Origin of the sequence: Halotalea alkalilenta (assembly GCF_001648175.1) — a bacterium.
In the GTDB taxonomy this organism is placed as follows: Bacteria; Pseudomonadota; Gammaproteobacteria; order Pseudomonadales; family Halomonadaceae; genus Halotalea; species Halotalea alkalilenta_A.
On sequence record NZ_CP015243.1, the window covers coordinates 3128031 to 3589403 of the forward strand.

Here is a 461373-nt window from a genome sequence, read left to right on the forward strand (position 1 = left end):
AGCGTGCGTTGGCCTCCAGCGTATCGCGGGTCAGGGTCTTGACTCGGGTACGCGAGCCGAGGCTCGAGGTCGGTTCGTTGAAGCCGATGTGCCCATTGCGTCCGATCCCGAGCACTTGCAGGTCGATGCCGCCATGCCCCTCGATCAGCGCCTCGTAGGCGTTGCCAGCCTCGAGCGGATCGCTCATGCCGTCGGGGAGGAAAGTATTGGCTGGCTCTATATCGACATGGTCGAACAGTTCACGCTGCATGAAGTGGCGATAGCTCTGCGGATGCTCGGGCGGCAGCCCCACGTACTCGTCGAGGTTGAAGGTGGTGAGCTTGGCGAAGCTCAGGCCCTGGTGCCGGTGGCGCTCGATCAGCGCCTGATAGAGCGCCACCGGGGTCGAGCCGGTCGCGAGCCCGAATACCGGTGCCTCCAGCTCAGCCAGCGTACGCTCGACGATATCGGCGGCATGCGCGGCCGCGGCACTTGCGTTGGCGGTAATGATGACTTGCATGCTCATCTCCTTATCGGGCGCTACCCTCGATCATCGGCGCCCAGGCTCGCGGCGATGGCGAACGGCGTCGCCGGCCCGGCGAATACCAAGTGACAAACCCCACCTTCGAGGCGCTGCACCGCGCTCACGCCGAGCTGCTCGAGGGCGGCATCGTCGAGCGCATCGGCATCGACCAACGCCAGCCGCAATCGGGTGAGCGCGAGCGCTTCGATTCCCAAAAGGTTGGCGGCACCGCCGAACGCTTGCAGCCATTGATCGCGCGTGGCCGAGTCTATCACCGCCCCCTGTGGACGCGGCGCCTGCGCCACGCTGGGCCGACGGATTGGTGTCGCTGCACGCGGGCCACCGGCGGCGAGCGAGGCGCGAATCTCGTCGGCAACGCCGTCGGCGATCGGGCCGAGCACCACCTGCAGATTGCCGCCTCGCAGCTTGAGTACGCCACGAGCGCCGAGCCCCCTCAAGCCGGTCTCGTCAACGCTCTCCTGGTCTTCGACCACCAGCCTCAGCCTGGTGGTGCAGGCGCCTACCGATTGGATGTTGCCAGCGCCACCCAAGGCGGTGACGAAGGCACCTCCCCGGCCGCCCTCAACCCTGGCCGCCCCGGTGCTGGCCTCGGCCGGCGCGTCGTCGCGCCCCGGCACCTTGAGATCGAACCGCGCGATCGCCCAGCGGAAGATGAAGTAGTAGAGCGCGAAGTAGACCGCCCCCACTGGCAGCAGCAGCCAGCCGCGGGTCGAGAGCCCATAGGAGAGCGCGTAGTCGAAAGCACCGGCGGAGAAGGTGAAACCGAGCTTGACCCCGAGCCAGTTCATCAGCGCCAGCGACACCCCGGTAAGCAGCGCATGGATGCCATAGAGCAAGGGCGACAGGAACATGAACGAGAATTCGAGCGGCTCGGTGACCCCGGTGAGGAAAGCGGTCAGCGCCAGCGACAGCAGCAGGCCGCCGACCTGGGCGCGGCGGCCGGGAAGTGCCGAGTGGTACATCGCCAGCGCCGCCGCCGGCAGGCCGAACATCATCACCGGAAAGAACCCGGCCATGAAGCCGCCCGCGGTGGGGTCGCCGGCGAAGAATCGGGCCAGGTCGCCATGCACGCCGTTGTAGTCGCCGAACTGGAACCAGACGAAGTTGTTGATCACATGGTGCAGCCCGGTGACGATCAGGATCCGGTTGAGCACCCCGTAGAAGAAAAGCCCTACCTCACCGGAGGCGATCAGACCACCGCCGAGCGCGTCGAGCCCGTTCTGCACCGGCGGCCAGAGGTAGCCGAACAGGTAGCCGAGCGCCACTGCGCTGACCCCGGTGGCGATCGGCACGAACCGCCGGCCACCGAAGAACGCCAGGTAGTCCGGCAGCTTGATATCGCCGCACCGGTTGTACCAGGCCCCCGCGGTGATCCCGATCAGGATGCCGCCGAGCACCCCCATGTTGATCTCGGGATCGATCGCCTCGAGCACCGCCTGCAGGATCAGATAGCCGACCACCCCGGCGAGCCCCGAGGCGCCATGGTTGTCGTGCGCGATGCCCACCGCCACGCCGATCGCGAAGACCAGCGGCAGGTTGTCGAAGATCGCCCCACCGGCGGCGGATATCACCGCGATATCGAGCAGATCGGGCTGGCCGATGCGCAGCAGGATGCCGGCGATCGGCAGTACCGCGATCGGCAGCATCAGCGAGCGGCCGAGCAGTTGGATGCGTTCCATCGGTTTGAAGCGACTGGCGACGGCCATGGTCCCCTCCGGTGTGGTCATGGATTGGTTGTGATCGAGCGCGCCACCCAGCTGCGCACCTGGGCGGCGTCATCGAGCGCCAAGGCTTCGTCGATACGCGCGGCCAGCCGTGCGCGATCGAGCCGCCGCACCCAGGCCTTGATCGCGGGCACCCGCGCAGGCTCCATCGACAGCTCGTCGACCCCGAGCGCGATCAGCGCCGCCACAGCGATCTCGTCCCCCGCCGCCGCACCGCACACCCCGACCTTGCGACCGTAGAGCGCCGCGCCCTCGACGCAGAGCCTGACCAGCCGCAGCACCGCAGGGTGGAGCGCATCCATACGTGCGGCGAGCCCAGGCGCCTCGCGGTCCATCGCCAGGGTGTACTGGGTCAGGTCGTTGGTGCCGATCGAGAAGAAATCGACCTCGCGGGCGAGGCTCGCCGCGCACAGCGCCGCCGCCGGCACCTCGATCATCACCCCCAGCTCCGGGGCGACGAAGTCCGCATCCTCGGCAAGCCCGAGCTCGTCGACCAGCGTGTCGATCCATTCACGCACCCGCCTGACATCGAGCAGGTCGGTGACCATCGGCAGCATGATCCTGAGCCCACCCTTCCCCGCCGGCGGGCGGCACTCGAGCAGCGCGCGCAGCTGATCGACGAGCAGCGCCTGATGGCCTTCGATCAACCTTACCCCGCGCATACCCAGTGCCGGGTTGGGCGTCTGGCCGAGCCGCAGGTAGTCGAGCTGCTTGTCGGCGCCGATGTCGAGGGTGCGAATGATCACAGGCTTGCCCTGCATCGCATCCAGCGCGGCCTGGTAGTCGGCCCGCTGGCGCCCGCGGTCGGGCGCGACCGGGCGATCGAGAAACAAAAACTCGCTGCGAAAAAGCCCGATACCGTCGGCGCCCTGGGCAAACGCCGCTTCGGCTTCATCCGGGTGGCCGATGTTGGCCGCCACCTCGATCAGCGCGCCGTCGCGGGTGCGGGCCTCGCTCGAAGCGGCGCCGAACGCCTCGGCGTGCTCGCGAGCGAGACTATCGCGCCTGCGCTGGGCCTCGGCCAGCCGCTCAGGCCCCGGGCGCAGTTCGAGGGTGCCGCGCTCGGCGTCCAGCACCGCCAAGCGCACGCTTTCGAGCGTTTCGTCATCGAGCGCGTCACCCAGCGCCTGGCCCATTCCGACCAGGCAGGGCAGGCCACGGGCGCGCGCGAGGATCGCCACGTGCGAGGTCGCCCCGCCCGCGGCCAGGCACAGTCCCTTGGGCTCGACGCTATCGAGCTGGATCAGCTGCGAGGGGGTCAAGTCGTCGGCGACCAGGATCGCACCGTGAGGCACCGCCACCGCGGACTCGACGCCTTCGAGCAGCGCCAGCAGGCGCTGCTCCAGATCGCGCAGGTCGCCAGCGCGGCTTCGGATCAGCGCGCTTTCGGCGCGCTCGAGCTGGGCGATCTGGGCATCGAGGGTCTCGCGCCAGGCGAAACCCGCGCTCTCGCCGCGCTCGATCCCAGCGACGGTGCGCTCGGTCAGCTCCGGGTCGTCGAGCCATTCGAGGTGGGCTGCGAGAATCTGCGCATCCTCCTCTCGCGTCGCTCGAGCCCGATCACCGCCCAGCTGCGTGCGCAGCTCACCCAGTGCGCGATCGAACCGTGCCAGCTCCTGCTCGACCCCCGCGCCAGCACGTGCGACCTCTATTCGCTGCGCACGCAGACGCACCAAAGGTGCAACCGCCACGCCGGTGCTGGCGGCAACGCCGCGCAGTACGCCATCGGCATCGATCGCATCCAAGACGCGCGAGACGCCGGCGTCGATACCAGCCGCGCTGGGCGAACGCGCACCTTCGGCGGTCTCGAGCAGTGCTATCGCCTCCCTCAGCGCCGCCGCGGCATCGCCGCCCTCGGCGCGCACCGCCACCCGGCTGCCGAACCCGATCCCGAGGCCAAGCATCGCGGTGAGCCTACCCGCCTCGGCCTCGGCGCCATCGAGGGCAAAGCTCAGTCGGCTGGCATGGTGCTCGCCGATCGCCTTGAGCTTCGCCGCCGGGCGCGCGTGCAGCCCGGCTTCGAGCGCGACTGTCGCGCTTCCTTCGCAGCGCGGCCCGCCCGCCTCCCCGCTGCGTCCGGCGTCGGTCGCAAAGCTCAACCGAGCGAGTGTCTCTCCCTGTGTCACTCGCCCCGGGGCCTGCGCCTCGATACGCAGCTGGACGCCCGCGATGAACACCAGCGGTGTGACCAGGCTGGTCGCCTCGCGGGCCAACAGGTCGGCATCGAAGCGCAGCAGCGGCGCGCCCGCCTCGACCTGCTGGCCCACCGCGACCAGCGCCTCGATACCGCGACCGCCAAGCTCGACGGTGTCGAGCCCGAGATGAAGCAGCAGCTCGGGCGCATCCGGTTCGTCGCCAAGGCGCAGGGTCAGCGCGTGCCGGGTGGTCGCACACATCACCACGGTGCCGGCGCAGGGGGCGTGGAGCGTCTGACCGAGCGGCTCGATAGCCAGCCCCGGGCCGAGCTGTCCGCCGGCGAAGACCGGATCCGGCACTTGTTCGAGGGGCACCACGAGGGCGTCGCAAGGGGCCTGCAGGACTATCTCCGCGCGGGACATGGGTGCACTCCTTGAAGTCTGAGACAGGGCGTCAGGATGTCGTCGTCAGTAATGATCAGCGCTCGAGGGCACGCGCTCACCGCCAACGTAGACCTCGCGCAGCGCGAAGGTCTCATCGAGCACCACGAGGTCGGCACGCAGCCCCGGCGCGAGGCGTCCGCGGTCGTCGAGCCCGAGATAGTCCGCCGGCCAAGTGGAAAGCCGCAGCGAGGCGCGGGCAAGCGAATCACCGAGGCTCAAGAAGTTGCCCAGCGCCTGGTCCATGGTCAGGGTGCTGCCGGCCAGGGTGCCGTTGGCGAGCCGTACCGCGCCGCTGTGCTTGTAGACGTCGTGTTCACCGAGCTTGTACTGGCCATCCGGCATCCCGGCGGCGGCGGTGGCGTCGGTGACCGCGTAGAGACGCGGGATCGCACGCATGGCGACATGCATCGCGCCCTCCTCGACGTGGACCAGATCGGGGATCACCTCGCAGAAATCGGCGTGCGCCAGCGCCGCGCCGACCGCGCCAGCGCTGCGATGGTGCAGCGGTGTCATTGCGTTGTAGAGATGGGTGAAGCCGCTGACGCCCCAGCCGAGCGCCTCGACGCAGAGCCTAAAGCCTGCACAGGTATGGCCGATCTGGACCCGGACGCCAGCGTCGCGCAGATGCTCGATCAGCGCCCGGTGGCCCTCGATCTCCGGCGCCAGGGTCACCAGGCGGATCGGTGCCAGCGCCCGATAGCGCTCGATCGCCTCGATCGTGCCGGCGCGCGCCCGCGCCGGCTGGGCGCCGAGCATCGCGGGGTTGATGAACGGCCCCTCCAGATGCACGCCGAGAATCTCGGCGCGCCCGGGCTCTGGACGCTCGATCACTCGGTTCACCGCGGCGAGCGCCTCGAGCAGATCCTCCTCGGCCGCGGTCATGGTGGTGACTAGCAGGCTGGTGGTACCGAAGCGGGCGTGGGTGCGGGCGAGCACCGCCGCTGCCTCGCCACCCTGCATCGCATCGAGCCCCCCGCCGCCATGCACGTGCAGGTCGATGAAGCCAGGCAGCAGCCAAGGGCTCTGCCCAGGGTCGAGGCTGGCGTCGGGGGTGATCGAGAGGATCCGACCAGCGTCGCACTCGAGCTGGCCGAGACACCAGCCCTCGGGGGTAAGGATATGGCCTTGAAGTCGCATGCGCGCTCGCTCCCTGCGTTCGTCCCAGCCGAATCGCCTCGGCTGATCGGCACGACCATGAAATCGTAATAATCGCTGCGACACCAGGTCACGGCCGGCGCCGCGGGCAAGCCACTGGCGAGGCCACCGGTGCGAGTGGCCTCGGGCAGCGCGCGGCCCTGCGGCGTCTCATCGATCATGGTACCAAGGCAATGTCAGGACGATATCAATCAAATACCTATCGGGTCTTTTCCGCGCTCGTCCCGAGGGAACTCACCAGTGCATCCCAGGCGCAGGGGCGAGGATCGAGCGACTGGCGCCGCGGTCCCGCGCTCGGTTCGCGCATCCTGCGGTGGCCGCCGATGCGCCAGCTTTTCCGCCCTCACCCTTTCCCCTCGGTTGGCGAGTCCTTATAGTGTGCCCCTCGACTCGCCAACCGACATGATCCGATGCTCTCGAACAACCCTCTCCTCGCTCAGCTGAAGCAGCAGCTCCATGCCGAGACGCCCCGCGTTACCGGTGTCGTCAAGGCCACCGACAAAGGCTTCGGCTTTCTCGAGGCCGAGGACGGACAGTCCTACTTCGTCCCCCCGCCGATGATGAAGAAGGTGGTCCACGGCGACCGTGTCGAAGCGGTCGTCCATGTCCAGGGCGAGAAGAAGAGCGTCGAGCCGGAAACCCTGGTCGAGCCCTCGCTCGAGCGCTTCATCGGCCGGGTGCGTCGCCGCGAAGGCCGTCTCGGCGTGGTGCCGGACCATCCATCGATCAATCTCGCGCTCAATGCCCGCGCCAAGCGCGGCATCGACGAGGCGGGGCTAGAGGAAGGCGACTGGGTGGTGGCGAGGCTGCTGCGCCACCCGCTGCGCCCCGACGATCGTTCGTTTCTGGTCCAGATCGAGGAATTGATCAGCCGTCACGACCAGCCTAACGTACCGTGGCGCGTGACGCTGGCACGGCATGTGCTGGAGTACGCCTCTCCGGTCGATGGGTCGGAGTGCAGCCTGCGCGATGAAGGACTCGAGCGTGAGGACCTCACCGCTCTGCCGTTTTTCACCATCGACAGCCGCACCACCCGCGACATGGACGACGCGCTGCACATCGAGGCACGCGAGGAAGGCGGCTGGCGCCTGCGGGTCGCGATCGCCGACCCGACCGCATTCGTCGCCGAGGATGACGCGGTGGACCAGGAGGCCCGGCGGCGCGCCTTCACCGTCTACCTGCCGGGACAGAACGTCACCATGCTGCCCGAGCGGCTCGCCGACGATCTCTGCTCGCTGCGCGAGAACGAGACTCGCGCGGCGCTGGCCTGCACCCTAGAGGTCGCGGCCGACGGTGAACTGCTCGATTACCGTTTCTACGCTGCCGAAGTGCGCTCCCACGCCCAGCTCGCCTATGACGATGTCTCCGATTGGATCGAGGGCAAGGGCGAATGGAAGCCCGTCTTCCCCCGTGGTGAAGAGCAGCTGCGCCAGCTCGCAGACTTCACCGAGGCGCGCAGTGCCTGGCGGTCACGCAACGCGATCGTGTTCAAGGATCGCCCCGACTACGCCTTCGAGCTCGACGCCGAGGGCCGCGTACTGGCGGTGCGCACGGAGCCGCGGCGGATCGCCAACCGCATGGTCGAGGAGTCGATGATCGCCGCCAACGTCTGCTGCGCGAGGCTGCTCGGCGAAGAAGTCGGCCATGGCATCTTCAACGTTCATCTCGGCTTCGCCGCGGAGAAGCTCGACCATGCGCTGGCCTTCCTCGCCGAGCAGTCGATCGAGGCGAGCCGCGAACAGCTCACCGATCTCGACGCTTGGCGTGCGCTGCGCTACCAGCTCGACGAACGCGACGACGCTTGGCTCGAGGCACGGCTGCGCCGCTTCCAGGGCTACACTGCGATGACCGCGGCACCGGGCCCGCATTTCGGTATGGGACTGCCCGCCTATGCCACCTGGACCTCGCCGATCCGCAAATACGGCGACATGATCAACCACCGGTTGATCAAGGCGCTGCTGCTCGCGCAGGCACGGCCCGCAAGCGCCAGCGAGACGCTCACCGCTCATCTCTCCGAGCGGCGCAAGCTCAACCGCATGGCCGAGCGCGACGTCAAGGACTGGCTCTACGTGCGCCATCTGGCGCCCGCGGTGGGCAGTGGCCAGCGCTTCGAGGCCGAGATCGTCGACATCCGCCGCGGCGGCTTGCGGGTACGGCTGAACGACAACGGCGCTTCGGTGTTCGTCCCCGCCTCGACCCTCGAGGCCGACCGTGAAGCGCTGGTGATCGACGACAAGGAAGGCGTGGTCTCTGTGCGCGGCGAACAGCGCTATCGCCTCGGCGACATCATCGAGGTAGTGCTCAGCGAAGCCCGCGAAGAAACCCGTTCGCTAATCGGTCGCCCCGTCTCCTGACTTCACTCTTCTCAGCTCGCGGCGGACGTCCCCTTGGGGACGTCCTGCGCCGCAGCCTGCGCCTCGGCGACGGTGCGCTGCGCCTCTTCGATCTCCTCGGCATTGGCGGTCGGCCTCGGCTGCTGCGCCTTGTCCTGCGGCGCATAGACCAACGAGACGAAGAGCGGGAAGTGGTCGGAGCCGATGTCGCCCATCCGTTCGATCTCGGCGAGGCGAAACTCGCGGCTGGCGAAGAGATGGTCGAGCGGCCAGCGCAGCATCGGCCAGTGGGCATGGAAGGTGGCGAAGGCACCGCGCCCGCGCCGTGGGTCGAGCAGTCCGCTGACGTTGGAGAAGAGCCTCGTGGTCCGCGACCAGGCGACATCGTTGAGATCGCCGACCAGCAGGCAGTGGCAATGCTCTGCGGCGATCTCCTGGGCGACCAGCAGCAGCTCGGCATCGCGCCACAGCGACTCCTCGCTCTCGGTCGGGCTCGGCGGCCTGGGATGGAGCACGAACAGCGTCACTCGCTCACCGCTTTCGAGTTCGACCTGAGTGAGAATCGAGGGGATGTCATCCTGGATCAACCAGCGTACCCGGGGTTGGATCAGCGGACGCCGCGAGTAGAGATGCATGCCGTAGAGGTTGTCGAGCGGCACCGCGACCCGATGTGGGTAGTCATCGGCGAAGGCGCGGTCGAGCTCGGCCTGCCACCAGGCGTCGCTCTCAAGCGTCACCAGCAGATCCGGCTGGCGACGCCGAACCATCTCGATCAGCGCGCCGCTGTTGCGATTGGTCATCAGCACGTTGGCGTTGAGCAGGGTCAGCCGGCGCGCTGGATCCAGCTCCTCGACGTCGAGCATCTGGCGGCTGGCGAAGCGGGTGTAGGGATACATCAACATGCCCTGAGCGATGCACACCCCCAGCGCGATCAGGATCACCGGAAGCTGCCAACCGCCGTCACCAGCCGCGGCGAGGTCGATCAGCACGACCACGAGCAGGCAGCCCGCGAGGGTGGCGATCTGCAAGCGTGGAAAGTCGAAGATCCTCACCGTCCAGTGGGTCAAGCGCAGCCATGGCAGGCAGGTGGCGAGCAGCAGCAGTACAGCGGCACTTGTCAGCACATACACCATCGTTACGGGTCCATTCTTGCCAAGCCCGGGCGCGTGCGTCTGACGAACCCTGGCCGAGGCTTTATAATCCATTCAGCTTGGCCCCGCTGATCGAGCGTCGAGAAGTCTCCCGCCGGGAGCTCGACAGCAGCCGACGCAGGGCAAGGCATCATACTTCAAGTCAGCGGCGCGAGCGGAGTCCGAGGCGTCGAGAGGAGGTAGCGGCAGCGTGCATATTGCCGACATGACCATGTTCTACGCCCCATCGAGCGGTGGGGTGCGCACCTACCTTGAGGCCAAGCGCCTCAGAATCAAGCGACTGCCAGGCATGCGTCATACCCTGCTGGTGCCGCGCACGATGGGTCCGGTGGAGACCGATCCCAGCGTGATCCGCATTCCCGCGCCGCCGCTGCCGTTCAGCAACGGCTATCGTTTCCCGCTGCGCCGTAAGCTTTGGTGCGACGCACTGCGCGAACTCAAGCCCTCGCTGATCGAGGCGGGCGACCCTTACGTCACCGGCTGGGCGGCGATCGACGCAGGGAGAGAACTCGACGTCCCGGTGATCGGCTTCTACCACTCCGACCTGCCGGAGATGCTCGGTAGCCGCTTCGGCAAATTCGCGCGTCGTCGCCTAGAAGACTACGTTCGCCGACTCTACGGCCACTACGAGCGGGTGCTCGCGCCGAGCAGGGTGATGGCCGACAAGCTCACCGGGATGGGAGTCGAGCGCGTGCACGTCCAGCCGCTCGGGGTCGATTCGACGCTCTACCACCCCGACCGCCGGGATCCGGAGGTGAAACGCTCGCTGGGGCTTGCCGACGATACCCGGCTGCTGGTATTCGCCGGTCGCGGATCGCAGGAGAAGAACCTGCCGATCCTGATCGAGACGATGAAACTGCTCGGCGCGCCCTATCACCTGCTGATGATCGGCTCGCACATGCCGACCCAGGTGCCGGACAACGTCAGCGTGATCGATCACTTCGTGCCCCAGTCCGAGCTCGCCAGGCTGTTCGCGAGCGCGGACGCCCTGCTCCACGCGGGTACCCATGAGACCTTCGGTCTGGTGGTGCTCGAAGCGATGTCCAGCGGCCTCCCGGTGGTGGTGGCTCGTGCCGGCGCGCTGGAGGAGAACGTCGACGAGCGCTTCGGGCGGCTGTGCCATCCGCTGGATCCCGTGGACATGGCGCGCGCCACTCGAGAGCTGTTCGAGGACGACGTTCAGCGCCTCGGGCGCCGCGCCAGGAGCCAGGTCGAGCTTCACCACGGCTGGGACGCGGTGGTGGAAGGCGTGGTCGAACACTATCGCGACGCGCTCGGCGTCACCACCCCCGCCGCAGCGCACGAGGCGACGGTCGAATGAGCGAGGCCAAGGCGAGTCAGAGCTTCATCGTTGCGCTGCACGACATCGCCCCGGCGACCTGGCCCGACTACCGGCCTTTCGTCGAGCGCATGGATGCCCTCGGCCAGGTGCGGATGAGCTGGCTGGTGGTCCCGGATTTCCATCACCGCAGCGCGACCTTCGACGACCCGGCCTTTCTCGCCCTGCTGGAGCGGCGTCTCGAGCTCGGCGATGAACTGGTGCTGCACGGGCTCTACCACTGCGACGAGGGGCCCGCGCCGAGCAACCTGCGCGACTACCTGATGCGGCGCTTCTATACTGTCGAGGGTGAGTTCTACGCCCTCGAAGAAGACCAAGCGCGGGCTCGGATCGAGCAAGGACTCGAGCTCTTCGCCCGCCGTGGCTGGCCGCTGCACGGCTTCGTCGCCCCGGCCTGGCTGATGAGCCCCGGCACACGCAAGGCGCTGGCGAGCCTTCCGCTACGCTATACCAGTGATCCAGGGCATCTCATCGACCTGCCGTCGTTCACCGCTCACCGGGTGCCTACGCTGGTATGGAGCGCCAGGGCCCGCTGGCGCCGGGCAATGTCGCTGGTGGTCAACGAGTATTCTCGCCATCGCTATCGCAGGCTCGAGACTTTCCGTCTCGGTCTCCATCCGGTCGACATGCGCTTCGATGCCTCGCGCGAGTACTGGTATCGCTGCATCGAGCGCCTGCTGGGCCAAGGCTACCGCGCCGAGACCAAGCGCGACTGGTTCGAGCGCTCGAACCCGCGCTCTTCCCCACTACGCCCCCAATAGGTTTCGCATGCATCGCACTGTCTGGCTCCTGCTCGCAGGCCTGGTCCTGGTGATCAGCATCCCGCTGCTGCTCGGCGGCGGCGAGCTGTGGCGCCAGCTGGCGGACTTCCCGCCGCTGCTGCTGGCACTGATGATCGCGATGATCTTCGCCTGCTGGTTCCTCAACGCGGCCAAGCTCAGGGTGCTGCTCGCCGGGCGCTCGGGTCATCTTACCCACCGCCAGGCGATGGGCGTGGTGATGGCGACCGAGTTCGCCATCTGCGCCACTCCCGGCGGCGCCGGCGGCCCGCTCACTCTGATCGCGCTGATGAAACAGCGCGGCATGCGCCCGGCCCAGACCACTGCGGTCTACGCCGTCGACCAGATGATCGACCTTTTGTTCTTCTTCACCTCGATGGCCGCGCTTTTGATCTACATCGCGATTCGCGCCATCGACGTGCGACTTGGCTGGATGCTCGGCATGCCGATGATCCTGATGGCGACGGGGCTGGCGCTGATCCTGCTGCTCGGTCGCTATCACGCTCGGGCGATCCGCGCCGTCGCCGGTCTGTTGCGCAGGCTCAGGATTCGCCACGACCGCAGGCAAAGGCTGATGCGACGGCTTTTGATCTTCCGCAATGCGCTGGCCGAGACGCTGAAGATGCCGCGCCACCTGCTGCTCGCCGCGTTCTTCTTCGGCGTCCTGCACTGGATCGTGCGCTACAGCGTGCTCTATTTCGCGCTCTACGGGCTCGGCCGCCACCTCGACTGGGGATGGACCTTCCTGGTGCAGATGCTGTCGATGGCCGCTGGCCAGCTCACCCTGCTGCCCGGCGGCGCCGGCGGCGCCGAGTTGAGCTCGCTGGCGATGCTGACACCGATCGTCGGCCAGCATGCCGCAGCGGCGGCGATTTTGATCTGGCGCGCAGTGACCTACTACTTTTATCTCATCGCCGGTGCCCCTGTATTCCTCTACTTGGCTGGGCGCCCATTGATGCGCAAGGTCTTCAAGATCGGCAAGCAGCAGCTCGAGGATTAGCGCCCATCGCAGGACGCCGCCCTGCCGCTCGTCCCGGGCGGCGTCCGTGCGCACCGGATGCCAACACCAGCGAAAACCGGGGGACGCCAGTCGAGGGACCGGGCCTCAGCGCCAGGGCCGTGGTTCGACTCGGGCCCCGTCACTTTTCGCCCAAGGCCCAACTCGGCGACGGCCCGGCTCACCATGAACGGACATGAGAGACCCATCCTCGGCGCCACAGCCGTGGTTCGACTCGGGCCCCATCACTTTTCGCCCAAGGCCCAACTCGGCGACGGCCCGGCTTTCCATGAACCCCCTCCGAGTTCTCCTCGACAGGGGGATGATCAGGGGGGAGATTGGGCGGTCGTCATATCGTTCTTCCTCAACTTTCAGGCAGAAGCATTTTGAGCTTCAGTCTGGATAGGCGTCACGGAGAACCCGAGCTGCTTGGCGAGTCGACGCATGGAACGTTGCTTGGTTTCCAGCGCCTGTGCCTCGTAGTACTGGAGTCCGTGTTCGACATAGTCCAATCCTTTGACCATGACGCGCCAGAACAGCGCCGCGAGTTTGCGCGCCAGGGCGATATTGGCGATCAATCCACCTCGGCGACCCGCCATCCGACGGTAAAAACCGCCCAGCGCAATGTGTTTGCTGCGAGCGAGGCTGCGGGCCATGACGCAAAACAGGCGCCCAGCACGATTACGCCTGCGCTTGGCCGAGCGTTGGCGCTTACCGCTCTGATGACTCCCGGGGGCCAGCCCGGCCCAAGCGGTGAAGTGTTTCTCGGTCGGCCACTGGGTCAGGTCGGTTCCCACTTCACCTATGAGTTGCAGGACGCTGTAGTCCGTATGGGCGGGAAGCACGGTGAGATCATTGCCTCCACACAGAGCCACCAGCATCGGATGCAGGTCATCGATCTGGGGCGCATTGGCACCGCCTCGCTTGTGCGCCTTGGACGGCGGCGACGTCGGAGGATCGACGTCGATCGAACGGAGCACCGCTTCGATCTGTTGGTCGCAAGCCCTGATCAAACGCTGGTAGTGCTCCCAGCTTTCCAGCGCCTGGCGCAACGCGAACAGATGCTCCTCGGCCCAGGTCCCTTGCAGAGAGGCTTTGATCCGTTCGGCCTTCTGCTGGCGGATCTGCACGTCGCACAAAGCCAGCAGTCGCTCAGGATCGCGTTCACCCTCGAGCATCGACCGGATCACCGCCATGCCGCTGCGGCCCACCAGGTTGCTGATGACATCGTGCAATTTGATGTTCATCCGCTCCAAGGCCTTCTGCAGATGCTGCACATGCCCTGCGGCCAGCGTGATGTGGTCCTGGCGCAGTCGCAGGTAATCCTGCAAGCGCCGGATCTCGGCTGGGGGCACGAAGCCTGCCCGCAAGAGTCCGTGCGCGTGCAACGTCGCTCCCCACTGGCAATCCTTCATATCCGTCTTGCGACCCGGCAGATTGCGGGTGTGCTTACCGTTGACCATCAGCACCTGTAGTTTCGCGGCTTCCAGCACGCTGTACAGGGGCAGCCAGTAGATCCCCGTGGCCTCCATGGCCACCGACTTCACCTTCTGCGACAACAGCCAGTCGCGTAGCTCATGCAGCTGTGCCGTGAACGTGCCGAATACCTTCGGCTCCCCTCCGGCAATCGACACATACATCTGCTCGCTGCCGACATCCACGAAGGCTGCCAATGGATCCAATACCGGTAAGTGGGCCATCTCATAGCTCCTGGGAACGGGTCGATGGAGAAGGGGTTACCGCAAGCCCGGTCGTGTTCTGGGAAGACAAATCTTTCCAACGGGAAGCCAGGCTCACCATAATGCGCAGCAGCCCACGACCAGAGCCATTCTCACCACCGGGCACCCGGCACCAAAAGACATGCGGCCACGCTGCTTGCGGTAACACAGCCATGCTACTCGGGTTCAAGGTCCATGCGCAGTGCCATCGCGATGGCACAGGAGGCTCACCATGAACGGACATGAGAGACCAATCCTCGGCGCCGCCCTTCCTACCGTTCGTCCCGAGCGGCGTCCGTGCACACAGGATGCCAACACCAGCGAAGACCGGGGGACGCCAGTCGAGGGACCGGACCTCAGCGCCAGGGCCGTGGTTCGACTCGGGCCCCATCTCTTTTCGCTCACGGCCCAGCTCGATGAAGGCCCGGCTCACCACGAACGAATCTGAGAGGCCCATCCTCGGCGCCGCCCTCCCTACCGTTCGTCCCGAGCGACGTCCGTGCACACCGGATGCCAACACCAGCGAAGACCGGGGGACGCCAGTCGAGGGACCGGGCCTCAGCGCCAGGGCCGTGGTTCGACTCGGGCCCCGTCACTTTTCGCCCAAGGCCCAACTCGGCGACGGCCCGGCTCACCATGAACGGACATGAGAGACCCATCCTCGGCGCCGCCCTCCCCACCGTTCGTCCCGAGCGGCGTCCGTGCACACCGGATGCCAACACCAGCGAAGACCGGGGGACGCCAGTCGAGGGACCGGGCCTCGGCGCCACAGCCGTGGTTCGACTCGGGCCCCAACACTTTTCGCCCAAGGCCCAACTCGGCGACGGCCCGGCTCACCATGAACGGACATGAGAGACCCATCCTCGGCGCCGCCCTCCCCACCGTTCGTCCCGAGCGGCGTCCGTGCACACCGGATGCCAACACCAGCGAAGACCGGGGGACGCCAGTCGAGGGACCGGGCCTCGGCGCCAGGGCCGTGGTTCGACTCGGGCCCCGTCACTTTTCGCCCAAGGCCCAACTCGGCGACGGCCCGGCTCACCATGAACGGACATGAGAGACCAATCCTCGGCGCCGCCCTCCCTACCGTTCGTCCCGAGCGGCGTCCGTGCACACCGGATGCCAACACCAGCGAAAACCGGGGGACGCCAGTCGAGGGACCGGGCCTCGGCGCCACAGCCGTGGTTCGACTCGGGCCCCAACACTTTTCGCCCAAGGCCCGGTTCGGCGACGGCCCGGCTCACCACGAACGAATCTGAGAGGCCCATCCTCAGCGCCAACCTCCCTCCGTTCGTCCCGAGCAGCGTCCGTGCACACCGGATGCCAACACCAGCGAAAACCGGGGGACGCCAGTCGAGGGACCGGGCCTCGGCGCCACAGCCGTAGTTCGACTCGGGCCCCATCTCTTTTCGCTCACGGCTCAGCTCGATGAAGGCCCGGCTCACCACGAACGAATCTGAGAGGCCCATCCTCAGCGCCGCCCTCCCTACCGTTCGTCCCGAGCGGCGTCCGTGCACACCGGATGCCAACACCAGCGAAGACCGGGGGACGCCAGTCGAGGGACCTGGCCTCAGCGCCAGGGCCGTGGTTCGACTCGGGCCCCATCTCTTTTCGCTCACGGCCCAGCTCGATGAAGGCCCGGCTCACCATGAACGGACATGAGAGACCAATCCTCGGCGCCACAGCCGTGGTTCGACTCGGGCCCCGTCACTTTTCGCTCAAGGCCCAACTCGGCGACGGCCCGGCTCACCACGAACGGACATGAGAGACCAATCCTCGGCGACAGGGCCGTGGTTCGACTCGGGCGCTGTTTCTTTAGCGGGCGCGACGAGCCGAAAGGCACGAGCGGAGCTTGAAACGCGCTATCATTTCTCCGCACGCTCTACCCCGGGCGATGAGCTACGCTGGGTGAGCACTCCGCCGTCGCGGAGATCTTTTCGTGGACGACCAAGGGGGACAGGATGCCTTATCTGAACGTCACTCATCCGAATCAGGATGTACTCAACCTCCATTTCGTCGATACCGGATTCAAGGACCCCACCGCGCCCGGCGCGACGGTGGTGCTGATTCATGGCTGGCCGTTGAGCCATAGGATGTGGGAGCCGCAGCTCGAGGCGCTCTACCAGGCCGGCCATCGGGCGATCGCCTACGATCGCCGAGGCTTCGGTGATAGCAGCAAACCCTGGAGTGGCTACGACTACGATACCTTGAGCGACGATCTCCATGCCCTGCTCGAGGCGCTCGATCTCAAGCAGGTAGTGCTGGTCGGTTTCTCGATGGGCGGCGGTGAGGTGGCACGCTACATCGCGCGTCACGGCGAGCAACGAATCGCGAAGCTGGCGCTGCTCGGTGCGGTCACACCCTACTTGCTGAAAGATGAGAGCAATCCGGAGGGCGTCGATGGCTCGGTGTTCGAGCAGATGCTCGACGGCGTGCGCAAGGATCGTCCGGCATTCCTGGCGCCGTTCGGCAAGGCGTTTCTCAACTGGAGCGAAGAGCAGCCGAGCGTCTCCCCCGAGTGGCTCGACTACAACCGGATCATCGCGCTGTTCGCCTCGCCGCACGGGACCCTCGAATGCATCAAGGCGTTCTCCGCCACCGACTTCCGCGATGATCTCAAGCGCATCAAGCTGCCGACCCTGGTGCTGCACGGCGACAGCGACCAGACCGTGCCGTTCGAAGTCAGCGGCAAGCGGGTGACCGAGTTCGTTCCCCACGCCCAGGTCGAGCTCATCGAAGGTGGGCCGCATGGCTTCAACCTCACCCATGTCGAGCATACCAATCGACAGCTGCTCGATTTCATCAAGGCATAAGCCGCGGTCGAGAGAGCGACGATGCCCTACGTCAATATCCAGCGCCGCGACGGCGAGGTGATCAATCTGCACTATCGCCGCGCCGGAGATTCAGACCGACCACCTGTGGTACTGCTGCATGGCTGGGCCTCTGGCCTTGAAATGTGGGAACCCCAGTTCGAGGCGCTGGTCGCCGCGGGGCATCAGGTGATCGCCTACGACCAGCGCGGCTGCGGTGGATCGAGCCAGCAGTGGCACGGCCATGAGCTGGCAAGCCAGGCGGACGATCTCGATGCGCTGCTGCGGGCGCTCGAACTCGATCAGGTAGCGCTGGTCGGCTACTCGCTGGGCGCATCGATCGTGGCGAGCCTTGCCGCCCGTCATGGCGTAGAGCGTGTGCGCCGCGCGGTCTTGATCGGCACCACCACGCCCCAGCTCAGCGAGGATGCACCGCTCGGTGAGTTGAGGACCCGTCTCGATGCGGATCTGCTCCAAGCCATCGCTTGGTGCCAGCAACGTGCGTTCGGCGAGTATCGCGAGCGGCTCGGTCCACAAGGCTGGGCCTATCTCGACGCGATCGCACGTCGCTGCATGCCACGTGCGCTGCGCGAGCGGGCACGCCATTGGTGCGAGGCCGAGCTCCATCGAGCACTAGGCCATCTCACCCGCCCCACCCTGCTGATCCACGGCGAGGCCGACGAGCTCGCGCCGCTGGTCGGCTGCGCCGAAGCGAGCATTGAGAAACTTCCCGATGCGCGGCTCGAAGTGGTCGCCAGGGCACCGCATGCGCTAACCGTCACCCACCCTCGGCGAGTCAACCGCGTGCTGCTCGACTTCCTTTCCGGCTGAACGCCCCCTCCTGCGGGAAAAAAAGTACAATGGAAACGGCCCAACGCCCGCCCTGCCGACCTGACCGGCACGGCGGCGCGCGAGCGCTGTGCGCATCGCGTGAGGGTCCAATAAAAAAGCTATCCGACCAACCGTGCGCGCCATGAGAGAGAAAAACATGACGGTGATCCGCCAGCAGGACCTGATCGAGAGCGTCGCTGACGCGCTCCAGTACATTTCCTACTATCACCCCAAGGATTTCATCCAGGCGATGAACCAGGCCTACGAGCGCGAGGAGAATCCCGCCGCCCGCGATGCCATCGCCCAGATCCTGATCAATTCGCGCATGTGCGCCACCGGCCACCGGCCGATCTGCCAGGACACCGGGATCGTCACCGTGTTCGTGCACGTCGGCATGGACGTACGCTGGGAAGCGGAGCTGAGCCTCGATGAGATGATCAACGAGGGCGTGCGCCAAGCCTACAACCACCCGGACAACGTGCTGCGTGCTTCGATTCTCGCCGATCCCGATGGCGCGCGGCGCAATACCAAGGACAACACCCCGGCGATCATCCATCACAAGCTGGTGCCGGGCGACAAGCTCGAGATCCACGTCGCCGCCAAGGGCGGCGGCAGCGAGGCGAAGACCAAGTTCGCGATGCTCAATCCCTCCGACAGCGTGGTCGACTGGGTGCTCGAGCAGGTGCCGAAGATGGGCGCGGGCTGGTGCCCGCCGGGCATGCTCGGTATCGGTATCGGCGGTACCGCCGAGAAGGCGATGGAGCTTGCCAAGGAGTCGCTGCTCGACCCGATCGACATCCAGGAGCTGCAGGCGCGCGGCGCCTCCAACCGCGCGGAGGAGCTCAGGCTCGAGCTGTTCGACAAGGTCAACCGCCTAGGCATCGGTGCCCAGGGCCTCGGTGGCCTCACCACGGTGCTCGACATCAAGGTCAAGGACTACCCGACCCACGCGGCCAACAAGCCGGTGGCGATCATTCCCAACTGCGCCGCCACCCGCCACGTCCACTTCACCCTCGACGGCTCTGGGCCGGCGCGGCTGCCGGCGCCGGACATCGACGATTGGCCCGAAATCACCTGGGAGGCCGGCGAAGGCGTCAAGCGGGTCGATCTCGACAGCATCACCGCAGAAGAAGTGGCGAGCTGGAAGCCGGGCGACACCCTGCTGCTCTCCGGCAAGCTGCTGACCGGCCGTGACGCCGCCCACAAGCGCATGGTCGAGATGCTCGAGCGCGATGAACCGCTGCCCGTCGATCTCACCGGGCGCTTCATCTACTACGTCGGCCCGGTCGATCCGGTCAAGGGCGAAGTGGTCGGCCCCGCCGGCCCGACCACCGCGACGCGCATGGACAAGTTCACCCGAGCCATTCTCGAACGCGCGGGGCTCTTGGGCATGGTCGGCAAGGCCGAACGTGGCCCGGTCGCGATCGAGGCGATCAAGGACAATGGCGCGGTCTACCTGATGGCGGTGGGCGGTGCGGCCTACCTGGTCGCCCAGGCGATCAAGGCATCCAGGGTGCTGGCCTTCGAGGACCTGGGCATGGAGGCGATCTACGAGTTCGAGGTCGAGGACATGCCGGTGACCGTCGCGGTCGACAGCCTCGGCGACAGCGTCCACCAGAGCGGCCCGGCAAAGTGGAAGGAACTGATCGCCCGGCGCTGAGCTCGCACTTAAAATCATGCCCCGATCGCCCGCCCTCCGGCGGGCGATGCCTTCAGGCTTTTGAATCGGCGATTGTGAATCAGCGCTTTCGAATCAAAGCAGCGAATCGAGCGGGCGCCGCCCTTCCACCACCTGGAGCTTGTCGGCGCGCTTCAGCCGCTTGAGCGCGCACTCCAGACGCAGCGCCTGTGAGCGATCTCCCACCGCCTGGCAAAAACGTAGCGACAGCGGGCCCTTGCCGCGCAGTGCCCGGGCACCGCGCTGGCCGCGAGCGTGCTCCTCGATGCGCCGGGCGACGTCGGTGGTAATGCCGGTATAGAGCTTTCCGTCCGAGGTCTCGACCACATAGAGCCACCATCCCTCGAAGGCTTGCTCAGCCGGCATCCGCAAGGCGCTCGCGGAACCCGCGGATGACGCTGTCGTAGCCGTGGGGATCGTCGCTACGATGGGCGCTGAACACCGCCGAGCCGGCGACGAAGGTATCCGCGCCGGCGCGCGCGATCTCGACCACGTTATCGAGCTTGACCCCGCCGTCCACCTCGAGGCGGATCGCCCGGCCGCTCTGGTCGATGATCCGGCGCGCGTCGCGCAGCTTGTCGAGCATCGCAGGGATGAACGACTGCCCACCGAAACCGGGGTTGACGCTCATGATCAGCACCATGTCGAGCTTGTCGATCACGTAGTCGAGATAGGAGAGCGGCGTCGCCGGGTTGAACACCAGTCCGGCCTTGCAGCCGCCATCGCGGATCAGTGCCAGCGAGCGGTCGATGTGCTGGCTGGCCTCGGGGTGGAAGGTGATGTAGCTGGCGCCGGCGTCGATGAACTGCTCGATCAGCTGGTCGACCGGACTGACCATCAGGTGCACGTCGATCGGCGCTTCGATACCGGTGCGCTGCATATGGGCGTAAAGCGACTTGCACACCGCCGGGCCGATGGTCAGGTTCGGCACGTAGTGGTTGTCCATCACATCGAAGTGGATCAGGTCGGCGCCGCTCTGGATCACCTCCTCGACCTCCTGGCCGAGTCGCGCGAAATCGGCGGAAAGGATCGAGGGAGCGATCTTGTGATCCATGGAAGCTGCGGCCATCGGCGTCTCCGAATCAGGCAATGGTGGGCGAAAGGGATGCGAGGCTTCGATTCTAGCAGCTAACTCCCGCAGGCTGGATGCTCTCCCCGCGTTCGCCGAGCACATCGCGCGCCAGCCAATCGCGACGCTGCGCGGCGCTCAACTCGCTGCCCAACAGCCAATGCAGCTTACCCAGCGCGGCCTCACGGGTCATCGCCCCGCCGCCGATCACCCCAATCTGCGCAAGCCTGGATCCGGCCGCGTAGGTGGAAAGACTCACGCCACCGCCATGACACAGGCTGATCGCCACCACCAGCACACCGCGCGCGCAGGCCTGCTCGAGCACCGCGATCAAGGCCTGGTCTTCGCTCGGCGCAGTGCCGCTGCCGTAGCACTCGAGCACCAAGCCTTCGACCTCGCCCGCGAGCATGCCCTCGAGCTGGGCCGCGGTGATTCCGGGGAACAGCTCCACCACCGCCACCCGTGCCGGGCGACGCTCGGCGCGCGCGCGCAGCGCATCCGGCAGCGACGTCGTCTGCAGGCGTCCGGAAGCGGCAAGCGCCGGCAGGAACGCCTCGCGTCCATGGCTCATCACTTTGCGACACGAGACACCAGCGAAGCTCTGGCCATGGAACTGCACCGTCAGTCGATCGGGCGGGGCCACCGCCACTGCGCGAAGGCCGTCGAAGAAGTTTTCCCAGGCATCGCTGCCGGTCACGCCGGCCGGCAGCATCGCGCCAGTGATCACCACCGGCACCTCGATGCCGAGCAGTTGAAACGATAGCGCCGCGGCGCTGTAGGCGAGCGTGTCGGTGCCATGCAGGATCAACACCCCGGATGCGCCCTCGTCGACCGCCAGCAAGGTCGCCTCGACCAACCGCCGCCAATGCGCCGGTGTCATGTTGGCGCTATCGATCAGCGGCTCGAGCTCGCGCAGCCGCCATCGCGCAATCTCCGCCTCCTCCCGCTCGCGCTGGGCCTCGCGGGCGCGGGCTTCGAACCCGGTAGCGGGCACCAGACCGGTGCTCGAGGGCTGCATGCCGATGGTGCCACCGGTGTAGAGCACCTCGACGAAGGAGGATGAGCAATCAGGCATGTTCGGGCTTCTCTCTTACTGAACGTCTTGGGCTGAACGTCTTGGCAGGTCAAAGAGCGCAGGATAGCCCGGCCGGCGGGCGCGGGGCGACCAGCCAATCGGAATGCGGGTTCCGAGCGCGCAGGTATTTATCTTAATATTTTTTTAACTTCATCCAAGACCGACAGGGAGACAGCGGACTGCGAGCGGCATCGGGACCATCGTCGCGATGACACCCAGCCCAATACCTGCTTGCTCTAGCCAATGCCGAATGTGCCTCGGCCAGCGCCGTAATCGACAGCGCTTCTTCATATATTCCAAACCGGAATAAAACCTTGGATTGTCATGACACTTGGTAGTCACTAGCCTATCGCACCAGATAGCATGCGGCTGGCCCGCGCGCTTCCCTTTTTCTTCGAGGTCACCGATGAACATCCTATCCAAGCTCCCGACCCTGCGGCTCGGCGCAGGCCTGCTCGGCGCCGCAGCCCTGGGCCTGAGCCTTGCCGCGCCCCTGTCCGCCAGCGCCGCCGAACGCACGCTGATGAACGCCTCCTACGACGTCTCGCGCGAACTGTTCACCGCGCTCAACCCGCCCTTCATCGAGCAGTGGCGCGAAGCGCATGGCGAAGAGGTCGAGATCCAGCAATCCCACGCCGGCTCCTCGACCCAGGCGCGCTCGATCATCGAGGGGCTGCGCGCGGACGTGGTGACCTTCAACCAGACCACCGACATCGATGTGCTCGCCAACGCGGGGCTCGTGGCCGAAGACTGGCAGAGCCGGCTGGCGGACAACAGCTCGCCGTTCTACTCGACCATGGCGTTCCTGGTCCGCAAGGGCAATCCGAAGGGCATCGAGGACTGGCGGGACCTGGCCGAGGACGGTGTACGGGTAGTCTTCCCCAACCCCAAGACCTCCGGCAACGCACGCTACACCTATCTCGCCGCCTGGGCGGCGACGGCACGTGAAAACGGCGGCGACGAAGCGCAGACCGAAGCGTACATGCGCAAGCTGCTCGCCAATGTGGCGGTGTTCGACACCGGCGGGCGTGGCGCCACCACCTCGTTCGTCGAGCGCGGTATCGGCGACGTGCTGATCAGCTTCGAATCCGAAGTGCAGAGCATCAGGCGTGAGTATGGCGATGACAGCTACGAAGTGATCGTGCCGCCGGTCGACCTGCTCGCCGAATTCCCGGTCGCCTGGGTCGACGACAGCGTGCGGCGCAACCAGACCGAGGATCTGGCCCGCGCCTACCTCGAGTATCTCTACTCGCCGGCCGCGCAGAGGATCATCGCCGAGCACAACTACCGGGTGCGCGACCCTGAAGTGGCGCAGGCGTTCTCCGATCGCTTCCCCGAGACCGAACTGCTCGACGTCAACCAGGAGTTCGGCGACTGGGATACGATCACTCGCACCCACTTCGCCTCCGGCGCCAAACTCGACCAGCTGCTGCGCAGATGATTGCACGTGCTCCCAAGCGGGTGCTGCCGGGCTTCACCCTCTCGCTCGGCATCACTCTGCTGTATGTCAGCCTGATCCTGCTGCTGCCGCTCAGCGGGCTGTTCGGCCAGCTCTCGACCCTCTCCTGGGCGCAGTACTGGACGATCATCACCGATTCACGCAACCTCGCCAGCTACCAGGTGACGGTGCTGAGCGCGCTGGTGGCATCGGCTTTCAACATGGTGTTCGGGCTGCTCTGCGCCTGGGTGCTGGTGCGCTACGAGTTCCCCGGCAAGCGCCTGCTCGACGCGCTGATGGACCTGCCCTTCGCGCTGCCCACCGCGGTGGCCGGGATCACCCTGGCGACGCTCTACGCCGGCAACGGCGCGATCGGCCAGTTTCTCGGCTTCCAGGTCTCCTACAGCTGGCTGGGGATCGTGGTGGCGATGGCATTCACCAGCGTGCCGTTCGTGGTGCGCACGGTGCAGCCGGTGCTCGAGGAGCTGCCGAACGAGGTCGACGAGGCGGCGATGACCCTCGGCGCGGGCACCCTCTACGCCTTTCGCCGGGTGATCTTCCCGCACATCTGGCCGGCACTGCTGACCGGCACCGGCCTCGCCTTCGCCCGCTCGCTCGGCGAGTACGGGGCGGTGATCTTCATCGCCGGCAACATGCCCTACCAGACCGAGATCACCGCGCTGATGATCGTCACCCGGCTCGAGGAGTACGACTACGCGGCGGCGGCGGCGATCGCCTCGCTGGTGCTGTTCACCTCGCTGGCACTGCTACTGGCGATCAACCTCTGGCAGGCACGCTTCTTCCGCCGCCTGCACGGGAGTACCGGCGCATGACCCAAACACGTGTCGAGAACCAGCCACCGAGGATCGACGAGGAGAGCTACCCATGCGACGCATAGGCGATTCGACACCGGTGCGGGTGACGCTGATCCTGCTCGCGGTGGTGCTTTCAGCGCTGGTGCTGCTGGTCCCGCTGGTGGCGATCGTGTTCGAAGCCTTCGCCCGGGGTATCGGTCCGTTCATCACCAACCTGACCGACTACTTCACCGTCCAGGCGATCTGGTTGACGCTTCTGATCGCAGTGATCACCGTACCGGTCAACCTGGTGTTCGGGATCTTCCTCGCCTGGCTAGTGACGCGGTTCAGCTTTCCCGGCCGGCGGCTGCTGCAGACCCTGATCGATATCCCGTTCGCGGTCTCGCCGGTCATCGCAGGACTCCTGTACCTGCTGCTCTATGGACGCAACGGCTGGCTCGGACAGTGGCTCGACGGCCATGACGTGCAGCTGATGTTCGCCTGGCCCGGCATGCTGCTGGTGACGATATTCGTCACCTGCCCGTTCGTCGCTCGCGAACTGATCCCGCTGATGCAGGCGCAGGGCAGCCGCGAAGAGGAAGCGGCGGTAACCCTCGGTGCCAACGGCTGGACGCTGTTTCGCCGGGTCACCCTGCCCAACGTGCGTACCGCACTGATCTATGGCGTGATCCTCACCAACGCTAGGGCGATGGGAGAATTCGGCGCGGTGTCGGTAGTCTCCGGCGCGATTCGCGGCCAGACCCTGACCCTGCCGCTGATGGTCCAGCAGCTCTACCAGGACTACAACACCGTCGGTGCCTTCGTCGCCGCCCTGCTGCTCGCGGTGTTGGCGGTGCTGACGCTGGTAGTCAAGGCGCTGCTCGACACCTACGCCGCCCGCAAGCACGCACCATGACCGCGCCACTCTCGAACGCCCAGCGCTCGCCATTTACAGGTTCGTCTTCATGAGCATCAACATCGATCAAGTGTCGCGTCGCTTCGGCACCACCACTGCACTCCATCCCACCACGCTTTCGATCGACAACGGCGAGCTGGTCGGCCTGCTGGGGCCTTCGGGGTCGGGCAAGACCACCCTGATGCGGATCATCGCCGGACTCGAACAGCCAAGCGAAGGGCGGGTGCTGTTCGGTGAACGCGACGTCACCCGCCTCCACGTGCGCCATCGGCGGGTCGGCTTCGTATTCCAGCACTATGCGCTGTTCCGCCATATGAGCGTATTCGAGAACGTCGCCTTCGGACTCCGCGCTCGCCCACGCAACGAACGCCCGAGCAACGACGAGATCAAGCGCCGTGTCTTCGCGCTGCTCGAGCGCGTGCAGCTCGACAAGCTCGCCTCGCGCCTGCCGGCACAGCTCTCCGGCGGCCAGCAGCAGCGGGTATCGCTGGCTCGGGCACTCGCGGTGGAGCCCGAGGTGCTGCTGATGGACGAACCCTTCGGTGCGCTCGACGCCAAGGTTCGCGTCGAACTGCGCCGCTGGCTGCGCCACCTGCATGCGGAACTGGGCTTCACCTGCGTGTTCGTCACCCATGACCAGGAAGAGGCGCTGGAGCTCTCCGATCGCGTGGTGGTGATGAGCCAGGGGCGGATCGAACAGGTCGACGAGCCGACGCTGCTCTATCGTCGCCCGATCAACCGCTTCGTGTTCGAGTTCCTCGGCGAGACCAATGCGCTGAGCGGCGAGGTACGTAACGGCCATCTGGCCCTGGGGGAGAACGCCGGACTCGATCTGTCCGGCGTAGCGGACGGGCCGGTGGAACTGCTGCTGCGTCCCCATGAGGTCGCCCTGGCCACCTCGCCGAGCGCCGGCGCGCGGCTGCCAGTGACGGTCAGCGCGATCGCCCCAGTGGGCGCGGAGGTACGCCTCGAGCTCGAGGCGACGTGGAGCACGCAGCCCTGGCAGGCCACCCTCTCCCATGCCGAGTTCGAACGCGCAAGGATAGCGCGCGGCACGCAGTGCTACGCACTACCGCAGCAGCTGCGGCGCGTCGACGAGGCCAGCGGCGCGCTGGTCGACATGCCGCTGCCGAATCAAGGGGACGACAGGCCCTAGCTGCCTCGATTCCCTTTGCGCTCGAGCCGCCAGGCGAATTCCTCCGCCCCGGCGGCATCGACTCCCCGGCCGAGCGCGCGGAGCCTGAAGTTGGCGCCGAACAGCCGCTCGAGTTCCTCCTCGTCGACCAGGTAGGGCGGGCCCTCGCCCGCCCTACCTGGTCGATGCACGGTGATCAATAGCCCGACCGCTCCCGGCGCGCAGAGCTGCGCCAGGATCACCGCGTAGCGCATTCGCGTCGGCGCCGGCAGTGCGACCAGGGCGGCGCGGTCGTAGAAGGCCATGCGGCCACGATTGCCGAGCGGGAGGTGGAAGATATCCGCACGCCACAGGGTGATGCGACCGAGCCTCAGCCCGTCGATCCCTTCATGGCGCAAGCGCTCGGGTACCCGAGGGTCCTCCGCAGCGAAACCCGCCAGTGCGGCCGCGACCCGGTCGACACCTGTGACCGAATGGCCACGCCCCTCGAGCCAGCGCATGTCGACGGACTTGCCGCACAGCGGCACCAGCACGTCACTATCGCCAGGCGCGCCGAGGCTCGGCCAGTACCCGGCCAGCATCGGATGCACCGCGTCTCGATGAAAGCCGATCCGCCCATCGCTCCAGCGCGCCTGCCACTCGTCCCCAGCATCGTCCATGCTCAGAACCAGCGGTCACGCCGCTTCTTGCGACCACCGGTGAGCGCCGGGAGGATCAAACCGGCGAGCAGGCCGGCGCCGGCCACGCCGCCGCCGTAGACGAAGTAGCGCATCAGCACCTGCTGGCGCTCATCGCCGAGCTGCGCCTTGAGCTCACGGACCTCGGACTGCACGCTGGTGAGTTCGCGATCGAGCTGGCTGCGGCTGGCCTCGAGTTCGTCGATTCTCGCCCGACGCGCCTCCAGCGTCTCGGTCATGCCCTCGACCCTGGCTTCCCAGGTCTGGTTGATGCTGGCGAGCTGCTCGCTGAGCTCGTTCGCCCGCTGCTCGAGCTCGGGCACGCGCTCGGCCGGACCCGGCTGGTCCTGCAGTTCGTCGCTGCGGATCCATACGGTGTCACCGTTGGCGCCGCGCACCTGGCTGTAGTCGCCCTGGGTCGCGACCAGCTCGACCCGCTGGCCGGCGCGCAGCGCGCCCACGATGCGATAGCCATCGGTGGGGCCGCTGCGTACGAAGGTGGTGAGCTGATCGCTCACCCAGCGCTGGCTTTCATCAGCGGGCGCTTGCTGGGCGTGGGCCGGGGACAGGATAAGTCCCGCGCAGAGCGCAGGCGCCAGCAGCAGGCCACCAAGGCCGCGCATGGCGTGGAGAGGTCGGGTATCTCGGATCGTGGACATGGGAGACTATCGTGCTCGAATTCGGTGAATGTGAACGGAAAGGCCACTGGGTCGCATCGATACGTCCTGTCTATGATCGGCCGCCACCGGCGGCCGCGTATCCACAGAAGCTGTGGATAACATCCTGGACAAGCACTGGGCGGAAGCGTACGACCTGCCATCCCCCGGGGCCCGGTCACGTTTTGGTCAAAAAACGTTCATGCCTGCGTCCTCACTCCTGCCCGCGCGGCGGCCACTGGCTGGGCATCGGGAAGTTGGCGATCTTGCCGTCCGATTTGAAGCTCTTCGCCTCGCCCTCGCGTTCGACTTCGTCGATGCGCAGGATTGCGTTGATCGGCAGATAGCTGCGCTTGACCCCATCGAAGGTGCGGCGCAGCTTGTCGTTCCCTGGGTCGATCACGAGCTTCGAGGCGTCGGTGAAGACGAACTCCTCGACCTCGACGAACCCCCAGAGATCGCTCTGATAGATCTCCCGGGCGTAGAGCTCCCAGACTTCGCCTTGCTGATGAACGACGACGCGATAAATGGGCTTCGAGGCCATTGCTTCCTTCAAGATTTTTCGGGGCACGACGGGCCTCGAGATGGCCCTGGGCGCAGTGTGAGTCTGACCAGACCGGACTCGACCACGCCCGCGGGAAACAGGACGCATCGGCCGGAAGGATTCTAACGGAGCCCGGCGCCGGCGCAGTGAGGCTTAGCGCAACGGCTTGTAACAAGTTCGAAATCAAATGTGACGAGGGATGTTTCGACCAAGCAGGCTTCATCCGAGGATCGGGTGACGCTGGGCTCGAGCGGCGATTCTATCATGTTGCCCGAGCTGGTCGCAGGGGAGCGCCATACGTATAATGGCGCGCCCTGGGGCTGGTACACTTTCAGCCCAGCTTCCCGTTCAGTACCCATACAGACCCCTTATCACTGATGGCGCGCCGGCTATGCGGTAAGCAAGGCGTGCCCGACTCCGACGACCAGGCTTGCACGACATGGCGAAGAAGCTCTTCATCAAGACCCACGGCTGCCAGATGAACGAGTACGACTCGGCGCGGATGGCGGACCTGCTCGGTGAATCCCACCGCCTCGAGATCACCCACGACGAGCACGAGGCGGACGTGATCCTGCTCAACACCTGCTCGATCCGCGAGAAGGCGCAGGAGAAGGTGTTCCACCAGCTCGGCCGCTGGAAGCGCCTCAAGGCCGCCAAGCCCGACCTGGTGATCGGCGTCGGCGGCTGCGTGGCGAGCCAGGAAGGCGACAACATCCGTCGCCGCGCGCCCCACGTCGACCTGGTGTTCGGCCCACAGACTCTGCACCGGGTACCCGAGATGATCGACAGCCGCCAGAGCGGGCAGATCTCGGTGGTCGACGTCACCTTCCCCGAGATCGAGAAGTTCGATCGACTGCCGGCACCGAAGAGCGACGGCGCCAGCGCCTTCGTCTCGGTGATGGAGGGCTGCTCGAAGTACTGCTCGTTCTGCGTGGTACCCTACACCCGGGGAGAGGAGATCTCCCGTCCGTTCGAGAGCGTGATCGACGAAGTCGCCCACCTCGCCGAGCAGGGCGTACGCGAGATCAACCTGCTAGGCCAGAACGTCAACGCCTATCGCGGCCTCGACCAGCTCGACGAAGAGGTCGACCTCGCCGAGCTGATCGCCACGATCGCCGGGATCGAGGGCATCGACCGGATTCGCTTCACCACCTCTCATCCGGTCGAGTTCAGCGACAGCCTGATCCAGGCCTATGCCGAGGTGCCCGAGCTGGTCAGCCACCTGCACCTGCCGGTGCAATCGGGGTCGGATCGGATCCTCACCCTGATGAAGCGTGGCCATGGGCGCGAGGAGTACATCGCCAAGCTCGAGCGGATCCGCGCCCTGCGTCCGGAGATCAGCTTCTCTTCCGACTTCATCGTCGGCTTTCCCGGAGAGACCGAGGAGGACTTCGAGCAGACCATGGACCTGATCGAGCGAATCGGCTTCGACCACTCGTTCAGCTTCGTCTACTCCAAGCGCCCGGGCACCCCCGCCTCCGCGCTGCCCGACGACACGCCGGAAGCGGTCAAGAAGCAGCGTCTGGCACGGCTCCAGGCGAGGATCAACCAGCAGGCGATGCAGATCTCCCGGCGCATGGTCGGCAACCTCGAACGGGTGCTGGTGACGGGCTTCTCGCCGCGCGATCCGGGAGAGCTATCGGCGCGCACCGAGAACAACCGGGTGGTCAACTTCAAGGCGGCCAATCCGATCGAGCTGATCGGCCATTTCGTCGATGTCGAGATCACCGAGGCCTACGCCAACTCGCTGCGCGGAGAGCTCGCCTCACCGCAGCGCTTCTGACCCGCCGCACCCGACGACCGTTGAATGTTCGCTCCTCTGCCCGGCGGTCCGAACGGCGCTTGTATTTCGCCGCTCGGACCACCACATTCAAGTCGTCGGCTGCGCTTGCGCAATGCGACTAAAAGCGTGCGTTTGCAAAGCCGGCCCGCCGCAGTAATCTGACACCCTACTTCCTCGTTCAGGACGACGCCCCTTGAGCCAAAACGCCGCAACGAGTCATCGCATCCTGCAACTCTCCCTGGAACCCAACGATCCGCTGCGCCTCGCCACCCTGTGCGGCCAGCAGGACGAGAACCTGAAGCTGGTGGAAGATCGTCTCGACGTCACCATCCGCAATCGTGGCAACACCTTCCAGCTCGCCGGGCCCCAGCCGCAGGTCAGGGCGGCGGCGAACGTGCTCGAACAGCTCTATCGCGAGACCGACGGCAGCGAGCTGCCGCCCGACACCGTGCATCTGTTCCTCCAGGAGTCGGGTATGAAATCGAGCGGTGACGAAACGCAGGAGCTGGCCAGCAGCGAGGTGATCATCCGCACGTCGAAGATGATGATCAAACCCCGCGGCCACAACCAGCAGAACTACGTCAACGCGGTGCGTAGCCACGACATCAACTTCGGCGTCGGCCCGGCCGGTACCGGCAAGACCTATCTGGCAGTGGCCGCGGCGGTCGAGGCGCTCAACCAGCAGCGGGTCCAGCGCATCCTGCTGGTGCGCCCCGCGGTCGAGGCCGGCGAGAAGCTCGGCTTCCTGCCCGGCGATCTGGCACAGAAGATCGATCCCTACCTGCGTCCGCTCTATGACGCGCTCTACGAGATGATCGGCTTCGAGCAGGTCGGCAAGCTGATCGAGCGCCAGGTGATCGAGATCGCCCCGCTCGCCTACATGCGCGGACGCACCCTGAACAACGCCTTCATCATCCTCGACGAGAGCCAGAACACCACCCGCGAGCAGATGAAGATGTTCCTCACCCGCATCGGCTTCGGCTCGACCGCGGTGATCACCGGCGACATCACCCAGATCGACCTGCCGCGCGGCATAAGCTCCGGGCTCACCCATGTGCTCGGCGTGCTCGACGGCGTCCCGGGCATCAGTTTCACTCGCTTCCTGTCCAAGGATGTAGTGCGCCATCCGCTGGTACAGCGCATCATCGAGGCCTATGACAGCTTCGAACAGCAGAGCGAGCAGCCATCTTGAACGCCGACGCCGAGTTACGGTCGGGCCAGGTCGACCTGCAATTGGCGGTGGCTTTCGAGCCGCTGCCCGATGAGGACGATCTGGCCCGCTGGGTGGGCCTGGTACTGATGGCGCATCCCACCGAAGCCCGCGACGAGCTCACCGTGCGCTTCGTCGAGGAGGCCGAGAGCCGCGAGCTCAACCGCGACTATCGCGGCAAGGATGCCTCGACCAACGTGCTCTCCTTCCCTTTCGAAGCGCCCCCGGGCATCGACCTGCCGCTGCTCGGCGACCTGGTGATAAGCCCCCATGTGGTCGAGCGCGAGGCGCTCGAACAGGGCAAACCGCTGGCGCACCACTTCGCCCACATGGTGATCCACGGCACCCTGCACCTGCTGGGCTACGACCATATCGAGGACGATGAGGCCGAAAGGATGGAGGCGCTGGAGCGTGCGCTGCTCGCGCGCCTGTCGATCCCCGACCCTTATCGCGACGACGCATGACCGACGAACGATTTCCACGCCCGCGGCGATCATCCCGATGCCGGCGGGCCTTCCACCCCGCGCTCCACCATGCGCACTCCCTCACGAGGACAAGAGACCACCGCCATGAGCGATGACCGATCGGCTGAGCAGAACGGCAAGAATTGGCTCGAAAGACTGCTCGGTGCTTTTTCAAGCGACAGCGAAGAACCGACCAGCCGCGCCGAACTTCTCCAGTTTCTCCGCCAGACCGCGCCACGCTTCGATCTCGACTCCGACGGGCTGTCGATCATCGAAGGAGCGTTCGAGATCAGCGACCAGCAGGTTCGCGAAGTCATGATCCAGCGCTCCCAGATCGAGGTGATCCGCATCAACCAGGCGCCGAGCGAGTACCTGCCGATGATCCACGAATCAGGCCACTCTCGGTATCCGGTGATCGGTGACGGCCTCGATGATGTACTCGGCATCCTGCTGGTCAAGGACCTGCTCCCGCTGATCATGCGCCCCGAAAGCGAACGCGACGCTTTCGATCTCTCCAGCGTACTGCGCCCGGCGACCTTCATTCCCGAGTCCAAGCGCCTCAACAGCCTGCTCAAGGAGTTCCGCGATACCCACAGCCACATGGCGGTGGTGGTCGACGAGTACGGCGGCACCGCGGGCATCGTCACCATCGAAGACATCCTCGAGCAGATCGTCGGCGACATCGAAGACGAGCACGACGTGGACGATGAGGATGAAATCCGCGAGCTCGGCGACGGCAGCTACGCGATCAAGGCGATCCTCAGCATCGAGGATTTCAACGAGCGTTTCGCCACCGAGTTCCCCGACGAGGAATTCGATACCATCGGCGGACTGGTGATGCAGCGCTTCGGCCATCTCCCCGAGCGAAACGAGAGCACCGACCTCGAAGGCTGGCGCTTTACCGTGACCAACGCCGACAATCGCCGGCTGCGCTGGCTGAAAGCCGAGCGCATCGCCGATCTCGACGAAGCGTGATCAGCGCCTGAACCAAAGCTCCAACCGGGCCGCGAGCACCGCGGCCCGGCGTTTCAGCTGCCCGGCGGCGTTTGCCGCCGACAAGGAAGTCCGATGTCCTCGATTCTCCATCGCGGCTGGCTCGCAGCCCTCGCTGCCCTGGCCCTGGGTGCGCTCACGACGCTGACCTTCGCCCCGTTCGAGCTGTGGTGGCTGGGCCCACTGATTTGCGCACCGCTCTATGGCTTGCTGCAAGGCACCCGGCTGCGCCGCGGCATGCTGATCGGCTGGAGCTACGGGGTCGGGCTGTTCGGCGCCGGGGCTTCCTGGGTCTACGTCTCGATCCACGACTACGGCTACACCAGCATGCCGCTGGCGGCGGTGCTGACCCTGCTGTTCGCCCTCGGCCTCGCGCTTTTCTACCTGATCAGCGCGGCCTTCTATCGCCTGCTCTCTCCACGGCCGTCGGTCATTGAGCCGTTGATCTTCGCCGCCGCCTGGACCCTTGGTGAAGTGTTCCGTGGCTGGTTCCTCACCGGCTTCCCCTGGCTCTACCTCGGCAGCGCCCACGTCGAGAGCCTGCTTGCAGGCTTTGCGCCGATCGGCGGCGTCTACCTGATCAGCTTCCTGGTCGCGCTTTCCGGCGCCCTGCTCTGGCACTTGGCCGTGCGTCGCCGTGTATTCGCGCTGGTACCGCTGGCGGCGATCTGGCTGGCAGGCAGCGTACTGCCGACCCAGTGGCTCAGCCCCGATCCGCGGCCGATCCCGGTGGCGCTGGTCCAGGGCGACCTGCCGCAGCTGACCAAGTGGAGCCCAGAAGGCCAGCGCACCGCGGTCAACACCTATCTGCGCCTGACCCGCGAACAGGCCGGTGAGGCGGAGCTCGTGATCTGGCCCGAAACCGCGCTGCCGATGTTCGAGGAGCAGGCGATGCCGTTCTACCAGCTCGCCCAGGCCAACATGCGCCCGGGCAGCAGCCTGATCACCGGCGTACTGACGCGCAGCAACGGACTGTTCCACAACAGCATGATCGCCCTCGACCAGCACATGGAAGGCGGCATGACCCGCAGCGAGTACCAGAAGCATCGACTGGTGCCGTTCGGCGAGTACGTGCCGCTCGAGGGGCTGCTGCGCGGCCTGCTGGCGTTCTTCGACATGCCCACCTCGCACATGTCGCCTGGCCCGGCTGGCCAGCAGCCACTTCGCGCCGATGGGCTGCGCCTGGGCGCGGCGATCTGCTATGAAATCGTCTATCCCGACCTGGTGCGCGACCAGGCGCGCCACTCGAACATCCTGGTGACGATCTCCAACGACACCTGGTTCGGTCGCTCGATCGGCCCGCTGCAACACATGCAGATGGCGCAGATGCGCGCGCTCGAGAACAATCGCTACCTGCTGCGCGCGACCAGCAACGGCCTGACCGCGGTGGTCGGCCCGGACGGACGGATCCTGGCCCAGATCGCCCGCTTCGAACCCGGCGTACTCAACTTCGAGGCCCATGCGGTCGAAGGGCTGACGCCATTCACCCGCACCGGCAGCCTGCCGATCGTACTGGTATCGATCGCGCTGGTCGCCGTCGGCGCGCTGCTCTCACGCCGGCGCGGCGCCTCTCGATGAGCACCTCGCTGCTCGCGGTGCTCAAATCGATCGTGCTGCCGCCGGGGGGACTGGTCACCGCGCTGCTGTTCGCGGCACTGCTGTGGCGCTGGTGGCCACGCACGGCGATCGCGCTCGCCATCGCCGTCTCCTTGGCGTTCATCGCGCTGTGCACGCCGCGGGTGAGCCTGTGGCTCAGCGCACCGATCGAACGGATCGCCCCGGCACCGGCCAGCGACTGGCGCGGAGCGCAGGCGATCGTGGTGCTCGGCGGCGGACGTGCGTCGGCACTGCCGGGGCGTTCTCGCGAGCGGGTCAACCTGGACACCTTCGCCCGGGTCGCCGAGGCGGCGCGCATCTCCCGCCATACCCGCCTGCCGATCCTGGTGACCGGTGGCCGACCCGGTGGCGAGCGGCGCTCCGAGGCGCAGCTGATGAACGATGCGCTGATCGAGACCTTCGGCATGCCGTCTCGCTGGCTCGAGAACCACAGCCACAACACCCGGGAAAACGCGCTCTACAGTGCCTTGATCCTGCGCGAGCACAAGGTGCGCAAGGTGATCCTGGTCACCTCTGCGTTCCACATGGCCCGCGCGGAGCGCAACTTCGAGCGTCTCGGCTTCGAAGTGGTGCCCGCGCCGGTGAGCTTCTCGAGCGCACCGCCAGGACTGCGAGGCTGGCTGCCCTCCTCCCTGGGCCTGGCCCAGAGCCAGCGAGCGCTGCACGAATATCTCGGCTGGATCGCCGGGCGCTGAGCGACGCAAAACGGCAAGGCGGCCACGAGGGCCGCCTTGCACAGGGTAAACGAGCTGGGTTGAACGCAGGCCGTGGCACGAGGCCCGCGGCTACTCCAGCTCCTCGGCGGCCATCGGCGCCCGCTTGAAGAAGCGGTGGCCACAGTGGTGGCAGGGCTCGAGCCGGCTGATCGCGGTGATCGTCACGCGCTCGCCGCAGTGGACGCAGCCTAGCCGACCGGGAGCAATCACTTCGCCTTCACAGTAGTCGGCCTGGGCCGCTTCGAGCTGCTCGTCGAAGCGCTGCAGGTCAAGCGTGGTGCGATCGGCAACGCCGAACAGCGCATTGCGTACCTGTTCGGAAATCACCTCGACATCGATGCCCAACCACTGGGCGACGCTGCCGCCCCCGCTGGCCAGATAGCCGCCGAGCTCGCTGATGTCGCGGCGGACCCATTCGCGCAGCAGCGCGAGTTCATCTTTGGTGTATTCGGTGAGCTCGGCTTCGAAGTTCACCGCCTCATCGAGCTGGCGCTCGAAACCCTCTCGCCCGCGCTCCACTTCACCAGCGTCGCGCCCCACCCCAAGCCGCTCGAGGATACGCTGATAGCCGCTTTCGAGCCGTGCTGGCCGCGGTTCAACCTCAGGCGTTGAGTCGCCGCCTTTGACTTCGTTCATCGCATGGCTCCTTCTTCGACTGATCAATCTGGTCAGGCACTCGCGCAAGGAGCGAATCCATCCCCCTCGCCCACTCGCAGTATAGCCGGACGGCGCTACCTGTCGCGGGTCGTCTAAGGTATGCTTGTTCCCCACTATTTTCGCGCTCGGGCCGCATCGGCCACGCAGCGCAGCGTGCGCTCCTCGGCGCCGCTCAACGGCCCCGGCCCGACCCCACCCGCCTCTCGCGGGCCATACGCGCCACCGGCCGGCCCCCAAACCTCAAGGTGTCAAGATCAAGCGATGGATGCACAGTACTCCCCCTTCGAAGTCGAACGCAGCGCGCAGCAGTATTGGGAAAAGAACCGCTGCTTCAAAGCGGTGGAGGATGCCAACCGCGAGAAATTCTACTGCCTGAGCATGTTCCCCTACCCGAGCGGCAAGCTGCACATGGGGCACGTGCGCAACTACACCATCGGCGACGTGATCGCCCGTTTCCAGCGCATGCAGGGCAAGAACGTGCTCCAGCCGATGGGGTGGGACGCTTTCGGCATGCCGGCGGAGAATGCCGCGATCAAGCATCGCGTGCCGCCGGCCAAGTGGACCTACGACAACATCGACTACATGCGCACCCAGCTCAAGGCGCTCGGCTTCGCCTACGACTGGGACCGTGAACTCGCCACCTGCGACGTCGACTACTACCGCTGGGAACAGTGGTTCTTCGCCAAGCTGGTCGACAAGGGGCTGGTCTACAAGAAGAACTCCAGCGTCAACTGGGACCCGGTGGACCAGACCGTTCTGGCCAACGAGCAGGTGATCGACGGACGCGGCTGGCGCTCCGGCGCCAAGGTGGAGCGTCGTGAGATCCCGCTGTGGTTCTTGAAGATCACCGACTACGCAGAAGAGCTGCTCGCCGATCTCGACCAGGTCGCCTGGCCCGAGCAGGTCAAGACCATGCAGCGCAACTGGATCGGCAAGTCCAAGGGCGTGGAGCTCGATTTCGAGGTCGCCGAGGTCGCGGCCGAGCATTCCAAGCTCACCGTCTTCACCACCCGCCCCGACACACTGATGGGGGTCACCTACCTCGCGGTGGCCGCCGACCATCCGATCGCCCGGCTCGCCTCCGAGCTCGATCCCAAGCTGCTCGCCTTCCGCGAGGAGTGCCGTGCCGGTGGTACCTCCGAAGCCGACATGGCGACGATGGAGAAGAAAGGGCTGGATACCGGCTATCGCGCCCGCCATCCGCTGACCGGCAGGCAGGTGCCGATCTACGTCGCCAACTTCGTGCTGATGGAATACGGCACCGGCGCGGTGATGGCGGTGCCGGCGCACGACCAGCGAGACTGGGAGTTCGCCACCAAGTACGGTCTGCCTATCGAGCCGGTGATCAGCGATCTCGACGGCAACGTGCCTGACCTCAGCGAGGGCGCCTATACCGAACACGGCCAGCTGATCAACTCGGGCGAGTTCGACGAGATGCTGTTCGACGAAGCCTTCGACGCCATCGCCAAACGCCTCGAGAAAGAGGGGCGCGGCCGGGTGCGGATCAACTTCCGCCTGCGCGACTGGGGCGTCGCACGCCAGCGATACTGGGGCGCGCCGATTCCGGTCAAGTACGGCCCCGAAGGCCAGACCGTGGCCCTGACCGACGACGAGCTGCCGGTCCGGCTGCCCACCGAGGTGGAGATCGATGCCACCGGCTCGCCGCTCAAGCGGCTGCGCTCGTTCTACGAGCTCGGTGACGGCTGGACCCGCGAGACCGACACCTTCGACACCTTCATGGAGTCGTCCTGGTACTACGCCCGCTTCTGCTGCGCCGACAATATGGAAGCGATGCTCGATGAGCGCGCCCGCTACTGGCTGCCGGTCGATATCTACATCGGCGGCATCGAGCACGCGATCCTCCACCTGCTCTACGCACGCTTCTTCCACAAGCTGATGCGCGATTTCGGCCTGGTCGACTGCGACGAGCCGTTCCAGCGCCTGCTCACCCAGGGCATGGTGGTCGCCGAGACCTACTATCGCGAGGAGCCCAACGGCGCCAAGAGCTGGTTCAATCCACTCGAGGTCGAGGTGACCCGCGACGACAAGGGCCGCCCGGTATCCGCGGTGCTCGCAAGCGACGGCCAGCCGGTGGAGATGGCCGGCATCGAGAAGATGTCGAAGTCGAAGAACAACGGCGTCGATCCCCAGTCGATGATCGATCGCTTCGGCGCTGACACCGTGCGATTGTTCATGATGTTCGCCGCCCCGCCGGAACAGTCGCTGGAGTGGTCGGACGCCGGCGTCGAGGGTGCCCATCGCTTCCTCAAGCGGCTGTGGAAACTGGCCCACGAGCACCTGGCGCAGGGCGAGCCGGGGCACATCGTCGCCTCCGAGCTGACCGAGACGCAGCGGGACCTGCACCGCAAGACCCACGAGACGATCAAGAAATGCACCGACGATATCGGTCGGCGCACCACCTTCAACACCGCGATCGCCGCGGTGATGGAGCTGACCAACGCGATCGCCAAGTTCGATGACGACAGCCTTCAGGGGCTGGCGGTGGCGCGCGAGGCGATCGAGGCCTGCGTGCTGATCCTCTCCCCGATCACCCCGCATGTCTGCCATACCCTGTGGCAGGCGCTCGGGCACGTGGAAGCGGCGATCGACGCACGCTGGCCCAGCGTCGACGAGAAGGCACTCGAGCGCGACAGCATCACCCTGGTGGTGCAGATCAACGGCAAGCTGCGTGCCCAGCTGGTACTGCCACCGGATGCCGACCGGGTCACGGTCGAATGCGAGGCCCTGGCCAACGAGAACGTCCAGCGCCATCTCGAAGGCAAGACGATCCGCAAGGTGATCGTAGTGCCGGGCAAGCTGGTCAACATCGTCGCCTCCTGAATCGAAACCCCGGCAGGCCCGAGCCGCCGGGGCCAAGCAATGCACGGGCGTAGCCACGCAGCGCCATGACCAGGCCTCATGCCGAGGCCGGATGACAAGGAGAGACCCGCTTGACGCTCCCTTCACACAGCAATCGCCTCGGGTGCAGGCTACGCACAGGCCTGCTGCTCGCCGTCTTCGGCGCCAGCCTGGCGCTGGCCGGCTGCGGTTTCCAGCTGCGTGGCACCGGCAATGATTCCGGGCCGATCATGCAGCACCTGCTGCTCCAGGTCGCCGACGACACGCCGCAGAACGAGCTCGCTCGCGAACTGCGCCGGCGCCTCGAAAGCGCCGGGGTCTCGATCGATCCCAGTGCGCGTCTGCAGCTCAACCTCGGTGCGGCCAACTACAGCGAGAACCAGCTCGGCTACGGTGGCTCGGGCGGCAACCAGGAGCGCGAGCTGATCCTGCGGGTGCCCTACTCGGTGCAGCGTGTCTTTGACGGCGCCTACCTGGTCGACCAGCAGTACGTCGAGAGCAGGGGCTCCTATAGCACCAGCACCAGCCAGCTGCTCCAGCGCGACGACGAACGTACCCAGCTGCGCCTGCGTCTGGCCGGCGATGCGGCCCAGCAGTTGATAGAGCGGATGCGGGCGCTTTCCGCCAGCCCGCTGGCCGAACAGCAGTGAGGCTTGGGTGAAGGTCTTTCCCGACAAGCTCGGCGACCAGCTGGGCAAGCGCCTGTCACCGGTCTACATCGTCTCCGGCGACGAGCCCTTGCTGCACATGGAGGCGTGCGACGCGATCCGGGCCGCGGTCCGCGAGCGCGGCTTCGACGAGCGCGAAGTGCTGCACGTCGAGGCCAACTTCAACTGGTCCCAGCTCTCCGAGACGGCCAGCAACCTGTCGCTGTTCGCCAGCCGTCGCCTGCTCGAGCTGCGCCTCGGCGGCCAATCCCCCGGTCAGGACGGCACCAAGGCGCTGGAAGCCTATGCGGCCAATGCAAAGCACAGCGACGATGTGCTGTTGATCAGCGCCGCGCGCTTCGACTATCGCACCCAGCAGAGCAAATGGTTCAAGGTCCTCGATGCGGTAGGCGTGTTCGTCCCGGTCTGGCCGGTGGAGTACAAGCGGCTGCACTTCTGGGTGCGCGATCGCGCCGCCCGTCACCAGCTCGAGCTCGATACCCAGGCGAGCCAGGCGCTGGCGGAGCGCTTCGAAGGTAACCTTTTGGCCCTCGATCAAACCCTGGCAAAGCTGCGCCTGCTGCATCCGGCGGGAGCCCGGCTCGATCTCGAGAGCATCGAGCAGAGCTCCGGCGACGGCGCCCGCTTCGATGTCTTCAACCTCACCGATGCCTGTGTCCAGGGCGAGCGCGAGCGGTCCCTGCGTATCGTCCAGGGCCTTCGCGCGGAAGGGGTCGAAGCGCCGGTGGTGCTCTGGGCGCTGACCCGCGAACTGCGTACGCTGCTTTCGCTTCGTCAGCATCTCGACCAGGGCCAGAGTTTCGATCATGCTTGTAAGGCGCAGAAACCTTCAATCATGGAAAAGCGACGCCCTGGCTACCAGGCTGCCACCAAGCGTTTGCCCCATGCTCGCCTGTGCAAGCTGTTGCTGTTCGCCCAACGGATCGATCTTTCGATCAAGGGCGCGGCTCCCCTGCCTACTTGGGCTGCGTTGTCCGATCTGGCATTGACGCTTGCCGGCGGAAGGGGGCCACTGTGTGAATGGGCGGGTGCCTATCGAATTCAGCCAGGCTGACCTGCAAACAAATTGTTACACTTTAAAACCCTACAATTACGCACGCAGAACTCGGCATCGATGAACATAAAATTCCAACATCCTCCCTCCAAGTACGACGACATCGGAATGAGGCTGGCCAGGCTGCCACGCAGCTGGCGCGCCGTCGTCGACCATCGCCTGGCTCCACTGGGCCTGACCCAGACCAGGTGGATCACGCTCTACAACCTGTGGAAGAGCGGTGATGGCCAAGCCCAGTGCGACTTGGCCCGCAGCATCGGTGTCGAGGCTCCCTCGCTGGTCCGCACGCTCGACCAGCTCGCGCGCCAAGGCCTGATCGAGCGGCGCCCATGCGGCCATGACCGGCGTACCAAGCGCATTCATCTGACCAGGAAAGCGGCCCCATTGATCGAGCAGATCGATTTCGTGGTCAACCAGGCCCGCGCCGAAATGCTCGAAGGGCTCAGTGAGGAGGAAGTCGATCATTTTTCGTCCACCCTCGAGAAGATCGAGCACAACAGCCAGCGTCTGCTGAACGCTCAGCAGAGTGAATCCTGAACCGCAACTTATCGCTCACCGTGCAGGCTCATTTCAGCCGTTCCTGCGCGCTTTTCCGGCCGAACGCGGTATCTTGACGCAGCCCCGCCTCGAAGAGGCCGTCAAGGTTGTCGCCATCCGTATCGGCGCCTAGAGTATGCCTAACCCAACCGCCGGAGCAGGACTATGAGCCACGAATACCGTCACGTACTTGTCGCCGTCGACCTGACGCGGGATTCGCATCTGGTACTCGAACGTGCGCTGCCGATCGCCGAGCGCAACGGCGCGACCATCTCGATCATCCACGCGCTCGAGCCGCTCGGCTTCGCCTACGGCGGCGACATCCCGATGGATGTCACCACGCTGCAGGACCAGCTCGATGAGCATGCGCGTACCCGTCTTGCCGAAATCGCCGATCCCAGCAACATCCCGCGCGAGCGCCAGCACATCATCGTCGGCATGCCGGACTCCGAGATCCACCGTTTCGCCGAAGAACACGGTGTCGATCTGATCGTCGTCGGCTCCCACGGCCGCACCGGCTTCGCACTGCTGCTCGGCTCCACCTCATCCGGTGTGCTTCGCGGCGCCAAGTGCGATGTGCTCGCCGTGCGCGTCGGTCAGGAAGGCGACGACGCGCAGGAGTGAGCGCCGCGTCGAGAGAATGAAGACAGCTTTGGATCATCGATGAAAAGGGGCACCCCCCTTGGGGGCCCTCATGCTGACGAAGCCCTGGCCTTGCCGCCAGGGCTTCGTTTTGATGAAGGCATGTAGTGGGCAACTAATTTCGGACCCTGCGAAGTGCAGGCGCACGTTGTTGTAAAAACCAACGATGTAGTCGGCGATATCCGTCATTGCCTCTCCATGGTTGGCATACGAGCTTGCGTGAGTACAAGTCCATTACCGCTGCCAGATACGGCCAGCCACAATCCCGACAACTAATGAGAGTCGCTTTCAACCAACCATCCAGGAATGTCCCTCACGCTATGTAAAACGCGCCATACATCGACATGCTCATCGCGTTCAACGTAGTACACCAGATAGGGATAGCGTTTCAGCGGCCAGTAGAGCAACCCTGGTAAAGCCAGCTCATGGGCGTACCGAGGCATACCCGAGGCCGGCTGGCGGCTGATGTGGGTATAGGCATTTTCCAAGGCATCGATAAAACCGAGTGCAGCCTGCTCGGCCTGCTCACCAAGGTAATAGCTGACAGCGTCCTCTACATCCTGACTGGCAAGGGCTCGCGGAACGACGGGCTTACCCTTCACCCTCGAGCCTTACGAACCCTGGCGCGCAGGGATTCGAAGTAGGCACCATCTACAGGAACAGTGGGAGCCGACTCTACCCCAGCCAGCAGCAGACCACGCAGGTGCTGCCGATCCTGATCCTTGCGAATCAGCTCCCGCACATACTCGCTACTGGTGCTGTAGCCCCGCTGGCTGACCTGGTCATCGACGAAGCTCTTGAGGGCGTCCGGCAGGGAGATGTTCATGGTACTCATGGCTCTGTCCGCCTTTGACAAAAGTTGCCAAAGTATACACCCCAAACCCCACCTCACCAGTATCGAAATCACTATGCCGATTTGCGACAAAACAAGCCGAAGGGGCTTGGCCATAACGCAGGACGCGCAGAACATCCATAACATGACCATCTTTCCCGGATATCGGAAACCAGCAAGCAACACATCAGGCTCACAGCTTGATCAGCTCGACCCGACAGGTACGCAGACTGCCGGCAAAGTATTTGAAGATGCCATGATGGCTTCCAGCCGCCTCTGAGAGCGCGCTGGACGGCAATCGCTTGCACCGGGGTTTGCGACATGGCTGTCGCAAAAGGCGCGCCCGGACAGGGACGTCCATGCGCGCCGACCCGAGGGCTAGCGATTGATCGGCCAGGGTTTCGCGATCTCGTGGCGGCGCATCCCCCTAAAGGGGGAGCGCGAGGGGGCCGCCCCTCGCATCTAAACGAGCAACAGGCGCGTTAGGACCCAAACGGTTCTCGACTCGCCAGGATCGAAAGCGTCGCTGGGTCAAAAGGGGTTTGTCATTAATCTTAGGGGCGCTCTTGGGCGCCCCGCCCCTTTTTCGGGTCGAACGTCTTGGCTTCGAACGTCACTCGCCCTGCTGCGCCACCTCGAGTTCCATCCAACGCTCCATCCGCTCATCCAGCCGCGTCTGCACCGCACCCAGCTCGGCCAGGGTCGCTTCGATCTCCGCTGCGTCGCCCTGATAGAAGCCGGGATCGCCGATCTTCGCCTCGAGCGCGGCTAGCTCGATTTCGAGTTTCTCGATCTCAGACGGCAGTCCATCGAGCTCACGCTGCAGCTTGTAGGAGAGCTTCTGCACCCGCGGCGCGGGCTTCACCGGTTCGCTGGCGGCGGGCTGGGGCGCTGGATCCTTCGCCGGCGCGGGGTTTTCTCCCCCGAGCTGGCCGGGCGCCGGCGGCAGACGACCGCCCTGGCGCAGCCAGTCGCTGTAGCCGCCGACGTAGTCGCGTACCCGCCCATCGCCTTCGAAGGCGAGCACGCTGGTCACCACGTTATCCATGAACGCGCGATCGTGACTGACCAGCAGCAGCGTGCCATCGAAGTCGAGCAAAAGCTCCTCGAGCAGTTCGAGGGTCTCGACGTCGAGATCGTTGGTCGGCTCATCGAGCACCAGCACGTTGGCCGGCTGGGTGAACAGTTTGGCCAGCAGCAGCCGGTTCGATTCCCCGCCGGAGAGTGCCTTGACCGGCTGGCGCGCTCGCTCGGGACTGAACAGGAAATCCTGCAGGTAGCTCATCACGTGACGATCCCGCCCCTTGACGCTGACATGGTCACGACCGAGGGCGAGGTTGTCGTACACCGTGGCGTCCATGTCGAGGCCGGCTCGCAGCTGGTCGAAGTAGGCCACTGATATCTTGGTGCCGAGGTTGACCTCGCCCTCGCTCGGCTCGAGCTCGCCGAGCAGGATCTTGAGCAGCGTGGTCTTGCCTGCGCCGTTGCGGCCGATCAGGCCGATCCGGTCACCGCGCTGGACCTCGAGACTCAGATCGCGGATCACGTACTCCCCCTCGGCGCGACCGGCGATGCGGTGGCTGACGTGCTTGAGCTCGACCACCCGCTTACCGCTGCGCTCACCGCTGTCGACCTCGATCCTTGCGCTACCGAGTCGCTCGCGGCGCTGGGAGCGCTCTTCGCGCAGCCGCTTGAGCGCTCGCACCCGCCCTTCATTACGGGTTCGGCGCGCCTTGATTCCCTGGCGAATCCACGCCTCCTCCTGGGCAAGCTTCTTGTCGAACAACGCCTGCTCGCGGGCCTCGACCTCGAGTTCGTGCGTTTTCTGTTCCTGGTAAGCGGTGAAGTCGCCTGGATAGCGGCGCAGCAGGCCGCGGTCGAGCTCGAGAATCGACGTCGCGATGCGATCGAGGAAGGCGCGGTCGTGGGTGACGAACAGCACCGCGCCCCTGAAGGCCAGCAGCTGCTCCTCGAGCCAGATGATGGTGTCGAGGTCCAGATGGTTGGTCGGCTCGTCGAGCAGCAGCAGGTCGGGATCGGCGACCAGCGCGCGGGCCAGCGCCACCCGCCGGCGCCAGCCGCCGGAGAGGCCTTCCATCAGAGTCGCGGCGGGCAGGCCTAGGCGCTCGAGCACCTGGTCGATGCGCTGGTGAAAAGACCAGCCATCGAGCGCTTCCAGCCGCTCCTGCAAAGTGGCCAGACGCTTCATGTCGGGCTCGGGAGAGGCGACCAAGGTGTCGTACTCGGCGAGCAGCCGGCCGGTCTCGGGCATTCCCTCGGCGACTACATCGAAGATCCGCCGCCCCTCGGCCGCGGGCAGGCGCTGGGAGAGCACGCCCACGCGCAGCCCGGGCACCCTGCGCACCACGCCATCGTCGGGGAGCTGTTCGCCCTCGATCAACGACATCAGCGTCGACTTGCCGGCGCCGTTACGGCCGACCAGGGCAAGGCGCTCGCCGCGATCGATGGAAAGCTCGGCGTGGTCGAGCAGAATCTGGTTACCGTAGGCGAGCTGGAGGGCTTCGAGTTGGAGCAAGCTCATGGGTCTGCGCTCACCTCTTATGGAAAAATGGCGTGGATGGATACCAAACGCGCATTGTAGCGCATCGCTCCGGTCATCCGGAGTAAAGCGCGAAGGCATCTCAGCCGCAGGCGTGACCCTGGACAGGGGATGCGATTATCCTGGGCGCCTTGCAAGCCGAAGAGAGACATTCATGCACCCGCTGCCGGACGCTTTGCGCTTTTGCTCGCCCGAGCCACTGATCGACATTGGCGCCAACCTGACCCATGAAAGTTTCGACAAGGATCGCGACGCGGTGCTCGCTCGCGCCCTCGAAGCAGGGGTGGAAGCGCTGGTGCTGACCGGAACCGATCGCCACAGCATCGAGGGCGCGCTGGCGCTGATCGAGGCTCGCCATGATCCCTCCCCGCGGCTCTTCGCCACCGCCGGTGTCCACCCCCACCACGCCGCCGACTGGGGAAACGAGTATGCCGAGCTGATCCGCGAAGCCCTCGACCGGCCCGGCATGGTCGCCGTCGGCGAGTGCGGGCTCGACTTCAATCGCGATTTCAGCCCACGCGATGCTCAGCGCCGTGCCTTCGAGGCACAGCTCGAGATCGCCGCCGAGCGGCGCCTGCCGATGTTCCTGCACGAAAGAGACGCCTCTACGACGATGCTGGAGATGCTGCGCAGCTGGCGCGACGACATCGAGGATGCCGTGGTCCACTGCTTCACCGGTGACCGGCAGACGCTCTATGCCTATCTCGATCTCGACCTGCACATCGGCCTGACCGGCTGGCTGTGCGACGAACGACGGGGTTTACAGCTGCGCGAACTGGTGGGCGAGATTCCACTCGAAAGGCTGATGATAGAGACCGACTGTCCCTACCTGCTGCCGCGCAACCTGCCAGCCAAGCTCAAGGGACGCCGGCACGAGCCGGCGCTGCTGCCGTGGATCGCCCGCGAGATCGCGGGGCTGCGCGGCCTCGACGAGGCGACTCTCGCCGGCGCCGCCACCCGGACCACGCAGCGCTTCTTCCGACTGGACAGCATCACGCAGCTTACTGCGATAGGAGCAAGCCGATGAGCCAGACATCCAATGCCCTGCCCGGCTTCATCAGCATCGAGACGGGCGACGGTGCGCTACCCGTAGCGGTGGCCTGGACACTCGCCGATGGTCGGGTCAAGCACACCCTGATCCAGCCGCTCGAAAGCTGGCTGGAAGAGGAGGACATCGCGCTTGGCGACTATGACGAAGAGACGCTGCATACCCTCGGTGTGCGGCCGCTCGATGTGATCCGCGAACTCGAAGCCGATCACGACGGCGCAACGCTCTACGTCAACGGCGTCGGCGAGGAGTTCGAGGCGCTCGAGCGGCTGTTCGATGAGTATTCGCTCGACCCGATGGTCGAGCTCGCGCCCGCCCACCAGCTCTACGATGAACTCGACGCCTCGCAGTGGGAGGACGAGCGCCGCAAGCTGCTCGACGAACGCGGCCTGACGCCGCTCAACGCCGAGCACGAAGTGGAGGTGATGCTGCTGCTGCACCAGCAATTCGCCGACCAGCTGCCGGACGATTTCGCCCTCGACGACGAAAGCTTCGGCTAGGGCGCCTCGGCGCCGGTGCTTTCAAGCGTTCGAGGCAACCCCGGACACCGCGCGCCGGCGCGAAAACTTATCGCAGGCCCAGTAGAGCAGCCCGCCGCTGATCGAGCCGGTGAACCAGCCATAGTCATAGAACCAGCCGAGCCGGCCGGTGGCGATCGCGATCAGACTGAGCCCCGCGGGGATGCAGAAGGCGATGAAGCCGGCGGCATTCCAGGCCGGATAGACGCCGTCGCGATAGAGCCCGATCACGTCCAGGCGCTGCTTGCGCACCACGAAGTAGTCGACCACCATCACCCCGGCGATCGGCCCGAGCAGGCTCGAATAGGCCAGTAGCCAGTTGGAGTAGATTGCCTCGACGCTCACGTCGGAGACAATCACGCCGAGCCGCTTGAGCAGCTCGTGGCTCATCAGCAGCAAGCCGATCAGTCCGGTCAGCATCACCGCGCGGTTGCGGCTGATCAGCCGAGGCGCGAGGTTCTGCAGGTCGTTGGTCGGCGACACCACGTTGGCGGCGGTATTGGTCGAGAGCGTGGCGAGAATGATCAGGATCATCGCGACGATCACAAGCCATGGCTCACCGATCGCACCGATCAGGGTGACCGGATCGGAGATCGTGTAGCCGACCAGCGTCGGCGAAGCCGCGGTCATCACTACTCCGAGCGCGGCGAACAGGAACATCGTCAGCGGCAGCCCCATGATCTGCCCGACCACCTGGGCACGCTGGCTTTTGACGTAGCGGCTGAAGTCGGGAATGTTCAGCGAAAGCGTCGCCCAGTAGCCCACCATCGCGGTCACCCCGGCGAGGAAGTGCCCCACCGTGCTCTCCCCTGCCGGCCGGGTCGGCGGCGAGGCCAAAAGCTCAGCGACCGAGACCTTACCCAGCGCCCACCAAAGGAGCGCCAGCGAGACCAGCAGCAGCACCGGCGCCGAGAGCGTTTCCAGCCACTTGATCGACTCGAAGCCGCGAATCACCACGTAGAGGTTCATCGCACCGAAAAGCACGAAGCCGATCACGTCGCCGGCGGAGCCGAGCGAGCGCCAGCTCTCGGACAGCGCGCCGAACAGCAGGCTGATCGCCATGCCGCCGAACATCGTCTGGATGCCGAACCAGCCACAGGCGACCAGCGCGCGAATCAGCGCCGGTACGTTGGAGCCGGTGATGCCGAAGGAGCTGCGCAGCAGTACCGGAAAGGGCACCCCGTAGCGAGTGCCCGCCACCGCGTTGAGCGTCAGTGGGATCAGAATGATCAGGTTGGCGAGCAGAATCGCCATCAGCGCCTCGAACACGCTGAGCCCGAAATAGGCGGTGAGCACGCCGCCAAGGGTGTAGGTCGGCACGCAGATCGCCATGCTGGTCCAAAGCGCCGCGACGTGCCAGGTATTCCAGCGCCGCTCGCTGATCCGGGTCGGCGCCAGATCGAGGCTGTAGCGCGGGCTGTCGAACAGATCATCACCAGGGTGTAGCTCGACCTGGCCATCTCGCTCGATGAGCGTGGAGACCTGCTGCCGCGAAATCGAAGTGGTCATGCGGGGTCCTCATCCGGGCGGACGCCTGGCGTCCGTTGGGGTGTTGTCGTTGTGAACTCCCAGCCCTGAACGCCGTGGCCCGGCTACTCGGCCTCGAGCCGATGGAAGCGCCGCTGGTAATAGTGCAGCGAAGCCGCGGGCGCGGCTTGCGAGTGGATCTCCTCCACTGGGCAGATCAGCACGTCGTGGCTGCCCTCGGCGATGACCCGAGATATCCTGCAGGCGAAGCTGACCAGCGCGCCCTCGAGCGCTGGCGTGCCATTGTCGAGCGAGCGCCAGCGCCCTTCGAGAAAACGCTCGGACATCGGCGTCTTGCCGCCGAAGCGCTCCGCCAGCGCCGCCTGCCCGCCGGCGAGCACGTTGACGCAGAGCTTGCCATTGCCGATCACCATCGGATGCGCCGAGGCGCTACGATTGAGACAGACCAAGAGAGTCGGCGGCGTGTCGCAGACGCTGCACACCGCCGTGGCGGTGAAACCGGCCCGGCCCATTTCACCGTCGCTGGTGACCAGGTTGACCGCAGCGCCGAGCCGCGCCATCGCATCGCGAAAGTGCTGTCGGTCGGGCACCGCCAGACGGGGGGACTCCTGCTCGAGAACGCTCTGCTGCATGCTTGTCTCCATCAAGGGCGCCACCACGTGGCGCCGGATCGATCAGGATTGAAGGAACTCGACCAGCCGCCGGTCGAATTCGTCGCTCGCGGTGACGCTGCAGGCGTGGCCGCCGTAGTCGAGACACTCGAAGCGCCCCTGCGGCATCAGTTCGGCGAGGCGCCGGGAAGCGGTCCACGGCACCAGCACGTCGTCGCGAGCGGTGATCACCAGCGTCGGCGTCTCGATCTCTGCGATCCAGCCACGTGCGTCGAACCCCGCCAGCGCCTCGATCCGCTTGAGTACGTTGCCGGCGCCGGGAAAATGGGCCAGCTGACTGGCCTGCTCGCGATCGACCCGCTCGGCGTTGGCCGAGAGCCAGTCGGCCGGGAACAGGAAGATCGGCTGCGCGGCCAGGTAGGCCCTGGCACCAACCTTGGTGAGCAGCGCGATACGCGCATCGAAGCAGCGCCGGCTGTGGCTGTCCAGGCTCACCCAGCCGCCCGCCACCACCAGCCGCCTGACCAGCGCCGGGCGCTTACGCGCGAGCCACAGCCCGACCAGCCCGCCAAAGGCGTGACCGACGAAGTCGAACCGCTCCAGACCGAGCGATTCGGCGAGTTCGATCAGCTCCTCGGCCATGTTCTCGACGCTATAGCCTTCAGGCAGCACCGCAGCGCTCTGGCCGGTGCCGAGCTGGTCGTAGAGCAAGACCCGGAAGCGAGCACCGAGCGCCTCGACCTGCGGATGCCAGTAGGCGCCGGCACCGCCGAGACCGGCCGACATCACCACCACCGGCGCCTCGGGGTCCCGACTGCCGAGCCATTCGTAGTGGAGCATCAGGCCCCGCTCCCGGCGGTGCCGATATGGGCGATGGTAGCGATCTCGACCAGTGCATCGGGCTTCACCAAGCCGCACTGGATGCAAAAACGCGCCGGCTTGTCGCCGGGAAAATACTCGGCGTAGACCTGGTTGATCGCCGCGTAATGGGCCCAGTCGGTGATGAAGATCGAATTGAAGGTGACGTCCGCCATGTTGCCGCCGGCGGTTTCGATCACGGTCTTGATCGTCTCGAGCACATGGCGCGTCTGAGCCGCTGGGTCACCGACGTGAACCACATTGTTGTCTGCGTCGAACGGCAGGGTACCGGAGACATAGACCACGCCATCGGCCAGCGTGCCCGGGACGAAGGGAGCGATCGGCGTAGTGGTACCAGGAGGAATGACGACCTGCTTGGGCATGGGGGCGACTCCGTTTTCAGCGCTTTGAGTGGGTTCTGATCAAGCCTGCTGGGTTTCCAGCCGCGGCGAAGTGACGAGGGCGTTGCAGAAGGTCTCGACGTTGGAGACCCAGCCGAAGAACGTCTCGACGTTATAGACCGCGGCCTCATGGGCGGCGCGCGGGCCCGCCTGGTGAGCGGCATCCTCGAGCAGTACGCCGAAGTACTCGAGGAAGTAGCCGTCGCGCAGGGTCGATTCGACGCAGACGTTGGTGGCGATTCCGGTAAACACCAGGGTGCGGATGCCTCGCGAGCGCAGCGTGCTGTCCAGCGGGGTGTTGAAGAACCCGCTGTAGCGCGGTTTGTGCATCACGATGTCGCCGGGCTCGGGCTTGAGCGCCTCGACCAGCTCGAAGTCCCAATCGCCCTTGGAGAGCAGCTTCTGCGGCATCCCGGGGTTGGCGCGCATGGTCTTGAGCGCATTGGATTTGTGCCAGTTCGGCGAACCGGGGCCACCGGCTTCGACGTAGTCAGGGTCCCAGCCGTTCTGGAAATAGATCACCGTGATTCCCGCGGCGCGGGCGGCGGCTACCGACTGCTTGATCTTCTCGATCACCGGCCCCGTGTGGCTGACGTCGAAGCCGGCGAGGTCGAGATAGCCGCCCGGGGTGGCGTAGGCGTTTTGCATGTCGACCACGATCAGCGCCGTGCTCGCCGGGTCGAACACCAGCGGCTCGGGACGGGCGGCGAGCGTGAGCCCACGGCCGGCGGGGATGAACTCGGGACGAACGACTCCGCTCATTGTGCGGCCTCCTCGATCGGCGCCTCGGCCCGCGCGGCAGCGACGGCGCTCTGGCGACAGCGCATCAGCGGTTGGATCCGCTGGCCGAAGGTCTCCACCCCTTCGATGAAATCATCGAAGGTCAGCAGTACCCCTTCGACCCCCGGCATCTCGCTGATCTCGTCGAGCATCCGCGCCACATGCTCGTAGGAGCCGATCAGCGTGCCCATGTTGATGTTGACCGCGGAGGTCGGGTCGCTCATCTGGCGTACGTTGGTGTCGCCACCTGAACGGGTATCCTTGCTGGCCTGGTCGGTGAGCCAGGCGAGCGCCTCCTCGTCGGCCCCCTCCTTGTAGTATTCCCACTTGGCCCGCGCCTCGTCGTCGGTCTCGGCGCTGATCACCATGAACAGCGCGAAGCTCTTCACCTCGCGTCCGGCCGCTTCGGCGGCGGCGTGCATGCGCTCGGCGGCGGGAGCGAAGGCGGTCGGCGTATTGATGCCCTTGCCGAAACAGAAGTTGAAATCGGCGTGACGGGCGGAAAAAGCCATTCCCGCATCGCTCTGCCCGGCGCAGATCAGCTTCATGTCCTCACGCGGGCGCGGGCTCAGCCGGCAATCGTCCATCTCGAAGAACTCGCCCTTGAAGTCGCTTTTGCCATCGCGGCAGAGCTCCTTGAGCACCTGGACGTACTCGTCGAGATAGGCGTAGCGCTTGGAGAAGTACTCATCGCCCGGCCACAGCCCCATCTGCGAGTACTCGGGCTTCTGCCAGCCGGTGACCAGGTTGAGGCCGAAACGGCCATTGGAGATCGAATCGATCGTCGCCGCCATCCGCGCGACGATCGCCGGCGGCATCACCAGGGTGGCGGCGGTGGCGTAGAGCTGGATCCGGGAGGTGACCGCGGCGAGCCCGGCCATCAGCGTGAACGATTCGAGATTGTGGTCCCAGAACTCGGTCTTGCCGCCGAATCCGCGCAGCTTGATCATCGACAGAGCGAAGTCCAGGCCGTGTTTTTCCGCGCGTTGCACCACTTCCCGGTTGAGCTCGAAGGTCGGCTTGTACTGGGGAGAGTTCTCGGAGATCAACCAGCCGTTGTTGCCGATCGGAATGAAGACACCAACTTTCATCCTGGACACCTCTCTCATCGATAGCGTTCCAATGTTGGGGGTGGCGCCATACGCGCCGTTCTCAGCCTAATTCGCTATCAAGCCCGATGCCAGAACGTTGATTGACTCGGCGAATCAATCTCCTGCGACCGCTTTCGTTTGACCCAAAGGTCAAAAACGAACCGTAAGGTCAAACGAATGCATCATCCTGGCGCAGCCGATGCACTCCAGGCGTGCAGCCCCCTCCGAGCCGGGCTCTGCTATGCTGAGCAACGCTTAGGGGGAACGCTTGGCGAGTCTTCGCGCGCGCTTGTTCGACGCTTCCCGACCATACCGACGTTCTCCAGTAGCGGACATCCAGGCCATGAACCAGCTTCCTTCCCTCCCCCAGCGCAGCGCTCGCCGCCGCCCGCGCGCCAGCGAACTGAAGCGCGCCGCTATCATCGACGCCGCGCTGGCGGAGTTCTCGCGCTACGGTCTCCATGGTGCCCGGGTCGAGACCATCGCCGAGCTGGCCGGCATCTCGAAGACCAACCTGCTCTACTACTTCTCTTCCAAGGAGATCCTCTACGTCGAGGTGCTCAAGCGGATCCTCGATCAGTGGCTGGCCCCGCTCAAGGCGCTGAGCGCCGAGCAGGAGCCGCTCGAAGCGATCGATGCCTATCTCAGCGCCAAGCTCGCCGCCGCCCGCGACCAGCCCGAGGCATCGCGGCTGTTCTGCCTGGAAATGATGCAGGGTGCGCCACTGATCGCGCCGGTACTCGATGGCGAGCTCAAACAGCTGGTCGATGAGAAGAGCGAGGTGATCGCGGGGTGGATCGAGCAAGGCCGGCTGGCGCCGGTCGACCCGCGTCAGCTGCTCTATCTGCTCTGGGCGGCGACCCAGCACTACGCAGACTTCGCGACGCAGGTCCGGGCGCTATCCGGCAGCGGGCTCGAAGACCCCGACTTCTTCGCCACGGCGCTTGCCACCCTGCGCCGTGCCGTGCTCGAAGGGCTGAAACCGCGCGACGGCTGAACTCAGGCCGGCATCCCTGCCGCTTCGAGCATTGCCCGAGCTTGGTCGCGAGCGCGTTCGAAGCTCGCGCCCTCGCCAAATCTGATCCCGAGCGCACGGTGCAGCGCGGCGGCGCGGGGAGAGAGGCCATTCGTACGTAGCCAAGCCGCACGAGCCTCGACACGCAGCCGGAACGCCTCCCGATCGACCTCGACGCTGCCGCCCAGGTTGTCGGCGCTGACGTTGAAGCGTCGCCGGCAGGCCTCGGTGAGCAACAGCTCCACCGCCTGAGGGGCGACCTCGGCGGCCTCGAAGGCTTGCTGCTGGTCTCGGTCGCGCCCGTCCGGCAGGTACCAGTAGCCGTAATCCTCGAGCATTCGTCGCTGCGGCCCCGCGATGCACCAGTGACTGATCTCATGCAGGGCGCTGGCGAAGAAACCGTGGGCGAAGATGATCCGATGGTACGGGTGCCCGGCGTCCCTCGGGCAGTAGAGCGGCTCGCTGCCGCCGCGAACCAGGCGCGTGGCGTAGGTGTCGGCGAAGATCGCATCGAACAGCGCGATCAGCGCCTCGAGCTGCTCATCTTCACTGCATTGGGAAATGGACAGGGTTGGGCTCATCCGCAAAGCATCCGTCAATGGCGCCCGCCTAGGCTCGGCCGAGCCACAGGCGAGAAATCCGAAGCGCCCCAAGGGCGCGCGATTCGGCGCGAATTATACCTTCCACCGCCCCCGTTTGACCGAACGGTTTGCTAGTGCGTATCAACACGCCCTAAAATCCCGCTCCCTTCGATCCGCCCCGGAGCTTCCCTTGGCGTCTCTTTCCCCCGCGCTGCCCCGCATCGATCGCATCCGCGCCAGTCGCTATCTGTGCCGGCTGGCGCTGCCGATCTGCGGTGCCCAGCTGGCGCAGATCGGGGTCAGCACCAGCGGCATCGTGATGGCAGGCCGTTCGAGCACCGTCGATCTCGCCGCAGTGTCGATCGGCGCGAGTCTCTGGGTACCGCTGATGCTGTTCATGAGCGGTACCATGATCGGGCTCACCGCGGTGGTCGCTCAGCTGCTTGGCGCAGGCCAGGTCGAGCGGATCCGCGTGCAGGTCCACCAGGCGGGCTGGATCGCGCTGGCGATGGGGTTGATCGCAGCCTGCGCGCTGTCCTGGCTGCCATCCGCGGTGTTCGCGCTGATGGACATACCAGCGGAGATCGCCACTGCCGCCGAGGCCTATCTGCTCGCCGTCGCCTTCGGCATGCCGGCGCTGGCCGGCTACCAGGCGCTGCGCGCCTATTCGGACGGTTTCAACCACACCCGTCCGGCGCTCTGGTTCAGCCTGCTCGGCCTCGCGGTTCATCTTCCCCTCGGGCTATGGCTGATCTTCGGCGGCGCCGGTGTACCGCCGCTGGGCGCGCTGGGCTGCGGCATCGCCACTGCGGTCTCGATGTGGGCGAGCCTGTTCGGCATGCTGGCCTACACCAAGCGCGCGCGAATCTACCAGCGGGTGGCGCTGTGGCGCGGATTGACCGCGCCCCAGCCGGCCCAGCTCTTCGCCCTGCTGCGCCTGGGGCTTCCGATCGGGGTGGCGATCTTCGCCGAGGTGACCATGTTCGCGGTGGTCGCGCTGCTGATCGCGACCTACGGCACCGTCGTGATCGCAGCCCACGAGGTGGCGCTCAATTTCACCTCGATCCTGTTCATGATGCCATTGGCGGTGGGCATGGCACTGACCATCCAGGTCGGCACCCGGCTCGGCGAGGGGCGCCCTGGGGCGGCGAGCCAGGAGGCCTGGAACGGGCTTTGGATCGCGCTGGCCGCGGCACTCGCCAATGCCTTGGTGGTGGTGCTGTTCGCACGCCAGGTAGCCGCGCTCTACTCCACCGAACCGGCGGTGATCGAACTGGCGGTGGAGCTTTTGTACCTGGCGGTGCTGTTCCAGGTCTCGGACGCACTGCAGATCGGCATCGCCGGTGCCCTGCGCGGTTACAAGGATACCCGCGCGGTGATGCTGATCACGCTGTTCGCCTACTGGGTCGCGGGCCTCGGCAGCGGCTTGGCGTTCGGCCGAGGCGTACCGGGGGTGTTCGACGGCCTCGGCGTCCATGGCTTCTGGATCGGCCTGATCGTCGGACTCTCCACCGCAGCGGCCTTGCTCGCCCTGCGCCTCAACTGGGTCTCTCGACGCCGTCTCGATGACCCGACCCCGCATCGGCCCACTCCAGCGCCCCCGCCTTCGACCTAGGCCGAGCAGCAGGCCCGCACGTATCGATGCGCGACGAGTTCGATCGCCCCTCTGTGCGAATCCCTTTGGGTATGCTAATAGTGAGTCGTCCGGTCGCCGGTGCAACCTTGGGCCGAGTGTCAAAGGCCCTTGGGTGCGGCGGCCGGAATTGCGTCGTGGCAAGCGTGCAGCGAGCCAGGAGTTCGGTCCGGCGAGCGGCGTTGGAGAGGTGATGCGAATCGCTGCGAGCGTGAGCCCGAAGGGGTAGCGCGCAAGCAAAGGCGGCGTGAACTTTTCCAACCCTTGCTTGGCTGATCGACCCGGCTGAAGGGCCTGTCGTCCCCGATGCGCCACCAGACCACAGTGGCAATCACGGGAAGCGCCTGGAACTCTAGGGCGGCATCGATCGGTCCGGGCGTTTCCCGATCGTCGACCGCGGTAGCGGTGTCGAATGGGCGAAGCCTCTACGATCGCGCGCCAAGAGCTTCCAGGTGGATGGGCCGGCACACCGTTCGACACACCGCCTAGGAGGGCCACCATGGGCATACCGCTCCCCCAAACCGCCAAGGTCATCGATTTCGAAAGCATGCGTGATCGCTTTCGCGCCAGACAGCGGATCATCCGCCTGGCGCCCGAGCACGACGGCCTGGAGATGATCTACCGACTAGCTTCGGACAGCGAATCACTCTATGGCATGCCCGTGCTCGCCTGGGCGCTCCAAGACGACGGCCAGATAGTCGGCATGGTGCCCTGGATGGACAAATTGACCCCTTGCCATACGCTCGATGATCCCGAGCACGGCAGCTTCGTCGGTTTTCGCGACCCCGAGACCCAGGAGCTACTCGAAGGCCCCCCTGAACACAAGATTCACGAGCTCGAACACGCCTCGCTCTACTTCGACTACGAGTCGACCGACGAGACCACCCTGATCCAGCATCTGCCCGACACCCAGGGCACCCATGCGCTGTGCCTCGATGATGAGGACCAGCCCTGGCTGCTCAAGCAGGTGCATGGCTGGAGACTCTATAGCGATGGCGCGATCGAGGCGCTGCTGCTCGATGAAAGCCAGCTGGTCGACACGCCAGTGCTGCCGGGCGACGACTGCCTGTATCCGGGCAGTAGTCGCCATGCGGCGCTCTACTTCTTCCAGCGCACCATCGCCAATCGGATCAAGCGCCAGGATCCCGATACCCTCGAGGCGCTGGCGATGATGGTCAACAGCGGCGACGACTGAAGTTGCGGTGCGGTAAACCAGCGGGCCCGGCGAATGCCGGGCCCGCTGCGTATATGGGCTGCGTATGACTGCGGACATAGAGAGCAGCGCGTGCTCAGGCAAGCCTCAGCAGGTATTCGAAATGCCCATCCTCTTCGCGCTGCTCGAGCAGCTGGTGGCCGAGAAAGGCGCAGAACTGCGGAATGTCGCGGGTAGTGGCGGGATCGGTGGCGATCACCCTGAGCAGCTTGCCGCTGCCTAGGTCACGCACCTTGTTGTGCATCAGCATGATCGGCTCCGGGCAGTAGAGCCCGGAGGTATCAAGCACATCGTCGGCCTCGAACGGCTCGCTCATCGAATCTCCTTGCGCTTCACGCAGATCGTTCACTGAAGATCGAACCGGCCATGCTTCAGCGCAGCTCGACAAACACCGTCACTTCTTCGCGGTCGTGGTACAGATGACGGCAGTGCAGCCGATAGTCGACCCCTGCGGAATCGAGCTGATCGCGCAGCCTGCCGAGACAGGCGTCGACCTCCTGCCAGCGGCGGTTCATCGGCAGCTTAAGGTTGAACACCGAGAAGCGGCACCAGCGCTGGGTCAACCAGCGGGACACCATCTCGATCACCCGCGACGGGCGATCAACGATATCGCACACCAGCCAGTCGAGCGTTCCCGGCGGCGACCACTTGAAGCCATCCTCGCGCAGGTGCTCGACCATGCCGGTGCGCATCAGCGCTTTGTCCATCGGGCCATTGTCGATCGCATAGACCTGCATGCCGCGCTGGACCAGCTGCCAGGTCCAGCCGCCGGGGGCGGCGCCGAGATCGGCGGCGGTGGAGCCGGGCGCCAGCGCCTCCTCCCAACGGCTGCGCGGCAGGAACTGATGCCACGCCTCCTCGAGCTTGAGCGTCGAGCGGCTCGGCGCGTGGGGAGGAAACTTGAGCCTCAGTATGCCTCCCGGGTGCTCGCTGCGATTGCCAGGGAAGCTCAGCCCCAGCTGGACCCTGTCGCCCGCGGTCCAGAACAGGTGCAAGCGACGGGCTCCGGCGCTTCGGCGCAGCGCCCCCCGCTTGCGGAACAGGCTCTCGAGCGGACGGGCCAGGGCTTTTCCCAGCCCGGCGAGCGCCTTGCCGTCGTTGGTGTCAGGGGCTTCGAACATCAGCGACTCGAAGCTCCAGCCGCTGGCCACTACCTGGGCGACGATCGGTGAGATCCTGTCGTCACGCGAAAGCGTCTCGAGCGGCGGCAACGCGACCAGCGACTGGCGGGCGAACACCGTCGCCTCGAGCGGCAGGCTGCGCTGCAGCGGATTGACCGGCGAGCCGTCGACGCTGACCGCACGCACATGGCCCGCCCCCGGCTCGGCGGCATAGCGTAGCGGCGCCTCGCCCAAGCGATCGGCAAGCTCGGCGGCAAGATCCGACTCGAAGCCGGGTCGGCAATAGAGCAGCCATTCACTGGCCACCAAGGGGGGAACTTGGTCTTGCATCGAAGGGACACTTGTGCAGCGAAAAGAAGCGGCGGTATCGATACCGCCATGTTCGAGCAAGGCAGTGTAGCCGATCGGCCGAGCTCCTCACAGCCAAGCGATCGGCCACCGCCCGGATGCAACGAGGCCCCGATGTCTCCATCGGGGCCTCGTACAGCGACTCGCGGCTATCGCGCCGCACCCGGCGCGAGGCCGGCCATCATCGCTGTCTCGACTACGCAGTCGATCTCGCTGCGCGGCTGACGCTTACTGCTCCTGCACCATGGCCTGGACGCGCTGAAGCAGTTCCGGATCCTGCTGGATGGCCTGGCCGATCTGGTTGAATTCCTCGACCTGGAGGCCGCTGTCCTGGACAGCCTGAACCATTTTTTCGTTGGCCTCTTCGCGAACCTGGCGGACCTGGTCCTCATCGCTGCCCGCGGACTGCAAGCGATCGGTATAGCTCTGCGAGATCGAGGCGATCTCCTGAGAAGCGGAAGCGAAGTCCTGCAGCTGCTGATCGCTGAAGTTCTGCTGTGCGGGAGCGGACTGGGCCGCGGCACCGCTCTGCGGGGCCGCCTCCTGGGCGAAGACCGCGGGAGCGGCGACTGCACCAGTGGTGAGCAGGGTTGCTGAGATGATGGCGGTGGTCCGTTTCATTACATCCTCCGGGAGTTTCACTTTAGCTGCTTGCCATGAGTACGACGGCAGTCGCGCACATGAGTTCCCCATTCACAGTGATTTTCCTCGTTTCTTTTGCGCGAAAATCCACACCGTGACGCCCTATCACTGCTGGTGACCCGAGTCCTTTTCAACCCCATAGCGAAAAAAAGACCCCGGAAACGTAACAGGGAGTTATCACCACCGACATGAGTCACTACTTCACCACCCGCCCTTACAAGGACTCACATTTCAGCTGTCGAAACTGACCAATCGTCCGCGCTCACGCGAGCCGGCCGCGAGTGATAAACTGCCGCCCGCCACCGCTCTCGTCCGACCTCGCGAAAGGAGACCTCCGCCATGACTCCCCATCTGCTTTCCGTCGATCAGCTCGATCGCGATGCGATCGATGAACTCTTTGCCATCGCCCAGCGGATGGAACCGATCGCCCGACGGCGCAAGATCTGCCGTGTACTCGAAGGGGCGGTACTGGGCAATCTGTTCTTCGAGGCCAGCACCCGCACTCGAATCAGTTTCAACGTCGCCTTCTGCCGCCTTGGCGGCTCGGTCTGCGACACCACCGGCTTCACCTTCTCGTCGATGGCCAAGGGCGAATCGCTGACCGATACCAGCCGGGTACTCGGCGGCTATTGCGACGCCCTGGTGATGCGCCACCCGGACCTCGGCTCGGTGGCCGAGTTCGCCAGCGCCGTCAACGTGCCGGTGATCAACGGCGGCGACGGTCCCGGTGAACACCCGAGCCAGGCGCTGCTCGATCTCTACACCATCGAGCGCGAGTTCGAGCGTGTCCAGCGACCGTTGGCCGGCGCGCACATCCTGATGACCGGCGATCTCAAGTACGGACGCACCGTGCACTCGCTGATCAAGCTGCTCTCGCTGCACGAGCCGATGCACATCACCCTGGTCGCACCGACCGGGCTCGAGATGCCGACCCCGCTGCTGGATCTGGTGGCCGATCGCGGTCATCGCCTCGAGCTTCGCGACAGCCTCGACGAGGTGTTCGAACCGATCGACGTGATCTACGCGACACGTATCCAGAAAGAACGCTTCACCGAAGAGATGATCGAGAGTTTCAAGGGCATCTCCGATGAGTTCATCGTCAATCGCGCCTTCCTCGATCGTCGCTGCACCCCCAGTACCATCGTCATGCATCCGCTGCCACGCGATGGACGGCCCGGTGCCAACGACCTCAGCACCGATCTCAACGGCGACCCGCGCCTGGCGATCTTCCGCCAGACCGACAATGGTATCCCGGTGCGGATGGCGATCTTCGCCAAGCTGATGGGAATCGAATCCGACTTCGACCGCGAGCTGCGCGATGTCGGCTGGCGGGTCCCCGAGGCCATCGGCGTGGACGACGCTCGGTTCTGACTCACAGGCCCGCCTGCCATGGCGGGTCTCCGTTTCCTCGGCCTTGAGAACCTTGCATGGAACTGGCCCTCGACTGGCAACTGATCCTACTGCTCGGCGGCGTCGCGCTGGTCGCCGGCTTCATCGACACACTCGCCGGCGGCGGCGGGCTGATCACCGTGCCCACGCTGATGCTCGTCCAGATACCACCGATCAACGCGATCGCCACCAACAAGCTGCAGGGCAGCTTCGGCACGCTGATCTCCACCCTGACCTTGTGGCGACGCGGGCACATCGATCCCGCCAAGCTCAAGCGCCCGTTCATCTGGTCGCTGGCGGGTTCGGCGATAGGCGCGGTGCTGGTGCAGTGGGTCGACGCCAGCGCCTTGGAGATCCTGGTGCCGGTGGTGCTCACGCTGATCGCACTCTACTTCCTGCTCGCCCCCGGCGCCGGCAGTATCGAGCGCAAGCCGCGCATCGGCGAGCGCCTGCATCGGCGACTGGTGATCCCGCTGATCGGCTTCTACGACGGCTTCTTCGGCCCTGGCACCGGCTCGTTCTTTTCACTCTCCGAAGTCGCCCTGCGCGGGCGTGACCTGGTCACCGCCACCGCCACCGCCAAGGCGCTCAACCTCGCCAGCAACCTGGCCTCGCTTGTGATCTTCATCCTCGGCGGCAAGGTGCTATGGCTGGTCGGCGCCGTCATGGTGGTCGGCCAGTTCGTCGGTGCCTACCTCGGTGCCCGCGCCGTGGTCTCCGGCGGCGCGCGGCTGATCCGCCCGGTGATCGTCCTGGTCTGCCTCGCCATGCTCGGCCGCTACGCCTGGCAGAACGGTCTGCTACCGCCCTGGTTCTAGGTCCTGTTGGCATCACTGCCATACTCAACGCAGCGAGTCGCTCTTGATCGGGCTGAGCGCTGCGACATCTCTCCTGGCCTATCCGCAAGGTCCCTATGGATAAGCGTGCGGTATCCAGACCAAAGCCAAAACAACCATGGTTAATTTATTTTATTTTGGTTTAAATGGGCTCTCTACAGTCAAATCATCATGCCAAGGAGCCTTTGAAGATGCCCACGCTCGACCACGCAATGAAGCACATGCTCGCCACCCAGCTGCCAATTCAATCGACCGTGTCCCGGGAGGGCCTACCCGACATCGGACCAAAGCGCTCGCTGCGGATATATGACGACCACACACTGATCTACAACGAGAATACGGGAGGGCAAACACTGGAGAATTTGCGCCATGGCTCGCGCATCGCGGTAGCCGTGATCGACCGGGCAGCGCTGGATGGCTATCGCTTCATCGGTCAGGCCGAAATATACGACAGCGGAGCGCCTTACGACCACGCGCTCGCTTTCGCTGCAATGGCAGGAATGAAAAAGCCCAAGTTCGCGGTGCTGATCCGTATCGAACAAATTCATACCCTGCGCTCGGGACCCGACGCGGGCAAGCTGCTCCAGGCCGGCTGAGCAGAACTAGCCCGATCGTACCTAACCTGAACGAGCGACATGGGGAGGCGTCATCCACAGTGAAAAGCCACGCCTCCCCTTTCCTCAGCTCTTTCCCCAACCCTATCAGCAGCGGATGCCCAAAAGACAAGCAGGCATGCGCCGAGCCACACCTTCACCCATCTCGGGTCTTGATCGCCCATGCCGAGCAGAACGAGGGATCCCCCTGACTCAAGCGGCCCATTCACGCGCGGTGCGCCAGACGCACATCGCGACGAAGTAGACCGAGGTCGCACCCCACCCCCATAGCGCCCAGCTGGCGTGCACCGGGCTCGACAGCACAAGCGAAGTGGCGCAGACGCACCAGAGCAGGGTGACGGCGATGTTGAGCGGCATGAACTGGCGCACCCGGAACGGGTGCAGGAACTTCATCCGGGTCAGGGTCAGCGCGGCGAGCACCACGATGATCGCGAAAGTAACGAAGGGCGGGAAGTCGAGGATGTAGAAGTAGGCAGCGATGATGTTCCAGGCGGCGGGAAAACCGACGAAGTAGTTATCCTGGCTCTTCATATTGACGTTGCAGAAGCAGAACATCGACGAGAGCAGGATGATCACCACCGAGAACAGCTCGAGATAGGCCGGCAGCGGCACGAAGTAGTAGATGAAGATCGCCGGGATGAACGCCCAGGTGAGGTAGTCGATCACCATGTCGAGGGTCGAGCCATCGAAATGCGGCAGCACTGTCTTGACCTCGTACTTCCTCGCCAGCGTACCATCCAGGCCGTCGACCATCATCGCGGCACCCAGCCACAGCAGGCAGGCAACCGGGTTGCCGTCGACCAGCGCGAGCAGCGCCATCATCCCCAGCACCACCCCGCTGGCGGTGATCGCATGCACGCTCCAGGCTTTCCAGATCGAGACGCGGGACCCGGTGTCGGGAGAAAGGGATTGAGTCACGTTCACTCCTGTGGAGGCGCCTTGCCCCCTTTGGTTTGGTCTGCGCGAGCGCGGCGAACGCTTGCACTGGGCGCGCACGCTACTACAGGTCGATGGCGAGAGGGAAATCCGATACCGGGCCACCATCATTGCAGACGTTGAAGATAGCCTACCCCACCGAGCTGGCGCATCTGCCTCTCCACCCATTGGATGCGCTGGGCCACGCGGGCGTTCGGTCGCAGCGGGTCCCATACCCTTGGCGCCGGCAGCACCGCCGCCAGCCGCGCGGCCTGCCCGGCGCCAAGCTCGGCGGCGCCGACCCCGAAGTAGTGCCTGGCCGCGGCTTCGGCACCGAACACTCCGACATCCCATTCAGCGAGGTTAAGGTAGACCTCGAGAATTCGCTGCTTCGGCCACAGGAACTCGATCAGCAGGGTGAACCAGACCTCGATCGCCTTGCGTGACCAGCTCGAGCTGCTCCAAAGCCACAGGTTCTTGGCGGTCTGCTGGCTTATCGTACTGGCGCCGCGCAGCGAGCCCCCGCTGCGCCAGGCGCTCAGCGCCTGCTGGATCTGCTGCTGGTCGAAACCATGATGAGCGGGAAACCGCTGGTCCTCGGCGGCGATCACCGCAAGCTTGAGCTGCGGGGAAATATCGGCGTAGTCGACCCAGCGATAATCGTAGCCCGGCGCGCGCCCCTCGCTGAGCGCCTGCAGTTCGCGCTCGATCATCACCGAAGATACCGGCACCGGCAGCCATCGAAAAAGCAGCACGGAAAGCACCGAGAGCATCACGAACCCAGCCGAGAGCCCTACGACCCAACGTCCCAGCCTTGCGACGAGGGAGGACGAGCGCGTACGGCGGATGGCTCTGGGCATCGAGTTCTCGGCAAGTCGAAGGGGCGGGAGGTGCGATTATAGCCGTTAGGCCCGGGAGTGTTCACGCTGAAGGCGCAATTCGAAACCCGCTCGCCCTAACCGCGCCTCCCCACTGGAAAACCGTTTCTCCCGAGGGGAGCGCGAAACGACACCGTGAGACCAGGCCTCAGCGCCGGGGCTCAGGCCGCTTTGGGCAATCTGCCTGGCTGGTGGCCGACCTGGCTCAGCGGCGCCTCAACTCAATCGAGCCGCTCGGCGTGATAGCGCAGATGATCGTCGACGAAGCTGGCGATGAAGAAATAGCTATGGTCGTAGCCGGGCTGGCGACGCAGCCATAGCGGATGGCCGCTCACTGCGCAGGCCTGTTCGAGCCGCTCTGTCTTGAGCTGGTTTTCGAGGAAGCCGTCCGCCTCCCCCTGGTCGACGAACAGCGCCAGGCGATCGGACTTGCCGCTGCCGGCGAGAATCAGCTCGCAGGCGTCGTACTGCTTCCACGACTCGCGGTCTTCTCCAAGATAGCCCGAGAACGCCTTCTCTCCCCATGGCACCGCGGTGGGGTTGACGATCGGTGAGAACGCCGACACCGAGGCATAGCGACCAGGGTTGCGCAGCGCCAGTACCAGCGCGCCGTGCCCGCCCATGGAGTGGCCGAAGATCGACTCACGTTCGGCTAATTCGAAGTTCGCCCGTACCACCTGGGGCAGTTCCTCGAGGACGTAGTCGTACATCCGGTAGTGATCGCGCCAGGGCGCTTCGGTGGCGTTGAGGTAGAACCCCGCCCCTGAGCCGAAATCATAGGCGTCATGCTCGCCGGGCAGGTCGAGTCCACGCGGGCTGGTGTCGGGACAGACGATCGCGAGGCCGAGCTGGCTGGCGAGCCGATGGGCGCCCGCCTTCTGCATGAAGTTCTCATCGGTGCAGGACAGTCCCGAAAGCCACCAGAGCAGCTTGGGCCGAGGATGAGCGGCCTGCTCCGGCAGGAAGATGCCGAAGATCATCGGGCAGTCGAGCACCCGAGAGTAGTGACGAAAACGTTTGTAGACGCCGCCGAAGCTCTTGTTAGCGGAGAGCTCTTCGAGAACGGTGACGTCTTGGCTGGACTGGCTCATTGCGCGGATTGCCTCTGTTGCCGAGGCGCACCGGACCGAATGGCGCGGCACGCGGCTGGAAATGGCGCCGCCGGGGCGGCATGCGTTCAGGGGTGGATGACGAGCGAGGATGCCTCGCGGATGGACTCCAGTCTAGCCAATCCAGAGGCCAGGCATGAGTGAGTCCGATTACAGAAGATTATCGCCATATGGCAACGATCCCTGCATCCTCTTTGCGATCCGCCATTGGCGTATCACCATGCTGCGGCTTGGAGCGCCTGGCGTGGCTCAGTAGTAGAGCCTTCGCATACCGTCGCTCATCGAGTTGGCCGAGAATCTCGCTATCTGGGAGATCCGCTCGGGGTCCGGCAGTTCGATGCGGTTGCGATGGCGATAGATCAAGCCCTCCTCGCGCAGGTCCGAGAAGGTACGACTGATATGCACAGCGCTCAGGCCAAGGATGTCGGCGAGCACCTGCTGCGACAGCGGCAGCTCGAACTGGTTGCCGATACCTCGATCGATACGCTTGAGCCGCACGTACATCTCGAAGATGAAATGCGAAAGCTTCTCCCGCGCGGTGCGCCGCCCAAGGTTCACCAAACGCTCGGTGAGCAGCGTCTGGTTGCGTGCGGAGATCGACAGCAAGGTCGAACCGAGCCGCGACGAGCTCTTGAACATGTTGCTCAGACGGTCCATCGACAGCCGGCATACTACGCCGGAGGTCAGCATGTTGACGTTGGCCAGCCGGCAGGCGAAAGAAAAGTCGGCCAGCCCGATCACATCCCCCGGCAGATAGACGTCGAGTACCTGCCGGGTGCCGTCGTTCATGTCGCGATAGGAGATTGCCCATCCCTGGCTGATCGCGTACAGATCTCCGGTTTCGTCTCCTTCTTTCCAAAGCGTCGTCCCCGCCGATACCCTCAGCGGCTCTTTCTCGAGCTCAGCAAGAATCTCCATATCACCATCGCTCAATTCCCCGTAATGACTGAACTGGGAAGCGATGCAGCTTTCTCGATGCGTCATGGTCAGCAGTCCACAATCTTGGTTAGCGTCTTTCTTAATATCGCAATTGATAGTGAATCAGCACCCGCCGGCGCACCGAACTCCCTGCTGCACGCTCTGCACAGTCGCCTGTCCATCGACGCAACCAGTTGATTCGCGCGGCGGTATTGTCAATCGTCGCAGCGCGCGGGCGGTATAACCTGAGTTATGTAAAACCATTTTACGACGCTTTTTTTGGCCCAAGAAAATGCCGGCCGCCTTGAAAGGCGCCCGGCATTCTGATCATCGGCTAGAGGCAACAGCGATTACCAGCCGGTGACTTCCTTCAGCGCATCGCCGATCTGCGCCAGCGAGCGTACGGTCTTGACCCCAGCGGCCTCGAGCGCGGCGAACTTCTCGTCCGCGGTGCCCGCACCACCGGAGATGATCGCTCCGGCGTGGCCCATGCGCTTGCCGGGAGGTGCAGTGACGCCTGCGATGTAGGAGACCACCGGCTTGGTCACGTGCTCCTTGATGTAGGCCGCTGCCTCTTCCTCGGCGGTGCCGCCGATCTCGCCGATCATGACGATCGCCTCGGTCTGCGGATCCTCCTGGAACAGCTTGAGGATGTCGATGAAGCTCGACCCCGGAATCGGGTCACCGCCGATACCGACGCAGCTCGACTGGCCGAAACCGTGGTCGGTGGTCTGCTTGACCGCTTCATAGGTCAGGGTGCCGGAGCGCGAAACGATCCCCACCTTGCCAGGCTTGTGGATGTGTCCCGGCATGATGCCGATCTTGCTCTGCCCGGGGGTGATCACGCCCGGGCAGTTCGGCCCGATCAAGCGCACGCCGAGCTCATCGCACTTGACCTTGACCTGGAGCATGTCGAGGGTCGGGATGCCTTCGGTGATGCAGACGATCAGCTTGATCCCGGCGTTGGCCGCCTCGAGGATCGAGTCCTTGCAAAACGCAGCCGGCACATAGATCACCGAGGCTTCGGCGCCGGTCTTCTCGACGGCTTCCTTGACGGTATCGAATACCGGCAGCTCGAGGTGGGTCTGGCCGCCTTTGCCCGGGGTCACGCCACCGACCATCTTGGTGCCGTATTCGATCGCCTGGGAGGAGTGGAAGGTGCCCTGGCCACCGGTGAAGCCTTGGCAGATGACCTTGGTGTTGCTGTCGATGAGGATGCTCATTGGTTGCCCCCTGCTGCTTTGACGACCTGCTGAGCCGCGTCGGTCAGGCTGGTAGCCGCAATGATGTTGAGACCGCTCTCGGCCAGTTTCTTCGCACCCAGTTCGGCGTTGTTGCCTTCCAGACGTACGACCACGGGCACTTCAACGCCCACCTGCTCGACCGCGCCGATGATGCCTTCAGCGATCATGTCGCAGCGCACGATGCCGCCGAAGATGTTGACCAGCACCGCTTTGACCGAATCATCCGAAAGGATGATCTTGAACGCCTCGGCCACGCGCTCCTTGGTCGCACCGCCACCTACGTCGAGGAAGTTGGCCGGCTGGCCACCGTTGAGCTTGATGATGTCCATGGTGCCCATGGCGAGACCGGCACCGTTGACCATGCAGCCAATGTTGCCGTCGAGCGCGACGTAGTTGAGCTCCCACTCGGCGGCATGCGCCTCGCGCTCATCCTCCTGGGAGGGGTCGCGCATCGCGCGCAGGTCCGGATGACGATAGAGCGCGTTGGAGTCGAGATTGATCTTGGCGTCGAGGCAGTGCAGGTCGCCCTGCTCGGTGATCACCAGCGGGTTGATCTCGAGCAGCGCCAGGTCCTTGTCCTCGAACATCTTGGCGAGGCCGAGGAAGATCTTGGTGAACTGGCCGAGCTGGGTCTTGTTCAGCCCCAGCTTGAAGCCAAGCTCACGCGCCTGGTAGGGCTGCGCGCCGACCAGCGGGTCGATGGTCGCCTTGAGGATCTTCTCGGGGGTCTCGTGCGCGACCTTCTCGATCTCGACGCCGCCCTCGGTCGAGGCCATGAACACGATCCGGCGGCTGGAACGATCGACCACCGCGCCCAGATAGAGCTCGTTGGCGATGTCGGTGCACGATTCGACCAGGATCTTGGCGACCGGTTGGCCTTTCTCGTCGGTCTGGTAGGTCACCAGGTTCTTGCCCAGCCACTGCTGAGCGAACGCCTTGGCCTCGTCGCGGCTCTTGACCAGCTTGACCCCACCGGCCTTGCCGCGCCCGCCGGCGTGAACCTGTGCCTTGACCACCCACATATCGCCGCCGATCTTGTCACAGGCAGCGGCGGCATCCTCGGGCGTATCGACTGCAAAGCCCTTGGATACCGGCAGGCCGTAGTCGGCGAACAGCTGCTTACCCTGATATTCGTGAAGGTTCATCGTCTCTCATGCCATTGGTTGCATTGGACTGTTTACGACCGCAATCGCCATGGACGCTGCCTGGTTCGGCGCCTGGAAGACACGCCCCCAGACGTCACACAGGGTCCCTGCATACGTAAGTCTCTCGACGGCCTCGCATGCGTCGGCTTGCGGGTCGCGTTGATGCGTTCGCGCAGGACACCAAGGCTTTTGAGCGCCTGGGCTCGGAGCGCGACGCGGCGACACCGATAGACGAAGAGGGCCTTGGGGCCCTCTTCGAATCTCACTTGCGCTTCTTGCGATTGGCCATGTGGATGGCGTGACCATCCACCGCCAGTGCTGCTTCGTGAATCGCCTCCGAGGTGGTCGGGTGAGCGAAACAGGTCAATGCCAGATCCTCGGCACTCGAGCCGAACTCGAGCGCGATGACTCCCTGGGCCACCAGTTCGCCGGCGTGCTGGGAGAGGATGTGGACGCCCAACACGCGGTCGGTCTTGGCGTCGGCGATCACCTTGGCCATTCCTTCCGATGCGTTGTTGGCCAGCGCCCGGCCATTGGCCGAGAACGGGAAGGTACCGACCTTGTAGTCGACGCCTTCGGCCTTGAGCTGCTGCTCGGTCTTGCCGACCCAGGCGACTTCCGGCGAGGTGTAGATCACGCTCGGGATCGCCTCGTAGTTCATCTGCGCTTTATGCCCGGCGATGATGTCGGCCACCATCACGCCCTCTTCCGAGGCCTTGTGCGCGAGCATCGGGCCGCGGACCACGTCGCCGATCGCGAATACGCCCTCGACGCTGGTACGGCACTGCTCATCGACCTTGATGAAGCCGCGCTGGTCGAGTTCGACGCCGGCATCGCCGGCGAGCAGCTTCTCGGTATAGGGCTTGCGGCCGACGCAGACGATCAGCTTGTCGAAGGCCTGGGTCTTCTCGCCATCCTTGTCGGCATAGCGCACTTCGACTTCGTTGCCGTTGATCTCGCTGCCGGTGACCTTGGCGCCGAGTTTGATCTCGAGGCCTTGCTTGGCGAGCAGCTTCTGGGCTTCCTTGGCGATCTGGGCATCCACCGAGGGAAGGAACTCCTCGAGCGCCTCGATCACCGTGACCTCGCTGCCGAGGCGACTCCATACCGAGCCGAGCTCGAGGCCGATCACCCCTGCGCCGATCACGCCGAGCCGCTTCGGCGCCTCGGTGAACTCGAGCGCCCCGCTCGAATCGACGATGATATCGCCGGTCAACGGAGCGGGCGGGATGTTGACCGGCACCGAACCGGAAGCGATCACCACCTGGCTCGCCTCGTACGTCTCGACGCTGCCATCGTGGCCCGTGACCTCGACCTTCTTGCCGGCGAGCAGCTTGCCTGCGCCCTCGAGCGCGGTGACGCCGTTGGCCTTGAACAGCATGCTGATGCCGCCGACGTTCTTGTTGATCACCTGCTGCTTGAACTCGAGCATCTTGGCGACGTTGGTCGAGACATCGCCGACCTCGATGCCAATCTCGGCGAAATGATCACGCGCCTCGACGAACTTGTGCGAGGTCTCGAGCAGCGCCTTCGAGGGAATGCAGCCGACGTTGAGGCAGGTGCCGCCGTGGACGGTCTTGCCTTCCTTGTTGACCCACTTCTCCACGCAGGCGGTCTTCAGTCCGAGCTGTGCGGCGCGGATGGCGGCAACATAGCCACCAGGGCCCGCGCCGATGACGATCACATCGAATTTATCGGCCATGAAATCTTCCCGATCCTTTGTTTACGACCCGCTCCGGAAAAAGGAGCGGGCCAATGACTAATCAGACGAGCGGGGCGCCGCTCAGACCTCGAGCAAAAAGCGCGCCGGATCCTCGAGCAGCTCCTTGACCGCGACCAGGAACTGGACCGCGTCCTTGCCGTCGATCATCCGGTGGTCATAGGAGAGCGCCAGGTACATCATCGGCCGGATCACCACCTGACCCTCGACTGCGATCGGACGCTCCTGGATCTTGTGCATCCCCAGAATCGCCGTCTGCGGCGGATTCAGGATCGGCGTCGACAGCAGCGAACCGAAGATCCCACCGTTGGTGATGGTGAAGGTGCCACCGGTCATGTCCTCAATGCCGAGCTTGCCATCGCGCCCGCGCTTGCCGAAATCGACGATCTGCTTCTCGACGTCGGCGAGCTTCATGCTGTCGGTGTCACGCAGCACCGGTACCACCAGCCCGCGCGGGGTCGAGACCGCGACGCCGATGTCCTGGTAGCCGTGGTAGACGATATCGGTGCCGTCGATAGAAGCGTTGACGTCCGGGAAGCGCTTGAGCGCCTCGGTACACGCCTTGACGAAAAAGCCCATGAAACCGAGCTTGGTGTCGTGGACCTTCTGGAAGACGTCGCGGTACTGGGCGCGCAGCGCCATCACCGCGCTCATGTCCACCTCGTTGTAGGTGGTCAGCATCGCCGCGGTCTGCTGCGCCTGGACCAGGCGCTTGGCGATGGTCTGGCGCAGCCGGCTCATCGGCACACGCTGCTCCGGACGCGCACCCTCGAACACCGGCGCGGCGGGCGCCGCCGCGGGCTTGGCCGCAGCAGGCGCAGCCCCCTTCTTCGCCGAGCCGGACTCCACCGCGGCGAGCACATCCTGCTTCAGCACCACGCCACTCTTGCCGCTGCCGTGGAGCTTCTCGACATCGAGATCGTGCTCGGCGGCCAGTTTGCGCGCGGCCGGAGACAGCCACTTGCTGCCGACCTGCTGGGCCTCGTCTTCCTCGGCCGCGGCCGGCTTGTCGCCGGCCGCCTGGGCGGGCGCTGCCGCCACGCCCCCTTCTGAGAACAGTGCCAGCACCTCTTCCGAGGCGACCTGGGCGCCCTCCTCGGCCTTGATCTCGCTGAGCGTGCCGTCGGCGGGAGCGACGACCTCGAGCACCACCTTGTCGGTTTCGATATCGACCAGCAGCTCGTCACGCTTGACTGCTTCACCCGGCTTCTTGTGCCAGGTGGAGACGGTACCCTCGGCGACCGACTCAGGGAACGAGGGCGCCTTGACCTCATGCACCTTGCCACTCGCCGCGGGTGCGTCGACCGGCCGCTGCTGCGGCTCTTCGGCGGCGGGCGCCGGCTGTGCACTGCTCTCGGGCTGCGCACCGGCCTCCCCGAGCACGCCGAGCACCTGTTCCGAGTCGCAGGTTTCGCCTTCGTTGACCTTGATCTCGCTGAGTACACCGTCGCTCGGGGCGACGACTTCGAGTACCACTTTATCGGTTTCGATCTCGACGATCAGTTCATCACGCTTGACCGCGTCGCCCGGCTGCTTGTGCCACGCGGCCACGGTGCCCTCGGCCACGGACTCGGGAAAGCTGGGCGCTTTGATATCGGTTGCCATGTAGGTTCCTTAAGTATCTCTTCTCTCGATAGCCGGCCTGTGGGGTGCCACCCATGACACGTGACGGTGCCGCGATACGAAGGCGCCGTCCACCGGCGCAAAGCCGGGGCGGTCTTTATCCCGCCCCGCACTGCGCCGGTGCTTCACGCCTTGAAGGCGTTCTCAACCAGCGACTTCTGCTGCTCGACGTGAACCGCCATGTATCCCGCCGCCGGAGCCGCCGAAGCAGCCCGCCCGGAGTAGCTGAGCCGCGCGCCCAGGCCGGGCCGGTGGGCCTCGACGACGCTTCTCAGATCGCTCTGGGTCGAATACCAGGCACCTTGGTTGCGCGGCTCCTCCTGGCACCAGCAGACCGACTCCAGCTGCTCGAAGGGCGCCAGCGCCGCTGCCAGGCTTTCCTCCGGGAAGGGATAGAGCTGCTCGATGCGGATGATCGCCACGTCGTCGCGCCCCTGCTCCTCGCGATAGGTGGCAAGGTCGTAGTAGACCTTGCCGGAGCAGAGGATCACGTGCTTGACCGTGGAGGGCTCACGCTCCCCTTGATCCGCAATGACCTGCTGGAAGCGCCCGGTCGCGAGCTCCTCCATGGTCGAGGTCGCATCCTTGTGGCGCAGCAGGCTCTTCGGCTGCATCACCACCAGCGGCTTGCGCAGCGGGCGCACCACCTGGCGGCGCAGCAGGTGGAACATCTGCGCCGGGGTGGTCGGCATCACCACCTGCATGTTCTGCTCCGCGCACATCTGCAGGAAGCGTTCGGGTCGTGCGGAAGAGTGCTCCGGCCCCTGGCCCTCGTAGCCATGCGGCAGCAGCAGGGTCAGACCGCACAGACGCCCCCACTTGGTCTCGCCGGAGGAGATGAACTGGTCGATCACCACCTGGGCACCGTTGGCGAAGTCACCGAACTGCGCCTCCCAGGCGATCAGCGCATTGGGCGTGGTGGTGGCGTAGCCATACTCGAATGCCAGCACCGCCTCCTCCGACAGGAAGGAGTCGTAGATCTCGAAGCTGGGCTGGCCTTCCTTGATGTGCTGCAGCGGAATCCAGGTGCTGCCATCGGTCTGGCTATGGATCACCGCGTGGCGATGGGAGAAGGTGCCCCGACCGCTGTCCTGGCCGGTGATCCTGATCGGATGGCCCTGGTCGATCAGCGTGGCGTAGGCCAGCGTCTCGGCGAAGCCCCAGTTGATCGGCGCCTGCCCAGTGATCATCTTGCGCCGGTCGTCGTAGATCTTGGCGACCTGGCGCTGGGTGCTGATGCGCTCGGGAATCACGCACATCGCGGTGGCCAGTTCACCGAGGCGCTTGGCATCGAACGAGGTGTCGTAATCGCCCGACCATTCATGGCCCAGATAGGGTTTCCAGTCGACGAACAGCGATGGGTTGGGCTGCTGGACCAGTGAGTTGACCACGTGGCTGCCGCTGTCCAGATGGCCTCGATAGTCATCGATCAGCCCCTGCGCATCAGCTTCGGAGATCACCCCATCGTCGATCAGCCGGGCAGCATAGAGCTCGCGGGTGGTCTTGTGCTTCTTGATCTCGGCATACATCAGCGGCTGGGTGCCGGAAGGCTCATCCGCTTCGTTGTGTCCACGGCGGCGGTAGCAGATCAGGTCGATCACTACGTCCTTGTGGAACTGCTGGCGATAGTCGATCGCCACCTGGGTGACGTGCTGCACCGCCTCCGGATCATCGCCGTTGACGTGGAAAATCGGCGCCTGGACCATCTTGGCGATATCGGTGCAGTACTCGGTGGAGCGTGCGTCGTCGGGACGCGAGGTGGTGAAGCCGACCTGGTTGTTGATCACGATGTGCACGGTGCCGCCGGTCTTGAACGCCCGCGTCTGCGACATCTGGAAGGTTTCCATCACCACGCCCTGGCCGGCGAAGGCGGCGTCGCCGTGTACCGCGATCGGCAGCACCTGGTCGCCGCTCAGGTCACCGCGCCGCTCCTGGCGGGCGCGCACCGACCCCTCCACCACCGGCGAGACGATCTCGAGGTGCGAGGGGTTGAAGGCGAGCGCGAGGTGGATCTCGCCCCCCGGGGTCATCACGTTGGAACTGAAGCCCTGGTGATACTTCACATCGCCCGACCCGCGCTCGATCATCTTCTTGCCGTCGAACTCGTCGATCAGCTCGGAGGGGCTCTTGCCGAGGATGTTGACCAGCAGGTTGAGGCGGCCACGGTGGGCCATGCCGATCACCACTTCCTTGGTGCCGTAGCCCCCGACGCGCTGGATCATCTCGTCGAGCATCGGAATGAACGACTCGCCGCCCTCGAGGCCGAAGCGCTTGGTCCCCGGGTACTTGCTCGCCAGATAGTTCTCCAGCCCCTCGGCAGCCGAGAGTCGCTCGAGGATGTGCAGGCGCACGTCGGCGGAGTAGTCCGGCTTGCCGCGCACCGACTCGAAGCGCTGCTGCAGCCAGCGTTTCTCCTCGGTGTTGACGATGTGCATGAACTCACAGCCGATCGAGCGGCAGTAGGTCTGGTCGAGCGCCTCGACGATCTCCGAGAGCTTGGCCTTGTCCTTGCCGATGAACAGCGAACCGGTCTGGAACTCGGTGTCCATGTCCGCTTTGGACAGCTGGTGGAAGGAGAGATCAAGATCGGGCACGGACTGCGGCACCCGCAGGCCGAGCGGGTCGATGTTGGCGCGCTGGTGGCCGCGGAAGCGGTAGGCGTTGATCAGCTGGAGCACCCGCACCTGCTGCTTGCCTTCGTCGCTCTCGCTGCCCGCGGCGATCACGCGCTGCCCCTGGCGGCCGAGCTGTTCGAACTGATCTCGTACCGGAGCGAGGGGGACGTCTTGGGCCGGGCTGCCCTCGTAGCTGGGAAGGGAATCGAAATACTCGCGCCATTCGGCGGGGATCGAGGCGGGGTCGGCGAGATACTGCTCGTAGAGCTCCTCGACGTAGTGAACGTTGCCCCCACTCATGTGGGAGGTGCGCCACATCAAATCCATTGTGCCTTCTTGCATGTCTCATCACCCTACATTTTGAGGGGCGGATCCGCGTCACGGCGGGCAAACCGCTGCGACGCCTCTCTCGAACAGCCTAGCATCGTGCCAGCCATGGGGTGTGATCCGTGTCACGGGCCGATGCCAGTGCGTTTCACTACGAGCGAACCGGCAATTGCCCTTTATCTTGACGGGCGAAAACGGAACTCGCCATATGCCGCTTTGCCGCAGTCGGGTGTCGACCTGCTCAACACCCTGCTGCGGCAAATTGTCGCACCCGTCAACGGACCCCCATGGTACCAAAGGTCACGCTGCGACTTAAGTGGCGTTGCTCATCAACATCTCGCGGATCTTGCCGATCGCCCGGGTGGGATTGAGCCCCTTCGGACATACGTTGACGCAGTTCATGATCCCACGGCAGCGGAACACGCTGAACGGATCGTCGAGCCCGGCGAGACGCTCACTGGTTGCATCGTCGCGGCTATCAGCGAGGAAGCGATAAGCCTGCAGCAGACCGGCGGGGCCGACGAACTTGTCCGGATTCCACCAGAACGAGGGGCACGAGGTCGAGCAGCAGGCACAGAGGATGCACTCGTAGAGCCCGTCGAGCTTGTCGCGCTCCTCCGGGGACTGCAGCCGCTCGATCGCAGGCGCTGGACCGCTGGTCTGCAGATAGGGCTGGATCCGCTCGTACTGGTGGTAGAACAGCGCCATGTCGACCACCAGGTCGCGAATCACCGGCAGGCCGGGCAGCGGGCGCAGCGTGAGCTTGCCGTTCTTGGTCACTTCGGAGACCGCGGTCACGCAGGTGAGCCCGTTCTTGCCGTTCATGTTCAGCCCGTCGGAGCCGCACACGCCCTCGCGGCAGCTGCGCCGGAACGCAAGGCTCGGGTCCTGCTCCTGGATCAGCTGGATGACGTTGAGCACCATCAGGTCGCGCCCGTGGGTATCGACCTGGAAGTCCTGCATGTAGGGCTTGTCGTCCGTTTCCGGGTTGTAGCGATAAACCGATACGTTGAGCATTGACATCTGACTCGCCTCCCCCTCAGTAGGTCCGGATCTTGGGCTCGAAACGTTCGACCGTCTTCGGCGCGAAGTTGACCTCGCGCTGACCGAGTCTCTTCTCGGTCGGGAAGTAGACCGAATGCTTCAGCCAGTTCTCATCGTCGCGATCGGGATAGTCTTCGCGGGAGTGCGCGCCACGGCTCTCGCGGCGGTTGAGCGCGGCGATCGCGGTGGCTTCGGCGACCTCGAAAAGGTTGTCCAGCTCGAGCGCTTCGACGCGCGCGGTGTTGAACACCTCGGACTTGTCGCTGAGATGCGCCTCGGCGATGCGCCCGCGCAGCTCGGCAAGCGCCTGGACGCCCTGCTGCATGGTCTCTTCCTTGCGAAACACGCCGAAGTTGTTCTGCATGATGGTCTGCAGCTCGCGCTTGAGCTCGGCGACCGACTCACCGCCGCTCGACTCGTTCCAGCGGCTCAGCCGCTTCATCGAAGTCTCGACGTCGGAATCGCTCGGCTCGAGGGCTTCGACCCCATCGTTGAGCGCGTTCTCGATGTACATACCCGCCGCGCGGCCGAACACCACCAGGTCGAGCAGCGAGTTACCGCCCAGGCGGTTGGCGCCGTGGACCGAGACGCAGGCGGCTTCGCCGCAGGCGAACAGACCGTTGATGACACGGTCCTTGCCATCCGCATCCACGGTCAGCGCCTGGCCATGAACGTTGGTCGGAATGCCACCCATCATGTAGTGACAGGTCGGCGTGACCGGAACGGGCTCCTTGACCGGATCGACATGGGCGAAGGTCTTGGACAGCTCGACGATGCCGGGCAGGCGCTTCATCAGCACGTCCTCGCCGAGGTGGTCGAGCTTGAGCAGCACGTGGTCGCCATTCGGGCCGCAGCCGCGCCCTTCGAGCACCTCGAGCACCATCGAGCGAGCAACCACGTCCCGACCGGCGAGGTCCTTGGCGTTCGGCGCATAGCGCTCCATGAAGCGCTCGCCGTCTTTGTTGATCAGGTAGCCGCCCTCACCGCGACAGCCCTCCGTGACCAGCACCCCCGCCCCATGGATACCGGTCGGGTGGAACTGCCACATCTCGATGTCCTGGACCGGGAAGCCCGCGCGCAGGGCCATGCCGATGCCGTCGCCGGTATTGATCAGCGCGTTGGTGGTGGAGGCGTAGATACGGCCCGCACCACCGGTCGCCAGCACCGTGGCCTTGGACTTGATCATCACGGTCTCGCCGGTCTCGATGCAGATCGCGATCACGCCGACCACATCGTCCTTGGCGTTCTTGACCAGATCCACCGCGTACCACTCGTCGAGGAACACGGTGTGGTTCTTCAGGTTGTTCTGGTAGAGCGTGTGCAGCAGCGCATGACCGGTACGGTCGGCCGCCGCGCAGGTGCGCGCCGCCTGGCCGCCCTTGCCGAAGTCCTTCGACTGCCCGCCGAACGGACGCTGGTAGATGCGACCGTTATCGAAGCGCGAGAACGGCAGGCCCATGTGCTCGAGCTCGAACACCGCCTTCGGTCCCTCCTGGCACATGTACTCGATCGCGTCCTGGTCGCCGATGTAGTCGGAGCCCTTGACGGTGTCGTACATGTGCCAGCGCCAGTCATCGTTCGGGTCGGCGCTGGCGATCGCACAGGTGATCCCGCCCTGGGCGGAAACGGTGTGGGAACGCGTGGGGAAGACCTTGGACAGCACCGCCGTGTTCTTGCCCGACTTGGCCAGTTCGAGGGCCGCACGAAGGCCCGCTCCGCCGCCACCGATGATGATCGCGTCGAAATTCATGCTACGCATTTGTGCCATCGAATCAGGCTCCCCAGAGAACTTGTACGGACCACACCACGAAGACGAAAAGCGCCAGGATCACGAACGCCTGAAGCGCCAGGCGCAGATTGGTCCACTTGATGTAGTCGGTGACCACCGTCCACAGCCCGATCCAGGCGTGGGCCGCGATGGAGAGCAGTGCGAGCAGGGTGAAGACGCGCATCGAGGTACGCTCGAACAGCCCCGACCAAGTGAGGTAGTCGAGCTGGGGATGGAGCAGCAGGTAGCCCACGATGAAAACGGTGTAGAGAGCCAGGATCACTGCGGAGGCGCGCTGGACCAGCCAGTCGGAGAGGCCGCTGCGCCCAAGGTTGGTGACGTTGGTTACCATACCCATACCCCCGCGAGCAGGATCAGCACGGCGCTCGCGATGATCACGATCTTCGAGGTGCGGATGCCGCCCTCGCGGTCGTCGGCGAAGTGCAGATCCATCGCCATGTGACGGATGCCGGCAACGAAGTGCAGCGCCAGCGCGGAGAGCAGGCCCCAGGCGACCAGCTTGGCGAAGAAGTTGTGCGCCAGGGCATCACGCACCGCCTCGAAGCCACGCTCTGAGGAGAGCGATGCATCGAAGGCCCAAAGCGCGAAGATGAGCCCAACGAACAGCATGACGCCAGTGATGCGGTGGGAGATCGAAACGAGGGCGGGAAGCGGCTGCTTTATCGTACTCAAGTCCAGGTTGACCGGACGCTTTGCAGTCTGTAGCGGCTTTTGGGTAGTCACGGTTTTCTTTCACTCTCTCGACCCGACCTGCGCAAGACTGCGATGCCGGGGTTGGTTTTGGAAAGCCTTTTACGGAATCCGCATCCAACGCCCCCGTATCGCTGCGCCTAGCTTCGCCAACAAACGCTGAACGCCAGTGAAATAGGGAACCTGGCACGGCTCCTTTGTCTTGATTTAACGGGCGAAAATTATAGTCCCGACAAAGCAAGATGACAAATTGACGCACTTTCGCGCACACTACCGCGGAGTTCGACAACACCCCGTGTACGCGACGCCGATTCGCCATGCGCATCCTACGCCCGTGATGCCGACCGCGCCACCGCCCAAGCCGCCTTCCAGACCCGAAAGCGACGAGGTGGAACACGACGCCTGCGTAACGACGCATACGCGTTCGAAACCTTGCAAGCGGGGTGGGCGGGCGGGCGCTAGACTTGCGTCACGACGCGATGATCGATCGATGTGGAGTGGCACGATCGAACCAGCTGCGCTGCCAGCGGCGAGATGATGATTCGGGCACGGCCAGCGCGCAGCAGCAACCGCGACGCTCCCCGGCACCGGCATGGAAGACACTCCCTAACAAGGACCTAGCATCCGCAAAGAGGAGGCCTTGAATGGCTGACAAGAAGGCACGCTTGACCATCGATGGCGCGGACGAGGCCATCGAACTGCCGATCTACTCCGGCACCCTGGGCCCGGACGTCATCGATGTGCGCGCCCTGGGCGGCTCCGGCTACTTCACCTACGACCCGGGCTTCGTCTCGACCGCCTCCTGCAATTCCGAGATCACCTACATCGACGGCCAGAAAGGGGTACTGCTGCACCGCGGCTATCCGATCGAGGAGCTGGCCCAGCACTCCAACTACCTGGAGCTCAGTTTCCTGCTGCTCAACGGCCATCTGCCGAGCCCGCAGGAGTACGAGGAGTTCTCCAAGACGATTCGTTACCACACCATGGTCCACGAACAGTTGGTGAACTTCTTCAAAGGCTTTCGCCGCGACGCCCACCCGATGGCGGTGATGTGCGGCACCGTAGGCGCCCTGGCGGCCTTTTACCACGACAGCCTGGACATCACCGCGGAGCGCGACCGGCAGATCTCCGCTCACCGGCTGATCGCCAAGATGCCGACGCTGGCGGCAATGTGCCACAAGTACTGCATCGGCCAACCGTTCGTCTATCCACGCAACGATCTGAGCTTCGCCGAGAACTTCCTCTACATGATGTTCAGCACGCCCTGCGAGGAGTACTTGCCGAACCCGATCTTCGCCAAGGCGATGGATCGGATATTCATGCTCCATGCCGATCATGAACAGAACGCCTCCACCTCGACGGTGCGCCTGGTCGGCTCCACCGGTGCCAACCCGTTCGCCTGCATCAGCGCCGGGATCGCCGCGCTCTGGGGCCCCGCCCACGGTGGCGCCAACGAAGCGGTACTGACCATGCTCGAGGAGATCGGCGACGACTCCGAAGAAAACATCCAGCGCTTCGTCGACCGCGCCAAGGACAAAGACGATCCGTTCCGGCTGATGGGCTTCGGCCACCGCGTCTATCGCAACTTCGACCCGCGCGCCAAGGTGATGAAGGAGACCTGCGACGAGGTGCTCAGCGAGCTCGGCCTCGGCGAGGACCCGCAGCTCAAGATCGCCAAGCGGCTCGAGCAGATCGCCCTGGAAGACGAATACTTCGTCGAGCGCAAGCTCTATCCCAACGTCGACTTCTACTCCGGGATCATCCTCCGCGCGATCGGCATCCCGACCAACATGTTCACGGTGATCTTCGCCATGGCCCGTACCATCGGCTGGGTCTCACACTGGAACGAGATGATCGCCAACGGCACCAAGATCGGCCGTCCCCGCCAGCTCTACACCGGTCCCGAGCTGCGCCACTACCCGGCGAAACAGGACTGACCCGTTCACCGGCGCCGCACGGGCGCTGAGTGCAGAGCGCCGGCGAACCACGCCGGCGCCCAGACTTCCCTCCAGACACACCGCCTCAAAGCGATATACTATTCGCCGTTACCGCGGCACGCCCGCCGATACCGTCACCGTAAGACAAGGCGCACCCTGCAATGACCGTACGCACCCGCATCGCCCCCTCTCCCACCGGCGACCCCCACGTCGGCACCGCCTACGTGGCGCTGTTCAATCTCTGCTTCGCCAAGCAGCACGGGGGCGAATTCATCCTGCGCATCGAGGACACCGACCAGACCCGTTCGACCCGTGCTTCCGAGCAGGTGATCTTCGATTCGCTGCACTGGCTCGGCATCGAGTGGAGCGAAGGGCCCGACGTCGGCGGACCGCACGCGCCTTACCGACAGAGCGAGCGTGGCGATATCTACGTAGAGCACGTCCAGCGCCTGCTCAACTCAGGCCACGCCTTCAAGTGCTACCGCACCACTGAAGAGCTGGAAGCTCTGCGCGAGGCGCGCCGCGCCGAAGGCAACTTCAGCGCCCTGAAGCAGGACGACCTCGCCCTGCCCAGCGACGAAGTCGCCCGCCGCGAGGCGAGGGGCGAGCCCTACGTGGTGCGGATGAAGGTGCCGAGCGAAGGGGTTTGCGTGGTCGAGGACCTGCTGCGCGGCCCGATCGAGCTCGATTGGGCCCAGGTCGACGCCCAGATCCTGATGAAGTCGGACGGCATGCCGACCTATCACCTCGCCAATGTGGTCGACGACCACCTGATGGGCATCACCCACGTGCTGCGCGGCGAAGAGTGGATCAACTCCGCTTCCAAGCACAAGCTGCTCTACCAGTACTTCGGCTGGGAAATGCCGGTGCTCTGCCACCTGCCGCTGCTGCGCAATCCGGACAAGACCAAGCTGTCGAAGCGCAAGAATCCGACTTCGATCAACTACTACCGCAAGATGGGCTATCTCCCCCAGGCGCTGCTCAACTACCTCGGCAGGATGGGCTGGTCGATGCCGGACGAGCGCGAAAAGTTCAGCCTCGAACAGATGCAGGCCCATTTCGACATCCAGCGCGTCTCGCTGGGCGGTCCGGTGTTCGATCTCGACAAGCTGACCTGGCTGAACGGCGTCTATCTGCGCGAGGATCTGAGCGACGAGCAGTTCGTCGAGGCCATGCGCGAGTGGGCGTTCAACGATGACTACATCGCCAAGCTCCTTCCCGAAGTCCGCCCCCGGGTGCAGACGCTCTCAGAGGTCATCCCGCTCGCTGGCCATTTCTTCTCCGGGGTACCCAAGCTCGAGGCCGACGACTTCGAGGCGATCGCGATCGACCAGGAACGCCAGGTCGCACTGCTGCAGTTTTTGGCCTGGCGGCTCGAAGCGCTCGAAGAGTGGAGCAAGGAAGCGCTGATGGCCCAGGCCAGGACGCTTGCCGAACATTTCGAGCTGAAAATGAAGGTGTTCCTCGCGCCAGTGTTCGTCGCCATCACCGGCAGCCTTACCTCCACCTCGGTACTCGATGCGATGGCGATCATCGGCTCCGATCTGACCCGCGCGCGCCTGCGCAACGCGATCGAGGTGCTGGGAGGGGTGTCGAAGAAGCGGGCCAAAGCGTTGGAGAAGGAGTATCGCTCGATCGCCCCTTGAGGGGTTGACGAGCCGCGGGGTGCTGCGTATCATGCGCCCCGTTCTCGAGCGACTCACGTTCGAAACTCCTTTCTCAGTCGATAGTTAGTTCGACTCTGGGGCCTTAGCTCAGCTGGGAGAGCGCAACGCTGGCAGCGTTGAGGTCATCGGTTCGATCCCGATAGGCTCCACCATCCATTATGTCCCGTTCGTCTAGTGGTCTAGGACACCGCCCTTTCACGGCGGTAACAAGGGTTCGAACCCCTTACGGGACGCCATTTCCCGTCTAGTCGTCGCCTCGCGATGGTCATTTTTCGCCCTGAGCGGATTAACGGACCCTTGACTTTTCCACCGCGTCTTCACTGTTACTATTTTTTTCCGCACGATCCAACGCGGCAAGTGCACATGCCTATTCCGTGGCAATATATTCTTGAAAATCAACAAGTTAAACATGGTCAAAAAACAGACAATCTGTCTTCAGCCCTTGTCTTTCGGCGATTAGCGGGCTTCGAGGACAGCTTTTTCACAAGGTTATCCACAGAAAGTGTGGACAACGGCATCCGTCTTCGCGAATACAGCTTCGACGTCATTCGTCAAGCTTGGCATCAGTCACCTTGGTACAACGGGCCGACGGAAAAACGTCCCACCCAGGGTGAGCGTGCGACAGTTGGTCGCCTGCTCTACATCACCGCGATCGCCTACCATGTCGGCGACGCATTGGAGTACCCATGGCCTCCGTTAACTCGAGTTCACCCGCCGCGCCCGTCGGCTCGCCCTCTTCCGCCTCCCCCACACCGGCCCAATGGCTGCGGGTCAACGCTGCTCGCTCGGGCCACTGGCCCCGGGTGGCGATCCTGGCGGCGGCCTTGTCCACGCTGCTGCTGCTGGTCCAGGCCTGGGCGATCGCCACGATCGCCCAGCGAATGGTGATCGACGCAGCCGACTTCTCCACGCTGCTGGTGCCGCTGCTGGTGCTGCCCTGTGCTTTCATCGCCCGCGGCCTCTGCGCGCGGCTGAAGACCCTGGCCGGCACCCGCGCAGGCATCCTGGTGCGCCAGTCGATCCGCGCCGAACTGCTCCAGCGCCTGGGCGAGCGCGGCCCGCTGTGGGCACGACGCCAGCACAGCGCGACGCTGGGCAACCGGATCTGGGACCAGGTCGACGCGCTGCACGGCTACTACGCAGACTACCGCCCACAGATGATGCTCTGTGCGCTGATCCCGCTGATCATCCTGGTCGCGGTGTTCCCGCTAAACTGGGCGGCCGGCCTGATCCTGCTGATCACCGGGCCGATGATCCCGCTGAACATGGCGATGATCGGCTGGGGAGCGAAGAGCCTGCAGGAGGCCCAGTTCCGTGAAATGAACCGGCTCGGTCGCCATTTCCTCGACACCGTGCGCGGGCTGCCGACGCTCAAGCTTTTCGGCATCGGCCGCGCCCAGGCGGCCAGCGTCGAGCGGATCTCGGAGGACTTCCGCCGTCGTACGATGAAGGTGCTGCGGCTCGCCTTTCTCTCCTCCACCGCGCTCGAATTCTTCGCCTCGGTGTCGATCGCGCTGCTGGCGATCTACATCGGCTTCAGCTACCTCGGCCACTTCAGCTTCGGTACCTGGGATCATGGCTTGAGCCTGTTCATCGGGCTGTTCATCCTGGTGCTCGCGCCCGAGTACTATCAGCCGCTGCGGGACCTCGGCACCCACTATCACGCCAAGGCCGAAGCCGAAGCCGCGGCCGAGGACCTGATTCCGCTGCTCGCCCGAGACGCCGTTGACGGCGAAATCCCGCCCGCCCGCGGCTGGCGCCCGCCCGAGCGCCTCGGCCTGCGTCTGCACCAGGTGGTGGCACGCTATCCTGGCCAGCTGCGCCCGGCGCTCGATGGGCTCGATCTCGAACTCCGTCCCGGCGAGACGCTCGCGGTGATCGGCCCCAGCGGGGCGGGCAAGACCACCCTGCTCAACGTGCTGCTCGGCTTTCTGCCGATCGAGTCGGGAAGCCTTGCGAGCGACGCCGGCGAGCCGCTCGCCGACCTCGCCCGCGAGGAGTGGCAGCGGGGCCTTGGCTGGGTAGGACAGCGCCCGGCGCTGATCAAGGGCAACCTCGCCGACAATCTACGCTTGGCCGCGAACGGCGAGGTGGACGACGCTGCGCTCTGGAGGGCACTCGAACAGGCCCAGCTCAAGCCCTGGGCACGAGCGCTGCCGAGAGGCCTCGACACCGCGATCGGCGAAGGTGGCCAGCCGGTCTCCGGCGGCCAGGCGCGGCGCATCGCGCTGGCCCGAGCGTTCCTGCGCGACGCGCCGCTCACTCTGCTCGACGAGCCGACCGCGAGCCTCGATGTCGAAAGCGAAGAGCTGGTGATCGATGCGCTCGACCGTCTGCGTCGGGGACGCACGCTGGTGATGCTCACTCATCGGCTGGAGCTGCTGCGCCTCGCCGACCGTATCCTGGTTCTCGAGAATGGCCGCGCCACGGCCTGCGCCGACTTCGCCACCTTGAGCGCGCCGGGTGGCCCGCTCGCCTACCTGGCGCAGCCACGAGGGCTTCAGCATGTCTGAATCGCGCCCATCCCCCGCTCGCGGCACGCTGGCCGAACTCGCGCCCTATCTCGCCGAGATGCGGCCCCACCTGCTGCTGCTCGCCACTGGGCTTGCGCTCAACCTGGTCGCGGTCGCCTCGAGCATCGGGCTGATCGCGCTCTCGGGCTGGTTCCTCAGTGCTTCGGCCTTCGCCGGCCTGAGCGTGGCCACCGCCACCGTCTTCAACTACATGCTGCCTTCCGCAGGCGTGCGACTGTTCGCCACCACCCGCACTCTCGGACGCTACGGTGAGCGGGTCGCCACCCATGAGGGCACCCTGAGGCTGCTGTCGCGGCTGCGTCGCAAGGTGTACCTGGCGATCGAACCGCTCTCCCCGGCCGCACTGCAGCGCATCGGCAGCAGCGAGCTGAGCACCCGGCTGACCGCCGACGTCGATGCCCTCGATGCACTCTACGTCCGCGTCCTGGTGCCTTCGCTGGTAGCGGCACTGGCGATCGTCGGCTGCGCGGTACTGGTCGGCGTTTTCGCGCCGATGATCGGTGTGTTCGTCGCCGTTGCCCTTTCGATCTCGGCACTGCTCGGCCCCTGGCTCGCCTGGCGACGTGGCAGCCGCCATGCAGATCGCTGGCAGCGCCTCGACACAAGCCTCAGGGCACGCTTGCTCGAGCGCCTGGAGACCTTCGCCGAGCTGAGTCTCTATGGCCGCTGGGGAGCCGAGCGCGACGAGCTGCTCAGCCGCCAGCGCGAAAGGGACGACGAGCAGTTGACCCTTGCCCGCCGCTGGGGAGACTCACAGCTGCTCTCCCAGCTGCTGCTGGGCCTGAGCGTCACCGGCGCCCTGGCGCTGGCGGCCTGGTGGTCGATTCACCATGGTCTGAATGCGAGCCTGGTGGCGCTGATCGGCCTCGGCGTACTCGCCGCCTTCGAGGCACTGATGATGCTGCCACAGGCCTGGCAGGAGCTCGGCAAGGTCAACCGCGCCGCCCGCAGGCTCAACCAGCTGAGCGAATCGGTGCCGACGATCCGCTTCCCCGACCACGATCTCGCTGAACCCAGCGACCAACGCCTCAGCCTGCGCGGCGTCGAGCTCGCCTACGACGGTCACCCCGTACTACGGGGAGTGGACCTGGAACTCGCCGTCGGCGAGCACCTCGCCCTGATCGGTCCTTCCGGCGGCGGCAAGACCACGCTTTTCAACCTGCTCACGCGGTTCATCGACCCCGACGCCGGCAGCCTGCGGATCGGCGGCGTACCGCTCGCCTCGCTGAGCGAAGCGAGCCTGCGCAAGCGCTTCGCCGTCGCCCTTCAGGAAGTGCAGATTTTCAGCGCCACCTATCGCGACAACCTGCGCCTCGGTGCCCGGGATATCGACGACAGGAGCTTGATCGAGATGCTCGAGGCGCTCGGCCTCGGCGGCTGGCTGCGCGACCAGCCGGAGGGCCTCGACAGCTGGCCCGACGAGGGCGGAAGTTCGCTGTCGGGCGGCCAGCTGCGCCGTTTCGGCCTCGCCCGGGCGCTATTGAGCAAGGCACCGATCGTACTGCTCGACGAGCCCACCGAAGGGCTCGACCGGGTCACCCAGGCGCAGGTGATGGCGCACGTCCATGCCTGCTGCCGGAATCGCTCGCTGATCGCGATCACCCATCGCCTGCAGGATCTCGATGCCTTCGACCGCTGCGTGATCGTCGATCAGGGCAGGATCATCGAAGCCGGTGCGCCGCGTGCGCTGGCGCTCGATCCGGACAGCCGCCTCAGCGCGCTGTACCGGGAGCTGCGGCTTTGAGTCGCGGCCCGGCGACAATGGCAAGGAGCATCGATATGCAGTCGTCCAGCGACTTAACGGAAGCTGCGCTGATCGCCAAGTACGACAGTCCCGGCCCGCGCTACACCTCTTACCCCACCGCGCTCAACTTCACTGCCGAGCATGGTGAACCGCTGCTGGTCAGCGAGGCGCAGCGCGGCCCTTTGCGCCCTCTTTCGCTCTACGTCCACCTGCCGTTCTGTCGCAAGCTTTGCTACTACTGTGGCTGCAACAAACTGATCAGCCACGACCCGACGCGAGTGGATCGCTATCTGGATCTGATTGAGCGCGAGGTCACGACCCGGGCGCTACAGTTCGCTGGGCGGCAAGTGGTCCAGCTGCACTGGGGCGGCGGCACGCCGACCTATCTCGATGATCGCCAGGTCGCCCGGCTGATGGCGCTACTGCGCGAGCGCTTCGACTTCGCCGCCGATGCCGAGTGCTCGATCGAGATCGATCCGCGCGGTTTCGCCGTCGAGCGGCTGGAAGCGCTGCGCGCGCAGGGTTTCAATCGGATCAGCATCGGCGTCCAGGACTTCGACCCGCTGGTCCAGCGCACGATCAACCGCATCCAGGATGAAGCGCTGGTCGAAGCACTGCTCGATCGGGCCCGCGCACTGGCCTTCGATTCGATCAACCTGGACCTGATCTACGGTCTGCCGATGCAGCGTCGAGAGGGCTTCGCCAATACCGTCGCCCGGGTGATTGCACTCGCTCCCGATCGGCTGAGCGTGTTCGGCTATGCCCACCTACCCTCGCGCTTTCCAGCCCAGCGACTGTTCTCCACCGAGAGCCTCCCCGGTGCCGCCGCGCGGCTCGAGATGCTCACCGATACCGGGATCGCGCTCGAGCGAGCCGGCTATCGCCACATCGGCATGGACCACTTCGCCCGCCCCGGCGACGAGCTGGCTATCGCCCAGCGCAAAGGGAGGCTGCATCGCAACTTCCAGGGCTACACCACCTTCGGCGACTGCGACCTGCTCGGCCTGGGGAGCTCTTCGATCAGCACCGTCGGCCACGCCATCGTCCAGAACCACAAGTCGCTCAAGGCCTATCGATCGATGATCGAACGCGATGGCCACGCGCTATGGGGTGGCGTCGCCCTCGATCGAGACGACTTGCTGCGCGGGGCGGCGATCCGCGCGTTGATCTGCAACCTTAGCGTGAACGTGGGCGAGTTCGAGACCAGCCAGCAAGCGCTGCTCCAGGGCGCACGTTTCGTCGACTACTTCGCCGACGCCCTCGACCAGCTCTCGCCGCTGATCGCGGACGGCCTGGTGAGCTGGGACGGTGCCCGGCTTGCGGTCGACGAACGCGGGCGACGTCTGGTAAGACGCGTATGCATGGCGTTCGACCGCTACCTGAGCCCCGAGCGAACCCTGCGCTACTCGAAGGTGATCTGAGCGACGATCATCGATTCGGCGCCAAACGACGCGGGCCGCCCTTTCTGGGCGGCCCGCGTCGTTTGGCGTGAAGCGATCAAGACGGTGAGAAGTAAGGCGTTAGAAATGCGCCTGGACCATGGTGCCCAACACCCAAGCATTCTCGACCGAGTCGACCGCCGAGGGATTCTTCACGTACTGCAGGTTGGGCCGAATGGTCAGGTAGTTGGTCAGGTGGAAACCGTAGTAGAGCTCGACATCGATCTCATGGCCCTGCTCCGGCAGCGGCGTCACTCGACCAGGCTGGGTATCGTTGTAGTAGCGCACGTACTCGTTGACGTCGTCATTGACGTGCAGGTAGGCCACTCCGATCCCGAGATCATCCTGCGGCCGGGCATCGAACGGCCCCTTGTAAGTCGCGCCAACCGAGAGATAGCGATCGATACCGGCGGTGTCGCCGTGGTTCACGTTGCCCATGCTGAACAGGGTAAGCCCGCGGTCCGGGTTGCCGTTGTGCGCGGTGATCTGCTGCTGCGCCACGTAGTAGAGACCCGAGTTGGTATCGTTGACGCTCTGCTCGCGGCCACCCCAGGAAACACTGTCGACGTTGTTGTAGTAATAGCCAAACTTGTAGGCACCCGGCAGACCGTTGACCTGCGGGGTATAGCCGACCTCGATCGGGAACAGCGTGCCGTCGGTGCCACTGGTGCGCAGGTCGAAGCCGTTGTCGTTGTCGAGGTTGCTGTCGTTGACGTTGAATGCGCCGACCTGGGCGTAGACCTGGTCGGTGAAATTGACCCGCGCCACTGCGGCCCACTGGGCGATCGGCCAATTATAGATGTGATTGCCCCAGTTGCCGGGCTGGCCACTGCCGAAAGCAAGGTTCTGGAAGTTGCTATCGATGGTGGCGAAATCATCCCCGACCGGGATGCGCCCGAGCTTGAGTACCAGAGCGTCATCGAAGAAGCGCTGGCGATACCAGAACTGGGTGAGACGAGTGACCGGTCCACGTCCCTGAACCTCCTGCACCGAGGAGCCGCCGACCGACGCACCCGGATGATTGATCCGGTCGTTGACGCTATGGCCATTGCGGTTGGTGACAGTGATCTGGAACTCGGCGTCGGGAATGCCTACCAGTTTGTCGAGATCGAACAGTGCACCGACCGCGAACTGGTCGGCGTACTTGGTGGTGTTCGAGCTGTTGTAACCGCCACTGACGTTGCTCCCCGCCTCGCCGACGTAGTCGAAATTGAACGAGATGCCGGCTTGCTCGAGTGCGGTACGGTTACCGCCCCAATCGCCGAACATGTAGGGGGAGGCAGGATCGAACGCCGAGTATGCCTGGGCCTGACCCGCCAACGCGCAAGCGCCGAGCGTGGCGATGCAATATCCAATCTCTCTTTTCTTCATGTGTGTTCCCTCACCGATGAATCGATCCTGCTGACGAAATGAGTAGGATCCATACTGTTTTCAAGCTGAGGAAATTTACGCTGCTGATCGAGAGAGGTAAACCACGAGCAAGCGAGCGAGCGACGGTTTGCGACCAAAGAACGACCAAAGGGGCGGACGAAGGCCGCCGCCCCGGCAGATGCTCACATCGCAAGCCAAGCGACCAGCGCCAGCAGCACGCAGAGCAGCAGGTAAATGCCCACCCGCCACAGCGGACGATATTCGAGCCTAGGAATGGAGAGCAGGCTGAGCCCAGTGCAGCGCAGGATGAACAGCAGCGCACCGAGCACCACCAGGATGATCACGAACAGCGGCAGGCTGCCGATGAACAGCTGCTGCCAGAGCGTGGCGTGCTCGATCGGCACCACCGAGGTGGAGAAGGCATCGCGCAGCACGTAGAACAGATAGCCGCCGAAGCCGAACAGGCCGATGTCGAAGGTGGTGGCGAGCACTCGGGTCGCGATGAGGCGCAATGCCTTGGCGAGCGGATTGGTGGCAGCGAAGTCACGAAGCATGAAAGCGAGCACGGTGAAGAACAGCGCCACCAGCCCCAACGCACTCCAGAACGACCCACCCACCACCCCGGCCGCGGCGTCCAGCGGCAAGGTAGCGCTCGCCGGCATCAGCCACTGCACCAATATCCCGATCACAAGCCACAGCACAACGGTGAAGATGAACTCTCCGACCTGCCGACCGCGACCGTCCTCGCGCGACCCGCCGGCGTAGTGCACCGATTGGCTTTCCATTTACGCTTCTCCTCGTCCATGCCTATCGTGGGTCACTGACTTCACTTTATTGCATCGCGATCGTTCGCCGTCACCTGTTCGAAACGATCGACCTCGCGCAGCGCCGGGAAGCGCCACATCCATAGCCCTACCACCGCCAAGGTGGTCACCCCTCCGAGCAGCGCTGCGCTCACCCCGCCCAACCAGGCAGCGCTCACCCCCGCCCGGAACTCGCCGAGTTCGTTGCTCGAACCGATGAAGAGCATGTTCACCGCGTTGACCCGGCCGCGCATTTCATCCGGGGTCGCAAGCTGGATCAAGGTGGTACGAACATAGACGCTGATCATATCGGCGGCACCGGCGATCAATAGCGCCAGCCAGGAAAGCCAGAACAGCGTCGACAGCGCGAATATCAGGTTGCAAACCCCGAACAGCGCCACCGCCGCGAACATCACCCGGCCAACCCGATGGTCGAGCGATCGCGCGCCCAGGTAAAGCCCCATGCCCAGGGCGCCGATCGCCGAGGCGCTGCGCAAGGCGCCGAGGCCGGCGGGACCGACCTCGAGCACTTCTTGAGCGTAGATCGGCAACAGCGCTACCACACCCCCGAGCAGCACGGCGAACAGATCGAGCGAGATCGCGCCGAGAATGATCGGCCGCGAGCGCATGTAGCGCAGTCCGGCGGCGAAGCGTCCCCAAGCCGACGCTTCCTGTGCCTTCACACCGCTGGCATGGCGAACCGGCACCCGTGCGAGCAGCGCGATCGCACCCAGGGTGCAGCCGAAGCAGACCGCGTAGGCAGCAGCCCCCCCAAAGGCGTAGAGCAATCCTCCGAGTACCGGGCCACCAATCACTGCGACCTTCATGATCGAGGCGTTGACCGCGATCGCTCGCGCCAGCTGGTCGCGCGGTACGATCTGCGGCAGCAGGCTTTGCAAGGTCGGCCCGGCAAAGGCCCGCGAGCAACCGAACAGCACCAGTACCGCGTAGAAACCGAGAAGCGGCGGCGCCTGCTGGATCGACAGCCACCAAAGCAGCGCACTGCAGAGCACTTGCAGCGCCCAGCTGAGGATCAGGATCCGCTTGCGGTCGAAACGGTCGATCAAATCGCCCGCGGGCAGCAGCAGCACGACCATCGGCAGGAACTGGGCAAGCCCGGCGTAGGCCAGGGCGAGCGGATCGCGAGTCAGGTCGTAGACCTGCCAGGCGACCACCACCGCCTGGATCTGCATCGAGAACACTGCGGCCAGACGCGCGCCAAGGAAAGCGGCGAAGCCGGGCAGAGACATCACCCTCGGTCGTCGGACAGTGGACGCGGAGGAGGATCTATCGGCGGACATGGATTTCCAGCATGGTTTTCAAGCCCCTGGCCCAGGCGGATACCCGCACGCGACGCAACGTTCAGCGCAGCGGCAGGCTGAGGATGAAGGCCGGCTGATCGACGGCGATGCTCGCACTGGGCGCCGCGAGTCGGCCGCTTGCCACCGAGCGCTCGAGCAGCACCACGCTGCCACTGTCCTGGTTGCCGACCAGCAGCCCGTCCGCCTCATCGATGAAGTTGAAGTGGCGCGGCGTACGCCCCCCGCTCGCCTGGTGGCCAACGAGCGTGAGCAGGCCGCTCGAGGCGTCGACCGCGTAGACCACGATCTCATCGCGCGAGCCACGGTTGGATGCATAGAGGAAGCGGCCATCGGGGGCCAGCGCCAGCTCCGCCGCGCCGTGGACGATCTCCTCATCGTCGAGCACGGGAGGGGCCAGCGATATCCGCTGCAGCGACTCAAGCTCACCCTCGGCGTAGCGGAACACCTCGATCATTCCGTCGAGCTCGCCGATCACATAGGCGAAGCGGCCGTCGGCGCCGAAGCGCATCATCCTCGGTCCGCTGCCGGGAGCAAGAGGCAGTCGGGCGAAGCCACGCTGATCCAGCGGTGCGTTGTCACCGGGCTCGATAAGTTCGTCGAGGGGGTAACGGTAGAGACAGTCGTTGCCCAGGTCGCAGGCATAGAGAAAGCGCCCGTCTCGGGAGATCTCGCAGGAGTGCAGATGCGCCGCCTGCTGGCGCTCGGGATCCACCCGGCTGCCGCCGCCGAAGCCGAATACCTGCACGGCATCGTTAAGCCCACCGTCCTGGCGACGCTCGAATGCCGCAAGCGACCCCCCGGAATAGTTGGCGACGAAAAGATAGCGCTCGGTGGGAGAGAGCAATAGATGGCAGGGATCGGCGCCCTGGCTCGACACCCGGTCGAGCAGCGTGAACTCGCCGCTGCCGGCCTCGAAGCGCAGGGCGCTCACCTCGCCGGGGCGCTCGGCGCCGATCTCGTTGGCGGCGTAGAGGTAACGACCATCGCGAGTCGCCACCAGATAGGAGGGGCTTTCGCTCTCGATCACCCCATCGGCCTGCCATTTCGCACCTTCGGTGTCGAAGCGATAGAGATGAATACCCTGGCTGGATCCCTGGGTATAGGTTCCGATCAATAGCCGTCGTTCGCTCACGTTGGCTCCGTATCGCTTGGGTTGAGAGAGAGCGCACGCTGTCCAGCGCGCTCGGCGAGCGTGCGCCGCGATGCCAGTCGGTCGGCCTGCCGGGTCGGCTCGGGTAGCTTGTAGCGGGTCAGACAGGCAACCACCCAGCCTAATGAGCTTTCGAGTCCCAGCCGATGACCGATCGACACATAGAGCGGCTTGACCCCTTCGCGCGAGCGCAGCACCGCGCCGATGACCTCACCGCGGTCGGTGAGCTCGGTCCAGCCGCCACGCTGCGCAGGCGGCTCGTCATGCCGGCCGCAAAGCCGGCTCTTGCCCACGCCGATGGTGGGCAGATCGAGCCAAAGGCCCAGGTGGGAGGCGATCCCAAGCCTGCGCGGGTGAGCGATTCCCTGACCATCGACCATGACCAAATCCGGCCTCCGCTCAAGCTGTGCGAACGCCTCCAGTACCGCCGGCAGCTCACGAAACGAGAGCAGGCCCGGCACATAGGACATGGTGGTGGGCGCGCGGTGGAGCACCCGCTCGACCAACGTCAACGTCGGGTACTCGAGCACCACCACCGCCGCGCGGGTAAGGATGTTTTCGGGCGCGGCCGGGTCGCGCTCGAACCCTACGTCGACGCCGGCCACGAGGCGTACCTCACCGATCCGATCCCGGCGTTCCACCCGGCCCGCGAGACGCTTTTGCAGCGCGATCGCCTCGCTGGGTTCCTGCGTCCATTGATGCAGCATGCCCTCTCCCTGGTCTAGCCGGTACATCGATTCCTCGATGCTCATCTTAGCAAGCTTATCGCCCACTCGCGGTGTAGTGCGATCAGCATCGGATATCGGGGAGCGCCAGGACGCGCAGCAGCGCAGGCGATGGCGATGGCGATGGCGATGGCGATGGCGATGGCGATGGCGATGGCGATGGCGATGGCGATGGCGATGGCGATGGCGTCATCAAGCCTACGTACTGGCGCGATGCAGTCGGAACAGGCTCCAGCCGAAATTCATCCCCGCTACGGCAACGAGAATCGCGACAGCCCCGCCGATCTGCACCGGGCCCAGCAAATGGCCGAATGCCCACGCATCGACCAGGATGGCGACGATTGGATAGACGAACGAAAGAACGCCTACCAGCGAGGTCGATACCTTCTGGATCGCGCCGTACAGCAGCGTGGACATGAGCCCTGTGTGGATGAAGCCGATCGTCAGCAGCAGACCCCATGCATGCGCCGCGGACGCGCCATTGGGCCAGGTCGCGAACGGCAGCAGCGCCACGGTGCCCACGATCAGCTGGATCAGGACGATCAGCTGCGGTGGAACAACTTTGAGGCTCTTGGTGATCGCCGCGGCGATGGCATAGAACAATGCTGCCCCCAACGCCAGGCCGATACCGACCAGGTAGCCCGGAGCGGGCGAACCGGATCGCTCCCCGCCGATGATGATCAGCACGACGCCGCAGAACGCCACGGCCAGCCATCCGAGCTTGTTCGCTGTCGGCTTTTCGCCGAACAACAAAGCACCCAGGGCCACCAGCATGAAGGGCTGGGTGTGGTAGGTCACGGTAGCGACAGCGATGGAGGCGTGCGAGTAGGCCGCGAACAGGAGAACCCAGTTGGCGATCAGGGCCATACCACCCAGCGCGACCATCCCCAGCTGTCTTGCATCGAGCATGCTCCGGCGCAGCAGGCCAAGGCCGGCGCAGGCCAGCAGCATGGCAACCGCCCCCAACGCGCATCGCCAAAATACGACTGAAGCGGCGGGCATCCTGGTTTCGAGCACGAACCAGCCGACCGTACCGGAGATGACCATCGCCGTGGTCATCTCTACGATTCCCCGCGTCCTGATGTTCATGCATGCCGCCCTGGAGAGAGAAGAAGACCAGGTCGTTCGACATAACGAACGATTGACCGGCATAATGTTCAAAAGGATCGACGTTCGTCAAGTCGAACGATCGTTTTTTATGGAGAACGAACATGACACCCTCCTCCCCAGCCGTCCCGCCTTCGCCTATCGGCCGGCTGTCGGCATCGCTCAGGCGTGAACGAGAGCGCCTGGGCCTGTCCGTTTCCGAGTTGGCCAAGCGGGCCGGCGTCGCCAAGTCGACGCTTTCGCAGCTCGAGGCAGGCGTCGGCAATCCGAGCCTGGAAACACTCTGGGCTTTGGCGGTGGCGCTGGACGTCCAGGTGACCCGACTGATCGCCCAGCCAAGAAGCCACGTGCAGATCATCCGCGCCGGCGAAGGCGCGAGCGTGGTTTCGGAGCAGGCCCACTACGTGGCGACACTGCTGGCGGTATGCCCCAGCGGCGTCCAGCGTGACCTCTACCGGCTCGCGGTCGAGCCGGGCACACCGAGGCGCTCCGAGCCGCACCTGCCCGGCACGATCGAACATGTCGTTCTCTGTAGCGGACGCGCCCGGCTAGGGCCGCTCGCGCATCCCGTCGAGCTATCCGCAGGCGACTATGCGAGCTACTCGGCCGACGAGGCGCACATGTTCGAGGCCCTCGAAGCCGGAACCACCGCCGTCATGCTGATCGAACACACCTGAGGCTCGAAGCGCCACACGCTGACCACTCAGCGTCGAACAGTGGCGCTCCACCTGCTCCCATCTGGCGCTCCAAAGTCATCAAGCCGGCCCGTCACACTGGCGCATCGCCCAAGCTCAGCGTGCACGCGGGGCTTACCGGCTCATCGTGACAAGTTAGTGATCACTACAAGAAAACGGTATAAAACAGCGATGACAGCGCCTTCCAGGCGAAGAACACGGGAAGGTGGATGGCTCGTCACCCCTGACAGCTTGGGGAAAGCTGAATAAGAGCGCGCCCCCGTCGCCTGGAGGCGACGGGGGCGCGTGGCCCTGCGAGATTGCGGAATCAGCCGACGCGCCGGTCTTCCTGCTCGTCACGGCGACGCTCGGGTCGACCGCTATCTTCGCTGATCTCGAGCGGACGTCCAGCGACGCGGGCGCGGGCCATCTTGCCGAGGATGGTGGCAGGCAGGCTCGCCGGCAGTTCGACGATGCTGTGCGACTGGCGGATGTCGATACGCCCGATCCGGGTGCCTTCGATACCGCCTTCATTGGCCAGCGCACCGACCAACTGCCCGGGTTTCACGCCATCACGATGGCCGACCGCGACGCGGTAGCGGGTCATCCCTTCGCGAGGAGCAGTGGACATACCACCTTCCCGGCCGCGGCGAGGTGCGCGAACACCATCACGCTCACGCTCGCGCGGAGTACGCTCGCGACGGGAGTCGCCGCGCGGCAGCGCGTGAATCGGCGCTTCGTCGGCACGCGCCAGCTGGGCGAACACGATGGCGAGCTCGAGCGGATCGTGACCCTGCTCGACCAGCGATTCGACCAGCGCGCGCTGGCGTTCGTCGCTCTCGGTGAGCGCAGCTTCGGCGCGAGCAATGAACAGTTGGTCGCGATGGGCACGCAGTGCCTGCTCATCGGGCAGCTCCATCTGTTCGATACGCTGGCCGGTGGCACGTTCGAGCCACTGGATCTTGCGCATCTCGCGGCCGCCGACGAAGGTGATCGCAGTACCGGCACGGCCCGCGCGACCGGTACGACCGATGCGGTGGACATAGGCTTCGGTGTCGTGCGGCAGGTCGTAGTTGATCACGTGAGTGATCCGCGGCACGTCGAGACCACGGGCGGCCACGTCGGTAGCGATCAGCACATCGACCTTGCCACGCTTGAGCCTCGCCACGGTGCGTTCGCGCAGGCTCTGATCGAGATCACCGGAGAGCGCAGCGGCAGAGACGCCACGCGCGGTGAGCTGCTCGACCAGGCTGGTGCAGGCGGCGCGGGTACGAACGAACACGATCGCGGCGTCGACTTCCTCTACCTCGAGGATCCTCGACAGCGCCTCGAGCTTGGCGCCCCCCTCTACCCGGCACAGACGCTGGGAGATGGTGGTGGTGACCGCCTTGGCCTCGATCTGTACCTTGATCGGATCGACCAGGTAGCGGTTGACGATCTTCTCGATCTCTTGCGGCAGGGTCGCGGAGAAGAACACTCGCTGAGCGCTCTTCGGCGTGTCCTTGAGCACTCGCTCGACGTCGTCGATGAAACCCATCCGCAGCATCTCGTCGGCTTCGTCGAGGACCAGAGCCTGCAACCCTTCGAGGTGCAGCGAGCCGCGCTCGAGGTGATCGATCACACGGCCCGGGGTACCAACCACGACTTGGGCACCGCCGCGCAGACCGCGCAGCTGGTCACGATATTCCTGGCCACCGGTGATGGTGAGCACTTCGAGACCAGCCATGTGCTGACCGTAACGGCCGAAGTTGACTGCGACCTGCTGGGCCAGCTCGCGGGTCGGCGCGAGCACCAGCACCTGGGTCTGGCGTTTGGCGACATCGATGCGGGTCAGCAGCGGCAGCGCGAACGCGGCGGTCTTGCCGGTGCCGGTCTGTGCCTGACCAAGCAGGTCACGACCTTCGAGCAGCGGCGGAATGGTCTGCGCCTGGATCGGCGAGGGAGTTTCATAGCCAAGGCCTTCGAGCGCCTTGATCAGATCGGGGAGCAGCTCCAGTTCGCTGAAGCTTTCGATCTGAATGCTGGGCTGAATTTCGGACTGAACCTTGGGAGAGACGTCGGAGATCGAAGTCATTTCACACCTTAAGTGAGCCGTGCTATCCGCGTCATCGCGCCTGGCCACAATGAGGCGGCGCGAACGGACGGGGCGGCATTCACGGCGATACGGAGAGTCTTCGCAGGGGTGGTTGATTCCACCGCGGCGAACGGGTCGCACCTGGTGTCGGGGGAAGCGGCGCCTCACGGCGTCCCCTGCCGACACGCACACCTGTGGCGACCATCACGCAACCGGCGCCTGAGGCCCGGAAGCATCCATCGTTGCCTGTCGGCACACGTCGGGAGTCGTCCCCGAGCGCTTGGCGTCGCCCGGCATACACCGAAGCCTCGAGGGCATTCGGAGCAGCTACGGGCCGCCGTGGCGATTCCTGACACGACATTGAGTCAGTGAATCCAATACGAGGGGGCGAATCAGCTGAGATGGAAGGGTCTTCACATGCGAGGAGTGCGCATTCTATCAGCTAATCCGTTAGCATGCATGCCCTATTTCATTTACCTCCATGATCGAGGCCGCTATGTCCGTCGTCTGGGTCGACGCCGATGCCTGCCCCAAGAGCATTCGCGAGATCATCCTGCGCGCCGCCGAGCGCACCAAGACCCACACGCGCTTGGTCGCCAACCACGCGCTGCCGGTCCCCCGCTCCCCATTCGTCGCCACCATCACCGTACCCAGCGGCGCCGACGCCGCGGATGCGCTGATCCACGAGCGCATCGAGGCGGGCGAGCTCTTGATCACTTCCGATATACCGCTGGCCGACCTGGTGCTGGCCAAGGGGGCGGTGGTACTGACCCCCCGGGGCGAAAGCCTCGACGCCGAGAACATCCGCGGCAGGCTCAACATGCGTGACTTCATGGAAACCCTGCGTGCCAGCGGCGAGCATAGCGGCGGGCCGAAACCCCTGGGCGAGCGGGAAGTGCGCGCCTTCGCCAACGCCTTCGACCGCGCCCTGGCTCGAATGCTCCGCTCACGCGGCTGAGCGCTTGCCCGCCTTGGGTCACTGCGCCCCGCCACCATCACCGCGAATATAGATGCCACGCCCGGGCAGGTGGTCGCGACCATGGGGACGATCGAGATCGAGCAGCGGCCCCAGCGGCACGATGCGGTTCGGGTTGATCGATGGATGGCTACCATAGTAGTGGCGCTTGATGTGGTCAAAATCGACCGTCTGCGCGATTCCCGGCCATTGGTACAGCTCGCGCAGGTAGGGCGCCAGTTGAGGGTAATCGGCGATTCGCCTGAGGTTGCACTTGAAGTGGCCGAAGTAGACCGGGTCGAATCGCACCAGCGTGGTGAAGAGCCGAATGTCGGCCTCGGTCAGGTACTCCCCGGCGAGATAGCGCCGGCTCTCAAGGCGTGCATCGAGGGCATCGAGGGTCTCGAACAGGGCTTCGACGTGACGCGCGTAGACTTCCTGCTCGGTGGCGAAACCGCTTTTGTAGACGCCGTTGTTGACGGTGTCGTAGATCCGCGCATTGAGCTCGTCGATCGTGCCTGCCAGCGCGCTCGGGTAAAGATCGAGCCGGTTGCCGGTGAGCGAATCGAAGGCGCGGTTGAACATCCGCATGAGCTCTGCGGACTCGTTGTTGACGATCTTGCCCCGCTCTTTGTCCCACAGCACCGGCACGGTCACCCGCCCGGTGTAGTGGGCATCGTCGAGCGTGTAGAGCTCGTGATGGAACTCGACCCGATTGATCGGATCGCCGCTCGAGCCGGTCGAGGTGTCGTAGCTCCAGCCCTGCTCGAGCATCAAAGGGCTGGTGACCGACACCCCGATATGGCTTTCGAGCCCCTTGAGCCTGCGCATGATCAGCACGCGGTGCGCCCACGGACAGGCCAGCGAGACGTACAGATGGTAGCGCCCGGACTGCGCCGGCCAGCTGTCGCCGCCCTCGAGATCGACCTCCCCCTGCGGCACGACCCAGTCACGGCGCTGCGCGCGCTCACGCTCGAACTCGCCACCCGTCGAAGCAGTGTCGTACCACTCATCGCTCCAACGCCCATTCACCAGCATGCCCATGACTATCTCCTCGAGCCCGCACCGATCGGTGCGGTGACATCAAAGCTTAGTAGAACGGGCTCAATGAACCTCGCCCGACTCCATGCAGCCCGCGACAGTTTCGGTCAAAAGCTCGGCCATTGCGCGAGTCGCAGGCCCGGCACCGTCGAACTCCTTGAAATAGAGCTGCATCGGCACCTCACGTCGCGCTCCCTCGGTAAGCGGTAGCGCCAGCAGTTCACCACGCGCACTCAGCTCGTTGAGCCGTGGCCGGGTCACCCAGGCGAAGCCCAGTCCGCGACGAAGCATTTCCAGTCCGGTGGAAGCGTGGCCGACGGTCCAGCGCTGCTCGGCTCCAAGCCAGCCGGAATCGAGCGGCTCACGCCGGGCCGAGTCGCGAATCACGATCTGACGGTAGGCGCGCAGGTCGCGCAGATCCAGCGGACGCCCGAGCGCATGCAGCGGGTGGGCGGGATGGGCGGCGGCAATGAATTCGATGCTCGCCAGCGGTGTGCCGAGAAAGCCCTGCACGGTGATACCGGTGACCAGCAGATCGATACGCCCCTGCAGCAGCAGTTCAGGACCACCGTTGAGCACACACTCATAGAGCTGGACGCGGGTCTGCGGAAACCGCTGAGAGAAAGCATCGAGTGCTCGGGCCAGCGCCTCCACCGGGAATATCTGGTCGACCCCCACCGCGATCTCCGCCTCGGTACCGGCGGAGAAATCGACCGCGAGCGCCTCCAGCGCCCGCGCCCCCTCGAGCAGCTGCCGCGCCCGCCGCAGCAGCGTTGAGCCCGCTTCGGTGAGGCGCACTTGACGCCCGTTGGTGGCCAGCAGTTGCACCCCGAGCTGCTGCTCCAGCTTGTGCACCGCATGGTTGATCGTCGAGGGGCTCTTGTGGATGGCTTCCGCCGCCTTGGCGAAGCCGCCGTGGTCGGCGACAGCGGCGAGCATCTGCCATTGCGCGAGGGTAATGCGTGACATGAATTTCTGCTTCCGGGACGGTTTGAGAAGGAAAGAAAGCGACCACTAACGTCGCGATACGCGACCCAGAGCGGACGAGCGCAGTATTCCTTTTTATTTGCACTTTTTTTACATTTCTTAAAACATCCCGCCACAGCCCCCGCGAAACGTGGGAATAATACTGGAAAAAGGCTCAACCATGCGCTTCGCCGGCCGATAGGGCAGTCATGGACGCGCTAGGCACTCGAAGTCTTATAGGGTAATGTTGCCGAGCCAATCTTTACCCTTACAACTTTTTCATTTTACGGCCTTTACTCAATATGTTGCGAATCTTCAGTTCGCTCCCACGCAGCCATAAGTTCCTGCTGCTGCCGGTGACCACCATGGTCACGGTCCTGGGAGCCCACGAATTGCTCAAGACAGAGGAATCTCCCTCTTCCTCGGATGTTTCTTCCATCGTTCAAACCAGCAGCCTGATGCCGATCCGGGCCGCCGAGGCCGAAGGCCCAGAGATCGCTCCGGCACAGGGCTACAGCATCGATGTAGCCAGCGCTTTAGCGCTCCAGGCGGCGCTGGCCCAGCGCCAGCCGGCGCAGAGCGAACAAAAGCCCCCGCCCAACCTGGTCGCATCGGCCAATGCCGGCGCCACCAGCCAGGAAGAATCCCAGGCGCGCAGCGACATTCGCAAACGCCTGTTCGCTTCCTTGGGGAGGGTCGGCGAAGACGATCCACACTACGATGATGGCTTCTCAGCCGACCCGCTCTATCTCTCCGAGATGGACAGCTACCCCGGCCTGAGCGAAGAGATCGACTCCCATTCGTCCTACGTCGCCGAATGGCAGACCTACGCCGTGCAGCCCGGGGATTCGTTCACCAGCATCGCAAGCCAAAGCCTGGGGCTCGGCTACTCCGAGGTGATGAACCTGCTCGATGCCGCGCCGGACGCCGAGACCCGCCGCCTGCTGGTCAATATGCGCGTTGGCTCGACACTCGATTACAAGCTCGACGAAGACGGCCATCTCATCGGCCTCAAGATGATGCGCAACCTTCGCGAAGGGGTGCAGCTCACCCGCAAGGCCGAAGGCAATGGCTTCGACTACGCCAATATCGCGCGCGACGTGGAATCCACCCAGAGGCTGTTCGCCGGTACCGTGCAGGGCAGCTTCAGCCAATCGGCGCAGGCGACGGGGCTTTCGAGCGGCGAAGTCGCCGAACTGACCCGCACGCTGTCGAAGAAGATCAACTTCCGTCGCCAGGCACACGATGGCGATCATTTCCAGGTCCTGGTCGAGTCCGACGTGATCGACGGCAAGCCGATGAGCTCGCGAATCCTCGCCGCCCAGTATCAAGGCTCGCAGACCGAGATCTCGGTGATCCGCTACAACGACCAGTTCTACACCCCGGACGGCAAGGGGCTCGATCCCGCGTTCGAACGATATCCGTTCGCCGGCAACCATCGGCTCAGCTCACCGTTCGACCTCAACCGTCGCCACCCGGTCACCGGGCGCATCGCGCCCCATCATGGCACCGACTTCGCGATGCCGACCGGGACCCCGATCAGAGCACCGGCGAATGGACGAGTGGTACAGGTAGGCAGCAACCGCTTCGCCGGACGCTATGTGGTCGTCGATCACGGGAACGGCATGAAGACCCGCTATCTGCATCTGTCACGAGCGCTGGTGAGTAATGGACAGCAGATCACCATGAACGACCGCATCGCGCTCTCTGGCAGCACTGGTCGAGTCACCGGCCCCCATCTGCACTACGAGATCCTGGTCAACAATCGCCCGGTCGACGCGATGCGTCTGAAGCTACCCGGCGGCCAGAGCCTGAGCGGTCAGCAGCTGGCCAACTTCCGCGAGCGCAGCGGCGAGATGCTGGCCAAGCTCAATGACGCCCGCCAGGGTCGCGCCTACGCCAACCTTCAGCGCGGCGGCGCCAGCGACGACAGCTGAACGCAACGCATGCCACGCCACCGCCGCGGCCCCATTGGGCCGCGGCGGTGGCGTATCCGCTCGACTACGCTGCGCGTCGCCGTCAAAGTGCTAGACGGGCGATCTCGATCGCCGGACAGCGATCGACGATCACCGTCACTCCCGCCTGACGCGCCCGCTGTTCGGCCACCGGATCGCGCACCCCCAGCTGCAGCCATATCGCCTCCGGCATCGGCGACAGCATGAGCACCTCGTTCACCAGGGTGTCGACCGCATCGCTGCGCCGAAAGACATCGACGATATCGATCGGCTCCTGGATATCGGCAAGGTTCGCCACTACCTCGCAACCCAGGATCATTCGCCCTGCCCTGGTGGGATTGACTGGGTGGAGCCGGTGTCCGTGGGCCAGCAATCGCTGCATGACCGAATGGCTTGGGCGCAGGGGGTCATCGCTGGCGCCAACCAACGCTATGCTGCGCGGTTGGCCGAGCAGCGCACGGATGATCGCGTCGTCGTTCACCGCACCTCTTCCTCTGTCCGCTTGATGATCAGCTCCCCCACCATGCTGCGCCATTCGCCGTCCAAGTCATCTTCCCCGGGCTCACGACCCGCGCGCCGATACCAATAGCCCGCATTGCCAAGGTCTCCCTCGCGCCGATGCAGATGCGCATGAACCCACGCGGCATCGCGTGTCGCTTCAGCCTCGACCTCATCATGCGCTGCCTGCCAATCCCCACGCCCGACCCACCACAGCGCACGCAGCGGCGCGGATAGCCCTAGCGGCATCTGCTCCGCTCTCAATGAAGCTTCGAACCCCTCGAGGCTGGTGTTCGCACTCTGGTCCATCGAATCCATCCTCCTTATGGCCTGAGTTCAACGCTGCCCGACGAAAAAGCCCGGCTGGAAGCCGGGCCCTTAGACGATGGTGAGCCAGACATAGGCCCACGGCATCGATCACTGCTGGGAGGAGACTCAGCGGCGTTTGAGGGTCATGTCAGCGCCGGACTGGGAAGTCCGCATCTCGTTATCGAGGACCACCAGGTTGCCATCATCCAGCGGGCGCAGATTGTAGATGGTATTGCCGTCCGCACCCTTGAGCTGGTAGACGAGCGGCAGCTGCTGAGGACCTGCATTCTCGAGGACCAGGAAGTTACCGCGGGTGACCAAGACCTGATCGCTCTTGCCCTCGCGCACGCTGCGCAGCTCGTAAGTGCCTGCAATATCGTCGTCGTTACGCATCTGTAGCTGGGTACTGATGCCCGAGCAGTCCGCGCAAGGCAGCACCCCTGCGTAATCGCCCGCGACCTTTCCGTAGGGCGTCTGGGGCGAACTGGCGCAGCCCGCCAGTGCAGTCAAAGCGGCGAGAGCGCCAGCGGAAGCCAACACTTTGAGTCGCATCATGAATCTCCTTTTTCTGGACCCGAAGCTAAACATAGTCAATGGATGCGAACTCGGCAATTCGCCCTGCGCATGAAGACCTGACGCCCGACTCCAACCCGCGAAGCTGCCCGGATTTTGGTTTCGGTGGCGCCATAAAAGAGCGGCGGATGAATGCCGCGCGAGAGGGGTGGGCCCGAGACATCTTCCAAGCAGCCAATACGCGCCGAAGCGGCTATAGTGAGCGGCATGCACGCTCGAATGACGTGAAGAAAACATAGGGACGAAAGAAAGGGGGCTGCCAGTGACGAATCTACTCTGGATGGCGGTCATCGTCGCCTTGCTGGGAGGACACGGTTTGCTGCGAGGGTATTCACCCACGGTGAGCAAGACCGTCGTCCTCGCCGCCCTCGGGGTGGTCATTGCCTGCTTGGCGACGATCGGTGGCTGGTGGGCGTGGACGGTCAATGCGATGGCGATGCTCGCCTGCGTATTGCTCGCCTTTCACGACGAAGGACGACCACGCGATGCCACCCGCTCGAGCCGCCGAGCGAGTGCCTCGCGCATCACCGGACTTCGCCAGGCGACACCGCGTGCGGCGACCCCGGCTCGGCGACGCAGGCAAACGCCGCCGAGTAATCTGCGTCGAGGCGCATGATGCTAAGCTTCAGGGAGGCCGTCTCGACGGATCTCGAGGCCATCCTCGCGCTCTACAGCCAGTTGGTCGACGAGGATCGACAGCTGCCGAGATCACGCGCGAAGGAGATTTTTTCTCGAATCCAACTTTGCCCCGGCCATCGGCTACTACTCGGGATATCCAAAGGCGCGCCGGTCTGCATCTGCACCCTGCTGACGATCGATAACCTCAGCCGCGGCGGCGCATCCTATGCATTGATCGAGAACGTGGTCACGGACGAAAGGCATCGCCGGTGCGGATATGCTCGCGCCCTGCTCGACCACGCGGTCGAGCTTGCCTGGGAAGCCGGCTGCTACAAGGTCATGCTGATGACCGGCGCCCAAGACGCGGGCACTCTGCGCTTTTACCAACGCTGCGGCTTCATTAGTCAAAAGACTGCGTTCGAGCGCAGGCGCCAGCCGGTTCGCGACGAGTCCTAGAACGCTTTCGCGCATCCCAAACCCACCGCCCGTTCATACCGGAGCCTAGATCTGCGAAAGGTAGGTCATTCCCCCCACTAAGCCGCATGCGGAGGCGGAGAGAAACAGCGCCGCGGCGAGCCGAGAGAGCTTGGAACGAGTGGAGGAGCGAGGGGGAAGAGGTCTATCGACGAGCATGTACGACTCTCCTGTGCCGCCATAATGGAAACCCATCCTCGCACTAGAGTCGGCTTGGAGAATTAGTGAACCCTTAGCATGCATTAACGAACAGTGTTTTAATTCCCAAGGGAAAATTCCGCCACCAGTTGCGATGAGACTCCATCAGCGCGCGAGATGGCAAAACGAGCAGCGGCCTGACCCATCCAGCAGTACGGCCCGGGCCGACGGGCGGCGTGATCCGAGGAGAGTCCAAAAAAGCGAACCCTCCTGTCAACCGCTGCAGGCGCGGTCAATCAGGAGGGTCACGGTATGAGGATGGTGGGCCGTGTTGGGCTCGAACCAACGACCAAAGGATTATGCTTACCACTTCGGCTTTCGCCGCCCGTTTCCGGTTCGTGGTCTGGACTCTGTCTTGCCTTTCGGCCTTCCCGTCGAGTCTCTACACGTTCCCCTTCGCAGGGGCTTCGCTCGGCGTTGGCATAGCGCTACGAGTGCGCCTTAGCGTTCACCGAATTTGAGAAGTTCTACTTCAAGGCAGAGCGAACTTACCTTGAGCAACCCATACAGGTCCACCCCATGCCTCGTGCTGTACGAGGGGTAGGGATGCCCCCAGTCAAGTCCTCTGCTCTAACCAACTGAGCTAACGGCCCACACAGATTGAGATTGTCGCATATTGAACATGTGCCAGCAACGAGCGAACTGAATTTCATCCACAACGACGCCCCTATCCCCTGGCGAGCTCGCCCGGATCCATCGATGGCTGGTTTTCGCTCCCTCAATGCACGATATCTTGTTTGCCAAACCGTCTATTTGCTAGCATAGCCGGCAGACATGGCGCTGCCTCGGTGCCATGCGTAAGCGTTAACGTCAGCCAACGCAAACACGGGACTCTCGCGTCCCCTCGTCAGGCGTTGCGTTCATGACGTTTTCCTCTACGGCCACTGGTGCCGACAAATCCTTTTTACGTTCTTCCCTGCTGCTCGGCATCGTGCTGATCGCCGCCAATCTGCGCGCGCCCATCACGGCACTTGGACCGGTGCTAACGGAGCTGCAACAGCATTTTGCCATGACCCCGGCGGTGGCCGGTCTGCTCAATGCGCTGCCATTATTGATCTTCGCTTGTGGCTCACCAATGGCTCCTTGGCTGACCCGGCGCCTTGGGCTCGAACGCGCGCTGTTCGGCGCGCTTTGCCTGATCGCCGTGGGGTGCCTGATACGCTCCAGCGGCCTTTATTCCGGCCTGTGGCTGGGTACGGTGCTGATCGGCGCTGGCATCGCTGTAGCGAATGTGCTCGTGGTGCCGCTGGTCAAGCGGGACTTCCCTGACCATACGGCGCTATGCGTTGGCCTTTACGCTGCGACCATGGCGCTGGTCGCGGCCCTGGCGAGCGGACTTGCCGCACCGCTGTCGAACCTCACGAGCTATGCCTGGAGATTGCCGCTAGGTATCTGGTTCGTGCTCGCAATCCTGGCGGCTGTTTGCTGGTGGCCACAGCTCAAAGGCGTTCACGCGCCCACCCCGGCCAAGTCAGGAACCCAAGCGAGCCACGCACCGGCACCAGTATGGCGAAGTGCGATCGCTTGGCAGGTATCGATGTTCATGGCCCTGCAAACGCTGGTGTTCTACACCTTGATCGATTGGTTCCCTTCCATGGTCAGCGGCGTAGGCATCAGCGCGGCTCAGGCGGGTACCTATCTGTTCGCCTACCAGGCTATCGCCGTAGTCGCAAACCTTGTGACGTCGGTTGCGATCAAGCGCCTGCACGACCAGCGTTTGCTGGGGTTCATCTGCTCGCTGTGCATTTGCTGTGGTGTCGCGGGCCTGCTGTGGGCACCGACCTGGGCGCTTCTTTGGCTTCTGTTCGCAGGCGTCGGCGCTGGAATGTCGATGGTCACCTGCCTGACGCTTTTTGGTCTGCGTACCCGCGACCATCACCAGGCCAGCTCACTGTCAGGAATGGCCCAATGCGTAGGCTATGGCCTAGGCGCCACCGGGCCTTTCCTCGCAGGGTGGCTACACGACCTCAGTGGAGGATGGCACGCCCCGCTATTGGTGCTGCTGGCGTCAGCATGCGCACAGATCGTATTCGCGGTCCTGGCAGGCCGTAACCGATATGTGGAGCAGTCACGACCAGGCTGATGACTGCCTGACCCCGATTCGACTGAGCCTCAACGAGTTCCCCAAGCGCCCCGGCCCCCGGATTGCCCCTGACCCACCGCGGGCCAGACGGGGGTTTGGCTGTCGGGCAACGCGCGATTTGTCGTCGCTCGGCTCGTAGGGAGAGATCGAGACCTGGATCGATGCGCCAAAGCAGACCTTCCCCACCTCGGACGACAGGACGAATGACCTCGTTCGAGCGCCCAGCTTAATCGAACCAAGTGCCCAAAGACCCCGCGTTGCAATCGCAAAACCATGCGACCACCCTGAAGCGGCCGCCATGAACCGAGCGGCATCCCCCCTTCCCTTGAGCGGAGGAGAAGATTCATGAGGATCAAGAAACCAAGCGCCATCCTTACCGGCCTCTGTCTCTGCGCCCTGCTCGCGACGACAGCCGCGGCCCATCATGGTTGGAGCTGGGCCGAAGGCGAATTGAGCGAGCTGACCGGGACGATTCGGGAAATCTCCTTCGCGCCGCCGCATCCTTCCCTCGAGGTGGAGATAGAGGGCGAAGTCTGGCAGGTCGATCTCGGTAATCCCAACCAGACACAGCGCGCCGGATTCGCGCAAGGGTCGGCGGAGGTCGGCGATGAGGTCACGATCCTCGGCAACCGTTCGCTCGACGAGAGCGAGAACCTGATCAAGGCGGTTCGCATCACCGTCGGCGGCCAGAACTACGACATCTATCCGGGACGGATCGAAGGCTGAGCACGGCGTGACGAGCCTGCTCGAGTGGCTTTCAGAGGGCATCGTCGCGCAGGCGCTGACAGCGTCTCCTGTGCTCTACGTATTCGCCAATGCCGCGCACATCCTGGCGATCGGGCTACTCGTAGGAGCGATCCTGCCGCTCGACCTTCGACTCCTCGGGCTGTTCAAACGCACTCCTCTACAGCTGCTCGGGCCATTCCTTTCCCGGGCGGCGGCGACCGGTGCCGTGCTCGCGATCCTCACTGGCATGGCGCTCTTCACCGTCAGGGCGAACGAATACGTCGGCAACCCGGCCTTTCTGACCAAGATGGGGCTTCTTGCCGCCGGCATCGCTAACGTCGTGCTGCTGCGTATCGCATCGCCGTGGCGGCGTACGCTTTCCGAGGACCGGGGCCCCTGGTCGATCAAACTCATGGCCGCGATGTCGTTCGCGATCTGGATCGCGGCGGTCATCGCTGGCCGCTGGATTGGCTTTATTTGACCCGCGGGCAGAACGCCGTTGAAACCAGCGCCATCCCGAGCGCCCGAGGCTCAGCGCCAGTCGATGTGCCACGGAGCACGTGGGCTTGGGCGTCTTGGACTATCCTGGGCTATACAGCGCCTTTCTCCATGTATGGACCGTGAACCGGCAGGGGCCGGTTGCATCCGCCAAGCCGGCAAGCTGTGAAAACCACCTAATATCAATCCGATACTAGCGACATCAAGCGCATCCCTCTGAGCTAAAGGGCGGGTGAAATGCCGCTCCCTGAGCCTCGAGCGCTGCGCTTCAGCCAATTGAGCTATAGCCGCCAGTGATGGGAGGCGTATGATAATCAAAGCCTTTTCCAAGGCTACCCAGTTTTCGCTGCAAAGGGATTTCCATGCGTAGAAACGGACTAATAGCGGGACTGCTCGGCATCGGCTTCAGCCTGGCATTCAGCGCCCATGCAGAAGCTGCATGGCGCTTCGATCCCATGCACAGCTATATCGATGCGACGCTCACCGATCAACGTACGAGCGGCGATGTGGTCCAACAGCACAGGGTCGAGCGTCTGGCCGGCACGATCGACGAACAGGGCCAGCTGACCCTCCCGCTCGCCCTCGACCAGCTCGATCTGATCAGCCAGCTTCCCTCTTGGCTCAGCGGCTTGGCGACGGGACAGGTGGCGACCATCACTGCAGAAGTCGATCCCGGATGGTTCAATGCGCTCGGCATTGGCGAGTCCGCTACTCGGCAGCTGCCGCTGACCATCCAGGGCGAGCGCTTCACTCGTCATGAAGAGGTGGCGCTAGCGCTCACCCGGGTGGGGGAAAACGAGTATCGCGTACGTACCGCTGAGCCGGTCTCGATCGATACCCGCGAGTTGATGCAGCTCGACAATGCTCAGACCATTCTCGCCGCGCTGGGCTTCCAGCGTCTGTCGGACACGATTCCGATCAGCTTCGACGCTCGTTTGCTCAGCGACTGACCCTTGCGCGCGGGCGCAGGCCCGCGCGCAAGGATCGACACTCGAACGGTGAGATGCGAGACTGAGGCGCTGAATTTCTACCGTGTCGACCGCCGCGCGCCATCCGTAGATACCCGCGCGATGCGACGCTTGCACCATCCCGCCAGGACTCTTCCATGATCAAGTGGACCCTCGTCGGCCTCGTACTGGCCTATATCGCTTTCAGTATCATCTACGTACATTACCGCGGTAAGAAACGCCATCGAATGACCCGCCAGCTTTCGGATCATTCGACCTTCATGGCACCGATCAACACCTTCATGTACCTGTTTTCGCGACTCCCGGACCGCCCCTACCATCGCGAGCAGGACTTCCCCGAGCTCGAGGCGCTGACCAGCCGCTGGCAGGAAATTCGCGCCGAGGCCGAGGCACTCGAAAACCACATCAAGGGCTCCGACAAACGCGACGATGCGGGTTTCAACTCGTTCTTCCGCCGCGGCTGGAAGCGCTTCTATCTCAAGTGGTATGGAGAGAGCCACGCATCCGCCGAGGCTCTGTGCCCGAAAACGACCGAGATCCTGGCGGGCATTCCCTCGATCAAGGCCGCGATGTTCGCCGAGCTGCCGGTCGGCAGCAAGCTGATGAAACATCGCGACCCCTACGCCGGATCGATCCGCTATCACCTGGGACTGCGCACGCCCAACGACGACCGCTGCTTCATCGATGTCGACGGCATTCCCTATAGCTGGCGCGATGGCGAAGCGGTGCTGTTCGACGAGACCTACATCCACTACGCCGAGAATGGCAGTGAGAGCAATCGTCTGATCCTGTTCTGCGATGTCGAACGTCCAATGAAGTACCGCTGGGCGGCCGCGGTCAACCACTGGTTCAGCCGCAAGGTGATGGCAGCGGCAGCCTCGCCCAACGACGATAACGATCGTACAGGCGGGCTTAACCGAGCGTTCAAGTACCTCTATGCGATCCGCGGCAAAGGCAAGCAGCTCAAGCAGTTCAACCAGCCGCTCTATCAATTGGTGAAATGGACGGTGTTCCTGTTCATTCCCGCGCTCCTGCTGTTCCTGATCTGGCTGATCTGAGATGTCGGCCAGCGCAGTCTCGCCGTCGATCGTCGGCGCGGAGCAATTCCTCCAACCTCTCACTCCTTCGCAACTCCTGCGCATCGAAGGCGAGCTGATTGGAGAATTGCCGCTGGCGATCGCGGCACTGCGCTTCACTCCCGCTCACTTCGATGCAAAAGCGTTCGAGCGGCTGCGAATACCAGCACCTGACACCCTGGCCAAGGCCGTCGATAAACGACGTGCCGAATACCTCGCCGCGCGCCTGTGCGCACGGCGAGCGCTGGCCGCGAACGCGATCGAGGGCCTGCCCTGGACAGCCGAGGGAGAACGCTGCCCGCAGTGGCCGGGGGGCTGCATCGGCGCGCTGACCCATAGCCAGGGTTTCGCTGCGGCAGCGGTAGCGGCGGGCTCTCGTCTCAGTGCGTTGGGAATCGATGCGGAGGGTTGGATCCACAGTGATCGCGCCGATCGACTCGCCGCGATGATCCTCTGCGACTCAGAGCTCGACCACTGGCGCGAGCTGCCCGAGCTGGCGCGAGGCGCCTGGCTGACCCGGGTGTTCTCAGCCAAAGAAAGTCTCTACAAAGCGCTTTATCCGCGGGTCAAACGGCCGTTCTACTTCCATGACGCCATCGCCGACTTCGACCCGACTCGACCGAGCCGCTTTACCCTCGCACTGGTCAAGTCGCTGGATGCGCACCACCCGGACGGCTTCAGCGTCGAGGTGCGCGCACTCGACTTCGACCGGGGCGTGCTGACCTTGATCGCCCTACCCGCCTGAACTGCGCTAACTCGCCTTTCGAGGAGATCCATCGATGAGCTCTGAGACGCTCGATTACGCCCTCGCCCGTCACTTCGGCTTCGAGGGCCTCCGACCGGGACAGCGAGCGGTGATCGAGCGGCTGCTGGAGGGCCGGTCCGTGGCGGCGATCTTTCCCACCGGTGCAGGCAAGTCGCTATGCTATCAACTGCCAGCGCTGATGCTGCCGCACCTGACCCTGGTGATATCGCCGCTTCTCGCCCTGATCAAGGATCAGCTCGCCTTCCTGCATGCCCACGGCATCGCCGCGGCGAGCATCGACTCGAGCCAATCCCCCGACGAGGGCCGCGAAGTGATGCGCCAGGCCCAGGCCGGCGAGCTCAAGATCCTGATGATCTCGGTGGAGAGGCTACGCAACGAGCGCTTTCGCCGGTTCATCTCGCAGGTACCGATCTCGCTCCTGGTGGTCGATGAAGCCCACTGCATTTCCGAGTGGGGGCACAACTTCCGGCCGGACTACCTGAAGCTGCCGGAGGAGCGCGAACGACTCGGCATGCCGCGTACGCTGCTGCTCACCGCCACGGCGACCCCGCCGGTGGTCGAACAGATGCGCGAGCGCTTCTCCATCACCGCCGATGACGTGATCACCACGGGCTTCTATCGTCCCAATCTCGAACTCGAAGTGCTGCCCACCGCACAGGCACAGCGCCCGCAGCGATTGGTCGAATGGCTCGCTCCGCGAGCCGGTCACCAGGCCGCCGTGCCACAACCGAGCATCGTTTACGTCACCCAGCAGCGCAGCGCCGAAGAGGTCGCCAGGCTACTGACCAGCAACGGCATCGCGGCTCGCGCCTACCATGCGGGACTGGACAGCGAAGAGCGACAAACGATCCAGACGGCCTTCAAGCAAGGGGAGCTGAACTGCATCGTCGCCACCATCGCGTTCGGCATGGGCATCGATAAAAGCGACATTCGCCAGGTGATCCATTTCGATCCGCCCAAGTCGATCGAGAATTACAGCCAGGAGATCGGTCGAGCCGGACGCGACGGAGCACCCTCCACTTGCCTGACGCTGGCAAGCCGGGAGGGCCTGGGAGTACTCGAGAACTTCATCTACGGTGACACGCCAGAGCGCAGCGGCATCCGCTGCCTGCTGGAAGAACTGGACGCACTGCCACGCGCAAGCAGCGGAGAGCGTGACTGGCGCTTCACCCTGAGCGCCCTTTCACAGCGCACCGACATTCGCCCCCTGCCGCTCAAAACCTTGCTGGTACAACTGGAGCTGCTCGGAGTGGCGACACCGCGCTTCTCCCACTTCGCCGACTACCGCTTCGCCCAGCATGAAGACGACGAGACGCTGGCGGGACATTTCCAGGGTGAGCGGCGCGATTTCATCGCCCTGCTGCTGAACAACGTACGCCGCGCGCGGCGCTGGGCCAGCGTCGACTTCGATAGGATCGACGAAGCCGGCCGAGCGGCAGGTCTGGATGCGGGACGGGGTCGGGTAATCGCGGCGCTCGAATTCTTTGCCCAGCGCGGCTGGATCGAACTCGAGGCAAAGCAGCTGACGGAGGTATACGCGGTGTATGCCGGGTCGCTGGACATCGAAGGCCTCAGCCTGCGGCTGCACGACTATTTCACTCAGCGCGAGCATGCAGAGCTCGAGCGGCTCCGAGCGGTACCTGCGCTACTGGAAAGCGAGCACTGCCTCAGCCATCGGCTGGCGGCGTATTTCGGCGACCCGCGGGCACCACAGCATTGCGGCCATTGCTCGGTGTGCCACGGCAGGACTGCCCGTCTGCCCAGGCCTCAACCGGAGCCGTTGCCGGATCGACCGAGGCTCTCGGCGCTATGCGCGCCGTTGCATGCCCGGCTGGCCGAGCGAGGCAATGGGCATACACCCAGCGCAACCCTGCTGGCCCGCTTTCTCTGCGGCCTGAGCTCGCCCCTTCTGACCCAGCTCAAGGCCCGCACCCTGCCCGGGTACGGCGCGCTGGCGACATCTCCCTATGCGGCCCTGCATGCCCACATCACCACCCTGGCACTCGGTCGCGACGAATGAACGCCGGCTCAGTCGCGCCCGCTGCCGAAGCGACGCTTGGCAAAATAGAACAGCGAGCTCACCAGCCCGATCGTCAGCAGCAGGATCGGCAGCAGCAGCATGCAGGTAGTGAGGATCTCTTGGTGACGGGAGAAGAAAGCGGTATTGCTGATCAGGTAGCCAAGCGAGGTGAGAAGCCCCACCCACAGCGTCGCGCTGAGCACGTTGAACATCTGGAAGCGGGCGGTGGACAGCGGCGATATCCCGACCACCAGCGGCATCAGCGTGCGCACGAAGGGCATGAAGCGCCCGGCGAGCAGCGCCAGGAGCCCGTGGCGGTGGAGCAGCGCATGGGTCTGCTCCACTCGATGCGGCGGCAGATGATTAGCCATCCAGCGCTTTATCAACGGCGTGTCACTCAGCCATCGTCCCTGGATGAAGCCCAGCCATGACCCCACGCTCGCAGCCACGATCAGCACCAGGTTGATCCCCCAGAAGGAGAAAGCGCCCTGGCTCGCCATCACGCCGACCAGGATCAGCAAGGAATCCCCAGGAAAGAACGCAGCGGGCAACACGCCATTTTCAAGCGATATGATCAAAAACAGGATCAGCGGCAGCATCCATAGATAGCGAGCGGAGCGGATCATTTCATAATCCTGACTCAGAATCGCCATGAAGATGTTATAGAAGGTTTCCATCGAGTCTCACGCCTTTCACTTACGCCTGCACGACGACATCGCCATTGACCATCGCCCATAGTTGTCGCCACTTTACTCTAGATCACCGGCGCTGACCGCCGCCCAGAGCTTATTTCATTCAAAGCGATGCGACTACTTCAAGCCAGCGCAAGCCAAGCACGAGACAGAGGAGCGTCCAGGAACGCGCGGAGGCCACGATCGTGCCAGCTCGCAGGCCGCGACCAGAAGCCTGGGGCACCGCTGGCCCGGATCGCGCTATGGTGCCAGCGCGACGTGCAAAGGACTATCACACGCCTAGGGTAGAATGTTCGCCGCTCGAGAATGAATGCTATGTTGGAGAGATCGCGCCCACCCTGGGAGGAAGGTCGCGGCAGGACTCGCTCGTCGGTCCTGCTCGTCGGTCTTGTTCATTCCGGCGCGGTATCTTCCAGTCAGCAGATGCGAGTCCCAGATGACCGAAGCCACGCAGCGCCCTTTGTACATCATTCATTCCGGACCGACCCTGCTCGAGACCCCGCTGCTCAACAAAGACAGCGCCTTCTCTCTCGATGAGCGGGTAGCATTCAACCTCGTCGGCCTACTGCCGCAGAACATCGAGACGATCGAGGAGCAGGTCGAACGCGCCTATCGACAGTACTCAGACCAGCAAAGCGACCTCGACCGCCATATCTACCTGCGTGCACTGCAGGACAGCAACGAAACGATGTTCTTCCGCCTGCTCGAGGAGCATCTCGAAGAGATGCTGCCGATCATCTATACCCCGACGGTCGGCGAAGCCTGCCAGGCTTTCTCGCAGATCTACCGCTCCCACCGCGGCATATTCATCTCCTATCCCCACCGGGAGCACATCGACGACATCCTCAACAGCGCCACCAAGGACAACGTCAAAGTGGTGGTCGTGACCGACAGCGAACGCATCCTCGGTCTCGGCGACCAAGGTATCGGCGGCATGGGTATCCCGATCGGCAAGCTGTCGCTGTACACCGCCTGCGGCGGAATAAGCCCCGCCTACACCCTGCCAGTGGTACTCGATGTCGGCACCAACAACCCCGACCTGCTCGACGACCCGATGTATATGGGGTGGCGACACGAACGGGTCACCGGTGAGGCTTACTATGAGTTCGTCGACCTGTGCATACGTGCAATCATTCGCCGCTGGCCCAATGTACTGCTGCAATTCGAGGATTTCGCCCAGCACTCCGCGCTGCCGCTGCTCGAGAAATACAAGGATGCACTGTGCTGCTTCAACGACGACATCCAGGGTACCGCCGCAGTGGCGCTGGGCACGCTCTACTCAGCCTGCAAGGCGAAGAACGAGAAGATCTCGGACCAGCGCGTGGCCTTCGTCGGCGCGGGCTCGGCAGGCTGTGGAATCGCCGAACGGATCGTCGCGGCGATGATCGAGGAAGGCCTCGATGAGGCCGAGGCCCGGGCAAGAATATTCATGGTCGATCGTTACGGCCTGATCACCGACGACATGTCCAACGTCCCGGACTTCCAACGGCGGCTGGCCCAGAAACGAGCCGACCTGGTGCAATGGAAGGGAAACGAAAAGGACCTGGCCCTGATCGACGTGGTACACGGCGCCAAGCCGACCATCCTGGTCGGTGTCTCGGGGCAGCGTGGCCTTTTCACCGAGGAGGTGATCAGGGCGATGCACAGCTACTGCCCTTCCCCGCTGATCATGCCGCTCTCCAATCCCACCTCCCGGATAGAGGCGACTCCCCAGGAGATTCTCTCCTGGACCAATGGAGAAGCGCTGGTCGCCACGGGCAGTCCGTTTCGGCCGGTCAAACTGGGTGACCATGAGATTCCCATCGCTCAGTGCAACAACGCCTATATCTTCCCCGGCATCGGCCTCGGAGCCTTGGCGGCGTCAGCCCGGCGCATCACCGACGGCATGCTGATGGCGGCGGCCCGTGCGCTGGCCGACTGCTCGCCGGTGGCGCTGGAAGGCGAAGGTGCGGTACTCCCACCGCTGCGCGAGATCCAGAGCGTGAGTCGCAAGATCGCCTTCGCGGTGGCCAAGCGGGCACAGGAGGATGGGGTGGCACTGCAGATCAGCGATGACGAGATCGAGGCACGGATCGAGCAGAATTTTTGGCTACCGCGCTATCGCAGCTACCGCCGCGCCTCCTACTAGCGAAGCAGCGGCTCAAGAAGAGCGCGGGGCGCCCCTCGCCGGGCACCCCTCGCCGGGCACCCCTCGCCGGGCGCCCCAAAAGGGAAAACCCCCGCACCATCGGTGCGGGGGTTCTCGGGATGAATGCTTGACGATGACCTACTCTCACATGGGGAGACCCCACACTACCATCGGCGCTGAGCGGTTTCACTGCTGAGTTCGGCATGGGGTCAGGTGGGACCCGCTCGCTATGGTCGTCAAGCATATTCTGGCGCAAAGCCTGCCCATCAAGGCAAACTTCACTGATTCGTGGATCATGCTGGCCGAGATCGTCTCGTCGTATCCGTTGCTTCGTCTTTCGATGACCTGACCACTTGGGGTTATATGGTCAAGCCTCACGGACCATTAGTACACGTTAGCTCAAAGCGTTGACCGCTCTTCTACACCGTGCCTATCAACCTCGTCGTCTTCGAGGGTCCTTTAGGGGGCTCGAGGCCCCAGGGAAGTCTCATCTTGAAGGGGGCTTCCCGCTTAGATGCTTTCAGCGGTTATCCCGTCCGAACATAGCTACCCGGCAATGCCACTGGCGTGACAACCGGAACACCAGAGGTTCGTCCACTCCGGTCCTCTCGTACTAGGAGCAGCGCTTCTCAAACTTCCAACGCCCACGGCAGATAGGGACCGAACTGTCTCACGACGTTCTAAACCCAGCTCGCGTACCACTTTAAATGGCGAACAGCCATACCCTTGGGACCGACTTCAGCCCCAGGATGTGATGAGCCGACATCGAGGTGCCAAACACCGCCGTCGATGTGAACTCTTGGGCGGTATCAGCCTGTTATCCCCGGAGTACCTTTTATCCGTTGAGCGATGGCCCTTCCATACAGAACCACCGGATCACTAGAACCTACTTTCGTACCTGCTCGACCTGTCCGTCTCGCAGTCAAGCACCCTTATGCTCTTGCACTCAATGCACGATTTCCAACCGTGCTGAGGGTACCTTCGTGCTCCTCCGTTACTCTTTGGGAGGAGACCGCCCCAGTCAAACTACCCACCACACACTGTCCTTCCCCCGGATCACGGGGGCAAGTTAGAACGCCAATGATGCCAGGCTGGTATTTCAAGGTTGGCTCCCCCCGAACTGGCGTCCAGGGTTCATAGCCTCCCAGCTATCCTACACAAGCAACATCAGCGTCCAGTGTGAAGCTGTAGTAAAGGTTCACGGGGTCTTTCCGTCTAGCCGCGGGTACACTGCATCTTCACAGCGATTTCAATTTCACTGAGTCTCGGGTGGAGACAGTGTGGCCATCATTACGCCATTCGTGCAGGTCGGAACTTACCCGACAAGGAATTTCGCTACCTTAGGACCGTTATAGTTACGGCCGCCGTTTACCGGGGCTTCGATCAGGAGCTTCGCCTAAGCTAACACCATCAATTAACCTTCCGGCACCGGGCAGGCGTCACACCCTATACGTCCGCTTACGCGTTAGCAGAGTGCTGTGTTTTTAATAAACAGTTGCAGCCACCTGGACTCTTCGACCGGTTCGCGCTCCGAGAGCTAGTCTCTTCACCCTACGCCGGCGCACCTTCTCCCGAAGTTACGGTGCCATTTTGCCTAGTTCCTTCACCCGAGTTCTCTCAAGCGCCTTGGTATTCTCTACCTGACCACCTGTGTCGGTTTGGGGTACGGTCACACGTTACCTGAAGCTTAGAGGCTTTTCCTGGAAGCGTGGCATCAACGGCTTCCCAGTTCCGAAAAACTGGTTCGTCTCGTATCTCGGCTTTGAACCTCCGGATTTGCCAGGAGATTCGGCCTACCTACTTTTACCCGGACAACCAACGCCGGGCCCGCCTAGCCTTCTCCGTCCCCCCATCGCAGTAACGTCTGGTACGGGAATATTGACCCGTTTCCCATCGACTACGCCTTTCGGCCTCGCCTTAGGGGCCGACTCACTCTGCTCCGATTGACGTCGAACAGAAACCCTTGGTCTTCCGGCGGGGGTGGTTTTCACACCCCTTGTCGTTACTCATGTCAGCATTCGCACTTGTGATACCTCCAGCAGACCTTACGATCCACCTTCGCAGGCGTACACAACGCTCCTCTACCGCATGCCTGCATCCTTAAGCCTACTCCCTTCACGCGCAACGCCACCCACTCGACGTTCGTGGATGGCTTTCACTCGCTGCGCTCGTGCAAGCGAATAGTCTTAAGTGATGCAGGCACACCCGTAGCTTCGGCACCTGGTTTGAGCCCCGTTACATCTTCCGCGCAGGCCGACTCGACTAGTGAGCTATTACGCTTTCTTTAAAGGATGGCTGCTTCTAAGCCAACCTCCTAGCTGTCTAAGCCTTCCCACATCGTTTCCCACTTAACCAGAATTTTGGGGCCTTAGCTGACGGTCTGGGTTGTTTCCCTTTTCACGACGGACGTTAGCACCCGCCGTGTGTCTCCCACGCTGCACTCATCGGTATTCGGAGTTTGCCTCGGGTTGGTAACCCGGGATGGGCCCCTAGCCGAAACAGTGCTCTACCCCCGATGGTGATACGTGAGGCGCTACCTAAATAGCTTTCGAGGAGAACCAGCTATCTCCGAGCTTGATTAGCCTTTCACTCCGATCCACAGGTCATCCGAATCTTTTTCAACAGATCCCGGTTCGGTCCTCCAGTTGATGTTACTCAACCTTCAACCTGCCCATGGATAGATCGCCCGGTTTCGGGTCTATTCCCAGCAACTATGTCGCCCATTTAAGACTCGGTTTCCCTACGCCTCCCCTATACGGTTAAGCTCGCTACTGAGAATAAGTCGCTGACCCATTATACAAAAGGTACGCAGTCACAGGACTTGCCTGCTCCCACTGCTTGTACGCACACGGTTTCAGGATCTATTTCACTCCCCTCGCCGGGGTTCTTTTCGCCTTTCCCTCACGGTACTGGTTCACTATCGGTCAGCCAGGAGTATTTAGCCTTGGAGGATGGTCCCCCCATGTTCAGACAGGGTTTCACGTGCCCCGTCCTACTCGTTTTCACACCCTATGCCCTTTCATGTACGGGGCTATCACCCGCTACGGCCCGACTTTCCAGACGGTTCCACTAGAACATAAGCTGCTTAAGGGCTTCTCCCCGGTCGCTCGCCGCTACTGGGGGAATCTCAATTGATGTCTTTTCCTCGGGGTACTTAGATGTTTCAGTTCTCCCGGTTCGCCTCCGTACGTTATGTATTGGCGTACGGATACCGACCTTCTGGCCGGTGGGTTTCCCCATTCAGAAATCGCTGGATCAAAGGTCATTTGCCACCTCCCCAACGCTTATCGCAGGCTATCACGTCTTTCATCGCCTCTGGCTGCCAAGGCATCCACCGTGTGCGCTTAATCGCTTGACCATATAACCCGAAGGGGTCTGGTCACCGATCAACGAAAACAATTTCGCCGGATACGCTTGAGACGTATCTCTCTGCCCGCCTTGCGGCCGGCAGGCCAGCGTTCACGACACGAGGTCTCCACCCCGGTGTTCGCGCTGGACTTGGTCAGCATGATCCACATTGTTAAAGAGCGTACTGTCGCGAAGACAGTCGGAAACCCACGTCTTCCTCTTGATCCGGAGGACATTGGTTTGCGACTGGCATCGGTATTTTCTTCGTTGGCCTGGACAGCGACCTCGATTCAAACGAATCGATGGTGGAGCCTAGCGGGATCGAACCGCTGACCTCCTGCGTGCAAAGCAGGCGCTCTCCCAGCTGAGCTAAGGCCCCGTTGTCGTCACCGCTCTCACAGATCCAACCAGGAGAATGGTGGGTCTGGGCAGATTCGAACTGCCGACCTCACCCTTATCAGGGGTGCGCTCTAACCAACTGAGCTACAGACCCAGCTTCGGGCACTCAGAGCTTACCTTCGGCATACTTCGAACTGCCGACCTCACCCTGCTTTCCACAAGGTCAGGGGATGCGCTCCAACCAACCGAGCTACAGACCCAAGCCGGGGCCGTAGACCCTTAGTACTTCGCTCTTGCTTTCGATCAGGCAATTTGGTGTGGGTACTCGGCTCAACCACGGCGCTGTCGTTTAAGGAGGTGATCCAGCCGCAGGTTCCCCTACGGCTACCTTGTTACGACTTCACCCCAGTCATGAACCACACCGTGGTGACCGTTCTCCCGAAGGTTAAACTAGCCACTTCTGGTGCAATCCACTCCCATGGTGTGACGGGCGGTGTGTACAAGGCCCGGGAACGTATTCACCGCGACATTCTGATTCGCGATTACTAGCGATTCCGACTTCATGGAGTCGAGTTGCAGACTCCAATCCGGACTGAGGCGAGCTTTCTGGGATTGGCTTCACGTCGCCGCTTCGCAACCCTCTGTACTCGCCATTGTAGCACGTGTGTAGCCCTACCCGTAAGGGCCATGATGACTTGACGTCGTCCCCACCTTCCTCCGGTTTGTCACCGGCAGTCTCCTTAGAGTTCCCGACCGAATCGCTGGCAAATAAGGATAGGGGTTGCGCTCGTTACGGGACTTAACCCAACATTTCACAACACGAGCTGACGACAGCCATGCAGCACCTGTCTCAGAGTTCCCGAAGGCACCCATCCATCTCTGGATAGTCCTCTGGATGTCAAGGGTAGGTAAGGTTCTTCGCGTTGCATCGAATTAAACCACATGCTCCACCGCTTGTGCGGGCCCCCGTCAATTCATTTGAGTTTTAGCCTTGCGGCCGTACTCCCCAGGCGGTCAACTTAGTGCGTTAGCTGCGCCACTAAATCCTCAAGGGATCCAACGGCTAGTTGACATCGTTTACGGCGTGGACTACCAGGGTATCTAATCCTGTTTGCTACCCACGCTTTCGCGCCTCAGCGTCAGTGTCAGTCCAGAAGGCCGCCTTCGCCACTGGTATTCCTCCCGATCTCTACGCATTTCACCGCTACACCGGGAATTCTACCTTCCTCTCCTGCACTCAAGTCCGCCAGTTCCAAATGCTGTTCCCAGGTTGAGCCCGGGGCTTTCACATCTGGCTTAACAGACCGCCTACGCGCCCTTTACGCCCAGTAATTCCGATTAACGCTCGCACCCTCCGTATTACCGCGGCTGCTGGCACGGAGTTAGCCGGTGCTTCTTCTGCGAGTAACGTCCCCCCTCCAGGGTATTAACCCAAAGGCGTTCCTCCTCGCTGAAAGTGCTTTACAACCCGAAGGCCTTCTTCACACACGCGGCATGGCTGGATCAGGGTTGCCCCCATTGTCCAATATTCCCCACTGCTGCCTCCCGTAGGAGTCTGGGCCGTGTCTCAGTCCCAGTGTGGCTGATCATCCTCTCAGACCAGCTACGGATCGTTGCCTTGGTAGGCCTTTACCCTACCAACTAGCTAATCCGACATGGGCTCATCCGATAGCGGAAGGTCCGAAGATCCCCTCCTTTCTCCCGTAGGACGTATGCGGTATTAGCGTGCGTTTCCACACGTTATCCCCCTCTACCGGGCAGATTCCCATGCATTACTCACCCGTCCGCCGCTCGCCACCAGGGAGCAAGCTCCCTGTGCTGCCGCTCGACTTGCATGTGTTAGGCCTGCCGCCAGCGTTCAATCTGAGCCATGATCAAACTCTTCAGTTTAAATCTTGCTGCCCCCCACCTTCGAAAAGACGGACGGCTTAGCCTGGCTCGACATAGCTGTTACATCGACAAACGATGGATCGCTTGCCTTTGTGGTCGCTGCCTCGATGCCTGACTGGATACATCAGTGACGTTGCCGTCTCATCGAGCCGAGCGCCCACACAAATTGCCTGATCGACTTGTTAAAGAGCGTCTCGTCGCGGGCTGAACCTTGCTTCGAAGAAGCGTGCCCTGCGTCGAGTGGATGAGCATTCTACTCAGAAACGCTTTGGTGTCAACCACTTCCTTGAGGAAGCGTCGTTCGGAGCCAGCCAACCACCCGCTCCCGAACCAACCTGAAACACCAAAACAATCAATGACTTGCTCTTCCCGCTGCGGGTTAACCCCGGTCAGCGAGGGCGTACTCTATAGACCCCCTCGCCACTTGGCAAGCCCTTTCCGCAGGTTTTTCGCCATACTTTCGAATCACCTTTCGCGGATATCACTCCTTGGGCATCACAATGCCCTGCTCCCCGCTTTCGTCCAGCGCCATGGCATAGCGTTCGGAGACGTTCTGTCTCGACGCGACGACGTGCCGGCGCATCAGCATCTCGGCAAGTTCCTCGTCCCCCGCTTCGATCGCGTCGACGATACGATGATGCTCGAGATAGGCCCGCTGCGGGCGAGCTCCCTTGGCACTGAACTGAGTGCGATAGAGACGCACCAGGTAATAGAGATCGTCGCAGAGGATGGTGATTAGCATGCGATTGTGGCTGCCACGAGCGATCAGATAGTGAAAATCCAGATCACCCTCGCGCTGAAAATAGGCCTCTCCGGGCGGCATGCCCTCCTGGCGCTCATGGGCCGCGAGCACATCGCGCAGATTCTTGATCTCCTGCGCGGTCATGTTGCGCGCCGCTAGACGGGCGGCCATGCTCTCGAGCGACTCGCGGACATCGAAGAGTTCGAGCAGCTCGCGCATCGACAGCTTCACCACCCGGGCACCGACATGCGGCTCGCGCTCGATCAACCGATAGGCCTCAAGACGCCGCATCGCCTCGCGCAGAGGGCCACGTGAAATCCCGTAGGTCTGCGCAAGCCCTGGCTCGGTGATCTTGCTGCCCGGCGGCAGCTCGCCACGCACGATCGCCTCCTGCAGTTGCTGGAAGACACGCTCAGCGAGGGTGCGAACGGCACTACCGGAATGTGGGGCTTCACTCATGTCGCAGACGCATCCCTACCTTGGATCTGGAAGCGGAGGCTCGGCCACCGCTGAAAGAGGTGTAGCTTAGCGCAAACTCGCCGCACGCATAGCCGATGCTCGGTCGAGCAAGGCAGCGATCCGACGCGGTTTTTGAAACGGCAGCGAATGATCGGCACCACCGATCTCGACGCACTCCCAGTCATCGCGGGCAGCGGCAAGCGCGTGATGGTAATCGCGCAGCGTCTCAGGACTCTTGCCACCGACCAGACAGAGCACATGCCGCTGGGCGGCGATCACCTCCTCGCAATCGAGTCTGCACACTGCCTGGGCGAGGCAGTCGAGCGCGTTGGCGAAGCCGAGCGGACGCTCGGCGAGGCGCGCGATGGCCACTCGCTCTATGTATGGATGCCGCGAGCGCCGTGGCGCGATCAGATCGAGAAAATCGACGATCCCGGCCTCCACCTCCGTACCGCTACGAACCCGCGCCGCCGCGCGGTGATAACCTTGCCGCACGCAGCGCATCTCCGCCTGGTCGGCGCGCTCCAGCAGCCCCGGCTCGATCAACGTCGTGCTCTCGATACGCTCTCCCAGCCGTTGTTTGAGTCGCATCGCCACTAAGCCGCCGAACGAATAGCCGACCACTTCGCAGCGCTCCACCCGCTGGTCGTCGAGCAGTGCGACGATGTCCTCGACCACCTGATCGATGGTGAAAGGACGCTCGATGCCATCAGGATCGCGGCTACGACCCGCACCGCGCAGATCCGGCACCAAGAGCGTCGGTCGCGGCGCGATCAGCTCGATCATCGGCCCCCAGGTCAGCCCTCCGGCCACTCCCGCACCGTGCAGCAGCAGCAGCGCCGTGCCACCAGCGGACTCGATATCGACGCGCTTCCAGAACAGATCCTGCTCTTCAAGCGCCAGCACACCTTCGCTGAGGCCTAGCCCAGTCGCCATTGCTCACTCCAGATTCGATGCCCTGGGCGGGGATTATCGGAGTCTCGGCATCCGGCGACAATCGCCGCAACCTTCCGGGGAGTCGGCGCAAATGCGACAATCGCTGCTTCAACGACCCGGCCGACGCTCCTTTCATGATCCAACCAGACGCTCTTCGTCCGCTGCGCCTGCAAGCGTATCAGCTCGCCTATCCCGACGATCCACTGCACTATTTTTCCCGCTTGCGCAGCCTGCCGGGCGCGGTGCTGCTGGACAGCGGCGCACCTTCCACCGAGGCGGGCCGCTTCGACGTATTCAGCGCACTGCCGGTGGCCGTACTGACCACCGACGCGTGGGGCATCGCCCGCTGCCCGCGCTTCCCCCACCTGCCACTGGAGCCGTTCGAGGCGCAGCGCGCGCTGCTTGGACTACTCGATGTCGAGCACTCCACGGTACCCAAACACCTGCCCTTCAGCGTCGGACTGATCGGCTGCTGGCTCTACGAATTCGGCCGCCTGATCGAGGGCCTGCCCGGCAGGCCGCCCCGTGAGCAGGATGGGCCGCTGGCGCGCCTGCCTGCCGCTCGAGTCGGCCTCTACGACTGGTCAGTGGTACAGGACCACCAGCGCCGCGAATGCTGGCTGATCGCGGACGAGCGGCGCCGTGCGCAGCTCGTCCCGCTTTTGCACGCGCATGTGCGAGCGCCGCGAGCGTTCGCCCTGGAGAACGACTTCTCCCCCGCTATGAGCCGCGACGAATACGCCGCAGCCTTCACCCAGGTGCAGCGTTACATCGAGAACGGCGACTGCTACCAGATCAACCTCACCCAGCGCTTCTGCGCGCCCTATCGAGGCGATGAGTGGGAGGCTTACCTGCGCCTGCGCAAGGCGACGCCCTCCCCATTCGGCGCCTTCCTGAGCTGGACGGAGGAGCGCCCGGTCAGCGTGATGTCGGCCTCTCCGGAACGCTTCCTGCGCCTGGAGCGCGGCATCGTCACCGCTCAGCCGATCAAGGGCACCCGCCCCCGTGGCGCCACCGAGGAAGAGGACGAGCGCCAAGCCAGAGCGCTCGAAGCCAGCCTCAAGGACCTGGCCGAGAACGTGATGATCGTCGATCTGCTGCGCAACGACCTCGGTCGAGTCAGCCAGCCGGGCAGCATCGCTGTGCCTACGCTGACCAAGCGGATCGCCTACGCCAACGTCCATCATTTGGTCAGCACGGTGACCAGCCGACTGATGCCGGAGCACGATGCCCATGACCTCCTGCGCGCCGCCTTCCCGGGCGGCTCGATCACCGGCGCGCCGAAGCACCGGGCGATGGAAATCATCGATGAACTCGAACGCAGCCCGCGCACGTTCTATTGTGGCAGCGTCGGCTACATCGACGTCGGCGGCGACATGGACACCTCGATCGCGATCCGCACCGCGGTAGCGGTGGAGGGAGAGCTGCATCTGTGGGGCGGAGGCGGCATCGTCGCCGACTCGGACCAGGCCGAGGAGTATGCCGAGAGCATCGGCAAGATCGCCCGACTGATGGAGGCGCTGAGCGCCGCACAGTGATCCGCTATAAGCAGCGAAGTTTCGGCTATTACAGCCTCGGTCGCGATCTTTGCTAGGGTAGTCGCCATTCCCGTGCTGCGACTCGCGGCGCGCGCGCCAATCTTGGAGATTCATGCAATGACCGATCAAGCCGACTTCGATCTCGAAGTCATCAACCATGACCTCGGCCACGATGCCGAGGGCCTGGTGCGCTGGGCGCTTTCGCTCGACAAAAAAGCCATCTGCACCACCAACTTTCGCCCCTTCGAGGCGGTGATCCTGCACATGGTCACCCGGGTGCAGCCCGACATCCCGATCGTCTGGATGGACAACGGCTACAACACCGAGGCGACCTACCGCTTCGTCGAAGAGATACGCCGGCGGCTAGACCTGAACCTGATCACCTACCTGCCGAGACGCTCGCGCGCCCACCGCGAGGCGATCGACGGCCCGGTGCCGGGGCTCGATGATCCTCGCCACGAGGCGTTCACCGAAGAGGTCAAGCTCGAACCGTTCACCCGCGCGCTGCGCGAAACCGCCCCCGAGGTCTGGTTCACCGCCCTTCGCGCCAGCGACACCGCCGTGCGCGCCCAGATGCAGCCGGTCAGCCGCAATCCCGACGGGCTGATCAAGGTCGCTCCGCTGCTGCACTGGACGCCGAAGGAGCTGTATCAGTATCTCAGCGCCCACGACCTGCCCAACGAGTTCGACTACATCGACCCGACCAAAGGCGAGGCCAACCGCGAGTGCGGACTGCACCTGCAGCACTGAACCCGTCTCGATGAATTCGCGCCGCCCGGATGGGCGGCGCTTGTCTTCGCCTGCACCGGCAACCCACGCTCAGCACTCGATCGCGTTGACCGCAAGCCCTCCGAGCGAGGTCTCCTTGTACTTGCTCTGCATGTCGCGCCCGGTATCACGCATGGTGCGGATCACCTTGTCGAGAGAGACGAAATGCTCACCGTCGCCCTGCAGCGCGAACTGAGCGGCGTTGATCGCCTTCACCGAGGCGATCGCGTTGCGTTCGATGCAGGGGATCTGCACCAACCCACCGATCGGATCGCATGTCAGGCCGAGATTGTGTTCGAGTCCAATTTCCGCCGCGTTCTCGACCTGCTCGGGAGAACCGCCGAGCAGCTGGGCGAGGCCGGCCGCAGCCATCGCACAGGCGACGCCGACCTCTCCCTGGCAGCCGACTTCGGCCCCCGAGATCGAGGCGTTCTTCTTGCAAAGGATGCCGATCGCCCCAGCGGTCAGCAGGAAATCGACCACATCCCGCTCGGATGCCCCTGGCTGGAACTTCATGTAGAAATGCAGCACGGCAGGGACGATACCGGCCGCGCCATTGGTGGGCGCGGTCACCATCCGGCCACCAGCGGCGTTTTCCTCGTTGACCGCGAGCGCGAACAGGTTGACCCAGTCCATCGCTGAGAACGTCGTCGCGATCAGGTTGCCACGCTCGGCGCGCGAAAGGCGCTCGTACAGCGCCGCCGCACGACGCCGCACACCGAGCCCGCCAGGCAGAATCCCGCGCTGGTGCAAACCGCGTTCGACGCACGCCTGCATCGCGCCCCAGATGCTGATCAGCTTCGCCCGCACTTCTTCTTCGCTGCGCCAGGCGCATTCATTGATCATCATAAGCTCAGCGATGCTCAGCCCATGCTCCTTGCACAGCGCCATCAGTCGATCCGCACCGTCGAAATCGAAGGGCAGGCTGGTCGCGCCCGCATCGGCCGGCTCGTTGACCTCGGCAGCCGACAGCACGAAGCCGCCGCCCACCGAATAGTAGGTATTACCGTAGCGGCTACCATCACGGTAGCGCGCGACCAGGCTCAGCGCATTGGGATGATACGGCAGCGGCTCTACCGACCAGAGCAGGTCACGCTCCCAGACGAACGCCACCGCCACGCGATTGGCCAGCCGCAGCGTCTGGGACTCCAGCAGCTCCTCGATACAGGGTTCGATGATGCCCGGGTCGATGGAATCCGGAAGCTCGCCCATCAGCCCCATGATCACCGCACGATCGGTGGCGTGCCCAGCCCCGGTGGCGGCCAGGGAGCCATGCAGATGGACCTCGACGCCGACGACGCCCTCGAGGCTGCCCAGCGCATCGAGCTCGTCGAGAAAACGCCGTGCGGCCCGCATCGGACCAACGGTGTGCGAGCTGGAAGGACCAATGCCGATATTGAACAGCTCGAAGACGCTGATGGACATGGAATCAGATCCTTTCTGTGCTAGAGGCCAAGGCGCTTGGAACAGATCGCTTTGAAAGAGCCTGGCTAAATCCTATGAATTCTAGGCACAGCTTGAAGGCCACCATTGCGCATCTCAATGGATACTTTCTAAGCCCATGTTTAGTTATTCTAAACCATTGACGCTCGATGGACGCCTCACATGCAAAGGCTCAACGCCACCACCTACGCCGGCCTGCACATCTTCGCCATCGCCGCCGAGGAGCTCTCCTTCACTCGCGCCGCCGCCCGCCTGAGCGTCACCACCGGCGCTGTCAGCCAGCAGATCAAGCAGCTCGAGGAGCGGTTGGGCTTTCGCCTGTTCCGCCGCCATCCGCGACGCCTCGAACTGACCGCCGAGGGTAAGCGCCTCGCCGCCACCGTGAGCGGCGCCTACACAGAGGTCGATGACGAGATACGCCGCCTCTCCCACGGCCTGATGAGCGGGGAGCTGCGCCTTCGCTCGGTACCCTCGTTCCTGTCCAAATGGCTGATGCCGAGGCTGCCGAGGCTGCAGGCGAGGTTTCCGGACATCGCCCTGCACCTACGCGCCGAGGACAGCGACCGCGCGCTGATCGAAGGCGAATTCGACCTCGCCCTCGATCTCAACGACGGCCACTACCCGGGACTGCGCACCAGCGCACTGTTCGAAGAGGAGATATTCCCGGTCTGCGCGCCGCAGCTGCTCAAGCGCAGGCCGGCGCTCTACGAGGCCAGCGACCTGGCCTACTACCCTCTGCTGCATGACGTGACCGCTTGGCGAGGCAGCGGCGAGCATGCCGAATGGGAGTACTACCTGCGCGCTATCGGCACCAACGGCATCAACGTACGCCGCGGCTACACGTTCAATCGCAACAGCCTGACCATCGAAGCGGCGATCCGCGGCATGGGCGTCGCGATCGCCCGCCGCACACTGATCACTGACGAGCTGGCCTCGGGAAGGCTGATCATGCCGCTCAAGCGGGCGGTGGCCACCGGCAAACGCTACGTGATCGTCCACGCCCCGGGCGCGCTGGACGACCCCCGGGTCCGGGCGCTGCACGACTGGCTGCTCGAGGAGGCGCAGCGCGATAGCGAATCCCTCGCCTGACCCCGAATGAAGAAAAGCCCCGCCGGTCGCATGAGCGACGGCGGGGCTTTTCGATCCAAGGCGACTCGGCGGTCTCCTGGGTTACCACTCTTGTGCGACTACTCCTCGATGAAGGAGCGCAGCGCCTCGGAGCGCGAGGGGTGGCGCAGCTTGCGCAGCGCCTTGGCTTCGATCTGACGGATACGCTCGCGCGTGACATCGAACTGCTTGCCAACCTCCTCGAGGGTATGGTCGGTATTCATGTCGATGCCGAAACGCATGCGCAGCACCTTCGCCTCACGCGCGGTGAGACCGCCGAGCACGTTGCGCGTCGCTTCGATCAGGCCTTCGCCGGTGGCGGAGTCGATCGGCGACACCATGGTGCCGTCCTCGATGAAGTCCCCAAGGTGCGAATCGTCGTCGTCGCCAATCGGCGTCTCCATCGAGATCGGCTCCTTGGCGATCTTGAGCACCTTACGCACCTTCTCCTCGGGCATCTCGAGGCGCTCGCCAAGCTCCTCGGGAGTCGGCTCGCGCCCCATCTCCTGCAGCATCTGGCGCGAGACGCGATTGAGCTTGTTGATCGTCTCGATCATATGCACCGGGATACGAATGGTGCGTGCCTGATCCGCTATCGAGCGGGTGATCGCCTGCCGGATCCACCAGGTGGCATAGGTCGAGAACTTGTAGCCACGGCGATATTCGAACTTGTCGACCGCCTTCATCAGACCGATGTTGCCCTCCTGGATGAGATCCAGGAACTGCAGCCCGCGGTTGGTGTACTTCTTGGCGATCGAGATCACCAGGCGAAGGTTGGCCTCGACCATCTCCTTCTTGGCCCGGCGCGCCTTGGCCTCGCCAATCGACAGCCGGCGGTTGACCTCCTTGAGCTCGGCGACGGTCAGATTGACCAGCTCCTGCTCGAAGGCGATCTTGCGCTGCGCGCGCAGCACTTCTACCCGATAGTCGCTGAGCGCCTCGGCATACTTGGAGTGGGTGGCAACGAAGTTGTCGAACCACTCGAGATCGGTCTCATGGCCGGGGAATGCGCCGATGAACGTCTTGCGCGATACCTTGCTACGCTTGACGAATATCTGCATGACCAGCTTTTCCTGCGTCCGCACCTGGTCGATGCTGAGCCGGATCTGACCGATCAGCCGTTCGAAGTGCTTCGGCACCAGCTTGATCGGGGCGAACAGCTCGGCCAATCGATTCTGCTGCGCGACAGCTTCACGCGAACCGGGGCCATGCTCTTCGATCGCAGCCTTGACCAGCTCGTTTTGTTCGCGAATCTGCTCGAAGCGAACGCGGGCGAGCTCCGGATCCGGCCCACCTTCATTGGTGGTCGAATCATCGTCGTCCTCGCCATCCTCATCGTCATCGTCGAGATCGCCGTCGCCCTCGTCGTCGGAGATGTTCAACTCCTCCTCGACCTCGGCAACTCCCGGGACGCCTTCATCCGGATCGATGAAGCCGCTAAACAGGTCGGACAGGCGTCCGCCCTCTTCACCCTGGGTGCCGTCGAACGCTTCGAGGATCGAATCCACCGCGCCCGGCAGGAAGGCCAACGCCGACATCACTTCGCGGGTGCCTTCTTCGATCCGCTTGGCGATCTCGATCTCGCCCTCACGGGTCAGAAGCTCCACCGTGCCCATCTCGCGCATGTACATGCGCACCGGGTCGGTGGTACGGCCCACGTCGGTTTCGACCGCCGCCAACGCCGCCACCGCCTCTTCGGCGGCGGTGTCGTCGGTCGAGCTGTCCGACATCATCAAAGTGTCCTCGTCGGGCGCTTCCTCAACGACGTTGATGCCCATGTCGTTGAACATACTGATGATGTCTTCCACCTGATCCGGGTCCGCGATGTCCTCGGGCAAGTGGTCGTTGACTTCGGCGTAGGTCAGGAAGCCCTGCTCCTTGCCCCGCGCGATCAACTCCTTCAGACGCGACTGCGGTGTGTGTCCAGCCATAGAAACCTATCTCGACGAAGAAAAATGGAAACACCCGAACGCTCGTACGTACATCACCAGGAAGAGAGCCGGGAGCGCCGAACGACGAAGTATAGCGTATCGACTCGCCGGGCGCCCGGCCTCGCTGCGCCCTCGGTTTGAATCCTGAATCGGGTGTGCTAGATTGGCCAGTTAAATTTCGAAAGCATCAAGGCTTTCATCTTCTGCCCGCCTAGATGGGGGCCAGTATGCTGAATTCAAGCCCGGACCAGCCAACGCCTCACCCAGGCCCTGCGTTCAACACGCCGATCAGCTCCCACAAACGCTTCTTTTCCTCCACGGCGAGCGTTTCGCCGCGCTGGCTGCGCGCCAGCAGCTCACGATACTCCTCCTCGGGAGAAAGTCGCTCGCGCCTGCGCTCGAACAGCTCGACCAGCGCCTTGAGCTCGGCCTCCCGCGCCTGCGCAGGGATCATCGGCTCGCGGCGCATCAGCGCTTCGAGCTGCCGCCCCCGCTCACTGCCGTAGAAGTGCGCAAGAATCACCTGCGACGAGCGATAGCCTCCGGCACGCAACAGTCGTGCCACTTCCTGCAGCAGCACGCCATGTTCGTCGTCGGGACACCACCCCTCACCCTCGGGCAGCATGCCGACCAAGGTCGGCGCATGCAGCAGCAGATGCAGCGCACGCAGGCTGAGCGGCACCGAACCCCGGCGCCCAGCGGCAGTGGCGCGCGCCGACGAGACCGGCGCCCTCTCCCACTGCGCCTCGTCGCCCGCTTGGCCTGCCGGCTCGAACTGCGTCATCGCTGGATCGGCACGCTTGGCCGCGGGCGCCGCGAAACGCTCGAGCTGCTCCATTTCGACTCCGCTACGGTTGGCGAGTTCACGCATCAAAAGCGAGCGCAGCAAACCTTCCGGGAGCAAGCGCAGACGCTCGAGCACTCTGCTGACGAAACGTTCACGCCCTTCGACCCGCTTTAGATCCAGTCCTTCGCGCGCCTGATCGAAAAGAAACTCCGATAGCGGGCTGGCGCATTCGATACGCGCCTCGAATGCCTCCCGGCCTTCGCTGCGCACTAGTGAATCAGGATCCTCTCGCTCGGGCAGGAACAAAAAACGCGCCTGGCGCCCATCGATCATCACCGGTAAAGCGACCTCGAGCGCACGCCGCGCAGCGCGGCGCCCAGCGTCGTCGCCGTCGAAACAGAACACCACCTCGTCCACCAAGCGGTAGAGCCTTTTGAGATGACCCTCAGTGACCGCGGTACCAAGCGTCGCCACGGCATTACTGATGCCGTGCTGGGCGAGCGCGACCACGTCCATGTAGCCCTCGACCACCACGAGGCGCTCGAGCCGCGCCCCGCCGCGCCGGGCCTCGAACAGCCCGTAGAGCTCTCGCCCCTTGTGGAATACCGGCGTCTCGGGAGAGTTGAGATACTTGGGCTTGGCATCGCCCAGCACCCGCCCGCCAAAACCGAGCGTACGCCCTTTCCAATCGCGGATCGGAAAGATCACCCGATCACGGAAACGGTCGTAGGTACGCCCGGTCTTCTCATGCTGGACCAGCAGACCGTATTCGGCCTGTACCGCCTCGCTCACACCGTGCTCGGCGAGGTGGTGCTTCAGCGCATCCCAGCTTTCAGGGGCGAAGCCGATGGCGAAAGCATCGATGATCGAGGCATCGAGCCCCCGGCCATCGAGATAACGCCGCGCGTGCTCGGCCTCGGGCGCGCCCAGCCGGTGACGAAACCAGTCGCTTGCGAGCTCGAGCAGGTTCGCCCCCTCCTCGCGCTTGCGCTCGCGCACCTGAGCCTGCTCGCGCTGATGAGGCGAAAGCTGGTCATCCTCGCGTTCGACCTCGACGCCAAGGCGTGCCGCGAGCTGCTCCACCGCCTCGGGAAAGCGCAGCCGATCGTATTCCATCAAAAAACGCAGCGCATTGCCGTGGGCGCCACAGCCGAAGCAGTGATAGAACTGCTTTTCACGGCTGACCGTGAAGGAGGGGGATTTTTCGTCGTGGAAAGGACAGAGTCCGCTGAGATTGCGCCCCGCTTTCTTGAGCGTCACACGCTCGGCGACCAGTTCGGCGATATCGGTACGCGCCAGCAGATCATCGATGAAGCGCTGGGAAATCTGTCCGGCCATGAGCTTCCCCACTGGGCAATCCACGATCGCCGCGCGTCAAAGCGGCACCACTTTCGCCCACGACAGCGACAAACACGAACGGCCGCCCTGGGGCGACCGTTCGAAACCCTCTGGAAGCGGCGGGCAACCGCTCCGGGTACGGATCAATACAGACGTTCGAAACGCTTGCGCTCGCGCTGCAGCTTCTTAGCGTGACGCTTCACGGCAGCCGCTGCTTTGCGCTTGCGCTCAGAAGTCGGCTTTTCGTAGTGCTCGCGACGGCGAACTTCGGAAAGAACACCAGCTTTTTCGCAAGAGCGCTTGAAGCGACGCAGAGCGACGTCGAACGGCTCGTTGTCACGTACTTTAACGGAAGGCATTAAGCGATCACCACCTTAGGGTAAGTCGGTTCATTTCGATCGCATCCGAGAGGAACTCTCTCGACGTCGAGGCTGAAATAGCGCTCGCCGCCTTGCCCCCTGAACGCGGCCCAGTTACAGAGGTCGGAGATTATAGCGGCGAGGCAATAGCTTTGCAATCAGGCCTCAGCTCGCCTTTTCCTGCGCCAGCAGCGCCTCGCGATCGTCGCGGTGCGTGACCGGATCGCTGCCATCCCAGCACTCGATATTCTTCAAGTCCGGCATGTCGTCGCGGTGGAAAGTCGGCTCGAGCCCTGCCCTGCGCTGCTTCAAGTAGTGGACCAGCAAGCGCGCCGCGATCCCCGAGAGCGGCAGGATCGCCACCAGGTTGATCAATGCGAGCAGCGGCATGAACAGATCGGCCATCGCCCACACCATCGAGACCTGCGCCACCGAGCCGAGCAGTACGAACAGCACGACCAGCAGACGAAAGAGCAAGAGCCAGATGCCGCCGCCGAACATGTACTGGATGTTGGATTCACCATAGTAGTAGTTGCCGATCACCGAGGTGAAGGCGAACAGCAAGATGGCGAAGGTCAGATAGTGGACCGCCCAGCCGCCCAACTGCTGCGCCAGCGCCCACTGGGTCAGGCTGGCGCCGGTGGACGCGTCACCGTAGGCATGGTCCGGGCCGGCGAGCAGGATGATCACCGCGGTCATGGTGCAGATCACCAGGGTGTCGAAGTAGACCCCGAGGGTCTGGACCAAGCCTTGCTTGACCGGGTGGGAAACCGCGGCGGTGGCGCTGGCATTGGGCACCGACCCCATGCCCGCCTCATTGGAGAAAAGCCCGCGCCGTACCCCCATCATGATCGCGACACCCATCCCGCCGCCGGCGATCTCGCGCCAGCCGAACGCGTGGGCGACGATGTCGGCGATCACACCGGGCACCCGCTCGAAGTTGAGCGCCACCACCACGGTGCCGATGCCGAGATAGAGCAGGGCCATCACCGGCACCACGGTTACCGATACCTTCGATATGCTCTGCACCCCGCCGAAGATCACCACCGCGGTGAGCAGTGCCAGCGCAATACCCACTGCCCAACTCAATGCGACGCTGCCCTGCGGGCCGCCGAACGAGCCCTGCATCGCATCGACGATCGAATTGGCCTGTACCGAGTTGAACACCAGGCCATAGGTGACGCTGATCATCAGCGCGAACGACACCGCAAGCCAGCGCCATCCGAGCGCGCGCTGAATGTAGTAGGCCGGCCCGCCGTGGTAGCGGTAGAGGCGGCCGGACTTGTACAGCTGACCGAGCGTGGACTCGACGAACGACGTGGCACCGCCGAGCAGCGCCACCATCCACATCCAGAACACCGCGCCGGGTCCGCCCAGCGCGATCGCCGTTGCGACGCCTGCAATGTTGCCGGTGCCCACCCTCGAGGCGGCGGAGATGGTGAAGGCCTTGAACGAGGAGATCGAGCCCTCCTCCCCTTTGGTGCGTTCGCCGAGCACACGGAACATTTCGGGGACCATGCGGATCTGCATGCCCCGGCAGACGAAAGTGAGATAGAGCCCACTGAGCACCAGCATGGGAATGGCGAGATAGGTCCAAAGCGATCCCGAGAGCGTATCGAGGAGCTCGGTCATGGAATCGTTCCTAGGCAGTCAACGATGAATGGCCGCGCCCGGACGTAAGGCCGGACGAGAGAAAGCGGCGCATTCTGCGCGATCGAGAGGAAGACGTCTAACCGCTAAAGGCATAAAATGCCCGGCTTTGACGCCAACAGCGGAGACCAGCATGCGAGTGCTCGGCATCGAAACCTCGTGCGACGAGACCGGGGTGGCGCTCTACGACACCGAGCGGGGACTGCTCGCGGACGCCCTCTACAGCCAGGTCGCGATGCATGCCGACTTCGGCGGCGTGGTACCCGAGCTGGCTTCGCGCGACCATGTGCGCCGGCTGCTGCCGCTGATCGAACAGGTACTCGACGAGGCCGGCATCGGACGCGATGGCATCGACGCGATCGCCTACACTGCGGGGCCGGGACTGATCGGTGCGCTGATGGTCGGCGCCGCCACCGCCCACGGTCTCGCCCGCGCGCTCGAAGTGCCGGTGCTCGGCGTGCATCACATGGAGGGGCATCTGCTCGCGCCGATGCTCGAGCCCTCCCCTCCCGAGTTTCCCTTCGTCGCGCTGCTGGTCTCCGGTGGGCATACCCAGCTGATCGACGTCACCGCCCTGGGCGACTACCGGCTGCTCGGCGAATCGGTTGACGACGCCGCCGGCGAAGCTTTCGACAAGGTCGCCAAGATGCTCGGCCTGAGCTATCCCGGCGGCCCGGCCGTGGCTGAGCTCGCCAACCGCGGAGACCCAACGCGTCTGCGCTTCCCACGGCCGATGACCGACCGCCCCGGGCTCGATTTCAGCTTCTCCGGACTCAAGACCCACACATTGACCGCGCTGCGCGCGCTAGATGCTGGAGGGGAGCTCGACGACCAGGCACGAGCCGACGTCGCCCGCGCCTTCGAAGAGGCAGTGGTCGATACCCTGATCATCAAGTGTCGGCGCGCGCTCGAGCACAGCGCCCGCAGCCGCCTGGTCGCCGCGGGAGGGGTCAGCGCCAACCGCCGCTTGCGCGAACGCCTCGAGCCCGGCCTGCGCAAGAGCGTGGCGAACGCGCAGGTGTTCTATCCTCGCGGCAGCTTCTGCACCGACAACGGCGCGATGATCGCCTATGCTGGCGCTCTGCGCCTGGCCGCCGGCGAACACGACCCCGCAGGGCCCAGGCTCACCGCCCGCTGGCCGCTCGAGAGCCTCGCCGCCCCCGCCAGAGAACGCATCTCGTAGGAGCGATTATGGATCGGATATTGATCGAAGGACTCGAGTTCGACGCGGTGATCGGCGTCTACGATTGGGAGAAGCGCATCCACCAGCGCCTGAGGCTCGATCTCGAACTCGGCTGGGACATCCGCCCCGCCGCCGCTGGCGACGACCTCTCCCAGACCCTCGACTACGCCGCGATCAGCGAACGGATCACCACCTTCGCCACCAAGCATCACTTCGAGCTGGTCGAAACCTTCGCCGAGCGGATCGCGACGCTGCTCAAGGAGGACTTCGGCATCGACAGCGTCCGCCTCACCCTGCGCAAACCCGGAGCGGTCGCCAACGCCCAGTCGGTCGGCGTACGCATCGAGCGCGGTGAGTGGAGCGGCCGATGAAGGCCGAGGCTCGCTGGGTACTGATCGGCATCGGCACCAACCTGGAGCGCGAGCGCCACGTCTGCCTCGCGTTGGACGCGCTCGAGCAGCGCTTCGGCGCGCTCGAGGTATCGAGGGTGTTCGAAAGCGAGCCGGTCGGCTATCGGGGCGGGCACAACTTCTACAACCTGGTCGCAGGATTCGAAAGCGAGATCGGCGTAGCGGAGCTTTCGGCCTGGACCAAGGCGCTCGAGCATCTTACCGGCCGCCGCCCGGAAGACCCCAAGTACGGGCCGCGCCGACTCGACCTGGACCTGCTCTGCATCGGCGACCTGGACGGTACCTTCGACGGCGTGGAGCTGCCGCGCGGTGAAATCCTCACCAGCGCCTTCGTCCTGCGCCCGCTGGGCGAGAGCTTCGCCACGCTGCGCCACCCCCGCGTTGGACAGCGATTCGACACGCTGTGGGGCGAGTTCGACCCTGGCGAACAGCGGCTCTGGCCGGTCGAGTTCAGCTGGCGCGGTCGCCGGATCTCAAGACCTGACTAGAGCGCATTGGCGCTCAACCGCCCAGCGAGCGGCGTATCGCCTCACCTCGCGCCTCGCGCAGCCGCGCGCCGATTTCCGCCCCCTTGACCCCTGCGGCCACCAGTTGTCGTGGCGAGACCGCCTGTGCCGCCCTGGCCGCCTCGTCGAGCCGAGCGAGCGGCAGCCCGGGCGCGGCCAGCTCGATCAGGGCCAGCAGCGGCGCGAGCCGATCAGGGCGACGCCACAAATCGATTCCCTCGCACCACTCGAGCATCGCCTCGGCGTTCGAATCGACAGCCAGACGAGCAACGCTGAAGCTCAGCAACCGCGCCCGCTCACGGGGAAGGTTGGGCAGCTTGAGCCGCTCGGCGAGTCTTGCCTGCTCGTCTTCATCGAGATCCAACACCAGTGCGGCCCAGCGATCCTCGACCGCCTCCAGGCCACCCGCCACCACCGCATCAAGCCGCGCCAGCGCGTCTTCCAACCGGGCTGCAGCGGCGAGTTCGGGGAACCACACCGCCAAGGCGCCACAGCGTTCGAGCAGCGTGAAGTAGGCCGAGGGCGTACGTTCACCGAGCGCCTTCTCGCTCTCCTTCCATACCCGCTCAGGCACCAGGTGGGCCAGCTCACCCTGCGCCACCATGCTGGCCAGCAGCGCGCCGGTGCGATCGTCGAGATGAAACCCCAGATGGGCATAGCGGGCGAGGAAGCGCGCGACCCTCAGCACCCTCAGCGGATCTTCCGCGAACGCATCTCCGATATGCCTGAGCCTGCGCGCGGCGAGGTCGCGCGCGCCACCGAAGGGGTCGACCAAAGAGCCGTCGGCGCTGCGTGCCATCGCGTTGATGGTCAGGTCGCGCCGCTCGAGATCCTGCTCGAGCGTCACCTCGGGCGAGGCATGCACGACGAAGCCCGAGTAGCCATGGCCGGATTTGCGCTCGGTCCGCGCCAGCGCGTACTCCTCGTGGGTTTCCGGGTGGAGGAACACCGGAAAATCGCGCCCGACCGGACGGAACCCGCGAGCGATCATCTCATCGACGGTGGCACCGACCACCACCCAGTCGCGCTCGACGAAGGGATATCCGAGCAGTGCATCGCGCACCGCGCCGCCCACCAAGTAGACCTCGAGGCCTTCGGTGGCACGCGCACCGCTCGCACTCATGACGCGACTCGGTCGGGATACTCCGCCTGCCAAGCGGTGAAACCGCCATCGAGACTGTGGACCTCGGCGAAACCCTGGCTGGAAAGCCAGCCAGCGGCGCCCTGGCTCGAATTGCCGTGATAGCAGATCACCACCAGCGCCGCCGCTTTGTCGGCCTGGTCGAGAAAATCACCGAGATTGAGATTGTCGAGCCGCGTGCTGCCAGGCAAATGACCCGATGCGAAACTCATCGGGTCGCGGATATCGACCAGGGTCACCGCCCGGGATTCGTCGAGCCAGCTTGCCAAGGTAGCGATATCGAGACGGGAAAAACTCATCGGCGAGACTCCGAGAGAGGGGTGGACGAGGAACCCTGGCTGCCGGTCGGCACCGCGATACGCTTACCGCTCTCGAGATCCAGTGCGGTCAGCGAGCGGCCCCAAACGCAGCCGGTATCGAGCGCCTCGCAGGCGATCCGCGCGTCTGGCACAGCGCCTTCGAGCGCCGCCCAGTGGCCGAACAGCACCCGCAGGTTATCCTCTCGAGGATACTGAAACCACGCCATGAAGCCTGGAGGAGCGGCATCGAGCCCCTCCTTGGCGGCGAAATCGAGCACGCCGCCCTCGGTAATGAATCGCATCCGGGTGAAGACGTTGACGATCGCCCGCAGCCGCTCCCAGCCGGTCAGGGACTCATCGAAGCCGGCGGGCTGATTACCGTAGAGCCGACCCATGAACTCGATCCAGCGCGGCCCGCGCAGCACCGCCTCCACCTCACAGGCCAAGCGGCGCGCGGTGTCGAGCGACCACTGCGGCGGCAGCCCGGCATGCACCATGCAAAGCGGCTGCCCCGAACGCTCCTCGCAGACCAGCAGAGGACGTCGGCGCAGCCAGTCGAGCAGTTGGTCGCGATCGGGAGCATCGAGGATCTCATCGAGCGTATCCGAGCGCTTGAGGGACTGCGCGCCGGCCGCCACCGCGAGCAGGTGGAGATCGTGGTTGCCCAGCACCACCTGCGCGTCCAGGTCGCGGGCGAGACGAAGGCAGGCGAGCGAGCGCGGACCGCGATTGACCAGGTCACCGACCAGCCACAGACGATCTCTCCCCGTCTGGAAGTCGAGCCGAGAAAGCAGCACTTCGAACTCGTCACAGCAGCCATGCAGGTCGCCGATCACGTAGGTGCTCACGCCGGCGGCTCCCCGCGGTCGCGATGCCAGCGGTTGGCCAGACGCACGAACTCCTCGAGGCTCACCGTCTCCGGCCGCCGTCCGGGATCGACGCCGAGCTCCGTGAGCGTATCGGCGTCGAGCCAGCCCTTGAGATTGTTGCGCAGCGTCTTGCGCCGCTGGGAGAACGACTGGCGCACCAGCGCGGCCAGCGCTTCGGCATCGTCGACCGGATGAGGCGGCGTCTCATGGGGCACCAGGCGCACGATCATCGAGTCGACCTTGGGGCGCGGCACGAAGGCCTCGGGCGGCACCACGAACAGCGACTCGACTCGGCAGTGGTACTGTGCCATGACCGAGAGCCGCCCCCACTGCCCCGACCCCGGCGTAGCGGCAAGCCGCTCGACCACCTCTTTTTGCAGCATGAAGTGCATGTCGAAGATCGACCCACGCGCCGCGAGCAGATGGAAGATCAGCGGAGTGGAGATGTTGTAGGGCAGATTGCCGACCACCCGCAGCGGCACCCCCTCCCCCTTCAGCGCCGCGAAGTCGAAGGCGAGCGCATCGGCCTGGTGGACGCGAAATCCCGGATAGTTGAAGAACTGGGTACGCAATCCCGGCACCAGGTCACGGTCGAGCTCGATCGCATCGAGCTCGCCGACCGCATCGAGCAGCAGTTCGGTGATCGCACCCTGACCGGGTCCGATCTCCACCACGCGCTCGCCGGGACGCGGACGAATGGCACGGACGATTCGGGAGATCACCCCGCTGTCGCGGAGGAAGTTCTGACCGAAGCGCTTGCGCGCCCGGTGCCCACCGGTAGGCAGGGGGTCGACGCCGGGGACTGGTCTGGACATGACGGATTCCGATCGAGCTGATCGCCGTGCCACGCGGGCACGGCGGATGAAAAAAAACGACACCCGCCGATCGGCGGGTGTCGTTGAGTTTACCTCATTCGGGCGACGGCGTCGGTGTCGCCCGCGAGTCAGGGCTGCCCGCCCGGGGAGGTCGGCATCAGCGCCCCGATCCCCGGATCGTTGGGATAGAGCCGATTGTCGACGTAGGCCTCGGCGCGAATTTCCTGCAGCCAGCCCTCGAGCTGGTCTTCGGCCTTGCGCTGGAACAGCGCCCTGCGCGCCTGCTCACGCTGGGTCTGGACGGTGATGTCCTGCTGGCGGCGGTCCTCGACCTCGATCAGGTGCCATCCGTACTGGGTCTGCACCGGCTGAGAGAGCTCGCCGAGCGGCGCACTCTTGAGCACCGCGTCGAAGGCGGGCACCGTGTCCCGGTCGCTGACCCAGCCAAGTTCTCCGCCAGCCAGCGCCGTGCCGCGGTCGTTGCTGTACTCGCGGGCCAGGGCGGCGAAATCCTCGCCATTGAGAATCCTGTCGCGCAGCTCGAGCGCGAGCTGCTGCGCCTGTTCGGAGGAGCGGATCGGGTTGGGGGATATCAGGATGTGCCGCGCCTGGTACTGCTCGATGATCTGCGGCGTCTGGTTGCCGCCGCGGCGCTCGAGCAGCTTGATCAAATGGAAACCGCTGGCGCTGCGGATCGGCTGGCTGACGTCACCGACGGTCATGTTGGGCACTACGCCTGCGAACAGCGAAGGCATGTCCGCTTGGCTGCGCCAGCCCAGGTCGCCCCCCTCGAACGCCTGCCCATCCGAGGAGTTACCGGCCGCCGCGGTAGCGAAGTCCTGGCCTCCCTGCACGTCCCGACGCACGCCATCGATTCGCGCACGGGCGGCGGCGACCTGCTCGTCGGTGGGGTTCTCGGGCAGCGGCACCAGGATATGGGCGATATGGTACTCGACCCCGGCAGCGGCGTTGGCGTTCTCCAGATACTGGTCGACTTCACCGTCGGTCACCCGTACCTGGCTACCGACGCTGCCCTGCTGGACCTGGGAAATCAGCATTTCACGACGAATCTGCTCGCGCACATCGGCGAACGAGAGCCCCTCGCTCTCCACGGTGTCGGCGAACTGGTCGAGCGTCATCTGGTTGCGCTCGGCCACCTCGCGCAGCGCGGCGTTGAGCTGGTTGTCATCGACGCTGAGATTGGCACGGCTCGCCATCTGGAGCTGGATCTGCTCGACGATCATCCGCTCGAGCACTTGGCGGCGCAGCTGATCCTCGTTCGGCGGCTGGACACCGTTCTGGGCCAGCTGATCACGCACTTGGCGCATGCGCTGCTCGAGCTCGCCACGCATGATCGCATCCTGGTTGACCACCGCGGCGATGCCATCGATGGACTGGGCCTGCTGTGCTTCGGCGAGGGGAGTGAGTCCTAGAGCCAGGGTGAAACCAACAGAGGCGAGCACCGCCTTGGCCATCGGCGAGCGGCGCACGCACGCGATTGTCTTGCCTTTCATCATCGTCTGAACCTTGAGGTGAATCGAGAGCCGGCCCGCGGTCAGCCACCACTATGCGCTCGGCGCTCGGGCCGGCGAGCCTGGATGGCACTCGCGTTCTGCACCCGGGCGTCGAGAGTGCGCCAAGCATCCCAACTGCGGCCCGGCTTGTCCAGGGTCGGCGGCGATTCGCCGAGCCCCGGGGCCGGGAGATCAGAAGCGGGCGCGCTGATAGCCAGGGACCGCTTGTTCGAAGTAAGTGTCGGGATTCTGGCCGACGCCGCCCAGTCCCTTGAAGATGAAGCGCAGGAACAGGCCCCGCTTGGTCTCATCGTCGCGGATGGTGTTGAGCGTATCGTCGTCATCGACGTACTCGCGCCAAGCGATCTCGATGCCATAGCAGCAGTCGTTGAACTGCACGCCGGCGAGGGTCTCGAGCGAGCGGCTGTTGGTCTGATCGTAGAGATAGCGTCCGACCAGCGACATCGAGGCATTCATCCGCCAGGCGAAGGAAACGTCGTATTCGTTGCGGTTGTAGCCGAGACGGTCTTCCTCGTCACCAGAGGGGTCGAACCCTTCACGCTGCCAACGGTAGCCGAGATTGAGCAAGCTGCCGCTCGGGTGGCGATAGCTCACATAGGTCTCGTTGCGCTCGGTGGCACCGTTTTCGGTGTCGTAGAACAGCGCGTAGCGAGTACTCCACCGATCGTTGATCTGCCACTCCAGCTGGCCGATCGCGGGGGAATAGTCGCGCACCAGATCGTAGCCATAGCGGCTGTTGACGTTCTGGTACTCGTCGTACTTGGTCGGATCGTCGTCGGTGACCCGGCGATCGTCGAAGAAGCGGCTCTGGCCGACCGAGGCGGTGAAGCGCTGGTGCCCGGTCGCATCGTCGAGGAAGCGCGAGCTGACCCCGTAGGAGATCTTGTTGACGTCGCCGATGCGGTCGATGCCGTTGAACCTGAACGGCGACCACAGCTGAGCGTAGGACGGCGCCTGCAGCGCGGTGTCGAACTGCGGCAGCTGGCTCTGGTCACGATACGGCACGTAGGCGTAGTAGAGCCTCGGCTCCAGGGTCTGGCGCCAGCGGGAGCCGAACAGTGAAGTACGACGCTCGAAGATCAGCCCCGAGTCGATGCTGTAGACCGGGATGGTGCGATGAGGACTTTCATCCCAGTCGTCGGTAGCGCCGGGGGCGACGTAGTCGTTGCCGGAGAGATTCGCCCAGCTGAGATCGTACTGGGTCAAGAACAACTGTGCCCGAGGCTCGAAGAAGCCCCAGCTCGGGTCACGGCGGAAGCCGATCGCCGGCGCGATGTTGAGTCGGGCACCGGTGGCGGTCTCGGTCGGGTTGTTGAGGCGGCTCTCGTCGATGTCGCGATAGAAATAGGTCGCGCTCGAATTCCACTCCTGATAGGTGCCGCTCGACTGTGTCCATCGGGCATCGGCGGAGAGCGACGGCAGCTCGTAGAACGGCTTGTCGTTCGGGCTCACCGGATAATCCATCACCTGGTAGCCGCGTGCCCTCGCCTGCAGGTGCCAGACATCGCCGCGATAGTCGAGATTCGCCAACCGCTCCAGGTTGTCGCGATTCTGCTCGTCGAAGTTGGCGCCGAAATCATCGAAGTAGTCGCCATCGCTGGCAGCGCCGTAGCGCAGGCTGTAGGTCAGCCGATCGCTGAAGCGGCCATCGTGCATATAGTTGAAGAACCAGCGATCTTCATCGTAGAAATCATCGTTGCGACCATCCGAACCACCCTCGTCGGAGGGCAGATAGTTACCCTCCACCTGGCCCCGGTCGGTGCCGAAGAGGTAGCGGAACTGCCCTCCCAGCATCACGCCTCGGTCGGACATGTAGCGCGGCACGATGGTGGCGTCGTAATTGGGCGCCAGATTGAGGTAGATCGGCTGGGCGTAATCGAAGCCGTTATCGCTATTGAAACCGACGGTCGGATAGAGCAGCCCGGAAAGCCTTCGATCATCGATCGGGAAGCGCAGCCAGGGCCAGTAGAACACCGGCACGTCATAGAGCCTCAGGCGGGTACCGCTGGCGGTGCCGTAGCCCTCCTCGCGGTTGATCACGATCTCGTTGCCCTGCAGCTTCCAAAGACTGCTCTGCGGATCACAAGTGGTGAAGGTCGCGTTGCGCATCCGGTAGCGACCATCGGCCAGCCGTTCGACACGGCTGGCGTCGCCGCGCGCATGGGAAGAATGGAAGACGTAGTGGGCGCCCTCGATCTCCGCCGCATCGCTATTCAGCGACACGCTGCCCTGTTCACCGCGCACCAGTACGTTGGGCTGGCGATAGGTGATCGGCCCCTCTAGGGCGACCCGGTCACGCGCCTCGTTGAGCGTCGCCTGGCGTGCCTGGAGCTGCTGGTCCTGCTGGCGCAGCACCACATTGCCGGTGAGCGTGGTGATGCCTCCCTGACCATAGCCCGCATCGTCGGACTGCCCGCGCACCTGGGCAGGGTCGCTCGCCGCCTCGAGCTCGTAATCGGGCATCAGATAGTAGCCGCTGCACAGTTCATTGGACGGCCGATCATCCCCCCAGGCATGCCAATCGAGCTGATCGGCCGGCAGCGACGGAAGGGGGGGCGCCGCCAGCGCTGGAGCCGCTGCGGGCAGCAGCGTATAGAACAGGCTCGTCAACGAGGCGGCGGTCCAGAGGGTGCGCTGGGCCATGGTGCTTGGTGTCCTTGCTCTTGGAGTCCAAATTTTCGTCAAGGCGCAGCGCGCCTTGACGCGGACGCGTCGCGAAGTCATCTTCCCTGGCCATTGACGACGCGGTCGCGAGCGCCCGTGAAATGCGCCTAGCATGCGGTGACGAACCGATAGCGTCAACCTGAAGCGCAAGCGTCCAGGAGCGGCCCACGCCATCGCCGCACCCTTCTCCACCCATTCCTCCAGGAGTATCGATGACTGCCCGTTTGTCCGCGCTGAGGCAATGGCTCGCGCATCGCCACAGCCTCGATGCGGCTCGGCTGGTGCTCGAATCGATCGCAGACGATGCCAGCTTCCGCCGCTACTTTCGCCTGCGACTGCCGCAGCCGGGCGGCACCCGGGTGGTCATGGATGCGCCTCCCGAGCACGAGCCGAGCCGCTCCTTCGTCGCCATTGCGCTGGCTTGGGCCAGCGCCGGCCTGCCGGTGCCTGGTATCCATGCGGCAGACCTGTCGCGCGGCTTTCTCGAGCTCGACGATCTCGGCGACACCCTGCTGCGCCGCCGCCTGAACGACGCCGCCCCAGCGGTCCAGGACGCACTGATCGATGATGCGATGGCACTGTCGGTGCGCATCGCCTCCCAGCCCAGCGCGGCACTGCCACCTTACGATCGCCGCCGACTCGCCTTCGAGCTGGGGCTGTTTCCCGAATGGGCACTGACCCGCTGGCTGGGGATCGCAGCGCCCGCCTGCTTCACCGCGGTGTGCGAGCGACTGATCCAGCGTCTGCTCGATCAGCCAAGGCTCACCACCCATCGCGACTATCACCCCGGGAACCTGCTGGTCGGTACCGACGACGAACTGGCAGTGATCGACTTCCAGGGCGCCTGGGCCGGCCCGCTCGGCTATGATCCCGCCTCGCTGCTGCGCGATCGCAACCCGCCTTGGCCGATCGCGCGACAGCATGCGTGGTTCGCCACCCACCAGGCCCTGGCGCTGGAAGCGGGGCTCAGCGCCGAACGCTCGACCGAGCGCCATCTCTGCTGGATCGCCGAGGCCAGCGCCCAGCGTTCGATCAAGGTGCTGGGCCTGTTCTGCAGGCTGGCGCAGCGCGACGGCAAACCCGGCTATCTGCTCGGCCATCAGCGCCACTTCTTCGCCCACCTGCGCCAGGCCATGGGAGAGCTGACCTCAGCCGGCGGCGCGGATGCACCGCTCTGGCGCGCCTTCGATGAGTGGCTGGACGGCGAGTTCGAGCCGCGTATGCGGGCGCAGCTCGATGCGATGGCGGGGGCGGCGCAATGAGGGCGATGATCCTCGCCGCCGGTCGCGGCAGCCGGATGGCCCCACTCACTGACGACTGTCCCAAACCGCTACTAGAAGCCGGCGGCAAACCCCTGATCGTGCACCAGATCGAGCGGCTGCGCCGGATTGGGGTGACGGAGCTGGTGATCAACGTCTCCTATCTCGCCGAGCGGCTGATCGACAGGCTCGGCGATGGCACGGCGCTCGGGGTCGATATCCGCTGGAGCGTCGAGCCAGAACCGTTGGAGACCGCCGGCGGCATCCGCCAGGCACTTGGCCTGCTCGGTGACGCACCGTTTTTGCTGGTCAACGGCGACGTATGGAGCGATTTTCCGCTCGAGCGCCTGACCGCCCCGCTCGAGCGCGACCTGGCTCGATTGGTGATGATCCCCGAAGCGGCGCACCATCCCAGCGGCGACTTCCACCTCACCGGGACCGGGCGGCTACGCCTCGAGGGCGAGCCGAAACGGGTCTACGCGGGCATCGCACTGATCGACCCCGAGCTCTGCGCCGCACTGGCGCCGGGCGAGAAGCGCAAGCTGGTCGAACCTTTGCGCCAGGCGATCAGCGACGACCGCGTCGGCGGGGTGCTCCATCGCGGAGAATGGCTCGACGTCGGCACCCCCGAACGCCTGGGCGAGCTCGATGCGCGGCTGCGCGGGATCGACCGAGCGTGAGGCGCCCGAAGCTTGATACACTGCGGCGAAAATCAAGCCATGGAGTCGATCCAGGATGAAAGCGCGTATCAAATGGACCGACGGACGCCAGTTCGTCGCAGAATCGGGAAGCGGCCACAGCCTGGTGATCGATGGTCATCCAGACCACGGTGGACGCAATACCGGACCACGGCCGATGGAACTCCTGCTGATGGGGCTCGGCGGCTGCTCTTCGTTCGATGTGATCGATATCCTCGCCAAGGCGCGAGCCCAGGTGACCGACTGCGTCGCCGAGCTCGAAGCGGTACGCGCCGACGCGGTACCGGCGGTGTTCGAGAAGATCCATCTGCATTTCGTGGTCAGCGGCCGTGCGCTGAAAGAGGCGCAGGTCAAGCGCGCGGTCGAGCTGTCCGCGCAGAAGTACTGCAGTGCCTCGATCATGCTCGCCAAGGGAGGCGTCGAGATCACCCACTCGTTCGAGATCCGAGAGTCCTGAGCATCACCTCGGGCGAAGCGTTCACTGCGCGGTAAAAAGCCGAGTGCATCATGCTCAAGGGCTGTGCATAATACGCGGCTTTCCCGAATCGCGATGCCATTCGTCATCGTCCGCGAAGCGCCCAGCCTGGGGTCGTTTTCGCAAGCCACGCCCGCACCCGCCGTCCAATGGGGACAGTGGGCGCGAGCGCTCAATCGCGAGATTGTTCTCGCCAGGTTCCGGTGCCAGCTCTCCGGATCGAGCAAACCGCCACACTTCAGGAGGTTCGGAATTGACCAACAGGCTCCGACTCCACGGGTTCAACAACCTGACCAGCTCGCTGAGCTTCAACATCTACGACATCTGCTACGCGCAGACGCCGGAGCAGCGTGAGGCCTACATCGACTACATCGATGACCTCTACAGCGCTGACCGTCTGACCCAGATCCTCAAGGACGTCACCAATATCATCGGTGCGCACGTGCTCAATATCGCACGTCAGGACTACGAGCCCCACGGGGCGAGCGTCACCATCCTGATCGCCGAGCACGAACTCGAAGCACCGGTGAGCAGCGAGCCGGGGCCCGGGCCCTTGCCCGAGACCATCGTCGGCCATCTCGACAAGAGCCACGTCACCGTGCACAGCTATCCGGAATCACACCCGGACAACGGCATCTGCACCTTCAGGCTCGACATCGACGTCTCGACCTGCGGCATGATCTCGCCGCTGAAGGCGCTCAACTACCTGATCCACAGCTTCGACTCCGACATCGTCACCATGGACTACCGGGTGCGCGGCTTCACCCGTGACGTCGACGGTCGCAAGCTGTTCATCGACCACGACATCACTTCGATCCAGGACTACCTGGCCGAGGACACCAAGCGGCAGTATCAAATGATCGACGTCAACGTCTATCAGGAGAACACCTTCCACACCAAGATGCTGCTCAAGGACTTCGATCTCAACAACTACCTCTTCGATATCACCCGGCGCGATCTGTCCTTCGAAAGCGCCGCCGACATCGAAGGGCGGCTGCGTCGTGAGATGCTCGAGATCTTCTACTCGCGCAACCTCGACTGACGACGCTTGCGCCAATGCGACCGAGACCCGGCCCAGCGCCGGGTCTCTTGTTTATCGACCCGACAAGGATTGGGGTAGACTGGGCGCGCCGCTTCCAGCGCGATGCCGGACAATCGTTCAACGTCAAGGAAGGACTATGAACACTTCGATTCAACGCAAAGCATTTCTACTTTTGCTTGCCCTGGTCACCATCGCCTTCATCTGGCTGCTGCTGCCCTACTACGGCGCGGTGTTCTGGGCGGTGATCCTGGCGATCATCTTCCAGCCGATGCAACGCGGCCTGGAGCGACGGCTCGGCGGGCGACGCAACCTCGCCGCACTGATCAGCGTGCTGGCCTGCATCTTCATCGTCATCATTCCGGTCTCGGCGATCGTCGGTTCGCTGATCCAGGAAGGCGCGAGCCTCTACCAGCGGGTGCGCAGCGGCGAGATCGACTTCAACGCCTACCTCGCCCAGTTCCAGGCTGCCCTTCCGCCCACCCTCGAGGAGTGGATGGTGCGGGTGGGCATCGGCGACTTCGCCGAACTGCGCCAGAGGCTCTCTTCGGCGGCGATGCAGGTCAGCCAGCTGCTCGCAGGCCAGGTCCTGAGCATCGGCCAGAACACCCTGCAGTTCCTGGTCAGCCTAGGCATCATGCTCTACCTGCTGTTCTTCCTTTTCCGCGATGGGCGCTCGCTGGGCCGCGACATCCGTGTCTCGATCCCGCTCAGCGACGACTACACCCGTCAGCTGCTCGGCAAGTTCACCGCGGTGGTCCGTGCCACGGTCAAGGGCAACGTGATCATCGCCGCCATCCAGGGGGCGATCGGCGGGGTGACCTTCTGGCTGCTCGGTATCGAGGCTGCCTTGCTTTGGGGGGTGCTGATGGCATTCCTCTCATTGCTGCCGGCGATCGGCGCGGCGGTGGTATGGGTGCCGGTGGCGGCCTACCTGCTGCTCACCGGCGACTATGTCAGAGGAGCGATCCTGGTCTTCGTCGGCGTGGTGGTGATCGGCCTGGTCGACAACCTGCTGCGCCCCCCGCTGGTCGGCAAGGAGACCAAGCTCCCCGACTACGTAGTGCTGATTTCGACCGTCGGTGGGATGTCGATGTTCGGCATCAACGGATTCGTCATCGGTCCGCTGATCGCGGCGCTGTTCATCTCCGCCTGGGCGCTGTTCAAGGCCGAGCAGCAGGAACAGCCGCTACGGGAAGACCCAAGCCCCCCCACCGAAGAGTAGAAGCGAAAGCGGGGCGCCGGATGGCGCCCCGCGGCATCGTTTGCGAGGGTCAGCGGCCAAGCGGGCCGTGCCACCACAGCCAGCCCCAGCCGGCGAGCGCAAGGCAGGGACCGAAAGGGATCGTCGCGGCGCCGGATCGCGCCAGCACGCCCCATAGCAGCCCGAGCGGCGCCGCCAGGGCAAGCACCGGCGCCAGCGCCCCGCACCCCAGCCAAGCGCCGAGGGCGGCGAACAGCTTGACGTCTCCACCGCCGAGGCCTTCGCGCCCGCGCAGTCGACGATAGCCCCGCCGGCAGGCCTCGAGGCTCAGATAGCCAAGCGCCGCGCCCAGGATCGCCATAGCGGGCGCGGCGAACACACCTCCCGCATTGAGCACCAGACCAGTCCAGAGCAGCGGCAGCACCAGGCGGTCGGGCAGCAGCCGGCGCTCGATGTCGATCAACGACAGCCTGGCAAGCGCCGTGCCCAGCCCGGTCATCGCCACGGCCTCGATGCCGGCACCGAATCGCCATCCCGATGCCGCGCCAAGCACACCGACGAGCAGCCACCACCAGGGCTGCGCCGTGCCCCGCCTGCAAACCCGATCCGCCATCGCGCTCTCCTCGCATCGGCCGCGTGCTTCGATTGCATCGGCCGTGCGCGAGCGCGTTTGACGCCTCCCTCAGCTATGCATGTCGATCTCGACCCAGCCGTCGCGCAGCCGCACGGGCCAGGTACGCAGCGCTATCTCCGGCGACTCGATGCAGCGGCCGTCGGCAAGGCGGAAGTGCTGCTTGTAGAGCGGGGAGGCGACCACCGGCTGAGCCGCGATATCGCCAACGATGCCCCGGCCGATCACGTTGGCGCCGGAAAATGGATCTCCATTGGCAAGCGCATAGATGCTCAGCTCGCTACCCGCGGGAAGCAGGAACAGGGCGATCTGCTCGCCCCGACACCAGGCGGTGACGCCAGCGTCGGGCACCAGCTCGTCGATGCTGCACAGTCGCTGCCACTGACCGGCGCACTCGGAATCTACGGCTTCTTCGCTTCTATCGAGGGGCATCAGGCACTCTCCTCACTGACGATCGAGGGAATCTCATCGGCACGCGCCGGGCGACGCTGGCCACGCTCGCGCACGTAGCGCAGTCCCGGGTCGCCCTGGTTCTGATTGACGAAGGTACGAAAGCGCTTGAGCTTCTCCGGGTCGGAAAGGGCGTTGGCCCACTCGCATTCGTAGCGCTCGACCACCAGCGCCATCTGGCGCTCGAGCTCGGCGCAGACACCCAGGCAGTCATCGATCACCACCGACTTGAGATAATCCAGGCCGCCGTCGAGGTTCTCGCGCCATACCGAGGTACGCTGCAGGCGATCCGCCGTGCGCACGTAGAACATCAGCAGCCGATCGATGTAGCGAACCAGGGTCTCATCGTCGAGATCGGTAGCGAACAGCTCGGCGTGACGCGGACGCATACCACCGTTGCCGCACACGTACAGGTTCCAGCCCCGCTCGGTGGCGATCACGCCGATGTCCTTGCTCTGCGCCTCGGCGCACTCGCGGGTACAGCCGGAGACCGCGAACTTGAGCTTGTGCGGCGAGCGCAGCCCTTTGTAGCGGTGCTCGAGCCGCAGCGCCATGGCGACGCTGTCCTGCACGCCATAGCGGCACCAGCTGCTGCCGACGCAGGACTTCACCGTGCGGGTCGACTTGCCGTAGGCGTGGCCGGTCTCGAATCCCGCGGCGAGCAGTTCGGCCCAGATCGACGGCAGCTGATGCAGCTCAGCACCGAACATATCGATGCGCTGACCGCCAGTGATCTTGGTGTAGAGATCGTACTTCTTCGCCACTTCACCGAGCACGATCAGCTTGTCCGGGGTGATCTCGCCACCAGCGATCCGCGGCACCACCGAGTAGGTACCATCCTTTTGCATGTTGGCCATGAAAGCGTCATTGGTGTCCTGCAGCGGCGCAAGCGCCGGGTCGAGGATCGGCCGATTCCAGTTGGAGGCCAGAATCGATGCCACCGCCGGCTTGCAGATGTCGCAGCCAAGCCCCCCGTTGCCGTGACGGCGCATCAGCGTGTCGAAATCCTCGATACCCTCGAGCCGGACCAGGTCGAACAGCGCCTGGCGAGTATGGGAGAAGTGCTCGCAGAGGCTCGCGTCGACCGCCACCCCGCGCGCGGCCAGCTCGGCCTCGAAAGCCTGCTTGAGCAGCGCGCTGCAGCCACCGCAGCCGGTCGAGGCACGGGTCTCTCGCTTGAGCGAGGCCAGATCGAGACACCCCTGGTCGATCGCCTCGCGGATCGTACCCTTGCTGACGTTATGGCAGGAGCAGATCGTCGCGCTGTCCGGCAGCGCATCGATACCGAGCGCAGGAGCGCCCTCGCCCGCCGGCAGGATCAGCGCCTCGGGCGCAAGCGGCGCGGCGATCGCGTTGGCGACGTACTGCAGCAGCGGATCGTAGAAGCTGTTGTCGCCGACCAGCACTGCACCGAGGACCCGCTTGCCATCCTCGCTGACCACCAGGCGGCGATAGCTGGCGCTGCGCTCGTCGATGAAGCGGTAGCTGCGCGCCCCCGGGCTCGCGCCATGGGCATCGCCGATCGAGCCCACATCGACGCCGAGCAGCTTGAGCTTGGTCGACATATCGGCGCCGGTGAACAGCTCGCTCGGCTGGCCGGCGAGCCGCTCGGCGACCAGTCGCGCCATCCGGTACCCCGGCGCTACCAGGCCGAATACCCGTTCGCGCCAGGAGGCGCATTCACCGATCGCGTAGATCGCCGGGTCCGAGCTTGCGCAGTGATCGTTCACCACCACCCCGCCGCGCGCGGCGATCTCGAGCCCGCAATCACGGGCCAACGCATCCTGGGGGCGGATGCCGGCGGAGAACACCACCAGGTCGGTATCCAGCGCGCTACCGTCGGCGAAGCGCATCCGATAACGATGGCCATTCTCCCCGGCGACGATCGCCTCGGTCGCCTTGGAGAGATGCACGCCGACGCCCAGCGCCTCGATCCTGGCCGCCAGCGCAGCGCCGCCCTCGGCATCGAGTTGCACCGGCATCAGCCGGGGGGCGAACTCGACCACATGGGCCTCGAGGCCGAGGCTCTTCAGCGCATTGGCCGCCTCGAGGCCGAGCAGGCCGCCGCCGACCACTACGCCACGGCGGGCGTTGGCTGCGGCGGCGCGGATCATGTCGAGATCGTCCAGGGTGCGATAGACCAGCCGGGCGTCACCTTCGCTACCTGGAATCGCCGGCACGAAGGGATAGGATCCAGTGGCCAGCACCAGCTGGTCGAAGCGATAGCGCCCGCGCGAGGTCACCACCTCGCGTGTGGTGCGATCGATCTTCTCTACCTTCTCGCCAAGATGCAGCGCCACGCCATGGTCCGCGTACAGTCCGGCTTCGCCGAGCGCCAATGATGCAGCGTCGCGTCCAGAGAAGTATTCGGAGAGATGGACCCGGTCATAAGCCGGATGGCGCTCCTCACCGAATACTGAAATCGCGTGATGATGATGCGCGCCGAGCTCGATCAACCGCTCGACGCAGTGGTGGCCGACCATACCGTTGCCGATCACGATCAGCGACGGGCGCCGATCGGCAGGGACGATGGAAGTCTTATCCTGGTTCATGCGATCTCCTCGATCGGATCTTGATGTTGAGAAGGCCGGGCGATCGACGCGGCGTCGAACAGCCAGTCGTCACCCGGCTCGACCGGCGTCCTGGCGAGAAAGTGGTGATACCAGGCAGGCCCGAGGCGGGTGTCGTTGATCAGGTTGCCGGCACGTATCACGCCCCCGTTGAGGCACAGCGCGCGATAATCTCCACTGCCAGGGTCGAAGTAGCGCAGCCAGCGGTCGCCTGCGCATGGACAAGGGTCGCCGAAGGCGTAGAGCGCGATACCGCTGATCTTCAGCCGCGTCGCGCTGGGAAGGGGTTCGAAGCACCCAGGCTCGCCGCAGAGCACGGCGGCAAGCACCTCCACCTGCGCCCAGATCGGCTCGACCAAGCCAAAGGTGGCACCACGGTGCTCGCAACACTCGCCGAGCGCGTGAATCAGCGGATCACTGCTGACCAGGCGGTCGTCGACGCAGATACCCTGGCCACACTCGAGTCCGGCATCCCGCCCAAGCTCGAAATTCGCCTCGATCCCGGCGGCATGGATCAGGCGCTGCGCCTCGAGCCAGCGACCATCGTCGAGCTTCAGCGCCTGGAGCCGGCCACCGCGGTCGGCGCGCATTTCCGCCAGGGTGCGCTCGAGCTCGAAGGCCAGTCCTCTCGATGCGAGCCTGGCCGCCAGCTGCCTACCGCCCTCGGCGTCGAGCTGACGATTCATCGGCCAGGCGCCGCGATGCACCACGGTCACGCGCGCACCACGCTGGCGCAGCCCTTCGGCGGCCTCTAGGCCAAGCAGCCCGGCACCGACCACGCACACCGGCAGGTCCACCAGATCGTCCTCGAGCAAGGCATCGACATCGCCGAGAGTGCGAAACTCGCTCACCCCTTCGCGCGCGTCGCCGAGGACCCTTACTCGCCGGGTGCGCGAACCGGTCGCGATCACCAAGCGGTGATAATTCACCCCGGCGCCCGAGGCGGTGGTCAACCGGCGTCTGCTGCGATCGATCGCGACGACCGGGTCGCCACGGTGGAGCTCGATTCCCTCGGCGCGATACCACTCGGCTGGACGTCCCCACAGCGCGTCGCGCTCGACTTCGCCCGCGAGCAGCGGCGAGAGCAGGATCCGGTTGTAGCCCACCGCCGGCTCGGCACCGATCAGCACGATGCGCAGGCCGGTGCGCGCCTGGAACCCCTTGGCCACCAGTGCCTCGAGCAGGCGCTGGCCGGCCATACCGCCGCCAATGATCACCAGGGCCGGCCGCTCGTTCATCCCCATCACGTTCCTCCTCGCACCAAGTCGATGCCCCTGGGCGAAAAACAAAAAGGCGCCTGAAGCTCCGGAGGGAGCTTCAGGCGCCTTTGCCTGATCTGGCGGGCCCTGGATTATTCTTGTTGGCACGGGCCGCACCGAGGGTGATCGCTTGTTGTCTTTGTCTTGCGATCCCTGCTTTTAGATGATGCCGATCCCATCGAAGTCGAAGCGGATGGCGATCAGGTCGCTCACGCGACCACCGAGGCGACGACGAGGATCTTCGTTGATCGGCATCATCGTGCTTGTTCGGCCCGCATCCCTATACAAGCGATACGCCAACACCGAGAAAATATTTTAAATTCAATTTATTGAAGCACCCTGCCCCTCCCTACCTCGCCCCCAACGTCTATTCGACCACTCATCGATCTCGGCTTCACGGTGCAAACACCCCCTTCATTGCACCGTCTCGGTGCCGGGGATCACCGAGGATTTCGCGCGCGTTCCCACTCCTTACGCCCGCATGTCCTTACGCCCGCATAGGGACGAAGGAAAACTGGCCCGGTTATTGCTGCGTTTCGAGCCTAAAGCCGCCGAACGCGGCTGGCAGCCACCGCTGGACCAGGTCATCACGTCAACGCAGACGGGCCCGGGCGCCAGGGCGGACGCATCGACATCGAGCAGGAAGACCGAGCAAAGGGGCTCGTTTCGCATTCGCGAAACGAGCCCCTTTTGCGTTCGATGCCTTTTCAACCCCGCAGACGAGTAGCACTGCGCGACCAAGAGGCCACACGATGAGCGAGCACCAAAACCAAGCCGCTATGATCACCACCGCCACCACCTGCCCCTACTGCGGTGTCGGCTGCGGCGTGCTGGTCCAGCATGACCGCCAGATGCCGATCGCGGTATCCGGCGACCGCGCTCATCCAGCCAACTTCGGCCGCCTCTGCGTCAAGGGCAGCGCGCTGCACGAGACGCTCGGCGAGCACGGCCGCGTGCTTCATCCCCGCGTCGATGGCGTCGAGACTCGCTGGGACGATGCGATCGATGCCGTCGTCACCCGCCTGCGCGCGACCATCGAACGACACGGCGCTGAGTCGGTGGCGGGCTACCTCTCCGGCCAGCTGCTCACCGAGGACTACTACGTCGCCAACAAGCTGTTCAAGGGATTCATCGGCACCCCGCACCTGGATACCAACTCGCGGCTATGCATGGCCTCGGCGGTGGCTGGGCACAAACGCGCCTTCGGCGCGGATGCGGTACCCTGCTGCTACGAGGACCTCGAGCAAGCGCGGCTGCTGGTGATAGTCGGCAGCAACCTGGCTTGGAACCACCCTGTGCTGTTCCAGCGGGTGAGCGAGGCGAAGCGTCGCGATCCAGCGCTCAAGGTAGTGGTGATCGACCCCCGAATGACCGAGACCTGCGAGATCGCCGATCTGTTTCTCGGCCTGCGCACCGGCGGCGACATTCGCCTGTTCAACGGTCTGCTGGCCTATCTCTCCAGGGAGGACGGGTTGAACCGCGACTTCATCCGCACGCATACCGAAGGCTTCGAGGAGGCGCTGGCGGAAGCTCAGCGTGCCCCCGACACGGTGGCCGAGATCGCCAAGGCCTGCGGCCTGGCCCCTACATCGGTCGAGACCTTCTACCGCTGGTTCGCCCGCGAGCCCCGCGTAGTGACCCTGTTCTCCCAGGGAACCAACCAGTCCGACCGCGGCACCGACCGGGTCAACGCGATCATCAACTGCCACCTGGCCGGTGGACGGATCGGCTACCCCGGCGCAGGCCCCTTCTCGATCACCGGCCAGCCCAATGCGATGGGCGGACGAGAAGTTGGCGGGCTGGCCAACCAACTCGCCGCGCACATGGACTACCACACACCCGGCGCACTCGAGCGGGTGACACGCTTCTGGGCGACGCCGGCGCTGACGCCCCGGCTACCGTCGGCCCCAGGGCACAAAGCGGTGGCGCTGATCGAGGCGCTCGAGCGCGGAGAGATCCAGGCGCTCTGGGTGATGGCGACCAATCCGGCGGTGAGCCTGCCGGATAGCCAAAGGGTGCGCCGTGCGCTGGAGCGCTGTCCGCTGGTGATCGTCAGCGAAGCGATGGAGTCGGCGGATACCCTGGCCTACGCCGACATCGTGCTGCCGGCGAGCAGCTGGGCGGAGAAGGATGGCACGGTGACCAATTCAGAGCGGCGCATATCCCGCCAGCGCGGCATGCTGCCACCTCCCGGAGAGGCCCGCCATGACTGGCAGGCGCTCTGTGAGGTAGCGGCGGGACTGGGCTATGGAGATGCATTCGACTACCAGGCGCCGTGGCAGATCTTCGACGAACATGCCCGGCTCTCGGGCTTCGAGAACGACGACACCCACGGTCGCAGGCTCTTCGACATCTCAGCGCTCGCCGGGCTAGATGCCGCCGGCTACGACGCGCTGGCCCCGATCCAATGGCCGGTCAATGCCAGAGCACCGCACGGCACCTCGCGGCTATTCGAGGATGCTCGCTTCGCCACGCCCAACCATCGCGCCCGGCTGGTACCGATCGTCGACGAGGCTGACACGGCAGCGGATCGAGACTTCATCCTCAATACCGGCCGGATCCGCGACCAGTGGCACACCATGACGCGCACTGCCCGCTCGACGCGGTTGAATCGCCACCGCGCCGAGCCTTTCGTCGAGCTGCACCCGGACGACGCCGCGGCCTTGAAGATCCGTCAGGACGCACTGGTGCGGCTCGATAACCCACGCGGCAGCTTTCTCGGCAGGGCCCGGCTCATGCCAGGACAGCGGCGCGGAGAGCTTTTCGTGCCGATCCACTGGAACCACCACTTCACCACCGCAGGCCTTGCCAGCGCCCTGACCGAGCGCCGCTGCGACCCCATTTCAGGCCAGCCGGCGAGCAAGTCGGCGCGGGTGCGAATTATGGCGCTGCCGACCCGGTGGGAGGCGAGCGTCCTGCTCGAACGCATGCCACAGCGCAACCGGCTTGCCGCCCTCGGGATCGACTACTGGACTCAGACGCCACTGCGCCGATGCGTGCGGCTCCAACTAGCTGCCAGCGTGGCGCCCACCCGGGAGGCGCTGTTCGAAGCCCTGTTCGGCGGCGAGCCAACGCTGTGGAGCGAACCGAGCGATGGCATCCATTTTCGCGCCGCTTGGCTGGAAGCCGGGCGGCTGCGTGGGTGGCTGCGGGTCGCTCCGGCGCCTTTCGAGTTCGACGATGACTGGCTCGATCTGCGCTTCGCCGATGCCAGCCTCGAGCTCGATGCTCGCCGCCGGCTGCTCGCCGGACGCGGCCTCGATGAACGACCCCAGGGCAGGATCATCTGCAGTTGCCATCAGGTCGGCCAGCGGCCGATCCAATGCGCACTGGAGGAAGGCTGTCTGGACATCGAAGCCCTGGGCCAGCGCCTGCGCTGCGGTACCCAGTGCGGCTCCTGCATTCCAGAACTGAAGCGGATGATTGGGCAGGCCAACCATGCCCGTGAGGCGGATATTTCGGATGCCGGTTGACGGCCCTCGTGCGCTTCTAGATCCGTCGCGCCACGCTGGCGACGGCCTTGGATAGCGCAACGAAACCGAGCCTCAGCGGCGCGGCGGCGCGCGTGCCGCCGGCCTCGAGCGCGATATGGGCCTGCTGCGCTTCCCGCTCGGCGATGCGCTCGAGGATCGCCCGCGAGCGCTGATCGGCCGCGGGCAGCGCGCTCAGATGACGATCGACCCGGTTACCGATACGCTCGGCCTGGGCATTGACCAGACCGAGCCCCCAGCGGTCGTCCAACCGGGCGCTGATGGCACCGCCGCCGAGCGATACGAAATAGATCAGCGGCGCGAGCAGGCTCGGCTTCGCCTCCAGCTCGCGCAGCCTCGCCCGACACCAGAGCAGCCGGTCGAATCCTTCCTCGGCATGGCGCAGCATGCGTCGACGCCCTTCCTCGCTGGGAGCTCCGAGCGCCCGACCGCGATAGAGCGCAACGCTCGCCAGCTGGTCGATGTGGTCGATGCGCAGCAGCTGAGCCGCAGTGTGCCGCTCCTCCTCGGTGAGGCCGGCGTCGTTGACGCCCACCGCGGGCGATGCCTGGGCAGGCGCGACCGTCGATGGCGCAAGCGTACGCAGCGCAGCGTCGAACTGCTCGATCAACCGGTCGGTGAAACTGTACTGACGAGACGGTGGCATGAGGGCACTCCCTTGGCGACTGCGAAAACACGCGACACCCTCCCATCATAGCCGCTCGTGCCGATGCCGGCCCACTACGGCGCGCCCAAGGTCGCGCCGTACGTATCCATTGCGCGGCCGATCTTGCGTCTATACGTGGACACCAAGGCGCGCGAAGCGATTGCCGCGGCGCATGTAGCAACCCCAGACGATAGCGATACACAGCAGATAGAAACCGATGAACGCATAAAGCGCCATCACCAGCGACCCGCTCAAGCTGGAGGAGAGCGCAAAGCCGCGCGGAACCAGGAAACCGCCATAGGCGCCGATAGCGGCGATCACGCCGATCGCCGCCGCCGCATGGCGCTTGACCACATTCATCGCCGCATAGTCTCGGGTCTCGACTCCGGCGCGAAAGATCGCGGGGATCATCCGGTAGGTCGCGCCGTTACCGACCCCGGTGAACACGAACAGCAGCATGAAAGTGGTGAAGAACAGCAGGAAGCTGCCGATCTCGAGCGCATGGATCACTCCCAAGGCGCCGATGATCATCATCACGAAGGAGACTACCGTCATCCGCGCACCGCCGAAGCGATCGGCGAGCGACCCACCGAGAGGACGGGCCAGTGAGCCGACCAGCGCGCCCATGAAGGCGAGGCCCAGGCTGACGTCGGGAAAGGCGATGGAGATCAGCGTCGGAAAGGCGCCGGAGAAACCGATGAAGGAGCCGAAGGTGCCGATGTAGAGCACCGACATGATCCAGGTGTGGCGATGACGAAAGGCACCGGCATAGCCTGAGAAGTCGGTCTTGGCGGTGCTGAGGTTGCTCATGTAGCGCCAGGCGAGCAGTGCTGAGAGCAGCGCCAGCGGGATCCACAGCAGCCCCGCCCGCTCGAGCGCGATACCACTGCCCGACACCACCACCAGCGGAATCACCAGCAGAGCCACCGCGACGCCGAGGTTGCCGCCGGCGGCATTGAGCCCCAGGGCCCGGCCCTTTTCCGCTTCAGGGTAGAAAAACGAGATATTGGCCATGGAGCTTGCGAAGTTGCCACCCCCTACGCCCCCGAGCGCGGCGAGCAGCAGCATCACGGTGAAAGAGGTGCCGGGATTGAGCACCACGTAGACCAGCCCGATGCAGGGCAGGATCAGCAGCAACGAGGAGACCACCGTCCAGTTGCGCCCGCCGAAGCGGGGCACCGCGAAGGTGTAGGGGAATCTCAGGGTGGCGCCGACCAAATTGGGCACCGCGATCAGCCAGAAGATCTGATCGGGTGTCAATGAATAGCCGACTCGATTGAGCATCGGCGCGGTCACCGCCCAGAGCTGCCAGACGGCAAAGCCGAGAAACTCGGCGAAGATGGAAAGCCACAGGTTGCGCTTGGCGATGCGCTGCCCATGGGTCTGCCAGAAATGCTGGTCCTCGGGATCGAAATGCTCGATCCAGCTGCCGTTGGCTGCAAGGGGGCTACGGGCGTCACGGGACAACGGGGTAGTGTTCGATTCCACGATCGATTCTCCGCAGGTCGGAAGGAGATGACGAAACGTTATGAATCGACGCACTCGTATCCGGCCGGCGGATCTGGTCCACGTCGGGATGCCGGGCCCGGGAGGAGCGACGGCATCTACGCGCCTTTAGCAAAGCAAGCGGCGTACCAACCAGCGCCATTCGGCGAGAAAGGCTTGGAATATCTCCCAGCGGACTTGGTTCGAGGGCCCGCCAGGGCGGCGATAGCGCACCACCGGCGTGCATCTTGGAACCGCCACGCATCATCCAGGCACCTGCACGCGAATGCTTGTCGCCGGACCTTGCTTACGGGACCTTGCTTACAGGAATATGCCGTATCCAGGCTACGGCACTGCCGCGCTGGCATTCCCTGTCCGCCCTTTACTGAGGAATCTCGATGAGCGTGCGAGTGCTGATCGTCGATGCGCGTTCCGAGCGCTCGCACACGCTTGAACGCTCGCTCGTCGAGGCCGGCTTCGAAGTGCTGATGATCACCGACGAGTACTGCGACCTGCATGGCCTGGTCGAGCGCCTAGAGCCCGATGCGGTGCTGATCGATACCCGCCTGCCGAGCCGCGACGTTCTCGAGCACCTCGGCCATATCAACCGCCGATACCCGCGACCGATGATAGTGTTCTCCCGGGAAGCCGATTCGGCGCTGACCCGGCAGGCCGCGCGCGCCGGCGTCAGCGCCTATGTGGTCGAGGGGCTGGTGCCTTCGCTGGTGCGTTCGCTCATCGATGTGGCGATCGAAAGCTTCGAGACTCACCGCCAGCTCAAGCATGAGCTCAATCGTGCGCGCGAGACGCTGAACCAGCGGCGAACGATCGATCGCGCCAAGACCGCGCTCATGGAGCGTTACGGAGTCAGCGAGGCAATCGCCTATGGACAACTACGCAAACTCGCCATGGACCGCAGAACCACGGTATTCGAACTTGCCGGGGAGCTGCTCGAACAGCTCGTCGACACCCGGCCGCGCAAGCCTGGGGCAAAATCGCCCAATGGCGACGAAGGAGACGATCGATGAGCGCGCTTGAAACCCACCACCTGCGCCTGGCGATGCTGCCGCTGTCGGACAGTGCGCCGCTGGTGGTCGCCGCCGACCAGGGCTTCTTCGCCGAGGAGGGACTCGATGTCGAACTGCGCGTGGAGAGTTCGTGGGCCGCGGTACGCGATGCGATCCAGCTCGAGCAGGTCGAGGCAGCCCACCTGCTGCCGCTGATGCCGCTCGCAGCGACCCTCGGGCTCGATGGCCGTCCCACACCGATGCTCTCGGCGTTGACGCTCAACCTCAACGGCAACGCGATCAGCCTCTCGCGCCCGCTGTTCGAGCATATGTGCAGGCTACTTCCCGAGGCCGCCGCGCACCCGCAGCGACGCGCCGAAGCCCTCGCTCGGGTGATAGCGGCAAGGCGCGAGGCGGGTCTCGAGCCGCTCAGGCTGGCCAGCGTGCACCCGTTCTCGTCCCACCGCTACCTGCTGCGCGCCTGGCTCGACGCCGCGGGGATCGACCCGGACCGCGACGTGGAACTGCGGGTGGTGCCGCCCCCGCTGATGGCCGACCAGGTGGAGGCGGGGTGGATCGATGGCTACTGCGTCGGCGCGCCCTGGAATGATCTCGGCGTCGAGCGCGGCGTCGCTGTCGTGGCCTGCGAGGGCTACGCGATATGGCACAACGCCGGGGAGAAGGTCCTGGGGGTTCGCGAGCAGTGGGCCGAACGTCACCCGAACACCCACCATGCTCTGCTGAGAGCGCTGATCAGGGCCGGCCACTGGCTCGACGCCGATGCCGAGCATCGACTCGCCGCATGCCGGATGCTGATCGACGGCGGCTATCTCGCGCTACCCCACAGCGTCGTCGAAGCGGAGCTCCATGCTCGCTTCGTTGCCGGTGAGGGGCGCGACGCCCAGCGTGACATCCACTTCGCCCGCTTCAATGCCCAGCACCCCTGGCGTACCCATACGCTTTGGTTCGCGGCGCAGCTGCATCGCTGGGGCCACTTCGACGACGAAATCCGGCTGCGCGAGGCGGTCGAACGCTGCGTACGCCCGGACATCTATCGAGCGGCCGCGCATTCGCTGGGGATCGCGACCGCTCGCGCCGAACTCTGCTCGCTCGGCGAGCACGCCGAACCCCACCACATCGATGCCGACGACGGCACCGTGCTCCTGCTCGGCGCCGATTCGCTGCTCGCGGGCGGACGCTTCGACCCCTCGGCGCCTTTCCCTGCAAGCCGCGTGCAAAAGCCATGAGGCAGCGGTGAACGACGGCGGCCCGGGCTGGGTGCCCGGGCCGCCGTCATCGATCGCGCAATGCTCGCGAACCCGGCGCCTCAGCCCGGCGGCCAGTTCAACCGGCGCCCGCCGAGCAGATGCATATGGATGTGGTAGACGCTCTGGCCCCCGTACTCGTTGCAGTTCATCACCACCCGATAGCCCTCTTCGGCGAAGCCGAGCTGCTTGGCGAGCCGGGCAGCGACGAGCGGCAGACGCCCGACCAGCGCGGCGTCCTCCTCGGAGAGGTCGTTGAGCGTGGCGATCGGCTTCTTGGGGATGATCAGCACATGGGTCGGTGCCTGAGGGTTGATGTCGTTGAAGGCCAGCACCTGATCGTCCTCGTAGACGATCTCGGCGGGGACCTCGCGGGCGATGATCTTGTCGAACAGCGTGCTCATGAAATCCTCGTGGTTGTCGGCGGGGAACTAGCGGAAACGCCGCTGGGCGAGCAGCGACTCGATCTTCGGTGCGATGATCAGCTCGATCGCAAGCGGCATCTTGGCACCCGGGACCACCAGGGTATGCGGGCGGGTGATGAACGACCCCTGGATCATCGCCAGTAGGTAGGGGAAGTCGACCTGCATGCGATCGCGAAAACGGATCACCACGAACGACTCGGCGTCGGTCGGAATCGACTGCGGCTCGAAGGGGTTGGAGGTATCGACCGTGGGCACCCGCTGGAAGTTGATGTGGGTGCGCGAGAACTGCGGCTGGATGTAGCGCACGTAGTCCTGCATCCGGCCGAGGATGGTGTCGACCACCGCCTCGTGGGAGTAGCCGCGCATGTTGATATCGCGGTCGATCTTCTGGATCCACTCGAGGTTGACCGTCGGCGCCACACCGACCAGCAGGTCTACGTGGCGGGCGATATCGTACTCGTCGGTGACCAGGCCTCCATGCAGGCCCTCGTAGAACAGCAGATCGGTGCCGGCCGGTAGCGGCTGCCACTCGGTGAAGGTGCCGACCCGATGGCCGGCCTCGAGCATCCGCTTGTCTTCAGCATGGATGTAATGGCGATAGTCGCCGGTGCCGCGGGCATTGTACTCGGCGAACAGCGCCTCCAAGCGGTCGAGCAGGTTGGCCTCGACATGGAAGTGCGAGAGCTGGTGCTTGCGCTCCGGCTCCTCACGGCGAATCCGCGCGAGATCGTCGCGGGTATAGCGGTGAAAGGCGTCGCCATCGACGTAGGCGGCATGCACCGCTTCGCGCTCGAACATGCGCTCGAAGGCGCGGCGCACCGTAGTGGTGCCGGCGCCCGACGAGCCGGTCACGGCGACGATCGGGTACTCACGCGACATCGACTCCCTCCCCTCTGATGATCCCGACGACCCACTCGGGCCAGAGCCCCAGATTAGGCGTTTTCGCGCGCGATCGCACGATAGGCGATGTCGCGCCGATACACCGCCCCCTCCAGTTTGATCTCCTCGAGCCCGCGATAGCTCGCCGCCGCCGCATCGAAGACGCTCGCTCCCAGTGCCGTGACGCAGAGCACCCGGCCACCGCTGGAAAGCACTCGTCCATCGCCGTCCATCGTGGTACCGGCGTGGAACACCTTGGCGCCGAGCGCCTCGGCCGCATCGAGCCCAGTGATCGGATCGTTTCTGCGGTAGCTTCCGGGGTAGCCGCCGGCCGCGAGCACCACGCCGACCGCCGGGCGCGGGTCCCACTCGCAGCTGACCCGATCAAGCCTCCCCTCCAGTGCCGCGAGGCAGAGCTCGACCAGATCGGAGCGCAGCCGCAGCATGATCGGTTGGGTCTCGGGGTCGCCGAAGCGGCAGTTGTACTCGATCACCTTGGGCGCGCCTTCGGCGTCGATCATCAGCCCGGCATAGAGGAAGCCGACGTAGCGCGCACCCTCTTCCTTCATCCCGCGCACGGTCGGTTCGATCACCTCGCGCATGATCCGCGCGTCGATCTCGGCGGTAACCACGGGTGCCGGCGAATAGGCGCCCATGCCTCCGGTATTGGGGCCGAGATCGCCGTCGAGCGCGCGTTTGTGGTCCTGGCTGGTGGCCATCGCCAGCACATTGTCGCCATCGACCATGACGATGAAACTCGCCTCTTCACCGTCGAGGAACTCCTCGATCACCACCCGCGCGCCAGCATCGCCGAAGGCGTTGGCCTCGAGCATGTCGCGCACCGCAGCGCGCGCCTCCTGCTCGGTGGTGGCGACCACTACCCCCTTGCCGGCGGCAAGGCCGTCGGCCTTGATCACGATCGGCGCGGCGCGGCCGTCGACGGCGAGCGCATCGAGATAGGCGAGCGCTTCGCCGATCTTGGTGAAGGTGCGGTACTCGGCGGTGGGAATCGCGTGGCGGGCCAGAAAGTCCTTGGTGAACGACTTCGAGCCCTCGAGTTGGGCGGCCTTGGCGCTGGGGCCGAAGATCTTGAGCCCCTCGCGCTCGAAGCGATCGACGATGCCGGCGACCAGCGGCGCCTCGGGACCGACGATGGTCAGCTCGACGGCCTCGCGCTTGGCGAATTCGACCAGCGCATCGAAGTCGTCGATATCGATCGCCACGTTCTCGAGCTTCTCCTCACGTGCGGTACCCGCGTTGCCCGGAGCGACGAAGACCCGCTCGACCCCACTCGACTGCGCCGCTTTCCATGCCAGGGCGTGCTCGCGGCCGCCACCGCCGATGATCAATACCTTCATGGATACCATCCCGCTTGAACTTGAGTCGGATTCAGCCGCCGATTATGCCAGAAAACCGCGCCAGCGGCGGCGCGACCGAGATGTGCCCGAACTGCTATGCTAGCGACTGGCAATGAGTCACGAATCGATGAACCTGATCCTGTTCCCCCCCGAATCCCTGCGCCACTCCCCCGATGGAACCGCCTATGTGGAGCTTCGCGATCCACGCAGGCTGCGGCATCTCCACGAGGTGCATCGCGCCACCATCGGCGAGCGCTACCAGCTCGGCGAGATCGACGGCGAGATCGGAGAAGGCGAGCTGCTCGCCTTCGACCGCGACCTCGCGCGTTTCGCCTTCACCCCCCGCCGCGCCGCGCCGCAGCCGCTGGACCTGCACCTGCTGCTGGCGCTGCCGCGCCCGCGAATGCTCGCACGCAGCCTCGAGAACATCGCCACTCTCGGGGTCAAGCGCCTGACCCTGCTCCACACCGCACGGGTCGAGAAGAGCTATTGGCAGTCGCCGGAGCTGGGAGCGGAAAAGATCCGCCAGCATCTCGAACTCGGGCTCGAGCAGGCCCGCGACACGCTGATGCCGGCCGTCGAACTGGTCACCCGCTTCAAGCCATTCGTCGAGGACCAGCTGCCCGCGCTGCTCGAGGGGCGCCGAGGGCTCGTCGCCCACCCCGGTGCGGCGGCACCCTGTCCCCGCGGGCTGCCGCTCGATGCGCCGCTGCTGCTGGCAATCGGTCCCGAGGGAGGATTCATCGACTACGAGGTCGAGCGGCTGATCGAAGCCGGCTGCGAAGGCATCCATCTCGGCGAGCGTATCCTGCGGGTAGAGACCGCGGTGGTGGCGCTGCTCTCCAGGCTCTACTGAGCCTGACACCTTTCCCCCCCCTTGCCCAATCATCAACCATCGAGACCGATCATGGCCTCACTCGAACAACGCCTGCTCAAGCAGTCGACCCTGATGATGGCGCTGGTCGCCGTCTGCGGTATTTTCTTCGGCCTCTTCGCCGCTTCGCAGTCGATCCTCTTCGATGGGATCTTCTCGGTCGTCGCTACCCTGATCAAGATCCTGATGCTGATCACCGCCCGGCTGATCGCTCGTGAGTCGAGCCGTCGCTTCCAGTTCGGCTACTGGCATCTCGAACCGATCGCGATGCTGGTCGAGGGCGGCTTCCTGCTGCTGATCGCGGTCTATGCGATGAGCTCCGGCATCCTCGGCCTGCTCAGCGGCGGCCACGCGATCGATTTCGGCCTGGCGTCGCTTTATGCGGCGCTCTTCACCCTGATCGACTTCGGCTACTACGCCTACCTGCGCCGGCGCAATCGACGGCTGAACTCCCCGCTGGTGCGTTTCGACACCCTGAGCTGGATGACCGACGGCATTCTCTCCCTTGGGCTGCTGTGCGCCTTCGTCTGCGCCTGGATACTCGCCGACACCGGATACCGTGCGCTGACACCCTACCTCGACCCGCTGATCCTGGTGGTGATCTCGCTGATCATCGCGCCGACCGCGCTTCGCGCCTCGATGCCCGCGATCAGGGACCTGCTGCAGATGGTGCCGGGCTCACTGGATCAACAGGTGCGGGAGACGATGCAAGCGTTCGTCGCACGCCATGGGCTCGCCGGGTTCACCTCCTACGTCCAGCGCAGCGGACGCGCTCGTTTCATCGAGATTCACGTACTGCTCGCCGAGAACGCCGAGATCGGCACCATCGCGCGGCTCGACGGCTGGCGGGAAGAGATCGCAAGCGCGCTCGGGGAGGCAGCGCCGGAGCGCTGGTTGACCATCTCCTTCACCAGCGAACCACGCTGGGCAGAGTGATCTCGAAACTCGCCGGAAGGGTGATGGTAAGAAGCGACGCGGCATAGAGAGGAAAATATTGGCTTAAGCTTGGTTTGCTGGCGACCGACACTGATGAATGTTACATTTTTGGAGCTCGAACATTAACTTAGCGTCGCTCGAGCGGTGTATCGAGCGCTGCCGCGGATTCATTTTACAGCTAACTAATGAAATCGCCGCGACAGCGCGAAGGGAGCTCCAATCGACCCTGGGTCGGCTGCCATCCCCTTCCCCGAGCGTTTCGCCGAGCACCGAACCAATTGCCATCCTCGGCTTGGCCGTGAGCCACCTAATCCGCCTGAATCCGCGCAAGCGAGAAGTTCCCGCCTGCCACGGCGACAGGCGCCCGGCTCACAGCACCCGGCCGATAAAAAAGCATGCATGCCCTTCGCCACGCCGTCGAACCGGACGAGGCAGGGCCCGTCGAACCGAAGCCTGAGAGCGCGTACATGACCTTGCCGTTGATCGTCCTGCTCCCGCTGCTGGGCAGTCTCGTTCCCCTCCTGGGCGCGCGTGCCGGGCGCACGGGTAGCGCCTGCCTCACCGCCATCCTGCCGTTGTGTGCGCTGGTGTTGACCATCTTCCTCTCGGTCTCGGTATTCGATGGCCAGATCATCCGCTACAGCCTGCCATGGGTGCCGCAGCTCGGACTCGAACTCGCCTTCCGCCTCGACGGCCTGTCACTGCTCTTCGCCCTGCTGATTCTCGGCATCGGTCTGCTGATCATCGTCTATGCGCGCTACTATCTGGCGCCCGAAGACTCGATGGCGCGGTTCTACAGCTACCTGATGCTGTTCATGACCTCGATGCTCGGGATCGTCACCTCGGACAACCTGCTGCTGCTGTGGTTCTTCTGGGAGCTGACCAGCATCTCCTCGTTCCTGCTGATCAGCTTCTGGACCCACCAGAGCAGCGCGCGCAAGGGTGCCAGGATGGCCCTGGCGGTCACCGGTGCCGGCGGCCTCTGCCTGCTCGCGGGCTTCATGCTGATCGGCAAGATCGTCGGTACCTTCGACATCGGCACGATCCTCGATTCCGGCGACATGATCCGCGAGCATCCCGCCTACATGGTGGTGCTGGTGCTGGTGCTGATCGGCGCATTCAGCAAGTCGGCGCAGTTCCCGTTCCAGTTCTGGCTGCCCCACGCGATGTCCGCGCCCACCCCGGTGAGCGCCTACCTGCACTCCGCCACCATGGTCAAGGCGGGGATCTTCCTGATGATCCGCCTCTACCCGGTGATCAGCGGCACCGACGCCTGGTACTACATCGTCACCCTGGTCGGGCTGTTCACCATGTTCTACGGCGCCTACATGGCCATGGTGCAGTACGATCTCAAGGGGCTGCTCGCCTACTCGACGATCAGCCACCTTGGCCTGATCACCATGCTGCTCGGCCTCGATACCCGGCTCTCCACCCTCGCCGCGGTCTTCCACGTGGTCAACCATGCGATCTTCAAGGCGTCGCTGTTCATGGCGGTGGGCATCGTCGACCATGAATGCGGCACCCGGGACTCGCGCAAGCTCGGCGGCCTGCGCAAGTACATGCCGTTCACCGCCGCCCTCGCCACCGTGGCCGGCGCCTCGATGGCCGGGGTGCCGCTGCTCAATGGCTTCATCTCCAAGGAGATGTTCCTCACCGAGAGCCTGCAGACCCAGAACCTCGGCGGACTCTCCTGGCTGATCCCCGCGCTCGCGACGGTAGGCTCAGCGCTTTCGGTGGCCTACTCGCTGCGCTTGGTGGTCGATGTGTTCTACCGCGGCGCACCGCGCTTCTTGCCCAAGGAGCCCCACGAGGCGCCGCGGCCGATGCGCCTGCCGATCGAGGTACTGATCCTTCTGTGCCTCGCGGTCGGGATGTTCCCGGCGCAGATCGTAGGCCCGCTGCTCGATGTGGCGATGAGCGTGGTCGCCCCGAACGCGATGGACGGCCAGGATCTGTCGCTGTGGCACGGCTTCAACCTGCCGCTGATGATGAGCATCGCGGCGATGGTCTTCGGCGCCGTGCTCTATTTGCTGCGCGGTGGCCTCAACAGCTTCCGCCGCGACTTCCTCGTCACCGATGCCAAGTACGTGTTCGAGGGCGCGGTACAGCGCGCCACCGCATTTTGCGCCCGCGCCCTGGACCGCTTCGACTCACGTTCGCTGCAGCGCTACGTATTCCTGATGATGGCGATGATGCTGGTGCTGGCCAGCTTCGGCCTGCTGCGCATGCCGGTACTGATGGGCGAGGTGCCAATGCAGCCGCTCGACCCCTACATCATCGTCGGCGCCACGCTGATGGGCACGGGGGCGATCGCTACGGTCTACTTCCAGCGCCAGCGGCTGATCGCATTGATCTGCCTGTCGATCACCGAGCTGATGGTGATCCTCACCTTCCTGCGCTTCTCCGCACCGGATCTTGCGCTGACGCAGCTGGTGGTATCGACCGTCACCGTGATTCTGATGCTGCTGACCCTGTTCTTCCTGCCCCAGCAGACCCCCAAGGCGTCGAGCGGTATCCGCATCCTGCGCGACCTGATCCTCGCCGGAGCGATCGGCATCGTGATCGCGAGCATCAACTTCGCGGTCCTGACCCAGCCCTATGAGACCATAGGCAACTTCTTCACCGAGCAGGCCAAGCCCGGCGGCGGCGGCTACAACGTGGTCAACGTGATCCTGGTCGACTTCCGTGGCTTCGATACCTTCGGCGAGATCGCGGTGCTCGGCATCGCCGCACTCGGCGTGCTCAAGCTGCTCAACCGGATGAAGATCTTCGTGCCGACCACCAGCGCGGAGAACCGTCCCTGGTCGCCCGAGTACTACCCGACGATCTTCGGTTCGGTCTCCCAAGTGCTGTTCCCGCTGGCGCTGATGGTTTCGGTCTACATCTTCCTGCGTGGCCACAACCTGCCGGGGGGAGGATTCATCGGCGGGCTGGTCGCCGCCTCGGCGCTGATCATGCTCTACATGGCACGAGGCGTGGAATGGACCCTGCGCCGGCTGCGGGTCGACTACCAGCACGTGATCGCCGCCGGACTGCTGGTCGCCGCCTTCACCGGCATGGGTGCCTGGGCCTTCGGCGAGCCGTTTTTGACCTCCTGGTTCGACTACTTCCACCTGCCGCTGATCGGCGAGCTCGAACTCGCCACCGCCCTGCTGTTCGATCTCGGCATCTACCTGGTCGTAATCGGCTCGACGATGATGATCCTCGCCAATCTGGGCAAGCTGGCGACGCCGCACAGCCCGGCGCGCGAAGCGCGCAAGGCGTCGACCAAATCCACCACGATGGAGCACCATTGAGATGGAAGCGCTGTTTTCCGCCGCGGTCGGAATCCTGACCACTTGCGGCATCTACTTGACCCTGCGAGGACGCACCTTTCCGGTGGTCCTCGGCCTGACACTGCTGACCTACGCGGCCAACCTGTTCCTGTTCTCGATGGGACGGCTCAAGCTCGGCGCCAGCAATCTGGTCAACGACGGCCTTCCCGATGTCGACCCGCTGCCGCAGGCACTCGTACTGACCGCCATCGTGATCGGCTTCGCGATGACCGCGTTCGTGATCATCCTGGCGATTCGCGCCCGTGGGGATCTTGGCAGCGATCATGTCAATGGGCGCCGGCGCCAGTCACGGCGCAGCAGGAACGATGACCCGCTCGAGCTCAACCAGGCTCGTGGAGGCATCAAAAGGTGAGTGACCATCTGATCATTGCTCCCATCGTACTGCCGCTGCTGTTCGGCGCGTTGATGCTGTTCAAACGCGGCGATAGCCAGCGATTCCACCGCACGCTCGCCGCCATCGGCATGGTCGCGCAGCTGGCGGTGGCGATCACGCTGCTGGTCCAGAGCAGCGACGGCGCGATCCGCAGCTATGCGCTGGGCGACTGGCAACCGCCGTTCGGGATCATCCTGGTGCTGGACCGCCTGGCCGCCTACATGGTGCTGATCTCCACCCTGCTCGGCTCGGCGGCGCTGCTCTACTCCTCCGGCGGGCAGGACGCTCGCGGCAGCAACTTCCATGCGCTGTTCCAGTTCCAGCTGATGGGGATCAACGGCGCCTTCCTGACCGGCGACATCTTCAACCTCTTCGTCTTCTTCGAGATCCTGCTGATCGCCTCCTACGGGCTGATCCTGCACTCCGGAGGACGCAAGCGGACCCTGGCCGGGCTGCACTACGTGGTGCTCAACATCGCGGCATCGTCTTTCTTCCTGATCGCGATCGGTACGCTCTACGGCACCCTCGGCACGCTCAACATGGCCGATCTCGCGGTGCAGGTCACCAATATGGATCCGCGCCGCGCAGCGCTGGTGCAGTCTGCCGCGCTGCTGCTGATGGCGGTGTTCTTGCTCAAGTCGGCGATCCTGCCGCTGCATTTCTGGTTACCCCGCGCCTACGCCGCGGCACCGGGGGCGGTAGCGGCGATCTTCGCGATCATGACCAAGGTGGGGATCTACTCGATTCTACGGGTATATACGCAGATCTTCGGCGACCATGCCGGCGAGCTCGCCAATTTCGCCCACGTCTGGCTGTGGTGGGGCGGCCTCGCCACCCTCGCGATCGGCGGCATCGGCGTGTTCTCGAGCCCCGACCTGCGCCTGCAGGTCAGCTACCTGACCCTGATCTCGGTCGGCACCATGGTCGCCGCGCTCGGCATGAGCCACCCGGCGAGCTACAGCGCCCTGCTCTTCTACCTGCCCCATACCACGTTCATCAGCGCGGGACTGTTCCTGCTCTCCGAGGTGATCGGCCGCCAGCGCGGACGCGCCAGCACCCGCATCGTCAAGAGCCGGCGGCTGCGCCAGCCCTATCTGCTCGGCGCGCTCTACATGATCGGCATGCTCGGCATCCTCGGTTTGCCGCCGTTCTCCGGCGCGCTGGCCAAGACGCTGATCCTGTTCAGCGCCCAGGGTAGCGAGGGGGCCTGGCTCTGGCCGCTGGTGCTCGGTTCGACCCTGCTGGGTATCGTCAGCACCTCGCGCGCCGGCACCACGGTGTTCTGGCGCTCGGGCGCGAGCGCCTCGACCAAGGGGCCGTTGCTCAACCTGCGCACCGGCGGTGCGGTGGTCATGCTGATCGGCGTGGCCGTGCTGATGCCGATCTTCGCCGGCCCGATCAGCGCCTACACCGATACGATCACTGCGCAGCTGCTCGACACCAATGCCTACACCGAAGCGCTGCTCGGTGTCTCCATCGACACCGCCGGAGAGGAGAGCGGACCATGAAACGCTTCTTCCATTGGCTCATCACCCATCCCTTCATCTCCACGTTGATCTTCCTCACGTGGCTGCTGCTCACGTCATTCACCCCGGGCAGCGCGGTACTGGCGTTCATCCTCGCGCTGGTCATCCCCAAGCTCACCGATGCGTTCTGGGTGCCGCAGCCGAAGATCCACAAGCCGTTCAAGCTGATACTCTTCGTCTTCCACGTGTTCTACGACATCATCGTCGCCAACCTGGTGGTCGGGCGTAAGGTGCTTTCCCCCAGCCATCATTCACGGCCTGGATTCATCATCTATCCGTTGGCGATGCAGGAGCCGTTTCCCATCACCCTGCTGACCAGCACGATCTCGCTGTCGCCGGGCACGCTGTCGGCGCACCTGCGTCCTCACGACAACACCCTGCTGATCCATGCCCTCGACGTCGATGACAGGGAGGCGCTGGTCAATTTCATCTACGAGCGCTACGAACGCCCGCTCAAGGAGATCTTCGGATGCTAGGTTCAATGTCGATCCTCGAATGGGGGATCTGGATCAGCGCGCTGCTCTACATGGTCGCGTTCTGCCTGAACGCCTACCGCATCCTGATCGGCCCCAGCCTGCCCGATAGGATCGCGGCGCTCGACACCATGTACATGAACGCGATCGGCCCGGTGATCCTGATGGGCATCAGCACCGGCACTCGCTTCGACTTCGAAGCAGCGGTGCTGATCGCAATGTTCGGTTTCCTCAGCATCGCCGCGCTGTGCAAATATCTGCTGCGCGGCATGATCATCGAGTAAAGGAGGCAATTCCAATGGAATACCTGGGCTTTTTCATCGAGCTCGTCGTCGCCCTCCTGCTGGTATGCGGCGGCTTGACCGCGGTGATCGGCGGTATCGGCATGGTGCGATTCAACGACTTCTACATGCGCATGCACGGGCCAGCGATGAGCTCGACGATGGCGCTCGGCTGCATGATCCTCGCATCGATCCTGTTCTTCTGGTTCCACACCGGCACGCCAAGCTTTCCCGAGCTGATCCTCACCCTGTTCGTACTGATCACCGCTCCGGTGAGTGCCCACCTCTTGACCATGAGCGCACTCCACCTGAAGCTGCCACGGCAGTCCAATACCCAGGGCGGGCCGTTCGAGCTCAACGAGAAGATCGACCAGGACTAGCGCTGCGCCCTCTCGGGCCAGCATAGCAAAGGGCCGCCTCGCAGCAGTGCGAGGCGGCCCTTTGCTTGCACGCGACGGTTACCAGCCTTGGGTGTGCTGGACGACCAGGTCGGTGAAGAGCGCCAGATGATCCTCACGATCATTGAGCGCGGGAATGTACTCATAGCGATTGCCGCCCGCCTCGAGATAGTTCTCCTTGTTCTGGATCGCCAGCTCCTCGAGGGTCTCCAGGCAGTCGGCCGCGAATGCGGGGCTCATGATGTCGATGGCATCGAAGCGCTTCTGCTTGCCCCAGGCAGCGAGCGTGACATCGGTGTAGGGCTTGAGCCACTCTTCGCGCCCGAATCGCGACTGGAAGGTCATCGTCCACTCCTCATCCCCAAGCCTCAACGCTTCGGCCAGCAAGCGGCTGGTCGTCGCACATTCGCTCGCATAGGGATCGCCCTCCTCTGCATACCGCTTCGGCACGCCATGGTAGGACATCACCAAATGGCCTCGATAGCCTTGGCGATCCCAGTGCTCACGGACGCTGGCGGCGAGCGCCGAGATATAGCCCGGATGATCGTGGTAGCTGCGTATGGTGCGAAGCTCAGGATGTGCCGGGCAGGAGGCCAATGTTCGCGCCAGGCTATCGAACACCGATGCCGTGGTGGAGCGCGAGAACTGTGGGTACAACGGGAGCATCAACAGCCGCCGTACTCCCTTGGCCCGCAGCGCCTCGATGGCCTCCTCCATGCTCGGTCGACCATAGGTCATCGCCAGCTCGACCGGGATCTCCTCATCGAAACGCTCAGCGAGGCGCTCGGCAAGCGCACGCTGCTGACGGCGCGACATCACCAGCAGCGGTGATCCCTCATCGGTCCAGATCGAGCGGTAGGCTTTAGCGACCTTGGGCGGCCGGAAAGTCAGCACCACACCATAGAGTATCGGCAGCCATATCGGCCTTGGCGTATCCACCACCCGGCGGTCGGAGAGGAACTCGGCCAAATAACGCCTGACTGCGGGAGCGGTAGGTGCCTCAGGCGTACCTAGATTGACGAGCAGTACTCCGAAACGCGGACTTGGCATCAACGACTCCTTGATTCTTCGACTCAGTCTCTCCTGGAGACGCTGGCTGCCTTCGTACCATGCGGCCATGCCACCAGGACTGGCGGCATTATAAACCCCTGGGGAGAGATAGAACGGACCAATCCTGTCTATGAAAGCGGATTGAACGGCACTATGAGACGCCGGCTATAGCGGCGTCTCGGCGGGTGGGACAACGAGTGGGATTGGCGCTAAGTGTGCGCCGGACGGCGCGACACGGTCACAACGTCAGCGCAGTGCGCTCGTTGGCGGGGATATCGCTCTGCGCGGTTTCGACCAGAAAGGCACGCTTGACGCCGAGGGTCCGCAGCACATCGAATGCGGCATCCAACGAGCGAAACAGTTGGGGCCGCCCCTTGCGTTCCAAAAGCCAGACATGGCGGTCGTCACGACATTCGATCTGGTAAAGCTGATTGCCTACCGAAGCTATGATGTTCAATTCCAATTCACCGAGTCGCTCGGTGTCATGCTCGAGTTGATGCATGTCCATATCGGTTCTCCTTCATTGCATCGTTATTGCTCTCTTGTTTCGCGGCGCACCCTTGCTGGGCGCGAGGTCTCATGCATTCCTGGACCACCGCGAATGCGTACCGCACCCTCCTGGGCGGTACGTACGGTCATGCTATCGACACCCAGTGTCAGCAAGATGACTGCACCACTGTAGGACAACTAAAAGCGCCGTTCTATCCCCCCACAGCGGCGGGTGCACCAATGGGACGCCTCTGGCCCGCTCTCTTCAGGCACGACTCAACCAGGTCTTGCGACCGATGGCCCAGGCCTCCAAAGAGGAACGAGCAGGCAGCCGGCAATGAGAGAAGCCGGAGGGGAGTCGGAGAAAAACCGAGGGAGCACCGGCGGCGCCAGGACATCCAAGACCAAGAACATCCAAGACCAATAGCGCCCGCTAAAGCGAGCGCTATTGCCACCACTGGCGGTCAGCGATCGCGCATGAGGACGAAGCGTCGCTCAGTCGCGCTGATAGGTGCTGGGGTCGATCGCAACGCCGAGGGAATTGCGATCGATCCATTTACCCGCCTTGGCTTCACGATAGCGGAACACCACCATGTCGCCGACCTTCACCGGCAGCTCGGCATCTTCCACTTGATAGGTATAGGTCTCGCCACCTACCACCAGCACATGGCGATAGAGATCCGGCATGCCGAGCCACTCCTTGAACGGCCCTTCCCGATCGAGGCTCTCGAGCACACCGCGCGCCTCGAGCTTGGGTTGTCGACGCCGACCGCTGCGGCGAAATCCTGCTGCCATCTATGCCAATACCTCGTTTTCGAATCAGTGTAGAACCAGAGAATCAATCGTCGCCGAACTGGCCGTAGCTGTCCGGGGCAAGATCCTCGAAGCGGGTGTACTTGCCCACGAAGGCCATGTGCACAGTGCCGATCGGGCCATTACGCTGCTTGCCGATGATCAGCTCGGCAAGCCCTTTGTTATCGGGGTTGTCGCGATTATAGACTTCGTCACGGTAGACGAAGGCGATCAGGTCGGCGTCCTGCTCGATGGCGCCCGACTCGCGCAGGTCCGACATCACCGGGCGTTTGTTGGGACGCTGCTCGAGCGAGCGGTTGAGCTGCGAGAGCGCCACCACAGGGCAGCTGAACTCCTTCGCCAGCCCCTTGAGTGAGCGGGAGATCTCGGAAATCTCCGCAGTACGGTTTTCAGACATCCCCGGCACCTGCATCAGCTGCAGGTAGTCGATCATGATCAGGCCAATGCTGCCCGCTTCACGGACCAGCCGCCGAATTCGAGCGCGCATCTCGTTGGGCGACAGCGCCGGCGTATCGTCGACGTAGAGCTTGCGATCCTTGAGCAGGTTGACCGCCGAGGTCAGTCGAGGCCAGTCCTCGTCCTCCAGCTGGCCGGTACGCACCCGGGTCTGGTCGATTCTCCCCAGCGAAGAGATCATCCTCAGCATCAGCTGCTCTGCCGGCATTTCCATCGAGAACACGATCGATGCTTTGTCGCTACTGACCACGGCATGCTCGACCAGATTCATCGCGAAGGTGGTCTTGCCCATCGACGGGCGCCCCGCAACGATCACCAGATCCGCAGGCTGCAATCCCGAGGTCATCTCGTCCAGATCGCGAAACCCGGTCGACAGCCCGGTCATCTGGCCCTTGAGATTGAACAGCTGGTCGATCCTGTCGACCGCCTTGGTGAGCAGACTGCTCATTCCCACCGGACCGCCGAACTTGGGCCGGGACTCGGATATCTGGAAGACCAGCCGCTCGGCCTCATTGACCAGCTCATCGGCGGGACGCCCCTGGGGAGTGAAAGCCCCCTCGGCGATCTGGTTGGCGGCCTGAATCAATTTACGCAGCGTCGCGCGCTCGCGCACGATATCGGCATAGGCGCGAATGTTGCTGGCGGAGGGGGTGTTTCGAGCCAGTTCGGCGAGATAGGCCAACCCACCCACCTGATCGAGCTGGTCCCGCAGCTCCAGCGCTTCAGAGAGCGTCACCACGTCGACGGCGCGGCTCTCCTCGAGCAGCTGCTTGACCGCGTTGAAGATGCAGCGATGCTCGAAGCGATAGAAGTCATCACTGATCAAGCGTTCGGAGACCAAGTCCCAGGCACTGTTGTCTAGCATCAGACCGCCCAGCACCGACTGCTCGGCCTCGACGGAATGCGGTGGCACCTTGAGCGCAGCGGTTTCTTGATCGCGCTCGGTCACTTCGCTCATATGGGGTCCGTGAAGTGAAGGCAAGCCCCGACGGGGCGATACGAGAATTCTTCCGCGACCACGCCGCCAACGAGCGGCCAGAGGCATGCGGGGTAGGAGCATGGTAATGCCACCAGCCGATTCAGGCCAGCCGCGCAGGCCGATGGCCAAGGCCAGACCAAAGCTCGAAAAGAAAGGGGCACGCTTGCGCGTGCCCCCTTCCGACCACCGGTGGCGGACCGCTTATTCGGCGGTGACGACCACACGGACGACAGCCGACACGTCCGAATGCAGCTGGAGGTCGATATCGTATTCGCCGGTGGAACGAATCGGGCCTTCCGGCATCCGCACTTCGCTCTTGGCGACGTCGATGCCGGCCTGAGCGATGGCGTCAGCCAGATCGCGCGGACCGATGGAACCGAACAGCTTGCCTTCATCGCCGGCCTTGGCCGTCAGCGAAAGCTCGATGTCGGCCAGCTGAGCGGCGCGGCTCTCGGCTTCAGCCTTGCGGATCGCGGCTTCGCTTTCGAGCTCAGCGCGACGAGCCTCGAAGGCGTCGATGTTTTCCTGGCTCGCCGGTACGGCAAGGCCGTAGGGAATCAGGTAATTACGGCCGTAGCCTGCCTTGACGGTGACTTTGTCACCCAGGGCGCCCAGCTTGCCGAGCTTGTCGAGCAGAATGACTTCCATCTCGTTGACCTCTTAACGTTGACTACCGGCGAGACGCCCGCGGAAGTTCGCGAAGCTGTCGATCAGCGCCAGTAGCAGCACTATCACTATTGCGGGCCAGGTGGTCAGCAGCAGGGCATAGAAGCCCACCAGCCAAAGCCCATTCATCCCCTTGATACCCAGCAGCCCGTGCACCAGCGCGATGCCCGACACCAGCAGCGGCACCCAAGCGACCAGCAGCGCCGCGGGAGCGCCGAGCAGGCCGCCGACCAGGGCGATCGCAATCACCACGCCGAGCTCGGCCGGGCGCAGACGCAGCTGGTGAAACTCGCTGCGAAAGCCACCCGGATTGTAGAGCCCGGCCTGCCAACTGCGCGCCAGCGCCAGACAGGCGACCGAAGCGAGCAGCATCATCAGCCCGGTGACCACACCGATCAGCAAGCTGGCGAGCTGATCGATCGAGATGCCCTGCTGCGCGTAGCTGGTCAGCAGGGCATCGATCTCACCGGAACTCTGACGCAGCTGCTCGATCAGCAGACCCGCGTCGGGTGGTACGAAGATGCCGCTCTGGCCCAGCACCGCGGAGACCAGGCTGCCTGCGATCAGCGTCTCGCTCCAGCGCGTCCGGGCTCGCAGCACTCCGGCCATGAGCGCGACCAGCACGATGCAGCTCACCGGCAGTACGTCGCCCTGCGTCCACCAGAACAGGCTGGGAATCAGGGCGGCGATCAGCACCGGCGCCGCTTGCGTCGTGCCCTTGCGAAGCACACAAAGCGCAACGACTGCGGCGCCCAGCCAGAAGAACCAAGGCACCAGGGTGGCGGCCAGCGCCACCCCGATCGCCTGGTAACGGCCCTGCATCACCCATTTGGCGAACGCTAGCAGCATGGGTACCCGCTTACTGGTGGCTGTCGGTGTACGGCAGCAGCGCCAGGTAGCGCGCGCGCTTGATCGCGGTGGCCAGCTGACGCTGGTAGCGAGCGCGGGTACCGGTGATGCGGCTGGGTACGATCTTGCCGGTTTCGGTGACGTAGGACTTCAGTGTATCGATGTCCTTGTAATCGATCTGCTTCACGCCTTCGGCGGTGAAACGGCAGAACTTACGGCGACGGAAAAAGCGTGCCATGGGTCAATCCTCCGGACGAATCTTACTCAGCGGTTGCTCTTTCAGCGTGGTAGCTTTCGCTGTCACGCTCGCCATCGTTACGCTCACCATCACCGCGCTCGTCACGATCACGACGGCGACCGCGCTCTTCACCGGCCTTCATCATCGGAGAGGCTTCGGTGACCGCTTCGTTGGTGCGTACGACCATGTTGCGGATGATCGCGTCGTTGAAGCGGAAGATGTTCTCGAGCTCGGCCAGCGCTTCAGCGCTGCACTCGACGTTCATCAGCACGTAGTGCGCCTTGTGGATCTTGTTGATCGGGTAGGCCAGGTGGCGGCGACCCCAATCCTCGAGACGATGAACGGTGCCGCCGCTCTCGGTGACGATGCCGGTGTAGCGCTCGACCATCGCCGGAACCTGCTCGCTCTGGTCCGGATGAACCATGAAGACGATTTCGTAATGACGCATGATGTCTCCTTTCGGTTTGACAGCTTCGACGCGTTCCAACGCAATGGCGTGGAGCCGGAAGAAGCAAGGAGGGAGATGAATGTCGCGACGGCGAACCGTCGGAACACGATTGCGAACCACCGCTGTAGCGGCGGCCGCGAATATGACGAAAAGCCGCGATATTCTAATGATACTGGCACATGACTACAAGCGTGGCGCTCAACCGCGCTGCCGTACCGCTTCGAAAAGTCCGATGCCAGCTGCCACGGAAACGTTGAGACTCGACACTCTGCCCGCCATCGGCAGCTTGACCAGCGCATCGCAGCGCTCACGCGTCAGCCGCCTGAGCCCCTTGCCCTCCGCCCCCATCACCAGCGCGCAAGGCCCACGCAGATCCACCTCGAACAGGCTTTGAGTCGCCTCCCCGGCGGTCCCATAGACCCAAACGCCCTGGCTGCGCAGCGTCTCCAGCGTGCGGGCGAGGTTGGTGACCTGATAGACCGGCACCGCCTCCGCCGCACCGGAGGCGACTTTACGCACCGTGGCATTGAGCGGTGCGGCACGATCCTTGGCAACGATCACGCCATGGGCACCAGCAGCATCGACGCAGCGCAAGCAGGCGCCGAGGTTGTGGGGATCGGTGACGCCATCCAGTACCAGCAACAGCGCAGGCCGGGCCTCACGCCAGTCGTCGAGGCGCCAGAGCAGGCTCTGCTCCGCCTCGGCAACCAGCGGCGGGCAGAATGCCACCACTCCTTGATGATTGCCGCCTTGCGCGACGGCATCGAGCGCCTCGCGCGACGAACGCTGGATATCGATGCCCCGCTCGGAAGCGATGGCACAGAGCTGGGCGAGACGCTCACCCGCGTCCCCTTCCTGAATCCACAGCTGCCTCGGCGGCTCGACCCGATCGTTCTCGACGGACAGCAAGGCCTCGACGCTGTGCACCCCATAGACCGCCTCGCACCCCTTGGGTGGTACCGGCGAGGCGCCCGCCGCGCGTGCGGGGCGCTTCGCCGTGACACCCTCTGCACCGGGGGTACGGCGGGAGAGATTCTGATGACGACGTGCCATCAGTCACGTCCTTCCGGCTTTTTGCCGCCGCGCCTCGGCCTGGAGGTTTTACCCGCCGAGGAAGAGCGCTCGCCCTCGCCGGCCGCGGCTTTGGCAGCGCCCTTCTTCGGCCGGGCCGGAGCAGCGGTTTCGGCCTTGGCCGCTTGCGCCTTGGCGGCGCCCTTCTTCGGCCGGGCTGGAGCAGCGGTTTCGGCCTTGGCCGCTTGCGCCTTGGCGGCGCCCTTCTTCGGCCGGGCTGGAGCAGCGCTCTCGGCCTTGGCCGCTTGCGCCTTGGTGGCGCCCTTCTTCGCCCGGGCTGGAGCAGCGCTCTCGGCCTTGGCCGCTTGCGCCTTGGCGGCGCCCTTCTTCGGCCGGGCTGGAGCAGCGCTCTCGGCCTTGGCCGCTTGCGCCTTGGTGGCACCCTTCTTGGCGCGGGCTGGAGCAGCGCTCTCGGCCTTGGCCGTTTCTGCTTTGGTGGTGCGCTTCTTCTCCCGGACTGGAGCAACGCTCTCAGCCTTGGCCGCTTCCGCCTTGGCGACGCGCTTCTTCGGCCTGGTTACAGCGGTGCTTTCTGCCTTGGCCGACTCGGCCCTGGCCGTATGCGACTTCTGCGCAGTCTTGGCATCGCTTTGTCCTTCGGACGACTGTCCACTGCGCTTGCGTCTCCGCGGCGTGCCCTGCTCGGTGACGGCATCGCCGCGCGGAGCTTCGATTGCAGCGGGCTGGTCATCCTGCTGGCGTTTGCGACGCATCCGCTCACGCCGACCCATCCGTCCTTTGCGCTTACGCTTGCCGCCCACCTCCTCGGTGGGAGCCGGCGGATTCTCGACTCGCGTCTGCCGCGCGCGGGTCGGGGTCCGAGCAGCCTTCTCGGCGATCAGGAAGTCGATCTTACGACTGTCGAGGTCGACCCGTGCGACCTGTACGGTCACGCTGTCGCCCAGCCGATAGGTGGTGCCGCTGCGATCGCCGCGCAGCTGGTGGCGCTCGGGCTGGAACTGGTAGTAGTCGGAAGGCAGCGCGCTGATGTGCACCAACCCTTCGATGAAATAGTCATCCAAGCGCACGAAGATGCCGAACTGAGTCACCGAGGCGATCTTGCCGCCGAGCACCTCACCGACCTTGTCAGCCATGAACTCGCACTTCAGCCAGTCCTCGACGTCACGGGTCGCTTCATCGGCGCGGCGCTCGGTCATCGAACAGTGCTCGCCGAGCTCGACCATCTGCACGTCGGTATAGGGGCACCAACGCTGCGCCGGCTCGACCGGCGTATCTTCGACGCGCTCGACGTTGCCGCTCTTCTGCCCGCTGCGAATCACCGAGCGGATGGCGCGGTGGACGATCAGATCGGGGTAGCGACGGATCGGCGAGGTGAAGTGGGCATAAGCGGCATAGGCAAGGCCGAAATGGCCTTCGTTATGCGGCGAATAGACCGCTTGCATCATGCTGCGCAGCATCACCGTCTGGATGATGTCCGCATCGGGGCGCTGGCTGATCGCTTCACGCAGCACCTGGTAATCACTCGGGTTCGGCTCGTCGCCGCCGCCCAGACTCAAACCGAGCTCGGCGAGGAACACACGCAGATTCGCCAGGCGCTCCGCGGAGGGGCGCTGGTGCACACGGTAGAGCGCCGGCAGCTTGTGCTTGTCGAGGAAGCGCGCCGTGGCGACGTTGGCCGCCAGCATGCACTCCTCGATGATCTTGTGGGCCACGTTGCGCGAGCGCGGAACGATCTTCTCGATCTTGCGCTCATCGTTGAAGATGATCTGGGTTTCGGTGGTCTCGAAGTCGATCGCGCCCCGCTCGGTGCGCGCGGCGCGAAGCACCTGGTAGAGCCCATGGAGATCCTCGACGGCCGGCAGCACCGCGGCATAGTCGCGACGCAGGAGACGCCCCTCCTCGCTTTCGGGCGCCTCGATCATCGCACCGACCTTGGTATAGGTCAGCCGGGCATGGGAGCGCATCAGCCCCTCGTAGAACTTGTAACGGCTGATCTCGCCTTTCTTCGAGATGTTCATCTCGCAGACCATGCACAGGCGATCGACGTCGGGGTTGATCGAACAAAGGCCGTTGGAGAGCAGCTCCGGAAGCATCGGCAGCACCTGCCCCGGGAAATAGACCGAATTACCCCGGCTGCGCGCTTCGACGTCGAGCGGCGTATCGACGCCGACGTAATAGGAGACGTCGGCGATCGCGACGATCAGCTTCCAGCTGCCCGACTTGGTGCGGTAGGCATGCACCGCGTCGTCGAAGTCCTTCGCATCCTCGCCATCGATGGTGACCAGCGGCAAGTCGCGTAGATCGACACGTCCATGCTTGTCCTGCTCCAGCACTTCGGCGGAGATCCCTCGGATCTGCGCTTCGACCTCGTCGGGGAAATCCGAGGGCAGGTCGTGCTCGCGGATCGCGATCTCGATCTCCATCCCGGGGTCCATCCGCTCACCGAGGACTTCGATCACTTCACCCTGGGGCCGCGCCCGAAGCGCGGGCTGCTGGGTGATGCGAACCGCGACCACCTGGCCGTCCCGAGCACCGTTGGTGGCGGTCGGCGGTACCAGCACCTCATGTGCGATGCGGGAGTTTTCCGGTATCAGCGCCGCGAACCCCGTCTCGCTTGAGTGTTCGCGGAAAATACCGATCAGCGTCTGGGTGTTGGCTGCAGTGACCTCGACGATGGTCGCCTCGGGGCGGCCGCGGCGATCGCGACCGCTGACCCGCGCCACCACGAGATCACCATCGAAGACGCGACGCATCTGCCGCGGCGGCAGGATGAGATCGGGCTTTTCTCCATCCTTGCGCGAGAGAAAGCCGATACCGTCCCGATGACCGATAACCCGCCCCTCGATCAGTTCCGAGGGGTCGATGGTCTGGTACGCGCCGTCGCGAGTCTTGAGGATTTGCCCGTCGCGTTCCATGGCGATCATCCGCCGCCGTACCGCTTCTCGCTGCTCCTCGTCCTCGAGGCCCAGAAGCCGGCTCATGTTCTCGTGAGTCAAAGGCTTGCCATGGGCAGCGAGACGCTCGAGCAGGAATTCACGGCTGGGAATGGGCTTATCGTAATTATTGGCTTCGCGCTCGGCGTTGGGGTCTTCGCTCAACGTCCACTGCTTCATGAATACGTCCCTGACTGATTGGATACCGACCGGCTGGATGCGGCGAAAGAATGAGGGCGCGGCATGGGGGACTTCGCTGTGACAAAGACGAACGCGCGCTCGGGAGATGTGAGGGTAACGGAGGTATTGCCGTGGAACCCGATCACGGATTCATATGGAGTGGTTGACATGCGACGAGTATAGCCGCCACTTAGGTGCGAACCCAAGCGGCGTTTCCGTCTCGCGGTGCTTTTCATCCCGCCCCTCTTGCAACGGAGAAAAAAAAAGGTATTATCTGCGGCCACTTGCCCGAGGCATCCCGAGCAGATGGGATGAACCGAACTGCAGGCCCAGGTGGCGGAATTGGTAGACGCGCTAGCTTCAGGTGCTAGTGTCCTTACGGACGTGAAGGTTCAAGTCCTTTCCTGGGCACCACTGTCCTTTTCGGCCAGATTGATATATGCAAGGGCAAGACTGCAAGGCCCGGATGGCGGAATTGGTAGACGCGCTAGCTTCAGGTGCTAGTGTCCTTATGGACGTGAAGGTTCAAGTCCTTTTCCGGGCACCATATCGTTAGACCCACCATGTCAGGCCCCACGAAAGAGCGGTGGTTCGGACAAGCCCAGGTGGCGGAATTGGTAGACGCGCTAGCTTCAGGTGCTAGTGTCCTTACGGACGTGAAGGTTCAAGTCCTTTCCTGGGCACCAAGATCATTCGAGAACCGGCCTCTGGCCGGTTCTTTCGTTTCCGCACGCCCAATCCCACTCCACGCCCAGATCCCCGCGCCTACCGCTCGGCGCGCTTCGCCATCATCGGGCGGGAGGTCTGGGCGGCTCCCGCCGCGGCGACGATGATCGAAAGAACCGCCAGCCATTGCAGCGGCGTGAGCCGCTCACTTAGGAAGATCAGCCCCGACATGGCGGCAACTGCAGGCTCGAGGCTCATCAGCATGCTGAAGGTGCGCGACGGCATCCGTCGCAGGGCGACCATCTCGAGCGAATAGGGCAAGGCGGTGGAGAGCACAGCCACCGCCAACGCGACCGGCAGCAAGGCCGGCACGAACAATTCGCTGCCGAGTTGGGCAACGCCGATCGGCATCGCCATCAGCGCCGCTACTACCGTGCCGAGCGCCACGGTACGGCTGCCATGGTCGGTGCCGGCCTTGCGCCCATAGATGATGTAGAGCGCCCAACAGCCCCCGGCCGCAAGCGCGAACGCAGCGCCCAGTGGGTCGATCGGCGCCTGAGTCGCGCCTACCGGCAGCAGCAGCCAGAGCCCCAGTGCGACCAGGGCCACCCAGACGACATCAAGCACCCTGCGCGAGGAACAAAGCGCTACGGCGAGCGGACCGGTGAACTCCAGCGCTACCGCGATCCCCAGCGGCACACGCTCGAGCGCTTGATAGAACAGCATGTTCATCCCACCGAGCGCGAGACCATAGACCAGCAGCGAACGGCAGGAGTGCAGTCCAGGCCATCCGCCCCGCCAAGGGCGCATGATCACGCAGAGCAATAGCGCGGCGAGCCCCAGACGAAGGGCTGAGACGCCCACCGCTCCAAGCGCGGGGAACAGGGTCTTGGCAAGCGCCGCCCCGGTCTGGATCGAGACCATTGCCACCAGCAGCAGCACGACGGGAAACCAGATGGAGCGAGAGGCGGTCAGGAGGGGCATGAGCTGTCAGCGGTCAGGCGCCGTAGCGACGGCAAGTGGATAAGGGGGCCCAAGGCTAACACGGCTGCCCAACGAGCGCGCCATGCTGGTGCACCCTTCCGCCTCGCCTCAGCCCCCTCGCTCGCTCAGTAACGCGAAGGCCTGCGAGCATAGCGTTCGAGCTGCCAACCGCTGGTATCGACCTGCGACTCCAACTGCGACTGGCTGCTCGCCGGCAGCCCGGGGAAGAAGTCGAGTCCAGTACGCGCCTCGATCTCATCGATGCTGACCAGGTAGCGATCGAGCGGTTCGTCGCCACGCACGCGCTGGGGCATGATGAAGGCCAGGGCCCGGGGCCCCTGCCCCGGCTCTCCAGGCGCGACGATGATTTTGTAGAAAGCCTCGGGGATCGAAACGCAGGTCGGCAGCTCCAGCTCGATCAAACGCGCCAGCGAACGTTGACATGAGGGGAGCCATTCGAAGCTCTCGCCGTAGATCGGCCCGCTGACCACCCAGAGCGTGCCGAATCGGGGCAGCATGTCGTCCATCACCGCAGCCTCGAGGCGCTGCCACAGCCTGCGATTGAGATCGGGGCGCTGCGGGGCGATGTTGGTCATCAGGAAGGTCTGCCGCTGGGCTTCTCGCCCATAGACGCTGGCGATCGCGTAGTTCGGCGCCATATGGCCGCGATCGTAGCCGCTGCCGGTGTAGGCATCCGACGACAGCGGCAGCCCCGATCGCCAGTCGCGCTCGAATCCGTCGGGGCGTGGCAGACGGTAGGCGGGATGATTGGCATCGAGCCGGTAGAGCACCCATAGCGGGGTCATCCGCAGGTCCGACCAGCCGACCAGGAAACCTTCATTGCGCAGGATGCGATGGAAGGTGCGCCAGTCCAACGAGCGCTGCACCGCAGGCGGTCCTTCCCAGCTCATCCGCTCGCGATGTTCCTGCTCGCTGTAGTACCAGAGTCCGCCGATCACCGCGGCGAAGACCAGCCCCAAAAGCCCACCACGCAACAGCTTGCGAATCCAGCCGAATGGCCAAGGCAGAGACGCCGAACGCGCCTTGCGACGTCGCGCCATCAGCTCTCACCCCGCCCGGACTTCATCCTCAGGCGGCACACGATGCGCAGCCGCTCGATCAACGGCAAAAAAAACGATCCAGCCTTCACGTCTTGCTCTTGTCATGCGTGGAACGGCCCAGGGCTGCGCCCGGGAGGAATAACTCAGCGCCTACAGGCCAACGGAGAACATTGTCTCCAGGTCATGGCGACTCTCACTGAGGTGACGATCTGCCACGCCCGCGGCAGTATACCCGGATGCACCGTTACCCGCCCGCCTCGGCCGCGAGGAAAGAAGAAGGCCCGCGCGAGGCGGGCCCGATCATAGCGAGAAATGGGGTCAGTGCAGCTCGGTGTCGCTGCTCGGCCACTGGTAGCGCTGAACCAGTTCATCACCCTCGCGCGACTCGAGCCGCACCGGGAATCCCCATAATTGATGCAGATAGCGCAGTACCGAATGCACCGAACGCTCCATCGGACGACGGTCGCTACGCTGGTGGCGCAGGGTCAGCGAACGGTCACCATAGACGTCGGCCTCCCAGACCTGGATGTCAGGCTCGCGATGGCCAAGCGCGTACTGGGACGAAAGCGCCTCGCGGAGCTGGCGATAGCCATCGTCGTCATGGATGGCGCCTATCTCGAGCGTCTCCTCGCGATCATCGTCGAGCAGCGCGAAAAGACGCAGATCGCGCATCACCTTGGGTGAGAGGAACTGCTGGATGAACGACTCGTCTTTGAAGTTCTGCATCGCAAAATGCAGCGTCGGCAGCCATTCCGAGCCGGCGAGCTCGGGAAACCAGCGACGGTCCTCGTCCGTCGGCGCCTCGCAGATCCGCTTGATGTCGGTGAACATCGCAAAGCCGAGCGCATAGGGGTTGATGCCGTTGTAGTAAGGGCTATCGAAACCCGGCTGGGCCACCACCGAGGTGTGCGACTGGAGGAACTCGAGCATGATCCCCTCGTCGATCAGCCTCTCGTCGTAGAGCTGATGCATGATGGTGTAGTGCCAGAAGGTCGCCCACCCCTCGTTCATCACCTGAGTCTGGCGCTGGGGATAGAAGTACTGCGCCATCTTACGCACGATGCGCACCACTTCGCGCTGCCAAGGTGCGAGCAGCGGCGCGTTCTTTTCCAGGAAGTAGAGCAGGTTCTCCTGCGGCTCCGCCGGATAGCGTCCGCGCCGATGCAGCCGCAGCGGATCGTTGCTGTCATCCTCTTGCTCGCCCCCGGCCTGGAGCGGGTGCGGAATGGTGCTCCATAGCATGTTGACCTGCGACTGCAGGTAGGCCTCGCGCTCGGACTGGCGCTTCGCCTCCTCGGCGGCGGAGATCGGTGACGGGCGCTTGTAGCGGTCGACGCCGTAGTTCTGCAGCGCATGACAGGCGTCGAGCAGCTGCTCGACCGCATCGACCCCATGGCGCTCCTCGCATTCGGCGATGTAGCGACGGGCGAACACCAGGTAGTCGACGATCGCCGACGCATCGGTCCAGGTACGAAACAGGTAATTGCCCTTGAAGAACGAATTGTGCCCATAGCAGGCATGCGCGATGACCAGGATCTGCATCATCAGCGTGTTCTCTTCCATCAGATAGGCAATACAGGGATCGGAATTGATCACCAGCTCGTAGGCCAGTCCCATCTGCCCGCGGCGATAGGCCTGCTCGACCGACAGGAACTGCTTGCCGAACGACCAGTGATGGTACCCGACCGGCATGCCGACACTGGCATAGGCATCCATCATCTGTTCGGAGGTGATCACTTCGATCTGGTTGGGGTAGGTATCGAGCCGGTATTGCGCGGCTACCCGTGCGATCTCCCGCTCGAAACGCTCGAGATCGGAGAAACTCCAGTCAGACCCTTTGCTCGGCTGGCGCTCGTCGAGCCCTTCGCGCGCATGGACTTCAGACATCTTCTGCCTCCTCGAATCGAGAGCTTGGGCGCCGTTCAGGCAGCCTGGCGGCGCTTGAACAGTTCGCGGAAGACCGGATAGATATCGCTTGCCTCGACGATCTGCTGCATCGCGAATCGCTTGCCATGCCGCTCGGCGACCCGGGTGTACTCCTCCCACAGCGCCTGGTGGGCGTGGGGCGTGATCTCGACGTAGGCGAAGTAGCGCAAAAGCGGCATCAGCTTGTCGTCGAGCAGTCGCCGGCAGCTGACCGAGTCATCGTCCCAGTTGTCACCATCCGAGGCCTGGGCGACGTAGAGATTCCAGTCACCCGGCGGATAGCGCTCCTCGATCACCTCGTGGAGCAGCCCGAGGGCGCTAGAGACGATGGTCCCGCCGGTCTCACGGGAGTAGAAGAACTCCTCCTCGTCCACCTCCTTGGCCGCGGTGTGGTGGCGAATGAACACCAGCTCGACCCGCTCGTAGTTACGCTCGAGGAACAGGTAGAGCAGCAGGAAGAAACGCTTGGCGATGTCCTTGTGCGCCTGGGTCATCGAGCCGGAGACATCCATGATGCAGAACATCACCGCCCGATTGGATGGCTGGGGCTGGTCGGCCAGCTGGTTGTAGCGCAGGTCGTAGGTATCGATGAACGGCACCGCCTCGAGCCGCTTCTCGAGCGCCTCGATCTCCCCCTTGAGCTCCCGGATCCGTGATGGGTTGCGCAGCACCGGGTCCTTGCGTTCCTCCTCGTCGAGCGCCTCCTGGGCCTCGCGCAGCGCACGACGAATCGGCGCGCGCATCGCGATGCGCCGGGCATAGGCCTCGCGCATCGAACGCACCACGTTCATCCGCGCGGGCACTCCGTCTCGCCCGACGCCTGCCCGTACCGGACGCACCTCGCGCATGTCGACCAGCTGCTTGCGCTCGAGATGCGGCAGCTCCAGCCCGTCGAAGACGAAATCGAGAAACTCCTCGCGCGAAAGAGAGAAGGCGAACTCGTCCATGCCTTCGCCCTGGTTCGACGCGCGGCCATCGCCGCTGCCGTTCCCCCCACCGCCGCCGCTGGGCCGGCGCAGGCGATCACCGGTAACGAACTCCTTGTTGCCGGGGCTGACGACGGTGCGATTGCCGCCCTGCCCATGGCGGAACACCGGTTCAGAGATGTCGCGGGCAGGAATGCTGACCTTCTCGCCGCGCTCCATGTCGGTGATCGAGCGTCGGTTGATCGACTCCTCCACCGCGCGCTTGATGTGACTGCGGTAGCGGCGCAGGAACCGCTGCCGGTTGACTGCGCTCTTGTTGCGGGCATTGGCCCGCCGATCGATGAAGTAACTCATGCACATCCACCTCCCTTGCAGAGACCAGCGCGCCTTCGTTGACCTCGAAGCGCGACGGCGAAGGGTGCCGGAAGGGGCCGCCGGTCCCGCTACACGCCGGGACCGGCGGCACGCAGGCGGGGGCTACCCCCGCCGCGGCGCCGCCGCTACTGCGACTTGCGCACTCGCAGGTACCACTCCGAGAGCAGTCGCACCTGCTTCTCGGTGTAGCCTCGCTCGACCATTCGCGCGACGAAGTCCTCGTGCTTCTTGCGATCGGAGTTGGACGCCTTGGCATTGAAGGAGATCACCGGGAGCAGCTCCTCGGTGTTGGCGAACATCTTGTGCTCGATCACCCCTTTGAGCTTCTCGTACGACTGCCAGCTCGGATTGCGGCCGTTGTTCTGCGCCCGGGCACGAAGCACGAAATTGACCACCTCGTGACGGAAGTCCTTGGGATTCGAGATGCCTGCCGGCTTCTCGATCTTCTCGAGCTCCTCGTTGAGCGATTGACGGTTGAACAGCTCGCCGGTCTCGGGCTCGCGGAACTCCTGATCCTGGATCCAGAAGTCGGCGTAGGTGACGTAGCGGTCGAAGATGTTCTGCCCATACTCACTGTAGGACTCGAGGTAGGCGGTCTGGATCTCCTTGCCGATGAAGTCGACGTAGCGCGGCGCCAGGTACTCCTTGATGAAGCGCAGGTAGCGCTCGTGGGTCTCCTTGGGCAGCTGCTCCTGCTCGATGCGCTGCTCGAGCACGTAGAGCAGGTGCACCGGGTTGGCCGCCACCTCGTGAGTGTCGAAGTTGAACACCCTGGAGAGGATCTTGAAGGCGAAACGAGTCGAAAGCCCTTCCATCCCCTCGTCGACCCCGGCGGCGTCGCGATACTCCTGGATCGACTTGGCGCGGGGATCGGTATCCTTCAGGTTCTCGCCGTCGTAGACCCGCATCTTCGAGTAGACGTTGGAGTTCTCCGGCTCCTTGAGCCGCGAGAGCACCGAGAACTGCGCCAGCATACGCAGCGTATCCGGCGCGCAAGGCGCCTTGGAGAGCGAGGAGTGCTCGAGCAGCTTTTCGTAGATCTTCATCTCTTCGGTGACGCGCAGCGTATAGGGCACCTTGACGATGTAGACGCGGTCGAGAAACGCCTCGTTGTTGCGATTGTTGCGGAACTGCTGCCATTCCGACTCGTTGGAGTGCGCCAGCACCACCCCGTCGAACGGGATTGCCCCCATGCCTTCAGTCGGGTTGTAGTTGCCCTCCTGGGTCGCGGTCAGCAGCGGATGGAGCACCTTGATCGGTGCCTTGAACATCTCGACGAACTCGAGCAGCCCCTGGTTGGCGCGGCACAGCCCGCCTGAGTAGCTGTAGGCATCGGGGTCGTCCTGGGAGAACATCTCGAGCTTCCTGATGTCGATCTTGCCGACCAGCGCGGAGATGTCCTGGTTGTTGTCATCGCCCGGCTCGGTCTTGGCGATCGCCACCTGGTTGAGCCGCGAGGGCATCAGCTTGACCACCTTGAAACGGGTCAAATCGCCACCGTACTCCTTGAGCCGTTTGGCGGCCCAGGGCGACATCAGCGAGCGCAAGTAGCGCCTCGGGATGCCGTACTCCTTCTGCAGCAGCTCGGCATCCTCGGGACCGAACAGCCCGAGCGGGGATTCGTAGACGGGTGAATCCTTGATCGCATAGAAGGGCACTGTTTCCATCAGCGCCTTGAGACGCTCGGCGAGCGACGACTTGCCGCCACCGACGGGACCAAGCAGATAAAGGATCTGCTTGCGTTCCTCGAGCCCCTGAGCTGCATGGCGGAAATAGGAGACGATCTGCTCGATCGCCTCTTCCATGCCGTAGAACTCTTCGAAGGCCGGATAACGGCGAATCAACTTGTTCGAGAAAATGCGCGAGAGGCGCGAATCCCTGGACGTATCGATCACCTCCGGTTCCCCGATCGACATCAGCATCCGTTCGGCCGCGCTGGCGTAGGCCCCGGGCTCCTGCCGGCAAAGCTCCAGGTACTCCTGAAGGCTCATCTCTTCCTGCTGAGCCCGCTGATAGCGATTCTGCACATGATCGAAGATGCTCATCGAAGCCTCCCGGGCTTACCGTCCCTTCCCAAAGGCGGCGAACCGCCCGGACGGTGATTACAGTGGTTTACCGCACAAGCCATACTCCTACCCGCGTTTCATCAATGCCTCCCGGCAGAAACGATCGGGAGTCGAGGGGGCGATCCCGCCGCCCCAAGGAGCACGACCTTGGCCGTACTCACATAATCACTACAGCACAATGACGGCGAATGCCAAGGGCATAAACGTCGGTCTCAGCGCGCGCCTACCTAACCAGGTGCAAAAAGAGTGCCCAATGCACTGCGACGGGCAGCACTTTTCTTCCCTTTGCGCCATCGTCGTGCGTCATCCGGCGCTTTGCATCCCGACGCCGGCCAATCCCGCGCGAACGTCCTCGAGCAGCGCATCGACCGCTTCCTTGCTGGTATCCCAAGCGCAGACGAAGCGTGCCCCGCCGTCACCAATGAAGGTATAGAACGTCCAGCCCTTGTCCTTCAGGTAGCGCTGCGCTTTCGCTGGCAGATCAACGAATACCGCGTTTGCCTGTACCGGAAACATCGGGGTGAGGCCAAGTTGCTCCAAACCAGTTCCGAGATGGCGTGCCATGGCGTTAGCATGCACCGCATTAGTGCACCAAGCACCGGTTTCGATCAGCCCGAGCCAAGGCGCGGCGATGAAACGCATCTTGGAAGCCAGCTGCCCCGCCTGCTTGCAGCGGTATTCGAAGCCTCGGGCCAGCTCGCGATCGAAGAAGATCACCGCTTCACCGACCGCGGTACCGTTCTTGGTACCCGAAAAGCACAGCACATCGACCCCGGCTTCCCAGCTCAGCGCCCGAGGCGGCAGATCGAGCGCGGCGCAGGCGTTGGCAAAGCGCGCACCATCCATGTGCACCTTGAGTCCATGCCGGTCCGCCATTTCACGTAGCGCTGCGAGCTCATCGGGACGATAGAGAGTGCCCACCTCGGTGGACTGGGTAATCGACAGCGCTCGCGGCTGCGGGTAGTGGATGTCCCGCCGACGCACCACCATGCGTTCGACGTCCAAAGGCGCCACCTTGCCATCGTCGCCGGGTACGCTGAGCAGCTTGGCACCATTGGAGAAGAACTCCGGCCCGCCACATTCATCGGTTTCGATATGGGCGAGCTGATGACAGATCACCGACTGATAGGGCTGGCAGAGCGTCGCCAAGGCCAACGAGTTCGCCGCGGTGCCATTGAACACGAAGAACACTTCGCAGTCGGTCTCGAACAGCTCACGGAAGCGGTTAGAAGCACGCGCGGTCCAGTCGTCGTTACCGTAGGCAGGCACATCGCCTCGATTGGCTGCGAGCAGATATTCAAGCGCCTGAGGGCATATTCCCGAAGTGTTGTCGCTGGCGAGAAAACGCGGCGAGGCGGCCTGATCCGACAATTCGTGCCGTGTCTGCCGACTGCCGGTTGGATCCTTCGTCATGACGGTTCGACCTCGTAACTATCCGTAAATTCCCCGCCGTGACGCCATCGCCGCCGACGATCGCGCCACGGCGTTTCGATGCAGGCGGCCAAGGCCACCATAACCCCAAGTTACGCCTGTCATCATTCGAATGACATCCCCCTCGGGCGCCTGAGCCCAGGAGGCACGGTCACCATGGTGCCCGCCGGCAGCAAGACGGAACGAGGCGTGGTCTCTGTGGCATGGCGGGATATGACGTAGGACGAGCGCGGGCACGGCGTGCCCCTCTTTTTCGACCGCGGGGTGAAATCGGTCCCTCGAGATTCACCGCGACATACGCCGGCCCTGAGGCGTCTTCGCCGATGGTCGAATTCCGCCGCTTCTAAGCGCTGGACTAGAGTGTCAGCCAACCTCGGGATTGGAACGCCCGCGATCTGAAATCGTTACCAGGAAGGCCTTCGCCATGGATAGAGTCAGAGGCGCGCTCGCGCAGCGCAGCAAGCGCATCACCATCCACGAGGTCGCCGAGGACGCAGGAGTTTCCAAGACCAGCGTCTCGCGCTATCTCGGCGAAGAACGCAAGCTGCTCTCCGAGACGCTGCAGATACGCATCGAAGCCTCCATCGCGCGCCTCGGCTTCCGACCCGATCGCATCGCCAGCAGCCTGCGCGGAAGGCGTACCCGGCTGATCGGCATGGTCGTGGCCGACATCACCAACCCCTACACGGTGATGATGATGCACGGCGTCGAAACCGCCTGCCGACGACTCGGCTATACCCTGGTGGTATGCAACACCGACCGGGACGCCGAACTCGAACGCAACCATCTGGAAGTGCTGCGCGCCTACAGCGTCGAAGGACTAGTGATCAATACCCTCGGCCAGGAGCGCGAGACACTGCACCAGTTGGTCGAAGAAGGTCTACCGATCGTGCTGGTCGACCGCCGGGTGGAAGGCCTCGATGTACTCACCGTCGGCCTGGACAATCGCCAAGCGATCCGGCTCGGCCTCGACCACTTGGTCGAGTGTGGTTTCAAGGAGGTGCTCTACATCACCGAACCACTGGCGGGGATCAGTTCACGCCGCGAGCGGGTCGAAGCCTTCGAAACGCAGATCCGGGCACGCTCGGGCCAGCTCACCGGCGCGCTGCTGACGCTGGATGGGGATCATCAGGATCAAGCGCTGATCTCGAGGCTCGATCGAATGCTGCACGAGGCAACGGCGCCGGCGGCGGTGTTCTGCGCCAACGCACCGGTGACGCTACGAGTCTGTCAGGCGCTCGATCGTCTCGGCGCATTGAAAGACGTCGGGCTGATCGCGATCGATGAGCAGGACTGGTCTGCGCTGGTCGCAGGCGGAATCACCACTCTCGCCCAGCCCACCGACGCGATCGGCGAAGCAGCGATGACCGCCCTGGTCCACGGCGGGCACGATGGGGATGGCGAGCTTTCCCATCGCGTGTTTCCAGCCACGCTCAAGCCTCGCGGTTCGACCACCGCCCGCGCCAAGCCGATGCACTCCAACGCTTGATCCATGCCGCTAGCGGATGCCGGAAGCGCCCGTCAGCCCCCAAATGACCGACCAGGATAGATATCGATGAGTACACCCGTCTTCGTCTGCACCTCTTCTTTCGGCGCCCGTTACGTGCGCCAGCACGGGCAGGCCCATGCGGCACGGCTGGCGCGCGACGCCGGTGCCAGTGGCGTGGAGATCCGCCAGGAGCTGATCGATCTGCGCGACCAGCCCTTGTCCCGACTCGGTGCCGATATCGCCGAACTGGGGCTCGATTGCCACTACTCGAGCACCGAGCTGCTCTGGCTCGGCGAGCATCTCAATGACCGCATCGAAGAGTCGATCGAGGTCGCGCAGACGCTGGGCGCCAAGCTATTGAAGGTGGCGATAGGAAATCTGCCGGAGCGCGAGGAGGTACGCGACGAGACGCTGGCCAAGCTCGATCGGATGCTCGAAGGCCGCTCGCTCGTGCTTGCGCTCGAGAACGACCAGACCCCAAGAGCTGGCACGCCCGAGGCGCTGCTGGGGGCGCTCGACGCATTCGATCGCGCGGGCATTTATGTCGGCATCACTTTCGATATCGGCAACTGGCGCTGGCTCGGCATCAATGCCCACGATGCGGCACAGATGCTCGGCGAGCGCGTGATCTACGTGCACTGCAAGGGGGTGGTCCAGCGCCAGCAGTCGCTTCATGCCACTCCCCCGAGCGCGCTGGAACTCGCCGAATGGTCGGCCTATTGGCATCAGTTCCCAGCGCAGGTGGCACGCAGCATCGAGTTTCCGCTGGTCAGCAGCGACGATATCGATCACCCCGATGAGACCCTGGTCGCCGCCGCGCGCCCGTGGATCGAGCGCCTCGCCCACTTCTGAAACAAAGCTCATCCGCGGCGAAGGGACGAGCGCCAGAGCTTTTCCCTCGCCTTCCCGGGTCATCTTGAACTGGCAAAGGAACCGTTACCATGACTCCATCGCATCGCCATTCCACCAGCGCGGTCGAAAGCGATTTCGACTACGACGTCGCCGGCTTCGGCGAAAGCATGGCGCTGTTCACCGCCCAGCAGGCGGGCGATCTGGCCCAGGCGACGCAGTTCGAGAAAAGCGTCTCCGGCGCCGACAGCAACGTCGCCACGGGGCTGGCCCGCCTCGGGTTCAAGGTGCTCTGGCACTCTCGCGTCGGCGCCGACAGCTTCGGGCGTTTCATCATCGACGCCCTGCAGCGCGAAGGCATCGATTGCTCACCAGTGAGCACCGACGACGACGCCCCCACCGGCTTCCAGATCAAGTCGCGTCGCGAGGACGGTAGAGACCCCGAGGTCGAGTCGTTTCGTCGGGACACCGCGGCCAGCCGGATGTCGATCGACGATATCGACGACCGCCTGCTCCGCGCTCGTCACCTGCACTGCACCGGGATTCCTCCCGCGCTTGGCCCGCGCGCCCGTGAGCTGAGCCACGAGGCGATGCGCCGCATGCGCGCGGCGGGGCGAAGCATTTCCTTCGACACCAACCTGCGCCCGGGACTGTGGCCCGACCGCGCGACCATGGTGGCGGAGGTCAACGCCCTCGCCTGCCTCGCCGACTGGGTGCTGCCCGGCATCGAGGAAGGGCGGCTCCTGACCGGCCACCAAACCCCCGAAGCGATCGCCGACTTCTATCTCGCGCGCGGCGTGAAGCAGGTGGTCATCAAGCTCGGCGCCGACGGCGCCTTCTACAAGGATGCCAGCGGCGAGCGCTTGCGCCAGCCGCCGATTCCGGTCGCCCAGGTGGTCGACACCGTGGGCGCCGGGGATGGCTTTGCCGTCGGCTTCATCAGCGCCCGCCTCGACGGACTGGACGCCGCCGCCGCGGTGCTGCGCGGTGCGCTGATCGGGGCGCGCCAGGTGCAGGTACTCGGCGACAGCGCCGGCCTGCCGGATCGCGCCGCGCTGGAGCAGCTGCTAGCCGCCCGTCCGGTGACCAGCCCGGCCTGAATCTCTTCTACCCCGGTCGGTGTCGCCCAAACAGGCAATGCCGGCAGGTCGCCCCAGCAGGACCAGTGACGGCGCCCAACGATACCGCCTACCAGCGTAGCGAGCGCCTTCTCGACTCTCATCCGCGTGATGGCACGGAGACTATTTCCATGGCCACGATGTCCACTACCAGCCACGGCTCCCAACAGGCCGAGGCAAAGATAGACAACAAGGATCTCAGACGCGCCGCCTGGGCCTGCTCGCTCGGCAGCGCCCTGGAGTACTACGACTTCGCCCTCTACAGCCTCGCTTCGGCGCTGATCTTCGGGCCGCTGTTCTTTCCCGAGCAGACCGTGGCGATGCAGCTGATCCTGAGCTTCGGCACCTACTTCCTCGGCTTCGCCGTGCGTCCTATAGGCGGCATCGTATTCGGTGCCCTGGGTGATCGGCTCGGGCGCAAGTTCGTACTGACCACCACGGTCATGCTGATGGGGGTCTCGAGCACCCTGATCGGCCTGCTGCCGACCTTCCATTCGGCCGGCTACCTGGCGCCCGCGCTGCTGGTGATGCTGCGTATCTGCCAGGGCCTCGGCGCCGGCGCCGAGCAGGCGGGCGCCGCGGTGCTGATGACCGAGTACGCGCCGAAGGGCAAACGGGGCTTCTATGCCGCGCTGCCGTTCACCGGCGTGCAGGCCGGCACGGTGCTTGCCGCCGGGGTCTATTTCCTGATGCTCTACGGCGTCGAGGACATCACCGCAAGCTGGCTCTGGCGCGTGCCCTTCCTCTGCAGCGCAGTGATCGTCGGCGTAGCGCTCTACATGCGACTGCACATGAAGGAATCACCGACCTTCACCAAGCTCGCCGCCCGCGAACAGGTCGCCGAGAATCCCCTGCGCCAAGTGATTCGCCACTCCAAGCGCAACGTGCTGACCGGCATCGGCCTGCGCATGGCGGAAAACGGCGGGTCGTCGATCTACCAGGCGCTGGCGGTCAGCTACATCGCAGGCGTGGTCGGCGTGCAGGGGCCGATCGGGGCGCTCTCGCTGGTGAGCGCCGCCACCATCGGCGCATTCACCGTGCTGTTCGCCGGCATCGCCAGCGATCACTTCGGCCGGCGGGCGGTCTACCGTTTCTTCGCCATCTTCCAGCTGGTGATCGCCTTTCCGGCCTGGTGGGTACTGAGCCAAGGTGAGATCTTCTCGACGATCGCGGCGATCACCGTCGCGCTAGGGATCGGCACCTGGGGGATGTTCGGCACTCAAGGCTCACTGATGCCCGAGCTGTTCGGCGCCCGCTATCGCTACATGGGCGTGTCGATCTCACGCGAGGTATCCTCGGTGCTCGCCGGCGGTATCGCTCCGCTGATCGGCGCCGCGCTGATCGCCGCCACCGCGGCCTGGATGGGCGGCGACCCGGCGATGCGCGTCCATGCATGGATACCGATCGCCGCCTATTTGTCGCTGCTCACCTTAATTACCGTCGTGGTCTCCTTCCGCATGCCCGAGACGCTCAACCGCGATCTCGATGCCCACGAGGACGCCAAATGAGCCTGAACCCGGACTTAGCTAGACCACCGGCAAACGTGGCATGCTGTGACGACCTCAAGGCCCAGTCGCCGCAGCCGCTCCAACGTCCAACTCCGCGAGGGCCTTCCGCCCTCGCGCTTCGACAAGGAAACGATCGATGAGCAAAACCGTGGTGGTGTTCAATCGCCCTCTCGAAGAAACGCTCAAGGCCAAGCTCGAGCAGCACTTCGAAGTCGCCGACTATTCCCATCTCAAGGATCCGAGCGAGGACCCCGGCTTTCTCGAAGCGCTCGGGCGCGCCGAGGGCGCGATCGGCTCGAGCCTCAAGTTCGGCCAGGCGTTGATCGACCGCGCGCCCAACCTCAAGGTGGTCTCGAGCATCTCGGTGGGCGTCGACAACTTCGATGTCGAGGCGCTGAGCCGACGCGGCATCCTGCTCTGCCATACGCCCGACGTACTGACCGAGACCACCGCCGACACCGGCTTCGCCCTGATCATGGCCACCGCCCGCCGCGTCGTCGAGCTGGCCGACTGGGTGCGCGATGGCCAGTGGAAGGAGAGCCTCACCCCGGCGCGCTTCGGCGTCGATGTCCAGGGCGCCACCCTCGGGGTGGTCGGCATGGGCCGGATCGGTGCGGCGATCGCCCGGCGCGGCAAGTTCGGCTTCAACATGCGGGTGCTCTATCACAATCGTTCGCGCAACCAGGAGTACGAAGGCGAGATCGGCGTCGAGTACTGTGAGCTCGATGCGCTGCTCGAACAGTCCGACTTCGTCTGCGTCACCGTGCCGTTCTCGAAACAGACCGAAAAGATGTTCGGCAAGCGCGAGTTCGAGCTGATGGGACCGAAAACGATCTTCGTCAACATCGCCCGCGGCGGCGTTGTGGACGAACCAGCACTGATCGAGGCGCTGGAGCAGGGTACAATCCGTGCAGCCGGCCTCGACGTATTCGTCAAGGAGCCAATCCCCGCAGACAACCCGCTGCCGCGAATGCGCAACGTCGTCGCCCTGCCCCATATCGGCTCGGCGACCGATGCGACCCGCTACGCGATGGCGGAACTGGCGGTCGACAACCTGGTTCGCGGCCTCGCCGGAGAGCGTCCAAAGGCCCCTTACAACTGGAAGGATCTGGATCGGGATTGAGCGTTGCCGCGCTGGGACCACCCGAGCTGCAAGTGTTGTAATATGACGAACACGAACGACGCGGGCGAACCCGAACGCCTGCGTCGGCGCTCATTCCCCCGTTGCGACGAAGCTTCCGGTTCATCCCCCAATCAACGGAGCATGTGTAATGTCCAAGCAGCAGATCGGCGTCATCGGCATGGCAGTCATGGGGCGCAACCTAGCGCTCAACATCGAAAGCCGTGGCTATAGCGTCTCGATCTTCAACCGCTCGCGCGAGAAGACCGATGAAGTGATGGCAGAGCATCCCGACAAGCGCCTGGTGCCCAGCTACAGCATCGAGGAGTTCGTCGACTCGCTCGAAAAGCCGCGCCGCATCCTGCTGATGGTCCAGGCAGGTGAAGCCACCGACAAGACCATCGACGCGCTGAAACCGCACCTCGACAAGGGCGACATCCTGATCGACGGCGGCAACACCCTTTACACCGATACGATTCGCCGTAACAAGGAGCTTTCCGACGAGGGCTTCAACTTCATCGGCACCGGCGTCTCCGGCGGTGAGGAAGGCGCACTCAAGGGTCCGTCGATCATGCCCGGCGGACAGCGCGAGGCCTACGAGCTGGTCGCACCGATTCTCGAGAAGATCGCCGCCCGCGCGCCGGACGGTGAACCCTGCGTGACCTACATCGGTCCGGACGGCGCCGGCCACTACGTGAAGATGGTGCACAACGGCATCGAGTACGGCGACATGCAGCTGATCGCCGAAGCCTATGCGCTGCTCAAGCACAGCCTGGGGCTCTCCAACGCGGAACTCGCCGAGATCTTCACTGAGTGGAACAAAGGCGAACTCGACAGCTACCTGATCGAGATCACCGCGCAGATCTTCACCAAGCGCGACGCTGACACCGATGCAGACGTACTCGATGTGATCCTCGACTCCGCCGGACAGAAAGGCACCGGCAAGTGGACCAGCAAGAGCGCGCTGGACTTCGGCGTACCGCTGCCGCTGATCACCGAGTCGGTGTTCGCCCGTTTCATCTCCTCGCTGAAGGAAGAGCGGGTCAAGGCCTCCAAGCTACTCAGCGGTCCCAAGCCGAAGCCCTTCGACGGCGACCGGGAAGCGTTCATCGAGAACGTGCGCCGGGCCCTGTACCTGAGCAAGATCACTTCCTATGCTCAGGGCTTCGCCCAGTTCAAATCGGCTTCCGAGAGCTTCGGCTGGGATCTCAAGTACGGCGAGATCGCCAAGATCTTCCGCGCCGGCTGCATCATCCGCGCGGGCTTCCTGCAGAAGATCACCGACGCCTACGAGGATCAGCCGGACATCGCCAACCTGCTGCTCGCCCCCTACTTCAAAGGCATCGCCGATGAGTACCAGGCGGCACTGCGCGACGTGGTGGCCTATGCGGTCCAGCAGGGCATTCCAGCACCGACCTTCTCCTCGGCGATCGCCTACTACGACAGCTATCGGTCCGAAACGCTGCCGGCCAACCTGATCCAGGCCCAGCGCGATTTCTTCGGCGCCCACACCTACAAGCGGCTCGACCGCGAAGGTGTGTTCCACACCGAATGGCTGGAAAAGTGATCCATCGTTGAGCGGCGTACCTCGCCGCTAAAGAGCAAAGGGCTCGCCGTCAGGCGGGCCCTTTCGCTTTGGGTGCTTCCGCTTTTGGTGAATCGCCGGGAACTGGTCCAGCGGTTCGGTGAGCACAATCGACTGCAACATACCTTGCTAGCGCAACCGCATAGAGCAATGGCGTCTAACCATATCGACACCACATCCATTTCCTCTGGCACGAAGCTCGCAGCCATCTCTGGATACGGGTCACAGATGCGTTGTGCCTTCTCCACCACGGTGTGCTTCGATCTCGCAAATTCCGCTTACGAAACCCTAGCTGCGGCTCAGATTTTCCCGCGCCCATTGCTGCACACCGATGACATCCATTCCATGCTGGGTGTTGTAAGCCTTGGCCACATCCCACGCCACTCCTCGGCCCATGGCGAAAACCGCCCGATACTTGCATAGGGTGTCATCCGGCTTTGCTGCCAGATCGGCCTGCAGTTGCTGCACGCTCCACTCTCGCCGTTCAATGGATCGTCCGGTGACACGCTCGACCACATCGGCTAACTCGGCATACGTCAGCGTGTCGCCGGCGGTGTATATCACTTGGTTCGCGATACGCGGTTCTTGCAATACGATGGCGGCGGTCAACTTGCCGATATCCTCCGGCGTTGTAACCGTCACAGCGGTATCCAGGCTGCCGAGCGCATTGACCCGCCCGGCCTGCAGGTCGACAACGCCGAACGATGGTTCGAACAAGAAACTTGTGAACATCCCAGTCGACACGATCACCCACTCAGTCTGGTGTTGGGAACGTAGCATGTCCCGCACGTCCAGCTGTTCGTCGAATAGATCCTGGGGGCTGCCTCGGCCGATGAGGTCGTAATCGACACCGAACTGCCACGGAAAATAGCGCTTTACTCCCGCTGCCAGCGCCGCTTCGGTCAACTTGCGCTGAGTGCCTCGGCCGGCGGCAAAGCCCACGCAACTTATCACCGTGTCGTAGCGCGCCATGACAGCGGCGAGTTCTGCCACTGTGGCATCGATCAAATCGGCAAGCTCGATGGAGATACCCAATGCGCGGATCTCTTCGATTTTCCCACCCTTGCCCGGCTCCTGCTGACTATCCAGCGATCCATGACGCAGAAGCACGCTAATGTTCACGTCTTGCGTCATTGCCCGAGCAGCCAGCCCTCGCAACAGCGATAGCCCCAGTTCTCCAGCCCCCAATACCAGAATGCGCTGTTTGACGTTTGCGATATCGGCTTGCATGGTTAGCTCCTGTGCAAAGCATTTCAACTTCGGACCGGAGATCTTGTCATGGCCATCGATACGCAGAAAGTAGGTACATCGGTGATACCTAGCGGTCTCGACGCGCAGGAAATAGTACGACGGTCTCAAGCGGCCTGTGCCGCGCTGAGCGAAGACGACGATGGCCTCAAGCGAGATATCCTGAGCCACTCAGGTAATCGGTGGTCGCTAGGGGTGGTCCACGCGCTTGGAGTGAGCAGCCCCCTGCGTCATGCCGAGTTACGAAGGCGGCTAGATGGCGTAACTCAACGCATGCTCACCCATACACTGCGCCAGCTCGAGCGGGATGGGTTAATCATGCGCCACGACTTCCACGAGAAGCCCCTTCGCGTAGAGTACTCTTTGACTGACCTGGGGATGGGGCTGCTGGTGCAGATGATTCCGCTGTGGACTTGGGTGTTGGAGAACGCTGATGGTTTTACAGCGGCGCGCCAACGCTATCACCAGCAGGCCAACGCCGCGCCAGCGTCGACATAGCGCATCAGCTATCCAGTATTGAGGCTGAACCCAAGGCTGCGATGATGGCCAAACCTTCAGGCACGAGCAGTCATCAAGGAGTGAATCACATCCGTCGTCGGTGACGTTTTTTCCTTCAGTATTCGTCGCCGAATATTCAGCCGCAGCCCTCGCCCTCCTCGCTCAACTCCGTACGAAGCCACCAGGCGATGCAGCACCTTTTTGGCGCTCTGGCTCTTGTCGATCGCGTACGAGTCGAAGAATTTTAGACGCGCACGGACGATGCAATCGATTTTGCCAGAGAGAGACGATGGCGATGATCGAGCAGGCGTAGGCGTAGGCAGAGGCGGGCCGGAAGGGCGCAAACCGTCGGCTCTTCAGCCGCGTGGAGCATCCGAGCCGTACGGCCGTGGCGGTGAGTCCAATATCGTGATCACCGCCACGGACAGGCGTACCTCAGGGCTGGCTCGAAAGCCAGCCATCGCCCAAAGCGTCAGCTCATCACGCGATCGTCGATATAGCGACGCTCTTCTGGGGGCGGCGGGAAGTACTGGTAGAGCCAGGTCTCGCTCAAGGTATCGTCACCGGAACGCAGGAACAGTCGCATATCGATCGGGTCCACCGCGTCGCTGGTCGGATACCAGTCGAACAGGATGCGATAACCGTCGAACGGTTCGACGTAGAGCACATGGACGTCCCGAACCTCCCCGCCGGAGATGGTGATCACCGGCTCGATGCCGCCGCCAGAGGGATTCTTCAGGCTGTCGCCGACGAAATCGACCGCGAAGCGACGCGCCCATACCTCGGGGAAATGCTCACCCGGCGCCCATCCCTCGATGAAGCCCCCCATCCCGGTGCGGGTCGCGTAGACGTTCGCCAGCGGGCTGCTGACCGGCGGCCTGGCGCTCCAGTACAGTCGATAGCGGTAGCTGTACTCCTGCCCCGCTTCGATCGACTTCTCGGGCTGCCAGAAGCAGACGATGTTGTCGAGCGTCTCGCCGGTGGTCGGGATCTCGAGCAGGTTGAGCGAACCTTTGCCCCAGTCGCCGAGGGGCTCGACCCAAAGGCTCGGACGCTTGTCGTACCAGCCGACGATATCCTGGTAATTGTCGAAGTTGTGGTCGAGCTGGAGCAGCCCGAAGCCCTTCGGGTTGTCATCGGCGAAAGCGTTGAACTGCAGCTTCTGCGGATTGTTGAGCGGGCGGCAGACCCACTCGCCATTGCCGCGCCACATCGCCAGGCGATCGGAGTCGTGGATCTGCGGGTGGATGGTGTCGCACATCCGCCGTTCGTTGTTGCCGCAGCTGAACATGCTGGTCATCGGGGTGATCCCCAGCTGCTCGATCGCCGCCCGGGCATGGATGTGCTTGTCGATCTCCATCACCACCCGCTCCGCTTCGCAGTGGATGACGAAGCGATAGGCGCCGGTGGCGCTGGGACCATCGAGCAGCGCATAGACGGTGAACGTGGTGTCGCTGGCCGATTTCGGCGTCTCGAACCAGAAGGCGACGAAGTCGGGAAACTCCTCGGTCTGGTCGGTGAAGGTGTTGATCGCCAGGCCCCGGGCGGAAAGGCCGTACTGGTAGGTGTCGTCCACCGCGCGGAAGTAGCTCGCGCCGAGGAAGGAGACCACGTCGCGACTGGTCAGCTCCGGTGCCTTGAACACCTTGAAGCCGGCGAAGCCGAGATCGTCCTGGCCTTCCAGTTGGGAAGTATCGACACCGGCGTCGTTGTAGTTGAAAAGCTCGGGACGGAAGTGCACCTCTCGCGCCTGACGCTGCTCGGGATCCACCGAGAACATCCTCACCCGACGCTTGAAGCCCATGCCGACGTGGAAGAACTGCACGTCGAGCTGGCGCCCTTCGATGTCGTACCACAGCGAGTGCTCGGCGTCGTACTGAATCGCGTTGTAGGCTTGCGGAGCGAGAGTGGCCAGCGTGCCCGGCAGCTCGCCGGGTGGGCCGCTGAAGGGCTGGCGGGACAGGTCCAACGCCATCTGTCGCAGCGTGTCGAAATCGAACGTGGTCGCGCTACCATCGGCGATATCCACATCGGCGGCGAGCGCCGAACGCGAAATCGCCGCCATCGAGGGGGCGCCAAAATAGGCGGCGAAGGCCAACGAGGCCTTGAGAACAGCTCTACGATCCATACCGAAAATCGTCCTGTGTGGGCGATGGGTTGTTCGCTGGGAGCAAAGCGTAGGCCGCGGGCCAAGCTCCAGAGGGTTCGACGGTATACGACAAACGTAAATCCGTATAGTGCCCGACGTCTTGTCTAAAAAGTGGCTGAGCTCGACGATCGCGGGTTGAAAAGCGCCTCGAGGTAGTCCTGCCTCAGCAAGACCTACGCCGCCTACCCGCTGCGCTCGCCGACTTTTCAGACCAAACCTGACTCGACCTTCAGCGTATCGGCAGTTCGACGCCGTCGAATACCGATTCCTCGTGATTCACCCCTGCGGCCATCGCCGCCTCGACCCGGTCGCGGTCCAGATGCGGCGCCAGTCGCTCGAGGAAATCGAACATGTAGCGACGCAGGAAGGTCCCTCGCCGGATGCCGACATTGGTGGTCGAGAACTCGAACAGATGAGAGGCATCGACCGCCACCAGCCCCTGCTCATCGGCCTCGACCGCCATATGCGCGACGATGCCGATGCCCATTCCCAGGCGTACGTAGGTCTTGATCACATCCGCATCGGCGGCGGTGAGCACCACGTTGGGGGTCAGGCCGCGCGCACGAAAAGCCTCGTCGAGCTGCGAGCGCCCGGTGAAACCGACGGTGTAGGTGATCAGCGGCAGCTCGGCGAGCTGCTCGAGTGTCAGCTCGCCGGGCCCAATGCCGGCCAACGGGTGCCCTTCAGGCACCAGCACGCAGCGATTCCAGCGATAGCAGGGCAGCACGACCAGATCGTTGTAGAGCCCGAGCGCCTCGGTGCAGATGGCGAAGTCCGCCTTGCCATCGCAGACCAGCTGGGCGATCTGTCGCGGATCGCTCTGGTGCATGTGCAGCGCGATACCGGGGTAGCGCTCACCGAAAGCCTGGATCACCGAGGGCAGCGCATAGCGCGCCTGGGTATGGGTGGTCGCGATGGTCAAGGCACCGCGCTTTTCGTCGCTGTGCTCCTGCGCCACCTGCTTGATGTTCTCGACCGTACGCAGCACTTGGCCGGCGAGTTCGATCACCGACTTGCCGGCCGGCGTCACCCGGGTCAGGTGCTTGCCGCTGCGGGCGAAGATCTCGACACCGAGCTCGCCCTCGAGCAGGCGAATCTGCTTGGAGATCCCAGGCTGGGACGTATAGAGGCTCTGCGCGGTGGCGGAGACGTTGAGATTGTGGCGGGAAACCTCCCAAACGTAGCGTAGCTGCTGCAGTTTCAACGCTAGTGCCCTCTAGAGGATCGCGGATCTGCTAATGCTATCAAGGAATAAAATCATGAACAAATGTTCCTTTTGGCTATAAATCATAGGCTTTAGGTTGCACGCACTCCGCCGTGCGGCCGCCCTGCAATCCAACGGGTTGTGCTATTCCCATCCCGCCGGCGACTTCACCTCGACCCGAGTCACTCGCATGGAACTGAGTCAATTCCTCTTCTACGTCGTCGCTGGCGCCGGCGTCGGCCTCGCCATGGGCTGCACCGGCATCGGCGGAGGCTCGCTGATGACGCCGATCCTGCTCGCCGTCGGCATCCCGCCGCAGGTCGCGGTCGGCACCGACCTGCTCTACGCCTCGGTCACCAAGGTCAGCGGGCTGATCAGTCACCAGCGACGCGGCAACATCGACTGGCGAGTCATGGGACTGATGAGCCTCGGCAGCGTACCCGCCGCCTTCCTCACCGTGATCGCCCTCGACCGCTTCTTCACCGACTCCCAAGGCTATGCGTCGCTGCTAACCGACGTGCTCGGCGTGATGCTGATCATCACCGCAGTGATCCTGATCCTGCGTGGACCGCTGGTCCGCCTGGCGCTGCGCCACGATGCCTGGGTCAGCCGGCGCGCGCCCACCTTGACGGTGCTCTCCGGCATCCTCCTCGGCATCTGCGTGACGCTCTCCTCAGTGGGCGCCGGGGTATTCGGTACCGCGGTACTGATGCTGCTGTACGCGCGCTTCGCGCCGCGCAAGATCGTCGGCACCGACATCGCCCACGCAGTGCCGCTCACCTTCGTCGCCGGCACCGGGCATCTGTTCCTGGGTAACATCGATTTCGCCCTGCTCGCAGCGCTTCTGGTCGGTTCGATCCCGGCGATCCACTTCGGCGCGGTGCTGGCCCAGCGGATGCCCGAAGCGCTGCTGCGCTGGATCCTCACCCTGCTGCTGCTGGGACTCGGCCTGCGCTACGCGCTGCTGTGATTTTTTTTTGAGCGTTTGAACGAGCGGCGAGGCCACGGGCCCGGGCGGGATAGCAAGCCTGTATGGGAGCGATCGTCGGTGGGTATTTGCCCCCCGCACGCGCAGCCGCTACCATCTGCTCATTCGATCGTACCCACCTTGGTGGGAGCGGTCCCCCAACTGACTGGAGATTCAGATGGCCAACAACGTGGACGTCACCGGCAGCAACTTCGATCAGGAAGTACTGCAGTCCGACAAACCCGTACTGCTCAAGTTCTGGGCCCCCTGGTGCGGCCCTTGCAAGATGATGGCGCCGGTGGTCGACGAGGTCGCCGAAGAGCGAGCGGAAGGCCTCAAGGTCGTCAGCATCAATGTCGATGACGCAGCCGAGATCGCCGCTGAGCAAGGCGTGCGCGGTGTGCCCACCGTGATCATGTTCAAGAACGGGCAGAAGATCGCATCGCTGGTCGGCGCCCAGTCGAAGTCCCAGCTGACCCAGTTCATCGATCAGAACGGCTGAATCGATGGCGCTGCGAGCCCGATGCAGCGAGCATGATGAAATAGCGACGAAAAGGAAAAGTCCCGCCTGATACCAGGCGGGACTTTTCTTTGGCTACTCGCACATCACCGAGGGCGCGAACGCAGGGCGCTCGCGACGAGCGCCCCGCCCTAACGACGGCTGCGCCGCCGACGCTCCTCGGTGGGACCGATCAGCACCGACAGCCAGCGGGTGTCGGGGTGGCTGTCGAGCAGGATCTTAAGCGACATGGTCAAGGGCACCGAGAGCAAGAGCCCTACCGGACCGAGCACCCAGCCCCACACCACCAGCGACATGAACGCCATCAGCGTCGACATGCCCAAGGCGTGCCCCATCAGACGGGGCTCGATGATGTTGCCGGTGATGAAGTGGACCGAGCCGAGCACCCCACCGAGCACGATCGCCAGCAGCACACCGCCATCGGGCATCACCAGCGCCAGCAGCACCGGCGGGATGGCTGACAGGAAGGCGCCGATGTTGGGGATGAAGTTGAGCAAGAAGGCCAGCACCCCCCAGATCAGCGCGAACTCCACGCCCAGCACCCAGCAGGTCAGGGTAGTGAGGACGCCACAGGCAACGCCGATCTCGCTCTTTACGATCAGATAGCGCTGCAGGCTCTCGGAAAACTGCTTGAACCGGGTCAGGCTCTTCTGCGGATTCTCGAAGGCGATCTTGAGCTTCTGCGGCAGATCGAGGATCTCGTAGATCATGAACACCACCATGATCACGATGATCACCGTCTGCGACAGCGTATCCCCCACGCCGCTGAGCAGCGTCGGCATGTACTGCACCAGCTGCGAGGGATCGAAACTGCCCGCGATCGCGCCGCGATCGATCGGCACGCCGAAGTCCTCGATCCAGTTCAGCCCCTGGCCGTAGAGCGCGCTGAGCCGGTCGGAGATCATCGGCATCTGATCGCTGAACTCGCCGAACTGGCTGCCGATCAGCAGGGTGAAAAGGCCGATGATCAGGCTTACCAGCGCGAGCACGACGCACACCGCGAGGGTCACGTTCCAGCCACGCTCGACCAGCCATTTCACCGGCCGGGCACAGAGGATCGCGATGAACAGGCTCATCAGGATCGGAATCACCAGCGTGCTGCCGAGCCTGAGCCCGCCGATGACGATGAAAAGCGCCGCAGCGACGATCACCAGGGTGAAGGGGATCGTACTGACGTTTTCCGTGCCCTTCTGCTCGTTGTCGTCCGACGGACGCTCGGGATCCACCATGGCAGCTATCGCTCCGAGTCAAGAATCTTTCGACGACGCACCCAGCGCCGCCCTGGCCAGCATGCGCCGCTCCGAGAGCCAGCGCAGCAGCAGGTTGGCCCCAAGCGTGCTGAGCAGCATCATCAGCACCATCGGCCATACCCCCGAAATCCCGATCGCACTGATCAATCCCCCCGAAAGCGCGCCCGCGGTGAACTGCACGCAGCCGAGCACCGCATTGGCGGTCGCGCTCATCTGCGGAAAGTAGTCGAGCATCGAGGAGACCGCATTGGGGTTGATCAGTCCGCTCATGCCGACGAAACACATCACCAGCACGGCGATGACCGGCACCGAATCGAGACCCAGCGCCACCGTCACCGCCAGAGCGATACCCGCACAGAGCTGGATGCCGAGACCGATCTTGAGCAGCCTGCGCGGCGAGTGGCGGGACAGCAGCCGGATATTGACGCGATTGGACCCCGCCATCACCAGGATGTTAATCCCGAACAGCAGCGGGTAGGCCGCCGGCGAAACGCCATAGTAGTCGAGATAGACATAGGGCGAGCTGGTGATGAACGCGAACATCCCAGCGAACGACAGCGCCACGGCGAAAATGTAGCCCATCGCCGCCCGGTGGGTGACGATCTGGCGATAATGGCCGAGCACTTGCCTTGCAGAGGCCGGGCGCTCGGGTCGCACCGACGTCTCCGGCAGCAGCCAGAGCACCGACCCCAGCACGCCCAAGCCGTAGACCGCGAGGAAGGCGAAGATCAGCTGCCAGCCACCGATGTAGAGCATCACGCTGCCCAGCGCCGGCGCCAGCAGCGGTGCCAGCAGCAGGATCATCACCATGGTCGAGAGCACCTTGGCTGCCTCTCGGCCGGAAAAGCAGTCGCGTACGATCGCCGGCGAGTTGACCACGCAAGCACCGCCGCCGAGCGCCTGGATGAAGCGCCAGAACCACAGCGCATGGAGGCTGTCGATCATGGTCAGCGCCAGGCTCGAGACGATGAACGTCAGCACCCCACCGATCAGCACCGGGCGGCGGCCGAGGCGATCGGAAAGCGGACCGAACAGCAGCTGGCCGAAGGCGAAACCAAAGAGGAAGATGCTGATCGAAATCGAGGTGTGGTGGACGCTCGCACCGACGTGCTCGGCGAGCATCGGCATCGCCGGCAAATAGGCGTCGATGGCGAATGGCGCCAGCGCGGTGTTGGCCGCAACCAGCAGCGCCAGACGCCTGGCACTGATCGGTTTCAAGGGTCGCTCCTGCATACCGCGGAAGGACATGGAGCGCCGGTCGGCGCTCCATGGGATGGATCACTGCGATGGTGTATCGGATGCCGGCTCGGGCTCCTGGTAGTCGAAATCACCGCTGGCGAACGGGTCGTCTCCCTGCCCACCATCGATCTCGAACTGCCGACGCTGCATCCAGGCATCGCGGATGAAGGTATAGCGATCGCCGTGGATCAGCTGCTCCTGGTCGAGATAGCCTGCCCGGGTATTAACCACGTCGATGAAGCGCAGCCCCCAGCGCACGTAGTTATCCTCGATGTGGCGGGTCGCCGAAACGTACCAGTCTCCCGGCAGGCCGGCAGTGTCGCGCACCGTGCTCGGACCGAGCAGCGGCAGCATCACGAAGGGACCTGAGTTGGCACCCCAGGCGGCGAAGGTCTTGCCGAAGTCCTCGTCGCGCTGCTCGATCCCAAGGCCTGTGGCCGGATCGAGGAAGCCACCGAGGCCAAGCGTGGTGTTGATCAGGAAGCGGCCAAGCGAAGCACCGAAGATCGCCGGATTGCCCTGGAGCACCCCGTTGGCCATGTTGCCGACTTCGGAAAGGTTGCTGAAGAAGTTACCGATGCCGTCCTGGACCGGCTGCGGCGTGACCGCATCATAGCCCTGAGCGACCGGCCGCAGCGCGTAACGATCGAGCGTGTCGTTGAAGCGGAACACACCTCGGTTGAACCCTTCCCAAGGATCGTTCGGGGTGCCGTCCTGTGTATACATCCCAGCGCAACCGCTCAGCGTCGCCGACGCCGCCGCGGCGAGCGCGAGTCTGCTCCATCCATTCATACCGTTGGTTCCCTTGTATTCAGACGCCACAGGCTGTTCCTCTCGCCATCGCCTAGTTCCGCGGAGCCTCTGGCGAGAACCTTTGGAAAAAAACGTCCCGGCATCGTTGGTTAGCCACGCTCGGACTCAATCGCACCATCATAGCAGGACCAAGCCCTCCGGCAATCGAGCATCTCGATCACGGATCGCTATCCGACATCGCTCGCCTCGCGCCAGCGCTTCTCGAGCCGCTTCGCCGATACCGCCTCGAGGGTGCCAAGCTGCTGAGCGAAGAGCGAGACGCGAAACTCCTCGAGCCACCAGCCGAACTCCCTGAGCCAGGGCTCCACCAGGCCGCCCTTCTCACCACGCGCGACCCGCTCGTCCAACCGGCGCTGGAACATATTGACCTCTTCCATCGCCAATTGATCCCGACGCACTTCGCGTGGCGCCTTTTCGAGCCGGATCAGCGCCGCCTGCATGTAACGCGGATAGTGGGCAAGCCACTCTCCCGCCTGCTGGGCGAAGCCTTTGTGCACCAATCGCGCCATCTGCGCCTTGAGATCGGCGTAGGTCAATGCAAGCTCGAAGCCGATCCGTCCTTTCTTCAGCGCCCGCATCACCTCGAGATGGCCCTTGAGCGCGGCTTCGAGCTGGTCGAGCAGACGTTCGGCGAGCTCACCGAGCTCACCGCGCCGCTGGTCGAGTCGCTCGCGCATCTCGCCTGCGGAACGTGGCAGCGGATCGAACGAGAAGGCGCGAAGAAACAGCGCGTCGATGAAGTCATCGATCAGTTCACGCTTGGCGCCGACCTGGGCATAGAGCAAGGCGATGCGCTCGAGCCGGGGGAGCCTGGTGAAATAGCGCAGCTGATCGGGCAGCGCTCGCATCGCCGCGCGCTTGACCCCATGACGGTGCTGCTCATAGGCCTTCCCGGGATGATCGAACAGCTGGATCCCAAGGGTCTCGCCCTCGTCGACCAGCGCCGGAAACAGCTCGACCCGAATGCCTGCCTGCTGGCGCTGTTCGCGTTCTGGAATCGGCGTCTCGGGCCAGTGGGAGAGCCCGCTTCGCGAAGCCTCCCGTCCAGCGCCGGCGAGCGCCGCGGCGCCCTCGCTCGCGGCCCCGCGAAAGCGCGCGATCAGCGCATCGAGGTCACGCCCCTCGCCAAGGATTCTTCCATCGTGGTCGATCACCCGTACGTTGAAGCGCAGGTGGTCGGGCAGCTCGATGGCCTCCCAAAGGCCAGCCTCGAGTCGCGCACCGGTCTTCCTGCGCAGGAACTCTCCTAGCGCCGCCCCCATCGGTTCTCGTCCCGGCGTGATCGCCTCGAGCGCCGCGTCGACCCAATCCGGAATCGGCACCACCTGGCGACGATACTGCTTGGGCAGCCCCTTCATCAGCGCGATCGCTTTCTCCCGGCGCAGCCCCGGCACCAGCCAGTCGAGCCGCTCGCCGGGCAGGGTGCTGAGCATCAGCGCAGGCACCGTCACGGTCACACCGTCATCCGCCGCGCCCGGAGCGAAGTGGTAGGACAGCGGCAGCTGGACGCCGGCGAGCTCGAGGGTGTCGGGGTACTGGACCTCGGTCACCTCTTCGGCCGCGCGCGCCATCAGCGCCTGCTTGTCGAGAAACAGCACCCGGGGATCGACGCGCTCGGCCTGCTTGCGCCAGTGCTCGAACGAACGGCCATCGTAGACGTCCGCGGGGAGACGCTGGTGGTAGAAATCGTAGAGCGTCTCTTCATCGACCAGGATGTCGCGACGCCGTGCCCGGTCCTCGAGCGACTCGACCTCGTCGATCAGCGCTCGATTGTGGGCGAAGAAAGCGCCCTGGGTACGCAGCTGCCCCTCGACCAGCGCAGCGCGGATGAAAATCTCACGCGCTTCCACCGGCGCGATCGCACCGAACGCCACCTTGCGCTGGTTGACCACCGGCAGGCCGAACAGGGTCGCCTGCTCGAACGCGACCACCTGGGCACGCTTGGCCTCCCAGTGCGGCTCGCTGTAGCTGCGCTTGAGCAATCGCCCGGCCGCCGCCTCGACCCATTCGGGCTTGATCATCGCAAGCTCCCGGGCGAACAGGCGCGAGGTCTCGAGCAGCTCGAACGCCATCACCCACTTGGGCGGCTTCTTGCCCAGCTGCGAGGCCGGATGGATCATGAACTTGCGGTTGCGTGCGCCGAGATACTCCCGTCCCTCGAGCTTGAGCCCCAGATTCGACAGCAGCCCGCTGAGCAGCGCCTGGTGGAGGCGCTCATAATCGATCTCCCGCTCGCCCTGGCCCGCTTCCGCCTCGCCGAGCTCCAGCTCACGAGCGAGTTGGCGCAGCTGACGAAAGGTGTCATGCCACTCGCGAAGGCGCATGTAGTTGAGATAGCGACTGCGGCACCAGCGTCTGAGCGCTGCCGCGGACAGCTCGTCGCGGGCCGCCTCGAAGCCGCGCCAGAGGTTGATCCAGGCGGCGAAATCGGAAACCGGGTCGCTCCATTCACGGTGGGCCTGATCGGCCGCCTCGCGCTTGTCGCCAGGCCGTTCACGCGGGTCCTGCACCGCCAGCGCGCTGACCACGATCAGCGTCTCGCGCAGGCAGCCGAGCTGGCTGCCCGCCAGCACCATCCGCGCAAGCCTGGGGTCGATCGGCAGTCGCGCCAGCTTGCGCCCAAGCGGGGTGATCCTGGTCTCGTCCACCGCGCCGAGTTCGTCGAGCAGGCGAAAACCATCGCGGACGAAACGCGGGTCGGGCGGATCGATGAATGGAAAATCGGCCACGTCGCCGAGCTTCAGTGCCAGCATCGAGAGAATCACCGAAGCAAGATTGGTGCGCTGGATCTCGGGCTCGGTGAAGGGCGCTCGGGAGAGGAAATCCTCCTCGCTGTAGAGGCGGATGCACAGCCCCTCGGCGACGCGCCCGCAGCGTCCCTTGCGCTGTTCGGCGCTGGCTTGGCTGACCGCCTCGATCGGCAGTCGCTGGATCTTCGAGCGATAGCTGTAGCGGCTGATCCTGACCAGCCCAGGGTCGATCACGTAGCGGATCCCTGGGACGGTCAGGGAGGTCTCGGCCACGTTGGTGGCGAGCACGATACGCCGGCCGGTGTGGGGCGCGAAGACGCGATTCTGCTCGGCATTGGAGAGCCGCGCGTAGAGCGGTAGCACCTCGGTGTCCCTGAGCCCCGCGCGGCGCAGGGTGTCGGCAGTCTCGCGGATCTCGCGCTCACCGGGGAGGAACACCAGCACATCGCGGGGCCCCGTGCCCCAGCGCTGCTGCCGTTCGACCGCCTGGATCTCCTCGACCGCATGGAGTATCCCCTCCTGCAGGCTGAGATCCTCTTCGTCGTCACCATCGCGTACCAGCGGCCGATAGCGGGTCTCGACCGCGAAGGTACGTCCCGAGACCTCGATGATCGGCGCAGGCACCAGCCGTCCTTCCCGCTCACGGCCGAAATGCCGGGCGAAGCGTTCAAGATCGATGGTCGCCGAGGTGATCACCAGTTTCAGATCATCCCTGCGCGCGAGCAGCCGCTTGAGATAGCCGAGCAGGAAGTCGATGTTGAGACTGCGCTCGTGGGCCTCGTCGATGATGATCGTGTCGTAGCGCAGGAGATCAGGGTCGTGCTGGGTCTCGGCGAGCAGGATCCCGTCGGTCATCAGCTTGACCCGGGTGTTGGGCCCGGTGTTGTCGGCGAAGCGCATCTGGTAGCCGACCGCCTCGCCGAGCGGAGTATCGAGCTCCTCGGCGAGCCGCGCCGCCACCGAGCGCGCGGCCAGCCGCCTGGGCTGGGTGTGGCCGATCAATCCCCGCGCACCGAGGCCGAGCTCGAGGCAGAGCTTCGGCAGCTGGGTGGTCTTGCCGGAGCCGGTCTCGCCTGCGATCACCACCACTTGGTGGCGGGCGAGCGCCTCGAGGATGACCTCGCGCTTGCCGCTGACCGGCAGCGCCGCGGGGTAGTCGAGCTTGAGCGGCTGGGACCGGCGCGCGGCCACCCGTGCGCGGCTCGCCTCGAGACGAACGGCAAGCTCGGCCGCCGCGCGATCGACAGGCTTGCCCTGCGCTGCGCGTCGTTCGAGCCCGGCGAGCCTTGCTGCGATCGCGCGAGCATCGACAAGCGTGGCGTCGGCGAGGCTCGAACGCAGGGCGGCTAATGAAGGTGAGTCGGGATGGGATGGCGCGAAATCGCTCAAGGCGGCCTCTTGATCGAAGCTGACTGACCTGACGGGCGTGGCGCCCGCGTCGGCGGCAATGGTAATCCTCCATTCTAGCGCCGAGGCTGCCGATCCCCAAACTTGCGCCGGCTTTGTCAAGCGAGGGCGAATGGGCCTAATCTGGACCCCACTCGGTGCATCGCGCGCCGCCTCTCCCGCCATTGAAAGGACAGGTCATCAGATGGGCAAGATCTTCTCCGACAACTCCGAGACCATCGGTAACACGCCGCTGGTGAAGCTCAATCACATCACCTCCCACCCACGTCTCTACGCCAAGATCGAGGCCCGCAACCCGGCGCTCTCGGTGAAATGCCGGATCGGCGCCAACATGATCTGGGACGCGGAGAAGCGCGGTGTACTCAAGCCCGGGATGGAAATCATCGAGCCGACCTCGGGCAACACCGGCATCGCGCTCGCCTACGTAGGCGCCGCGCGCGGCTACAAAGTGACCCTGACCATGCCCGCGTCGATGAGCCTCGAGCGCCGCAAGGTGCTCAAGGCGCTAGGCGCCGAGCTGGTGCTCACCGAGCCGGCCAAGGGCATGAAGGGCGCGGTCGACAAGGCCACCGAAATGCGCGACCAGGCACCCGAGCGCTACTTCATGCCGCAGCAGTTCGACAACCCGGCCAACCCCGAAATCCATGAGCGCACCACCGGACCGGAACTTTGGGATGCCACCGATGGCGAGCTCGACGTGCTGGTCGCCGGCGTCGGCACCGGCGGCACGCTGACCGGGATCTCGCGTTACTTCGAGCAAGTCAGAGGCAAGCCGCTCTATTCGGTGGCGGTCGAGCCAGCGGAGTCGCCGATCATCTCGCAACGGCTCAACGATCAGCCGCTCACTCCCGGGCCGCACAAGATCCAGGGGATCGGCGCCAATTTCATCCCCTCGAACCTCGAGCTGTCGCTGGTCGACCGGGTCGAGCCGGTCGCCGCCGAGGAAGCGATCGAGATGGCGCGCCGGCTGATGAGCGAGGAAGGCATCCTCTGCGGGATCTCCTGCGGTGCGGCGGTGGTCGCGGCGCTGCGGCTCGCGGGCGAAGCTGAATTCGCCGAGCGCGCCATCGCGGTGATTCTCCCCGACAGCGGCGAACGCTATCTCTCGAGCCCGCTGTTCGAGGGACTGTTCACCGAAAAAGAGCTCGGCTGAGCAGCGCTATTCGTCCACGCTCCACGCAGCGGGCCCGGCATTCGCCGGGCCCGCTCAGACTGCTGACAAAGTATTTGAAGATGCCACGATGGTTTCCAGCCGCCTCCGAGAGCGCGCTGGACGGCAATCGATTGCACCGGGGTTTGCGACATGGATGTCGCAAAAGGCGCGCCCGGACAGGGACGTCCATGCGCGCCGACCCGAGGGCAAGCGATTGATCGGCCAGGGTTTCGCGATCTCGTGGCGGCGCGTCCCCTTTCAGGGGGAGCGCGAGGGGTCCGCCCCTCGCATCTAAACGAGCGATAGGCTCGTTGGAGCGAAAACGGTTCTCCACTCGCCAGGATCGAAAGCGTCGCTGGGTCTAAAGGGGTTTGTCATTAATCTGCGGGCCCGGCATTCGCCGGGCCCGCTGTTTTTTCACCCATGATCCGATGCCGGCTGCCTCTAGAGCCTCGGTTCGCGCCCATCGGGGCCGACGCTGGGCTCGGCACGGCGGCGGCGCCTGATTCTTCTGCGTCGCTCGCGCCAGGCGAACAGCGCCCACAGCAGCACGATGAGCGCCGCCAACAGCCATACCCAGGGTTCGAACACCAGCCGCTGCGCCTGCGCGCCCCACTGTGGCGCACGACGCTCGAGCTCGGTCCAGATCGCCTGAGGGGTCCAGTCGAACGGCTCGGCGGCCTCGACTTCCGCTCGCGGCTGCTGCTCCATTCGCTCGGCTTCCACCGGCGCATCGTCGAGCCGGGCACCCGCGAGCCCGATCGCCGATTCTGGATTGATCACCACCGGCGGCAGGGTGATCTCGCGCGGCGTGCCATCGGCATCGAAACGCGCGTGAATCTCCACCTCGGCGCGCTGGCTCGGCAGCGAGTCCGCCGGCGGCAGCAACACCTGCCAACGACCGTTCTGCTCGCGCACCTCCAGCGGCTCGCCAAGCAGCGTCGCCTCGATCTGCGTCGAACCGGGGTCGAGCCGTGGATCCATCGGCCGCAGCTCGATGCTGCGCTGGTCCGGCGCCAGATTGGCCTCGATCGCCGGTGCGATCGCCACGCTCCACTCACGCTCGCGAGAGAAGCCATCGCCCTCGGCGCTGATCACCACCCTCGCATCGCCGCGCCGGCTGGCATCGAGCGACGAACCGGGCAGCACCGCGCGGTAGCGACCGTCGGCTTCAGCGTTCAGCGGCCGCTGGATGATCAGCTGGTCGTCGCCGTCGATCAGCCTCGCCTGCAGCCGCGGCGCTTGCTCGCTTGAGGGTGCAGCCCCCTCAAGCCAGGCCTCGATCGGCACATCGGCATACTGATAGAGCGTCGCCGGCGGCGCGACCCCACTCAGCCGCAGCCCACCATCGGCGAACACCCGGCTACCGGGGTCAAGGTCGCCATCGATACGCCACTCCCCCGCCGTCGGCTGCTCGATAGTGACCAGATCGAAGAAACGATCGACCACCCAGCGCGAGACCGGCGCCTGTTCGCCCACATCGCCGCTGCCGAAGCGGCGGCCATCAGGCGTCACCAGCACCGGGGAGACCGCGACGCCGCTGCGGCCGTGGAACACCAGCACGGTGATCCGCTCGACCCCGGGGTCGACGCTGAAGCGATCCCCCTCGAACGGCAGCTGGTCACGATCGACCACTCGACCGAGCACACCGAGGAACGAGCGCATCAGCTCGCGCGACCCCTCCGCCTCGGAGGCGAGCCCGCCGGTGGGCTGGGCGAGCTGGCGCAGCAGCGCTGTATCGGCCAGGTCAGTGAGGCCGATGGTATCGATGGTCACATCTTGCGCTGCGAGCGACGGCGCCTGCTCGACCAGCCGCTGGCGCGACTCGGCATCGCGCCGCACTTTGTCGCCGCCCGCCGGCAGGTCGACCCGACCATCGGTGAACAGCACCACCCTGCGGGCAGGATCGCCCTCGGGCGCGAGGGCCGCGTCGAGGGCGGATTCGAGGTCGGTATGCTGCTGGTAGTCGAGCAGCCTCGGCAAAAGCTCCAGCGCCCGCGAGCGCCAGGCCGGATCGATCGGCGCCAGCGGCAGCGGATTGGCGACCTCGGTACCGAAGGTCCAGATGCCAGCGCGCTCGGATGCGGGGAGCAGTTCGATCAGCAGCTTGAGCGCGCTGGAGCGCACATTGTCCGGGTCGCTCTGGTGCATGCTGCCAGAGACGTCGACCACCATGCGCACGTCGGCCCCGGCCAGCGGAGTGGCCAGCGCCCCCATTGCGGCGATCCCGGCGCCCAGCGCCCAGCGACGCCAGCCCACCGCGCAGGCGACGCTCACACTGAAGGCTCCTGGCGCGCACCGCGACCGTCATAGGCCTCGCGAGCGGTACGATGGCCAGGACGGCGTCCGCCGGCACGCGGCGGTGTAGGGCGGATGGAGATCAGCAAACCCACGGCCGCGCCCACCAGCGCACCGATCGACAGCACCAGCAGCGCAGCCCCGGGACCGCGGTTGAGCAGGTCCAGCGCGGTGATCATCACCGCCGGCGCAAAGCCCGCGAACCCCGGGTCGTCGGTGGTCGCCGGGATGGCGTAGTACCATGGCGTCCACAAAAGCCCCGCCACCAGCCCCACCAGCGGCCAGCGTACCCGGCGAGGGAGGAATCCGATCGCAAAGTAGCCCGCGCCGAGTACCACCAGTGACAAGATCGCGTAGGCGAGCCACAGTAGCGGCAGAGAATCGGTCATCAACACGCGTTCATCTCCAAAATGATTCGCTTCATGTTACCCACGAGCCTATGAAAACACAGTCACCCCCGGGTTCCCTCCCCTCCAGCAGCGAAACACTTTCTCCGAGCCGCCGTTTCCATCGCGACGACGACCCACTGTGGCACTGGCTGGAGGATCGCGATAGACCCGAGGTGAAGGCCTTCCTCGAGGCCGCCAACGCCGAGAGCGACGCCTGGATGGCACCGCTCGAACCGCTGGTGGAACGACTCTACCAGGGTCATCTGGCCCGCCGCGAGCTGGCGGTCGAAGGACTGCGCACCGCGCTGGATCGCTACGTCTACTGGAGCGACACCGCAGCCGACGCCGACCATCCGGTATGGCGTCGACATCCGATCGGCGCGGAGCACAAGGTGGAGGTGATCCTCGACCTGCAGTCGCTGTCCCAGCGCCAGTCCTACGTCGAACTCGGCGACATCGCGCTCTCCCCCGACGAACAATGGCTGGCCTGGACCATCGATGCACAGGGCGATGAATACTTCGAACTCTATCTGCGCCATCTGCCCGCGGGAGAACCGGTACGCATCGCCCAAGGCATCGGTGCGGAGCTGGTCTGGGCGGAGGACGACCGCACCCTGCTGTTCACCCGATTCGACGCCACCCAGCGACCGGCCACCGTATGGCGGCTCGACCGCGAGGCCGGCGAGGAGCAGCTGGTGTTCGAGGAGCCGGACGTCGAGTTCTGGGTCGGGCTCGGCAAGACCCGCTCGCGGCGCTGGCTGATCATCGAGACGGCCTCCAAGGACACTTCCGAGAGCCATCTGCTGCCCGCCGATCGCCCCGGCGCGTCACTGCTCTGCCCCCGAGAGCGGGAGTCCGGAGTCGAATACAGCCTCGAACACCGCCCCGGGACCTTCTACGTCCTCCATAACCGTGTCTCGAGCCACTTCCAGCTCGACATCGCCGCCGAGCTGACGCCCGGCGACTGGCAGCCGTGGATCGCGCCACGCGAGGAGACCACCCTGGAGGGCGTCGATGCTTTCTCCTGGGGCGTGGTGCTGACCGAGCGTGACCATCAGGAAGCCCAGGTACACCTCAGGGTGATCGATCTGGCACCGGGCGATCCAGCGACCTCGCTGAGATCCGCACTCGAGGGTCACGCCCCCGAGCAGATCAGGCTCGACGACTGGGTCACCCTGGCCGAAACGCCGTCGAGCCTGTCGCTCGAAGACGTACCGGACTTCGACGCCCGGGTACTGAGGCTGCGCGAGGAGTCATTCGTCACCCCGCCTCGCTGGGTGGCGCTCGATCTGGACAGCACCGAGCGTACCCTGCTCAAGCAGCAGCGGGTGCATGGCGACCTGCGCCCCGAGCAGCTGGTCTGCCGTCGCCTGTGGGCGACCTCGTTCGATGGTGAGCGCGTACCGGTATCGGTGGTCATGCGCCGCGACCTCGCCGAGCAGGGTGACCAGCTTCCGACCCTGCTCTACGGCTACGGTGCCTACGGCACGGTACTCGACCCCTGGTTCTCGATCTCCCGGCTCGAGCTGCTCGATCGCGGAATCGCTTTCGCCGTCGCCCACGTGCGTGGCGGCGGCGATCGCGGCGAGCCCTGGTATCTCGCCGGCAAGCTCGAACACAAGCAGAACAGCTTTCGCGACTTCCTCGCCGCCCGTAACGCGCTGGTCGAGGCCGGGATCAGCGACCCCGAGCGGATCGCCGCCTATGGCGCCAGCGCAGGCGGGCTGCTGGTCGGCGCAAGCCTCAATCTCGACCCGCGGGCATTCTGCGCCGCGATCCTCGACGTGCCGTTCGTCGACGTGCTGCGCACCATGGAGAATCCCGACCTGCCGCTGACCACCGCCGAATACCTCGAATGGGGCAACCCGTTCGATCCCGACGTACGCCGTCGCCTGCAGGCCTATTCACCGCTCGACAACCTCGATGCCCTGCCCTACCCGCCGATGTTCCTCCAGGGCAGCTGGCACGACTCGCGGGTGCCCTACTGGGAGCCGGCCAAGCTCTATGCCCGCCTGTCGGCGTTCGGCACCGCACGTGGCCCAGTGCTGCTGCGCACCGATATGACCGCCGGCCACGGCGGCGCCTCGGGGCGCTTCGACGCCTGGCGCGACAGCGCCCGCCAGGATGCCTTCCTGCTCTGGGCGTTCGGCCTCGCCGAAGCGCAGCCGCTGCCCCCGTCCACCGACGCCGGGGCTTGAAGGCGCTCAGGGCTCGAGCGGCTCGACGTCGACGGCGACGGTGAGCCGCTGCTCCCCGCCGCCGCTCATCACTCCCTTGAGCGGCGCCACATCGGCATAGTCGCGGCCCCAGGCATTGATCAAGTGCTGCTCGGACGGCAGGCTGCCGTTGGTCGGGTCGAGCTCGATCCAGCCGCTGCCGGGGAGGTACACCGCAAGCCAGGCGTGCGAGGCGTCGGCGCCGATCAGGCGCGGCTCCCCCGGAGGCGGCATGGTCTCGAGATAGCCGCTGACGTAGCGGGCGGCGAAACCGAGCGAGCGCAAGCAGCCGATCATCAGATGAGCGAAGTCCTGGCAGACACCGCGACGGCTGCGCAGCACTTCATCGAGCGGGGTAGCCACGGTGGTGAAACCGGGATCATAAGTGAACTCCTCGAATACCCGGCGGTTGAGATCGAGCACCCCCTCGAGCGCGCTCCCTCCCTCGCGAAAGCTTGGCCTTGCATAGTCGGCAAGCGCCTGCGAGCGGCGCACGAACGCCGAGTCCAGCGTCATCATCCGCACCGCCAGCGCTTCGGGATCGCTGAGCGGCGGCAGGGCGAGTGACTCCCGCCAGCCCAGACGGCTGTCCACCGGTGCCGGGCGGGGGCCGCTCTCCAGGCGCGTCGCGACCGACACTTCGAGCGCCACATGGGGCTCCTCGAGTGAGAAGTAGAGCAGCTGGTTGCCGAAGGGATCCTCTCGCTGCACCCGGGTGGCCGGGGTGGGTACGATCGATATCTCGGAGGGCTCGCAATGCTGCCAAGGCAGCGCGCGGGGCAGCATCCGGGCTTCGCTGTGGCACAGCGTGACGGTGGCGGCATAGTCGTAGCGCGTGGTGTGGCGAAGCTGGTAGATCATGGCTGCACCTGCATCTCGAGCAGCTGCCGAGGGGTTTCGACATGGGCGAAGTGGCTGTTGCTGACCGCCTCGGAGAGCTCGCCGAGCGGATCGAGCAGCGCATCCAACAGCGCGCTGAGCGCCTCGCGAGCGCTCGGCGAATGCGGCAGCCCCGCCAGCGCCGCCACGTCGGCGAGTTGCAGCGTGGTGGCGGCACGGATCACCAGGCGCTGTTCGCTGGAGCGATAGGGCGCGCTCGACGGCTGCGGCAGATGGTCGATCTGGCGGCGCAGCCGTTTGAGCATGTAGCCCACCGAGCGCGGGTTGCCCTCGTCGAACAGCAGCAGGTCGAGGATCGCACTGGGGTGCAGCTCGCTGCGATAGCGTCGCCGGTAGGCGGTGAAATTGTCGGTGGTCGCGAGCACCATCTCCCAAGCCGCGGCCCCGGTGTGCTCGGTCTCGACCAGCGCAAGGCGCAGCAGCGCTAAAGTGTTCTGGCAGCGTTCGATGAAGCGGCCGATGTCCATCAATCGCCAGCCGTAGTGGTGCGGCATGGTCTCGTTGCACAGGCCGAAGAAAGCGGCGAGCTCGGGGACCGTGCGCTCGCAGGCGCGGCGGCCGACACTCGCGCTGGTGCAGCGCTCGAACTCCTCGCCGACGTTGTTGAGCACCCGCCAAGCGTCGTCGCCGAGGTGGTCGCGCACCGCCTGGGAATTGCGATGCACCGCTCTGGCCAGCGTGGTCAGCCCGTCGGGCGTGTCGGGGGAGAAGAGGCTCATCAAGCGTGCGCGGATCAGGCCGAAACGCTGCTCGCCTTGGGCCAGGGCCTCGAGCGGCTCGAGCTCGAGCGCCTCCAGCAGTCCGTCGAGGCTGGGATCGGCGACGCTCGACTGATCCTGCTCGAGCAGCCTCACCAGCCCCTCGCGCAGGAGCCTCGCGCGATTGTCCAGACGCTCGCCATAGCGGCCGAGCCAGAACAGGCTGTCGGCGACCCGGCTGGGCAGATCGATGCCATCGCGGGTCACCAGCAGCGGCTCGCTGGCCTGGCGCAGCTGGCTGACGTGGGGCTGCGGCGAATCGGCCAGCACCCAGACGTCCTTGACCACTTCGCTGTTCACCGAGGGATGGCCGGGCTCACCCACCCAGGCGAGCCCGCCGGGCATCACCCGATAGACGACCTCCTCGAGGCTCCCGTCGGCGGTGCTGGAGTCCAACGAACAGAACATCCGCAGCGACAGCGGTTTCGGCACCAGCCGTTTGTGTTCGGCGTCGAACACCGGCCCACTGGCGGCAGCCAGCGGACGCTGGGCGACGAATTCATCGGGGTGGGCGATGATTCGCTGGCGCAGCCGCGCAAGCTCATGGACGTCGAGCCGAGCGGCATGCACCGGCGCGGCGCCGGGTTCGAAGCTGCGCAGGATCAGCCCGGGCAGCTCGTCCAGGGTGCGCTCGAGCGCATCCGGCGCACCGCACCACCAGCCCTGGGGGCCTTCCAGCAGCAGCGGCTCGCCGAGCAGCCGCTCGCAAAGCGTCTGCCAGTAGGGCTCGAGCACCGGATGCTCGAGCACGCAGCTGCCGATCGGATTGGCCAGGCGCACGTTGCCCGCGCGCGCCGCCTGCGCAAGCCCGGCGACGCCGATCACCGAGTCGGCGCGAAGCTCCAGCGGATCGCACCAGACGTCGGACATCCGGCGCAGGATCACGTCGACCGGCTTGAGCCCGCCGAGGGTGCGCATCCACACCCGCTGGTCGCGCACCACCAGATCGAGGCTCTCGACCAGCGGCAGGTTGAGATAGCTGGCGAGGTATGCGTGCTCGAGATAGCCGTCGCTGCCGGGCCCGGCGGTGAGCAGCACCACGTTGGGATGTTCGCGATGCTGAGGGGCGAGCGAGACCAGCGCGCGGTGCTCGTCGGCGAGCGCTCCGGCGAGCCGGCGCAGCGGCGCGTCGCGATAGAGATTCGGCATCGAGCGGGCGAGCACGATACGGTTTTCCAGCGCGTAACCGCTGCCGGCCTGCGATTGCACACGGTCGGCGATCACCCGCCAGCGGCCTTCGCGGTCGCGGACAAGATCGACTCCGAGCGAGAACAGCGCTGCGCGTTCGGTATCGAAGGAGTACTGGCAGGGCGGCAGCCACCAGCCCTGCTGGAACAGCGCCTCGGCGGGGATCAGCCCCTCGCGCAGCGTACGCTGCTCGCCGTAGAGATCGCGCAGCAGCGCATCGAGCAGCCGGGCGCGCTGGGCAAGCCCGGCCTCGAGCAGTGGCCACTCGTGCCTGTCTATCACCAAGGGCAGCGGGTCCACGCGCCAGCTGCGCGCGGCGCTGCCGAGCGCACGGCCGTTGAAGGTCACGCCGTTCTCGTGCAGCAGCCGCTGCGCCTCGAGACCGCGCTGGCAGATGCCGTCGAGGCCGAGACGGGCGAAGTTCTCCAGCAGCGCGTGCCAGTGCGGGCGCAGCTCGCCGCTATCGCCGAGCAGGCTGTCGAAGCCACCGGCGCTGCGATAGCCGGCCAGCAGCGCTGAGAGCACACCGCTCGGCATGGGGGTCAAAGTGATCGTTTCCTGGTTCATGAAGGCATCGACCGCACCCGGCCCGCCCGACGAACGAGGCAGACAGGGCGCTGGTGGGTAACAGGCACCGCAGGGGCACAGTGGAGGCGTCGCGACCGGCTCAGGTGCCGCGACGCAGATCCAGCGTCAGCGGCAGCTCGAGACTCGGTGTCTCGGCGGGCACATTGATTTTGCCCTGAGTATGCCCTTGCCGCTCGAAGCGCGCCAGCCTGCGGGCCTGCGCCTCATTGGCATTGATCGGGAATCGCTCGTAGTTGCGCCCCGCCGGATCGACGACGTGATAGGTACAAGCACCCACCGAGCGCTGGTTCCAGGTGTCGACCAGGTCGAACACCAGCGGCGCATGGACGGGAATCCGCGGATGCAGCGCCGAGGGTGGCTGCCAGGCCCGATAGCGCACCCCTGCGACCGCTTCACCGCTGCGCGAGGTCGGCGCCAGCGGTACCCGCCGGCCGTTGCAGGTGAGCACGTAGCGGCCATCGACGAAGCCCTGGACCTTGACCTGCAAGCGCTCGACCGATGAGTCGACGTAGCGCGCAGTGCCGCCAGAGCTCGCCTCCTCGCCGAGCACATGCCAGGGCTCCAGCGCCTGGCGCAGCTCGACGCTCAGGGTGTCGGTGTTGAATTCACCATGCAGCGGGAAGCGGAACTCGAGGAAGCTCTCGAACCAGCTCGGGTCGAAGTCGAAGCCGTGGCGGCGCAGGTCGCCGAGCACCTCGAGCAGATCGTTCCAGAGGAAATGCGGCAGCATCCAGCGATCGTTCAGCGCACTGCCCCAGCGCACCAGCGGTGCGCTATAGGGCGCGCGCCAGAAGCGCGCGACCAGCGCGCGCACCAGCAGCGCCTGGAGCAGCGACATCCGTGGATGAGGCGGCATCTCGAAGGCGCGCAGCTCGAGCAGCCCGAGTCGACCGGTATCGCTGTCGGGGGAGTAGAGCTTGTCGATGCAGAACTCGGCGCGGTGGGTATTGCCGGTCAAATCGGTGAGCAGGTGGCGGAACAGTCGGTCGACCAGCCAGGGCTGGGTCACCTCGTCGTCCGGCACCTGGGAGAGCGCGACTTCGAGCTCGTAGAGCGAATCGTGGCGCGCCTCATCTACCCTCGGCGCCTGGCTGGTCGGCCCGATGAACAGGCCGGAGAAGAGATACGAAAGACAGGGGTGATGCTGCCAGAAGGTGACCATGCTGGAGAGCAGCGAGGGCCGGCGCAGGAACGGCGAGTCCGCAGGCGTCGCGCCGCCCAGGGTGATGTGATGGCCGCCGCCGGTGCCGGAGTGACGCCCATCGAGCATGAACTTCTCCGCACCGAGCCGGCACTGCCGGGCCTCGTCGAACAGCGCGGTGGTGGTATCGACGAGTTCGGGCCAGCTCGCCGACGGCATGATGTTGACCTCGATCACCCCCGGATCAGGAGTGATCATGAATTTCGCCAACCGCGGGTCGGAGGGCGGCGGGTAGCCCTCGACGAATACCGGCATGCCGAGCTCGGCGCAGGTGCGCTCGACCGCGGCGATCAGTCCGAGATATGCCTCGAGCGACTCGAGCGGCGGCAGGAAGACGTAGAGATGGCCATCCCGCGGCTCGACGCAGAGGCTGGTCGGTATCGATTCCGCCGCGGCGCGGTTGAGGTCCTGGACCGCGTCGAGCAGCGCTCCGGTGTCGGTGCCCTCGCCTTTCGCACCGGCGCGGGCGGTGACGTGCCTGCCGGCCTCGCCACGCAGCGCATCGCTCGCCGGCTGCTGCTGGCCGCGCGCCAGCGCAACCAGGCGCGCGACGATCTCTTGGTGGGGATCCGGCAGCGGTCCGCGCGGGGCGAAGCTGGCCACCGGCTGGCGCGGATCCTCCCAGCTCTTCAACGGCAGCGCGTCGAGCGGCAGGCGCAGCCCCATCGGCGAGTCACCCGGCACCAACAGCAGATGGTCGCGGCGCAGCAGCCAGGCGCCGCTGCGCCAGCCTCGTCCTTCGGCGCGCAGCGGCAAGGCATAGCCGACCACCTCGCCCAAGCCGCGCTCGAGCAGCTGGCCGAGACGACGACGCTCAGCGTCGTCGTCGAGATCGACGTCGCGCGGGTCGAAGTCCACCGGCAAGGTACGTTCACGCCAAAGGTAGTAATAAACGTCCTCATAGGCGGGAATCAGGTGCACCGCATCGATGCCGAGCTGCTCGCAGAGGGTGTCGGCGAACTGGCGCGCCTGCTGCGGCCCGTAGTCGCGCTCGACCGCGTCGTCGTCGAGCAGCGCGGGGTCGCGCCATACCGGCACGCCATCGCGGCGCCAGTAGCAGGCCAGGGCCCAGCGCGGCAGCGGCTCGCTGGGGTACCACTTGCCTTGCTGGTAATGGAACAGTCCGCCCGAGGCGAAACGCTCGCGCAGCCGCTTGAGCAGCGACACCGAGAACCTGCGCTTGGTCGGCCCCAGCGCCGCTGTGTTCCACTCGTCGCCATCCATGTCGTCGATCGAGACGAAGGTCGGCTCGCCGCCCATGGTCAGGCGTACGTCGCCCGCCTTCAACGCCGCGTCGACACGTTTGCCGAGCTGGTCGACCGCCTGCCACTGGTCCTCATCGAACGGTTTGGTGACCCGGGGACGCTCCTCGATCCGCTCGACGCGCATGGCGAAGTCGAATTCGACCTCGCACGGCTCGCTGAGCCCGGTGATCGGCGCCGCGCTGCTCGGCTCCGGTGTCGCCGCCAGTGGGATATGTCCTTCGCCGGCGAGCAGCCCCGAGGTCGGGTCGAGCCCGATCCAGCCGGCACCGGGCACGAACACCTCGGTCCAGGCGTGAAGATCGGTGAAATCGTGGGTCGTACCGGAGGGCCCGTCGAGCGCCTCGAGATCGGCGACCAGCTGGACCAGGTAACCCGAGACGAAGCGCGAAGCCAGCCCCAGCCGGCGAAAGATCTGCACCAGCAGCCAGGCACTGTCGCGGCATGAACCACTGCCTTTCTCGAGGGTCTCCTCGGCGGCCTGGACACCGGGCTCCATCCGCACCAGGTAGGCGATGTCCTGGCTCAAGCGCTGGTTGAGCGCGACCAGGAAATTGACCGATGAATCCGCCTCCTTCGCCACCTCGGCGAGCCAGGCGTCGAGTCTCTCCCCGCCCTCGTCGAGTTCGAGATAGGGCGCCAGCTCCTTGGCCAATGCCGCCGAATACTCGAACGGAAAACGCTCTGCGTAGGGTTCGACGAAGAAGTCGAATGGATTGATCACGGTCATCGGGGCGATCACTTCGACCGCCACCGAAAGCCGTGAGAGCGGTTCGGGGAACACCACCCGTGCCACCAGGTTGCCGAAGGGGTCCTGCTGCCAGTTGATGAAGTGCTCGCCACCTTCGATCTTGAGCGAGAACGCTTCTATCGGCGTGCGACAGTGCGGCGCCGGGCGCAGCCGGATCAGGTGGGGAGAGAGCGCGACCGGGCGATCGAAGCGATATTCGGTGGCGTGGTGCACAGCGACGCGTATGGACATCGGAGCCTCGGAGCCGGCGACTGAGATGTCGCAAATATCACCGTGATGCCTACAGGATTACAACGACTATCTTGCTCGCGGGGCGCTTCTCTTTGCTTCGCCACGATGCTATAGCTTAGCGGGACGGACCTTCTGCATGACCCGCGCGGGGCTTCGGCCCGCGACGACAAGATCAAGATAGAGATCGATCCGAGGCGATCGATGACAAGAGGGTTCGGACCATGACTCGGATAGACTGGAACGACTATCACTGCGACGCGCATTACGACGAACTACTGGCCCAGGCCGGCGTGCCCCGAAATGCATCCAAGGCGCTCTGCGACTACCTCGCGAGCCTGGATGCCAGCGAACTAGCCGAACGCAAGACCGCAGCCGAGGCGGCGATCAGGACGATGGGGATTACTTTCACCGTCTACTCGGAAGGCACCATGATCGATCGCGCCTGGCCGTTCGACATCGTGCCGAGGATCATCCCCGCCGCAGAGTGGCGACGCACCGAGGCGGGGCTCAAGCAGCGCGTCGAAGCGCTCAACCTGTTCATCGACGATCTCTACCACGACCAGCGCATCATCAAAGACGGCGTGTTTCCCGCCGAAGTCCTCGCCCAGTCGGTCAACTTCCGCCCGCAGTGCATCGGCATCGACCCGCCCCACCGGGTATGGGCCCACATCTGCGGCTCCGACCTGGTCCGCGACGGCGACGGTACGCTCTACGTACTGGAGGACAACCTCCGCGTGCCCTCGGGCGTCTCCTACATGCTCGAGAACCGCAACGTCACCAAGCGGGTGCTGCCGGAGCTCTTCGCCACCGGCCGCATCCTGCCGGTCGACGACTACGCCGCCCAGCTCTACGACATGCTCGCCAGCATGTCTCCGCGCCCCCAGGATGAGCCGCAGGTGGTGGTGCTGACCCCGGGGATCTACAACTCCGCCTACTACGAGCACGCCTATCTCGCCCAGCAGATGGGCGTAGGGCTGGTCCAGGGCGACGACCTGATGGTCGACGATGACGATGTGGTCTACATGCGCACGGTCAGCGGTCCGACCCGGGTAGACGTGATCTACCGGCGGATCGACGACCTGTTCCTCGATCCCGAGGCGTTCGATCCCGACTCGATGCTCGGCGTACCCGGGCTGATGCGCGCCTGGCGCGCGGGCAAGGTGGCCCTGGCCAACGCGCCCGGCGCGGGGGTCGCCGACGACAAGGTGGTCTACGCCTTCGTGCCGCAGATCATCGACTACTACCTCGACGCCGAGCCGATCCTGCCCAACGTACCAAGCTACCTGTGCATGTTCGACGACCAGCGCGACTACGTCCTCGAGCACCTCGACGAGCTGGTGATCAAACCGGCCAACGAATCCGGTGGCTATGGCATGCTGATCGGACCGCGCTCGACGGCGGAGGAGCGTGCGCAGTTCGCCGAACGGATCAAGGCCGACCCACGCAACTACATCGCCCAGCCGACGCTGAATCTATCCACCACGCCCACGCTCTGCGGCGGCGTGGAGGTCAAGCCTCGCCATGTCGACCTGCGGCCTTTCATTCTCTCCGGCGCCGAGACCCACGTCACCACCGGCGGACTGACCCGTGTCGCACTGATCGAGGGTTCGCTGGTGGTCAACTCCTCTCAAGGCGGTGGCAGCAAGGACACCTGGATCGTCGAAACCGAGGAGAACGACTGATGGCCATGCTCTCCCGCGTCGCTGAGAATCTCTACTGGGTGGCCCGCTATCTCGAACGCGCCGAGGACACCGCGCGGCTGGTCAACGTCAACACCCACCTGCTGCTCGATTTCCCTCAGGCCGCCAATCTCGGCTGGGCGACACTGATCGAAATCACCGGCAGCCTTGACTCGTTCAACGAACTCTACGATGAGTTCAGCGAGCGCAACGTGCTCGCCTTCCTCTGTACCGATCGAAGCTATTCGAGTTCGCTGCTCTCCTCGCTGGCCGCCGCCCGCGAGAACCTGCGCACCACCCGTGACATCGTCCCGCGCGAGATCTGGGAGCAGGTCAACGGCCTCTACATGGAGGCGGTCGCACACGCCTCGAGCAGCCTGGCCCTGGCCCGGCGCGAGGAGTTCCTCAAACGGATCATCCGCGGCTGCCAGACCGTCACCGGACTGTTCGAGGGCACCCTCAGCCGCACCCAGGCCTTCACCTTCGTCGAGCTCGGCCGCCAGCTCGAACGCGCCGATATGACCACCCGTATCGTCGACGTACGCTCGGGCAACCTGCTGCCGCGCAATCCGGAGGAGCTCACCCCGTTCGAGAACCTGCAGTGGATGAGCGTGCTCAAGTCGCTGACCGGCTACCAGATGTACCGCCAGCAGGTGAGACTTCGCGTGCGCGGGCCGGACGTGCTCGAGTTCCTGCTCAAGGAGCCGACCTTTCCCCGCGCGGTGGCCTACTGCCTCGACAGTATCTCCGACAACCTGCGCACCCTGCCCCGCTACGACCGCCCTCTGGCCGCATCCACCCTGGTCCGTGCGGAGGTCGCCGAGGCCGACGTGCGCTCGCTGGCGCGCTCCCCGGACGACCTGCGCCTGGCCATCGACAAGCTGCAGATCGGCTTCAACACGCTCCATGACTCGATCGCCGCGACCTACTTCTCACGCGATTTGGCCAATGCGCCGCCGCATCAAAGCCAGAGCCAGACCCAGCGCGACGACATGCTCGACGAAGACTGAACCCGGTGCGGTGACCGCCGAGCGCTCCGCCGTCCCAACGTCGGAGCGCTTCGGTTATGCTGGGCGGCGACCCTGACATTTCGATGAGGAATTCCTCCCCATGACCCAATCCAGTATTGGGCTGCCCGAGCTGCTGTCGCTCGAACCGCTCGAGGTGAACCTCTTTCGCGGTGTGAGCCTGGATCTCGGCCTGCCGCAGCTGTTCGGCGGTCACGTCCTCGCCCAGGCGCTGGCCGCAGCGGCTCGGACGGTACCGAGCGAGCGCGCGGTGCACTCTCTGCACGGCTATTTTCTGCGTCCAGGCGATGCTAGCCGCCCGGTGGTCTACCAGGTCGACCCGACCCGCGATGGGGGCAGTTTCACTACCCGGCGCATCACCGCGATCCAGTACGGCCAACCGATCTTCTTCTGCAGCGCTTCTTTCCACCTGGAAGAGCCAGGCTTCGAACACCAGAGCTCAGCCGCAGCGCCGGACACCGCCTCCCCCGAGGCGCTGCTCGAGCGCGGCGTGCGAGTCGAGCGGCTGCCCAACCTGCCGGTGGAGATCCTACGCTGCGATCTCTCCCGGGATCCACCTCGCCACAGCGTCTGGATCAGGCTGCTCGGCGAAGCGCCGGCCGATCCCGCGCTGCACCGCCAAATGCTTGCCTACGCATCGGATCTCTGCCTGCTCGCCACCGCGCTGCTGGCCCACGACAAGCGTCCCCACGAGCCGGGGCTCAGGATCGCGAGCCTCGATCACGCCATCTGGTTCCACCGCGACCTCGATCTCCACGACTGGCATCTCTACCAGATGGACAGCCCTTGGGCCGGCGGCGCACGCGGCCTGAGCCATGGAGAGATCTTCGATCGCAACGGCGTACTGGTCGCCACCACCATGCAGGAAGGGTTGGTCCGCTTCTCGCCCTGACGACCTGGCCAGGAAAATCCTGCCGGCAAAAAGCGAAGCCGGCGACCGGATCATCCGGTCGCCGGCGTTCTCGCCACCCCGCTTGGAGATGCAGCCGCTCAGGCCGCGTGGGCGTTGGCGCCCGCCCCCTTCACCAGGCCATCGATGTAGCGCAGTTTCTCGACCACGGTGTCGTTGAGCACCACCGGCACCAAGTCGAGCAGTCCCATGTCGCGATTGAGCTCGTTGATCGAGAGCCCCACCCTTTGCCAGGCGACCAGCATCTGATCGAGGCTGCGATCATGGTCGACCCGAGTGAAGCCCAGACCCTTGGCGGTGTCGAGCACCGAGACGACGTCGAGATAGAGCGCGAAGGTCTCGGCGAAGTCCTCCCAGGGATGCATGGTGGCGTATGCGGAAACGTAGTGAAGTTCCCAATCAACCGGCGGCCCCTGGTGGTAGTGGCGCTCGAGCGCTTCGGCATAGGTCGGCGAATTATGATCGCCGAACACCGCGATGCAGGCGGCTTCGTCCCGATTCTGGACCAGCAGGTCCCAATAATAGTGGCCGATCTCGTGGCGAAAATGGCCGATCAGGGTGCGATGCTCCTCTCCCATGTCGACCCTGAGCCGCTCGCGCTCGGCATCGTCCGCCTCGCGCACGTTGATGGTGATGTGGCCATTGGCGTGCCCGGTATAGACCGTCTGATCGCCGACCTGACGCCACAGCCCGTCATTGGGCAGCGCATCCGCCATGAACGAGAACGATAGCGGCAGCGGTGCGCCCTCGACGTGCTTGTCCGGATGCGGCAGCTCGACCAGATCGAGGGTGTAGAACAGCCTGCGCTTGGCGCTTTCGAGCGCGGCCCAGCGTACCAGCGCCCCATCCACGGACAGGTCGGGAATCATTTCATTGCAGCGGCAGCAATCACAGAGCTCGGGCGCGCCCCCCTGGCCATCGAGCTCGACCATCCGGTTGCACACCCCATAATCGCGATAGTTGGCGCATTTCAGCAGACTCGCACCGCACTCGGCATTGGCGCAGCGATAGCCGCCCGCATCCAAGGGCTCGAGTGCATGGATGCCATCGCAGGCCGGGCACCAGCCCACTTCGCGACCACAGGAAAGACATTGGCTGTTGTCGAAGAACAAGCGAGTGGAGCAGACACATTCGAAGACGCGCATGGAGATACTCTCGTGAGGCGACCGATCATGGAACTGCTAAAGGATAGACGGTTGCGACGACAGCGCTACATCGGCGAGCGAATCGGCTCAGCAGGGCAGGATGGCGATGATATGGGATTCGAGATCGTCCTCGTCGACATCGCGTTCGGAGACCGCGATGGCGCGCACGCTGATCCCCTTGCGATGCATCCTGCGGTCGGAGCCGGCGACCAGCGGATGCCAGCCGGCCAGCCTCCGACCTTCGCCAAGCCGGCGATAGGCGCAGGTCGAAGGCAACCAGTCGAACTCATACAGGTTTTCGCGCGTAAGCTTGGTGCACTCGGCGACCTCGGCGAAACGGTTGGCGTAGTCACTGCAGCGGCAGCTGTCGATATCGAGCAGCTTGCAGGCGACATCGAGCAGCGCCAGGTCGCCGCTCTCCTCGTCTTCGATCTTGACCAGGCAGCAGCGGCCGCAGCCGTCGCAGAGCGCCTCCCACTCGGCATCATTCAATGCATCGAGCGGATAGCGCTCCCAGAACCGCTCGCGCAGCGCGACGTCCGGCATCTCAGTAGCGTCCCTCGGTCGGCGCGCGATAGAGATCGAGCATCGAAGGATCGCGCGGCGGCGGCATCTGCAGATAGAAACCCTGCTCGCGCACCAGCCGGATCACCTCGCTCGCCTCGACCCGCGCCATCCGCCGCTCGGGCGTCAGCATCAGCACAATCGACGGCTCCGGCTTGCCGAATCGCTCGAGCAGCGCCTCGGGCACCCGCGCGAGTCCTTCGCCACGATCGACGTAGAGATAGGTCTCATCGCGACGCGGACTGCGATAGACCTGACAGATCAAGCGTTCGCTCATCCCCGCGTACCTCCCTCGAGCCGAGACTCCTCATCCCCCACAGGGCTGCGAGCGGCCTTGAGCGCATCGCGCAGCGCTCCGTCGAGCAGCGCTCCACGCCAGCCTTCCAGTGAACAATCGTCTAGCCGTCCCTGCAGGTCTGCCTGCACCCAGGCGTCGAGATCGCGCCGCCGGGCGAGCAGCTCGGCGGCAAGCCCGAGGCGCTCGGCCTCGATCTCGACCACCCGCTTCAGCACTTTCAGCCGCTTGCGGTAGTCGTTGCTCACCGGAGACGGCAGCGTACGAGGCAGCTGGGAGGCATCGATCGTTTGGGCCACCTTGACCAGCCCGAGCAGCGTGTCGCTTTCGCGCTTGATCAGCGCCGGCTTGATCTCCGGTACCTCGGCGAGCTCGAAGCGATTCTTCGGCATCCTCTCCGCCACGGCGAACAAAAGCCCGTCGTTGGCGAGCCACCCGCGTGGCACATCTCGAGCCCGCACCGCCTCCTCACGCCAGGCGCAAAGCGCCGCATAGGCGGCGAGACTTCGCGGCGACAGCCGCCAGGCGTTGCGATTGCGCAGGTGGTAGGCGTCGAGCGCTTTACCGGCCTTCGCCGTATCGATCATCGCCTGGCAGTCCGACTCGACCCACTCGAGGCGTTCGAGATGCTCAAGCGTCGCATGCTGGGCCCGCCAGAGTTCCGGCAGGTAGAGGACATCGAGCATGGCGTAGCGCCGCTGCTGCTCGGAGAGCGGACGCGCCAGCCAGTCGGAGCGGGTGACATCCTTGGGAATCTCGATGCCGAGCCGGCGTTCCACCAGGCGCTGATAGCTGATCGCCGCGTCTGCGCCGCAGAACCCCTCGGCGACCTGGGTATCGATCAATGGCTCGGGCAGGCACCCCGCCCAGGCGGCGAGTACTTCCAAGTCCTCGCTGCAAGCATGGATCAGCTTGAGCGGTCCCTGGGCTCCAAGCAGCGCGCGCAGCGCATCGCTTGCCTCGACCGCGCAAGGGTCGATCAACCACACCCGATCTCCGTCGCTGAGCTGGATCAGCGCAGGAATGGCGTGGAAAGTGGTCTCGCGCATGAACTCGGTGTCGAGACCGACCGCTTCGCAGTTCGAAAGTGCGGCGCAGGCTTCGTCAAGCGCCTCGGTAGTGGCTACCCAGTAGCCCTGGGACGTGTTCATTTCGACTCTCTTGACTGGAGCGTGTTGAGAATAAGCCAGCGATCGCGTTGCTGGCGCAATGCTTGCCTGGCGCGGCGGGCCCGCCGCGCACGGTTTGCCACCTCTGGCGCGACGAGTGTTTCATGCTCAACACGCCCCGAGGTTTATCGCATTTTTCCATACGCGCCGCATACGCCGGCAAGGGAGGCGGGACGGGCTGCTAACGGCATGGCATGGCAGAGGTGCAAGCGTGCAGGCATACGCTCGCTTACCTCGACAACGCCTGCAGACAGGAAACCGGGATGCGCACAGCGCGACGCAGCGACCCGCGACGCTCAGGACGTGAATGGCAGGCGTCCGCTGAACGCGCGCGAGAGCGTGCCGACATCGACGTACTCGAGCTCACCGCCGAGCGGTACGCCGTAGGCCAGCCGCGTACAGCGCACCTCATAGGGACGCAGCTGCTCGGAGATGTAGTGGGCGCTGGCCTCCCCTTCGACGGTGGGGTTGGTCGCCAGCACCACTTCCTCATAGTCGTGCCCGGCCACCTCCGCCTCCAGGCGCTCGAGCCCGAGTTCCTCAGGACCGATGCCGTCGAGCGGCGACAGGTGCCCGTGGAGGACGAAGTAGCGGCCGCGATAGCCACCGGCCTCCTCGATCGCCAGCAGGTCGGCGGGTGACTCGACCACGCAGAGCATGCGCTCGTCACGCCTGGGGTCCTCGCAGAGCGCACAGAGATCGTGCTCGGTCAGATTGCGGCAGCGCTGGCAATAGCCGATCCGCGCCAGGGCTTCACCCAGCGCACCGACGATCCGCTCGCCGCCGGCGCGATCGCGCTCGAGCAAATGCAGCGCCATGCGCTGAGCGCTCTTGGGGCCGACCCCCGGCAGGGTGCGGAAGGCCTCGACCAAGCGCTCGAAGAGGGGTGAGAAGCTCATCAGAACGGCAGCTTGAACCCAGCCGGCAGGTTGAGCCCGGCGGTCGCTTCCTCCATCTTGCTGCGCGAGTTGACCTCGACCTTGCGCACCGCGTCGTTGACCGCGGCGGCGAGCAGATCCTCGAGGAACTCCTTGTCCTCTTCCATCACGCTGGCATCGAGATCGATACGGATCACGTCATGGCGGCCGTTCATCGTGACCTTGACCATTCCGGCGCCGGCCTCACCCTCGACCTGCTGCTGGGCGATCTCTTCTTGCACCTGCTGCATCTTTTCCTGCATCTGCTGGGCCTGCTTCATCAGGCCGCCCATACCACCCTTGAACATGGCCACACTCCTTAGCTAACGATGATCTGCTCGGTCAATCGAGGGATACAGGTGGAGAAGCGCTGCCGTTCAGGCGTCGCTCTCGAGCGAACGCACGCTCGCCTCGAGCAGCCGCGCGCCGAACTGCTCCTCCAGCGCTCTTATATGCGGGTCGCGCCTAAGCGCTTCAACCGCCCGTGCCTGGCGTTCAGCTCTGAGTCGCTCCCGCTGAGCGTGAGGCGTCTCGATCCCAGGGTCGATCTCGCCCGGTTCGATGGTCACTCTTCTCGCCGCGCCGAGCTTGGCCAGCCCCGCCTCCAGCCTGCGCACGTGAATCTCGGCATTCATTGCCGCCTGGGAGGGATCGAGGCGCAGCGCGAGAACGCCGTCGCGGTCCTCGATCACCGCGCAGTGGGCGAGCAGGTTACCGGTGATCCCGCCCAGGCCGAGGCTGGGGAAAATCCCCAGCCATGCGGCCTGGTCGATCGTCGCGCCGGTGGGTAGCGAGAACCCCTCCACGCAGTCATCGACATCGGCCTCCTGCTCCGCCGGCTCGAGCGCATCGCCGCCCGACGAGGCGAGCGCGTCGGTGAACGCCTCGCTCAGCTGAGACGCCGCGTTGGGAGAAGCGTACTCGGCATAGGCGCGCTCGTCGTCATCGTCTTCGTCGTCGAGCGGCTGCGCCTCGTAGCTTGCGAACTCGCTGGCGTCGTTGGCCGAAGGCCCAGGAGCGGGAAGATCTTCGGGCTCCGCTGCCGGCTCGGGCAGCGATTCGGGCTCGGGCTCGATGGGAGCCTCGGCCGCCATCTGGGGCTGCGCCTGCTGCGGCGTTGCTTCAGCGACGGAGCTGGCCGCAACCGGGCTCTGCTCCGATGCCGATACGGTGTTCCAGGGCGGCTCGGCCGTAGGGCCGTCGGCTGGCGGAGGTTCGTCGGCGACCTGCGCCGACGCCGGGGCCGCCTGCTGGCCATCGCGCGCCTCGCGCTGGCCGCCGTCACCGCGCAGCGGCAGCGGCGTCTGGGCAGGTCGCGGTACGCCCTGAGGGCGAAAGGCGAGCATCCGCAGCAGGGTCATCTCGAGCGCGGTGCGAGGCTCGGGCGCATTATCCATGTCGGCGCGACCGGAAAGCGCAATCTGGTAGTAGAGCTGTACATCCTCGGCGGTGAAACCACTGGCCAGCGCGAGCAAGGCATCGCGGTCACCGAAGCCATTGTCGAGCGCCTGCGGCACCATCTGCGCAATCGCCAGCCGATGGAACAGTCCCGCCAGTTCATCGAGCACCGCACCGAAGTCCGGCGCATGCTCGGCGAGTGCCGCGACCTCGGCGAGCACCTTGGCGGCGTCGATCTCGCCGAGCGCCTCGGCCAGCTTGAGGATGTGGCGATGATCGAGGGTGCCGAGCATCGCCGCGACATCGGCTTCGCTGACCGTTCCCTGGCCGAAGGCGATCGCCTGGTCGGTGAGCGAGAGCGCATCGCGCATCGAGCCATCCGCGGCGCGCCCCAGCAGCCACAGCGCACGCTCATCGAAGCTCACCCCCTCCTCGCCGAGGACGCGGGAAAGATGCCCGACCACGCGCTCCGGCGGCATCATCTTGAGCGCGAACTGCAGGCAGCGTGACAGCACCGTGATCGGCAGCTTCTGGGGATCGGTGGTGGCGAGCAGGAACTTGACGTGGGGCGGAGGCTCTTCCAGCGTCTTGAGCAGCGCATTGAAGCTGTGCGACGAGAGCATGTGCACTTCGTCGATCAGATAGACCTTGTAGCGCCCCTGGGTCGGCGCGTACTGCACGTTGTCGAGCAGTTCGCGGGTGTCCTCGACCTTGGTCCTGGAGGCTGCGTCGACCTCGATCAGATCGACGAAGCGTCCCTCGTCGATCGCCCGGCAGGCCTGGCATTCGCCACAGGGCGTCGAGGTCACCCCGCGTTCGCAATTGAGGCACTTGGCCAGGATACGGGCGATGGTGGTCTTGCCGACCCCGCGGGTGCCGGTGAACAGGTAGGCGTGGTGCAGGCGCTCCTGGTCGAGCGCATTGATCAGCGCCCGGGAGACGTGCTCCTGGCCGACGAGCTCATGGAAAGTGCGTGGCCGCCATTTGCGGGCCAATACCTGGTAGCTCATGTAGGCGAACGGTATCCTTGACGGCTATAACCTGCGCCGACCGCCGTAGGGACGGCTGGTAACGATCGGGGTGCAGCGAAGCTGCTGACGAGGCGCCATCTTAGCGCGTCGCATGGGCCGCACGCGAGCCGGCCTGGGCGAGTTGAAGGAAGAGCTGAAATGGAGGCGGCCCCCGCCAGCCACATCCCGGCACACGACTCCATCACTACCGTTGCTCCCTTCCGGGCCTGGCGGGGTTCGCGATTTCACGTTGCGGGAGGACCGATGGGGGCCACCATAACCGATTAGACCAAAATTCTTTTCAAATCATGAAGTTGAAAGAACACCGCTGGTCGATCGAGGCGCCATCTTAGCAACTGCGCCGCCCCCCGGCAAGCGCATCGAGACAGCCTCGGGCCGCGCCACTGTGCGACCAGGCCCGTTATACTCTGCGCGCCCTCTACGCCGCTGGACCCTGGTCATGAACGATGCCATGAACGACGCCCACTCCCCTTTGCGACTCGACCAACTGCTGGTCGAGCTCGGCCTCGCCCGCTCGCGCACCCGCGCCCAGCGGCTGATCAAGCATGGCCGCGTAACCCTGCTCGGCCCGGGCGGCGAGCGCGTGGTGAAACGACCGGGCGAGAAACTGCCGCGAGACAGCCGGTTCCGGCTCGACGAAGACCCACAGGAGCGCCACGTGTCCCGGGCGGGGCTCAAGCTCGAGGGGCTGCTCAATAGCCTGGGGATCGATCTCGAAGGCCAGATCCTGCTCGATGTCGGCCAGTCGACCGGCGGCTTCAGCGACTGCGCGCTGCGCTTCGGCGCGGCCCGGGTGATCGGCATCGAAGTCGGCCACGGCCAGCTCGACGAAACCCTGCGCCAGGATTCGCGGGTGGTCTGTCTCGAGGGCGTCAATGCCCGGGCGCTGCCCGACGCACGGCTGCGCGAGCTCGCCCCCGAGGGCCTGAATGGGGCGATGATCGACGTCTCGTTCATCTCCCAGACGCTGATCCTGCCCGAGCTCGCCCGGCTGCTGCCGCCGAACGCCGGGCTCTATAGCTTGGTCAAGCCGCAGTTCGAGCTCTCCCCTGCCGAGATCGACGACCGCGGCCTGGTCCGCCACCCCCGCCACTACGCCGAGGTCGAGAGGCGGCTGCGCAAAGCGGCGGCCGACACCGGCTTCGAGGTCCTGCACTGGGAGAAGAGCGTGATCCTCGGCGGCGACGGCAACCAGGAGTTCATGATGCTGGCGCGGCGCCTCGGCCACGCTCAGGAGGGCTGAGCGCCTCCGGGCGAATCGCCCTCGATGCCGAGGCCCTTCAACTTGCGCCCTTTGTCTCCATCGCGCTCGCGATGGAGCCACACGTCCATCTGCTGGAACGCCACACGCACGCCCTCACGCTTGAACGCCGCATCCACCGCCCGGTTGATCTGGTCGGTGACCCGCAGCCGGTCGCCGATATCGCTGACGAACACCCTCACCTCGAAGGTGAACGAACTGTTGCCGTAGGCCATGCAGAACACCAGCGGCTCGGGATCCTCGAGCACCAGCGGATTGTCCCTGGCGATCTGCATCAGCATCTGGTGGACACGATCGAGATCGGAGCCATGGGCGACCCCATAGGTCAGCACCACGCGGGTGATGTTGTCGGAAAGCGACCAGTTGATCAGTCGGTCGGTGATGAAGGTCTTGTTCGGTACGATGATCTCCTTGCGGTCGAAGTCGATCACCGTAGTGGCACGCATCCGGATCCGGCTCACCGTGCCATGCAGGTCGTTCAGCGTAATGGTGTCACCGATCCGGATCGGTCGCTCGAAGAGGATGATCAGACCGGAAATGAAGTTGGCGAATATCTCCTGCAGACCGAACCCCAGCCCGACGCCAAGCGCTGCCACCAGCCACTGCAGTTTCGACCATGAGAGTCCGAGCGTGCCCAGCGCCACCACGATGCCGCAGCTGAGGATGATGTAGGAGAGCAGAGACGAGATCGCGTAAGCGCTTCCAGTCTTGAGCTCCAGCTTGGACAGCACCATCACTTCGAGCAACCCTGGCAGGTTGCGCGCCATGGTGGTCATCAGCGCAATGGTGATCACCGCGATGAATAGACTCGCCAGCGAAACGTGGGCAACGCTTTGCACCCCACCCTCGCTCTGCTCGACCTGCCAGACATTGATGTTGTTGAGATACGACAGCACCCCGAGCAGGTCGTGCCAAACCAGGTAGAGGAACGCGATGAAGACCAGAAACAGCACCATCTTCGACAGTCGCAGCGACTGCTTGTTGACCTGATCCATATCCAGCGGCGGTTCTTCCAATACCTCGCTGACCGCCTCCCCGCCCTGGGCCTGGATCAGCGCGCGCCGCCGCTCGACCGAGCGTCGATAGGCGAGCCGTCGCGCGGCGACCGCAAGCCCTCGCACCACCGTCGCCTCGACCAGCACCCAGAGACCGAACACGTAGAGCGAAGTAATGAAGCGCGTGGTCAAGCGTACCGCTGTGTACTCGTAGCCATAGAGCACGAGGCCGCCGAGCACCAGCGGTACCAGCGCCATGGCGAGGCCGAGACCAAGACGTACCAGCTTGACCCCAAGATAGGGCACATGAGCGAGGATCAGCTTGAACAGCAGCACGCTCATCATCAGATAGCCGAACAGTACGATCAGCAGCCCGACCGGCTGATCGACCAGGTTGCTGTCGAAGTGCTGGATCAGATAGATCACCAGCACCACAGGGACACTGGCCACCCCGAGATGACTGATCAATCGACGCAGCCGAGCGACATAGGCCGCCGGCCAGTGGAAGTGGCGCATCGCCACGCCGTCGTCGATCAGGATCCGCCGAGCCCAGGCGAAGTATCCCCAGGCGAAGGCCGCGGTGAGCAGCGCACCGCCCAGCACCAGGCCGGAGGTGCTACCCGACAGCCGCAGCCCGGCGCCGGCCGAGGCGAGCAGCAGCGGCCCACGAATCGCCAGCACCAGGTTGAGCAGCAGCGCGAGCGGGGTATGGCGCTGGGAGTCGCGCTTGATCCGCCCGACCTCGTCGTGCAGCTCGCGCAGCTGCTGGCGAATACGCGTGCGATAGAAGCTCAGCGCCATCACCAGCGCGAGCATCGGCAATATGCTGACGATCCACAGCGACGGCACGATGAACAGCGCCCGGAGCACCTGCCGCCAGGCTGGATCGACGACTTCATGATACAGCGCCGAGGGCAGCTGCTTGAGCCAGTTGAGCCCGAGCGGCTGGCCGCTGGCGATCCAGAACAGCTGTTCGTCGATCGTCGCGCGTACCGAGGTACCGATCTCGCTGAGCTGCTGCTGGTTGAGCTGGATGTCGATCGAAAGCGTCAGCAGGTTGCCGTACTCCCGATCGAGCTGTTCGAGCAGCTCGCGCTGGGATTCGTAGAGCGAAAGCAAGGTATGCCGCACCGTTTCACGGGTAGCGGGATCGAGGCTCGGAATCAGCGCATCCAGCCGGCCGTCGACATAGCGCTCGACATCGCCAAGTGACTCCCTGGCCTCGGCAAGATCAAACTGTCTGAGCCGCAGATCGGCGATTTCATCATTCAGCGCCGGTCGCTGCACCATCACCGGCAGCGACTCGCGCTGCTGGCGCAGGATGCGAGACAGCAGCACGCTGCCGCGCACGGCCTCGACCTGGTCATTGAGGTTCGACTGCACCTGCTGCACCGCATCGAGCTGGCTGCGCGTCTCGATCCCGTCGCGGATCAGCTCGTTGACCCGCTCGGTGATGTAGAGCAACGATTCGGACAGTTCACTGTTGCGCGCGGTGACCTCGCGCACCAGAGGGTTGTCGAGCTCACTGGGCGAGGCTCCCTCGCGGGCCTCCTCGATCGCCCGCTGTGACTTTTCGCGCCGCTTCTGGGTGACCGCGCTCTGGATCAGCGCAAGCTCCGCCTGGCGCGCCTCCACCTGCCGAGCGAGCAGCTCGCGATGGGCCTGGGCGAGATCGCGCAGCAGGGTGTTGTTGATCAGCTCGCGCCGGCTCAGCTCGACCTCGGCTTCGAGCGCCGCCACTTCGATCTCCAACTGCCGGCGCTCGATATCGCCAAGCTGATCGCCTTCGTTGCGCAGCCGAGTGCGCAGCTGCTGGATTCGCCCCTGGGCCGAGCCGATCGACGCCTGGGCCCGCTCGGGCAGGGTCTGCGCCGCGGTGATCCGCCGGGTGGCGTCGCCTTGCGCATCCTGCTCCTGCTTGAGTTCGCCGAGTGAGTCGATCAGACGCTGCTCGAGCTGTTCGAGTGAGGCTCGCTCCAGCTGCGCCTGGGAGGGCAAGGCGCCGTCCTGGTCGAGCGCGCGCAGCGCCTGCCGATAGCCGCTGAGCCTGCGCGGCGCTTCCTCGATCTCGCGGTCGAGCGCCTGCAGTTGGCGCCTGGCAACCTCGGCGCGGTCGAGCCCGGCCAGGCTCTCGCGCAGAAGCTGAATGTCATTGGCGACCGACGGGTCACTCGAGCCCGAGCTCTCCAACTGCTCGAGCTGCTGGGCGATGGACTCCCGGCTCGGCGTATCCTGCGCCTGGGCCGGGAGCGCCACCGACAGCAGCGTGAGTAGCACGCAGACGACCAGGCGTGCTCGGATGACGGCGGGATTGAGGCGCATGTGCTGACGCTTCCGAAAGTCGATGTACTTGCTCATCACTGGCACTGCGCGCCACCTGGAAGATCAGGATCGGTGGGCTGAGCGCCGCTGCGCGCAGTTTACACAGTCATCGACGTTTTGACCGCTCACAGCGTCTCAACGATGCCCTCCGAGCGCGGCATGGCAATCGCCGCTGGTCATGCAGTGCTCGCCCTCGACCTGCAGGGTGGCATGGCCGATGGAGAAGCGCTCGGCGAGCAAGGCGTACGCCTCGGCGAGCACCGCATCGCGGTCGATCGACTGATCGACCACCAGATGCGCGCTCAGCATCCTCTGCTGGCTCGAGAGTCCCCACATGTGCAGGTCGTGGACCTCGTCCACCCCGTCGACCTGCTCGAGCGCCGTGCGTACCTCCCCCGACACCACGCCCTCCGGCGTGCCCTCGAGCAGCAGGTGGGTCGAGCGGCGCAGCACGCCCCAGGCCGCACGCAGGATCAGCACGCAGGCGAGCACCGAAAGGATCGGGTCGGCCACGGTCCAGCCCGTGAACATGATGATCACCGCAGCGAGAATCGCCGCCACCGAGCCGAGCAAATCGCCGAGCACATGGAGCGAGGCGCCGCGCAGGTTGAGATTGCCGTGATCGCCGCGATGCAGGATCAACAGCGAGAAGGCATTGATCCCGAGGCCGGCCACCGCCACCGCCAGCATCGGCCCGGCCATCACTTCCACCGGTGAGAACATCCTCTGCGCCGCCTCGTACAGGATCCAGCCGGCGATCACGAACAGCGTCAAACCGTTGACGAAAGCCGCGAGCACCTGGAAACGCTGGTAGCCGAAGCTGTGCTTGGCATCGGGCGCTCGCCTGCCGAGGCGGAAGGCCGCCAGCGCAAGCCCCAGCGAAAAGGAGTCGCTGAGCATGTGGAAGCCATCGGAAATCAGCGCCAGTGAGTTGGCGAAGAAACCCGTGGCGATTTCCACCACCATGAAGGTTGCCGTCGCCACCAGAACGACGAGCACTCTCTTCTCACTGTCGGCGTCGACCTTCGGTACGTGGTCATGGTCATGACCATCGTGAGAGTGATCATGGTCGTGGTCATGGCCATCGTCGTGACCATCATGAGAGTGATCGTGATCATCATGAGCGTGGTCGTGGCGATGCCCCTCCAGCTCCTGCGACGGTCCATCCCGGTGGCGCTGGGCGCCTTGACGACATTCGTGAGACACTAGGTTTCCTCCAAGTCCGCTCGATGGAGCGCACCCGGCACTCCTCGTCGATGGGATTGGACAGCCTATAACCGCTACAGGGTCAAGTCATGGACGATCGAAACGAGTCCGCGGCGAGACTGCGCATCGGCGCGCTGGCCAAGCGCGCCGGCTGCGCGGTGGAGACGATCCGCTTCTACGAACGCGAACACCTGCTGCCGCCCCCCGCGCGCAGCGAAGGCAACTATCGCCTCTACAGCGCCTCTCACGAAGAGCGGCTGCGCTTCATCCGGCGCTGCCGCTCACTCGACATGACCCTCGATGAGATCCGCGCACTGCTCGTGCTGCGCGACGCCGGGCCTGACCGCTGCGGCGAAGTCGACCGGCTGGTCGAGGCGCACCTGCACCATGTCGAGGCGAGGATCAAAGAGCTCGAAGCGCTTCGCCATCAGTTGGTCGACCTGCGTGGCGAGTGCGGCGGCGAGCGCAGCGGCGAGGAGTGCGCGATCCTCAAACGCCTCGAGGATCCGCGCAGCTTCGAAGACCTTCCCGAGGGTGCGACGCGTCATGTCAGCGGAACGCACTGAGCAGCGCAGCAGCGGATGAATCGGCCTTTGCCGACTGGTTGCGCACTGTCATCGCATGGATTGGCGCTTATAATCGCGTCACGCCGCGCTTAACCTCCGCGTCGAGCCAATGGTAGGCTCGGCAACCGGCCCTTTTCCCAGATGCGTTGCCGCTCGCACAGGACCGCAGGAACCATATCGATGGCGTCACCTCACCGTTACCCTGCCCTCTGGGCACTCGTCGGCGCCTGCGCGTCGCTCAATGCCTTCGCCCAGACCAGCGACGATAACGACACGCCCGCCGTCAGCCAGGCACAGCAGACCGCCGAGCGGGCGAGATACTACGAATCCCTGGCCAACGACAATCCACTGGCGATCTCCACCTACCGGCTCAACTACATCCTGCCCTACACCTACGACTCCAATCTGCCGCGGATGAGAGACTACAGGGAGATAGGCAACGACAACCCCGAGCATACCGAGCTCAAGTACCAGATCAGCCTCAAGGTCGCTCTCGCCGAGGACATCTTCGGTGACAATGGCGACCTGTTCCTCGGCTATACCCAGTACTCGCTGTGGCAGGCATACAACGATCGCGACTCGGCGCCGTTTCGCGAGACCAACTACGAACCGGAGCTGTTCCTGCGCTTCGACAACGACGCCGAGTGGATGGGCTGGACCAATACCTTCAACCGGATCGGCTACGTCCACCAGTCGAACGGTCGAGGCGAGCCGATCTCTCGCAGCTGGAACCGGATCTACGCCGAAGCGGTGTTTCAGCGTGGCCCATGGGCGGTGTCGATCAGGCCTTGGTGGCGCATTCCCGAGTCGCGCAACGAAGACAACAATCCGGACATCGAGAACTACCTCGGCTACGGCGAATTGGGACTGCTCTACACCACCGCCGCCAACCATGAGATCGCGCTGCTTGCGCGCGGCAATCCCGGCAAGGGCAACTATGGCACCCAGCTCGACTACACCTTCCCGCTGTTCGGCAGGGTGCGAGGCTACTTCCAGTACTACAACGGCTACGGCGAGACGCTGATCGACTACGACCGCCGGGTCAACCGGATCGGCCTCGGAGTCAGCTTCAATCCGTTCCTGCCCGGCGCCGCCGAGGAGACCCACAAGGGCTATCACGACGTCGCCGCGGCCGAGGCCGCCCAGCAGTACACCCAGGGCGGGGACGGCACCGAACAGCTCTCCAGCGTCCAGGAGGAAGTTGCACGGGAGCGCCGCGCACGGGCCTATTTCGAGCGCCAGGCCCAGGACAACCCGCTGTCGCTCTCGACCTACAGGCGCAACTACGTGCTGCCGGTGGCCTACAACGCAAAGCAGCCCGACCGCGCCAACTTCACCGCGCTCGACCCGGACGATCCGCCGGACAACAACGAAATGAAATTCCAGATCAGCATCAAGGCGAAGGTGTGGGACAACGTGTTCGGCGATAACGGCGATCTCTATCTCGCCTATACGCAACGTTCATGGTGGCAGGCCTACAACTCGGAAGCGTCATCGCCGTTTCGCGAGACCAACTACGAGCCGGAGCTGTTCTTGAGCTTCAACAACGACACTCCCGTATTCGGCTGGACCAATACCAACAACCGGATTGGGATCAACCACCAATCGAACGGCCGCGCCGACCCGATCTCGCGCAGCTGGAACCGGGTATTCGCCGAGGCCACCCTGGAACGCGGCCCGATGACAATGAGCCTGATGCCGTGGTGGCGCGTCCCCGAATCGGATGCAGACGACGACAATCCGGATATCGAGAAGTACGTCGGCTATGCCGATTTCACCTTCGGCTACACCCGAAGCGGGCACGAGTTCACCTGGCTCGCCCGCGGCAACCCCGGCAAGGGCAACTTCGGCAACCAGCTCGAGTACGCCTTCCCGCTGTGGAGCAAGGTGCACGGCTTCATCCAGTACTACGAAGGCTATGGCGAGAGCCTGATCGACTATGATCACTACGTGCGTCGCATCGGGATTGGCCTGAGCTTCAACAATGTCTTCCTCGGTACCCCCTGAGGAGCTCGCGTGCAACCAGCCAATCGGCTGATTTGCACGCCGTTTTCCGCGATCGCCTAGCGAGGGCGGATTGAACACTGCCAATTCCCTGCTAAGCTGGAAACACCATTCGGAGTCATTGGAGGACGTGAGATGGCAGGTAAAAAGGACATCAAGATCGACGCGGACCGCACCAGGGAGCAGCTCGAGCAGGATTTGCGCGATCTTTCCGACACCGTCGAGAAGTTCCTCAAATCAAGCGCCGAGGACACCAGCGAGCACATGACCCAGCTGCGCGCCGAAGCGGGTTCCACGCTCGAGGAGATCAAGCAGCGCTTAGCCAGCTACGGTGAGGACTTCAAGCATCGTCTGCAGGCAGGAGGCGATGAGCTGCGCGAGCGCAGCCGCGATGCGATCGACTGCGCCGACAACTATGTCCATGAGAATCCGTGGCGTGGCATCGGCATTGCGGCCGCCGCGGGCGTCTTCGTCGGGCTACTACTCGGGCGTCGCTGATGGGCCAGGGACGCAGCGGTCCCGCCGCCGGCCTGTTCAATGCAGGCCGCCGCCTGCTGGGCACCTTGCTGAGTGCTGGCGAAACCCGTCTGCGGCTGGTGATCGTCGAGCTCCAGGAAGAGCGTGATCGCTTCTTCTCGCTGCTGCTGATGGCCTTCACCGCGCTGCTGCTCGCAACTTTCGGCATCGGCATGCTGATGCTCTGGGTGGTGGTGTACTTCTGGGACACCCATCGACTGCTCGCGATCGGCGGTGCCGCCGGCATCCTGCTGCTGCTGGCGCTGCTGCTGGCGCTGCGGGTCAAGGCGGTGGCGAGCCAGCCCACCCTGTTGCGCTCCACTCTCGCTCGTCTGAGCGAGGACCGCGACAGCATCGAGGAGCACGTCGACGAGCATCGGGTCGGTCGGCAGCTGGATGACAAGGACGCCCGGCGATGAGCGAAGAGGCCAAGGCGCATAGCCCCGCGGAGCAGCGTCGCCGGATCGAACGGCGAATCGAGCTGGAGCGCCGGGCGATCGCCGCTGCGGTGGACGAATGGCACGTCGCCACCGCATCGATCGATCGCAGCGTCGAAAAACTAGCCCGGTTCAAGCGTCCGGCGATGATCATCGGCGGCTACTTCCTGCTGCGGGTGTTCAAGCGCCCGGGCAGGTTGATGCGCTTCGCCAAGCGTGGGATCGGACTCTATGCCCTATCGCGCAACCTGCGCGGCCTGCTCAAGTAGCGGATTCAAGCGGCTGCCGCGCTCAAGCGCAATCGAGGCGCCCCATGTGGGCGCCTCGCTTCGTATCGGGCTTGCGATGCACAGGTCGCGCCTCAGGCCGACTGCCCGCAGGCGACGCCCGATGCCCAGGCCCACTGGAAGTTGTAGCCGCCGAGCTGGCCGGTGACATCGAGCACCTCACCGATGAAGTAAAGCCCCGGCACGTCGCGTACGGCGCAATCCTTCGAGGAGAATGCCTGGGTATCCACCCCGCCCATGGTCACCTCGGCGGTCCGCCAGCCCTCAGTGCCGGCGGGCTTGATCGAGAAGCGGCAGAGCTGGGCGGTCAATGCCTCCAATCGAGCGTTGGAGAGATCCGCAAGCGTCGTTTCCGCCGAGACGCCCACGGCCTCGCAGGCCCACTGCGCAAGCGCAAGTGCGAGCCGCTTCGGCAACCGGTCGGACAGCCATCCGCCGAGGCTCCTGCGCGGCGTATCGATGCGTGCTCTAAAGAGCGAAGCCTTGGCGTCGATCCCATCGAGCCAGTCGATCTCCAGCGCATCGCCGGGCAGCCAATGGCTCGAGGCCTGCAGCATCGCCGGACCTGAAAGCCCTCGATGGGTCACCAGCAGCGGCTCGCGATAGCTTGCGCCGTTACAGCGCGCAATCACTGGCGTCGCGATCCCGGCGAGCGGCTCGAAGCGAGACTTCCATTGCGATGTCAGCGTGAATGGCACCAGTGCCGGGCGGGTCGGTAGCACCTCGAGCCCGAACTGGCGCGCGACCTGGTAACCGAAACCGCTCGCGCCAAGGGTCGGGATCGAAAGCCCGCCGGTTGCGATCACGAGCGAGCTGCAGCGCACCCGGCCTCGCGAGGTGAGAAGCTCGAATCCTTGGCCGAGTGGTTCTATTCGCTCCACCGTAGTGGAAAGCCAGGTCTCGACCCCGGCCCACTCGCACTCGGTGAGCAGCATCTCGACGATCGGCTTGGCCGAATCGGCGCAAAACAGCTGCCCAGGCGCCTTCTCGACGTGCTCGATGCCGTGCCGCTCGACCAATTCGAGGAAATCGTATGGAGAGTAGCGCTTCATCGCCGAGATGCAAAAGCGCGGATTGGCACCGAAGTAGTGGCGCGGCGCGGCGTCGAGATTGGTGAAATTGCAGCGGCCGCCGCCGGACATCAGGATCTTCTTGCCCGCACGCTTGGCATGCTCGACCAGCAGCACCCTGCGGCCGCGATAGCCGGCGACGTGCGCGCACATCATCCCTGCCGCTCCCGCACCGATGACCACTATGTCCCAGTCGCTGTATCCCTCGCCCATCGCCACTCCCAGCGTCGATCAAAATGAAAAGACCCGCCTTACGGCGGGCCCGATCAAGGAGCATTCTCCCACAGCACGACTGGCTTCACACTTCGACGTGGCCGCCGAACTCCTTGCGCATCGCTGACAGAAGCTTCTCGCCGTAGGTATTGTCGGTGCGCGAGCGGAAGCGGGTATAGAGGGAGGCGGTCAGCACGTCGGCCGGTACCGATTCCTCGATCGCCGCATCGACCGTCCAGCGTCCCTCGCCCGAATCGCTGACCTTGCCGGAGAAGCTCTCAAGGTCGGAATCCTTGGCCAGCGAGATCGAGATCAAATCGAGCAGCCACGAGGAAACCACGCTGCCGCGACGCCACACCTCAGCGATGTCGGCGGTGTCGAGATCGTAGCGCTGGTTGGCCGGCAGGCTCTCCTGGTTACGGTTGCGCAGGATGTCGAATCCCTCGGCATAGGCCTGCATCATCCCGTACTCGATGCCGTTGTGGATCATCTTGACGAAATGACCGGATCCGACCGGCCCGCAGTAGAGATAGCCCTGGGCGACCCGTGGGTCGCGCTCCTCGCGCGCAGGCGTTTTCTCCACCTGCCCTTCGCCAGGCGCCAGCGAGGCGAAGATCGGATCGTGACGCTCGAACACCTCCCGGTCACCGCCGATCATCATGCAAAAACCACGATCCAGCCCCCAGACTCCCCCGGAGACGCCGACGTCAAGATAGCTGATGCCTTGCTCGGCAAGCGCCTCGCCGCGGCGAACGTCATCTTTGAAGTAGGCATTGCCGCCGTCGATCAGGGTGTCGCCGGCCTCGAGCAACCCGCTCAATACGTCGATGGTGGCCTGGGTGATCTCGCCGGCCGGAAGCATCAGCCAGATCGAGCGCGGCGCGGGCAGCGCACGCACCAAGCCCTCGAGCGAATCGACGCCTTGTGCCCCCTCGCTGGCAAGGACTTCGACCGCGGAGGCATTGGCATCGAACACCACGCACTGATGATCGTGCGCCAACAGACGCCGCGCGATGTTGCCCCCCATCCTGCCAAGCCCGACGATTCCGATTCTCACAGCACGCCTCCTGAAGACTGCCAAAATCGCATCATGGCACCGTGTCTGATCCGACCACGCCGCAAGATGCAAACATGAATAAAAACCATCCGCATCATTCCTAACGTATGTACGTAAACTTAGCAACAACACAGTACGATAGACGGCTTACGACGCTTGCAGTTTAGACGAAAAACGCCCTCTCCACCGCTCATCGCCAAGCAGCGAACAGAGTGAACAGCCCGATCAGGATGAACAGCGCGCAGGAGGCGAAGTGGAGCCCGCGTACCGGCAGGCGTTTGGCGAAACGCTCGCCGATCCAGATCGCGGGCGCATTCGCCAGCAGCATGCCGAGGGTCGAACCTATCGTGACCAGCAGTACTTCACCATAGCGCGCACCGAGCAGCACCGTGGCCAGCTGGGTCTTGTCGCCTAGCTCGGCGAGCGAGAACAGCACGAAAGCGGTAATGAATACGCCAGCGCGCAGCGAGCGAGCCTCTTCAGGCGCCTCGCCGGGGCGCAGCATCCAAAGGCCGATGGCGATGAAGGAGAAACCGGTGATCACTTGGATCAGCTCGGTATCGAGCCGGTTGGCGAAGAACTGCCCCACCCAGGCGGACAGCCCGTGATTGAGCAAAGCGGCGGCGAGGATGGCGAAGAAGATCGTCCAGGGGCGACCGAACCTGATCACCAGGAGCAGCGCGAGAAACTGGGTCTTGTCGCCGAGTTCGGCAAGGGCGACCGCGCCAGTGGCGACGAACAGTGCTTCCAAGGAGAACATCTCCGGCCGACGAGGAAAGGCGCTCGACGACGTCGCCGGCCAGCGCACGCCATCTGAACACCGAGTCTCGTCAGACCGCCCCCGGCGGTTGCCCTCGCCATGGCGCCAATGACCCCTCGTGATGCGAGACAGGGCGGCACCAATCATGTTGACGAAAGCCTCCTCGGTCCTGTTCGAACCTTGGAGCGACTACTCCCTCGAGCATCGACGCGCACCTTATCCGAACCTCGACACCGACTCAACAACCCCAGTTAAATCAACCAACTAAAAGAAACTGCCAATGAGGGCAGAGTGTTCACCCCGGTTGAGTATCCAAACCGGGCTCACTATTTTCGGCAATGGATCTGCTTTCCCGCTGCACCAGACGTGCCGGGGCACACGTAGGGCGACGCCTGCGGACGAGTCGATTAGAATGCCCTTTCCATGCCGAGGAACGCGTCAATGAATCCAGCCGCACTGTGGCAGCAGGCCCGTGACGAAGCGATGGCAATCAGCCATCAGGAGCCGGAGCTCACGCCCTTGATGCTCGGTGCGATTCTCGACCGCCCTTCGCTGGGCGCAGGTCTTGCGCATCGCCTGGGGCGTCGCCTCGCCCATCCCGATCTCGCCGCTGACCAGCTCACATCGCTATTCGAGCAGCTGCTCGTCGGTCACGTCGAAATCGCCACGGGCATCGCGCTCGATCTCATCGCGATACTCGAACGCGACCCCTCGGTGCGCCAGGTCAGCGAAGCGCTGCTCTACCTGAAGGGATTCCACGCCCTCACCACCCACCGCTTCGCCCATGCGCTATGGCATGACGGCCGCCGGCAGATGGCGCGCTATCTGCAAAGCCGCAGCTCTGAGGTGTTCCAGACCGACATCCATCCCGCGGCCAAAATCGGCAACGGCGTATTCATCGACCATGCCACCGGTGTGGTGATCGGTGAGACCGCGGAAATCGGCGACGACGTCTCGCTGCTCCAGGGCGTCACCCTGGGCGGCACCGGCAAGCAAAGCGGTGATCGCCACCCCAAGGTGCGCCGCGGCGTGCTGATCGGCGCCGGTGCCAAGGTGCTCGGCAACATCGAGATCGGCGTGGGCGCGCGGATCGGTGCGGGCTCGGTGGTGCTCGACCCGATACCGCCGCATACCACTGCGGTGGGCGTGCCGGCACGGGTCGTCGGCGCCGCCGGCTGCGCCGTCCCGGCGCAGCGGATGGATCATCGCCTCGACGGCTGCCGCACCGATTGAGCTCAGCGCGGCGCGCTGTCACCCGCGCCCAGCGGGCGCTGCATCAGCACGGTATCGAGCCAGACGCCGTGCTTCCAGCCCACCGAGCGCAGCGTACCGACCCGCTCGAAGCCTAGCTTCTCGTGCAGCCGGAGCGAGCCCAGGTTGGCGGAGTCACCAACCACTGCGATCATCTGCCGACCGCCCCTCTCCTGCGCGTCCTCTATCAGCCGGGTCATCAGCGCCTCCCCCACACCACGTCCGCGCCAGCGCGCATCGACGTAGACGGAGCTTTCGAGCGTGGACGAATAGGCCGGGCGCGTCCGATAGGCACCCGCATAGGCGTAGCCGACCGTCTCTCCGGCGCATCGCGCAACCCAATAGGGATGGTTCGCCTCGACGAGCTTGATCCAGCGCTGGCGCATTTCGGTCTCATCGGGCGGATCGAGTTCGAAACTTGCCCGCCCGTAGCGCACGGCCTCGGCATAGATCGCAGTGATCGCGGCGATGTCTTCGGCTTCACAGGGACGCAGGGAAAATCCAGTGGATGGATCGATGGCAAACACGACGGGCTCCTGGCGGTGAATCGATGGGCAAGCACAGGAGCAGGATGCTGCTTCTTCAGCTCAAGAAGAAGGTTATCTTGGTTATGTCATCGATAAGGAAAACTTTGATGAATAGCCTCGATCTCAACCAGCTGCGTACCTTCGTCGACGTGATCGAGCTTGGCAGCTTCTCCGCCGCCGCCGAGCATCGCGGGATCAGCCAGCCGGCGGTGAGCGCCCAGGTCCGCCAGCTCGAGCGCCGCCTCGGCGTACGCCTGATCGAACGCTCAGGCCGCCGTGCCCAGGCAACCGCCGCCGGTCAAGAGCTGCTGGTGCACGCCCAGCGGATCGCACAGGAGGTCGCCAGTACGCTCGAGACCCTGCTGCCGCACCGTGAAGGCACCCATGGCCGGATCCGGCTCGGCACCGGAGCCACCGCCTGCATCCATTTGCTGCCGCCGCTGCTCAAGCGGTTGAAGCAGCGGATGCCAGGACTCGAAATCACCGTGCGCGCCGGCAACACCCAGGAGATGCTCAAACAGCTCGAGAGCAACAGCCTCGATCTGGCCCTGGTCACTCTTCCCGCCGCCGGACGCAGCCTCGAGGTGATCGAGCTCTATCAGGACGAAATGGTCGCCGTGCTGCCGCTCAGCGAAGCCGGCGGTCTCGAGGCCCTCGATGCCGCGCGATTCCACCGCCAGCCGCTGATCCTCTACGAGAGCGCCGGCCATACTCGCCATCTGGTCGATCGCTGGTTCGCAGCCGCCGGAGAAAGCCCGAAGCCGAGCATGGAGCTCGGCAGCGTCGAAGCGATCAAGCGTTTGGTCGGCGCGGGACTCGGCTGGGCGATCCTTCCCCGCCTGGCACTGCCGCCCGAGGGACGAGATGCAGAGATCGAGGGGCTCCCCCTCTCTCCACCGCTGATGCGCTCGCTCGGGCTGGTGATGCGTCGAGACAAGCGTTCGAGCCGAGCGCTGTACGAGACCGTCGAGGCGCTGCTTTCACTGCGCACCTGTTGAGCCACGACGCCCGCCGCGTACGCTATCCGGAGACGAAAACCAGAAACGAAAAAAGGAACCGAGCTTTCGCTCGATTCCTCTTCGATATTCGTGGCGGAGAGGGAGGGATTCGAACCCTCGAAGCCTTGCGACTTACACACTTTCCAGGCGTGCTCCTTCGACCACTCGGACACCTCTCCTGCACTCGCTGCGTTTCAAGCTGCGACGAGAACGGCGCACACTCTATCCGTTGCTCCTCGGTTTTGCAAGCGATTCAATCAGCTACCGCGTGGGCGGCGCGCTTTGGGCAAGCGGGAGGACGACACTGGCGCGCAGCCCCTGGGGCTTGGCATCGTCGAGGGTGAGGTTTCCCCCGTAGAGCAGCACCAGCTCATCGACGATCGCTAGGCCGAGCCCCGAGCCGGGCTGGCGTTCGTCGAGCCGCGCACCACGCGCCATGACTCGCCCACGCGCCTCGCCACTCATCCCCGGCCCATCGTCTTCGACCTCGATCAGGCAGCGGCCTCCCTGCTCGGTCACCCGCAGCAGCACCCGTCCGTCCGCCCAGTGGACGGCATTCTCGAGCAGGTTGCCGATCACCTCCTGGAAGTCATGGGCATCCATGCGCACCTCGAGCCCCTCGCCCAGCTCGACGTGCAGCGCGATGCCGCGGCGTTCGGCGATGCGCCGCAGGCCCTGCACGATCGGCGCCAGCGCCGGCGCCACAGTGGCGCGCTGGCCCAAGGTGGTGGCACCCGCCGCGGAGGCGCGAGCCAGGTGATGGCGCACTGCCGCATCGATCCTCGCGAGCTCGTCGCCGATCGCGCGCCGGGCGTCGGGCTCGAGCCGTTCGGCATGCATGCCGAGCACGCTGATCGGCGTCTTCAGCGCATGGGCGAGGTTGCCCGCAGCGGCACGCCCATGTTCGATCAGCCGCCGGTCACGGGCGAGCACCTCGTTCATCGCCCGAGCGACGCCGGCAAGCTCCGCCGGCGCCTGGTCGTCGAGCCTGTCGCTGTCGCCGCGCTCGACCGCCTTGAGTTCGCGCTGCAGTTCGCGCAGCGGCCTCAGTCCGAGCCGTACGAGCAGGTAGAGCCCAACCAGCAGCAGCAGGCCAAAACCAAGCAGGGCAAAGCCGATCAGCCGCTTGAAGCGACCGATGTCGGCTTCAAGATCGCCAACCGAGGCGGCCACCGCGACGCGCAAGGGCCGCTCGATGCCCGCGATCCGAAGCTCGAGGCTGGCGACGCGCAGCCGCTGTCCCTGCGGGCCGTCGAGCTCCCCGCGGGGATCGATATCGTCGAGGGCGAGCCGCTGGTCCCAGAGCGAACGCGATACGCTCGACCCACCCTCGCCATCGATCTGCCAGTACCAGCCCGAGTAGATCCGCTCGAAGCGGGGATCGTTCAGGCTCCGTCTCAGCCCGGGGGTCGATGCGCCAGGCAGGTATTCGACGTTGGCGGCGACCAGGTCGAGGGTAGCGCCTAGATGATCATCGAAGGCATCGCTCACCGCGCGCTGGAAACCGTAGGAGAGCAGCATACCGAGCAGCGGCAGCACCGCGAGGGTCAGCAGCAGCGAACCGATCAGCAACCGTGTCGAGAGCGCGCGCGGCGCGCGCGTCCGGCGTGCGCCGCGCACGCCCTCAGTCACCCTCGGTCAACCGATAGCCCTGGCCGCGCACGGTCTCGATGCAGCCGTGGCCGAGCTTGCGTCTCAGCCGGCTGATCTGGACATCGATCACGTTGGAGTCCGGCGCTTGATCGCGATCGTAGACATGTTCGCTGAGTTCACTGCGCGAGACGATCCTCGGTGCGGCATGAAGCAGGTAGGAGATCAGCCGCTGCTCCTGGGCGGAGAGCGCGATCGGCCTGCCGGTCAGGGTCAAGCTGCCGGTATGGGTGTCGAGACTGAGTTCGCCAAGACGCAGGACCGGGTGCGCATGGCCATGGCTGCGGCGTACCAGGGCACGCAAACGGAACAGGATCTCACCGGTCTCGAACGGCTTGGTGACGTAGTCGTCGGCCCCGGCGGAAAACCCCGCCGCCTTGTCCGACCAACGATCTCGCGCGGTGAGCACCAGTACCGGCAGCTCGATGCCCCGCTCCCGCCACTCGCCCAGCCAGCGGGTGCCATCGCCGTCGGGCAGGCCGAGATCCAGCACCACGGCGTCATAGGTTTCGGTATCGATCAAATAGTCGGCACTGCGCCCATCGAACGACTGCTCGACCAGCACGCCCGCCTGCTTGAGCGACGCCGCCAGGGCATCGCTGAGCGCAATGTCATCCTCGACCAGCAGTATCTTCAAAGGGCCCTCCTAGGCCGCTGCCCACCGTCCGCCGCGGCGGGTCAACGCCGCCGCATCGCCTCGATGTCGACACCCTCGATGCCGATCAGCCGGCCGCTTTCGGCGTCGAACTCGAATTCGACCCGCTGGTTCAGCTCGCCCAGCATCTCGATCTCATAGACCAGCCGCCCATCTTCGCGATCGAGCTCGACCTCGATGACCCGACCGACGTAGTGACGATCGAGCCAATCGAGCAGCTCCGACAAGGGAACGACACGCCCTTCGCGCACTGCCTCGTGAAGCGACTGCCAATCGTCGGCGTAGGCTGCGCCGCTTAACGACAGCACGAGCGCCAAAGCGCCGGCGCGCAGGACTCGGGACATAGAATGCTCGCCAGGGCGGTCGGTGGATGGAAGGTAGGTCTTCACTTTACCCGGGGAAAGATGAACGGCAAATGAACGGCGCGTTCAGGCCCCGGACAGTTGGGGTGGTTTAAAAAGGAGACCACTGGGTGGCGAAGCTGCCGCTCTTTTCAACGCAACGTATCCAGATACCAGGAGCCAATCATGCAGATCAAACCTTTCATCTACGCCCTCGTCATCCCCGCCACCCTTGGCGTCTCGAGCCTCGCCCAGGCCGATGGCGAGATCCCCTACGAGCGCCTCGGCAGCCTGCTCGACCAGGCCGAAGGTTTCGGCTTCGTCGGTTTCGAGGAGATCAGCGTCGATGACCGCACCAAGCTCGAGATCGAGGGCTGGAGAGCCGACGGCTGGAAGCTCGAGCTTGAAGTGATGATCGACGACGGGCGCCAGATCAAGGAGTCGATGCGCGAAGCGAGCGCACCTGCCTGGGCGCTCAGCCGGGAACGCCTCAACGCGGCGCTCGAGGCCGGGCGCAGCGCGGGAGTCACCCACTTCTCCCAGCTCGAGGTCGACCGTGACGGCTACGTCGAGGTCGAGGGCCGCGACGACGGCGGACGGGAGATCGAGGTGCGCCTGAACAGCACGGACTTCTCGGTGATCCGCATCGAGCGCGACTGAGTCACTCAGGCCTCGCGGGACGACTCCGCGAGGCCGCGGAGTCTGCTTCGAAGCTCAGTCCCAGCGTTCGATGAAATCGGCAGGGTCGAGGACCGGCAGACGCTTGTCACGCCCGGTCTTGTGGCCGATATAGAGGAAGCCGACCAGCTCATCGACCGGGCTCAGGCCGAAGCCCTCGCGCACGATCGGATGGTGGGCGAAGTCGCCGGTGCGCCACATCGCGCCCAATCCCTCGAGCTGGGCGGCGTAGAGCATCGCGTGCGCCGCGCAGCCGGCAGAGACCACCTGCTCGACTCGCGGCACCTTGGCATTGTCCACGACCTTGGCGATCACCGCGATGATCAAGGGCGCGCGCAGCGCCTTCTGGCGGATCGAGTCCAGCTTGCCTTCCGAGACATCGGGCTTGCGCGCGCGTTCGGCGCGGGCACACAGCTCGCCAAGCCGCGCACGTCCCTCACCCACGATCTCGACGAATCGCCAGGGAGTCAGCCCCTTGTGGTCCGGTGCGCGCAGCGCGGCGCGGTAGAGCGTGTCGAGCTGGCTCGCCTCGGGGGCCGGGCCTTCGAGCTTGCCGTGGGAATTACGCTCGAGCAGCAGCGTCCTGGCATCCATCCTTCGTCTCCATCCTCGGAGCGGGCATTCGCCCGCTGCAGGTTATTGGCGCGTCATCCGGGCATCGAGCCAGGCGGGGTCGAGCGCATCGCGCGACGTGGCGCGACAGGGGTTGATATCGAGACCGCCTCGTCGCGTGTAGCGAGCCATCACCGCGAGCCGCTCCGGGCGGGCGCGCTCGAGCAAATCGAGGAAGATCCGCTCGACGCAGTGCTCGTGGAAATCCTGGTGGTTGCGATAGGACACCAGGTAGGCGAGCAAGGTCTCGGCGACCAGGCGAGGCCCGCGATAGCGCACGACCACGCTGCCCCAGTCGGGCTGGCCGGTGACCGGACAGTTGGACTTGAGCAGATGCGAATGGAGCGTCTCCTCGACCACCTCATCCTCTACGCAGCGCAGCAGCGCCGGATTCGGCGAATAATCCTCGATCTCGACATCGAACCCATCGATGCAGCTTCCCGGCAGACGCACGGTGGCCAGTGCCGGGTCATCGACGCCGAACAGCGCCACCTCGACCTGCGCCCCCGCGGCCTGGCTCAGGTCGCGATGCAGCAGCGCCGCGACCTCCGCCTCGTGGGCATGACGCATCTGATTGAAACCGTTGAGATACAGCTTCCACGACTTCGACTCGATCAGGTTGGGTGAGTTCGCAGGTACGGTGAAACGCGCGAGTCTCACCACCGGCTTGCCGCGCGGGTCCAGCCAGGAGAGCTCGAAGGCCTGCCACTGGTCCAGCCCGACGAACGGCAGCGCCGCACCGGGGGCCAGGCCCAGCCCGACGCGATTGGCGGCACGGGGGATAGGAAACAGAAGCCCCGCATCGTAGCGCTCGGGATAGCTCGATGCGTGACCGAGCGGGGCGTCATCGAGCCCTGCGTGTGTTGCATGATCGTTCATCAATGACGAATCCCCTTGCCACGGTTGAGCATGCGCAGCGCCACGGCGAAGAACAGCACGTTGAACCCGACGATCGCCACCAGCGCCCAGCCCACCGCGATGTCGGAGACTCCGAGGATACCGAAGCGGAAGGTATTGACCATGTAGAGGATCGGGTTGAGCAGCGAGACGTGCTGCCAGAACTCGGGCAGGGTGTGGATCGAGTAGAACACCCCACCGAGATAGGTCAACGGGGTGAGCACGAAGATCGGCACGATCGAGATATCGTCGAACTTGTTCGCCATCAGCGCATTGATGAAGCCGCCGATAGAGAACAGCGTCGCGGTGAGCACCACCACCAGGCAGGTGAGCAGCGGATGGGCCACCTCCAGCCGGGTGAAGAACATCGACACCAGGGTGACGATCAGGCCGACAAGCAGGCCTCGAGCAGCACCGCCGGCGATGAAGCCGGTGAGGATGGTCCAGCCCGGCATCGGCGAGACGATCAGCTCCTCGACCGAGCGCTGGAACTTGTTGCCGAAGAACGACGAAGCGACGTTGGAGTAGCTGTTGGTGATCACCGACATCATGATCAGACCCGGTACGATGTAGTCGATGTAGTCGAAACCATCCATCTCGCCGACCCTCGAACCGATCAGGTTGCCGAAGATCAGGAAGTACATCGCCATGGTGATCGAGGGTGGCAGCAGGGTCTGCGGCCAGATCCGCATGAAGCGGCGAATCTCGCGCACCACGATGGTCCATAGCGCGATCAAGGTCTGCTGTGCATTCACTTAGCGAATTCCTCCCTTACCACCCTGCTTGTCCTCGACCAGCGCGACGAACAGCTCTTCGAGTCGGTTGGCGCGGTTGCGCATCGACACCACCTCTATGCCTTGGGCGGTGAGCGCGGCGAAGGCGTCGTTGATTCGCTGGCCCCGGCTCACCGACAGGCTGAGCTGCGACGGGTCGAGGCGCGCGACCGCGAAGCCTTCGATCTCGGGCACGCTTTCCAGCGGAGCTGCGAGATCGAGCACGAAGGTCTCGACATCGAGCTGGCCGAGCAGCGCACGCATGCTGGTGTTCTCGACGATTTCGCCGCGGTTGATGATCGCGATGTTGCGACAGAGGCTCTCGGCCTCCTCCAGGTAGTGGGTGGTGAGGATGATCGTGGTCCCCTCCTCCCGATTGATCCGCTGCATGTATTCCCACATGCTGCGGCGCAGTTCGATGTCGACCCCGGCGGTCGGCTCGTCGAGGATCAAAAGCCGCGGCTGATGGATCAAGGCCCGCGCGATCATCAGCCGGCGCTTCATCCCTCCCGAGAGCATCCGCGCGGGTGTATCGCGCTTGTCGGCGAGCCCGAGGTCCTCGAGCAGCTGGCGCGCGCGCGGCTTGGCCCGCTTGAGCGGGATGCCGTAGTAGCCGGCCTGGGCGAGGACGATGTCCTCGACCTTCTCGAACTGGTTGAAATTGAACTCCTGGGGCACCACGCCGAGGGCGTACTTGGCCTTGGAGAAGTCGCGATCGATATCGATGCCGAAGATTTCCACCTTCCCCGCGGTCTTGTTGACCAGCGAGCAGATGATCCCCAGCGTGGTCGATTTCCCGGCCCCGTTGGGACCGAGCAGGGCGAAGAAATCGCCATCGGCGACTTCGAGATCGATACCCTTGAGCGCTTGATGATGATTGGCGTAGACCTTGGTCAGGCCACGGATCGAAAGGGCTGGAGCCGCCATCCACTACTCCTGTACTTGAAACCGACGCGTGAGCCGGCCGCGCGGCACCGACAACCAGACAGCGAGCACGGCAACGGTATTCGCAGCGGCAGAGAACGCCGGAACGAGAAGGCGCAACATTCTAGCGCAAAAGGGCGGGCCGCACTGCCATGGATAAGCGCCCGAAGGCGAAAAAGGCGCCTCTCGGCGCCTTTCGATTCGCTTCCCGAAGGCTGGCCGGGAAGGAGGAAAGTGGCGTCCCATAGGGGGTTCGAACCCCTGTTACCGCCGTGAAAGGGCGGTGTCCTGGACCACTAGACGAATGGGACGCAGAAGGCGAAACCGGCTGTTCCCGGTGCGCCGCGCCGCTGGTTGCTTGACCCGCGACGCGGCGCATTATTCACGACTCGTCCCCGCTTGGCAAGCCCTGGCCGAAAGCCATGAAGCATGCTCTGGCGCGCATCGCATCCATGGAACATCCCAGCGCGAAGCGCTACCCTGGCTTTTCTCAAGCCCGCTCACCGATCCTGGCTGCGAAAAGAAACTGCTCGCCACGCTGCCCAACCGGCTGGCGAGACAGGCCGGGACGCATACCTCGATCGTCAAGACCAGCCCGGTGAAGCGCCGGCTGCCGCCGCTTGGCTGACCCCTTCCCCCGGAGCACGATGTGATCAGGCTGTTGCATACCGCCGACTGGCAGATCGGCAAGCCATTCGGCCAATTCGAACCCGACGAGGCGGTGCTGCTCAGCGAGGCCCGCTTTCTCGCCGTCGAGCGCCTCGCCATGCTCGCCACCGAGCACCAGGTGGACGCGGTCCTGGTCGCGGGCGACGTGTTCGATGCCCAGACCGTCGCCGACAAGACCCTGCACCGGCTGTTCAATGCCCTGGCGGGCTTCCCCGGCCCCTGGGTGATGATTCCCGGCAACCATGACGCGGCGCTGGCCGAGTCGGTGTGGCGCCGTGCCGAGCGCCTCGATGCGCTGCCGGCCAACCTCCACCTCTGCCTGCGCCCGGAGCCCCTGCATCTCGAAGCCGCCAACCTCGTGGTGCTGCCGGCGCCGCTGACCCAGCGCCACACCTACCAGGACCTCACCGACTGGTTCGACCTGGCCGCGACACCCGAGGGAGCACTGCGGATCGGCCTCGCCCACGGCAGCGTCGAGGGGATATTGATCGAGGCGATCGACTCGCCCAACCCGATCGCGCTGGACCGGGCCGACAAAGCGCGGCTCGACTACCTGGCGCTCGGCGACTGGCATGGCGCCAAGCGCATCGACGCGCGCAGTTGGTACGCCGGCACGCCTGAGCCCGATCGCTTCAAGGCCAACGACGCAGGACGCGCGCTCTTGGTCGAACTCGATGCGCCCGGCATCGAGCCACGCGTCACCCAGCTCGAGACCGGACGCTACCGCTGGCGGCAGGAAACACGCACGCTGCGAGTGGCGAGCGACCTGGACGCCCTGCTCGAATGGCTGGGCGCGCTCGGTGGCGACGACGTCGTCGCGCTCATCCTCGAGGGTAGTCTCGATCTCGCCGCTCACCGGCGGCTCGAGATCGCACTCGGCCAGGCCCGCGGCCGGGCGAGGAGCCTCAGGGTCGACACCCAGGCACTGCGGCTCGAGCCGACCGTCGAGGATCTCGATGCGCTCGCCGCCGACGGCTATGTCGGCGAAGTGATCGATGAACTGCGCGAGCAGCAGGGGGGCAGCGACGGCGCCGTCGCACGAGATGCGCTGGCGCTGCTGGCCGGCCTGCTCGATGAGCGCAGGGAGAAGCGCGCATGAGGCTTTCGAAGCTGCGCGTCGAGCAGTTCAAGCAGTTTCGCTCAGGGATAGAGCTCGACCATCTAGACCCCGGGCTCAATCTGTTCACCGGCCCCAACGAGGCGGGCAAGAGTACCCTGGTGGCGGCAATCCGAGCCGCGTTCTTCGAGCGTCACCGTTCGAGCAATGTCGATGACCTGCGCCCCTGGGGCGAGAGCGGCGTCGCCCCCACGGTGATGCTCGAGTTCGAACTCGACGGCCGCTTTTATCGGCTGACCAAGAGTTTCCTCGCCCGCAAGCGCTGCGAGCTGCTGATCGACGGCGAGCGCTTCGAGGGCGACGACGCCGAGGAGCGGATCAAGGACCTGCTCGGCTTCCAGCAGCCCAGCCGTGGCGCGAGCAAGGCCGAGCACTGGGGCATTCCCGGGCTGCTATGGATTCGCCAGGGCGACGCCCAGGAGATTCGCCCCGCGGTCGAACACGCCACCGATCAGCTGCGCGGCGCACTCGAACGCTCGCTCGGCGAGGTTGCGGCGAGCGGCGGAGACGAGCTGATCTCACGGGTCGAGGCGCTGCGCTTAGAGCTGCTCACCGCGGCTACCGGCAAGCCGCGCGGAGAGTTCGAGCGTGCGCTCAAGCAGCGCGACGCGCTCTCCACGCAGCTCGCCGAGCTGGACGAGCAAATCAGCCGCTACCGCCAACGCGTCGATGAACTCGCCCGCTTGCGCGCCGAGCACCAACGCGACCAGCGCGAGGCGCCATCGCGCGCGCTGCGCGAGCGGCTCGAAGCAGCCGAGGACCAGCTCAGGCAGGCACACGAGCGCCAGCGCCGATTGGCCGACGAGCGCCTGCGCGCAGGGCAGATCGAGGCGCGCATCAGGCTCCTGCGCGAGCGGCTCGAAAGCTTCGCCGCCCAACGGCTGGCGGTCGACGAACGCCGCCAGGCGCTGACGTTGAGCACCCAGGCATTGGCTAGCGCCAACGCCGAGCTCATCGCTTGGCGGGGCCGGCTCGAGCAGGTCGATCGGGCGCGCCGGCTCAGTCGCGACCAGCTTCGCCAGGCGCGCCAGCAGGCCAGTCGCGCGCAGCTGACGCAGCGGATCGAGCGCCTCGACGACGAGCTCGACCAGCGCCAACGCCGGCTCGTCCAGGTCGAGACCGCGGGCCAGCGGGCGCGCCAGCTTACCGAGCTGCGTGGCAGCAACGCGATCGAAGCATCCGAAGTGGAGGCGCTGCGCGCAGAGCAGGCCCGGCTGCGCGAGCTCGAGATCGAACGCCGCGCCGCCGCCACCCTGCTCGACTTCACCCTCGATGAGCACGGGCGAATCGAGCTCGATGGCGAGGCGCTCGAAGGCCAGGGCGAGCGCCGGCTGCTCGGCCCCGCAACGCTGCGTTTGCCGGGTCTCGGCGTGCTCAGGATCATCCCCGGGGGCGCGAATCTTTCCTCCCTTGGCGCACGCCATCGCGAGCTCTCGGAGCTTCACGCCGAGCGGCTCGCAAAGCTCGGCGTGGACTCGCTCCACCGCGCCGAAGCGTGTCTGGTCGAGCAGCGCGAGCTCGACTCCGAGGCGCGCGCCCTCGAAGCGACGCTCGCTGCCCTGGCGCCGGCGGGGGTGGAGGCTCTACGTGAGGAATGCGCCGCGCGCCGGCAGGAGCGCGAGACGCTGATCCGCACGCTTGCCGAACTGACTACCGAAGCGCGGGAGCCGGCGCTCGACATCGCCGCCGTCGAGGCCGAAGACGAGCGGCTCGATGGCGAACTGCGCGAGGTCGACCAAGCGCTGCGCCAGGCTCAACTGCGCGCGAGCCGGGCCCAGGTACAGTGCGACATCGACGAGCGCGAGCTGGCCACTGCGCAGGCGGCGCTCGAGGCGCCGGAGCGGACCGCGCGGCTCGATGCCGGCCACCGCGAGGAGGCCGAGGCCAATGCCGAGCTCGCCACCCAGCTCGCACGGATCGAGGCGCTCGAGCGCAAGCTCGAGGCTGACCAGCCAGATATCATCGCCCAGGACGTCGAACGGCTGAAGCGCAGCGTCCAGCAGCATGAACGCCGCTTCGCCGAGCGCCGCGAGGCGATGACTCGGCTCGAAGTCGAGCTCGAGAGCCTCGGCGCCCAAGGTCTCGAGGAGCGCCGCGCGGAGCTCGCCCGCGACCTTGCCCAGCTGACACGCCGCTGTGATGAATTGGAGCGTCGAGCCCGCGCGCTGGACCTGCTGCTCGAGCGGCTGCGCGACAAGCGCCAGCGGCTCACCCAGCGGCTTCAGGCGCCGCTCGTGCATCATCTCGAACGCTACCTGCGCCTGCTGCTGCCCGAGGCCCGACTCGAGCTCGACGAGGGCCTGGCGCCAGTGAGCCTGACCCGCCCCGGCGCGCACGGCGTCGAGCATGGCGATTTCGACCAGCTGAGCTTCGGCGCCCGTGAGCAGATGGGTGTGATCAGCCGCCTCGCCTACGCCGACCTGCTCAAGGAGGCCGGACGACCGACGCTCTTGATCCTCGACGATGCGCTGGTACACGCCGACGAATCCAGGCTTGCGCAGATGAAGCGGGTGCTGTTCGACGCAGCGACCCGCCATCAGCTGCTGATCTTCAGCTGCCATCCCGAGGCCTGGGCGGATTTGGGCGTCGCTGAGCGACGGATCCCCGATCTCGTCCACGCGGGCCAGGGTGCATCCACGCGTTATTGAAAGTCGCGGCTGCGCACGTCGAGCCCATCGAGCAGCGCGCTGATATCGTGCAGGTGGTGGGCGATCAGGTGGCGCACGCCCTCCTTGCTTTCCAGCCGCCCGCTCACCCTCAGCAGCCGCGACTCGACCAGCGCCAGGCGCTGGCGCTCGGCGAGCGCCCGCCAGACCACCACGTTGACCATGCCGAACTCGTCTTCGAGGGTGACGAAGATCACCCCGCTGGCGGTGCCCGGACGCTGGCGGCCGACCACCAGCCCAGCGACGCTGACACCACGCCCCTGCTCGAGCCCGGCCAGTGCGCGGGAGTCGACGCAGCGGCGCAGTTCGGCGCGCCCGCGCAGCAGCCGCAGCGGATGCGGCCCCAGGGTGGTGCCCAGGGTGGCATAGTCGGTGAGCAGGTCCTCGCCGGTATTGGTCAGCGGTAGCCGGACCGCCTGCTCTTCGGTGGCAGGGAGCGAGGCGAACAGCGGACGCTGCGCTTCGATACCCGCCACGGCCCAGCGGGCCCGATGGCGGTTGCCCGCCAGCGCACGCAGGACCCCTGCGTCGGCGAGCAGCGAAAGCGCGCGGGGTTCGAGCCGGGTACGGCGGGCCAGCTCCGCCACGTCGTCGAACGCTCCTAGTGCCCGGGCCGCTTCGATCCGCCCGGCCTGCGCCTGGCGAAAGCCGCGCACCATTCGAAGCCCCAGCCGGATCCCCCATGCGCCGTCGCGACCCGATTCGAGCGAGCAGTCCCAGACGCTGTAGCGAACGTCCACCGGCAGGACCCTGATGCCGTGGCGGCGAGCGTCCTGCAGTACCTGGTCGGGAGAGTAGAAGCCCATCGGCCAGCTATTGACCAGCGCGCAGGCATAGGCCGCCGGATAGTGGCACTTGAGCCAGCAGCTGGCGTAGGTCAGCAGCGCGAAGCTGGCGGCGTGGGATTCGGGAAAGCCATAGCTGCCGAAGCCCTTGATCTGCTCGAAGATCCGTTCGGCGAAGCCGGCATCGTAGCCTCGATCGAGCATGCCCTGGGTCAACCGCTCGCGATGATGCTCGAGCCCGCCATGGCGCTTCCACGCCGCCATCGAGCGACGCAGCTGATCGGCCTCGCCCGCGCTGTATCCCGCCGCGGTGATCGCAAGCTCCATCACCTGCTCCTGGAACAGCGGCACGCCGAGGGTGCGCTTGAATACCCGCTCCAATCCCTCGGAGGGGTAGCTCACCGGCTCCTCGCCACGCCTGCGCTTGAGGTAGGGATGCACCATGTCGCCCTGGATCGGCCCCGGACGCACGATCGCGACCTGGATCACCAGGTCGTAGAACGTCTTCGGCCTGAGCCGGGGCAGCATCGCCATCTGCGCCCGCGACTCGATCTGGAACACGCCGAGGGTGTCGGCGTTTTGGATCATCTGGTAGGTCGGCCCGTCCTCGGCGGGCACCGTCGCCAGGGTCAGCACCCGCCCGTAGTGCCGTTCGATCAGTGCGAAACAGCGCCTCAGCGCGCTGAGCATGCCGAGCGAGAGGATATCGACCTTGAGCAGCCCGACCAGGTCGAGATCGTCCTTGTCCCACTGGATCACCGTGCGCTCGGCCATCGCCGCGTTCTCCACCGGCACCAGGGTGTCGAGCGGCGCCTCGGAGATCACGAAACCGCCCGGATGCTGGGAGAGATGGCGAGGAAAACCGACCAGCTCACGAGACAGCGCCAGCACCCGCGCGAGCACCGGGCTCGCCGGGTCGAAGCCGCCCTCGACCAGCCGCTCGGCCGAGGGCAGCCGATCGCTCCAGCTGTCGCAGCAGTCGGCCAGCGCATTGACCTGGTCCGGCGGCAGGCCAAGTGCCTTGGCGACGTCACGAATCGCGCCGGCGGCGTGGTAGGTGCTGACCACGGCGGTGATCGCGGCGCGATGGCGGCCATAGCGTCGGAAGACGTACTGGATCACCTCCTCGCGCCGCTCGTGCTCGAAGTCGACGTCGATATCGGGCGGCTCGTTGCGCTCCTTGGAGATGAAGCGCTCGAACAGCAGGTTGATCCGTGTCGGATCCAGCTCGGTGATCCTAAGCGCGAAGCACACCGCCGAATTGGCCGCCGAACCGCGCCCTTGGCAGAGGATATTCTGGCGGCGCGCGTAGGCGACGATGTCGTGGACGGTGAGGAAGTAGCTTTCGAACCCGAGCTCATGGATCAGCGCGAGCTCGCGCTCGATCAGCGCCCTGACCTCAGTGGAAGCCCCCTCGGGCCAGCGCTCGAGCATCCCCTTCTCGACCAGCTCGCGCAGCCAGCTGGCTGGCGTATGCTCCCTGGGCACCAGTTCATGGGGATAGTGGTAGCGCAGTTGGCCGAGATCGAAGCGGCAGCGCCCGGCGATCGCCAGGCTCTCCGCCAGCGCCTGGGGCGGATACAGCTCGGCCAGCGCGTCCCGCGGACGCAGGTGACGCTCGCCATTGGCGAACAGCCGATGGCCCGCCTCGGCCACCGTGGTGTGGTGACGGATCGCCGTCATCGTGTCCTGCAGCGCACGCCGCCCGCGGGCGTGCATGTGCACGTCGCCACAGGCCACCACCGGGATTAAGAGCCGCCGGGCCAGTCCGAGCAGCCGCTCGCAGCGCGCAGCGTCGTCCGGCCCACGATGCAGCTCGAGCGCGAGCCACAGCCGCCCGGGGAACAGCTCGCCCAGCCGGCGGCCCGGCGTGGCGTCGCCTTCGTCATCGGGCACCCAGAGCGCGATCAGCCCATCGCAGCCCTCTTCGCGCAGATCATCCTCGAACAGCTGGTAGCGGCCCTTCTCCGCACGCCCGCGCGCACGGGTGATCAGCCGGCAGAGCCGTTGGTAGCCGGCGAGGTCCTCGACCAGCAGCACCAGCTTGGGCCCTTGATCGAGGCGAAACTCGGCACCGACGATCAGCGCCACCTGGTGCTGCCTGGCCGCCTGCCAGGCGCGCACGATGCCGGCCAGGGTCGCCTCATCGGTGATCGCCAGCGCCCGGTAGCCGAGCCGGCGCGCACGCGCGAACAGCTCGTCCGCGTTCGAGGCGCCGCGCTGGAAGCTGAAATTGGACAAGCAGTGCAGCTCGGCGTAGTCGGGGCTCATCCGAACCACCCCTGCAGCCAGTAGTGGCCATCTCCCCCCACTTCGCGATAGACCCAGCCACGCTGCCCTTTTCGAGTCTCGATCAGGTAGTAATCGCGCCGCACGTCGCCGCCATCCCACCAGCCCGACTCGATCCGCTCGGGACCGGCGAGGATGCCCGCCACTTCGACGTCGAACGGTATCGGCCGCGCCAGCAGCCAGCCCGGGCGCAGCCGGGCGCCGTCCAGCTGGGCCGAGGACAGGAACGCCGGCTGCCAAGCGCATTCGGGGCGATGATCCCCCACCGTGCCGAGACCATGCACCGCATGGTCGCCAAGCCGTGCGCGCAGGCGCTCCCTCAACTGCTCCCAGGGCTGGGACTGCTGGGGACGAGCATCGAACAGCTCGCGTCGCTCCGGTGCGAAAGGCGGCAGCTCGCGCGCGGTCAGCCGCACCGCGCGTACCGGCGCACCGACCCGGGTACGCTCGAGCCGGCCCCGGGCAAGTTCGAACAGCAGCCCAGGGTCGCGCTCGGCACCGAGCAGCCCGACCGGGACCAGGCTCGGCGCCCCCTTGACATGCTCGAGCTCGAGGGTGAAGCGCTGCACCCCACTGTCACGACCGGCGAGGAAGGCGGCGAGGTCGCCGATCAATCGCCTGAGCGGAAACAGTAGCGCCTGGTGGGAGGAGACCTCGAAGTTGAGCTCGAGACGCAGGTCGAACTCATCCGGCGGCAGGTAGCTCTCGAGCGCCAGCGGCCACTCGCCCAGGAGCTCGCCGAGATGACGTATCACCTCCGGGGCGAAGCGCCGGGTCAAGGTCGCCCGGGGCAGCGCCAGCACCTGGTCCAAGCGACGCAGCCCCATCCTCGAGAGCGCCTCGACCGCATCGCGGGGCAGCCCGGCGCGCTCGACCGGCAGCGCGCCGAGCACATCTTTCAGTGCCTCTTGACTCGCCACGGCGAGGCCATCGTGGGCATTGCCCAGCACTCGCGCGGCGGCGGGGTTGGGTGCGACGTTGATCCGATGAGTGAAACCCAGCGCAGCGAGCTCTTCGCGCAGCCGCGCCTCGAAGCGCGGCCAGGGGCCGAATAGCGCCAGGCTGCTCGCGATCTCGACCAGCAACGCGCGCGGATAGTGCAGACTGACCTGGGAGCTGTAGCGATAGGCCCAGGCGGCGAGCAGCCGCTGCCAGCGCTCGGCATCCCGTGGATCATAGCCGTGGATGGTGAAATCGCGGCTCAGCGCCTGAGCCGCGGTCAATGACTGGCCAGCGCGCAGGCCCAGCGCCCGCGCCGATGGGTTGACCGCATGCAGCACGCGACGCTGCGACGCCCCGGTGATCAGCGCCAAGGGGGCCTCGGGATCGGGATGGCGCCGCAGCACACCATCCAGCGCAAGCCTCGGTAGCAGGATACAGGCCCAGCGCATCGTCGCCTCAACCCGCCCGCGCGAATGCGATCGACGTGGGCGGCGCCAGCCCGCCACGGCACTTGAGCACCCTGACCCGCCCTTGCTCGAGCACCAAGCGCAGCGCCGCGGGCGATGGATTGGCCAGCGCCGCCAGCGGACGGTGAACGAATGCCAGGGTCTGGCCGCTCTCGGCAGCGACCTGCAGCCGGCGCAGCGCACGATCGTCCGCTATTCTCGGCCAGCACAGCACCGCACCGCAGCTCCCCGAGCGCAGGCACTGCTCCGCCGCCCACAGCGCATCACGCTCATCCGCCGCGACCAGCGCCAGACGCTCCAGTACCACACCGGCCCGTGCCCAGGCATGCGGATAGGGCAGGCAGGGCGGCGCCACCAGCACCACCCGCTCGCCCACTTGGCTCAGGCGCGCGAGCGCCGGCCACAGCAGCGCGAGTTCACCGAAGCCCTGGCCGGCCAGGAGTATCTCGGTCACCGCCGCCTCGGGCCAACCTCCACTCGGCAGCGCCGCATCCAGCGCATCGTGTCCACTCGGGCAGCCCGCCGGCGGGCGGTTCGTCTCGCGGCCACGCCAGATCCTGCGCTCATCGAGCAGGGCTTCCAATCCGCTCATCGATGCCCTCTCGCTTTGCAATGCCAGGCGAGACGGCACTCCCGAGCGGATTGGCCAGGAAGAGCGAAAACTTCTCGGATGGGCAGTAGTCGGTTCATGGGCGCAGTTGTACCCCATGGACAAAATACTGTCCATATATACAGTCATCATTTGGAGCCAGCGGCTTTCCTTCCCCTGGCTCGCATCCCCACACGGGGCATCTTTCCCGCGACGAACCGGCTTCTTTAACGCCAGGTTAATAACCTAGCGTTTTTCTATCCTTTTGATTCTCATCACGTATAGTGCCGGCATCAAAAAGCTCGGAGAGATGAATCCATGACGCCCAAGTCCACATTCAAGCTGGGTCTATGGCCATTTTTGATCCTCAACGCAGTGGTCGCGATCGCCGTGGTGGCAACCCATGACACCTACCTGGACTTCGTCCAGCAGGTCTGGCTCTGGCTGGCGCTCACCCCGGTCTTCTGCATTGCGCTGACCGCCAGGCTTCGCGACATCGGCCTGCCGGGCAGCTGGTCATGGTCGCTGCTGTCCACCTTGTTGATGCTCTGCTTCCTGGTCGAGCAGCCGTTCGCCGGCGCGATGGGGCTGTTCATGTGGTGCTTCGCCGCCATGACCCCGGGCCAGGCCTTCGAGATGCAGCCAGCAGCCAGCGAGCACTGAAGCGGCGAGCACATCTCTCGCCGGACGCTTGGACATCGACGCCAAGCGAAATGAAGACCCCGATGCTCGCCCCCCCGCCTTACTTGAGAGACAGCCCCGATGCAGCCAGCGGCATCGCACGGGGCTTTTCCCATGACCTCGCCCCATAACCTCGCCTCATAACCTCCTCGCCAAGCTCTCACATGCGCGTGATCCTGCCGGCTCGAGCGCGTATCGGCGTGATCGATCGCTCTACCCGCCCTTGAGCCAAACGCCAGAGGAGCGCAGGACGCCTCTCTTTTTTTGGCTATATACTTATTCCTTTAATAACCTCACTCATCCGAGGTCCTACCGCATGCGTGTCACCAGGATCACCGAGCGGCTCTCGATCGCCGCTCAGCCGAATTCGACCGATATCATCCAATGGGCCGATCAAGGCTTCACCCTGCTGATCAACGCTCGCCCAGATGACGAAGAGGCGAGCCAACCCGGCAACGCTTGCGAACGGCACACGGCCGAGCGCGCAGGGATGGCCTATGCGTTCATCCCGGTCACCGGAACCACGATCACCAAGGCGGACATCCGGGCCTTCCAAGCGGCGCTGTCCGAGGCCAGCGGGCCGGCGGTGGCGCACTGCAAGACCGGCACCCGGGCGCTGATGCTCTTCGTGCTCGGAGAAGCGCTCGATGGCCGGATGGAGGAGGACGAGGTGATCGACTTCGGCCAGCGACATGGCATCGACCTTACCGCCGTGCGGCGCTGGCTCGAGCGCGAACGCTCGAGCCGCCCGCGTGTCGAGGGCTTCTTCGACCCACGCACCTTTTCGATCCAGTACCTGGTGATCGACCCGGATACGCGGGCGTGCGCGGTCATCGACCCGGTGCTCGACTTCGACGAGAAATCCGGTGCTACCTCGACCCGCAGCGCCGATGAGCTGCTCGAGTTCATCGCTCGTGAAGAGCTCAAGCTTCAGTGGATCCTCGATACCCATCCCCATGCCGATCACTTCTCCGCCGCCCACTACCTGCGCAGCCGCACCGGTGCGCCGACCGCGATCGGCGAGCGGGTAATCGAGGTACAGAAACTATGGAAGGAGATCTACCACTGGCCGGCGCTCGCTACCGACGGCTCGCAGTGGGACCGGCTGTTCGCCGATGGCGAGCGGTTCATGATCGGCAACCTGGAGGCCGAGGCGCTGTTCTCCCCCGGCCACACGCTTGCATCGATCACCTATCTGGTCGGTGACGCCGCCTTCGTCCACGACACCCTGTTCATGCCCGACAGCGGCAGCGCGCGGGCGGACTTTCCCGGCGGCGACGCACGCAGGCTGTGGCGATCGATCCAGCGCATTCTCGCCCTGCCCGACCAGACCCGGCTGTTCACCGGCCACGACTACCAGCCCGAGGGCCGCGCACCGCGCTGGGAAAGCAGCGTCGCCGAGCAAAAGCGTGTCAACGCCCATCTCGTCGGCATCGACGAACAGAGCTACGTGGCACTGCGCCAGGCGCGCGACCATACGCTACCAATGCCGAAGCTGATTCTTCACGCACTGCAGGTCAACATTCGCGGCGGGCGACTGCCGGAGCCTGAGACGAACGGCAAACGCTATCTCAAGATCCCCCTCGACGTGCTCGGCGGCGCGCCCTGGTAGCCTCCCTCGGCGCTGGCGAGCGCTCGGCCAGCGCATACCTTATGAAGCCGGCTGCAGCCTTCGGAACATTGCCCTTGCACTGGACCGGTCTCCTTTGTCGAGGACTCAACGAGACTGTTGCGAATCAGAGTTGAACTCGCCCACTATTAGGGAAGGTCCACAAGGAAGACAGGCTGATTCCATGCTCGTTACTCGCAGAACATCCCTGAAGGGTCTCGGGTTTGCCGGGCTGGCACTGGCGACGTCGCGCGTTTGGGCTATGCCGCAAAAGTGGGATGTGTCCGTAGACACCTTCCCCGCCAATGGCGAGCTTGATACGGCCCTGCAGGAAATCGCCGACCGATATGCTGATATCGCTGAAATCCAGCCGGTAGGGACGAGCCGGAACGGCCGCCGGATCATGATGCTCAGCGTGGGCGAAGGTGAAAAGTCAGCTCTCGTCGTCGGCGGGCCTCATCCCAACGAGCCGGCGGGCGGTGCGACCGCCGTGCATCTCGCCCGGCAACTGGCCAAAGACGGAGAACTGCGCAAGCGGCTAGGCTATCGATGGCACTTCATCGGCTCGATCGATCCTGACGGGCTTGCGTTGAACGATGGCTGGCTTCGATCGCCACGTACGCTGGAAAATTATCTCAACTCTTTTTTCCGCCCCGCTTTTATCGATCAGCCTGAGTATACCTTCCCGCTCGAGACCGGTGATTACAGCTTCAAGAATTCGACGCCTGAGAACCTTGCATGGCAGCGTGCGCTTGAGCTGACTCGCCCCGATTACCAGGTCTCGCTCCACGGAACTGACTACGGCGGCGTGTTCTATATCGTCAACCGTGACATTCCCGCGCTCAATGACAAGCTGGTCGCCTATCCTGAGCAGGTGGGGCTGACACTGAACGCCCATGGTGAACCGCTGGCTGAAATTGCGACGTCCCCCCGCAATTGAGTAGCAGGCAGCTTTGGAGTCCAATCCCGAACGAGAAGGAGATTGGACGTGAAGAAGCGTTTCAGCGAAGAACAGATCATCGGCTTCCTGCGTGAGGCCGAGGCCGGCCTGCCGGTCAAGGAGCTGTGCCGCCGGCATGGCTTCAGCGAGGCGTCGTACTACCTGTGGCGCAGCAAGTTCGGCGGGATGAATGTTTCCGAAGCCAAGCGGCTCAAGGAGCTCGAAGTCGAGAATGCGCGTCTGAAGAAGCTGCTGGCCGAGCAAGTCCTCGAGAACGAGGTGATCAAGGACGTACTGCGAAAAAAATGGTGAGCGCACCGGCCTGTCGTGAGCAGGTGCGCTACATGGTCGGAAAAGGACTCAGCGAGCGGCGCGCTTTGCGCGTGGTGGGCATGAGCGCCAGCGCACTGCGTTACACACCTCGTCCGGATCGCAATGTCGAACTGCGGGCGCAGATCCAGGCATTGGCGCATCGGCACAAGCGCTACGGCGTGGGCATGATCTATCTCAAGCTGCGGCAAGGCGGCCATGCCGTGAATTACAAACGCGTGGAGCGGCTGTATCAGCACGCGAAGCTGCAGGTGCGGAGACGCAAGCGCAAGAAGGTGCCGGTGGGCGAGCGGCAACCGCTGATCCGTCCGGTTGCGGCCAATGAAGTGTGGTCGATGGACTTCATCTTCGACCGCACGGCCGACGGCCGCGTCATCAAGTGCCTGGTGATCGTGGACGACGCGAGCCACGAAGCTGTGGCGATCGAAGTCGAACGCGCGATTTCCGGGCACGGGGTCAGTCGTGTGCTCGACCGCCTGGCGCTAAGCCGTGGCCTGCCGAAGGTGGTCCGAACGGACAACGGCAAGGAGTTCTGCGGCAAGGCGATGGTGGCCTGGGCGCACGAGCGGGGCGTGATGCTGCGCTTGATCCAGCCGGGCAAGCCGAATCAAAACGCTTACGTCGAGTCCTTCAACGGGCGCCTGCGCGACGAATGCCTCAACGAACACTGGTTCCCGACGCTGCTGCATGCCCGAAGCGAGATCGAGCGCTGGCGGCGGGAATACAACGAGGAACGACCAAAGAAATCACTCGGCGGGCTGACGCCCGCCGCCCACGCAAAACAACTGGCAGAAGCTCAGCTACAGTAACCCCGGGCTCCAAATGGTCCCGCTACTGAAAGCGGGGGGACGTCGGGGGGACGTCGGGATGGCCATAGACTGTAGCGTCCGCAGGCAGGTCCAGCCGTTCTTGGGCTGCCGCCGCGCAAAGCGGTGCACTCACCTCCGCATGAGGCGCCAACGCGTCGAACGTATACAAAAGGCTAGAGCTTATCGTCCTCGTTGACCACTTCAAGGAAGCCACGGATGCGTTGGCCCCTATGTGTCGCGTCTTCCCGAGGCGGTGGGCCACCCTTTAATACCGCTCGCGAGAGAAGCTGGTTCTGAGCGATGCACGACGTCTCCGGAATCATGATGCAGTCTGGGCAAGCACCGCCGGCAGTGTCGCAGAGGCGACCAGAGTTGCAGCGGTGCGTTGATGATTCCAAGAGCCGGGCCAGGAACCGGTGGTTTTCATTTCGCCAGAGCGCCGAAAGGTTGCCCAGGTCCATCGTTGTTCCGTTGCGATATACGACAAAGGCCAGGTCCAACGGGAAGATGTACTCGCCCATTGAGCCCAAGTCGAGACCGGACAGCTCAGCGATGTTCTTCATGAGCACGTGCGCGTACGTATGCAGCAGGGTGTAGACATAGCGGTAGGTGGCTGCGTCCCCTTCCTTTAGCAGCGAGAAGTAGCGCCCAAACGGTTGAGCCACCTCAAGCAGACGGCCGCCGAGCTTGACGGCGCTGTCCAGGTTCCAGTCCGGCAGATCGCCCACTCCGACAACTTGCAGCCAAGCGTACACGGCCTCCGGGTCCAGCCTGACGTAGACCGCCTCGTTGGCCTGCGTGACTACGTAGACGGGTCGCTTGCTGTTGCGCAGGGAATCGAACAGGCGTAGACGAACTGGGACATTCTGGCCGCGCTTCTCTAAGATGGGCGTCGCCGAGACCCGCGTGTAGCCGTGCGTGAAGCGACAAAGGTCAAACTCCCGAATCAGACCGAGGTCTGCGAAACCGAGCTTCTTCATAAGCCGTGTCGTTTCAGCCTCCTGCGCGGCCTTGACCGGCAGGTCTTTGGGTGCAAGGTCGTTGTCTAGGTGGTTGAACCTAACGAACCTCGCCCGACCTCCGTCAGGTGGCGCTGAGAGCTTTCCTCGATTCAGGGCCTCATGCTCCACAGCCAAGACGAAGGGGTCGAATCGACTCGTGTATTCGCTACGAAGCGCCATCTGGGCTGTAATGGCGGGAGGGAGCTCAACCCGCGGGCGTACAAGAGGCGGGTCACTTGTAGTCCAGCGCGTGACCAGCTTCTTCAGCTCGCCGTCCACCAACGCCAGCGCGTCCGCGTCATCCATGCCCTTCGCGAGGTCGCGCATCTTCGACAGGTTCTCGTAGGTCTCCCATTCACTTACCTTTCCGACAACTTGAAGCGAGTGCTTCATCTCCTCAGAAGTTAGTTCGCCGCTCGTGAACCGGAACTGGATGCCGATGAAATCAGCAAGTTCAAGCTGTCGATGCGGTTCTAGCAAAGTAAGCAGCTGATGCTCGGACTCTGGGAACAAGACGAACTGGTCGGCCTGCGCGTAATACGCCGAAGACGCCCGATACGAGATGGGCTCCATCCGTCGCTCCCCGACTCGCTTGTCCATGCCAGGGCGATCCCTGAATACGCTTGTCGTGAACGGGTCGTTCTGTCGCCACTCGTCGGACCCTTTGTGGCCACAGGTCGGGTTGGCGCAGTAGAAGTGCCACTTACCAATTCGTGGTGAGTCCGTGTTCAGCTTGAAGGACTTGCCACCGCAAACGGTGCACTCTTCGCCATGCAGGCGTGCGGCTCCTGTTCGAGAGTTCCACTCCCACCGTCCCGGAGTGACCGGCATCCACTCGCCGGACCAATGAACAAACACGACGTCAACCTGGCGCCACTGACACGGTCCCTTGGCCTCTGGTGCTGTGCACTTGGTCTTTCTCATGCCCTGAAAATTCTGCGAAAGGTCGTGGGCAGAATCAAACCTTCGGAACAGCCGGCACCTGTTGCAAACGAACGTAAGCGGCGCCGGCGCGTAACCCATCCTTAATGGACTCAGGAAGGAGATGCGGTCACCGGCCAGGGGCACCACGGAGGCGCCCTTCAGGAGGGCCTCGTCAAGACACTGTTCGGGGTCAATGAGCCGAGTGGTGGAGCCGACTGAGTAGGCGCGCGAGAACCAGGTCTGCCAGATTTCCTGCAGGCGCAGAATGATTTGCGCCTTCGTTGGTGCGGAGATGGGGGCGTCGTCAACCGATGTCGATAGGTCTGGGATGGAGATACAGGCACCCAGGCCGCCTTCAAAGGTGAAGAACGCACCTGGCGCGTAGGCCGACCCAAGTTGGCCGCGAGACCGCGTCATTGTTGGCGCGCTTAATGTCTTTTCGTCCTCGTCCGAGCCGAGAAATGCTCCTGTTTGTGCCACGTCAATCTCCAGTCTGAGTGTTGTCTGCGCCACCGCTGTCAGCCACGCCGTTTCGCACCATGTCCATCACCAACTGAACCTCGGGGAGAGTCTGCCGATGCCCGGTTGCATCCCGTAGCGATGCTTGAATGACACCGCCTTGGTCAACATCCCGAAGCGATGTCATGGGTTTGAGCATCGGGTCCGTCTGCCCCTTGAAAAAGCCATCCATGGTGCCGCTGCCCCAAACCGGGCTGCTCCAAGTATCAACAATCAGGTTACGCGTGCGCTGGTCAATGCGGCGCCGATAGTGTTCTTCTCCCTCTGGCGAGAAGCCGTCTCGTAGCCCCACCGCCAGTTCGACGAACTTGTCGATTTCATCCAGGAATGCGTCGCCTCGAGCCTTGAACTCGGCGCGGACATTGGGGATGAAACTGAAGTCAGGCGTCTTGCTCTTCTCGTCCTCAGGCAAGCGCAACAGCTCCCGGCTCGGAATAACCCCCAACAAGTAGGCCTGGAATAGGCTGGGGAACACGCGCTCGATGGCCTTCTCGGCCCATCGGTCGATGGCCGCCGGCTGGACCATGCGCTCAAGGAAGCGGTGGAAGATGTCGTAGACGTGGACGATATGTCGGTCACGCCGGCGCTGCGGCGTTGGCACAAGCACTACAAAGCCGATGTGAGTCCGCCCGACCCGCGAAGAAGCTTGGATGTATTCAGCAATGTCCGAGGGCATACCCGCAAAGAACATCGAGTTGAACTCATCAACGTCGACGCCGTGAGAGATGGCAGATGTCGCGATGACAGACCGCATCTGCTCTCGGATGGGTGGAAGGGTCTCGCCAGGGTTCACGCGCCTTTGTGCGGTATCGACGACGCCCTGAATCTCGCCTTGTTCGACCGAGCCCGTAATAAGGCGCGTGTCGATGCCCTCCAAAGGAATGCCTTCATTCAGATGCCGCTTGCGCGTCTCCTCGGCCTCTGCGGCCATGATTTGGTCGCCACCCTTCTTGTTAGTCACGTAGGTCAACGCAATGCGGTGCAGGTCAACCAGTGTTGCCAATTCTGAAGCGCTGGCAATGCTGAGGGCCTGCTGGTGTAAGGCTTGGAGAGGGCCGGCCGAGATGTGACCAATCAGCTCGTCCCTTGCCTCGTGCAGCCCTGAGTCCCCGCCTGCGGTCAGGAGGTCGAACAGGCGTGTGACAGTGAGGTGGAAGCCGGACAAGACCGAGACGCTTGTCGACGTGTGTGGCTTCCCGTTGGTCATGAACGCCGTGTAGACGCGCGCTTGACGACTTGCAATCTCAACATCTGGATTTGCGCGCCGCTCCGTATCCTCCGGCGCAGCTTCAGAAGGCTTCGCGTAGAACGACTCGTAGATGGATGGACCAGGCTCAGGGAACTGGGTCGCCGGAATGGACCGCTGGTACAGGTGTTCAAGCTGCCGTTCCGGGTCGGAGACTGTCGCGGAAGCCGCAATCACCTTCGCCCGTCGGCGCTTGCCTTGCGTGTCCACTGCCACAAGACCCGTCAATGGCCTGGCAAGGTGAGCGAATATGGCGTCCAGCGTCGACTCAAACAGGCCTGCGAACGTCCCCAGCGACTCATCGAGCAGGTGGGCCTCGTCCTGGATAATGAGGCTGGGAAACGGGTCGTGAAAGAGCTTTTGACCACCCTTGTAAGCGGGATAGACGCCGGCCATGCCCTTCGCGGTGGGGCCCGCTGCGAGTTCCTTGTTCTCTGGGATGTAGAGGCGCCCCGACGCTGGGCTGTACCAAGGGGCAGCCCCGAACATGCCGTAGATGCGGCGAATGGTTCGGCCCGAGTGTCCGATGAGTGCCAGCTTGTCGACGGTGCCCAGAAGCACTGACGGTGCTAGGTCGTAGATGTCCTCGTCAACAATATAGAAAGGCAAAGGCCTCCATGTGTCGCTATTCGAGTCGCACTTGATGTCCGTGCAGACGTGGCCCAGCGTCTGGTCGCCGTGCTCTGAGAAGAGCCGCAGCGCAGTCTCGCTGCCGCAGAAGGGGCACTTGGGCAACTTCCTCCATGCCCGCATCGCTGCGGAGTACTTTGAGTCGTTCGACCTGAGTGCTTCCTCGTTGGCAGGCGTTGGCGGCGCAGCACTTGCCAGTGGAATGCTCTTGACGCCCTTTGTGCTGTGCCGGTTCGGCGAGCCTCCGCTGCCGACCCAGAAGCCAATGGAGAGCGGCTCTCCGCCGTAGCCGCGACTTCGCCGCACACGCTCGCCGTGTGCGAGGACGCGGGCGCAGCGTTGAGCCTGCTGAATGGTGAGCAGACGAAGTGGGTATCGAATCAACGAGGTCACGCCTCGATGCTTGCCACGCAACCGGTCAAGCATGAGATTGAACAGGAGCAAGCCGAAGAAGGCCTCGGACTTGCCCCCACCGGTTGCGAAGTACAGCAGTGTGACGGCGTCGTCGCGTTTCTCGTCGAAGAGGTGAGCGAACTCCGGTATACGTGAGGCCAAGGCTGGAATATTCGCAATGACGAACGCCAGTTGGAACAGGCGCCACTCGTTGTCATCACGTTTGAACCGAGCCTTCATGAAGTCGGCCATGGCTTCGTTCATCGCTAGCCAGGCTTCAAAGACAACAGCCTTCTTGTCCGTCTGGGCTCCGCGGGCCTTCCATGCTGTTTTGGACTCCTGCAGGCACTTAATACCGGCGTCGACCGAGTTCAGCTCCGACCGCCACTTCAAGAGGTCGGCCTTGAAGGCATCGGCCTCGCGGGCTGCTCCGGCAGTGTCAGATAGGTCCAGGCCCTCGGCTGTCTTGACCTGTGACGGGAGCTCCTTCAGCCACGTGTCCATCGCAGGAACCAGCGGCGCCAAGCCGTCCAGTCCGCTGGGTGCGGCCAGCGCTCGGACAAGACGTTGCACACCGTTGGCGCTCGTGGGCACGATTCGAGGCTGGATGTATCTGGGCGTCCACGTAGTTTGCAGGATCAGCGCGCCTACCCTGGACTGTACGCGCTCGACGCCACAATTGTGGCCCATAGCTGGGTCGACGTCCCCCCGCTTTCAGTAGCGGGACCATTTAGAGCCCGGGGTTACTGTAGCTGAGCTTCTGCCAGTTGTTTTGCGTGGGCGGCGGGCGTCAGCCCGCCGAGTGATTTCTTTGGTCGTTCCTCGTTGTATTCCCGCCGCCAGCGCTCGATCTCGCTTCGGGCATGCAGCAGCGTCGGGAACCAGTGTTCGTTGAGGCATTCGTCGCGCAGGCGCCCGTTGAAGGACTCGACGTAAGCGTTTTGATTCGGCTTGCCCGGCTGGATCAAGCGCAGCATCACGCCCCGCTCGTGCGCCCAGGCCACCATCGCCTTGCCGCAGAACTCCTTGCCGTTGTCCGTTCGGACCACCTTCGGCAGGCCACGGCTTAGCGCCAGGCGGTCGAGCACACGACTGACCCCGTGCCCGGAAATCGCGCGTTCGACTTCGATCGCCACAGCTTCGTGGCTCGCGTCGTCCACGATCACCAGGCACTTGATGACGCGGCCGTCGGCCGTGCGGTCGAAGATGAAGTCCATCGACCACACTTCATTGGCCGCAACCGGACGGATCAGCGGTTGCCGCTCGCTCACCGGCACCTTCTTGCGCTTGCGTCTCCGCACCTGCAGCTTCGCGTGCTGATACAGCCGCTCCACGCGTTTGTAATTCACGGTATGGCCGCCTTGCCGCAGCTTGAGATAGATCATGCCCACGCCGTAGCGCTTGTGCCGATGCGCCAATGCCTGGATCTGCGCCCGCAGTTCGACATTGCGATCCGGACGAGGTGTGTAACGCAGTGCGCTGGCGCTCATGCCCACCGCGCGCAAAGCGCGCCGCTCGCTGAGTCCTTTTCCGACCATGTAGCGCACCTGCTCACGACGGGCCGGTGCGCTCACCATTTTTTTCGCAGTACGTCCTTGATCACCTCGTTCTCGAGGACTTGCTCGGCCAGCAGCTTCTTCAGACGCGCATTCTCGACTTCGAGTTCCTTGAGCCGCTTGGCTTCGGAAACATTCATCCCGCCGAACTTGCTGCGCCACAGGTAGTACGACGCCTCGCTGAAGCCATGCCGGCGGCACAGCTCCTTGACCGGCAGGCCGGCCTCGGCCTCACGCAGGAAGCCGATGATCTGTTCTTCGCTGAAACGCTTCTTCACGTCCAATCTCCTTCTCGTTCGGGATTGGACTCCAAAGCTGCCTGCTACTCAAGTGCGGGGGGACGTCGGGGTAGGCCAAATACTTGTTGTAGCGGTAGGAGGGTTCGATACGCTCCAACTTCAAAGGTTGATGCAGTGCTGCTGGCAGCTCAAGTCGCAGCGAGGTTTGAAAGATGGACTCTTCGGTCTCGTCGGCGAACTGCCGAGGCATTTGGCTGACATTCTCCAGCGCGATGAACAGATTGCGCTTCGAAGGGTCCAGCCAGTCGGTGTGGAGTTCGAGATTCCAGGAAAGCTTGATGTCCGGAATGGCGATGCGGAGGTCTGACTTGCGCACTCGGTCAAGGAACTCCGACCACTTCGTGTATTGGCTCGCTGGAATCTGCAGGTCGTGTCGGTAGCCCCAAGCCTTGCCGCCAGTTTCGGAGTCGTCGCTCTTGAACCAGTCCTCCAGCCGCTTGAGCACTGCTGCATTCATGTGTGCGGCATGGTCCGCAATGTCATGCTCGAGCTGTTCGGCGGACTTTGCGGTGTCCAGTTCGAGGTCGGGCAGTACAACCTCAAGCCTGAACCACTTGTGGGGCACGCTCAGCGGCTCAAAGTGCTCGTCCTTGATGGGTAACCCATACGTAGCCGGAACAGCCATGCCCTCCTTGGTCAACTCGCCGGCATCGTCCTCAGCGGAGGCTGCCTCGACTAGAGCGTCTTCCTCGGCAATCTCCTGCGGCAGGTCTGCCGTGAGTAGGCGGTGTGGGATGCCCTTCTCGGCATAGATTGCTTCGACGACCTTAGTCCTGGTCTCAGCCCACTGCGGGTGCTTCCACCGAGCGGTGTATTCACCTTTAACCTTGTCCCAGGCCTCGTCTAGCCGCTTATCACGCTCTGCTTTCAGCTCCGCGACTACCGATTGGCGAAGCATGAAGACTGGCCGGCAGTTGGGCCGCTTTAGGTCATCTTCCCTTGGGAGTGCGCGAACGTATATCGAGAAGCGCGGGGACACCTTGACCACGGAAGCTGTCCCGGTGTTGAGTTGCATCTGAATCCCATGCGACGAGACCCAGATAGGCGAAGTCACCTCGTCGTCGCCGGTTGGGTTCTTCTGTGGGAGGATGAATCCGGAGTTAAGCAGCGCTCGTGGTCGGGCACCGAACAGGTATTGGCCACTGGGCCCGTTACCGCTGAGCTTCGAGTAGGTGAGGTTCAACAGGCCATCAACGACCGCCTCCTTAAGGGTCGAACACACCAACGCTGGGTCTGCGCGCAGGAGAGGCTGGCTCATTGCTTGGTCTCCTTTAGAGGATTGGCACTCTCAACCGTCACCACGCTAGAACGTGCCTTTTCGAACAGCGTCATAAGTGTTTGTCTCTTGATGCTTGAGTTAGCCATCGCGGATTCGGGCTGCAGGAGCATGTAGGTATAGATGTCGGAGACATGCCGCCCATCGAGACGCCGAGAGTTGCGCACGGCCATGATGACGCGCTGCCACTGGTAGGCCGCTTCAAGCGGAGAAAATCCAAGAACCTGGGCGAAGGCCCTGAAGGCTGATTCGCGCAACGGCGCCTGAGGCCTGAGCTGGTCGAATGGTGTGTTGGTGGAGTTGCCGAGGTCAATCCAGTGACGCATGGCCTGCTCCTTCGCCAAGTCAGCTTCCAGGCGGCCGTCAACGGCAAGGATGGCCTGCCGCATTTCTCGAACCTTGTCTTGAACCGTACCTGTAGGGAATCGCTGCGCAAAGCGTTTTTGAACTTGTTCGTGGTAGCTGCGTAGAGCGGCCTCAAACGTCGTGTCCGTCTGAATAGGAACCTCGGCATCCTGGAGCACCTGTTCAACCATTTCCCTGAGTTCTGCGGACATCACAAAGAGCTTGTCGCCAGGTTCTAGCGAGCGAACCAAACACGTCCGAAATCCCGCCTCTGATGCGTGATGTGACACCGGATCGTAGACGTAGACCTCGGAGGTGTCCCGTCGATACTGCGTGACGCCGTTTTCCAGCCGAATTGCCCAAGAATCCGGGTCTACTTCACCATTGGCTGTTGAGATGTCGGAAGAAAGCTCGACGCGGAATGTGGGTAGAACGTAGTCGCTCGTCGATAGGACCGAAGCGTCCTCAGGCAGGTCTTTCAGTTGGCAAAGGATAGAGTCGATACGAGGCTTGTAGGAGCGAAACTCCGAGAAACTCTCGGCGATCGGCTTTAACGTCGCGCGCAAGAACTGGCCCGCGCGCTGCGTCAACAGCACAACCGAGTGCCCCGGAATCTGGTCGTTCGTCAGGAGCAAGCGCAGACAGTCTTCGTTCAAACCAGCGAAGACCAAGGTGGAGCCCTCGAGGTCGGGGAGGTGCTCTTCAAGGTGCGTGGCCGACAAAAAGTGGACGCGCTCCTGGAACGAGCTAAATGCGACGTCCCCTGGAAACTGGTCGTAGCCTTGGAGAAAGCGCTCGGCCAAGCGGCGATAGAGGGCGTTTGTAAACACCACTGCTATGCTTCGGCGCTTGCGCGCAGCCGCGGCGGCAACGATCTCTGCGAGCTTGTGTGCGAACGGCGTCGCCTTGCTGTAGTTCCCGAAGAGAGTTGATGCACGAGCCAAGGAGTCCAAGAGCGCGGGGCGGTCTGCGCCGACACCGACTGTCCGTTCGAAATCGTTTACCGCCCCCATGTGCAGAGGCCAGTCGAAGGCCGCGCGAGTCCGGGTAGACACGTCGGGACTCGCCAAGTACTCGGACATGTGCATCACGCCGCATGGCAGTGCAGCAATGCGCGATATGTAGCCCGCAGCGTCTATGAGAGCCCGAGCGTTCTCCCTGCCGCCGGGCGCGTTCTGCGCGATGCGAACGAGCCTGTTTGCGACCTTGGCGACAGCAGAGTCCACGATGTGCACATCGAACTCGCGCGGCGAGGGGAACGACGCCTCGGCTGCACCTGGCGCAAGCAGGCCCTCCGCATCAACAGTGCTCGGAACCCCGCATATCTTAAATTCGTGCGGAGTCTTCCAGCGCTTGGCAGGGTCTCGCTTGCTGTTCTTATCCCAGAGCTCATTCTTGAGCCTGTATGCAGCGTGGGGCTCATCCGTCACGATGACCACACCCGGAGGGCATTGCGGAAACGTCTCTTCCAGCATGAGGCAGAAGCGCACCAAGCGGCCTCGCCAGCCTGGGCCTTCAAAACGGACGGCTCGGGTGGCCATAATCATGACCACTTCAGGCGGCCCAACGCGTGCCAGCTCACGGCAGGCCCTTCGCAGGTCGTCTTCGCTCATACGGGCGTCGAGAGCGAAAAGTGCGTCCGGTGCTGTTCCGGGCTGTCCGAAGGGCTCCGTGTTCTGTTGCAACGCCTTGGTACTGGTGCGGCGGAGCACCTTGGCACGAATGAGCGCAAGCAATCTCTCGTGGCAAGGCTGCCAGCCCTTGAAATCACCGGGGGCGAGGAAGTGCGGCAACAGCTCGCCGATTGTCGGGTTAAGAGCATCCCCTTGTAGCTTGGGCAAGCTGCGGTCGGTCAACCAGAAGTGAAAGGCGTCCTTGTCTGGAAGCGACCTTGTGACCCTCGGGTTGGGATTGACCTCTTCGAGGCTTCTGGCGATGCTCAAGACCGCCTGACGCTCAAAATGTATGTGGTTCAGTGGATGGAAAGCGTTCGACTTAACGGGGAACAAAAGGCCGCGGACCCCCTGTTTGTCGCCTTCATGCCAGCGGGCCAATGTAGCCAGCGCATGCACCAGTGTTAGCGTCTTGAGACTCGCGGGCCACACCATGGCGATGTGGCGGGTTCGGTGCTGCGCAGCATGCAGATAAAGGTCGGCCAATGCAATCAGGGCTGACGAAGGGGCGCTTGGCTCAGTACTGTCATCACGAAACAGCGGGATAAGCGCCTGCTGCACACGTTCCGCTACTGCCGGTGGCTCGCTACTCGGATTTACCAGCCCTTGGGTCAGCGGCTTGGACGTGGTCTTTGCCGGGGGAACAGCGGCCGTTGCGTGGTGTCGCGCAGCGATTTGTTTGACTCGGTCAGTTTGCCGTTGGAGCGATTTCTCCCGGTCCGCTTGACGGTCGGCAAGTGACTTGAACAGTGACATTAGGAAACCTCCTAATTCTTGGCTTATTTAACTACCCCGGAGAGGTCAAACCCATATGAGCGGTTCACCGCTTGTTCCATAGAGCTTCCGTGACTGCGGTACTTCTTCAGTGTCGCCGGGTCAGGCAACGCGAGCTGAGAGAGTTCGAAAGAGGAGACGTTGGTCGCCCCAGAGATGCATCGGTAGATTCGGTCGACTGTTTGCGTACCAAGCAAATCAGCAAGGTCTTTGGGTTGTAGCTCGGGCAGGTCAACGGATGGCTCGAGAATGACGATATGGTTTTCCCCAACGAAGCCACCGTGGACTAGGAAAAAGGGTGGCTGGACAGATGCCACGACGAGCCGTCGCGGTTGGTCGTTCGAAGTTACACGCTGCATGACGACACAGCTCTGACGTATGACCGCAGGGTGAAGTTTGTCTCCCAAGTCGACAAAGTTGTGACCGTCCACCTTGCGCTCAGGGTCAAAGGTCAGATCGCCACCCGGGGAAATGTCGCGCGACCAGATAAGTGGGACCGCCGTCTTCGTCTTGGCCTCGAGCACGTCCCGCAACGTGTTGTACCTGGGGCGCTTGTCACGGTTCCAGACGTATGCGCCGATGCGAATCCTGTAGCCATAGTCGGCGAGCCTGAACTCGCTAGCCGCAGCTCTCTTCAAGAGCTCAACATCGGCCACTGCTCGAGGTATCGGCCACACTGAACCGCCATTGGGCAGAACAGATGTCCCGACCGGGGTGTACTTGCCTTCTACTGAAACCACTGAGACTTTGGCCTGCGCCACGGTCCTGTTGTCTGGCGCTCGGCGACGCAGCACGGTCAGAGCGGTTTCTTGCTCTACGTCGATGAAGACGCCCTTGCGCTCACTGACCATGCCGATGTGCTTGACATCTGTATTGCGGATAAGAAAGCTACGCAGGCCGCTGAAGTATCGGCCGGACAGGAAACTGGTCGGGGTCACGAGCGCAACCACGCCACCTCGGCGGACCAGCCGCACACAATGGAAGATGAAGATGCTGTAGAGGTTCGGCTGAGCTTCGGCGACCTGCGCGAAAGTAGGGTCAAGCGATGCGACCTCTTCGGCCGCAAGCTTACGGTAGGGCGGGTTGCAGACGACGACATCTCGACGTCCTAGTCTGTCGCCGTGGCTTTTTAACGAGTCGGCTGCCTCGACGGTGAACGTTGGTATATAGCCGGAATCTTCGATGTCCTTGTGCAGCGCCATGTATAGGACAGCTTGCACAGTGTTGCGTCCTTGTCCATCCCAAATAGGTGCCGCTCGATGTGCTTAAGCCTTGCTCTGGGTGCGAGTCCCCGAGCCTCTAGCTCTTCTCTCATGCGGAAGGCGATGGGCGCCAGAAACGCTGCGCCTCCGCAGGCTGGGTCCAAGAAGCTGTGCTTGCCGAAATCGACCCCGTGCGACGTCCCCCCGCACTTGAGTAGCAGGCAGCTTTGGAGTCCAATCCCGAACGAGAAGGAGATTGGACGTGAAGAAGCGTTTCAGCGAAGAACAGATCATCGGCTTCCTGCGTGAGGCCGAGGCCGGCCTGCCGGTCAAGGAGCTGTGCCGCCGGCATGGCTTCAGCGAGGCGTCGTACTACCTGTGGCGCAGCAAGTTCGGCGGGATGAATGTTTCCGAAGCCAAGCGGCTCAAGGAACTCGAAGTCGAGAATGCGCGTCTGAAGAAGCTGCTGGCCGAGCAAGTCCTCGAGAACGAGGTGATCAAGGACGTACTGCGAAAAAAATGGTGAGCGCACCGGCCCGTCGTGAGCAGGTGCGCTACATGGTCGGAAAAGGACTCAGCGAGCGGCGCGCTTTGCGCGCGGTGGGCATGAGCGCCAGCGCACTGCGTTACACACCTCGTCCGGATCGCAATGTCGAACTGCGGGCGCAGATCCAGGCATTGGCGCATCGGCACAAGCGCTACGGCGTGGGCATGATCTATCTCAAGCTGCGGCAAGGCGGCCATACCGTGAATTACAAACGCGTGGAGCGGCTGTATCAGCACGCGAAGCTGCAGGTGCGGAGACGCAAGCGCAAGAAGGTGCCGGTGAGCGAGCGGCAACCGCTGATCCGTCCGGTTGCGGCCAATGAAGTGTGGTCGATGGACTTCATCTTCGACCGCACGGCCGACGGCCGCGTCATCAAGTGCCTGGTGATCGTGGACGACGCGAGCCACGAAGCTGTGGCGATCGAAGTCGAACGCGCGATTTCCGGGCACGGGGTCAGTCGTGTGCTCGACCGCCTGGCGCTAAGCCGTGGCCTGCCGAAGGTGGTCCGAACGGACAACGGCAAGGAGTTCTGCGGCAAGGCGATGGTGGCCTGGGCGCACGAGCGGGGCGTGATGCTGCGCTTGATCCAGCCGGGCAAGCCGAATCAAAACGCTTACGTCGAGTCCTTCAACGGGCGCCTGCGCGACGAATGCCTCAACGAACACTGGTTCCCGACGCTGCTGCATGCCCGAAGCGAGATCGAGCGCTGGCGGCGGGAATACAACGAGGAACGACCAAAGAAATCACTCGGCGGGCTGACGCCCGCCGCCCACGCAAAACAACTGGCAGAAGCTCAGCTACAGTAACCCCGGGCTCTAAATGGTCCCGCTACTGAAAGCGGGGGGACGTCGCGTGTGCGGCAAGGTCGTCGAGAAGCCCCCGCGTTAGCGAAGCTGGCGTGAAGAACATCGCTAGCTTCTTGCGATAGGTCTCATGGGTGAGCATCGCGTATGCTGAGCTCAGCCAGTACGAGGCCTCGAGGAAGTCCATCTCTTGGAGCAGCTCCACGAGGTTCCTGAGCTCGGGAGTGGCTGCGAGCTCACTGGATGACGGCAACTTCGGCGTCGGTGCGAACTTGAACTGCTGCTTGCACCACAACCGAAGGGCCGTGCCGGCAACGGTCGTGGCATTGCAGTTGAGCTCGCTCGCTACTTTGCCAAGAAGCCGAATTCGGCGCAGCAGCGCCAAGCGAGAAGGTTGGCTCACACCTGGGCTCCCCGCAGGTAAACCCAGCAGCGATGCCTGCAGTCTGATGTGCAACGGGGGTAGCGCAAGCGTTGACTCCTCCCAGTTATCTCGGCGATCTAGTGCTCACGTTGGGGCAGGGTCAGCATATCGCCGTTCGATGTCCGGCCCTGTTTGCACAGCATGCGACTACCGATTTGGGTAGTGTGTTGACCTGCCCCCAGAAACTGGACGGTTTAAAACTGGAGAGGGGTTGCCTCTTTGGGTTTTACTGACCACTTTTGGACGAACTCGCTTGGGGTCAGATGGCCAAGCGAACCGTGGGGACGATGATGGTTGTAGTCGTGTTGCCAAGCCTTCATTTTTTCTTGGAGATCGTATAGCGTGACGAATTCATGCACGTTAAGGAATTCGTCACGCAGCCGGCCATTGAATGACTCGATCAGGCCATTATCGGTCGGCTTGCCGGGTCGCGTGTAGTCGAGTTTTACGCCGCGCCGGTATGCCCAGTCGTCCAAGGCGCGGGATGTGAACTCTGTCCCGTTATCCACGGTGATGGATTTGGGCCATCCGCGCAAGACCGCAGAACGATCCAAAGCCTGGCCAACCGCACGGCCGGTCTGCCGGAAGTTGGCCTCCAGACAGACACTCTCGCGACTCCATTGATCGATGACCGTCAGGATGCGAAAGCGGCGTCCGTCAAGCATCTGGTCATGAACGAAATCCATGCTCCAGTGCTGATTCGGCCCGGTGGGCACTGGCGGCTTGCCGCGCAGCAGGGCGATGCCGCTTGCGGCGCTTGACCTTCATCCGCAGTTGCAGTCCCTCCTGGCTGTAGAGCCGATAGACGCGCTTTTTGCCCACATCCCAGCCCTCGCGATGCAGCATCACCAGCACCCGTCGGTAGCCAAACCGTGGACGACTCATGGCGATGTCCCGGATACGCTGGCGCAGCGCATTTTGATCTCGTGCGCGACTCTTCGCATATCAGGTCGAGCGCTGCAGCAGCGCCAGCGCGCAGGAACGCTGCACGCTTATCTGGAAACGCTCTTGCATCCAAGCCGCCAACTCGCGCCGTTTGGCAGCCTTCAGACTTTTTTTCGCACCACCTCTTGCAGGATCTGCTTATCCAGCGTCAGGTCGGCGACGATACGTCGCAGGCGTGCGTTCTCGTCTTCGAGTTGCTTGAGCTTGCGCAGCTCGCTTACGCCGAAGTCGGCGTACTTCTTCTTCCAGGTATAGAAGGTCGCCTCCGACACGCCAAGCTGCCGACAGACGTCGACCACCGGCGTGCCGCTCTCGGCCAATCGCAGTGCATAGGCGATCTGCTCTTCGGTAAATCTCGACCGTTTCATGGCTACTCCTCGCCCCGTTTGAGGCGCTGAGAAGCAACCTTACCTCTAGTTTTGACCTGTACCGATATTCCGGGGGCAGGTCAGTAAGGGCGGCCGGTGGCTTTTGCCTGCCGTATCGCGAAATCCGTAAGTCCATCCATCCAGAGCAAAAGGCCTGGATTGAAACATCTATGCGGATCGACTGCGCGAGAGCCTGTCCATCCGCCGCGAATGCAGCTCAAAAAAATGGACTCAAAAATGGCCTTAAATCGCGTGGCTGTAGACGGACGCCAGTAGACGATGCTGGACGAAAAAAAGGCCGAAAAACAAAGTTTTCGGCCTTCTTTCAATCATCTATGGGCGTCAGTGGATGTCCATGGACGAAAATCTTGGAGCGGGAAACGAGGCTCGAACTCGCGACCTCCACCTTGGCAAGGTGGCGCTCTACCAACTGAGCTATTCCCGCGTAACAGTGCAGCCAAGCGAAGAAGAAGTGGCGTCCCATAGGGGGTTCGAACCCCTGTTACCGCCGTGAAAGGGCGGTGTCCTGGACCACTAGACGAATGGGACGCATGGAGCGGGAAACGAGGCTCGAACTCGCGACCTCCACCTTGGCAAGGTGGCGCTCTACCAACTGAGCTATTCCCGCCTGTACTTCGCAGCCTGAAGAACATCGAGATGAAGTGGCGTCCCGTAAGGGGTTCGAACCCTTGTTACCGCCGTGAAAGGGCGGTGTCCTAGGCCACTAGACGAACGGGACGTTGCTGCCGTCTCGGTGTCTCGATCAGGTGGCGCGCATGTTACCCATCACCCCTGGGAGTGTCAATAGCGTATTGATATCCGCCCATTTTCTTCGTCGCGCACTCGATCTCCCGGCTTAAATTCGAGCCCAAGCAGGCACGCGGGATCCATCGGCTGAGTTACCTGCCTTGCAGCGACGGCTGGTCGCTGACGACGCGGGAGATACGATATGGCGGGTACGCGCGCAGTGACGCTTTTTAATCGCTGCCCACGCCCCCATCTCTCAGCGAGATGCCCTCACCCGGTGAGGGCATCGAGCGCCCTGGCAAGGCGCTGACCGACCGCGACCGATGAGGAGAGAGAGATGAGCGATCAGGAAAAAGTCACCAAGAGCGCCGCCGAATGGCGCGAGACGCTTACCCCCGAGCAATACCGGGTGACGCGCGAGGCAGGCACCGAACCACCGTTCAGCGGCGACTATGAAGTCGCGCCGGTGATCGGCACCTTCCACTGCGTGTGCTGCGACGCGCCGCTTTTTCGCAACGACGACAAATTCGCCTCGCACTGCGGCTGGCCAAGCTTCGATCGGCCGCTTGCCGATGCGGCGGTCGAAGAGCACATCGATACCAGCCATGGCATGCGCCGTATCGAAGTTACCTGCCGACGCTGCGATGCCCACCTCGGCCACGTATTCCCCGACGGCCCGCAGGACACCACCGGACTTCGCTACTGCATCAACTCGGTGGCACTGAAGTTCCGCGCGGACGAGTGACTCATGCCGTGGAGCTGCGCTGCGCCTCGCGCTTTGGCTGTCGTTGCCAGGCGCGCGGCAGCCGCGCCTCCAGCCAGCTTCGCGTCGGCGCCACCACCCACCGCTGGACGGACAGCGCCAGCGCGACGATCGCGAGCAGATGGAAGGGCATGCTCCATATCGGCAGCTCGCGCAGACCGATGACTTTGATGTCGAGCTGCATGATCGCCGCGCCCTGCTCGATCGACCAGCGAGTCGCCCGGGCGAAGGGGCCGATCAGCGGCGTATGCAGCACGAAGATGCACAGCGCCGCCTCACCGAGCCGCTGGGCGAGGCGCTTGCTCTTTTCGCCGCGCGGCGCTCGCAGCGCGCTGGCACCGAGCAGCAGCAGTGCCTGGAAGGGCAGCAGCAGGCCATTGTGGACCAGATAGTAGAAATTGGTGCCGTCCAGGGTGAGCAGCCACGCGCCGAGGGGAACACCGCACAGCGCCAGGGTGATCAGCGCGTGCCGGTGCCGAATCAGTGCATCACGTACCCACGCCTCGCGATGCGCCCGGTAGAGCAGGATGCCGACGAGGAACTCAGGCAACCTGAACAGCGGATTGCGGTGCAACAGTCCCACGGTGACGTGATCGAACGCCTGGCTCAGGGTCGCGAGCAGCGGACCGAGCATGTAGAGGCCCCAGATCGCCAGCAAAGCCAGACCCCAGCGGCGTATCCCCATCAGCCGAGGGGCCACCGAGGGAAAGCAGAGATAGAAGAAGAACAGCGCCGAAATCGACCATGAGGCGCCGTTGAGCCACAGGAATCGCGGCTCCCACGCCTGGAGCAGGAAAAGCTGAAGGCCGATGTGCTCGATCGCCGAGACCCAGGGCAGCCGCGCGCCGAACAGCTCGCGCAGCTGCGCATCGGGCGCCACATAGGGGTGGGAGTTGTAATAGACGTAGACCCCCTCCGGCACGATCGGGTACTGGAACAGCAGCAGGCTGAGAGCGAGCAGCAGCGTGATCAGGTGGATCGGGTAGAGATTGCACAGCCGCCTGGCGACGAAGGCCGGCGCGCTGCCCTTCAAACGGCCCGCGGCATCGAGCGCGACGTGGGCGAGCAGGAAGCCGGAAAGCATGAAGAAGGTGCTGGTGGCGAAGAACCCCATGCCGATGATCTTGCGTGCGACCAGCGGCAGATCCCCATAGAGCCCACCGAAGTGGTAGACCACCATGGACAGCGCCATCAGAAAGCGCAGCCACTCCAAGCCGTAGAATCGCTCGCGACCGGAAGCGGAACTTGGTATCGATGTCTTCACTCTGCCTCCTGTTCGACGAAGCTACCCGCCCGGAGCCGCCCCTCTGGAGCACCCGCCCGTCGCGAAAGGCGCGAATTGTAGTCGAAGCAGGATCGATTGCACGGTGTAAATTAAGTCTACCTTACATATCGTCAGGATTATCGCCAGGGCCATTGGTCCTATCCACCCCCGCCACGAATGGCGGATGGCCGGGCCCCGCCCCGACCACCGGCGGTGGCCCGGCGCTGGCCCAGCGAATAGAATGCGCACTCATACGCAGGCACAGGTAATACGCGATGCTCGGTTGGTTTCCCGGACACATGAACAAGGCGCGCCGCCAGATCAAGGAGGCGCTGCCGGCGATAGACGTGGTGATCGAGGTACTCGATGCCCGCCTGCCCTACTCGAGCGCCAATCCGATGCTCGCCGAACTGACCCGGCACAAGCCGGTGCTCAAGATCCTCTCCCGCGCGGATCTCGCCGACCCCAGGCTCACCGAGGCGTGGTGTGCCCATTTCGACGCTCAGCCGAACACCCAAGCGCTGGCGATGGTCACCAGCGACCAGCGTGCGCTGAAGAGAATTCCCGCGCTGTGTCGTGACCTCGCCGGCCAGGTCAGGGCCGATCGCGACGTCCGGGTGATGGTGATGGGCATCCCCAACGTCGGTAAATCGACGCTGATCAACAACCTCGCCGGGCGCAAGATCGCCAAGGTCGGCAACGAGCCGGCGGTGACCAAGCGCCAGCAGGTCGTGCGTCTCGACAATGGCATCGCGCTGACCGATACCCCCGGCGTGCTGTGGCCGAAGATCGAAGACCAGGCCAGTGGCTATCGGCTGGCAGCCAGTGGCGCGATCCGCGATACCGCGCTCGACTACCTCGATGTCGCGACGATCACCGCCGCCGAGCTGGCCCGGCGCTACCCCGAGGCGCTCAAGGCCCGCTACAAGCTGACCGACCTGCCGGCCTACGTCGCCCCCGCCGAAGTCGTCGAGATCGAGGCCGACGGTCCGCGCAAGATCGACCTGCAGGCGCTGGCCGGTTTCGACGGCCAAACGATCATCGCCGAGATCGCGCGCAAGCGCGGCGGTCTCAAGAGCGGCGGCGTACTCGATCTCCACCGCGGCGCCGAGGTGCTGCTCCATGAGCTGCGCGACGGCAAGCTCGGCAGGCTGAGCCTCGAGGCCCCCGAGGACATCCCCGCGCCGGGCGGACCGGAGGAAGAGCAGACCGGCTGAGCCGAACCACTCCGCCTCTTGCGCCCGCTATCCCCCATGCTCAGCCGACGATCTCGAGGCTCAGCGGCCGGCTCGGGCACGCCGGCGCAGGCAGTGTCAGCGCCTGCGCGCCCGGGGTGATCGCGCCGAGCACTCGTGGCCCGCGGGCGCCTGTGCAGCTCGCCACCGTACCGGGCAGCCCATGCCAGGTGAGGAAGCCGAGCAGCGCGAAGGCGTAAGCTTCCTTGGCCGCCGAAGGCAGCCCCAGCGCATCGGCACTGGTCACCCGGACGCCGCCGAGCGCGCGCTCGAGCATCGTCATCAGCAGCGGATTGCGCGTCCCGCCGCCGGACACCACCAGTTCGGTGACGCCCAGCCCACGCGCCGCGCTGGCGACGCTCTCGGCACTCAGCGCGGTAAGCGTCGCCAGCGCGTCCCCCGGGGCGATTCCCGGTCGTCGCGCCAGCGCTCGCTGCAGATAGGCGAGGTTGAAAAGCTCCTTGCCGGTGGTCTTCGGTGCCGGTCGGAGATAGTAGGGCTCGGCCAGCAGCTCACTGAGCCACGTCTCATCGACCCGGCCCCGGGCCGCCCAGTCACCGTTACGGTCGAAGTGCTCGCGGTCCGCGCTGAACAGGCGTACCGCGGCGTCGATCAGCGCATTGGCCGGGCCGCTGTCGAAGGCCAGCGGCTCACCGCTCTCCGGTACCAGGGTCAGATTGGCGATCCCGCCCAGGTTGAGCGCCGCGGGCCGCCCCGGCCGGCCGCGCAGCCACATCGCATCGATCGCGCTGACCAGCGGCGCGCCCTGGCCGCCAGCGGCGACGTCGCGCGGGCGAAAGTCGGCGACCACCGGCTTGCCGGTGCGCTCGGCTATCCAGGCCGGCTGGCCGATTTGCAGCGTGCCCTCGACCTGCCCCGCCTCGACCCAGTGATAGACCGTCTGGCCGTGGGAGGCGATCAGCGCCGCGCACCCACCGCAGAGGCCGCGGTCGGCCTCGAGGGCGAGCTCGGCGAACGCCTGGCCGATCTCGGTATCGAGCCGGCACAGCGTGGCAAGGTCGGTAGCCGCCGGTGGCAGCGCCCGCGCAAGCCTGGTGGCCACGGCCTGGGAATAAGGACGGCTGAGCATGCCCAGCGGGCGCAGGCGCAGGCGGTGGTCGATCAGGGTGATCTCGGCGCAAGCCGCGTCGATGGCATCGAAGGAAGTGCCGGACATCATGCCGATGACGTTCATCGCGACTCCAAGGTGTCAGTGGGCGCCCGCGGGAGCAGGCCCTGCCATGATGCCAGCTCGATCCACCACCGCAAGGCGTGGCGCGCCCGGCCAGCGAAGGAGTATGCTGGTGCGCTGTTGCGCCCGCCGCCGTCCCCAACCTCACCATTGCCGTCAGCAGGGTTTCCGATTTCCAAGCCATGAACGCCCCGATCCGCAAGTCCCACAAGCTCGACCACGTCTGTTACGACATCCGCGGTCCCGTGCTGGAACACGCCAAGCGACTGGAAGACGAAGGCCAGCGCATCCTCAAGCTCAACATCGGCAACCCTGCCCCGTTCGGTTTCGAAGCGCCGGAGGAGATCCTCCAGGACGTGATGCGCAACCTGCCCACCGCGCAAGGCTACTGCGACTCGAAGGGGCTCTACTCGGCGCGCAAGGCGATCATGCAGGAGAGCCAGCGCAAGGGCATCAAGGGCGTCGGCATCGAGGATGTCTACATCGGCAACGGCGTCTCCGAGCTGATCATGATGGTGATGCAGGCGCTGCTCGACGATGGCGACGAAGTGCTGCTGCCGGCCCCGGACTACCCGCTGTGGACCGCCGCCACCCACCTCGCCGGCGGGCGCGCGGTGCACTACCTGTGCGACGAGCAGCGGGACTGGCAGCCGGACCTCGAAGACATCCGCGCCAAGATCAGCTCCCGGACCAAGGCGCTGGTTATCATCAACCCGAACAACCCGACCGGCGCGCTTTATTCGGCCGAGACTCTGCGCGGGATCATCGCCATCGCCCGCGAGCATGGGCTGATCGTGTTCTCCGATGAGATCTACGACAAGATCCTCTACGACGACGCGGAGCACGTTTCCACCGCCTCGCTCGCCGACGACGTGCTGATCCTGACCATGAACGGGCTGTCGAAGAACTATCGCTGCGCGGGCTTTCGCGCCGGCTGGATGGTGATCTCGGGCGAGCGCCGCCACGCCGAGGACTTCCTCCAGGGCATCAACATGCTCGCCTCGATGCGACTGTGCGCCAACGTCCCCTCCCAGCATGCGATCCAGACCGCGCTCGGCGGCTATCAGTCGATCAACGACCTGGTGCTGCCCGGCGGGCGGCTGCGCGCCCAGCGCGATGTCGCCTGGGAGAAGCTCAACGCGATTCCCGGCGTCAGCTGCGTCAAGCCGAAGGGAGCGCTGTACATGTTCCCGCGCCTGGACCCGGAGATCTACGCGATCGAAGACGACCAGAAGCTGGTGCTCGAACTGCTGCTGGAGGAGAAGATCCTGCTGGTCCAGGGCACCGCCTTCAACTGGCCGACCCCAGACCACTTGCGTATCGTCACCCTGCCCCATTGTGAACAGCTGGTTGAGGCGATCGATCGACTCGCCCGCTTTCTCGCCCGCAGGCGCTGACGTCCGGGGGCCGGGCATGAACCAGCGCTTAAGGGCATCTTGAATATTCCCCTCGGCCCCCTTATCTAGGGCTCAGGTCCGCGCCGTTTCGACCTTGGTCGAACGGTTTCCCCATCCGCGACGAGCCCCATCCGCTCGGACGGCGCAGTGAAAACAACCTTGGAGACAGCCTCGCCATGATGAGGATCGCCCTCTTTCTCGCTACCAACCTGGCGGTCGTACTGGTCGCGAGCATCACCCTGAGACTGCTTGGCGTCGACGCCTATCTCTACCAGGCAACCGGCGCCGATCCGATGAGCCTGCTGATCGTCTGCTTCGTGTTCGGCATGGTCGGCTCGATCATCTCGCTGTTCATGTCGAAGACCATGGCCAAGATGAGCACCGGCACCCAGATCATCGAGCAGCCGCGCAATTCGCAGGAGCAGTGGCTGCTCGACACCGTCGCCGAGCTCGCCCGCGACGCGGGGATCAAGATGCCCGATGTCGGGATCTTCCCCGCCCAGCAGTCCAACGCCTTCGCCACCGGCTGGAACCGCAACGACGCACTGGTCGCGGTATCCGCCGGGCTGATGCAGCAGATGCGCCCGGAGGAAGTCCGCGCGGTACTGGCCCACGAGATCGGCCACGTCGCCAACGGCGACATGGTCACCCTGACCCTGATCCAGGGCGTGGTGAACACCTTCGTGATGTTCTTCGCCCGTATCGTCGCCCAAGCGATCAACGCCTTCCTGAGCCGCGGCAGCGATAACGGCAACGCACTCGGTTTCATGGGCTACTTCGTCGTCGTCACCGTGCTCGAGATCGTCTTCGGCATCCTCGCCAGCATGATCGTCGCCTGGTTCTCGCGCTGGCGCGAATACCGCGCCGACGCCGCCGGTGCACGGCTCGCCGGCAGCGGTGCGATGATCAATGCGCTCTCCCGGCTCAAGGCGGAAACCCAGCTTCCCGACCAGATGCCGGCATCGATGACCGCGATGGCGATCACCCAGGGCCGGACCCGCCAGCTGCTGCAGAAGCTGTTCGCCAGCCACCCGCCGCTGGACGACCGCATTCGCGCGCTGAAGGAAGCCGCCTATCGTGAGTGAACCTCGCATCATCACTTTCGACGTGATGCAGTCCACTCGCCAAAGAAAGCGCGGCCCTCAGGGCCGCGCCAGACTGCTGACAAAGTCCTGGCCTCACCGCCAGGGCTTTGTTTTGATGAAGGCATACCCTTTGCGAGTATGCCGCCGTGCTGCGAGAGCCCTCTCCTCATCAACATCAGCTCGAAATGGTCACGCTTGAAGAGCTGGTGCCGTCTGATCACCTGCTGCGTCACATCGACGCCACCCTCGATTTCTCCTTCATCCGCGACAAGGTCCGCCATCTCTACTGCGCCGATAATGGCCGCCCCGCGCTCGATCCCGTCATGCTGTTCAAGGCCTTGTTCATCGGCTACTTGTTCGGGGTGCGCAGCGAACGCCAATTGATGCGTGAGATCCAGGTCAACGTCGCCTATCGCTGGTTTCTCGGTCTCAGCCTGACCGACAAGGTGCCGGATGCCTCGACGATCAGCCAGAACCGACGACGACGCTTCAGCGATAACACCATCCATCAGGAGATTTTCGACACCGTGGTCGAACAGGCCATCGTGCAAGGACTGGTGGGCGGTGAAGTGCTTTATACCGACAGCACGCACCTCAAGGCGAACGCCAACAAGACGCGCTTCGTACGCGAGCAGGTTCAGCGGAGCACCGCCGGCTATCTCGATGCCCTGGATGACGCCGTCGAGGAGGATCGTGCCAAGCACGGAAAAAAGCACTGACGCCACGTGCCGCAGTCACCGAGACGGTCGAGAAGAAGATCAGCACTACCGACCCCGACAGTGGCTACATGGTGCGAGATGGCAAACCCACCGGCTTTTTCTACCTCGATCACCGTACCGTCGATGGCCGATGCGCGATCATCACCGATACCTACGTGACTCCTGCCAACGTGGCGGATAGCACGCCTTATCTCGCGCGGCTCGACCACCAATGCCAACGTTTCGATCTAGCGCCGCTCGCGGTGGGATTAGACGCTGGGTATTTCACCGCCGCCCTTTGCCAAGGCATCGAAGAACGCGATCTCTATGGCGTCATCGGTTACCGCCGTCCTAATAAACGTGAGGGCTATCTGCCCAAGCGGGCCTTCGTTTACGAGGCCGAGCAGGATGCCTATCTCTGTCCAGAGCGACACGGGCTGATCTACGCCACCACCGACCGCCATGGTTATCGGCACTACCGCAGTGACCCTGCCATTTGTCGGCACTGCCCACGACTGACTTCCTGCACGAGAAGCGCCAATCACACCAAGCTGGTGACCCGGCACGTCTGGGAGGACGCCAAGGAGCGTATCGAGAGCCACCGGTTGAGCGACTATGGGCGAGGGCTCTACAAGCGACGAAAGGAGACGGTGGAGCGAAGCTTCGCCGATGCCAAACAGCTACACGGCCATCGCTACGCTCGGATGCGGGGGCTGGCTCGGGTGAGAGAGCAGTGTCTGCTCGCCGCAGCCTGCCAAAACCTGAAGAAGATGGCCTTGGCGCGGATGCGCCGGCTATTTTCATCCATTTTTGGGGCCTGGAGCGTTGTTCAACGGCGCTGTGAGGCGTTGATGAGCGCCATGACCGTCATCTACCGATTCCCTGGGTATCTGCACGCAAAGTGGGTGGTTTGAACTGAAATGACGAACCCTGCCTGTAAAGGCAGGGTTCGTCAGCAGTCTGGCGCGGCGCGGCCCTCAGGGCCGCGCTTTCCTTGTTAGGCAATGAGGTGAGCATCCATCCACCTGGTCATGGCTGTTTCGCTGGCCCGCGCTAAATCGACACCCCTTGCGCGAGCCCCGAACTCACACCACGAAAGTCTCCAGCACCATTAGCGAGCACTTGGTTCCAGCTTGGGCAGTGGCGGCAGCGAGGCTTGGTACGCCTCGATATCGCTGAGCAGCAGCCTGGCCTGGGTGCCCCAACCGCCGATCAAGACATCGTCCTTGCCGTCGCCGTCGAGATCGCCTTTGCCCATGCTCCAGCTGCGGCCGACCGTCACGCCGGGCACCACGGATGAAGTCACATCGGTGAAATTCCCCTCGCCGTCGTTCTGCCACGCCCGAAGCTGCTGCGGTACGAAGCCAGGCACCTGTATCGCCCCGACCAGCAGGTCCGGCGCTCCATCGCCATTGAAGTCGACCACGGTGCCCGCCCAGCTGGAGAAGGTGTGGGAAGGAAGGCGGCTCTCGGTCTCGTCGCGGAAGTGGCCGCTGCCGTCGTTGATCAAAAGCCGAGTCTGCGGATCCTTGTCCCAACCGAAGTTGTTGCTGGTGATGCTAAAGAAAACGATGTCCTGATGGCCATCGCCATTCGCATCGAAGACGTGCACCTCCCGGCTCTCCATCGGCACGCGTAGATCGAGCCTGTCGGACTCATCGGTGAAACGACCGGTTCCGTCGTTGATCAATAGCCGGTTCGGAAATGCCGGGCTGGCGAGAACGATGTCGAGATGGCCGTCGCCATTCACATCCGCGAGTGCGACACCCTCCGTCTGGTCGTTGGAATCCGGCAGATTCGTCTGCGTGGCATCGATGAAATGCCCGGGCCGCTCGGGGTCATTGAGGAACAGCAGGTTCCTGGCGGGAAGGATCGGCGCATCCGGTGCATGGCCGGTCTCCCCGGTGCTGCCGATGAAGATGTCCGGAAGACCATCGCCGTTCAGGTCGCCGGTCGCCAGCGCATTGCCCTGACTGGTGGCCGGCAGGCGGTCGCTTGCGTCGATGAAGCCGCCTTTGCCATCGCCCAGGAACAGCTGGTGAACCTCATCGGATTCGGCCACGAAGACCACATCCATGTTGCCGTCGCCATCGAAATCCGCAGCGCGGACATGTTCGCTGTCGTGAATCTCCTTGCCGAACGCATCCGGCACATAGGTAAGCTTGCCGGTGCCGTCGTTGAGATACAGGCGATTGACGCCGTACTCGACGGAGATCACCACATCCAGGTCGCCATCGTGATCGACATCCAGGAAGACCGAATCGGTGGCATGCAGGCTCGGGGCGATCGGTACGTTGGGAGCGGTCGCGTCGACGAAAGCAGAAGAAGGCGCCTCAGGAATCAGCACGAATGCGTCGGTCGCAGGGTCTCGAACCGAGCTGTCGGCGCTGGTGGTGGCATTGGTGGCGGCGCAACCCGTGATTGTGGTCGCCAGCATCATGACGAATGATGACGTCGCAACGCGGTACTTCGCTGGTTTTTCCATATCCAGGCCCTATGAAACTTGTGTGTGACCTTGAACCTTAGCGGAGGAACGGTCACGCACATAGAGTCGTGGCGCACTTGAACCCATGACGATACGTCATCAATAATCGAGCGAGAGTTCCACGCGGACGCAACGGGCAGCCAAGGAATCACGGTGATGCAAGATGAGTTGGGCGCGCTCGCCGCCTTCGTGGCGGTGGCTGACGCGAAGAGCTTCACGCGCGCGGCCGGCAAGCTGGGCACCTCCCAGTCAGCGCTGAGCCACAAGATCAGACGGCTGGAGGGGCGCCTCGGCGTTAAGCTTCTGACCAGGACCACGCGCAGTGTGGCGCCCACCGAGGCCGGGTACAAGCTGCTCAAGACGCTGGTGCCGGCCCTCGAGGGCATCAGAGAGGAACTGGCATCGCTCACCGACGATGTCGATGCACCGTCCGGGACCATTCGCATCACCACAGCGGATCACGCGGCGGAAACCCTGGTCTGGCCGGTGCTCAAGCGCGTGCTGCGAAACCATCCGAATATCGCCGTCGAACTCGATGTCGAGAATGGATTGGTGGATATCGTGACCGAAGGCTACAACGCTGGCATAAGGCTCGGCGCGAACGTGGCGAAGGACATGATCGCCGTGCCGATAGGCCCACCGCAGAGGGTGGTGGTGGTCGGCTCTCCGGCATACCTGGCCGAGCGATCGGAACCCGTGGTTCCCACGGATCTCGCAGCGCATCGCTGCATCAATCGCAGGCTGCCGACATTGGGCGGCTCTCCAGCCTGGGAATTCGCGAAGGACGGGCGCCAGGTCAAGGTCCGAACATCGGGCCAACTCTCGACCAACCGCCCCGAATTGATCGTGGATGCCGCCGTCGATGGATTCGGCCTGGCCCTGCTGCTCGAATCGCAGGCTTTGTCACTGGTCAAGACCGGCGTACTGGTCCGCGTGCTGGAAGACTGGTGTCCCTCGCTGCCTGGCTACCACCTCTACTACCCTGTGAGCCGCCAAGTCACACCCGCCTTTCGAATCGTGATCGATGCGTTGAGATACGAGCCATCGCGCATGCAGCCTCCCGGCAGCTCGAGCGGATGAAAGAGATCCGCCGCCTCTTTCTCGACGGGCCGGTTTGGTTTGTAATGCCCCGTCGATGAGCCACACGGGCAGGAGAAATACATTGATCATTCGCTGGGAAAGCGAACATGACTATGTCCTGGTGCATCTGCACCAGGACATGTTCGGCGATTGGATCGTCAGCCGCGCCTGGGGCCAGATCGGTACCCAGTTCGGCGGGCTCAAGCACATGCTCGCCGAGAACCGCGCCCAGGCCCAGACCTGGATCGATGACATCGCCCACATCCAGGCGTCGCGCGGGCTGCGCAAAGTGCTCGAAGCGAGCGACGACAGCCAGGAGGGCCGTGAGGAGATCCGCCAGCTGTCGCTGCTCGACGGCTGCTGAACCGGCCGCTCGACCGACGCCATCGGCACCGCGCGTCTACTGCCGCAGGCGAATCAGGTAGGCATGGTGGATCTCGGGGCGGCGCTGGAAGTCGGGGTCAAGGGTCGCACGACTGATCTCTTCGACCTCGAAGCGCTGCTCGAGCCCCGGCTCGAGCACGAAGCGCCGCTGGTTGTTGGAGAACAGCAGCGTGCCGCTCGGCGCCAAGCGCGCCATCGCCGCCTCCACCAGGCGCGGGTGATCGCGCTGCACATCGAGGGTAGCGCTCATCTTCTTCGAGTTCGAGAAGGTCGGCGGATCGAGGAAGATCAGGTCGAAGTAGCCGCGCTCACGCCCGAGCCACTCGAAGCAGTCAGCGCGCTCGAGCCGGTGCCGGCGCAGGTCGAGCTTGTTGAGCCGGAAGTTGTCCTGCGCCCACTCGAGGTAGGTGTTCGACATATCGACGCTGACGCTCTCACGCGCGCCCCCGAGGGCCGCATGAACGGTGGCCGAGGCGGTGTAGCAGAACAGGTTCAGGAAGCGCTTGCCCGCGGCCATCTCCCTCAGCCGCCTGCGCACCGGGCGATGGTCGAGGAACAGCCCGGTATCGAGGTAGTCGCGCAGGTTGACCCACAGCTTGGCGCCCTCCTCCTCGACCTGCAGGCGCTCCTTGGAGTCGCTCTGGCGCTGATACTGCGCCTTGCCGCTCTGGCGCTGGCGGCGCTTGAGATAGATCCGGTCAGACGCAACGCCCAAGACCTCGGGCAGTATGCCGAGCGCTTCCATCAGCCGGCGCTCGGCGTGGCTCGGATCGATCGAACGCGGCGGAGCGTACTCCTGCACATGCACCCGCCCCGCGTAGATGTCGATCGCCAGCGCGTACTCCGGCATGTCGGCATCGTACAGTCGATAGCAGCTCACACCGCTGCGCTTGAGCCATTTGGCCAGCCGCTTGCGGTTCTTCTCCAGCCGGTTGGCGAACATCCTCGCGCCTTCGCTCGGCCCGCGCGGCTCATCCTCGCCTTCGGCATTCGACCTGCGCCGTTCGTCCCCGCCTGCGTATACGTCGATCAGCAGCAGCTTGCACTCGAGCTGGCCGTTGCGCAGCGCATACTGTTTGTGGGCCTTGAGCCCGGTACGATGCCCAAGCTCGGGGTTGCCGGTGAAAAGCGCCAGCCGCCAGCCGGGGAACTGGCTGCGCATCCGTTCACCGATCGCCGCGTAGAGCGGGATCAACGCGGGGATATCGCCGATCCGCTCGCCATAGGGCGGGTTGGTGATCACCAGCCCTTGGGCCTCGCCGGCGGGGGCTTCGAGCCGAGCGACATCGCCGCGCGAGAGCGTAAGCCAAGCGTCGACCCCGGCGCGGCGAGCGTTGGCGCCGGCCGCCTCGATCGCCAGGGCGTCGGCGTCCTGGCCGATGAACGAACTGCGCAGCCGCACGCGGCCCTGGCTGGCACGCTGCTGGGCCTCCTCGAGCACCTGGCGCCAGACAGCATCATCGTGGCCCAGCCAGCCATGAAAGCCGAAGCGCGCGCGCTTGAGGTTGGGGGCCATATCGGCTGCGATCAACGCGCCTTCGATCAAAAGCGTCCCCGAACCACACAGCGGGTCGATGAGCACCTCGCCACGCGCCGCGCGCTCGGGCCAGCCGGCGCGAATCAGCAAGGCGGCGGCGAGGTTCTCCTTCAGCGGCGCCTTGCCGCCCTCGCGCCGGTAGCCGCGCAGGTGCAGGCTATCGCCGGATAGATCGATCCCGAGCGTCAGCCGGCCGCGATGCAGGTGAGCGTAGATCCGAAGGCTAGGCTGCTCGAGATCGACCGCTGGACGCGGCGCGCCGCTGGCGACCATCCGCTCGACCACCGCGTCCTTGATCGTCTGGGCGCCGAACCGGGTATGCCGGATGCCTTCCGAATGGCCGTGGAAGTCGACCCTGAGCGTGCCGCCCGGGGCGAGATGCGCGGCCCAATCGATCCCACGGGCGACGTCGAGCAGCGTCTCGGCGCTCTCCACCCCTTCGACCTGGCACAGCCTCAGGATCACCCGGTTGGCCAGACGCGACCACAGGCATGCGCGATAGAGGGCGGCGAGATCCGCCTCGCCACCGACACCGGCGACGGTGGTCGAACCCACCTCCATGCCAAGGGCACCGAGTTCGTCGGAAAGCAGTTGCTCCAGGCCTCGCGGACAGGTGGCGAGGAATGGATAAGTGGTGGAGCTGGTCGAAGAAATCATGATGCCTGCCAGGCGACTTTTCATCGTCGCATAAGGTATGTCGAAAGAATCGTGCGTTGTGGCCCTGAGTCTAAAATGGCGGTCGACACAGGGCGACGAATGTCATAGAACTGTCAATGTAGCGCTGCGAGACCGAGCCGGGATCACCGCGATGGTGACCAGGCCCCGGAGCGGTAAACCAGGACGACGCCGTGTCGCCCTTATCGTTGAGCCTTTGAACTCAGGAGTTCGTAGCAGGATTTTTCGAAGGACTTCACCCATCGACGGCATTCGCCGCCGGTGTTTGCTGACTCCAGCGCGCTCCAGGCCGCCTTCGTCGCGATGACGCGGCGCTCGGATCGCTCTTCCCATCAAGCAGACATGAGGTTTCCGATGAAAAGACAAAAGCGCGACCCTTCACAGCAGGCCTTTCTTCGCGGTTACAAAGCAGGCGTTTCCGGCCGGTCACGCGACCTTTGCCGCAGTCGTGACGTCAATCTTCGTGAATCCTGGATGAGCGGATGGCGCGAAGGCCGTCAGGACCAGTGGTCCGGCATGATAGGCGTTTCAGGCATCCATAAGAATCCCATGGTGCTCGCCTGAGCCGAGCGTTTCGCGCATTTCCTTCGTTCGTTTCATCGCGCCGATGCATCCCGTCCCGATCATCGATGCCTTTACCCGGCGAAGCGCAGTATTCACCGCAACATCATAGATTCGAAGCGGCGACCGGCGAGTCGCCCACGCTCGTGAAAGGCTTTCTCACGAAGGCCGCGACGGTGTCCGACCGAGACACCCGCTGTAAAGCCCTAGTGGCAACCAAATCGAGGCCCGCTCCTGGCGGGCCTCGCCTCATCAGGCCAACGCCTGGGCGCATGCCTTGACCAGGCCGGGACCGCGATAGATCAGCCCCGAGTAGAGCTGGACCAGGTCTGCGCCGATCCGGCGCTTCTCCAGCGCCCCCGCCGCATCGAACACGCCGCCGACACCGATGATCGGCATCTGCGGCAACCGCTCCCGCAGCCGCCTAATCACGCGGTTCGCCCCCGCCTCCACAGGCCGGCCCGAGAGCCCGCCCGCCTCTTCGCTATGTGTCACGCCCTCCACCGCGGCCCGATCCAGCGTGGTATTGGTGGCGATCACCGCATCGATCTGATTGTTGGCGAGACAGGCGGCGACCAGATCGACCTCATCGTCGCTCATGTCGGGGGCGATCTTCACCGCCAGCGGCAGCGCCCGCTCGCGGCCGCGGTCGAGCAGCGCGCTCTCCTGCTTCAACGCCGAGAGCAATCCATCGAGCTGCTCGCCGAACTGCAGGCTACGCAGCCCCGGGGTATTCGGTGAAGAGATATTGACGGTGACGTAGTGGGCATCGGCGTGAACCTTGCGCAAACAAACGAGATAGTCGTCGACCGCGCGCTCCACCGGGGTGGTCAGGTTCTTGCCGATGTTGATCCCGATCACTCCATCGAAGCGGCTCTTGCGAACCTGCGCCACCAGATGATCGACGCCGGCATTGTTGAATCCCATCCGGTTGATGATCGCCTCGCGGCTGGGCAGGCGAAACAGCCTCGGCCGGGGATTGCCCTCCTGGGCCAGCGGCGTGACGGTACCGACCTCGACGAAACCGAAGCCCAGCGCGCCAAGCGCGTCCAGGTGGTCGGCGTTCTTGTCCAACCCGGCGGCGAGACCGACCCGGTTGGGGAAGCGCAGGCCCATCAGGGTGACCGGCGACTCGACCCGGTGCATGCGCAGCAACCCCGCGCGATGGGCCTGATCGAGCCCCTGGAGCGTCACCTGATGGGCGGTCTCGGGATCGAGGCGAAAGAGCAGCGAGCGGGCGAGCGCATACATGGGAGGCATTCCAGAAATGAAGACGGGCAAGGGGCGGCGGGCAGTATAGCGGCTGACGGCGCGGCCGTCAGCGCGCACGCAGCCTGTCACCGACCCGCAGCTTGCCGCCGCTGCCGCTCAATACCACGGCATTGACGCCGAAATAGGCCCGCCCGCCGCTGCCGTCGAACGGCGACAGCGTCATCAGCGTGGCCAGCGGCTCGGCGCGATCGCGAATTTCCCCGCTGATTTGATCGACCTTGACCACCGGGCAGCGCTCGCAGGGCTTGCAGGCCCACAGGCGGATCTTCCCGCCCAGCTGGGCGAACTCCTCCACGCGGTGCTCGGCGAAGGCCGGCAGGCCCTCGATCACCAGATTGGGCCGAAAACGGGTCATCTCCACCGTCTGCGCACCGCGTTCTAGCAGCGCCTGATTGAGCGCATCGAGGCTCGCTCGCGAGGCGATCAAAAGTGGATAGCCATCGGCGAAACCGGTATGACTGATCACCTCGCTGCGTCCCAGCTGCTCGAAGCGCTGCTCGCCGACACGGCGCAGCAGCGCCTGCTCCACTCGGGCATCGCGGGCAAAGCGCAAAAGCCGCAGCGGCGTCTTCCACTGCCCTTCGAACACTCGATCGAGCCAGGCGGAGACCTCCTCGCCTTCGTCAATGCCGAAACAGGGATCACCATGGACCTTGGTTTCCACCAGCGCCCCCTGGGGCGGGGTCAGCGGCAGATGGAGCTGACGACCGCAGGGCGCAAGCAGGCACAGCTCGTGCTCGGTGAGCTGGACACGGATAGCAGCCATCGCCGGCAGCCGGCGCTGGGTCATGAAACGCCCCTCGGCGTCGATCATCATCCAACGGCGATCCCAGGCCAGGCCCTCGCTGGTGAGCCCGGCTTCGTCGAGATTGATGCCGGCGAACCCCTTGACCGGGTAGATCCAGAGCTCGGCCAGTTTGGCGGCCGTTCTCGCCGTTGCATTCTCCATCGTCAGCCGCGCCTTTGCAGCAGTACGCCGCACTCGCAATGATGGGTATAGGGGAACTGGTCGAACAGCGCGAAGCGCTCGATGCGATGGGTAATGCAAAGCCGTTCGAGATTGGCCTCGAGCGTCTCGGGATTGCACGAGATATAGACGATCGAGTCGAACCGCGCGACCTGGGCGCAGCTTTCATCATCGAGCCCGGCGCGCGGCGGATCGACCAGCACGGTGGAGAAGTCGTAGTCATCGAGGCCCAGCGCCTCGGCGCGGCGACCGCGCCTGGCCCCGGAGAGCGCGGTGGAGAACTCCTCGCTCGACATCCGCGCGATCACCGCATTGTCGATACCGTTGTCGGCGAGGTTGTGCTGCGCCGCGGCCACCGAAGTGCGCGAGATCTCGGTACCGAGCACGCGGCGGAAGTTGTCCGCCAGCGCGATGGTGAAGTGGCCATTGCCGCAGTAGAACTCGACCAGGTCCCGCTTGGCCTCGCCCTCGGCGGGCCGGGTCACCTCGCGCGCCCAGCCGAGCATGCACTCGGCGATCCTGGCGTTGGGCTGGGTGAAGCTGTTCTCGATCTGGCGATAGGAGAATCGATTGCCGGCGACCTCGAGGTACTCGGTGACGTATTCCTCGGACAGCACCAGGCGCTGCTTGCGCGAACGGCCGATGATCCTCGCCTCGAGCGTCTCCTCGAGCACCCTCGCCTCGCGTTCCCAAGCCTCATCGAGCGCCCGGTGGTAGATCAGCGTGACCAGCGCCTCGCCCTCGAGGGTCGTGAGGAACTCGACCTGGAAGATCCGCCGGCGCAGGGTCTCACTCGCAAGCAAAGCTTCGCGCAGCTTGGGCATCAGCGCGTTGATCTTGGCACTGGCGACGTCGAAGCGCTCGAGGCGGATCACCTCGCGGCGCTTGGGATCCTCGGGATCGACGTCGAACATCGCGTAGAACAGATCGTCGTCCTGGTGCCAGATCCTGAACTCGGCGCGCATCCGATAGTGGGAGGCTGGCGAGGCGAAAAGCTCCAGCGCAGGCGGCTCGAAGCGCGCGAACTGCGCGGTGATGCGCTGTCGCTTGGCCTCGAGCTGCTGAGGATAGAGGGCGGGATCGACGACTGGAACGCTCAAGCGAAACCTCATGCACGACGGTGGCAAGACACGGAAGCAAAAAAGAAAACACGCTCCAGCGCGACAAGGGCAGCGCTGGGGCGTCAAGTCTAACCGAACGACCCTCGGTTCAGCACCGCGACATGCTGAACTGCGCCAGCCCATGCCACAGCGAGCTTCCCCAGCAGTGACACAGACTCACCATGTCCTGGTGCTTTGCGTCACCCGATCCGGTTTCCGCTCGCCGAGCCCGCTTGGCCCCTGGCGCATGGCACTGACCGCGCACAAAACCGCCGGCATGTTCATGCGCTACGTCCATACAAGAATCAGGAAGAACGCGAGGCCAGCGACGTGGTGGCAAAGCTGCGCGAGCTGATCGCCAGCGGTTATCAAGCAACGCCCGCCAAGGCCGATGAAGTATTGGAACTACCGCGGGCGCTGGCCGGCCCGTTCGAACGGCTCAAGCGCTCCTCTGAACCGCTGCGCGAAGCTGGGAGCCGGATGAAATCGGCTCCTGATCCAAAACACTGTCGCGACAATTCGCACAGCTTGCATCAGCGGCTGTTGACCAGCTCGATTACCCACGCCTACCTCACGGGCAACGGGGTACGTCCATGGAACCATCATGCCACCTAGTGGTATAGTCAGGACAGCGATGAGAATCTTCAAAACTCGCCACTTTCACCGGTGGATGCGCAAGACTGAGTTGAGTGATTCCGCTCTGCACAAGGCTGTCTTGGAGATGGCTGCGGGGTTAATCGACGCTGACCTCGGTGGCGGCGTGGTGAAGAAACGCATCGGACTGGCCGGACGTGGCAAGCGCGGAGGGGTGAGAACGCTAGTCGCCACCAACAAGGGCAACCGCTGGTTTTTCGTGTTCGGCTTCGAGAAGAACGAGCGGGACAACATCAGCGATGATGAACTGCAAGCCTTGCAGGACTATACCGCCGACTTGTTGCAGCGCACGGCCGCGCAATTAGATGAAGCCACCGCCAACGACACTTTGCAGGAGATCACCGATGACTGAGAAAGCCAAACCCAAGAGCCGCATCATAGATGCGGTGCATGAAGGCGCGCGCGACCTGCATCGGTTGGGATTCATCGACAAGCGCAAGATGCAGCGGTACGACATGCTGTGCCTGGCACCGGTGCAGGATTACGACGCCGCCAAGATCAAGGCGCTGCGCGAGCGCCTGCAACTGAGCCAAGCCGTTCTTGCCTCGGTGCTCAACACCAGCGCGTCCACCGTCCGCAAGTGGGAAGTGGGCGACAAACGCCCCAGCGGCCCGTCGCAGAAACTACTCGACATCATTGACCGCAAGGGGCTGGAAGCCGTGCTCTGACGTAGCAATTCTCCGTGGTCGATACCAAGACGTGGGCGAAGGGCGAGGCTACCACACGCATCTCCCACAATGAGGCGGCAGTATCCCGAAATCGTTGAAGCAACTGACGGCTCGATCAAGTACGGCCCGAGCGCGAAAACTGGTGTTAAAAAAGGGCCGAGAGCCCGGTCAGAACAAACCACGCTCGACAAAGGATGTCGTAGCGCCGCCAGCCATGATGATGTGATCCAAGATGCGCACGTCCACCAGCGCCAGCGCATCTTTGAGCCGCATTCGGCTCGATCGCCAGGGTCACCGCTTGAAAGGGACGAAAGTGCTCCATCTCGACAGATATCGTGGGAGCAGATCTTCGTATGATGACGAGTGCCCTTGAATCCATGAAAGGACACCACCCATGCAAATGAACCAAATGCTAACGTCGCTCTTCCAACTGTTAGATGAGATGACCCGAGCCAACAAATACATCGATCAGTTGCAGCCAAGTCCCCGCGGTCGCCGTGTCGAAACCAGGCTGCTGCTAGTCTACGTCGGCGCGGCAGTCTTGCTCGGAGGCGCTATCGCCATCTCTCAACTCGCCGCGGCGCCAGCATGGATAGGAGAAGCCGTTCCCTGGCTCGCTATCGCCATGCCGCTGCTCGGCGTGGCCTTCATCTGTGTGGCCATCTACAACAACCTCGGCGTGCTCTGGCAACGAAAGAAACAGGGCTTCGGCGCAGTGTATCCGCTGGCTAAACGGATGCTGCTCGAAGACGCCCGCTATGTCGAACGGCTTCGCACCTATCCCAAGGCGATGCTCGAGTATGGCCTTCTGCAGTACCGTCATCGCTGGGGCCTAACCGAAAACCGTGCGACGCTACTTGTCGGCGACATCCGCAAGCTTGGCCTCTTTCCCGCGCTGATCGCCCTAGCCGTCGCCGCCCATGGAATGGCCGGCAGTCTCGATAATCCATGGCTACTATGGGGGATGGTGATCGCTGTTGGCTGCTTTTACTTCATAGCGATCGGGGTTTCCAGCTTCGGGGAGCGACGCGCCCAAGTGGCCGATTTACTCCAGTACGCCATCGACCATGCCGAAGACGACGCATCCACCCTGCTTATCGAAGTAATAGCCGATGCGACCACAGGGCGTGATGCTCTATCAGCATCGCCCAAAGAGGGAGTCGAAGTTCCTGTTTAAAACTATCCACTCTCAGCGAACGAGGTCATATCGTCCCCTGCGACGATGAGAGATAAAACGCGAAGCCTCATATTCGAGGCTTGCGAGCGTCAGACAGAGGTTTTGACCGCTGCGGGCGAGCGAACAGTGTACCGCCCTCCTCTCCCGGCCGATGATCTGATGCGCTTTATCCCGGCTCTGCCCCGCCGTCGCTGGATGAATCGATCTACGTCCATCACGTACCAGCAGCGAGGCCGTCGTGGGAAAAAGATAAGGCGTGCTGCGCTGGAACAAGCCACGTTCATCTAGCAGCGTTATTTCCCTTGGCTCCTATCTGGCTTCTAGATCGGATTGACAGAGCATATCAGGCAGCAGTGACATACCCGGAAAACCCGCATTAATACGGGCTTTCCGGTGTCCAAGCCGTTTGAGAACAACGCTCGACAAACTAACCTAACCCATTACCAAAGCGCGATCCGTTGCCGCCGGATCGCACCTGGGTTTAGCGTGCGTCGACCGTCTCGCCCAGCTCGGCCAGCTCGCGCACCGCTACGGCGAACAGCGCGTAGCTGACTTTCGAGCCGGCGCGCACTTCATCGAGCAGTTGGTGCCAACGTGCAAGCTTGCCCTCGCGTCGCCCGAGCCAGACATCGAGACGCTCATCGATCGTCGGCGGCACGTCGTCGAGCCCCTGCACGGTGACGGTCAAAGCCAGCTGCTGGCGATCGAGATCGTCGCGAAGCGCCTCGCGTGCCAGCGCCTCCCAACCGTCGCCGACCGGCAGTTGATCGACCTGCTCGGTCAGCCACGGCAGCTCGAGACGCTCGCCGATCGCATAGTAGGCCTCGGCGACGCGCTCGATCTCGTCGTCGCTGCGTCGCGCCGCCTCGATGATCCCGAGGCCAGCATAGAGGTGATGCAGCGAGACCACGCGGGCGGCCAATGCCTCGGGTACACCAGCGGCGCGGTAGTGCTCGAAGCGGGCCTGCCACGCCTCGGCCTCCTTGCCGCTCAAGCGCTCGCGCACCTCTTCGCTGAGTCGTGCGAGGCGCGAGGAGAAGTGGTCGATCGTCTCGGCCACGCCAAGGGCCGAGCGGCTGCGCAGGAACCAGCGGGTGGCGCGCTGACCGAGGCGCATCAGCGCCCCCATCATGTCGTACTGGACCTGGCTCTCGACCTTGGCGTCCAGCGCCTCGATCTCGCGCCACAGCCGATCGAGCTCGAAACTGTCGCGGGCGATCACGTAGGCACGCACTACGCTGGCCTGGTCGAGCCCGCTGCCGTCGAGCAGCCGGCGCACGAAGGTGATGCCCATCCGATCGACCAGGTCGTTGGCGATCTGGGTCGCGACGATCTCGTGCTTGAGTCCATGCTGGTAGAGCTCGTCTTGGAAACGCTCGACCAATCGCGGCGGGAAGGCGCGCTCGACGTGGCGCTGGATGTACGGCTCGTCGGGGATGTCGGAGCCCGCGAGCTGGGTCTTGAGATCGCTCTTGGCATACGAGATCAGCACCGAGAGCTCGGGATGGGTGAGACCGAGCCCCGCCTCGCCCCGTTCCTGGAGCGCCTGGTCGCTCGGCAGCGCCTCGAGTTCACGATCGAGCACCCCGCCGTCCTCGAGGACCTTGATGAAGCGCCGGTAGCTGCCGATGCTTTCACGCGAGTGGATCGCGGCGAGGGACAGCGCCTGGGTCTGGGTGTAGTTGTCGAGCAGCACCAGGTCTGCGACCTCGTCGGTCATTTCGGCCAGGAACTGGTTGCGCTGCTTGGCGGTCATGTCACCACGCGCGGTGATGCCATCGAGCAGGATCTTGATATTGACCTCATGGTCGGAGCAGTTGACCCCACCGGCGTTGTCGATGAAGTCGGTGTTGAGCCGCACCCCATGCATCGCCGCCTCGCGCCGCCCACGCTGGGTGATACCGAGATTGCCGCCCTCGCCCACCACTCTGGCGCGCAGCGCGCAGCCATCGATGCGAAGCTGGTCATTGGCCTTGTCGCCCACCTCGGCGTGGGTTTCATCGCTCGCCTTGACGTAGGTGCCGATGCCGCCGTTCCAGAACAGATCGACCTCGGAGGCGAGCAGCGCCTGGATCAGCTCATTTGGCGACAACCGCTCGGCGACGATGCCGAAGCGGGACTTCATCTCGGGGCTGATCGCAATCGACTTGGCATCGCGGGAGAACACCCCGCCGCCTGCGGAAATCAGCCTCGGATCGTACTCGTCCCAGCCGAGCCGGGCGTCGAACATCCGCTGGCGCTCAGCGAAGCCGCTGGCCGCGTCGGGCTCGGGATCGATGAAGATATGGCGATGGTTGAACGCCGCGACCAGCCGGATCTGCTCGGAGAGCAGCATGCCGTTGCCGAACACGTCTCCGGCCATGTCACCGACGCCGAGCACGGTGAACGGCTGGGTCTGGGTATCGAGGCCGATTTCACGGAAGTGGCGCTTGACCGACTCCCAAGCGCCACGCGCGGTGATACCCATGCCCTTGTGGTCGTAGCCATACTGCCCGCCCGAGGCGAAAGCGTCGCCGAGCCAGAAGCCGTACTCCGCGGAGAGCGCGTTGGCGATGTCTGAGAAAGTCGCGGTGCCCTTGTCGGCGGCGACCACGAGATAAGGGTCGTCGTCATCGAAACGGACCACGTCGCGCGGCGGCTCGACCTGCTTGTCGACCACGTTGTCGGTGATGTCGAGCATGCCGCGAATCAGCGTGCGATAGCACTCGATCCCTTCGTTCTGGATCACTTCCCGGCTGGCATTGACCGGCAGGCGCTTGCAGACGAAGCCCCCCTTGGCACCGGTCGGCACGATCACCGCGTTCTTGACCTGCTGTGCCTTGACCAGCCCGAGCACTTCGGTGCGGAAATCCTCGAAACGGTCCGACCAGCGCAGCCCACCGCGGGCGACCCGGCCTGCGCGCAGGTGCAGCCCCTCCATCCGCGGCGAGTAGACGAATATCTCGTAAAGCGGCCGTGGCTTGGGCATCTCGGGAATTCGCCGCGGCTCGAGCTTGAACGAGATGTAGTCCTTGGGTTCGCCCTCGGCATCGGGCTGGAAGAAGTTGGTGCGCAGGGTAGCGTCGAACAGGTCCAGATAGCGGCGCAGCAGCCGGTCATCGTTGAGGCTGACCACCTGCTCGAGCTGCGCGTCGATCTCGCTGCGAAGCGCCGCCTGCGCGGCATCGTCGAGCCGATGCTCGGGGTCGAAACGCCCCTTGAACAGCGCGATCAGGCCGCGGGTGATCAACGGATAGCTGGTCAGGGTGCTGGCGATGTAAGGCTGTGACAGGCTGAAGCGGATCTGGTGCAGGTAGCGGGCATAGGCGCGCAGCAGCGCGACCTCGCGCCAGTCGAGCTCGGCGGCGAGCACCAGGCGGTTGAAGGTATCGCTCTCGGCGCTCCCGCTCCAGATCCGGGTCAGCGCATCGAGGAAGTTCTCGCGCAGGGTGGAGAAATCCACCGCCGGCACCACCGCGTCGTCGAGTTCGAGTTCGAAGTCGTTGATCCAGAAACGCTCGTCCTCGCGATCGACGGTGTAGGGGCGCTCGCTGATCACCCTGAGGCCCATGTTCTCGAGCATCGGCACCACGTCCGAGAGCGGGATCGGCCGGCGGCGATGATAGAACTTGAGCCGCACGCTCTCGTGCTTGCCCTCGGGCAGGCGATAGAGGCTGAAGGCGACCGGCTGCTGCCCGAGCTCGGACAGCCGGTCGACGTCGTAGACCGCCGCGCGCGGGCCGAAGTCGGCGCGATAGGCCGCCGGGAAGGCATCGCGGTAGAGCGACATCAGCGCATTCGCGCGCTCTTCGCCGTGGCGCTCGACCAGTGCCGAATGAAGCTCTTCACGCCAGCCACGCGCCAGTTCGGCGATGTGGCGCTCCAGCTCGCGGACATCGAAGACCGGCGGCTCGTCGTGGTTGAAACGCAGGATCAGCTGGATCCGCGCCAGCACCGATTCGGACAGATAGGGCGTGAAGTCGCCGAAACTGGCATCCAGCGACTCGCACAGGTAGTCCTGGATCCTCACCCGCAGGTCAGTAGAGAACACATCGCGGGGCACGTAGACCTGGCAGGAGTAGAACTTGCCGTAGCGATCCTCGCGGATGAACAGCCGCACCTGGCGCCGCTCGCGGATGTTGAGGATCGCAAGCGCGGTCTCGCACAGCTCAGTGGTAGAACTCTGGAACAGGTCGTCACGGGGATAGACCTCGAGGATGCGCTGCAGGTGCTTGCCGTTGTGACCGCTCGGGTCGACGCCGGCCGCCTCGACCACTGCGCGGATCTTGCGCCGCAGCACCGGGATGTTGCGCGCCGAATCGCTGTAGACCGACAGCGTGTAGAGACCGTAGAAGCGCCGTTCGCCGATCACCCGGCCGTCGGCGTCGAAGCGTTCGGTGATGATGTAGTCGGGGTAGGCCGCACGATGAACGGTCGAGGGATAAGCACTCTTGGCGAAAGAGATCAATTGGGGAATCAGCACGTAGCCGCCACCGCTTTCGAGCTGGCCGGCATCGTGGGGCTCTTCGTTGTAGCGCGGCTTGTCGAGCTTGAGCAGACCGAGCTCGGAGCCCTCGACCCGGGCCAGGCGCTGCTGGCCATCCTCGCCCTCGACCAGATCGAAGCTTTCGAAGCCAAGGAAGGTGAAGTGCTCGTCGAGCAGCCATTCGAGGAAGGCGCAGGCCTCCTCGACGTCCTCGGCGGCGACCCCTTCGGCATGACCGGCACGGATCTCATCGATCGCTTGGCGGACCTGGGCGCACATCGGCTCGAAATCGTCGGTGGCGACGCGGACCTCATCGAGAGTCTCGGTCAGGCTCTCGGCCAGCTCGCGCAGCAGCGCGGGATCGGTGTGGCGATCGATCTCGACGTAGATCAACGACTCCTGCTGCTCGGGGAAGCGCGGATCCAGCGGACTCAGATGGACGAGTTCGCCCTGGGCGTCACGGCGCACGCCAAGCACCGCATTGAAGATGGTGTGCACGGTGAGGCCGCGTCGACTCAGCTCGCTGCGCACCGAATCGACCAGAAACGGCATGTTGGCCTGGATCAGCTCGATCACCGTGTGGGTCGACTGCCAGCCGTGCTCCTGGAAATCGGGGTTGTAGACGCGCACCTTGGGACACCCAGCCTCGCGGCTCTGCACCAGTTGCCACATCGATAGCGTCGCACCGTAGACATCGTCGAGCCGGCGGCCAACCAGGTCATCGAAGCTCGCGCTGGCACTGGAGTAGAAGCAGCGTGCGAAATCGGCGATCCGCATGCCGCGGCGGTCTCCCAAGCGCTGATGGAGAAGCTGTTTGAATTGTTCGAAGAACTCTCTGACGTCACCCGTTGCGACCCGCTGCATCTCTTTCCCCTTTTTGGCACCCTTGCGCCGTTGCACCAGGAAGACTAGCGCAACTCGCTGCTTGGACGGGATCGAATTGAGCGTTCGACATGACCCATGCCCGGCAGGCATCGCAAGCGCTCGATTCCAGGCTGAAAAACAGTGGAGCGAAAGCTCAGAGTGTGATCGGACTGGGCGCGGCGAAGTCGAAGCGCGCCAGCGCTCGCGCCAGCCCCGCATGCTCCGGCGCAGTGGCGAAACTCACATCGAGATCGCCTCTGCGCCCGCCGGGCGGCGCGACCTGGGCGGTACGCCGGGCGATCGCCGCCCCCGAATCGATCCACTGGATCGGCCTTGGCGCCAGCGTCTCGCACCAGGCGCGCAGCAGCGGAAAGTGGGTGCAGCCCATCACCACGGTGTCCAGCCCGGGCGTATCGAACAGCGGCGCCAGTGCCGCGGCGATCACTTCGGCATCGGGTGCGGCACCTGCCAGCAGGCGTTCGGCTTCGAGCACCAGGGGATCGGCAGCAACCCGGATCACCCGGCATGAACCGGCGAAGCGCTCGATCAGCGCATCGGTATAGGGACGACGCACGGTGGCCGAGGTAGCGAGCAGGCCGATCACCCGGCTCCGGCTCGCCTCGGCGGCGGGCTTGATCGCAGGCACCGTGCCGACGATCGGCAGCGCGATGCTCGCACGCAGCTGCTCAAGCGCCAGCGTACTGGCGGTATTGCAGGCCACTACCAGGGTGTTCGCCTCGCTCGCCGCGACCCCTGCCCGGCATACCGAGACGATCCGCTCGACCAGCCACTCGTCGGCCTTGGTGCCATAGGGCAGCGCTGCATTGTCGCAAAGGTACGCCAATGCGCGCTCGGGCAGCGCGGCGCGCAGGTGAGCGACCACCGAAAGCCCCCCGAGCCCGGAGTCGAAGACCAGGATCGGAGCGCCGGCCACGGCAGCCGGCGATGTGAAACACGGGTTTGGGGACAACGATGGTGCGGATGCCGGCATCTTGGTGGGATCGAAACGTTAGCTCGCCGATGGCGCGTAGGCGTGGATTCTAGCAAATGCGCGATCGCCCCCGAAGGGGCGACCGATCAAGCCGCTTCCGGCGCCTCGCGGAACTCGCGGTAGAGCTGCGGATACTCATGCTTGAGTTCGCTGAGCCGCCCTTCAGCGTCGCTGAGCAGCGCATCGCAGAGCTGGTGGTACTCGGCCTCGCTGAGGCGCTGCTCGATCAGCGGGAAGAACTCCTCGCGTTCGATACGCAGATAGGCACGGTGCGCCTCTATGTAATCGCGCAGCCGGTCGGCGAAGCGATCGATCGGGATCACCACGTCGTTGAGGATCGAATCGAGATCCTCACTGACCAGCGACAGCCGCTGGCGCAGTTCGGTGTAATCGCGGGCCAATCGATTGACCAGCTCGGCGGCCTGGGCGTCCTGCTCCACCATTCGATCGCCGCATAGCGTCTCGAGCGGGATCATGAACTCTTCCATGTAGTCGAGGATGTAGTCGATCACCTCGCGCACCAGGCGGAAATTGGGTCGTTGTCCTTCGACCAGCGAGCGCTGCTTGAGCGACAGCACGTGCAGCAGGCGCGCCATGTTGGCGTGGTCCTGACGAAGCTGTGAAGTGGTCTGCATGGTTCTGCCTCCCGGGGTGAGGCGCGACGAGGCGCCATTCGTCGATAGGACAACCCGGCCGGATAAGGCGGGTCCTCGACGCTCGACGACGAGCGGGTGAGCTTCGAGTCTACGCCATCGCTCGCGGTAGCGAAGCACGCGACCATGCGGCTTTGGTCTATAGGCACGGATTGACTTCATCCAGCCCTCGGGCCTCGGCTCGAAGGAGACACCAAAGATCACACCGCGCTAGCGCGGCTTGGTCCGAGCGGTAGGCTCGGCCTTGAGCGGGTCATCGGGCCAACAATGCTTGGGGTAGCGCCCTTTCAGCTCTTTCTTCACTTCGGGATAGCCACTACGCCAGAAACTGGCCAGGTCGCTGGTCACCTGGACCGGCCGGCGCGCGGGAGAAAGCAGATGCAGGACCACCGGCTGCCGGCCATCGGCGACGCTCGGGGTGACGGTGGCGCCGAACAGCTCCTGCAGCCGAGCGGCGAGTACCGGCGGTGCGACGCCCTCGGGGTCGTAGTCGAGCCGTGCGCGGCTGCCCGAGGGCAGTAGCAGATGAGACGGCGCCAACCGCTCGAGCTCCGCCGGCAGCGGCCAGGGCAGCTGGGCGAGCAGCGCCTGCTCGAGCGGCAGGCGCTCGAAGTGGGCGACCCTGTGAATGCCCTGCAGCCAAGGGGCGAGCCAGCGCTCGAGCCCGTCGAGCAGCGCATCGTCATCGAGCGCCGGCCAGCGGCTCTCGCCGCCGCGCTCGAGCTCGATCCGGCGCAGCAGCGCAACCCTGGCGCGCAGCTGCATCAGCGCAGGGGTCCAAGGCAGCAGTTCGAGGCCACGCGCGCGCACGAAGGCGAGCTGGGCATCCAGCAACAGCGACGAGTCGTGACTCTCGAGTGCCGCGCGCCTCACCACCAGCTCGCCGACTCGCCACTGCCGCTCGATCAGCATCGCATCGCTGCGCGCCGGCCACTCGCAGCGCTCACTCACTTCCAGCAGCGGGGCCAGGCAGCCTTCGAACAGCGAGGGATCGAGCTCGACGGCCTGGCGGATCACCTCGCTGCGCTCCCCCTGGCGCCCGCCCAGCTCGGCGATCACCAGCCACTGCGAGCGACACAGCGGATCGAGCATCTGGAAATGCGCCGCGCGGCCGTTGGCGAGCAGGTAGTCGACGCCACCGGGGGAGCGCTGGCGGGCGATCCGGTCGGGAAAGGCGAAAGCGAGCAGCGCCCCGCTCCAAGCCGAGGTCTCGACAGTCTGCTCCTCGATACCCAGCAGGCGACGGTAGCGCCGGGCCTGCCGCTGGGCCGCGCCAACGGCACCGACCCTGGCGGCGAGGTCGAGCCCCGCGCCCGCACCGCGCTCCTCGAGCAGCGCGGCGAGTTCGCAACCAAGCGCTCCCTGGCCGAGCTCGCGACCGCGCAGCAGCATGTGCCCCAGGCGCGGCGGCAGCGGCAGTTCGGCCATCGCCTCGCCGTGAGCGGTCAGGCGTCCATCACCGTCGAGCGCACCCAGCGTGCGTAGCAGCCCGCGCGCCTGGGCCAGTGCCGCGAACGGGGGTGGATCGAGCCAGCGCAGCTGCTCGGGCTCGGCACCGAAGCACAGCGCTTGGAGCAGCATCGCGCCGAGATCGGCCTCGAGAATCTCGGCACGGGCATAGGGTGCAAGCGTCGCCTGCTGGGATTCGCTCCACAATCGATGGCAGACACCGGGCGCAAGCCGGCCCGCGCGCCCGGCGCGCTGGTCGGCCTGGGCCTTGGATACACGACGTGTCTCGAGGCGAGTCAGCGCCCGGCTCGGATCGAAGCGCGGCGCGCGGGAGAAACCCGCATCGATCACCACACGCACGCCCTCGACGGTCAGGCTGGTTTCGGCGATAGCGCTCGCAAGCACGATGCGCCGGCGCCCTTGCGGATCCGGCGCGATCGCCGCTCGCTGGCGTTCGAGCGGGAGTTCACCGTGCAAAGGCAGCACTCGGGGGGCACCAGGGCCGGGCCAGCGCCCCTCGAGCCGCGTAGCGAGACGGCGGATTTCGGCCTTGCCGGGCAGGAACACGAGCAGATCACCGGACTGCTCGACCAGCGCGGCGTCGAGGGTTTCGACCAGCCTCGCCTCGAGCCCCCGCCAGTCGTCGAGTCGCAACGGCGTTGCGGCATAGCGCATTGCTACCGGATACAGCCGGCCCTGGCTCGAGAGCCTCGGCGCATCGCCGAGCAGTCCGGCGATGCGCTCCGTATCAAGGGTCGCGGACATCACCAAAAGCTTGAGCGGGTCACCGGGCTCGCGCAGCAGTTCACGCCCGGCAAGACACAGCGCCAGCCCGAGATCCGCATCGAGGTGGCGCTCATGGAATTCATCGAAGATCACCAGCCCAACGTCTTCCAGCGCGGGATCGCGCTGCAATCGGCGCAGCAGCACACCGACGGTGACGACCTCGAGCTGGGTCTTGGGACCGATGCGGCTATCGAGGCGCATGCGATAGCCGACCCGGCCGCCGGGACGCTCGCCGAGCTGCTCAGCGAGGCGCTCAGCCACCGCGCGAGCGGCGAGCCGGCGCGGCTCGAGCAAAAGGATCCGACGCCCGGCGAGCCAGGGGGAGTCGAGCAGCGCCAGCGGCACCCGGGTGGTCTTGCCGGCGCCCGGCATCGCTTCGAGCACCGCCTCGTCGCGCTGGCCCAGGCAGCTTTTCAGCTCGTCGAGCAGCGCATCGACCGGCAGTGGAGAGAGTGGTGAGAGATGAGAAAGAGCCAAGTGCTGCACCATCTACGGACTCAACCGCGGTCGCGATCGAGTTCGGCAAGCCAGGCGAGCTTCTGGCGGATCTTGGCCTCGAGACCGCGATCCACCGGCTCGTAATAGCGGGTACCCTCGAGCTCCGGGGGAAAGTAGACCTCGCCCGCGGCGTAGGCATCCGGTTCATCGTGGGCATAGCGGTACTCACGACCATGACCGAGCGATTTCATCAATTGGGTCGGGGCGTTGCGCAGGTGGACCGGCACCCCGTAGCCAGGGGTGGCGGCGACCTGGGCGCGCGCGGCGTTGTAGGCTTTGTAGGCGGCGTTGCTCTTCGGCGCGCAGGCGATGTAGAGAATCGCCTGCGCGACCGCCAGTTCGCCTTCGGGCGAGCCGAGGCGCTCCTGCACCTGCCAGCCCTCGAGCGCGAGCGTCAGCGCGCGCGGGTCGGCGTTGCCGATTTCCTCACTGGCCATCCGCACCACTCGCCGGGCGATGTAGAGCGGGTCCATTCCCCCTTCCAGCATGCGGCAGAACCAATACAAGGCGGCGTCGGGCGCGCTGCCGCGCACCGACTTGTGCAGCGCCGATATCTGGTCGTAGAACAGATCCCCGCCACGATCGAGCCGGCGCGTGCTCTCACCGAGCACCTCGTCGAGCACCGCCTCGCTGATCCGCGCCCCGCCCTGCTCGCTCGGCTCGGCCAGGTCGGCGGCGATCTCGAGCAGGTTGAGCGCCCGGCGAGCGTCGCCGTCGGCGGCGCGGGCGAGCAGATCGCGCACCTCATCGGGCACCTCGAGAGACTGGGCGCCGAGGCCCGCCTCGCTCACCAGCGCCCGGTCGATCACCCGGCGCAGCTCCGTCTGCTCGAGCGGCTTGAGCACATGGACCCTGGCGCGGGAGAGCAGCGCATTGTTGAGCTCGAACGACGGATTCTCGGTGGTCGCGCCGACGAAGATGAACACCCCCTCTTCGACCCAGGGCAGGAAGGCGTCCTGCTGGGCCTTGTTGAAGCGATGCACTTCATCGACGAAGAGCAGCGTGCGGGTACCGTTGGATGCGCGCATCTGCGCCTGCTCGGCCGCCGCGCGAATATCCTTGCCCCCGGCGGATACCGCCGAGAGGGTGGCGAAATGCGCCTTGGTGTGGGCGGCGATCAGCCGCGCCAGGGTGGTCTTGCCGACGCCCGGTGGCCCCCACAGGATCATCGAATAGAGCTGATCGCGCGCCAGTGCCTGGCGCAGCGGCTTACCGTCGCCGAGCAGGTGGGACTGGCCGACGTAGTCGTCCAGGGTAACGGGGCGCAGCCGCGCCGCCAGCGGCTGTCCTGGCGGCGCGGCTGCGGCGAACAGGTCGTCGCTCACATCGCTCTCCGTGGAATCATCGCCCGGGCCGGGCCCGGGCATGCTGGCTCACTGCTCGCGAATCACATCGGCGCCTTCGGGGATCTGGAAGGCGAAGCGCGAATCGTCGACGCTGCCGTTCTGCTCGATGCTGTCGAAGCCGATCTCGGTGCGCTGGCCGGTGGCGTCGACCAAATCGAGCCCGGTCAGCCGCTGGCCCTGGAAGGTCATCTCGAGCGACTCGAACAGGCTGTCGTTGCCGCGCGGCGAGAGCGAGAAGATTTCAGTATCACCCTGTGCACGCATGCTGACGCCGTAGTTCGAGGTCAGCTCGCCAGCACTGCCGGAGAGCAGCAGCGCCGGCGTGCTGGTGACCTTGGGATCGAGATCGCGCACGGTGACCTGCTCGAGGTCGGGGTCATACATGTAGACCTGGGCACCGTCGGAGACCACGGTCTGTGAATAGGGCGCATTGACTTCCCAGCGGAACTTGCCGGGGCGCGCCAGCCACATGTGTCCGCTGGCATCCTGCAGCGACTGCCCATCGTCACCCTGGACCCGCTGCTGGAAATCGGCGGAGTAGGTATGCAGCGGCTCGAGCAGTTCGGTCAAACGCGATGCCGGGTCCGTCTGGGCCAGCGCCGGGCTCGAGGCACAGAGCGCGACCCCTAGGCCAAGCAGCAGGCGAGCGGCGGGAATGCGGGTCTGAATCATGGCGTTTCCTTACCATCGTTTCGTTATGACGCCGCGCGACTCATTCGCGCGGCGGCGGCGATGCCAGCACTTCGCGAGCGCCGTTGGTGCCCATGCTCGACACCACGCCAGCCCGCTCCATCGCCTCGACCAGTCTAGAGGCACGGTTGTAGCCGATCTTGAAGTTACGCTGCACCGACGACACCGAGACGCGCTGGGTCTTGGTCACGAACGCCACGGCCTCGTCGTAGAGCGCATCCTGCTCGGCATCCGAATTTCCATCGCCTTCGGCCTCGAGCCCGGTCAGCGCCTCGGCGCTGACCTCGCCGGAGAGGATTTCCTCGACGTACTCGGGCTTGCCGCGCAGCTTCCAGTCCTCAACCACCCGATGCACCTCGTTGTCATCGACGAAGGCGCCGTGCACCCGGACGGGGGTACCCGCACCGACCGATAGGTAGAGCATGTCACCGTGGCCGAGCAGGCTCTCCGCACCGCCCTGGTCGAGGATGGTGCGCGAATCGATCTTGGAGGAGACCTGGAAGGCGATCCGCGAGGGGATGTTCGCCTTGATCAGGCCCGTGACCACGTCGACCGAGGGCCGCTGGGTCGCGAGCACCAAGTGGATGCCGGCGGCGCGTGCCTTCTGCGCCAGCCGGGCGATCAGCTCCTCGACCTTCTTGCCGACGATCATGAACATGTCGGCGAACTCATCGATCACCACCACGATGTAGGGCAGCTTCTCGAGCGTCGGATGCGGCTCGCCGGCCTGCCAGGGCTCCGGCTCCCACAGCGGATCGGCAACCTGGGCGCCGGCGGCGTGGGCCTCATCGAGCTTGTCGTTGAAGCCACCGATGTTGCGCACGCCCATCTTGGACATCAGTTTATAGCGACGCTCCATCTCGGCGACGCACCAGCGCAGCGAGTTGGCCGCCTCCTTCATGTCGGTGACCACCGGCGCGAGCAGATGGGGGATATCGTCGTAGACCGAGAGTTCGAGCATCTTCGGATCGATCAGGATCATCCGCACCTGCTCGGGGGTCGACTTGAGCAGCATCGAGATCAGCATCGCATTGACCCCGACCGACTTGCCCGAACCGGTGGTCCCGGCGACCAGCAAGTGAGGCATCCGTGCCAGGTCGGCGACCACCGGCTGGCCACTGATGCTTTGTCCCAGCGCAATGGTCACGGGCGATGCGGCGTCACGATAGGCCGAAGTGTCGAGCACCTGGCGCAGGCGGATCATCGCCCGGGTCGGGTTGGGGATCTCGATGCCGACCGTCGGACGGCCCTGGATCACCTCGATGACGCGCACGCTCTTGACCAACAGCGAACGGGCGAGATCCTTCGACAGGTTGCTGATCTTCGAGCTCTTCACCCCAGCGGCGGGGCGAATCTCGAACTGGGTGATCACGGGTCCCGGAGATATCTTGACCACTTCCGCCTTGACCCCGTACTCCTTGAGCCGCATCTCGAGCAGCTCGGCCATGTCGTCGAGCTCTTCCTGGGTATAGGAGGGCTGGCTGACCCCGGCTGGCGTCAGCAGCGCCGTCGAGGGCATCTCGCCCACCGGCTCGGCGAACTCGGTGGCGGGGCGCTGATTCTGCAGGTGCTCGACGGTCCACAGCCGCGGCGATACGGCATCCACCGGCTCGTCGTCGAGGGTGAACGGCGCATCAAACTCCTCGCCCGCATCGGTGGTCTCGAACAGCGCGCGGGGAGCATCGGTGTCGTCTTCATCGTCGAGGCGCGGCTCGCTACGCGACGCAGCAGCGCTATGCAGCTCAGGCTTGCGGTGCCGGTCGTCGTCATCGAAGGCGGCCTCGTCCAGCTCGTCGTCGAGCGCCGAGAAGCGCCCCAGCGACGGCGTCTCACCATCGTCCTCGGCCACCAGGCGCGCTCCGGCCGGCTCCTCCTCGATGAGCGGCGCTCGCCGTTCGGTCCGCGAGGCGCGCTCGGCATCCTCGCGCGCGACCAGCGGCGGTTCGAACACTGGCGCATCGGTGGATGCGGCGCTGCCGGCGACAGCGTGCCCACTCGCCGCGACACCGGCGGCGACGCCGAACGCCTCACCGGCGCCGATCCGGATGCGCGGCTTCGCGCTCGGCGCAGTGGCCGCTCCGGGGGCCAGCGTATCCTGCGCCGCGGCCGTCTGATGGCCGAACCCTTCGGGAATGCGCCGCCGGGTGACATCGGCGTAGGGCGGCGGCGGGTCAACCACCTCGGGCTCGAGTTCGGCCGCCGGTGGCGTGGGTACCAGCCGTTCGCCCGCCTCGGTCTCCTCTACTTCGACCGCGCTCGTAGCGCTCCAACGGCTATCGCGCAGCGCCTCATTCTCTTCGTCCTCCTCGAGCCGCAGCTCCGGTATGGCAGCAGCGGCCGGAGCTTCCGCGCGCAGTGGTGCGGCGTCTCGACTCCGATCGGATTCGCCATGGTGTGACGGCTCGTCATCGCGATGAGCGACCAGCGGAGCGAAGGTTTCGGGCTCCTGCGCCAGCTCGTCGGAAGTGCGCCGGGAGGGCGCCTGCTCGACGCGCTCCCAAGGAATGTCGTGGCCGCCGTCGCTGCGCTCATCGTAGATCTCGAAGCGCGGCGCGCGGCGCTCGCTGTCCTGGCCTGCGAGATCGTCATCGCCAAGGCTCGGTTCGCGCTCGGTGTCCGCCGTCTCGGCCTTCGCCTGGCTGGCCCTGCCCATGAACGGAAGCCCCAGCAGACGCTTCCAGCGCGAAGGGCGCGAGGCCTCATCGGCCTCGTAGGCGGGCTCGTCGCGATCATCGCGCCTGGCCTCGAGCGGTTCGTCCCGCTCGGGCGCCTGTTCGCGCAGATGGTAGGGATCATCTTCGGCGTGATAGGTATCGTAGGCGCTGGCCCGTGCCTCCAAGCGCTCGTGACGCAGTGCCCGCCGCGCGGCGATATCGTCACGCACCGAGCCGAGCCGCGCGCCGCACCAGCGCGACACCCGCAGGATCGCCTTGCCGAGCTCGTCCATGATGCCGAGCCAGGAAGTGTTGGAGAGCAGCGGGAAGCCGCCGAGCAGCAGCGCCAAGGCGACGAGGGTGGTGCCATGCACGCCGATCAGATCGATCAGCACGCTGGAGAGCCCCTCGCCTACGATCCCGCCGTTGTTGTAGGGCAGATCGCTTTCCGGCTGATAGAAGTGCACCGCACTGAGGATGCAGCTCCCCAGCAGCACCAGCATCAGCCCCCCCACCCTCACCGCCAAGGCAGTGGGATCCCAAGCAAAATGCGCGATTCGGGTACGGATCAGCCGCCAGCCGGCGAAACCGAAGATCGCCGGCCACCACAGCGCGCTGTTGCCGAGCAGCGAGAACAGCACATCGGCCATCCAGGCGCCGCCCCGGCCCATCCAGTTACCGATACTCGCTTCCGGACCGCTGCTCGACCAGCCGGGGTCGGAAGGCGCGTAGCTGAAGAAAGCCAGCAGTAAAAAGGCGCAGACGGCCAGCAACGCGACCGCCACGCCGTCCTTGGCGGCGCCTTGCAGCCGCGCGGTGAAACGCTGCGTGGCCTCACGCTGGCTGCGGGTCGAGGCACGGGCGCGGGCCTGCTGTTTCTTACGCGTGGTGACCGGTTTACGCTTACGGTTGGTGGTTGCCTGCGGTCGTTTGTTGCCACTCAATGTCGCCATCCCCTACGCGCCGGAAACCGGCGCTCTCCCGATCGGGGATCAGCTCGGCGACGCAGGGTCGCCGAGCTGATCCCGAGAAAATGAAACCAGGCGTCTTCCATGAACCCTGGGGCGCCATCTTCGTCCATCAGGCCATTAGATTCATGCCTCGCCGTCACTGGCGCAGCGAATGGAAGAATGATGGCACACCCTGAACGAATCGACCGGTGGCCACGATCCTTTGGATCGCAGCGGCTCGCGCCTGGAGGTCGACCCGCGCTCGGCCCATCATACCTAGGCGACCTCCGCCGTCACAGCTCTCTCTACCAGGGCGAGTGCAAACCCGTTGGGTCAAGGTGTATCGATCGTTTAGGCTGGTGAGTTCGATTGCACTAGCGTAACGAGATGTCACCCAGGAGGCTTTATCCATGAGACCACCATCCTATCCTTCACCTCGATCGCTCCCGACCGGGACATGCGACCAATGACGGATGCGCTGGTACCCGCCTGGCTCGGCGACGGGCCGGTGCGCTTCCCCGATGTCGAGCTTTCGCTGCGCGAACCCGATGGACTCCTCGCCGTGGGCGGCAGGCTGACCTCCGAATGGCTGCTCGCCGCCTACCAGCGCGGAATATTTCCCTGGTACAGCCCCGGTGAGCCGCTGCTGTGGTGGAGCCCCGATCCTCGCATGGTGCTCTACCCCGGGGAGTTCCGCCTGCGCAGGAGCCTGGCCAAACGCATTCGCAACGGCGGCTTCACCATCACCCTCGACCATGACTTCGAGGGAGTGATTCGCGCCTGCGCCACCTCGCGCAGCGAAGGCACCTGGATCAGCGCGGAGATGATCGGCGCCTATGAGCGTCTCTATCGCCTAGGCCACGCCCACTCGGTGGAAGTATGGCAGCACGGAGAGCTCATCGGCGGGCTCTACGGTGTCGCGCTTGGCCGGGTGTTCTTCGGTGAGTCGATGTTTTCGCGAGTCAGCGACGGCTCGAAGATGGCGCTGGCGCTGCTGGTCGAATTCCTGATCGAACGCGGATTCAGCCTGATCGATTGCCAGATGCACACCCCCCACCTGGAGCGTCTCGGCGCGCGTCTGATCCCTCGGCGAACGTTCAGCGAACATCTCACACGCGACTGCGCAACGATCGAAGCTGGCGAGCCAGGAAGCTGGCGCGCTATCTTGACACCGTGAGTACGGGCGCCGGGCGAGCGACCCGCCACCTCGAGCATCGCGATGGTGCTTCACTGCGCTTCGGAGATGGCCCATGAGCTTTGACGCATCCCCTTTGCTGACTCGACAGCTGCGTTTCTTTTTGACCGTCCCCCACCCTTGCAGCTATCTGCCCGGGCAGGAGGCGACCACGCTGTTTCTCGACCCGAACACTCCCGTCGACCTCGCGACCTATTCGGCGCTGACCCAGCTCGGCTTTCGCCGCAGCGGCCAGCACCTGTATCGACCGCACTGCGCGCACTGTCGCGCCTGCGTGTCGGTACGCATCCCGGTTCAGCGGTTCACCCCGGATCGCAGCCAGCGCCGAATCATCAAGCGCAACCAGGACCTGTCGATACGCGAGGTGCCGGCCCGCTACAGCGAGAGCTACTATGCGCTGTATGCCGCCTATATCGACGCGCGCCACGCCGACGGCGACATGTACCCGCCAACTCGCGAGCAGTTCCGCTCCTTTCTGACTTCGCAATCGCACTTCGCTCGCATGGTGGAGTTCCGCCTCGACAGCGAACTGCTGGCCGTAGCGGTGGTAGATCGCCTGCCCGATGGGCTTTCGGCGATCTATACGTTCTACTCTCCCGACCCAAGCCTCGGTGCACGCTCTCTCGGCAGCTACGCGATTCTCTGGCAGATCCGCCGCGCGCTGGAAAGAAGGCTCCCCTACGTCTACCTGGGGTACTGGATCGAACAAAGTGCGAAGATGCGCTACAAGCAGCGCTACCGCCCTCTCGAGTACCTCCAGGGGCAGCAATGGCGTACGCTGCCGCTGGAGTAATTTTTGCCTGAGTCAAGACCTTGTGACATAATACTGCGCTATTCTTACCACGCCGACAGCGACTCCCGCCCTTTCAATGCGGTCTTCGACGCTCGCTCGCGGCGAACGTGGGAAGCGAGACACCGGCGCGCCGTAATGCGTTTGCCCCTTTGACCCAGCACTCTGATGCGAAGGTCGGGTACGCTCGGCGCGTTTCTAAAATCCCTGGAGGAAAAGCCTATATGGCACGTGAAGACCATATCGAAATGGAAGGCGTCGTCGTCGACACCCTGCCCAACACCATGTTCCGCGTAGAACTCGAGAACGGCCACATCGTGACCGCTCACATCTCCGGCAAGATGCGCAAGAACTACATCCGCATTCTCACCGGCGACAAGGTCAAGGTCGAACTGACTCCTTACGACCTCTCCAAGGGTCGCATCGTCTACCGTTCGCGCTGAGCAGCATCACGCCCGATTCAGGTCGGTGACAACCGGCCGCTGGGCGAAGCGCCTCAACTCCGTTTCGCCCCTCCCCCACCAGCTCTCGTTCCCATCTCCGTGCGAGCCTCCTGCATCGGAGCGCTGCCGATACCGGCCCCAGCATCCGGAGCATGACGCCATAGCCGCCCTCTGGCGCGCCTGACCTCGACGATGCCAGGTTCCGGAGCGTGAAGAAAGAACGGCGCTCTCCTTGCGGAGAGCGCCGTTCTTCACTTCTACACCATCTTCTCGCATAGACCTTGAGGACGATCCTCAGGCGACTTCCGCCTCGGTCGCGAGATGGAGCTCACCACCTTCCACGGTGACGTGGACGATGCCGCCGTGCGCTGCCAGATCACCGAACAGGATCATCTCGGCAAGCGGTTTCTTCAGCTGCTCCTGGATCAACCGCGCCATCGGCCTCGCCCCCATGTCGGGATCATAGCCGCGCTCGGCAAGCCAGCTGCGCGCCTCCTCGTCGACATCGAGCTGCACCCGCTTCTCGTCCAGCTGCGCTTGGAGCTCGACCAGGAACTTGTCGACCACGTTGCGCACCACGCTCATATCGAGACTGTGGAACTGGATGATGCCATCGAGACGGTTGCGGAACTCGGGCGAGAAGGTCCGGCGAATCACCTCCATCGCATCCGTCGAGTGGTCCTGATGCTGGAAACCGATCGAGCGGCGCGATGCCTGCTCGGCACCAGCGTTCGAGGTCATGATCACGATCACGTTGCGGAAATCCGCTTCGCGCCCGTTGTTGTCGGTCAGCTTGCCGTGATCCATCACCTGCAGCAGCAGGTTGAAGACCTCGGGGTGCGCTTTCTCGATCTCATCGAGCAGCAGCACGCAGTGCGGCTGCTTGGTGATCGCCTCGGTGAGCAGACCGCCCTGGTCGTAGCCGACGTAGCCCGGAGGGGCACCGATCAGCCGCGACACGGTGTGCCGCTCCATGTACTCGGACATGTCGAAGCGCACGAGCTCGATACCCATCAGCTGCGACAGCTGGCGTGCGACCTCGGTCTTGCCCACCCCGGTGGGGCCGGCGAAGAGGAAGCTGCCGACCGGCTTGTCCGGGGAGTTGAGACCCGCACGCGCCAGCTTGATCGCCGCCGCCAGGCTCTCGATCGCCTCGTCCTGGCCGAACACCAGCATCTTGAGATCACGCTCCAGGTTGGCCAGCAGCTTGCGATCCGAACTGGAGACGCTCTTCGGCGGAATCCGCGCGATCGACGCGACGATCGACTCGATCTGCTCGACGTCGATGGTCTTGGTGCGAGCCTCGACCGGCAGCAGCCGCTGATGCGCCCCCGCTTCGTCGATCACGTCGATCGCCTTGTCGGGCAGGTGCCGATCGTTGATGTAGCGATCCGCCAGCCGCACCGCGGCCTCCATCGCCGCATCGGTGTACTTGAGCTGGTGATGCTCTTCGAAGCGACCGCGCAGCCCCTTGAGGATGCGAATGGTGTCTTCGACCGAGGGCTCAGGCACGTCGACCTTCTGGAACCGCCGCGCAAGCGCCCGATCCTTCTCGAAGATGCCGCGGAACTCCTGGAACGTGGTCGAACCGATGCAGCGCAGCTCGCCCGAGGAGAGCAGCGGCTTGAGCAGGTTCGAGGCATCCATCACGCCGCCTGAAGCCGCCCCGGCACCGATCACGGTGTGGATCTCGTCGATGAACAGGATCGAGTTCGGCTCTTTTTTCAATTCACCGAGCAGCGCCTTGAGCCGCTTCTCGAAGTCACCGCGATACTTGGTGCCGGCGAGCAGCGCGCCCATGTCGAGGGAGTAGACCACCGCGTCCTTGATGACCTCGGGCACGTCCTCTTCGACGATCCGCTTGGCCAGGCCCTCGGCGATCGCGGTCTTGCCGACCCCGGCCTCGCCGACCAGCAGCGGGTTGTTCTTGCGCCGCCGAGCGAGGATCTGGATCACACGCTCGAGCTCGTGGTCACGCCCGATCAGCGGATCGATGCGCCCCATGCGAGCCTGCTCGTTGAGATTGGTGGCGTAGCCGGTGAGCGGATGGGAGCCCGCTTCGCCGACCGCCTCTTCGTTCTCCTCGCTATCGCGGCTCGCACTCTGCTGACCGTGCCCGTGGCCTGCGACCTTGGAGATACCGTGGGCGATGTAGTTGACCGCATCGACCCGGGCGACGTTCTGCTGCTTGAGGAAGTAGACCGCCTGGCTCTCCTGTTCGGAGAAGATCGCCACCAGCACGTTAGCGCCGGTGACCTCGCTCTTGCCGGACGATTGGACATGGAACACCGCGCGCTGCAGCACACGCTGGAAGCCCAGCGTCGGTTGGGTCTCGCGATCGGTCTGATCCTCGGGAATCAGCGGCGTGGTAGCGCCGATGAACTCCTGCAGATCCGAACGGATCTTGTCGAGATTCGCGCCACAGGCGCGCAACACATCGGCGGCCGATGCGTTGTCCAGCAGGGCAAGTAGAAGGTGTTCGACGGTCATGAACTCGTGCCGCTTCGAGCGGGCCACGGTAAAGGCCGTGTTAAGGGTCAGCTCCAGTTCTTTGCTCAACATAACGGTCCCCTTTGGCCACCTGAGTGGATCACTCCACCCGATCGATATCACACAGCAGCGGGTGCTGGCACTCTCGAGCGTATTCGTTGACAAGATGAGACTTGGTTTCGGCGATGTCGCGGGTGTATATCCCGCAAGTCGCCCTTCCCTGCGTGTGGACGGCGAGCATGATCTGCACCGCCTTCTCCCTGTCCATGGCGAAAAAGGTCTGCAGTACTTCGACTACGAATTCCATCGGCGTGTAGTCGTCGTTCAGCAGGATCACCTTGTACATCGGCGGCTCGGCCAGCTGTGGATCGCTGAGCTGCTCCGCGATGTCGCCCTCCGCCTCCTCATCGGGCCCGATCGCCTGCCCCAGGGGCCCTCGTGATGCCAGGAACCCAGGTTCATGATCTGAAGCACTGTCGAAACTTCTCTTTTCTTCGAACATAAGTGGCCGAACCGATGAAAACAAGCAGAATGTTGAGGATTGGAACGTTACCCCAAGCGAATCCGGCGGGCACCTGCGCCCTCGAGGGCCTCGACCGTCGGTGCGCTCGACGAAACCGATTTGCCACCCGCGCTCCCGACGACTTGATGGAAGGAGGCAACACCGCACGTTTGAGTTTGAGGGAAGGAATACGTCTTTAGCCCAAAGATGGCGTTGGCCAGCCCGGGTTGCAAGGGTCAGGGACGAAATAATCTCAATTGGCGCCATAGCCGGGATCATCTCCCGGTAACGGTGACGCCCGCCCGGACCGAGCGGCCCGGGCGGGGGGATGCTACATATTGGCGGCGACCGCTTCACCGAACTCCGAACACTTCAGGAGCTTGGCGTTTTCCATCACGCGGTGGAAGTCGTAGGTCACCTCCCCCTTGGCGATGGCGTTCTCCACGCCCTGGAGGATCAAGTCGGCGGCTTCGGTCCAGCCCATGTAGCGCAGCATCATCTCGGCGGAGAGGATCAGCGAGCCCGGGTTGACCTTGTCCTGCCCCGCATACTTGGGCGCAGTGCCGTGGGTCGCCTCGAACATCCCCACCGCGTCGGAGCGGTTGGCGCCCGGTGCGATGCCGATACCACCGACCTGGGCGGCGAGCGCGTCGGAAAGATAGTCGCCGTTGAGGTTGAGGGTCGCGATGACATCGTACTCCTCGGGACGCAGCAGCACCTGCTGAAGCATCGCGTCGGCGATCACGTCCTTGATCACGATCCGCTTGCCGGTATTGGGATTGTCGAACGCGTGCCACGGCCCGCCGTCGAGCGGCTCAGCGCCGAACGCCTCGACCGCGACCTCGTAGCCCCAGTTCTTGAACGCCCCTTCGGTGAACTTCATGATGTTGCCCTTGTGCACCAGAGTCACCGATTCGCGGTCGTTGTCGATCGCGTACTGGATCGCCTTGCGCACCAGCCGCTGGGTGCCTTCCTTGGAGACCGGCTTGACCCCGATGCCGCACTCGTCGGTGAAACGAATGTTGGTGACGCCCATCTCCTTGGTGAGGAATTCGATCACCTTGTCGGCCTCGGCGCTGCCCGCTTTCCACTCGACACCGGCATAGATGTCCTCGGAATTCTCGCGGAAGATCACCATGTCGACGTCCTGGGGCTTCTTCACCGGCGTCGGCACGCCCTTGAACCAGCGTACCGGCCGCTCGCAGACGTAGAGGTCGAGCTTCTGGCGCAGCGCCACGTTGAGCGAGCGGATGCCGCCGCTGACCGGCGTGGTGAGCGGTCCCTTGATGCTGACCACATACTCCTGCACCGCACGAAGCGTCTCCTCGGGCAGCCAGGTGTCGGCATCATAGATGGTGGTCGCTTTCTCGCCAGCGTAGACTTCCATCCAGTGGATCTTGCGTTCGCCGCCGTAGGCCTTGGCCACGGCCGCGTCGACCGCGATCTTCATCGCAGGGGTGACATCGACGCCGATGCCATCGCCCTCGATGAACGGGATGATCGGCTCGTCGGGTACGTTGAGGCTGTTATCGGCGTTGACGGTGATCTTCTCACCGCCGGCGGGCAGTTGGATCTTCTCGAAAGCCATGTTCTCTCTCTCGTCTATCGATAGTCGTAGTAATAGGTATTATCGGCTCGGTCCACGAGTATAGACTTCGATCCTAAGCCCTTGATAGGCCATTTACTTTCGACCAAAGGCGGATTGCGCCGACTGTCATGAGCTCGATCTACCTGCTGCATAAACCCTATCTGACGCTGTCGCAATTCACCGACGCGGCAGCTCCCGACGGCGCGCCGCGCGCGACGCTCGCCAAGCTGATCACGATCCCGGGAATCTATCCCGCGGGGCGGCTCGACTACGACAGCGAAGGACTGCTGTTGCTCACCGACGACGGCGCCCTGGCCGCCCGGATCACCCATCCGAAGCACAAGCAGCCGAAGACCTACTGGGTGCAGGTCGAGGGCATTCCCGCGGCCAGCGCGCTCGAGTCCCTGCGCAAAGGCGTGATGCTCAACGATGGCCCCACCCTTCCGGCCAAGGCGCGCATGATCGCGCCGCCCTCGATTCCCGAGCGGGTGCCGCCGATTCGCAGCCGGACCGAGATCCCCACCCGGTGGCTCGAACTGACCATCGTCGAGGGGCGCAACCGGCAGGTAAGGAGAATGACCGCGCATGTGGGCCATCCGACCCTACGCCTGATACGCGTAGCGATCGGCGGATGGCGTCTCGATGGCCTCGCCCCGGGGCAATGGCGGCGCGAAACGCTCCATGCGCCGGTGGGAGCGGTGCCGCGCAGGCCGCCGGGGCGACGGCGCTGAAACGGGGATTTTCGCCGCGGTGTTAAGCCCGGCGCGCGCATCGGGTATAATCCTCGCCCATTCATCAGCGTCCGATGGCGCTGGGACTCGAGTCTAGCGGCCCGCCCGGAGCGGACGGCCGCCTCGCCTTTCACAGAGCGCAGCATGAGCCATTCCCCCCCCCAGGTGCAGATCGCGCGGCCCCCACCGCACCGCGCCCAACCACCAAGGTGATCGTCGGCATGTCCGGCGGCGTCGATTCGTCGGTCACCGCGGCGCTGCTGCTCGAGCAGGGCTATCACGTCGAAGGCCTGTTCATGAAGAACTGGGACGAGGACGACGGCACCGAGTACTGCACCGCCAAGACGGACCTGGCCGATGCCCAGGCGGTGTGCGAGCGTCTCGGCATCCGCCTGCACACCGCCAATTTCGCTGCCGAGTACTGGGACAACGTGTTCGAGCACTTCCTCGCCGAATACCATGCCGGGCGGACACCGAACCCGGACATCCTTTGCAACCGTGAGATCAAGTTCAAGGTCTTCCTCGATTACGCACGGATGCTCGGCGCCGAGCTGATCAGCACCGGCCACTACGTGAACAGCGACGAACAGGGGCGGCTCTACAAGGGGCTGGACGCGAACAAGGACCAGAGCTATTTCCTTCACGCCGTCGGGCACGAGGCGCTGGCGAAGAGCCTGTTCCCGCTCGGCGCGATGGAGAAGAGCGAGGTTCGCGCGATCGCCACGCGGCTCGGCCTCGCCACCGCGCGCAAGAAAGACTCCACCGGGATCTGCTTCATCGGCGAGCGGCGCTTCTCCGATTTCCTGCGCCAATACCTACCGGCCCAGCCGGGCGCGATCGAAACCCCGGAGGGGGAGCGGATCGGTGAACACGTGGGGCTTATGTATTACACCATTGGCCAGCGTCAGGGGCTCGGCATCGGCGGCCTCGCCAATCATCCCGAAGCGCCTTGGTACGTCGCCGGCAAGGATCTCGAGCGCAACGTGCTGGTGGCGGTGCAGGGCAAGCATCATCCGCTGCTCTATGCCGACGAACTGCTCAGCGAGCCGGTCAGCTGGGTCGCGGGCCGGGCTCCGGCGGGCATCGAAAGCGGCCTCGCCTTGACCGCGAAGGTACGCTACCGCCAGCGGGACCAGGGCTGCCGAGTGCGCCTCGATGCCGACGGCGGTGTCAGGGTCGAATTCGACACGCCGCAGCGGGCCATCACGCCCGGGCAGTCACTGGTGCTCTACGACGGCGAACGCTGCCTCGGTGGCGCAGTGATTCGCCAGGCGCTGGCGAGCGATGCCTGCCGGGCGCGCGTAGCCGAGGAGTTTTCCGCATGAATCGCGAACAGCGCCAGGCACTGGCTCTCGCCGGTGTATTCCAGGCCGCCACAGTGGTCGACCAGCTGGCCCGCACCGGTCAATACGACAGTCGCGCCTGGGAGACCCTGATTCGCGCGACCTTGGAGACCAACCCCGAGAGCTTCGAGGCGATCTACGGCTTCGAGCTCGACAACCTCGGCGTCGGCATCGACACCATGAAGCAGCTGTTCGACCGCTCGCCGGCCTCCTCCGAGGTGATGCGCTACGCGCTGTCGCTGTTGCTGCTGGCCAACAAGCTGCACAAGGACGAAGCGATGCTCGACAGGGTCGGCGCAAGGCTTTCACGGGTGCAGGGCCAGGCCCAGCACTTCGGCCCGACGCATGAGAATGTGATCGCAAGCCTCGGCGAGCTCTACCAGGACACCCTGTCCACCTATCGCTACCGGATCGTGGTCAACGGCGATCCGAGCCTGCTCTCGAGCCCGATGATGCCCGAGCGGGTGCGCGCGGTGCTGCTCGCCGGCATCCGCTTCGCCCTGCTCTGGCGTCAGCAGGGCGGCAGGCGCTGGCAGCTGGTGCTGATGCGCGGTCGAATCAAACGCGCCCTCGCCGAGCTGCGCCGATGAGCCGCTTCCCCTTCACCTTTCTTGGACCGACCATGGAACTCTCGACCCTTACTGCCCTCTCTCCCGTCGACGGGCGCTACGCCAGCAAGGCCGACGCGCTGCGCCCCTACTTCAGCGAGTTCGGGCTGATCCGCGCCCGTCTGGTGGTCGAGCTGCGCTGGCTCGAGCGTCTCGCCGCCCACCCAGGCATCGAAGAGGTCGCCCCGCTGTCCGCCGATGCCAAGCGCTTCATCGATGCGGTGATCGATGAGTTCACCCCCGAGCAGGCGCTGCGGATCAAGGAGATCGAGCGCACCACCAACCACGACGTCAAGGCGATCGAGTACTACATCAAGGAGCGCCTCAGCGCGCTGCCGGAGCTCGCTGCGATCAGCGAGTTCGTCCACTTCGCCTGCACCAGCGAGGACATCAACAACCTCTCGCATGCGCTGATGCTGCGCGGCGGCCTCGACCAGGCCATCCTTCCGGCGATGCGGGAGATGACCGCCGCGATCGAGCGACTCGCCCTCGAGCATGCCGGCCAGCCGATGCTCTCGCGCACCCATGGCCAGACCGCAAGCCCGACCACGCTGGGCAAGGAGATGGCCAACATCGCCTATCGCCTGCGTCGCCAGCTCAAGCAGATCGAGGCGGTCGAGCTGCTCGGCAAGATCAACGGCGCGGTGGGCAACTACAACGCCCACCTCGTCGCCTATCCAGAGATCGACTGGGACGCCAATGCCCGCGCCTTCGTCGAATCGCTGGGGCTGAGCTTCAATCCCTACACCACCCAGATCGAGCCGCACGACTACATCGCCGAGCTGTTCGATGCGGTGATCCGCTTCAACACCGTGCTGATCGACTTCAACCGCGACGTCTGGGGCTACATTTCGCTCGGCTACTTCAAGCAGCGCACCGTCGAAGGCGAGATCGGCTCCTCGACCATGCCGCACAAGGTCAATCCGATCGATTTCGAGAACGGCGAGGGCAACTTCGGGGTCAGCAACGCGCTGCTCACCCACCTGGCCCAGAAGCTGCCGATTTCGCGCTGGCAGCGTGACCTCACCGACTCCACCGTGCTGCGTACCCTCGGTACCGGCCTCGCCCATGCACTGATCGGCTATCAGTCGACGCTCAAGGGCATCGGCAAGCTCGAGGCCAACCCGACGCGGCTCGGAGAGGACCTGGAGGCCAGCTGGGAAGTGCTGGCCGAACCGATCCAGACGGTGATGCGCCGCTACGGGATCGAAAAGCCCTACGAGAAGCTCAAGGAGCTGACCCGTGGCAAGCGCATCGACCAGGCGGGATTCGCGGCCTTCATAGACACCCTGGCACTGCCCGAAGCGGTCAAGGCCGAACTGAAGACCTTGACCCCTGCGAGCTACACCGGCAACGCGGCAGAGCAGGCCCGCACGCTCGACGAGCGAGGAGCATTGCGATGAATGCCCCACTGGGAGAGTTCGGCCTGGAGCGATTCCTCGCCGAGTACTGGCAGAAAAAACCGCTGCTGATTCGCGGTGCGTTCCCTGGGTTCGTCTCTCCGCTCGAGCCCGAGGAGCTCGCGGGCCTCGCCTGCGAGGAGGGGGTCGAGGCGCGCCTGGTCGAAAGCGTGGGCGCGGACGGCAAGCCCTGGGGGCTGAGTCACGGCCCCTTCACCGATGCCACCTTCGCGCGGCTGCCGGAGCAGGACTGGACCCTACTGGTCCAGGCGGTCGATCACTACGTGCCGGAGGTCGCCGAACTGCTCGAAGCATTCGACTTCATTCCGCGCTGGCGGCTCGACGATTTGATGGTCAGCTATGCGCCCAAGGGCGGCAACGTCGGTCCCCACGTCGACAACTACGATGTCTTTTTGCTCCAGGGCAGCGGCCAACGCCGCTGGCAGCTGGGGGGCTGGATCGGCGAGGAGGCGGCGATCGTCGACGGCGTCAGCCTGCGCATCCTCGCCGAGTTCACCGTCGAAGCCGGCCAGGACTGGGTGCTCGAACCCGGCGATATGCTCTACCTGCCACCGCGTATCGCCCACCATGGGGTCAGCGTGTCGAACGACTGCATGACCTACTCGATCGGCTTTCGCGCCCCATCGGCCGATGAGGTGATCACCTCCTGGGCCGACTATCGCGGCGAACAGCTCGGCGAAAGCCTGCGCTACGCCGATCCCGACTTGGCCCTACAGGACCCTGGACTGCTCGACGATGCAGCGATCGAGCGAGTGCGCGCACTGATACTCGAAAGCCTCGACGATCGCACCCAGATGGCCCAGTGGTTCGGCCGCTACATGACCCAGACCAAGTATCCCGACCAGCTGGTCGCGCCGGACCCGCGCATCGAGATCGACGAGCTGAAAGAGGCGCTCGAGCAGGGCGTGCCGCTCGAGCGCACACCCGGTTCGCGCTTCGCCTATCGTCCCGGCGAAGCCGGGCGGGCGACGCTGTTCGTCGACGGAGATGGGCTCGACTGCGCCCTCGCACTCGCCCAGCTACTCGCATCCAACGAGCCGCTGGAGGCGTCACTGCTCGACGGCGCCGAGGCACAGGAGTTGCTCGTGACGCTGGTCAACCGGGGCAGCCTGTCGCTACTCGAGGACGAAGATGAAGAGGACGACGAGGAGTGAACGATTCGTCCACGGCGGTGCCTCAGAGAAAGCGCCATGGCGCTGACTCTGATCTTTTCTATAGTGTCGGAACCCATCAACGCTTAGAATGGGATTGAAAACAGTGTTTTCAATCGTCGCGACGCATGCGCGCGATGCTTTGAGCCTTAGGAGACCTTGCATGAACCGTTATATCAAGATCGCCGCCGTCGCTGCACTGGGTTCCATCGCCCTTGCCGGCTGCGCCAACCAGCCCTACTCGGGCAACACCTACAGTGGCGCCCAGGCACAGACCGCTCAGAGCGTCAGCTACGGCACCATCACCGGCATCCGTCCGGTGACCATCCAGGATGACAGCAGCGGCTTCGGCGGTATCGGCGGCGCGGTTCTCGGCGGCCTGCTCGGTAACCAGGTCGGCGGCGGCTCGGGCCGTACCATCGCCACCGCCGTCGGTGCGATCGGCGGCGCCGTCGCCGGCAACCGTGTCGAGGGCAGCATGGACCGCACCGCCGGCATGGAAGTGCAGGTCCAGCGCGACGATGGCCAGAACCTGGTGATCGTCCAGCAGGCCGACAACACCTACCAGGTCGGCCAGCGCGTGCGTCTGGTCGGCTCCGGCACCAGCCTGCGCGTCGCGCCCTACTGAGTTTACTGAGCGCGTTTTCCTGGAGGTATCGGCGCCCTCGCGGGCACCGGCCGCATGCTGACGGGCCCCACTCCTTCGGATGGGGCCCGACTTTTTTGGCCGCCAGCTCGGCGGAAAGCGGCCCCGGCTGACTCTGCCCTGCCCCTCCTGCCCCTCCCCCGGCTATCCCCTGAGAGTGCAGATTGGATTAAGCTGGCCGTGGCCCACGGAAGCGACCGTGAAAGACCCAAAAAAAGCCAGCATCGCAGGGAAGCCCGAATGAAACGTCTCGCCGCACTGCCTTTCGCACTCTTGCTCATCGCCCCACCCGCCATATCGCTCGCCCACGCCGAGGTACTATCGCTCAAATGGGACAATGACCTGTTGGCAGGCGAAGACGGGCACTACACCAATGGCCTCGAATTCGCATGGGGCTTCATTGCCGACGAGCAGCATTGGACCCAGCGTTTCTCGCGTGCGATTCCTCTGTGGTCGGGCGATGCCAGCGCGGTGAGCTATCGTTTTGGCCAGCAGATGTACACCCCGGAGAAGATCGACGTCCGCGCACTGCAGCCCGATGATCGTCCCTACGCCGGCTATCTCTACGCCGGACTATCGCTCTACAAGCGCCACCAAAGCGGTGCGGTCCGGGTAGCCGAGAGCCTGGGATTCGACGTCGGGATCGTCGGCCCCGCCGCAGGCGCCAAGCCGATCCAGCGCGGCGTGCACGAGGTGACCGGAAGCGATAGGCCCGAAGGTTGGGGCAACCAGCTCGGCAACGAACCGATCCTGAGCCTGACCTACCAGCGCGCCTGGTGGCTGCACCACGGGCTCGGCGATGGTTTGGCCTTCGAGTATGGCCCCAACCTGGGCTTCGCCGTCGGCAACCTCTACGACTATCTTTCGCTCGGGCTTGGTGTGCGCATCGGCAACCGCTTGGATGGCCTCTTCGCCACGCCGGGCAATGCTCCCTACTCAAGCTTCGAGCCGCTGTTCACCACCGGCCCAGGGCTTGGCTGGTACCTTTTCGCCGGTGCCAATGGCCGTTTCATGGCGCACAACCTGCTGCTCGACGGCAACACCTTCGAATCGAGCCACAGCGTCGACCGGCGCAGCTGGGTCAACGATCTGACCCTGGGCGGTGCGCTGACCTTCGACAGCTGGAACCTTGCCCTGACGCTGACCAATCGCTCTCGCGAGTTCGAAGGCCAGGATGGCGACGACACCCTCGGCAACCTGACCCTCTCGACCTGGCTGCGCTAGCGTCATCCGCACCAACGCCGACGCCGGCAAGGAAAACCTCCCTCGCCGGCGTCGGCGTGTGCCGCTCAGTCGTTCCATTCACCCTCGAGCGGCTCCTGGCGGTCGAAGACCACTGCGGAGAGAACCGCGCAGAGCGCGAAGAGCATCACCAGGACGATCCATACGAAGTACCACATGTTGCTGTCCCCCTTTTATCGGGTCATGGAGTCAATAGAGCGCGTGTGCGTCACGTTCGATCTCGGCCACGCGCACCCGCCTCCACATCTTGACGTAGCACCAGCTGGTATAGGCGAGGATGACCGGCGTCATCACCAACGCGACCCAGAACATCACCGACAGGGTCAGCTGGCTCGAGGTCGCATCCCATAGCGTCAGGCTCGCCTCGGGCTGAAGACTTGAGGGCATCAGGAACGGGAACATCGCCACCCCCGCGGAGGCGATCACCGCGGCCACGCTCAACGAACTGGTCACCAGCGCCAGGCCCGAGCGTGAGCCCCAGGCCAAAAACCAGGTGGCCAGAATCATCACCATCCCCAGCATCGGCGCGAGCCACGCGTGGATTCCCACGCCGTCGAGCCAGGCGGCTCCGACCACCTGCTTGTCGAGCAGACGCATCGCGCCCGAAGCGTCCCCGATCGCGGCGAGCCGATAGCCCATGCCCGAGGCGATCATCCACACGCCAGCGAGCAGATAGAGCATCAGCAGAAGCGGCCCGGCGCCGAGTACTATGCGTCTCGCCCGCATGGCGACCCGCTCATCGGCTCGCGCCATCAGCCAAACCCCGCCATGAATGCTGAGCATCAGTACCGAGACCAAGCCGCAGAGCAGCGCGAACGGATTGAGCAGCCCGAAGAAGCTGCCGGCGTAGCTCGCCCGCATCAGCCCATCGACCTCGAGCGGCACGCCCTGGAGCAGATTGCCGAAAGCGACGCCGAAGACCAAGGCGGGTACCAGACTGCCGAACCAGATCAGCCAGTCCCAGCTGGCACGCCAGCGAGTCGACTCGATCTTCGAGCGGTAGTCGAAACCTACCGGGCGGAAGAACAGCGCCAGCAGTACCAGCAGCATCGCAAAGTAGAAGCTTGAGAACGCGATCGCATAGACCACCGGCCAAGCGGCGAAGATCGCCCCACCGGCGGTGATCAGCCAGACCTGGTTGCCATCCCAGTGCGGCGCGATGGTATTGATCGCCGAGCGCCGCTCGGCGTCACTGCGCCCCACCACCGGCAGCAGGATGCCGGTCCCCATGTCCATGCCGTCGGCGATCGCGAAGCCGATCAGCAGCACGCCGATCAAGCACCACCAGATCAATTTGAGCAGTTCGTAGTCGAGCATCATCGCTTCCTCGGTATCCCAGGCCGCCGGCGCGGGCGGCGCATTCTTTCGTCTTGTGTCTCAGACGCCGCTTGCCAGGCTCTGCACCGGCTCGCTGGTACGCTGCTCGTGGTGATAGCGCCCGGTATGCAGCGACGAGGGACCGAGCCGCGCGAAGCGGAACATCAGCCACATCTCGACGATGAGAAGACCGGTGTAGACGGCGATGAAGCCCAGCAGCGAGATCCAAAGATCACGTGGCTCGAGCGACGAAACCGCCATGAAGGTGGGCAGCATCTCGCCGATCGACCAGGGCTGGCGGCCGAACTCGGCGACGAACCAGCCGGCTTCGGCGGCGATCCACGGCAGTGGAATCGACCACAGGCACAGGCGCAGGAACTTCGGATGCTCGATGAAACGCCGCTTGAGGCTGATCCAGACAGCGAAGGCGAACACCGCGAGCATCGCCACGCCCGCGGCGACCATGATGCGGAAAGCGAAGAACAGCGGAGCTGCGTTGGGAATGCTGTCGCGTGCGGCCTGCTCGATCTGGGCGAGCGTCGCGCTAGCGGGATCCTCGGTGTAACGAAGCAGCAGCATGCCGTAGCCGATATCCGCGACGTGCTGGTCCAGGATCGCCCGGGTCTCGCTGGAATCATCCCCTTCGCGGATTCGCACCAACGCGGAATAGCCGACCGCGCCACTGGCGATGCGCTGGACGTTCTCCTCGATCAGATCCCGAAGCCCGGTCACCGGGGTATCGAAGGAGCGCGTCGCGATCAGCCCGAGCAGATAGGGTATGCGCAGCGCGTAACGGGTCTCCTGCGCCTCTTGGTCGGGAATGCCGAACACAGTGAACGATGCCGGCGCGGGCGCGGTATGCCACTCGCCCTCGATCGCCGCCAGCTTGTATCTCTGCACCTCGCCTAGCGCATAGCCCGATTCATCGCCGAGGAAGGTCACACCGAGCGTCGAGCAGAGCCCGAAGATCGCGGCGAGCCGAAACGAGCGCTTGGCGAAAGCGAGATCCCGCCCCTTGAGCAGGTACCAGGCGCTGATACCGAGCACGAACAGCGCACCGGTGACATAGCCTGCCATCACGGTATGGACGAACTTGACCTGCGCCACCGGATTGAAGATCAGCTCAGACAGGCTCTCCATCTCCATGCGCATCGTATCGGGATTGAACACCGCCCCCACCGGATGCTGCATCCAGCCGTTGGCGACCAGGATCCAGAGCGCGGAGAAGTTAGAGCCGAGCGCGACCAGCCAGGTCACCACCAGGTGCTGGCGCTTGCTGAGCCGGTCCCAGCCGAAGAAGAACATGCCGACGAAGGTCGACTCGAGGAAGAAGGCGACCAGGCCTTCGATCGCCAGCGGCGCACCGAAGATGTCACCGACATAGTGGGAGTAGTAGGACCAGTTGGTGCCGAACTGGAACTCCATGGTCAGCCCAGTGGTGACCCCGAGGGCGAAATTGATCCCGAACAGCTTGCCCCAGAACTTGGTCATGTCCCGATAGATGGTCTTGCCGGTGACCACGTAGGTGGTCTCCATGATGGCCAGCATCACGGCCAGTCCCAATGTCAGCGGCACGAAGATGAAGTGATACATCGCTGTCAGCGCGAACTGCCAGCGGGATAGCTCTACCAGGGATTCAGAGATCATGAGGGTGTCTCGCGGTTTCGAGCGTCCACAGACGCCGCTATCGTCTATGCGATTTCTCCCTGACAAAGACCACACTCAGAGAGTGGTCATAAGTCTGCTCCTCGCCGCGCCGAGTAGGCTATCGGACAGATTGTCGCACTATAAATAGGGTCTTTATCTTCCTTCAGAGCGCTGAAAAGACCGACTGACACGAATCGATAGTTTTTTTTCATCTTCTTCGAGGAACTTTTACAGGCTGGGGACATGACAAATCGAACAGTGTTTTCTATAGTGTGCGCACGCTCCTGAAAAGATAGGTTTCAAACCCCAGGGAGCACTTTCAGGTCCGCCACATGCCAGCAATGGTAGTGCAACGGATTCGTGACGGGCCCAGATGTTCAGGATGGGCGGATTCGCCCAGAGCAAGGAGATACGCATGAAATCGGTCAAGATTCTTTCCGCCGCGATCATCGCCGGCACCGCAACCTTCGGCGCGCAGCAAGCACTGGCTTACAACTCCGGTGACTTCTTCGCCCGCCTCGACGCTACCCGCACCACTTCGACCGCGAGCGGCGATTTCGACGATCAGCGCAGCTTCACAGGCGCGCTGGGCTGGATGTTCGCAGACAAGTTCGGTGTCGAGTTCAACACCGTCGGCCAGCGCCAGGATCTCGAATTCTCCCGCAACGGCCAGGACCAGAGCGCGAAATACCGCCCCTACAGCCTGCTCGCGCAGTGGTATCCGCTCGGCGGCACCGGTGCTCAGGTCCAGCCCTACGTCGGCGCTGGTGTGACCTACACCCAGTTCGACGACCGCAGCCTGGCAGGCGGCGGCAGCATCGACAGCGACAGCTGGAACGGTACCGCGCAGCTGGGTCTCGACTACTTCCTGACCAGCTGGCTGGCGGTGAACGGCAACGTTCAGTACACCGACATGAGCATCAAGGGCAGCCAGGGTATGAAGCAGGACTTCGACCCGCTGACCGTCGGCGCAGGTCTGACCTTCCGCTTCTAAGCAACATTAGAGCGACGGTTCGAACCGTCCCCGCCAACGCCGCAGTGCCATTTTGGTGCACTGCGGCGTTGCTTTAGGTACAAAAGATGGCACGGCGGACCAATTGATCTATCATTGGTGGGACGAATAAACGCTGATGCTGCGCAAGCGTTTCGTCAGCGCTCGGAAAAGCATCATTCAAGGGACTAAGGAATCATTCACATGAAGACTGCAAAGGCTCTCACTGCAGCCCTTATCGCGGGCGGCACCCTGTTCGGCGCACAGCAGGCGCTGGCCTACAACGCTGGCGACTTCTTTGCACGCATCGACGCAACCCGTGTCGAATCGACCTCGAGCGGCACCTTCGACACCGAGCGCAGCTTCACAGGCGCCCTGGGCTGGATGTTCGCCGACAAGTTCGGGGTCGAGTTCAACACCGTCGGTCAGCGTCAGGATCTGGACTTCACCTACGGCGGCAATGACGCAACGCTCAAGTATCGTCCGTTCTCCCTGCTCGCCCAGTTCTATCCGCTCGGCGGAACCGGCGCTCAGGTCCAGCCCTACATCGGTGCCGGTGCGACCTACACCAGGTTCTCCGATCGCGACCTTCCCGGTGGCGCCCGCGTAGACAGCAACAGCTGGGATCCGACCGCACAGCTCGGTGTCGACTACTTCCTCACCGACTGGATCGCGATCAACGGCAACGTGCAGTACACCAGCCTGCGCCCGGACGTCGACAATGGCATCAGGGACGACATCAAGATCGACCCGCTCACCATCGGTGCCGGTGTGACCTTCCGCTTCTAAGACGGTCTCCGTCTGGTTGCACACGCCCCGCCTTCGGGCCGCCCCGGAATCTCCAACTTCCGGATCGGCCCGAAGGCGGGGCGTTTTCGTTCAGCCCAAGCACTCTCAGGTCTTCATTGCAGCATCTCATCGGGCAGTGGAGAGCCATGGTATTTCTGGTAGATCTCGTTGAGGCGGCCGTTGCGGAGATTCTCCGCCACCCACTCATTGAGCTTCTCCATCAGTTCTGGCTCGTTCTTACGCAGGCCAATGGCAAGATCGAAGGTCGTGATCAGGAACTTCGGCTCGAACGCCAAGTTGGTGTTGCGCTGACCTATCTGGTTGACCAGCGTTTCTGAAGTCGCAACGAACCGGGCTTGGCCACTCACCGCCGCGGTCACCATCGTCGCGTCATCGTCGTAGCGCGCCACGTTGATCCCCCGTTCGCCGGCTATCCGGGTCAGTTCGGCGTCCTGGGTGGTGCCTCGGGTGACGGTGACCCGCTCGCCGCGCAGGTCCTCCCAGTCGCTGACGTCGACGGCGGCCGGCGCACCTATGACCGAGCGCAGCGCGGCGTAGGGCGCGGAGAAATCGATCACCTCGGCGCGCTGAGGGGTGACCGAGAGGGTCGAAATGACGATATCGGCCTTGTTGGTCTGGAGGTTGGGTATTCGTGTCGCTCCGGTGGTCTCGACGATCTCCAGCTCGAGCCCCCAGTCCTCGGCCAGGAGCTCGGCGGTCTCCACATCGGAGCCGACCGGCCGCAGGCGGTCATCGAGCATACCGGACGGTGGGATGGAGAGATCGATGGAGACACGAATCCTGCCCGCCTCCATGATCTCCTCGTAGGAGTTTGCCGCCGCTGTCCCGATCGGTGCGATGAAGATGCCGACCACGGCGCCGATGGCTGTGATATGTCCTAGCCGGTTCATGATCTTTTCACCTCGACTGTGGCTGTGGATTTTGGACCCGCGCGTTCAATGCAGCTCGTCACCGATGAACTCTCTGAGCTCGGGCGTCCGGGGGGAGGTCAATATGTCGGTGGAACCTGACTCGTGGACGTAACCCTGGTGCATGAAAATCACCTGGTCGGCGATCCGGCGGGCGAAGTTCATCTCGTGGGTCACCATGATCATGGTGATCCCGGACGCCGCGAGCGCTTCGATGACCTTGAGCACCTCGCCGGTGAGTTTCGGATCGAGTGCCGAGGTCACCTCGTCGAAGAGCATCACCTTGGGCTCCATCGCTAAAGAGCGCGCAATAGCGGCCCGCTGCTGCTGACCACCGGAGAGCTGCTCCGGATAGTTCTGCGCCTTCTCCGAAAGCCCTACCTTGGCAAGCGACTCCAAGGCGATCTCACGCGCGCGGTCACGGCTGATCTTCTTCACCGATCGGGGCGCGAGCGTGATGTTCTCTTCGATGGTGAGATGCGGGAACAGGTTGTAGCTTTGGAACACGATGCCGACATCGAGTCTCAGTTTTCTAAGATCCAGTTTGGGATCGTTGACCCGATGGCCGCATACCACGATCTCCCCGCTGTCGATCAGCTCCAGGCGGTCGATGCATCTGAGCGCCGTGCTCTTTCCCGACCCGCTCGCACCAATCAAGGCCATGACCTCTCCGGGCTCCACCGAGAAGGAAACGCCCTTGAGTACCTGCAGCTTGTCGAAGCTCTTTTTCACATCCTTGAGCATGACGATGGACATGAATTTCTCCCCATGAATGACTCATCTCAAGCGGATACGGCCTTGAGCGCACGCAATCTCGCCGCGCCACTTCGCTCCAGGCGCCGGCTGAGTGCCGACACAGGAAAACAGAGGCAGAAGTAGATCAGCGCGACGATGATGTAGATCAAAAACGGCTCGAAGATCGAGTTGTTGATCAGCTGTCCCGCGCGAGTAAGCTCGACGAATCCCACCACCGAGGTCAGCGAAGTGTTCTTGATGATCTGCACTGAGAAACCGACCGTTGGCGGTGTCGCAATGCGAATCGCCTGTGGCAGGACGACCTTGAACAGGCGCTGGGTGCGCGAAAGCGCCAGGCATTCAGCCGCCTCCCATTGCGCCTTCGGCACCGACTCCAGGCACCCACGCCAGATTTCACCGAGGTACGCGCTGACGTAGATGGTCAGCGAAACCCCGGCGGCCAGCAGGGGGGAGATCGAAAAGCCCAGCGACGGAAGCCCGAAGTAGATCAGAAACAAGATGATCAGCAGCGGCGTGCCCTGAACGATCTGCACATAGACTGCCGCCAGGATGCGCAACAGCCTGAACGGAGAGGTTCTCCCGAGTGCGACGAGAAATCCGCCGGCGCCGCCTCCGAGAAATGCCATCAATGAGAGGATCAGCGTCCAGAAGGCACCGGTAAGCAAGAACTGCAAGTGGCCGGGATTTATCGCAGTGGTCATGGCGTTTTCTCCGTCTTCCCTCGTTCTCGTTCACAGGTTCGTACCCAGGCGCCTGCGCCTCGGGAAAGCGAGGAGAGCGATCACCCAGAACACCAAACGCATGAGCAATGAGATGGCCAGGTAGATGAGCGCGACGATGATGTAGGTTTCGAACGGTCGGTAGGTTTCCGACTGGATGAAGTTGGCGGCGGCAGTCAGCTCTTCGGCGGAAATCTGCGAAGTCATCGATGAAGCGAGCATCAGCAGGATGAACTGGCTGGTCAGTGACGAATAGACCCGCTCAATCGCCGGGCGAAGCGCTACGTGCCAGTAATTCTGCACCCGGGAGAGGCCGAGGCATTCCCCCGCCTCCCACTGGCCGGGATGGATGGAGTCGAATCCCGCCCGCATTATCTCGGCCGTATAGGCGCTGACGTTGATCGTCAATGCGATGATCGCCACCGCGACGGGAGAGAAAGAGAACCCCAGGCTCGAGAGACCGAAATAGACGACGAAGATCTGCACCAGGAAAGGTGTGTTGCGTATCGACTCCACGTAGATGGTCGCTGCTCTCGCGGCGATGGCGACATGGGAGCGACGGGCGATGGCGCACAGGGTACCGATGATGAAGCCGGTGATGGTGGTCACCAGCGCAAGCTGGATAGTCAGCGTCAGCCCATCCAGCAGCATCTGCCAGCGGGCCAGGATGGCGGTGAAATCAAGTATCATCCCACCGCTCCCGGAGCGCCTTGCAATCCGCCCCTCTGCCCGCTCATACGATCGTATACGCGAAACAGCGCCTGGTTACCTTCCCCGCCCCCACCGTGCGCCTTGGCGTCGAGATACTGCGTGGTCACGAGCGACGTACCCGGCAGCGGTACGCACTGCTGCTGCGCCATCTCGAGCACCAGTCGCAGGTCCTTGAGCATCAGGTCGATGCGAAATCCCGCATCGACATTGCCCTCGAGCATTCCCGCACCGAGATTCTCCAGCATCCAGGAAGATGCCGCACCGCCGAGGAGCACCTCCCGCATCCTGACGAGATCGATGCCGCATGCGCGCCCGAGCGCGATGGACTCGCAGATCGCCTGGATGTTGATCGCGCAGACCAGCTGGTTGCAGAGCTTGGTCGCCTGCCCCGCACCGGTGTCACCGAGATGGAAAATAGTGCTGCCCATATGGGACAAGAACGGCTTCGCGCGCTCGAACGCGTCTTCCGCGCCGCCGACCATGATCGATAGGCTCGCCCGCTCGGCACCCAACGGACCGCCCGAAACCGGCGCATCCAGCATGTCGATGCCAACCGCGCCGAGCTCGGCGGCGAGCGCCCTGGTCGCCTGTGGCGAGATGGTGCTCATGTCTACGTAGAGACGTCCCTTCGGCGGGTGCGCCAGGAGACCGCGCGCGCCCCTGACCACCTCCTCCACCTGCGGCGTATCGGGCAGCATGGTGATCACGATGTCCGCCTCTGACGCCGCTTCGGCGACATCGGCTGCCGCAGTGGCCCCCTGGGCCACCAGCCGGGAAGCGGCTTCGATGCGGATATCGTGGACCCGGACCTGGTATCCAGCGGCCAGCAGATTGGCCGCCATCCGTTCGCCCATGATGCCGAGGCCGATGAACGCAACGACCCTGGATGCACTGATCGAATTCATTGCTCTTGCCTCCTCGCAGGCTCGAGTTCAATTGGAGCTGGGCGATTCGAGCCGCGAGATTTTCTCCACTCTCCTTACGAAGTCCTCGCTGTCGTCGAACTCGGCCGATAGATAGGCTTCGACCAGATCCCGAGCGAGCCAGGGTCCGACTATCTGGGCACCCAGGCACATCACATTGACGTCATCGTGCTCGACAGACTGGTGCGCCGAATGAAAGTCGTGGCAAACCGCGGCGCGAATTCCCTTGATCTTGTTGGCAGCGATCACCGCCCCCACCCCGGTGCCGCAGACCAGCAGTCCTTTGCGCCGCCCGTCCTCGACCACCTTGCCGCAGACCAGCTGCGCGATGTCCGGAAAATCCACCGGCTGGCTGTCGAAGCTGCCTACGTCATCCACCTCATGCCCCGCGAGCGTCAAAAACTCCGCCAGCTCTTTCTTCAGCAGATATCCCGCATGATCGCTACCAATCACGATATCCATTGGTTTATCGCACTCCCGTCATTGCTATCTACCGGTTGGAGGGACTTGCGTTGATTCGTGCGCCGCGCCGAGCATGATCGCCCTGCGCCTGAACCCCGCACCGATCTCGAAATGCATTCCCAGCAGCTCATCGGCCCTTTGCACGTCCTGGGCGACGATCGCGGAAAAAATCAGTCTGTGATGGTCGATCAGGAACTCGTCTATTCCCTCGACTTCGATGATCTTTTCGCGCCTTTCCAGGTGCGACCTCATCGCCAACTTCGAAATGGATTCATAGATACTGACCAAAACCGGTGAATGAGCCGAGCGGACGATGGCCTGATGAAAACGGTGATCCGCCATGCCTCCTTCATACGGGTCTCGGATGGTTTCGGCGATAGTGTCCAAGGCCGCGGCCAATTCATCGAGATCGGACTGGCGCGCGCGATGGCAGGCGAGGCGAATGGCGTGATGCTCTATCGCTATGCGCGCTTCCATGATGTCGTCGACGACATCGGTATGCTGGGCGAGAAAGAAGGAGAAGAACTCACCCAAAGTAGAGGCGTCCGGCTGTCTTACCACCGTCCCGATACCGTGGCGTATCTCCACCGCCCCGATCATCGCCAGGGCCCGGAGAGCCTCACGAAGCACGGGCCTGCTCACATTCAGCCGGGCGGAAAGCTCCCGCTCGGGAAGCAAGCAATCCCCAGTCTTCAATCGTCCCGACAGAAGCTGTTCACGCAAAAACGAGACCACCTTCTCGTATCCCGTTTTTGCGCATCCCTCTTCTTTCGAGACGGATATTATGGTTTTCATTCAGATATCATTCCATGGTATGACCACTGGAACGACATTAGCACTCAAGCGCGGCAATGGATCCTGATCTTTAGTCTTTCAATCCATCGTTCATAGCGACTTTAGGAGAATGAATGGAGCTATCCGGAGCAGCCCGGCGCCCGAATATTCGACGAGCGCATCCTGCGCGTCATGGGTTGCACGAAGCGCGCTTGATCGAAGTGCATTGATCGACACGCATTGGGCTGGCTATGTTGATGAGATGCAGGAGAGATCGCTCGGTCCCACCGTCGCACCCATGCAAATCCTTGAGGAACCAAGATGAAAGCGCCGCTCCCTCTGGCCCCCCAGCGTTTCGAGTTCTTCACCCCGGCCGGCGGCGTGCCCAACAATCCACGGTTGCCGCTGCTGCTCTATTCGCAGATCGTCCCGGCGGGCATCGTCGACCGGGCGAGCTACTTCGAGCGGCTGTTCCGTGCCAACGGCTGGCCACCGCAGTGGCGCTGGGGAATGTTCGACTTCGACCACTATCACCCCAACACCCACGAGGCGTTGGGCGTGTTCTCCGGCAGCGCCGAGGTGAGGCTTGGCGGCGAGCAGGGTCGAACGATCGAGCTTCGTGCCGGCGATGCACTGCTGATCCCAGCGGGAGTCGGCCATCGAGCGCTTGCCGCCGCTGACCACTTCAGCATGGTGGGCGCGTATCCGACCGGCTACTCCCCCGAGACCCTACGTGACACCGAAGTGGACAGGCTCGCCGCCGCCCGGCGCAGCATCGCCGCGCTGCCGATGCCATGCAGCGACCCCGTCCTGGGACCGGGAGAGCTGCGTCGTTTCTGGCCCAGCAGCTGAGGCCTCCCCGGCGCAGGCTGCGATCGCGCAGCGCTGCGGGATGAGCCCGGGATGGCCTCGACTGCGGCAAATGAGCGCATCGGCTTTTTGCCCAATCAGCCTCGGGGCCGATAAATTCCCCGCCATTCAATTCACTTCCCGCCACAGCCACCAGACGGGGCCCGCTGCGAGCGTATGGCGGCCAGCGTGGTTCGTTGCGCGGCAACACCCTCCTCGACTAAATATTCAAATCGAACCTGAACGAATCCTGCTCTGCCCGTCGACCGGCTTCATCGCCGGCTGCGATGCCAAGCCTGCCGGGAATGTGGAGCGGATCGAGCGACCCGGCCTCGGCGACGGGGTGGGCGATCAGGCAGGCATGTGATCTCGACTGCGGCACCGAACCCGCGCAGTACCTGAAGGAGGTGTACCAATGCAAGCCATGGTGCTGCACCAAATCCACCAGCCTCTGGTGCTCGAGCAGCGCATCACGCCAACGCCCGGCCCCGGTGAGATCCTGCTGCGCGTCGAAGCCTGCGCCGTCTGCCGGACGGACCTGCACGTCGTCGATGGCGAACTGCCCCACCCCCGGCTACCCATCGTCCCAGGACACGAGATCGTCGGCCGGGTCGAAGCGCTTGGCATGGGCATCGACGCTCTCAAACTGGGGGATCGGGTTGGCGTGCCCTGGCTCGGCCATACCTGCGGCGTCTGCCCCTACTGCCAGGACCAGCATGAGAATCTCTGTGACCAGCCGATATTCACCGGCTACATGCGCGATGGCGGCTTCGCGACCCATGTCATCGCCGATGCGGCGTTCGCCTTTCCGCTGGCCGGATTCGAAGATCCCGTCGCGGCGGCGCCTTTGCTGTGCGCCGGGCTGATCGGCTGGCGCTCGCTCAAGCTGGCAGGGGATGGCGGCAGGATCGGGCTCTACGGCTTTGGCGCAGCGGCGCACATCCTCGCGCAGGTATGTCAGTGGCAGGGGCGCGAGGTCTATGCCTTCACTCGCCCGGGCGACACCGCGGCCCAGCGGCAGGCCCTCGCGCTCGGCGCCAGGTGGGCGGGCGGCTCGGACGATTCACCACCGCAACCGCTGGACGCGGCGATCATCTTCGCCCCCGTCGGCGCCCTGGTTCCGGCCGCCCTGCGCGCGGTACGCAAGGGGGGCCGGGTGATCTGCGGCGGTATCCATATGAGCGACATTCCGCAGTTTCCCTACGACCTCCTCTGGGAGGAACGACAGCTCGCTTCGGTCGCCAACCTCACCCGCCAGGATGCCGTGGAGTTCCTCGAGATCGCACCGCAGGCCGGCGTGAAGCCGACGACGACGGTCTATCCGCTGGAGCGGGCCAACCAGGCGCTCGACGACCTGCGACACGGACGCTTCCAGGGCGCGGCGGTGTTGGTGCCGCCAGCGGCCGGGTGAGGCGATGAAAAGCCGCGCCCGGGATTCGGCCCGGACGCGGCTACGAGAGGACTGCGGCGAACGCTCACTGGCTGCGATACGGCGCACGGCCTCGACTCAAAGATCAGCATCCTCGTCCAGCTCGCTGATCGAGCGAACCAGATCCGCACGACTAACGATGCCGACCAAGCGGTCATCGCGCATTACCGGCAGCCGCTTGACCCCTTCGCGCAGCATGATGTCCGCCAGTTCGATGAGCGAGGCATCCTCGCCCACCGTAATCGCAGGAGAGGTCATCAAAAGCGAAGCCTGGTAATGACCACGCCGCATGAATTCGGCAAGCGCGGGAGCGGGATCCGACCCCTCCACCAGAAACGCCAGCCACCAATCTCGACGCTGCTCGATCTCCTTACCGAAGGGACGCAGGAGGTCCCTTTCGCTCACGATCCCGAGCACCTTACCAGCGGAGTCGCAAACCGGCGCCGCACTGATCGAATGCTTGGTGAACAGGCCAGCGATCTCGCTCAACGTGCTTTCCGGTTTGACGCTGATCACCTCGCGGGTCATGACGTCATCCACTCGTCTACTCATCCCGATTCTCCTTGGCTGGCGCCGCTCTGGGTGGGACTTGCCGTTCAATCCACAGGCACTGCTGCACTGACGATCACCTTCATTGCATTCTCTTTTGCCGCGTTGGAGAACACTTCATAAGCGTCGAGGAACTGTGCCATATCGAAACGGTGGGTCACCAGCTGCGCAGGAGCGATCTTGCCCGAGGCCACGGTCTTGAGCAGCATCGCCGTGGTGTTGGTATTCACCAGACCGGTGGTCAAGGTGATGTTCTTGATCCATAGCGTTTCCAGATGCAACTCCACGCTCTTGCCGTGGACACCGACATTGGCGATGCGCCCACCCGGCACGATCGCCTGCTGGCAAAGATCGAAAGTAGCCGGGATACCGACCGCCTCGATCGCCACGTCGACCCCGCCGCCGCTCAGCGTCAGCAGCGTCTCCAGCGCATTGCCCTGGGATACGTCGATGACGTCGGTGGCGCCGAACCGCTTGGCGATCTCCAAGCGCCCCGCATCGGTATCGAGCATGATCAGTCGGGCCGGGCTGTAGAACTGCGCGGTCAGCAGGGTGGCCATCCCAACCGGGCCAGCACCGACGATCGCCACGCTGTCTCCCGGCGCGACCTGCCCGGCGAGCACCCCTATCTCGAAGCCCGTCGGCAGAATGTCGCTGAGCATCACCAGCGCCTCTTCATCGGCTCCTGGAGGAACCGGGTAGAGGCTGTTGTCGGCGTGGGGGATTCGAACGTACTCGGCTTGCGTACCGTCGATCAGGTGGCCGAGGATCCAGCCGCCGTCGGCGCAGTGAGCGTAGAGCTGGCGACGGCAGTTCGCACAGCTGCCACAGGAGGTGATACAGGAGATCAATACATGATCGCCGACTTTGAAGTTCTTGACGCCGTCGCCGATCTGCTCGATCACGCCGACGCCCTCATGGCCCAGGATCCGCCCAGGCGTCACCGCCGGCACGTCTCCCTTGAGGATATGCAAGTCAGTGCCGCAGATCGTGGTCTTGGTGATTCTGACCACCGCATCGGTCGGCTTCTGCACGCTTGGCCGGGGGACCTCCTCCCAGCCCTTTTCACCAGGTCCTTTGAAAACGAGAGCTTTCATTTTCAACCTCCACGATCAGTTCGATGATGTGGACTTCGTTCGAAAATGGTCGATGCCGTGGCACGGGCAGATGACGTCAACGATGGCAGGGGGCCAGGGAAAGCCAAGGAGGGTCATGGAAGCTTCCTGGCCCGAGCCTCGTGTATCCTCGCGGACGAACGAAGCCCCTACCCTGCTACCGAAGCCCGACGGAAGCTGCGGCGGTGGAAGATCGCCTCGAGTCGGGCAGAGCAATCACCCTCAGCGATAGACCAGCCCACCGTCGATCAGTGGCGCCTGCCCGGTCATGTAGTCGGCGTCGGGGCCGGCAAGGTAAGAGACGAAAGCGGCCACGTCATCCGGCGTTTCAGCTCGCCCCAGGGCGATACCATTGACGAACTTGTCGTAGGTGGCGCCGATCGGTGCGCCAGTCAGCTCGGCCATACGCTCGTCGATATCGACCCACATGTCGGTGCCGACCACGCCCGGGCAGTATGCGTTGACGGTGATGCCTTCACTGGCCAGCTCCTTCGCCGCGGCCTGGGTCAACGCGCGTACCGCGAACTTGGTCGACGAGTAGACGCCGAGCAGCGCGTAGCCTTCATGGCCCGCGATCGACGAGGCGTTGATGATCTTGCCCTTGCGGCCCAGTTCGCGGAACTTGGCGGCAGCGGCCTGGATTCCCCAGAGGGTCCCCTGGACGTTGATCTTGAAGATCCGCTCGACCTCCTCCGGGGTGGCGTCGATCAGCGGTTTCACCTGGCTGATTCCGGCATTGTTGACCATGATGTCCAATCCGCCGAGCTCTCGGCCGGCGTGCTCGACCGCCGCGAACACCTGCTCGCGATCGCCGATGTCGGCGACGAACGTGGTCACTTTCCGGCCCAGCGCGCGAATCTCCTCGGCCACTTCGGCCAGCTTGTCCTGCTTGACGTCGACCAGCGCCAGGTCGGCACCATCTCGTGCCAGCCGCAGTGCGATACCCCGCCCGATTCCCTGTCCAGCGCCTGTTACCAGCGCCACTTTGCCGTCGATAGCCATGTACGGAACTCCTGTCAGTTGGGTAGCGGAGAAAGTGATGGCTTCAACTCACCACCTCGTCATGGTGCGCCGACCATTCGCTTTGGCGTTCCCTGCGTTTTCACAGGGAACGCCGCAGGGTCTGATCAGAACGGTGCGTCGATATCGACCACATCGATCAGCTTGTGGTTGACGAACTCCTTGATTCCCAGACCGATCAGCTCCCGCCCATAGCCGGAACGGCGAATGCCACCGAACGGCAGGTCGGCCTTGACCATGGTCGGATGGTTGATGAACACCATGCCGGTGGAGATTTTCCTCGCCACTTCCGCACCGTGCTGGGTGTCGGTGGTGAATACCGAGCCGCCGAGGCCGAACGGGGAATCGTTGGCGATACGCACCGCGTCATCTTCGTCCTTGGCACGGAAGACCAGCGACACCGGGCCGAAGAACTCGGTGTAGTAGGCCGGGTTGTCCGGAGTGACGTCGGTGAGGATGGTCGGCTGCACGAACGCCCCCTGGGTCGGAACCTTGGGACCGACCTCGGTGGCGGTAGCGCCGTGCTCGACCGCCATGCGGATCTGCTCCTTGATCTCGTCGGCGGCGCCCTGGGAGGAGAGTGGCGCAAGGCTGGTGGCCGGATCGAACGGATCGCCCGCGCGAAGGTTGGCCACCCCCTCGACATAGCGGCCGAAGAAATCGTCGTAGATCTCATCGGCGATGATCAGTCGCTTGGACGAGCAGCAGACCTGTCCACCGTTCCAGTGGCGGCCGAAAACCGCCCACTTGACGGTCTTGTCGAGATCGGCGTCGGCCAGCACCACGAAGGCGTCGGCACCGCCGAGCTCCATGGTCGATTTCTTCAGCGCCTTGGCGGCCTGGGACGCAACCACCGCGCCGGCAGCCTCGGAGCCGGTCAGCGCAACGCCGTGCACCCGCGGATCGTTGAGGATGGTCTCGATCTGCTGGCGAGTGGCGTAGAGGTTCTTGAACGCCCCGGCCGGCAGGCCGGCGTCCAGCATCAGCTGTTCGAACGCCGCCGCGCTCTGCGGCACGTTGGAGGCATGCTTGAGCAGCACGGTATTGCCGGCCGACAGCTGCGGGGCGAGGATGCGAGCGATCTGATAGTAAGGGAAGTTCCACGGCTCGATCGCGAGGATCACCCCCAGTGGGTCATGGACCAGAATGGCCTCGCCCTCGGCCGGGTCGTCGACCGGCAGCTTCTCGGGAGCCAGCAGCGCTTCGGCATTCTTGACGTAGTATTCGAGAATCTTGGCCGACAGCTCGACCTCGGCCTGGGCCTCGGTGAACAGCTTGCCCATCTCCAGGGTCAGCAGCTTCGCATATTCATCGCCCTGCTCACGCAGCAGGTCGGCGGCGCGCTGGAGGATCGCGCCACGCTCGGCGAACGAGGTCTCCTTCCATGCCGTGAAGGCGGCGTGAGCGCTGTCGAGCGCCTGGCCGACTTCCTCATCGGTGGCATTGGGGAAGGACTTGATCAGTTCGCCAGTGAACGGATTGGTAGTGGCATACGCCATATCGGCATTCCTCGTTGAAACGGCTATTGAAGCTTCTTCCCGCCTTGACGCTCGGTTAGAAGCCCATATCAGGCTGGCACCACACAGCGCTCGCCTTGCGGCTCACGCGGCCAGCTCCTTGATCGCTTGTACCATGTTGCTGAGTACCGCCTGCGCATCACCATAGATCATGTCGCAGTTTTCACCGTAGAAGAGCAGGTTCTCCACACCAGCGTACCCTTTACCCTGGCCACGTTTGATCACGTAGACCTGGTGCGCTTGATCAGCGTCGAGAATCGGCATGCCATAGATCGGCGACTGCTTGTCGGTGCGCGCCGCGGGATTGACCACATCGTTGGCGCCGATCACCAGGGCCACGTCGGTGTTGGCGAAGGAGTCGTTGACGTCCTCCATGTCGAAGATCAAGTCGTAAGGCACACCGGCCTCCGCCAGCAGCACGTTCATGTGCCCCGGCATGCGTCCGGCCACCGGGTGGATCGCGAACTTCACGTCCACGTCAGCCGCCTGCAACAGCTTGACCAACTCGTAGAGCTTGGCCTGCGCCTGGGCAACCGCCAGGCCATAGCCGGGCACGATGATCACGCTCGAGGCGTAGCGCATGGTGGTCGCCGCGTCGCTGGCATCGACCGAGGTCATCTGCCCCGCCACTTCGCCCTGAGCGGAGGCGGATACCTCGCCGAAGTTGCTGAACAGCACGTTGGCCAGCGAGCGGTTCATCGCCTTGGCCATCAGCACGGTCAGCAGCGTACCAGCGGAGCCGACGACCATCCCGGCGATCATCAGCGCGGGGTTCTGGATCGCATAGCCTTCGAGCCCGACCGCGAGCCCGGTGAATGCATTATAGAGCGAGATCACCACCGGCATGTCGGCACCGCCGATCGGCAGCGTCAACAGCACGCCGAAAGCGAGCGCGGCGGCGAAGAACAGCACCGGCACGCCGTACCCGCCACCGATACCCGCCGCGACCAGCACCCCGGCGAGAATGGCGACCAGAAAGACCAGCGCGTTGAGAAGTTTCTGCCCCTTGAATCGCCATGCACTGTTGATCCGGCCATCGAGCTTGGCCCAGGCGACCACCGAACCGGAGAGAGAGATCGAGCCGATCAAAGCACCAAGCAGGGTGACGGTGATGTGCAACGGGTCCGAGGCGTACGCACTGCCGGTCATCGCCACCGCCGCTACCGCCGCGGCAGCGCCACCGCCCATCCCGTTATAGAGCGCGACCATCTGCGGCATGTCGGTCACCGGCACGCGCTTGCCGCTGCGCCAAGCCCAAGCGCCCCCTACCGCCAGCGCCAGCACCACCAGGAAGAGATTGACCAGCAGTCGGGGCTCGGCACTGGCCTCGACGTTGGCCATGTAGCCGAACGCCGCGATCACCGCCACCAGCATGCCGATCCCGGCAAGGACGATCCCCTTGAGCGCGGTGACCGGAGAGGACATTCGCTTCAGGCCGAGAATGAACAACAAGGCAGCGACCAAGCCACTGAGTTCCACCAGCAACATCAGCATGACACTCTACTCCTTGTCGTTTTTCCCGGACTGGCTGGGTTTGAACATCGCCAGCATCCGATCGGTCACCACATAGCCGCCCGCGGCATTGCCCGCGCCCAATACCACACCGATGAAGCCGATCAGCTGACCAAGCGCGGTATCGGCGTTGAACAGTGCGTGCATCGCACCGACGACGACGATGCCGTGGATGAAGTTGGAACCGGACATCAAGGGGGTATGCAGGATCGACGGCACTCGCCGGATCACCTCGTAGCCGGTAAAGGCGGCGAGCATGAACAGATAGAGCCCGATCAACCAGCTCATCGAAAGATCCAATTCCATGACTCAATTCTCCTTGGTAGAGGGAACGGGAAAACTGCGGGCATCCGGGTCGCGAACCGTACCGTCGTAGGCCACCAGGGTGCCGAGCACGACTTCATCCTCCAGATCCAGCGCCAGTGCACCGTCTTGGACGATCAAGGCAAGGAGATTGAGCAGGTTCTTGGCGTACAGCTCGCTTGCGTGCTGCGCCAAGAGCGAGGGCACGTTGAAGGGCGCGAGAACCACCGTAGGGCCGATCTCGACGGTCTGACCGGGCACCGTGCCCTCGCAGTTGCCACCACTGTCGGCGGCCAGATCGACGATCACCGCGCCGGGTTTCATTCCCTCGATCTGTGCCCGGCTGACCAGACGAGGCGCTTGACGCCCCGGCACGTTGGCGGTGGTGATCACCACATCCGCCTGCTGGATGTGCTGGGTGAGCACTTCAGCGGCCTTGGCCTGCTCCTCAACGGTGAGCTCACGCGCATAGCCACCCTCGCCGGTCGCGTCGATGCCAGTATCGACGAACTTGGCGCCCACCGACTGGGCCTGCTCGCGCGTCTCCGGACGTACGTCGTAACCCTCGGTCACCGCGCCGAGGCGTCGCGCGGTGGCGAGCGCCTGGAGACCAGCCACGCCCAGCCCCATCACCAGCACCTTGGCGGCGCGCAGTGAACCCACCGCGGTGGTCATCATCGGCATGATCCGTGGCAGGTGCAGGGCGCCCAGCAGGGGTGCGTAGTAACCAGAGAGCGCCGCCTGGCTCGACAGCGCGTCCAGCGACTGGGCACGGCTGATCCTCGGCACCGCCTCCATCGCGAAGGCGGTGATCTTGCCATCGCGCAGTCGCTCCGGAAGGCCTGGGACCTTGTTCAAATAGAGGAAGGAGACCAGCACCGCCCCCGGTTTCATCGCCGCGACCGTATCAAGCCCCGGCGCCTGGATCGCCAGCACGATATCGGCGTCGGCAACCAGCGCTTTGGGATCATCGATCAATGTGGCTGGAGAGGGCCCTTGCAGATAAGCGTCGTCAGGCAGGCGAGCACGTAGACCAGCCCCGCTCTGCACTTGGACCTCGATACCCAACTTGGCCAATTTAGGCAGCAATGACGGGACAATGGCGACGCGCCGCTCATCGTCTTTGGTTTCCTTCAGCACGGCTATTTTCAACGCCATCGTGGACACCTTTGGGTGGCAAGACTTCTAAAACAAATTAGGCTCCTACAGGTAATTAAGTGTCAATGGATGCTCTATGCGTCAAAACGACACATTTAAAAAGATATCTTTACCCTATGGATGAATTTAATTTTTATCTTAAAAATCAATAAAATAAAAATACTCATGGATAAATAAACATAAAAAACAGACTGCCACCAAGAGGTTTTAGACGCCTTTACTTTAGTAATAATCACAACAAAATCAGGTCCAGCGAGCATGGGCATGTAATTCTATCCATATGATCAGCCCCCTCTTTTCATTGCCGATTTGATGTCGGATGAGGCATGCATGGGAGGACAAAATGGGAGGACGGTATGCGATTGGATTGATCCCCGATCGTCGCCGAATATGCGCTGCGGTGAGCGAAAAGGTAAAACGGTATTACGCCGGCGTTCGGCCATGGTGCAACTATCCGAAAATCCGCATCATCTCAGTGCAATCCATGCATCCCTTGGCGCATTTTATTGCGGCCTTACCCCGACAAATCATTGAAACAGCGGTAGAAAGCAAATTTAGGTCGATGTTTTGCCCTGGGTTGAGTGATTCATATTCGAAGGAGTCGGCAGTCACACTGCCTCACAATTCGGCTCAATGGATGGCTAGGGTTCCGAGCGCCCCTCGACGAGTATTCGACGAGATCGCGTTGTCTGGTCCGAGAGCTATCGACCCGGCCTGGCGTCATGCGCAGGCAAGGTTACACGGCGGGAGAAAAGCCCGGGAGGATCAGGTGCAGCTGTGCTGCCACCGACTCCCCGTCTTTCTCATCTCTGCACCTTGGAGCGCCGCCATGCCAGCCCACTTGCCGACCCAAGCCGCCAATCGCCTCCCCCCTCTCCCTCTACGGCAGCGAAGCTACCTGCTACGCCTGACGCTTTTCGCCGCCGCGATACTGCTGCTGCTGTTCTCGCTCACCCCCAAGGTCCACGCCCAGAGCCGCGATCACTTCAGTGTCTGCTGGTCGATCTATGCGGGCTGGATGCCCTGGGGCTATGCCGAGCTCGAGGGCATCGTCGACAGTTGGGCGCAGCGCTACGGCATCACCATCGACGTGCAGCAGGTCAACGACTACGTCGAGTCGATCAACCAGTACACCGCCGGCAACGTCGACGGCTGCGCCATGACCAACATGGACGCCCTGACCCTGCCCGCCGCCAGCGGTGTCGACTCCACTGCGCTGGTGATCGGCGACTACTCGGACGGCAACGATGGCGTCGTGCTCAAAGGCAGCGACCGGCTCGAAGATCTAGCCGGCAAACGCATCAACCTGGTCCAGTTCAGCGTCTCCCACTACCTGCTCGCCCGCGCCCTGGACAGCATCGGCATGAGCGAGCGCGACGTGGAAACCGTCAATGCCGCCGATGCCGACATCGCCGGCTTGTTCTCCAGCGCGCAGACCCAAGCTGTGGTGACCTGGAACCCGCAGCTGGCAGCGATCAGCACCATGCCCGGTGCCAATCTGGTCTACAGCTCCAAGGATATCCCCGGCGAGATTCTCGACCTGATGGTGGTCAACACCCAGGTCCTGGCCGACAACCCGGATTTCGGCCACGCCCTGGTCGGCGCCTGGTACGAGGTGATGGAGAGGATCGCCGAAGACGATGTCCAGGCGCTGACCTCGATGGCCGAGGCCGCCGGCACCGACCTCGACGGCTATCGCGCCCAGCTGGCCGACACCCACCTCTACACCAATCCGCAGGATGCCTTGGAAGCCTTCGAGGACCCCAGGCTGCTCGACACCATGGAGCGGGTCGCACGCTTCAGTTTCGACCATGGCCTGCTCGGCGAGATGGCCCCGAATGCAGAGGTGGTGGGAATCGAAACCCCCGCCGGCAGCTTCGGCGATACCGCCAACCTCAAGCTTCGCTTCGACCCGAGCTACGTGCGCGCCTACCTGGAAGCGCGCCAGTGAGCCGCGCGATCGAGGAGTGATCCTATGAAGCGACTGGTCAACCTCAAGCCACGGCCAGCGACCCGCTGGCTGCTCGGCGCCTTGCCCTTCGCGCTGCTCAGCCTGCTCTATCTCGGGCTCTCCTCCCAGCGACTGGCCGACAATCCCAGCGACCGGCTGCTGCCGAGCCCAACGACGATGGCCGAGAGCTTCCTGCGCCTGGCCAGCGAGCCGAGCGCACGCACTGGGGCGCGCCTGCTGTGGAGCGATACCTTTGCAAGCCTCGAGCGGCTGTTCGCGGGGGTCGCGATCAGCGCAGTACTCGCGCTGATGATCGGACTGGCATGCGGTGCGCTGCCACTGGTGCGGGCCAAGCTTTCGCCGCTGGTCACGGTGGTCTCGCTGATCCCACCGATGGCGATCCTGCCGATCCTGTTCATCGCCTTCGGTACCGACGAGCTGGCCAAGGTCGCGCTGATCGTGATCGGGGTGACGCCCTTCCTGATCCGTGACCTGCAGGGCCACGCCCTGCGCGTCCCCGCGGAGCAGTGGGTCAAGGCGCAGACCCTCGGCGCCAGCTCCTGGCAGCTGATCCTGCGCCTGCTGCTACCGCAGCTGATGCCACGGTTGATCTCCTCGGTGCGCCTGGCGCTGGGCAGCGCCTGGCTGTTTCTGATCGCGGCCGAGGCGATCGCCGCCCAGGAGGGGCTCGGCTATCGCATCTTCCTGGTCCGGCGCTACCTGGCGATGGACGTGATCCTGCCCTACGTGGCCTGGATCACCCTGCTCGCCTTCATCATCGACCAGACGCTGGCCTGGATCTCGCGCCGGGGCTTTCCCTGGTTTCACGCCGAGGAGAAGGACGCATGAGCCAAACGCCGCTGCTGCTCGCCCGAGGCGTCGAGAAACGCTATGGCGACGTGCCGGTACTGGAACGGCTCGATTTCCAGGTCGATGCCGGTGAGTTCGTCACCCTGGTCGGCGCCTCCGGCTGCGGCAAGACCACCCTGCTCAAGATGCTGCTGGGCACCGAACAGCCGAGCCGCGGCGAGTTCCTGCTCGAAGGCGCGCCGCTGCCCGACGAGCCGGGAGTCGATCGCGGCGTGGTGTTCCAGCGCTACTCGGTGTTTCCCCATCTCACCGCGCTGGACAATATGGTACTCGCCGAGGAGTTCGCCCTCGCCCCGCTCACCGCCCGCCTGTTCGGCGCCGCTCGCCGCCAGGCCCGCGAGCGGGCCGCGGCGAACCTGGCCGAGGTCGGCCTGGCCCAGGCAATGACACGCTATCCGTATCAGCTTTCGGGCGGCATGCAGCAGCGCCTGGCGCTGGCCCAGGCGCTGACCATGCGCCCGCGCCTGCTGCTGCTCGACGAACCCTTCGGCGCCCTCGATCCGGGCATTCGCCTGGAGATGCACGCGCTGATCAGCCGGCTCTGGCGCGAGCGTTCGTTGACCATCTTCATGGTCACTCATGATCTGCGAGAAGCCTTCACCCTCGGCACCCGCGTGTGGGTGTTCGATCACCTCAGGCACGACCCCCAGGCGCCCGAAGCCTTCGGTGCGACGATCACCTACGACCTGCCGATCGCCGCCAGGACGAAGGCGACACCGGATATCCCGCCCGCTCTGATCAAGGAGAGCCATGCATGAACCTCGTTCCCGACGTCGACTATCGCACCCGGCTGCCCGGCGGGCAGCACTGGTCGTTGCGGCTGCGCCGTGGCGCCAGCCTGACCCTGATCGCCGAAGAGCCCGGCTGCAACGTGGGGCTTTTGCTCTACAGCGCCGAGCAGCCGCTCGAACGCCTCAACCTGCCCGATACGCTCAAGTGCCAGCACACCTTCCACCTCGGGCGCGGCCACTGTCTTTATTCCGACATGGGGCGGGTACTCGCCTCGATCGTCGAGGACGACTGCGGTGGCCACGACGCGGTGGGTGGCAATCTCGGCCCCGGACACTTCGAGGCCAAGGGCTGGCGACGGATTCGCTACCAACAGGGGCGCAACGAGCGCACCCAGAGCGGCCATGAGAGTGTTTTGATCGAGCTGGCCAAGTACGGCCTCGGACTCGCGGACCTCAGCGCCAATCTCAACCTGTTCTCGAAGCTTGCGGTAGATGAGCAAGGCCGGCTGCGCTACCTCCCCGACCACTGCGCGGCCGGGGATCGGGTCACCCTGCGTTTCGAGCTCGACGTACTGGTCATGCTGCACACCTGCCCGCATCCCCTCGACCCCAGCCCTGACTACCCCCACCGCGGCGTGAAGATCGAACTCGGTACGCTGCCGCCGCCGGATCGCACCGACGTCTGCCTGAGTCACTGCGCCGAAAACGCGCGCGGCTTCGACAACAACCGTCTCTATCTACTCGGCCAGTGAGCGCCACCGCCACGGAGAAGTCCCGATGAATGCCCCATCCCCCGCCCAGGACACCGCGCCAATGCCACCGCTGGCGCGCCATCTGATCGAAGCCGGCGACCATTTCATCGGCCGCCTGCAGCAAGGCCAGCGCCTGCGCATCGTCGACCTCGAGGGCAACCAGGCCGCCGACACGCTGTTCTACAACGCCTGCGATGTCGCCGAGCGCTACAGCGCGGTGGACACCGTACGCGAACAGGGTTCGCTCTACCTCACCACCGGCAGCGTACTGCGTTCGACCTTGAACCGCCCGATGCTGCGTATCGTCGACGACAGCTGCGGGCGCCACGATACCCTCGGCGGCGCCTGTTCGAGCGAGAGCAACACGGTGCGCTACGCACTCGATCGCCGGCACATGCACTCCTGTCGCGACAACTGGATGCTGGCGATCGCGCACCACCCCGAGTATGGCCTGACCAAGCGCGACATCGGCCACAACATCAATTTCTTCATGAACGTTCCGGTCACCCCCGAGGGCGGACTCGATTTCGCCGAGGGGATCTCAGGCCCCGGCAAGTACGTCGAGCTGGTCAGCGAGATGGACGTCGTGGTGCTGATCTCCAACTGCCCTCAGCTCAACAACCCCTGCAGCGGCTTCGATCCGACCCCGATAGAACTGCTGATCTGGCGCCACTAGGCGAGTCGACCCAGGCGGCGAGGACGGCCTCGCTCGCATCTCGAGACGGCGGGACGACCCGTCATTGATTGCGTGAACCAACCATGCTCGACAAGCCGTTCGACAAAGTTCTGATCACCAACCGCGGTGCTATCGTCACCCGCATCCAGCGCACCCTCGCGCGACTCGGCATCGAGTCGGTAGTGGTCTACGCCGAGGCCGACCGCGACGCGCCCTACGTCCACTCGGCCGGCGCCGCCTACTCCCTCGGCGAAGGCAGCGCCACCGATACCTATCTCGACATCGACAAGCTGATCGACATCGCCCGGCACAGCGGCGCCCAGGCGGTTCATCCCGGCTATGGCTTCCTCAGCGAGAACGCCGCCTTCATCGAGGCGTGCGAAGCCGCCGGACTGGTCTTTCTCGGACCAACCGCCGAGCAGGTCCGCGACTTCGGCCTCAAGCACCGGGCCCGGCTGCTCGCCGAACGCGCCGGCGTACCGCTGGTGCCCGGCAGCGGGCTGCTCGCGAGCCTCGACGAGGCACTGGCCGCTGCCGAGCGGATCGGCTATCCGGTGATGCTCAAATCGAGCGCGGGCGGCGGCGGCATCGGCATGCAGGCCTGCTTTGATGCCGCCGCGCTGACCCAGGCATTCGAACGGGTGCGCCAGGCGAGCCAGCGCAACTTCGGCGATGCGGCGCTATTCGTCGAGGCCTACATCGCCGATGCCCGTCACATCGAAGTACAGCTGTTCGGCGATGGCGAAGGCCGGGTAGTAACCCTGGGCGAGCGCGACTGCTCGACCCAGCGGCGCCACCAGAAGGTGATCGAGGAGTGCCCCGCGCCGAATCTGCCCGCGCCAGTGCGCATGGCGATGCTCGACGCCTCGGTGCGGCTCGGCGAAACGGTGCGCTATCGCAGCGCCGGCACGGTGGAGTTCATCTACGACCCGAGGCGCGGGCACTTTTACTTCCTCGAGGTCAACACCCGGCTGCAGGTGGAACACGGGGTGACCGAAATGGTCTGGGGGGTCGACCTGATCGAATGGATGCTGCGTTTAGGCGCGGGCGCGCTGGGCGATCTTCACGCCCGCGCAGCCGCCCTCGCACCACACGGCCATGCGATCCAGGCCCGGCTCTACGCCGAGGCGCCGCACCAGGGGTTTCGCCCCAGCGCGGGGCTGCTCACCGAGGTCGAGTGGCCAAGCGCCCCGGGGCTGCGCATCGATCATGCGATCGAGGCGGGCTTCGAGGTGTCGGCGCAGTTCGACCCGATGCTGGCCAAGCTGATCCAGCATGCCGACAGCCGCGAACAGGCCCGTCAGTGCCTGGCCTCGGCGCTTGCCGCGAGCCGGGTCGAGGGCATTGCCACCAATCGTGCCTGGCTCGTGGCGCTGCTCGACGATGGACGCTTCGCCGAAGCCCGGATGCACACTCGCTGGCTCGATACCTTCGACTGGGCGCCCAGGGCGATGGAGGTGCTCAGCCCCGGCACCCTCACCACGGTGCAGGACTTCCCCGGCCGCCAGGGCTATTGGCACGTAGGGGTGCCGCCGTCGGGGCCGTTCGATGATCTCTCGTTCCGACTCGGCAACCGGCTGCTCGACAATTCCGCCGACGCGGCCGGGCTCGAGATCACCTTCACGGGCCCGACGCTGCGCTTCCACCGCGCCGCCCAGATCGTGCTCAGCGGCGCGCCGATCGCGGCCACCCTCGACGGCGCGCCGCTGCCCTCGTGGCAGGTCACCGAGGTGGCGCCCGGCGCCATCCTCACGCTGGGCAGGGTCGAGCGCGGCGCGCGTGCCTACCTGCTGGTACGCGGCGGCATCGACTGCCCTCGCTATCTCGGCTCGCGTGCCACCTTCACCCTCGGACGCTTCGGCGGCCACGCCGGCCGCGCTCTGCGCAGCGGGGACCTGCTGGCGCTTTGCACCGCGACACCGATCGCCGCGCGCGCGCTCCCCGAGGCGCTACGCCCAAGCTTCGATGCCTCGAGGGTCGATATCGCGGTGCTCTATGGCCCGCACGGATCGCCCGACTTCTTCACCGACGCGGACATCGACACCTTCTTCGCCCACGACTGGGAGGTGCACTACAACTCGAGCCGTACCGGCGTGCGGCTGATCGGCCCCCATCCCGAGTGGGCCCGTGCCGACGGCGGCGAGGCCGGCCTGCATCCATCGAACATCCACGATAACGCCTACGCTTTCGGCAGCATCGACTTCACCGGCGACATGCCGGTGGTACTCGGCCCCGACGGGCCCTCGCTCGGCGGCTTCGTCTGCCCCGCGGTGGTGGTGCGCGCCGAGCGCTGGAAGCTCGGCCAGCTCGCCGCCGGCGATCGAGTGCGCTTCGTTCCAATCAGTATCGATACCGCCCAGGCGCTGGATGGAGCCCAGGAGCGGCTCATCGCCCAGCTGACACCGGTGGCGATGCCGAGGCTCAAGATCGAGCGCGGTGAGCCGCTGCTGCGCGAAGTCGCCGCAGAACGCGCAGGCGAGCGGATCGTCTATCGCCGCGCCGGCGACGACTTCGTGCTGATCGAATTCGGTGCGATGGTGCTGGACATCGCCCTGCGCCTGCGCGTGCACGCCTGGATGGAGTGGCTGCACGCCCATCCGCTGCCCGGGCTCAAGGAAATGACCCCCGGCATCCGCTCGCTGCAGCTGCATTTCGAGCCCCGCGAGCTTGGCATCGCTGCGCTGCTCGCCCACCTGGCCGAGGCGGAAATCGCGCTGCGCGACGTCGAGCGGCTCGAGGTCGAATCGCGCCTGGTCCATTTGCCGCTTTCCTGGGACGACCCCGCCTGCCGCGAGGCGACCGACAAGTACCAGCGCTCGGTGCGCCCGGACGCCCCCTGGTGCCCGAGCAACCTCGAGTTCATCCGCAGGATCAACGGGCTCGATGATATCGAGGCGGTAAGCGAGACGCTGTTCTCGGCGCGCTACCTGGTGATGGGGCTGGGCGACGTCTACCTCGGCGCCCCGGTCGCGAGCCCCCTCGACCCGCGCCATCGGCTGGTGACCACCAAGTACAACCCGGCACGAACCTGGACGGCGGAGAACTCGGTCGGGATTGGCGGCGCCTATCTTTGCGTCTATGGCATGGAGGGGCCAGGGGGATATCAGCTGGTCGGCCGCACCCTGCAGATGTGGAACCGCTATCGGCGCACCGCGGAATTCGACCAGCCCTGGCTGCTGCGCTTCTTCGACCAGCTCCAGTTCTTCGAAGTGAGCGCCGAGGAGCTCGAACGGATCCGCCGCGACTTCCCCCATGGCCGCTATCCATTGAGGATCGAGCGGCGTCGCTTCCGGCTCAGCGACCTGCGCGCCGAACTCGAATCGGCGCAGCCAAGGATCGATGCTTTTCGCGCGCGACGCGAAGCGGCGTTCCAGGCCGAGATGACCCGCTGGCGGGCCTCGGGGCAGTTCAGCTTCGAGGATCACCTGCCGCCACCGGGCGAAAAGGCCGTTCTTGCCAGCGGTGAACATGGTGTCGAAAGCCCGGTCGCCGGCAGCCTCTGGCAACTGCTGGTCGCCGAGGGCGAGCACGTCGAGGCGGGCCAGCCGGTGGCGCTGGTCGAGTCGATGAAGATGGAAATCGAGATCATCGCCGACCGATCGGGGCAAGTGGTCAGGCTGCCATTGCGAGCCGGCTCGGCCGTGGCGGCCGGCCAGCCGCTGGTGGTGATCGCGGCTGACTGAGCGAGCGCCCCGATGCTCACTCGATGCTCAGTTACGATCGCAGTGGCTGTCGGCTATCTCTCCCTCGAGCCATGTGCGGAAGGCTTCGAGGGAGGGAAGGGACTGGTTGCGCTTCGGATAGACCAGGTAGTAGCTGCGTCGGCTGACGATCGATGGCCAGGGAGAGACGAGTTCGCCCTCGCGCAGCTCGTCCTCGACCAGGATGCGCGGCACCAGCCCGATACCGATGCCGTCGGCCACCGCCTGGATCAGATGGGAGGTCAGCTCGAAGCTCGGCCCCGGCCGAATGGACCGCGAATCCAGGCCGTGCTGCTCGAACCACTCCCCCCACACCTCGGCGCGGCTGACCACGTTGAGCAGCAGGAACTCGTTGAGTTGCGAAGGCGCCAGGGGCAGCCTCGCACCGGCGAGCCTGGGGCTTGCGATCACCGTCAGGCGCTCGGTGTGCAGCCGGTGCGAGACCAGGTTCGGCCAGTGATCGACCCCCACGCTGATCGCAGCGTCGAGATCGCTGGCATGGAAGTCGACCGCGTCGATGCGCGAGTGGATATTGACCAGAATGCGGGGATGAGCGGCGTAGAAGCGGTGCAGGCGCGGCAGCAGCCACTTCGAGCCGAAGGTGGGCAGCGTCGCCAGGCGCAGGAACCCGCCCCCCGACTGGTGGGAAATCGCACGCATGCTGGCGTTGCGGATCTGGCCCAGCGCCTCGCTCAGCTCGCGCTGGTAGACCCGTCCGACCTCGGTCAGCGCGATCCGCCGCCCCTCGCGACGAAAGAGCTTGAGCTCGAGCAGTTGCTCGAGCGCTTGTACGTGCCGGCTGACCGCGCTCTGGCTGAGTTTCAGCTCCTCGGCCGCACGCGTGTAGCTCTCGTGGCGCGCCGCCGCCTCGAAGGCGAGCAGGAGCGACATCGATGGCGTCAGCCTACGCGAATTCATTCGTAAAACTCATGGATATCCTGTGAGATATGCGTTTGTCCTCGCCCATTTTGCCGATCAGAATACCCTATGCGGGGAGATGCGGCCGGGATCCATGAATCCTACGCAAGATTATCCGAAACGCCTTCTTGCCGCCCGCGCCGACACCTTCCACCCCTGGAGCCACCTGGGCATGATCACTCAGCTCGACGACTCGGCCACCGAGACGCTCGCCCCGCGCTATCGCCGCTTTCTCGACCGCCTCGCCGAGCTTGGCTTCAAGGGGCAGATCGATACCGACGATGCCCACCGCACGGTGCTCTCCACCGACAACTCGATCTACCAGCGCCTCCCCCAGGCGGCGATCTTTCCCCGCGACACGGATGATCTGACGCTCGTCGCGCGCCTCGCCGGGCAGGCGGAATTCGCCGAGGTGGTACTCACCGCCCGTGGCGGCGGCACCGGCACCAACGGCCAGTCGCTGACCGACGGCGTGGTGGTCGATTTGAGCCGCCATCTCAATCACATCATCGAGATCGACGTCGAGCGCCGCCGGGTGCGGGTCCAGGCCGGGGTGGTCAAGGACCAGCTCAACGCCGCCCTGAAACCCCACGGGCTCTTCTTCGCGCCCGAACTCTCGACCTCCAATCGGGCGACGATCGGCGGAATGATCAACACCGACGCCAGCGGCCAAGGCAGCTGCGAGTACGGCAAGACCCGCGACCATGTGCTGGCGCTGGATACCGTGCTGATCGGCGGCGAGCGTTTCGAGGCCCGGCCGCTCGATGCCGACCAGGCCCAAGCGATGATCGACGCCGGCGGCAAGGTAGGCGAGCTGCATCGCGTCGCTCGCGAGGTGATCGATCAGCACCGGGAGGCGATCGAGGCGCGCTTCCCAGCGCTCAATCGCTGCCTGACCGGCTACGATCTCGCCCATCTGCGCGACGCCGACGGCCGGCTCGACCTCAAAAGCCTGCTCTGCGGCGGCGAGGGCTCACTCGGCTTCATCGTTGAAGCGACGCTCAACGTACTGCCTATCCCCAAGCACTCGGCCCTGGTCAATGTGCGCTACGCAAGCTTCATGGATGCACTGCGCGACGCCTCGGCCTTGATGCACGGCGCCGCGACCCTGTCGCCACCGACATCGATCGAAACCATCGACGACAAGGTGCTGGGACTGGCGATGGCGGACATCGTCTGGGAACGGGTGGCCGAATACTTCCCTCCCGGCTCGGCCGTGCCCACGGAGGGGATCAACCTGGTCGAGTTCAACGACGAGGACGCCGACGCGCTGGCAACACGCGTCGAAGCCTTTTTGCTCCATCTCGACACCGATCCCTCGGTGACCCGGCTCGGCCATACCGTGGCCTGGGGCCGCGCGGAAATGGCCTCGGTCTATGCGATGCGCAAGCGCTCCGTTGGGCTGCTCGGCAACGTAGAGGGCGAGAAGCGCCCGATTCCCTTCGTCGAGGACACCGCCGTGCCACCGGAGCGGCTGGCCGACTACATCGCCGAGTTTCGCGCGCTGCTCGATGCCCGCGGGCTCGACTACGGGATGTTCGGCCATGTCGACGCCGGCGTGCTCCATGTACGCCCGGCGATCGATATGAAGGACCCCGCCCAGGCCCGGCTGATTCGGGAGATCAGCGACGAGGTCGCCGGGCTGACCCTGCGCTATGGCGGGCTCTTGTGGGGCGAGCACGGCAAGGGCGTGCGCTCGGAATATTCGCCTGGGTTCTTCGGACCGCTCTATCCGCTGCTACAGCGGATCAAGACCGCCTGCGATCCGCACAACCAGCTCAACCCGGGCAAGATCGCCACCCCGAGCGGCAGCGCCGAAACCTCGGCCAGCTGGCGGCTTTTGAAGATCGATGAAGTATCGACCCGCGGCGAGCGCGATCGACAGATTCCGGTACAAAGCTGGCGATACTTCGGCGCCGCGATGCACTGCAACGGCAACGGCGCCTGCTACAACTACGACCCCGATGACGCGATGTGCCCTTCGTGGAAAGGCACTCGCGACCGGGTCCACTCGCCCAAGGGGCGGGCGACTCTGTTCAAGGAGTGGCTGCTACGCCAGCACCAGGCCGGCGTCGATATCGAGCGCGAACGCAAGCGGCTTGCCGGCGCCGGTCCGCTCGATCATCTGCGTGCCCTGCCCGCTCGCGCCCTGCGCAGCCTGAAGCGCGAGCGCGATGATTTCTCCGACCAGGTCTACGGAGCGATGGCCGGCTGCCTGGCGTGCAAGTCCTGCGCAGGCCAGTGCCCGGTCAAGGTCAACGTGCCGGATTTTCGCGCCGAGTTCCTCGCCCTTTACCACGGCCGCTACCTGCGCGGACCGCGTGATCACCTGATCGGCGCATTGGAGGCGATGATCCCCCGGCTGGCGCCGTTCGCCTCGGCCTACAACGCACTGGGCGGCTGGCGCCCCATCTCCCGGCTGGTGGAGCGCGGGATCGGCCTGGTCGACATGCCACGGCTGACTCGCGCACCGCTGCACAAGCAGCTGGCCGCCTGGAACGTGCCGATCGCCACACCGCAGCGCCTCGACGCGCTGCCGCCCGAGCGCAGGGAGCAGGCGGTGGTACTGGTGCAGGACGCCTTCACCAGCTACTTCGATACCGCGGTGGTGCGCGATGTGATCGAACTGCTGCGTCGTCTTGGCGTCGAGGTACTGGTCGCGCCCTACGCGGCCAACGGCAAGCCGCTGCAGGTGCAGGGCTTCCTCGGCCGCTTCGAACGCACCGCCCGACGTCAGGCCGAGCGGCTCTCGGCGCTGGCCAGCCGGGGCGTACCGCTGGTCGGCATCGACCCGGCGATGACCCTATGCTATCGCCAGGAGTACGCCAAGGCGCTCGGTCCTGGCCAGGTGCCCAAAGTGGCGCTGCTGCAGGAGTGGCTGGTCGACCATCTGGATCGCTTCGCCCGGCCGCTCACTCACCCCGCCAACCAAGCGAGCGCGTACCGGCTGCTGGCCCACTGCACCGAGAAGACCACCGCACCGGGCTCGGTGAGCGGCTGGCAGCGGCTGTTCACCGCCTTCGGCCTCGAGCTCGGCACGGTCGAGACCGGCTGCTGCGGGATGTCAGGCACCTACGGCCACGAAGCGCGCAACCTCGAGACTTCAAAGCGGATCTACGCACTCTCCTGGCAGCCGAAGATCGAGCAGGCCGGCGAAACGGTGATGCTGGCCACCGGCTACTCCTGCCGCAGCCAGGTCAAGCGTTTCTCCGCGACCCGCCTCGACCATCCCTTCCAGGCGCTGCTGCGCGCCCACAAGCGGGCCATCGACGACTGATCCTGGGCGGTCCCGCCGCGAGCCCACCCACCGGGCCGCTGCAGAGCGGCCCGGTGGACGCCGCAAGGCGACACCGCATCTGCATTCTCCATCCCGCTCCCACGCCACAGGCCCACTGAGCGCCCATAGCTTCGAACGCCCGCTCTGCAGCAGGGGTGAGAAAAGCGTATGGTGAAAGGGTCACGAAAAATGGAGAGCATCATGAATGACAAGTCAGGCGCTCTGGCGTGCCCGAAATGCGATAGTCAGGAAACGGTCAAGCTGCAGCCCGCAGAGGCCCCGGCCCAATTGAAGTGCAACACCTGCGGCTATCTGAGCGAGTACCGCATGGCCTTGATCAAGGCCTGCGCCCACAAGGTGACCGACGCCGCAGCCGCATCTTCCGAGAAGGCTACCTAAGCCTTCCCAGCGGCTCATCGCTTCGCGTGCTCGAATCATCGCATCGATTTCATCATCGAGCCCTTCCCACTGATCCATCGATATGGAGCAGCGGGAAGGGATCGTTCAACGTAGGCCAAAGCGCTTAGATGACATCGCGCTGGTGAAGAGGATTTACTGTCACCGGACACTTCTTTCTTTCGAGCGCCCAAGTGCTGACGACTCGGTCGCGGATAACGTGAAATCCAAGGAGAGATCTGTGCGTGACGATATCGTGGTCAACGTCGATGAAGTAGCAGAAATCCTTGATGAAAGCGGCCCATGGCGAAGCACTTACAAACCGTTGACCCCGGCGCTTGCGCCGCGAATGGGGAGACTGGGGGTGAATCTCTGCCGGGTCGGGCCAGGCCAGAGCGCCTGCCCCTTCCATACCCACCAGCTCGAGGACGAAGTGTTCTATGTGCTTTCCGGGCACGGCGTATTGCGCTATGGGGAAACCCTGCGGGAGATCGGCCCAGGCGACTGCATCTCATGCCCCGCGAGCAGCGGCATAGGCCACCAGCTGGCCAATCCCTTCGACGACGACCTAGTGTATCTCGCCATTGGTCTCAACGAGCCGAATGAAGTTTGCACCTATCCCGACAGCGGCAAGCTGATGATCCGCGGACTCGGACAGGTCGGGCGGCTGCAGGCCGCGGACTACTATGACGGCGAGTCGGCGCCGCTGAAAATCTTCGCAATGCTCGAAGCAGCGGGAGTCAAGCGCTGATCGGACGATCGGCGCCTGAATGCGCCCTAAGCGTATGCTCCACCCGCCTCATCCCAATCGAACGCAGGCAATGAGCGATGCGAAACGATGCCTTGGCGTCAATCGATCGACCAGGTCACGTTGACACCGGCATCGAGTGTGATCTCACCCTCGCGATACTCGGGCTCGGGAGCACCAGCGAAGCCGGCGGCGCGAGCCACGCTCATCTGCGGCCGGAACACCGGTGCCTGCGTCTCTTCGACTCTGATCACCTGCCCAAGGGAGACGCCCAGCGATTCGGCGATCAGCTGCGCCTTCGCCTGCGCTCGCGCCAGGGCCTTGCGCAAGGCTTCATCGGAGGCCGCATCGCGGTCGATAAGGTCGTATTGAATCCCGGCGAGATCATCGACACCCGCCGCGGTCAGCGCATTGAGGATGATCGGTACGTCATCCAGGTCATACAGAGTCAGGCTGACCGGGCGCTCGAGCCGCGTACGAATCAATGGCTCACGGCTCTGGCCGTCATCCTGCGGGCGGGCGAGGGTCTCCGCCGTCACGCTGAGCGAGCCGGCGCGGATATCCTTGCGCTCGACGCCTGCGGCCTCGATCTGCCTGATCAGCTCGCCCACGCGCGCCTCCAGCCGGTCGCGCGCCTGGGCAAGTATCTCGGGATCGGTGGAGGCTCCCTCCTCCCTGGACACCGCCGGCGTACGTTCCATCAACCGCGCATTCACCGTCGCGATGTCGGGGGCGACATCGATCGAGCCTTGCGCCTGGACGTAGAGTTCCGGCGGTGTCTTCTCAGCGGCCAACGCCATAGGGGAAAGGGATAGCAGAGCGGCGGTAATAGCGGCGCTTGCGAGGTAAAGCGTAAGCGGGCGATGAAATACGTGCATAGGGACTCCTGTCATGGGCATCCATCCGGCTTGCGGGCATAGAATGCCACGAACCATCGCCCAAAGCGTTCCCCTGCAAAAGCCTGATTCCTGAGCACGCAGCCAAAACCATGACGACCGGAACCACCAAGCGACAGGGCGGCTGCGGTCATCATCACAAAACGAAACGGCGGCTGGACCGAGAGGTCCAGCCGCCGCTTTTTACCTTACCTGCATCACCGGTAGCCTTCGGACCAGCATCCGAGCTCACCGTCAGCCGACACTCAGGAGATGTCAGCGAAGTTGTTGCCCGGACGGCTGTCGATGCTTTCGACTTTGGCCCGGTTACCGCCCGGACGGCTATCGATGCTCTCAACGTTGGCCCGGTTACCGCCCGGACGGCTGTCGATGCTCTCAACGTTGGCCCGGTTACCACCCGGACGGCTGTCGATGCTCTCGACATGAGCCCGGTTGTTGCCCGGACGGCTATCGATGCTCGAATAAGTCGAAGCATTGGCGAACTGCATACCGGTGAGGCCAAAGGCAACGACGCTGGCAGCAATGGCGAATTTGACTGATTTCATGGTTCTGCTCCTTGAGCTGTGTGGGACCAGGTTTTGATCTTTAGCGATTTAATCGTGCGCGATTCTTTTTGTCATGAGCGGGGAAGCGTCTGACGGCTTCCCCTGCTTTCATGAGGCTATACTATAGCCAGCGACTTGATCGTGCACGATATAAATTTCGATCACCAAAATAGCGTCCACCTATCGCGCGCTCAGAAAGGTGTCGATGTCGCTGATCAGGTGGCAGGCAATCGCGGGCAGACAGCACTGCGAAAGGCACGGCCGACAGAACACCCCGCCAGCACGACCTCACCACCGCTGGCAGCGACGCCTCCTCGACGAGACAGCAAGCGCCTACGCCACCCGACCGACATTGCTCCCCACCTCGAGTTTTCCCTTACAGGCTTGACGCTTAGGCTTGGGACTGTATACTACGCCGCGTGCTCAAGGATGTTCCCCGATAGCTCAGTTGGTAGAGCAAATGACTGTTAATCATTGGGTCGCAGGTTCGAGTCCTGCTCGGGGAGCCAACCGCACCGCCCCTGATGTTCCTCGATAGCTCAGTTGGTAGAGCAAGTGACTGTTAATCACTGGGTCGCAGGTTCGAGTCCTGCTCGAGGAGCCACTGCTTTCGCCTGTCTCGATGGACAGTAATCGAAAAACAGGCTTGCACCGTTTACTTCCTCATCATCTATTACTCCTCGCACTACGTTGGCTGTGACCAGCAGCTGCTCGTAAAATTCTCGCCCTGCCCAGATATTTATCTCCAGTCCTTTGTTACGTTGGCTATACCGGCTAGCGTTAAACAGTTAGTCACCTCTATTTGACTCCCGTCTCATGCGCAGTCGCGACGAACTGCGATAAAAGGCGCGTACCAGCGTTCGTAGCCGCTCGAGCGGTGGTCTCGTGGCGTCGCCAAGGATTACCCCCAACTGGCCGGTCGTCCGCCCGCCCTCCGTCGCCAAAACCTGAATAGCCGCTTCCAAAATGGTTGGCACCCACTCGGTCGAGCGGGCTTGCCTAGGCTGTTTTCGTGAGGAAATCCGAGGCGTTGGACGATCTGTCATGGGGCGTGCCGGGAATGCGATTAGTAAATGCGATGGGTTGATCGTATTTTGTATTTCAAGACGAAGCAGTGCTTTTCCCGAATTGGACACTCCCCTGACTGCCCTGAAAACCGCGCCGGTCTGCCCGAAGCGATCGATCTGCTATTGCTCGACGACGCGAAGGAGATCTATCCCGAAATCCTCTTCCTCGTGAAAAGCCGTCTGAGGCCCGTCCTCGGCCTGACCGCACCGGCCCCGCGTCCGATACCAAGACTGAACTTAGAGGAGAAACACCCATGACACTCGAAGGAAAAACAGCGATCGTCACCGGCGGTAGCCGCGGAATCGGTCGGGCCTATTGCGAGCGGCTGGCGGCCGATGGCGCCAACCTCGTCATCATCGGCCGGGAGGATGTCACGCCGCTCCTCGCCGCGCTTCCCGGCCGGGGCGAGAAGCTGGCGCTCACCTGCGATGTCGGCGAACCCGCGCAGATCGAGACAGCGGCGGCGGCGGCACTGGCACGGTTCGGTCGTTGCGACATCTTCGTCAACAACGCCGCCTACATGCAGATGACGACGCTAGAGTCGATCACCTCCGAGGTGTGGCGCCGCGTCCATGCGATCAATGTCGAGGCGATCGTCCACTTTGCCAAGGCTTTCGTCCCCGGCATGACGGCAGCCGGCTGGGGAAGGATCGTGGCGACAGGTTCGTCCGTGACCCTGCATCCGCAGACACGTGACCTTGCCTACATCTCCAGCAAGGGTGCTGTGCATGGCGTCGTCAAGGCGCTGGCCAACGAACTCGGCGACAGGGGCATCACGGTCAACGCCATCGCGCCGACCGTCGTGAAGACCGAGGGCTTCGCCGAGCGCCTGCCCACCGGCGGCCCCTCGGCCGACGACATGATGGAGCGCATCGTGTCACAGCAGACCATCAAGCGCTCCTGCCTGCCGAAGGATGTGGCCGATGCGCTCGCGTTCCTCGTTTCCGAGGATGCGGGCTTCATCACCGGCCAGATCATCCACGTTGACGGCGGCCGGACGAGAAGTGGTGCCTGACTTTCCATGCGGGCGGCCAAAGCATGGTCCGCCATCCCCATAGGCTTTTCCGTGAAGAGCAACCAAATGACTGAGGTCGCACATTTCTGACCGCCAAGACCGGCCACGCGCGATACCGAGACTGGCCGCTTGGCATGGCCGGCTTGTGAAGGTGTTCAACCAGGAAAACGAGCTGGTCGCCAGCTACGACATTCTCACCCTGGTGGCCAAGCGTCCGGGACAGCGGCAACGACAGGGCAGTGGCCTACCAACACGCTTGATCAGGACGTGGCAGCCGCTGGCAGCCCTCGCAGCGATGCGACAGGCGATCCCAGAATCACCATGGCCTGAAGAATGAAGCCCACCAGCGCGGCCAGCAGGCAGGCGGACTCTCCCCAGCCAGCTCCCACCAGCCCGCCCAGCGCGGCTCCGATGGGGCGCGCGCCAGCGTTGGCCGTCAGGAATACAGAGGATACGCGGCCGAGCAAGCCGTCAGGGGTCATGCTCTGGCGCAGCGTCGTCGTGGTAATCGTCCATATCATGGGCCCGGCGCCGAGCAGGAAGAAGCATAGCGCCGCCAGCCAGGTGCTGGGCAACACCAGCGTCGCGGCGAGGCTGGCGGCGGCGAACACGCCGGCGATCGGGCCGACCTGAATGGCCCGCCCCAGAGGCAGCCAGGCGACCACTCGCGCTGTCGCCAGCGCGCCGACGATCATACCTGCGCCATACAATGCCAGCGTAGCGCCCACCGCTCCCGCGCCGAGACCCAGGGTTCGGATCGCATACGGCACATAGGCGGCCTGCAGCGCGAACCATGAGAGATTGAAGATCACGCCGGTGATCATGATCGGTCGCAGCAGCGTATCTCGCCAGACGAAGAGCGCGCCCTCGGCCACTTCGCGCAGTGGATGCCGCCTCGGCGTCGATACCGAGGAGGCTGCGGGTCCGGCCAACCGCAACAGCAGGCCAATGGCGGCCGCCGACAATATGGCGGCCAGGACGAAGGCGGCCGATGCGTCGGCCGATGCGACGAGCGCCCCCGCGACGGCTGGACCGGCGGCGAAGGCTGCGCTGCGAGCCAGCTCCAAGCGGGCGTTGGCTGACGCCAGCGCCTCACGCGCGACCAGAGATGAGACCAGCCCGGGGGCCGCCACGCTGAAGCCGACGGTACCAACGGCACCCACGAAGCCGAGCACGGCCAGCCAGCCAATGGTCAGCGCCGAGCACAACAGCGCCAGCAGCATGGCCAGCAGAGACGATAGCCGCAGCCCCTCGCTCCAGAGCATCAGCCGCCGCCGGGGTAATCGATCAGCCAGCACGCCCAGCGGCAGTGACAGCAGCAAAAATGGCAGGGTCTGCATGGCCGCCAACATGCCTACCTCACCAGGGCCGGCCCCCAGCGCCAGCACGGCGATGAGCGGCGCCGCCGCCAGGCTTAGCTGTTCGGCGGATTGAGCGGCGAGGTTCGACCAGGCCAGGCTGGAGAATGAACGGGGAAGCAAGCGTGACTGCGTGAAGGACGCCATGGATTTCGTTTTCCTTGTATCTCCGGCGACTTCAGCCGACTGCGCCATTTTCGCAGTCCATACTCGCCGGGAATCCTATCGATGCGTTGCTTCACCATCTTTCCCCCGGAGTGCCGACGATACGTGCCATCTCCGGACATCTCATTGGCTATGGCATTGCAATGCTTGCCGAAGGCAAACGCAGAGCCGACTCCGCGAGGTTGAGATTCGGTTTGCCCCGATTCTCAAGCCTCTCGCGGTACAACGAAAAAGCCCGGCGAACCGGGCTTGGTGTAGACGCAACATCACGACCCCGGCCTGCCGAAGCAGGCCGGGGCTGTCGTTTTGCTCCAGCAGCTTGAGTAGAAACAGGCGAGATCGTGAACAGGTTCTGAGATCAGATTCGATACATAGAGAGGCAATCAGCCCGACTCGTTCATCGGCCTGTACTGCACGCTGAGGTATCCACCGCCTCTCCCTTGATCATTCGGGCGTAGACCTGAAAGCTCAGCTTAGGAGTACGCTGCTGGGTGTCGAAATCCACATAGATCAGGCCAAAGCGGCTGCCATATCCGCTGAGCCACTCGAGATTGTCGTGGCTGGACCAGACGTGGTAGCCGCGCACATCGGCCCCATCGGCCATGGCGCTTTTCATCGCCTCGATGTGCGTGACCAGGTAGTCGCAACGCCTCAGGTCCTCGACCTTGCCGTCGACGAGCTGGTCCTCATCGGGAAACCCAGCGCCATTTTCCGTGATCACGACAGGTGGGTTGCCGTAGTCGAGCCGGATTCGCTCGAGCAAGGCCCGACGTCCCCCCGCTTTCAGTAGCGGGACCATTTGGAGCCCGGGGTTACTGTAGCTGAGCTTCTGCCAGTTGTTTTGCGTGGGCGGCGGACGTCAGCCCGCCGAGTGATTTCTTTGGTCGTTCCTCGTTGTATTCCCGCCGCCAGCGCTCGATCTCGCTTCGGGCATGCAGCAGCGTCGGGAACCAGTGTTCGTTGAGGCATTCGTCGCGCAGGCGCCCGTTGAAGGACTCGACGTAAGCGTTTTGATTCGGCTTGCCCGGCTGGATCAAGCGCAGCATCACGCCCCGCTCGTGCGCCCAGGCCACCATCGCCTTGCCGCAGAACTCCTTGCCGTTGTCCGTTCGGACCACCTTCGGCAGGCCACGGCTTAGCGCCAGGCGGTCGAGCACACGACTGACCCCGTGCCCGGAAATCGCGCGTTCGACTTCGATCGCCACAGCTTCGTGGCTCGCGTCGTCCACGATCACCAGGCACTTGATGACGCGGCCGTCGGCCGTGCGGTCGAAGATGAAGTCCATCGACCACACTTCATTGGCCGCAACCGGACGGATCAGCGGTTGCCGCTCGCCCACCGGCACCTTCTTGCGCTTGCGTCTCCGCACCTGCAGCTTCGCGTGCTGATACAGCCGCTCCACGCGTTTGTAATTCACGGCATGGCCGCCTTGCCGCAGCTTGAGATAGATCATGCCCACGCCGTAGCGCTTGTGCCGATGCGCCAATGCCTGGATCTGTGCCCGCAGTTCGACATTGCGATCCGGACGAGGTGTGTAACGCAGTGCGCTGGCGCTCATGCCCACCACGCGCAAAGCGCGCCGCTCGCTGAGTCCTTTTCCGACCATGTAGCGCACCTGCTCACGACAGGCCGGTGCGCTCACCATTTTTTTCGCAGTACGTCCTTGATCACCTCGTTCTCGAGGACTTGCTCGGCCAGCAGCTTCTTCAGACGCGCATTCTCGACTTCGAGCTCCTTGAGCCGCTTGGCTTCGGAAACATTCATCCCGCCGAACTTGCTGCGCCACAGGTAGTACGACGCCTCGCTGAAGCCATGCCGGCGGCACAGCTCCTTGACCGGCAGGCCGGCCTCGGCCTCACGCAGGAAGCCGATGATCTGTTCTTCGCTGAAACGCTTCTTCACGTCCAATCTCCTTCTCGTTCGGGATTGGACTCCAAAGCTGCCTGCTACTCAATTGCGGGGGGACGTCGGTCGCCGCTCTAGTGGGTTTGTGCTGTGGATCTGCTGCCGGTGGGCCTTGGGGAAGCCCATGTGCGCCAACACTTCGTCCTCGCAGACGGCCATCAATTGGGCAATCTCCGGGAAACGCTCGTGCAACTGCTCGGCTACTCGCGCCATTAGCGACGCGCCTCGGTTTCGTTGTCCTGGGCTACCCTCATAGACATCGGAGATCAGAAGCTTCACTCCACGCAGGCCGCTACGCATCAGACTGCGCAGGAGGTCCGTCCAGAACACTAGGCTTCCAAGGGGCCAACGCGCATACCCATCACCTCGCGCATGCCGTCGTTATTCACCGCCACGGCGATTATTACCGTGGCCGAAACGATCCGTCCGGCCTCCCGTACCTTGACGTAGGTGGCATCGATCCCGAGGTAGGGCCAGTCGCCTTCGATGAGGCGATCGAGGAATGCATGTATGCGCTGAAAGACATCGTCTTCATCGACCAGGCCACATGGCGAGGAACGTCGATACGATCCCTTTGAGCTCTTGTTCGCTCGCGCCGCTCCCTGCCGCGACGAGCAAGCCATCTGTCGCGGCTTTGAGTGATAGTGCCAGCCCTTGGGCATCGAAGGACGCGGGGAAATCGCCGTCTCGACCCGCCCGCTCGATCCGAGCGATCAGCTTTGCCCGCCAGAACAGGCTGCGCTGCGTCACGAACTCCCTGACTCTCTCATCGCCTGGCGCGTGGCTTATGGAGTGAACGATGCCCATGCTGCCCTTGGGATTGGCCGTATCGGTCTGTAGCGCAAGCGTTCCAACCAGGAGGTGCTCAGCGACACTGCGCGCGGTTGGCTGCTCGAGGGCCTCGAGCATGTAAGCGGTCTTTTCCCGCTCATACAGCTCCATGGCTTTGTGGAAAAGGTGCTCCTTGTCCCCGAACGTGGAGTAGAGCGTCGCTCGGCTGATACCCATCGCTTCGAGAAGCGTGCCGATGCTCGCTCCGGCATAGCCATGGCGCCAGAAGACCCCCATGGCTGCGGCCAAGGCAATGTCACTATCGAACTGGCGCGGGCGCCCCCGTGCGACAGGCATCTCGGCATCTCCATCAGTGGGATTTGGCACTATTTCTCCACAGCGAATAAGTGGGGCGGTGAAACTTTACCAAGACTCCTTGATTTTTGGAACGATTGGTATGCTAGAATATTTTGGAACGATCGGTCTTTATTCCGACGTGCCACAAGGCCAACCAACCATCACGGGAGTTTCGATGTCGTACTCAACGCAAGAGCAGTCCAATCTTCAGATCGTGCAGGACGCGCTAGCCGAGGCCTCACAAGACTTCACCAAATTCTTCGACAAGATTTTCGCGCACGACGCCGAGTGGACGATTGCCGGTCACGGCCCTGTAGCGCGGACCTACTCGGGCATGAAGGATCTGTTTGACAACGCAGAGGCGGATCTCTTCAAGAGGTTCGCCGAACCGCTGGCGATCACCACGCGGGGTGTATGGGCAGATGGCGACAAGGTATTCGCCTGGATCGAAAGCTCGAGTCGCGCGATCGACGGCAAGCCTTACAACAACTGCTACATGTACATCATGACGATGAATGACGCAAAGGTGGTGTCAGGAATCGAATGGCTCGACCTCAATGCCTACTACGACATCGTGGGACGTATCAGCATGTAGGGGCTTTCGGGGCGGTGCTGCCTGCGCCGCCCCGGCACTTGAAGCAGTCCGAGCGGTCAACTCGCCTTGCGGTTCGGTAGCCGCTTCTGGACGACTATGAAACATGGTCTTCGCCCTCATTTCCGCATCACCTGCACAATTGATCAACCAGCACATCCCCTCCCCCATCTCGCTCGAAAACAAGACGATCGAGGGTGTACCCTGTACCCCGAACTACTGTTCCAACCGATAGCCTTCATCCACTGCGGCCGGCAACGTACGGAGGGGGTCGTGCGCAGCCATCCACTGAGCTCCTGAAACGCCATCACGGAAGGTCGACATTGCCCAAGGACGACTTACGCTCCCATTCTCAGAACTCGGCGTAGCCGGCGCTGACTATGTAGCATTGGTACCCGCCACTGCGGATAGGCCTCGCCAGTTGCACGAATTTCTAGCTTGGCTGACCACTGTAACTACCGAGAGCAACGGCTCTCGCAATGATGAAAAGGTGAAATAACGATGAGCAAAGCCGACCTTGACGCGACCTATCGCAATTACATCGCCTGCCTCAACAAACAGGACTGGACCAACCTTGGGCGGTTTGTTCATGACGATGTTCGTCACAACGGCAGGCTTCTCGGGCTGGACGGCTATCGCGCCATGCTCGAAACCGACTACGAACGAATACCCGATCTTCGCTTCGAGATTCAGATCCTGATCGCCGATCCGCAGCATGTCGCGTGCAGGCTTCGATTCGACGTAACGCCACAGGGCGACTTCCTGGGCCTATCGGTGAACGGTCAGAGCGTGACGTTCTGCGAGAACGTCATCTACGCATTCCGAGATGGGAAGATTCAAGAGGTTTGGTCGGTCATCGACAAGGCCGCGATAGAAGCCCAGCTTCGTTAGACAACGATCTGCGTCATGCAGATCGCGCCGGGGCCGACTTCACCCGGCAATCGCCCGGTTTTCAACCCTTCCGACTCTCAAGCATACGCAGAAGCAGTTCCTGAAGCTGCCGCTGATCTGACGCACTGAGCTGTTCGGTGAGCGGCGCCAATGCCTGTTATGTCTGTGCATGCAGGCGTTTGAAGAGCCTGACCCCTTCGCTGGTCAGAAAAACATCTGTCGCCCTGTTGTCTTTCGCATTGGGCGCGCTCGCCACGAGGCCCTTCTTTTATCTGCTGTCGCAGCGCTGCACGCCAGATCAGGCGCCGGGATCATCACAAAGAACGCAGCGGATCAATTGAGTCAAACCAATGCTTATGTGACGAGAAAGGCCAGCCTACGAGAAAATCTCTGAAGTCCGGGCTACTCCTGTTGCGCATTAATGAAGTCGATGAGAGCTCTCAATGGCGCAGGCACCAGGCGATTTCCATAGTAGTACAAGAGCGGCCCGGAAAAATCCTGCCACCATTGTTCGAGTAAGGGCTCCAATACGCCACTATCAAAATGCGGTCGCAGCCAATCCTCAAAGAGGTAAATGATCCCCGTACCGGCAATCGCGGCGTCAACTGCGAGATCGATGGTCGTGCCTGCGCGCACCACCAACGGCCCGGCAGGAGTGACCTTGACCACTTCACCTCTGCGCTCGAACTCCCAGATTTCCAACGCGCCGCTTGCGAAGCGGCTGCTTAGACAAGCGTGCGCCAGTAAATCACGAGGATGCCGAGGACGCCCGTGGCGCGCTAAATAGTCGGGCGAGGCTGCCGTCGCAAATCGCTGTGTGCGCGGACCTACAGGCACAGCGATCATGTCCTGTTCGAGGCGTTCGTCGTAGCGAATGCCGGCGTCGTAGCCGGCCTCCAGCACATCGATCACGCTGTTCTCGGCGGTGACTTCCACCCGAATGCCAGGATTCGCGGCAAGAAATCCCGGAAGTATTTTCGGCAGTATCAGTCGTGCTGCGTTGACCGGAACGTTGAGCCGCAAGGTACCAGTGAGACTACGACCGGCGCTGATGACCGCGTCGAGCGAGGCCTCGACTTCTATCAACGCCGGGCCAAGTCGTTCGAGCAATCGCTGCCCCGATTCAGTGAGTGTGACGCTGCGCGTAGTGCGGTGCAGTAGCCGCACTCCCAGTTGCGTTTCGAGCCGGCGCACGGCCTCGCTAAGTTTGGAGGCGCTGACGCCGCTCGCTCGCGCGCCGTCGCGAAAGCCCTTGGCACGGGCAACCACGACGAAGTCGCTCAAGTCCTTGAGATCCCTGGTCATTGTTCTGTTTTCCGCACAACCTGTTCACCATTTCTAGGATTATCGTTAATTCCAGATCAGTCTACCATGCGTTCAATCAAACTCGGTGTAAGAAAAAGATGAAGTATCTGGTCGCGACAATGCTTGGCTTTTTGCTGCTTCCGGGCAGTGCAGTGCATGCCCTAGGACCAGCGCGAAGCGACTAACGCGAGCGACGTCAAATTCATCGCGCTGACGTTCGACGATGCCGCCGGCGCGCAAGCAACGCCGGCACCACTCGACGTGCTCAAGAGGTACGACGCGAAGGCAAAAAGGGCACGACCGGAGCAGGACAGTACGCAAAATTGTTCAACAACACTCTAATGATCATGAATCAGGGGATGATCGTCAAAGTGCTCGACCTTGCCAGCCGCTGCGGGCTCGATCCGCGCAAGACCGTTGAGGCATTGAAGCTTGGCAGCGCCTTCAGCAATTCGCTGAGCTACCTCAACACGTTGATTACCGAGCAAAGTGGACGTGGTTGAACCATGCCTCTATATAACAAATGAAACGAAACGCACGTTGCGTATATCTTCATCGTCACTAGGAAAGAGAAAATATGAGCACGCCCATTGTCGAAAATAATCACTCCAAGCGTTTGGCGCTAATCACAGGCGCGTCCTCGGGCATCGGCCGAGCATTCGCGTTGCGCCTCGGCGCAGAAGGCTATGACCTCATTGCTGTAGGTCGTCGTCTTGACCGACTCAATGAGCTTGTCACGCTGTTGCCCGAGGTCAATGTTCGCCCGCTTGTCGCCGATCTCGACACCAGTGAAGGCGTGAAAGCCGTCGCCGATGTATGTGCGAGTGAAGAACTTGCGCTACTCGTCAACAACGCTGGTGTGGCGCACTACATGCCATTTACCGACTTGCCGGTCGAGAAGGCGCAGGAAGTGCTGCAGGTTAAGGTCATTGCACCGACGCTGCTCGCCCATGCCGCTACACCTGGCATGGTCAAGCGCGGCGGCGGCAGCATCATCAACGTCGCTGGCATGATCGCCTTCAGCGGCCCTGCGGCCATTGAAAAGGTGCCGGTGCGCCGCGTCGTCTATTGCGGCTCGCTGGCCTATCTCGTTGCATTCTCGCAAACGCTGCACGAAGAGCAGAAGTCCAACGGCCTGCAGGTGCAGGTGTTGTGCCCGGGGGTCGTCGCTACGGAGTTCCACACTCGCCAGGGGCAGGACTTGAGCGCGGTGCCTCGCATGTCTGCCGAAGATGTGGTGAACGCAAGCTTGCGTGGCCTCGCGCTCGGCGAAGTGGTTTGCGCGCCGGGGGTCGAGAATGCCGAACTGCTGAGCGCCGTGTTTCAGGCCGACCTAACCGCATTTGGTGGGCAGTCGCCAGAGCTCGCGATGCGCTACCGCACGCAGTAAAAGGAAATATCACTCCTAGTACGAAGTTTCAGCCCCCTGTGGCAGGAGCGGTAGGGACGTATCAATTTCGGCGCGTGTTGTGAATATATGTCGCGCTGCTCTACATAATTTCAGGTGGATGACCGAACTATGGAGCTGCCACATCTGCGTTGAATCGCCCCGGTTTTCGCAAAGGCTCAACACGCTGAGAGGATTGAGCCATGAGCAAGTCGAACAAGTTTTCGCCTAAGGTGCGTAAGCGCGCGGTAAGGCGTGCCGGAGTCGATGCCGGCATGCGTGAATAAAGCTGCAATGATGCCGCCTAAAAAGGCGTTGAAGGCCAGTAACCTATGAGCAATCGACAGCACCGTTGGGGCCTTACCGATCAAATCCAAAGCAGTCCAAGGCTCACGACCGCCGGCTGCGGGGTTCGAACTTGAGCCGCAGTAGATGCCGATGGCCAATCAAAGTTGATAGGATTGCCGCTTCGCGTTTTCACGCTAATGATCGGGGAGAACCCATGCGGGAATTGAAGGCTTTCCTGTCGAGCGATATGGCGCCCGGGATTGCGCTGATGCTGGCCGCTGCCTTGGCACTGGTGGTGGCGAACTCACCGGTGCAAGAGAGCTACTTCACCCTGCTCCACAGCTATCTGGGCGGGCTGAGCGTACAGCACTGGGTGAACGATGCATTGATGGCGCTCTTTTTCCTCATGGTCGGCCTCGAGGTGAAGCGCGAGTTTCTCGTCGGTCAGCTCAATAGCTGGCCCAAACGCGTCTTACCCGGCATCGCCGCCATGGGGGGCGTGATCGCTCCGGCGCTGATCTACGTCGCTTTCAACTGGCGCTCCCCGGAAGGGCTGAGCGGCTGGGCCATCCCCACCGCCACCGACATCGCTTTCGCCCTGGGGGTGCTCTCGCTGCTCGGACCCCGAGTGCCGGTAGCGCTCAAGGCGCTACTGGCGGCGATCGCCATCATCGACGATCTGATCGCGGTACTGGTGATCGCTCTGTTCTACACGCCTGAAATCTCGATGTTCCATCTTGGAGGCGCCGGGCTGCTGCTGCTCGCGCTGATCGTCCTGAATCGGCTAGGTGTCGCACGTCTGACACCATATCTGCTGCTGGGTGCAGGGCTTTGGTGGTTCGTGCTGCAGTCAGGTGTCCACGCAACGCTGGCAGGCGTTGCACTGGCGATGACCATTCCAATGACGGCCTACCGCGGCGGGAAGGAGAGTGGCTCACCGCTGGAGCAGCTCGAACATCGACTCGCTCCCTGGGTCGGGTTCCTGATCGTTCCCCTCTTCGGTTTCGCCAATGCCGGTGTCTCCTTCGCAGGCTTCACCCTCGACATGCTGCTCAACCCGGTGCTGCTGGGAATCGCCTGCGGGCTCTTCTTCGGTAAGCAGATCGGGATCTTCCTCACCATCAGGCTCTGCGTGGCACTGGGCATCACCCAGCGTCCGGATGGCTCGAGCTGGGCGCAGGTTTACGGGCTGTCCTTGCTCTGCGGCATCGGCTTCACCATGAGCCTGTTCGTCAACCTGCTGGCTTTCGACTCCGACGCCGTGCAGGAGGCAGCGAAGGTAGGCGTGTTTGCCGGCTCGCTCGCAGCCGGGCTGCTCGGATGGGCGGCGCTGAGGCTGACTTCGTCGTCCAAAGCGCAGCATTCGGTCAAGGATGAGCGCGCCGCATGAGCTGATTGCCGATTCCTCACCATTTTGAAGTAGCCGAGGACCCGCTGGCAGGGTGCTCGGCTATTGGCGACCAGGATGGCGCATAGAGGTAACTGCGTTCGCGCGGCACCTAGACATCCAGGTCTATGGCCTCCCCCCATCTCCGCCTTCACCTTCCCGACCGCCGCTCTGCCCTTCCTCGTCAACCTCTCCACTCCCCTCTCGCAAGAAGCTCAGCATCTTCCCCAGCGCATCTCCTCTACGCGCCACACCCTCCATTCGAGCGGCCTGTGACAACAACCTAGACGACCGGTCTATTTGTGCTAGTATGCCTACATGACACAGACAACCAAAGCCGAACTCACCCGCCAGCACATCCTCGCCACCGGCCGGGAATTGGTGCTGCGCAAAGGCTTCGTCGGGGTGGGGCTCAAGGAGATCCTGGACGCCTGCAAGGTGCCCAAGGGATCGTTCTACTACTACTTCCCGTCCAAGGAGGCGTTCGGCTGTGTGCTGCTGGAGCAGTACGTCGCCGACTACGGACAGCGCCTGGACGCGTTGCTCGCTCCTGGTACCGGCAGCGGGCGTGAACGCTTGATGCGCTACTGGTCGGCATGGATCGATGATCCGGTGCTGGGCGGTTGGGCCGAGCACTGCCTGGTGGTCAAGCTGGCCGCCGAGGTCGCTGACTTGTCCGAGGATATGCGCCTGATCTTGAGCGACGGCGTGGCGCAGTTGGTCACTCGTATCGCCGCTATCGTCGAGGAGGGCCAGGGCGATGGTTCGCTGCGCCCGGCGCTGGCACCGCGGGCCACTGCGCAGACCCTCTACCAGCTGTGGCTCGGTGCCGCTTTGCTATCCAAGTTAGGCAAGGACAAGGCGCCGCTGCGCCAGGCACTGGTCGCCACCGACCTGCTGCTGGTCGCCACTACACCTTCCAACGGCGCCTGATCACCTTTCTGCACGCCGTTCACCGCAACTCAAAGGATCTCACCTGATGAACATCCTGATCGTTCTCACCTCCCACGACCGCCTCGGCGACACCGGCAAGAAAACCGGCTTCTGGCTGGAGGAGTTCGCCGCGCCCTACTACGTGTTCAAGGACGCCGGCGCGCAGATCACCCTGGTCTCGCCGCTGGGCGGCCAGCCGCCGCTGGACCCCAAGAGCGATGAGCCAGAGGCGCAGACCGAGGCCACCGAGCGTTTTTGCAACGACCCGCAGGCCCAGGCCGCGCTGGCCAACACCGGCAAGCTGGCCGATGTGCGAGAAGCCGATTTCGACGCAGTGTTCTACCCCGGCGGCCACGGCCCGCTGTGGGACCTGGCCGAGGATCCGGCCTCGATCGCGCTGATCGAAGCCTTCGACCGCGCCGACAAGCCGCACGGCCTGGTCTGCCACGCCCCCGGCGCGCTGCGCCGCGTCCGCGCCGCCGATGGCCAGCCGCTGATCAAGGGCCGCAAGGTCACGGGCTTTTCCAACGCAGAGGAAACGGCGGTTCAGTTGACCGACGTGGTGCCGTTTCTGATCGAGGACGAGTTCCAGCGCCTGGGCGGTCTGTACCAGGCCGGTCCCGATTGGCAGCCGCACATCATTACCGACGGCCGCCTGGTCACTGGCCAGAACCCCGCCAGCTCCGAAGCGGTGGCCAAGGCCCTGCTCGAGCAGCTGGGCTGAAGCCGCCTCTCCCCTCTTTCGCTATTGGAGTCGAACATGAATACTTCTGATACCGCCGCCAGCCTGGCCGCCACCGTCGCCGCGATGAAGCGCGCCCATGTGCAGGACGGGCCGGCCAGCGCCGAACTGCGCCGCGACCGCATCGGCCGCGCCATCAAGCTGCTGACCGAGAACCATAAAGCGCTGGAAGCCGCGATCAGCGCCGACTACGGCCACCGCAGCCCCTACCAGACCCTGCTGGCCGATGTGCTCTCCACGGTCGCCGAGCTGAAGTACGCCGCTGAGAACGTCGAGCAATGGATGCAGGCCGAAGAGCAGCCGGCACCCGGCCCAGGGATGAAGGCCCGGATCCAGTACCAGCCGCTAGGCGTGGTCGGCATCATCAGCCCGTGGAACTTTCCGCTCAACCTGGCCTTCAGCCCGCTGGCGGGCGTGTTCGCCGCCGGCAACCGCGCGCTGATCAAGCCCTCCGAGCTGACCCCGCGCACCGCCGAACTGCTGGCTGAGCTGGTCGCCCGCTACTTCGACCCGATGGAGCTGACCACCGTGCTCGGCGATGCCGAGGTCGGCGCAGCCTTCAGCGCCCAGGCCTTCGATCACCTGATCTTCACCGGCAGCACCAGCGTCGGCCGCCATGTGATGCGCGCCGCCGCCGAAAACCTGGTGCCGGTGACGCTGGAGCTGGGCGGCAAGTCGCCGGTGCTGATCGATACCGATGCCGACGTGCGCACCGCCGCCGAGCGGGTGATGACGATCAAGACCTTCAACGCCGGGCAGATCTGCATGTCGCCGGACTACGTGATGCTGCCCGAAGGCGCGCGCGATACGTTCGTGGCGAACGCGCGTGACTTCATCTCGCATAGCTTCCCGACGCTCCAGGCCAATCCGGACTACACCTCGATCATCAGTGAGCGCCACTTCCAGCGCCTGCAGGAGCTGCTCGCCGACGCGCGCGCCCAGGGCGCCACGGTAATCGGGTTGGAACCGCAGGGCGAAGCCAACGCCGATGCCAACAGCCGCAAGATGGCGCCGACCCTGGTGCTCGACGTCACCGACGAGATGAAGGTGATGCAGGAGGAGATCTTCGGGCCGATCCTGCCGATCAAGACCTACCGCGACGCCAGTGAAGCGGTGGACTACATCAACGCCAATCCGCGCCCGCTGGCCGCCTACTACTTCGGCAACGACGCCGAGCGCCAGCGACGCTTCAGCGAGCAAACCACCTCCGGCGCACTGGTGATCAACGACGTGATGACCCATGCCACAGTCGAGACCGTACCGTTCGGCGGCGTCGGCGCGTCGGGCATCGGTGCCTACCACGGCATCCACGGCTTCCGCCGTTTCAGCCACGCCAAGGCGGTGGTGGAGCAGAGCCCGGACGGTGAGTCCAACCTGCGCCTGCGCGCGCCCTACGCCGAAGGCCTGGCCGAGGTCGAATCCCTGCTGGCGGGCTGAACGCTTTAGCGCTGCCCATGCCCCACGGCTGGGCAGCCACCCCGATCAGGCACGATCATTCCGTCAGAAAGGGCATCAGAGATGAAGATTTTCTACAAAACCCGCGCCACCGCCATCGGTGGCCGCTCGGGGCGTACCGCGCTGGATGATGGCAGCCTTGCACTGGACCTGGCCGTCCCTGGCTCGGGCAAGAGCGGCGCCAATCCTGAGCAGCTGTTCGCGATGGGCTATGCCGCCTGTTTCGACAACGCGCTACCGGTGGCTGCCAAGCAGTTGAAGCTGGCCCCCGCCGGCACCAAGACCTCGGTCGAGGTCGGCATTGGCCAGACGCCCGAAGGCGGCTACGCGCTGGACATCGACCTCTACGTGGAGGTGCAGGGTCTGGACGAGGCCGACGCGCAGAAGCTGGTCGAAGCCACCCATCGGGTCTGTCCATACTCCAACGCTACCCGCGGCAACGTCGATGTACGCCTGCATGTGACGGTGGCCTGAAGCCCCAAGCGGCGGCAGATCGCATCCGCCGATGGTATCCAGACATCCCTCACCAGGAGCACACCATGCGCAGCGCCATCCATGCAAGCTTCGGCGATCCCGCCGAAGTCCTCACCCTGGGCGAGAGCCCGGTACCGCAGCCGGGTCCCGGCGAAGTACGGATCAAGACCCTCCTCACCCCCATCCACAACCATGATCTCTGGACCGTGCGCGGGCACTACGGCCACAAGCCCGAACTCCCAGCCATCGGTGGCAGCGAGGCAGTCGGCGTGGTCGATGCGCTGGGCGAAGGCGTCCGGGGCCTGTCGATAGGACAGCGCGTAGCCGCCTCCTTCGTGCAGGGCACCTGGGCCGAATACTTCCTCGCCCCGGCGCAGGCGGCGGTACCGATGCCCGATGCGATCGGAGACGAAACCGCCGCACAGCTGATCGCCATGCCGTTGAGCACGCTGATGCTGCTGGAATTCCTCGAAGTGAAGCCCGACCAGTGGATCGTTCAGAACACCGCCAACGGCGCGGTCGGCAAGACCCTGGCGATGCTGGCCAAGGCGCACGGGGTCAACACGGTCAACCTGGTCCGCCGCGATGCGGGCGTGGCCGAGCTGGCCGAACTTGGCATCGAGCACGCCGTCTCCACCGCTCGACCGGATTGGCAGGACGAAGTCCGCACCATCGTCGGCGACGCTCCGATCAGCGCCGCGGTCGACTCCATCGGCGGCAAGGCGAGTGGCGAACTGATGTCGCTGCTGGGCGAAAATGGCGTGCTGGTGTCGTTCGGCTCGATGAGCGGTGAACCGATGCAGATCGCTTCATCCGACATGGTCTTCAAGCAGACCACGGTCAAGGGATTCTGGGGCGGCAAGGTCAGCGATACGATGGCGGCACAAGACAAGCATCGGCTGATGGGCGAGCTGCTGGCGTTGGCCACGCGCGGGGTGCTGAAGCTGCCGGTGGAACGCATCTACGACCTCGCCGATGCGGCCGAAGCCGCCGCCGCCAGCTTGGCTTCGGCCCGCAAGGGCAAGGTGCTGCTGAAGCCCTGAGCGGCGGCGCCTGACGATTACTGAAGTGATCCTGGCGTATCGACTCGCGAAACGACGAAGCCCTGACCGCAGAGTCAGGGCTTCGCTATGGTCAAGACATCTCGAGAAATCAGGCGCGCTGCTCGACACCAATGGTTTCGAGCCAGGCGTTCAGATCCTTGGTGCTGATCTTGTCATCGCTGCCATCGCTTTTCTTGAACGTATCGAGCGTCGCAAACAGCCCATCGTCGTCCAGCAATAGCCGGGCCGCGTCACGCTCACCATCGCTTCGGCTCTCGTCGTCAGCGATCTTTTGCAGATCATTGCGGCTGACGATATCGTCCTTGCCGTTCCAATCGTCCCAGTACTTGACGATGGCGCCCAGCTTGTCGTCGTTGTCGCGATGGAAGTCGGCGTCGTACTCACCCACTACCGTGGCCTGCCTGTAGCCATCGAGGTCTCCCTCACCAATGGTGTCGAACCAATGGTCGAAGTCCTTGGTGCTGATCTTGCCATCGCCGTCGCCTCCTTTCTGGAAGGAGTCGAGCGTGCCGAAGAAGCCGTCGTCATCGAGCAGGAAACGGGCGGCATCGCGCTCGTCATCACTCCTGCCCTTGTCATCGACGATATTCTCAAGGTCATCGCGACTGACGATGTCATCCTTGCCGTTCCAGTCATTCCAGCGCTCGGCGATGACTTGCAGCTCTTTTTCATGCTCTTTGAGGAAATCGCTGCCGTAATCGCTGGCTGCGGCCTCCTGGCGATAATCACTGACGCTGCCTTTGTCGAGTTCGGATAACCACGAGTCAAGGTCATTGGTGCTGATCTTGGCATCGCCGTCACCACCGTGCTTCAGAGAATCCAGCCCGTCGTAGAAACCATTCTCGTCCAGCAGGAACTGTGCCGCGCCGCGCTCTTTCTGGCTTCGCCCCTTGTCGGCCACGATATCTTTTAGATCGTCACGGCTGACGATCTCATCTTTGCCGTTCCAGTCGTCCCAGACCGTCGCGATGGTCTTGATCTCCTCTTGATGCTCAGCGAAGAAATCTTCACCGTAGAGCGTCATCATCGCGTCTTTCCGGGAGTTCCAGAGCAGCTCATCCGTTCCTAGATCCTTGTTGCCGGCCTCCATGTCCGTATCGCTCCATGGGCGCCAGTCATCTTTCTTGCTGGTGTGATCCTTGCCAGTCTGCTGAGTCGTACCACCCGTCAAATGTTTTTCCCACAGATTCTCCGTGCCGGGATCTCCGTCCTTATGCAGGTAGGGCGCCAATCGCGACAGTGAACTGCCTTTTTTATCGTCGGTCTCCTGGAAGTGCTCCCACTCCTTGGCTTGATAGTCGAACAGCGACTCGCCATCCGGTGCATCGCGCCCTCCATACATGTAGGAGGCATAGCGAGCGTACTCGAGCTTGTCGCCCCAGTCCGACTCGGTCACACCGTACTCGGAGAGATCCTTGAAGAATTCCCCCTGGGAATCGGTGAGCTTCTGCATTTTCTTGTGATTGACCGCCTCGGCGATGAGCGAGCCGGCAATACCGAAGATCGAGCCAACGACGCCCAGCACCGGTCCCGCCACTCGCATCCCCATGAACACGCCGCTCATCACGCGTGTGCCGACGCCGCCGATATTGGCCGCCAGGTTGCTGCCGTTCGGCGCGAACATCGATACCGTGTTGGCGATCGACATGCCGGTGAGCGATGAACCGGCGCCGATCTGCAGCCCAGCGCCGGCCTTCTCCAGGGCGTTATCGGCATCTTTGAGCTTCTTGACCCCGGTGACGAGATCCATCACCCCACCGGTGATGTCCAGACCCGCACCGCCCATGAAGCGAAGAAACGACCGCCCGGCGTTCTTGGCGATGTCGGTGTTGGAACTGCGGGTGCCGGTATCCACCATCTGGTTGCCCAGACTTTCGGCCATCTGAGCGAAGTTCCTGCGCCCATTCTCATCGAGATCATCCAGCGGGATACCCCGATCTCCGAGCCCCTCAGAGGCCCTATCGACCCTGGCGCTAATGGCTTCGGAGAAGATATCGGCCTTGGCATCGGCACCGCTTTTCCAGATGTCGGGGAAATTGTCGCCAAGCAAGCCAAGCCATGCAGTGGCGTTGGTACGAGGCACTCCATCCGGGACACCCGGCACCTCGACCTTGCCGGAAAGGGTCTCGATGATGTTGGAGCCGAATTTGGCGAAGTCATTGCCGAAGCTCAAGGCGCCGACCAGATCACGCACGGCGGATACGCGCTCGTCCGACGACATCTCGTTCCAACCACCGTTAGCCAGCTGCATGCCACCGCTGATCAGGCTCATGGTTCCGCTGAGCGCACCCAAGGTTCCCGACGAACTCGCGGAATCGAGCACCTTCTTGAACGTACCTCTATCTGCATCCGGCAGCGACTTCAAATTGTCGTTGATGATGGACTGAAAAAGCTTGTCCTTTTCCGCCTGACTGATGCCTGGCCGGTTGGTAACCTCGGTCGCCAGCCGCAACGAATCGGCCAGTTTCTTGTGATCCCCCGCCGACAGATCGGACAACGACTGCTTGAACGACTCGAGATCCTTGTTCAGCGTCTGGTAGGCGTTGTAGGACTTGTCCGATTTATCCAGCGTCTGCAGAGCACCGTTGATCCCACCCTGCAATATATCGATCGTATCCCGCAGGCCGGTCTTGACGTTTTCCGCATCCACCGAATCCGGATTCTCCATGTACGAATCCAGCTGGTACGTCATCATGTTCTGATCGAACGCTTGCTTGCGCGCGGTGTAGGCCTCGGGGTCGAGCGCCTGCAATGCTTCGAAATAGTTGTCGACTTCCTTCTGCACCTTGTCCGACAGTGCTTCGTCGTTGGTCGCCTCCGCTTTAGCCTTCATAGCGATGACGTACTCTTCGAATTCCAGGTTGGGATCCTTGGTGCCTGGTTCGAACAGCGCCTTGTCGACTTTGTCGGATATCGTCTTCAGCTTATCATCGGGTACGGCATCGATCGCACCCTTGAGCGACTCGTCATAGCGTTTGCCGATGCTCTCTTTCTGCATCAGCGAGGAGATCTCTTCGGCCAGTTTATCCTCGTCGACGATCTCCTTTACGTCCTCACCGCTCAAACGGGTAGGATCCGTCTGCGACTGCCGGTAGGTGCTGCCACCAGACTCGATCAGTTCGATATAGCCAAAGAGTTCATAGCCGTGGTCGACCGCCCCCTGTGCATCCATCAGGTCGACCAGCTTGGCCTCATCGGAGTCCTCGCTGAGCTTGCCACTCTTTACGTCATCACGAATGCCCTGGATGAAGTCCTCGGCCGCTTTCTCGCCAAGCGTCTTATCACCGTCGACCTTGATGCTCATCAGGCCATCTTTGGTGAAATCCGGGATGTCGTATTTCTTGCGAATATCATCGACGCTGAGATTTTCCTCTGTCCTCTCCGACTCGCGGCTCTTCGCTGAATTCTCAGTCTCCTCCGACCCTTGCCTCTTCTCCGCTTTAGCGACATAACTCAGCCACAGATCATTCTTGGACAGGACACTGTCGAGCTCGATATTGCCAGAATCCGAACCAACGCGAGTTGTCATTATTGACTCCTGTGAGCGAGTAAATATCGCTTCCGCCATGAATTGAGTATCCGCCCACCGGACGGCATGCCAATAGCGCCTGCGACATGAGAGATGTCGCTCAATCTCCAACCAGACTCAATGCACTTTCACACACTCCTTTCCCACTGCTCATATGGATTCCAATTACCGATCTCATTGGATACCGGCGACACGGCGAAGAACCTATGGCTCTCTCCGGGATCTCTCAGGACATGAGCTGGTCATCAGCGACCAAAGAATTACCGATCCCTCAATTGGCCAAAGAGAAACAATATTATCTTAAGCAATGCACCTTAGTGCATGCTGGGTCAGCGCTCATTCGCCCGAATATTGAAATCACGCCATCACGAGCCTGGATAATCATTGAGGATCATTCTCATGGCTTTATTTTGAAACCGACAATCGTTTATGTAAGCTTAATCTGTATTGAATTGTTTCTTACCGAAACAATGTAACCCTTTGTTTCGCCCACCGCAGACAAAAACCCTATTATTTATAAGAAACTTACCGAAAAACCAGCAACATCCCACATCAACAATACAAAACAAACCTTTACGCGTAAGACGTCGAACGGCTATCGGAAATGGGTAGGATTAAATCGCCGCTGGAGCACAAAAGATCTGCAGAAATAACCTCCATACACGGCAATCGATATCCATCGGCGCAACAACCAATCACGACCTTTAACCAAGGAGCAGGCTCATGGCAGATACTCCCGCAGTTGATAGCTCGAGTGGCGGTTCTGATGCAGCTATCGCAAAAATGGAAGCCGCTTTCGACAAGGCGATCGAAACATCAGCGAAAGTGACCGAGATCACCACCGAGAAGAAAGCCGAGCTGGATGCAGCCAAGCAGCGTCCGCAGAACTGATGCGGTTTTCAGGCGGTGGTCAATTCGTTGGCCACCGTTTCGCTCATGTTCAAGCACTTGAATTATCGTTCAGTTTTTAACCCTACCCTACCGTTCTCCCTTTGATCGAAGGGGCGAGTAGATAACAAAAGGGCATCACCATGGCGCTCGAACGTATCCGAATCGAGTCGAAGTCGACCTCGCATGCGTATGCAGTTCTCGAGGTGATGCAAGGACTTCATCAGGGCGTGGCGTTGCACCTGGAAGATGCTTACTGTCGCATCGGCAACGCTGAACACGCCGATGTGTCGCTCCACGATGTTGGTGTGGCCGAGGAACATGCGCGACTGCGCTTTCACGCCCGGATGGTCGCCATCGAAGCGGTGGGTGGTGAAGTCGGCGTCGATGGTCAACGCCTCGAGCATGGCCATGGTCAGCGATTCACCATGCCGGTGACATTGACGATCGGCACCGCGCAGCTGCGGCTCACCCCTACCGATCCCGGCATGGTCACCGTGCTCGACGCCCGGATCGAGCGCTATCTGGAACACCTCCCTCCGGGCTGGCGAACACGATTCGGCAAGCTGGCACTCGGCGCCCTGCTCTGCATGCCATTGGCCCTGGTCGGCGCCTATCAGCTGGTGAATGCAGGAGCCACCAGCCCCACGGCATCGCCTGACTCGATCACGCAGCCGCGATCCATCGCAAGCCAGTCCGAATCATCACCTGCTCCCGCGGTGCAGGCCCTGCGTGACTACCTCGACCAGCACAGCCTCGAATCGCTTGCGCTGACCGATAGCCAGGGAAGAGTCCTGGTCAGCGGAAGGATCGACCAGACGCAGCGCCAGACCTGGGAAGAGACCCAGCGCTGGTTCGACCGCCACTACGGCGACCGCACCGTGCTGGTCAGCGAGGTCGAGCAAACGGCCACGGGTCAGCCACCCGCGGTCGGGCTCCAGGCGGTGTGGTTCGGTGACTCTCCCTATGCCATCGACACCAGCGGCGAGCGTCTCTATCCCGGCGCGACGCTGAAGGACGGCTGGGTGCTTTCCCGAATCGCGGAGGGAGAAGTGGTGCTCCAGCGCGGCACCGAACGTTTCACGATGACGCTCTGAGCACGGAGAACATCGATGAAGATCGTCGAGCATGGCACCTCCCGACTCCGCTCGAGCGGACCGCGCCCGGCGACGGGGGAGCTCGACGAAGCCGCCCTGCGCCTGCGCGGCAGCGAGTTCGTCAAAGCGGTAGAGCGCAGCCGGAGTCACCGCGCGGGGTCGCGCTCGCTGCGCGAGCGTATCGAAGGCCCCGGCTGGCCGGAGCTCGACCAGGCATGGGGCCCAAGCCAAGGTATCGAGCTGCTGCGCCACGTCGTCGACCAGGTCCTGCCGCGATTCACCGACCTGGATGGAGAGACGCTGGCACTGGCCCAAGGAGTGATCGAAGAGGAGATCGAACAACGCTTGCAATGGCTGGCCCGCCAGCAAGAGGAGGTCAGCTGATGAATGCGCCGGACCAAGATGCCTGCGAGCTGTTGCACCGCCTGGGCCATCTGCATCTCAAGGGAGGCAATCCACAGCGAGCGCTGGTGCTGCTGCTGCTCGCCTCGAAGATGTTCCCAGAACATCCCGGGCTCCTCCACACGCTGATCGACGCCTTCATCGCCACAGGTCAGACACAGCGGGCACTCAATGCGATCGATGCCCTCGCGCGAACGCAGATCGCGCCGGCGCACTTGGAGCTGCTGCGCAGCAAAGCGCTCTGGGCCGATGGGGACATCACCAGCGCTCGCGGCCACTTCAACCGCTATCTCGATCAACGGGGCGAGTCATGACACTGCTCGATCAGCTCAACCGGCTCGCCCTGCGCGCCGCCCAGCGCAGCGACATCGTGATCGCCTGCTTCATGGTCCTGGCGGTAGTGATGATGATCATTCCGCTACCGACCGCATTGGTCGACCTGCTGATCGGCCTGAACATCGGCATCAGCCTGCTGATCCTGGTGGTGGCGTTCTACGTGACCCATCCGGTCGAGTTCTCTTCACTGCCATCGATCATCCTGCTCGCCACCCTGTTTCGCCTGGCGCTGTCGATCACCACCACCCGCTTGATCCTGCTCGATGCCGACGCCGGGCACATCGTCTCCGCCTTCGGCCACTTCGTCATCGCCGGCGAAGTGGTGATCGGCATGGTGGTATTTTTGATCATCACCGTGGCGCAGTTCCTGGTCATCACCAAGGGCGCGGAACGCGTAGCCGAGGTCGCGGCGCGTTTCATCCTCGATGCGATGCCGGGCAAGCAAATGAGCATCGACAACGACCTGCGCAACGGCGACATCGATGCCGCTCAGGCGCGGACCAGACGGCAGCGGCTGGAGCGCGAGAGCCACCTCTACGGCGCGATGGACGGCGCGATGAAGTTCGTCAAGGGCGATGCCATCGCCTGCCTGGTGATTCTCTTCGTCAACCTGATCGGTGGGCTTTTGATCGGCATGCTCAAACATGGCATGCCATTTTCGGCCGCGGTGGAGACCTATTCGCTGCTCACCGTCGGCGACGGCCTGGTCGCGCAGATCCCGGCCCTGATGGTGTCGGTCGCCGCGGGCACCGTGGTGACCCGGGTCGGCAGCGACAAGGATCTCGGCAGCGAGATCGTCGGCCAGCTCGGTGCCAGCAGCCGCGCGCTCGGCCTCACCGCCGCGATCCTCTTCGCCCTCGCCTGGATCCCCGGCTTCTCCGCCTTCGTTTTCCTCTCCCTCTCCGCGGCGCTGGGATTCGCCGCCTGGGTTATCGCACGGCGCTCGACCGTCGAGGAGGCATCGATCACGCCCCTCTCGGCCACCGGCGAGACCGCCCCCTCCCCGACCGAGGAGCGCCAGCCCGCCCCGCCGCCCGCGCCCAGCGAGGCGCAGGCAGCCCCTGCCCCGGTGCACCGCCGTCTGATGCTGGTGATCGGGGGAGCGACGCTCGATGCGCATCGCCAGGCAGCGATCGCCGCCGCAGTGGAGCGACACCGCAGCCGTACGAGCGAGCTGCTCGGAATCGACTTTCCCACCGTGGGCCTGCGTCACGGTGGCGATGAGATGCAGGGGCAATTCGCGATCACCCTCGACGAGGTGCCGGTGACCCGTGGCGAGCTGCCGGAAGGACAGCTGCTGCTCGACGATGACCCACTCGCCCTCGACATGCTTTCGCTCTCTTCCCGAGAGCGGCCGCCGCTGTTCGGCCGCCGCGCCCAGCATTGGATCGATGCCGATCATCGCGCGCAGCTCGAGCAGGCCGGAATCGCCTATCTCGACGACGAGGAGGTGCTTGGCCGCTGCGTGGCCCAGACACTGCGGCGCTACGCGGGAGAATTCATCGGCATTCAGGAAACCCGGCAGCTGCTTTCGGCGATGGAAAGCGACTACGCCGAGCTGGTCGGCGAGGCGGTGCGCGTCTTGTCGCTGCAGCGAATCGCCGAAGTGCTCAGAGGGCTCGCCGCCGATGGGGTTCCTCTGCGCGCCCTGCGCGCGATCCTCGAAGCGATGGTTGCCTGGGGGCCGTTGGAGACCCAGACGCCGGTGCTGATCGAGCGGATTCGCAGTTCGCTGGCGCGGCAGATCTGCCATCACCACGCGCAGCCCGACCGCATCCTGCCCGCTTGGGTAATGACACGGCATGCCGAAGAGTGCCTGCGAGGTTCGCGCCAGGGCAACCAGGCGGCGCTCAAATCCAACCCGATGCGCGAATTGCACGACTGGTTCACCCAGCGACTGCGCGACCTGGACCCGGCAATCGACCCGGTGGTGGTGATCGCCGCCGACCTGCGCCAGGCGTTCCAGCAGTGGATGCACCGCTCTTCACTCGATCTACCGGTGCTCTCATGGCGCGAGATCGCGCCGGAATTCGATCTCCAGGCCCTCGATCAAGTACGCATCGGACTCGCCGATGACTCCCAGCCGCGGCAAGGCGCCGCCAACGTCGCGGAGCGATGAACGAATGACCTCGCTGCAACTTCCCATGCCCTTCAATCGGACCTGTTCGCCTTCGATCAGCGCCTGGCGGCTGCTGCGCTGGCTGTTCGCTGCACTGGCCGCGGCGCTTGCCACGCTGGCGAGCACGGCGACGCTCGCCGCCGCAGGCGACCAGACCCTGACCCTGCCGACCGGCCAGGGGCGGATCATCCGCTTCGATCATCAGGCCTCCTCGATCTTCATCGCCAACCCCGAAGTCGCCGATGTCCAGGTGGTCTCTCCCGGCGTTGCCTACCTGTTCGGCAAGCAGCGGGGAGAAACCAACCTGATCGCGCTGGGCGAGGATTCTTCGACCCAGTCCTCGATCGCCATTCAGGTACGCGACGCCAGCGACGCCGCCACCCAGTCGCTACAGCGGCTGGGTGGCGACAGCGAGGTGCAGCTGGTCACCGTCGGCGACAGGCTGGTCGCACGGGGAGTGAGCGCGGACGTCGGCAAGGCTCTGGTCACGCAGTCCACGCTTGCCAGCCACGTACCGGCTGGTGGCGCGGTGGATGACCAGTCGACCCTCGCCGGCACCAACCAGATCAACATCCGCGTGCGCTTCGCGGAGGTCTCGCGTGACGAGCTGCGCCGCTATGGGGTGAGCTGGAGCGCGCTGATCAACAACGGCTCGTTCTCGTTCGGCATCCTGACCAGCTCGACCGTGCCCGTCGCCAGCGGCGGCGACAGCGTCGACGGGCTGCTCCAGGCGCTCGAGAACAACGGCCTGGTGCAGATCCTCGCCGAGCCCAACATCACCACAGTCACCGGCCAGACCGCCAGCTTCCTCGCCGGCGGCGAGATCCCGATCCCGGTCCCGGTGAACAGCGACCTGGTCGGCATCCAGTACAAGCAGTACGGGGTTTCGCTGTTGAGCACCCCGACCCTGCTGCCCGACGGGCGTATCTCGATGCAGGTCCGGCCCGAGGTCAGCAGCCTGCTCGACAACAGCAACGTCGAGATCGGCGGCTACAGCATCCCGGCGCTGCAGGTGCGCCGTGCCGACACCATGGTCGAAGTCGGCAGCGGCCAGACCTTCGCCATCGCCGGCCTGTTCCAGCGCAGCGCCTCGACCGACATGGAGCGCATTCCCGTGCTCGGCCAGATCCCGATCCTCGGCAACCTGTTCCGCTCGCGACGCTTCCAGCGCAACGAGACCGAACTAGTGATTTTGATCACTCCTTACCTGGTGTCACCGACCTCGACCCCGGCTCGCACCCCGCTCGACCAGGCCCGTGTCGACGATCAACAGCGCCTGCGCGCCACCTCCATGGAGCCCAACGATGACTTCGGTTTCACCATGCAGTGAACGCAGGCCGCCGTGGCTGTATGCCTGGCCACTGCTGGCCCTGCTCGGCGGCTGCCAATCGACGCTCGGCCCGCTCGACTGGGACGGCGGCTACCAGCGGGTCGACAGCGACGGTGACGCGACGACAACGCAAACGCTGCTGCTGCCGCGCCGCTGCACGCTGGCCGAGCCTGCCGAACACGGCGCCACGGTGGCACTGCCGCCGGGCTGCGCCAACGACTTGAACCTGCAGCAGACGGTGGTGAATCCACGCGAACTGGTGATCGGTACCGCGATGGGACCCGCACGCGCGGCACCGGTCGCGGCCGCCGCCCAGGAGCGCCTCAGCGATCGCGAGCAGGCCAACCAGCGGCGCCGACAACTCGAACAGGAGGCGCGCAATGCGCTCGGTGACAGCGGCACGACCAACGACCTCTGAGCGCCGCCATGGCGCCCGGGGCAGGCTCCAGGGCCTAGACGGAGTCGCCCGAGGACGGACCTGCGACCAGCCCCATGGCGCGGGCACGCTGGGAGGGATCGGCGATGCGACGAATCTCGCCGGCTCGCTCGATCAGGGCCTTGCGCTGCGCCGCGGGCAGGTCGGGAATCTCGACGTAGCGCGCCGCCTTGGCCTGGCCGGCGAGCACCATCACCAGCAGCAGATTGCGGTAATGGCGCGACTCGGCCAGCGGCGAATCGCAAACCTGCTGCATCCGCGCCAGGGCCCGCTGCTGATCTCCCGCCAGCGATTCGGCCAGCGCCAGGTTGGTTTGCGCATCGGGGTCGTTGGGCGCCAGCGCCAGCGCATGGGTGAAAGCCTGCGCGGCCTGCTCGCCATCGCCGAGCATCGCCTCGGCGATACCCAATCTCGTCCAGGCGGTGCGCTGGTTGAGCCGCATCGCGGCACGGCCGAGATTGCGCGCCGCGGCCTCGGTCTCGCCCTGGCGAAGCTGGGCGGTGCCGAGGCCCAGCAGCGCCTCGGGGTGGTCGATATCGTCGGCGAGCACGGCGCGAAACGCCTTGGCGGCTCCGGAGAAATCGTTGCTGGCGAGCCGTGCGTTGCCCAGGCGCAAAGCGACGGATGGGTCGTCCGGCGACATCTCGGCGGCACGTTCATACATCGCTGCCGCGGTGACGGCGTCACCCTGGGCTTCGACGTCGGCGGCCAGATCGAGCAGTCGCTCACGCTCATCGACCTGCGGCTGGCCTGCGCAGCCTCCCAGCCAGACGAACATCGCAAGCGAGGCGGGGAGCAGATATGAGCGGGCGGATAGCAACTTGGAATTCTCCTCGTCTGGAACGGGGGCGCACCATCCCGGCGCCCGGGCCAGAGTATCCCGCAGCGCTTCGTCATGCCACCACGGACGGCATGACCCGCCCGGGCCGCTCGATGCTGTGGCTGGGAGCGATCGGGCTGGCCTTCGTCACGCAGGCGGTGCCCCACGCGCAGGCGGCCGGAAAGGAACCCGAGCGCTTCGAACAGCCCTATCGCTATGTAGTGATCGATCAGGACGTGCGCAACGTGCTGCGCGAATTCGCCCGCAACCTGGCGTTGCCGCTCGATCTATCCCCGGCGGTGAAGGGCCGGGTGAGAGGCAACGTCAGCGCCGACAGCGCCGAGCACTTCCTCGATGCGATCAGCCGCACCCAAGGGTTGGCGTGGTTCTACGACCGGGGCGTGGTCCACGTCGCAAGCCAGGACGAGCTTTCGGCCGAGACCTTCGCGCTCGCCCCCGCCCGGATCGAGCCCCTGCTCGCCGAACTTCGCTCGGTCAAGGGCTTGGGGCTCCAGGTCAACGAGACCGAAGACGGCCGGGGAGTGCGGGTGCTCGGCCCACCGGCCTGGATCACAGCGGTACGCGCCAGGGTGGAGTCGCTGGAGCCGGCGCCGGCAGCGCCGGGAGCGGTCAAGGTCTTTCGTGGCAGCGTCGCCGCACCGGGAAGTTGAGCAGTGACCGGGTCGCACCAGCGGCCTTCAACCATGCAGGAAGCAAACGACAGGAGCACTGAAGATGGCAATCGATCCCGTGAACTCAGCAAATACTGGGCCCGCCGCGGACGGCGGCGAGGCGGACTTCAACAAGGCGCTCGACAACGCCAGCGCCAATGCATCCGACAGCGACGCCCAGCTCGACGAAACCATGGCCGAAGGCATCGTCCAGGTCGGTGGACAAATGATCCTGATGCCGATCGCCAACGACATCTTCAAGGAGTCCCAGTCGGACGACGAGTAGATCACCCTCGGCGAATTCCGACGGGCCGCAGTTTCAGGAGGGCAGACCATGACCGTTCCAATTCCGACCACCGGCGTGCCGGGCGCCGACCCGGGTACGTTCACCCAAGCGCAGCAGAATCTGTTCGAGCGCATGGCCGAGAACGCCCGATCATCGCAGCAAGGGGTCGGTCCGGCGGAGCTCGGACAGCGCATCGTCGACCAGCTGGACGGCTTCATTTCACGCAGCCAGGCCTTCGCCAATCGCGCCGCCCTGCCCCAGGTGGATGCCGGGTCGATCCCCAACGGCACGACGCCGGCTGAGTCGACGACGCAGCCGCCCCGGGCGGACGATCGCCTGGCGCAGGTCGCTGAAAGCCTCGGACGGGTGTTCGATCACTCGATCGAAACCCAGATGGTGGTGCGAGGGGCAACCCAGGTGTCGGGCTCGGCCAATACCCTGCTGCGGGGACAATGAGCGTGGCCGCGCACCGCTTTCCCCACGCCCGGGCAGCGTCGTTCAGGTCGCTGGCGATGGTGCTGCTGGCACTATTGCTGCAGGCCTGCAGCGATACCCATCTCTACACCCAGCTGTCTGAGCGCGAGGCCAACCTGATCATCGCCACCCTGGCCCGCCACGGCATCGCCGCCAGCCGGATCGCCGAGGACGATGGCCAGATGACCGTCGACGTCGACCAATCACGCTTCGCCGAGGCGGTCGACATCCTCGACCGCGCAGGCCTCCCCGAGGTCAAGTTCGCCAACCTTGGCGAAGTGTTCAAGAGCAATGGCCTGGTTTCCTCGCCCGGACAAGAGCGGGCGCAAATGATCTACGCGCTGAGCCAGGAGCTCTCGCACACGCTGTCGCAGATCGATGGCGTGCTCACTGCCCGGGTCCAGGTGGTGCTGCCCGACAACGACCTCACCCGGCGCGACACCACGCCCTCATCGGCGTCGGTGTTCATCCGCTACCTGCCGACGATGGAGATCAATCCATTGATTCCCCAGATCAAGACGCTGGTGGCCAATGGCATAGCGGGGCTCTCCTACGACAAGGTCTCGGTGGTTCCGGTCGCCGCCGACCTGCCGAGTCAAAGCCAGGAGCCCGCCACGCCGATGGCGCGCTTCCTCGGTATCGAGATGCCGGTCTCGAGCCTGTCCCGGGCGAGCTGGCTGTTCGGCACCCTGCTGACCTTGGTGATCGCGCTGATGATGAGCCTCGGCTGGTTGATCTGGCGCCAGCGCCAGCGCCGCGCCTATGCGCTGGAGGATCCGCGATGACGGTGAGCCGCGACGCTTGGCAGCGACTGATCGAGAGCCCGACTCACTGGCTCGCTCCCGAGCACCTCGATGCCCTGCTTGGTGATATCGGTGATGCGCAAAGCAGGCACAGGCTCTGCTCGCTGCCCCGCTTCCAGCATCGCTTGAACGAACGCATCCGGGCACGACACAAGCTGACCGCGCTGCACGAGTTGCCGCCACCGTCGGCCGAGGAGCTCGCCGTCTACCGGCTGGTAACGAAAGCCTCGGATACGCTGGCCCACCACTGCGGAGCGGTCTGCCAGGCCCGGTCGCTCGCCCAGGAGATACGCGCCCCCCGGGTGAACGCGCTGAAGCAGAGCATCGGAGAGTCCTGCTTCACCCAGGCGTTGGCACTCATCGAACTGGCCCGCCCCAACGCCACGGAGCTCGAAGACCTCGAACGACTGGGGCCGCTGCTCGAGCAGGACGGGCATGCCTGCCTGGCCGCTTGGTTCGATACCCAGCCGACACCGCTCAGGGCATGGCTGGCGCTCGGCTCGATCGCAGGTGTGAGCGCCAAAGAAGGCCGCCAAGACCCATGGATCACCATGCACGGCGCCGAGATCGTTCGCCGCGTGGCTGCCGCCATGGCCAATGCCGACCGCCAAACCTCCGACTCGGAGCGGACATGATGCACGGGCTGCCGAAGCATCCGACCAAGAAGATCCTGCGCGGCGATGAGGCCCTCGCCTGGCGCGACGGCTTCGCTCTGCTCGCCGCGGCCGAGCGCCAGCAGCGAGAGATCGAGCACGAACGCCGGAGCGCACGAGAGCAAGGCTATCGCGAGGGCTTCATCGCCGGCCGCTATGACGGTGAGCTCGATGCCGCGACCCAACTCGAGCGGGTAGGCCGTGACATCGACGACTACCTGGCCGGGCTCGAACCGGCGCTGATCGAGCTGAGCACCGACATCGTCCGCCGGCTGCTCGGCGACCTCGACCAGGGCGCGCTGCTGGGCCGCCTGGTTGGCCAAGCGCTCGCCGAAGCGCGCGGCGCGCTGCAATGGCGCGTGCGGGTCGCCACCGCGCAGGTCGATCGGGTGCGCGCGGAGCTCGAGCATTTCGGCGAAGCGCAGATCGACATCGAGGGCGACGACCGCCTCGCCGATGATCGCTGCCTGATGGTAAGCCCCGTCTCGGTGATCGACCTGAGCCTCGAGGCCCAGCTCGAGCGCATCGCCGCGACGATGCGCGAAGGAGGAAAACGGCCTTGAGCATTCCCTCCCTGAAAGCCCTCGACGGCCTGGTGGAACGCCTTGGCGATCGGCTGAGCAACGCCGAGCTGCGCCCGATCCATGGGCGGGTGCGGCGGATTCGCGGTCTGCTGGTTCATGCTGCGGTGGACGGTGTCTCGATCGGCGAGCTTTGCCACCTGCGCGATCCGGTTTCAGGGGTGGAGATCGCCGCTGAAGTGATCGGCTTCGAGGAGGAGGACGCCATACTCTCGCCGATCGGCGAGCTGCGCGGGCTCTCGACCCATAGCGAAGTGATCGCCAGCGGCCATCAACAGCGCATCCCGGTCGGCGACGCCCTGCTCGGCCGAGTGATCGACGCACTCGGTCGTTTCATTGACCAGCCCGAGCCCAGCGCCGCAGCGCAGCCAGCGCGGACCAGCGAGATCCGCTCGATCCACGCAGCCCCTCCCGCGGCGCTGGAGCGCCAGTTGATCGATGCACCGCTGACGCTCGGCGTTCGCGCCATCGACGCGCTACTGACCGTGGCTCGCGGCCAGCGCATCGGCATCTTCGGCGAACCGGGCGTGGGCAAGTCGTCGCTGCTGTCGGCCATCGTTCGCCACAGCGAGGCCGATGTGGTGGTTCTCGCCCTGGTCGGTGAGCGCGGACGCGAGGTGCGCGAGCTGCTCGAGCGCCAGCTCGATGCCACCGCGCGCCGTCGCACGGTGTGCGTAGTCGCCACCTCCGATCGCCCGGCGATCGAACGCGCACGAGCCGCGCTGGTCGCCACCAGCGTCGCCGAGTACTTCCGTGACCAGGGGCAGGACGTGCTGCTGATGGTCGACAGCCTGACTCGCTTTGCCCGGGCCCAGCGTGAAATCGGCCTCTCGGCCGGCGAACCGCCGACGCGGCGCGGCTATCCGCCGTCGCTGTTCGCCGAGCTGCCGCGCCTGCTCGAACGCGCCGGACCCAGTGATCGCGGCAGCATCACGGCGCTCTACAGCGTGCTTACCGAAGGCGACGATGGCCTCGATCCCGTGGCCGAAGAAACCCGCGCCATCCTCGATGGCCATATCGTGCTCAACGCCGAGCTGGCTCGCCGCGACCATTTCCCCGCCATCGACGTGCTCGCCAGTCGCAGCCGGCTGATGAACTCGGTGGTCTCCCCTGCCCATCGCGAGGCTGCAGCGAAAGTCCGCGACTGGCTGGCGCGCTATCGAGAGCTCGAACTGCTGATCCAGGTAGGCGAGTACCAGGCGGGCACCGACCCCGCCAACGACGCCGCTATCGCCAAGCACGCCGAGATCATGGCCTTTCTGCGCCAGGCCGATGGACGCAGCGACGATTTCGCAGCCACCCTGCACGCGCTGGAGGCGTTGGCCTCATGAGTACCGATCGCCGCCTGGCACGCCTGCTCGAGCTGCGCGAGCGCCGCCTGCGCCAAGCCGCCGCCACGCTGGCGTCGAGCCGCATCGGCCAGCACGAGGCCCAACGTCATGCCGAGCGGCTGATCGAAGACGATCAACGCCATCGCCGACACCAGCGGGAGCTGGAGGAGCGGGTGCTCAACGACCCTGCCAGGAGCAGCCTGGACGTGGGAGCGATCGAACAGCTCAACCGCGCGCTCGACGAGCACGACCAATCCCGCCGGCAAATCGACCAAGCGCTGGTCGAGAATGGAGAGAAGCGCCAGCGTCTGGAGCAGGAGTGCGCGGAGAACGCCCGCGAGCAGCATCGGCGCCGTCGCGCGCGCGACAAGATCGGCACACTGCTCGAGCGCCGCCGGCACGACCACGCTACCCGGCGGCGGCGTCGCCAGGAGAGCGCAGAGGAAGAAGCGGCGCAGGCTCGAATGCGCGGGGAGCCCCAATGACCCAGTTGCCGATCAGCTCCTCGTCCACCACCGATGCGCGAACCGCCGACGTAGCGACGCTGAGCGCACCGCGCAATCTCCCCCGCTGGGCTGCTCACGCCGCAGCGTTGCTCAACGCCTTTCATCGCCATCGCCGTCCGCTGGCATTCGAGCTGGGAGGAAGGACGCTCGAGCTGAGCATCGCGCCCGCGACGAACACGCCGGCGCTGCCGCTCACCTACGATCTTCGCCTCGCCGGAGGCATCGCCAGACTCTCCATGGAGGGGGCGGCACTGGTCGCGCTGAGCGCCCACCTGCCTGATGCAACGTCGCTGCTCGATGCCGACCGCTCGCTGCAGGCGCTATGGCTCGAGTTCGCCTTGATCGAACGGATCGAGGCACTGGAAAACCATCTCGGTGGACCAATACGCCTGCATGCGCTCCGAGGCGTTTTCGCAGGCAACATCGATCTGCGCTTGTCGCTGCAGCTGCACGATGCAGAGCGCCTTCATCACCTTCATCTGGAACTCGACCACGAAGCGGCGACCCGCCTGCTGGCGCTGATCGCCCATGGCTGGCCTTCGAGCCCACGCAGCGCCCACCGGCTCGCCATGGCCTTGAGCCTCAGCGCCGGTCATCAACGGCTGAGCATCGAGGAGCTGGCGTCGCTGCGCCCGGGCGACGTGGTGATGCTCGAACGGGACAACGACGAAGAGACGCTGGAGCTCGCTGGGCGACCGATCGCCCAGGTCGGCGGCACGCCTCCCCGCCTGCTCACCCCCCGCCATCGCTGGACCCATGGAGAAACGCCGATGACCGACCACCGCACCGCGCCCGCCGCCCCTGATGAGCTCGACGATCTCGACCAGCTGCCGCTGCGGCTGGTCGCCGAACTGGGCCACTTCGAACTGACCCTGGGCGAGCTGCGTGAGCTCGGCGAGGGCAGCGTACTGCCGGTCGAGCGGCCGTTGGATGACAGCGTGCTGCTGCGCATCAACGGCAAGCGCGTCGGCAGCGGCCGCTTGGTCCAGCTCGGCGAAAAGCTCGGCGTACAGATCACCAGGATGCCGGGAGATGAATGAGTTCCAGCCCAACCTGATGGCGATCATCGTCGTCGTCTCCACCATCGGCCTCGTGCCGCTGGCGGTGGTGACGATGACCGGTTTCCTCAAGATCTCGGTGGTGCTGTTTCTGATCAGGAACGCGCTCGGCGTACAGCAAACCCCGCCCAACCTGGTGCTCTACGGCATTGCGCTGATCCTCACCGTGTACATCACCACCCCCTTGGTCAGCGAGATGTACACCCGCCTCGAGCAGCACGGCGCGGGACTCGAGAACGTCGAGCAGATCCGCCAGACCGGTGAGGCGCTGCGCGCACCGCTGCAGGACTATCTCTCCCGCTACGCCAACGAGCGCGAGCGCGCCTTCTTCATCGACGCGACCGAAAGCCTTTGGTCGCAGGAGAGCCGCGAGCAGCTCAAGGACGACGACCTAGTGGTACTGGTCCCTGCCTTCGTCAGCTCAGAGCTCACCCGGGCCTTCGAGATCGGCTTTTTGATCTACATTCCCTTCCTGGTGATCGATCTGGTGGTGGCCAACGTATTGATGGCGATGGGCATGATGATGGTGTCGCCGACGCTGATCTCGATTCCGCTGAAGATCTTCCTGTTCGTGGCGGTCGACGGTTGGTCACGGCTGATGCACGGCCTGATCCTGAGCTACGGGGGCTAGCGATGGGCAGCGAGGTCTATCTCTCGACGATGCAGAGCGCGCTGTGGCTGGTGCTGCTGCTTTCCGCCCCGCCGCTGCTGGTGGCGATCGCGATCGGCCTGGGAGTCGGCTTGCTGCAGGCGCTCACTCAAATACAGGACCAGACCCTGCCGCAGGGGGTCAAGCTCGCGGCGGTACTGCTGGTGTTGATCCTGGTCGGCCCGCTGCTCGCCGGGCAGGTGGTCAGCCTGGCCGACCAAGTGCTCGACGGCTTCGCGGTCTGGACCCGCTGATGCCCTTTTACGACCAGCTCAGCCAGGCGCTCACCGAGCTCGCCTATCCGCTGATCGCTTCATGGGCGCTGGCGATGGCGCGCGCGCTGGGCATGATCATGGTCACCCCGGCGTTCAATCGTCTTGGCCTGACCGGGTTGATCCGCAGCGCGGTCGCAGCGACCCTGTCGCTGCCGCTGGTCGCGACGACCTTCCAGATGCTCGAGGCGGGCGATGGGCTGGACACCTTGACGATGACCGGGCTGCTGATCAAGGAAGTGATGATCGGGGTGATGCTGGGGCTGCTCTTCGGTGTGCCATTCTGGGCCGCCGAAGCCGCCGGCGAGCTGATCGACCTGCAGCGTGGCTCGACCATGGCGCAGCTGCTCGATCCGATGAACGCCACCGAGAGCGGGGTCACCGCGACCATGCTCGGCATCCTGATGGTGCTGCTGTTTTTCATCAGCGGCGGGTTCCTGACCCTGGTCCAGGGCTTCTACTACAGCTACCAGCTATGGCCTCCGCTGGCCTTCATGCCGCCTCTTTCACAGCAGGGCGCCCTGGCCTTGCTGGCGCTGCTCGACCAGGTGATGCGTATCGCCATCGTAATGGTCGCACCGCTCGTGGTCGCGCTGCTGATCGCCGATATCATGCTCGCCTACCTGGCCAGGATGTCGCCCAACCTGCACGTCTTCGACCTGTCGCTGTCGATCAAGAACCTGCTGTTCGCCTTCCTGGTGGTGCTTTATCTGATCTTCCTCGTCCCTCAGCTGCTCGGCGAACTCGGCAGCGTCGGCGACAACCTCTCGCACTTCTCGATGCAGCAACCTCCCGGCTGAGGATCCCACCGCCATGAGCCAACGGAGCAGCGAGGAGAAATCACTCCCGGCGTCGCAGAAGAAGCTCCGCGACGCGCGCAGGAAAGGCCAGGTCGACAACAGCACCGACATGGTCACCGCGATGGTGATGCTGGCGGCGACGCTCTACCTCGGCTACGCCGCTGCGCAGCTGGTGGCGAGCCTGGTCGGCTTGTTCCAGCTCGCCGCTGAGGCCTGGCAGCAGCCATTCGCCCTGCTCTGGCCGCGCATCCAGGCGAAGGCTGGCGAGACGCTGGTCGAACTGCTGCTGCCGCTGACCGCAGTGACGATCGTGGTATCGCTATTGACCAACCTGGCGATCATCCGTGGACTGGTGTTCTCCACCGAGCCGCTCAAGCCCCAGTTCGAGCGGATCAACCCGGTCGAAGGATTGAAGCGGATCTTCTCACTGCGCAGCTTGATCGAACTGCTCAAATCGCTGTTCAAGATGATCGCCCTGGGCAGCGCGATGGTGGTGATTTTCCGCTTCGCGCTGCAAATGCTGATGGATATTCCCCAGTGCGGGTTCGACTGCATCGCCGACGGCTTCCTGGCACTGCTGAAGCCGCTGGTGATCACTGCACTGCTGGCCTTCATGATCGTCGGCGGGCTCGACATGCTATTGCAGCGCTGGCTGTTCCGACGCGACCAGCGGATGACCAAGAGCGAACAAAAGCGCGAGCGCAAGGACAGCGAGGGTGACCCCCTGCTCAAACGCGAGCGCCAGCGTCGCCGCCGCGACATGCATGCGACCGGCGCACGCCAGGGCATCGAACATACTTCGCTGCTGATCGGCGCGCCCGGCGACTGGATGGTCGGTGTCCGCTACGTACGCGGCGAGACCCCGGTGCCGATAGTGACCTGTCGCGCCGACCCCGAACGCTCGGCCGGGCTCTACGCGGATTCCCGCAGCCACCGCCTGCCGCTGCTTGGCCAACCGGCGCTCGCCGCGCGAGTCGCCAAGCGAGCCGGCAATGGAGAGCCCATTCCCGAAGGCACCTTCCAGGCGGTGGCCGACCTTTTGGTCGAAGCGAAGCTGGTCTGACGATCGAGTCTGGTGGTCGAGACAGATTCAGGCGCGCTTGACCTCGTTCGCATCGAGCCAGTCCCGGCGGTCGTTGGTGCTGATCTTGCCATCGCCGTCGCCGCCTTTATGCAGCGTGTCCAGGGCATCGAAGAAGTCGTTCTGCTCGTACAGAAAGCGCGCGGCATCGCGCTCTTCTTGAGACTTGCTCTCGTCGTCCTTGATCTTCTCGAGGTCATCCTTACTGACGATATCGTCCTTACCGTTCCATTCGTCCCATAGTCTATCGACGACCTGCAGCGACTTTTCGTGTTCGCGGTAGAAATCAGCGTCGAAATACTCGCTGACCGCGCTGCGGCGGTATTCATCCACCGTGACCTTTTCACCGACATCGAGGTCGGTGTCGACGAATGGGCGCCAATCGTCGCTCTTGGAGATATGGTCCTTGGCCGTCATGCGCGTAGTACCGCCCTGCAGGTGTTTTTCCCACAGGCTCTCGCGGCCGAAATCGCCATCCTTGTGCAAGTAGGGGGCAAGGCGCGCAAGCGAGCTGCCACGCTTGCCCTCGGTATCCTGGAAGTGCTGCCACTCCTGCTTCTGATAGTCGAAGATCGACTGGTCATCGGGCGCATCGCGACCGCCATACATGTAGGCGGCATAGCGCGCATACTCGAGCTTGTCTCCCCAGTCATCCTTGGTTACCCCGTAGCCGGAGAGATCCTTGAAGAACTGTCCCTGGGAGTCGGTTAGCTTCTGCATCTTCTTATGGTTGATCGCCTCGGCGATCACCGACCCGACGATGCCGAACACGGCCCCGACCACACCAAGTACAGGTCCAGCGAAGCGGCTGCCAGCGAACAGTCCATTGACCACCTTGGTGCCGATGTCGCTGCCGAGCTTGGCTGCCAGATGGCTGCCCTTGGAGCTGAACATGGAGACGGTATTGGCGATCGCCATCGCGGTGGTCGAGGAACCTCCACCGATACTGAGCCCGGCACCGGCGCGTTCGAGTTCACTATCGGCATTCTTCAACTTGTTGACCCCGGTCACGATGTCCATCACCCCGCCGGTGGTATCGAGTCCCGCCCCTCCCATGTAACGCAGGAAACTCAAACCAACACGCTTTGCGGTGTAAGGCTTGTCTTCACTCGAGCTAGTAGCCCCGATCTCCTTGCCCAATGCCTCGGCGGTCTTTTCGTAATCCCGCCGCTGTTCCTCGCTCAGCGAGCTGAGATTGTTGCCGCTTTGCTTGATCTCGTCGGATGTATCATTGACCTTCTCGGAGATCTTCTTCGCTACTGCGTCGGTCTTGACGTCGGCGCTGCTGTTCTTTCTGAAGATGTCGGGGAAATTATCGTCCAGCAGGCCCAGCCAGCCAGCAGCGTTGATACGAGGCTTACCATTCTTGTCACTTAGCTGCGTGATGATATTGGAGCCGAATCGGGCGAAGTCGTTAGTGAAGCTGAGCCCTCCGACCAGATCCCTTACCGCCGCCACCCGATCGTCGGCGCTCATTCCCTCCCAGCCGCCGTGGGAGAGCTGCACACCGGCACTGACCAGGCTCATGGTGCCAGTCATCGCACCCAGCGTACCGCTGCTGCTGCTCGCCGACAGCACCTTCTTGAGCGCTCCCGCGGTCTCGCTCCTGTTGCCGGAGAGCTCCTTGAGCTGCGTGTCCACCACTTTATCCATCAGCTGACTGTCGGCACCCTGTACCCGCGCGGCGTACATCATCGCCCGGTAGATCACCGCCCCATCCTTCTCCTTTATCCCTTCGAGCTTGCCGCTGAAAAGCTGCAGCTCGTCAATGAGGCGCTTGTACTGATCATAGGCTTTGCTGCCCTTGTCCAGACTCTGCAGAGCACCGTTGATTCCGTGCTGGACGATGTCGATGGTGCTGCGCAGCCCAGTATCGGCGTGTTCGTTCTTGATCGAGCTGGGGTCACTCATGTAGCCATCCAGCTGGTGGGTCATCATGTTCTGGTCGAAGGCCTGCTTGCGCGACTTGTAGCGCTCAGGGTCGAGCGCCTGCAGGGCTTCGAAGTAATGGTCGACTTCGCTCTGGATGCTTTCAGAAAGCTTGTCGTCACCCTCCTTGCTCGCCTTCGCCTTGATCGCGATGACATAGTCTTCGAACGACAAGTTGGGCGTTTTTCCATCGTCCTCGAACAGCGCCTTGTCGACCTTGTCGGCGATCTCATCGCGAGTGGACTGATCCACCCCTTCGATGGCGTCCTTCAGCGCTTGGTCATAGCGCTTACTGATCCCGTCCTCCTGCATCAGCTCGGAGATCTGCTTGGCGAGCTTTTCTTCATCGACGATCTGCGTGACATCATCGCCGGTGAGGCGGGTGGGATCGGTCTGGGACTCCCGATATGTGCTACCCCCACTTTCGATCAGCTCGACGTAGCCATAGAGTTCATAGCCGTTGTCGGTGGCACCTTGCGCATCGAGCAAGTCGACCAGTTTGGCCTCGTCGGAATTCTCGTCGAGCTTACTATCATCGACATCGTTGCGAATGCGCTCGATGAACTGCTCGGCCGCCTTCTGCCCAACCGTGGTGCTGCCATGGAGCTTGGTCTCCATCAGACCATCACCAGTGAAGTCAGGTATATCGTACTTATCGCGGATATCATCGACATTGAGCGAAGCATCCGCCTCGGCTTCGCTGGGCGAAGGCGTCTCGCTGCTCGAGGCGTTCTCGGTCTGTTTCGACGTCGTCGCGGACTGCACCGCATCCACCCACTTGTCTTCGCTGCTCTGCGTACTCGCTGGGTTGGGCGCTGTCGGGAGGGAGGCATCGACGGATGCGGCCATATCGTTCTCCTTGTTCTGATCGAAACTTCATTGCAATGAACTCAAATACCGACCAAGCGCTGGAGAGCGGATTCTCCGTGGCTATTAATTAGAAAGTGTTTTCGATCAGAAATGGTGTCAATAAGATTTTCTTTGCAACTGAAACGATTTGCACCCGATATGTAAAAATCCGATTAACGCTGGCGACATCCCGTAACCCCCTTTATGCCTCCTATTGCTAATATGTTCTATGCAAAAGTATTCATCCTTGATCGGGAGACAATGAAAAACGCTTGGATAAGAAACATTGCCTTCTCTTACATGGAAGAGCGTTCGCGCGCGGTGGCCGCGCCAGCATTCCCCCATCGGGGCCATTGCCGCGATCACCGCTGCTCAGGCGGTCGGCTCGCCTGCCCAGCTGCCAGCCTAGAGCTGCCCAGAGCAGCGCGAAGGCGGCACCGACCAACGCCACCAGCACGGCGCCTTGGCCAAGCATGTCCAGTGCGCTTTTGATCCATCCACTGACCGCGTCGCCGCCACGATAGACGACCGTGTCGATGAAGCCTTTGGCCTTGTACTTGCTCTCTGCGTCCAGCGGGGCGAACAGCATCTCCCGCCCGGGCCTGACGAAGGCGTACTCGCCGATGCGTCGAACGATCATCAGCACTGCCAGCAGGGCAAAACTCGGCGCCAGGGCGAGTCCGATGAAGCCGACGCAGACCACCATCGGGACGATCGCCAACAGGGTGCGCACGCCCATCTTCTGAGCTATGCGTCCAGTGATGAACAGTTGGGACAGCAGTGCTCCAGCCTGAACGATGAAATCGATGATGCCGAATACCCTGATCTGCGACGCTTGGTCTGGAAAGCGCTCAGCGACGAGCCGCGCTTGTTCGAAATAGAGAAAGGTGGCCACCGTGGCGAGCAATACGACAAAACCCGCGATCGCCAGCAGGTAAGGAGACTGCATGACCCGGGTGAAACCACTGAACGGATTGCCCACCACGGGTTGACGGGTGCTCTCCACCGGTGGCGCGCCCTGCCTGCCGGCACCACCGATTTCGCGCCAGCGCATCAGCGGTGACTTGAGCGCGAGCGCGATGCCGAGCAGCACTCCGGCGAGCAGGACCAGCCCGGCCTGACCGATCTCCCCCACCAGCAGCGCGCTCACCGCGGGCCCGGCCAAGCCACCAACACTTGCGCCGGCGGCGATGAACGCGAACAGACGTTTGGCCTGACGTCCATCGAAGACATCCGCCATCAGGCTCCAGGCCACCGAGACCACGAACAGGTTGTAGACCGAGATCCATACGTAGAACACCCGCGCCAGCCAGATGTTTTCGCCGGCGAACTGGAACAAACCAGTAAACAGCAGCAGGTTCAGGCAGAAGAATCCGTATACCCAATCGATGAAGTGGAGGCGCGGTACTCTCGAGCTCAGCCAGGCGAACATCGGGACGGTCACCAGCATGACGAAAAATGTCGCGGTGAACAGCCACTGCAAATTCTCGATACCCGCCATGATGCCCATCGACTCGCGAAGGGGCCGGAGCATGAAATAACCGCTGAAGAGGCAGAAAAACAGCAAAAATCCCACCAGGGCGGGCATCACCTCGTGACGTTCGGCATTGATGACGGCGCCGAGGCGCCGCATCAAGAGGGTGGACGAGATCATCGGGATCATCAGCGATAGCTGATACCGGTCAGCTGTTCGGAGATATCCCATAAACGACTGGCGGCTTCAGCGTCTTGCGCGGCGGAAGGTACGGTGGCCAGGCCAAGCGGTCCACGCTGTTCGTTCTCGCCGATCGGGCCGTAGTAAGCACCGGCTTGTGCCTCGGGCGCGGTGGCGGCATACAGGGTAGGCAACGCCCCTTGCGCGGGGGTGTGGTAGCGCTCGCGATCCCTGGCCCAGTTGTTGCCGAAATCGCTGTCAAGCCCAGGGCCTCGCTCGACCAGCTCGGTCACCGCAACACCCGGGTGGGCGGCGATGCTTCGTATGCCCCAGTTTTCAGACTCACTGCGCCGCTGCAGCTCGAACGCGAACATCAGGCAGGCCAGTTTGGATTGGGCGTAGACCCCATAGGGATCGTAGCTTTGCTCGGATTGCAGGTCATCGAAGTCGATGCTGCCACGGGCGGCGGCAATGCTGGACAACGTGACGACGCGAGCGGAGTCGCCTTCACGCAGCAGCGGCAGCAGCTCAGCGGTCAAAGCAAAGTGCCCCAGGTAGTTGGTGGCGAGCTGCATTTCGAAACCGTCAGCCGATTCAGCCCGCTCAGGAGGCGCCATGATCGCCGCATTGTTGATCAGCCCATCGAGGCGAGGCAGGGTCGCGTTGAGGCGCTCACCCAGCGCGCGAACCGAAGCCAGGCTGGCCAGATCAACCGCCTCGAACCGCAACTGGGCGTCGGGCACCTCCTGTCTGATACGCTCGATCGCCTCCGCGCCTCGCTCCGGGTTGCGGGCCGCGATCACCACCTCAGCACCTGCAAGGGCCAAGGCCCTGGCATCTTCATACCCCATGCCGCTGGTGCCGCCGGTCACCAGAAAGATTCGCCCTTCCTGCGACGGCATGTCCGCCAGGCTCCAATCCGGCTGGGGCGCGCTCTGGGCAACAGCGTTCCCGGCCGCGAGAACGCAGCTCACCACCAAGCCCAATGCTACGAAGCTGTGTCGACACGCTGAACGGGCAGCGCGTATGGAGACCATTCGTCTAGTTGTCATCGTTCGACCTTAACGCTCGGTTGGGATTCGATCAGCCGCTGCATAATTGCAAGGCCGTGCGCTGGAACAAGGCAATGTTAACGTCTGGATTACTACTGATAATCCCCATAAAAATGGATGACGTGTGCGCCCAACCGTACAATTGCAACTCACACTTGGAGTATGAACAATGCGCCAACCTAATCTAAGTGACGTTGCCCTGTTCGCTTGTGTAGTGGAGGCCGGCGGCTTTCGGGCCGCGGCGGAGAAGCGAGGTATCTCGGCCTCGTCACTCAGTGACTGCGTTCGGCGCCTGGAGAGTGATCTGGGGATCAGGCTGCTCAACCGTACGACCCGCAGTGTAATTCCCACCGAAGTGGGGACCCGTTTACTGGAGCGGCTGCGACCCGCGCTCGAGGAAATAAGCGCGGCATTCAATGATCTCGACGACCATACCCAGCGCCCGGTCGGCACGCTTCGGCTCAATGCGCCTGTTCCAGTCGCCCGTTTCGTATTGCCGGGATTGATACCCGCTTTCCTCGAGCGCTATCCGGGGGTGAACGTCGAAGTGGCGATGGACAACACCTTCATCGATGTCATCGCCGAAGGCTACGACGCGGGTGTGAGATATGAGGAAAGCTTGGCCAAGGACATGATCGCCGTGCCCATTGGCCCTCGACGGCAGCGTTTCGTCGCCGCGGCCTCCCCCGGCTACCTCGAAAGAAATGGCATCCCAACCCACCCCCGGGAGCTGCTCACCCACCGGTTGATCGGTCATCGTTTCGAAAGCGGGAAACTCGGCGTATGGGAGTTCGAAAACAACGGCACCATCGTCCGTATACCGCCCCAGGGGCCTCTGTTGTCCTCGGCCCATGACCTGGAAGTGGGCGCTGCGGTAAGCGGCGTGGGGATTATCTACACCTTCGAAGAGTACCTCGGGCCGATGATCGATCAGGGCAAGCTTCTACCGGTGCTTGAAGACTGGTGGCAGGCATTCGACGGTCCCTTCCTCTACTACAATGACCGCCGGCACATGCCTTCACCACTCAGGGCGTTCGTGGATTTCCTGAAGAATGACGCCCAATAACACGCTCGATAGCCTACCGCTGCCTTTTTCGGCAGCCGCCACAGTGGCGTGCGCTAATGGTGGCAGGCGCGGCGTGGACGTCGAAAGTCATCTGCTGGCAGCTGCAGCCAAGGCTTCGCCCAGTTCGGCTATGGCCGCGTTGCGCTCATCCATCGTGGCATTCGTGCCCGTAATGTAGATCGCCGCGACGATCGGCTCGCGCTCGGGAGGCCAGATCACCGCGACCACGCCGCGCGATCCGTATCCCCCAGCCCCGGTACGGTCACCGATGCGCCAATCCTGGGGAATGCCCGAGCGCAACAGCGGTCCGCCGACCTCGTTTTCGACCAGCCACGCGGTCAGTCGCGCTCGCGACGAAGCGGACAGTGTGTCGCCGAGCACCAGTTCGCGCAGGGAGGTGGCGATCGCCGCGGGCGACGTCGTGTCCCTCACGTCGCCAGGAGTCGCCTGGTTGAGATCCGGCTCCCATCGATCGAGGCGGGTCGTATCATCGCCGATGCTGCGCATGAACGCCGTCACCCCTTGCGGTCCTCCGATGCTATCCAGCACCTTGTTCGCGGCCAGGTTGTCACTGGTGCGCATCGCTGCGGCGCAGAGCTCGCCAAGGCTCACCCGCTGTCCGACCAACTTCTCCATCACCGGCGCATAGGGCACCAAGTCGACTTCGGCGAGTGCCACGGTCTGGTCGAGATCGCGCCCGCCCGCATCCACCTGATGAAGCAGCGTGGCGCAGGCGAACGCCTTGAAGGTGCTCGCCATCGGAAAGCGCTCGTCGGCCTTGTAAAGCCAACTCTGATTGCTACCGGTGTCGTAGATGGCCAATCCCACGCGTGCCTCGAGCCGCTGCTCGATCTCGCGCGCCTTGATAAGAACGGCGTCGTCAGCGGCTTGCGCCATGCCTCCGGCCGTCGATGCCATCAAAGTGACACCCAGCAGCAAAGTGAAGAATTTCATTGTCAGTGCCCGGCAGGGGTGATGAGCCGACGCTCATCACCCGAGGTGCGAGTCATGCTCAGCGAGAAGCTTTGACCTGCTCACCCATAGCAGGGTGGTCGAGCCAGTTCTTGCCTTTGTTCTTCAGGAAGAAGACGTAGACGAACAGGGAAACCGCAATGATCGCGGTGGCGTAAATCACGAACATCGTCACGTAACCCGTGCTCAGCGCGGCCTGGTAGAGCAGCGGTGCGGTACCACCGAATGCGGAATTGGCCAGCGCGTAACCGAGCCCTACTCCGAGGGCGCGCACGTGGGTCGGAAACAGCTCGGCTTTGACCACGGCGTTGATCGAGGTGTAGCCCGTGAGGATCACGAATCCGATCGCCAGGATCACGAAGGCATTGAGCCAGTCATCCTGTTGCGGCAGTGCCGATATGAGGAACCAGGTGTAAAGCACACCACCCGTGCCAAAGAACACCAGCAGGCTCTTACGCCCGACGATGTCCGACAGCCAGCCGCCGAGCGGCTGCAGCACCATCAGAAGCGTAAGCGCGATCAGGTTCAAAACGGTGCCTGTGATCACGTCCCCGCCCGCGAAAGCGCTCTGGATCATCTTGGGCCCGGTGACCGAATAGGTATAGAAAGCAACCGTGCCGCCGGCCGTGATCAAAAAGCACAAGAGCAGCGGGCGCCATTGGTGGACGACCAACTCGTAAAGCGAGCCGGATGCCCGCGCCCCGCCGGATTTCGCAGCCTCGATCGATTCCGCCCCCAGCGACTCATCCATCGAGCGGCGCAGCCAGAACACCACGATCGCCGCCACGCCGCCGATACCGAAGGCCACCCGCCAGCCCCACTCGGAAACCTGCGGGAGGTCGAGGAACGTCAGCATGACCAGCAGCGTCAGCTGCGCCAGCACGTGCCCACCGACCAGGGTGACGTAGTGAAACGAGGAGAGGAAGCCGCGCCGGCCCGGAATGGCTGCCTCGGACATGTAGGTCGCGCTGGTGCCATATTCACCGCCAGTGGCGAATCCTTGTACCAGGCGTGCAATGAGCAAAACGATCGAGGCGCCAACGCCGATGGTCGCGGCGGTCGGCGTCAGGGCTATGACGAACGAGCACGCGGCCATGATCGTCACCGAAACGGTCAACGCCAGACGGCGACCGTAGCGGTCGGCAAACCGACCGAAGTACCAGGCACCGATCGGCCGCATCAGGAAGGTCGCGGCGAAGATGGCCCATACGTAAAGCGTGGAATTCTTGTCCTCGGAGGAGAAGAACTGCGACTCGAAGTAGATGGCGAAAACGGAGTAGACGTAGACGTCGTACCACTCGACCAGGTTCCCCGCCGAGCCCTTCAACGTATTGGATACCGATCTTCTCAAGCTGGCAGGCTTCGCCGGGGCGGAGGGAGATGCGGGTGGAGCTAGTGTGGTCATTGAGCTTGGTGCCTTAATTGTGAGAACAGCTTCCTTCGCCAGAGCATACTCGTCCACTACCCCTTTGGTAGATTGAACTAAAGTGGCAAATGAGTACCGGCATCGAATATCGAAGGGTCGGGAGCTAGCGTCGGGGCCATGGTTTTCTTTTCCCCGTTCGTCCCGAGGGCGGTTCGACAAGCTCACCACAGGCTTGGAACGAGCATCGAGGGACGCGAACGGGCTTTGACATGAGCCCGACACCTTATCCCACTACATTCAGTCCCACGGCCAAACCGATGAAACCCAGGATGATCTCCGCATAGGCCACCCATATCCTGAGCTCCGGGTGCGCGCGCATTGCCATCCGGCGCCTTTTGGTAAGCAGATAGCGCTTGCCCAGCGCTGCCAACAGATGTCCGATCAGTGCGCCCAGTATCGCCGCGATGATCTGCATTTTTGCCCTCTGATCGCGCATTTTCCCGACTCGCGATGGCTGGATGGCACTACTGGTCAGAACACCCGTCTGACGATCGGCCAACGCCTCGCTCCCAATGCGCTAAAGGATACTCCCACCATGCTGGCTGCGCTCCTGGGCATCTATCCACAATTCCATGCAATGCCCAGCGGCATCAGTAGCCGAGCACGGACTGGAGATTGCGAGGACGAAAGAAATTGCCGCCGACAAAAGCCGCGACGATTTGAAATGACCGAGTTAAACGAAAAGTTGAAACTGAAAGATCGAACCGGAAATCAATGAAACGTAGCGCGACGCTTCGCGGCTCATTTCTTGACAATAGCGCTACTCACCATCCACCAGGATGGCCGGTAGTGTGCCCTGACAAGACCATGTATTCCCTGCGGCCCGGATTTCTTCACGCCTTCTTCTCTTTCCTTTTCGATATATCCAGATGGACGAGCCATCTCTCAGCGGCCAGCTGGGAATCAAAGGGCCCCTCTATCAGCTCCCCGGTTTTCAAGTCCTCGATATGCCAAGTCGCCGACGTTCGGTGGCCCATACCGTCTCTCCCGCTGGCATGGGATACCTCGACTACTGCGAATCGATGTCTCATGACGGTCACCTCGATCGTGGAAAACCCTTATATCCTCACAAAGAAAGTGGTCATTGATCAAGGCGACCTAGGGCCGCATACAAAGGTCGTAGATAAAGGCACCTCGAGCGGCGGTCCGGATCGATGCGGTCCGCTTGTCGAGCTTGATTCATTGCTGCTACTGGAGCAGCCGCCCTACCTCGAGCAGGATGAATTCATTATCGTCCGCCAGGTTAGGCTCGCGGCTGGATGAGAAGGGGAAGTTATTGTCGTTACCTACGATGATATGGCGATCATCCACGACATCGACATTCTCGATGGTGAAGAAGGGGAAGGTGAACCTTCCATCGTTCAACGGTTTGCGCGCCACCCCTTCTGGATCGCGGATGTCCAGCAGGTCGACGTAGGCGGTTTTCTCGACAGGCTGTCCCACATCGGCGTCCGAGAAGTCGATCCGATAGATGCGCTTGAACCGCGCGACGTTGCTGAAACACCCGCTAGTGGCTTCCCCTTGCGCGCATGCCCGATCGGCAGTGCCTTCGCCGTTGTCCCGTTCGATCACCAGTGCGGAGTCGGGATCGATCATGTTGAAGTCACCGATGGCGTTGCCGTCGTCTTCCAGCACGTACTTCCAACTGCGCCCACTCCAGGCCCGACGCTCGACGTCGAATTCCAAAAGATGCAGATAGCGCTTGCCGTGCTCGTTTTCGTACGCTTGCTCCGCCGCGTTCCAGAGCGCGCCCTCGAGCAGCGGATAGAGCTTCCGGCCATCTGGCGACGCCGCCATTCCCTCGAAGCCCTTCGAACGCGAGACCTGGAAATCCAGTTCGCCATCCGGCGTGCCGGGCGATCTCCATCGGGGGCTGTCGGGGGAGCGCACCACCTGGCCGTCCACTTCGGTTTCGAATACCGCGACCACCTTGCCGTCCAGCTCGGCCTGGATCAGGAAAGGACCGAACTCATCGCCGATCCAAAGCCATCCGCCGGCGAACTGGAAGCTTTCCGGATCGAAGTCACTGCCGGTGAGGTAGCGCTTCTCGCTACTCTCATTGACGATATGAAACGGGACTTTTCCATCCGGGTCGTGCAGGAACACGGTATCCAGGCGAGTGACCGAGCCGTCGTCGAAATCGATCCGGTAATGGTTGAGATAGAGCATCGCGTCGGGGGAGTTGGCCTTGCTACCGAATCCGTTGTCGCTCAATACCCAGTAGGTACCGTCCGCCATCCTCTTGATCCCCGAGTGCCCCTGCAAAGGCTGGCCTTCGATCGGCAGGCCGTACCCCGTCGGACGGTCGGCGGACATACCCGGCACGCTGCCCAGCTCCATGACCCGCTCGGCGCCGGTGTACTTGCCGCTGATCCTCATGTCGTCGGGCGCATCCTGCGGAACTTCCAAACGAGCCTCCATCGGCAGGATCGCATGACCCGCCAGCACCGCCGATACCTGCTGCTGGGCGAGTGCCGCCCCGTTCAGCGCGAGCAGCAGACACCCAGTCGATAGCGCCAGGCCGTTCTTGATCGAGTCCACGTCTTCCCTCCTTGCTTGAGCAGCCCTCGGATCGGGGCGGAGAAATTGATCCAAGCGGCACTATAGGAAGGCGGGGTGACAGCTTGATGTCGCCCCCATCGGCGACCTTTCGGCGCTAGTCTATGGCCTTTCGCCAGCGCTCGATCTTTGTTGATTGATCGTTCAATATAATTCTTATAGACTAATGGCCAACGCGGTCGATGCCGAGGCGTCGCCGCGAGCCAGGAGAAACAAGATGCCCAAGGTCGGCATGGAGCCCATCCGCCGCAAGCAGTTGATCGAAGCCACGTTGGTATCCATCGAAGAGCTCGGTCTCCACGACACCACCATCATCAGGATCGCGCAGCGGGCGGGCGTCTCGGCAGGAATCATCAGCCACTACTTCGGCGGCAAGGACGGCCTGCTCGAGGCGACCATGCGCCACATCCTCAGCCAGCTGCGCGCAGCGGTGGCGAGCCGCCGCGCACTGCTCGACGTAGAGGATGTGGAGGGGCACCTGGTTGCGATCATCGAGGGCAACTTCGATCGCACCCAGCTGAGCGAGTCGGTGATGAAGACCTGGCTTGCGTTCTGGGCCTCGAGCATGCACCGGCCGCAGCTCAAGCGGCTGCAGCGGGTCAATGATCGCCGGCTGTATTCGAATCTTTGCCATCAGTTCAACCGCGAACTGCCGCTCGATCAGGCACGCGATGCGGCTCGCGGCCTGGCGGCGATGATCGACGGGCTATGGCTTCGCGGCGCGCTGATGCCAGAGCGCTTCGATGTCGATGCCGCAGTGCGGATCGCGCGCCGCTATGCCGGCGACTGCCTGCATCGCAAGCCGTGACCGCCTAAGCACCACCGCACACATACGAACACCAGGGAGTCGCCCCATGAGCAGTCTGCCGCCCCTTCAGCTCTACATCGACGGTCAGCTGGTCGATGCCACCTCCGGCCGGACCTTCGAGACGATCAACCCGGCCACCGGCGAACCTCTCGCCGAGGTCCAGGAGGCATCCCAGGCCGACGTCGATCGCGCAGTGGCAGCCGCCCGGCGCGGCCAGCGGGTCTGGGCCTCGATGACCGCGATGGAGCGCTCGCGCATCCTGCGTCGCGCAGTGGACATCCTGCGCTCGCGTAACGATGAACTGGCCCGGCTCGAGACCCTCGACACCGGCAAGGCACTGGCCGAGACCCTGACGGTGGACATCGTCACCGGCGCCGACGTACTCGAGTACTTCGCCGGCCTCGCCACGGCGATCGAAGGCACCCAGCAGCCGCTGCGCGAAGATGCCTTCTTCTATACCCGTCGCGAACCGATCGGTGTTTGCGGCGCGATCGGCGCATGGAACTACCCGATCCAGATCGCCCTGTGGAAATCCGCTCCGGCGCTCGCCGCCGGCAATGCGATGGTGTTCAAGCCGAGCGAAGTCACGCCGCTCACCGCGATCGAGCTGGCGAAGATCTATGCCGAGGCCGGGGTGCCGGCGGGCGTGTTCAATGTGGTCCAGGGCGCGGGAGAGGTCGGCGCGATGCTCACCGCGCATCCGGGAATCGACAAGATCTCGTTCACCGGCGAGGTCGGTACCGGCAAGAAGGTGATGTCCGCCTCCGCCGCCTCGACGCTCAAGGAAGTGACCATGGAGCTGGGTGGCAAGTCCCCATTCATCGTGTTCGCGGACGCCGATCTCGACCGCGCGGTGGACGCGGCGATGGTCGCCAACTTCTTCTCCACCGGCCAGGTCTGCACCAACGGCACCCGGGTCTTCGTCGAACGCACGGTGAAGGCGGCATTCGAAGCCAAGCTGCTCGAGCGGATGCAGCGGATCAAGGCCGGCGATCCACTCGATGCCGCGACCAACTTCGGCCCGCTGGTGAGTTTCGAGCATATGGAGAAGGTGCTCGCCTACTTCGACCATGCCCAGGCCGATGGCGCGCGGCTGCTGGCTGGCGGGGAGCGGATGCGCGAGGGCGCGCTCGCCGCTGGCGCCTTCGTCGCACCGACCGTCTACACCGACTGCGCGGACGACATGCGCATCGTCCGCGAGGAAATCTTCGGCCCGGTGCTCTCGATCCTCGCCTTCGACGATGAAGAGGAAGTGATTCGCCGCGCCAACGATACCGAGTACGGACTCGCCGCCGGCGTCTTCACCGAGAGCCTCAACCGTGCCCATCGGGTGATTCATCGCCTCGAAGCGGGCATCTGCTGGGTCAACACCTGGGGTGAGTCACCGGCGGAAATGCCGGTCGGCGGCTACAAGCAGTCGGGAGTCGGGTTCGAGAATGGTGCCGAGACGCTCAAGCACTTCACCAAGCACAAGTCGGTACTGATCGAGATGGGCCCCTTCCCCAGCGCGTTCTGACCCTAGGCCGACCCAGGCGCCGCCGAGCGGCGCCCACTTCAGATCGCTATATCGTTGCGGCCCGCGCGGCCCGGTTTCCATGACATCCAGCGCCGACGGACGACACCCCCTCGAGTGGGGTCGACGAACCACGCAAGGCGCCGGCGCCCGAGACAAGGAGTAGACAGACAGATGGCTACCCAACCGATTCGAGAATTCGACTACGTCATCGTCGGCGCAGGCTCGGCCGGCAACGTACTCGCCGCGCGCCTGACCGAGGATCCCGAAGTCAGCGTGCTGCTGCTCGAAGCCGGCGGTCCCGACTATCGCCTCGACTTTCGCACCCAGATGCCTGCGGCGCTGGCCTACCCGCTGCAAGGCAAGCGCTACAACTGGGCGTTCGAAACCGATCCTGAGCCGTACATGGACAACCGCCGGATGGAGTGCGGGCGCGGCAAGGGACTCGGCGGCTCGTCGTTGATCAACGGCATGTGCTACATCCGGGGCAACGCGATGGACCTGGACAACTGGGCCGAGCAGCCCGGACTCGAGGACTGGAGCTACGCCGACTGCCTGCCCTACTATAGGAAGTCGGAGGGCCGCGACATCGGTGCCAACGAGTATCACGGCGGCGACGGCCCGGTGTCGGTGACCACGTCCAGGGTCGACGACCATCCGCTCAACCGCGCCTTCGTCGATGCCGCAGTGCAGGCCGGCTATGCCGAGACCGACGATCTCAACGGCTACCACCAGGAGGGCTTCGGCCCGATGGACCGCACGGTGACCAAGCAGGGACGTCGCGCCTCGACCGCGCGAGGCTACCTCGACCAGGCCAGCAAGCGCTCGAACCTGACTATCGAGACCCATGCCACCACCGATCGGGTACTGTTCGAAGGCAAGCGCGCGACCGGCGTCGAGTACGACAGGCACGGCCAACGCCAGCAGGTTCGCGCCCGCCGCGAGGTGCTGCTCTGCGCCGGCGCGATCGCCTCTCCCGCGATCCTGAGCCGCTCCGGAGTGGGCGACCCGCAATGGCTGGCCGAGCTGGATATCCCGCTGGTCCATGCCCTCCCCGGGGTCGGCAAGAATCTCCAGGACCACCTGGAGATGTACATCCAGTACGAGTGCAAGCAGCCGGTCTCGCTCTATCCCGCGCTGAAACTGCACAACCAGCCGAAGATCGGTGCGCAGTGGCTGTTCAACGGCACCGGAATAGGCGCCAGCAACCAGTTCGAGGCCGGTGGCTTCCTGCGCACCGACGCAGCCGAGCCCTGGCCCAACATCCAGTATCACTTCCTGCCGATCGCGATCAGCTACAACGGCAAGAGCGCGGTGCAGGCACACGGCTTTCAAGCCCACGTCGGCTCGATGCGCTCGAAAAGCCGCGGGCGGGTCAAACTGCGCTCGCGCGACCCCGCGGCGGCGCCGAGCATCCTGTTCAACTACATGAGCGATGCCCGCGACTGGGAGGAGTTCCGCTCTGCGATCCGGCTGACCCGGGAGATCATCGAGCAGCCGGCGATGGACCCTTACCGCGGCCGCGAGATCGCTCCCGGAGAGGACAAGCAGTCCGATGCCGAGCTGGACGCCTTCGTTCGCGCGCATGCCGAGACCGCCTACCACCCCTGCGGCAGCTGCCGGATGGGCAATGACGAGCTGGCCGTGGTCGATGGCGAGGGGCGTGTCCATGGGCTGGAGGCGCTGCGGGTGATCGATGCCTCCCTCATGCCGCTGATCATCACCGGCAACCTCAACGCCACCACCATCATGATGGCGGAGAAGCTCGCCGATCGGGTACGCGGGCGCAAGCCACTGGAAAAGAGCACCGCCGGCTACTACAAAGCGCAGGCGATCGGTGAGACGCGGGTGGACCTGAGTCCGGTACCGAGCTGATCGCTCCCGGCGCTTCCTTCGATGAAGCTGCCGGCACCGACGCCGCCCGGGCTTCGCTTGGGCGGCGTCGGTGCATCTAGCGCAAGACTGAAGCCAACCACCATCTCTGCGCAATCCCTCCTTACTCTGCCCACATTAAACCAGTACGCTTGAACACTAGCGGAATGGCACCGTGTCCCACGGGGCGTCCCAAGCCTGGCCAGCTTCCGCCCTCGCCCACCCGATCAAGGACGAGTCAACTCACCGATGAGAGAGTCCGCCGTTTCCCGCCGCCCGCTCTGGCTGGCGCTCGTGCTGAGCCTTTTGCTGCTCGCTGTGCTGCTCTACTACTGGTATCGCCCCTCCGCCGATACCGAATCCACCCCGGGACCACGCGGCGCCGGTGCGTCGATGACCAGCTCGGTCTCGACCATGCCGGCGAACCGCAGGGATTTCCCGGTCCACGTATCGGCACTCGGCACCGTCGCCTCGCTCGCAAACGTCTCACTGCGACCTCGCGTCGAGGGCACCTTGGAGTCGATCGAGCTGGAGGAAGGCGAGTGGGTCAGCCGCGGGCAGGTGGTTGCCCGCATCGACGACCGCAGCTATCGCGCGGCGCTCGCCCAGGCCCGCGGCCAGCTGGCGCAGGACGAGGCCCAGCTGGCCACCGCCGAAGCCGATCTGGCCCGCTACCAACGCCTCGGCAACGCCAGCGCGATCGCTGTCCAGGAGCTCGATACCCAGCGCCAGCTGGTGCGCCAGTACCAGGGCATGGTGGCCGCCGACCGCGCCGCGATCGAAAGCGCCGAGGTCGATCTCAGCTACACGGTGCTCACCTCACCGGTCGACGGCGTGGTCGGCATTCGCAACGTCGATCCCGGCAATCTGGTGTCGAGCGGCGACACCGATCCGATCCTGACCATCACCCAGCTCGATCCGATCTCGGTGATCTTCTCGCTGCCCTCTCAGTACCGGGCCGAAATCGCCGGCCAGCTGGCCACCGGCATGCAGGTGGATATCTACACCAGCGGCGAGCGCCAGCACCTCGCCAGCGGCCAGCTCTCGAGCCTCGACAGCACGATCGACGTCGAGACCGGTACCCTGCGCATGCGCGCGCGGTTCGACAATCCCGATGCCGTGCTCTATCCGAACCAGTTCGTCAACGTGAGGCTGCAGCTGGAGGTACTGCCGGATGCGGTGGTGATCCCGGAAACCGCACTGCAGACCGCCCAGGACGGACTCTTCGTCTACGTCGTCGACGAAAACCAGCGGGTCGAGCGGCGACCGGTGACGATGGCCGCCAGCGGCTCGAGCTCCGTCGCTATCGCCAGCGGCCTCGAGCCGGGCGAACAGGTAGTGGTCGACGGTGTCGACCGGCTGCGCACCGGCATGCAGGTCGAGGTGGTCAGTCATAGTCTGCCCGGCGAGCAGCCGAGCACGCAGCGCGCTTCTGGAGATGGCAGCGCCTCATGAACCCGTCGCGCCCATTCATCCTCCGTCCGGTCGCCACTTCGCTGGTGATGCTGGCGATCCTGATCGCCGGCGTCCTCGGCTACCGGATGCTGCCCGTGGCCTCGCTGCCGGAGGTGGACTTCCCGACCATCCAGGTCACCACCCTCTATCCGGGCGCAGGCCCGCAGGTGATGCTCTCCAACGTCACCGCGCCGCTCGAGGACCAGCTCGGCGAGATCGCCGGGCTCGAGGACATGAAATCGACCAGTACGGGCGGTGCGTCGATCGTCACCCTGCGCTTCGCCCTCGACGCCGATCTCGGCGTCGCCGAGCAGGAGGTCCAGGCCGCGATCAATCAGGCCGAGTCGCTGCTGCCTTCCGACCTGCCGATGCCGCCGAGCTATCGCAAGGTCAACCCCGCCGACAGCCCGATCCTGACCCTCGCGGTCACTTCCGACTCACTGCCGCTGACCCGCCTCTACGATCTGATCGACACCCGCATCGCCCAGCGCCTCAGCCAAGTGCAGGGGGTTGGCCTGGTCAGCCTCGAAGGGGGCAACAAGCCCGCGGTGAGGGTCAAGGTCGACCCCCGCAAGCTCGCCGCTTTCGGTCTCGACCTGGAGAGCCTGCGCCAGGCGATCGACGCGGCCAACGTCAACCTCGCCAAGGGCAGCCTGTATGGGGCCTATCGCACGCTGAGCATCGACGCCAACGACCAGCTCACCTCGGCGCAGGAGTATCGCGAGCTGATCCTCAAGTACGCCAACGGCGCGGCGGTGAGGCTCTCGGACGTCGCCGAGGTGAGCGAAGGCGCCGAGAACGCCTATCTTTCCGCCTGGGCCAACGACCGCCAGGCGCTGATCCTCAACGTTCAGCGCCAGCCCGGCGCCAACGTCATCGATGTGGTCGATGCGATCAATGCGCAGCTGCCGGCGCTGCGCGAACAGCTACCCTCGAGCGTCGATCTCGAAGTATTGAGCGATCGCACCGAGACCATCCGCGCCTCGATCCATGACGTCCAGTTCGAGCTGATGCTGGCGATCTCCCTGGTGGTGATGGTCACCTTCCTGTTCCTGCGCAACCTTCGCGCCACCTTCATCCCCAGCCTCTCGGTGCCGCTGACCCTGCTCGGCACCTTCGGGGTGATGTACCTGGCCGGGTTCAGCGTCAACAACCTCACCCTGATGGCGTTGACCATCGCCACCGGTTTCGTGATCGACGACGCCATCGTGGTGCTGGAGAACATCGTCCGCCATCTCGAGCGCGGCAAGCCGCCGCTGCGCGCGGCGCTCGAGGGGTCGCGCCAGATAGTGTTCACCGTGATCTCGCTGACCATCTCGCTGATCGCGGTACTGATCCCGCTGCTGTTCATGGAGGACGTGGTCGGCCGCCTGTTCCGGGAGTTCGCCCTGACCCTGACCATCGCGATCCTGATCTCGGCGTTCATCTCCCTGACCCTGACCCCGATGCTCTGCGCCAAGCTTCTGAGTTCGGTACCCGAGGAGCAGCGCGAGGCGTTCGAACCGGGCCATCGCCCGGGGCTGTTCGGTGGTCTCGAGCGCGGCTACTCGCACGCGCTCGACTGGGTGCTGCGTCACCAGCCGCTGACGCTCGCGGTGGCGATTGCGGCCTTCGGGGTCACCGCGCTGCTCTACATGCAGATCTCCAAGGGTCTGCTGCCGCGCCAGGACACCGGTCTTCTACAGGGCATCACCGATGCAAGCCAGAGCACCTCGTTCGAGGCGATGGCCGCACGCCAGCGGATGATCGAGCGGATCGTACTCGCCGACCCGGCGGTGGAGAACGTCACCTCGATCATCGGCATCGACGGCACCAACGCGACGCTGAACTCCGGGCGGCTGTCGATCACGCTCAAGCCGATCGGCAGTCGTGATTCGGCCGACACGGTGGTCGCAAGGCTCGAGCAGAAGAGCCGCAGCGTCGCCGGCATCAGCCTCTATCTCCAGCCGGTCCAGGAACTGGTGCTGGAAGACAGGGTCAGCCGCCAGCAGTACCAGATGAGCCTCACCCATCCGGATCGCGCGATCCTCGACCGTGAAGTGGAAGCGCTGCTCAACCGGCTCAACGAGCACCAGGCGATCGATGTCGCGACCAGCGACGTGCAAAACCAGGGCTCGGAGCTCTACCTGAGCGTCGACCGCGACACCGCCAGCCGCCTGGGCATCTCGATGAACGACATCGACGCGACGCTCTACAACGCCTTCGGCCAGCGGCTGATCTCGACCATCTTCAGCCAGTCGACCCAGTATCGCGTGGTACTCGGCCTGGAGGATCGCTTCCAGGATGGGCCGCAGGCGCTCGAGCGGCTCTACGTCAGCGCCTCCAGCGGTGCGCTGGTGCCGTTGACCAGCCTGGTCGACATCGAACGTCGGAGCACGGCGCTGTCGCTCTCGCGCGAGAACCAGCTGCCCTCGGCGCTGATCTCGTTCGATGTCGCGCCGGGCTACTCGCTCTCCGATGCCTTCAGCGCCATCGACCAGGCAAGCGAAGAGGCGCACCTGGACACCGATACGGTGCGCGAGTACCAGGGCGCAGCCTTGATCTATTCCCATTCGAACACCAGTACCCTGTGGCTGGTGCTGGCCGCGGTGGTCGCCGCCTACATCGTGCTCGGCGTGCTCTACGAGAGCTACATCCACCCGCTGACCATCCTCTCCACCCTGCCATCGGCTGCGATCGGCGCGCTGTTGGCGCTGATGGTCGGCGGACTCGAGCTCGGCATGGTCGGCATCGTCGGCGTGATCCTGCTGATCGGGATCGTGAAGAAGAATGCGATCATGATGATCGACTTCGCCCTCGATGCGCAGCGCAACGAGGGCCTGGTACCGTTCGACGCGATCTCGCGCGCCGCCCGGCTGCGTTTCCGCCCGATCATGATGACCACTTTCGCCGCGCTGCTCGGCGCGCTGCCATTGATGTTTGCCTCCGGCTACGGCGCCGAGCTGCGCAAGCCGCTCGGCTTCGCGCTGGTCGGCGGCCTGGCGCTGAGCCAGCTGCTCACCCTGTTCACCATCCCGGTGATCTATCTCTACTTCGAGCGGCTCTCGGCGCGCTGGCAGCGCTTCGTCAATAGAAAGCTGCCGCCGGCCACAGAGGAAAGGCCGTGAGCCTGTCGACGCCGTTCATCCATCGACCGATCGCCACGACGCTACTCGCCGTGGCGCTGGTGCTGGTCGGCGCGATTGCCTGGCTGCGGCTACCGGTGGCGGCACTGCCGGACATGTCGATGCCGACGATCACGGTCCAGGCGAGCCTTTCGGGCGCGAACCCCGAGACCATGGCCTCGACCGTGGCGACCCCGCTCGAACGCGCGCTCGGCCAGATCGCAGGGATCAACCAGATCACCTCGACCAGCGCCCAGGGCTCGACCCGGGTGGTGATCCAGTTCAACCTCGAAAAAGACATCAACGAAGCGGCTCGCGAAGTCCAGGCGGCGATCAACAGCGCCCAGGCGCTGCTGCCCACCGCGATGACCAGACGCCCCACCTACCAGAAGGTCAATCCGGCCGACTCGCCGCTGCTGATCATCGCGCTGAGCTCGCCCAGGCTTTCACAGGGCGAACTCTACGATCTCGCCGATAGAGTGGTTTCACCGCGCATCCTGCGCGTCCCCGGCGTGGGCTCGATCAACGTCGGTGGGAGTTCGTCACCGGCGGTGCGGGTCTCCCTCGATCCGCGCGCACTCGAGCACGCCGGCATCTCGCTCGACGCGGTGCGTGCGGCGATCGACGACGCCAATTCGAACCAGCCCAAAGGCAGCTTGCGCGATGGCGACATCACCCATGAGATCGACGTCGACAGCCAGCTGTTCGATGCCAGCGGCTATCGCGCGCTGGTGGTCGCCACCAGCGAGGACGGGCGGCAGATCACCCGCCTCGGCGACGTCGCCAACGTCTCGGATGGCGTCGAGAACCCCTACAGCGTGGGCTTTTTCAACCAACAGCCGGCGGTGATCCTGGTGGTCCGCCCGAGCGCCTCGGCCAACATCGTCGAGACGGTCGAACGGATCCGCGAGCAGCTGCCAGCGATCAACGCCCTGCTGCCTTCCGAGGCCCGGCTCGACATCACCCTCGACCGCTCGCCGGGCATCCGCGCCTCTCTCTCCGAAACCCAGGCGACCCTGCTGCTCGGTATCCTGCTGGTGGTCGGGGTGATCTTCGTGTTCCTGCGCTCGGTACGCGCCACCCTGATCCCAAGCGTCGTCATTCCAGTGACGCTGATCGGTACTTTCGCAGTGCTCCATCTCTTCGGCCTGAGCCTCAACACCATGACCCTGATGGCGCTGATCGTCTCAATCGGTTTCGTCGTCGACGATGCCATCGTCGTGGTCGAGAACATCGCCCGACATATCGAGCGCGGCACGCCACCGATCCAGGCCGCGATCGACGGCAGCCGGGAGATGAGCTTCACCATCATGTCGATGAGCATCTCGCTAGTCGCGGTACTGGTACCGCTGCTGCTGATCCAGGGCCTGATCGGCAGGCTGTTCAGCGCCTTCTCGATCGCCCTGGCCGCGAGCATCCTGATCTCGATGCTGGTCTCGCTGACGCTCACGCCGATGCTCTGCGCGCGCACCTTCGCCGTCGCCGGACGCCGCGAACATCCACGCTGGCAGCGGATGATCGGCCGCTTCGGCAGCCGCATACAAAACGGCTACGCCAGAACGCTCGCCGCCGCCCTCGCCCACCCCAGGCTGACGCTGCTCTCGCTGTTCGCGGTGATCGCGCTCAACGGCTATCTCTACACCACCATTCCGAAGTCGTTCATTCCAGAGCAGGACAGCGGTCGGATCCTGACCGCGGTGCGCGCCGACCAGAACCTCGGTTTCGAAGCGATGCGCAGCAAGTTCGAGCAGATCCGCAGCGTACTGCTCGACGATGCCAGGGTCGAAAGCGTGGTTGGTTTCGTCAGCGCCGGCGGCAACGACGGCGGCACCTCGGCGTTCATGTCGATCTCGCTCAAGGAGGACCGCGACGCCGACACCCAGACGGTCGCCAACCAGCTCAGCGCCCAACTCGGCCACTTCGCCGGCCTCCAAGTGTTCATGTTCGGCGCCCAGGACATCCGGGTCGGAGGCCGCTCCGGCGGCGGCCAGTACGAGCTGACCCTGCGTGGCGACAATCTGGAAAGGCTCGATCACTACGCCAGCCAGGTCACCCAGGCGCTACAGGGAGTGCCCGAAATCACCGGGGTGAACAGCGACCAGCGTACCCAGGGACAATCACTGCTGGTGGAGGTCGACCGTGATCTCGCCAGTCGCCTCGGGGTCGACATGCGCACCGTCGACACCATGCTGCAGAACGCCTTCGCCCAGCGCCAGGTATCGAGCGTCTACCAGGGCAGCCAGCAATACTACGTGGTGATGGAGGTGGAAGAGATGTTCCGGGACTCCCCCTCCGCGCTGGACCAGCTCCACGTCATCGATGAGGAAGGAAGGCTGATCCCGCTGTCCACGTTCGCCCGCATCGAGCGCTCGGTGATGCCGGTGCAGGTCAATCACCAAGGACAGTTCGCGGCGACCACGGTGTCGTTCAACCTTGCCGACGACGTCGCCCTCAGCGACGCGGTGAGCGCGATCCAGGCGCGGCTCGACCGGATGGCTCTGCCCAACGACATCATGACCAGCTTCGAGGGCAACGCGGCGAGCTTCCAACAGGGCGTGGGGATGATGCCATGGCTGATCGTCGGCGCCCTGGTCGCGGTCTACCTGGTACTGGGCATGCTCTATGAGAGCTACGTCCACCCCCTGACGATCCTTTCCACCCTGCCCTCGGCCGGGGTCGGCGCACTGCTCGCGCTCAAGCTGCTCAACGAGCCATTCTCGCTGATCGCGCTGATCGGGGTGATCCTGCTGATTGGGGTGGTGAAGAAGAACGCGATACTGCTGGTCGATTTCGCCCTGGAGGCCGAGCGGCACCAGGGGCTCACCCCGACCGAGGCGATCACCCAGGCCGCGCTGGTACGCTTTCGCCCGATCATGATGACGACGCTCGCGGCGATTCTCGGCGCTGTTCCGTTGCTGGTGGGCACCGACGAAAACGCCCAGCTGCGCGCGCCGCTGGGCATCACCATCGTCGGTGGGCTGATCGTAAGCCAGGTGTTGACGCTCTACACCACGCCGGTGGTCTATCTCTACTTCGATCGCCTGCGTGGATACTTCCTGCGCCGCACGCAGCGCGAGGCCAACGCTTGAGCGCGGCCCTCGCGGGCGCGACTCAGCAGTAGTCGGGAAAGCGGGCGAGGCCGTCGACGAAATCGTGCTTGTAACGGTCGAAGCGCACCGGGTCGTTCTTGAACGTACGGATGATCGCCGCCTCGTCGATCTCGACCAGGCTGTCGAGCTGATCCAGCGAGCCTGCCTGGGAGCGCGCGTTGACGCCGACCCTGCGCCCTTTGGCTGCGGGATCGTCGAACCAGCGGGTGAAACCGAAGGTGGCGAAGAACGCCTCCCGGCGCGGTTCGTCGACCGTCACCCGCATCGCAGCGCTGGCCGCCAACCGTTCGACCAGCTCACGCCCATGGCCGCGCCCACGCAGCGGCCTGGGCGTAGCGAGCAGCGCGAGCGCAAGCCCCTTGCCCTGCTCCTCCAGTACCAGCATCGCCACCGAGCGCAGCCTATCCCCCTCCGCCAGCGCCACCACCCGCGCCGCCAGGTTGGGCAGCAGCGCGCCCACCGCAGCGGCATAGGTGATCAGCGGGGCGAGCCCTGCATCGTGGCCATAGACCTCGGCGCACATCATCGCCACGCAGTCGTCGCGACGCTGCCCTGCTTCCACTTCGATCATTCTCATCGTCTTTCCTTTGTCCTCCGGGCGCCCCGGTCGGGTTTGCGATGAGCGGACTCGGCGTCCGCTCCCGGGCGGCGTAGCCGCGATTGCAACCCGCCCCGATCGCCCCCATAGTGTGTATCCTGCGAAGATTCCCCAGGAGCCGCGATGCTACTGCCACGTCTGATCGCCCACCGCGGCTATGCCGCCCGGGCCCCGGAAAACACCCTTGCCGCCATCCATGCCGCTGCGGATGCCGGTATTACCTGGGTCGAGCTCGACGTCCAGTGTCTCGCCGACGGCACGCCGGTGATCTGGCACGACGCCCATATGGCCCGCTGCAGCAACGGTCGTGCCCATCTCGCCCAGCTGACCCTCGAGGAAGCGCGACGTTTCGACGTCGGCAGCTGGTTCGACGCCAAGTTCGCCGGTGAGCGGATCGCCACGCTCGAGGAGGCGCTCGAAGCGGTGGAGAGCAGAGGCCTCGGCCTCAACCTCGAGCTCAAGGTCTGCACCGCTCGCGATCCGATTCGTCTCACCGAGCGAGTCCTGCCGGTGCTCGAAGGCGTACTGCCCGCCGAACGGCTGCTGGTCTCGAGTTTCAGCCAGGAGGCGCTCTACCGCGCCCGCCGGTTGGATAACGAGCTCCACCTGGGCATCCTCTATGATGAGAAGGTGCCACGGGTGTGGAAGTGGGATGCCGAGCGAATCGGGGCGGTGAGCGTGCATGCCAACTGGGAGCATCTCAACCCCGACCGGATGAGCGACATCAAGAACGCCGGGCTCAACGTGGTCTGCTACACGATCAACGATCCACAGGCGTTCCAGAGCTGGTGGGATCGTGGCGTTGACGCCGTGATCTCCGACGACCCGCTACTGTTCGAGCAGTTCGAGCAGCAGCGCGAGCGCTACCAGGCCCAGCTGCACGAACTCGAGGCGCGCTGTCCGACCACGGTGAAGAAGGCCTGAACCCGGTCGAAAGTCATGCGAACGCCCTGCAGGAATGCGGGGCGTCGTTCGTTCCGGACGCTCCATTGCCCGAAAGCCCAGCGATCAAAAGAACAGCCGGCGCAGCCCCTCGCCCGGATCGCTCTCGCGCATGAACCGCTCGCCGACCAAAAACGCCTGGATGCGCGCCGCGCGCAGCCGTTCGACATCCTCGCGGCTCATCACCCCGGACTCGGTGACCACGGTCACCCCTTCGGGCACCCTCGGCAGCAGCCGGAAAGTGACATCGAGGCTGGTCTCGAAAGTGCGCAAGTCGCGGTTGTTGATCCCGACCAGGTCCAGGTCGAGCGCCAGCGCGCGGTCGAGCTCCTCGCCATCGTGCACTTCGACCAGCACGTCCAGCCCGAGCGACACCGCGCGCTGGTGCAGTGCACGAAGCTCGTCGTCTCCGAGCGCGGCGACGATCAGCAGTACGCAGTCCGCCCCCAGCGCCCTGGCTTCGAACAGCTGATACTCATCGATCACGAAATCCTTGCGCAGTACCGGCAGAGCGCAGGCGCCACGAGCATCGAGCAGCGCCTGGTCACTGCCCTGGAAGAAGTCGACATCGGTGAGCACCGAAAGACAGGCGGCGCCGCCCGCCTCGTAGCTGCGCGCGATCTGAACCGGATCGAAATCCTCGCGAATCACCCCCTTGGAGGGAGAGGCCTTCTTGACCTCGGCGATCACCGCCGGCTCGCCGCGCGCGATCCGCGCCCTGAGGGCACGATTGAAGCCGCGCGGGGCACTGGCATCCGGCAGTTCGGACTCGATAGCGGCCAGCGGACGCAGGGCGCGACGCGCCTCGATCTCCTCGCGCTTGCGCGCGAGGATGCGACTCAACACAGTGGGTAGTCCACTCATCGTCTCGGTTCCCAAAGACTCGTATGGCTGAAAATTCGGCCGGCCCGAAGCATGTTCGGCTCAGGCACCGGCGGCGAGGCGCTGGGTGAAAGCAGCGAGCTCTCGCAGCTTGTCGAGCGCGCCGAGACCTGCGAGCGTGCGCTTGGCGAGCGCAACGCCCTCCTCCAGCGACTCAGCGCGGCCGGCGACATAGAGCGCGGCACCTGCGTTGAGCGCGACCATGTCGCGGGCGGGGCCGGGCTCGTCGTTGAGCGCCGACTCGACCAGCGCGAGGCTCTGGGCGGTGCCGTCGACCTTCAGCGGGTCGAGCGGCTGGCGCTCGATGCCAAATCGCTCGGGGGTGATCTGGTACTCACGAATCTCGCCATCCTTGAGCTCGCAGACGCTGGTCGGCGCGGCCAGCGAGATCTCATCGAGTCCGTCCTCGGCGTGGACCACCAGCGTGTGGACGCTGCCGAGCTGGCGAAACGCGTCGGCGACCACCGGTGCCAGCGCACGCTCGTAGACACCGATCAGCTGGCGGCGCACGCCGGCTGGATTGGTCAGCGGCCCGAGGATGTTGAAGATGGTCCGCACCCCCATATCGCGGCGCGGCCCGATCGCATAGCGCATCGCCTTGTGATGGACCGGCGCGAACATGAAGCCGACCCCGACCTCCTCGATGCATCTCGCCACCTGCTCGGCGTCGAGATCGAGGTGCAGTCCGGCCGCGTCGAGCAGATCAGCGCTGCCTGAGGAAGAGGAGACCCCACGATTGCCATGCTTGGCCACCGTGGCGCCAGCGGCGGCGACGACGAAGCTCGCCGCGGTGGAAACGTTGAACAGGTTGGCGCCATCGCCTCCGGTTCCGACGATATCGACCAGGTGGTCTGCGCTCACCTCGACCTTGAGCATCAGCTCTCGCATCACCTGGGCGGCGGCGGTGATCTCCACGCTGCTCTCGCCCTTGATCGCCAGCGCCGTGAGCAGCGCGCCTATCTGCGCCTCGCTCGCCTCACCGGTCATGATCGCACTCATTACTGCGTGCATCTGCGAGTAGTCGAGATCACGACCCTGGATCAGCGCCTTGAGCGCCTCGCGGATGTTCATCTTGTCGCTATCTCCGCCTGGGAAGGATTGTCGCGGCGAACGCGCAAGCGTCGCCTGGTCTTGGCTCGGCCATCGCTCAGGCCGAAGTCCGCTCGATACTCGGCGCGCTGCGTGTCGGCGCGCGCCGAAGGAGAAAGTTGTTCAACAGTTGATGGCCCTGGCGCGAGAGAATCGACTCCGGGTGAAACTGTACGCCCTCGATCTCAAGCGTCTTGTGGCGAAGCCCCATGATCAGGCCGGGAGTGACATCGTCATCGACGGTCAGCGCGGTGACCTCGAGGCAGTCGGGCAGGCTCCCAGCCTCGACCACCAGCGAGTGATAGCGCGTCACCTCGAGCGGGTCGTCGAGCCCTTCGAACACTCCCTCGCCGCGATGGCTGACCAGCGAAGTCTTGCCGTGCATCACCAATGGGGCCCGCACCACCTTGCCGCCGAACACCTGGCCGATCGCCTGATGGCCGAGGCAGACGCCAAGGATCGGCACCCGTCCGGCGAAGCGACGAATCAGCTCCATCGAGATACCCGCCTCGTTCGGCGTACAGGGGCCGGGAGAGATCACCAGGTGAGTGAAATCGAGCGCTTCGATCTCATCCAGCGTCAGTGCATCGTTGCGAATCGTATGCACCTCGGCGCCCAGCTCGCCCAGGTACTGGACGATGTTGAAGGTGAAGCTATCGTAGTTGTCGATCATCAGGACTTTCACGGCGTCTGCTCCCGTGGTGGCTGGTTTCGAGCACCAGTGTGGCGGCGATACCGCCGCGCGCTCGGTTTGGACTCCGACCCCTGGCAACCGCCGTCTGCTCTGTGACGGCATCGTACCAGAACCCGGCCCCGCGAGGGGCGTCCGCTGACCCGCCGACCGACAGACATGAAAATGCCGCCTCGGCGGGCGGCATCTTCATCGAATACAAGACGAACGAAGGTGCCGCGCTCAGAAAGCGCGCCACCAAATCCGGAACTGGGCTTCATTCATCGAAGTATTCATGGGTTCGATCATGCAACGGGCGAGCACCAGCGTCAAGCGCCACCCCGCGCCTGGAAAGCGCGCGACTAGCTGGCACCGAAGCCCTGCACCACCTCGCCGATGCCGTTGATCGCGAACTGTACGCCCATGCCGATCAGCAGGAACCCGACCACCCGCGAGACAGCGTCGATGCCCGACTCGCCGAGCAGCTTCATGATCAGGTTGGCGCTGCGCAGCGCGGCCCAGAAAATCAGCGCGATCAGGATCGCATTGCTGACCACCACCAGATGGATCACCAGCGGAATGCCGCCTTGCTGGTCCAAACTCGCGGCGGCGCTGATGATCAGTGCGATGGTGCCGGGACCAGCGGTTCCGGGCAATGCCAGCGGCACGAAGGAGATGTCGCGGATGTGCGGCTTGCGCTTCTCCTCCTCGCTGAGCATCGCCTGCTGCGCCTCGGACTCGGACGGCTGGGTGCTGGGGAACAGCATGGTGAAGCCGATGTAGGTGATGATCAGCCCACCGGCGATACGCAGGCCAGGGATCGAGATGCCGAAGGCGCTCATGATCGCGCTGCCGCCATAGAAGGAGATCAGCAGGATCGCGGCGACGTAGAGGGTCGCCTTGAGGATCTGCCGATTGCGTTCGGCGCGGCTCAGCTCGCTGCCCAATGCGAGCAGCAGGGTAACGCTGGTCAGCGGGTTGGCCACCGGCAGCAGCGTCAAGAGCCCCAGCAGCAGATAGTGGAAGTAGTCGTCCATTGGCTACCTCGCGGCGCCCGCTCGGGCGCCGCGTCGAGTGTGGATCGCGACATCAGTCGAGGTTGTCGAGCCCTTTCTCGGCCATCGCCGCGGCACGGAACAGCGCACGACGCTTGTTCAACGTCTCCTGCCATTCGGCATCGGGATCGGAGTCGGCGACGATCCCACCGCCGGCCTGGACATGGAGCTGCCCGTCCTTGATCACCCCGGTGCGAATCGCGATCGCGGTGTCCATGTTTCCCTGCCAGGAGAGATAGCCCACCGCGCCGGAATAGATGCTGCGCTTGACCGGTTCGATCTCGTCGATCACCTCGAGCGCGCGCACCTTGGCCGCCCCCGAGACGGTGCCGGCGGGGAAGGTCGCGCGCAGCACGTCGATCGGACCGAGCCCGGGCTTGAGCTGCCCGGTGACGTTGGAGACGATGTGCATCACATGGGAGTAGCGTTCGATGGTCATCTTGTCGGTGAGCTGGACGCTGCCGTCGACGCTGATCCGGCCGACATCGTTGCGGCCGAGATCGATCAGCATCACGTGCTCTGCGCGCTCCTTCGGATCGCTGAGCAGCTCCTGCTCCAGCGCCTTGTCCTCTTCCTCGGTGCGCCCCCGGTGACGCGTGCCGGCGATCGGCCGCAGGGTCACTTCGCCCTCCTCGAGCCGGGCGAGGATCTCCGGCGAGGCACCGACCACGTGGTGGTCGTCGAGATTGAAGAAGAACATGTAGGGAGAGGGATTGAGCGTGCGCAGCGCGCGATAGAAGTCGAGCGGCGCGGCATCGAAGCGAGTGCTCATCCGCTGGGAAGGCACGCACTGCATCAGATCGCCCGAGACCACGTAGCGCTTGATCGTCTCCACCGCGTCCTTGTAGCCCTGCTCGGTGAAGCTGGCGAAGAAGTCGTTTTCGTTGATTTCGCGCCCGGTACCGGGGCTGCGCAGATCGACCACGCCCGAACGCAGTCGCTGCTCGAGCAGCTCGATTCGCTCATAAGCGAGCTCGAGCGCGCGCGGCTCGGCGGGATCGGCATGGGTCTGGAGGATCAGCCGGCCGGAGAGATTGTCGAACACCAGCACTTCCTCGGCGACCAGCAGCAGGATGTCCGGCACGTCGATCGGGTCGGGCTTGACCACTCCGCGAAGCTTGGGCTCGATGTAGCGCACCGTGTCGAAGCCGAAATAGCCGACCAGGCCACCGCTGAAGATCGCCTTGCTCTCAGGCTTGGGCGCCCTGAACCGGCGGCGGAACAGATCGATCCACTCGAGCGGGTCCTCCACCTCGGTGGCGCCTACCACATCGCCGTCGAGATAGTGGCGCACGGTGAAGCCGCGCACCTCGATGCGCTCCCGGCAAGGCAGGCCGATGATCGAGTAGCGGCCCCACTTCTCGCCGCCCTGTACCGATTCGAGCAGAAAGCTCCACGGCGCATCGGCGAGCTTGAGATAGGTGGACAGCGGGGTGTCCAGGTCAGCGAGGATCTCGCGCGACACGGGAATACGGTTGTAGCCTTCCTCGCCGAGCTGGGCGAAGCGTTCGGGGGTCATCATGCGTGGGGATCTCGTCACGGATGGTTGGGGGCGCGGCGAAGCGCCGGATCGACTCTCGCGGGTTCGCCGCTCACCATCGCAAGCGGCTGACCTCGCGCATCAGCAGATGCGCTGCGTGCACCTTGGGCATCGAATCAATCATCCGTCGGGCGGGCCCGCGTGACGCGGGCTCGAAAATGAGGGTGAAGGCATCAAAACCTAAACGAGTTGATCGAGCGATTCAACCATCCAATCCGGCTGACTGGCCTCCACCGGCTCGCCATGATTGTAGCCATAGGGCACGGCCAGGGTTCTGATTCCCGCGCGCTTACCGGCTTCGACGTCGTTGCGCGAGTCTCCCACCATCAGCGCCTGGGCTGGCGCCACATCCAGCGTCGCGCACAGATGCAGCAGCGGCGCCGGGTGGGGTTTCTTCTCCGCCAGGGCATCGCCGCCGAGGGTCAGAGAGAAGAAACCATCGATAGAGAATGTTTCGAGAATTGGCGCAATGAAGGCGCCCGGCTTGTTGGTCACGATCGCCTGGCGGATGCCGCGCTGCTTTTGCGCCTCGAGACACGCCCTTACGCCGGGGTAGAGCCTTGAGTTCACGCAGACTCGCTCACCGTAGCAGGTGGTGAAACGGGCAAGCTGGCGCTCCAGCGTCGCCTCTACCTCGGGCAGCGCAAGTCCTGCATCGAGCAGCGCGCGGCGCACCAGCATGCGGGTACCATTGCCGATCCAGCGCGCCGCCTTGGTCTCACCGGGCGGGGGCAGTCCGGCCTGCTCGAAGGCACGGTCGAGCGCGTAAGCCAAATCCGGCAGCGAATCGACCAGGGTACCGTCGAGGTCGTAAATCAAAAGCGTCGTGCCACTCAGGGCTGGGTGCATCGGCGATCCTCCTCGTTGCGACTCGACGCGAAGCATCGAATGATGCGCAAACTCCTAGTATTCTTGCCCACTTATGTCCACTCACCAAGCCCCAGAGCGGACTTGGACAGGCTACGGGGACAGCGTGTCGAAAGGGATCGACAGGCGCCATGCAGTGATCGATTCCTTTCGACACCCTGATAGAATGCAAATCCTTATCATTTAAACCTAGGAGTTCCCATGTCCCTACCACGTATCGTGGTGGTTGGCGGTGGCGCCGGCGGCATCGAGCTGGTCACCCGTCTCGGGCGCAAGCTCGGCAAACGCCGCAAGGCGGAAATCGTACTGGTCGATCGCAACCCGACCCACATCTGGAAGCCGCTGCTCCACGAAGTCGCCGTCGGCGCGATCGACACCGATATGGATCAAGTCTCTTACCAGAGCCATTCCCGCGCCAACGGCTATCGCTTCCAGCTCGGAAGCCTGAGCGGGCTGGATCGCCAGCGCCAGCGCCTGACCCTGGCCCCGATCGAGGACGAGCGCGGCCGTGTACTGCTCTCCGAGCGAAGCCTCGACTACGACTACCTGGTACTCGCGCTCGGCAGCGTGTCGAACGATTTCGGCACGCCAGGGGTCAAGGAAAACTGCTTCTTCCTCGACAGCCCCCAGCAGGCGGAGAACTTCCGTCGCGCAATGCTCGACACCTTCCTGCGCTACAGCGGCATGCATGCCGACGAAGACAAGGACCTGACCATCGCGATCGTCGGCGCCGGCGCCACCGGGGTCGAGCTCTCCGCCGAGCTCTTCAACGCCATCGAGATGCTCAACGCCTACAACGCAACCGATCTTCCGCGCAGCCGGTTGAAGGTCCATCTGATCGAGGCCGCCGAGCGGATCCTGCCGGTACTCAGCGAGCGAATCAGCTCAAGCGTACGCCGCCAGCTCGAAGCGCTCGGAGTCAAGATCCATACTTCCACCCAAGTCAGCCGCGCCGACGAGCACGGCTTCGAAACCGCCGACGGCCAGCGCATCGATGCCGACCTGACCGTATGGGCCGCGGGGGTGCGCGGCCCCGAGCTACTGTCGACGCTCGGCCTCTCGACCCGCCCCAATCACCAGATCAAGGTCGAGTCGAGCATGGTCAGCATCGACGACCCACGAATCTTTGCGATCGGTGACTGCGCCGCCTGCCCCCAGCCGAACGACAAGCTCGTTCCCCCGCGCGCCCAGGCTGCGCACCAGATGTCGAGCCACCTCGCCCGCGGCCTGCAGGGCCTGCTGGAAGGGCGCGAGCTCAAGCCCTTCGAGTATCGCGACATGGGTTCGCTGGTCTCGCTGTCGCGCTTCCAGGCGGTGGGCAGCCTGATGCGCGGCGCTTCGGCACGCGGGCTGTTCGTCGAAGGTTGGCTGGCGAAGATCTCCTACGCCTCGCTCTACCGGATGCACCAGCTAGCGATCTACGGTGCGCCGAGGACCGCTGCGAAAATCCTGGTCGACCGCCTCAACCGCTGGCTGCGCCCGCGGCTCAAGCTGCACTGAACGAAGACCACCGCCGGCCCAAGGGGCCGGCGGTGGGGTTGACGACAAACCCTTTTTTACCCAGCAGCATCTTCCATCCAAGCGAGTCGAGAATCGTTCGGGTCCCAACAGACCTATCGCTCTTTTGGATGCGAGGGGCGACCTCATCCATCGACAGGGTGTAGAGGATTGGAATGTCTGAAGAAAACCGCGACAGACCAATGCCGCACTAGAGAATGGATGCCGCGGCGCAACGGTCGGGGCACGCTGCAGCGCCTGCCGTCATGCCTTGTTCAGCCTGGCCCGGCTGAATGCCTAAACCGCTGATCCTGGCCTGACCCACCCAGGCATCGAAAGTCGCTTGGTTTTCGCTGATCCATTCATCGGCCAGCCTGCGGATATTGCGCTCGCTGGCACCCTCTTCACTGATGGATTTCTCCCAGTAGGACCAGGTGTCGCGAGCGAACGACGCCTGCTCGGTAAAGGCCTCGACCGCCGGATTGGCGGCAATAAACTCCCGGTTGGCTACCGGCATCCAGTTCCAAGCGGCCATCGCCATGCGGCACGGATCAGCCCCGCCGGCGCACCCTGGAACGCCCGGTGTCAATGACGAGCCCGCATTCGGTACGCTGGGCGGCAGCGCATCGAACGGCGTCGGCAGCCAGACCACATCCTCACCCGGCACCAGCGCGTTGGTCATCCACGAAGGAATCCATGCGTAGAAAAATACCGGCTCGCCGCGCTGCTCGCGGGCGATCACTTCGAACATCAACGCCTCGTATTTGCCACGTACCGAAGAGATGGTGTCGCTGAGCCCGAACTCATCCAACTGGTACTCCACGACATCGCCGCAGCTCCAGCCGGGATCACAGTTGATCAGTTCAGCCTTACCGTTGTTGCCGAAAAGACCGGCTATTTGCGGATCTTTCAGCTGCTCAAGGGAGGTAATGCCGTAGGCGTCAGCAGTCTTCTTATCGATCAGGTAGCCATTGTAACCGCCGCCCTGGATCAATCCCTCACCGAGCGTTTGCGCATACGCCTCGACCCTGTCGAAACCCGGCTTACGCTGCGGAAAATTCAGATCCATGGCGATGTCCAGATCCCCTTGGGCCGCGGCCTGGAAAAACAGCGTCGAATTGATCGTGCTCACCCTGACGTTGTACCCCAGCTGCTCGAACGCTTGGCTGGTGATTTGAGTCAGCACGTAGTTGGCGCCCATGCTGTCGGACTGCGCCAGGCGGATCGTCTTGCCCTCTCCAGGCAGACCTTCCGCCGCTGCGCTGCCCAGTGATGCGACGACGACGAAGATCGCGATGACCGTTTCAAGCGCGGTCTTGAGCCTGTATGTCATCATGCCCCCTTAACGTGCCCGCTTCTGCAGTGATGGCGGCTATTTCTCGCCGCCGGGTCACAGACTTGAAGACCGACACTCATTGTTGTTTGGGTTGGGTGAACCGGATCCACTCATTGCCATGGCCCAGCGGCCCCGCCGGCCTCTCGGGCGTTGACCTGGTAGGGCCTGAGGAGCCTTTTGAACAGCGACTGACGCTTGCTTCGCTTCACCGGGTGGGCGAGTTTCTGGGTGATGCGGTCGAGCATCATGGCCAGCAGCACGATGGCGATGCCGCCCACTGCCGCGCGTCCGACATCCAGCCGACCCAGCCCCTGCAGCACGACCAGCCCCAATCCTTCGGCACCGATCATCGCCACCACCACCGACATCACCATCGCCGTGAGGACGGTCTGGTTGAGACCGCCGAGTATGGTCGGGATGGCCATTGGCAGCTGGATTTCCCAGAGCAATTGACGCTTGTCGGCGCCAAATGCCAGCCCAGCCTCGACGATCTCCTGATCGACCATGCGGATACCGAGGTAGGTGAAGCGAATCAGCGGCGGCGCGGCCGCGATCACCACGGCGACTTCACCGGACACGGTGCCGACGCCGAAGAGCATCACCACCGGCACCAGGTAAACGAAGGTCGGCGTGGTCTGCATGATGTCGAGGATCGGTCGCACCACGCTCCAGACCTTCTCGCTGCGAGCGCAGAGGATGCCTACGGGAATACCGATGATCAGGCAGAAGATAATTGCCGTGGCGATCAGCGAAAGCGTAGTCATCGCCTCATCCCAGACCCCCAGCATCGCGATGACGACCAGGGCTACAGCGCTGAACAGCGCAATCCCGAGGCTGGCGGCGCGATAGGCGATCAAAAACATCAGCACCACCATCACCGGGAATGGGATGGCATGCAGCACGTAATCGTTGAATCCCAGCAGGTTTTCCACCGGCCAGCGGATCGCCATGAAAACCGGCCGGAAATGGATGCCCAGCCACTGGACGCCGTCTGAGATCCAGCCATCCACCGGGAAAACCGCGAGGTCTTGTGCCTCAAGCATGTCGTGCCCCTCCTGGTAAGGGATTGCGTGGCGAGGAGACAGCGCCGATGCACTCGAGAATGTTTTCCGGCTCCAGGGTTCCGAGGAAGGCTCCACCCTCGTCGACCACGGCCACCGGCTGATCGTTTTTCAGCAAGCGGGCAACATCGACCAGCCTGGCATTGGCCGCAACGCTTACGAAATTGCTCGAGAGCAGACCGGCCGCTGATTCGCCGGCGCGAACCTGACGCAGCGACTGCGCATCGAGCACCCCCTTCACGCGGTTGCTGGCGGTGAGCACGAAGCCGCTCTGACGCAGCGCGCCCTGATCGGCAACGATCCGACCGGCGTCGTGATCCACGATGGTTTGCGCCGAGCGCATGACCGAGCGGGCATCGAACAGCCGGGAACGATCGACTTCACGGGTGAAGCCACAGACGTACTCGCTGCCCGGCTCAAGCACGATGGACTGCGGCGTGCCTTCACGCACGACCTCGCCCTCGGCCATGATCGCGATGCGAGAACCGAGCTTTAGCGCTTCCTGGAAATCGTGGGTGATGAACAAAATGGTTTTCTTCAGCGTGCGCTGCAGGCGCAGCAGCTCATCTTGCATCTCGCTGCGGATCAGCGGATCCAGCGCACTGAAAGCTTCGTCCATGACCAGCACGTCGGCATCGGTGGTCAGCGCCCGCGCCAGCCCGACCCGTTGGCGCATGCCGCCGGAGAGCTCATGGGGATAGTGATAGACCCACTTCGACAGGCCAACTACCGACAGCACTTCTTCGGCCCGCTGACGACGCTGGGCAGGCGGGATGCCGCGCAGCTTCAGCCCGAACTCGGCGTTCTCGACAATGGATTTGTTCGGCAATAGCGCGAAGTGCTGAAAGACCATGGAAATGCGTGTACGGCGGACCTCACGCAGATCTTTTTCGTTCAGGGTGACGATATCCCGACCGTCGAGCAGAATCTTGCCCGCGGTCGGCTCGTTCAATCGGTTGATACAGCGTGCCAGCGTTGATTTCCCTGAACCGGAGAGCCCCATGATCATGTAGATCGCACCGCTGGGAACCGACAGAGAAACGTTGTTGAGGCCAACCACCATGTTGGTTTCGGCCAGTATCCGGTCCTTGCTCGCACCCTGCGCCAAGAGCTCCATGGCTCTCTGCGGAGTCGGGGAAAAGACCTTGTACAGATTCTCAATCTTTAAACGTTCACTCACTCGCGCCTCCATTTATTATATTGCGAGATACAGAATTCTCTGGACCGCGATCTGTTGGCTACGGCAGTTATTGGCGGTGGTATCGGCCCCTTCGGGCTCTATCAGGCACTGCGCTTTTCTATCGGCGAGCAGGTCACATCAGCACACGCGTTCTGGGGCATGGCCTTGGCCATGCTGTTTTTATCTTCATTGCAACGGCGAAAAGTCGGTCGGTAGCAGGATGCGATTCTGCGAATCCTCGATAAGGGCCGTCAGCCTGGGGATGAACGCCTGCCAGCGAGGATCCAGGGCCAATAGCTGGCGGCGCCGCTGCCGCTCCTCGAAACTTTGGTAGGCCCACATGTGGACGACATGGCTCAGCGGGCCGATTTCGGTGACGAAGTAACCGATCAGGTGCCCAAGTATCGGCTGCTGAATCGCCAAACCTTCTTCACGCACCAGCGCCAGGTACTGGCTCATCTGTCCCGAACGGATGCGATAGATGCGTTCTTCGAGAATCATGCCCGCTCCCCCGTCGCTTGCAGCAGGAACTCCTGCATCATCGACGCCACCCGCTCCGGCGCCTCGGTCAGGATCGAATGGCGCAGGCCAGGCAGGATGCGCAGGCGCGATCCGCTTATGCGCTCGTGCATGAACGATGCCATGCGCGGATTGGAGCCGGCATCGCAAGCCCCGGTGGCGATCAGGGTCGGGCAACGGATCTGCCCAATCAGATCACCGAAGTCGCTCTGCGCCAGCACCCTGTAGGCCGCCGCGTAGCACTCAGGATCATTCTGCGCGTTGCGCTGGCGCAGCTGCGCGACCAGCTCCGGGTGCTTCAGCTGAAAATCCTCGGTCAGCCAGCGCGACAACGAGGCATCGTAATGCGAGCCGGGAGCCCCATTGCGCAAGGCGTCCAGTCGCGCCAGTACGCGCTCGCGCTCGTCTTCGTTGCGCCCTGCGATGGTGGACAGCAGCACCAGCCGGCGAACCCGCTGCGGATACCTCAAGACGAGCCGCTGCGCGATCAGGCCACCCAGGGAGAACCCGGCCAGATGAAACCTGGAAAAGCCGACGGCATCGGCCAGCGCCAGCGTCTCATCGACCATCTCGTCGATCTCGTAGCGTCCTTTGAGCCGCGTCGAATTACCGTGACCGCGCAGGTCGAAGGTCAGCACCCTGAACCGCGCCTTGAGCCGTTGCACCACGCCTTCCCAGGCCAGCAGGCTGGAACCGACGCCGTGAATGCACAGCAGCGGCTCGGTGCCGGCACCGTCGACACGATAATTCAGCGTGACCTTGCCGACGTTCAGCTGGCGATCCTGCGCGAAGCCGTTCATAGGCTCAGCGCCCGTTGCCGGTCACGCTGACGTTCACGCTCGGCGAAGAACGGCATGACTTCATCGATGAACAGGCGCAACGTCTGCCTCTGCTGCTCGAACGGCAGGTTGAAACTCAATCCGAGGCAATACTGGTCGACCCCGGCCGCCTCGTAGTCCAGCAACTTCTCGATGACCTCGTCGGGGGTGCCGAACATCAGGTTGCGACGAATGCTTTCCGGGTCGTAGTTCTCCTTGCCTTTCACGCTCTCGAAGGGAACGGCTTCGGGGAAGCCGTCTCTCACCGTGCCGATGTTCTGCATCAGGTTCTCGAAGGTACGACCGAAATCCATGCTGTGGCGCACCGGCACTTCCCAGTCATCGGGTTTGGCGTACACGCATGTGCGCCGCTGCATCATGAAACGCGGACGCGGCACTTCGGGATGGTCAGCCACGGCCTTTTCGAATTTCTCGCTGAGCACCCGGATTTCAGCGGCGGGCAGAGAAAGCGGCGTGGACATGATGTTCGCACCGATACTCAAGGCCCAGTCGAAGGTGCCGGGATCGCGGGCCGCCACCCAGATAGGCGGAGACTTCTGCAAGGGCTTGGGCACGGCCGCGGTCGACGGGAAATTCCAGTAATGACCCTCATGGGCGTAATCGCCCTGCCAGAGCTTCTGCACCGCCGGCAGCAGTTCTTTCATATAGCCGACGCCTTCACGCTGGTGCACGCCAGGATTCATGCGGTCGAACTCATACTGGTAAGAGCCGCGGGCGATACCGAACTCAAGTCGCCCATCGGTCAAGTGATCGCACAGCGCGGCTTCGGCAGCCAAGCGGATCGGATTCCAGTACGCCGCCGCGAGCGTGCCGGTGCCGAGTCGAATCCGTCGGGTGTGCTGGCCGAGCCAGACCAGGGTCTGGAACGGGTTGGGCGCGATAGTGCACTCGAGCGTGTGGTGCTCGGATGTCCATAGCGTTTCGAAACCGCCCTCATCGGCCGTCCGCGCAAGCTCCAGCACGTTGGCGATGACGGTTTTCATCGACACATTCGGCGATGAGCGTTCCATGCTGATGGCAACTGCGAATTTCATGCGTATCCCCTGGGCGGACGCTTGGTGAAGAATCAGCGCAGACGGATCACGAACGGATCCTGCATGGCGCCGGAATAATCGATGACGATGTTCTTCGCACGCGAGAATTCGCGCATCACGTCGAAGCCGCCGCGGCGCCCATAGCCGCTGTCCTTGAAGCCGCCATTGGCGGACATGTAGGCGGCCGAGCGATAGGTGTTGATCCATACCGTGCCGGCATCGATGCGACTGGCGAAGCGCATGGCGCGATCGATGTTCTGGGTCCACACACCCGAGGCCAGACCGTAGGCGGTGTCATTGGCCATGCTGATCATTTCCTCTTCCGAGGAGAACGGCACCACGCCTACCACCGGGCCGAACAGCTCATCACGCATGAAGGTCATGTCGTTGCTGGCATCGGCCAGCACAGTGGGCTCGAAATACCATCCCTGGGCCAGGTCGGCACCGGACGGCCGCCTGCCACCGACGGCTACGCGCGCGCCCTGGCTCGCGCCCAGGGCCACGTAGTGCTGGAGCTTCTGCAGCTGCGCCTGCAGCGCCAGCGGGCCGATATCGGTGCCCTCCTCCATCGGATGACCGACGGTGATGCGCTGCGTACGGGCCACCAGCGCCTCGACGAAGCGCTGGTAGATGCTGGCCTCGACGAAGCAGCGCGATCCCGCCACGCAGGTCTGCCCGGCAGCGGCGAACACCCCGGAGACCACACCGTTGACGGCTTTTTCGATATCGACGTCGGCGAACACCACGTGGGGAGATTTACCGCCCAGCTCCATCTGGCAGGGCGCTAGGTTGTTCGCCGCATTGCCGGCGATGCGCCGCCCGGTGTCGGTGCTGCCGGTGAAGACGTATTTGTCGATGCCCGGGTGTCGGGTCAGGGCCTCGCCGGTGACGGCGCCGCCGCCGCTGACCACGTTGACCACGCCAGCGGGGAAACCGGCCAGCATGATCAGCTCGGCCAGCGCCAGGGTCGAGGCAGTGGCGTGTTCAGAAGGCTTGATGACCACGGTATTGCCGATGGCCAGACACGGCGCGAGGGTGCCGGTCAGCAGCATCAGCGGTGAATTCCACGGGGTGATCATGCCGATCACGCCCAGCGGCTCGCGAATGTTGAAGTTCAACTGGTCGAGCTTGTTCACCGGAATGGTGTCGCCCTGCAGCTTGTCCGCCATTCCTGCGAAGTAGGTGTATGAGTCCGGCAAGGCACGCATCTGGGCACGCATTTCACGCAGCAGCTTGCCGTTGTCCCGGGTTTCCAGCAGGGCCAGCCGTTCGGCATTCTCCAGCACCAGCTCAGCCAGACGGCGAACCAGCTTGCCGCGATCGGTCTGGGTCATGCGCCGCCAGGCGGGACTGTGGAATGCCTGGCGGGCCGAGCGCACGGCACGGTCCACATCACCATCATCGGCCTCGGCAAACTGATACCAGGCTTGCCCGGTGGCGGGATCGAAGCTTTCGACGTAACGGCCGCTGCCCGGGGCTGTGTATTGCCCATCGATGAACAGACCAAGGCGATTGCCTTCGAGTGAGTCGACCGTCGTTTTCATGAGGCCGCCTGCTGTAGCAGCTGTTGTTGGCGGGAGAAATCCGCCCAGCTTCGGGCTGTCCCGTCGATCACCGCTACTCTGCCGCCATCGCTCGAGCCCATGTAAATGCTGAAGCGCTGGTCTTTGCGCTCGCGCACGTAGCGGCGCACCACCGAGCGCAGTTCATTGCTCGGCATGAGCTCGTAGGGAAGCTGCTCGATAGGGAAAAAACGCAGTGAATCGGGCAATTCCCGCAGCGAGCAATCGGTATCCAGCTGCGCGCGGTAGACCAGGTAGCCCGGGTCGATATCGTCGACATCGAACACCGAGTAAAGGAAGGTGGCGTCCGGCAGCAGCGTCAACGAGCCCTGCTCCACTAGCAGCTCGGCATTGCCGCGGCTGCGCCCCGAGGCCGGTAGCTCCCAGCCACCCTTGCCGTCGGCGCGAAACAAAATCGAGCCGTCGCTTTCGATCAGGTACCCACTGATCATGCCGTGGGAATCCAGCCACTTGGCGGGCAACGGCTCGTTGATGCTGGCGTAGCTGCCGCGGCAGAAGCAAAGCGGCATTTTCGCACTGGTGCCGAACGCGCGAACCTGGCCGATCAGTACGAGGTGATCTCCGGCGTCGATGCGCTGATCCACCGTGCAGTCGAACCAGCTCAGGCTGTCGAGCAGAATCGGCGCTCCCGTGTGCACGGTGTCGTGCTTGACGGTCTTGAACTTGTCAGGGGATTTGGAAGCGAATGTCGCCGAGACATCCGCCTGCCCCTCGTGCAGCAGATTCACCGCGAAGCACTCGCTGCTGGAGAAGGCGCTGTAGCTCAGCGCTGACTTGCCGACGCACACCAGCAGCAAGGGAGGATTCAGCGAAACGGAAGTAAAGGAATTGGCAGTCATGCCACGTGGCTGGCCGTCGTCATCGTGAGTGGTGATGACCGTCACGCCGGTGGCAAAGGTGCCAAATGCCTGGCGAAGCGCCCCGGGATCGATTGCCGCATCGTTGAACTTGTTCGTGGTACTCGACATCGAATCTTTCCTTTGTACTTGGATAGGTGTACGCGGGTACGAAAAAGGCCTGGCCTCCCCTGAACCGCACCCCAAAAGCGCTGCACATGGCCGGGAGAGCGGTGGTTCAGAAAAACCAGCCCCCGCCTGAGCAAGTAAAGATTCGGCGGTCAGTTGATTGATCGGGCCGCCGGGGCGCACGCAAGCAGGCTCAAAGGTTCTGCCGCCTTTGCGCTTCCATCTCGGCCATGTCCTGGAACCGGTCGGCGATACGCGGATGCGGGCGCGAGCCATCGGCCGCACCAATGGCGATCAGCACTTCGTCGGGCCCCGGAGCATCGGCGATCTGGAAATTGGCGGTGAGAAAGTGCGAGCGCTTGCCGGTGGCGCTCTTGTGCACCATGGGTAGCGAGATCAGCGCTCCCGGTGCATTTCGCACGTTGGTAAAGCTCAGAAACGCCGTACCGTCGACCGCCTCGCGGAACAGGTTGCCAAAGCGCAGGGTATGGATCAGTGCGGATGCGTGTTCGATCTCGCCGTTGACGCCGACACAGGCCGCCTTGCCGTAGGCTTCGACTTTGTCGGCCGGCATCACTGCCACCAGACGCTTGGTCAGCTCCTCACCCAGCACTGGCGCCAGGCGCAGGATTTCCGGTCGCAGGTCTTCGACGAAGCCCTGGCCGGCCCATGGGTTTTTCAACACCGCAGCCACGACGACCATGGTGACCGGCTGCTCGGCCTCCTTGCCGCCTTCGATAAACGTCTGCTCGATGAAGGTGGAATATTTTCTTACCCGGGGATTCATGATGGTCGTCGCTCTCTGGTCGATGAGTCGGTTCGCCGTTGGCAGTGACCATCAGGTTAGGGAGCGCAAAATGAGACGTCATCCTGCGGTTCGGCGCACAAATGGCGCCACCTCTGCTACGAAAAGATGCAAGTGCCAGCCACATCGGTCACGTTAGTTTTACTTCCTGCCAGCACAGTGAGGTGACCCGCTTGAACAGAACCATGCAGTTGCTCTCCCTGCGCGATGTTGCCAGTCAGATCAATTCCGGGGGCGATCTGGACACCACGCTGCGCCAGCTGGTGCGAGTCAGCTGCCAGCACACCGATTGGACGCTGGGCGCGATCATGTCGATCGATATGAACCAGGGCTACGCCTACGTGCTCGCCCGCCACGATCCGACCCTGCTGCATCGTCCACTCAGCGATCGCTGGGAGCTGACTTCGAGTCCCACCGTCATCGCCTTGCAACGCAACGAGCCGGTCTACATCCGCGACGTGCGCGGAAGCGAGTACGCCGGGTATCGCATGGAATCCTACGAACGGGACTACCGCACCGTGCTGGTCATGCCGATGAGCTGTCAGGATTTCGAAGGGCGGCCAATGGTACTGAGCGTGGTGTCGCGCGAGATCAAGGACTTCAATGCCGATGACCAGGCATTCCTGGGGATGATCGTCCATCTGGGCGCCATCGCCGTGGAGCGCGAGCGGCGACTCGAAGCTCAGCGCTTGGCCGCAGGACGGCTGCAACAGGCGCTGCGCGTACACACCACCCTGCTGGAGCATGTACTGGCGGAGGACTCGGTTTCTTCACTGTCGCTGATGGTCTGCAATCTGCTGCCAAGTCCGCTGATCGCGGTCGACTTCACCGCCAACCAGGTCATCGCCGGACGCTCACCGGACGCCTTGCTGTTCGATGATCAGGGCTGGCAGAACGCCGCCGCCGGGGTGCTCAATTCGCAGATATCGAAAGCCTGCCGCGAAGCCCTGAACAGCTCGCTGCGCAGCTCGGTGAAGCTGTTCCTCGACGACGGCACGCGCACCTTCACGCTCAAGGCGCAGATCGAGCCGCTGACTGTCGATCACGAACTGGTCGGTGCGCTGGTGCTGTTCTCGGTGGCCCCCTCATTGAGCGAGCTGGATCAGGCACTGCTGGACAGCGCGAAGTTCGCGCTGAGCGTGCAGATGATGCGCAGCTTCATTCGTTTCCGCTTCGAAACACGCACGCAGACCGAGCTGTTCTTCGAGGTCATCGAACGCCGCTGGCGTGATGCCAGTGATCTCCAGCAGCGGGCTCAGCGCCTCTACATGACCTTCAATGCGCCGCAGCAAATGATCATCGTGGACTTCTCCGATGGCGCCAAGAAGCAAGGCAATCAGTCCAACAGCCTGCACCACAATGCCACCCGCATTCTGCAACGGGCCGGGATCGCGTCGAGCGTGATCGTCATCGACAAGGGGCTGGTCTGCATGGTGCCGTTCGAGGGCGAGGCAGGCGCGGACAGAATCAACAAAGTCATGCGGCGCATGAGTGATGACCTGGTGCACTACCTGGATGTCGAACCCATCATAGTGATCAGCGCATGCTGCAAAGCATTGATCGACTACCCCGCCGCCTGGACGCGCTGCCGCCGAATGATCGACATCGCCCGCTCCTTCGGACGAACCGGACCGCTGTCGGGCGAGGACTTCGGCCCGATGCACATGCTGATCGCGGCTGTCGGTGGAGAGGACGTCCGCGCCTACGTAACCGAAAGCGTCGGTGCGATGATCATTCACGACCGCGAGCACGGCACGCCCTACCTGGAGACCCTGTCGACCTACTTGCAGCAATGCTGTCGCAGCCAAGCCTGTGCCGACGCCATGGGTGTGCACGTCACCACCTTGCGCTACCGCTTGGCCCGTATTCAGGAACTGTTCGACATCGAGGTCGATACCCCGGAACGAAGATTTGCCATCGAACTGGCGATTCGCCTGCAGAGGGTGATGGAAAACTGATCGGCCACGCTCAGCCGGACGTCATGTTGGTCAGGTACTTCCGGCGAATGGCAATCAAGTTGGGAACTGACATGCCGAAAGCCATAGCGATCAAGCCGATGACTGGTTTCTGAGGAATTGATTACTGGCGAGATCCGGCGCTGGACTCCGGGTAAAACGAAAAAAAGCGCCTCGTGGGCGCTGTTTCATCTTTGCATCGAATGCTCGAAGTGGCGGACCGGACGGGACTTGAACCCGCGACCTCCGGCGTGACAGGCCGGCATTCTAACCAGCTGAACTACCGGTCCGCATTTTGAGTGCACCGCTTCGTTGCCGAAGTGGTGGGTGGTACAGGACTCGAACCTGTGACCCCCAGCATGTGAGGCTGGTGCTCTAACCGGCTGAGCTAACCACCCGCTCGATGGATCCGCATCGTGGCGATGGAGGATCGAGCATTTCGTTCGTGGCGGACCGGACGGGACTTGAACCCGCGACCTCCGGCGTGACAGGCCGGCATTCTAACCAGCTGAACTACCGGTCCACATCAAACGAAAACTCAGGGCATCAAGTACAGCAGTGGCGGACCGGACGGGACTTGAACCCGCGACCTCCGGCGTGACAGGCCGGCATTCTAACCAGCTGAACTACCGGTCCGCATTGCGCTGCGCTTGACTACATGACTCGTCACCCGAGTGACATGGTGGGTGGTACAGGGTTCGAACCTGTGACCCCCAGCTTGTAAGGCTGGTGCTCTACCAACTGAGCTAACCACCCCAGGTCATGTGGCGACGCATTCTACCGATACCCCCATGAAAGTCAAACGCTTTTCTGCGACTCCCCACTGCGCTCAGCGCTGGACCTTCCACGGCAGGGTGTCGTCGCCCGCATCCAGCGGGCGCAGTTCGATACGGTCGCGCAGACGAGCCTCACGGACCGCCTCCAGCCCAACGAAATCGAACAGCTCGCGATCGCCGAGCTGGGAAGGCGCGACGTTGGTGACGGCCTTGAACATGGTCTCGATCCGGCCGGGATACTTGCGCCCCCACTCGTTGAGCATCTCCTTGACGTTCTGGCGCTGGAGGTTCTCCTGGCTGCCACAAAGGTTGCAGGGGATGATCGGGAAGCCCATCGCCTGGGCGTACTCGATGATGTCCGCTTCGGCGACGTAGGCGAGCGGGCGGATCACGATGTGCCGGCCGTCGTCGGAGAGCAGCTTAGGCGGCATCGCCTTCAGGCTGCCGGCGAAGAACATATTGAGGAACAGGGTCTCGAGGATGTCGTCGCGGTGGTGACCAAGGGCGATCTTGGTCGCGCCGATCTCCTCGGCGAAGCCATAGAGGGTGCCGCGCCGCAGGCGCGAGCAGAGCCCGCAGGTGGTCTTGCCCTCGGGCACCTTCTCCTTGACGATCGAGTAGGTGTCACGCTCGACGATGTGATAGCGAAGCCCGGTGCGCTCGAGGTATTCAGGCAGGACATGGTCGGGGAACCCGGGCTGTTTCTGGTCCAGGTTGACCGCGATCAGTTCGAACTCGATCGGCGCATTGCGCTGAAGGCTCCTGAGCACCTCCAGCATGGTGTAGGAGTCCTTGCCGCCGGAAAGGCAGACCATCACCCGGTCGCCTTGCTCGATCATCCCGTAGTCGATGATCGCGTTGCCGACCTGCCGGCGCAGACGCTTTTGCAGCTTGTTGAACTCGCGCTTGCGCTTCGCCGCCTCTACGCCGTCACCGAAGTCGGGCGCGCCGGGCGCAGCATCGTCGATGTCGTCGAGCGCAGCGCTCGCGGAGAATTCGGATCGCGGGAATGCCCCCGCGTCCCGGGCAATGTCGACGCCCGGGGCAGTAGCTGATCTGGACATGGGAATCCGGTGCGTGAAGGACTGACTGGAAAGTGCGCATCATAGCATTCACCTGCGACGCTCGCGAAGCAGCCGGGGGGCTTCAGCTTTGCGCCGGCCTGTTAGACTCCGCTCACGGACGAAGGAGAGTGACATGTTCCAAGGCTGGCTGCTGATCGCGATCTCGCTGGGTTACATAGCGCTTCTGTTCGCCATCGCCTGGAGCGGCGACCGCCGTGCCCGGCTGAGCGGCCCGGTACGCCGCCGCCCGGTGGTCTACAGCCTGGCGCTGGCGGTCTACTGCACCTCCTGGACCTTCTACGGCAGCGTCGGACAGGCGGCGATCTACGGCTTCAGCTATCTGCCCATCTTCCTCGGCCCGATCCTCACCTTCCTGCTGTTCTGGCCGGTGTTGAGCAAAATGATCCGGGTCGCCAAGCGCCAGAACGTTACCTCCCTGGCCGACTTCATCGCCTCGCGCTACGGCAAGTCGCAATCGCTGGCGGCCTTCACCGGGCTCGCCGCGCTGGTGACGACGCTGCCCTACATCGCGCTGCAGCTCAAAGCGATGGCGATGAGCTTCACCGTCTTCACCAGCCGCGACGACATCATCAGCGCGCCAATGTTCGGCGACACCGCGCTCTATCTGGCGCTTCTGATGGCGCTGTTCGCGATCCTCTTCGGCACCCGCCAGACCAACGCCACCGAGCACCACGAGGGCATGATCCAGTCGATCGCCTTCGAGTCGCTGCTCAAGCTGGTGGTGTTCCTGATTCTCGGCGTGATGGTCACCTGGGTGGCGTTCAACACCATCGAAGGCATTCCCAGCCATATCATCCCCCCCGCGTCGGAGCAGCCCGCCTCGCTCGATCTGGATCATCGCTTCGGCACCGGGCTCGGCCAGGGGGTATGGGTCCAGACCGTGCTGGCGATGCTCGCGGTGTTCTGCGTGCCGCGCCAGTTCCATGTCACCGTGGTCGAGTACACCCACCGCGACGATGGATCCCGCGCCCGCTGGCTGTTCCCGATCTACATGGTGCTGGCGGCGCTGTTCGTGATGCCGCTCGCCACCGCCGGGCTTTCGCTCTACGGCGCCAGTGGCCTCGATCCCGACACCTACGTGCTGCATCTGCCGATCTCGATGGGCAGCGAATGGCTGGCGCTCTTGACCTTCATCGGCGGCTTCTCGGCGGCAAGCGGGATGGTGATCATGGCAAGCGTCACGCTCTCGATCATGATCTCCAACGAGGTGATCATCCCCCTGCTGCTGAGGCTGCGCTGGTTCGACCCCTCGCGCGGCGGCTATACCCGATGGCTGCTACGCGCCCGCCGCCTGATCATCGTGCTGGTGATCGCGCTGGCCTACGGGGTCTACCGGCTGCTGGCCGATTCGAGCTCACTGGCCGCGCTAGGCTGGCTGTCGCTGGCCGGGCTCGCCCAGCTGGCGCCAGCGCTGCTCGGCGGGCTCTACTGGAAACGCGGCAACCGCACCGGGGTGAGCGTCGGCATGACCGTGGGGCTTGCGATCTGGGCCTATACCCTGCTGCTGCCCACCCTGGTCCAGGCCGGCGTGTTCCCCGAGCGACTGGTCACCGAAGGGCCGTTCGGGATCGGCCTGCTCAACCCGCTGACCCCGCTGGGGCTCTCGTTCGCCGACCCGCTGAGCCAAGGGGTGATCCTGTCGATCGGGCTCAACCTGTTCTGCTACATCTTCGGCTCCCAGGTCAGCTCCCAGCGAATCGTCGAGCGCATCCAGGCATCGCTTTTCGTCGACAGCGCCGGCAGCCAGCAGCCTTCGGTCAACCGCCCGTGGATGGGCACCACGTCGGTCGAGGACTTGAAAGCGCTGTGCAAGCGCTTCCTCGGCGCCGATCAGGTCGACCGCGCCTTCGACGAATACGCCCAGCGCCAGCAGATGCCGCTGGCCGCCAACACCCGCGCGTCGATCGATACCATCCAGTTCAGCGAGCGCCTGCTCGCCTCGGCGATAGGCGCCTCCTCTGCGCGGATCGTGATCAACTCGGCGCTGTCGCGCCGCGGGATCGAGATCTCCGACGTGGTGTCGATCGTCGACGAAGCCTCCCAGGTGCTCGAGTTCAACCGCTCGCTGCTGCAGTCGACGGTGGAGAACCTGCACCAGGGGATCAGCGTGGTCGATCACAGCTATCGGCTGGTGGTGTGGAACCGCCGCTATCTGGAGATGTTCAATTTCCCCGACAATCTGATCCGGGTCGGCACCCCGTTCGAGAAGGTGTTCCGCTACAACGCCCAGCACGGTGAATACGGGCCGGGCGACCCGGAGGAGCACGTCGCTCAGCTGATGGACAACCTGCGCTCGGGCCAGCCCCACCACTACCAGCGCTACCGCAAGGACGGCACGGTGCTCGACATCCAGGGCAACCCGATGTCGAGCGGTGGCTTCGTCTATACCTACCAGGACATCACCCAGCAAAAGCGCACCGAAGAGGCGCTGATCCGCTCGGAGAGCAACATCCGCATCTACACCGACAACGTGCCGGCGCTGATCGCCTACTTCGATGTCGACTGCCACTACCTGTTCACCAACCGCGCCTATGAATCGGTAATGCAGATCGATCGCACCGATGCAATCGGCAAGCGCGCGGAGGAAGTGATCAGCGCCCGCGACTGGAAGACCCGCGCGCCCTGGATGCTGAGAGCGCTGGGCGGGGAGCGGGTCAGCTACGAGCTGTCGATGGACGATACCGAGGGCGGCGTGCGCTACATGCTCGCCACCTACACGCCGCACTTCGGGGTAGGTGGCCGGGTGCTGGGTTTCTTCGCGCTCTACCAGGACATCACCGAGCGCCGTCTGGCCGAGATCGCGCTCAAGGAGACCAACGAGCACCTCGAGGAGCGGGTACGCGAACGCACCCGTGAGCTCTCCCAGCTCAACGAGGCGCTGCGCAAGGAGAACCAGGTGCGCGCCCAGGCCGAGCAGGCGCTGCGCCAGGCCAAGCTGATCGCCGAGACCGCCAATGCCTCGAAGACCCGCTTCCTCGCCGCCGCCAGCCATGACCTGCTGCAGCCGCTCAACGCCGCCAGGCTCTTCACTTCGGCGCTGTCGCAACGCTTCGCCCAAAGCGAGCACATGAGTACCCTGACCCACATCGACAACTCACTGCAGGCGGCGGAGGAGCTGCTCGGCACGCTGCTCGACATCTCCAAGCTCGATGCCGGTGCCCTGACCCCCAAGCGCCAGCTCTTCAGCCTCGACGAAGTGCTGCGTCCGCTGCAGGCGCAGTTCGAAGTGATGGCCGCGGAGCGCGGGCTCGACCTGAAGGTGGTGATGACCCATGCGACGGTCGACTCCGACCCGCAGATGCTGCGCCGGATCATCCAGAACTTCCTCTCCAACGCCTTGCGCTACACCCAGGACGGGCGCGTGCTGCTCGGCTGCCGTCGTCATGACAAAGAAATCGTGATCGAGGTCTGGGATACCGGCCCCGGCATTCCGGAATCCAAGCAGGTGGAGATCTTCCAGGAATTTCGCCGCTTGGATCAGCAGTCTCGCCACCGCGAAAGCGAGAAGGGGTTGGGATTGGGCCTTTCGATCGCCGATCGCATGGCGCGAGTGCTCGACCACCCCCTGCGCCTGCGCTCCTGGGTCGGGCGCGGCACGGTATTCTCGCTCACCGTGCCGTGGCGGCGCGGCGAACAGGCCCCGGTCCGTACGCCCCAGCAGGCCCGCGCGGCCGCAGGCAACAAACTCAAGGGCGCGCGGGTGCTGTGCATCGACAACGAGACGCTGACCCTGGAGGGCATGCGCGCGATCCTCGAAGGCTGGGAGTGCGAGGTCTACACGGCGACCACCATCGGCGGTGCCAAGTCGGTGCTGCGCAACCTCGACGGCGACCCCGACGCGATCCTCGCCGACTACCACCTCGACAATGGGGTCACCGGGCTCATGGCGCTCGAGGCGCTGGCGGAGCGGATGAGCAATGAGGTGCCCGGCATCGTGATCACCGCCGACCGCACCGAAGAGGTCGCCGAGGAAGTACGTCGCGCGGGTTATCACCTGCTCAACAAACCGGTCAAACCCGCCGCGCTACGCGCGCTCCTCACCCGGTCACTACAAGCGCGGCGAAATTCCCAACGCGAGCCTTGATCCGCTACCAGGCCCTCGAACGAACACGCCGGTAGCCGCTTTCGCGGCTACCGGCGTGTTCGTTCCACAGCAGGCAGGAAGGAAGCGGATCAGCTTTCCTTTTCGACCTTCTTCGGTTCGATCTCCAGTCGCTGGGCAGCGATCACCGCCTGGGTACGCGAATGGACCCCGAGCTTGCGCAAGATGGCAGTGACGTGCGCCTTGATCGTCGCCTCCGAGACGTTGAGATCGTATGCGATCTGTTTGTTCAAAAGCCCCTCGTTGAGCATGTTGAGCACCCGGAACTGCTGAGGGGTGAGCGATGCGATCGCCTCGGCGAAGCGGGTTTCCTCCTCGTCGCTCTCTCCAAGCGCATTGGCCATCGCGGGCGGCAGCCATACCTCGCCATCCAGCACCTCGCGGATGGCCTGGCCGATCACTTCGAGCGACGACGACTTGGGGATGAACCCAGAAGCACCGTAGTCGATCGCACGACGCACGACGCTGGCCTCCTCGCTGCCGGAAACCACCACCACTGGGATATCGGGAACCTGACCGCGCAGCTGGATCAGCCCGGAGAAACCGTGGGCACCAGGCATGTGCAGATCGAGCAGGATCAAGTCAGCGTCGAGATGTTGGGTCACCACACTCATCGTGGCGTCCATGGAATCCGCTTCGACGATCTCGGTCTTTTCCGCCACGTTCGCCAGCGCCTGTGTCAGCGCGGCGCGGAACAACGGATGATCGTCGGCGACAATGAATTTCTGAGCTAAGGCCATGAGGTTTCCTCCAACACCCTCGCGATAATGGCATGCCGGCGGCATACCCTTCCCTTGATACGCTGCGCTTTCGTCGCCGTTACTTTTCCCGCGACGATTGAACCGGGCGCGCACCTCATCCGACATGCGCTAGAGGCACCGGAACACCCCATTAAAACGCCGATACCGCATCAAAGCCCCTAACGGTTCTACTTTAGTCGCCATCCTGCACACTACAGCATATGAACCTTTAGACCATACGACTTTACTCGCAATTCGGCCATTTCCGGCACGCTTTGAGGGGCAATGCGGCATAAGGTAAAACAACGCCTCCGCGCTATGCGCCGGAGGCATTGAATGACGATCAGCGCCGCCATCGCCGAGCCTGAGCCCAGCGTCAGCGCCCACGGCTACCGATCAATTCGTCGACCACTCCGGGATCGGCCAGCGTGCTGGTGTCACCGAGCCCATCCAGCTCGCCAGCGGCGATCTTGCGCAGGATCCGGCGCATGATCTTGCCCGAGCGGGTCTTCGGCAGCCCGGGCGCCCACTGGATCACATCGGGCTTGGCGATCGGGCCGATGTCGCGACGCACCCAATCGATCAGCGCGCGCTTGAGCTCATCGCTGGGGGCCGTGTCGTCGTTCAGAGTGACGTAGACGTAGATCCCCTGCCCTTTCACCTCATGGGGATAGCCGACCACCGCGGCCTCGGCGACCGCCTCGTGCGCGACCAGCGAGGATTCGATCTCGGCGGTACCGAGGCGATGGCCGGAAACATTGAGCACGTCATCGATACGGCCAGTGATCCAGTAGTAGCCATCCTCGTCCCGGCGGCAGCCGTCACCGGAGACGTAGACCCCCTCATAGGTCGAGAAGTAGGTAGTGACGAAACGCTCGTGATCGCCCCAGATGGTCCTCGCCTGGCCGGGCCAGCTGCGCTTGATCACCAGGTTGCCGGATGCCGCACCTTCGAGCTCACGGCCCTCTGGATCGAGCAACGCCGGCTCGACGCCGAAGAACGGCAGCGTCGCCGACCCCGGCTTGAGATCGATCGCGCCGGGCAGCGCGGTGATCAGGTGACCACCGGATTCGGTCTGCCACCAGGTATCCACGATCGGACAGCGGCCATTGCCGACCACTCGGTGGAACCAGTGCCAAGCCTCCGGGTTGATCGGCTCGCCGACCGAGCCGAGCAGGCGCAGGCTGTCGCGCCGGCTGGTGGAGAGCACCTGGTCGCCATGAGCCATCAGCGCGCGCACCATGGTGGGCGAGGTATAGAGAATGTTGACCCCATACTTGTCGATCACCTCGCCCAGCCGGCCGTGGTCCGGGTAGCTCGGCACCCCTTCGAACATCAGCGTCGTGGCACCGTTGGCCAACGGGCCATAGACGATGTAGGTGTGCCCGGTGATCCAGCCGACATCGGCGGCGCACCAGTAGATATCGCCATCGTGGTAGTCGAACACGTAGCGGTGGGTCATCGCCGCGAACAGCAGGTAGCCGCCGGTGGTGTGCTTGAGCCCTTTCGGCGTACCGGTGGAACCGGAGGTGTAGAGAATGAACAGCGGGTCCTCCGCGTTCATCGTCTCCACCGCGCATTCGCTCGACTGGCCCTCGACCAGCTCGTGGTACCAAAGATCCTTTTCTTGCCAGTCGATCGGATCCCCGCCGCGCTGGACCACCAGCACCCGTTCGACGCAGTCGGTACCGGCGCGTGTCAGCGCATCGTCGACATTGTCCTTGAGCGGCACCCGCTTGCCACCGCGCAGCGATTGGTCGGCGGTGATCACCAGTTTCGAGCCCGAATCCTTGATTCGACCAGCCAGCGCATCGGGAGAAAAACCGCCGAACACCACCGAGTGCACCGCGCCGATCCGCGCGCAGGCGAGCATCGCGTAGGCGGCTTCGGGGATCATCGGCATGTACAGGGTCACGGTGTCCCCGCGCGACACCCCAAGCGATTTGAGCCCGTTGGCCAATTTCCCCACCGCGGCATGCAGCTCGCGATAGGTGATTCGCTTGGACTCGCTCGGATCGTCACCCTCCCATAGGATCGCCACTTGGTCTGCACGCTCGTCGAGATGGCGATCGATACAGTTGTAAGCCGCATTGAGCTCGCCATCGGCGAACCAGCGAATTACCACCTCGTCGCGCTTGAAGCTCGACTCGTTCATCTTCGTCGGCCGCGTCGCCCAGTCGAGCTGGTCGAGCTGGTCGGCCCAGAAGGCGTCGGGGCTCTCGATCGAGCGGCGATACATCTGCTCGTACTGGGTCCGATCGATCCAAGCGCGCTCGGCAGTCTTTTCATCGACGGGGTAGATATCGCGTTTCTCCACGGCGGTCTCCTTGTCTCAAGCCGATATCGGGGCGGATACATCGCCGCCGCCCCCCTGCTTTCGCCTGAGCAACGAAAGTCGAGGGCTTCCTGGCAAGCAGACTAGACGTTCTAGGCCTCCTGGCCCATTCGCCATATGTCGCTGTCCTGACGACCGTGGTAGCAAAGCCATGCCCCGCAGCTACGACAGCGATAGCGCCCACCACGCAGCGCGAACCGATGGCGGCGCTCGCTGAATCGATGAATCCGCGGCTGCAGGTCCGCGCCACGGCATTCGCACAGATAGAGATAAGGCGCGGGGCTCGACCGACTGGTATCGAAACGATGGGTGGTTCGGGGAGGCAGGCCGTAGAGCCCGACCATCACGGTGCGCCACTCGACCCCATGGGGCGCCACTCGGCGCCGCACGACGTGATGGACCACCCAATGAGCGACTTCGTGGGCCACCACCTCATTGAGAAAGGCACGCGGCTGGTCGGCGAGCAATATCGGATTGAAGCGCACTCCGCCTCGGCCGAAGTGCGCCTGCCCGGCGCTCTTGCCGCGCAGA

General features: G+C 64.2%; 380 protein-coding genes, 20 tRNA genes, 3 rRNA genes, 1 other RNA gene, 9 pseudogenes and 1 riboswitch (2 of these 414 running past the window's edge). Of the genes and pseudogenes, 190 read left to right on the forward strand and 223 right to left on the reverse strand.

The features are described from left to right. The 4 genes in view from nagB to nagA are tightly spaced (at most 45 nt apart) and all read right to left on the reverse strand, a layout consistent with a single transcriptional unit that may run on beyond the window. Window positions 1–499, reverse strand: partial view of a glucosamine-6-phosphate deaminase gene (nagB, locus tag A5892_RS13990; protein WP_064123316.1) — the 5' portion only. Its footprint begins 299 nt before the window's first position; the window shows 499 of its 798 coding nt (coding positions 1–499); the start codon lies at window positions 497–499; its stop codon lies beyond the left edge, outside the window. Between the two features lie 20 nt (window positions 500–519). Continuing rightward, window positions 520–2229, reverse strand: coding sequence for an N-acetylglucosamine-specific PTS transporter subunit IIBC (gene nagE, locus A5892_RS13995; RefSeq protein WP_064123317.1), 1710 nt, complete (start codon window positions 2227–2229; stop codon window positions 520–522). Between the two features lie 17 nt (window positions 2230–2246). After that, a complete protein-coding gene (gene ptsP / locus A5892_RS14000; protein WP_064123318.1) occupies window positions 2247–4805 on the reverse strand; it encodes a phosphoenolpyruvate--protein phosphotransferase in 2559 nt (852 codons plus the stop codon). Between the two features lie 45 nt (window positions 4806–4850). After that, complete coding sequence (nagA, locus tag A5892_RS14005; protein ID WP_064123319.1) at window positions 4851–5963, reverse strand: N-acetylglucosamine-6-phosphate deacetylase; 1113 nt, start codon at window positions 5961–5963, stop codon at window positions 4851–4853. 428 nt (window positions 5964–6391) lie between these two features. Between nagA and A5892_RS14010 the strand changes: the two genes are divergently transcribed. Next, window positions 6392–8335, forward strand: a complete 1944-nt coding sequence (locus A5892_RS14010) for an exoribonuclease II (protein WP_064123320.1) — start codon at window positions 6392–6394, stop codon at window positions 8333–8335. A gap of 11 nt (window positions 8336–8346) precedes the next feature. On the opposite strand, the gene A5892_RS14015 is transcribed toward A5892_RS14010, so the two are convergent. Then, window positions 8347–9447: an endonuclease/exonuclease/phosphatase family protein gene (locus tag A5892_RS14015; protein ID WP_064123321.1), complete on the reverse strand. Its 1101-nt coding sequence runs from the start codon at window positions 9445–9447 to the stop codon at window positions 8347–8349. A gap of 208 nt (window positions 9448–9655) precedes the next feature. Between A5892_RS14015 and A5892_RS14020 the strand changes: the two genes are divergently transcribed. Genes A5892_RS14020 through A5892_RS14030 form a run of 3 tightly spaced genes read left to right on the forward strand, consistent with a single transcriptional unit; the run spans window position 9656 to window position 12583 of the window. After that, window positions 9656–10786, forward strand: coding sequence for a glycosyltransferase family 4 protein (locus A5892_RS14020; protein WP_064123322.1), 1131 nt, complete (start codon window positions 9656–9658; stop codon window positions 10784–10786). Further along, window positions 10783–11565: a DUF2334 domain-containing protein gene (locus A5892_RS14025; RefSeq protein ID WP_064123323.1), complete on the forward strand. Its 783-nt coding sequence runs from the start codon at window positions 10783–10785 to the stop codon at window positions 11563–11565. The genes A5892_RS14020 and A5892_RS14025 overlap by 4 nt, the downstream gene beginning before the upstream one ends. A 7-nt stretch (window positions 11566–11572) precedes the next feature. Further along, window positions 11573–12583 carry a lysylphosphatidylglycerol synthase transmembrane domain-containing protein gene (locus A5892_RS14030; protein ID WP_064123324.1) on the forward strand — a complete coding sequence of 337 codons (1011 nt, stop codon included), beginning with the start codon at window positions 11573–11575 and terminating at the stop codon, window positions 12581–12583. Between the two features lie 368 nt (window positions 12584–12951). Here A5892_RS14030 and A5892_RS14035 read toward each other — a convergent pair whose 3' ends face one another. Continuing rightward, a complete protein-coding gene (locus A5892_RS14035) occupies window positions 12952–14280 on the reverse strand; it encodes an IS110 family transposase (protein WP_064121411.1) in 1329 nt (442 codons plus the stop codon). A gap of 1976 nt (window positions 14281–16256) precedes the next feature. Between A5892_RS14035 and A5892_RS14040 the strand changes: the two genes are divergently transcribed. The 3 genes from A5892_RS14040 (at window position 16257) to A5892_RS14050 (ending at window position 19596) form a co-directional block, all read left to right on the forward strand. Beyond that, window positions 16257–17108: an alpha/beta fold hydrolase gene (locus tag A5892_RS14040; RefSeq protein WP_064123325.1), complete on the forward strand. Its 852-nt coding sequence runs from the start codon at window positions 16257–16259 to the stop codon at window positions 17106–17108. A 21-nt stretch (window positions 17109–17129) separates the two neighbouring features. Continuing rightward, the gene (locus tag A5892_RS14045; RefSeq protein WP_064123326.1) at window positions 17130–17936 is read left to right on the forward strand and encodes an alpha/beta fold hydrolase; all 807 of its coding nucleotides are present in this window, start codon (window positions 17130–17132) and stop codon (window positions 17934–17936) included. Window positions 17937–18093: 157 nt separating this feature from the next. Beyond that, window positions 18094–19596, forward strand: coding sequence for a fumarate hydratase (locus A5892_RS14050; protein ID WP_064123327.1), 1503 nt, complete (start codon window positions 18094–18096; stop codon window positions 19594–19596). 93 nt (window positions 19597–19689) lie between these two features. On the opposite strand, the gene A5892_RS14055 is transcribed toward A5892_RS14050, so the two are convergent. Genes A5892_RS14055 through A5892_RS14065 form a run of 3 tightly spaced genes read right to left on the reverse strand, consistent with a single transcriptional unit; the run spans window position 19690 to window position 21758 of the window. Further along, complete coding sequence (locus A5892_RS14055) at window positions 19690–19980, reverse strand: GIY-YIG nuclease family protein (RefSeq protein ID WP_064123328.1); 291 nt, start codon at window positions 19978–19980, stop codon at window positions 19690–19692. Then, window positions 19970–20683 carry a ribulose-phosphate 3-epimerase gene (gene rpe, locus A5892_RS14060; RefSeq protein WP_064123329.1) on the reverse strand — a complete coding sequence of 238 codons (714 nt, stop codon included), beginning with the start codon at window positions 20681–20683 and terminating at the stop codon, window positions 19970–19972. Before rpe ends, A5892_RS14055 begins: the two co-directional genes overlap by 11 nt. Window positions 20684–20735: 52 nt before the next feature. Further along, the gene (locus A5892_RS14065) at window positions 20736–21758 is read right to left on the reverse strand and encodes an asparaginase (protein ID WP_064123330.1); all 1023 of its coding nucleotides are present in this window, start codon (window positions 21756–21758) and stop codon (window positions 20736–20738) included. Between the two features lie 406 nt (window positions 21759–22164). Between A5892_RS14065 and cysP the strand changes: the two genes are divergently transcribed. From cysP to A5892_RS14085, 4 genes are read left to right on the forward strand one after another with little or no spacing between them, the layout of a single operon-like run. Further along, a complete protein-coding gene (gene cysP, locus A5892_RS14070; protein ID WP_064123331.1) occupies window positions 22165–23199 on the forward strand; it encodes a thiosulfate ABC transporter substrate-binding protein CysP in 1035 nt (344 codons plus the stop codon). Continuing rightward, the gene (gene cysT / locus A5892_RS14075) at window positions 23196–24029 is read left to right on the forward strand and encodes a sulfate ABC transporter permease subunit CysT (protein ID WP_064123332.1); all 834 of its coding nucleotides are present in this window, start codon (window positions 23196–23198) and stop codon (window positions 24027–24029) included. Before cysP ends, cysT begins: the two co-directional genes overlap by 4 nt. Before the next feature lie 52 nt (window positions 24030–24081). Continuing rightward, window positions 24082–24906 (forward strand): sulfate ABC transporter permease subunit CysW, encoded by an 825-nt coding sequence (gene cysW, locus A5892_RS14080; protein ID WP_027351821.1) that lies wholly within the window; start codon window positions 24082–24084, stop codon window positions 24904–24906. 49 nt (window positions 24907–24955) lie between these two features. Next, window positions 24956–26062, forward strand: coding sequence for a sulfate/molybdate ABC transporter ATP-binding protein (locus tag A5892_RS14085; RefSeq protein WP_064123333.1), 1107 nt, complete (start codon window positions 24956–24958; stop codon window positions 26060–26062). Here the strand turns inward: A5892_RS14085 and A5892_RS14090 are convergent. The 3 genes from A5892_RS14090 to A5892_RS14100 all read right to left on the reverse strand — a co-directional run bounded on the left by A5892_RS14090 (window position 26059) and on the right by A5892_RS14100 (window position 27918). Next, a complete protein-coding gene (locus A5892_RS14090; RefSeq protein ID WP_064123334.1) occupies window positions 26059–26700 on the reverse strand; it encodes a hypothetical protein in 642 nt (213 codons plus the stop codon). The two genes, A5892_RS14085 and A5892_RS14090, sit on opposite strands and share 4 nt — an antisense overlap. A 2-nt stretch (window positions 26701–26702) precedes the next feature. Next, window positions 26703–27377: a TIGR04211 family SH3 domain-containing protein gene (locus A5892_RS14095; RefSeq protein ID WP_064123335.1), complete on the reverse strand. Its 675-nt coding sequence runs from the start codon at window positions 27375–27377 to the stop codon at window positions 26703–26705. Window positions 27378–27588: 211 nt separating this feature from the next. Beyond that, window positions 27589–27918, reverse strand: coding sequence for a DUF1820 family protein (locus A5892_RS14100; RefSeq protein ID WP_027351824.1), 330 nt, complete (start codon window positions 27916–27918; stop codon window positions 27589–27591). A 439-nt stretch (window positions 27919–28357) separates the two neighbouring features. On the opposite strand from A5892_RS14100, the gene miaB reads away from it, so the two are divergent. From miaB to A5892_RS14130, 6 genes are all read left to right on the forward strand, one after another. After that, window positions 28358–29701 carry a tRNA (N6-isopentenyl adenosine(37)-C2)-methylthiotransferase MiaB gene (gene miaB, locus A5892_RS14105; protein WP_064123336.1) on the forward strand — a complete coding sequence of 448 codons (1344 nt, stop codon included), beginning with the start codon at window positions 28358–28360 and terminating at the stop codon, window positions 29699–29701. Between the two features lie 193 nt (window positions 29702–29894). Next, complete coding sequence (locus A5892_RS14110; protein ID WP_043449121.1) at window positions 29895–30893, forward strand: PhoH family protein; 999 nt, start codon at window positions 29895–29897, stop codon at window positions 30891–30893. Further along, window positions 30890–31375, forward strand: coding sequence for an rRNA maturation RNase YbeY (gene ybeY, locus A5892_RS14115; RefSeq protein WP_064123337.1), 486 nt, complete (start codon window positions 30890–30892; stop codon window positions 31373–31375). The genes A5892_RS14110 and ybeY overlap by 4 nt, the downstream gene beginning before the upstream one ends. A gap of 105 nt (window positions 31376–31480) precedes the next feature. Next, on the forward strand, window positions 31481–32350 hold the full coding sequence (locus A5892_RS14120) for an HlyC/CorC family transporter (RefSeq protein ID WP_064123338.1): 870 nt from the start codon (window positions 31481–31483) through the stop codon (window positions 32348–32350). Between the two features lie 93 nt (window positions 32351–32443). After that, window positions 32444–33946: an apolipoprotein N-acyltransferase gene (gene lnt, locus A5892_RS14125; protein WP_064123339.1), complete on the forward strand. Its 1503-nt coding sequence runs from the start codon at window positions 32444–32446 to the stop codon at window positions 33944–33946. Continuing rightward, entirely contained in the window at window positions 33943–34680 is a 738-nt protein-coding gene (locus tag A5892_RS14130) for a YdcF family protein (RefSeq protein ID WP_064123340.1), read from the forward strand. The genes lnt and A5892_RS14130 overlap by 4 nt, the downstream gene beginning before the upstream one ends. A 90-nt stretch (window positions 34681–34770) precedes the next feature. Here the strand turns inward: A5892_RS14130 and A5892_RS14135 are convergent, their stop codons facing one another. After that, window positions 34771–35337 carry a zinc ribbon-containing protein gene (locus A5892_RS14135; RefSeq protein WP_064123341.1) on the reverse strand — a complete coding sequence of 189 codons (567 nt, stop codon included), beginning with the start codon at window positions 35335–35337 and terminating at the stop codon, window positions 34771–34773. A gap of 282 nt (window positions 35338–35619) precedes the next feature. Between A5892_RS14135 and leuS the strand changes: the two genes are divergently transcribed. From leuS to A5892_RS14160, 5 genes are all read left to right on the forward strand, one after another. Further along, window positions 35620–38199, forward strand: a complete 2580-nt coding sequence (gene leuS / locus A5892_RS14140) for a leucine--tRNA ligase (protein ID WP_064123342.1) — start codon at window positions 35620–35622, stop codon at window positions 38197–38199. Window positions 38200–38309: 110 nt separating this feature from the next. Further along, the gene (locus A5892_RS14145) at window positions 38310–38867 is read left to right on the forward strand and encodes an LPS-assembly lipoprotein LptE (RefSeq protein ID WP_082890479.1); all 558 of its coding nucleotides are present in this window, start codon (window positions 38310–38312) and stop codon (window positions 38865–38867) included. A 7-nt stretch (window positions 38868–38874) separates the two neighbouring features. Continuing rightward, complete coding sequence (holA, locus tag A5892_RS14150) at window positions 38875–39939, forward strand: DNA polymerase III subunit delta (RefSeq protein WP_064123343.1); 1065 nt, start codon at window positions 38875–38877, stop codon at window positions 39937–39939. Between the two features lie 60 nt (window positions 39940–39999). Beyond that, window positions 40000–40476 (forward strand): transcriptional regulator SlyA, encoded by a 477-nt coding sequence (slyA, locus tag A5892_RS14155; protein ID WP_052365596.1) that lies wholly within the window; start codon window positions 40000–40002, stop codon window positions 40474–40476. A gap of 165 nt (window positions 40477–40641) precedes the next feature. Continuing rightward, window positions 40642–41100, forward strand: a complete 459-nt coding sequence (locus A5892_RS14160; protein WP_064123344.1) for a universal stress protein — start codon at window positions 40642–40644, stop codon at window positions 41098–41100. Between the two features lie 290 nt (window positions 41101–41390). Here A5892_RS14160 and A5892_RS14165 read toward each other — a convergent pair whose 3' ends face one another. Continuing rightward, window positions 41391–41720: a type II toxin-antitoxin system RelE/ParE family toxin gene (locus A5892_RS14165; RefSeq protein ID WP_064123345.1), complete on the reverse strand. Its 330-nt coding sequence runs from the start codon at window positions 41718–41720 to the stop codon at window positions 41391–41393. Beyond that, the gene (locus A5892_RS14170; protein WP_064124524.1) at window positions 41717–41953 is read right to left on the reverse strand and encodes a type II toxin-antitoxin system ParD family antitoxin; all 237 of its coding nucleotides are present in this window, start codon (window positions 41951–41953) and stop codon (window positions 41717–41719) included. The genes A5892_RS14165 and A5892_RS14170 overlap by 4 nt, the downstream gene beginning before the upstream one ends. On the opposite strand from A5892_RS14170, the gene A5892_RS20305 reads away from it, so the two are divergent. Next, entirely contained in the window at window positions 41943–42230 is a 288-nt protein-coding gene (locus A5892_RS20305) for a hypothetical protein (protein WP_150123560.1), read from the forward strand. The genes A5892_RS14170 and A5892_RS20305 overlap by 11 nt on opposite strands. 333 nt (window positions 42231–42563) lie before the next feature. Here the strand turns inward: A5892_RS20305 and abc-f are convergent, their stop codons facing one another. Next, complete coding sequence (gene abc-f / locus A5892_RS14175; RefSeq protein WP_064123346.1) at window positions 42564–44492, reverse strand: ribosomal protection-like ABC-F family protein; 1929 nt, start codon at window positions 44490–44492, stop codon at window positions 42564–42566. A gap of 172 nt (window positions 44493–44664) precedes the next feature. Here abc-f and A5892_RS14180 point away from each other — a divergent pair, with 172 nt between their 5' ends. After that, a complete protein-coding gene (locus A5892_RS14180; RefSeq protein ID WP_064123347.1) occupies window positions 44665–45537 on the forward strand; it encodes a TatD family hydrolase in 873 nt (290 codons plus the stop codon). Then, a complete protein-coding gene (locus tag A5892_RS14185; protein WP_064123348.1) occupies window positions 45534–46058 on the forward strand; it encodes a hypothetical protein in 525 nt (174 codons plus the stop codon). Before A5892_RS14180 ends, A5892_RS14185 begins: the two co-directional genes overlap by 4 nt. 21 nt (window positions 46059–46079) lie before the next feature. Here the strand turns inward: A5892_RS14185 and A5892_RS14190 are convergent, their stop codons facing one another. From A5892_RS14190 to rutA, 6 genes are all read right to left on the reverse strand, one after another. After that, window positions 46080–47585 (reverse strand): NCS1 family nucleobase:cation symporter-1, encoded by a 1506-nt coding sequence (locus A5892_RS14190; RefSeq protein ID WP_064123349.1) that lies wholly within the window; start codon window positions 47583–47585, stop codon window positions 46080–46082. A gap of 83 nt (window positions 47586–47668) precedes the next feature. Continuing rightward, the gene (locus A5892_RS14195) at window positions 47669–48196 is read right to left on the reverse strand and encodes a flavin reductase (RefSeq protein ID WP_064123350.1); all 528 of its coding nucleotides are present in this window, start codon (window positions 48194–48196) and stop codon (window positions 47669–47671) included. Window positions 48197–48238: 42 nt separating this feature from the next. After that, window positions 48239–49015 carry a pyrimidine utilization protein D gene (rutD, locus tag A5892_RS14200; protein WP_064123351.1) on the reverse strand — a complete coding sequence of 259 codons (777 nt, stop codon included), beginning with the start codon at window positions 49013–49015 and terminating at the stop codon, window positions 48239–48241. Further along, window positions 49015–49416, reverse strand: coding sequence for a pyrimidine utilization protein C (gene rutC / locus A5892_RS14205; protein ID WP_064123352.1), 402 nt, complete (start codon window positions 49414–49416; stop codon window positions 49015–49017). Before rutC ends, rutD begins: the two co-directional genes overlap by 1 nt. Window positions 49417–49455: 39 nt before the next feature. After that, window positions 49456–50196 carry a pyrimidine utilization protein B gene (gene rutB / locus A5892_RS14210; RefSeq protein ID WP_064123353.1) on the reverse strand — a complete coding sequence of 247 codons (741 nt, stop codon included), beginning with the start codon at window positions 50194–50196 and terminating at the stop codon, window positions 49456–49458. Continuing rightward, entirely contained in the window at window positions 50193–51305 is a 1113-nt protein-coding gene (gene rutA, locus A5892_RS14215) for a pyrimidine utilization protein A (RefSeq protein ID WP_064123354.1), read from the reverse strand. The genes rutB and rutA overlap by 4 nt, the downstream gene beginning before the upstream one ends. Before the next feature lie 343 nt (window positions 51306–51648). On the opposite strand from rutA, the gene rutR reads away from it, so the two are divergent. Continuing rightward, a complete protein-coding gene (gene rutR / locus A5892_RS14220; protein ID WP_064123355.1) occupies window positions 51649–52302 on the forward strand; it encodes an HTH-type transcriptional regulator RutR in 654 nt (217 codons plus the stop codon). A gap of 2 nt (window positions 52303–52304) precedes the next feature. Here the strand turns inward: rutR and A5892_RS14225 are convergent, their stop codons facing one another. Further along, window positions 52305–52901 (reverse strand): elongation factor P hydroxylase, encoded by a 597-nt coding sequence (locus A5892_RS14225; RefSeq protein WP_064123356.1) that lies wholly within the window; start codon window positions 52899–52901, stop codon window positions 52305–52307. 190 nt (window positions 52902–53091) lie between these two features. Here A5892_RS14225 and A5892_RS14230 point away from each other — a divergent pair, with 190 nt between their 5' ends. Together A5892_RS14230 and A5892_RS14235 are read left to right on the forward strand one after the other, a co-directional pair. Further along, window positions 53092–54516 carry an MATE family efflux transporter gene (locus tag A5892_RS14230; protein WP_223302675.1) on the forward strand — a complete coding sequence of 475 codons (1425 nt, stop codon included), beginning with the start codon at window positions 53092–53094 and terminating at the stop codon, window positions 54514–54516. Window positions 54517–55033: 517 nt separating this feature from the next. Further along, the gene (locus A5892_RS14235) at window positions 55034–55729 is read left to right on the forward strand and encodes a hypothetical protein (protein ID WP_064123357.1); all 696 of its coding nucleotides are present in this window, start codon (window positions 55034–55036) and stop codon (window positions 55727–55729) included. Window positions 55730–55823: 94 nt separating this feature from the next. Here the strand turns inward: A5892_RS14235 and tusA are convergent, their stop codons facing one another. From tusA to A5892_RS14250, 3 genes are all read right to left on the reverse strand, one after another. Then, entirely contained in the window at window positions 55824–56063 is a 240-nt protein-coding gene (tusA, locus tag A5892_RS14240; protein ID WP_064123358.1) for a sulfurtransferase TusA, read from the reverse strand. 55 nt (window positions 56064–56118) lie between these two features. Continuing rightward, window positions 56119–57198 (reverse strand): 23S rRNA (cytidine(2498)-2'-O)-methyltransferase RlmM, encoded by a 1080-nt coding sequence (gene rlmM / locus A5892_RS14245; protein ID WP_064124526.1) that lies wholly within the window; start codon window positions 57196–57198, stop codon window positions 56119–56121. A gap of 246 nt (window positions 57199–57444) precedes the next feature. Continuing rightward, window positions 57445–57837 carry a DUF4168 domain-containing protein gene (locus A5892_RS14250; RefSeq protein WP_064123359.1) on the reverse strand — a complete coding sequence of 131 codons (393 nt, stop codon included), beginning with the start codon at window positions 57835–57837 and terminating at the stop codon, window positions 57445–57447. A 360-nt stretch (window positions 57838–58197) separates the two neighbouring features. Here A5892_RS14250 and pyrB point away from each other — a divergent pair, with 360 nt between their 5' ends. The 3 genes from pyrB to A5892_RS14265 all read left to right on the forward strand — a co-directional run bounded on the left by pyrB (window position 58198) and on the right by A5892_RS14265 (window position 60679). Then, window positions 58198–59229: an aspartate carbamoyltransferase gene (pyrB, locus tag A5892_RS14255; protein ID WP_064123360.1), complete on the forward strand. Its 1032-nt coding sequence runs from the start codon at window positions 58198–58200 to the stop codon at window positions 59227–59229. Between the two features lie 56 nt (window positions 59230–59285). Then, window positions 59286–60065, forward strand: coding sequence for a TSUP family transporter (locus A5892_RS14260; RefSeq protein ID WP_064123361.1), 780 nt, complete (start codon window positions 59286–59288; stop codon window positions 60063–60065). Window positions 60066–60274: 209 nt separating this feature from the next. Then, entirely contained in the window at window positions 60275–60679 is a 405-nt protein-coding gene (locus A5892_RS14265; RefSeq protein ID WP_064123362.1) for a pyridoxamine 5'-phosphate oxidase family protein, read from the forward strand. Window positions 60680–60889: 210 nt separating this feature from the next. On the opposite strand, the gene pcsA is transcribed toward A5892_RS14265, so the two are convergent. The 13 genes from pcsA to sdhC form a co-directional block, all read right to left on the reverse strand. Beyond that, window positions 60890–61615, reverse strand: coding sequence for a phosphatidylcholine synthase (pcsA, locus tag A5892_RS14270; RefSeq protein ID WP_223302676.1), 726 nt, complete (start codon window positions 61613–61615; stop codon window positions 60890–60892). A gap of 125 nt (window positions 61616–61740) precedes the next feature. Continuing rightward, complete coding sequence (gene mtgA / locus A5892_RS14275) at window positions 61741–62472, reverse strand: monofunctional biosynthetic peptidoglycan transglycosylase (protein WP_064123364.1); 732 nt, start codon at window positions 62470–62472, stop codon at window positions 61741–61743. Window positions 62473–62711: 239 nt separating this feature from the next. Continuing rightward, window positions 62712–63581 carry an S-formylglutathione hydrolase gene (gene fghA, locus A5892_RS14280; protein WP_064123365.1) on the reverse strand — a complete coding sequence of 290 codons (870 nt, stop codon included), beginning with the start codon at window positions 63579–63581 and terminating at the stop codon, window positions 62712–62714. A gap of 267 nt (window positions 63582–63848) precedes the next feature. Beyond that, window positions 63849–64517, reverse strand: coding sequence for a Crp/Fnr family transcriptional regulator (locus A5892_RS14285; RefSeq protein ID WP_223302677.1), 669 nt, complete (start codon window positions 64515–64517; stop codon window positions 63849–63851). A 350-nt stretch (window positions 64518–64867) separates the two neighbouring features. Then, complete coding sequence (sucD, locus tag A5892_RS14290; protein WP_064123367.1) at window positions 64868–65740, reverse strand: succinate--CoA ligase subunit alpha; 873 nt, start codon at window positions 65738–65740, stop codon at window positions 64868–64870. After that, window positions 65737–66906: an ADP-forming succinate--CoA ligase subunit beta gene (sucC, locus tag A5892_RS14295; protein ID WP_064123368.1), complete on the reverse strand. Its 1170-nt coding sequence runs from the start codon at window positions 66904–66906 to the stop codon at window positions 65737–65739. The genes sucD and sucC overlap by 4 nt, the downstream gene beginning before the upstream one ends. A gap of 262 nt (window positions 66907–67168) precedes the next feature. Continuing rightward, window positions 67169–68608 carry a dihydrolipoyl dehydrogenase gene (gene lpdA, locus A5892_RS14300; protein WP_064123369.1) on the reverse strand — a complete coding sequence of 480 codons (1440 nt, stop codon included), beginning with the start codon at window positions 68606–68608 and terminating at the stop codon, window positions 67169–67171. Between the two features lie 81 nt (window positions 68609–68689). Further along, complete coding sequence (gene odhB / locus A5892_RS14305; protein ID WP_064123370.1) at window positions 68690–70231, reverse strand: 2-oxoglutarate dehydrogenase complex dihydrolipoyllysine-residue succinyltransferase; 1542 nt, start codon at window positions 70229–70231, stop codon at window positions 68690–68692. 143 nt (window positions 70232–70374) lie between these two features. Continuing rightward, window positions 70375–73206, reverse strand: coding sequence for a 2-oxoglutarate dehydrogenase E1 component (locus A5892_RS14310; RefSeq protein ID WP_064123371.1), 2832 nt, complete (start codon window positions 73204–73206; stop codon window positions 70375–70377). A gap of 297 nt (window positions 73207–73503) precedes the next feature. After that, a complete protein-coding gene (locus A5892_RS14315; protein WP_064123372.1) occupies window positions 73504–74214 on the reverse strand; it encodes a succinate dehydrogenase iron-sulfur subunit in 711 nt (236 codons plus the stop codon). Between the two features lie 16 nt (window positions 74215–74230). Next, the gene (gene sdhA, locus A5892_RS14320; protein ID WP_064123373.1) at window positions 74231–76003 is read right to left on the reverse strand and encodes a succinate dehydrogenase flavoprotein subunit; all 1773 of its coding nucleotides are present in this window, start codon (window positions 76001–76003) and stop codon (window positions 74231–74233) included. Window positions 76004–76007: 4 nt separating this feature from the next. Then, window positions 76008–76355: a succinate dehydrogenase, hydrophobic membrane anchor protein gene (sdhD, locus tag A5892_RS14325; RefSeq protein WP_027349962.1), complete on the reverse strand. Its 348-nt coding sequence runs from the start codon at window positions 76353–76355 to the stop codon at window positions 76008–76010. Then, window positions 76349–76747: a succinate dehydrogenase, cytochrome b556 subunit gene (sdhC, locus tag A5892_RS14330; RefSeq protein WP_064123374.1), complete on the reverse strand. Its 399-nt coding sequence runs from the start codon at window positions 76745–76747 to the stop codon at window positions 76349–76351. The genes sdhD and sdhC overlap by 7 nt, the downstream gene beginning before the upstream one ends. A 611-nt stretch (window positions 76748–77358) precedes the next feature. On the opposite strand from sdhC, the gene gltA reads away from it, so the two are divergent. The 7 genes from gltA (at window position 77359) to hemN (ending at window position 86017) form a co-directional block, all read left to right on the forward strand. After that, on the forward strand, window positions 77359–78651 hold the full coding sequence (gene gltA, locus A5892_RS14335; RefSeq protein ID WP_064123375.1) for a citrate synthase: 1293 nt from the start codon (window positions 77359–77361) through the stop codon (window positions 78649–78651). A gap of 161 nt (window positions 78652–78812) precedes the next feature. Then, window positions 78813–80297, forward strand: coding sequence for a glutamate--tRNA ligase (gene gltX / locus A5892_RS14340; protein WP_064123376.1), 1485 nt, complete (start codon window positions 78813–78815; stop codon window positions 80295–80297). A 97-nt stretch (window positions 80298–80394) separates the two neighbouring features. After that, a tRNA-Ala gene (locus tag A5892_RS14345) sits at window positions 80395–80470 on the forward strand. 8 nt (window positions 80471–80478) lie between these two features. After that, window positions 80479–80554 (forward strand) — tRNA-Glu (locus A5892_RS14350). A gap of 450 nt (window positions 80555–81004) precedes the next feature. Then, entirely contained in the window at window positions 81005–82831 is a 1827-nt protein-coding gene (gene cydD / locus A5892_RS14355; protein WP_082890481.1) for a thiol reductant ABC exporter subunit CydD, read from the forward strand. Then, entirely contained in the window at window positions 82824–84596 is a 1773-nt protein-coding gene (gene cydC / locus A5892_RS14360) for a thiol reductant ABC exporter subunit CydC (protein WP_064123377.1), read from the forward strand. Before cydD ends, cydC begins: the two co-directional genes overlap by 8 nt. A 35-nt stretch (window positions 84597–84631) precedes the next feature. Beyond that, entirely contained in the window at window positions 84632–86017 is a 1386-nt protein-coding gene (gene hemN, locus A5892_RS14365; RefSeq protein ID WP_064123378.1) for an oxygen-independent coproporphyrinogen III oxidase, read from the forward strand. Window positions 86018–86116: 99 nt separating this feature from the next. Here the strand turns inward: hemN and A5892_RS14370 are convergent, their stop codons facing one another. The 6 genes from A5892_RS14370 to A5892_RS14395 form a co-directional block, all read right to left on the reverse strand. After that, window positions 86117–87406, reverse strand: a complete 1290-nt coding sequence (locus A5892_RS14370; protein ID WP_064123379.1) for a carbohydrate porin — start codon at window positions 87404–87406, stop codon at window positions 86117–86119. Between the two features lie 182 nt (window positions 87407–87588). Next, the gene (locus A5892_RS14375; protein ID WP_064123380.1) at window positions 87589–88191 is read right to left on the reverse strand and encodes a hypothetical protein; all 603 of its coding nucleotides are present in this window, start codon (window positions 88189–88191) and stop codon (window positions 87589–87591) included. A 41-nt stretch (window positions 88192–88232) separates the two neighbouring features. Then, window positions 88233–89459 (reverse strand): MFS transporter, encoded by a 1227-nt coding sequence (locus A5892_RS14380; protein ID WP_064123381.1) that lies wholly within the window; start codon window positions 89457–89459, stop codon window positions 88233–88235. 112 nt (window positions 89460–89571) lie between these two features. Beyond that, window positions 89572–90663, reverse strand: coding sequence for a lactonase family protein (locus tag A5892_RS14385; protein ID WP_064123382.1), 1092 nt, complete (start codon window positions 90661–90663; stop codon window positions 89572–89574). Next, window positions 90660–91415: a deoxyribonuclease V gene (nfi, locus tag A5892_RS14390; RefSeq protein WP_223302678.1), complete on the reverse strand. Its 756-nt coding sequence runs from the start codon at window positions 91413–91415 to the stop codon at window positions 90660–90662. The genes A5892_RS14385 and nfi overlap by 4 nt, the downstream gene beginning before the upstream one ends. A 189-nt stretch (window positions 91416–91604) precedes the next feature. Next, the gene (locus A5892_RS14395; protein WP_263281382.1) at window positions 91605–92465 is read right to left on the reverse strand and encodes a DMT family transporter; all 861 of its coding nucleotides are present in this window, start codon (window positions 92463–92465) and stop codon (window positions 91605–91607) included. A 152-nt stretch (window positions 92466–92617) separates the two neighbouring features. On the opposite strand from A5892_RS14395, the gene A5892_RS14400 reads away from it, so the two are divergent. Then, a complete protein-coding gene (locus A5892_RS14400; protein ID WP_064123384.1) occupies window positions 92618–93190 on the forward strand; it encodes a helix-turn-helix domain-containing protein in 573 nt (190 codons plus the stop codon). A 325-nt stretch (window positions 93191–93515) separates the two neighbouring features. Here the strand turns inward: A5892_RS14400 and A5892_RS14405 are convergent, their stop codons facing one another. Then, window positions 93516–95261 carry a DEAD/DEAH box helicase gene (locus tag A5892_RS14405; RefSeq protein WP_082890484.1) on the reverse strand — a complete coding sequence of 582 codons (1746 nt, stop codon included), beginning with the start codon at window positions 95259–95261 and terminating at the stop codon, window positions 93516–93518. Between the two features lie 496 nt (window positions 95262–95757). Here A5892_RS14405 and A5892_RS14410 point away from each other — a divergent pair, with 496 nt between their 5' ends. Continuing rightward, window positions 95758–96219, forward strand: coding sequence for a YaiI/YqxD family protein (locus A5892_RS14410; RefSeq protein WP_064123385.1), 462 nt, complete (start codon window positions 95758–95760; stop codon window positions 96217–96219). Window positions 96220–96237: 18 nt separating this feature from the next. On the opposite strand, the gene A5892_RS14415 is transcribed toward A5892_RS14410, so the two are convergent. Together A5892_RS14415 and A5892_RS14420 are read right to left on the reverse strand one after the other, a co-directional pair. Next, window positions 96238–97260 carry a glutathione S-transferase family protein gene (locus A5892_RS14415; protein WP_064123386.1) on the reverse strand — a complete coding sequence of 341 codons (1023 nt, stop codon included), beginning with the start codon at window positions 97258–97260 and terminating at the stop codon, window positions 96238–96240. A gap of 60 nt (window positions 97261–97320) precedes the next feature. Continuing rightward, the gene (locus A5892_RS14420; protein ID WP_064123387.1) at window positions 97321–98226 is read right to left on the reverse strand and encodes a LysR family transcriptional regulator; all 906 of its coding nucleotides are present in this window, start codon (window positions 98224–98226) and stop codon (window positions 97321–97323) included. 299 nt (window positions 98227–98525) lie between these two features. On the opposite strand from A5892_RS14420, the gene A5892_RS14425 reads away from it, so the two are divergent. Continuing rightward, window positions 98526–100160: a peptidoglycan DD-metalloendopeptidase family protein gene (locus tag A5892_RS14425; RefSeq protein ID WP_064123388.1), complete on the forward strand. Its 1635-nt coding sequence runs from the start codon at window positions 98526–98528 to the stop codon at window positions 100158–100160. Between the two features lie 82 nt (window positions 100161–100242). Here A5892_RS14425 and A5892_RS14430 read toward each other — a convergent pair whose 3' ends face one another. The 3 genes from A5892_RS14430 to A5892_RS20530 all read right to left on the reverse strand — a co-directional run bounded on the left by A5892_RS14430 (window position 100243) and on the right by A5892_RS20530 (window position 101537). Next, window positions 100243–100659: a CoA-binding protein gene (locus tag A5892_RS14430; RefSeq protein ID WP_223302679.1), complete on the reverse strand. Its 417-nt coding sequence runs from the start codon at window positions 100657–100659 to the stop codon at window positions 100243–100245. After that, entirely contained in the window at window positions 100656–100985 is a 330-nt protein-coding gene (locus A5892_RS14435; protein ID WP_223302680.1) for a hypothetical protein, read from the reverse strand. The genes A5892_RS14430 and A5892_RS14435 overlap by 4 nt, the downstream gene beginning before the upstream one ends. 126 nt (window positions 100986–101111) lie before the next feature. After that, window positions 101112–101537: a copper resistance protein NlpE N-terminal domain-containing protein gene (locus tag A5892_RS20530; RefSeq protein WP_064123390.1), complete on the reverse strand. Its 426-nt coding sequence runs from the start codon at window positions 101535–101537 to the stop codon at window positions 101112–101114. A 283-nt stretch (window positions 101538–101820) separates the two neighbouring features. Here A5892_RS20530 and A5892_RS20535 point away from each other — a divergent pair, with 283 nt between their 5' ends. From A5892_RS20535 to A5892_RS14485, 9 genes are all read left to right on the forward strand, one after another. Beyond that, the gene (locus A5892_RS20535; RefSeq protein ID WP_190295620.1) at window positions 101821–102174 is read left to right on the forward strand and encodes a hypothetical protein; all 354 of its coding nucleotides are present in this window, start codon (window positions 101821–101823) and stop codon (window positions 102172–102174) included. Beyond that, a complete protein-coding gene (locus A5892_RS14450) occupies window positions 102174–102632 on the forward strand; it encodes a GNAT family N-acetyltransferase (protein WP_064123392.1) in 459 nt (152 codons plus the stop codon). Before A5892_RS20535 ends, A5892_RS14450 begins: the two co-directional genes overlap by 1 nt. A gap of 1078 nt (window positions 102633–103710) precedes the next feature. After that, window positions 103711–104931 (forward strand): MFS transporter, encoded by a 1221-nt coding sequence (locus A5892_RS14455; RefSeq protein ID WP_064123393.1) that lies wholly within the window; start codon window positions 103711–103713, stop codon window positions 104929–104931. Window positions 104932–105276: 345 nt separating this feature from the next. After that, window positions 105277–105657 carry a DUF6152 family protein gene (locus tag A5892_RS14460; protein ID WP_064123394.1) on the forward strand — a complete coding sequence of 127 codons (381 nt, stop codon included), beginning with the start codon at window positions 105277–105279 and terminating at the stop codon, window positions 105655–105657. Between the two features lie 7 nt (window positions 105658–105664). Continuing rightward, window positions 105665–106138, forward strand: coding sequence for a DUF6644 family protein (locus A5892_RS14465; RefSeq protein ID WP_064123395.1), 474 nt, complete (start codon window positions 105665–105667; stop codon window positions 106136–106138). A gap of 379 nt (window positions 106139–106517) precedes the next feature. Further along, window positions 106518–107105, forward strand: a complete 588-nt coding sequence (locus A5892_RS14470; protein WP_064123396.1) for a hypothetical protein — start codon at window positions 106518–106520, stop codon at window positions 107103–107105. 155 nt (window positions 107106–107260) lie between these two features. Next, window positions 107261–108181: a lipid A hydroxylase LpxO gene (gene lpxO, locus A5892_RS14475; RefSeq protein ID WP_064123397.1), complete on the forward strand. Its 921-nt coding sequence runs from the start codon at window positions 107261–107263 to the stop codon at window positions 108179–108181. Window position 108182: 1 nt separating this feature from the next. Continuing rightward, window positions 108183–108944, forward strand: a complete 762-nt coding sequence (locus A5892_RS14480; protein WP_082890487.1) for a 4'-phosphopantetheinyl transferase family protein — start codon at window positions 108183–108185, stop codon at window positions 108942–108944. 34 nt (window positions 108945–108978) lie between these two features. Beyond that, complete coding sequence (locus tag A5892_RS14485; protein WP_064123398.1) at window positions 108979–110985, forward strand: RecQ family ATP-dependent DNA helicase; 2007 nt, start codon at window positions 108979–108981, stop codon at window positions 110983–110985. 8 nt (window positions 110986–110993) lie between these two features. Here the strand turns inward: A5892_RS14485 and A5892_RS14490 are convergent, their stop codons facing one another. After that, window positions 110994–111662 carry a DedA family protein gene (locus A5892_RS14490; RefSeq protein ID WP_064123399.1) on the reverse strand — a complete coding sequence of 223 codons (669 nt, stop codon included), beginning with the start codon at window positions 111660–111662 and terminating at the stop codon, window positions 110994–110996. A gap of 451 nt (window positions 111663–112113) precedes the next feature. Between A5892_RS14490 and A5892_RS14495 the strand changes: the two genes are divergently transcribed. Then, on the forward strand, window positions 112114–113805 hold the full coding sequence (locus tag A5892_RS14495; RefSeq protein ID WP_064123400.1) for an NAD-dependent malic enzyme: 1692 nt from the start codon (window positions 112114–112116) through the stop codon (window positions 113803–113805). 125 nt (window positions 113806–113930) lie between these two features. Here the strand turns inward: A5892_RS14495 and rrf are convergent. The 7 genes from rrf to A5892_RS14530 form a co-directional block, all read right to left on the reverse strand. Then, window positions 113931–114046 (reverse strand): 5S ribosomal RNA (gene rrf, locus A5892_RS14500). 122 nt (window positions 114047–114168) lie between these two features. After that, window positions 114169–117163, reverse strand: a 23S ribosomal RNA gene (locus A5892_RS14505). A 293-nt stretch (window positions 117164–117456) separates the two neighbouring features. Further along, window positions 117457–117532: transfer RNA gene (locus tag A5892_RS14510), tRNA-Ala, on the reverse strand. Window positions 117533–117569: 37 nt separating this feature from the next. Then, window positions 117570–117646: transfer RNA gene (locus A5892_RS14515), tRNA-Ile, on the reverse strand. Window positions 117647–117842: 196 nt separating this feature from the next. After that, window positions 117843–119382, reverse strand: a 16S ribosomal RNA gene (locus A5892_RS14520). Together the 16S, 23S and 5S rRNA genes with 2 tRNA genes alongside form the textbook arrangement of a ribosomal RNA operon. Window positions 119383–119863: 481 nt before the next feature. Further along, window positions 119864–120583 carry a GntR family transcriptional regulator gene (locus A5892_RS14525; protein ID WP_064123401.1) on the reverse strand — a complete coding sequence of 240 codons (720 nt, stop codon included), beginning with the start codon at window positions 120581–120583 and terminating at the stop codon, window positions 119864–119866. 66 nt (window positions 120584–120649) lie between these two features. Beyond that, complete coding sequence (locus A5892_RS14530) at window positions 120650–121519, reverse strand: alpha/beta fold hydrolase (protein ID WP_064123402.1); 870 nt, start codon at window positions 121517–121519, stop codon at window positions 120650–120652. Between the two features lie 134 nt (window positions 121520–121653). Here A5892_RS14530 and pabB point away from each other — a divergent pair, with 134 nt between their 5' ends. Next, window positions 121654–123057, forward strand: a complete 1404-nt coding sequence (gene pabB, locus A5892_RS14535; protein WP_064124532.1) for an aminodeoxychorismate synthase component I — start codon at window positions 121654–121656, stop codon at window positions 123055–123057. A gap of 117 nt (window positions 123058–123174) precedes the next feature. Then, window positions 123175–123807 (forward strand): phosphoadenosine phosphosulfate reductase domain-containing protein, encoded by a 633-nt coding sequence (locus tag A5892_RS14540; protein ID WP_064123403.1) that lies wholly within the window; start codon window positions 123175–123177, stop codon window positions 123805–123807. Window positions 123808–123876: 69 nt separating this feature from the next. Here A5892_RS14540 and A5892_RS14545 read toward each other — a convergent pair whose 3' ends face one another. Beyond that, window positions 123877–125250 carry an L-serine ammonia-lyase gene (locus tag A5892_RS14545; RefSeq protein ID WP_064123404.1) on the reverse strand — a complete coding sequence of 458 codons (1374 nt, stop codon included), beginning with the start codon at window positions 125248–125250 and terminating at the stop codon, window positions 123877–123879. Window positions 125251–125430: 180 nt separating this feature from the next. On the opposite strand from A5892_RS14545, the gene A5892_RS14550 reads away from it, so the two are divergent. Next, on the forward strand, window positions 125431–126357 hold the full coding sequence (locus tag A5892_RS14550) for a LysR substrate-binding domain-containing protein (protein ID WP_064123405.1): 927 nt from the start codon (window positions 125431–125433) through the stop codon (window positions 126355–126357). 98 nt (window positions 126358–126455) lie between these two features. Here the strand turns inward: A5892_RS14550 and rpoD are convergent, their stop codons facing one another. The 4 genes from rpoD to A5892_RS14570 all read right to left on the reverse strand — a co-directional run bounded on the left by rpoD (window position 126456) and on the right by A5892_RS14570 (window position 132422). Then, window positions 126456–128306, reverse strand: a complete 1851-nt coding sequence (gene rpoD / locus A5892_RS14555; RefSeq protein ID WP_064123406.1) for an RNA polymerase sigma factor RpoD — start codon at window positions 128304–128306, stop codon at window positions 126456–126458. A 259-nt stretch (window positions 128307–128565) separates the two neighbouring features. Next, window positions 128566–130431: a DNA primase gene (dnaG, locus tag A5892_RS14560; RefSeq protein WP_064123407.1), complete on the reverse strand. Its 1866-nt coding sequence runs from the start codon at window positions 130429–130431 to the stop codon at window positions 128566–128568. Window positions 130432–130574: 143 nt separating this feature from the next. Next, complete coding sequence (rpsU, locus tag A5892_RS14565) at window positions 130575–130790, reverse strand: 30S ribosomal protein S21 (RefSeq protein WP_027351435.1); 216 nt, start codon at window positions 130788–130790, stop codon at window positions 130575–130577. A gap of 165 nt (window positions 130791–130955) precedes the next feature. After that, complete coding sequence (locus tag A5892_RS14570) at window positions 130956–132422, reverse strand: alanine/glycine:cation symporter family protein (protein ID WP_064123408.1); 1467 nt, start codon at window positions 132420–132422, stop codon at window positions 130956–130958. Between the two features lie 151 nt (window positions 132423–132573). Here A5892_RS14570 and tsaD point away from each other — a divergent pair, with 151 nt between their 5' ends. The 3 genes from tsaD to folK are packed head-to-tail and all read left to right on the forward strand — an operon-like array spanning window position 132574 to window position 134521. Next, on the forward strand, window positions 132574–133623 hold the full coding sequence (gene tsaD, locus A5892_RS14575) for a tRNA (adenosine(37)-N6)-threonylcarbamoyltransferase complex transferase subunit TsaD (RefSeq protein WP_064123409.1): 1050 nt from the start codon (window positions 132574–132576) through the stop codon (window positions 133621–133623). Between the two features lie 8 nt (window positions 133624–133631). After that, window positions 133632–133994 (forward strand): dihydroneopterin aldolase, encoded by a 363-nt coding sequence (folB, locus tag A5892_RS14580; protein ID WP_064123410.1) that lies wholly within the window; start codon window positions 133632–133634, stop codon window positions 133992–133994. Next, window positions 133991–134521, forward strand: coding sequence for a 2-amino-4-hydroxy-6-hydroxymethyldihydropteridine diphosphokinase (folK, locus tag A5892_RS14585; RefSeq protein ID WP_064123411.1), 531 nt, complete (start codon window positions 133991–133993; stop codon window positions 134519–134521). Before folB ends, folK begins: the two co-directional genes overlap by 4 nt. Window positions 134522–134534: 13 nt before the next feature. On the opposite strand, the gene A5892_RS14590 is transcribed toward folK, so the two are convergent. From A5892_RS14590 to A5892_RS14615, 6 genes are all read right to left on the reverse strand, one after another. Continuing rightward, window positions 134535–135662, reverse strand: coding sequence for a polynucleotide adenylyltransferase (locus tag A5892_RS14590; RefSeq protein WP_064123412.1), 1128 nt, complete (start codon window positions 135660–135662; stop codon window positions 134535–134537). Beyond that, window positions 135659–135979, reverse strand: a complete 321-nt coding sequence (glpE, locus tag A5892_RS14595; RefSeq protein ID WP_064123413.1) for a thiosulfate sulfurtransferase GlpE — start codon at window positions 135977–135979, stop codon at window positions 135659–135661. The genes A5892_RS14590 and glpE overlap by 4 nt, the downstream gene beginning before the upstream one ends. Continuing rightward, window positions 135976–136827, reverse strand: a complete 852-nt coding sequence (locus A5892_RS14600; RefSeq protein ID WP_064123414.1) for a symmetrical bis(5'-nucleosyl)-tetraphosphatase — start codon at window positions 136825–136827, stop codon at window positions 135976–135978. Before A5892_RS14600 ends, glpE begins: the two co-directional genes overlap by 4 nt. Next, a complete protein-coding gene (gene rsmA, locus A5892_RS14605) occupies window positions 136824–137663 on the reverse strand; it encodes a 16S rRNA (adenine(1518)-N(6)/adenine(1519)-N(6))-dimethyltransferase RsmA (protein ID WP_064123415.1) in 840 nt (279 codons plus the stop codon). Before rsmA ends, A5892_RS14600 begins: the two co-directional genes overlap by 4 nt. A gap of 128 nt (window positions 137664–137791) precedes the next feature. Continuing rightward, window positions 137792–139177 carry a peptidylprolyl isomerase gene (locus tag A5892_RS14610; RefSeq protein ID WP_190295621.1) on the reverse strand — a complete coding sequence of 462 codons (1386 nt, stop codon included), beginning with the start codon at window positions 139175–139177 and terminating at the stop codon, window positions 137792–137794. A gap of 192 nt (window positions 139178–139369) precedes the next feature. After that, window positions 139370–141841, reverse strand: coding sequence for an LPS-assembly protein LptD (locus A5892_RS14615; protein WP_064123416.1), 2472 nt, complete (start codon window positions 141839–141841; stop codon window positions 139370–139372). A 233-nt stretch (window positions 141842–142074) separates the two neighbouring features. On the opposite strand from A5892_RS14615, the gene A5892_RS14620 reads away from it, so the two are divergent. The 5 genes from A5892_RS14620 to A5892_RS14640 all read left to right on the forward strand — a co-directional run bounded on the left by A5892_RS14620 (window position 142075) and on the right by A5892_RS14640 (window position 146558). Further along, the gene (locus A5892_RS14620) at window positions 142075–143124 is read left to right on the forward strand and encodes an aminoglycoside phosphotransferase family protein (RefSeq protein ID WP_064123417.1); all 1050 of its coding nucleotides are present in this window, start codon (window positions 142075–142077) and stop codon (window positions 143122–143124) included. After that, a complete protein-coding gene (gene murU, locus A5892_RS14625; protein WP_064123418.1) occupies window positions 143121–143801 on the forward strand; it encodes an N-acetylmuramate alpha-1-phosphate uridylyltransferase MurU in 681 nt (226 codons plus the stop codon). The genes A5892_RS14620 and murU overlap by 4 nt, the downstream gene beginning before the upstream one ends. Window positions 143802–143856: 55 nt before the next feature. Further along, window positions 143857–144276 carry an OsmC family protein gene (locus A5892_RS14630; RefSeq protein ID WP_064123419.1) on the forward strand — a complete coding sequence of 140 codons (420 nt, stop codon included), beginning with the start codon at window positions 143857–143859 and terminating at the stop codon, window positions 144274–144276. A gap of 271 nt (window positions 144277–144547) precedes the next feature. Beyond that, a complete protein-coding gene (speD, locus tag A5892_RS14635) occupies window positions 144548–145336 on the forward strand; it encodes an adenosylmethionine decarboxylase (protein ID WP_064123420.1) in 789 nt (262 codons plus the stop codon). Window positions 145337–145472: 136 nt separating this feature from the next. Then, entirely contained in the window at window positions 145473–146558 is a 1086-nt protein-coding gene (locus A5892_RS14640; protein WP_064123421.1) for an AI-2E family transporter, read from the forward strand. 49 nt (window positions 146559–146607) lie between these two features. Here the strand turns inward: A5892_RS14640 and A5892_RS14645 are convergent, their stop codons facing one another. The 4 genes from A5892_RS14645 to A5892_RS14660 form a co-directional block, all read right to left on the reverse strand. Further along, the gene (locus A5892_RS14645) at window positions 146608–147150 is read right to left on the reverse strand and encodes a prepilin peptidase (protein WP_064123422.1); all 543 of its coding nucleotides are present in this window, start codon (window positions 147148–147150) and stop codon (window positions 146608–146610) included. A 69-nt stretch (window positions 147151–147219) separates the two neighbouring features. After that, window positions 147220–147600 carry a nitrite reductase small subunit NirD gene (gene nirD, locus A5892_RS14650; protein ID WP_064123423.1) on the reverse strand — a complete coding sequence of 127 codons (381 nt, stop codon included), beginning with the start codon at window positions 147598–147600 and terminating at the stop codon, window positions 147220–147222. Continuing rightward, on the reverse strand, window positions 147600–150170 hold the full coding sequence (nirB, locus tag A5892_RS14655) for a nitrite reductase large subunit NirB (protein WP_064123424.1): 2571 nt from the start codon (window positions 150168–150170) through the stop codon (window positions 147600–147602). The genes nirD and nirB overlap by 1 nt, the downstream gene beginning before the upstream one ends. Next, window positions 150167–151426: an NAD(P)/FAD-dependent oxidoreductase gene (locus tag A5892_RS14660; RefSeq protein WP_190295622.1), complete on the reverse strand. Its 1260-nt coding sequence runs from the start codon at window positions 151424–151426 to the stop codon at window positions 150167–150169. The genes nirB and A5892_RS14660 overlap by 4 nt, the downstream gene beginning before the upstream one ends. 773 nt (window positions 151427–152199) lie before the next feature. Here A5892_RS14660 and A5892_RS14665 point away from each other — a divergent pair. Then, on the forward strand, window positions 152200–154920 hold the full coding sequence (locus tag A5892_RS14665) for a nitrate reductase (RefSeq protein ID WP_223302681.1): 2721 nt from the start codon (window positions 152200–152202) through the stop codon (window positions 154918–154920). 16 nt (window positions 154921–154936) lie between these two features. On the opposite strand, the gene A5892_RS14670 is transcribed toward A5892_RS14665, so the two are convergent. Both A5892_RS14670 and A5892_RS14675 read right to left on the reverse strand, forming a co-directional pair. Beyond that, window positions 154937–155584 carry a 3-demethoxyubiquinol 3-hydroxylase gene (locus A5892_RS14670; protein WP_064123426.1) on the reverse strand — a complete coding sequence of 216 codons (648 nt, stop codon included), beginning with the start codon at window positions 155582–155584 and terminating at the stop codon, window positions 154937–154939. A 129-nt stretch (window positions 155585–155713) separates the two neighbouring features. Then, window positions 155714–157072, reverse strand: coding sequence for an MFS transporter (locus A5892_RS14675; protein WP_223302682.1), 1359 nt, complete (start codon window positions 157070–157072; stop codon window positions 155714–155716). A gap of 395 nt (window positions 157073–157467) precedes the next feature. On the opposite strand from A5892_RS14675, the gene A5892_RS14680 reads away from it, so the two are divergent. Together A5892_RS14680 and A5892_RS14685 are read left to right on the forward strand one after the other, a co-directional pair. After that, on the forward strand, window positions 157468–158097 hold the full coding sequence (locus A5892_RS14680) for an ANTAR domain-containing response regulator (protein ID WP_064123427.1): 630 nt from the start codon (window positions 157468–157470) through the stop codon (window positions 158095–158097). After that, window positions 158094–159323: a CmpA/NrtA family ABC transporter substrate-binding protein gene (locus A5892_RS14685; protein WP_064123428.1), complete on the forward strand. Its 1230-nt coding sequence runs from the start codon at window positions 158094–158096 to the stop codon at window positions 159321–159323. The genes A5892_RS14680 and A5892_RS14685 overlap by 4 nt, the downstream gene beginning before the upstream one ends. A gap of 80 nt (window positions 159324–159403) precedes the next feature. Here the strand turns inward: A5892_RS14685 and A5892_RS14690 are convergent, their stop codons facing one another. The 3 genes from A5892_RS14690 to purD are packed head-to-tail and all read right to left on the reverse strand — an operon-like array spanning window position 159404 to window position 162003. Next, window positions 159404–159745, reverse strand: a complete 342-nt coding sequence (locus tag A5892_RS14690) for a histidine triad nucleotide-binding protein (RefSeq protein ID WP_064123429.1) — start codon at window positions 159743–159745, stop codon at window positions 159404–159406. A 27-nt stretch (window positions 159746–159772) separates the two neighbouring features. Continuing rightward, window positions 159773–160645 carry a phosphoribulokinase gene (locus tag A5892_RS14695; protein WP_027351454.1) on the reverse strand — a complete coding sequence of 291 codons (873 nt, stop codon included), beginning with the start codon at window positions 160643–160645 and terminating at the stop codon, window positions 159773–159775. Window positions 160646–160698: 53 nt separating this feature from the next. Then, window positions 160699–162003, reverse strand: a complete 1305-nt coding sequence (gene purD / locus A5892_RS14700; RefSeq protein WP_064123430.1) for a phosphoribosylamine--glycine ligase — start codon at window positions 162001–162003, stop codon at window positions 160699–160701. A 127-nt stretch (window positions 162004–162130) separates the two neighbouring features. Between purD and A5892_RS14705 the strand changes: the two genes are divergently transcribed. The 8 genes from A5892_RS14705 (at window position 162131) to mnhG (ending at window position 170181) form a co-directional block, all read left to right on the forward strand. Beyond that, window positions 162131–162859 (forward strand): 16S rRNA (uracil(1498)-N(3))-methyltransferase, encoded by a 729-nt coding sequence (locus tag A5892_RS14705; RefSeq protein WP_064123431.1) that lies wholly within the window; start codon window positions 162131–162133, stop codon window positions 162857–162859. Between the two features lie 51 nt (window positions 162860–162910). Next, window positions 162911–163813, forward strand: coding sequence for a cation diffusion facilitator family transporter (locus A5892_RS14710; protein ID WP_064123432.1), 903 nt, complete (start codon window positions 162911–162913; stop codon window positions 163811–163813). Between the two features lie 467 nt (window positions 163814–164280). After that, a complete protein-coding gene (locus A5892_RS14715; protein WP_064124536.1) occupies window positions 164281–167109 on the forward strand; it encodes a monovalent cation/H+ antiporter subunit A in 2829 nt (942 codons plus the stop codon). A 1-nt stretch (window position 167110) separates the two neighbouring features. After that, window positions 167111–167500 carry a Na+/H+ antiporter subunit C gene (locus A5892_RS14720; protein ID WP_064123433.1) on the forward strand — a complete coding sequence of 130 codons (390 nt, stop codon included), beginning with the start codon at window positions 167111–167113 and terminating at the stop codon, window positions 167498–167500. Then, window positions 167497–169029 (forward strand): monovalent cation/H+ antiporter subunit D, encoded by a 1533-nt coding sequence (locus A5892_RS14725; protein ID WP_082890489.1) that lies wholly within the window; start codon window positions 167497–167499, stop codon window positions 169027–169029. The genes A5892_RS14720 and A5892_RS14725 overlap by 4 nt, the downstream gene beginning before the upstream one ends. Next, a complete protein-coding gene (locus A5892_RS14730) occupies window positions 169026–169523 on the forward strand; it encodes a Na+/H+ antiporter subunit E (protein WP_064123434.1) in 498 nt (165 codons plus the stop codon). Before A5892_RS14725 ends, A5892_RS14730 begins: the two co-directional genes overlap by 4 nt. A gap of 11 nt (window positions 169524–169534) precedes the next feature. Further along, entirely contained in the window at window positions 169535–169804 is a 270-nt protein-coding gene (locus A5892_RS14735) for a K+/H+ antiporter subunit F (RefSeq protein WP_064124538.1), read from the forward strand. A 14-nt stretch (window positions 169805–169818) separates the two neighbouring features. Next, window positions 169819–170181 (forward strand): monovalent cation/H(+) antiporter subunit G, encoded by a 363-nt coding sequence (gene mnhG, locus A5892_RS14740; RefSeq protein WP_064123435.1) that lies wholly within the window; start codon window positions 169819–169821, stop codon window positions 170179–170181. Window positions 170182–170259: 78 nt separating this feature from the next. Here mnhG and hemH read toward each other — a convergent pair whose 3' ends face one another. The 10 genes and pseudogenes from hemH to rnr form a co-directional block, all read right to left on the reverse strand. Beyond that, window positions 170260–171249 (reverse strand): ferrochelatase, encoded by a 990-nt coding sequence (gene hemH / locus A5892_RS14745; protein ID WP_064123436.1) that lies wholly within the window; start codon window positions 171247–171249, stop codon window positions 170260–170262. A gap of 238 nt (window positions 171250–171487) precedes the next feature. Then, window positions 171488–171757: a DUF6482 family protein gene (locus A5892_RS14750; RefSeq protein ID WP_064123437.1), complete on the reverse strand. Its 270-nt coding sequence runs from the start codon at window positions 171755–171757 to the stop codon at window positions 171488–171490. 476 nt (window positions 171758–172233) lie between these two features. Next, on the reverse strand, window positions 172234–172533 hold the full coding sequence (locus A5892_RS14755; protein ID WP_027351463.1) for a hypothetical protein: 300 nt from the start codon (window positions 172531–172533) through the stop codon (window positions 172234–172236). Window positions 172534–172576: 43 nt separating this feature from the next. Then, window positions 172577–173965 (reverse strand): replicative DNA helicase, encoded by a 1389-nt coding sequence (dnaB, locus tag A5892_RS14760; protein ID WP_064123438.1) that lies wholly within the window; start codon window positions 173963–173965, stop codon window positions 172577–172579. A gap of 222 nt (window positions 173966–174187) precedes the next feature. Next, window positions 174188–174634, reverse strand: coding sequence for a 50S ribosomal protein L9 (rplI, locus tag A5892_RS14765; protein WP_027351465.1), 447 nt, complete (start codon window positions 174632–174634; stop codon window positions 174188–174190). A gap of 12 nt (window positions 174635–174646) precedes the next feature. Continuing rightward, entirely contained in the window at window positions 174647–175501 is an 855-nt protein-coding gene (locus A5892_RS14770; RefSeq protein ID WP_043448644.1) for a hypothetical protein, read from the reverse strand. Between the two features lie 10 nt (window positions 175502–175511). Then, complete coding sequence (gene rpsR, locus A5892_RS14775) at window positions 175512–175739, reverse strand: 30S ribosomal protein S18 (RefSeq protein WP_027351467.1); 228 nt, start codon at window positions 175737–175739, stop codon at window positions 175512–175514. 22 nt (window positions 175740–175761) lie between these two features. After that, window positions 175762–176187 (reverse strand): 30S ribosomal protein S6, encoded by a 426-nt coding sequence (gene rpsF / locus A5892_RS14780; protein ID WP_064123439.1) that lies wholly within the window; start codon window positions 176185–176187, stop codon window positions 175762–175764. A 198-nt stretch (window positions 176188–176385) separates the two neighbouring features. Beyond that, window positions 176386–177240, reverse strand: coding sequence for a 23S rRNA (guanosine(2251)-2'-O)-methyltransferase RlmB (rlmB, locus tag A5892_RS14785; protein WP_064123440.1), 855 nt, complete (start codon window positions 177238–177240; stop codon window positions 176386–176388). 856 nt (window positions 177241–178096) lie between these two features. After that, window positions 178097–180332 (reverse strand): annotated as a pseudogene (rnr, locus tag A5892_RS14790) (ribonuclease R); the annotation flags it as partial. A gap of 327 nt (window positions 180333–180659) precedes the next feature. Between rnr and A5892_RS14795 the strand changes: the two are divergent. The 3 genes from A5892_RS14795 to A5892_RS14805 all read left to right on the forward strand — a co-directional run bounded on the left by A5892_RS14795 (window position 180660) and on the right by A5892_RS14805 (window position 181018). After that, a tRNA-Leu gene (locus A5892_RS14795) sits at window positions 180660–180746 on the forward strand. 46 nt (window positions 180747–180792) lie between these two features. Then, window positions 180793–180879 (forward strand) — tRNA-Leu (locus A5892_RS14800). Window positions 180880–180931: 52 nt separating this feature from the next. Then, window positions 180932–181018 (forward strand) — tRNA-Leu (locus tag A5892_RS14805). A gap of 79 nt (window positions 181019–181097) precedes the next feature. Here A5892_RS14805 and rhtA read toward each other — a convergent pair. From rhtA to A5892_RS14835, 6 genes are all read right to left on the reverse strand, one after another. Next, the gene (rhtA, locus tag A5892_RS14810; RefSeq protein ID WP_064123441.1) at window positions 181098–181982 is read right to left on the reverse strand and encodes a threonine/homoserine exporter RhtA; all 885 of its coding nucleotides are present in this window, start codon (window positions 181980–181982) and stop codon (window positions 181098–181100) included. 125 nt (window positions 181983–182107) lie between these two features. Then, window positions 182108–183043, reverse strand: a complete 936-nt coding sequence (locus A5892_RS14815; protein WP_064123442.1) for a DNA/RNA non-specific endonuclease — start codon at window positions 183041–183043, stop codon at window positions 182108–182110. Window positions 183044–183361: 318 nt separating this feature from the next. Continuing rightward, complete coding sequence (locus tag A5892_RS14820; protein WP_064123443.1) at window positions 183362–184930, reverse strand: SpoVR family protein; 1569 nt, start codon at window positions 184928–184930, stop codon at window positions 183362–183364. A 35-nt stretch (window positions 184931–184965) separates the two neighbouring features. Continuing rightward, a complete protein-coding gene (locus A5892_RS14825) occupies window positions 184966–186249 on the reverse strand; it encodes a YeaH/YhbH family protein (protein WP_064123444.1) in 1284 nt (427 codons plus the stop codon). Window positions 186250–186395: 146 nt separating this feature from the next. Next, on the reverse strand, window positions 186396–188315 hold the full coding sequence (locus tag A5892_RS14830; protein WP_064123445.1) for a PrkA family serine protein kinase: 1920 nt from the start codon (window positions 188313–188315) through the stop codon (window positions 186396–186398). Between the two features lie 324 nt (window positions 188316–188639). Then, window positions 188640–189749, reverse strand: coding sequence for a threonine aldolase family protein (locus A5892_RS14835; protein ID WP_064123446.1), 1110 nt, complete (start codon window positions 189747–189749; stop codon window positions 188640–188642). 442 nt (window positions 189750–190191) lie between these two features. Between A5892_RS14835 and A5892_RS14840 the strand changes: the two genes are divergently transcribed. The 6 genes from A5892_RS14840 (at window position 190192) to gndA (ending at window position 197418) form a co-directional block, all read left to right on the forward strand. Continuing rightward, window positions 190192–191256, forward strand: coding sequence for a LacI family DNA-binding transcriptional regulator (locus A5892_RS14840; RefSeq protein WP_064123447.1), 1065 nt, complete (start codon window positions 190192–190194; stop codon window positions 191254–191256). A gap of 66 nt (window positions 191257–191322) precedes the next feature. Continuing rightward, window positions 191323–192108 (forward strand): sugar phosphate isomerase/epimerase family protein, encoded by a 786-nt coding sequence (locus tag A5892_RS14845; protein WP_064123448.1) that lies wholly within the window; start codon window positions 191323–191325, stop codon window positions 192106–192108. Window positions 192109–192197: 89 nt separating this feature from the next. After that, window positions 192198–193205 (forward strand): sugar kinase, encoded by a 1008-nt coding sequence (locus tag A5892_RS14850; RefSeq protein WP_064123449.1) that lies wholly within the window; start codon window positions 192198–192200, stop codon window positions 193203–193205. A gap of 149 nt (window positions 193206–193354) precedes the next feature. Then, on the forward strand, window positions 193355–194731 hold the full coding sequence (locus A5892_RS14855; RefSeq protein ID WP_064123450.1) for an MFS transporter: 1377 nt from the start codon (window positions 193355–193357) through the stop codon (window positions 194729–194731). Window positions 194732–194867: 136 nt separating this feature from the next. After that, complete coding sequence (locus A5892_RS14860) at window positions 194868–195854, forward strand: 2-hydroxyacid dehydrogenase (RefSeq protein ID WP_064123451.1); 987 nt, start codon at window positions 194868–194870, stop codon at window positions 195852–195854. A 148-nt stretch (window positions 195855–196002) separates the two neighbouring features. After that, window positions 196003–197418, forward strand: coding sequence for an NADP-dependent phosphogluconate dehydrogenase (gene gndA / locus A5892_RS14865; protein WP_064123452.1), 1416 nt, complete (start codon window positions 196003–196005; stop codon window positions 197416–197418). A gap of 306 nt (window positions 197419–197724) precedes the next feature. On the opposite strand, the gene A5892_RS14870 is transcribed toward gndA, so the two are convergent. Beyond that, a complete protein-coding gene (locus tag A5892_RS14870) occupies window positions 197725–198666 on the reverse strand; it encodes an aromatic alcohol reductase (protein WP_064123453.1) in 942 nt (313 codons plus the stop codon). Between the two features lie 48 nt (window positions 198667–198714). Here A5892_RS14870 and A5892_RS14875 point away from each other — a divergent pair, with 48 nt between their 5' ends. Beyond that, entirely contained in the window at window positions 198715–199182 is a 468-nt protein-coding gene (locus A5892_RS14875) for a winged helix-turn-helix transcriptional regulator (protein WP_064123454.1), read from the forward strand. 472 nt (window positions 199183–199654) lie between these two features. Here A5892_RS14875 and A5892_RS14880 read toward each other — a convergent pair whose 3' ends face one another. Both A5892_RS14880 and cysB read right to left on the reverse strand, forming a co-directional pair. Next, window positions 199655–201310, reverse strand: coding sequence for a glucan biosynthesis protein D (locus A5892_RS14880; RefSeq protein WP_064123455.1), 1656 nt, complete (start codon window positions 201308–201310; stop codon window positions 199655–199657). Between the two features lie 250 nt (window positions 201311–201560). Then, window positions 201561–202535: an HTH-type transcriptional regulator CysB gene (gene cysB / locus A5892_RS14885; RefSeq protein ID WP_064123456.1), complete on the reverse strand. Its 975-nt coding sequence runs from the start codon at window positions 202533–202535 to the stop codon at window positions 201561–201563. Between the two features lie 190 nt (window positions 202536–202725). Between cysB and A5892_RS14890 the strand changes: the two genes are divergently transcribed. Beyond that, window positions 202726–203505, forward strand: coding sequence for a sulfite exporter TauE/SafE family protein (locus tag A5892_RS14890; protein ID WP_064123457.1), 780 nt, complete (start codon window positions 202726–202728; stop codon window positions 203503–203505). 175 nt (window positions 203506–203680) lie between these two features. Next, a complete protein-coding gene (trxA, locus tag A5892_RS14895) occupies window positions 203681–204004 on the forward strand; it encodes a thioredoxin (RefSeq protein ID WP_064123458.1) in 324 nt (107 codons plus the stop codon). A gap of 149 nt (window positions 204005–204153) precedes the next feature. Here the strand turns inward: trxA and A5892_RS14900 are convergent, their stop codons facing one another. The 4 genes from A5892_RS14900 to hrpA all read right to left on the reverse strand — a co-directional run bounded on the left by A5892_RS14900 (window position 204154) and on the right by hrpA (window position 211463). After that, window positions 204154–205251 (reverse strand): AI-2E family transporter, encoded by a 1098-nt coding sequence (locus tag A5892_RS14900; RefSeq protein ID WP_064123459.1) that lies wholly within the window; start codon window positions 205249–205251, stop codon window positions 204154–204156. Between the two features lie 18 nt (window positions 205252–205269). Further along, window positions 205270–206490 (reverse strand): Bcr/CflA family multidrug efflux MFS transporter, encoded by a 1221-nt coding sequence (locus A5892_RS14905; RefSeq protein WP_223302683.1) that lies wholly within the window; start codon window positions 206488–206490, stop codon window positions 205270–205272. 60 nt (window positions 206491–206550) lie between these two features. Then, window positions 206551–207237, reverse strand: a complete 687-nt coding sequence (locus A5892_RS14910) for an MlaA family lipoprotein (RefSeq protein WP_223302684.1) — start codon at window positions 207235–207237, stop codon at window positions 206551–206553. Window positions 207238–207491: 254 nt separating this feature from the next. Further along, window positions 207492–211463: an ATP-dependent RNA helicase HrpA gene (gene hrpA, locus A5892_RS14915; protein ID WP_064123462.1), complete on the reverse strand. Its 3972-nt coding sequence runs from the start codon at window positions 211461–211463 to the stop codon at window positions 207492–207494. A gap of 202 nt (window positions 211464–211665) precedes the next feature. Here hrpA and cysK point away from each other — a divergent pair, with 202 nt between their 5' ends. Then, a complete protein-coding gene (gene cysK, locus A5892_RS14920; RefSeq protein WP_064123463.1) occupies window positions 211666–212634 on the forward strand; it encodes a cysteine synthase A in 969 nt (322 codons plus the stop codon). 444 nt (window positions 212635–213078) lie between these two features. Here cysK and A5892_RS14925 read toward each other — a convergent pair whose 3' ends face one another. Beyond that, window positions 213079–214911 carry a vWA domain-containing protein gene (locus A5892_RS14925; RefSeq protein WP_064123464.1) on the reverse strand — a complete coding sequence of 611 codons (1833 nt, stop codon included), beginning with the start codon at window positions 214909–214911 and terminating at the stop codon, window positions 213079–213081. Next, the gene (locus A5892_RS14930) at window positions 214908–215321 is read right to left on the reverse strand and encodes a hypothetical protein (protein WP_064123465.1); all 414 of its coding nucleotides are present in this window, start codon (window positions 215319–215321) and stop codon (window positions 214908–214910) included. Before A5892_RS14930 ends, A5892_RS14925 begins: the two co-directional genes overlap by 4 nt. Window positions 215322–215371: 50 nt before the next feature. Between A5892_RS14930 and A5892_RS14935 the strand changes: the two genes are divergently transcribed. Beyond that, entirely contained in the window at window positions 215372–217519 is a 2148-nt protein-coding gene (locus A5892_RS14935) for a S9 family peptidase (RefSeq protein ID WP_064123466.1), read from the forward strand. A gap of 6 nt (window positions 217520–217525) precedes the next feature. Here A5892_RS14935 and A5892_RS14940 read toward each other — a convergent pair whose 3' ends face one another. From A5892_RS14940 to A5892_RS14950, 3 genes are all read right to left on the reverse strand, one after another. After that, the gene (locus A5892_RS14940) at window positions 217526–218398 is read right to left on the reverse strand and encodes a transglutaminase family protein (protein ID WP_064123467.1); all 873 of its coding nucleotides are present in this window, start codon (window positions 218396–218398) and stop codon (window positions 217526–217528) included. After that, window positions 218395–220950 (reverse strand): circularly permuted type 2 ATP-grasp protein, encoded by a 2556-nt coding sequence (locus A5892_RS14945; protein WP_064123468.1) that lies wholly within the window; start codon window positions 220948–220950, stop codon window positions 218395–218397. The genes A5892_RS14940 and A5892_RS14945 overlap by 4 nt, the downstream gene beginning before the upstream one ends. A gap of 100 nt (window positions 220951–221050) precedes the next feature. Then, window positions 221051–224416 (reverse strand): transglutaminase family protein, encoded by a 3366-nt coding sequence (locus tag A5892_RS14950; protein ID WP_064123469.1) that lies wholly within the window; start codon window positions 224414–224416, stop codon window positions 221051–221053. 221 nt (window positions 224417–224637) lie between these two features. Here A5892_RS14950 and A5892_RS14955 point away from each other — a divergent pair, with 221 nt between their 5' ends. The 3 genes from A5892_RS14955 (at window position 224638) to A5892_RS14965 (ending at window position 228015) form a co-directional block, all read left to right on the forward strand. Beyond that, window positions 224638–226098 (forward strand): circularly permuted type 2 ATP-grasp protein, encoded by a 1461-nt coding sequence (locus tag A5892_RS14955; protein ID WP_064123470.1) that lies wholly within the window; start codon window positions 224638–224640, stop codon window positions 226096–226098. After that, window positions 226098–227105: an alpha-E domain-containing protein gene (locus tag A5892_RS14960; RefSeq protein ID WP_223302685.1), complete on the forward strand. Its 1008-nt coding sequence runs from the start codon at window positions 226098–226100 to the stop codon at window positions 227103–227105. Before A5892_RS14955 ends, A5892_RS14960 begins: the two co-directional genes overlap by 1 nt. 100 nt (window positions 227106–227205) lie before the next feature. Next, window positions 227206–228015, forward strand: coding sequence for an acyl-CoA thioesterase (locus A5892_RS14965; protein ID WP_064123471.1), 810 nt, complete (start codon window positions 227206–227208; stop codon window positions 228013–228015). Window positions 228016–228113: 98 nt separating this feature from the next. On the opposite strand, the gene A5892_RS14970 is transcribed toward A5892_RS14965, so the two are convergent. From A5892_RS14970 to ffs, 8 genes are all read right to left on the reverse strand, one after another. Next, entirely contained in the window at window positions 228114–229178 is a 1065-nt protein-coding gene (locus A5892_RS14970) for a zinc-binding metallopeptidase family protein (protein ID WP_064123472.1), read from the reverse strand. A gap of 87 nt (window positions 229179–229265) precedes the next feature. Beyond that, window positions 229266–229724 (reverse strand): YcgN family cysteine cluster protein, encoded by a 459-nt coding sequence (locus A5892_RS14975; RefSeq protein WP_064123473.1) that lies wholly within the window; start codon window positions 229722–229724, stop codon window positions 229266–229268. Window position 229725: 1 nt separating this feature from the next. Next, the gene (locus A5892_RS14980) at window positions 229726–230019 is read right to left on the reverse strand and encodes a YcgL domain-containing protein (RefSeq protein ID WP_064123474.1); all 294 of its coding nucleotides are present in this window, start codon (window positions 230017–230019) and stop codon (window positions 229726–229728) included. Continuing rightward, complete coding sequence (rnd, locus tag A5892_RS14985) at window positions 230016–231188, reverse strand: ribonuclease D (protein WP_064123475.1); 1173 nt, start codon at window positions 231186–231188, stop codon at window positions 230016–230018. Before rnd ends, A5892_RS14980 begins: the two co-directional genes overlap by 4 nt. A gap of 314 nt (window positions 231189–231502) precedes the next feature. Beyond that, window positions 231503–232105 carry a recombination mediator RecR gene (recR, locus tag A5892_RS14990; protein WP_064123476.1) on the reverse strand — a complete coding sequence of 201 codons (603 nt, stop codon included), beginning with the start codon at window positions 232103–232105 and terminating at the stop codon, window positions 231503–231505. Then, window positions 232105–232431, reverse strand: coding sequence for a YbaB/EbfC family nucleoid-associated protein (locus tag A5892_RS14995; protein ID WP_064123477.1), 327 nt, complete (start codon window positions 232429–232431; stop codon window positions 232105–232107). Before A5892_RS14995 ends, recR begins: the two co-directional genes overlap by 1 nt. A gap of 69 nt (window positions 232432–232500) precedes the next feature. Next, window positions 232501–234531 (reverse strand): DNA polymerase III subunit gamma/tau, encoded by a 2031-nt coding sequence (dnaX, locus tag A5892_RS15000; RefSeq protein ID WP_064123478.1) that lies wholly within the window; start codon window positions 234529–234531, stop codon window positions 232501–232503. A 170-nt stretch (window positions 234532–234701) separates the two neighbouring features. Continuing rightward, window positions 234702–234798, reverse strand: an RNA gene (ffs, locus tag A5892_RS15005) — signal recognition particle sRNA small type. 193 nt (window positions 234799–234991) lie between these two features. On the opposite strand from ffs, the gene A5892_RS15010 reads away from it, so the two are divergent. Next, a complete protein-coding gene (locus A5892_RS15010) occupies window positions 234992–235795 on the forward strand; it encodes a TlyA family RNA methyltransferase (RefSeq protein ID WP_223302686.1) in 804 nt (267 codons plus the stop codon). Here the strand turns inward: A5892_RS15010 and mscK are convergent. Together mscK and A5892_RS15020 are read right to left on the reverse strand one after the other, a co-directional pair. Beyond that, window positions 235783–239130 carry a mechanosensitive channel MscK gene (mscK, locus tag A5892_RS15015; protein WP_064124541.1) on the reverse strand — a complete coding sequence of 1116 codons (3348 nt, stop codon included), beginning with the start codon at window positions 239128–239130 and terminating at the stop codon, window positions 235783–235785. The genes A5892_RS15010 and mscK overlap by 13 nt on opposite strands. Before the next feature lie 135 nt (window positions 239131–239265). Then, the gene (locus A5892_RS15020) at window positions 239266–240129 is read right to left on the reverse strand and encodes a cation diffusion facilitator family transporter (protein ID WP_223302687.1); all 864 of its coding nucleotides are present in this window, start codon (window positions 240127–240129) and stop codon (window positions 239266–239268) included. 39 nt (window positions 240130–240168) lie between these two features. Here A5892_RS15020 and A5892_RS20820 point away from each other — a divergent pair, with 39 nt between their 5' ends. The 6 genes from A5892_RS20820 (at window position 240169) to A5892_RS15045 (ending at window position 244128) form a co-directional block, all read left to right on the forward strand. Next, complete coding sequence (locus A5892_RS20820; protein WP_223302688.1) at window positions 240169–240339, forward strand: hypothetical protein; 171 nt, start codon at window positions 240169–240171, stop codon at window positions 240337–240339. Window positions 240340–240425: 86 nt separating this feature from the next. Next, window positions 240426–240902 (forward strand): Cd(II)/Pb(II)-responsive transcriptional regulator, encoded by a 477-nt coding sequence (gene cadR, locus A5892_RS15025; protein WP_441294765.1) that lies wholly within the window; start codon window positions 240426–240428, stop codon window positions 240900–240902. 180 nt (window positions 240903–241082) lie between these two features. Beyond that, window positions 241083–242909 (forward strand): phospholipase A, encoded by a 1827-nt coding sequence (locus A5892_RS15030; RefSeq protein WP_064123479.1) that lies wholly within the window; start codon window positions 241083–241085, stop codon window positions 242907–242909. 132 nt (window positions 242910–243041) lie between these two features. Continuing rightward, a complete protein-coding gene (locus A5892_RS15035) occupies window positions 243042–243404 on the forward strand; it encodes a DUF883 family protein (RefSeq protein WP_064123480.1) in 363 nt (120 codons plus the stop codon). Continuing rightward, on the forward strand, window positions 243404–243841 hold the full coding sequence (locus A5892_RS15040; RefSeq protein ID WP_064123481.1) for a phage holin family protein: 438 nt from the start codon (window positions 243404–243406) through the stop codon (window positions 243839–243841). Before A5892_RS15035 ends, A5892_RS15040 begins: the two co-directional genes overlap by 1 nt. Continuing rightward, window positions 243838–244128, forward strand: coding sequence for a YqjK family protein (locus A5892_RS15045; RefSeq protein WP_064123482.1), 291 nt, complete (start codon window positions 243838–243840; stop codon window positions 244126–244128). The genes A5892_RS15040 and A5892_RS15045 overlap by 4 nt, the downstream gene beginning before the upstream one ends. A 92-nt stretch (window positions 244129–244220) precedes the next feature. Here A5892_RS15045 and A5892_RS15050 read toward each other — a convergent pair whose 3' ends face one another. The 3 genes from A5892_RS15050 to A5892_RS15060 all read right to left on the reverse strand — a co-directional run bounded on the left by A5892_RS15050 (window position 244221) and on the right by A5892_RS15060 (window position 247237). Next, window positions 244221–245429: an NAD(P)/FAD-dependent oxidoreductase gene (locus tag A5892_RS15050; RefSeq protein WP_064123483.1), complete on the reverse strand. Its 1209-nt coding sequence runs from the start codon at window positions 245427–245429 to the stop codon at window positions 244221–244223. 85 nt (window positions 245430–245514) lie between these two features. Then, a complete protein-coding gene (gnd, locus tag A5892_RS15055; protein ID WP_064123484.1) occupies window positions 245515–246486 on the reverse strand; it encodes a phosphogluconate dehydrogenase (NAD(+)-dependent, decarboxylating) in 972 nt (323 codons plus the stop codon). Between the two features lie 190 nt (window positions 246487–246676). Further along, on the reverse strand, window positions 246677–247237 hold the full coding sequence (locus tag A5892_RS15060; protein WP_263281383.1) for a TMEM165/GDT1 family protein: 561 nt from the start codon (window positions 247235–247237) through the stop codon (window positions 246677–246679). A 450-nt stretch (window positions 247238–247687) separates the two neighbouring features. Here A5892_RS15060 and cysE point away from each other — a divergent pair, with 450 nt between their 5' ends. After that, window positions 247688–248479, forward strand: a complete 792-nt coding sequence (cysE, locus tag A5892_RS15065; protein WP_223302689.1) for a serine O-acetyltransferase — start codon at window positions 247688–247690, stop codon at window positions 248477–248479. 2 nt (window positions 248480–248481) lie between these two features. Here cysE and A5892_RS15070 read toward each other — a convergent pair whose 3' ends face one another. Next, complete coding sequence (locus tag A5892_RS15070) at window positions 248482–249024, reverse strand: GNAT family N-acetyltransferase (RefSeq protein WP_223302690.1); 543 nt, start codon at window positions 249022–249024, stop codon at window positions 248482–248484. A gap of 107 nt (window positions 249025–249131) precedes the next feature. Between A5892_RS15070 and A5892_RS15075 the strand changes: the two genes are divergently transcribed. Continuing rightward, window positions 249132–250022 (forward strand): LysR family transcriptional regulator, encoded by an 891-nt coding sequence (locus tag A5892_RS15075; protein WP_064123487.1) that lies wholly within the window; start codon window positions 249132–249134, stop codon window positions 250020–250022. A 91-nt stretch (window positions 250023–250113) separates the two neighbouring features. On the opposite strand, the gene A5892_RS15080 is transcribed toward A5892_RS15075, so the two are convergent. The 4 genes from A5892_RS15080 to A5892_RS15095 all read right to left on the reverse strand — a co-directional run bounded on the left by A5892_RS15080 (window position 250114) and on the right by A5892_RS15095 (window position 252671). Continuing rightward, window positions 250114–250201 (reverse strand) — tRNA-Ser (locus A5892_RS15080). An 82-nt stretch (window positions 250202–250283) separates the two neighbouring features. Continuing rightward, window positions 250284–251642, reverse strand: coding sequence for a sensor histidine kinase (locus tag A5892_RS15085; RefSeq protein WP_064124545.1), 1359 nt, complete (start codon window positions 251640–251642; stop codon window positions 250284–250286). Window positions 251643–251646: 4 nt separating this feature from the next. Then, on the reverse strand, window positions 251647–252309 hold the full coding sequence (locus tag A5892_RS15090; RefSeq protein ID WP_064123488.1) for a response regulator transcription factor: 663 nt from the start codon (window positions 252307–252309) through the stop codon (window positions 251647–251649). Between the two features lie 41 nt (window positions 252310–252350). Beyond that, entirely contained in the window at window positions 252351–252671 is a 321-nt protein-coding gene (locus tag A5892_RS15095) for a PepSY domain-containing protein (RefSeq protein ID WP_064123489.1), read from the reverse strand. Window positions 252672–252854: 183 nt separating this feature from the next. On the opposite strand from A5892_RS15095, the gene A5892_RS15100 reads away from it, so the two are divergent. Beyond that, the gene (locus tag A5892_RS15100) at window positions 252855–253328 is read left to right on the forward strand and encodes a PepSY domain-containing protein (protein WP_064123490.1); all 474 of its coding nucleotides are present in this window, start codon (window positions 252855–252857) and stop codon (window positions 253326–253328) included. 54 nt (window positions 253329–253382) lie between these two features. Here the strand turns inward: A5892_RS15100 and A5892_RS15105 are convergent, their stop codons facing one another. From A5892_RS15105 to A5892_RS15125, 5 genes are all read right to left on the reverse strand, one after another. After that, on the reverse strand, window positions 253383–253940 hold the full coding sequence (locus A5892_RS15105) for a nitroreductase family protein (protein WP_064123491.1): 558 nt from the start codon (window positions 253938–253940) through the stop codon (window positions 253383–253385). A gap of 42 nt (window positions 253941–253982) precedes the next feature. Beyond that, window positions 253983–254837 (reverse strand): NADPH-dependent 7-cyano-7-deazaguanine reductase QueF, encoded by an 855-nt coding sequence (gene queF, locus A5892_RS15110; protein ID WP_064123492.1) that lies wholly within the window; start codon window positions 254835–254837, stop codon window positions 253983–253985. After that, complete coding sequence (locus A5892_RS15115) at window positions 254837–255610, reverse strand: ABC transporter permease (RefSeq protein ID WP_064123493.1); 774 nt, start codon at window positions 255608–255610, stop codon at window positions 254837–254839. Before A5892_RS15115 ends, queF begins: the two co-directional genes overlap by 1 nt. Then, window positions 255611–256555 carry an ABC transporter ATP-binding protein gene (locus A5892_RS15120; protein ID WP_064123494.1) on the reverse strand — a complete coding sequence of 315 codons (945 nt, stop codon included), beginning with the start codon at window positions 256553–256555 and terminating at the stop codon, window positions 255611–255613. A gap of 232 nt (window positions 256556–256787) precedes the next feature. Next, window positions 256788–256863: transfer RNA gene (locus A5892_RS15125), tRNA-Glu, on the reverse strand. Here A5892_RS15125 and A5892_RS15130 point away from each other — a divergent pair. The 3 genes from A5892_RS15130 to A5892_RS15140 are packed head-to-tail and all read left to right on the forward strand — an operon-like array spanning window position 256857 to window position 260986. Then, window positions 256857–257180, forward strand: coding sequence for a hypothetical protein (locus tag A5892_RS15130; RefSeq protein WP_082890493.1), 324 nt, complete (start codon window positions 256857–256859; stop codon window positions 257178–257180). The genes A5892_RS15125 and A5892_RS15130 overlap by 7 nt on opposite strands. 21 nt (window positions 257181–257201) lie before the next feature. Continuing rightward, window positions 257202–258320 carry a metallophosphoesterase family protein gene (locus tag A5892_RS15135; protein WP_064123496.1) on the forward strand — a complete coding sequence of 373 codons (1119 nt, stop codon included), beginning with the start codon at window positions 257202–257204 and terminating at the stop codon, window positions 258318–258320. Next, window positions 258317–260986, forward strand: a complete 2670-nt coding sequence (locus tag A5892_RS15140; RefSeq protein WP_064123497.1) for an AAA family ATPase — start codon at window positions 258317–258319, stop codon at window positions 260984–260986. The genes A5892_RS15135 and A5892_RS15140 overlap by 4 nt, the downstream gene beginning before the upstream one ends. Here A5892_RS15140 and A5892_RS15145 read toward each other — a convergent pair. Genes A5892_RS15145 through imuA form a run of 3 tightly spaced genes read right to left on the reverse strand, consistent with a single transcriptional unit; the run spans window position 260980 to window position 266079 of the window. Next, window positions 260980–264081, reverse strand: a complete 3102-nt coding sequence (locus A5892_RS15145) for an error-prone DNA polymerase (protein WP_223302889.1) — start codon at window positions 264079–264081, stop codon at window positions 260980–260982. The two genes, A5892_RS15140 and A5892_RS15145, sit on opposite strands and share 7 nt — an antisense overlap. Beyond that, window positions 264057–265469 (reverse strand): Y-family DNA polymerase, encoded by a 1413-nt coding sequence (locus A5892_RS15150; protein WP_064123499.1) that lies wholly within the window; start codon window positions 265467–265469, stop codon window positions 264057–264059. Before A5892_RS15150 ends, A5892_RS15145 begins: the two co-directional genes overlap by 25 nt. Window positions 265470–265476: 7 nt before the next feature. Next, window positions 265477–266079, reverse strand: coding sequence for a translesion DNA synthesis-associated protein ImuA (imuA, locus tag A5892_RS15155; RefSeq protein ID WP_064123500.1), 603 nt, complete (start codon window positions 266077–266079; stop codon window positions 265477–265479). A gap of 315 nt (window positions 266080–266394) precedes the next feature. On the opposite strand from imuA, the gene A5892_RS15160 reads away from it, so the two are divergent. The 4 genes and pseudogenes from A5892_RS15160 to A5892_RS15180 form a co-directional block, all read left to right on the forward strand. After that, a complete protein-coding gene (locus tag A5892_RS15160; protein WP_064123501.1) occupies window positions 266395–266739 on the forward strand; it encodes a hypothetical protein in 345 nt (114 codons plus the stop codon). Window positions 266740–267073: 334 nt separating this feature from the next. Beyond that, window positions 267074–268369, forward strand: a complete 1296-nt coding sequence (gene blh, locus A5892_RS15165) for a bifunctional sulfur transferase/dioxygenase Blh (RefSeq protein WP_064123502.1) — start codon at window positions 267074–267076, stop codon at window positions 268367–268369. A gap of 181 nt (window positions 268370–268550) precedes the next feature. Further along, the gene (locus tag A5892_RS15170; protein ID WP_082890494.1) at window positions 268551–269306 is read left to right on the forward strand and encodes a M14 family zinc carboxypeptidase; all 756 of its coding nucleotides are present in this window, start codon (window positions 268551–268553) and stop codon (window positions 269304–269306) included. A 48-nt stretch (window positions 269307–269354) separates the two neighbouring features. Next, window positions 269355–270439, forward strand: a pseudogene (locus A5892_RS15180) (IS3 family transposase); the annotation flags it as partial. Between the two features lie 179 nt (window positions 270440–270618). Here A5892_RS15180 and A5892_RS15185 read toward each other — a convergent pair. The 6 genes and pseudogenes from A5892_RS15185 to A5892_RS15215 all read right to left on the reverse strand — a co-directional run bounded on the left by A5892_RS15185 (window position 270619) and on the right by A5892_RS15215 (window position 282283). Then, window positions 270619–272850: a hypothetical protein gene (locus tag A5892_RS15185; RefSeq protein ID WP_064123505.1), complete on the reverse strand. Its 2232-nt coding sequence runs from the start codon at window positions 272848–272850 to the stop codon at window positions 270619–270621. Between the two features lies 1 nt (window position 272851). Next, window positions 272852–275662, reverse strand: a complete 2811-nt coding sequence (locus A5892_RS15190; protein ID WP_223302691.1) for a DEAD/DEAH box helicase family protein — start codon at window positions 275660–275662, stop codon at window positions 272852–272854. 226 nt (window positions 275663–275888) lie between these two features. Beyond that, window positions 275889–276992: pseudogene (locus A5892_RS15195) on the reverse strand (IS3 family transposase). Beyond that, a complete protein-coding gene (locus tag A5892_RS20540) occupies window positions 276946–278271 on the reverse strand; it encodes a hypothetical protein (protein WP_064123506.1) in 1326 nt (441 codons plus the stop codon). The pseudogene A5892_RS15195 and the gene A5892_RS20540 overlap by 47 nt, the downstream one beginning before the upstream one ends. Beyond that, the gene (locus A5892_RS15210; protein WP_064123507.1) at window positions 278268–281063 is read right to left on the reverse strand and encodes a hypothetical protein; all 2796 of its coding nucleotides are present in this window, start codon (window positions 281061–281063) and stop codon (window positions 278268–278270) included. The genes A5892_RS20540 and A5892_RS15210 overlap by 4 nt, the downstream gene beginning before the upstream one ends. A 23-nt stretch (window positions 281064–281086) precedes the next feature. Continuing rightward, entirely contained in the window at window positions 281087–282283 is a 1197-nt protein-coding gene (locus tag A5892_RS15215; protein WP_223302692.1) for an Eco57I restriction-modification methylase domain-containing protein, read from the reverse strand. Between the two features lie 262 nt (window positions 282284–282545). Here A5892_RS15215 and A5892_RS15225 point away from each other — a divergent pair. After that, a pseudogene (locus A5892_RS15225) lies at window positions 282546–283649 on the forward strand (IS3 family transposase). Between the two features lie 9 nt (window positions 283650–283658). Here the strand turns inward: A5892_RS15225 and A5892_RS15230 are convergent. The 6 genes and pseudogenes from A5892_RS15230 to A5892_RS15265 all read right to left on the reverse strand — a co-directional run bounded on the left by A5892_RS15230 (window position 283659) and on the right by A5892_RS15265 (window position 286109). Next, a complete protein-coding gene (locus A5892_RS15230) occupies window positions 283659–284036 on the reverse strand; it encodes a hypothetical protein (protein WP_064123509.1) in 378 nt (125 codons plus the stop codon). A gap of 215 nt (window positions 284037–284251) precedes the next feature. Beyond that, a pseudogene (locus A5892_RS20315) lies at window positions 284252–285370 on the reverse strand (IS3 family transposase). A 369-nt stretch (window positions 285371–285739) separates the two neighbouring features. Beyond that, window positions 285740–285815: transfer RNA gene (locus tag A5892_RS15250), tRNA-Gly, on the reverse strand. 28 nt (window positions 285816–285843) lie between these two features. Beyond that, window positions 285844–285919 (reverse strand) — tRNA-Glu (locus A5892_RS15255). A 3-nt stretch (window positions 285920–285922) separates the two neighbouring features. Further along, window positions 285923–285998, reverse strand: a tRNA-Gly gene (locus A5892_RS15260). Between the two features lie 35 nt (window positions 285999–286033). Then, window positions 286034–286109, reverse strand: a tRNA-Glu gene (locus A5892_RS15265). A gap of 345 nt (window positions 286110–286454) precedes the next feature. Here A5892_RS15265 and msrB point away from each other — a divergent pair. Continuing rightward, the gene (msrB, locus tag A5892_RS15270; RefSeq protein WP_027351529.1) at window positions 286455–286862 is read left to right on the forward strand and encodes a peptide-methionine (R)-S-oxide reductase MsrB; all 408 of its coding nucleotides are present in this window, start codon (window positions 286455–286457) and stop codon (window positions 286860–286862) included. 1 nt (window position 286863) lies between these two features. Here the strand turns inward: msrB and A5892_RS15275 are convergent, their stop codons facing one another. Further along, window positions 286864–288144, reverse strand: a complete 1281-nt coding sequence (locus A5892_RS15275; RefSeq protein ID WP_190295623.1) for an acyltransferase family protein — start codon at window positions 288142–288144, stop codon at window positions 286864–286866. A 275-nt stretch (window positions 288145–288419) separates the two neighbouring features. On the opposite strand from A5892_RS15275, the gene ylqF reads away from it, so the two are divergent. After that, window positions 288420–289361, forward strand: coding sequence for a ribosome biogenesis GTPase YlqF (ylqF, locus tag A5892_RS15280; RefSeq protein WP_064123512.1), 942 nt, complete (start codon window positions 288420–288422; stop codon window positions 289359–289361). A 40-nt stretch (window positions 289362–289401) separates the two neighbouring features. Here ylqF and A5892_RS15285 read toward each other — a convergent pair whose 3' ends face one another. After that, window positions 289402–290574 carry an anhydro-N-acetylmuramic acid kinase gene (locus tag A5892_RS15285; protein ID WP_064123513.1) on the reverse strand — a complete coding sequence of 391 codons (1173 nt, stop codon included), beginning with the start codon at window positions 290572–290574 and terminating at the stop codon, window positions 289402–289404. 179 nt (window positions 290575–290753) lie between these two features. Between A5892_RS15285 and A5892_RS15290 the strand changes: the two genes are divergently transcribed. The 3 genes from A5892_RS15290 (at window position 290754) to A5892_RS19955 (ending at window position 294665) form a co-directional block, all read left to right on the forward strand. Further along, on the forward strand, window positions 290754–291968 hold the full coding sequence (locus tag A5892_RS15290; protein ID WP_064123514.1) for a pyridoxal phosphate-dependent aminotransferase: 1215 nt from the start codon (window positions 290754–290756) through the stop codon (window positions 291966–291968). Window positions 291969–292144: 176 nt separating this feature from the next. Then, a complete protein-coding gene (gene htpX / locus A5892_RS15295; protein ID WP_064123515.1) occupies window positions 292145–293053 on the forward strand; it encodes a protease HtpX in 909 nt (302 codons plus the stop codon). 146 nt (window positions 293054–293199) lie between these two features. Next, window positions 293200–294665 (forward strand): IS1182 family transposase gene (locus A5892_RS19955; RefSeq protein ID WP_411431756.1). Its coding sequence is split into 2 segments (ribosomal slippage): window positions 293200–293769 and window positions 293772–294665, totalling 1464 coding nucleotides; the frame shifts between segments, so codons are not numbered across the junction. Between the two features lie 197 nt (window positions 294666–294862). Here the strand turns inward: A5892_RS19955 and A5892_RS15315 are convergent. Beyond that, a complete protein-coding gene (locus tag A5892_RS15315; RefSeq protein WP_223302694.1) occupies window positions 294863–296188 on the reverse strand; it encodes an FG-GAP repeat domain-containing protein in 1326 nt (441 codons plus the stop codon). A gap of 216 nt (window positions 296189–296404) precedes the next feature. On the opposite strand from A5892_RS15315, the gene A5892_RS15320 reads away from it, so the two are divergent. Continuing rightward, window positions 296405–297316 carry a LysR family transcriptional regulator gene (locus A5892_RS15320; RefSeq protein ID WP_223302695.1) on the forward strand — a complete coding sequence of 304 codons (912 nt, stop codon included), beginning with the start codon at window positions 296405–296407 and terminating at the stop codon, window positions 297314–297316. A gap of 82 nt (window positions 297317–297398) precedes the next feature. Then, the gene (locus A5892_RS15325; RefSeq protein WP_064123520.1) at window positions 297399–297680 is read left to right on the forward strand and encodes a hypothetical protein; all 282 of its coding nucleotides are present in this window, start codon (window positions 297399–297401) and stop codon (window positions 297678–297680) included. Window positions 297681–297716: 36 nt separating this feature from the next. Here A5892_RS15325 and rlmKL read toward each other — a convergent pair whose 3' ends face one another. After that, window positions 297717–299894 carry a bifunctional 23S rRNA (guanine(2069)-N(7))-methyltransferase RlmK/23S rRNA (guanine(2445)-N(2))-methyltransferase RlmL gene (gene rlmKL, locus A5892_RS15330; RefSeq protein ID WP_064124547.1) on the reverse strand — a complete coding sequence of 726 codons (2178 nt, stop codon included), beginning with the start codon at window positions 299892–299894 and terminating at the stop codon, window positions 297717–297719. Between the two features lie 372 nt (window positions 299895–300266). Between rlmKL and rmf the strand changes: the two genes are divergently transcribed. Continuing rightward, a complete protein-coding gene (gene rmf, locus A5892_RS19960) occupies window positions 300267–300476 on the forward strand; it encodes a ribosome modulation factor (RefSeq protein WP_081803651.1) in 210 nt (69 codons plus the stop codon). Between the two features lie 249 nt (window positions 300477–300725). Here the strand turns inward: rmf and A5892_RS15335 are convergent, their stop codons facing one another. The 3 genes from A5892_RS15335 to trmA form a co-directional block, all read right to left on the reverse strand. Beyond that, on the reverse strand, window positions 300726–301724 hold the full coding sequence (locus A5892_RS15335; RefSeq protein WP_064123521.1) for a quinone-dependent dihydroorotate dehydrogenase: 999 nt from the start codon (window positions 301722–301724) through the stop codon (window positions 300726–300728). A 67-nt stretch (window positions 301725–301791) separates the two neighbouring features. Continuing rightward, a complete protein-coding gene (locus A5892_RS15340; protein WP_064123522.1) occupies window positions 301792–302694 on the reverse strand; it encodes an MOSC domain-containing protein in 903 nt (300 codons plus the stop codon). Between the two features lie 2 nt (window positions 302695–302696). Next, window positions 302697–303812 (reverse strand): tRNA (uridine(54)-C5)-methyltransferase TrmA, encoded by a 1116-nt coding sequence (gene trmA / locus A5892_RS15345; RefSeq protein ID WP_064123523.1) that lies wholly within the window; start codon window positions 303810–303812, stop codon window positions 302697–302699. Window positions 303813–304007: 195 nt separating this feature from the next. On the opposite strand from trmA, the gene A5892_RS15350 reads away from it, so the two are divergent. Genes A5892_RS15350 through A5892_RS15360 form a run of 3 tightly spaced genes read left to right on the forward strand, consistent with a single transcriptional unit; the run spans window position 304008 to window position 305134 of the window. Next, window positions 304008–304427, forward strand: a complete 420-nt coding sequence (locus A5892_RS15350; RefSeq protein WP_150123566.1) for a hypothetical protein — start codon at window positions 304008–304010, stop codon at window positions 304425–304427. 19 nt (window positions 304428–304446) lie between these two features. Further along, a complete protein-coding gene (locus tag A5892_RS15355) occupies window positions 304447–304818 on the forward strand; it encodes a type II toxin-antitoxin system RelE/ParE family toxin (RefSeq protein WP_064124548.1) in 372 nt (123 codons plus the stop codon). Next, window positions 304811–305134, forward strand: coding sequence for a helix-turn-helix domain-containing protein (locus tag A5892_RS15360; RefSeq protein WP_064123525.1), 324 nt, complete (start codon window positions 304811–304813; stop codon window positions 305132–305134). Before A5892_RS15355 ends, A5892_RS15360 begins: the two co-directional genes overlap by 8 nt. A 168-nt stretch (window positions 305135–305302) precedes the next feature. Here the strand turns inward: A5892_RS15360 and A5892_RS19965 are convergent, their stop codons facing one another. Next, window positions 305303–305407, reverse strand: a complete 105-nt coding sequence (locus A5892_RS19965; RefSeq protein WP_082890496.1) for a JAB domain-containing protein — start codon at window positions 305405–305407, stop codon at window positions 305303–305305. Window positions 305408–305528: 121 nt separating this feature from the next. On the opposite strand from A5892_RS19965, the gene A5892_RS15365 reads away from it, so the two are divergent. After that, entirely contained in the window at window positions 305529–306311 is a 783-nt protein-coding gene (locus tag A5892_RS15365; protein ID WP_064123526.1) for a hypothetical protein, read from the forward strand. Between the two features lie 481 nt (window positions 306312–306792). Here A5892_RS15365 and A5892_RS15370 read toward each other — a convergent pair whose 3' ends face one another. The 7 genes from A5892_RS15370 to A5892_RS15400 form a co-directional block, all read right to left on the reverse strand. Beyond that, a complete protein-coding gene (locus A5892_RS15370; protein WP_064123527.1) occupies window positions 306793–311640 on the reverse strand; it encodes an NAD-glutamate dehydrogenase in 4848 nt (1615 codons plus the stop codon). 154 nt (window positions 311641–311794) lie between these two features. Then, window positions 311795–312574 carry a glutamate racemase gene (gene murI / locus A5892_RS15375; RefSeq protein WP_064123528.1) on the reverse strand — a complete coding sequence of 260 codons (780 nt, stop codon included), beginning with the start codon at window positions 312572–312574 and terminating at the stop codon, window positions 311795–311797. 143 nt (window positions 312575–312717) lie between these two features. Further along, window positions 312718–313266 carry a hemerythrin domain-containing protein gene (locus A5892_RS15380; protein WP_064123529.1) on the reverse strand — a complete coding sequence of 183 codons (549 nt, stop codon included), beginning with the start codon at window positions 313264–313266 and terminating at the stop codon, window positions 312718–312720. 228 nt (window positions 313267–313494) lie between these two features. Then, window positions 313495–316008, reverse strand: coding sequence for an ATP-dependent helicase HrpB (gene hrpB, locus A5892_RS15385; protein ID WP_064123530.1), 2514 nt, complete (start codon window positions 316006–316008; stop codon window positions 313495–313497). An 8-nt stretch (window positions 316009–316016) separates the two neighbouring features. Next, the gene (locus tag A5892_RS15390; RefSeq protein ID WP_064123531.1) at window positions 316017–317384 is read right to left on the reverse strand and encodes a replication-associated recombination protein A; all 1368 of its coding nucleotides are present in this window, start codon (window positions 317382–317384) and stop codon (window positions 316017–316019) included. Between the two features lie 6 nt (window positions 317385–317390). Next, window positions 317391–318035, reverse strand: a complete 645-nt coding sequence (lolA, locus tag A5892_RS15395; RefSeq protein WP_064123532.1) for an outer membrane lipoprotein chaperone LolA — start codon at window positions 318033–318035, stop codon at window positions 317391–317393. Window positions 318036–318075: 40 nt separating this feature from the next. Continuing rightward, window positions 318076–321651, reverse strand: a complete 3576-nt coding sequence (locus A5892_RS15400; protein WP_064124549.1) for a DNA translocase FtsK — start codon at window positions 321649–321651, stop codon at window positions 318076–318078. Window positions 321652–322114: 463 nt separating this feature from the next. On the opposite strand from A5892_RS15400, the gene aat reads away from it, so the two are divergent. From aat to infA, 3 genes are all read left to right on the forward strand, one after another. Continuing rightward, on the forward strand, window positions 322115–322834 hold the full coding sequence (gene aat / locus A5892_RS15405; RefSeq protein WP_223302697.1) for a leucyl/phenylalanyl-tRNA--protein transferase: 720 nt from the start codon (window positions 322115–322117) through the stop codon (window positions 322832–322834). Between the two features lie 73 nt (window positions 322835–322907). Continuing rightward, entirely contained in the window at window positions 322908–323645 is a 738-nt protein-coding gene (locus A5892_RS15410; protein WP_150123567.1) for an arginyltransferase, read from the forward strand. Window positions 323646–323866: 221 nt separating this feature from the next. Beyond that, on the forward strand, window positions 323867–324085 hold the full coding sequence (infA, locus tag A5892_RS15415) for a translation initiation factor IF-1 (RefSeq protein WP_025732678.1): 219 nt from the start codon (window positions 323867–323869) through the stop codon (window positions 324083–324085). Between the two features lie 294 nt (window positions 324086–324379). Here the strand turns inward: infA and clpA are convergent, their stop codons facing one another. From clpA to icd, 3 genes are all read right to left on the reverse strand, one after another. Further along, a complete protein-coding gene (gene clpA, locus A5892_RS15420) occupies window positions 324380–326647 on the reverse strand; it encodes an ATP-dependent Clp protease ATP-binding subunit ClpA (RefSeq protein WP_064123533.1) in 2268 nt (755 codons plus the stop codon). A gap of 28 nt (window positions 326648–326675) precedes the next feature. Then, a complete protein-coding gene (gene clpS / locus A5892_RS15425; RefSeq protein WP_082890499.1) occupies window positions 326676–327077 on the reverse strand; it encodes an ATP-dependent Clp protease adapter ClpS in 402 nt (133 codons plus the stop codon). A gap of 331 nt (window positions 327078–327408) precedes the next feature. Then, window positions 327409–328665, reverse strand: a complete 1257-nt coding sequence (gene icd, locus A5892_RS15430) for an NADP-dependent isocitrate dehydrogenase (RefSeq protein ID WP_064123534.1) — start codon at window positions 328663–328665, stop codon at window positions 327409–327411. A 128-nt stretch (window positions 328666–328793) separates the two neighbouring features. Here icd and A5892_RS15435 point away from each other — a divergent pair, with 128 nt between their 5' ends. The 7 genes from A5892_RS15435 (at window position 328794) to A5892_RS15465 (ending at window position 335789) form a co-directional block, all read left to right on the forward strand. After that, window positions 328794–329396, forward strand: a complete 603-nt coding sequence (locus A5892_RS15435; protein ID WP_064123535.1) for a pseudouridine synthase — start codon at window positions 328794–328796, stop codon at window positions 329394–329396. Between the two features lie 209 nt (window positions 329397–329605). Beyond that, window positions 329606–330721 carry a tRNA 2-thiouridine(34) synthase MnmA gene (mnmA, locus tag A5892_RS15440; protein ID WP_223302698.1) on the forward strand — a complete coding sequence of 372 codons (1116 nt, stop codon included), beginning with the start codon at window positions 329606–329608 and terminating at the stop codon, window positions 330719–330721. Continuing rightward, entirely contained in the window at window positions 330718–331329 is a 612-nt protein-coding gene (gene hflD / locus A5892_RS15445) for a high frequency lysogenization protein HflD (RefSeq protein ID WP_064123537.1), read from the forward strand. Before mnmA ends, hflD begins: the two co-directional genes overlap by 4 nt. Window positions 331330–331361: 32 nt before the next feature. Then, on the forward strand, window positions 331362–332750 hold the full coding sequence (gene purB, locus A5892_RS15450) for an adenylosuccinate lyase (protein WP_064124553.1): 1389 nt from the start codon (window positions 331362–331364) through the stop codon (window positions 332748–332750). After that, entirely contained in the window at window positions 332747–333922 is a 1176-nt protein-coding gene (locus A5892_RS15455; protein WP_064123538.1) for a cupin domain-containing protein, read from the forward strand. The genes purB and A5892_RS15455 overlap by 4 nt, the downstream gene beginning before the upstream one ends. A 160-nt stretch (window positions 333923–334082) precedes the next feature. Beyond that, window positions 334083–334547 carry a glycine zipper 2TM domain-containing protein gene (locus A5892_RS15460; RefSeq protein ID WP_064123539.1) on the forward strand — a complete coding sequence of 155 codons (465 nt, stop codon included), beginning with the start codon at window positions 334083–334085 and terminating at the stop codon, window positions 334545–334547. 258 nt (window positions 334548–334805) lie between these two features. Then, the gene (locus A5892_RS15465) at window positions 334806–335789 is read left to right on the forward strand and encodes a lipid A deacylase LpxR family protein (protein ID WP_064123540.1); all 984 of its coding nucleotides are present in this window, start codon (window positions 334806–334808) and stop codon (window positions 335787–335789) included. Window positions 335790–335996: 207 nt separating this feature from the next. Here the strand turns inward: A5892_RS15465 and cydB are convergent, their stop codons facing one another. Both cydB and A5892_RS15475 read right to left on the reverse strand, forming a co-directional pair. Next, a complete protein-coding gene (gene cydB, locus A5892_RS15470; RefSeq protein WP_223302699.1) occupies window positions 335997–337124 on the reverse strand; it encodes a cytochrome d ubiquinol oxidase subunit II in 1128 nt (375 codons plus the stop codon). 60 nt (window positions 337125–337184) lie between these two features. After that, entirely contained in the window at window positions 337185–338771 is a 1587-nt protein-coding gene (locus tag A5892_RS15475; RefSeq protein WP_064123542.1) for a cytochrome ubiquinol oxidase subunit I, read from the reverse strand. A gap of 415 nt (window positions 338772–339186) precedes the next feature. Here A5892_RS15475 and A5892_RS15480 point away from each other — a divergent pair, with 415 nt between their 5' ends. Both A5892_RS15480 and A5892_RS15485 read left to right on the forward strand, forming a co-directional pair. Further along, entirely contained in the window at window positions 339187–339765 is a 579-nt protein-coding gene (locus A5892_RS15480; protein ID WP_064123543.1) for an OmpW/AlkL family protein, read from the forward strand. Window positions 339766–339966: 201 nt separating this feature from the next. After that, window positions 339967–340551 carry an OmpW/AlkL family protein gene (locus A5892_RS15485; RefSeq protein WP_064123544.1) on the forward strand — a complete coding sequence of 195 codons (585 nt, stop codon included), beginning with the start codon at window positions 339967–339969 and terminating at the stop codon, window positions 340549–340551. A 113-nt stretch (window positions 340552–340664) separates the two neighbouring features. Here the strand turns inward: A5892_RS15485 and A5892_RS15490 are convergent, their stop codons facing one another. From A5892_RS15490 to A5892_RS15520, 7 genes are read right to left on the reverse strand one after another with little or no spacing between them, the layout of a single operon-like run. After that, complete coding sequence (locus A5892_RS15490; protein WP_064123545.1) at window positions 340665–341462, reverse strand: transporter substrate-binding domain-containing protein; 798 nt, start codon at window positions 341460–341462, stop codon at window positions 340665–340667. Between the two features lie 45 nt (window positions 341463–341507). Next, complete coding sequence (locus A5892_RS15495) at window positions 341508–342236, reverse strand: amino acid ABC transporter ATP-binding protein (RefSeq protein ID WP_064123546.1); 729 nt, start codon at window positions 342234–342236, stop codon at window positions 341508–341510. A 26-nt stretch (window positions 342237–342262) separates the two neighbouring features. Further along, window positions 342263–342937, reverse strand: coding sequence for an amino acid ABC transporter permease (locus A5892_RS15500; protein WP_064123547.1), 675 nt, complete (start codon window positions 342935–342937; stop codon window positions 342263–342265). Window positions 342938–342967: 30 nt separating this feature from the next. Continuing rightward, window positions 342968–343645 (reverse strand): amino acid ABC transporter permease, encoded by a 678-nt coding sequence (locus A5892_RS15505; protein ID WP_064123548.1) that lies wholly within the window; start codon window positions 343643–343645, stop codon window positions 342968–342970. Continuing rightward, window positions 343642–344571, reverse strand: coding sequence for an NAD(P)-dependent oxidoreductase (locus A5892_RS15510; protein ID WP_064123549.1), 930 nt, complete (start codon window positions 344569–344571; stop codon window positions 343642–343644). Before A5892_RS15510 ends, A5892_RS15505 begins: the two co-directional genes overlap by 4 nt. Before the next feature lie 27 nt (window positions 344572–344598). Then, window positions 344599–345051 (reverse strand): ribose 5-phosphate isomerase B, encoded by a 453-nt coding sequence (rpiB, locus tag A5892_RS15515; protein ID WP_064123550.1) that lies wholly within the window; start codon window positions 345049–345051, stop codon window positions 344599–344601. Window positions 345052–345075: 24 nt separating this feature from the next. Further along, the gene (locus A5892_RS15520; protein WP_082890502.1) at window positions 345076–345846 is read right to left on the reverse strand and encodes a FadR/GntR family transcriptional regulator; all 771 of its coding nucleotides are present in this window, start codon (window positions 345844–345846) and stop codon (window positions 345076–345078) included. Between the two features lie 300 nt (window positions 345847–346146). Here A5892_RS15520 and A5892_RS15525 point away from each other — a divergent pair, with 300 nt between their 5' ends. The 3 genes from A5892_RS15525 (at window position 346147) to A5892_RS15530 (ending at window position 348085) form a co-directional block, all read left to right on the forward strand. Beyond that, the gene (locus A5892_RS15525) at window positions 346147–346677 is read left to right on the forward strand and encodes a cupin domain-containing protein (RefSeq protein ID WP_064123551.1); all 531 of its coding nucleotides are present in this window, start codon (window positions 346147–346149) and stop codon (window positions 346675–346677) included. Window positions 346678–346747: 70 nt separating this feature from the next. Continuing rightward, window positions 346748–347041, forward strand: coding sequence for a hypothetical protein (locus A5892_RS20320; protein WP_150123568.1), 294 nt, complete (start codon window positions 346748–346750; stop codon window positions 347039–347041). 48 nt (window positions 347042–347089) lie between these two features. Continuing rightward, window positions 347090–348085: a zinc-dependent alcohol dehydrogenase family protein gene (locus A5892_RS15530; protein WP_064123552.1), complete on the forward strand. Its 996-nt coding sequence runs from the start codon at window positions 347090–347092 to the stop codon at window positions 348083–348085. 96 nt (window positions 348086–348181) lie between these two features. Here A5892_RS15530 and A5892_RS15535 read toward each other — a convergent pair whose 3' ends face one another. From A5892_RS15535 to A5892_RS15565, 7 genes are all read right to left on the reverse strand, one after another. Then, on the reverse strand, window positions 348182–348655 hold the full coding sequence (locus A5892_RS15535; protein ID WP_064123553.1) for a CBS domain-containing protein: 474 nt from the start codon (window positions 348653–348655) through the stop codon (window positions 348182–348184). Between the two features lie 44 nt (window positions 348656–348699). Next, window positions 348700–349749, reverse strand: a complete 1050-nt coding sequence (locus A5892_RS15540; RefSeq protein ID WP_064123554.1) for a zinc-dependent alcohol dehydrogenase family protein — start codon at window positions 349747–349749, stop codon at window positions 348700–348702. Between the two features lie 240 nt (window positions 349750–349989). Continuing rightward, on the reverse strand, window positions 349990–350769 hold the full coding sequence (locus A5892_RS15545; RefSeq protein ID WP_064123555.1) for an acetoin reductase: 780 nt from the start codon (window positions 350767–350769) through the stop codon (window positions 349990–349992). A gap of 125 nt (window positions 350770–350894) precedes the next feature. Next, entirely contained in the window at window positions 350895–352286 is a 1392-nt protein-coding gene (locus A5892_RS15550) for an NAD-dependent succinate-semialdehyde dehydrogenase (protein ID WP_064123556.1), read from the reverse strand. 102 nt (window positions 352287–352388) lie between these two features. After that, window positions 352389–353798: an NAD(P)(+) transhydrogenase (Re/Si-specific) subunit beta gene (locus tag A5892_RS15555; protein WP_064123557.1), complete on the reverse strand. Its 1410-nt coding sequence runs from the start codon at window positions 353796–353798 to the stop codon at window positions 352389–352391. A gap of 6 nt (window positions 353799–353804) precedes the next feature. Then, a complete protein-coding gene (locus tag A5892_RS15560) occupies window positions 353805–354122 on the reverse strand; it encodes an NAD(P) transhydrogenase subunit alpha (RefSeq protein ID WP_064123558.1) in 318 nt (105 codons plus the stop codon). A gap of 3 nt (window positions 354123–354125) precedes the next feature. After that, window positions 354126–355277, reverse strand: coding sequence for an NAD(P) transhydrogenase subunit alpha (locus tag A5892_RS15565; RefSeq protein ID WP_064123559.1), 1152 nt, complete (start codon window positions 355275–355277; stop codon window positions 354126–354128). 630 nt (window positions 355278–355907) lie between these two features. Beyond that, window positions 355908–356042, forward strand: a riboswitch (guanidine-I (ykkC/yxkD leader). A gap of 64 nt (window positions 356043–356106) precedes the next feature. Between A5892_RS15565 and A5892_RS15570 the strand changes: the two genes are divergently transcribed. From A5892_RS15570 to uca, 6 genes are all read left to right on the forward strand, one after another. Next, window positions 356107–357228, forward strand: a complete 1122-nt coding sequence (locus A5892_RS15570; RefSeq protein WP_064123560.1) for a putative urea ABC transporter substrate-binding protein — start codon at window positions 356107–356109, stop codon at window positions 357226–357228. A gap of 24 nt (window positions 357229–357252) precedes the next feature. Then, on the forward strand, window positions 357253–358077 hold the full coding sequence (locus tag A5892_RS15575) for an ABC transporter permease (protein ID WP_064123561.1): 825 nt from the start codon (window positions 357253–357255) through the stop codon (window positions 358075–358077). Further along, entirely contained in the window at window positions 358074–358856 is a 783-nt protein-coding gene (locus A5892_RS15580; protein WP_064123562.1) for an ABC transporter ATP-binding protein, read from the forward strand. The genes A5892_RS15575 and A5892_RS15580 overlap by 4 nt, the downstream gene beginning before the upstream one ends. Further along, the gene (locus tag A5892_RS15585) at window positions 358853–359581 is read left to right on the forward strand and encodes an urea amidolyase associated protein UAAP1 (RefSeq protein WP_064123563.1); all 729 of its coding nucleotides are present in this window, start codon (window positions 358853–358855) and stop codon (window positions 359579–359581) included. Before A5892_RS15580 ends, A5892_RS15585 begins: the two co-directional genes overlap by 4 nt. Before the next feature lie 25 nt (window positions 359582–359606). Then, entirely contained in the window at window positions 359607–360257 is a 651-nt protein-coding gene (locus A5892_RS15590; protein WP_064123564.1) for an urea amidolyase associated protein UAAP2, read from the forward strand. A gap of 83 nt (window positions 360258–360340) precedes the next feature. Beyond that, a complete protein-coding gene (gene uca, locus A5892_RS15595) occupies window positions 360341–363940 on the forward strand; it encodes an urea carboxylase (protein WP_064123565.1) in 3600 nt (1199 codons plus the stop codon). Between the two features lie 27 nt (window positions 363941–363967). On the opposite strand, the gene A5892_RS15600 is transcribed toward uca, so the two are convergent. Further along, the gene (locus A5892_RS15600; protein WP_064123566.1) at window positions 363968–364876 is read right to left on the reverse strand and encodes a LysR substrate-binding domain-containing protein; all 909 of its coding nucleotides are present in this window, start codon (window positions 364874–364876) and stop codon (window positions 363968–363970) included. A 172-nt stretch (window positions 364877–365048) separates the two neighbouring features. On the opposite strand from A5892_RS15600, the gene ydiJ reads away from it, so the two are divergent. The 3 genes from ydiJ (at window position 365049) to A5892_RS15615 (ending at window position 369300) form a co-directional block, all read left to right on the forward strand. After that, window positions 365049–368153 (forward strand): D-2-hydroxyglutarate dehydrogenase YdiJ, encoded by a 3105-nt coding sequence (gene ydiJ / locus A5892_RS15605; protein ID WP_064123567.1) that lies wholly within the window; start codon window positions 365049–365051, stop codon window positions 368151–368153. 201 nt (window positions 368154–368354) lie between these two features. Then, window positions 368355–368552: a hypothetical protein gene (locus A5892_RS15610; protein ID WP_064123568.1), complete on the forward strand. Its 198-nt coding sequence runs from the start codon at window positions 368355–368357 to the stop codon at window positions 368550–368552. Window positions 368553–368790: 238 nt separating this feature from the next. After that, window positions 368791–369300, forward strand: coding sequence for a cupin domain-containing protein (locus tag A5892_RS15615; RefSeq protein WP_064123569.1), 510 nt, complete (start codon window positions 368791–368793; stop codon window positions 369298–369300). Window positions 369301–369398: 98 nt separating this feature from the next. Here A5892_RS15615 and A5892_RS15620 read toward each other — a convergent pair whose 3' ends face one another. Then, window positions 369399–370175, reverse strand: a complete 777-nt coding sequence (locus A5892_RS15620) for an SIMPL domain-containing protein (protein ID WP_064123570.1) — start codon at window positions 370173–370175, stop codon at window positions 369399–369401. 263 nt (window positions 370176–370438) lie between these two features. Then, window positions 370439–370738 (reverse strand): hypothetical protein, encoded by a 300-nt coding sequence (locus A5892_RS15625; protein WP_064123571.1) that lies wholly within the window; start codon window positions 370736–370738, stop codon window positions 370439–370441. A 433-nt stretch (window positions 370739–371171) separates the two neighbouring features. Here A5892_RS15625 and A5892_RS15630 point away from each other — a divergent pair. From A5892_RS15630 to A5892_RS15640, 3 genes are all read left to right on the forward strand, one after another. Continuing rightward, window positions 371172–371247 (forward strand) — tRNA-Asn (locus tag A5892_RS15630). A 19-nt stretch (window positions 371248–371266) separates the two neighbouring features. Beyond that, window positions 371267–371342, forward strand: a tRNA-Asn gene (locus tag A5892_RS15635). A 717-nt stretch (window positions 371343–372059) separates the two neighbouring features. Continuing rightward, complete coding sequence (locus tag A5892_RS15640; RefSeq protein WP_064123572.1) at window positions 372060–372821, forward strand: SDR family NAD(P)-dependent oxidoreductase; 762 nt, start codon at window positions 372060–372062, stop codon at window positions 372819–372821. Window positions 372822–373081: 260 nt separating this feature from the next. Here A5892_RS15640 and A5892_RS15645 read toward each other — a convergent pair whose 3' ends face one another. From A5892_RS15645 to A5892_RS15670, 5 genes and pseudogenes are all read right to left on the reverse strand, one after another. After that, on the reverse strand, window positions 373082–374374 hold the full coding sequence (locus A5892_RS15645; protein WP_223302700.1) for an MFS transporter: 1293 nt from the start codon (window positions 374372–374374) through the stop codon (window positions 373082–373084). Window positions 374375–374741: 367 nt separating this feature from the next. Further along, window positions 374742–375143: a family 1 glycosylhydrolase gene (locus A5892_RS15650; RefSeq protein ID WP_082890505.1), complete on the reverse strand. Its 402-nt coding sequence runs from the start codon at window positions 375141–375143 to the stop codon at window positions 374742–374744. Between the two features lie 19 nt (window positions 375144–375162). Further along, window positions 375163–376247, reverse strand: a pseudogene (locus tag A5892_RS15655) (IS3 family transposase); the annotation flags it as partial. A gap of 72 nt (window positions 376248–376319) precedes the next feature. Beyond that, window positions 376320–376765: pseudogene (locus A5892_RS19980) on the reverse strand (transposase); the annotation flags it as partial. A 16-nt stretch (window positions 376766–376781) separates the two neighbouring features. Then, window positions 376782–377330 (reverse strand): TetR/AcrR family transcriptional regulator, encoded by a 549-nt coding sequence (locus A5892_RS15670; RefSeq protein WP_223302701.1) that lies wholly within the window; start codon window positions 377328–377330, stop codon window positions 376782–376784. Here A5892_RS15670 and A5892_RS20330 point away from each other — a divergent pair. After that, a complete protein-coding gene (locus A5892_RS20330; protein WP_150123571.1) occupies window positions 377317–377973 on the forward strand; it encodes a nuclear transport factor 2 family protein in 657 nt (218 codons plus the stop codon). The two genes, A5892_RS15670 and A5892_RS20330, sit on opposite strands and share 14 nt — an antisense overlap. Before the next feature lie 498 nt (window positions 377974–378471). Continuing rightward, a complete protein-coding gene (locus A5892_RS15680) occupies window positions 378472–378861 on the forward strand; it encodes an ester cyclase (protein ID WP_064123579.1) in 390 nt (129 codons plus the stop codon). A gap of 402 nt (window positions 378862–379263) precedes the next feature. Here A5892_RS15680 and A5892_RS15685 read toward each other — a convergent pair whose 3' ends face one another. Then, window positions 379264–380145 carry a LysR family transcriptional regulator gene (locus A5892_RS15685; protein ID WP_263281384.1) on the reverse strand — a complete coding sequence of 294 codons (882 nt, stop codon included), beginning with the start codon at window positions 380143–380145 and terminating at the stop codon, window positions 379264–379266. Between the two features lie 222 nt (window positions 380146–380367). Here A5892_RS15685 and A5892_RS21030 point away from each other — a divergent pair. The 9 genes and pseudogenes from A5892_RS21030 to A5892_RS15720 all read left to right on the forward strand — a co-directional run. Continuing rightward, window positions 380368–380508: pseudogene (locus A5892_RS21030) on the forward strand (hypothetical protein); the annotation flags it as partial. Continuing rightward, window positions 380481–380669: pseudogene (locus A5892_RS21035) on the forward strand (NAD-binding protein); the annotation flags it as partial. The pseudogenes A5892_RS21030 and A5892_RS21035, both read left to right, overlap by 28 nt. Window positions 380670–380743: 74 nt before the next feature. Beyond that, window positions 380744–381556 carry an SDR family NAD(P)-dependent oxidoreductase gene (locus A5892_RS15690; protein WP_064123581.1) on the forward strand — a complete coding sequence of 271 codons (813 nt, stop codon included), beginning with the start codon at window positions 380744–380746 and terminating at the stop codon, window positions 381554–381556. Between the two features lie 499 nt (window positions 381557–382055). After that, a complete protein-coding gene (gene nhaA / locus A5892_RS15695) occupies window positions 382056–383231 on the forward strand; it encodes a Na+/H+ antiporter NhaA (RefSeq protein ID WP_064123582.1) in 1176 nt (391 codons plus the stop codon). A 315-nt stretch (window positions 383232–383546) separates the two neighbouring features. Continuing rightward, window positions 383547–384161, forward strand: a complete 615-nt coding sequence (locus A5892_RS15700) for a TetR/AcrR family transcriptional regulator (RefSeq protein WP_064123583.1) — start codon at window positions 383547–383549, stop codon at window positions 384159–384161. Window positions 384162–384207: 46 nt separating this feature from the next. Beyond that, the gene (locus A5892_RS15705) at window positions 384208–384885 is read left to right on the forward strand and encodes a type 1 glutamine amidotransferase domain-containing protein (RefSeq protein WP_064123584.1); all 678 of its coding nucleotides are present in this window, start codon (window positions 384208–384210) and stop codon (window positions 384883–384885) included. 36 nt (window positions 384886–384921) lie between these two features. Next, on the forward strand, window positions 384922–386340 hold the full coding sequence (locus tag A5892_RS15710) for a coniferyl aldehyde dehydrogenase (protein ID WP_064123585.1): 1419 nt from the start codon (window positions 384922–384924) through the stop codon (window positions 386338–386340). A gap of 81 nt (window positions 386341–386421) precedes the next feature. Then, window positions 386422–386832, forward strand: coding sequence for an organic hydroperoxide resistance protein (locus A5892_RS15715; RefSeq protein WP_064123586.1), 411 nt, complete (start codon window positions 386422–386424; stop codon window positions 386830–386832). 65 nt (window positions 386833–386897) lie between these two features. Next, on the forward strand, window positions 386898–387875 hold the full coding sequence (locus A5892_RS15720; RefSeq protein ID WP_064123587.1) for a zinc-binding dehydrogenase: 978 nt from the start codon (window positions 386898–386900) through the stop codon (window positions 387873–387875). 109 nt (window positions 387876–387984) lie between these two features. Here the strand turns inward: A5892_RS15720 and A5892_RS15725 are convergent, their stop codons facing one another. Beyond that, window positions 387985–391425, reverse strand: coding sequence for a hypothetical protein (locus A5892_RS15725; protein WP_150123573.1), 3441 nt, complete (start codon window positions 391423–391425; stop codon window positions 387985–387987). An 86-nt stretch (window positions 391426–391511) separates the two neighbouring features. Between A5892_RS15725 and A5892_RS20340 the strand changes: the two genes are divergently transcribed. The 8 genes from A5892_RS20340 (at window position 391512) to A5892_RS15755 (ending at window position 398015) form a co-directional block, all read left to right on the forward strand. Further along, window positions 391512–391901, forward strand: a complete 390-nt coding sequence (locus tag A5892_RS20340) for a hypothetical protein (protein ID WP_150123574.1) — start codon at window positions 391512–391514, stop codon at window positions 391899–391901. Window positions 391902–392148: 247 nt separating this feature from the next. Next, window positions 392149–392316: a hypothetical protein gene (locus A5892_RS20545; protein ID WP_190295624.1), complete on the forward strand. Its 168-nt coding sequence runs from the start codon at window positions 392149–392151 to the stop codon at window positions 392314–392316. 206 nt (window positions 392317–392522) lie between these two features. Beyond that, complete coding sequence (locus tag A5892_RS15730) at window positions 392523–393410, forward strand: SctD/MshK family protein (protein WP_190295625.1); 888 nt, start codon at window positions 392523–392525, stop codon at window positions 393408–393410. 15 nt (window positions 393411–393425) lie between these two features. Then, a complete protein-coding gene (locus A5892_RS15735; protein WP_064123590.1) occupies window positions 393426–393794 on the forward strand; it encodes a hypothetical protein in 369 nt (122 codons plus the stop codon). Then, window positions 393794–394126 carry a tetratricopeptide repeat protein gene (locus A5892_RS15740; protein ID WP_064123591.1) on the forward strand — a complete coding sequence of 111 codons (333 nt, stop codon included), beginning with the start codon at window positions 393794–393796 and terminating at the stop codon, window positions 394124–394126. Before A5892_RS15735 ends, A5892_RS15740 begins: the two co-directional genes overlap by 1 nt. Beyond that, window positions 394123–396267 (forward strand): type III secretion system export apparatus subunit SctV, encoded by a 2145-nt coding sequence (sctV, locus tag A5892_RS15745; protein WP_064123592.1) that lies wholly within the window; start codon window positions 394123–394125, stop codon window positions 396265–396267. The genes A5892_RS15740 and sctV overlap by 4 nt, the downstream gene beginning before the upstream one ends. 4 nt (window positions 396268–396271) lie before the next feature. Then, window positions 396272–397597 carry a type II and III secretion system protein family protein gene (locus A5892_RS15750; RefSeq protein WP_064123593.1) on the forward strand — a complete coding sequence of 442 codons (1326 nt, stop codon included), beginning with the start codon at window positions 396272–396274 and terminating at the stop codon, window positions 397595–397597. Beyond that, window positions 397572–398015, forward strand: coding sequence for a hypothetical protein (locus A5892_RS15755; protein ID WP_064123594.1), 444 nt, complete (start codon window positions 397572–397574; stop codon window positions 398013–398015). The genes A5892_RS15750 and A5892_RS15755 overlap by 26 nt, the downstream gene beginning before the upstream one ends. Before the next feature lie 34 nt (window positions 398016–398049). Here A5892_RS15755 and A5892_RS15760 read toward each other — a convergent pair whose 3' ends face one another. After that, entirely contained in the window at window positions 398050–398853 is an 804-nt protein-coding gene (locus A5892_RS15760) for a tetratricopeptide repeat protein (protein ID WP_082890507.1), read from the reverse strand. Between A5892_RS15760 and A5892_RS15765 the strand changes: the two genes are divergently transcribed. The 13 genes from A5892_RS15765 to A5892_RS15825 all read left to right on the forward strand — a co-directional run bounded on the left by A5892_RS15765 (window position 398835) and on the right by A5892_RS15825 (window position 408000). After that, window positions 398835–399524: a hypothetical protein gene (locus A5892_RS15765; protein ID WP_150123575.1), complete on the forward strand. Its 690-nt coding sequence runs from the start codon at window positions 398835–398837 to the stop codon at window positions 399522–399524. The genes A5892_RS15760 and A5892_RS15765 overlap by 19 nt on opposite strands. A gap of 64 nt (window positions 399525–399588) precedes the next feature. After that, window positions 399589–399810 carry a hypothetical protein gene (locus A5892_RS15770; protein WP_064123596.1) on the forward strand — a complete coding sequence of 74 codons (222 nt, stop codon included), beginning with the start codon at window positions 399589–399591 and terminating at the stop codon, window positions 399808–399810. Window positions 399811–399858: 48 nt separating this feature from the next. After that, window positions 399859–400266, forward strand: a complete 408-nt coding sequence (locus A5892_RS15775; protein WP_064123597.1) for a hypothetical protein — start codon at window positions 399859–399861, stop codon at window positions 400264–400266. After that, window positions 400263–401069: a type III secretion system inner membrane ring lipoprotein SctJ gene (gene sctJ, locus A5892_RS15780; RefSeq protein ID WP_064123598.1), complete on the forward strand. Its 807-nt coding sequence runs from the start codon at window positions 400263–400265 to the stop codon at window positions 401067–401069. Before A5892_RS15775 ends, sctJ begins: the two co-directional genes overlap by 4 nt. Next, window positions 401066–401722 (forward strand): hypothetical protein, encoded by a 657-nt coding sequence (locus A5892_RS20550; protein WP_064123599.1) that lies wholly within the window; start codon window positions 401066–401068, stop codon window positions 401720–401722. Before sctJ ends, A5892_RS20550 begins: the two co-directional genes overlap by 4 nt. Beyond that, window positions 401719–402303, forward strand: coding sequence for a FliH/SctL family protein (locus tag A5892_RS15790; RefSeq protein WP_223302703.1), 585 nt, complete (start codon window positions 401719–401721; stop codon window positions 402301–402303). The genes A5892_RS20550 and A5892_RS15790 overlap by 4 nt, the downstream gene beginning before the upstream one ends. Continuing rightward, entirely contained in the window at window positions 402300–403652 is a 1353-nt protein-coding gene (locus tag A5892_RS15795) for a FliI/YscN family ATPase (RefSeq protein ID WP_317627701.1), read from the forward strand. Before A5892_RS15790 ends, A5892_RS15795 begins: the two co-directional genes overlap by 4 nt. Then, window positions 403649–404137 (forward strand): hypothetical protein, encoded by a 489-nt coding sequence (locus tag A5892_RS20555; RefSeq protein ID WP_064123601.1) that lies wholly within the window; start codon window positions 403649–403651, stop codon window positions 404135–404137. Before A5892_RS15795 ends, A5892_RS20555 begins: the two co-directional genes overlap by 4 nt. Further along, entirely contained in the window at window positions 404134–405198 is a 1065-nt protein-coding gene (gene sctQ / locus A5892_RS15805) for a type III secretion system cytoplasmic ring protein SctQ (RefSeq protein WP_064123602.1), read from the forward strand. The genes A5892_RS20555 and sctQ overlap by 4 nt, the downstream gene beginning before the upstream one ends. Then, window positions 405191–405847: a type III secretion system export apparatus subunit SctR gene (gene sctR, locus A5892_RS15810; RefSeq protein WP_064123603.1), complete on the forward strand. Its 657-nt coding sequence runs from the start codon at window positions 405191–405193 to the stop codon at window positions 405845–405847. Before sctQ ends, sctR begins: the two co-directional genes overlap by 8 nt. 2 nt (window positions 405848–405849) lie before the next feature. Continuing rightward, window positions 405850–406119 carry an EscS/YscS/HrcS family type III secretion system export apparatus protein gene (locus A5892_RS15815; RefSeq protein ID WP_064123604.1) on the forward strand — a complete coding sequence of 90 codons (270 nt, stop codon included), beginning with the start codon at window positions 405850–405852 and terminating at the stop codon, window positions 406117–406119. Continuing rightward, window positions 406119–406937 carry a type III secretion system export apparatus subunit SctT gene (gene sctT, locus A5892_RS15820; RefSeq protein ID WP_064123605.1) on the forward strand — a complete coding sequence of 273 codons (819 nt, stop codon included), beginning with the start codon at window positions 406119–406121 and terminating at the stop codon, window positions 406935–406937. Before A5892_RS15815 ends, sctT begins: the two co-directional genes overlap by 1 nt. Before the next feature lie 13 nt (window positions 406938–406950). Continuing rightward, the gene (locus tag A5892_RS15825; RefSeq protein WP_064123606.1) at window positions 406951–408000 is read left to right on the forward strand and encodes an EscU/YscU/HrcU family type III secretion system export apparatus switch protein; all 1050 of its coding nucleotides are present in this window, start codon (window positions 406951–406953) and stop codon (window positions 407998–408000) included. A 27-nt stretch (window positions 408001–408027) separates the two neighbouring features. Here the strand turns inward: A5892_RS15825 and A5892_RS15830 are convergent, their stop codons facing one another. The 3 genes from A5892_RS15830 to A5892_RS15840 form a co-directional block, all read right to left on the reverse strand. Continuing rightward, the gene (locus tag A5892_RS15830; RefSeq protein WP_064123607.1) at window positions 408028–410796 is read right to left on the reverse strand and encodes a hypothetical protein; all 2769 of its coding nucleotides are present in this window, start codon (window positions 410794–410796) and stop codon (window positions 408028–408030) included. 241 nt (window positions 410797–411037) lie between these two features. Next, a complete protein-coding gene (locus A5892_RS15835; protein ID WP_223302704.1) occupies window positions 411038–412450 on the reverse strand; it encodes an NTP/NDP exchange transporter in 1413 nt (470 codons plus the stop codon). An 8-nt stretch (window positions 412451–412458) separates the two neighbouring features. After that, window positions 412459–413427, reverse strand: coding sequence for an SDR family oxidoreductase (locus tag A5892_RS15840; protein WP_317627721.1), 969 nt, complete (start codon window positions 413425–413427; stop codon window positions 412459–412461). Between the two features lie 244 nt (window positions 413428–413671). On the opposite strand from A5892_RS15840, the gene A5892_RS15845 reads away from it, so the two are divergent. After that, window positions 413672–414568, forward strand: a complete 897-nt coding sequence (locus A5892_RS15845; RefSeq protein WP_064123609.1) for a LysR family transcriptional regulator — start codon at window positions 413672–413674, stop codon at window positions 414566–414568. Window positions 414569–414655: 87 nt separating this feature from the next. On the opposite strand, the gene bla is transcribed toward A5892_RS15845, so the two are convergent. From bla to A5892_RS15865, 5 genes are all read right to left on the reverse strand, one after another. Beyond that, entirely contained in the window at window positions 414656–415486 is an 831-nt protein-coding gene (gene bla, locus A5892_RS15850) for a class A beta-lactamase (RefSeq protein WP_411431767.1), read from the reverse strand. A 94-nt stretch (window positions 415487–415580) separates the two neighbouring features. Further along, complete coding sequence (locus A5892_RS15855; RefSeq protein ID WP_223302705.1) at window positions 415581–417002, reverse strand: MFS transporter; 1422 nt, start codon at window positions 417000–417002, stop codon at window positions 415581–415583. A 187-nt stretch (window positions 417003–417189) separates the two neighbouring features. Further along, complete coding sequence (locus tag A5892_RS15860; RefSeq protein ID WP_150123576.1) at window positions 417190–417465, reverse strand: hypothetical protein; 276 nt, start codon at window positions 417463–417465, stop codon at window positions 417190–417192. A gap of 334 nt (window positions 417466–417799) precedes the next feature. Then, window positions 417800–417997, reverse strand: coding sequence for a hypothetical protein (locus A5892_RS20345; protein WP_150123577.1), 198 nt, complete (start codon window positions 417995–417997; stop codon window positions 417800–417802). Window positions 417998–418154: 157 nt separating this feature from the next. After that, window positions 418155–419507 carry an esterase-like activity of phytase family protein gene (locus A5892_RS15865; protein WP_082890512.1) on the reverse strand — a complete coding sequence of 451 codons (1353 nt, stop codon included), beginning with the start codon at window positions 419505–419507 and terminating at the stop codon, window positions 418155–418157. 235 nt (window positions 419508–419742) lie between these two features. Here A5892_RS15865 and betI point away from each other — a divergent pair, with 235 nt between their 5' ends. From betI to A5892_RS15895, 6 genes are all read left to right on the forward strand, one after another. Further along, a complete protein-coding gene (gene betI / locus A5892_RS15870; RefSeq protein ID WP_064123613.1) occupies window positions 419743–420333 on the forward strand; it encodes a transcriptional regulator BetI in 591 nt (196 codons plus the stop codon). Between the two features lie 46 nt (window positions 420334–420379). Continuing rightward, window positions 420380–421849, forward strand: coding sequence for a betaine-aldehyde dehydrogenase (betB, locus tag A5892_RS15875; RefSeq protein WP_064123614.1), 1470 nt, complete (start codon window positions 420380–420382; stop codon window positions 421847–421849). A gap of 171 nt (window positions 421850–422020) precedes the next feature. Next, on the forward strand, window positions 422021–423721 hold the full coding sequence (gene betA, locus A5892_RS15880) for a choline dehydrogenase (protein ID WP_064123615.1): 1701 nt from the start codon (window positions 422021–422023) through the stop codon (window positions 423719–423721). A gap of 246 nt (window positions 423722–423967) precedes the next feature. After that, entirely contained in the window at window positions 423968–425173 is a 1206-nt protein-coding gene (locus A5892_RS15885; RefSeq protein ID WP_064123616.1) for an efflux RND transporter periplasmic adaptor subunit, read from the forward strand. After that, the gene (locus tag A5892_RS15890; protein ID WP_064123617.1) at window positions 425170–428280 is read left to right on the forward strand and encodes a multidrug efflux RND transporter permease subunit; all 3111 of its coding nucleotides are present in this window, start codon (window positions 425170–425172) and stop codon (window positions 428278–428280) included. The genes A5892_RS15885 and A5892_RS15890 overlap by 4 nt, the downstream gene beginning before the upstream one ends. Further along, the gene (locus tag A5892_RS15895; RefSeq protein ID WP_064123618.1) at window positions 428277–431366 is read left to right on the forward strand and encodes an efflux RND transporter permease subunit; all 3090 of its coding nucleotides are present in this window, start codon (window positions 428277–428279) and stop codon (window positions 431364–431366) included. Before A5892_RS15890 ends, A5892_RS15895 begins: the two co-directional genes overlap by 4 nt. A 22-nt stretch (window positions 431367–431388) precedes the next feature. On the opposite strand, the gene A5892_RS20560 is transcribed toward A5892_RS15895, so the two are convergent. Next, window positions 431389–431964 (reverse strand): hypothetical protein, encoded by a 576-nt coding sequence (locus A5892_RS20560; protein ID WP_190295626.1) that lies wholly within the window; start codon window positions 431962–431964, stop codon window positions 431389–431391. Between the two features lie 144 nt (window positions 431965–432108). On the opposite strand from A5892_RS20560, the gene A5892_RS15905 reads away from it, so the two are divergent. Further along, the gene (locus tag A5892_RS15905) at window positions 432109–432909 is read left to right on the forward strand and encodes a glycerophosphodiester phosphodiesterase family protein (protein WP_064123620.1); all 801 of its coding nucleotides are present in this window, start codon (window positions 432109–432111) and stop codon (window positions 432907–432909) included. 84 nt (window positions 432910–432993) lie between these two features. Here A5892_RS15905 and trpC read toward each other — a convergent pair whose 3' ends face one another. The 6 genes from trpC to A5892_RS15935 all read right to left on the reverse strand — a co-directional run bounded on the left by trpC (window position 432994) and on the right by A5892_RS15935 (window position 439012). Beyond that, window positions 432994–433791 carry an indole-3-glycerol phosphate synthase TrpC gene (gene trpC / locus A5892_RS15910; RefSeq protein ID WP_064123621.1) on the reverse strand — a complete coding sequence of 266 codons (798 nt, stop codon included), beginning with the start codon at window positions 433789–433791 and terminating at the stop codon, window positions 432994–432996. A gap of 60 nt (window positions 433792–433851) precedes the next feature. Further along, complete coding sequence (gene trpD / locus A5892_RS15915; protein ID WP_064123622.1) at window positions 433852–434880, reverse strand: anthranilate phosphoribosyltransferase; 1029 nt, start codon at window positions 434878–434880, stop codon at window positions 433852–433854. Window positions 434881–434956: 76 nt separating this feature from the next. After that, window positions 434957–435583, reverse strand: coding sequence for an anthranilate synthase component II (locus A5892_RS15920; protein ID WP_064123623.1), 627 nt, complete (start codon window positions 435581–435583; stop codon window positions 434957–434959). A 347-nt stretch (window positions 435584–435930) separates the two neighbouring features. Beyond that, window positions 435931–436605: a MarC family NAAT transporter gene (locus A5892_RS15925; RefSeq protein WP_064123624.1), complete on the reverse strand. Its 675-nt coding sequence runs from the start codon at window positions 436603–436605 to the stop codon at window positions 435931–435933. Window positions 436606–436657: 52 nt separating this feature from the next. Beyond that, window positions 436658–438142, reverse strand: a complete 1485-nt coding sequence (gene trpE, locus A5892_RS15930) for an anthranilate synthase component I (protein WP_064124558.1) — start codon at window positions 438140–438142, stop codon at window positions 436658–436660. Window positions 438143–438343: 201 nt separating this feature from the next. Further along, window positions 438344–439012 (reverse strand): phosphoglycolate phosphatase, encoded by a 669-nt coding sequence (locus A5892_RS15935; protein ID WP_064123625.1) that lies wholly within the window; start codon window positions 439010–439012, stop codon window positions 438344–438346. Window positions 439013–439231: 219 nt separating this feature from the next. Between A5892_RS15935 and A5892_RS15940 the strand changes: the two genes are divergently transcribed. Further along, a complete protein-coding gene (locus tag A5892_RS15940) occupies window positions 439232–440530 on the forward strand; it encodes an NAD(P)/FAD-dependent oxidoreductase (protein ID WP_064123626.1) in 1299 nt (432 codons plus the stop codon). Window positions 440531–440738: 208 nt separating this feature from the next. Here A5892_RS15940 and proX read toward each other — a convergent pair whose 3' ends face one another. From proX to A5892_RS15985, 9 genes are all read right to left on the reverse strand, one after another. Further along, a complete protein-coding gene (gene proX / locus A5892_RS15945; protein ID WP_064123627.1) occupies window positions 440739–441860 on the reverse strand; it encodes a glycine betaine/L-proline ABC transporter substrate-binding protein ProX in 1122 nt (373 codons plus the stop codon). A 113-nt stretch (window positions 441861–441973) separates the two neighbouring features. Next, complete coding sequence (locus A5892_RS15950; protein ID WP_064123628.1) at window positions 441974–442906, reverse strand: ABC transporter permease; 933 nt, start codon at window positions 442904–442906, stop codon at window positions 441974–441976. After that, entirely contained in the window at window positions 442899–444104 is a 1206-nt protein-coding gene (locus A5892_RS15955; RefSeq protein ID WP_064123629.1) for a quaternary amine ABC transporter ATP-binding protein, read from the reverse strand. Before A5892_RS15955 ends, A5892_RS15950 begins: the two co-directional genes overlap by 8 nt. A 186-nt stretch (window positions 444105–444290) precedes the next feature. After that, complete coding sequence (locus A5892_RS15960; protein WP_064123630.1) at window positions 444291–444605, reverse strand: NIPSNAP family protein; 315 nt, start codon at window positions 444603–444605, stop codon at window positions 444291–444293. Continuing rightward, a complete protein-coding gene (locus A5892_RS15965) occupies window positions 444602–445423 on the reverse strand; it encodes an alpha/beta fold hydrolase (protein WP_064123631.1) in 822 nt (273 codons plus the stop codon). Before A5892_RS15965 ends, A5892_RS15960 begins: the two co-directional genes overlap by 4 nt. Next, complete coding sequence (locus A5892_RS15970; RefSeq protein ID WP_064123632.1) at window positions 445420–446496, reverse strand: LLM class flavin-dependent oxidoreductase; 1077 nt, start codon at window positions 446494–446496, stop codon at window positions 445420–445422. Before A5892_RS15970 ends, A5892_RS15965 begins: the two co-directional genes overlap by 4 nt. 32 nt (window positions 446497–446528) lie before the next feature. After that, on the reverse strand, window positions 446529–448040 hold the full coding sequence (locus tag A5892_RS15975; protein ID WP_064123633.1) for an aldehyde dehydrogenase: 1512 nt from the start codon (window positions 448038–448040) through the stop codon (window positions 446529–446531). After that, window positions 448037–449320 carry a flavin reductase family protein gene (locus A5892_RS15980; RefSeq protein WP_223302706.1) on the reverse strand — a complete coding sequence of 428 codons (1284 nt, stop codon included), beginning with the start codon at window positions 449318–449320 and terminating at the stop codon, window positions 448037–448039. The genes A5892_RS15975 and A5892_RS15980 overlap by 4 nt, the downstream gene beginning before the upstream one ends. Beyond that, complete coding sequence (locus A5892_RS15985) at window positions 449238–449831, reverse strand: amino acid synthesis family protein (RefSeq protein WP_064123635.1); 594 nt, start codon at window positions 449829–449831, stop codon at window positions 449238–449240. The genes A5892_RS15980 and A5892_RS15985 overlap by 83 nt, the downstream gene beginning before the upstream one ends. A 191-nt stretch (window positions 449832–450022) precedes the next feature. Between A5892_RS15985 and A5892_RS15990 the strand changes: the two genes are divergently transcribed. Next, window positions 450023–451807: a helix-turn-helix domain-containing protein gene (locus A5892_RS15990; RefSeq protein ID WP_064123636.1), complete on the forward strand. Its 1785-nt coding sequence runs from the start codon at window positions 450023–450025 to the stop codon at window positions 451805–451807. A 210-nt stretch (window positions 451808–452017) separates the two neighbouring features. Here the strand turns inward: A5892_RS15990 and A5892_RS15995 are convergent. From A5892_RS15995 to ttcA, 6 genes are all read right to left on the reverse strand, one after another. Then, window positions 452018–452094, reverse strand: a tRNA-Asp gene (locus A5892_RS15995). Window positions 452095–452125: 31 nt separating this feature from the next. Beyond that, window positions 452126–452202: transfer RNA gene (locus A5892_RS16000), tRNA-Val, on the reverse strand. Between the two features lie 48 nt (window positions 452203–452250). Continuing rightward, window positions 452251–452327, reverse strand: a tRNA-Asp gene (locus tag A5892_RS16005). 36 nt (window positions 452328–452363) lie between these two features. Then, a tRNA-Asp gene (locus A5892_RS16010) sits at window positions 452364–452440 on the reverse strand. A gap of 44 nt (window positions 452441–452484) precedes the next feature. Continuing rightward, window positions 452485–452560 (reverse strand) — tRNA-Val (locus A5892_RS16015). A gap of 73 nt (window positions 452561–452633) precedes the next feature. Next, the gene (ttcA, locus tag A5892_RS16020; protein ID WP_082890515.1) at window positions 452634–453644 is read right to left on the reverse strand and encodes a tRNA 2-thiocytidine(32) synthetase TtcA; all 1011 of its coding nucleotides are present in this window, start codon (window positions 453642–453644) and stop codon (window positions 452634–452636) included. A gap of 133 nt (window positions 453645–453777) precedes the next feature. Here ttcA and A5892_RS16025 point away from each other — a divergent pair, with 133 nt between their 5' ends. Then, window positions 453778–457749: a hybrid sensor histidine kinase/response regulator gene (locus A5892_RS16025; RefSeq protein ID WP_064123637.1), complete on the forward strand. Its 3972-nt coding sequence runs from the start codon at window positions 453778–453780 to the stop codon at window positions 457747–457749. An 89-nt stretch (window positions 457750–457838) separates the two neighbouring features. On the opposite strand, the gene A5892_RS16030 is transcribed toward A5892_RS16025, so the two are convergent. The 3 genes from A5892_RS16030 to A5892_RS16040 all read right to left on the reverse strand — a co-directional run. Further along, complete coding sequence (locus tag A5892_RS16030; RefSeq protein WP_064123638.1) at window positions 457839–458507, reverse strand: response regulator; 669 nt, start codon at window positions 458505–458507, stop codon at window positions 457839–457841. A gap of 376 nt (window positions 458508–458883) precedes the next feature. After that, window positions 458884–460824 carry an acetate--CoA ligase gene (acs, locus tag A5892_RS16035; protein WP_064123639.1) on the reverse strand — a complete coding sequence of 647 codons (1941 nt, stop codon included), beginning with the start codon at window positions 460822–460824 and terminating at the stop codon, window positions 458884–458886. Window positions 460825–460934: 110 nt separating this feature from the next. Further along, on the reverse strand, window positions 460935–461373 hold the 3' portion of the coding sequence (locus A5892_RS16040; RefSeq protein WP_223302707.1) for a SprT family zinc-dependent metalloprotease. Its footprint extends 185 nt past the window's final position; 439 of the gene's 624 nt are visible here — the last part of the coding sequence; its start codon lies beyond the right edge, outside the window; it ends in the stop codon at window positions 460935–460937.

Bases quoted from the DNA above. Each gene is read 5' to 3' on its own strand.
- A5892_RS14820 (WP_064123443.1), bottom strand. From the start codon at position 184,930: ATGTCTGAAGTCCATGCGCGCGAAGGGCTCGACGAGCGCCAGCCGAGC.
- A5892_RS15705 (WP_064123584.1), top strand. From the start codon at position 384,208: ATGAACATCCTGATCGTTCTCACCTCCCACGACCGCCTCGGCGACACC.
- dnaG (WP_064123407.1), bottom strand. From the start codon at position 130,431: ATGGCCGGACAGATTTCCCAGCGCTTCATCGATGATCTGCTGGCGCGT.
- rpoD (WP_064123406.1), bottom strand. From the start codon at position 128,306: ATGGCTGGACACACACCGCAGTCGCGTCTGAAGGAGTTGATCGCGCGG.
- A5892_RS15740 (WP_064123591.1), top strand. From the start codon at position 393,794: ATGAATGCGCCGGACCAAGATGCCTGCGAGCTGTTGCACCGCCTGGGC.
- betA (WP_064123615.1), top strand. From the start codon at position 422,021: ATGGCTACCCAACCGATTCGAGAATTCGACTACGTCATCGTCGGCGCA.
- rpsU (WP_027351435.1), bottom strand. From the start codon at position 130,790: ATGCCTTCCGTTAAAGTACGTGACAACGAGCCGTTCGACGTCGCTCTG.
- A5892_RS14645 (WP_064123422.1), bottom strand. From the start codon at position 147,150: ATGGCGGATCGGGTTTGCAGGCGGGGCACGGCGCAGCCCTGGTGGTGG.
- A5892_RS15465 (WP_064123540.1), top strand. From the start codon at position 334,806: ATGAAACGTCTCGCCGCACTGCCTTTCGCACTCTTGCTCATCGCCCCA.
- A5892_RS14750 (WP_064123437.1), bottom strand. From the start codon at position 171,757: ATGGACATGCATCAACTCGAGCATGACACCGAGCGACTCGGTGAATTG.
- ydiJ (WP_064123567.1), top strand. From the start codon at position 365,049: ATGATCACTCAGCTCGACGACTCGGCCACCGAGACGCTCGCCCCGCGC.
- rplI (WP_027351465.1), bottom strand. From the start codon at position 174,634: ATGGAAGTCATTCTGCTCGACAAGCTCGGCAAGCTGGGCGCCCTGGGT.
- sucD (WP_064123367.1), bottom strand. From the start codon at position 65,740: ATGAGCATCCTCATCGACAGCAACACCAAGGTCATCTGCCAAGGCTTC.
- dnaX (WP_064123478.1), bottom strand. From the start codon at position 234,531: ATGAGCTACCAGGTATTGGCCCGCAAATGGCGGCCACGCACTTTCCAT.
- A5892_RS14395 (WP_263281382.1), bottom strand. From the start codon at position 92,465: ATGACCACGGCGATGGTCATCTCCGGTACGGTCGGCTGGTTCGTGCTC.
- pabB (WP_064124532.1), top strand. From the start codon at position 121,654: ATGATCCAACCAGACGCTCTTCGTCCGCTGCGCCTGCAAGCGTATCAG.
- A5892_RS14860 (WP_064123451.1), top strand. From the start codon at position 194,868: ATGAGCAAAACCGTGGTGGTGTTCAATCGCCCTCTCGAAGAAACGCTC.
- A5892_RS14910 (WP_223302684.1), bottom strand. From the start codon at position 207,237: ATGTATACACAGGACGGCACCCCGAACGATCCTTGGGAAGGGTTCAAC.
- A5892_RS15545 (WP_064123555.1), bottom strand. From the start codon at position 350,769: ATGGCTATCGACGGCAAAGTGGCGCTGGTAACAGGCGCTGGACAGGGA.
- rutR (WP_064123355.1), top strand. From the start codon at position 51,649: ATGAACCAGCTTCCTTCCCTCCCCCAGCGCAGCGCTCGCCGCCGCCCG.
- A5892_RS15925 (WP_064123624.1), bottom strand. From the start codon at position 436,605: ATGGACGACTACTTCCACTATCTGCTGCTGGGGCTCTTGACGCTGCTG.
- A5892_RS20545 (WP_190295624.1), top strand. From the start codon at position 392,149: ATGGCAGATACTCCCGCAGTTGATAGCTCGAGTGGCGGTTCTGATGCA.
- A5892_RS15040 (WP_064123481.1), top strand. From the start codon at position 243,404: ATGGGCCAGGGACGCAGCGGTCCCGCCGCCGGCCTGTTCAATGCAGGC.
- sdhD (WP_027349962.1), bottom strand. From the start codon at position 76,355: ATGGTAACCAACGTCACCAACCTTGGGCGCAGCGGCCTCTCCGACTGG.
- queF (WP_064123492.1), bottom strand. From the start codon at position 254,837: ATGAACGATCATGCAACACACGCAGGGCTCGATGACGCCCCGCTCGGT.
- A5892_RS20550 (WP_064123599.1), top strand. From the start codon at position 401,066: ATGACGGTGAGCCGCGACGCTTGGCAGCGACTGATCGAGAGCCCGACT.
- nirD (WP_064123423.1), bottom strand. From the start codon at position 147,600: ATGCCCCTCGATAGAAGCGAAGAAGCCGTAGATTCCGAGTGCGCCGGT.
- A5892_RS15105 (WP_064123491.1), bottom strand. From the start codon at position 253,940: ATGGATGCCAGGACGCTGCTGCTCGAGCGTAATTCCCACGGCAAGCTC.
- A5892_RS15285 (WP_064123513.1), bottom strand. From the start codon at position 290,574: ATGAACGTCATCGGCATGATGTCCGGCACTTCCTTCGATGCCATCGAC.
- A5892_RS14030 (WP_064123324.1), top strand. From the start codon at position 11,573: ATGCATCGCACTGTCTGGCTCCTGCTCGCAGGCCTGGTCCTGGTGATC.
- uca (WP_064123565.1), top strand. From the start codon at position 360,341: ATGCTCGACAAGCCGTTCGACAAAGTTCTGATCACCAACCGCGGTGCT.
- A5892_RS14310 (WP_064123371.1), bottom strand. From the start codon at position 73,206: ATGCAAGAAGGCACAATGGATTTGATGTGGCGCACCTCCCACATGAGT.
- rmf (WP_081803651.1), top strand. From the start codon at position 300,267: ATGAAAAGACAAAAGCGCGACCCTTCACAGCAGGCCTTTCTTCGCGGT.
- sctV (WP_064123592.1), top strand. From the start codon at position 394,123: ATGACACTGCTCGATCAGCTCAACCGGCTCGCCCTGCGCGCCGCCCAG.
- A5892_RS15510 (WP_064123549.1), bottom strand. From the start codon at position 344,571: ATGAATTCGATCAGTGCATCCAGGGTCGTTGCGTTCATCGGCCTCGGC.
- A5892_RS14480 (WP_082890487.1), top strand. From the start codon at position 108,183: ATGTCGGCCAGCGCAGTCTCGCCGTCGATCGTCGGCGCGGAGCAATTC.
- A5892_RS15170 (WP_082890494.1), top strand. From the start codon at position 268,551: ATGCTCGTTACTCGCAGAACATCCCTGAAGGGTCTCGGGTTTGCCGGG.
- A5892_RS15710 (WP_064123585.1), top strand. From the start codon at position 384,922: ATGAATACTTCTGATACCGCCGCCAGCCTGGCCGCCACCGTCGCCGCG.
- A5892_RS14960 (WP_223302685.1), top strand. From the start codon at position 226,098: ATGGCCATGCTCTCCCGCGTCGCTGAGAATCTCTACTGGGTGGCCCGC.
- rlmKL (WP_064124547.1), bottom strand. From the start codon at position 299,894: ATGATTTCTTCGACCAGCTCCACCACTTATCCATTCCTCGCCACCTGT.
- A5892_RS14160 (WP_064123344.1), top strand. From the start codon at position 40,642: ATGAGCCACGAATACCGTCACGTACTTGTCGCCGTCGACCTGACGCGG.
- rpsF (WP_064123439.1), bottom strand. From the start codon at position 176,187: ATGCGTCATTACGAAATCGTCTTCATGGTTCATCCGGACCAGAGCGAG.
- A5892_RS14690 (WP_064123429.1), bottom strand. From the start codon at position 159,745: ATGAGCACGCTGTTCGACAAGATCATCGCCCGCGAGGTCCCCGCCGAG.
- A5892_RS14045 (WP_064123326.1), top strand. From the start codon at position 17,130: ATGCCCTACGTCAATATCCAGCGCCGCGACGGCGAGGTGATCAATCTG.
- A5892_RS15625 (WP_064123571.1), bottom strand. From the start codon at position 370,738: ATGAAATCAGTCAAATTCGCCATTGCTGCCAGCGTCGTTGCCTTTGGC.
- A5892_RS15315 (WP_223302694.1), bottom strand. From the start codon at position 296,188: ATGCTGGCGACCACAATCACGGGTTGCGCCGCCACCAATGCCACCACC.
- A5892_RS15620 (WP_064123570.1), bottom strand. From the start codon at position 370,175: ATGCACGTATTTCATCGCCCGCTTACGCTTTACCTCGCAAGCGCCGCT.
- sctR (WP_064123603.1), top strand. From the start codon at position 405,191: ATGAATGAGTTCCAGCCCAACCTGATGGCGATCATCGTCGTCGTCTCC.
- rpsR (WP_027351467.1), bottom strand. From the start codon at position 175,739: ATGGCACGCTTTTTCCGTCGCCGTAAGTTCTGCCGTTTCACCGCCGAA.
- A5892_RS15290 (WP_064123514.1), top strand. From the start codon at position 290,754: ATGAACGCCCCGATCCGCAAGTCCCACAAGCTCGACCACGTCTGTTAC.
- A5892_RS14590 (WP_064123412.1), bottom strand. From the start codon at position 135,662: ATGAGTGCGAGCGGTGCGCGTGCCACCGAAGGCCTCGAGGTCTACTTG.
- A5892_RS20530 (WP_064123390.1), bottom strand. From the start codon at position 101,537: ATGCGACTCAAAGTGTTGGCTTCCGCTGGCGCTCTCGCCGCTTTGACT.
- A5892_RS15985 (WP_064123635.1), bottom strand. From the start codon at position 449,831: ATGAATCCCCGGGTAAGAAAATATTCCACCTTCATCGAGCAGACGTTT.
- A5892_RS14455 (WP_064123393.1), top strand. From the start codon at position 103,711: ATGACGTTTTCCTCTACGGCCACTGGTGCCGACAAATCCTTTTTACGT.
- A5892_RS14380 (WP_064123381.1), bottom strand. From the start codon at position 89,459: ATGTCTCTGCCCGGCTTCGCCGCTTTCCTTGGCGCGCGTCTGGCCGCA.
- A5892_RS14640 (WP_064123421.1), top strand. From the start codon at position 145,473: ATGAACACTTCGATTCAACGCAAAGCATTTCTACTTTTGCTTGCCCTG.
- folK (WP_064123411.1), top strand. From the start codon at position 133,991: ATGAAGGCCGAGGCTCGCTGGGTACTGATCGGCATCGGCACCAACCTG.
- aat (WP_223302697.1), top strand. From the start codon at position 322,115: ATGCGACCAATGACGGATGCGCTGGTACCCGCCTGGCTCGGCGACGGG.
- A5892_RS15830 (WP_064123607.1), bottom strand. From the start codon at position 410,796: ATGGCCGCATCCGTCGATGCCTCCCTCCCGACAGCGCCCAACCCAGCG.
- A5892_RS14950 (WP_064123469.1), bottom strand. From the start codon at position 224,416: ATGTCCATACGCGTCGCTGTGCACCACGCCACCGAATATCGCTTCGAT.
- hflD (WP_064123537.1), top strand. From the start codon at position 330,718: ATGAATCGCGAACAGCGCCAGGCACTGGCTCTCGCCGGTGTATTCCAG.
- rutC (WP_064123352.1), bottom strand. From the start codon at position 49,416: ATGCCCAAGCAGGTCGTCATTCCTCCTGGTACCACTACGCCGATCGCT.
- A5892_RS15590 (WP_064123564.1), top strand. From the start codon at position 359,607: ATGAATGCCCCATCCCCCGCCCAGGACACCGCGCCAATGCCACCGCTG.
- A5892_RS14870 (WP_064123453.1), bottom strand. From the start codon at position 198,666: ATGCAAGCCGATATCGCAAACGTCAAACAGCGCATTCTGGTATTGGGG.
- imuA (WP_064123500.1), bottom strand. From the start codon at position 266,079: ATGAGCGGATTGGAAGCCCTGCTCGATGAGCGCAGGATCTGGCGTGGC.
- A5892_RS14935 (WP_064123466.1), top strand. From the start codon at position 215,372: ATGAAAACACAGTCACCCCCGGGTTCCCTCCCCTCCAGCAGCGAAACA.
- sucC (WP_064123368.1), bottom strand. From the start codon at position 66,906: ATGAACCTTCACGAATATCAGGGTAAGCAGCTGTTCGCCGACTACGGC.
- lolA (WP_064123532.1), bottom strand. From the start codon at position 318,035: ATGATTCAGACCCGCATTCCCGCCGCTCGCCTGCTGCTTGGCCTAGGG.
- fghA (WP_064123365.1), bottom strand. From the start codon at position 63,581: ATGAGCCAGTCCAGCCAAGACGTCACCGTTCTCGAAGAGCTCTCCGCT.
- A5892_RS14265 (WP_064123362.1), top strand. From the start codon at position 60,275: ATGCCCACGCTCGACCACGCAATGAAGCACATGCTCGCCACCCAGCTG.
- A5892_RS15650 (WP_082890505.1), bottom strand. From the start codon at position 375,143: ATGGTCCCGCTACTGAAAGCGGGGGGACGTCGGGCCTTGCTCGAGCGA.
- A5892_RS15490 (WP_064123545.1), bottom strand. From the start codon at position 341,462: ATGAACCGGCTAGGACATATCACAGCCATCGGCGCCGTGGTCGGCATC.
- rnd (WP_064123475.1), bottom strand. From the start codon at position 231,188: ATGAACACGTCCCAGGGCTACTGGGTAGCCACTACCGAGGCGCTTGAC.
- A5892_RS14840 (WP_064123447.1), top strand. From the start codon at position 190,192: ATGGATAGAGTCAGAGGCGCGCTCGCGCAGCGCAGCAAGCGCATCACC.
- A5892_RS15585 (WP_064123563.1), top strand. From the start codon at position 358,853: ATGAACCTCGTTCCCGACGTCGACTATCGCACCCGGCTGCCCGGCGGG.
- A5892_RS14850 (WP_064123449.1), top strand. From the start codon at position 192,198: ATGACTCCATCGCATCGCCATTCCACCAGCGCGGTCGAAAGCGATTTC.
- A5892_RS14845 (WP_064123448.1), top strand. From the start codon at position 191,323: ATGAGTACACCCGTCTTCGTCTGCACCTCTTCTTTCGGCGCCCGTTAC.
- A5892_RS14930 (WP_064123465.1), bottom strand. From the start codon at position 215,321: ATGACCGATTCTCTGCCGCTACTGTGGCTCGCCTACGCGATCTTGTCA.
- A5892_RS15700 (WP_064123583.1), top strand. From the start codon at position 383,547: ATGACACAGACAACCAAAGCCGAACTCACCCGCCAGCACATCCTCGCC.
- hrpB (WP_064123530.1), bottom strand. From the start codon at position 316,008: ATGGTGCAGCACTTGGCTCTTTCTCATCTCTCACCACTCTCTCCACTG.
- gltX (WP_064123376.1), top strand. From the start codon at position 78,813: ATGACCGTACGCACCCGCATCGCCCCCTCTCCCACCGGCGACCCCCAC.
- A5892_RS14170 (WP_064124524.1), bottom strand. From the start codon at position 41,953: ATGAGTACCATGAACATCTCCCTGCCGGACGCCCTCAAGAGCTTCGTC.
- A5892_RS20305 (WP_150123560.1), top strand. From the start codon at position 41,943: ATGGTACTCATGGCTCTGTCCGCCTTTGACAAAAGTTGCCAAAGTATA.
- A5892_RS14720 (WP_064123433.1), top strand. From the start codon at position 167,111: ATGGAAGCGCTGTTTTCCGCCGCGGTCGGAATCCTGACCACTTGCGGC.
- A5892_RS15550 (WP_064123556.1), bottom strand. From the start codon at position 352,286: ATGGCGTATGCCACTACCAATCCGTTCACTGGCGAACTGATCAAGTCC.
- A5892_RS14225 (WP_064123356.1), bottom strand. From the start codon at position 52,901: ATGAGCCCAACCCTGTCCATTTCCCAATGCAGTGAAGATGAGCAGCTC.
- sctQ (WP_064123602.1), top strand. From the start codon at position 404,134: ATGACCCAGTTGCCGATCAGCTCCTCGTCCACCACCGATGCGCGAACC.
- A5892_RS14135 (WP_064123341.1), bottom strand. From the start codon at position 35,337: ATGAACGAAGTCAAAGGCGGCGACTCAACGCCTGAGGTTGAACCGCGG.
- A5892_RS15120 (WP_064123494.1), bottom strand. From the start codon at position 256,555: ATGGCGGCTCCAGCCCTTTCGATCCGTGGCCTGACCAAGGTCTACGCC.
- A5892_RS14680 (WP_064123427.1), top strand. From the start codon at position 157,468: ATGAGCGTGCGAGTGCTGATCGTCGATGCGCGTTCCGAGCGCTCGCAC.
- cydD (WP_082890481.1), top strand. From the start codon at position 81,005: ATGGCCTCCGTTAACTCGAGTTCACCCGCCGCGCCCGTCGGCTCGCCC.
- hemN (WP_064123378.1), top strand. From the start codon at position 84,632: ATGCAGTCGTCCAGCGACTTAACGGAAGCTGCGCTGATCGCCAAGTAC.
- infA (WP_025732678.1), top strand. From the start codon at position 323,867: ATGGCACGTGAAGACCATATCGAAATGGAAGGCGTCGTCGTCGACACC.
- cysT (WP_064123332.1), top strand. From the start codon at position 23,196: ATGATTGCACGTGCTCCCAAGCGGGTGCTGCCGGGCTTCACCCTCTCG.
- A5892_RS20560 (WP_190295626.1), bottom strand. From the start codon at position 431,964: ATGAGAATGATCGAAGTGGAAGCAGGGCAGCGTCGCGACGACTGCGTG.
- A5892_RS14100 (WP_027351824.1), bottom strand. From the start codon at position 27,918: ATGGCCTCGAAGCCCATTTATCGCGTCGTCGTTCATCAGCAAGGCGAA.
- proX (WP_064123627.1), bottom strand. From the start codon at position 441,860: ATGACATACAGGCTCAAGACCGCGCTTGAAACGGTCATCGCGATCTTC.
- odhB (WP_064123370.1), bottom strand. From the start codon at position 70,231: ATGGCAACCGATATCAAAGCGCCCAGCTTTCCCGAGTCCGTGGCCGAG.
- hemH (WP_064123436.1), bottom strand. From the start codon at position 171,249: ATGCCAAGTCCGCGTTTCGGAGTACTGCTCGTCAATCTAGGTACGCCT.
- A5892_RS14830 (WP_064123445.1), bottom strand. From the start codon at position 188,315: ATGAGCATCTTCGATCATGTGCAGAATCGCTATCAGCGGGCTCAGCAG.
- purB (WP_064124553.1), top strand. From the start codon at position 331,362: ATGGAACTCTCGACCCTTACTGCCCTCTCTCCCGTCGACGGGCGCTAC.
- A5892_RS15645 (WP_223302700.1), bottom strand. From the start codon at position 374,374: ATGGCGCAGTCGGCTGAAGTCGCCGGAGATACAAGGAAAACGAAATCC.
- A5892_RS14875 (WP_064123454.1), top strand. From the start codon at position 198,715: ATGGCCATCGATACGCAGAAAGTAGGTACATCGGTGATACCTAGCGGT.
- A5892_RS14815 (WP_064123442.1), bottom strand. From the start codon at position 183,043: ATGGCGCGACGTCGCAAGGCGCGTTCGGCGTCTCTGCCTTGGCCATTC.
- A5892_RS15755 (WP_064123594.1), top strand. From the start codon at position 397,572: ATGACTTCGGTTTCACCATGCAGTGAACGCAGGCCGCCGTGGCTGTAT.
- betI (WP_064123613.1), top strand. From the start codon at position 419,743: ATGCCCAAGGTCGGCATGGAGCCCATCCGCCGCAAGCAGTTGATCGAA.
- A5892_RS15575 (WP_064123561.1), top strand. From the start codon at position 357,253: ATGAAGCGACTGGTCAACCTCAAGCCACGGCCAGCGACCCGCTGGCTG.
- A5892_RS15210 (WP_064123507.1), bottom strand. From the start codon at position 281,063: ATGTCACTGTTCAAGTCACTTGCCGACCGTCAAGCGGACCGGGAGAAA.
- A5892_RS14955 (WP_064123470.1), top strand. From the start codon at position 224,638: ATGACTCGGATAGACTGGAACGACTATCACTGCGACGCGCATTACGAC.
- A5892_RS15890 (WP_064123617.1), top strand. From the start codon at position 425,170: ATGAACCCGTCGCGCCCATTCATCCTCCGTCCGGTCGCCACTTCGCTG.
- nhaA (WP_064123582.1), top strand. From the start codon at position 382,056: ATGCGGGAATTGAAGGCTTTCCTGTCGAGCGATATGGCGCCCGGGATT.
- A5892_RS14040 (WP_064123325.1), top strand. From the start codon at position 16,257: ATGCCTTATCTGAACGTCACTCATCCGAATCAGGATGTACTCAACCTC.
- A5892_RS14450 (WP_064123392.1), top strand. From the start codon at position 102,174: ATGCTAAGCTTCAGGGAGGCCGTCTCGACGGATCTCGAGGCCATCCTC.
- A5892_RS15600 (WP_064123566.1), bottom strand. From the start codon at position 364,876: ATGAATTCGCGTAGGCTGACGCCATCGATGTCGCTCCTGCTCGCCTTC.
- rhtA (WP_064123441.1), bottom strand. From the start codon at position 181,982: ATGCCCCTCCTGACCGCCTCTCGCTCCATCTGGTTTCCCGTCGTGCTG.
- bla (WP_411431767.1), bottom strand. From the start codon at position 415,486: ATGGCATCGACGGCCGGAGGCATGGCGCAAGCCGCTGACGACGCCGTT.
- icd (WP_064123534.1), bottom strand. From the start codon at position 328,665: ATGGCTTTCGAGAAGATCCAACTGCCCGCCGGCGGTGAGAAGATCACC.
- A5892_RS15570 (WP_064123560.1), top strand. From the start codon at position 356,107: ATGCCAGCCCACTTGCCGACCCAAGCCGCCAATCGCCTCCCCCCTCTC.
- A5892_RS15335 (WP_064123521.1), bottom strand. From the start codon at position 301,724: ATGTATGCGCTCGCCCGCTCGCTGCTCTTTCGCCTCGATCCCGAGACC.
- mtgA (WP_064123364.1), bottom strand. From the start codon at position 62,472: ATGCCCAGAGCCATCCGCCGTACGCGCTCGTCCTCCCTCGTCGCAAGG.
- A5892_RS14190 (WP_064123349.1), bottom strand. From the start codon at position 47,585: ATGACCACTTCGATTTCGCGGCAGCAGGTCTCCACGCTCATCGAGCGA.
- pyrB (WP_064123360.1), top strand. From the start codon at position 58,198: ATGACTCCCCATCTGCTTTCCGTCGATCAGCTCGATCGCGATGCGATC.
- A5892_RS14900 (WP_064123459.1), bottom strand. From the start codon at position 205,251: ATGGTGGATCCCGAGCGTCCGTCGGACGACAACGAGCAGAAGGGCACG.
- A5892_RS14730 (WP_064123434.1), top strand. From the start codon at position 169,026: ATGAAACGCTTCTTCCATTGGCTCATCACCCATCCCTTCATCTCCACG.
- A5892_RS14970 (WP_064123472.1), bottom strand. From the start codon at position 229,178: ATGCGCGTCTTCGAATGTGTCTGCTCCACTCGCTTGTTCTTCGACAAC.
- A5892_RS15435 (WP_064123535.1), top strand. From the start codon at position 328,794: ATGAGCTCGATCTACCTGCTGCATAAACCCTATCTGACGCTGTCGCAA.
- A5892_RS15215 (WP_223302692.1), bottom strand. From the start codon at position 282,283: ATGGCGCTGCACAAGGACATCGAAGATTCCGGCTATATACCAACGTTC.
- rlmM (WP_064124526.1), bottom strand. From the start codon at position 57,198: ATGCAAGACCAAGTTCCCCCCTTGGTGGCCAGTGAATGGCTGCTCTAT.
- A5892_RS14315 (WP_064123372.1), bottom strand. From the start codon at position 74,214: ATGTCAATGCTCAACGTATCGGTTTATCGCTACAACCCGGAAACGGAC.
- A5892_RS14010 (WP_064123320.1), top strand. From the start codon at position 6,392: ATGCTCTCGAACAACCCTCTCCTCGCTCAGCTGAAGCAGCAGCTCCAT.
- lnt (WP_064123339.1), top strand. From the start codon at position 32,444: ATGTCCTCGATTCTCCATCGCGGCTGGCTCGCAGCCCTCGCTGCCCTG.
- A5892_RS14545 (WP_064123404.1), bottom strand. From the start codon at position 125,250: ATGTCCATCAGCGTCTTCGAGCTGTTCAATATCGGCATTGGTCCTTCC.
- A5892_RS14035 (WP_064121411.1), bottom strand. From the start codon at position 14,280: ATGGCCCACTTACCGGTATTGGATCCATTGGCAGCCTTCGTGGATGTC.
- A5892_RS14620 (WP_064123417.1), top strand. From the start codon at position 142,075: ATGACTGCCCGTTTGTCCGCGCTGAGGCAATGGCTCGCGCATCGCCAC.
- A5892_RS15355 (WP_064124548.1), top strand. From the start codon at position 304,447: ATGAGAATCTTCAAAACTCGCCACTTTCACCGGTGGATGCGCAAGACT.
- A5892_RS15610 (WP_064123568.1), top strand. From the start codon at position 368,355: ATGAATGACAAGTCAGGCGCTCTGGCGTGCCCGAAATGCGATAGTCAG.
- A5892_RS20320 (WP_150123568.1), top strand. From the start codon at position 346,748: ATGAGCGCATCGGCTTTTTGCCCAATCAGCCTCGGGGCCGATAAATTC.
- sctJ (WP_064123598.1), top strand. From the start codon at position 400,263: ATGAGCGTGGCCGCGCACCGCTTTCCCCACGCCCGGGCAGCGTCGTTC.
- lpxO (WP_064123397.1), top strand. From the start codon at position 107,261: ATGATCAAGTGGACCCTCGTCGGCCTCGTACTGGCCTATATCGCTTTC.
- ptsP (WP_064123318.1), bottom strand. From the start codon at position 4,805: ATGTCCCGCGCGGAGATAGTCCTGCAGGCCCCTTGCGACGCCCTCGTG.
- A5892_RS20555 (WP_064123601.1), top strand. From the start codon at position 403,649: ATGAGTACCGATCGCCGCCTGGCACGCCTGCTCGAGCTGCGCGAGCGC.
- abc-f (WP_064123346.1), bottom strand. From the start codon at position 44,492: ATGAGCTTGCTCCAACTCGAAGCCCTCCAGCTCGCCTACGGTAACCAG.
- tusA (WP_064123358.1), bottom strand. From the start codon at position 56,063: ATGAGCGAGCCGTTCGAGGCCGACGATGTGCTTGATACCTCCGGGCTC.
- A5892_RS15370 (WP_064123527.1), bottom strand. From the start codon at position 311,640: ATGCAGCGGGTCGCAACGGGTGACGTCAGAGAGTTCTTCGAACAATTC.
- msrB (WP_027351529.1), top strand. From the start codon at position 286,455: ATGAGCGATCAGGAAAAAGTCACCAAGAGCGCCGCCGAATGGCGCGAG.
- A5892_RS15495 (WP_064123546.1), bottom strand. From the start codon at position 342,236: ATGTCCATCGTCATGCTCAAGGATGTGAAAAAGAGCTTCGACAAGCTG.
- A5892_RS15525 (WP_064123551.1), top strand. From the start codon at position 346,147: ATGAAAGCGCCGCTCCCTCTGGCCCCCCAGCGTTTCGAGTTCTTCACC.
- mnhG (WP_064123435.1), top strand. From the start codon at position 169,819: ATGGAATACCTGGGCTTTTTCATCGAGCTCGTCGTCGCCCTCCTGCTG.
- A5892_RS14550 (WP_064123405.1), top strand. From the start codon at position 125,431: ATGCAAAGGCTCAACGCCACCACCTACGCCGGCCTGCACATCTTCGCC.
- clpS (WP_082890499.1), bottom strand. From the start codon at position 327,077: ATGTTCGAAGAAAAGAGAAGTTTCGACAGTGCTTCAGATCATGAACCT.
- slyA (WP_052365596.1), top strand. From the start codon at position 40,000: ATGAACATAAAATTCCAACATCCTCCCTCCAAGTACGACGACATCGGA.
- A5892_RS15095 (WP_064123489.1), bottom strand. From the start codon at position 252,671: ATGTCCCGAGTCCTGCGCGCCGGCGCTTTGGCGCTCGTGCTGTCGTTA.
- A5892_RS14570 (WP_064123408.1), bottom strand. From the start codon at position 132,422: ATGACCGAGCTCCTCGATACGCTCTCGGGATCGCTTTGGACCTATCTC.
- A5892_RS14420 (WP_064123387.1), bottom strand. From the start codon at position 98,226: ATGTCACGCATTACCCTCGCGCAATGGCAGATGCTCGCCGCTGTCGCC.
- A5892_RS19965 (WP_082890496.1), bottom strand. From the start codon at position 305,407: ATGCGGCTCAAAGATGCGCTGGCGCTGGTGGACGTGCGCATCTTGGAT.
- A5892_RS15690 (WP_064123581.1), top strand. From the start codon at position 380,744: ATGAGCACGCCCATTGTCGAAAATAATCACTCCAAGCGTTTGGCGCTA.
- A5892_RS14370 (WP_064123379.1), bottom strand. From the start codon at position 87,406: ATGAAGAAAAGAGAGATTGGATATTGCATCGCCACGCTCGGCGCTTGC.
- cysK (WP_064123463.1), top strand. From the start codon at position 211,666: ATGGGCAAGATCTTCTCCGACAACTCCGAGACCATCGGTAACACGCCG.
- folB (WP_064123410.1), top strand. From the start codon at position 133,632: ATGGATCGGATATTGATCGAAGGACTCGAGTTCGACGCGGTGATCGGC.
- A5892_RS14630 (WP_064123419.1), top strand. From the start codon at position 143,857: ATGAAAGCGCGTATCAAATGGACCGACGGACGCCAGTTCGTCGCAGAA.
- A5892_RS14470 (WP_064123396.1), top strand. From the start codon at position 106,518: ATGCGTAGAAACGGACTAATAGCGGGACTGCTCGGCATCGGCTTCAGC.
- nagE (WP_064123317.1), bottom strand. From the start codon at position 2,229: ATGGCCGTCGCCAGTCGCTTCAAACCGATGGAACGCATCCAACTGCTC.
- A5892_RS14250 (WP_064123359.1), bottom strand. From the start codon at position 57,837: ATGAAACGGACCACCGCCATCATCTCAGCAACCCTGCTCACCACTGGT.
- A5892_RS15815 (WP_064123604.1), top strand. From the start codon at position 405,850: ATGGGCAGCGAGGTCTATCTCTCGACGATGCAGAGCGCGCTGTGGCTG.
- A5892_RS14260 (WP_064123361.1), top strand. From the start codon at position 59,286: ATGGAACTGGCCCTCGACTGGCAACTGATCCTACTGCTCGGCGGCGTC.
- A5892_RS14490 (WP_064123399.1), bottom strand. From the start codon at position 111,662: ATGGAAACCTTCTATAACATCTTCATGGCGATTCTGAGTCAGGATTAT.
- A5892_RS14855 (WP_064123450.1), top strand. From the start codon at position 193,355: ATGGCCACGATGTCCACTACCAGCCACGGCTCCCAACAGGCCGAGGCA.
- A5892_RS15750 (WP_064123593.1), top strand. From the start codon at position 396,272: ATGACCTCGCTGCAACTTCCCATGCCCTTCAATCGGACCTGTTCGCCT.
- A5892_RS15905 (WP_064123620.1), top strand. From the start codon at position 432,109: ATGCTACTGCCACGTCTGATCGCCCACCGCGGCTATGCCGCCCGGGCC.
- tsaD (WP_064123409.1), top strand. From the start codon at position 132,574: ATGCGAGTGCTCGGCATCGAAACCTCGTGCGACGAGACCGGGGTGGCG.
- A5892_RS15100 (WP_064123490.1), top strand. From the start codon at position 252,855: ATGCAGATCAAACCTTTCATCTACGCCCTCGTCATCCCCGCCACCCTT.
- trpC (WP_064123621.1), bottom strand. From the start codon at position 433,791: ATGAGTGGACTACCCACTGTGTTGAGTCGCATCCTCGCGCGCAAGCGC.
- cysE (WP_223302689.1), top strand. From the start codon at position 247,688: ATGAATCCAGCCGCACTGTGGCAGCAGGCCCGTGACGAAGCGATGGCA.
- A5892_RS15455 (WP_064123538.1), top strand. From the start codon at position 332,747: ATGAATGCCCCACTGGGAGAGTTCGGCCTGGAGCGATTCCTCGCCGAG.
- A5892_RS15680 (WP_064123579.1), top strand. From the start codon at position 378,472: ATGAGCAAAGCCGACCTTGACGCGACCTATCGCAATTACATCGCCTGC.
- A5892_RS14050 (WP_064123327.1), top strand. From the start codon at position 18,094: ATGACGGTGATCCGCCAGCAGGACCTGATCGAGAGCGTCGCTGACGCG.
- A5892_RS15980 (WP_223302706.1), bottom strand. From the start codon at position 449,320: ATGGCTCGCGCCCGCATCCGCGTATCGCCGACCGGTTCCAGGACATGG.
- A5892_RS14715 (WP_064124536.1), top strand. From the start codon at position 164,281: ATGACCTTGCCGTTGATCGTCCTGCTCCCGCTGCTGGGCAGTCTCGTT.
- A5892_RS14015 (WP_064123321.1), bottom strand. From the start codon at position 9,447: ATGGTGTATGTGCTGACAAGTGCCGCTGTACTGCTGCTGCTCGCCACC.
- trxA (WP_064123458.1), top strand. From the start codon at position 203,681: ATGGCCAACAACGTGGACGTCACCGGCAGCAACTTCGATCAGGAAGTA.
- A5892_RS15790 (WP_223302703.1), top strand. From the start codon at position 401,719: ATGATGCACGGGCTGCCGAAGCATCCGACCAAGAAGATCCTGCGCGGC.
- A5892_RS15715 (WP_064123586.1), top strand. From the start codon at position 386,422: ATGAAGATTTTCTACAAAACCCGCGCCACCGCCATCGGTGGCCGCTCG.
- A5892_RS14770 (WP_043448644.1), bottom strand. From the start codon at position 175,501: ATGCTGCTAGCGTTCGCCAAATGGGTGATGCAGGGCCGTTACCAGGCG.
- A5892_RS15555 (WP_064123557.1), bottom strand. From the start codon at position 353,798: ATGCTGATGTTGCTGGTGGAACTCAGTGGCTTGGTCGCTGCCTTGTTG.
- A5892_RS14095 (WP_064123335.1), bottom strand. From the start codon at position 27,377: ATGTCCACGATCCGAGATACCCGACCTCTCCACGCCATGCGCGGCCTT.
- A5892_RS15580 (WP_064123562.1), top strand. From the start codon at position 358,074: ATGAGCCAAACGCCGCTGCTGCTCGCCCGAGGCGTCGAGAAACGCTAT.
- cysW (WP_027351821.1), top strand. From the start codon at position 24,082: ATGCGACGCATAGGCGATTCGACACCGGTGCGGGTGACGCTGATCCTG.
- ylqF (WP_064123512.1), top strand. From the start codon at position 288,420: ATGCTCGGTTGGTTTCCCGGACACATGAACAAGGCGCGCCGCCAGATC.
- A5892_RS15775 (WP_064123597.1), top strand. From the start codon at position 399,859: ATGACCGTTCCAATTCCGACCACCGGCGTGCCGGGCGCCGACCCGGGT.
- A5892_RS15075 (WP_064123487.1), top strand. From the start codon at position 249,132: ATGAATAGCCTCGATCTCAACCAGCTGCGTACCTTCGTCGACGTGATC.
- A5892_RS14540 (WP_064123403.1), top strand. From the start codon at position 123,175: ATGACCGATCAAGCCGACTTCGATCTCGAAGTCATCAACCATGACCTC.
- A5892_RS15640 (WP_064123572.1), top strand. From the start codon at position 372,060: ATGACACTCGAAGGAAAAACAGCGATCGTCACCGGCGGTAGCCGCGGA.
- gndA (WP_064123452.1), top strand. From the start codon at position 196,003: ATGTCCAAGCAGCAGATCGGCGTCATCGGCATGGCAGTCATGGGGCGC.
- A5892_RS15935 (WP_064123625.1), bottom strand. From the start codon at position 439,012: ATGCACCCAGCCCTGAGTGGCACGACGCTTTTGATTTACGACCTCGAC.
- A5892_RS20345 (WP_150123577.1), bottom strand. From the start codon at position 417,997: ATGAGACATCGATTCGCAGTAGTCGAGGTATCCCATGCCAGCGGGAGA.
- A5892_RS14085 (WP_064123333.1), top strand. From the start codon at position 24,956: ATGAGCATCAACATCGATCAAGTGTCGCGTCGCTTCGGCACCACCACT.
- A5892_RS14285 (WP_223302677.1), bottom strand. From the start codon at position 64,517: ATGGAGATTCTTGCTGAGCTCGAGAAAGAGCCGCTGAGGGTATCGGCG.
- A5892_RS15340 (WP_064123522.1), bottom strand. From the start codon at position 302,694: ATGGAGAATGCAACGGCGAGAACGGCCGCCAAACTGGCCGAGCTCTGG.
- A5892_RS20540 (WP_064123506.1), bottom strand. From the start codon at position 278,271: ATGAGCCAGCCTCTCCTGCGCGCAGACCCAGCGTTGGTGTGTTCGACC.
- A5892_RS14685 (WP_064123428.1), top strand. From the start codon at position 158,094: ATGAGCGCGCTTGAAACCCACCACCTGCGCCTGGCGATGCTGCCGCTG.
- A5892_RS15035 (WP_064123480.1), top strand. From the start codon at position 243,042: ATGGCAGGTAAAAAGGACATCAAGATCGACGCGGACCGCACCAGGGAG.
- A5892_RS14610 (WP_190295621.1), bottom strand. From the start codon at position 139,177: ATGAAAGGCAAGACAATCGCGTGCGTGCGCCGCTCGCCGATGGCCAAG.
- cydB (WP_223302699.1), bottom strand. From the start codon at position 337,124: ATGCTCGACTACGAACTGCTCAAATTGATCTGGTGGTGCTTGATCGGC.
- A5892_RS15505 (WP_064123548.1), bottom strand. From the start codon at position 343,645: ATGATACTTGATTTCACCGCCATCCTGGCCCGCTGGCAGATGCTGCTG.
- A5892_RS14055 (WP_064123328.1), bottom strand. From the start codon at position 19,980: ATGCCGGCTGAGCAAGCCTTCGAGGGATGGTGGCTCTATGTGGTCGAG.
- rutD (WP_064123351.1), bottom strand. From the start codon at position 49,015: ATGCTCCACTACGAATGGCTCGGCAGTCGGGACCCCGAGGCGCCGGTG.
- A5892_RS14025 (WP_064123323.1), top strand. From the start codon at position 10,783: ATGAGCGAGGCCAAGGCGAGTCAGAGCTTCATCGTTGCGCTGCACGAC.
- A5892_RS15365 (WP_064123526.1), top strand. From the start codon at position 305,529: ATGCAAATGAACCAAATGCTAACGTCGCTCTTCCAACTGTTAGATGAG.
- cydC (WP_064123377.1), top strand. From the start codon at position 82,824: ATGTCTGAATCGCGCCCATCCCCCGCTCGCGGCACGCTGGCCGAACTC.
- A5892_RS15735 (WP_064123590.1), top strand. From the start codon at position 393,426: ATGAAGATCGTCGAGCATGGCACCTCCCGACTCCGCTCGAGCGGACCG.
- A5892_RS16030 (WP_064123638.1), bottom strand. From the start codon at position 458,507: ATGGCCTTAGCTCAGAAATTCATTGTCGCCGACGATCATCCGTTGTTC.
- A5892_RS15140 (WP_064123497.1), top strand. From the start codon at position 258,317: ATGAGGCTTTCGAAGCTGCGCGTCGAGCAGTTCAAGCAGTTTCGCTCA.
- A5892_RS14180 (WP_064123347.1), top strand. From the start codon at position 44,665: ATGCACCCGCTGCCGGACGCTTTGCGCTTTTGCTCGCCCGAGCCACTG.
- A5892_RS14825 (WP_064123444.1), bottom strand. From the start codon at position 186,249: ATGAGTTACTTCATCGATCGGCGGGCCAATGCCCGCAACAAGAGCGCA.
- A5892_RS14405 (WP_082890484.1), bottom strand. From the start codon at position 95,261: ATGACTTCGATCTCCGACGTCTCTCCCAAGGTTCAGTCCGAAATTCAG.
- leuS (WP_064123342.1), top strand. From the start codon at position 35,620: ATGGATGCACAGTACTCCCCCTTCGAAGTCGAACGCAGCGCGCAGCAG.
- trpE (WP_064124558.1), bottom strand. From the start codon at position 438,142: ATGACCCCCGAACGCTTCGCCCAGCTCGGCGAGGAAGGCTACAACCGT.
- A5892_RS15050 (WP_064123483.1), bottom strand. From the start codon at position 245,429: ATGGGCGAGGGATACAGCGACTGGGACATAGTGGTCATCGGTGCGGGA.
- ttcA (WP_082890515.1), bottom strand. From the start codon at position 453,644: ATGTCCAGATCAGCTACTGCCCCGGGCGTCGACATTGCCCGGGACGCG.
- gltA (WP_064123375.1), top strand. From the start codon at position 77,359: ATGGCTGACAAGAAGGCACGCTTGACCATCGATGGCGCGGACGAGGCC.
- nirB (WP_064123424.1), bottom strand. From the start codon at position 150,170: ATGAACCAGGATAAGACTTCCATCGTCCCTGCCGATCGGCGCCCGTCG.
- rlmB (WP_064123440.1), bottom strand. From the start codon at position 177,240: ATGGCACGTCGTCATCAGAATCTCTCCCGCCGTACCCCCGGTGCAGAG.
- A5892_RS14185 (WP_064123348.1), top strand. From the start codon at position 45,534: ATGAGCCAGACATCCAATGCCCTGCCCGGCTTCATCAGCATCGAGACG.
- A5892_RS14495 (WP_064123400.1), top strand. From the start codon at position 112,114: ATGACCGAAGCCACGCAGCGCCCTTTGTACATCATTCATTCCGGACCG.
- A5892_RS14130 (WP_064123340.1), top strand. From the start codon at position 33,943: ATGAGCACCTCGCTGCTCGCGGTGCTCAAATCGATCGTGCTGCCGCCG.
- A5892_RS15045 (WP_064123482.1), top strand. From the start codon at position 243,838: ATGAGCGAAGAGGCCAAGGCGCATAGCCCCGCGGAGCAGCGTCGCCGG.
- A5892_RS14460 (WP_064123394.1), top strand. From the start codon at position 105,277: ATGAGGATCAAGAAACCAAGCGCCATCCTTACCGGCCTCTGTCTCTGC.
- A5892_RS14615 (WP_064123416.1), bottom strand. From the start codon at position 141,841: ATGGCCCAGCGCACCCTCTGGACCGCCGCCTCGTTGACGAGCCTGTTC.
- A5892_RS15950 (WP_064123628.1), bottom strand. From the start codon at position 442,906: ATGCTTGAGGCACAAGACCTCGCGGTTTTCCCGGTGGATGGCTGGATC.
- lpdA (WP_064123369.1), bottom strand. From the start codon at position 68,608: ATGGCCGATAAATTCGATGTGATCGTCATCGGCGCGGGCCCTGGTGGC.
- A5892_RS15885 (WP_064123616.1), top strand. From the start codon at position 423,968: ATGAGAGAGTCCGCCGTTTCCCGCCGCCCGCTCTGGCTGGCGCTCGTG.
- dnaB (WP_064123438.1), bottom strand. From the start codon at position 173,965: ATGAGCGAAGTGACCGAGCGCGATCAAGAAACCGCTGCGCTCAAGGTG.
- A5892_RS15770 (WP_064123596.1), top strand. From the start codon at position 399,589: ATGGCAATCGATCCCGTGAACTCAGCAAATACTGGGCCCGCCGCGGAC.
- A5892_RS15160 (WP_064123501.1), top strand. From the start codon at position 266,395: ATGACGCCCAAGTCCACATTCAAGCTGGGTCTATGGCCATTTTTGATC.
- A5892_RS15380 (WP_064123529.1), bottom strand. From the start codon at position 313,266: ATGCAGACCACTTCACAGCTTCGTCAGGACCACGCCAACATGGCGCGC.
- A5892_RS15725 (WP_150123573.1), bottom strand. From the start codon at position 391,425: ATGACAACTCGCGTTGGTTCGGATTCTGGCAATATCGAGCTCGACAGT.
- betB (WP_064123614.1), top strand. From the start codon at position 420,380: ATGAGCAGTCTGCCGCCCCTTCAGCTCTACATCGACGGTCAGCTGGTC.
- A5892_RS14965 (WP_064123471.1), top strand. From the start codon at position 227,206: ATGACCCAATCCAGTATTGGGCTGCCCGAGCTGCTGTCGCTCGAACCG.
- A5892_RS15965 (WP_064123631.1), bottom strand. From the start codon at position 445,423: ATGAACGGCTTCGCGCAGGATCGCCAGCTGAACGTCGGCAAGGTCACG.
- A5892_RS14835 (WP_064123446.1), bottom strand. From the start codon at position 189,749: ATGACGAAGGATCCAACCGGCAGTCGGCAGACACGGCACGAATTGTCG.
- purD (WP_064123430.1), bottom strand. From the start codon at position 162,003: ATGAAGGTATTGATCATCGGCGGTGGCGGCCGCGAGCACGCCCTGGCA.
- A5892_RS14235 (WP_064123357.1), top strand. From the start codon at position 55,034: ATGGGCATACCGCTCCCCCAAACCGCCAAGGTCATCGATTTCGAAAGC.
- A5892_RS16025 (WP_064123637.1), top strand. From the start codon at position 453,778: ATGTTCCAAGGCTGGCTGCTGATCGCGATCTCGCTGGGTTACATAGCG.
- A5892_RS15960 (WP_064123630.1), bottom strand. From the start codon at position 444,605: ATGATTCTCGAAGAACGCATCTATCGCATCCGTTCGGGACAGATGAGC.
- A5892_RS14375 (WP_064123380.1), bottom strand. From the start codon at position 88,191: ATGGAAAGCCAATCGGTGCACTACGCCGGCGGGTCGCGCGAGGACGGT.
- A5892_RS14660 (WP_190295622.1), bottom strand. From the start codon at position 151,426: ATGAACGAGCGGCCGGCCCTGGTGATCATTGGCGGCGGTATGGCCGGC.
- recR (WP_064123476.1), bottom strand. From the start codon at position 232,105: ATGAGCTTCTCACCCCTCTTCGAGCGCTTGGTCGAGGCCTTCCGCACC.
- A5892_RS15560 (WP_064123558.1), bottom strand. From the start codon at position 354,122: ATGGAATTGGATCTTTCGATGAGCTGGTTGATCGGGCTCTATCTGTTC.
- miaB (WP_064123336.1), top strand. From the start codon at position 28,358: ATGGCGAAGAAGCTCTTCATCAAGACCCACGGCTGCCAGATGAACGAG.
- rutB (WP_064123353.1), bottom strand. From the start codon at position 50,196: ATGAGCGGAGTCGTTCGTCCCGAGTTCATCCCCGCCGGCCGTGGGCTC.
- A5892_RS15940 (WP_064123626.1), top strand. From the start codon at position 439,232: ATGTCCCTACCACGTATCGTGGTGGTTGGCGGTGGCGCCGGCGGCATC.
- A5892_RS15390 (WP_064123531.1), bottom strand. From the start codon at position 317,384: ATGCCCGGGCCCGGCCCGGGCGATGATTCCACGGAGAGCGATGTGAGC.
- A5892_RS15480 (WP_064123543.1), top strand. From the start codon at position 339,187: ATGAAATCGGTCAAGATTCTTTCCGCCGCGATCATCGCCGGCACCGCA.
- A5892_RS15540 (WP_064123554.1), bottom strand. From the start codon at position 349,749: ATGAAAGCTCTCGTTTTCAAAGGACCTGGTGAAAAGGGCTGGGAGGAG.
- rsmA (WP_064123415.1), bottom strand. From the start codon at position 137,663: ATGTCCAGACCAGTCCCCGGCGTCGACCCCCTGCCTACCGGTGGGCAC.
- A5892_RS14435 (WP_223302680.1), bottom strand. From the start codon at position 100,985: ATGGACCAGAGTGCGAACACCAGCCTCGAGGGGTTCGAAGCTTCATTG.
- nfi (WP_223302678.1), bottom strand. From the start codon at position 91,415: ATGTACCGGCTAGACCAGGGAGAGGGCATGCTGCATCAATGGACGCAG.
- trpD (WP_064123622.1), bottom strand. From the start codon at position 434,880: ATGAACATCCGCGAGGCGCTCAAGGCGCTGATCCAGGGTCGTGATCTC.
- A5892_RS15530 (WP_064123552.1), top strand. From the start codon at position 347,090: ATGCAAGCCATGGTGCTGCACCAAATCCACCAGCCTCTGGTGCTCGAG.
- A5892_RS14530 (WP_064123402.1), bottom strand. From the start codon at position 121,519: ATGGCGACTGGGCTAGGCCTCAGCGAAGGTGTGCTGGCGCTTGAAGAG.
- A5892_RS14410 (WP_064123385.1), top strand. From the start codon at position 95,758: ATGTCCGTCGTCTGGGTCGACGCCGATGCCTGCCCCAAGAGCATTCGC.
- A5892_RS15130 (WP_082890493.1), top strand. From the start codon at position 256,857: ATGGGACGCAGAAGGCGAAACCGGCTGTTCCCGGTGCGCCGCGCCGCT.
- A5892_RS15845 (WP_064123609.1), top strand. From the start codon at position 413,672: ATGCGCCAACCTAATCTAAGTGACGTTGCCCTGTTCGCTTGTGTAGTG.
- A5892_RS15765 (WP_150123575.1), top strand. From the start codon at position 398,835: ATGAGCGGGCGGATAGCAACTTGGAATTCTCCTCGTCTGGAACGGGGG.
- A5892_RS14090 (WP_064123334.1), bottom strand. From the start codon at position 26,700: ATGGACGATGCTGGGGACGAGTGGCAGGCGCGCTGGAGCGATGGGCGG.
- A5892_RS15030 (WP_064123479.1), top strand. From the start codon at position 241,083: ATGGCGTCACCTCACCGTTACCCTGCCCTCTGGGCACTCGTCGGCGCC.
- A5892_RS14995 (WP_064123477.1), bottom strand. From the start codon at position 232,431: ATGTTCAAGGGTGGTATGGGCGGCCTGATGAAGCAGGCCCAGCAGATG.
- A5892_RS15410 (WP_150123567.1), top strand. From the start codon at position 322,908: ATGAGCTTTGACGCATCCCCTTTGCTGACTCGACAGCTGCGTTTCTTT.
- A5892_RS14670 (WP_064123426.1), bottom strand. From the start codon at position 155,584: ATGCCACCGTCTCGTCAGTACAGTTTCACCGACCGGTTGATCGAGCAG.
- A5892_RS14425 (WP_064123388.1), top strand. From the start codon at position 98,526: ATGTTGCGAATCTTCAGTTCGCTCCCACGCAGCCATAAGTTCCTGCTG.
- cysP (WP_064123331.1), top strand. From the start codon at position 22,165: ATGAACATCCTATCCAAGCTCCCGACCCTGCGGCTCGGCGCAGGCCTG.
- A5892_RS15485 (WP_064123544.1), top strand. From the start codon at position 339,967: ATGAAGACTGCAAAGGCTCTCACTGCAGCCCTTATCGCGGGCGGCACC.
- A5892_RS14525 (WP_064123401.1), bottom strand. From the start codon at position 120,583: ATGAGTGAAGCCCCACATTCCGGTAGTGCCGTTCGCACCCTCGCTGAG.
- A5892_RS14415 (WP_064123386.1), bottom strand. From the start codon at position 97,260: ATGGGCATGCTGGTGAATGGGCGTTGGAGCGATGAGTGGTACGACACT.
- A5892_RS14980 (WP_064123474.1), bottom strand. From the start codon at position 230,019: ATGAGCGAACGCTTGATCTGTCAGGTCTATCGCAGTCCGCGTCGCGAT.
- cadR (WP_441294765.1), top strand. From the start codon at position 240,426: ATGGACGATCGAAACGAGTCCGCGGCGAGACTGCGCATCGGCGCGCTG.
- A5892_RS20340 (WP_150123574.1), top strand. From the start codon at position 391,512: ATGAGAGATGTCGCTCAATCTCCAACCAGACTCAATGCACTTTCACAC.
- A5892_RS14400 (WP_064123384.1), top strand. From the start codon at position 92,618: ATGACACCCTCCTCCCCAGCCGTCCCGCCTTCGCCTATCGGCCGGCTG.
- A5892_RS14880 (WP_064123455.1), bottom strand. From the start codon at position 201,310: ATGGATCGTAGAGCTGTTCTCAAGGCCTCGTTGGCCTTCGCCGCCTAT.
- A5892_RS15970 (WP_064123632.1), bottom strand. From the start codon at position 446,496: ATGAAATTCGCAGTTGCCATCAGCATGGAACGCTCATCGCCGAATGTG.
- A5892_RS15500 (WP_064123547.1), bottom strand. From the start codon at position 342,937: ATGACCACTGCGATAAATCCCGGCCACTTGCAGTTCTTGCTTACCGGT.
- A5892_RS15150 (WP_064123499.1), bottom strand. From the start codon at position 265,469: ATGCGCTGGGCCTGTATCCTGCTACCGAGGCTTGCGCTGGATGGTGTG.
- A5892_RS14705 (WP_064123431.1), top strand. From the start codon at position 162,131: ATGAACCTGATCCTGTTCCCCCCCGAATCCCTGCGCCACTCCCCCGAT.
- A5892_RS14485 (WP_064123398.1), top strand. From the start codon at position 108,979: ATGAGCTCTGAGACGCTCGATTACGCCCTCGCCCGTCACTTCGGCTTC.
- A5892_RS15730 (WP_190295625.1), top strand. From the start codon at position 392,523: ATGCAAGGACTTCATCAGGGCGTGGCGTTGCACCTGGAAGATGCTTAC.
- A5892_RS15975 (WP_064123633.1), bottom strand. From the start codon at position 448,040: ATGAAAACGACGGTCGACTCACTCGAAGGCAATCGCCTTGGTCTGTTC.
- A5892_RS14710 (WP_064123432.1), top strand. From the start codon at position 162,911: ATGGCCTCACTCGAACAACGCCTGCTCAAGCAGTCGACCCTGATGATG.
- A5892_RS14195 (WP_064123350.1), bottom strand. From the start codon at position 48,196: ATGCAGCAGAGCGTTCTCGAGCAGGAGTCCCCCCGTCTGGCGGTGCCC.
- A5892_RS15190 (WP_223302691.1), bottom strand. From the start codon at position 275,662: ATGGACACGTGGCTGAAGGAGCTCCCGTCACAGGTCAAGACAGCCGAG.
- A5892_RS15720 (WP_064123587.1), top strand. From the start codon at position 386,898: ATGCGCAGCGCCATCCATGCAAGCTTCGGCGATCCCGCCGAAGTCCTC.
- clpA (WP_064123533.1), bottom strand. From the start codon at position 326,647: ATGTTGAGCAAAGAACTGGAGCTGACCCTTAACACGGCCTTTACCGTG.
- sctT (WP_064123605.1), top strand. From the start codon at position 406,119: ATGCCCTTTTACGACCAGCTCAGCCAGGCGCTCACCGAGCTCGCCTAT.
- A5892_RS14940 (WP_064123467.1), bottom strand. From the start codon at position 218,398: ATGATCTACCAGCTTCGCCACACCACGCGCTACGACTATGCCGCCACC.
- A5892_RS14945 (WP_064123468.1), bottom strand. From the start codon at position 220,950: ATGAACCAGGAAACGATCACTTTGACCCCCATGCCGAGCGGTGTGCTC.
- rpiB (WP_064123550.1), bottom strand. From the start codon at position 345,051: ATGGATATCGTGATTGGTAGCGATCATGCGGGATATCTGCTGAAGAAA.
- A5892_RS14120 (WP_064123338.1), top strand. From the start codon at position 31,481: ATGAGCGATGACCGATCGGCTGAGCAGAACGGCAAGAATTGGCTCGAA.
- nagA (WP_064123319.1), bottom strand. From the start codon at position 5,963: ATGCGACTTCAAGGCCATATCCTTACCCCCGAGGGCTGGTGTCTCGGC.
- glpE (WP_064123413.1), bottom strand. From the start codon at position 135,979: ATGAGTTTTTCCCGTCTCGATATCGCTACCTTGGCAAGCTGGCTCGAC.
- A5892_RS15460 (WP_064123539.1), top strand. From the start codon at position 334,083: ATGAACCGTTATATCAAGATCGCCGCCGTCGCTGCACTGGGTTCCATC.
- A5892_RS20330 (WP_150123571.1), top strand. From the start codon at position 377,317: ATGGCTGCGGCCAAGGCAATGTCACTATCGAACTGGCGCGGGCGCCCC.
- A5892_RS15825 (WP_064123606.1), top strand. From the start codon at position 406,951: ATGAGCCAACGGAGCAGCGAGGAGAAATCACTCCCGGCGTCGCAGAAG.
- A5892_RS14695 (WP_027351454.1), bottom strand. From the start codon at position 160,645: ATGTCGCGTGAGTACCCGATCGTCGCCGTGACCGGCTCGTCGGGCGCC.
- mscK (WP_064124541.1), bottom strand. From the start codon at position 239,130: ATGCGCCTCAATCCCGCCGTCATCCGAGCACGCCTGGTCGTCTGCGTG.
- A5892_RS14665 (WP_223302681.1), top strand. From the start codon at position 152,200: ATGAGCGAGCACCAAAACCAAGCCGCTATGATCACCACCGCCACCACC.
- A5892_RS15835 (WP_223302704.1), bottom strand. From the start codon at position 412,450: ATGATCTCGTCCACCCTCTTGATGCGGCGCCTCGGCGCCGTCATCAAT.
- A5892_RS15010 (WP_223302686.1), top strand. From the start codon at position 234,992: ATGAACGATGCCATGAACGACGCCCACTCCCCTTTGCGACTCGACCAA.
- sdhA (WP_064123373.1), bottom strand. From the start codon at position 76,003: ATGGCACAAATGCGTAGCATGAATTTCGACGCGATCATCATCGGTGGC.
- A5892_RS15360 (WP_064123525.1), top strand. From the start codon at position 304,811: ATGACTGAGAAAGCCAAACCCAAGAGCCGCATCATAGATGCGGTGCAT.
- htpX (WP_064123515.1), top strand. From the start codon at position 292,145: ATGATGAGGATCGCCCTCTTTCTCGCTACCAACCTGGCGGTCGTACTG.
- A5892_RS14890 (WP_064123457.1), top strand. From the start codon at position 202,726: ATGGAACTGAGTCAATTCCTCTTCTACGTCGTCGCTGGCGCCGGCGTC.
- murU (WP_064123418.1), top strand. From the start codon at position 143,121: ATGAGGGCGATGATCCTCGCCGCCGGTCGCGGCAGCCGGATGGCCCCA.
- rpe (WP_064123329.1), bottom strand. From the start codon at position 20,683: ATGGCCGCAGCTTCCATGGATCACAAGATCGCTCCCTCGATCCTTTCC.
- A5892_RS15565 (WP_064123559.1), bottom strand. From the start codon at position 355,277: ATGGCGTTGAAAATAGCCGTGCTGAAGGAAACCAAAGACGATGAGCGG.
- A5892_RS15520 (WP_082890502.1), bottom strand. From the start codon at position 345,846: ATGAAAACCATAATATCCGTCTCGAAAGAAGAGGGATGCGCAAAAACG.
- A5892_RS14755 (WP_027351463.1), bottom strand. From the start codon at position 172,533: ATGGCAGCAGGATTTCGCCGCAGCGGTCGGCGTCGACAACCCAAGCTC.
- A5892_RS20820 (WP_223302688.1), top strand. From the start codon at position 240,169: ATGGTCATGACCATCGTGAGAGTGATCATGGTCGTGGTCATGGCCATC.
- A5892_RS14975 (WP_064123473.1), bottom strand. From the start codon at position 229,724: ATGCCGGACGTCGCGCTGCGCGAGCGGTTCTGGGAGCGCTATCCGCTC.
- A5892_RS14065 (WP_064123330.1), bottom strand. From the start codon at position 21,758: ATGCCTGATTGCTCATCCTCCTTCGTCGAGGTGCTCTACACCGGTGGC.
- A5892_RS15535 (WP_064123553.1), bottom strand. From the start codon at position 348,655: ATGAGTAGACGAGTGGATGACGTCATGACCCGCGAGGTGATCAGCGTC.
- blh (WP_064123502.1), top strand. From the start codon at position 267,074: ATGCGTGTCACCAGGATCACCGAGCGGCTCTCGATCGCCGCTCAGCCG.
- A5892_RS15475 (WP_064123542.1), bottom strand. From the start codon at position 338,771: ATGATCTCTGAATCCCTGGTAGAGCTATCCCGCTGGCAGTTCGCGCTG.
- rutA (WP_064123354.1), bottom strand. From the start codon at position 51,305: ATGAAAGTTGGTGTCTTCATTCCGATCGGCAACAACGGCTGGTTGATC.